The organism is Stenotrophomonas sp. 10L48, assembly GCF_056395105.1.
In genome coordinates, this window is the sequence record NZ_JBFTIX010000001.1 from 161,620 (window position 1) to 615,731 (window position 454,112).

419 protein-coding genes, 11 tRNA genes and 2 pseudogenes (2 of these 432 only partly in view) are annotated in these 454,112 nt (G+C 66.3%); 183 read left to right on the plus strand and 249 right to left on the minus strand.

The genetic code is table 11. The features are described 5' to 3' along the window. From AC1DCU_RS00855 to AC1DCU_RS00945, 19 genes are all read right to left on the minus strand, one after another. Positions 1-52, minus strand: the 5' portion of a protein-coding gene (locus AC1DCU_RS00855; protein ID WP_442251154.1) for a hypothetical protein. It extends 329 nt beyond the left edge of the window; only the first 52 of its 381 coding nucleotides appear in the window; its start codon is at positions 50-52; the stop codon falls past the left edge of the window. Between the two features lie 164 nt (positions 53-216). Beyond that, complete coding sequence (locus tag AC1DCU_RS00860) at positions 217-543, minus strand: HNH endonuclease signature motif containing protein (RefSeq protein WP_442251153.1); 327 nt, start codon at positions 541-543, stop codon at positions 217-219. Then, the gene (locus AC1DCU_RS00865; RefSeq protein ID WP_442251152.1) at positions 543-803 is read right to left on the minus strand and encodes a hypothetical protein; all 261 of its coding nucleotides are present in this window, start codon (positions 801-803) and stop codon (positions 543-545) included. Before AC1DCU_RS00865 ends, AC1DCU_RS00860 begins: the two co-directional genes overlap by 1 nt. A gap of 155 nt (positions 804-958) precedes the next feature. Then, positions 959-1,162 (minus strand): hypothetical protein, encoded by a 204-nt coding sequence (locus AC1DCU_RS00870; RefSeq protein WP_442251151.1) that lies wholly within the window; start codon positions 1,160-1,162, stop codon positions 959-961. Next, positions 1,162-1,494: a DUF1064 domain-containing protein gene (locus tag AC1DCU_RS00875; RefSeq protein WP_442251150.1), complete on the minus strand. Its 333-nt coding sequence runs from the start codon at positions 1,492-1,494 to the stop codon at positions 1,162-1,164. Before AC1DCU_RS00875 ends, AC1DCU_RS00870 begins: the two co-directional genes overlap by 1 nt. A gap of 8 nt (positions 1,495-1,502) precedes the next feature. Then, positions 1,503-1,979 (minus strand): lysis system i-spanin subunit Rz, encoded by a 477-nt coding sequence (locus AC1DCU_RS00880; protein ID WP_442251149.1) that lies wholly within the window; start codon positions 1,977-1,979, stop codon positions 1,503-1,505. Further along, positions 1,976-2,290: a hypothetical protein gene (locus AC1DCU_RS00885; RefSeq protein ID WP_442251148.1), complete on the minus strand. Its 315-nt coding sequence runs from the start codon at positions 2,288-2,290 to the stop codon at positions 1,976-1,978. Before AC1DCU_RS00885 ends, AC1DCU_RS00880 begins: the two co-directional genes overlap by 4 nt. Beyond that, entirely contained in the window at positions 2,287-2,775 is a 489-nt protein-coding gene (locus AC1DCU_RS00890) for a glycoside hydrolase family 24 protein (RefSeq protein WP_442251147.1), read from the minus strand. The genes AC1DCU_RS00885 and AC1DCU_RS00890 overlap by 4 nt, the downstream gene beginning before the upstream one ends. Before the next feature lie 64 nt (positions 2,776-2,839). After that, on the minus strand, positions 2,840-3,127 hold the full coding sequence (locus AC1DCU_RS00895) for a hypothetical protein (RefSeq protein ID WP_442251146.1): 288 nt from the start codon (positions 3,125-3,127) through the stop codon (positions 2,840-2,842). Positions 3,128-3,307: 180 nt separating this feature from the next. Then, positions 3,308-3,736 (minus strand): hypothetical protein, encoded by a 429-nt coding sequence (locus tag AC1DCU_RS00900; RefSeq protein ID WP_442251145.1) that lies wholly within the window; start codon positions 3,734-3,736, stop codon positions 3,308-3,310. After that, entirely contained in the window at positions 3,736-4,062 is a 327-nt protein-coding gene (locus AC1DCU_RS00905; protein WP_442251144.1) for a hypothetical protein, read from the minus strand. Before AC1DCU_RS00905 ends, AC1DCU_RS00900 begins: the two co-directional genes overlap by 1 nt. Further along, the gene (locus AC1DCU_RS00910; protein ID WP_442251143.1) at positions 4,059-4,184 is read right to left on the minus strand and encodes a hypothetical protein; all 126 of its coding nucleotides are present in this window, start codon (positions 4,182-4,184) and stop codon (positions 4,059-4,061) included. Before AC1DCU_RS00910 ends, AC1DCU_RS00905 begins: the two co-directional genes overlap by 4 nt. A gap of 74 nt (positions 4,185-4,258) precedes the next feature. Beyond that, entirely contained in the window at positions 4,259-4,624 is a 366-nt protein-coding gene (locus AC1DCU_RS00915; protein WP_442251142.1) for a Ref family recombination enhancement nuclease, read from the minus strand. Then, the gene (locus tag AC1DCU_RS00920) at positions 4,624-4,818 is read right to left on the minus strand and encodes a hypothetical protein (RefSeq protein ID WP_442251141.1); all 195 of its coding nucleotides are present in this window, start codon (positions 4,816-4,818) and stop codon (positions 4,624-4,626) included. Before AC1DCU_RS00920 ends, AC1DCU_RS00915 begins: the two co-directional genes overlap by 1 nt. Continuing rightward, complete coding sequence (locus AC1DCU_RS00925; RefSeq protein WP_442251140.1) at positions 4,815-5,486, minus strand: hypothetical protein; 672 nt, start codon at positions 5,484-5,486, stop codon at positions 4,815-4,817. Before AC1DCU_RS00925 ends, AC1DCU_RS00920 begins: the two co-directional genes overlap by 4 nt. Then, entirely contained in the window at positions 5,476-6,372 is an 897-nt protein-coding gene (locus tag AC1DCU_RS00930) for a helix-turn-helix domain-containing protein (protein ID WP_442251139.1), read from the minus strand. The genes AC1DCU_RS00925 and AC1DCU_RS00930 overlap by 11 nt, the downstream gene beginning before the upstream one ends. 1 nt (position 6,373) lies before the next feature. Continuing rightward, positions 6,374-6,685, minus strand: coding sequence for a winged helix-turn-helix domain-containing protein (locus AC1DCU_RS00935; RefSeq protein ID WP_442251138.1), 312 nt, complete (start codon positions 6,683-6,685; stop codon positions 6,374-6,376). Next, complete coding sequence (locus AC1DCU_RS00940; RefSeq protein WP_442251137.1) at positions 6,682-7,212, minus strand: phage regulatory CII family protein; 531 nt, start codon at positions 7,210-7,212, stop codon at positions 6,682-6,684. The genes AC1DCU_RS00935 and AC1DCU_RS00940 overlap by 4 nt, the downstream gene beginning before the upstream one ends. Positions 7,213-7,322: 110 nt before the next feature. After that, positions 7,323-7,727 (minus strand): hypothetical protein, encoded by a 405-nt coding sequence (locus tag AC1DCU_RS00945; protein WP_442251136.1) that lies wholly within the window; start codon positions 7,725-7,727, stop codon positions 7,323-7,325. A gap of 121 nt (positions 7,728-7,848) precedes the next feature. Between AC1DCU_RS00945 and AC1DCU_RS00950 the strand changes: the two genes are divergently transcribed. The 6 genes from AC1DCU_RS00950 to AC1DCU_RS00975 all read left to right on the plus strand — a co-directional run bounded on the left by AC1DCU_RS00950 (position 7,849) and on the right by AC1DCU_RS00975 (position 10,032). Beyond that, a complete protein-coding gene (locus AC1DCU_RS00950; RefSeq protein WP_442251135.1) occupies positions 7,849-8,523 on the plus strand; it encodes an XRE family transcriptional regulator in 675 nt (224 codons plus the stop codon). Between the two features lie 211 nt (positions 8,524-8,734). Next, positions 8,735-8,935, plus strand: a complete 201-nt coding sequence (locus AC1DCU_RS00955) for a hypothetical protein (RefSeq protein WP_442251134.1) — start codon at positions 8,735-8,737, stop codon at positions 8,933-8,935. Then, the gene (locus tag AC1DCU_RS00960) at positions 8,932-9,147 is read left to right on the plus strand and encodes a hypothetical protein (protein WP_442251133.1); all 216 of its coding nucleotides are present in this window, start codon (positions 8,932-8,934) and stop codon (positions 9,145-9,147) included. The genes AC1DCU_RS00955 and AC1DCU_RS00960 overlap by 4 nt, the downstream gene beginning before the upstream one ends. Beyond that, positions 9,147-9,389, plus strand: a complete 243-nt coding sequence (locus AC1DCU_RS00965) for a hypothetical protein (protein WP_442251132.1) — start codon at positions 9,147-9,149, stop codon at positions 9,387-9,389. The genes AC1DCU_RS00960 and AC1DCU_RS00965 overlap by 1 nt, the downstream gene beginning before the upstream one ends. An 86-nt stretch (positions 9,390-9,475) precedes the next feature. Then, a complete protein-coding gene (locus tag AC1DCU_RS00970) occupies positions 9,476-9,688 on the plus strand; it encodes a hypothetical protein (protein WP_442251131.1) in 213 nt (70 codons plus the stop codon). Beyond that, the gene (locus AC1DCU_RS00975) at positions 9,685-10,032 is read left to right on the plus strand and encodes a hypothetical protein (RefSeq protein WP_442251130.1); all 348 of its coding nucleotides are present in this window, start codon (positions 9,685-9,687) and stop codon (positions 10,030-10,032) included. The genes AC1DCU_RS00970 and AC1DCU_RS00975 overlap by 4 nt, the downstream gene beginning before the upstream one ends. 6 nt (positions 10,033-10,038) lie before the next feature. Here the strand turns inward: AC1DCU_RS00975 and AC1DCU_RS00980 are convergent, their stop codons facing one another. Beyond that, positions 10,039-10,269 (minus strand): hypothetical protein, encoded by a 231-nt coding sequence (locus AC1DCU_RS00980; protein ID WP_442251129.1) that lies wholly within the window; start codon positions 10,267-10,269, stop codon positions 10,039-10,041. Positions 10,270-10,431: 162 nt separating this feature from the next. Between AC1DCU_RS00980 and AC1DCU_RS00985 the strand changes: the two genes are divergently transcribed. From AC1DCU_RS00985 to AC1DCU_RS01000, 4 genes are read left to right on the plus strand one after another with little or no spacing between them, the layout of a single operon-like run. Continuing rightward, entirely contained in the window at positions 10,432-11,160 is a 729-nt protein-coding gene (locus AC1DCU_RS00985) for a hypothetical protein (RefSeq protein WP_442251128.1), read from the plus strand. Then, positions 11,157-11,747, plus strand: a complete 591-nt coding sequence (locus AC1DCU_RS00990) for a hypothetical protein (protein WP_442251127.1) — start codon at positions 11,157-11,159, stop codon at positions 11,745-11,747. The genes AC1DCU_RS00985 and AC1DCU_RS00990 overlap by 4 nt, the downstream gene beginning before the upstream one ends. Continuing rightward, complete coding sequence (locus AC1DCU_RS00995) at positions 11,744-12,055, plus strand: hypothetical protein (RefSeq protein ID WP_442251126.1); 312 nt, start codon at positions 11,744-11,746, stop codon at positions 12,053-12,055. Before AC1DCU_RS00990 ends, AC1DCU_RS00995 begins: the two co-directional genes overlap by 4 nt. Beyond that, the gene (locus AC1DCU_RS01000) at positions 12,042-12,245 is read left to right on the plus strand and encodes a helix-turn-helix transcriptional regulator (RefSeq protein WP_442251125.1); all 204 of its coding nucleotides are present in this window, start codon (positions 12,042-12,044) and stop codon (positions 12,243-12,245) included. Before AC1DCU_RS00995 ends, AC1DCU_RS01000 begins: the two co-directional genes overlap by 14 nt. A gap of 77 nt (positions 12,246-12,322) precedes the next feature. Here AC1DCU_RS01000 and AC1DCU_RS01005 read toward each other — a convergent pair. Beyond that, positions 12,323-12,412 (minus strand) — tRNA-Ser (locus tag AC1DCU_RS01005). An 85-nt stretch (positions 12,413-12,497) separates the two neighbouring features. Next, entirely contained in the window at positions 12,498-13,490 is a 993-nt protein-coding gene (locus AC1DCU_RS01010; RefSeq protein ID WP_025878750.1) for a LysR family transcriptional regulator, read from the minus strand. Between the two features lie 122 nt (positions 13,491-13,612). Between AC1DCU_RS01010 and AC1DCU_RS01015 the strand changes: the two genes are divergently transcribed. Both AC1DCU_RS01015 and AC1DCU_RS01020 read left to right on the plus strand, forming a co-directional pair. Further along, positions 13,613-14,200, plus strand: coding sequence for an FMN-dependent NADH-azoreductase (locus AC1DCU_RS01015; RefSeq protein ID WP_032976247.1), 588 nt, complete (start codon positions 13,613-13,615; stop codon positions 14,198-14,200). A 130-nt stretch (positions 14,201-14,330) separates the two neighbouring features. Beyond that, positions 14,331-14,681, plus strand: a complete 351-nt coding sequence (locus AC1DCU_RS01020; protein ID WP_442251124.1) for an SH3 domain-containing protein — start codon at positions 14,331-14,333, stop codon at positions 14,679-14,681. A 131-nt stretch (positions 14,682-14,812) separates the two neighbouring features. Here the strand turns inward: AC1DCU_RS01020 and serS are convergent, their stop codons facing one another. Next, positions 14,813-16,093, minus strand: a complete 1,281-nt coding sequence (gene serS, locus AC1DCU_RS01025; protein ID WP_025878753.1) for a serine--tRNA ligase — start codon at positions 16,091-16,093, stop codon at positions 14,813-14,815. 113 nt (positions 16,094-16,206) lie between these two features. Here serS and AC1DCU_RS01030 point away from each other — a divergent pair, with 113 nt between their 5' ends. Together AC1DCU_RS01030 and AC1DCU_RS01035 are read left to right on the plus strand one after the other, a co-directional pair. Continuing rightward, entirely contained in the window at positions 16,207-16,851 is a 645-nt protein-coding gene (locus AC1DCU_RS01030) for an energy transducer TonB (protein ID WP_025878754.1), read from the plus strand. Positions 16,852-16,969: 118 nt separating this feature from the next. Then, complete coding sequence (locus tag AC1DCU_RS01035; RefSeq protein ID WP_442251123.1) at positions 16,970-17,539, plus strand: energy transducer TonB; 570 nt, start codon at positions 16,970-16,972, stop codon at positions 17,537-17,539. 156 nt (positions 17,540-17,695) lie between these two features. Here the strand turns inward: AC1DCU_RS01035 and aroA are convergent, their stop codons facing one another. The 4 genes from aroA to AC1DCU_RS01055 all read right to left on the minus strand — a co-directional run bounded on the left by aroA (position 17,696) and on the right by AC1DCU_RS01055 (position 22,378). Next, positions 17,696-19,003 carry a 3-phosphoshikimate 1-carboxyvinyltransferase gene (gene aroA / locus AC1DCU_RS01040; protein ID WP_442252145.1) on the minus strand — a complete coding sequence of 436 codons (1,308 nt, stop codon included), beginning with the start codon at positions 19,001-19,003 and terminating at the stop codon, positions 17,696-17,698. Positions 19,004-19,077: 74 nt separating this feature from the next. Further along, positions 19,078-20,268: a prephenate dehydratase gene (gene pheA / locus AC1DCU_RS01045; protein WP_025878757.1), complete on the minus strand. Its 1,191-nt coding sequence runs from the start codon at positions 20,266-20,268 to the stop codon at positions 19,078-19,080. A 51-nt stretch (positions 20,269-20,319) separates the two neighbouring features. After that, positions 20,320-21,405 carry a 3-phosphoserine/phosphohydroxythreonine transaminase gene (gene serC, locus AC1DCU_RS01050; RefSeq protein ID WP_442252144.1) on the minus strand — a complete coding sequence of 362 codons (1,086 nt, stop codon included), beginning with the start codon at positions 21,403-21,405 and terminating at the stop codon, positions 20,320-20,322. 163 nt (positions 21,406-21,568) lie between these two features. Beyond that, positions 21,569-22,378 (minus strand): FHA domain-containing protein, encoded by an 810-nt coding sequence (locus tag AC1DCU_RS01055; RefSeq protein ID WP_478014091.1) that lies wholly within the window; start codon positions 22,376-22,378, stop codon positions 21,569-21,571. A gap of 125 nt (positions 22,379-22,503) precedes the next feature. Here AC1DCU_RS01055 and AC1DCU_RS01060 point away from each other — a divergent pair, with 125 nt between their 5' ends. The 3 genes from AC1DCU_RS01060 (at position 22,504) to AC1DCU_RS01070 (ending at position 24,607) form a co-directional block, all read left to right on the plus strand. After that, entirely contained in the window at positions 22,504-22,779 is a 276-nt protein-coding gene (locus tag AC1DCU_RS01060; RefSeq protein ID WP_025876985.1) for a polyhydroxyalkanoic acid system family protein, read from the plus strand. 81 nt (positions 22,780-22,860) lie between these two features. Beyond that, the gene (locus AC1DCU_RS01065; protein WP_025876984.1) at positions 22,861-23,352 is read left to right on the plus strand and encodes a phasin family protein; all 492 of its coding nucleotides are present in this window, start codon (positions 22,861-22,863) and stop codon (positions 23,350-23,352) included. 238 nt (positions 23,353-23,590) lie between these two features. Next, on the plus strand, positions 23,591-24,607 hold the full coding sequence (locus AC1DCU_RS01070; protein WP_313116569.1) for a restriction endonuclease: 1,017 nt from the start codon (positions 23,591-23,593) through the stop codon (positions 24,605-24,607). A 131-nt stretch (positions 24,608-24,738) separates the two neighbouring features. Here the strand turns inward: AC1DCU_RS01070 and hutC are convergent, their stop codons facing one another. After that, positions 24,739-25,467 (minus strand): histidine utilization repressor, encoded by a 729-nt coding sequence (gene hutC, locus AC1DCU_RS01075; RefSeq protein ID WP_093819095.1) that lies wholly within the window; start codon positions 25,465-25,467, stop codon positions 24,739-24,741. A 28-nt stretch (positions 25,468-25,495) separates the two neighbouring features. Next, positions 25,496-26,866, minus strand: a complete 1,371-nt coding sequence (locus AC1DCU_RS01080; RefSeq protein WP_442252142.1) for a formimidoylglutamate deiminase — start codon at positions 26,864-26,866, stop codon at positions 25,496-25,498. Positions 26,867-26,933: 67 nt separating this feature from the next. On the opposite strand from AC1DCU_RS01080, the gene hutI reads away from it, so the two are divergent. From hutI to AC1DCU_RS01115, 7 genes are all read left to right on the plus strand, one after another. Continuing rightward, on the plus strand, positions 26,934-28,157 hold the full coding sequence (gene hutI / locus AC1DCU_RS01085) for an imidazolonepropionase (protein ID WP_025876976.1): 1,224 nt from the start codon (positions 26,934-26,936) through the stop codon (positions 28,155-28,157). Further along, entirely contained in the window at positions 28,154-29,695 is a 1,542-nt protein-coding gene (gene hutH, locus AC1DCU_RS01090; RefSeq protein WP_442252140.1) for a histidine ammonia-lyase, read from the plus strand. The genes hutI and hutH overlap by 4 nt, the downstream gene beginning before the upstream one ends. Beyond that, positions 29,692-30,546, plus strand: coding sequence for an N-formylglutamate deformylase (gene hutG / locus AC1DCU_RS01095; protein WP_032976262.1), 855 nt, complete (start codon positions 29,692-29,694; stop codon positions 30,544-30,546). Before hutH ends, hutG begins: the two co-directional genes overlap by 4 nt. Continuing rightward, a complete protein-coding gene (hutU, locus tag AC1DCU_RS01100; protein WP_442252139.1) occupies positions 30,543-32,210 on the plus strand; it encodes a urocanate hydratase in 1,668 nt (555 codons plus the stop codon). The genes hutG and hutU overlap by 4 nt, the downstream gene beginning before the upstream one ends. A 150-nt stretch (positions 32,211-32,360) precedes the next feature. Beyond that, entirely contained in the window at positions 32,361-33,797 is a 1,437-nt protein-coding gene (locus AC1DCU_RS01105) for a serine hydrolase domain-containing protein (RefSeq protein ID WP_442252138.1), read from the plus strand. A gap of 96 nt (positions 33,798-33,893) precedes the next feature. After that, positions 33,894-34,694, plus strand: a complete 801-nt coding sequence (locus tag AC1DCU_RS01110; protein WP_032976265.1) for a restriction endonuclease — start codon at positions 33,894-33,896, stop codon at positions 34,692-34,694. A 58-nt stretch (positions 34,695-34,752) separates the two neighbouring features. Next, on the plus strand, positions 34,753-36,861 hold the full coding sequence (locus AC1DCU_RS01115) for a TonB-dependent receptor family protein (RefSeq protein WP_442252137.1): 2,109 nt from the start codon (positions 34,753-34,755) through the stop codon (positions 36,859-36,861). Between the two features lie 41 nt (positions 36,862-36,902). Here the strand turns inward: AC1DCU_RS01115 and AC1DCU_RS01120 are convergent, their stop codons facing one another. The 4 genes from AC1DCU_RS01120 to AC1DCU_RS01135 form a co-directional block, all read right to left on the minus strand. Further along, the gene (locus tag AC1DCU_RS01120; RefSeq protein ID WP_315828859.1) at positions 36,903-37,418 is read right to left on the minus strand and encodes a hypothetical protein; all 516 of its coding nucleotides are present in this window, start codon (positions 37,416-37,418) and stop codon (positions 36,903-36,905) included. 48 nt (positions 37,419-37,466) lie between these two features. Beyond that, a complete protein-coding gene (locus AC1DCU_RS01125) occupies positions 37,467-38,216 on the minus strand; it encodes a hypothetical protein (RefSeq protein WP_478013518.1) in 750 nt (249 codons plus the stop codon). Further along, positions 38,213-38,590 carry a VOC family protein gene (locus tag AC1DCU_RS01130; protein WP_032976270.1) on the minus strand — a complete coding sequence of 126 codons (378 nt, stop codon included), beginning with the start codon at positions 38,588-38,590 and terminating at the stop codon, positions 38,213-38,215. Before AC1DCU_RS01130 ends, AC1DCU_RS01125 begins: the two co-directional genes overlap by 4 nt. 487 nt (positions 38,591-39,077) lie before the next feature. Continuing rightward, positions 39,078-39,656: a TetR/AcrR family transcriptional regulator gene (locus AC1DCU_RS01135; RefSeq protein WP_099842976.1), complete on the minus strand. Its 579-nt coding sequence runs from the start codon at positions 39,654-39,656 to the stop codon at positions 39,078-39,080. 69 nt (positions 39,657-39,725) lie between these two features. Between AC1DCU_RS01135 and AC1DCU_RS01140 the strand changes: the two genes are divergently transcribed. Beyond that, complete coding sequence (locus tag AC1DCU_RS01140; protein WP_080148474.1) at positions 39,726-40,271, plus strand: thioesterase family protein; 546 nt, start codon at positions 39,726-39,728, stop codon at positions 40,269-40,271. A gap of 15 nt (positions 40,272-40,286) precedes the next feature. On the opposite strand, the gene AC1DCU_RS01145 is transcribed toward AC1DCU_RS01140, so the two are convergent. The 3 genes from AC1DCU_RS01145 to AC1DCU_RS01155 are packed head-to-tail and all read right to left on the minus strand — an operon-like array spanning position 40,287 to position 42,870. Continuing rightward, positions 40,287-41,006: a hypothetical protein gene (locus tag AC1DCU_RS01145; RefSeq protein WP_051584998.1), complete on the minus strand. Its 720-nt coding sequence runs from the start codon at positions 41,004-41,006 to the stop codon at positions 40,287-40,289. 54 nt (positions 41,007-41,060) lie between these two features. After that, positions 41,061-41,852: an SGNH/GDSL hydrolase family protein gene (locus tag AC1DCU_RS01150; protein ID WP_442252039.1), complete on the minus strand. Its 792-nt coding sequence runs from the start codon at positions 41,850-41,852 to the stop codon at positions 41,061-41,063. A gap of 49 nt (positions 41,853-41,901) precedes the next feature. Continuing rightward, positions 41,902-42,870, minus strand: a complete 969-nt coding sequence (locus tag AC1DCU_RS01155; protein WP_442252040.1) for a DUF2268 domain-containing putative Zn-dependent protease — start codon at positions 42,868-42,870, stop codon at positions 41,902-41,904. Positions 42,871-43,010: 140 nt separating this feature from the next. Here AC1DCU_RS01155 and AC1DCU_RS01160 point away from each other — a divergent pair, with 140 nt between their 5' ends. After that, positions 43,011-43,994, plus strand: a complete 984-nt coding sequence (locus tag AC1DCU_RS01160; RefSeq protein WP_282280533.1) for a hypothetical protein — start codon at positions 43,011-43,013, stop codon at positions 43,992-43,994. Between the two features lie 13 nt (positions 43,995-44,007). On the opposite strand, the gene AC1DCU_RS01165 is transcribed toward AC1DCU_RS01160, so the two are convergent. The 4 genes from AC1DCU_RS01165 to AC1DCU_RS01180 form a co-directional block, all read right to left on the minus strand. Next, on the minus strand, positions 44,008-44,331 hold the full coding sequence (locus AC1DCU_RS01165; RefSeq protein WP_032976281.1) for a hypothetical protein: 324 nt from the start codon (positions 44,329-44,331) through the stop codon (positions 44,008-44,010). Between the two features lie 141 nt (positions 44,332-44,472). Next, positions 44,473-45,243 carry a hypothetical protein gene (locus AC1DCU_RS01170; RefSeq protein WP_442252041.1) on the minus strand — a complete coding sequence of 257 codons (771 nt, stop codon included), beginning with the start codon at positions 45,241-45,243 and terminating at the stop codon, positions 44,473-44,475. A 121-nt stretch (positions 45,244-45,364) separates the two neighbouring features. Beyond that, on the minus strand, positions 45,365-47,827 hold the full coding sequence (locus AC1DCU_RS01175) for a S9 family peptidase (protein ID WP_442252042.1): 2,463 nt from the start codon (positions 47,825-47,827) through the stop codon (positions 45,365-45,367). Positions 47,828-47,980: 153 nt separating this feature from the next. Next, on the minus strand, positions 47,981-48,316 hold the full coding sequence (locus AC1DCU_RS01180) for a hypothetical protein (RefSeq protein WP_025876944.1): 336 nt from the start codon (positions 48,314-48,316) through the stop codon (positions 47,981-47,983). Between the two features lie 760 nt (positions 48,317-49,076). Here AC1DCU_RS01180 and AC1DCU_RS01185 point away from each other — a divergent pair. From AC1DCU_RS01185 to AC1DCU_RS01200, 4 genes are all read left to right on the plus strand, one after another. Then, positions 49,077-49,583, plus strand: coding sequence for a hypothetical protein (locus AC1DCU_RS01185; protein WP_223482888.1), 507 nt, complete (start codon positions 49,077-49,079; stop codon positions 49,581-49,583). A gap of 13 nt (positions 49,584-49,596) precedes the next feature. Then, a complete protein-coding gene (locus AC1DCU_RS01190; protein ID WP_313445672.1) occupies positions 49,597-51,027 on the plus strand; it encodes an XVIPCD domain-containing protein in 1,431 nt (476 codons plus the stop codon). Between the two features lie 64 nt (positions 51,028-51,091). Then, a complete protein-coding gene (locus AC1DCU_RS01195; RefSeq protein WP_032976287.1) occupies positions 51,092-51,868 on the plus strand; it encodes a HipA family kinase in 777 nt (258 codons plus the stop codon). Further along, on the plus strand, positions 51,846-52,238 hold the full coding sequence (locus tag AC1DCU_RS01200; RefSeq protein ID WP_025876936.1) for a DUF3037 domain-containing protein: 393 nt from the start codon (positions 51,846-51,848) through the stop codon (positions 52,236-52,238). The genes AC1DCU_RS01195 and AC1DCU_RS01200 overlap by 23 nt, the downstream gene beginning before the upstream one ends. 4 nt (positions 52,239-52,242) lie before the next feature. Here the strand turns inward: AC1DCU_RS01200 and AC1DCU_RS01205 are convergent, their stop codons facing one another. From AC1DCU_RS01205 to ligA, 11 genes are all read right to left on the minus strand, one after another. Beyond that, positions 52,243-52,626 carry an energy transducer TonB gene (locus AC1DCU_RS01205; RefSeq protein ID WP_032976288.1) on the minus strand — a complete coding sequence of 128 codons (384 nt, stop codon included), beginning with the start codon at positions 52,624-52,626 and terminating at the stop codon, positions 52,243-52,245. Between the two features lie 46 nt (positions 52,627-52,672). Next, positions 52,673-53,296 (minus strand): DUF4952 domain-containing protein, encoded by a 624-nt coding sequence (locus tag AC1DCU_RS01210; RefSeq protein ID WP_442252044.1) that lies wholly within the window; start codon positions 53,294-53,296, stop codon positions 52,673-52,675. A 24-nt stretch (positions 53,297-53,320) separates the two neighbouring features. Further along, the gene (locus tag AC1DCU_RS01215; protein WP_442252045.1) at positions 53,321-54,952 is read right to left on the minus strand and encodes a peptidoglycan-binding protein; all 1,632 of its coding nucleotides are present in this window, start codon (positions 54,950-54,952) and stop codon (positions 53,321-53,323) included. 47 nt (positions 54,953-54,999) lie between these two features. Beyond that, positions 55,000-56,088, minus strand: coding sequence for a lysozyme inhibitor LprI family protein (locus AC1DCU_RS01220; RefSeq protein WP_442252046.1), 1,089 nt, complete (start codon positions 56,086-56,088; stop codon positions 55,000-55,002). A 120-nt stretch (positions 56,089-56,208) separates the two neighbouring features. After that, positions 56,209-58,734 (minus strand): membrane-bound PQQ-dependent dehydrogenase, glucose/quinate/shikimate family, encoded by a 2,526-nt coding sequence (locus AC1DCU_RS01225; protein ID WP_478013517.1) that lies wholly within the window; start codon positions 58,732-58,734, stop codon positions 56,209-56,211. 130 nt (positions 58,735-58,864) lie between these two features. After that, positions 58,865-61,579, minus strand: a complete 2,715-nt coding sequence (gene gyrA, locus AC1DCU_RS01230; protein ID WP_223495620.1) for a DNA gyrase subunit A — start codon at positions 61,577-61,579, stop codon at positions 58,865-58,867. 234 nt (positions 61,580-61,813) lie between these two features. After that, positions 61,814-62,878 (minus strand): S-methyl-5-thioribose-1-phosphate isomerase, encoded by a 1,065-nt coding sequence (gene mtnA / locus AC1DCU_RS01235; protein WP_032976294.1) that lies wholly within the window; start codon positions 62,876-62,878, stop codon positions 61,814-61,816. A gap of 47 nt (positions 62,879-62,925) precedes the next feature. After that, positions 62,926-63,657 carry a DUF3011 domain-containing protein gene (locus AC1DCU_RS01240; protein ID WP_313445699.1) on the minus strand — a complete coding sequence of 244 codons (732 nt, stop codon included), beginning with the start codon at positions 63,655-63,657 and terminating at the stop codon, positions 62,926-62,928. A gap of 134 nt (positions 63,658-63,791) precedes the next feature. Next, the gene (epmA, locus tag AC1DCU_RS01245; RefSeq protein ID WP_313445662.1) at positions 63,792-64,748 is read right to left on the minus strand and encodes an EF-P lysine aminoacylase EpmA; all 957 of its coding nucleotides are present in this window, start codon (positions 64,746-64,748) and stop codon (positions 63,792-63,794) included. Beyond that, entirely contained in the window at positions 64,745-65,230 is a 486-nt protein-coding gene (locus AC1DCU_RS01250) for a GNAT family N-acetyltransferase (RefSeq protein ID WP_025876917.1), read from the minus strand. Before AC1DCU_RS01250 ends, epmA begins: the two co-directional genes overlap by 4 nt. Positions 65,231-65,281: 51 nt before the next feature. Further along, entirely contained in the window at positions 65,282-67,747 is a 2,466-nt protein-coding gene (gene ligA, locus AC1DCU_RS01255; RefSeq protein ID WP_442252048.1) for an NAD-dependent DNA ligase LigA, read from the minus strand. A 186-nt stretch (positions 67,748-67,933) separates the two neighbouring features. Between ligA and AC1DCU_RS01260 the strand changes: the two genes are divergently transcribed. After that, positions 67,934-69,058 (plus strand): pyridoxal phosphate-dependent aminotransferase, encoded by a 1,125-nt coding sequence (locus AC1DCU_RS01260; RefSeq protein ID WP_442252049.1) that lies wholly within the window; start codon positions 67,934-67,936, stop codon positions 69,056-69,058. Positions 69,059-69,131: 73 nt separating this feature from the next. Here the strand turns inward: AC1DCU_RS01260 and zipA are convergent, their stop codons facing one another. From zipA to AC1DCU_RS01295, 7 genes are all read right to left on the minus strand, one after another. Beyond that, positions 69,132-69,869: a cell division protein ZipA gene (zipA, locus tag AC1DCU_RS01265; protein ID WP_025876911.1), complete on the minus strand. Its 738-nt coding sequence runs from the start codon at positions 69,867-69,869 to the stop codon at positions 69,132-69,134. A 46-nt stretch (positions 69,870-69,915) separates the two neighbouring features. Next, positions 69,916-73,419 carry a chromosome segregation protein SMC gene (gene smc, locus AC1DCU_RS01270; protein WP_025876909.1) on the minus strand — a complete coding sequence of 1,168 codons (3,504 nt, stop codon included), beginning with the start codon at positions 73,417-73,419 and terminating at the stop codon, positions 69,916-69,918. Positions 73,420-73,819: 400 nt separating this feature from the next. Then, complete coding sequence (gene rplI, locus AC1DCU_RS01275; protein WP_025876905.1) at positions 73,820-74,272, minus strand: 50S ribosomal protein L9; 453 nt, start codon at positions 74,270-74,272, stop codon at positions 73,820-73,822. 105 nt (positions 74,273-74,377) lie between these two features. Then, the gene (gene rpsR / locus AC1DCU_RS01280; RefSeq protein ID WP_002804494.1) at positions 74,378-74,608 is read right to left on the minus strand and encodes a 30S ribosomal protein S18; all 231 of its coding nucleotides are present in this window, start codon (positions 74,606-74,608) and stop codon (positions 74,378-74,380) included. 11 nt (positions 74,609-74,619) lie between these two features. Beyond that, complete coding sequence (gene rpsF, locus AC1DCU_RS01285) at positions 74,620-75,057, minus strand: 30S ribosomal protein S6 (RefSeq protein WP_025876882.1); 438 nt, start codon at positions 75,055-75,057, stop codon at positions 74,620-74,622. Between the two features lie 201 nt (positions 75,058-75,258). Continuing rightward, positions 75,259-75,801 (minus strand): CbrC family protein, encoded by a 543-nt coding sequence (locus tag AC1DCU_RS01290; protein WP_478014093.1) that lies wholly within the window; start codon positions 75,799-75,801, stop codon positions 75,259-75,261. Between the two features lie 93 nt (positions 75,802-75,894). Next, positions 75,895-76,233 carry a HesB/IscA family protein gene (locus tag AC1DCU_RS01295; RefSeq protein WP_025876879.1) on the minus strand — a complete coding sequence of 113 codons (339 nt, stop codon included), beginning with the start codon at positions 76,231-76,233 and terminating at the stop codon, positions 75,895-75,897. A 130-nt stretch (positions 76,234-76,363) separates the two neighbouring features. Here AC1DCU_RS01295 and asnS point away from each other — a divergent pair, with 130 nt between their 5' ends. The 11 genes from asnS (at position 76,364) to AC1DCU_RS01350 (ending at position 85,926) form a co-directional block, all read left to right on the plus strand. Next, positions 76,364-77,758 (plus strand): asparagine--tRNA ligase, encoded by a 1,395-nt coding sequence (gene asnS, locus AC1DCU_RS01300; protein ID WP_442251937.1) that lies wholly within the window; start codon positions 76,364-76,366, stop codon positions 77,756-77,758. A 33-nt stretch (positions 77,759-77,791) separates the two neighbouring features. Beyond that, positions 77,792-78,091, plus strand: coding sequence for a hypothetical protein (locus AC1DCU_RS01305; RefSeq protein WP_006376524.1), 300 nt, complete (start codon positions 77,792-77,794; stop codon positions 78,089-78,091). A 7-nt stretch (positions 78,092-78,098) separates the two neighbouring features. Beyond that, positions 78,099-78,413, plus strand: a complete 315-nt coding sequence (locus AC1DCU_RS01310) for a hypothetical protein (protein WP_025876872.1) — start codon at positions 78,099-78,101, stop codon at positions 78,411-78,413. 9 nt (positions 78,414-78,422) lie between these two features. Then, positions 78,423-79,061, plus strand: coding sequence for an FMN-binding negative transcriptional regulator (locus AC1DCU_RS01315; protein WP_032976302.1), 639 nt, complete (start codon positions 78,423-78,425; stop codon positions 79,059-79,061). Between the two features lie 73 nt (positions 79,062-79,134). Further along, on the plus strand, positions 79,135-79,797 hold the full coding sequence (gene can, locus AC1DCU_RS01320; protein WP_006376530.1) for a carbonate dehydratase: 663 nt from the start codon (positions 79,135-79,137) through the stop codon (positions 79,795-79,797). A 21-nt stretch (positions 79,798-79,818) separates the two neighbouring features. Then, complete coding sequence (locus AC1DCU_RS01325; RefSeq protein ID WP_032976303.1) at positions 79,819-80,340, plus strand: 3-hydroxyanthranilate 3,4-dioxygenase; 522 nt, start codon at positions 79,819-79,821, stop codon at positions 80,338-80,340. Positions 80,341-80,507: 167 nt separating this feature from the next. After that, positions 80,508-81,782 carry a kynureninase gene (gene kynU, locus AC1DCU_RS01330; protein ID WP_059064610.1) on the plus strand — a complete coding sequence of 425 codons (1,275 nt, stop codon included), beginning with the start codon at positions 80,508-80,510 and terminating at the stop codon, positions 81,780-81,782. 29 nt (positions 81,783-81,811) lie between these two features. Then, entirely contained in the window at positions 81,812-83,179 is a 1,368-nt protein-coding gene (locus AC1DCU_RS01335) for an FAD-dependent oxidoreductase (protein ID WP_442251935.1), read from the plus strand. Beyond that, positions 83,179-84,618, plus strand: a complete 1,440-nt coding sequence (gene sbcB / locus AC1DCU_RS01340; protein WP_033831506.1) for an exodeoxyribonuclease I — start codon at positions 83,179-83,181, stop codon at positions 84,616-84,618. The genes AC1DCU_RS01335 and sbcB overlap by 1 nt, the downstream gene beginning before the upstream one ends. Further along, positions 84,615-85,301: a DUF2461 domain-containing protein gene (locus AC1DCU_RS01345; protein ID WP_025876858.1), complete on the plus strand. Its 687-nt coding sequence runs from the start codon at positions 84,615-84,617 to the stop codon at positions 85,299-85,301. Before sbcB ends, AC1DCU_RS01345 begins: the two co-directional genes overlap by 4 nt. Positions 85,302-85,374: 73 nt before the next feature. Next, complete coding sequence (locus tag AC1DCU_RS01350) at positions 85,375-85,926, plus strand: DUF2939 domain-containing protein (RefSeq protein ID WP_282280546.1); 552 nt, start codon at positions 85,375-85,377, stop codon at positions 85,924-85,926. Between the two features lie 273 nt (positions 85,927-86,199). On the opposite strand, the gene AC1DCU_RS01355 is transcribed toward AC1DCU_RS01350, so the two are convergent. From AC1DCU_RS01355 to AC1DCU_RS01365, 3 genes are all read right to left on the minus strand, one after another. Next, positions 86,200-87,144: a 5'-nucleotidase gene (locus tag AC1DCU_RS01355; protein WP_033831508.1), complete on the minus strand. Its 945-nt coding sequence runs from the start codon at positions 87,142-87,144 to the stop codon at positions 86,200-86,202. A gap of 46 nt (positions 87,145-87,190) precedes the next feature. Continuing rightward, positions 87,191-87,964, minus strand: coding sequence for an NAD kinase (locus AC1DCU_RS01360; protein WP_025876850.1), 774 nt, complete (start codon positions 87,962-87,964; stop codon positions 87,191-87,193). Between the two features lie 199 nt (positions 87,965-88,163). Further along, a complete protein-coding gene (locus AC1DCU_RS01365) occupies positions 88,164-93,140 on the minus strand; it encodes an NAD-glutamate dehydrogenase (protein ID WP_080148452.1) in 4,977 nt (1,658 codons plus the stop codon). Positions 93,141-93,390: 250 nt separating this feature from the next. Here AC1DCU_RS01365 and AC1DCU_RS01370 point away from each other — a divergent pair, with 250 nt between their 5' ends. From AC1DCU_RS01370 to AC1DCU_RS01380, 3 genes are read left to right on the plus strand one after another with little or no spacing between them, the layout of a single operon-like run. Further along, positions 93,391-94,047: a TetR/AcrR family transcriptional regulator gene (locus AC1DCU_RS01370; RefSeq protein ID WP_099784744.1), complete on the plus strand. Its 657-nt coding sequence runs from the start codon at positions 93,391-93,393 to the stop codon at positions 94,045-94,047. Continuing rightward, positions 94,047-95,312, plus strand: coding sequence for an efflux RND transporter periplasmic adaptor subunit (locus tag AC1DCU_RS01375; RefSeq protein ID WP_025876844.1), 1,266 nt, complete (start codon positions 94,047-94,049; stop codon positions 95,310-95,312). Before AC1DCU_RS01370 ends, AC1DCU_RS01375 begins: the two co-directional genes overlap by 1 nt. 14 nt (positions 95,313-95,326) lie before the next feature. After that, positions 95,327-98,500: a multidrug efflux RND transporter permease subunit gene (locus AC1DCU_RS01380; RefSeq protein WP_025876842.1), complete on the plus strand. Its 3,174-nt coding sequence runs from the start codon at positions 95,327-95,329 to the stop codon at positions 98,498-98,500. Between the two features lie 155 nt (positions 98,501-98,655). Here the strand turns inward: AC1DCU_RS01380 and AC1DCU_RS01385 are convergent, their stop codons facing one another. After that, positions 98,656-98,943, minus strand: a complete 288-nt coding sequence (locus AC1DCU_RS01385; protein WP_033831511.1) for a hypothetical protein — start codon at positions 98,941-98,943, stop codon at positions 98,656-98,658. A 144-nt stretch (positions 98,944-99,087) separates the two neighbouring features. Beyond that, positions 99,088-100,236, minus strand: coding sequence for an acyl-CoA dehydrogenase family protein (locus tag AC1DCU_RS01390; RefSeq protein ID WP_032976311.1), 1,149 nt, complete (start codon positions 100,234-100,236; stop codon positions 99,088-99,090). Between the two features lie 135 nt (positions 100,237-100,371). Here AC1DCU_RS01390 and AC1DCU_RS01395 point away from each other — a divergent pair, with 135 nt between their 5' ends. Genes AC1DCU_RS01395 through metH form a run of 3 tightly spaced genes read left to right on the plus strand, consistent with a single transcriptional unit; the run spans position 100,372 to position 105,142 of the window. After that, positions 100,372-101,301 carry an ArsR/SmtB family transcription factor gene (locus AC1DCU_RS01395; RefSeq protein WP_032976312.1) on the plus strand — a complete coding sequence of 310 codons (930 nt, stop codon included), beginning with the start codon at positions 100,372-100,374 and terminating at the stop codon, positions 101,299-101,301. 7 nt (positions 101,302-101,308) lie between these two features. Continuing rightward, positions 101,309-102,403: a homocysteine S-methyltransferase family protein gene (locus AC1DCU_RS01400; protein WP_032976314.1), complete on the plus strand. Its 1,095-nt coding sequence runs from the start codon at positions 101,309-101,311 to the stop codon at positions 102,401-102,403. 54 nt (positions 102,404-102,457) lie between these two features. Beyond that, complete coding sequence (gene metH, locus AC1DCU_RS01405) at positions 102,458-105,142, plus strand: methionine synthase (protein WP_025876832.1); 2,685 nt, start codon at positions 102,458-102,460, stop codon at positions 105,140-105,142. A 75-nt stretch (positions 105,143-105,217) separates the two neighbouring features. On the opposite strand, the gene AC1DCU_RS01410 is transcribed toward metH, so the two are convergent. The 5 genes from AC1DCU_RS01410 to AC1DCU_RS01430 all read right to left on the minus strand — a co-directional run bounded on the left by AC1DCU_RS01410 (position 105,218) and on the right by AC1DCU_RS01430 (position 109,178). Then, positions 105,218-105,901: a DUF2058 domain-containing protein gene (locus tag AC1DCU_RS01410; RefSeq protein ID WP_032976315.1), complete on the minus strand. Its 684-nt coding sequence runs from the start codon at positions 105,899-105,901 to the stop codon at positions 105,218-105,220. 10 nt (positions 105,902-105,911) lie between these two features. Beyond that, positions 105,912-106,151: a SlyX family protein gene (locus AC1DCU_RS01415; protein ID WP_025876828.1), complete on the minus strand. Its 240-nt coding sequence runs from the start codon at positions 106,149-106,151 to the stop codon at positions 105,912-105,914. Then, entirely contained in the window at positions 106,144-107,493 is a 1,350-nt protein-coding gene (locus tag AC1DCU_RS01420; protein WP_478013515.1) for a UDP-glucose dehydrogenase family protein, read from the minus strand. Before AC1DCU_RS01420 ends, AC1DCU_RS01415 begins: the two co-directional genes overlap by 8 nt. Before the next feature lie 23 nt (positions 107,494-107,516). Next, positions 107,517-108,494, minus strand: coding sequence for an FKBP-type peptidyl-prolyl cis-trans isomerase N-terminal domain-containing protein (locus AC1DCU_RS01425; RefSeq protein WP_025876825.1), 978 nt, complete (start codon positions 108,492-108,494; stop codon positions 107,517-107,519). 96 nt (positions 108,495-108,590) lie between these two features. Beyond that, entirely contained in the window at positions 108,591-109,178 is a 588-nt protein-coding gene (locus AC1DCU_RS01430) for a glutathione peroxidase (RefSeq protein ID WP_025876823.1), read from the minus strand. A 623-nt stretch (positions 109,179-109,801) separates the two neighbouring features. Between AC1DCU_RS01430 and AC1DCU_RS01435 the strand changes: the two genes are divergently transcribed. From AC1DCU_RS01435 to AC1DCU_RS01460, 6 genes are all read left to right on the plus strand, one after another. Then, positions 109,802-110,161, plus strand: a complete 360-nt coding sequence (locus tag AC1DCU_RS01435; RefSeq protein ID WP_012511573.1) for a GntR family transcriptional regulator — start codon at positions 109,802-109,804, stop codon at positions 110,159-110,161. Then, positions 110,161-111,051 carry an ABC transporter ATP-binding protein gene (locus tag AC1DCU_RS01440; protein ID WP_032976317.1) on the plus strand — a complete coding sequence of 297 codons (891 nt, stop codon included), beginning with the start codon at positions 110,161-110,163 and terminating at the stop codon, positions 111,049-111,051. Before AC1DCU_RS01435 ends, AC1DCU_RS01440 begins: the two co-directional genes overlap by 1 nt. Then, positions 111,048-112,073 (plus strand): hypothetical protein, encoded by a 1,026-nt coding sequence (locus AC1DCU_RS01445; protein ID WP_025876815.1) that lies wholly within the window; start codon positions 111,048-111,050, stop codon positions 112,071-112,073. The genes AC1DCU_RS01440 and AC1DCU_RS01445 overlap by 4 nt, the downstream gene beginning before the upstream one ends. A 23-nt stretch (positions 112,074-112,096) precedes the next feature. Next, positions 112,097-112,981, plus strand: a complete 885-nt coding sequence (locus AC1DCU_RS01450) for a GIN domain-containing protein (RefSeq protein ID WP_025876813.1) — start codon at positions 112,097-112,099, stop codon at positions 112,979-112,981. A 30-nt stretch (positions 112,982-113,011) separates the two neighbouring features. Then, positions 113,012-113,614 carry a DUF2884 family protein gene (locus tag AC1DCU_RS01455; protein ID WP_032976318.1) on the plus strand — a complete coding sequence of 201 codons (603 nt, stop codon included), beginning with the start codon at positions 113,012-113,014 and terminating at the stop codon, positions 113,612-113,614. A gap of 107 nt (positions 113,615-113,721) precedes the next feature. Next, entirely contained in the window at positions 113,722-114,147 is a 426-nt protein-coding gene (locus AC1DCU_RS01460) for a hypothetical protein (protein ID WP_032951937.1), read from the plus strand. 81 nt (positions 114,148-114,228) lie between these two features. Here AC1DCU_RS01460 and AC1DCU_RS01465 read toward each other — a convergent pair whose 3' ends face one another. Continuing rightward, complete coding sequence (locus AC1DCU_RS01465) at positions 114,229-115,668, minus strand: class II fumarate hydratase (RefSeq protein ID WP_032976319.1); 1,440 nt, start codon at positions 115,666-115,668, stop codon at positions 114,229-114,231. Positions 115,669-115,957: 289 nt separating this feature from the next. Between AC1DCU_RS01465 and purB the strand changes: the two genes are divergently transcribed. The 7 genes from purB (at position 115,958) to AC1DCU_RS01500 (ending at position 126,700) form a co-directional block, all read left to right on the plus strand. Beyond that, on the plus strand, positions 115,958-117,325 hold the full coding sequence (purB, locus tag AC1DCU_RS01470) for an adenylosuccinate lyase (protein WP_032976320.1): 1,368 nt from the start codon (positions 115,958-115,960) through the stop codon (positions 117,323-117,325). A 740-nt stretch (positions 117,326-118,065) separates the two neighbouring features. Beyond that, positions 118,066-119,463 carry a ribosomal protein uL16 3-hydroxylase gene (locus AC1DCU_RS01475; RefSeq protein ID WP_442251769.1) on the plus strand — a complete coding sequence of 466 codons (1,398 nt, stop codon included), beginning with the start codon at positions 118,066-118,068 and terminating at the stop codon, positions 119,461-119,463. Between the two features lie 3 nt (positions 119,464-119,466). Continuing rightward, positions 119,467-120,369 carry a GNAT family N-acetyltransferase gene (locus AC1DCU_RS01480; protein ID WP_032978874.1) on the plus strand — a complete coding sequence of 301 codons (903 nt, stop codon included), beginning with the start codon at positions 119,467-119,469 and terminating at the stop codon, positions 120,367-120,369. 186 nt (positions 120,370-120,555) lie between these two features. After that, positions 120,556-123,387, plus strand: a complete 2,832-nt coding sequence (locus tag AC1DCU_RS01485) for a 2-oxoglutarate dehydrogenase E1 component (protein WP_478013514.1) — start codon at positions 120,556-120,558, stop codon at positions 123,385-123,387. A 39-nt stretch (positions 123,388-123,426) separates the two neighbouring features. Continuing rightward, positions 123,427-124,626 carry a dihydrolipoyllysine-residue succinyltransferase gene (sucB, locus tag AC1DCU_RS01490; protein ID WP_025876796.1) on the plus strand — a complete coding sequence of 400 codons (1,200 nt, stop codon included), beginning with the start codon at positions 123,427-123,429 and terminating at the stop codon, positions 124,624-124,626. Between the two features lie 63 nt (positions 124,627-124,689). Beyond that, complete coding sequence (gene lpdA, locus AC1DCU_RS01495; protein ID WP_032951934.1) at positions 124,690-126,126, plus strand: dihydrolipoyl dehydrogenase; 1,437 nt, start codon at positions 124,690-124,692, stop codon at positions 126,124-126,126. A 163-nt stretch (positions 126,127-126,289) separates the two neighbouring features. Continuing rightward, on the plus strand, positions 126,290-126,700 hold the full coding sequence (locus tag AC1DCU_RS01500) for a hypothetical protein (RefSeq protein WP_051585183.1): 411 nt from the start codon (positions 126,290-126,292) through the stop codon (positions 126,698-126,700). A 28-nt stretch (positions 126,701-126,728) separates the two neighbouring features. Here the strand turns inward: AC1DCU_RS01500 and AC1DCU_RS01505 are convergent, their stop codons facing one another. The 9 genes from AC1DCU_RS01505 to AC1DCU_RS01545 form a co-directional block, all read right to left on the minus strand. Beyond that, complete coding sequence (locus tag AC1DCU_RS01505; protein WP_442251772.1) at positions 126,729-126,989, minus strand: hypothetical protein; 261 nt, start codon at positions 126,987-126,989, stop codon at positions 126,729-126,731. After that, entirely contained in the window at positions 126,986-127,198 is a 213-nt protein-coding gene (locus AC1DCU_RS01510; protein WP_025876788.1) for a hypothetical protein, read from the minus strand. Before AC1DCU_RS01510 ends, AC1DCU_RS01505 begins: the two co-directional genes overlap by 4 nt. Positions 127,199-127,361: 163 nt before the next feature. Then, entirely contained in the window at positions 127,362-128,792 is a 1,431-nt protein-coding gene (locus tag AC1DCU_RS01515) for a replicative DNA helicase (RefSeq protein WP_025876786.1), read from the minus strand. Positions 128,793-129,005: 213 nt separating this feature from the next. Continuing rightward, positions 129,006-129,566 (minus strand): NADPH-dependent FMN reductase, encoded by a 561-nt coding sequence (locus AC1DCU_RS01520; RefSeq protein WP_033831525.1) that lies wholly within the window; start codon positions 129,564-129,566, stop codon positions 129,006-129,008. Between the two features lie 66 nt (positions 129,567-129,632). Next, entirely contained in the window at positions 129,633-131,576 is a 1,944-nt protein-coding gene (asnB, locus tag AC1DCU_RS01525) for an asparagine synthase (glutamine-hydrolyzing) (RefSeq protein WP_105164358.1), read from the minus strand. Between the two features lie 3 nt (positions 131,577-131,579). Continuing rightward, the gene (locus AC1DCU_RS01530; protein WP_478013643.1) at positions 131,580-133,859 is read right to left on the minus strand and encodes a thiamine pyrophosphate-dependent enzyme; all 2,280 of its coding nucleotides are present in this window, start codon (positions 133,857-133,859) and stop codon (positions 131,580-131,582) included. A gap of 89 nt (positions 133,860-133,948) precedes the next feature. Beyond that, positions 133,949-134,608 (minus strand): glutathione S-transferase family protein, encoded by a 660-nt coding sequence (locus tag AC1DCU_RS01535; RefSeq protein ID WP_032978854.1) that lies wholly within the window; start codon positions 134,606-134,608, stop codon positions 133,949-133,951. Positions 134,609-134,772: 164 nt separating this feature from the next. Beyond that, positions 134,773-135,330: a GNAT family N-acetyltransferase gene (locus AC1DCU_RS01540; protein ID WP_442251774.1), complete on the minus strand. Its 558-nt coding sequence runs from the start codon at positions 135,328-135,330 to the stop codon at positions 134,773-134,775. A gap of 98 nt (positions 135,331-135,428) precedes the next feature. Then, the gene (locus AC1DCU_RS01545) at positions 135,429-136,268 is read right to left on the minus strand and encodes a glycine zipper 2TM domain-containing protein (protein WP_025876774.1); all 840 of its coding nucleotides are present in this window, start codon (positions 136,266-136,268) and stop codon (positions 135,429-135,431) included. Positions 136,269-136,431: 163 nt separating this feature from the next. Here AC1DCU_RS01545 and AC1DCU_RS01550 point away from each other — a divergent pair, with 163 nt between their 5' ends. Both AC1DCU_RS01550 and AC1DCU_RS01555 read left to right on the plus strand, forming a co-directional pair. Then, complete coding sequence (locus tag AC1DCU_RS01550) at positions 136,432-136,647, plus strand: DUF6116 family protein (protein ID WP_442251775.1); 216 nt, start codon at positions 136,432-136,434, stop codon at positions 136,645-136,647. Next, complete coding sequence (locus tag AC1DCU_RS01555; protein ID WP_442251776.1) at positions 136,644-137,414, plus strand: TatD family hydrolase; 771 nt, start codon at positions 136,644-136,646, stop codon at positions 137,412-137,414. Before AC1DCU_RS01550 ends, AC1DCU_RS01555 begins: the two co-directional genes overlap by 4 nt. Before the next feature lie 78 nt (positions 137,415-137,492). On the opposite strand, the gene AC1DCU_RS01560 is transcribed toward AC1DCU_RS01555, so the two are convergent. Beyond that, positions 137,493-138,320, minus strand: a complete 828-nt coding sequence (locus AC1DCU_RS01560; protein ID WP_032978845.1) for a tRNA threonylcarbamoyladenosine dehydratase — start codon at positions 138,318-138,320, stop codon at positions 137,493-137,495. Positions 138,321-138,399: 79 nt separating this feature from the next. Between AC1DCU_RS01560 and AC1DCU_RS01565 the strand changes: the two genes are divergently transcribed. Together AC1DCU_RS01565 and AC1DCU_RS01570 are read left to right on the plus strand one after the other, a co-directional pair. Further along, complete coding sequence (locus AC1DCU_RS01565) at positions 138,400-138,834, plus strand: cytochrome c (RefSeq protein WP_025876769.1); 435 nt, start codon at positions 138,400-138,402, stop codon at positions 138,832-138,834. Positions 138,835-138,964: 130 nt separating this feature from the next. Further along, on the plus strand, positions 138,965-139,459 hold the full coding sequence (locus AC1DCU_RS01570) for a glycine zipper 2TM domain-containing protein (protein ID WP_032978839.1): 495 nt from the start codon (positions 138,965-138,967) through the stop codon (positions 139,457-139,459). An 88-nt stretch (positions 139,460-139,547) separates the two neighbouring features. On the opposite strand, the gene AC1DCU_RS01575 is transcribed toward AC1DCU_RS01570, so the two are convergent. After that, positions 139,548-139,757, minus strand: a complete 210-nt coding sequence (locus AC1DCU_RS01575) for a cold-shock protein (RefSeq protein ID WP_025876765.1) — start codon at positions 139,755-139,757, stop codon at positions 139,548-139,550. A 237-nt stretch (positions 139,758-139,994) separates the two neighbouring features. Here AC1DCU_RS01575 and AC1DCU_RS01580 point away from each other — a divergent pair, with 237 nt between their 5' ends. From AC1DCU_RS01580 to arsC, 3 genes are all read left to right on the plus strand, one after another. Then, the gene (locus tag AC1DCU_RS01580) at positions 139,995-140,480 is read left to right on the plus strand and encodes a DUF456 domain-containing protein (RefSeq protein ID WP_032978837.1); all 486 of its coding nucleotides are present in this window, start codon (positions 139,995-139,997) and stop codon (positions 140,478-140,480) included. A gap of 122 nt (positions 140,481-140,602) precedes the next feature. Then, positions 140,603-141,757: a phospholipase A gene (locus AC1DCU_RS01585; RefSeq protein WP_032978835.1), complete on the plus strand. Its 1,155-nt coding sequence runs from the start codon at positions 140,603-140,605 to the stop codon at positions 141,755-141,757. After that, the gene (gene arsC, locus AC1DCU_RS01590) at positions 141,757-142,098 is read left to right on the plus strand and encodes an arsenate reductase (glutaredoxin) (RefSeq protein ID WP_032978833.1); all 342 of its coding nucleotides are present in this window, start codon (positions 141,757-141,759) and stop codon (positions 142,096-142,098) included. Before AC1DCU_RS01585 ends, arsC begins: the two co-directional genes overlap by 1 nt. Positions 142,099-142,147: 49 nt before the next feature. On the opposite strand, the gene AC1DCU_RS01595 is transcribed toward arsC, so the two are convergent. The 4 genes from AC1DCU_RS01595 to AC1DCU_RS01610 form a co-directional block, all read right to left on the minus strand. After that, positions 142,148-142,783, minus strand: coding sequence for a glutathione S-transferase family protein (locus AC1DCU_RS01595; protein WP_032978831.1), 636 nt, complete (start codon positions 142,781-142,783; stop codon positions 142,148-142,150). Positions 142,784-142,836: 53 nt separating this feature from the next. Then, positions 142,837-143,139 (minus strand): hypothetical protein, encoded by a 303-nt coding sequence (locus tag AC1DCU_RS01600; RefSeq protein ID WP_080148872.1) that lies wholly within the window; start codon positions 143,137-143,139, stop codon positions 142,837-142,839. Between the two features lie 56 nt (positions 143,140-143,195). Beyond that, on the minus strand, positions 143,196-143,432 hold the full coding sequence (locus AC1DCU_RS01605; RefSeq protein WP_227417103.1) for a hypothetical protein: 237 nt from the start codon (positions 143,430-143,432) through the stop codon (positions 143,196-143,198). 289 nt (positions 143,433-143,721) lie between these two features. Next, on the minus strand, positions 143,722-145,239 hold the full coding sequence (locus tag AC1DCU_RS01610; RefSeq protein WP_025876754.1) for a fumarate hydratase: 1,518 nt from the start codon (positions 145,237-145,239) through the stop codon (positions 143,722-143,724). A 147-nt stretch (positions 145,240-145,386) separates the two neighbouring features. Here AC1DCU_RS01610 and AC1DCU_RS01615 point away from each other — a divergent pair, with 147 nt between their 5' ends. Next, complete coding sequence (locus AC1DCU_RS01615) at positions 145,387-146,283, plus strand: RNA polymerase sigma-70 factor (RefSeq protein ID WP_478014096.1); 897 nt, start codon at positions 145,387-145,389, stop codon at positions 146,281-146,283. A gap of 36 nt (positions 146,284-146,319) precedes the next feature. Continuing rightward, on the plus strand, positions 146,320-146,769 hold the full coding sequence (locus AC1DCU_RS01620; protein WP_032978827.1) for a carboxymuconolactone decarboxylase family protein: 450 nt from the start codon (positions 146,320-146,322) through the stop codon (positions 146,767-146,769). 58 nt (positions 146,770-146,827) lie between these two features. Here AC1DCU_RS01620 and AC1DCU_RS01625 read toward each other — a convergent pair whose 3' ends face one another. Next, a complete protein-coding gene (locus tag AC1DCU_RS01625) occupies positions 146,828-148,669 on the minus strand; it encodes a sulfatase-like hydrolase/transferase (protein ID WP_313113956.1) in 1,842 nt (613 codons plus the stop codon). Between the two features lie 174 nt (positions 148,670-148,843). On the opposite strand from AC1DCU_RS01625, the gene AC1DCU_RS01630 reads away from it, so the two are divergent. Further along, positions 148,844-150,697, plus strand: a complete 1,854-nt coding sequence (locus AC1DCU_RS01630) for an ABC transporter ATP-binding protein (protein ID WP_315828815.1) — start codon at positions 148,844-148,846, stop codon at positions 150,695-150,697. A gap of 79 nt (positions 150,698-150,776) precedes the next feature. After that, the gene (locus AC1DCU_RS01635) at positions 150,777-151,556 is read left to right on the plus strand and encodes a ferredoxin--NADP reductase (protein WP_313113952.1); all 780 of its coding nucleotides are present in this window, start codon (positions 150,777-150,779) and stop codon (positions 151,554-151,556) included. Positions 151,557-151,623: 67 nt separating this feature from the next. Here the strand turns inward: AC1DCU_RS01635 and AC1DCU_RS01640 are convergent, their stop codons facing one another. After that, complete coding sequence (locus AC1DCU_RS01640) at positions 151,624-152,103, minus strand: glutathione peroxidase (protein ID WP_313113949.1); 480 nt, start codon at positions 152,101-152,103, stop codon at positions 151,624-151,626. A 159-nt stretch (positions 152,104-152,262) separates the two neighbouring features. Here AC1DCU_RS01640 and AC1DCU_RS01645 point away from each other — a divergent pair, with 159 nt between their 5' ends. Then, positions 152,263-154,431: a M3 family metallopeptidase gene (locus AC1DCU_RS01645; RefSeq protein WP_032978818.1), complete on the plus strand. Its 2,169-nt coding sequence runs from the start codon at positions 152,263-152,265 to the stop codon at positions 154,429-154,431. Positions 154,432-154,572: 141 nt separating this feature from the next. Here AC1DCU_RS01645 and cfa read toward each other — a convergent pair whose 3' ends face one another. Genes cfa through AC1DCU_RS01660 form a run of 3 tightly spaced genes read right to left on the minus strand, consistent with a single transcriptional unit; the run spans position 154,573 to position 156,928 of the window. Continuing rightward, positions 154,573-155,688 (minus strand): cyclopropane fatty acyl phospholipid synthase, encoded by a 1,116-nt coding sequence (cfa, locus tag AC1DCU_RS01650; protein ID WP_032978815.1) that lies wholly within the window; start codon positions 155,686-155,688, stop codon positions 154,573-154,575. Positions 155,689-155,707: 19 nt separating this feature from the next. Continuing rightward, complete coding sequence (locus tag AC1DCU_RS01655) at positions 155,708-156,589, minus strand: DUF3298 and DUF4163 domain-containing protein (RefSeq protein WP_025876745.1); 882 nt, start codon at positions 156,587-156,589, stop codon at positions 155,708-155,710. Positions 156,590-156,625: 36 nt separating this feature from the next. Continuing rightward, positions 156,626-156,928, minus strand: coding sequence for a GNAT family N-acetyltransferase (locus AC1DCU_RS01660; RefSeq protein WP_025876743.1), 303 nt, complete (start codon positions 156,926-156,928; stop codon positions 156,626-156,628). A 208-nt stretch (positions 156,929-157,136) separates the two neighbouring features. On the opposite strand from AC1DCU_RS01660, the gene AC1DCU_RS01665 reads away from it, so the two are divergent. After that, positions 157,137-157,298 (plus strand): hypothetical protein, encoded by a 162-nt coding sequence (locus AC1DCU_RS01665; RefSeq protein WP_162887673.1) that lies wholly within the window; start codon positions 157,137-157,139, stop codon positions 157,296-157,298. 58 nt (positions 157,299-157,356) lie between these two features. On the opposite strand, the gene AC1DCU_RS01670 is transcribed toward AC1DCU_RS01665, so the two are convergent. Then, positions 157,357-157,983: a rhomboid family intramembrane serine protease gene (locus tag AC1DCU_RS01670; RefSeq protein WP_025876742.1), complete on the minus strand. Its 627-nt coding sequence runs from the start codon at positions 157,981-157,983 to the stop codon at positions 157,357-157,359. A gap of 7 nt (positions 157,984-157,990) precedes the next feature. After that, complete coding sequence (locus AC1DCU_RS01675) at positions 157,991-159,556, minus strand: POT-type proton-dependent oligopeptide transporter (protein WP_478013644.1); 1,566 nt, start codon at positions 159,554-159,556, stop codon at positions 157,991-157,993. Between the two features lie 162 nt (positions 159,557-159,718). Here AC1DCU_RS01675 and AC1DCU_RS01680 point away from each other — a divergent pair, with 162 nt between their 5' ends. After that, positions 159,719-160,555 (plus strand): endonuclease/exonuclease/phosphatase family protein, encoded by an 837-nt coding sequence (locus AC1DCU_RS01680; RefSeq protein WP_025876740.1) that lies wholly within the window; start codon positions 159,719-159,721, stop codon positions 160,553-160,555. A 113-nt stretch (positions 160,556-160,668) separates the two neighbouring features. Here the strand turns inward: AC1DCU_RS01680 and AC1DCU_RS01685 are convergent, their stop codons facing one another. Further along, entirely contained in the window at positions 160,669-161,280 is a 612-nt protein-coding gene (locus AC1DCU_RS01685; RefSeq protein ID WP_005410310.1) for a superoxide dismutase, read from the minus strand. Positions 161,281-161,500: 220 nt separating this feature from the next. On the opposite strand from AC1DCU_RS01685, the gene AC1DCU_RS01690 reads away from it, so the two are divergent. Together AC1DCU_RS01690 and AC1DCU_RS01695 are read left to right on the plus strand one after the other, a co-directional pair. Continuing rightward, positions 161,501-161,959: a guanyl-specific ribonuclease gene (locus AC1DCU_RS01690; RefSeq protein ID WP_442252337.1), complete on the plus strand. Its 459-nt coding sequence runs from the start codon at positions 161,501-161,503 to the stop codon at positions 161,957-161,959. Next, on the plus strand, positions 161,956-162,369 hold the full coding sequence (locus AC1DCU_RS01695) for a barstar family protein (protein ID WP_442252336.1): 414 nt from the start codon (positions 161,956-161,958) through the stop codon (positions 162,367-162,369). Before AC1DCU_RS01690 ends, AC1DCU_RS01695 begins: the two co-directional genes overlap by 4 nt. Positions 162,370-162,491: 122 nt before the next feature. Here the strand turns inward: AC1DCU_RS01695 and AC1DCU_RS01700 are convergent, their stop codons facing one another. Both AC1DCU_RS01700 and AC1DCU_RS01705 read right to left on the minus strand, forming a co-directional pair. Beyond that, entirely contained in the window at positions 162,492-164,246 is a 1,755-nt protein-coding gene (locus AC1DCU_RS01700; protein ID WP_478013645.1) for a hypothetical protein, read from the minus strand. Positions 164,247-164,256: 10 nt separating this feature from the next. Then, complete coding sequence (locus tag AC1DCU_RS01705; RefSeq protein ID WP_025876727.1) at positions 164,257-164,856, minus strand: NfuA family Fe-S biogenesis protein; 600 nt, start codon at positions 164,854-164,856, stop codon at positions 164,257-164,259. Between the two features lie 90 nt (positions 164,857-164,946). Here AC1DCU_RS01705 and AC1DCU_RS01710 point away from each other — a divergent pair, with 90 nt between their 5' ends. The 3 genes from AC1DCU_RS01710 to zupT all read left to right on the plus strand — a co-directional run bounded on the left by AC1DCU_RS01710 (position 164,947) and on the right by zupT (position 166,617). Then, a complete protein-coding gene (locus tag AC1DCU_RS01710) occupies positions 164,947-165,297 on the plus strand; it encodes a 4a-hydroxytetrahydrobiopterin dehydratase (protein WP_025876725.1) in 351 nt (116 codons plus the stop codon). Next, the gene (locus tag AC1DCU_RS01715) at positions 165,294-165,710 is read left to right on the plus strand and encodes an energy transducer TonB (protein ID WP_025876723.1); all 417 of its coding nucleotides are present in this window, start codon (positions 165,294-165,296) and stop codon (positions 165,708-165,710) included. The genes AC1DCU_RS01710 and AC1DCU_RS01715 overlap by 4 nt, the downstream gene beginning before the upstream one ends. A 97-nt stretch (positions 165,711-165,807) precedes the next feature. Continuing rightward, a complete protein-coding gene (gene zupT, locus AC1DCU_RS01720) occupies positions 165,808-166,617 on the plus strand; it encodes a zinc transporter ZupT (RefSeq protein WP_025876721.1) in 810 nt (269 codons plus the stop codon). Positions 166,618-167,164: 547 nt separating this feature from the next. Here zupT and AC1DCU_RS01725 read toward each other — a convergent pair. Next, positions 167,165-168,139: an RluA family pseudouridine synthase gene (locus AC1DCU_RS01725; RefSeq protein ID WP_025876523.1), complete on the minus strand. Its 975-nt coding sequence runs from the start codon at positions 168,137-168,139 to the stop codon at positions 167,165-167,167. A 406-nt stretch (positions 168,140-168,545) separates the two neighbouring features. On the opposite strand from AC1DCU_RS01725, the gene AC1DCU_RS01730 reads away from it, so the two are divergent. Further along, positions 168,546-171,803, plus strand: coding sequence for an Rne/Rng family ribonuclease (locus AC1DCU_RS01730; protein ID WP_442251543.1), 3,258 nt, complete (start codon positions 168,546-168,548; stop codon positions 171,801-171,803). Positions 171,804-171,918: 115 nt separating this feature from the next. Here the strand turns inward: AC1DCU_RS01730 and AC1DCU_RS01735 are convergent, their stop codons facing one another. The 10 genes from AC1DCU_RS01735 to AC1DCU_RS01780 form a co-directional block, all read right to left on the minus strand. Then, positions 171,919-172,803: an endonuclease/exonuclease/phosphatase family protein gene (locus tag AC1DCU_RS01735; protein ID WP_312964026.1), complete on the minus strand. Its 885-nt coding sequence runs from the start codon at positions 172,801-172,803 to the stop codon at positions 171,919-171,921. 2 nt (positions 172,804-172,805) lie between these two features. Then, complete coding sequence (locus tag AC1DCU_RS01740) at positions 172,806-175,973, minus strand: discoidin domain-containing protein (RefSeq protein ID WP_032978794.1); 3,168 nt, start codon at positions 175,971-175,973, stop codon at positions 172,806-172,808. Beyond that, entirely contained in the window at positions 175,970-176,806 is an 837-nt protein-coding gene (locus AC1DCU_RS01745) for a carbohydrate ABC transporter permease (RefSeq protein WP_025876515.1), read from the minus strand. The genes AC1DCU_RS01740 and AC1DCU_RS01745 overlap by 4 nt, the downstream gene beginning before the upstream one ends. Continuing rightward, the gene (locus AC1DCU_RS01750; RefSeq protein ID WP_025876513.1) at positions 176,803-177,684 is read right to left on the minus strand and encodes a carbohydrate ABC transporter permease; all 882 of its coding nucleotides are present in this window, start codon (positions 177,682-177,684) and stop codon (positions 176,803-176,805) included. Before AC1DCU_RS01750 ends, AC1DCU_RS01745 begins: the two co-directional genes overlap by 4 nt. Next, positions 177,681-178,961, minus strand: a complete 1,281-nt coding sequence (locus tag AC1DCU_RS01755) for a sugar ABC transporter substrate-binding protein (RefSeq protein ID WP_282440417.1) — start codon at positions 178,959-178,961, stop codon at positions 177,681-177,683. The genes AC1DCU_RS01750 and AC1DCU_RS01755 overlap by 4 nt, the downstream gene beginning before the upstream one ends. 64 nt (positions 178,962-179,025) lie before the next feature. Next, positions 179,026-180,630 (minus strand): glucoamylase family protein, encoded by a 1,605-nt coding sequence (locus AC1DCU_RS01760; RefSeq protein ID WP_025876509.1) that lies wholly within the window; start codon positions 180,628-180,630, stop codon positions 179,026-179,028. A 245-nt stretch (positions 180,631-180,875) separates the two neighbouring features. Then, positions 180,876-183,962 carry a TonB-dependent receptor gene (locus tag AC1DCU_RS01765; RefSeq protein ID WP_478014098.1) on the minus strand — a complete coding sequence of 1,029 codons (3,087 nt, stop codon included), beginning with the start codon at positions 183,960-183,962 and terminating at the stop codon, positions 180,876-180,878. 76 nt (positions 183,963-184,038) lie between these two features. After that, on the minus strand, positions 184,039-185,076 hold the full coding sequence (locus tag AC1DCU_RS01770) for a LacI family DNA-binding transcriptional regulator (RefSeq protein WP_033831551.1): 1,038 nt from the start codon (positions 185,074-185,076) through the stop codon (positions 184,039-184,041). A gap of 149 nt (positions 185,077-185,225) precedes the next feature. After that, positions 185,226-185,501 (minus strand): BolA family protein, encoded by a 276-nt coding sequence (locus AC1DCU_RS01775; RefSeq protein ID WP_032978785.1) that lies wholly within the window; start codon positions 185,499-185,501, stop codon positions 185,226-185,228. Then, the gene (locus AC1DCU_RS01780) at positions 185,498-185,797 is read right to left on the minus strand and encodes a YciI family protein (protein ID WP_025876500.1); all 300 of its coding nucleotides are present in this window, start codon (positions 185,795-185,797) and stop codon (positions 185,498-185,500) included. Before AC1DCU_RS01780 ends, AC1DCU_RS01775 begins: the two co-directional genes overlap by 4 nt. A gap of 373 nt (positions 185,798-186,170) precedes the next feature. Here AC1DCU_RS01780 and AC1DCU_RS01785 point away from each other — a divergent pair, with 373 nt between their 5' ends. From AC1DCU_RS01785 to AC1DCU_RS01800, 4 genes are read left to right on the plus strand one after another with little or no spacing between them, the layout of a single operon-like run. Continuing rightward, positions 186,171-187,076 (plus strand): segregation and condensation protein A, encoded by a 906-nt coding sequence (locus AC1DCU_RS01785; protein ID WP_025876498.1) that lies wholly within the window; start codon positions 186,171-186,173, stop codon positions 187,074-187,076. A 13-nt stretch (positions 187,077-187,089) separates the two neighbouring features. Continuing rightward, positions 187,090-187,962 carry an SMC-Scp complex subunit ScpB gene (gene scpB / locus AC1DCU_RS01790; protein ID WP_032978782.1) on the plus strand — a complete coding sequence of 291 codons (873 nt, stop codon included), beginning with the start codon at positions 187,090-187,092 and terminating at the stop codon, positions 187,960-187,962. After that, on the plus strand, positions 187,955-189,685 hold the full coding sequence (locus AC1DCU_RS01795; protein WP_032978780.1) for a pseudouridine synthase: 1,731 nt from the start codon (positions 187,955-187,957) through the stop codon (positions 189,683-189,685). The genes scpB and AC1DCU_RS01795 overlap by 8 nt, the downstream gene beginning before the upstream one ends. 27 nt (positions 189,686-189,712) lie before the next feature. Next, positions 189,713-190,438, plus strand: coding sequence for a hypothetical protein (locus AC1DCU_RS01800; RefSeq protein ID WP_133119351.1), 726 nt, complete (start codon positions 189,713-189,715; stop codon positions 190,436-190,438). Positions 190,439-190,502: 64 nt separating this feature from the next. Here the strand turns inward: AC1DCU_RS01800 and AC1DCU_RS01805 are convergent, their stop codons facing one another. After that, positions 190,503-191,291: an AraC family transcriptional regulator gene (locus AC1DCU_RS01805; RefSeq protein WP_025876489.1), complete on the minus strand. Its 789-nt coding sequence runs from the start codon at positions 191,289-191,291 to the stop codon at positions 190,503-190,505. 90 nt (positions 191,292-191,381) lie between these two features. Between AC1DCU_RS01805 and AC1DCU_RS01810 the strand changes: the two genes are divergently transcribed. Continuing rightward, positions 191,382-192,509 carry an MFS transporter gene (locus AC1DCU_RS01810; protein ID WP_282280565.1) on the plus strand — a complete coding sequence of 376 codons (1,128 nt, stop codon included), beginning with the start codon at positions 191,382-191,384 and terminating at the stop codon, positions 192,507-192,509. Between the two features lie 95 nt (positions 192,510-192,604). Further along, a complete protein-coding gene (locus AC1DCU_RS01815) occupies positions 192,605-192,898 on the plus strand; it encodes a hypothetical protein (protein WP_088101761.1) in 294 nt (97 codons plus the stop codon). Here AC1DCU_RS01815 and AC1DCU_RS01820 read toward each other — a convergent pair. From AC1DCU_RS01820 to AC1DCU_RS01830, 3 genes are all read right to left on the minus strand, one after another. Continuing rightward, positions 192,885-193,322, minus strand: coding sequence for a hypothetical protein (locus AC1DCU_RS01820; RefSeq protein WP_025876484.1), 438 nt, complete (start codon positions 193,320-193,322; stop codon positions 192,885-192,887). The genes AC1DCU_RS01815 and AC1DCU_RS01820 overlap by 14 nt on opposite strands. 105 nt (positions 193,323-193,427) lie before the next feature. Further along, on the minus strand, positions 193,428-194,234 hold the full coding sequence (locus tag AC1DCU_RS01825) for an amidohydrolase (protein WP_032978771.1): 807 nt from the start codon (positions 194,232-194,234) through the stop codon (positions 193,428-193,430). Positions 194,235-194,248: 14 nt separating this feature from the next. Beyond that, a complete protein-coding gene (locus tag AC1DCU_RS01830) occupies positions 194,249-195,397 on the minus strand; it encodes a pyridoxal phosphate-dependent aminotransferase (RefSeq protein ID WP_032978768.1) in 1,149 nt (382 codons plus the stop codon). 113 nt (positions 195,398-195,510) lie between these two features. Here AC1DCU_RS01830 and ccmA point away from each other — a divergent pair, with 113 nt between their 5' ends. The 11 genes from ccmA to AC1DCU_RS01885 all read left to right on the plus strand — a co-directional run bounded on the left by ccmA (position 195,511) and on the right by AC1DCU_RS01885 (position 203,943). Beyond that, positions 195,511-196,242 (plus strand): heme ABC exporter ATP-binding protein CcmA, encoded by a 732-nt coding sequence (ccmA, locus tag AC1DCU_RS01835; protein WP_442251540.1) that lies wholly within the window; start codon positions 195,511-195,513, stop codon positions 196,240-196,242. Next, positions 196,239-196,934: a heme exporter protein CcmB gene (ccmB, locus tag AC1DCU_RS01840; protein ID WP_025876478.1), complete on the plus strand. Its 696-nt coding sequence runs from the start codon at positions 196,239-196,241 to the stop codon at positions 196,932-196,934. Before ccmA ends, ccmB begins: the two co-directional genes overlap by 4 nt. Positions 196,935-196,977: 43 nt before the next feature. Next, a complete protein-coding gene (ccmC, locus tag AC1DCU_RS01845) occupies positions 196,978-197,742 on the plus strand; it encodes a heme ABC transporter permease CcmC (RefSeq protein WP_025876477.1) in 765 nt (254 codons plus the stop codon). After that, positions 197,739-197,924, plus strand: a complete 186-nt coding sequence (gene ccmD, locus AC1DCU_RS01850; protein ID WP_025876476.1) for a heme exporter protein CcmD — start codon at positions 197,739-197,741, stop codon at positions 197,922-197,924. The genes ccmC and ccmD overlap by 4 nt, the downstream gene beginning before the upstream one ends. Continuing rightward, positions 197,921-198,382, plus strand: coding sequence for a cytochrome c maturation protein CcmE (gene ccmE, locus AC1DCU_RS01855; RefSeq protein ID WP_025876474.1), 462 nt, complete (start codon positions 197,921-197,923; stop codon positions 198,380-198,382). Before ccmD ends, ccmE begins: the two co-directional genes overlap by 4 nt. After that, positions 198,383-200,302, plus strand: a complete 1,920-nt coding sequence (locus AC1DCU_RS01860) for a heme lyase CcmF/NrfE family subunit (RefSeq protein ID WP_282280567.1) — start codon at positions 198,383-198,385, stop codon at positions 200,300-200,302. A gap of 9 nt (positions 200,303-200,311) precedes the next feature. Then, positions 200,312-200,929 (plus strand): DsbE family thiol:disulfide interchange protein, encoded by a 618-nt coding sequence (locus AC1DCU_RS01865; protein WP_025876469.1) that lies wholly within the window; start codon positions 200,312-200,314, stop codon positions 200,927-200,929. Positions 200,930-200,933: 4 nt separating this feature from the next. Then, the gene (locus AC1DCU_RS01870; RefSeq protein WP_442251539.1) at positions 200,934-201,392 is read left to right on the plus strand and encodes a cytochrome c-type biogenesis protein; all 459 of its coding nucleotides are present in this window, start codon (positions 200,934-200,936) and stop codon (positions 201,390-201,392) included. Next, positions 201,386-202,375, plus strand: a complete 990-nt coding sequence (locus AC1DCU_RS01875) for a tetratricopeptide repeat protein (RefSeq protein ID WP_312963818.1) — start codon at positions 201,386-201,388, stop codon at positions 202,373-202,375. Before AC1DCU_RS01870 ends, AC1DCU_RS01875 begins: the two co-directional genes overlap by 7 nt. 111 nt (positions 202,376-202,486) lie before the next feature. Then, positions 202,487-203,599 carry a homoserine O-acetyltransferase MetX gene (metX, locus tag AC1DCU_RS01880; RefSeq protein ID WP_099784813.1) on the plus strand — a complete coding sequence of 371 codons (1,113 nt, stop codon included), beginning with the start codon at positions 202,487-202,489 and terminating at the stop codon, positions 203,597-203,599. After that, the gene (locus AC1DCU_RS01885; RefSeq protein WP_025876461.1) at positions 203,599-203,943 is read left to right on the plus strand and encodes a DUF1294 domain-containing protein; all 345 of its coding nucleotides are present in this window, start codon (positions 203,599-203,601) and stop codon (positions 203,941-203,943) included. Before metX ends, AC1DCU_RS01885 begins: the two co-directional genes overlap by 1 nt. Before the next feature lie 50 nt (positions 203,944-203,993). Here AC1DCU_RS01885 and cydC read toward each other — a convergent pair whose 3' ends face one another. Together cydC and cydD are read right to left on the minus strand one after the other, a co-directional pair. Further along, positions 203,994-205,673: a thiol reductant ABC exporter subunit CydC gene (cydC, locus tag AC1DCU_RS01890; protein WP_442251538.1), complete on the minus strand. Its 1,680-nt coding sequence runs from the start codon at positions 205,671-205,673 to the stop codon at positions 203,994-203,996. Beyond that, positions 205,670-207,415: a thiol reductant ABC exporter subunit CydD gene (gene cydD / locus AC1DCU_RS01895; protein ID WP_025876457.1), complete on the minus strand. Its 1,746-nt coding sequence runs from the start codon at positions 207,413-207,415 to the stop codon at positions 205,670-205,672. Before cydD ends, cydC begins: the two co-directional genes overlap by 4 nt. Before the next feature lie 228 nt (positions 207,416-207,643). On the opposite strand from cydD, the gene AC1DCU_RS01900 reads away from it, so the two are divergent. The 10 genes from AC1DCU_RS01900 to pgaD all read left to right on the plus strand — a co-directional run bounded on the left by AC1DCU_RS01900 (position 207,644) and on the right by pgaD (position 218,410). Further along, a complete protein-coding gene (locus AC1DCU_RS01900) occupies positions 207,644-209,227 on the plus strand; it encodes a cytochrome ubiquinol oxidase subunit I (protein ID WP_478014100.1) in 1,584 nt (527 codons plus the stop codon). 15 nt (positions 209,228-209,242) lie between these two features. After that, positions 209,243-210,397 (plus strand): cytochrome d ubiquinol oxidase subunit II, encoded by a 1,155-nt coding sequence (gene cydB, locus AC1DCU_RS01905; RefSeq protein WP_025876453.1) that lies wholly within the window; start codon positions 209,243-209,245, stop codon positions 210,395-210,397. 54 nt (positions 210,398-210,451) lie between these two features. After that, positions 210,452-210,565: a cytochrome bd-I oxidase subunit CydX gene (gene cydX, locus AC1DCU_RS01910; RefSeq protein WP_025876452.1), complete on the plus strand. Its 114-nt coding sequence runs from the start codon at positions 210,452-210,454 to the stop codon at positions 210,563-210,565. A 56-nt stretch (positions 210,566-210,621) separates the two neighbouring features. Then, positions 210,622-210,698, plus strand: a tRNA-Pro gene (locus AC1DCU_RS01915). Positions 210,699-210,836: 138 nt separating this feature from the next. Continuing rightward, positions 210,837-210,913: transfer RNA gene (locus AC1DCU_RS01920), tRNA-Pro, on the plus strand. 227 nt (positions 210,914-211,140) lie between these two features. Then, the gene (locus AC1DCU_RS01925) at positions 211,141-212,346 is read left to right on the plus strand and encodes a CynX/NimT family MFS transporter (protein ID WP_442251537.1); all 1,206 of its coding nucleotides are present in this window, start codon (positions 211,141-211,143) and stop codon (positions 212,344-212,346) included. Between the two features lie 372 nt (positions 212,347-212,718). Then, positions 212,719-214,758 carry a poly-beta-1,6 N-acetyl-D-glucosamine export porin PgaA gene (gene pgaA / locus AC1DCU_RS01930; protein ID WP_442251536.1) on the plus strand — a complete coding sequence of 680 codons (2,040 nt, stop codon included), beginning with the start codon at positions 212,719-212,721 and terminating at the stop codon, positions 214,756-214,758. Between the two features lies 1 nt (position 214,759). Continuing rightward, on the plus strand, positions 214,760-216,667 hold the full coding sequence (pgaB, locus tag AC1DCU_RS01935) for a poly-beta-1,6-N-acetyl-D-glucosamine N-deacetylase PgaB (RefSeq protein WP_025876446.1): 1,908 nt from the start codon (positions 214,760-214,762) through the stop codon (positions 216,665-216,667). 7 nt (positions 216,668-216,674) lie between these two features. Then, positions 216,675-217,922, plus strand: coding sequence for a poly-beta-1,6-N-acetyl-D-glucosamine synthase (pgaC, locus tag AC1DCU_RS01940; protein WP_425602691.1), 1,248 nt, complete (start codon positions 216,675-216,677; stop codon positions 217,920-217,922). Beyond that, the gene (gene pgaD / locus AC1DCU_RS01945) at positions 217,919-218,410 is read left to right on the plus strand and encodes a poly-beta-1,6-N-acetyl-D-glucosamine biosynthesis protein PgaD (RefSeq protein WP_032978740.1); all 492 of its coding nucleotides are present in this window, start codon (positions 217,919-217,921) and stop codon (positions 218,408-218,410) included. Before pgaC ends, pgaD begins: the two co-directional genes overlap by 4 nt. 404 nt (positions 218,411-218,814) lie before the next feature. Here the strand turns inward: pgaD and AC1DCU_RS01950 are convergent, their stop codons facing one another. The 11 genes from AC1DCU_RS01950 to AC1DCU_RS02000 form a co-directional block, all read right to left on the minus strand. Then, a complete protein-coding gene (locus AC1DCU_RS01950; RefSeq protein WP_032978737.1) occupies positions 218,815-220,086 on the minus strand; it encodes a glutamate-5-semialdehyde dehydrogenase in 1,272 nt (423 codons plus the stop codon). Beyond that, entirely contained in the window at positions 220,083-221,240 is a 1,158-nt protein-coding gene (proB, locus tag AC1DCU_RS01955) for a glutamate 5-kinase (RefSeq protein ID WP_032978734.1), read from the minus strand. Before proB ends, AC1DCU_RS01950 begins: the two co-directional genes overlap by 4 nt. Positions 221,241-221,250: 10 nt before the next feature. Continuing rightward, positions 221,251-221,514, minus strand: coding sequence for a YciI family protein (locus AC1DCU_RS01960; RefSeq protein WP_025876435.1), 264 nt, complete (start codon positions 221,512-221,514; stop codon positions 221,251-221,253). Then, the gene (gene argH, locus AC1DCU_RS01965; protein WP_032978731.1) at positions 221,514-222,809 is read right to left on the minus strand and encodes an argininosuccinate lyase; all 1,296 of its coding nucleotides are present in this window, start codon (positions 222,807-222,809) and stop codon (positions 221,514-221,516) included. Before argH ends, AC1DCU_RS01960 begins: the two co-directional genes overlap by 1 nt. 19 nt (positions 222,810-222,828) lie before the next feature. After that, on the minus strand, positions 222,829-223,785 hold the full coding sequence (gene argC, locus AC1DCU_RS01970; RefSeq protein WP_032978728.1) for an N-acetyl-gamma-glutamyl-phosphate reductase: 957 nt from the start codon (positions 223,783-223,785) through the stop codon (positions 222,829-222,831). Positions 223,786-223,795: 10 nt separating this feature from the next. Beyond that, a complete protein-coding gene (locus tag AC1DCU_RS01975) occupies positions 223,796-224,395 on the minus strand; it encodes a GNAT family N-acetyltransferase (RefSeq protein WP_025876429.1) in 600 nt (199 codons plus the stop codon). A gap of 5 nt (positions 224,396-224,400) precedes the next feature. Then, positions 224,401-225,729, minus strand: coding sequence for an acetylglutamate kinase (locus tag AC1DCU_RS01980; RefSeq protein WP_025876427.1), 1,329 nt, complete (start codon positions 225,727-225,729; stop codon positions 224,401-224,403). A gap of 74 nt (positions 225,730-225,803) precedes the next feature. Further along, a complete protein-coding gene (locus tag AC1DCU_RS01985; RefSeq protein WP_032978726.1) occupies positions 225,804-226,892 on the minus strand; it encodes an acetylornithine deacetylase in 1,089 nt (362 codons plus the stop codon). A gap of 133 nt (positions 226,893-227,025) precedes the next feature. Next, a complete protein-coding gene (locus AC1DCU_RS01990; protein WP_025876423.1) occupies positions 227,026-228,219 on the minus strand; it encodes an argininosuccinate synthase in 1,194 nt (397 codons plus the stop codon). A 71-nt stretch (positions 228,220-228,290) separates the two neighbouring features. Continuing rightward, entirely contained in the window at positions 228,291-229,301 is a 1,011-nt protein-coding gene (locus tag AC1DCU_RS01995; protein WP_442251604.1) for an N-acetylornithine carbamoyltransferase, read from the minus strand. Between the two features lie 329 nt (positions 229,302-229,630). Continuing rightward, entirely contained in the window at positions 229,631-230,194 is a 564-nt protein-coding gene (locus AC1DCU_RS02000; protein WP_442251610.1) for a hypothetical protein, read from the minus strand. Positions 230,195-230,381: 187 nt separating this feature from the next. On the opposite strand from AC1DCU_RS02000, the gene cysS reads away from it, so the two are divergent. Genes cysS through AC1DCU_RS02015 form a run of 3 tightly spaced genes read left to right on the plus strand, consistent with a single transcriptional unit; the run spans position 230,382 to position 233,510 of the window. Then, the gene (cysS, locus tag AC1DCU_RS02005; protein ID WP_025876418.1) at positions 230,382-231,758 is read left to right on the plus strand and encodes a cysteine--tRNA ligase; all 1,377 of its coding nucleotides are present in this window, start codon (positions 230,382-230,384) and stop codon (positions 231,756-231,758) included. A 55-nt stretch (positions 231,759-231,813) separates the two neighbouring features. Then, entirely contained in the window at positions 231,814-232,266 is a 453-nt protein-coding gene (locus tag AC1DCU_RS02010; protein ID WP_025876416.1) for a SufE family protein, read from the plus strand. Further along, entirely contained in the window at positions 232,263-233,510 is a 1,248-nt protein-coding gene (locus AC1DCU_RS02015; RefSeq protein ID WP_032978720.1) for an MFS transporter, read from the plus strand. Before AC1DCU_RS02010 ends, AC1DCU_RS02015 begins: the two co-directional genes overlap by 4 nt. Before the next feature lie 504 nt (positions 233,511-234,014). Here the strand turns inward: AC1DCU_RS02015 and dksA are convergent. Continuing rightward, positions 234,015-235,235, minus strand: coding sequence for an RNA polymerase-binding protein DksA (gene dksA / locus AC1DCU_RS02020; RefSeq protein ID WP_059064669.1), 1,221 nt, complete (start codon positions 235,233-235,235; stop codon positions 234,015-234,017). 273 nt (positions 235,236-235,508) lie between these two features. Between dksA and yidD the strand changes: the two genes are divergently transcribed. Genes yidD through AC1DCU_RS02035 form a run of 3 tightly spaced genes read left to right on the plus strand, consistent with a single transcriptional unit; the run spans position 235,509 to position 237,953 of the window. Continuing rightward, positions 235,509-235,763, plus strand: a complete 255-nt coding sequence (gene yidD / locus AC1DCU_RS02025) for a membrane protein insertion efficiency factor YidD (RefSeq protein WP_014037867.1) — start codon at positions 235,509-235,511, stop codon at positions 235,761-235,763. Between the two features lies 1 nt (position 235,764). After that, positions 235,765-237,111: a dihydroorotase gene (locus tag AC1DCU_RS02030; RefSeq protein ID WP_033831575.1), complete on the plus strand. Its 1,347-nt coding sequence runs from the start codon at positions 235,765-235,767 to the stop codon at positions 237,109-237,111. Beyond that, on the plus strand, positions 237,111-237,953 hold the full coding sequence (locus AC1DCU_RS02035) for a M23 family metallopeptidase (protein WP_478013589.1): 843 nt from the start codon (positions 237,111-237,113) through the stop codon (positions 237,951-237,953). Before AC1DCU_RS02030 ends, AC1DCU_RS02035 begins: the two co-directional genes overlap by 1 nt. Positions 237,954-238,007: 54 nt before the next feature. Here AC1DCU_RS02035 and AC1DCU_RS02040 read toward each other — a convergent pair. From AC1DCU_RS02040 to efp, 5 genes and pseudogenes are all read right to left on the minus strand, one after another. Further along, positions 238,008-238,652 (minus strand): annotated as a pseudogene (locus tag AC1DCU_RS02040) (squalene/phytoene synthase family protein); the annotation flags it as partial. A gap of 11 nt (positions 238,653-238,663) precedes the next feature. Continuing rightward, positions 238,664-239,359: a phosphoglycolate phosphatase gene (locus AC1DCU_RS02045; RefSeq protein ID WP_025876402.1), complete on the minus strand. Its 696-nt coding sequence runs from the start codon at positions 239,357-239,359 to the stop codon at positions 238,664-238,666. Then, positions 239,356-240,072, minus strand: a complete 717-nt coding sequence (gene ubiG / locus AC1DCU_RS02050) for a bifunctional 2-polyprenyl-6-hydroxyphenol methylase/3-demethylubiquinol 3-O-methyltransferase UbiG (RefSeq protein ID WP_025876400.1) — start codon at positions 240,070-240,072, stop codon at positions 239,356-239,358. Before ubiG ends, AC1DCU_RS02045 begins: the two co-directional genes overlap by 4 nt. Before the next feature lie 26 nt (positions 240,073-240,098). Continuing rightward, the gene (locus tag AC1DCU_RS02055; RefSeq protein ID WP_025876398.1) at positions 240,099-241,442 is read right to left on the minus strand and encodes a TRZ/ATZ family hydrolase; all 1,344 of its coding nucleotides are present in this window, start codon (positions 241,440-241,442) and stop codon (positions 240,099-240,101) included. Between the two features lie 254 nt (positions 241,443-241,696). Then, positions 241,697-242,263: an elongation factor P gene (efp, locus tag AC1DCU_RS02060; RefSeq protein WP_006379771.1), complete on the minus strand. Its 567-nt coding sequence runs from the start codon at positions 242,261-242,263 to the stop codon at positions 241,697-241,699. 97 nt (positions 242,264-242,360) lie between these two features. Here efp and epmB point away from each other — a divergent pair, with 97 nt between their 5' ends. After that, the gene (epmB, locus tag AC1DCU_RS02065; protein WP_442252113.1) at positions 242,361-243,401 is read left to right on the plus strand and encodes an EF-P beta-lysylation protein EpmB; all 1,041 of its coding nucleotides are present in this window, start codon (positions 242,361-242,363) and stop codon (positions 243,399-243,401) included. Positions 243,402-243,405: 4 nt separating this feature from the next. Here the strand turns inward: epmB and AC1DCU_RS02070 are convergent, their stop codons facing one another. The 3 genes from AC1DCU_RS02070 to AC1DCU_RS02080 all read right to left on the minus strand — a co-directional run bounded on the left by AC1DCU_RS02070 (position 243,406) and on the right by AC1DCU_RS02080 (position 246,716). Then, the gene (locus tag AC1DCU_RS02070) at positions 243,406-245,532 is read right to left on the minus strand and encodes a putative bifunctional diguanylate cyclase/phosphodiesterase (RefSeq protein WP_088101734.1); all 2,127 of its coding nucleotides are present in this window, start codon (positions 245,530-245,532) and stop codon (positions 243,406-243,408) included. Beyond that, entirely contained in the window at positions 245,529-245,789 is a 261-nt protein-coding gene (locus tag AC1DCU_RS02075) for a hypothetical protein (protein WP_442252115.1), read from the minus strand. The genes AC1DCU_RS02070 and AC1DCU_RS02075 overlap by 4 nt, the downstream gene beginning before the upstream one ends. A 156-nt stretch (positions 245,790-245,945) precedes the next feature. Further along, on the minus strand, positions 245,946-246,716 hold the full coding sequence (locus AC1DCU_RS02080; RefSeq protein ID WP_442252116.1) for an RNA methyltransferase: 771 nt from the start codon (positions 246,714-246,716) through the stop codon (positions 245,946-245,948). A 120-nt stretch (positions 246,717-246,836) separates the two neighbouring features. On the opposite strand from AC1DCU_RS02080, the gene AC1DCU_RS02085 reads away from it, so the two are divergent. Continuing rightward, a complete protein-coding gene (locus AC1DCU_RS02085) occupies positions 246,837-247,664 on the plus strand; it encodes an inositol monophosphatase family protein (protein ID WP_025876387.1) in 828 nt (275 codons plus the stop codon). A gap of 769 nt (positions 247,665-248,433) precedes the next feature. Here the strand turns inward: AC1DCU_RS02085 and htpX are convergent. After that, positions 248,434-249,300 (minus strand): protease HtpX, encoded by an 867-nt coding sequence (gene htpX / locus AC1DCU_RS02090; RefSeq protein ID WP_154880863.1) that lies wholly within the window; start codon positions 249,298-249,300, stop codon positions 248,434-248,436. Positions 249,301-249,392: 92 nt separating this feature from the next. Between htpX and gluQRS the strand changes: the two genes are divergently transcribed. The 3 genes from gluQRS to phaR all read left to right on the plus strand — a co-directional run bounded on the left by gluQRS (position 249,393) and on the right by phaR (position 251,795). Continuing rightward, positions 249,393-250,313 carry a tRNA glutamyl-Q(34) synthetase GluQRS gene (gluQRS, locus tag AC1DCU_RS02095; protein WP_442252118.1) on the plus strand — a complete coding sequence of 307 codons (921 nt, stop codon included), beginning with the start codon at positions 249,393-249,395 and terminating at the stop codon, positions 250,311-250,313. A 17-nt stretch (positions 250,314-250,330) separates the two neighbouring features. Next, positions 250,331-251,071, plus strand: coding sequence for an acetoacetyl-CoA reductase (gene phbB, locus AC1DCU_RS02100; protein ID WP_025876381.1), 741 nt, complete (start codon positions 250,331-250,333; stop codon positions 251,069-251,071). 178 nt (positions 251,072-251,249) lie between these two features. Beyond that, entirely contained in the window at positions 251,250-251,795 is a 546-nt protein-coding gene (gene phaR / locus AC1DCU_RS02105; protein ID WP_025876379.1) for a polyhydroxyalkanoate synthesis repressor PhaR, read from the plus strand. 80 nt (positions 251,796-251,875) lie between these two features. Here phaR and AC1DCU_RS02110 read toward each other — a convergent pair whose 3' ends face one another. From AC1DCU_RS02110 to AC1DCU_RS02135, 6 genes are all read right to left on the minus strand, one after another. Continuing rightward, positions 251,876-252,814 (minus strand): TraB/GumN family protein, encoded by a 939-nt coding sequence (locus AC1DCU_RS02110; protein ID WP_032978689.1) that lies wholly within the window; start codon positions 252,812-252,814, stop codon positions 251,876-251,878. Between the two features lie 2 nt (positions 252,815-252,816). Next, complete coding sequence (locus tag AC1DCU_RS02115; protein ID WP_032978687.1) at positions 252,817-253,746, minus strand: DUF1684 domain-containing protein; 930 nt, start codon at positions 253,744-253,746, stop codon at positions 252,817-252,819. Between the two features lie 11 nt (positions 253,747-253,757). Then, entirely contained in the window at positions 253,758-255,665 is a 1,908-nt protein-coding gene (mutL, locus tag AC1DCU_RS02120; RefSeq protein ID WP_032978685.1) for a DNA mismatch repair endonuclease MutL, read from the minus strand. A 132-nt stretch (positions 255,666-255,797) separates the two neighbouring features. Then, positions 255,798-257,369: an N-acetylmuramoyl-L-alanine amidase gene (locus AC1DCU_RS02125; RefSeq protein WP_478013591.1), complete on the minus strand. Its 1,572-nt coding sequence runs from the start codon at positions 257,367-257,369 to the stop codon at positions 255,798-255,800. Between the two features lie 82 nt (positions 257,370-257,451). Continuing rightward, positions 257,452-257,934 (minus strand): tRNA (adenosine(37)-N6)-threonylcarbamoyltransferase complex ATPase subunit type 1 TsaE, encoded by a 483-nt coding sequence (tsaE, locus tag AC1DCU_RS02130; RefSeq protein ID WP_333623444.1) that lies wholly within the window; start codon positions 257,932-257,934, stop codon positions 257,452-257,454. Continuing rightward, entirely contained in the window at positions 257,931-259,415 is a 1,485-nt protein-coding gene (locus AC1DCU_RS02135) for an NAD(P)H-hydrate dehydratase (RefSeq protein WP_442252120.1), read from the minus strand. The genes tsaE and AC1DCU_RS02135 overlap by 4 nt, the downstream gene beginning before the upstream one ends. 23 nt (positions 259,416-259,438) lie before the next feature. Between AC1DCU_RS02135 and queG the strand changes: the two genes are divergently transcribed. Together queG and xseA are read left to right on the plus strand one after the other, a co-directional pair. After that, positions 259,439-260,509: a tRNA epoxyqueuosine(34) reductase QueG gene (queG, locus tag AC1DCU_RS02140; protein ID WP_313446468.1), complete on the plus strand. Its 1,071-nt coding sequence runs from the start codon at positions 259,439-259,441 to the stop codon at positions 260,507-260,509. Between the two features lie 45 nt (positions 260,510-260,554). After that, positions 260,555-261,895 (plus strand): exodeoxyribonuclease VII large subunit, encoded by a 1,341-nt coding sequence (gene xseA, locus AC1DCU_RS02145; protein ID WP_442252121.1) that lies wholly within the window; start codon positions 260,555-260,557, stop codon positions 261,893-261,895. A gap of 571 nt (positions 261,896-262,466) precedes the next feature. Here xseA and AC1DCU_RS02150 read toward each other — a convergent pair. Both AC1DCU_RS02150 and AC1DCU_RS02155 read right to left on the minus strand, forming a co-directional pair. After that, positions 262,467-263,357 (minus strand): M48 family metallopeptidase, encoded by an 891-nt coding sequence (locus tag AC1DCU_RS02150; protein WP_025876363.1) that lies wholly within the window; start codon positions 263,355-263,357, stop codon positions 262,467-262,469. A gap of 102 nt (positions 263,358-263,459) precedes the next feature. Next, complete coding sequence (locus AC1DCU_RS02155; RefSeq protein WP_218787762.1) at positions 263,460-265,343, minus strand: formylglycine-generating enzyme family protein; 1,884 nt, start codon at positions 265,341-265,343, stop codon at positions 263,460-263,462. An 84-nt stretch (positions 265,344-265,427) separates the two neighbouring features. Here AC1DCU_RS02155 and rnd point away from each other — a divergent pair, with 84 nt between their 5' ends. Next, the gene (rnd, locus tag AC1DCU_RS02160) at positions 265,428-266,507 is read left to right on the plus strand and encodes a ribonuclease D (protein WP_442251524.1); all 1,080 of its coding nucleotides are present in this window, start codon (positions 265,428-265,430) and stop codon (positions 266,505-266,507) included. A 67-nt stretch (positions 266,508-266,574) separates the two neighbouring features. Here the strand turns inward: rnd and AC1DCU_RS02165 are convergent, their stop codons facing one another. Then, positions 266,575-268,905 (minus strand): TonB-dependent receptor, encoded by a 2,331-nt coding sequence (locus tag AC1DCU_RS02165; RefSeq protein WP_025876358.1) that lies wholly within the window; start codon positions 268,903-268,905, stop codon positions 266,575-266,577. Positions 268,906-269,058: 153 nt separating this feature from the next. Continuing rightward, positions 269,059-269,649, minus strand: a complete 591-nt coding sequence (locus AC1DCU_RS02170; RefSeq protein WP_442251525.1) for a TetR/AcrR family transcriptional regulator — start codon at positions 269,647-269,649, stop codon at positions 269,059-269,061. A 101-nt stretch (positions 269,650-269,750) separates the two neighbouring features. Between AC1DCU_RS02170 and AC1DCU_RS02175 the strand changes: the two genes are divergently transcribed. The 4 genes from AC1DCU_RS02175 (at position 269,751) to AC1DCU_RS02190 (ending at position 272,834) form a co-directional block, all read left to right on the plus strand. Beyond that, the gene (locus AC1DCU_RS02175) at positions 269,751-270,806 is read left to right on the plus strand and encodes a sugar phosphate isomerase/epimerase family protein (protein ID WP_134832855.1); all 1,056 of its coding nucleotides are present in this window, start codon (positions 269,751-269,753) and stop codon (positions 270,804-270,806) included. 20 nt (positions 270,807-270,826) lie between these two features. Beyond that, positions 270,827-271,720, plus strand: coding sequence for an alpha/beta fold hydrolase (locus tag AC1DCU_RS02180; protein WP_442251526.1), 894 nt, complete (start codon positions 270,827-270,829; stop codon positions 271,718-271,720). Continuing rightward, positions 271,710-272,624 (plus strand): alpha/beta hydrolase, encoded by a 915-nt coding sequence (locus AC1DCU_RS02185; RefSeq protein WP_032978657.1) that lies wholly within the window; start codon positions 271,710-271,712, stop codon positions 272,622-272,624. Before AC1DCU_RS02180 ends, AC1DCU_RS02185 begins: the two co-directional genes overlap by 11 nt. A gap of 134 nt (positions 272,625-272,758) precedes the next feature. Further along, a tRNA-Ala gene (locus AC1DCU_RS02190) sits at positions 272,759-272,834 on the plus strand. 54 nt (positions 272,835-272,888) lie between these two features. On the opposite strand, the gene AC1DCU_RS02195 is transcribed toward AC1DCU_RS02190, so the two are convergent. Continuing rightward, positions 272,889-273,062 (minus strand): hypothetical protein, encoded by a 174-nt coding sequence (locus tag AC1DCU_RS02195; protein WP_442251527.1) that lies wholly within the window; start codon positions 273,060-273,062, stop codon positions 272,889-272,891. A gap of 164 nt (positions 273,063-273,226) precedes the next feature. On the opposite strand from AC1DCU_RS02195, the gene AC1DCU_RS02200 reads away from it, so the two are divergent. Further along, a complete protein-coding gene (locus AC1DCU_RS02200; protein ID WP_442251528.1) occupies positions 273,227-273,712 on the plus strand; it encodes a hypothetical protein in 486 nt (161 codons plus the stop codon). A gap of 6 nt (positions 273,713-273,718) precedes the next feature. On the opposite strand, the gene AC1DCU_RS02205 is transcribed toward AC1DCU_RS02200, so the two are convergent. Then, entirely contained in the window at positions 273,719-274,480 is a 762-nt protein-coding gene (locus AC1DCU_RS02205; protein ID WP_333623041.1) for an SDR family oxidoreductase, read from the minus strand. A 132-nt stretch (positions 274,481-274,612) separates the two neighbouring features. Here AC1DCU_RS02205 and AC1DCU_RS02210 point away from each other — a divergent pair, with 132 nt between their 5' ends. Next, the gene (locus AC1DCU_RS02210) at positions 274,613-275,455 is read left to right on the plus strand and encodes a bifunctional transcriptional activator/DNA repair enzyme AdaA (RefSeq protein WP_140227441.1); all 843 of its coding nucleotides are present in this window, start codon (positions 274,613-274,615) and stop codon (positions 275,453-275,455) included. Between the two features lie 9 nt (positions 275,456-275,464). Here the strand turns inward: AC1DCU_RS02210 and AC1DCU_RS02215 are convergent, their stop codons facing one another. Continuing rightward, positions 275,465-276,484 carry an NADP-dependent oxidoreductase gene (locus tag AC1DCU_RS02215; protein WP_033831605.1) on the minus strand — a complete coding sequence of 340 codons (1,020 nt, stop codon included), beginning with the start codon at positions 276,482-276,484 and terminating at the stop codon, positions 275,465-275,467. Between the two features lie 337 nt (positions 276,485-276,821). On the opposite strand from AC1DCU_RS02215, the gene AC1DCU_RS02220 reads away from it, so the two are divergent. The 7 genes from AC1DCU_RS02220 (at position 276,822) to dxs (ending at position 283,335) form a co-directional block, all read left to right on the plus strand. Then, a tRNA-Phe gene (locus AC1DCU_RS02220) sits at positions 276,822-276,897 on the plus strand. A gap of 42 nt (positions 276,898-276,939) precedes the next feature. Next, positions 276,940-277,015: transfer RNA gene (locus AC1DCU_RS02225), tRNA-Phe, on the plus strand. A gap of 174 nt (positions 277,016-277,189) precedes the next feature. After that, complete coding sequence (locus AC1DCU_RS02230) at positions 277,190-277,756, plus strand: lipocalin family protein (RefSeq protein WP_025876343.1); 567 nt, start codon at positions 277,190-277,192, stop codon at positions 277,754-277,756. 163 nt (positions 277,757-277,919) lie between these two features. After that, positions 277,920-278,396 carry an LEA/WHy family protein gene (locus tag AC1DCU_RS02235; RefSeq protein ID WP_025876342.1) on the plus strand — a complete coding sequence of 159 codons (477 nt, stop codon included), beginning with the start codon at positions 277,920-277,922 and terminating at the stop codon, positions 278,394-278,396. Between the two features lie 65 nt (positions 278,397-278,461). Further along, positions 278,462-280,252, plus strand: a complete 1,791-nt coding sequence (locus tag AC1DCU_RS02240; RefSeq protein WP_025876341.1) for an acyl-CoA dehydrogenase C-terminal domain-containing protein — start codon at positions 278,462-278,464, stop codon at positions 280,250-280,252. A gap of 404 nt (positions 280,253-280,656) precedes the next feature. Further along, positions 280,657-281,322, plus strand: coding sequence for an HNH endonuclease (locus AC1DCU_RS02245; RefSeq protein ID WP_025876340.1), 666 nt, complete (start codon positions 280,657-280,659; stop codon positions 281,320-281,322). A gap of 105 nt (positions 281,323-281,427) precedes the next feature. Continuing rightward, complete coding sequence (gene dxs / locus AC1DCU_RS02250; protein ID WP_032951912.1) at positions 281,428-283,335, plus strand: 1-deoxy-D-xylulose-5-phosphate synthase; 1,908 nt, start codon at positions 281,428-281,430, stop codon at positions 283,333-283,335. A gap of 150 nt (positions 283,336-283,485) precedes the next feature. Here dxs and AC1DCU_RS02255 read toward each other — a convergent pair whose 3' ends face one another. The 3 genes from AC1DCU_RS02255 to AC1DCU_RS02265 form a co-directional block, all read right to left on the minus strand. Then, positions 283,486-283,689 (minus strand): hypothetical protein, encoded by a 204-nt coding sequence (locus AC1DCU_RS02255; RefSeq protein WP_032978640.1) that lies wholly within the window; start codon positions 283,687-283,689, stop codon positions 283,486-283,488. A 174-nt stretch (positions 283,690-283,863) separates the two neighbouring features. Continuing rightward, positions 283,864-284,427, minus strand: coding sequence for a DUF3011 domain-containing protein (locus AC1DCU_RS02260; protein WP_032978638.1), 564 nt, complete (start codon positions 284,425-284,427; stop codon positions 283,864-283,866). A 130-nt stretch (positions 284,428-284,557) separates the two neighbouring features. Then, positions 284,558-284,764: a hypothetical protein gene (locus tag AC1DCU_RS02265; RefSeq protein ID WP_025876332.1), complete on the minus strand. Its 207-nt coding sequence runs from the start codon at positions 284,762-284,764 to the stop codon at positions 284,558-284,560. A gap of 416 nt (positions 284,765-285,180) precedes the next feature. On the opposite strand from AC1DCU_RS02265, the gene AC1DCU_RS02270 reads away from it, so the two are divergent. The 5 genes from AC1DCU_RS02270 to AC1DCU_RS02290 all read left to right on the plus strand — a co-directional run bounded on the left by AC1DCU_RS02270 (position 285,181) and on the right by AC1DCU_RS02290 (position 287,512). Next, positions 285,181-285,444: a hypothetical protein gene (locus tag AC1DCU_RS02270; RefSeq protein WP_033831612.1), complete on the plus strand. Its 264-nt coding sequence runs from the start codon at positions 285,181-285,183 to the stop codon at positions 285,442-285,444. An 11-nt stretch (positions 285,445-285,455) separates the two neighbouring features. Next, the gene (locus tag AC1DCU_RS02275; RefSeq protein WP_442251529.1) at positions 285,456-285,689 is read left to right on the plus strand and encodes a DUF1653 domain-containing protein; all 234 of its coding nucleotides are present in this window, start codon (positions 285,456-285,458) and stop codon (positions 285,687-285,689) included. 70 nt (positions 285,690-285,759) lie between these two features. After that, positions 285,760-286,515: a transporter gene (locus AC1DCU_RS02280; RefSeq protein WP_282280001.1), complete on the plus strand. Its 756-nt coding sequence runs from the start codon at positions 285,760-285,762 to the stop codon at positions 286,513-286,515. Between the two features lie 78 nt (positions 286,516-286,593). Next, entirely contained in the window at positions 286,594-287,166 is a 573-nt protein-coding gene (locus AC1DCU_RS02285; RefSeq protein WP_134832865.1) for a TetR/AcrR family transcriptional regulator, read from the plus strand. A 13-nt stretch (positions 287,167-287,179) separates the two neighbouring features. Further along, positions 287,180-287,512: an SMR family transporter gene (locus AC1DCU_RS02290; RefSeq protein WP_032978627.1), complete on the plus strand. Its 333-nt coding sequence runs from the start codon at positions 287,180-287,182 to the stop codon at positions 287,510-287,512. 25 nt (positions 287,513-287,537) lie between these two features. Here the strand turns inward: AC1DCU_RS02290 and AC1DCU_RS02295 are convergent, their stop codons facing one another. From AC1DCU_RS02295 to AC1DCU_RS02305, 3 genes are all read right to left on the minus strand, one after another. Then, on the minus strand, positions 287,538-287,711 hold the full coding sequence (locus tag AC1DCU_RS02295; RefSeq protein ID WP_025876319.1) for a DUF1328 domain-containing protein: 174 nt from the start codon (positions 287,709-287,711) through the stop codon (positions 287,538-287,540). A gap of 104 nt (positions 287,712-287,815) precedes the next feature. Further along, positions 287,816-288,457 carry a LysE family translocator gene (locus tag AC1DCU_RS02300; protein WP_032978625.1) on the minus strand — a complete coding sequence of 214 codons (642 nt, stop codon included), beginning with the start codon at positions 288,455-288,457 and terminating at the stop codon, positions 287,816-287,818. A 99-nt stretch (positions 288,458-288,556) separates the two neighbouring features. Then, entirely contained in the window at positions 288,557-289,189 is a 633-nt protein-coding gene (locus AC1DCU_RS02305; protein WP_025876315.1) for a cation efflux transmembrane domain-containing protein, read from the minus strand. A 137-nt stretch (positions 289,190-289,326) separates the two neighbouring features. On the opposite strand from AC1DCU_RS02305, the gene AC1DCU_RS02310 reads away from it, so the two are divergent. Then, on the plus strand, positions 289,327-290,019 hold the full coding sequence (locus AC1DCU_RS02310) for an aspartate/glutamate racemase family protein (protein ID WP_099784890.1): 693 nt from the start codon (positions 289,327-289,329) through the stop codon (positions 290,017-290,019). Positions 290,020-290,070: 51 nt separating this feature from the next. Here the strand turns inward: AC1DCU_RS02310 and AC1DCU_RS02315 are convergent, their stop codons facing one another. After that, on the minus strand, positions 290,071-290,472 hold the full coding sequence (locus AC1DCU_RS02315) for a hypothetical protein (RefSeq protein ID WP_105164414.1): 402 nt from the start codon (positions 290,470-290,472) through the stop codon (positions 290,071-290,073). 240 nt (positions 290,473-290,712) lie between these two features. On the opposite strand from AC1DCU_RS02315, the gene AC1DCU_RS02320 reads away from it, so the two are divergent. From AC1DCU_RS02320 to AC1DCU_RS02330, 3 genes are all read left to right on the plus strand, one after another. Next, positions 290,713-291,222, plus strand: coding sequence for a DUF3011 domain-containing protein (locus tag AC1DCU_RS02320; protein ID WP_088101307.1), 510 nt, complete (start codon positions 290,713-290,715; stop codon positions 291,220-291,222). 59 nt (positions 291,223-291,281) lie between these two features. Next, positions 291,282-291,635 carry a DUF6713 family protein gene (locus AC1DCU_RS02325; protein ID WP_282280005.1) on the plus strand — a complete coding sequence of 118 codons (354 nt, stop codon included), beginning with the start codon at positions 291,282-291,284 and terminating at the stop codon, positions 291,633-291,635. Between the two features lie 101 nt (positions 291,636-291,736). Next, the gene (locus AC1DCU_RS02330) at positions 291,737-292,081 is read left to right on the plus strand and encodes a GNAT family N-acetyltransferase (protein WP_306415591.1); all 345 of its coding nucleotides are present in this window, start codon (positions 291,737-291,739) and stop codon (positions 292,079-292,081) included. Here the strand turns inward: AC1DCU_RS02330 and AC1DCU_RS02335 are convergent. The 11 genes from AC1DCU_RS02335 to thrS all read right to left on the minus strand — a co-directional run bounded on the left by AC1DCU_RS02335 (position 292,051) and on the right by thrS (position 300,505). Then, the gene (locus AC1DCU_RS02335) at positions 292,051-292,392 is read right to left on the minus strand and encodes a low molecular weight protein tyrosine phosphatase family protein (RefSeq protein ID WP_025876304.1); all 342 of its coding nucleotides are present in this window, start codon (positions 292,390-292,392) and stop codon (positions 292,051-292,053) included. The genes AC1DCU_RS02330 and AC1DCU_RS02335 overlap by 31 nt on opposite strands. After that, a complete protein-coding gene (locus AC1DCU_RS02340) occupies positions 292,386-292,589 on the minus strand; it encodes a hypothetical protein (RefSeq protein WP_025876303.1) in 204 nt (67 codons plus the stop codon). Before AC1DCU_RS02340 ends, AC1DCU_RS02335 begins: the two co-directional genes overlap by 7 nt. A gap of 118 nt (positions 292,590-292,707) precedes the next feature. Beyond that, positions 292,708-292,784 (minus strand) — tRNA-Pro (locus AC1DCU_RS02345). A gap of 67 nt (positions 292,785-292,851) precedes the next feature. Beyond that, a complete protein-coding gene (locus AC1DCU_RS02350; RefSeq protein ID WP_005410431.1) occupies positions 292,852-293,208 on the minus strand; it encodes a MerR family transcriptional regulator in 357 nt (118 codons plus the stop codon). Then, the gene (locus AC1DCU_RS02355) at positions 293,189-293,488 is read right to left on the minus strand and encodes an integration host factor subunit alpha (RefSeq protein WP_005410432.1); all 300 of its coding nucleotides are present in this window, start codon (positions 293,486-293,488) and stop codon (positions 293,189-293,191) included. Before AC1DCU_RS02355 ends, AC1DCU_RS02350 begins: the two co-directional genes overlap by 20 nt. A gap of 27 nt (positions 293,489-293,515) precedes the next feature. Beyond that, positions 293,516-295,897 (minus strand): phenylalanine--tRNA ligase subunit beta, encoded by a 2,382-nt coding sequence (gene pheT, locus AC1DCU_RS02360; protein ID WP_032978612.1) that lies wholly within the window; start codon positions 295,895-295,897, stop codon positions 293,516-293,518. Between the two features lie 83 nt (positions 295,898-295,980). Then, on the minus strand, positions 295,981-296,976 hold the full coding sequence (gene pheS, locus AC1DCU_RS02365; RefSeq protein WP_032978609.1) for a phenylalanine--tRNA ligase subunit alpha: 996 nt from the start codon (positions 296,974-296,976) through the stop codon (positions 295,981-295,983). 194 nt (positions 296,977-297,170) lie between these two features. Beyond that, complete coding sequence (rplT, locus tag AC1DCU_RS02370) at positions 297,171-297,530, minus strand: 50S ribosomal protein L20 (RefSeq protein ID WP_005410435.1); 360 nt, start codon at positions 297,528-297,530, stop codon at positions 297,171-297,173. 10 nt (positions 297,531-297,540) lie between these two features. After that, the gene (rpmI, locus tag AC1DCU_RS02375) at positions 297,541-297,738 is read right to left on the minus strand and encodes a 50S ribosomal protein L35 (protein ID WP_002811096.1); all 198 of its coding nucleotides are present in this window, start codon (positions 297,736-297,738) and stop codon (positions 297,541-297,543) included. Positions 297,739-298,011: 273 nt separating this feature from the next. Beyond that, positions 298,012-298,554, minus strand: a complete 543-nt coding sequence (gene infC, locus AC1DCU_RS02380; protein WP_025876259.1) for a translation initiation factor IF-3 — start codon at positions 298,552-298,554, stop codon at positions 298,012-298,014. A gap of 49 nt (positions 298,555-298,603) precedes the next feature. Beyond that, positions 298,604-300,505, minus strand: a complete 1,902-nt coding sequence (gene thrS, locus AC1DCU_RS02385) for a threonine--tRNA ligase (RefSeq protein WP_025876257.1) — start codon at positions 300,503-300,505, stop codon at positions 298,604-298,606. Between the two features lie 419 nt (positions 300,506-300,924). Here thrS and AC1DCU_RS02390 point away from each other — a divergent pair, with 419 nt between their 5' ends. The 3 genes from AC1DCU_RS02390 to AC1DCU_RS02400 are packed head-to-tail and all read left to right on the plus strand — an operon-like array spanning position 300,925 to position 303,054. Then, complete coding sequence (locus AC1DCU_RS02390) at positions 300,925-301,221, plus strand: hypothetical protein (RefSeq protein WP_025876254.1); 297 nt, start codon at positions 300,925-300,927, stop codon at positions 301,219-301,221. Then, entirely contained in the window at positions 301,221-301,484 is a 264-nt protein-coding gene (locus tag AC1DCU_RS02395) for a hypothetical protein (protein WP_442251530.1), read from the plus strand. Before AC1DCU_RS02390 ends, AC1DCU_RS02395 begins: the two co-directional genes overlap by 1 nt. A 10-nt stretch (positions 301,485-301,494) precedes the next feature. Continuing rightward, positions 301,495-303,054 carry a PepSY-associated TM helix domain-containing protein gene (locus AC1DCU_RS02400; RefSeq protein WP_059064702.1) on the plus strand — a complete coding sequence of 520 codons (1,560 nt, stop codon included), beginning with the start codon at positions 301,495-301,497 and terminating at the stop codon, positions 303,052-303,054. Positions 303,055-303,079: 25 nt separating this feature from the next. Here the strand turns inward: AC1DCU_RS02400 and AC1DCU_RS02405 are convergent, their stop codons facing one another. After that, entirely contained in the window at positions 303,080-303,472 is a 393-nt protein-coding gene (locus AC1DCU_RS02405; protein ID WP_032974993.1) for a VOC family protein, read from the minus strand. A gap of 103 nt (positions 303,473-303,575) precedes the next feature. Next, positions 303,576-304,766, minus strand: a complete 1,191-nt coding sequence (locus tag AC1DCU_RS02410) for a glycoside hydrolase family 18 protein (RefSeq protein WP_032974994.1) — start codon at positions 304,764-304,766, stop codon at positions 303,576-303,578. 205 nt (positions 304,767-304,971) lie between these two features. Here AC1DCU_RS02410 and AC1DCU_RS02415 point away from each other — a divergent pair, with 205 nt between their 5' ends. Continuing rightward, positions 304,972-305,955, plus strand: a complete 984-nt coding sequence (locus AC1DCU_RS02415) for a tetratricopeptide repeat protein (protein WP_442251531.1) — start codon at positions 304,972-304,974, stop codon at positions 305,953-305,955. A gap of 114 nt (positions 305,956-306,069) precedes the next feature. Further along, positions 306,070-307,134 carry a serine hydrolase domain-containing protein gene (locus AC1DCU_RS02420; RefSeq protein WP_025876243.1) on the plus strand — a complete coding sequence of 355 codons (1,065 nt, stop codon included), beginning with the start codon at positions 306,070-306,072 and terminating at the stop codon, positions 307,132-307,134. Here AC1DCU_RS02420 and AC1DCU_RS02425 read toward each other — a convergent pair. From AC1DCU_RS02425 to AC1DCU_RS02560, 28 genes are all read right to left on the minus strand, one after another. Beyond that, a complete protein-coding gene (locus AC1DCU_RS02425; protein ID WP_442251533.1) occupies positions 307,103-308,668 on the minus strand; it encodes a tetratricopeptide repeat protein in 1,566 nt (521 codons plus the stop codon). The genes AC1DCU_RS02420 and AC1DCU_RS02425 overlap by 32 nt on opposite strands. A gap of 133 nt (positions 308,669-308,801) precedes the next feature. After that, the gene (gene pnp / locus AC1DCU_RS02430) at positions 308,802-310,910 is read right to left on the minus strand and encodes a polyribonucleotide nucleotidyltransferase (RefSeq protein ID WP_025876239.1); all 2,109 of its coding nucleotides are present in this window, start codon (positions 310,908-310,910) and stop codon (positions 308,802-308,804) included. Between the two features lie 148 nt (positions 310,911-311,058). Then, positions 311,059-311,319: a 30S ribosomal protein S15 gene (gene rpsO / locus AC1DCU_RS02435; RefSeq protein WP_005410445.1), complete on the minus strand. Its 261-nt coding sequence runs from the start codon at positions 311,317-311,319 to the stop codon at positions 311,059-311,061. A gap of 177 nt (positions 311,320-311,496) precedes the next feature. Then, the gene (truB, locus tag AC1DCU_RS02440) at positions 311,497-312,405 is read right to left on the minus strand and encodes a tRNA pseudouridine(55) synthase TruB (protein ID WP_032974996.1); all 909 of its coding nucleotides are present in this window, start codon (positions 312,403-312,405) and stop codon (positions 311,497-311,499) included. Positions 312,406-312,514: 109 nt separating this feature from the next. Further along, entirely contained in the window at positions 312,515-312,898 is a 384-nt protein-coding gene (gene rbfA / locus AC1DCU_RS02445; RefSeq protein ID WP_025876229.1) for a 30S ribosome-binding factor RbfA, read from the minus strand. Between the two features lie 99 nt (positions 312,899-312,997). After that, positions 312,998-315,640 (minus strand): translation initiation factor IF-2, encoded by a 2,643-nt coding sequence (infB, locus tag AC1DCU_RS02450; RefSeq protein WP_478014104.1) that lies wholly within the window; start codon positions 315,638-315,640, stop codon positions 312,998-313,000. Positions 315,641-315,732: 92 nt separating this feature from the next. Further along, complete coding sequence (gene nusA / locus AC1DCU_RS02455; RefSeq protein ID WP_025876225.1) at positions 315,733-317,244, minus strand: transcription termination factor NusA; 1,512 nt, start codon at positions 317,242-317,244, stop codon at positions 315,733-315,735. 4 nt (positions 317,245-317,248) lie between these two features. Continuing rightward, a complete protein-coding gene (gene rimP, locus AC1DCU_RS02460; RefSeq protein ID WP_025876223.1) occupies positions 317,249-317,839 on the minus strand; it encodes a ribosome maturation factor RimP in 591 nt (196 codons plus the stop codon). 400 nt (positions 317,840-318,239) lie between these two features. Continuing rightward, positions 318,240-318,316: transfer RNA gene (locus AC1DCU_RS02465), tRNA-Met, on the minus strand. Between the two features lie 84 nt (positions 318,317-318,400). After that, positions 318,401-318,477 (minus strand) — tRNA-Met (locus AC1DCU_RS02470). 128 nt (positions 318,478-318,605) lie between these two features. Beyond that, entirely contained in the window at positions 318,606-320,066 is a 1,461-nt protein-coding gene (gene nuoN, locus AC1DCU_RS02475) for an NADH-quinone oxidoreductase subunit NuoN (protein WP_025876222.1), read from the minus strand. 15 nt (positions 320,067-320,081) lie between these two features. After that, entirely contained in the window at positions 320,082-321,590 is a 1,509-nt protein-coding gene (locus AC1DCU_RS02480) for an NADH-quinone oxidoreductase subunit M (protein ID WP_025876221.1), read from the minus strand. Between the two features lie 23 nt (positions 321,591-321,613). Then, positions 321,614-323,773 (minus strand): NADH-quinone oxidoreductase subunit L, encoded by a 2,160-nt coding sequence (gene nuoL / locus AC1DCU_RS02485; RefSeq protein WP_032974998.1) that lies wholly within the window; start codon positions 323,771-323,773, stop codon positions 321,614-321,616. Positions 323,774-323,780: 7 nt separating this feature from the next. After that, on the minus strand, positions 323,781-324,092 hold the full coding sequence (gene nuoK, locus AC1DCU_RS02490) for an NADH-quinone oxidoreductase subunit NuoK (RefSeq protein WP_032951897.1): 312 nt from the start codon (positions 324,090-324,092) through the stop codon (positions 323,781-323,783). Continuing rightward, complete coding sequence (locus AC1DCU_RS02495; RefSeq protein WP_025876216.1) at positions 324,089-324,748, minus strand: NADH-quinone oxidoreductase subunit J; 660 nt, start codon at positions 324,746-324,748, stop codon at positions 324,089-324,091. Before AC1DCU_RS02495 ends, nuoK begins: the two co-directional genes overlap by 4 nt. Positions 324,749-324,757: 9 nt before the next feature. Next, positions 324,758-325,246: an NADH-quinone oxidoreductase subunit NuoI gene (nuoI, locus tag AC1DCU_RS02500; RefSeq protein WP_005417924.1), complete on the minus strand. Its 489-nt coding sequence runs from the start codon at positions 325,244-325,246 to the stop codon at positions 324,758-324,760. A gap of 3 nt (positions 325,247-325,249) precedes the next feature. Further along, positions 325,250-326,344 carry an NADH-quinone oxidoreductase subunit NuoH gene (gene nuoH, locus AC1DCU_RS02505; protein ID WP_025876209.1) on the minus strand — a complete coding sequence of 365 codons (1,095 nt, stop codon included), beginning with the start codon at positions 326,342-326,344 and terminating at the stop codon, positions 325,250-325,252. Next, positions 326,341-328,575, minus strand: coding sequence for an NADH-quinone oxidoreductase subunit NuoG (gene nuoG, locus AC1DCU_RS02510; protein ID WP_025876207.1), 2,235 nt, complete (start codon positions 328,573-328,575; stop codon positions 326,341-326,343). The genes nuoH and nuoG overlap by 4 nt, the downstream gene beginning before the upstream one ends. Further along, complete coding sequence (nuoF, locus tag AC1DCU_RS02515) at positions 328,572-329,912, minus strand: NADH-quinone oxidoreductase subunit NuoF (protein WP_025876206.1); 1,341 nt, start codon at positions 329,910-329,912, stop codon at positions 328,572-328,574. Before nuoF ends, nuoG begins: the two co-directional genes overlap by 4 nt. A 4-nt stretch (positions 329,913-329,916) precedes the next feature. Then, positions 329,917-330,444 carry an NADH-quinone oxidoreductase subunit NuoE gene (gene nuoE, locus AC1DCU_RS02520; RefSeq protein ID WP_025876204.1) on the minus strand — a complete coding sequence of 176 codons (528 nt, stop codon included), beginning with the start codon at positions 330,442-330,444 and terminating at the stop codon, positions 329,917-329,919. Positions 330,445-330,541: 97 nt separating this feature from the next. After that, positions 330,542-331,849 carry an NADH-quinone oxidoreductase subunit D gene (locus tag AC1DCU_RS02525; protein ID WP_025876202.1) on the minus strand — a complete coding sequence of 436 codons (1,308 nt, stop codon included), beginning with the start codon at positions 331,847-331,849 and terminating at the stop codon, positions 330,542-330,544. Beyond that, positions 331,846-332,592, minus strand: a complete 747-nt coding sequence (locus tag AC1DCU_RS02530; RefSeq protein ID WP_025876200.1) for an NADH-quinone oxidoreductase subunit C — start codon at positions 332,590-332,592, stop codon at positions 331,846-331,848. Before AC1DCU_RS02530 ends, AC1DCU_RS02525 begins: the two co-directional genes overlap by 4 nt. Positions 332,593-332,625: 33 nt before the next feature. Then, positions 332,626-333,180, minus strand: a complete 555-nt coding sequence (locus tag AC1DCU_RS02535) for a NuoB/complex I 20 kDa subunit family protein (protein WP_025876198.1) — start codon at positions 333,178-333,180, stop codon at positions 332,626-332,628. After that, complete coding sequence (locus tag AC1DCU_RS02540) at positions 333,171-333,527, minus strand: NADH-quinone oxidoreductase subunit A (RefSeq protein WP_005414075.1); 357 nt, start codon at positions 333,525-333,527, stop codon at positions 333,171-333,173. The genes AC1DCU_RS02535 and AC1DCU_RS02540 overlap by 10 nt, the downstream gene beginning before the upstream one ends. A 112-nt stretch (positions 333,528-333,639) precedes the next feature. Further along, positions 333,640-333,724 (minus strand) — tRNA-Leu (locus AC1DCU_RS02545). Between the two features lie 51 nt (positions 333,725-333,775). Beyond that, positions 333,776-334,213, minus strand: a complete 438-nt coding sequence (secG, locus tag AC1DCU_RS02550; protein ID WP_025876192.1) for a preprotein translocase subunit SecG — start codon at positions 334,211-334,213, stop codon at positions 333,776-333,778. Positions 334,214-334,263: 50 nt separating this feature from the next. Continuing rightward, positions 334,264-335,019 (minus strand): triose-phosphate isomerase, encoded by a 756-nt coding sequence (tpiA, locus tag AC1DCU_RS02555; protein WP_025876190.1) that lies wholly within the window; start codon positions 335,017-335,019, stop codon positions 334,264-334,266. 863 nt (positions 335,020-335,882) lie between these two features. Continuing rightward, on the minus strand, positions 335,883-336,860 hold the full coding sequence (locus AC1DCU_RS02560) for an isopenicillin N synthase family dioxygenase (RefSeq protein ID WP_049469229.1): 978 nt from the start codon (positions 336,858-336,860) through the stop codon (positions 335,883-335,885). A 151-nt stretch (positions 336,861-337,011) separates the two neighbouring features. Between AC1DCU_RS02560 and AC1DCU_RS02565 the strand changes: the two genes are divergently transcribed. From AC1DCU_RS02565 to galE, 4 genes are all read left to right on the plus strand, one after another. Then, entirely contained in the window at positions 337,012-338,895 is a 1,884-nt protein-coding gene (locus AC1DCU_RS02565) for a DUF3413 domain-containing protein (RefSeq protein WP_442251653.1), read from the plus strand. A gap of 19 nt (positions 338,896-338,914) precedes the next feature. Continuing rightward, positions 338,915-340,054 carry a glycosyltransferase family 4 protein gene (locus AC1DCU_RS02570; protein WP_032974999.1) on the plus strand — a complete coding sequence of 380 codons (1,140 nt, stop codon included), beginning with the start codon at positions 338,915-338,917 and terminating at the stop codon, positions 340,052-340,054. After that, entirely contained in the window at positions 340,047-340,904 is an 858-nt protein-coding gene (locus AC1DCU_RS02575) for a polysaccharide deacetylase family protein (RefSeq protein WP_025876181.1), read from the plus strand. Before AC1DCU_RS02570 ends, AC1DCU_RS02575 begins: the two co-directional genes overlap by 8 nt. A 70-nt stretch (positions 340,905-340,974) precedes the next feature. Further along, the gene (gene galE, locus AC1DCU_RS02580; protein ID WP_032975000.1) at positions 340,975-341,982 is read left to right on the plus strand and encodes a UDP-glucose 4-epimerase GalE; all 1,008 of its coding nucleotides are present in this window, start codon (positions 340,975-340,977) and stop codon (positions 341,980-341,982) included. A gap of 72 nt (positions 341,983-342,054) precedes the next feature. On the opposite strand, the gene glmM is transcribed toward galE, so the two are convergent. The 5 genes from glmM to trpB form a co-directional block, all read right to left on the minus strand. Next, positions 342,055-343,419 carry a phosphoglucosamine mutase gene (gene glmM, locus AC1DCU_RS02585; protein WP_032975001.1) on the minus strand — a complete coding sequence of 455 codons (1,365 nt, stop codon included), beginning with the start codon at positions 343,417-343,419 and terminating at the stop codon, positions 342,055-342,057. Continuing rightward, positions 343,419-344,294 (minus strand): acetyl-CoA carboxylase, carboxyltransferase subunit beta, encoded by an 876-nt coding sequence (accD, locus tag AC1DCU_RS02590; protein ID WP_032975002.1) that lies wholly within the window; start codon positions 344,292-344,294, stop codon positions 343,419-343,421. Before accD ends, glmM begins: the two co-directional genes overlap by 1 nt. A 195-nt stretch (positions 344,295-344,489) precedes the next feature. Then, positions 344,490-345,299, minus strand: a complete 810-nt coding sequence (gene trpA / locus AC1DCU_RS02595) for a tryptophan synthase subunit alpha (protein ID WP_032975003.1) — start codon at positions 345,297-345,299, stop codon at positions 344,490-344,492. A 1-nt stretch (position 345,300) separates the two neighbouring features. Further along, complete coding sequence (locus tag AC1DCU_RS02600) at positions 345,301-345,978, minus strand: hypothetical protein (RefSeq protein WP_032975004.1); 678 nt, start codon at positions 345,976-345,978, stop codon at positions 345,301-345,303. Further along, positions 345,975-347,192 carry a tryptophan synthase subunit beta gene (gene trpB / locus AC1DCU_RS02605; protein WP_032975005.1) on the minus strand — a complete coding sequence of 406 codons (1,218 nt, stop codon included), beginning with the start codon at positions 347,190-347,192 and terminating at the stop codon, positions 345,975-345,977. The genes AC1DCU_RS02600 and trpB overlap by 4 nt, the downstream gene beginning before the upstream one ends. Before the next feature lie 96 nt (positions 347,193-347,288). On the opposite strand from trpB, the gene AC1DCU_RS02610 reads away from it, so the two are divergent. Further along, positions 347,289-348,176 carry a LysR family transcriptional regulator gene (locus AC1DCU_RS02610; protein WP_032975006.1) on the plus strand — a complete coding sequence of 296 codons (888 nt, stop codon included), beginning with the start codon at positions 347,289-347,291 and terminating at the stop codon, positions 348,174-348,176. Between the two features lie 185 nt (positions 348,177-348,361). Here AC1DCU_RS02610 and AC1DCU_RS02615 read toward each other — a convergent pair whose 3' ends face one another. From AC1DCU_RS02615 to prmB, 13 genes are all read right to left on the minus strand, one after another. Continuing rightward, positions 348,362-349,471 carry a toxic anion resistance protein gene (locus AC1DCU_RS02615; RefSeq protein ID WP_032975007.1) on the minus strand — a complete coding sequence of 370 codons (1,110 nt, stop codon included), beginning with the start codon at positions 349,469-349,471 and terminating at the stop codon, positions 348,362-348,364. Positions 349,472-349,514: 43 nt separating this feature from the next. Beyond that, complete coding sequence (locus AC1DCU_RS02620; protein WP_282279973.1) at positions 349,515-350,213, minus strand: hypothetical protein; 699 nt, start codon at positions 350,211-350,213, stop codon at positions 349,515-349,517. Positions 350,214-350,218: 5 nt separating this feature from the next. After that, positions 350,219-355,597, minus strand: a complete 5,379-nt coding sequence (locus tag AC1DCU_RS02625; RefSeq protein ID WP_282279974.1) for a DNA repair ATPase — start codon at positions 355,595-355,597, stop codon at positions 350,219-350,221. 82 nt (positions 355,598-355,679) lie between these two features. Continuing rightward, complete coding sequence (locus tag AC1DCU_RS02630) at positions 355,680-357,698, minus strand: flotillin family protein (protein WP_025876158.1); 2,019 nt, start codon at positions 357,696-357,698, stop codon at positions 355,680-355,682. After that, a complete protein-coding gene (locus AC1DCU_RS02635; RefSeq protein ID WP_032975011.1) occupies positions 357,695-358,369 on the minus strand; it encodes a DUF1449 family protein in 675 nt (224 codons plus the stop codon). Before AC1DCU_RS02635 ends, AC1DCU_RS02630 begins: the two co-directional genes overlap by 4 nt. 169 nt (positions 358,370-358,538) lie before the next feature. Next, positions 358,539-359,195: a phosphoribosylanthranilate isomerase gene (locus AC1DCU_RS02640; protein ID WP_025876155.1), complete on the minus strand. Its 657-nt coding sequence runs from the start codon at positions 359,193-359,195 to the stop codon at positions 358,539-358,541. Further along, positions 359,192-359,962 (minus strand): tRNA pseudouridine(38-40) synthase TruA, encoded by a 771-nt coding sequence (gene truA, locus AC1DCU_RS02645; protein WP_025876154.1) that lies wholly within the window; start codon positions 359,960-359,962, stop codon positions 359,192-359,194. Before truA ends, AC1DCU_RS02640 begins: the two co-directional genes overlap by 4 nt. Before the next feature lie 32 nt (positions 359,963-359,994). Continuing rightward, a complete protein-coding gene (locus tag AC1DCU_RS02650; protein ID WP_025876153.1) occupies positions 359,995-360,354 on the minus strand; it encodes a VOC family protein in 360 nt (119 codons plus the stop codon). A 23-nt stretch (positions 360,355-360,377) separates the two neighbouring features. After that, a complete protein-coding gene (locus AC1DCU_RS02655) occupies positions 360,378-362,363 on the minus strand; it encodes a FimV/HubP family polar landmark protein (protein WP_442251656.1) in 1,986 nt (661 codons plus the stop codon). A 105-nt stretch (positions 362,364-362,468) separates the two neighbouring features. Continuing rightward, complete coding sequence (locus tag AC1DCU_RS02660; RefSeq protein ID WP_032975013.1) at positions 362,469-363,497, minus strand: aspartate-semialdehyde dehydrogenase; 1,029 nt, start codon at positions 363,495-363,497, stop codon at positions 362,469-362,471. Positions 363,498-363,587: 90 nt separating this feature from the next. After that, complete coding sequence (locus AC1DCU_RS02665; protein ID WP_032975014.1) at positions 363,588-364,625, minus strand: 2-hydroxyacid dehydrogenase; 1,038 nt, start codon at positions 364,623-364,625, stop codon at positions 363,588-363,590. After that, entirely contained in the window at positions 364,618-365,721 is a 1,104-nt protein-coding gene (aroC, locus tag AC1DCU_RS02670) for a chorismate synthase (RefSeq protein WP_032975015.1), read from the minus strand. Before aroC ends, AC1DCU_RS02665 begins: the two co-directional genes overlap by 8 nt. Next, positions 365,718-366,647, minus strand: a complete 930-nt coding sequence (gene prmB / locus AC1DCU_RS02675) for a 50S ribosomal protein L3 N(5)-glutamine methyltransferase (RefSeq protein ID WP_442251657.1) — start codon at positions 366,645-366,647, stop codon at positions 365,718-365,720. Before prmB ends, aroC begins: the two co-directional genes overlap by 4 nt. 123 nt (positions 366,648-366,770) lie before the next feature. On the opposite strand from prmB, the gene AC1DCU_RS02680 reads away from it, so the two are divergent. Then, the gene (locus AC1DCU_RS02680) at positions 366,771-367,421 is read left to right on the plus strand and encodes an SCO family protein (protein ID WP_032975016.1); all 651 of its coding nucleotides are present in this window, start codon (positions 366,771-366,773) and stop codon (positions 367,419-367,421) included. Beyond that, positions 367,418-368,260 (plus strand): archaetidylserine decarboxylase, encoded by an 843-nt coding sequence (gene asd, locus AC1DCU_RS02685; RefSeq protein WP_025876139.1) that lies wholly within the window; start codon positions 367,418-367,420, stop codon positions 368,258-368,260. The genes AC1DCU_RS02680 and asd overlap by 4 nt, the downstream gene beginning before the upstream one ends. Positions 368,261-368,332: 72 nt before the next feature. On the opposite strand, the pseudogene AC1DCU_RS02690 reads toward asd, so the two are convergent. Both AC1DCU_RS02690 and AC1DCU_RS02695 read right to left on the minus strand, forming a co-directional pair. Then, a pseudogene (locus AC1DCU_RS02690) lies at positions 368,333-368,611 on the minus strand (ribonuclease E inhibitor RraB); the annotation flags it as partial. Positions 368,612-368,634: 23 nt separating this feature from the next. Continuing rightward, positions 368,635-370,245: a transglycosylase SLT domain-containing protein gene (locus tag AC1DCU_RS02695; protein ID WP_032975017.1), complete on the minus strand. Its 1,611-nt coding sequence runs from the start codon at positions 370,243-370,245 to the stop codon at positions 368,635-368,637. Positions 370,246-370,367: 122 nt separating this feature from the next. Here AC1DCU_RS02695 and AC1DCU_RS02700 point away from each other — a divergent pair, with 122 nt between their 5' ends. Further along, the gene (locus AC1DCU_RS02700) at positions 370,368-371,873 is read left to right on the plus strand and encodes a helicase HerA-like domain-containing protein (protein WP_025876133.1); all 1,506 of its coding nucleotides are present in this window, start codon (positions 370,368-370,370) and stop codon (positions 371,871-371,873) included. Positions 371,874-371,952: 79 nt separating this feature from the next. Next, positions 371,953-372,468 carry a transcription elongation factor GreB gene (gene greB, locus AC1DCU_RS02705; protein ID WP_032975018.1) on the plus strand — a complete coding sequence of 172 codons (516 nt, stop codon included), beginning with the start codon at positions 371,953-371,955 and terminating at the stop codon, positions 372,466-372,468. A gap of 43 nt (positions 372,469-372,511) precedes the next feature. Here the strand turns inward: greB and AC1DCU_RS02710 are convergent, their stop codons facing one another. The 11 genes from AC1DCU_RS02710 to AC1DCU_RS02760 all read right to left on the minus strand — a co-directional run bounded on the left by AC1DCU_RS02710 (position 372,512) and on the right by AC1DCU_RS02760 (position 388,139). Then, positions 372,512-373,330, minus strand: a complete 819-nt coding sequence (locus tag AC1DCU_RS02710) for a DUF3025 domain-containing protein (RefSeq protein WP_032975019.1) — start codon at positions 373,328-373,330, stop codon at positions 372,512-372,514. Beyond that, on the minus strand, positions 373,327-374,688 hold the full coding sequence (gene rimO, locus AC1DCU_RS02715) for a 30S ribosomal protein S12 methylthiotransferase RimO (RefSeq protein WP_442252203.1): 1,362 nt from the start codon (positions 374,686-374,688) through the stop codon (positions 373,327-373,329). The genes AC1DCU_RS02710 and rimO overlap by 4 nt, the downstream gene beginning before the upstream one ends. Positions 374,689-374,835: 147 nt before the next feature. Further along, complete coding sequence (locus AC1DCU_RS02720) at positions 374,836-375,042, minus strand: hypothetical protein (protein WP_032975021.1); 207 nt, start codon at positions 375,040-375,042, stop codon at positions 374,836-374,838. 88 nt (positions 375,043-375,130) lie between these two features. After that, entirely contained in the window at positions 375,131-383,416 is an 8,286-nt protein-coding gene (locus AC1DCU_RS02725; RefSeq protein ID WP_478013593.1) for a host specificity factor TipJ family phage tail protein, read from the minus strand. Further along, complete coding sequence (locus AC1DCU_RS02730; RefSeq protein WP_032975023.1) at positions 383,407-383,802, minus strand: hypothetical protein; 396 nt, start codon at positions 383,800-383,802, stop codon at positions 383,407-383,409. The genes AC1DCU_RS02725 and AC1DCU_RS02730 overlap by 10 nt, the downstream gene beginning before the upstream one ends. Further along, a complete protein-coding gene (locus AC1DCU_RS02735) occupies positions 383,802-384,263 on the minus strand; it encodes a DUF1833 family protein (RefSeq protein WP_032975025.1) in 462 nt (153 codons plus the stop codon). The genes AC1DCU_RS02730 and AC1DCU_RS02735 overlap by 1 nt, the downstream gene beginning before the upstream one ends. Beyond that, positions 384,260-384,613 (minus strand): hypothetical protein, encoded by a 354-nt coding sequence (locus tag AC1DCU_RS02740; protein WP_032975026.1) that lies wholly within the window; start codon positions 384,611-384,613, stop codon positions 384,260-384,262. Before AC1DCU_RS02740 ends, AC1DCU_RS02735 begins: the two co-directional genes overlap by 4 nt. After that, positions 384,610-386,919 carry a phage tail tape measure protein gene (locus AC1DCU_RS02745; RefSeq protein WP_032975027.1) on the minus strand — a complete coding sequence of 770 codons (2,310 nt, stop codon included), beginning with the start codon at positions 386,917-386,919 and terminating at the stop codon, positions 384,610-384,612. Before AC1DCU_RS02745 ends, AC1DCU_RS02740 begins: the two co-directional genes overlap by 4 nt. Before the next feature lie 94 nt (positions 386,920-387,013). Next, the gene (locus AC1DCU_RS02750; protein WP_235189890.1) at positions 387,014-387,256 is read right to left on the minus strand and encodes a phage tail assembly protein T; all 243 of its coding nucleotides are present in this window, start codon (positions 387,254-387,256) and stop codon (positions 387,014-387,016) included. Between the two features lie 80 nt (positions 387,257-387,336). Continuing rightward, positions 387,337-387,681, minus strand: coding sequence for a hypothetical protein (locus tag AC1DCU_RS02755; RefSeq protein ID WP_032975029.1), 345 nt, complete (start codon positions 387,679-387,681; stop codon positions 387,337-387,339). Continuing rightward, positions 387,681-388,139, minus strand: a complete 459-nt coding sequence (locus AC1DCU_RS02760; RefSeq protein WP_032975030.1) for a hypothetical protein — start codon at positions 388,137-388,139, stop codon at positions 387,681-387,683. Before AC1DCU_RS02760 ends, AC1DCU_RS02755 begins: the two co-directional genes overlap by 1 nt. A 368-nt stretch (positions 388,140-388,507) precedes the next feature. Here AC1DCU_RS02760 and AC1DCU_RS02765 point away from each other — a divergent pair, with 368 nt between their 5' ends. From AC1DCU_RS02765 to AC1DCU_RS02775, 3 genes are read left to right on the plus strand one after another with little or no spacing between them, the layout of a single operon-like run. Beyond that, a complete protein-coding gene (locus AC1DCU_RS02765) occupies positions 388,508-389,179 on the plus strand; it encodes a dienelactone hydrolase family protein (RefSeq protein ID WP_313115113.1) in 672 nt (223 codons plus the stop codon). After that, positions 389,176-389,598 (plus strand): HIT domain-containing protein, encoded by a 423-nt coding sequence (locus AC1DCU_RS02770; RefSeq protein ID WP_442252205.1) that lies wholly within the window; start codon positions 389,176-389,178, stop codon positions 389,596-389,598. The genes AC1DCU_RS02765 and AC1DCU_RS02770 overlap by 4 nt, the downstream gene beginning before the upstream one ends. A gap of 15 nt (positions 389,599-389,613) precedes the next feature. Beyond that, positions 389,614-389,781 carry a LiaI-LiaF-like domain-containing protein gene (locus AC1DCU_RS02775; RefSeq protein ID WP_025876120.1) on the plus strand — a complete coding sequence of 56 codons (168 nt, stop codon included), beginning with the start codon at positions 389,614-389,616 and terminating at the stop codon, positions 389,779-389,781. Between the two features lie 98 nt (positions 389,782-389,879). On the opposite strand, the gene dcd is transcribed toward AC1DCU_RS02775, so the two are convergent. Then, on the minus strand, positions 389,880-390,446 hold the full coding sequence (dcd, locus tag AC1DCU_RS02780; RefSeq protein WP_025876117.1) for a dCTP deaminase: 567 nt from the start codon (positions 390,444-390,446) through the stop codon (positions 389,880-389,882). Positions 390,447-390,523: 77 nt separating this feature from the next. After that, positions 390,524-391,378, minus strand: coding sequence for an iron-sulfur cluster carrier protein ApbC (gene apbC / locus AC1DCU_RS02785; protein ID WP_025876115.1), 855 nt, complete (start codon positions 391,376-391,378; stop codon positions 390,524-390,526). A gap of 215 nt (positions 391,379-391,593) precedes the next feature. Between apbC and AC1DCU_RS02790 the strand changes: the two genes are divergently transcribed. The 7 genes from AC1DCU_RS02790 (at position 391,594) to AC1DCU_RS02820 (ending at position 410,607) form a co-directional block, all read left to right on the plus strand. Then, on the plus strand, positions 391,594-394,389 hold the full coding sequence (locus tag AC1DCU_RS02790; protein WP_025876113.1) for a TonB-dependent receptor plug domain-containing protein: 2,796 nt from the start codon (positions 391,594-391,596) through the stop codon (positions 394,387-394,389). Positions 394,390-394,749: 360 nt separating this feature from the next. Then, on the plus strand, positions 394,750-397,557 hold the full coding sequence (locus tag AC1DCU_RS02795; RefSeq protein ID WP_442251800.1) for a TonB-dependent receptor domain-containing protein: 2,808 nt from the start codon (positions 394,750-394,752) through the stop codon (positions 397,555-397,557). Positions 397,558-397,946: 389 nt separating this feature from the next. Next, positions 397,947-400,751: a TonB-dependent receptor domain-containing protein gene (locus AC1DCU_RS02800; protein ID WP_282279979.1), complete on the plus strand. Its 2,805-nt coding sequence runs from the start codon at positions 397,947-397,949 to the stop codon at positions 400,749-400,751. Between the two features lie 160 nt (positions 400,752-400,911). Then, positions 400,912-402,945, plus strand: coding sequence for an alpha/beta hydrolase family protein (locus tag AC1DCU_RS02805; RefSeq protein ID WP_032975071.1), 2,034 nt, complete (start codon positions 400,912-400,914; stop codon positions 402,943-402,945). A 181-nt stretch (positions 402,946-403,126) separates the two neighbouring features. Beyond that, positions 403,127-405,994, plus strand: coding sequence for a TonB-dependent receptor domain-containing protein (locus tag AC1DCU_RS02810; RefSeq protein ID WP_032975037.1), 2,868 nt, complete (start codon positions 403,127-403,129; stop codon positions 405,992-405,994). A gap of 189 nt (positions 405,995-406,183) precedes the next feature. Next, positions 406,184-408,289, plus strand: a complete 2,106-nt coding sequence (locus AC1DCU_RS02815) for a M13 family metallopeptidase (RefSeq protein ID WP_025876101.1) — start codon at positions 406,184-406,186, stop codon at positions 408,287-408,289. 311 nt (positions 408,290-408,600) lie between these two features. After that, complete coding sequence (locus tag AC1DCU_RS02820) at positions 408,601-410,607, plus strand: M13 family metallopeptidase (protein WP_025876099.1); 2,007 nt, start codon at positions 408,601-408,603, stop codon at positions 410,605-410,607. Between the two features lie 62 nt (positions 410,608-410,669). Here the strand turns inward: AC1DCU_RS02820 and AC1DCU_RS02825 are convergent, their stop codons facing one another. Further along, positions 410,670-412,325 carry a saccharopine dehydrogenase family protein gene (locus tag AC1DCU_RS02825; RefSeq protein WP_032975038.1) on the minus strand — a complete coding sequence of 552 codons (1,656 nt, stop codon included), beginning with the start codon at positions 412,323-412,325 and terminating at the stop codon, positions 410,670-410,672. A gap of 125 nt (positions 412,326-412,450) precedes the next feature. Between AC1DCU_RS02825 and AC1DCU_RS02830 the strand changes: the two genes are divergently transcribed. Both AC1DCU_RS02830 and AC1DCU_RS02835 read left to right on the plus strand, forming a co-directional pair. After that, positions 412,451-412,933 carry a VOC family protein gene (locus AC1DCU_RS02830; protein WP_032975039.1) on the plus strand — a complete coding sequence of 161 codons (483 nt, stop codon included), beginning with the start codon at positions 412,451-412,453 and terminating at the stop codon, positions 412,931-412,933. Then, complete coding sequence (locus AC1DCU_RS02835; RefSeq protein ID WP_032975040.1) at positions 412,930-414,516, plus strand: phytoene desaturase family protein; 1,587 nt, start codon at positions 412,930-412,932, stop codon at positions 414,514-414,516. The genes AC1DCU_RS02830 and AC1DCU_RS02835 overlap by 4 nt, the downstream gene beginning before the upstream one ends. Positions 414,517-414,624: 108 nt before the next feature. Here the strand turns inward: AC1DCU_RS02835 and AC1DCU_RS02840 are convergent, their stop codons facing one another. From AC1DCU_RS02840 to AC1DCU_RS02865, 6 genes are all read right to left on the minus strand, one after another. After that, positions 414,625-415,299 (minus strand): rhomboid family intramembrane serine protease, encoded by a 675-nt coding sequence (locus tag AC1DCU_RS02840; protein ID WP_025876091.1) that lies wholly within the window; start codon positions 415,297-415,299, stop codon positions 414,625-414,627. A 93-nt stretch (positions 415,300-415,392) separates the two neighbouring features. Then, complete coding sequence (locus AC1DCU_RS02845) at positions 415,393-415,821, minus strand: MGMT family protein (RefSeq protein ID WP_394122484.1); 429 nt, start codon at positions 415,819-415,821, stop codon at positions 415,393-415,395. After that, a complete protein-coding gene (locus AC1DCU_RS02850) occupies positions 415,728-416,648 on the minus strand; it encodes a DMT family transporter (protein WP_032975073.1) in 921 nt (306 codons plus the stop codon). Before AC1DCU_RS02850 ends, AC1DCU_RS02845 begins: the two co-directional genes overlap by 94 nt. 255 nt (positions 416,649-416,903) lie before the next feature. Continuing rightward, positions 416,904-418,262 carry a glutathione-disulfide reductase gene (gorA, locus tag AC1DCU_RS02855; RefSeq protein WP_032975041.1) on the minus strand — a complete coding sequence of 453 codons (1,359 nt, stop codon included), beginning with the start codon at positions 418,260-418,262 and terminating at the stop codon, positions 416,904-416,906. A gap of 171 nt (positions 418,263-418,433) precedes the next feature. Next, positions 418,434-419,678 carry a DUF418 domain-containing protein gene (locus AC1DCU_RS02860; protein WP_478014108.1) on the minus strand — a complete coding sequence of 415 codons (1,245 nt, stop codon included), beginning with the start codon at positions 419,676-419,678 and terminating at the stop codon, positions 418,434-418,436. 99 nt (positions 419,679-419,777) lie between these two features. Further along, positions 419,778-420,260 (minus strand): FKBP-type peptidyl-prolyl cis-trans isomerase, encoded by a 483-nt coding sequence (locus tag AC1DCU_RS02865; protein WP_478014111.1) that lies wholly within the window; start codon positions 420,258-420,260, stop codon positions 419,778-419,780. Between the two features lie 111 nt (positions 420,261-420,371). Here AC1DCU_RS02865 and AC1DCU_RS02870 point away from each other — a divergent pair, with 111 nt between their 5' ends. The 3 genes from AC1DCU_RS02870 to AC1DCU_RS02880 all read left to right on the plus strand — a co-directional run bounded on the left by AC1DCU_RS02870 (position 420,372) and on the right by AC1DCU_RS02880 (position 423,404). Next, on the plus strand, positions 420,372-420,911 hold the full coding sequence (locus tag AC1DCU_RS02870; protein ID WP_032975043.1) for a C40 family peptidase: 540 nt from the start codon (positions 420,372-420,374) through the stop codon (positions 420,909-420,911). Between the two features lie 132 nt (positions 420,912-421,043). Beyond that, the gene (locus AC1DCU_RS02875; protein WP_032975044.1) at positions 421,044-421,820 is read left to right on the plus strand and encodes a C40 family peptidase; all 777 of its coding nucleotides are present in this window, start codon (positions 421,044-421,046) and stop codon (positions 421,818-421,820) included. A 231-nt stretch (positions 421,821-422,051) separates the two neighbouring features. After that, the gene (locus AC1DCU_RS02880; protein ID WP_025876078.1) at positions 422,052-423,404 is read left to right on the plus strand and encodes a sigma-54 interaction domain-containing protein; all 1,353 of its coding nucleotides are present in this window, start codon (positions 422,052-422,054) and stop codon (positions 423,402-423,404) included. Positions 423,405-423,489: 85 nt separating this feature from the next. Here AC1DCU_RS02880 and AC1DCU_RS02885 read toward each other — a convergent pair whose 3' ends face one another. The 7 genes from AC1DCU_RS02885 to AC1DCU_RS02915 all read right to left on the minus strand — a co-directional run bounded on the left by AC1DCU_RS02885 (position 423,490) and on the right by AC1DCU_RS02915 (position 430,578). Further along, the gene (locus tag AC1DCU_RS02885; protein ID WP_032975045.1) at positions 423,490-424,779 is read right to left on the minus strand and encodes a transporter; all 1,290 of its coding nucleotides are present in this window, start codon (positions 424,777-424,779) and stop codon (positions 423,490-423,492) included. 45 nt (positions 424,780-424,824) lie between these two features. Then, complete coding sequence (locus tag AC1DCU_RS02890; protein ID WP_032975046.1) at positions 424,825-425,577, minus strand: hypothetical protein; 753 nt, start codon at positions 425,575-425,577, stop codon at positions 424,825-424,827. 13 nt (positions 425,578-425,590) lie between these two features. Further along, positions 425,591-426,295: a C39 family peptidase gene (locus AC1DCU_RS02895; RefSeq protein ID WP_025876073.1), complete on the minus strand. Its 705-nt coding sequence runs from the start codon at positions 426,293-426,295 to the stop codon at positions 425,591-425,593. 140 nt (positions 426,296-426,435) lie between these two features. Next, positions 426,436-427,818, minus strand: a complete 1,383-nt coding sequence (locus AC1DCU_RS02900) for a hypothetical protein (protein WP_025876071.1) — start codon at positions 427,816-427,818, stop codon at positions 426,436-426,438. Between the two features lie 44 nt (positions 427,819-427,862). Beyond that, on the minus strand, positions 427,863-428,465 hold the full coding sequence (locus AC1DCU_RS02905) for a hypothetical protein (RefSeq protein WP_051501624.1): 603 nt from the start codon (positions 428,463-428,465) through the stop codon (positions 427,863-427,865). A gap of 8 nt (positions 428,466-428,473) precedes the next feature. Continuing rightward, positions 428,474-429,013 carry a hypothetical protein gene (locus AC1DCU_RS02910; RefSeq protein WP_032975047.1) on the minus strand — a complete coding sequence of 180 codons (540 nt, stop codon included), beginning with the start codon at positions 429,011-429,013 and terminating at the stop codon, positions 428,474-428,476. 230 nt (positions 429,014-429,243) lie between these two features. Then, complete coding sequence (locus AC1DCU_RS02915) at positions 429,244-430,578, minus strand: dicarboxylate/amino acid:cation symporter (RefSeq protein WP_025876066.1); 1,335 nt, start codon at positions 430,576-430,578, stop codon at positions 429,244-429,246. A gap of 154 nt (positions 430,579-430,732) precedes the next feature. Here AC1DCU_RS02915 and AC1DCU_RS02920 point away from each other — a divergent pair, with 154 nt between their 5' ends. The 5 genes from AC1DCU_RS02920 (at position 430,733) to AC1DCU_RS02940 (ending at position 436,005) form a co-directional block, all read left to right on the plus strand. Then, a complete protein-coding gene (locus AC1DCU_RS02920) occupies positions 430,733-432,439 on the plus strand; it encodes an alkaline phosphatase (RefSeq protein ID WP_032975048.1) in 1,707 nt (568 codons plus the stop codon). Next, the gene (locus AC1DCU_RS02925) at positions 432,436-432,981 is read left to right on the plus strand and encodes a WG repeat-containing protein (RefSeq protein ID WP_282279982.1); all 546 of its coding nucleotides are present in this window, start codon (positions 432,436-432,438) and stop codon (positions 432,979-432,981) included. The genes AC1DCU_RS02920 and AC1DCU_RS02925 overlap by 4 nt, the downstream gene beginning before the upstream one ends. 572 nt (positions 432,982-433,553) lie before the next feature. Beyond that, positions 433,554-434,840 carry a tRNA lysidine(34) synthetase TilS gene (gene tilS, locus AC1DCU_RS02930; protein ID WP_051584880.1) on the plus strand — a complete coding sequence of 429 codons (1,287 nt, stop codon included), beginning with the start codon at positions 433,554-433,556 and terminating at the stop codon, positions 434,838-434,840. 36 nt (positions 434,841-434,876) lie between these two features. Continuing rightward, positions 434,877-435,137, plus strand: coding sequence for an exodeoxyribonuclease VII small subunit (locus tag AC1DCU_RS02935; RefSeq protein WP_006381978.1), 261 nt, complete (start codon positions 434,877-434,879; stop codon positions 435,135-435,137). Beyond that, positions 435,127-436,005 (plus strand): polyprenyl synthetase family protein, encoded by an 879-nt coding sequence (locus tag AC1DCU_RS02940; RefSeq protein WP_032975050.1) that lies wholly within the window; start codon positions 435,127-435,129, stop codon positions 436,003-436,005. The genes AC1DCU_RS02935 and AC1DCU_RS02940 overlap by 11 nt, the downstream gene beginning before the upstream one ends. A gap of 123 nt (positions 436,006-436,128) precedes the next feature. Here the strand turns inward: AC1DCU_RS02940 and AC1DCU_RS02945 are convergent, their stop codons facing one another. Together AC1DCU_RS02945 and pmbA are read right to left on the minus strand one after the other, a co-directional pair. Continuing rightward, a complete protein-coding gene (locus tag AC1DCU_RS02945; protein WP_025879282.1) occupies positions 436,129-436,491 on the minus strand; it encodes a DUF4870 domain-containing protein in 363 nt (120 codons plus the stop codon). 88 nt (positions 436,492-436,579) lie between these two features. Next, entirely contained in the window at positions 436,580-437,947 is a 1,368-nt protein-coding gene (gene pmbA / locus AC1DCU_RS02950; RefSeq protein ID WP_032975051.1) for a metalloprotease PmbA, read from the minus strand. Positions 437,948-438,015: 68 nt separating this feature from the next. Between pmbA and yjgA the strand changes: the two genes are divergently transcribed. Next, positions 438,016-438,606, plus strand: coding sequence for a ribosome biogenesis factor YjgA (yjgA, locus tag AC1DCU_RS02955; RefSeq protein ID WP_032975052.1), 591 nt, complete (start codon positions 438,016-438,018; stop codon positions 438,604-438,606). A gap of 41 nt (positions 438,607-438,647) precedes the next feature. On the opposite strand, the gene tldD is transcribed toward yjgA, so the two are convergent. The 4 genes from tldD to AC1DCU_RS02975 form a co-directional block, all read right to left on the minus strand. Continuing rightward, entirely contained in the window at positions 438,648-440,093 is a 1,446-nt protein-coding gene (tldD, locus tag AC1DCU_RS02960) for a metalloprotease TldD (protein WP_025879285.1), read from the minus strand. Between the two features lie 63 nt (positions 440,094-440,156). After that, positions 440,157-444,026 carry a YhdP family protein gene (locus AC1DCU_RS02965; RefSeq protein WP_032975053.1) on the minus strand — a complete coding sequence of 1,290 codons (3,870 nt, stop codon included), beginning with the start codon at positions 444,024-444,026 and terminating at the stop codon, positions 440,157-440,159. A gap of 30 nt (positions 444,027-444,056) precedes the next feature. Beyond that, the gene (gene rng, locus AC1DCU_RS02970; protein ID WP_025879287.1) at positions 444,057-445,544 is read right to left on the minus strand and encodes a ribonuclease G; all 1,488 of its coding nucleotides are present in this window, start codon (positions 445,542-445,544) and stop codon (positions 444,057-444,059) included. After that, positions 445,537-446,145 carry a Maf family nucleotide pyrophosphatase gene (locus tag AC1DCU_RS02975; protein WP_442251869.1) on the minus strand — a complete coding sequence of 203 codons (609 nt, stop codon included), beginning with the start codon at positions 446,143-446,145 and terminating at the stop codon, positions 445,537-445,539. Before AC1DCU_RS02975 ends, rng begins: the two co-directional genes overlap by 8 nt. A 130-nt stretch (positions 446,146-446,275) precedes the next feature. Here AC1DCU_RS02975 and AC1DCU_RS02980 point away from each other — a divergent pair, with 130 nt between their 5' ends. The 4 genes from AC1DCU_RS02980 (at position 446,276) to arcD (ending at position 452,461) form a co-directional block, all read left to right on the plus strand. Further along, the gene (locus AC1DCU_RS02980) at positions 446,276-447,013 is read left to right on the plus strand and encodes an SIMPL domain-containing protein (protein WP_025879289.1); all 738 of its coding nucleotides are present in this window, start codon (positions 446,276-446,278) and stop codon (positions 447,011-447,013) included. Between the two features lie 219 nt (positions 447,014-447,232). Further along, positions 447,233-447,889 carry an energy transducer TonB gene (locus AC1DCU_RS02985; RefSeq protein WP_025879290.1) on the plus strand — a complete coding sequence of 219 codons (657 nt, stop codon included), beginning with the start codon at positions 447,233-447,235 and terminating at the stop codon, positions 447,887-447,889. Positions 447,890-448,105: 216 nt separating this feature from the next. Beyond that, entirely contained in the window at positions 448,106-450,931 is a 2,826-nt protein-coding gene (locus AC1DCU_RS02990; RefSeq protein WP_025879291.1) for a TonB-dependent receptor, read from the plus strand. Between the two features lie 108 nt (positions 450,932-451,039). Further along, positions 451,040-452,461 carry an arginine-ornithine antiporter gene (gene arcD, locus AC1DCU_RS02995; RefSeq protein ID WP_032975055.1) on the plus strand — a complete coding sequence of 474 codons (1,422 nt, stop codon included), beginning with the start codon at positions 451,040-451,042 and terminating at the stop codon, positions 452,459-452,461. A gap of 19 nt (positions 452,462-452,480) precedes the next feature. Here arcD and AC1DCU_RS03000 read toward each other — a convergent pair whose 3' ends face one another. The 3 genes from AC1DCU_RS03000 to rlmH form a co-directional block, all read right to left on the minus strand. Further along, positions 452,481-453,440, minus strand: coding sequence for an alpha/beta hydrolase (locus AC1DCU_RS03000; RefSeq protein WP_425602684.1), 960 nt, complete (start codon positions 453,438-453,440; stop codon positions 452,481-452,483). Positions 453,441-453,590: 150 nt separating this feature from the next. Further along, positions 453,591-453,667, minus strand: a tRNA-Asn gene (locus AC1DCU_RS03005). Positions 453,668-453,689: 22 nt separating this feature from the next. Next, a protein-coding gene (gene rlmH / locus AC1DCU_RS03010; RefSeq protein ID WP_025879294.1) for a 23S rRNA (pseudouridine(1915)-N(3))-methyltransferase RlmH crosses the window boundary here: on the minus strand, positions 453,690-454,112 show its 3' portion. It continues 48 nt past the right edge of the window; only the last 423 of its 471 coding nucleotides appear in the window; its start codon lies beyond the right edge, outside the window — the gene reads right to left on this strand; the stop codon is at positions 453,690-453,692.

The window sequence follows — 454,112 nt, forward strand, 5'->3', positions numbered from 1 at the left end:
TATCCGCCCCCTTGAGCTTGGCCAGCTCGGCGGGCTGCTTGTGCCTGGCCATCGCCGGTCAGCTCCAAATCTGAAATTCAAATTCTGTGGACGCGCGAAGAAAGGGGGGCGCGCGTATCGTCGCGAGAGGGCGCCAAACTTTGACCCTCCCCCCCGTTCAAATGTTAATATTTCGTTAATTGCGATGATGATGCGTGTTCCACGCTCGTGGAACCATCAGTCCCGCATTCCTCGGCCGAATCCGCCGTTCTCCAGCACTGTTTTCGTGCTGTGACACGGCCGGCACAGGGGCTGCAGGTTGCTGTCAGCGTTGTTGGCATCGTCCCCGTCGATGTGGTCGACCTCGGTGGCTGCCCGCACCCTTCCCTGCTCCGCACAGCACCTGCACAGCGGCTCACGGGCCAGCACCACCGCTCGGATCCGCCTCCAGAGCGCTGAGTTCGTGGCCAGCGCACGGCGGGCCTGCCTCTTGCGCACCTGGGCGCTGGTTTCTTTGTAGGGACGCCAACCTGCCGCTCGGTGCTGCGGTGGCCTGACAGGCATCAGTACGAGTTCCCATCCAAGTCCACGCGCGGAGACTCGACACCTTCGTCCGAGACCGGTGTGCCCGCCTCCTCCCCCAGCAGCTGTGCAACAGCTTGGACCAGCATGCCGACATGCACCCCCAGTTCCGCGATCTGCTCGCCCTGCTGCTCGATCACCCCGACCAGACGGTCAATACGAGCGTCGGCGCCGCCGGCAATGCGCGCGGCCTTCTCTGCGGCCAGCTCAGCCGCCAGCGCTTCAATCCGTGCAACGTCCATCAGTAGCCCTCGTTGTTCGCAGTACCAAGCCTCGGCGTATCCAGCCCTCGACCCGATCCCAGTCCGGTTCCATGCCCGTAGCCTTGGCGAACCACATCACTGCAGCCAGGTAGCACCGCAGCCACCAACGCATGCGCACCGCTACCATCGCGGCCTCAGCCATTGAGGAGCTCCACTTCGACGTGACCGTGCACGCTATGGGTCACAGGCTCATCGCCGTCCATGCGGATGGGATCCTCGTAATGCCGCACTTCACCGGTGACTGTGTTGGCGTAAACAGCCCGCTTCACCTCCCGCCCGTCCACCAGCACCCTGCGGCGCCCTCGGCCGTCTCCAGGGGTATGAATATGTCCGCTCATCAGAACTCCTCCACTGCCCAGCCGCCGCCGTCGCGCTTGAGCTTGACCTTCACCGCAATGAAGCGGAACGGGTACATGGCGGCGGCAATCTTGATCTTGGCCCTTGCATCGTCCTGCCAATGGCCCTTCACCTCGTGGCACTCCATGACGCCATCGGCTGCCAGGACGGCGAAGTCCGGCGTGAAGAACGTGTTGTCCGCCAGCCGCAGCTTCAGACCCTCGAACCGGTGCCACTGGATCTCGCCGACAGCCTGCTGCGCGCGCAGCCGTTCCGCATAGGCGGTCTCGGTCTTGTTCATGTCGCCGCCCTTCAGCCGGCCCAGGGCCAGCATCCGGCGGTTCATTGCGTCACCGGCTGCCGGTCGGCAGCGATCACCGCTTGGCAGGCCCGGATGTGGTCTTCGGCGTCGGTGACGATTCGAACAGCAGCTCCGACAACCTCTGGACGTAGTTCGGCGCGCGCATCACGTTCGACGGCGCCGGCGGCAGCTTCGGACAGGCGAGCGGTATGGCAGGTGGCGAGGTCGTCGCGCAGGCGGAGATTGCCGCTGCGCAGGCCAGCCACAACAGCAGCAGGGACGGCCTCAGCCGCGGTCCGGTCTTCTTCATGCTTGGCTCCAATGTCAGCCAGCTGCAGCGCCTTGCTCTGCTCGGTGGCGCGGGTTTGATTCACCTGGTCGGCGAATGCCTCAGCGCCGGCGGCGCGTTGATTGGCGGCTACACCTTCAGATCGGTCGCCGCGCCAAGCCCAGCCAGCACCGAACATGGCACCGGACCAAAGCGCGAAGGCGGCGACCGCGATGGCGATCCTGCTCACTCGGAACCTCCTACCCTGATCGTGTCGCTGTCCGGGTCAAATGGCGGCGGCTCCAAGCCGGCTGCGCGCATCAATCCTTCAAGCCGGTAGATATGGCGGATCAAGCGCAGCTCCCTGGCTTCCATCCGCCCAACCCGTTCGCCCAGCCGGGTCACTTCCTCGCGCATCAGCTGGATCACGTTGACCTCGGCCCCTTCCCTGGCGGTCTCTACGAACTGCTTGCGCCACCACAGTGCAACACCACCAGCGCCGACCATCAGACCGCCAACGGCCGTACCGATGGCTTGCCAGTCCACATCGACCCCGGTCACGGAGCCACCGTCCCGCCAGCCTTCCGGTAAGCAGCCAGCAGGTCAGCCAGCCTGTGCTCGTTCTGGCCATAGCCAGCACCAGGCAGGCTTGCCCATATGTTGCTGACTTGCTTGATGGCCTCCGCGATCCTTCCCGCCCGGATCAGCGGCAGAGCGCGGCGCTCGCGGATCTGCTGGAGTGCGATCAGGTCCTGGCTTAGTGGCGAGAAGTCTTTCAGGCCCAGCGTTTTTCGGTAGGCATCGTAGTAGCGGCGCAGCAGCTGGTATCGGCCGGCGGCGGTGGACTGGATACCCAGCTTGGGCAGAGCCACCAAGACTCGGGGGTGATCCGCATAGCCATTGAACAGCTGACCACCGACGATCACGTCGTAGCCACGATCTTTCGTCGGCTGCTTGCCGTTGTCGGTCCCTTCGGACCACGCCAGCATGTCGAGGAAGGCCACGACGTTCACGCCGCCAGCCTGTTGGGGAGTGAGTCGTGCCATGAAATTTCCTAAAAAAAGACCCCGGATAGCCGGGGTCAGAGTGATCTCGCATTTGAGGGCAGCGTTACTCCGCCAACTCCGACAGGAGCTTCATCTTGTTGCCTGCCCGGGTCTGCTCAACTACCAAGTGATAGCCACCGCGTCCTTCGATAATTTGCACCTCGGGCGCGTCGTCGCCCGCAACCTCTTCGAAAGCCTCTTCAATGCCGCGGTAAGGCGTCTTGGCGATCTTCTCGACGTCAAACCAGAGGTACAACTCAGCAAAAGTCACATGGCTTACGCCGTGCAGCCACGCTTTCTCAACTCGACTCAGCAGAGCAGAACGGTGTCTCTTCTCTTTCGGCAATGACATCTGGTGCGCCCTCTAAAATTGAGAACACAGATTAAATTAGAACTTTAGATTAAACAAGATTTTTATTTAGAACCATTGGTCCAATAAAAAAGCCCTCAGCTTGCGCTGAAGGCTTCTATGTCAATGTGCCCGCATTTAACCCCTTGCAGGTGGCACCTGTCAAGAGGTATCGCGCGCGCGTTAGGCAGCGATTTGCAGCCCGACCAGCATCCCGTGCAGACGGTCCTCGCCCCGCCGAACAAGGTCCAGATACGCCTTGACGTGCAGCGCGCGCTCGCCGGCCCTCTCCAGCAGTTGCAGCGCCACTTCAAAGCGCTCCACCTTCTTGCGGCCTCGCCCGCAGTAGTACGCGCGGAGTGTGCAGGCCATCGCCATGTTGTCCTTGGCGATCACGCTCACCAGGTCCTCGATGCGCTGTGCGCGGGTGTCCGTTTCCATCGGCTTGAACCCCTGCGCGCGGCCGGGCATGTCCCCTTGGTAGTCGATCAACACCGCCAGCATGCTCTGCGCATTGCTACCGGGGTGGCCACTGTCACGATGCAGTGCGCATTCGCGTCCCCAATGCTCAAGCTCGCCCCGGACGTATGCGCCGAAGGTGTCGATCTGCATCACGCCACCTCCGGGCCGGCCGGCTCGGTCGCATAGTGCGTGATAGGGCCGTGGTCCTGGGCGCTGTCCGGCCGCCAGCTGCCGAACAGCGGCCGTTGGCTCACCGAATCCCACAGCATCAACCGCGTGCCGTCCTGCGGCGCGTCTCCGATGGGCTTCCAGTCGTGGGCCAATGCCATGCGAATCGCTCGAATCGCGGCGGCCGTCGGAACAATGCCCAGCTGCGGAATCGAAAGATCCATCATCAACTCGGCCGTGACCCCGTCCGGCGCCAGTTCCATGGCCTCGCACAGCAGGCTTCGCGCAGTCCTTTCGAGTTCGCTCATGCCGCCTGCTCCCAGCTGGTAGGAAGGCGCTGCACCTGGCCGCCACGGGCCTCGAACTGCTCCACCGTCTCGGTCTGACCGGCGGCGAACGTGCCCGGCTTCCTGCGCTTGGGTCGGGACACCGTGTTGTGGTCCATCCGCCGTTCCCGGGGCGCGACTTGAGGGTTCAGCCTCGGCGCCAATTTCTTCGTTGTCTTCATGCTGCCGCCCTCAGTTCGTTGATGTAGGTCTGCTGCGCGATCAGCTCGTCGTCCGATCCGAACGCCTTGTGGAATCTCTTGGACCAGTGCAGGGGTGGGCCCCAGCGGGCCACCATTTGCTTCTGGGTCATGTGTTCACTGCGGTAGCGCTGGTGATGCCACTGGCACAGCGCATAGCCGAAGAAATGGCCGCGCCGGATGTTCCCCGACTTGGCGTGGTTGTACTCGCAGCCGTAGACCACGTGCTTCTTCGCCATCAGGCCTTGCGCGTAGCGAACGAGGCACGCCATGCACGGTCCCGTCTTCGCCAGTTCGATGCGCGCTGCCTCTGCCATCGTCGGCGGCGGTGCGTTCGACCACATCAGCGCAGCTCCGGAATCGGGCCGGCATAGCGGGTAATCGGGATCTGCCTGCAGCCGTCGCGCCAGACCGTTGAGCCTCGCGTTGCGTACAGCACCAGCGGCTTGACCCCATAGCCATAGGCCAGATACCAGCCGGCCACCGCCACCGGCTCGGACACAGGGCGCACCTCCAGTTCGACGTGGTCCTGCCTCATGCCGCTGCGTCCTGAGCGGGACCGAACAGCTCGGCGATTTCTGCCAGGCGCTGCTTGGTGCGCTCGTTCGCTTCCGGGCTCGCCTCCACTCGGCCGGCGAGCAGGGCCAGCGGATTGAACGCGGGCGTGGCCGGCGGCAGCGCCAGGTGATCGGCTACCTGCTCGTGCGCCAAGCGGCCAGCGTCCACCGCCAGCTGCAGCGCTGCGGCGCGGGCACTCGCGTCATGGCCCAGCGACGGCTGATAGACGGCGCAGCCACCCACAGCGCGCGCACTCTTCACCAACCGGGCGTACACCTCCAGAAACGCCTGCCGGGCTGCGATCTTGTCGCCCTCCTCGACCAGAGGCAGCGCCGCCGTCCATGCGTCCCTGGTTTGCTCGGTCCATACCACGGTCACCGCCTCGTCAGCGGCCCGGATCGCCACAGCCCACGCTTCGTTCGGTGCCGGGTGCCCGTCGTCAATGCGCTCCATGATCGCGGCCAGGCTCAGCCGGCCCTTTACCTCGCGGCGGCAGGCGGTCAGCGCCTCGGCCAGCACGCGCAGCGGGTAGGAGGCCAGGTCGGTGACCATGTACGCCGCAGCGGTCGGCCGAATCTGCTCGCCCATCACCTCGGCCGTGGCCACCAGCATTTCGACCAGCGTGTCCTGTTCGGCATCACTGAGCATCGGCGTTCCCCTTCAGGCGGCGCAGCAGCGCCTTGGCGTCGTCGGCCGCGTTGGCATTGGCCTGCGTCTGGTCCTGCTGCCGGGCGCTGGTGTCGGTCACCTGCCGCCCGGTCGCCCACTGCGTGCGGTACGCCTCGGCCCCGGCCAGCAACACGCCCAGGTCGTGCATCCGCTTCACGGCATAGTTCTCGTTGACGCTCAGGAACCAGCCGGCCACCAGCGGCGCCTCTTCACGACCCAGGCGTTTCACCAGATCCCGAACGTTGGTGTTGACCTTGGCGTTGCGGACGGGGTCCACACCGTGGCGGATGCGGTAGGCCGCCCGGTAGACAGCCCACGTCGCCTTGCAGGCCAGCTGCATCTGCTCTTCCTGCTCCGCCTTCGTCAGCGGCGCGGCCGACAGGCCCGCCGGAGATGACGGTTCTTCTGACGGTTCATTGGTGGTTATATGACGGTTAGGCGGCACGGGGCGCACCTCCAGACCTGCGCCCGCTGCATCCCCTCCTGCACGGGGCGCATCCCCACCTGCATCGGGCGCACCCCCTGCACGGGGCGCAGCACCTGCGCCCGATGCAGTACCGGTTTTTCCGGTCTTGCGAGTGCCCTTCGATGGCGCTGCGGCCTTGTCGAACTTGGCCGGGGTGACGTTGTAGACAGTGCTGCTGTTGAACCTGCGGTCGCGGGTCAGTAGGCCCACGACTTCCAGATGATCCATGGCGGTGCGGACAGCGCGCGGCGACATGCAGCAGCGCGCGGCGATGGTGCCCACCGCCGGCCAGCACACGCCGTCGTCGTTGGCTTGGTCAGCCAGCGAGATCAACACAGCCTTCTGCGTGACGCTCAGGCCCTGCAGCGGCCAGCACTGCGACATGATGATGGTCGACATGTCAGAGTCCCAGCGTCATGTTCTGGCCCCGGGCCACCGGCCACCAGGTACAGGCACTGCGGCCAGACACTGGGCAAGGCTTCTTCGGGCCCCGCCACACGCGGCCGGTTTCGGCCAGTTCGGGAAGGCGTCGAGCGAGCACGTATCGGCAGATGCCCGTCTCGTTCGCCAGTTCGAGGCTTGTCAGGCCCGGGAAGCGACGCACGGCGGAAGCTGCTGCGGCTTGCTGGTCGCCTTGGATGCCAGTAGCAGCGATGTAGTTGGCTGCCTCGTGGCTGGTGCTGGGATCGGTGGAGCGAGCGGGATGGTTCATAGCACCGCCCTCCCCTTCGCCGCAGCGCGCGCAATGTTGCGCTCCAGACGGTGCGCCATCGTGCGCAGCGAGCGGACCTCGGCCAGCATCAGTCGCGCTTCGTCACTGTCGATCTGTTGATCTGCGATGGCGTCCAACGCGGTGCCCGACAGGGCGCCCATGCTGCGCTGGATCTCCAGCAGCTTGGTCTGCAACGCGGCGATCTCGTCCGACCACCCCCCCTCCGGTGCCGGCGGCACCACATCCACGGCCATGCCGAACTGCCCGGCCAGCGCCTGCATCCAACCCAGCGCGCGGTCTGCACCGCCCACCTGTTCCTGCATCCACTCGGTCAGCAGTTCGGCGATTTCGATGGTTACCGATTCGCCCTCAAGGCCGCGCAGCTTCGCGCGCAGCGTCTCCGGGTGCATCGACTTGCCCCGGCGCTGTGCCAGGTACGCGGCTGCAGCCTGCACACCGCCCGGCGTCTCGCGCACAGCGTTGTAGAGGGTGTCGAGCCAGCTAAGGGGTGAGGTGCGGCAGGTCATGGGGTCACCTTGGGAGGGACGGTTTTTCAAGGTTTCGGGCTGTGCTCGGGTGGCGCAGGATTGGCGCCATGGAGATCAACAACTCAGGGAAGACGGCCAGGGATGGCCTTTCAGGCGGTGTCGACCGGGCCTATGCGGTTCGCGTCGGGGTCATGGATCACGGGCGCCATGGACGGCGGCGGCTCTTCGATGCCGAGCAAGCGAAGTACCTGCGGAATGCTTGGCACCTGATCCTCTTCCGCCCACGTTTCGACCAGCTCTGTGGGCAACTTCAGAACCTTGGCCAACTGCATGTCGGTGCTCAGGCCAAGCTTCTCGCGCAGCGCGCGCTTACTGATTCGGCCGACGACCGGCCTCGTGACTGCCGCCGAGCATTCCGGCGCGGCTCGTTTTGCGTACAGCTTCAACAACGCCAGAGCTGCGGCCGCTCGAGGCGACTGTGAGCGCCCAGACGCGAGATCGCCGACCGTCGATCCGGCTGAGCCAATCGCCTCGCCGATCTGGGCATACGTCATGCCCCCCGACTGAAGCTCCCCGATGATGCACGCCCATGATTTGTCCATACCGCCCACACTACGGTATTCCGTAGGTTGCAGTCAACGGCATTCCGTTACGGCATTCCGTTCCAATACCAAAATGGAAACCATTGGCAGCAGAATCCGCGCCGAGCGCGAGGCCCAGGGGATTAGCCGTGCCGAACTGGCGAAGTTCGCCGGCATTGCCTCGACAACCCTTTCCAACCTTGAACTCGGCTTGTCGAAGTCCAGCACGGCCCTGCACAAGATCGCCTCCCGCCTAGGCGTCCACGCGGACTGGCTGGAAAGCGGCAAAGGTCCGAAGACCACAGAAGATCGTCCCGTCGCACCGTTCTCGGAGACTGAGACGCCTCCCGGCTATGTTCGCTTCGACTTGTTTGAAGGGAGTGCGGGGATGGGAGCAGGGATGGTCAACCAAGACTACCCGGAGGTAGTGAAGACCATCGAGGTCGCCGAATGGGAGGTGCGCAGGAAGCTCGGCTACCTGCCCCAGCCTGGCCGCATCCAGCTCATCACTGGCCGGGGGCCCTCGATGCGGCCGAAGCTGGAAGACGGCGACATTGTGTGGATCGACACCAGCTGCGACTACTTCGACGGCGACGACTACTACCTCATCAACATAGGTGGCGAGACGCAGATCAAGATGCTGCAGAAGCGCGGCGATGGGCTCTATGTGGTCAGCGTCAACACGGACTTCCCCGCCTATCGGCCAGATCCCGGTGACGTGAGCATTCTCGGCAAGGCCCTGATCCACGCAGGCCTGCGAAAGTTCTAAGTGGCGTCCCAAATTGGGACAAAGAGGGAGCCCCGCCTAGCGGGGGTTTTTTCGTTCCAATGGTCACGCTCCATTCGGTCAAAGATGAACCGAATTCCGTATATTCAGAATCTAGTACGGAATTCCGTTTGACACCTCAATACGGAATTCCGTAGTCTTTCTCCGTCGCCCAACACCACCCCATCCCGGGGCCGGGCGCAGGAGATCACACATGGCCAGCCTGTCCCTCGGCGCCTTCAAGCAACTGCAGCCCACCGCCGCGCCGATGCCAGACGTGGGCGCCGGCATCGTCGCCCTCAGCGTTGGTTGCGTAAGCATCCACCTCGGCCCGGAAGAGGCCGACCAGCTGGCAGTAGAGCTGCAGCGCGCGGTCCTGCAGCTGCGCGGCGAAAGCCAGGACGCCGCCGCATGAGCGCCGTCATCGCCAACCACTCCCCCATACAGCGCGCGGCAGCCGCCGCCGGCATCGTGCGCCGCGCCGCTGGCCGCTGGGGCGTGCGCCCCGAGCTTGTGCGCTACGTGGCCGGTCACGCAGCCGCCGGCGTCCTCCTGCACGGCCAGAGCGTCGCGGGTGCTGTCGCAGAGGCGCGCAGCACAGCGCGCGCCAAAGCGGGAGCCTCCTGATGCGCCACCTGGCCCTGCCCTTCTACTGCGCCGTCATCGTCGGACTGCTGCTGGCGCTGCTCGCGCGCGCCATCTACACCGGAGCCGCGTCGTTCCTCCTGCCCTGCGGCGCCGGTATCGCCTACTTCGCCTGGTGCGGCGTGCGCGACCTCCTGCGCAACTGGCCCGCCTTTCGCAAGGAAATGCGACAGCGCGCGGCGGAACGACAGCGCGCGCCGATGCAGGCCGACGACACCCACTGATCCCCTGCCCTGCGCTCTTCCCTGTAGCTCAGGGAACCCGCGCCGGCCGGGTTCCACCAGCCGGCAATCCATACCAGGAGTCCAGCGTGCGTAACCAGCTCGACATCTTCGACCACGACCCAGCCCGCATGGTCGCCGCCAACCGCGCGGCCGCAGACCACGCGCTGCACGACGTGCAGTTCACCGAAGCCGAGCGGCAAAGCCGCGCTGCCCACTACCTCGGCGAAGCCGAACGCTGGGAAAGCCTGGCCGCGCACAGCACGCGTGCCACCACCGCACGCAAGGAGCAAAACGCATGACTACCGAGATGACCCCCGCCCCCTTGGCGATCGTAAAGCCCGGAGGTTGCATACATTTCGCAACCGTTCCGTATGATCGCGCGCGTGACCTCATCGGCGATGCGTACTGCACCGGCACGCGCGGCATTGGCTACAGCCAGCAAATCATGGAGCCGCAGGACGCAATCCTCTCCATCCCGCCCTCCCCGGCGGATCAGGGGGATGCGATCACTGCGCCCATGATGGAAGCCGCTGCCAATGCGCTCGCCAGGTGGGCGGGGCAAGCGGATGGTAGCAGGTGCATCCATGAGACGCGCTCAGCGCTGGAAGTCGCCATTTTTACCGGCCAGGCGGTGGGCAAATGAGCCGCTCTATTCCAGCGCGCACAGCGCAGCGGCAGCGTCCTGCGCCTGCTGCTTCGCAAGCGTCAGCGCTTCACAAAAGCTGTGCTTCGCATCCGTGGTTCCCTCGGCTACGGGCTTGGTGCAATCGCGCGATCCGATCAGGTGCACTCGCCAACTGCCTTTCCAGTGGCCCGCTGCCGCGCACTGCTCCCCGACCACACTCCATTCAATCAAATACGGACCTACAACCTCGTACATGGCGCACCCCCTCCCTGAGTGACGTTGGCATCCAGGACGGTGAGCACACGTTCCACGGATCGCTATTGTCGGATAAACGCAGGAATGGCGTGAAGCCCTTGTCAGCACCCGTGAACTCGTGCTGCGCCTCACAGTTTGCAGGGCAGCGTCAGGGAGTGGCCGATGGCTGACCAGCTGCTCACCGCTGCCCCAGTCGACCACGGCAGCATCGACGTAGACCTGGCGCACGAGATTGCCGCGTCGATGATCGCCCGACGCGTTGCCCGCGGCTGGTCGAGGCAGACGATCCTCTCCAGCATCGAGTTCGGTCGCACACCATGCCGGCGCGGCTTCTACATGATGAAGGCTGGTGGGATCGCAATCGGGCCGTTTGCGTTCACGTGCTTCAGCGAAATTTCGGGCCGAGGTGGCCTCTTCTCGATTCGCGATCTGCTGCCTCCGCTTTCTGATCGAACGCATGCAGGTGTCGAAGAGCTGCAGCCGTTCCGGGTCGGCGACAAGGTGTGGTCCTGGTACAAGGACGAGCCAAACGCCAACTACGGCCTGCCAGACCTTCCTGGCGACGCGAGCAACTGGCGCCGTAGGCCGCGGCTGTTCACCGTTCGCGGTGTGAGCGGGCCGTTCACCGAACGAGGGTTCTGCGCCGGTCGGCCCCACTACCTCCTGAAGCTGCGCTATCAGGAAGGCCCCTCCGCAGACCACTACAACGCCGGCAATCACGACGTATGCCCGATCAAAGGACGGCCGTGGCAGATGCGCGCCGACGGCGAATACCTGGAGCTGGTGCAGCGTGCAGTGCGTGCAGCAAAGCCGCGCCGGGCTGCATCAGCGCCGGCACCTGTCCCGCCCTTTCCACCACCCCTGCCGGCCCAACTGGACCTGTTCGCATGACCGCCACATCGTTCCCAAGCAGCCCGGCCGCCGTGATTGATGCCACCAAGGCATCGTCGCGGACTGCAGCCATTGTCTCCGAGCTGTGCCATATCGATCCGGCCGGCCCACCGGTGCCCGCCGAGCGCGCCCACGCACTTGGGCATGCACTGAAGGACGAGCTCTACTCGTCCCATGTGGTTCGCTGGGAATACCGCCACAAGGACGACGTTGGCCCCGGTTGTTGGATGCAAGCCGATGCCGCGCAGGTCTGCTACGCAGATACGCGCGGCTTGGTCATCCGCGCCCTGTTCGACAAACCACGCGTGCCGCAGCCGGAGAAGGAACACGTGTTCAAGAACCGCACCTGCACTAGGTGCGGCGACCCCGAAGACTGGGCAGGCCCGGACTGCATGCCATCGGCGCAGCCGGTGGATCCGCGCAGCCGGCTTCCGTTCGATCCGCGCTGGCTGTTACAGCCGCTGCAGTGGCTGATCGACGCCGGACCTATCCCCATCAACAGTTTTGACAGGCGTTTTAGGTCCAAGGAAGCGGCGTTCCTCCGGGACCAACTGAATGCCTACATCGAGGAGTGCGAGAAGCCATGACACAGCGACAGATCAGCCATCCCGAAGGGCTGCCGGCCTGCGCCGCCGGCCACCGCGCGCGCCACATCCACGACATGCGCTGCACCAGCGCCGGCGGTGGCCACCTGGTCGAATGCTGCTGCAGATCGACCGGCAAGAAGCCGGACCCCGATGCAGCGCTGGCCGAGTGGCGGCGGATCAACCGACCAGCGCGGAGCCCGCGCGCCGTGCCGACCGCTCCCGGCAACATCGTGCAGTTCAAGCTCGGTCTGGCCGAGCAGCCACCAAAGCTGCAGCGCGCGGCAGGAGGCAATCATGGCCGCGGCTGAGAAGTTGGAAGAGCTGTTGTCATTGGAACGGGTGCGGCAGGTGACCGGCATGGGCACCACCTTCATATACGGCGAGATCAAGGCCGGCCGCTTCCCGCGCTCAATCCGCATTGGCCGGCGCGCACTGTGGATACAATCCGAGGTGCAGGGCTGGGTTCGGCAGCAAATCGCGCTGAATCGGTCGCTGTAGGTGGATGGGTAAGCGGGCGGGTAGCAATAGCTGAGACAAAGAAAAAGCCCATATTTCTAGGGGCTTTTCGAAAATTCTGGCGGAGAGAGTGGGATTCGAACCCACGGAAGGTTTAACCCTTCGCCGGTTTTCAAGACCGGTGCCTTAAACCGCTCGGCCATCTCTCCGTATCGGCCCAGCCTGCTGGCCGGGCACGCATTCTCGCACGGCCAGGCGATTTGCCCAAGACCGTTGTTCCATCGGAGGCTGGCCTCAGCCCGCGTCCACCGCCAACGCACCCAGCGCACTGGCCTTGATACGCTCCTTGGCCTTCTCGCAGGCGCCACCGCAATCCAGGCGCGAGGCCTCCAGCTGCGGCGGCAGGTGTTCGGCCAGGAAGTCGATGAATACCCGCACCGCCGGCAGCAGGCCGCGACGCGAGGCGAACACGGCATGGCACACGCCCTGGGGCAGCGACCAGTCCGGCAGCACCACTTCCAGCTCGCCGTTGCGCACGGCATCGGCGCAGACGGTTTCCGGCAGCATGGTGATGCCGAAGCCGTCCTTCACCATGCTCTGCAGCAGCGGGAAGTCGAAACCGGCCACGCGCGGCTGCAGGTCCACCCGGCGCACCGCGCCTTCCGGTCCGTGCAGTTCCCAGCGCTGGCGCGCCTCGTCTTCGCTGATGCTGAGGGTTACGTGGTTGGCCAGCTCTTCCGGGTCCTTCGGGCGACCGGCGCGGTCCAAGTACTTCGGGCTGGCCACCAGCAGTTCCTGCACCTGGCCGAAGCTGCGCATCACCAGGCTGCCGTCGTCATCCAGCCGCGAACGCACGCGCAGGGCGACGTCGTAGCCCTCGTTGATGATGTCGACACGGCGGTTGCTGATGTTCAGCTGCAGCCGCACCTTCGGGTACTGCTCGAGGAACTTGGGCAGCAGCTTGGGCAGCTGCATCTGCGCCAGCGACACCGGCACGCTGGCGCGCACCAGGCCGCGCGGCTCGGCGCTGAGGCGGTCCACCACCTCGCGCGCGGCCTGCGCCTCAGCCAGCATGGTCTGGGCGTGGCGGTGCACGCTGGTACCGACGTCGGTGACGGCGAAGCGGCGCGTGGAGCGCTGCAGCAGGCGCACGCCCAGGTCCGTTTCCAGCTGGCTGATACGGCGGCTCAGGCGCGACTTGGGGATGCCCAGTGCGCGCTCGGCGGCGGCGAAACCGCCGTGGTCGACCACCATCGCGAAGTAGTACAGATCATTCAGGTCATGCATACCCGAGTTCCATTGATAGAACAATACGTGGCATTCAACCACCTTTATCCCGTCGATGCAACAACCTATCGTTCTCTCCGTCGGCGGCAAGCCCGCCACCTCTCCCGAACATAGGTACTGCCATGAAGCTTCTGCACATCGACGCCAGCGTGCTTGGCGACAACTCCGTCTCCCGCCACCTGACCGCCGCCGTGGTGGCCCAGTTCAAGCAGCAGATCGACGGCCTGCAGGTTGATTATCGCGATCTTGACGCCAATCCGGTACCGCATCTGCGCAGCGGGTCGCTGGCCAAGACCGACCCGGCCGAGGCCGCTGATGCTGAACAGGTGCTCGAGCAGTTCCTGGCCGCAGACATCGTGGTGATCGGTGCGCCGATGTACAACTTCAGCGTGCCCTCCACCCTGAAGGCCTGGATCGACCGCGTGGCGGTGGCCGGGCGCACCTTCAAGTACACCGAGAACGGCCCGGTGGGCCTGGCCGGTGGCAAGCGGGTGATCGTGGTCAGCAGCCGTGGCGGCATCTACACCGATTCGCCGGCGGATTTCCAGGAGCCCTTCCTGCGCCAGACGTTTGCCTTCTGGGGCATCAACGAAATCGAGTTCGTGCGTGCCGAGGGCATCGCCTATTCGCCGCAGCATCGCGAAGACGCCATTGCCGGTGCACTGGCAGCGCTGCCGTCGCATGAGGCGGCGGAAGTGGCAGCGGCGTAACGCGTTCCAGCGTTCGGCGCCTCTCTCCCTCGTCTGGGCGCTGAACGCGGGCCGGGATTCCCTCCCCCATCCCGGCCCACCCTGGCGGCCCTGCTTTTGCGGGGCCGCTTTTTTTTGCCACCATGAGGCGATGAACTACATCGTGATGGCTGCGCACCGCAGCGAATTTCCGCACCCGATCACCCTGCACCGTGGCCAGGCACTGGTGGTGGGCGATCGTTATGAGGGGCCCGAGGGTTGGGAGGACTGGTTTCTGTGCGAGGCCGAGGGACAGCAGCCGGGGTTCGTGCCGGCGCCGGTGATCGGTCGCGATTCGCAGGGTGGCGCGTTTGCCACGGAGGATTACTGCGCGCGGGAGCTTGATGTGGACCCGGGGCAGCACCTGCGCGGCGTGCGCACGCTCAATGGGTGGGCGTGGTGTGTGCCGGCGGCTGGCGAGGCCGGTTGGGTACCGCTGGAGAAGTTGCGCGTAGCAGGTTGATGGATTGCGTCATCCACGCATGGCGTGGATGCCGCACCGCCTCAGTAGATCCACGCCATGCGTGGATGCGGTGCCGACATGGCCGGCACCCATCAGAAGGCCGCCGGGCATGGCCCGGCGCTACCGGCTGATCAGCCGATGGTTTCGATGCCGCCCATGTACGGGCGCAGGGCTTCAGGCACGGTGATGCTGCCGTCGGCGTTCTGGTAGTTCTCCATCACCGCGATCATTGCGCGGCCGACGGCCACGCCCGAGCCGTTCAGGGTGTGCGCCAGCTCCGGCTTGCCGGTGGCCGGGTTGCGCCAGCGGGCCTGCATGCGGCGGGCCTGGAAGTCACCACAGTTCGAGCACGAAGAAATCTCGCGGTAGGTCTCCTGCGACGGCAGCCAGACTTCCAGGTCGTAGGTCTTGATGGCCGAGAAGCCCATGTCGCCGGTGCACAGCAGCACCTTGCGGTACGGCAGGCCGAGCTTCTCCAGCACCACTTCGGCGCAGCGGGTCATGCGCTGGTGTTCGGCGTCGCTGTCTTCCGGGCGGCAGATCGAAACCAGCTCGACCTTCTCGAACTGATGCTGGCGGATCATGCCGCGCACGTCGCGGCCACCGCTGCCGGCTTCGGAACGGAAGCACAGCGAATGGGCGGTCATGCGCAGCGGCAGGCGCTCGGCGTCGAGGATCTCGTCGCGGGCGATGTTGGTCAGCGAGATTTCCGAGGTCGAGATGAGGTAACGCTTCTGCTCACCCAGCTGGGTGATGAACATGTCCTCTTCGAACTTGGGCAGCTGGCCGGTGCCGTACAGGCTGTCGGCGTTGACGATCACCGGCACGTTGGTTTCCTGATACTCATGCTCGCCGCTGTGCAGGTCGAGCATGAACTGGGCCAGGGCGCGATGCAGGCGGGCGATCGGGCCACGCAGCACGGTGAAGCGCGAACCGGACAGCTTGGCGGCGGTCTCGCCGTCCAGCCACTTGTTGCGGGCGCCCAGTTCGACGTGGTCGAGCACCTTGAAATCGAACTGGCGCGGGGTACCCCAGCGCGACTGCTCGACGTTCTCGCTCTCGTCGGCGCCAGCCGGCACGTCATCGGCGGGAATGTTCGGGATGCCCATGGAGATCGTGTCGATCTTCTCGCGCAGCTCGTCCAGGGCCACTTCCGAGGCCTTCAGCTCATCGGCGAACGCGGCAACCTCGGCCATGATGGCCGAAACGTCTTCGCCCTTGGCCTTGGCCTGGCCGATAGCCTTGGAACGGCTGTTGCGCAGGCTCTGCAGCTCCTGGGTACGCACCTGGATGCGCTTGCGATCGGCCTCCAGTGACTCCAGGGCAGACACGTCGAGCTCGAAGCCGCGGCTGGTGCGCAGGCGTTCGGCGAGGTCGGCGGGCTGGTGGCGGAGCAGGGCTGGATCAAGCATGGCAGGCGTCGTGGTGGGTAACAGGAACGGGATTATCGCCTGTTATACGGAATTCTGCCGCCCGGTTCATTCCGGCCGTGGCAGAATCGAGGCATTCCGTACTGGTCTGGTCCATGTCTGCTCCCCGTCCGTCGCCTGCCAAGTCGTTCACCGTGCATATCCCGCGCAACGCCCTGAAGATCGCCGGCATCGCCTTCGGCGTGGGCATCCTGCTGTTCGTGCTGGTCTGGCTGACCGGACGCGACAAGGAATTCTTCCGTGCCGACCCGGCCGCGCAGACGCCGCAGGAAACCGCCCAGGTGGAACCGCTGCCCGAACCACTGGCCGCGGCGGCCGGTTCCAGCGACATGCCAGACGCCAAGCCGGCCCCGGTGCCGGACGAGGAAGATGCGCCGAAGCTGGTGGAAACCGCCCCGCCCCCGCCACCGGCCACGGTTGAACCCGCTCCGGCCGCGCCGGGTACTGCGGCACCGGCAACCGCCAATGCGCAGCCGATGCCGATTGCCGGCCAGTCGCCGCCGCCGGCCTACCCGGCCGCCGCCCTGCGACGCGGTGAAGCGGGCAGCGTGGTGGTGCGGGTGGAGGTGGACGCCACCGGCTACCCGAACAACGTGACTGTGATCCAGCGCAGCGGTTCGCGCGAGCTGGACCGTGCAGCAACGGACGCGGTGCGTCGCTGGCGCTTCAGCCCGGCAGTCAGCAATGGCCAGCCGGTACCCGGCAGCATTGAAGTGCCGTTCGACTTCAAGCCGCAGTAACTGAACGCTTCCCCGCAGAAAAGCTGAACCTTGCAGGTTGCGTTGACGCAATGCTGACACGCTTCGACGCCGCCTCGGGCAACACTCTGGGCGTCGTTACTGACGTGAGGAGTTTGCGATGACTGCCACCACCCACGAGAACCTTCATTCGCCGCAACTGCAGCAGGACCGCGAGCTCGAGCCGCGCTCGACCTCCCCTTGGCTGTGGCTGGCCCTGATCGTGGCGATGTTCGCTGCGGCACTGGTCTGGCTGCGATTCTCCAGCCATGACGATGTTGCGCCTGCGCCGGTAAGCGAGCGCATGCTGCCGGCCACGGAAACGCCGGTCGCCACCACGCCCACCCCGGCTGCGCGACAGGCCGTGCCCGCGCAGAGCGAGCGCAAGGCAGCCCCCGCCGTACGCAACCGTGAGGCGCGTCCGCTGGCGAGCAACAGCAAGCCCAGCTATCCGGCCGCCGCGCTGCGCAGTGGCGTGCAGGGCAGCGTGGTTGCCAGCTTGAACGTGGATACGCGTGGCAACGTGACCGACGCTGCGATCGTGTCGCGCAGTGGTGAGCGCAGCCGCGACCTGGACCGTGCCGTGCTGAACACCGTGCAGGGCTGGAAGTTCGAGCCGGCCATGCACCAGGGCCGTGCGGTGGCCAGCGTGGTACGCGTGCCGGTGGATTTCCGTACCGAACAGCGTTGATCGCCGGCTGACGCCTGAAATGAAAACGGAGGCCTCGGCCTCCGTTTTTTTGCGCGCGCGTTGGGATTCCGCCGGGCATGGCCCGGCGCTACCGGAACAGGCGCCGAAGGGTAGCGCCGGGCCATGCCCGGCGAGCGCAGCGGCGCCGGGACTACCTCAGGCCAGGTTGAAGCCGGCGCTGCGTGCGAGTCCGTCGAAATCCGGGAAGGACGTTGCAACGTTGGCGATGTCGTTGATGCGCACTTCACCATGGCTGATCTGGCCGGCAATGGCGAAGGCCATTGCGATGCGATGATCACCGTGGCTTTGAATGGTGCCACTGCCCAGCGATACGCCGCCGTGCAGGGTGGCGCCATCTTCGGTTTCGTCCACCTGCATGCCCAGCGCGCGCAGGCCGGTCGCCATCGCGGCCAGGCGATCGGATTCCTTCACCCGCAGTTCGGCGGCGCCGGTCACCACGGTCTGGCCTTCGGCGGCAGCAGCGGCCACGAACAATGCCGGGAACTCGTCGATCATGTCCGGCACCAGCTCCTCGGGAATGCGCGCACCCTTCAGCGGCGCGTAGCGCACCAGCAGATCGGCCACCGCTTCGCCGCCCTGCTCTGCCGGGTTCTGTTCGGTGATGTCCGCGCCCATCAGGCGCAGCGCGTGCAGCAGGCCGGTACGGCGCGGATTGAGGCCGACCTGCTTCAGGCGCAGTTCGGAGCCGGGAATGATGCTGGCCGCGACCAGGAAAAACGCGGCCGAGGAGAAGTCGGCCGGCACCACGATATCGGTCGCGCGCAGGCGCTGGCCACCACGCAGGCGGGCCTTGCCCGGCGAGAACGCGATGTCCACGCCGAACGCGGACAGCATGCGCTCGGTGTAGTCGCGGGTCGGGTGCGGCTCAGTGACGCTGGTTTCGCCGTGCGCGTACAGGCCGGCCAGCAGCACGGCGGACTTGATCTGCGCACTGGCCACCGGCGAGGCAAAGTCGATGCCGTGCAGCGTCTGCCCGCCATGCACGTGCAGCGGCGGCGTGCCGTCTTCCTCGGTGTCGATCTTCGCGCCCATCTGCGACAGCGGACCGGTGACGCGGCGCATCGGACGGCCGGACAACGATTCGTCGCCGACCAGCGTGCAGTCGAAGGCCTGACCGGCCAGCAGGCCGGCCAGCAGGCGCATGCCGGTGCCGGCATTGCCACAGTCGAGCGGTGCGCTGGGTGCCTGCAGGCCATCGATGCCGACGCCGTGCACGACGCGCTGCGACGCACTGGGGGTTTCGATGCGCACGCCCAGCTGGCTGAAGATGCGCGCGGTGGCGCGGGTGTCTTCGCCTTCCAGGAAGCCTTCGATATGCGAGGTGCCATCGGCCAGCGCGGCGAACATCACCGAGCGGTGCGAGACCGACTTGTCGCCGGGAATGGTCAGGCTGCCCTGCAGGGGCTGGCCCTTGCGGGCGATCCAGTGCTGCGCGTTGCTCATCGTTGAATGGTTCCGTAAACGCCGGCTCGCCGGCGGTGCATCAGGGGCGGCGGCCGCAGCCGCCGCAGCAGGGATCAGGGCACGGCTACCGGATAGGAGCCAAGCACCTTGATCTGCGCCGAGTGCGCTTCCAGTTCGGCCAGTGCGGCCTGCATCGGCGCATCGTCGATGTGACCGGCCAGGTCGATGAAGAAGCCGTATTCCCACTTGCCGTGGTGCGAGGGGCGCGACTCGATACGGTTCATGCTGATGCCATGGCGCGCGAACGGGCTGAGCACATCGAACAGCGCGCCGGGCTTGTCATGGATGAACACCAGCACCGAGGTGCGGTCATGGCCGGAGGTCGGGAAGATGTTGCGCCCCACCACCAGGAAACGGGTGGTGTTGTCGGCATCGTTCTGGATCGGCTTGGTGACGACCTTCTTCAGGCCGTACACATGGCCGGCGCTCTCGCCGCCAATGGCCGCGGCATCGTCGGCGTTGCGCGCACGGCGCGCACCTTCGGCGTTGCTGGCCACCGGGATCTTCTCGGCCTTGGGCAGGTTGGCGCGCATCCATGCCGAGGTCTGCATGAACGACTGCGGATGGCCGTAGACGCGCTCGATGTCCTCGATGCGGCCACTGCGCGACATCAGGTACTGCTGCACGCGTAGTTCCACTTCGCCGCAGATCTTCAGGTTGGAAGTGAGGAACATGTCCAGGGTGATCTGGATGGTGCCCTGCCCCGAGTTTTCCACCGGCACCACGCCGAAATCGGCGTTGCCCGCTTCCACTTCCTGGAACACTTCTTCGATGCTGGCCATCGGCAGGCCCAGCGCCGAGCGGCCGAAATGCTTGAGCACGGCCTGCTGGCTGAAGGTACCTTCCGGACCGAGGTAGCCGATCTTCAACGGCTCCTGCTGGGCCAGGCAGGCCGACATGATTTCGCGGTAGACGTGCACCAGCAGCTCATCGCTGAGCGGGCCTTCGTTTCGATCCACCACCATGCGCAGCACCTGCGCCTCGCGCTCGGGGCGGTAGTAGTCGACGGCGGCGGCGAGCTTGCCCTTGGCCTTGCCGACCTGGTGGGCGAACTGTGCGCGTTCGGCGATCAGGCTCTGGATGTCACGGTCGATCTGGTCGATCTTCGAACGCACATCGGCCAGTGCCAGTGGCGCCAGGGTCGGCACCGCGGTTGCCTTCGACTTGCCCTTGGGCTTGGAAGTGGCGCTGTCCTTGGCCGGCTCGGCCTTCTTCGACGCCTTCTTGCTGGGTTTGCTTGCCATCGGAATTCCTTGTTGCGGGGCGCGCACCCGACGATGCGCGCCGTTCATTGCTCAGCCGTGACGCTGCTGGAAATCGGCCATGAAGGCGACCAGCGCCTCGGCCCCGGCCAGCGGCATGGCGTTGTAGAGCGAGGCGCGGATGCCACCGACCACCTTGTGACCCTTCAGCGCCAGCAGGCCGGCGGCCTTGGCATCGGCGACGAAACGGGCATCGAGGTCGGTGTTGGGCAGGAAGAACGGGATGTTCATCCGCGAGCGCGCCGAATGGGCGACCTCGTTGCGATAGAAGCCGCCGGAAGCATCGATGGCGCCGTACACCAGCGCGGCCTTGGCGGCGTTGCGCTTGGCGAACTCGACCACGCCACCTTCGGCCAGCATCCACTTGAACACCAGACCGGCCAGGTACCAGTTCCAGGTGGGCGGGGTGTTGAGCATGGAATCGCGGGCGACGTGCGAGCGGTAATCGAAGATGTCCGCGCGTGGCTGGCCACTACGCTCCAGCAGGTCGCGACGGATGATCATCACCGCGATGCCGACCGGGCCCAGGTTCTTCTGCGCACCGGCATAGATGACACCGTAGCGGCGCACGTCCAGCGGCTCGCTGGCGATGGACGAACTGAAGTCTGCCACCAGCGGCACGTTGCCGGTCTCGGGCACATCACGGAACTCGACGCCGTGGATGGTCTCGTTGGCAGTGATGTGCACGTACGCGGCGTCGGGAGAGAGCTGCCAACCGGCGCGCTCGGGCAGCTGGCGATACCCTTCGGCCTCGCTGCTGGCGGCGATGTTGACGTCCACGTAGGGGCTGGCCTGCTTGACTGCGGTCTTGCCCCAGTGGCCGGTGACCACGTAGTCGGCACGCTGGCCGGGGCTGGCGAAGTTGAGCGGGATCAACGCCTGCTGGGTGGTGGCACCACCGGGCAGGAACAGCACCGCATAGTCCTCGGGAACATCGAGCAGGCGACGCAGGTCRGCCTCGGCCTCGGCGGCCACGGACATGAACTCCGGACCGCGATGGCTCATTTCCACGATGGAGGCACCGCTACCGTGCCAGTCCAGCATTTCCGCCTGCGCCTGGCGCAGGACCGATTCCGGCAACGTTGCAGGGCCGGCACTGAAGTTGAACGCGCGCGTCATGGCACACCTGTGGGGCAAGACCCCTAGTATGCCGCACTGCACCAGCCTTGCGGCCTTGTGGCGCAAGGGAAATTTGGTTGCATCCGTATCCATTGCCGCGGCGGCACTACCCAAAGCGGGTTGGTCCGGGTGGTAGCGCCGGGCCATGCCCGGCGGAACGAATTCAGCGCGCGCCGAACCAGAGCAGCAGGCTGAGCACGGCTGCCAGCAGCAACGCACTGCCCAGCAGCCACGGCCAGCGCCGCACCCGACGCGGAGCGACCGGTACCACCGGTGCCTGTTCGGCTTCGTCGCTGCCTTCGTCATCGGCCAGTGGCGGCCGCCGGCGCGGGTCATGCGGCACTTCCAGCACGAACCGGTGCTGGCCGTCGAACACGACCTGGTCGCCGGCCTGCAGCCAGCAGTGGCGTACGGCAACGCCGTTGACCCGGGTGCCATCGGCACTGCCCAGGTCGCGCAGCAGTACCCGCTCGCCATGGACTTCCACCCGCGCGTGCTGTTCGGCGAAGGCGGGTTCATCGATCTCGATGTCGACATCGCTGCCACGGCCGATCACCCGCGCGCGCGCCAGGGGGTAGCTGCGGCCGTGGTGCAGGCCGCCCACACCGCGCAGCAGGCGCTGCTCGTCACCGCTGCCTTCGACGCTGGCTGCCGGCGCCGGTGYCTGCAGCAGGGTGTCGACCTCGCCCTGCAGGACCATTTCCACGCCATCGACGTAGACCGCGTCGCCCGCCCTCAGCAGGGCCATGCGCCGCACCGGGCGACCATTCACATGGATGCCACGGATACCGTTGCCGACCTGCAGCCAGAGGCCGCGGTCGTCCATGCAGAACTGCGCAAGCAGCAGCGCGCCGTTGCCGGCATCACCGAGGCGCACGCTGCCGTTTGCCTGGCGCACGATGCGCTGTACCCCGGGCCGCAGCGGCTGGTCGGGCTGTTGTTGTTGACTGAAGTGAACTAGCAGGTTCTGCACGCGGCGCAGACTAGCAGGTTGGCCGCCCACGAAGAAGAACCTGCGATGAGCGCTTGGCGTGGGCGCCGTCGATGCGCACAATGCTCGCCCTCTCAATTGATCCCCGCCCTGCGCCAGGAGCCTGCATGTCCACCATCGATGTCCGCCACGCCCACACCCTGCCCGACACCCAGGCACGTGAAGCGATCGAGCAGGTTGCCGCCAAGCTGGGCGAACGCTTCGGCCTGAAGTCGTCGTGGGCCGCCGACGTGCTGAATTTCTCCGGCAGTGGCGTGGACGGTGCGATCGAACTGCAGCCGGGCGCGGTGCGGGTCACGGCCAAGCTGGGCTTCCTGCTGTCGGCAATGAAGGGCATGGTGGAAAGCGAGATCCAGCGCGTGTTGAAGGAAAAGCTGGGCTGAACCTGCGCTGCAGCCATCACGGCCCAGCAACGGCGCGCCGCGCTACTCTCGGGGATAGGCCCAACTCCCACGGGGAATGCAATGAACCGTTACGAGAATGACGATCGCCGCGACGACGATGCCGGCTTCGGCGACCAGGCAGAGCGCTTTTCGCGCAAGCTGAGCGATTCGGCACAGCAGGTCTGGCTGGCCGGTCTGGGCGCCCTGGGGCGCGCGCAGGCAGAGGGAGGCCGTTTCTTCGATGGCCTGGTGAAGGAAGGCGAAGCCTGGGAAGCCCGCCGCCGTGAACGCAGCGGCGAGCAGGAACCGGGCTGGCGCGACAACGTCGAGCACTCGCTGGACGAAGCCCGCGAGAAGGCGTCCGGAACCTGGGACAAGGTCAACAAGGCCTTCGATGACCAGGTGCAGGGCGTACTCAAGCGACTGCACGTGCCGACCGCCGATCAGGTGACCGCGCTGGAAGCCCGCATCGATGCCCTGACCGCGCGCCTGGCCAAGCTCGAACACCGTGCCTCCACCGACGTGGATGCTCCCTCGCCGGGCAGCCACCAGTCGCCGGGAAGCACGCCCTGAACCGCCTTTGTTGCAACGCAATAAATTTTCGTTGACAATCGCGTAGAACCCGCCAATCGCTTCGGCTGCCGTTTGTTCCCTCCCCTCACGGCTTCAGGATTGGCGGGTTTTTTCGTGTCTGGCGCGTGCGGATCTGCGGGCTGCATCACGGTTGTTGTCGGGAACACCCTGACGCAATCAACCGGTCGGCCCTTTACACTGTGGGCTTCCGTTTTCGCCCCTTCCGTCGTCGCCCTGCATGCTTCCCTGGATTCTGGCCCTGCTGTCGGCCCTGCTTACCTGCACCCTGGCCACCGTGTACCTGTGGTGGTTCAAGCGTCGACGTACCGAAATGCAACTGGGCCTGCAGGCCTTGGCGGGCATGCACTGGCGTGAGTTTTCCACGCTGATCAAGCGCATGCTGCGCGAGCAGCGCGGCCTGCGTGAACTGCAGGATCCGAGCGAGGAAAGCCGCGAGCCGAGCAGCGATTTCCTGCTCAGCGATGGACCGAACACCTGGCGGGTGTCGTGCAAGCACGGCCTGGCCTATCGCATCGGCACCGCTGCGGTGAACGAACTGGGTGCTGCCGCGCGACTGGCAGGCGCCAAGGGCGGCATGCTGATCACCGAAGGCCGGGTTGAACGCGATGGCATGGGCGCGGCGGAAAAGCAGGCAGTGGAAGTAATCGATGGTCCGCGCCTGTGGCCACTGCTGCAGCCCTACCTGCCGGCCGATGTTGAGACCCGCGTGCGCGCGATCGCCCGCCATGAGGCGCTGCGCCGCATCGCCATTGCCGCACTGGCCTCAGTGACGCTGGGCCTGCTGGTCGGGCTTGGCCTGCAGGGCCTGCGCCCGGAACAGGCGGACCCGATCCCGGCACCGGCCGTTGCACCTGTCGCACCGCCGGCTGCACGTCCTGTGCCGACGCCCGCCGCGCCGGACAGCGCCGCGAATGCGCCCGCTCCCATGGTCGCCGCAGCCGCGCCGCAGAATGGCGACGACACGCGCAGCAATCCCAACCCGGACGCTGCCACGCTGGACCGCTACCAGGCCGAACTGGCCCGCGCGCTGGCGGGTCAATCCGGCATCGCCAGCGGCGTCTGGCTGACCCGGCAGACGCTGGCCATCAACCGCACCGGTGAACTGGAAACGGTGTGGCCACGCGTGTGCCAGGAAGTGCTGCGCTACCCCGCCCTGCGCAACGTGCGCGTGCAGCTCAACGCCCGCCCCGGTGTGGATGAGCCGGTGCGCTGGCGGCAGTGCGCGACGTATTGATAGGCTGAGGCGTGATGGTGCCGAGCTCGGCTGCTCGGCACCACATCCACGCATGGCGTGGATCTACTCACGGCGATTCATTCCCGCTTGGCTGAAAGCGCTCAGGGAAGAAGCCGAGCGTGGGTTCGCCCCTATCGCGCCCCGGGTGCGAAACGGGCGACCAGGTCCCAGGCATCGCCCAGGAACATCTGGCGCACGCGGGTGATCGGCTGTTCGCCGCGCCAGGTCAGGCGCTCGATCACCAGGCAGGCGGTACCGGGCTTCACGTCCAGCAGCCTGGCGGTGGGCGCATCGGCGCCCCAGGCGCTGATGCGGTGCTGGGCGCGCGTCCACGACACGTTCTGCAGCAGCCAGCTGCCCGGCGCGGTGGTGCTGAAATCCACCTCCAGCACCTCGGGCACGCCGACCGGGCTGATCAGGCGATGCTCCAGCGCCAGCGGCCGGCCATCGGCCAGATGCAGGCAGCGCATCGCCAGCAACTGCTCACTGCCGGCCAACTCCACTTCGCCGGCATTGGCTGCCTCGGCCAAGCGCAGTTCACGCTGCAGCAGCCGGTAGCCGTACTGATGTCCGCGCGATCCGACCTCCATTGCGATGTCCGGGATCTCCAGCGCCACCTGCTCCAGGTGCGGTGGCTGTCGAGCCACGAAGGAGCCCGCTCGGCGGCGGCGCTCGATCATGCCGCTCTCGGCCAGCGCCGTCAGCACCTTGTTCACCGTCATCCGCGAGCACCCGTACTGCTCCATCAGTTCGTGCTCGTACGGGATACGGAAGCCCGGCGCCCACTCTCCGCTGAGGATGCGGCTTTCCAGATCGCTGCGGATGCGCTGGTTGAGCGTGGCGGACTTGCTGGCCTTCACGTAGTGGAGTCTCGATGGTGGGAGGCGATCAGCCCAGCACGCCACGCAGGGCAGCGGCGAAGGCGCTGGTGATGGCCTCGCGCTGCAGGTGGCGGCCGTCGGCCACGCACTGGCGGCCATGGCGCCAGACCGATCGCAGCCCGCCATTACGTGCGGCGAACACCCAGCTGTCAAGCCATGCGTCACCGTGTCGCGCCTGCAACGCGGGGTGCGCGGCGTCCAGTTCAACCATGTCTGCGCTGGCACCGACCTGCAGGCCGGCGGCCACACCCAGCGCCTGGGCACCGCCCTGCAGCGCACCCTCGAATAGGAAGCGCCCGGTGCTGCGGCCGGCATCCGGGGCCAACACGTTGCGACCCCGCAGGGTCAGCCGCTGGCCGTATTCCAGCAGGCGCAACTCTTCTGCGGCATCGATCAGCACGTTGGAATCGGAGCCCACGCCGAAGCGCCCGCCCTCGCGCGCGAAGGCCTGCATCGGGAACAGGCCGTCGCCCAGGTTGGCCTCGGTGATCGGGCACAGCCCGGCCACGGCGTTGCTGGCGACCATCTGCGCGCGCTCGTCGTCGGTGATGTGGGTGGCGTGCACCAGGCACCAGCGCGCATCGACCGGGGCATGCTCGTACAGCCACTGCACCGGTCGCCGGCCACTCCACGCCAGGCAGGCCTCGACCTCGCGCACCTGCTCGGCGATATGGATGTGTATCGGGCCATCGGTCAGCGGCAGCAGTGCGCTCAGCTCCTCGCCCGTCACCGCGCGCAGGCTGTGCGGGGCGATGCCGAGCACCGCATCGGGCAGCGTGGCCAGCGCGGTGCGGGCACCATCAAGCAGCTGCGCGAACCCGTCTACGTCATGGATGAGGCGGCGCTGTGCCGGGTTCGGCGGCGCCCCACCGAAATCGGCGTGGGCGTAGAACACCGGCAGCAGGGTCAGGCCGATGCCGGTCTGCGCGGCCGCAGCAGCGATCTGCACACTCATCTCGGCGCGATTGGCGTAGGGGCGGCCATCGGCATCGTGGTGCAGGTAGTGGAATTCGCCGACACGGGTGAAGCCGCTTTCCAGCATCTCCATGTAGGCCTGGGCGGCGATGGCCTGCACTGCATCCGGGCGCAGATGGGCCAGGAAGCGGTACATCAGTTCACGCCAGCTCCAGAAACTGTCGCCGTCGCCGCCACCGATCTCGGTCAGGCCGGCCATGCCGCGCTGGAAGGCGTGGCTGTGCAGGTTCGGCAGGCCCGGCACCAGGACGCCCACGCGAGTATCGCCTTGCTGCGCAGCCTGCCCACGCGTGACCGCGGCGATGCGCCCGTCCTGCACCTGCAGGCGGACGTCGGCGGCCCAGCCGTCGGCCAGCAGGGCGTGGGCGGCATGGAAGGAGTGCGCGGAACGCGAATCGGACATGGCTGGACAACCCGAATTGGACGCCTATATTGTATAGACATATAAGCACAGCTGCGTTGTGGATGCCATGCACGTCGATACCCTCTGGTCCAACGTCCACCTGATGACCCTTGATGGCGAGGGCCTGGGTGTCCTGCGCGATGCAGTACTGGCCGCCACCGATGGCCGCATCGTGCATGTCGGCCCCGCCGGCAGCGATGCCCATCTGCAGCCGACCACCCGCATCGACGGCGAAGGCCGATGGATCTCGCCCGGTCTGATCGACTGCCACACCCACCTGGTCTACGCCGGCAACCGCGCCAACGAATTCGAGCAGCGCCTGCAGGGCGTGAGCTATGCAGAGATCGCCCGTGCCGGTGGCGGTATCGTCTCTACGGTGCGCGCCACCCGTGCTGCCTCGCCAGAGCAGTTGGCACGCGAGAGCCGCCCGCGCCTGCTGGCGATGCGCGCCGAAGGCGTAACCACCATTGAGATCAAGTCCGGCTACGGCCTGACCCTGCAGGACGAGCGCAAGCAGTTGCAGGTGGCCCGCGCGCTGGGCGAGGAATGCCGGGTGAACGTGGTGCCGACCTTCCTCGGTGCGCACGCGGTGCCGCCCGGTCGCGAGGCGCAGGAATACACCGATGAGGTGTGCGAGGTGATGATTCCGGCCATCGCTGCAGAAGGCCTGGCCGAGGCCGTGGACATCTTCTGCGAGAACATCGCGTTCTCGCCGGCGCAGGCCCGCCAGGTATTCGACGCTGCGCGTGCGCATGGGCTGGCGATCAAGATCCACGCCGAACAACTGAGCAACCAGCATGGCGCCGAACTGGCGGCCGGTTTCGGTGCACTGTCGGCCGACCATATCGAACACCTGGACGACGCCGGCATCGCCGCGATGGCCGCCGCCGGTACCGTCGCCGTGCTGCTGCCGGGCGCGTTCTACTTCACCCGCGATACCACCCTGCCGCCGATCGCCGCGCTGCGTGCGGCCGGCGTGCCGCTGGCACTGGCCACCGACAGCAACCCCGGCACCTCGCCGCTGACCAGCCCGCTGCTGGCAATGAACATGGGCGCCACCCTGTTCCGCCTGACCGTGGACGAGTGCATCGCCGGCTTCACCCGTGAAGCGGCGCGTGCGCTGGGCCATGGCGAGCGCATCGGCCGCCTGGCCGTCGGCATGGACTGCGACCTGGCGATCTGGGACATCGACGCCCCCGCCGACCTGGTCTATCGCATTGGATTCAACCCGCTGCACGCGCGCGTGGTGCGCGGACAGCCCGACCTGCCTGCCTCCTGGAGCAACACATGAGCAACACCCTGGTTCTTCGCCCCGGCCATGTCACCCTCGCCCAGTGGCGGCAGGGGTATCGCGGTGCGCCGCTGTCGCTTGACCCGGCCGCGTTGCCGGCGGTGCGCGCCAGTGCCGCAACGGTGGCTGCCATCGTCGCCAAGGGCGCACCGGTGTATGGCATCAACACCGGTTTCGGCAAGCTGGCCAGCGTGCGCATCGAGCGCGAGGACCTGGCCACCCTGCAGCGGAACATCGTGCTCTCGCATGCCGCGGGCGTGGGCGAGCCGATGCCGGCCAATGTGGTGCGGCTGATGATGGCGTTGAAGCTGGTCAGCCTGGCCCAGGGTGCTTCCGGCGTGCGCGAGGAAACGCTGCTGCTGCTGGAAGCAATGCTGGTGAAGGGCGTGCTGCCGGTGGTGCCGGCGCAGGGCTCGGTCGGTGCCTCGGGCGACCTGGCACCGCTCTCGCATCTGGCCAGCGTGATGATCGGCGTCGGCGAGGCCTTCGTCGGCGAAGAACGCCTGCCCGCCGTGGACGCACTGGCACGCGCCGGCCTGCAGCCGGTGGAACTGGGCGCGAAGGAAGGCCTGGCCCTGCTCAACGGCACCCAGTTCTCCACCGCGTACGCACTGGCCGGCCTGTTTGAGATCGAAACCGTGTTCCAGGCCGCACTGGTCACCGGCGCGCTGTCGGTGGAAGCGGCCAAGGGCTCGGATACGCCGTTCGATCCGCGCATCCACGCGCTGCGTGGCCAGCGTGGGCAGATCGCCACCGCCGCCACCCTGCGCACGCTGATGCAGGATTCGGGCATCCGTGAATCGCACCGCGACAACGACGTGCGGGTGCAGGACCCGTACTGCCTGCGCTGCCAGCCGCAGGTGATGGGCGCGGCGCTGGACATCCTGCGCCAGGCTGCGACCACGCTGGAAATCGAAGCCAACGGCGTGTCCGACAACCCGCTGGTGTTCACCGACACCGGTGAGGCGCTGTCCGGCGGCAACTTCCACGCCGAGCCGGTGGCCTTCGCCGCCGACATGCTGGCGATGGCTGTGTGCGAAATCGGTTCGATCAGCGAGCGCCGCCTGGCGATGCTGGTCGACCCTGCGCTGTCCGGCCTGCCAGCCTTCCTGACCCCGCGCCCGGGCTTGAACTCCGGCTTCATGATTCCGCAGGTGACCGCCGCTGCGCTGGTCTCGGAAAACAAGCAGCGCGCCTACCCCGCCAGCGTCGATTCGATTCCCACCTCGGCCAACCAGGAAGACCACGTGTCGATGGCCGCGCACGGTGCGCGCCGCCTGATGCAGATGGCCGAGAACGCAGCCAACGTAATCGGTATCGAGCTGCTGGCCGCTGCGCAGGGCTGCGACTTCCATGCGCCGCTGCGCTCCAGCAAGGCGCTGGAAAACGTGCGCGCCACGCTGCGTGCACAGGTGCCGATGTTGCAGGACGACCGCTATTTCCACCCGGACATGGTGATCGCAACCGATCTGGTCCGCAGCGGCGCATTGGCCAAGGGTCTGGCCGAGCTGTTGCCCACGGTCGAACCGCAGGCATGAACGGCCATCCCGAATGGCTGACCGTGCACGAAGGCGACGCGCCGCTGATCGTCAGCTTCCCGCACACCGGCAGCGAGCTGCCGCATGACCTGATCGGCGATTTCCACTCGCCGTGGCTGGCGCGCCGCGATGCCGACTGGTGGGTGCATGAGCTGTACGACTTCGCACGCGGCATGGGCGCGACCACCGTGCGCTCGGCAATCTCGCGTTCGGTGATCGACCTCAACCGCGACCCCAGCGGCGTGTCGCTGTACCCGGGGCAAAACACCACCGGCCTGTGCCCGCTGACCACCTTCGACAACCAGCCGCTGTACCACGCCGGTCGCGAGCCGGACGACGCCGAGATTGCCCGGCGCCGCGACACGTATTTCGCGCCGTACCACAACGCACTGGCCACGCAGATCGCACGCCTGCGTGCACGCCACGGCACCGTGGTGGTGTACGACGCGCATTCGATCCGTTCGCACATCCCGCACCTGTTCGAGGGCGAGTTGCCGCAGTTCAATCTCGGCACCGCCGGGCCGTCCGGTGCACCGGACACCTCCTGCGACAACGCACTGAGCGATGTGGTGGAGAACCTGCTGGCGCTCAGCGGCATGAGCCAGGTGCGCAACGGCCGCTTCAAGGGCGGCTGGATCACCCGCCACTACAGCAGCATTGCCGGTGGTGTGCACAGCCTGCAGATGGAACTGGCCTGCCGCGGCTACATGCACGAACCACTACCCGACCAGGTGGACGAGCACAGCTGGCCCACCCCGCTCGACCCCGAACACGCCGCACCGCTGCGCCACACCCTGGCGCAGGTGCTCAATGCCTGCCTTGAATTCGCTACGAACCGGAGCGCCGCATGACCCGCAACGACCCGTCCCGCACCATTGCCGCACCGACCGGCACCACGCTCACCGCCAAGAGCTGGCTCACCGAAGCGCCGCTGCGCATGCTGATGAACAACCTGCACCCGGACGTGGCCGAGCGGCCGCAGGAGCTGGTGGTGTACGGCGGCATCGGCCGTGCCGCACGCGATTGGGAGAGCTTCGACGCCATCGTCGAAACCCTCAAGCGCCTGGACGACGACCAGACCCTGCTGGTGCAGTCGGGCAAGCCGGTGGGCGTGTTCCGCACCCATGCCGATGCACCGCGCGTGCTGATCGCCAACTCCAACCTGGTGCCGCGTTGGGCCAACTGGGATCACTTCAACGAGCTGGATAAGAAAGGCCTGGCGATGTATGGCCAGATGACCGCCGGCAGCTGGATCTACATCGGCGCACAGGGCATCGTCCAGGGCACCTACGAAACCTTCGTGGAAATGGGCCGCCAGCATTACAACGGCAGCCTGGCCGGCAAGTGGCTGTTCACCGGCGGGCTGGGCGGCATGGGTGGCGCGCAGCCGCTGGCCGCGGTGATGGCCGGCGCCTCGTGCCTGGCGGTGGAATGCCGCAAGAGCAGCATCGAGATGCGCCTGCGCACCGGCTACCTGGATACCTGGACCGATGATCTGGACGAGGCCCTGCGCCTGATCGAAGAATCGTGCACCGCCAAAAAGCCGCTGTCGGTGGGCCTGCTCGGTAACGTTGCCGACGTGCTGGACGAACTGCTGATCCGCGGCGTGAAGCCGGACCTGCTGACCGACCAGACCTCCGCCCACGACCCGGTGAACGGCTACCTGCCGCAGGGCTGGACGGTGGAAGAATGGGATGCCAAGCGCGTGACCGCCCCGAAGGAAGTGGAAAAGGCCGCGCGTGCGTCGATGGCCAACCACATCCGCGCCATGCTCGGTTTCCACTCGCTGGGCGTGCCTACCGTGGATTACGGCAACAACCTGCGGCAGATGGCGCTGGAAGAAGGTGTCGAGGATGCGTTCGATTTCCCGGGGTTCGTGCCGGCCTACATCCGGCCGCTGTTCTGCCGTGGCATCGGCCCGTTCCGTTGGGCGGCGCTGAGCGGCGACCCGGAAGACATCGCCAAGACCGATGCCAAGGTGAAGGAGCTGATTCCGGACAACCCGCACCTGCACCGCTGGCTGGACATGGCCGCCGAGAAGATCAAGTTCCAGGGCCTGCCGGCGCGCATCTGCTGGGTCGGTCTGGGCGATCGTGATCGACTGGGCCTGGCCTTCAACGAGATGGTGGCCAACGGTGAACTGAAGGCGCCGGTGGTGATCGGCCGCGACCATCTGGACAGCGGCAGCGTGGCCTCGCCGAACCGCGAAACCGAAGCGATGTCCGACGGCTCCGATGCTGTGTCCGACTGGCCGCTGCTGAATGCCCTGCTCAACACCGCCAGTGGCGCGACGTGGGTGTCACTGCACCATGGCGGCGGCGTGGGTATGGGCTTCTCGCAGCACGCCGGCATGGTGATCGTCTGCGATGGCACTGAAGCGGCGGCCAAGCGCATTGCACGCGTGCTGTGGAACGACCCGGCTACCGGCGTGATGCGCCATGCCGATGCGGGGTATGAAATCGCGATTGAGTGCGCGAAGGAGAAGGGTCTGGATCTGCCGGGAATCCTCGGCTGACCCAGCACCCGGGTAGTGCCGGCCGCTGGCCGGCTCTTCCTGATGGCCATCGCTCTGGTGGATGCCGACCTTGGTCGGCACAACCCTCCTGGCTTGACCCTATCCCCCGCCGTGACCAAGATGCGCCATCGCCGCTGACGGATCACCGCGATGTACCGCACGCTCGCTGCTGCATTGCTCTGCGCCCTGTTTGCCACCCCGTTCGCTTCGGCGCGGGATGTTCCGCCAGATCTTGCTTCCCAGCTCAACAGCCAGCTCCAGGCCAATCGCGAACGCTACGGCATCGCCGGCCAGGCGGTACTGGTCGCACACGACGGCAACGTGCTTTACGAGGACGCCAGTGGTGAGCGCGATCCCGCCACCCACGCGCCCGCCACCGTCGACTCCATCTTCGCCGCGCAGTCGATGGCCAAGCTGCTGACCAGCACGCTGGTGATGCAGCTGGTGGACCAGGGCAAGGTGGATCTGGATGCCCCCGTCAGTCGTTATGTGCCGGACCTGCCGACCGCGTGGCAGGCCATCCACGTGCGTGACTTCCTCAACCACAGCTCTGGCATCGGCGAATACTACGACCGCGTGGACAACCGCTGGGTGAGCAAAGGCTACCCGGGCGTGGCACCCGATCTTGCTGCTGCGTTGAAGGTGGCCGGTTCGGCGCCGCTGCAGTTCAGAACCGGCAGCCGCGTGCAGTACACGCAGGCCAACTACCTGGTGCTGACTGCGTTGCTGGAGGCGCAGTACCGCCAGCCCTATCCGGTCATTGCACGCGAACGCATCCTGCAGCCGCTGAAAATGACCAGCACCTCGTGGGGAGCAGCCAGCGTGCCGGCGCAGCGCGCGGCAATGCCGTACATCGGCAAGGACGGCCAGCTGCAGCCGGCCAATGAAGATCCATGGCCGAACTACGGTTGGGGCCACGCCGATCTGCAGACCACCGTGGGCGACATGAACCGTTTCCTGCAGGCACTGGCGACCGGCAAGCTGGTGCGCACTGCCACGCTGGAAGCGCTGTGGCAGCCACAGACACTGACCGGCGGTGGCAGCAACTTCTTCTCCACCGGCTGGGATACGACCCGCAGCGATGGCTACACACAGGTCGGCCACGATGGTGGCACCCGCGTGCGCGCGCGGCTGGCCTACAAGGGCACGCTGGCCAGCGGCTACTGGGTGTTCGTGTACCTGACCAATGGCAGCGCCCGCAGTGCCTGGTCGAGCACGCTGGTGGAAAGCACGATGGCAGTGGCTGCGCCAGGCGAGTTTCCGCATGCAGCACTGTCCGAACGTTTGGTCGGCTATGCCTTGACCGGCGACAGCAGCAGTGAAAGTGATCTGCGTGCGTGGCTGAGCGAAAGCAGTGGCATTGCATCCGACGAACTGGAGCGGGCCATCAATGCAACCGGCTACGCGATCCGCAACAATCTGGGCAACCGGCCCGCGCTGAAGGTCTTCGCCCTCAACGCGGCCCTGTATCCCACCTCGGCCAACGCCTGGGACAGCCTTGCCGAATGCCATGCTGCGCTCGGTAACGCTGAGATGGCCAAAACGCTATACGCCAAATCAAAAGCACTGGTGAAATCCGCTTTGTAGAGTCGAGCCTCTTCTACTGGAATTTGCTGTGGGGCACACCGGAAAACCAATCGGAAGGCTCGACTGAACAATGGCGAGCACGTCGGAGAAAAATGCATGGGACGCAGGCGCAACAGTCTTCTGGATGTCATGGCCACATGGCCGTGGTACATCAACGCAGCGGTGGGCGGGCTCGGCTTCGCCACTCTGCGCTGGTTGTTACCGGCTTGGCGCCAACCTGTCACTGCCCCCACTGGCGACATCCTCCTTCAGGTTCTTGCCCAACCGGTATTTGCCTGGGCCTGGTTGGCGATCTGCATGCTTGCCACCTTGTTTTCCTTGGCTGGCGCCTATAAGCGACGCCAGCTGCTGGATACCCGAACCGGGTTGGAAAGCCTGGCCACGACGGGCTGGCGAAACTTCGAGCTTCTTGTCGGCGAAGCCTTCCGGCGCCAAGGCTATGCAGTCGAAGAAACCGGACTGGGCGGCGCGGACGGTGGCATCGACCTGATCCTGCGACGCAACGGCAAGCGCACGCTGGTGCAATGCAAGCAATGGCGACGGCAGCAGGTAGGCGTGGCGGTCGTGCGCGAGATGTACGGGCTGCTCGCGCACCACAAGGCGGACGCGGCAATGGTTGTCAGCTCGGGCAAGTTCAGCCGTGATGCCCAAGCCTTCGTGGCGGGCAAACCCGTCGCATTGGTGCCCGGCGCCGAGCTACTGCGGATGATCCGCGAAGTGCAGACTCGGCCGATCACCGAACCGTTGGAACGGCTGGAGCCAACCCTGGCAACGCCCACGCAAGCCGCAACTGCCGCGACCTGCCGGAAGTGCGCTGCGCCGCTGGTTGAGCGCAAGAACCGGACTACTGGCGAGTTGTTCCTGGGATGTAGCCGATTCCCGGCCTGCCGGGGGTGACGTACCGCACTCGATCTGTTAACTTTCGCGCCTGTTTTTTGGTTTACAGACTGTCCGCATGCCCTTCCTGCCGCATCGCCCCGCCCCCTCCCTGCTGTCGCTGGCCATCCTGCTTGGCCTGTCCGCCACCGCCCACGCCGCCCCACAGGCCACCACCCTGGACGCGGTGCAGGTCACTGCCGCCGATGCCAGCGCGCAGGCGCGCGAGGCGCTGAAGCGCGTGCCGGGCGCCAGCAACGTGATCGACGTGGCCAAGGCGGACAGCCGCCTGTCCAGCAGCGCCGACGTGTTGGCCTACCAGCCCGGCATCAGCACGCAGTCGCCGGGCAATGAAGGCACCAAGGTGTCGATCCGCGGCTCGGGCATCAACCGCGGCCCAGGTGCACATGCTTCCGGCATTGCGGTGTCGATCGACGGCCTTCCACTGACCGGCCCGGGCGGCACACCTTACGAGCTGCTGGAACCGTTGTGGCTGTCGCGCGTGGAAGTGCTGCGCGGTGCCAACGGCTTCGAACGCGGCGCGCTGGCACTGGGCGGAGCCATCGACTACATCAGCCGCAGCGGTCGCGACTCGGCTGGCGTGCAGCTGCACTACGAAGCCGGCAGCCGCGGCTACCAGAAGCGCGGGATCAGCTGGGGCGGCGCCAGTGGTGACGTCGACTACTTCCTGGCCTATACAGATACCGAATTCGATGGCTACCAGCGCCATGCGGCCGGCGATGGCAAGGGCGCGATGGCCAACATCGGCTGGCAGATCACCCCCGATCTGCAGACCCGCTTCTTCGTGCGCTACCGCGAAACCAACCACGAGACACCCGGGCGCCTGACCCGCGAGCAGATCCGCAATGATCCGCGCGCGGCGAACGCGGCCAACCTGGCCATCGATGCGCGCCGTCCGCAGCCGGGCAGCACCTGGGTGGGCAATCTCACCACCCTGCAGATCGACGAGGATTCCTCGCTGCAGGCCGGGCTGGTCTATCACAAATACCCGATGGACTTGAACGAGAGCCTGTACCGCCAGCAGCTGGACTACGCCAACCTCAATGCCACGCTGGACTACCGTCGCCGGCACACGCTGTTCGGTTTGGACAGCGAGACCACCATCGGGCTGCGCATTACCCACGACCTGGATGCCGATGTGCGCGAGTCGCTGCGCTTTGCCAACAACGGTTATGCCGCCGGCACCCGCACGCGCGACTTCCGCCACCACGGCACCGACAGCACGCTGCACATCGGCAACAACCTGGCCGTGAATGATCGCCTGCGCGTACAGACCGGTTTTGCGCTGATCAACACCCGCCGCGATGTGCAGGTCACGTGGCCGAGCAGCGGCGGCCGCCTGCGCGACCACGACTGGGACTACGCGCCGCGGCTGGGCTTCACTTGGCAGCAGACGCCGCAGACGCAGTGGTTCGGCAACCTCAGCCGCTCAGTGGAAGCGCCGCACCCGTGGTCGATGATCTGGGGCTCGAACCAGTACTTCGGCGCGGGCAATGGCCCTTCCACCGGCCGCCAGCGTGCGCCGGTGCCGATGCAGAACCAGACCGCCACCACGCTGGAACTGGGCGCACGCGGTGAAGCGGCGCTGGGTCGTTGGGAACTGACCGGCTACTACGCGCACGTGAACCACGAGCTGCTGAGCGTGGAACTGCAGCCGGTGCCGAACCTGTTCATCGCTGAGAACAACGCCAGCCCCACCGTGCACCGTGGCATCGAGGCCGGGTTGGACAGCACCTTGTGGCAGGCTGCACCGGGCCGTCTGTCGTTGCGCCAGGTGTACACCTTCAGCGATTTCCGCTATCGCCACGATGCACGTTTTGGCAGCAACCGCCTGCCCGGCCTGCCGCGCCACGCTTACCAGGCCGAACTGCGCTTCGACCATGCCTCGGGCCTGTATGCCGCACTGAACACCGAGTACGCCTCACGCATCGCGGTGGACTACGCCAACAGCTATTGGGCGGACAGCCACGTCATCTTCGGTAGTCGCATTGGTTACGACGCACCGGGCGGCCGCTGGCAGCTGTGGGCGGAGATGCGCAACATCGCTGACCGCCATTACGCCGCCACCGTCACCCCCGGTTACAACGATGCCGGCAAGGACGTGGCGCGCTCGACGCCCGGCGAAGGCCGCGGCGTGTATGCAGGCGTGCGCTGGCGCTTCGACTGATTCACAAGGGGAGCGCCGGGCATCGCCCGGCGCCCCATGGATCATGCAATGCGCCAGGACGGCAGGCGCTCGCTGCGCCGCCACACGGTTGGCGCGAAACCCATCATCAACAGCCCTGCCAGCCACTTCGGCGACGTGCTGAGCAGTGTAGAGGCCAACGCGGCATCCAGCGGAGCGGCGTCCTCCTGCCACGGGTTATAGCCTAGGTAGATGATGCTGCCCGCCCACCACAGCAGGGCCAGCCCGATGCCCACCAGCAGCAGGGCCATCGTGCGGCAGGTCCAGCGCTGCGAGGTCGTCCCCCATTCGCGGGAAATGGCCACCAGCAGGCCGACCACCAGCAGCGACACCAAGGCCACCAGGCCGATGTCTACCTTGTGCCCGATGCGTTCATAGGTGCAGGCGCGGCACTGCGCCTCTTCGGCGGCCGCATCTGTTGTGGGCGGGGTGGCCGCAGGCCCGGACTGGGCCAGCACCGCGAAGGGCATCAACAGGGCGAACATCGCCACCATCAGCCAACGAACGAACTTCCTGTTCCTGCGTGCAGCGACATCCATGCGCTTCTCCTTGCGTGTGATTGATATTAAACGTCGTGGCAGATCCTGTTACAACGCCTTGAATACCTGCATCAGGCTGACCGCATCCGGCGCCAACTGCTGCGCAAGCCAGCCCAGCCCGGCGAAAAACACCAGCAGGCTCAGCAGCGGCCAGATCGTATGGGACAGGCACAGCCGCCACCACCCCTGTGCCTGCATGCCCTGCATCCGCTTGTACAGACCCCCGGCGATGGCCGCATCCACCAGCAGCTCGGCCATCAGCACCGGCGCAGACCAGACCACCCAGGCACTGGCCACGAGCACTGTAGCCACCAGCGCCATGATGCCGAGAATGGCCAGCAACGGCAGGCCTGCCTCGCCGTCGGCCACGTCCAGCAACGATGCGCTGTCGGCGCTCGCGCTGGAGGACGCTGCGGCTTCGCCCCAGGAGGCGGACGCGCCACCACCGCCGGAATGCCCGCCGCTGCCGGTCCACGGCGATGCCTGGCTGTCACCGCCGCCGGGCGCGGAGCCCAACCCATCGGCCACTGCATCCCAGCGCCACCGGATCCAGACCCACATCAGCAGCAGGAACACGCCATAGGCGATCAGCACGGCCAGCGGATAGCGCAGCAGCATCGCGTCCATGCCTGCCAGGCGCAGCACGTGCGAGGCGAGGAACCCGGCGGCACCGGTCAGCACGACAATCACGGCCATCTGCAGCCGCGGCCAGCCACGATGCTGCAGCTGCCGACGTGCACGCATCGCTTCGCCGCTGCGGCTGCCCGGCATTGAAACGGGCTGGCGTGCGTGTTTCATGCCGCCGCCTTGGTCACCGCCTCGATGCGATGGCCATCTGGATCGATCACGAACGCAGCGTAGTAGCGCTCGCCATAGTCCGGGCGCAGACCGGCAGGTCCGTTGTCCTGGCCTCCGGTGGCCAAGGCCGCATGATGGAACCGATCAACGGCGTCGCGCGAGGTTGCCGTCAACGCCAGATGGAAGCCAGGTCCCGGCGCAACCGCATCGTCGCGCAGCTTCAGGCACAACAGGTCTTCATCCTCGACCAGGCCATAGCCGATCGCAGTGTCGTCTTCGAAAACGCGGCGGTAACCGAGTGCTGCAAGAACGGCATCGTAAAAGCGACCTGCACGCTCGAGATCGCGGACACCCAACGAGAGGTGGTGCAGCATGCAGACATCCTTGCCAGGCACGCGCGGGCTGCGCTGGCCGGATTCTACCCTGCCGTGGCGCCGCGTCTACAGGTCACGTCCCGTCCAGTTTCCGCCGGATCCACGGCAACCGCAGTCCGGTGTGGATCCTATATTCTGGGCAGCCACGGAACGGATCGGCTCCTGCATGCAAGCGTCCCAGTTCACCCGTCCTGTTGCCATCGTCATGTTCCTGCCGATGATCGGCCTGGCAGGCTGGGGGTCGTGGTTCGCGACCTATTGCATGAGTGACGGCTGCCTGGGCGTGTTTGCACTTTGGCTTGGCGCAATGGCGGCCTTGTTCCTGCAGGCCCTGCTGGTCTTGCCTCTGCATGCCTGGGCACTGAAAAGGCAAGGGGCCGATGCGGCCAGCCGCTATGTACGCTGGCTGGTGGCATCCAGTATCGCTGTGATGGTGCCCATGTTTGCCGGGTGGGTCTACATGTTCTTCAAGTGGTCCGCGCGCCGCTCAAGCAGGCGGTGCGGCTGCCTTCAACAACTGCGCAGCCACCTGGTCGAACGGGGCGATGTCCTGCAGTGCGCGGCTCATCGCCACTGCGCCTTCCACACTGGCAATCACCAGGCTGGCCAGGCCGGTCGCCTGGGCAGGCGCGTGCCCATCGGCGACGAACGCCTCAGCCAGGTGCCCCTGCCAGCGGGCAAACACCTCGGCGGCCGCCGCGCGTGGCTGGCTCGGCGTGGCCTCCACCGGCTCCTCGACGGCTGCCGCCAGCACCGGGCAGCCGGCACGAAAACCGGTGCGCAGCAGGCGCTCGCGCCACAGCGCCAGGAACTGCTGCAACCCCTGCACCGCGCCGCCCTTCAGCAGTTCGATCAGCAGCGCCTCCACCTTGTCGCCGGCCATCGTGGTGGCCCGTGCCAACAATTCCTGCTTGCCGCCCGGGAAGTGGTGATACGTGGACCCGAGCGGCGCATCAGCCAGTTTGGTCACTTCGCGGATGCTGGTCGCGTTGAGGCCCACACGCGCGAGCATCTGCGCTGCGGCATCGATCACACGCTGGGGGGCATCGGACGATCGCGGGCTCACGGCCGGCTCCTTGCTAAGACAGTCGTCATAGACTAGCGTATCGACCGCTCTATAACAGTCGTCATAATCATGAATCTCTGGTTCCGCCTGCTCCACCTGCTGCTGTGCAGCCTGTTCCGGCCGAAGCTGGAGGCCCCGTTCGGCGTCTCCCGCCTGCAGTTCCGGGTGCTGCCCAACGACCTGGACAGCAACCTGCACATGACCAACGGCCGCTACTGGAACATCTTCGACCTGGGCCGGCTGGACCTGATCCTGCGCATGGGCCTGGGCAAGGTGGCGCTGCGTGAGAAGTGGGCGCCGATTGTTGGCGCCGGCACCATCCAGTTCCGGCGCGAGCTGAAGCCGTTCCAGCGCTTCACCCTGGAAACGCGACTGGTCGGCTGGGTCGGCACACGCGGCATCATGGAGCAGCGCGTACTGATCGGCCCGGAGCAGAAAACCGCCACGCGTGCACTGCTGATCACCGGCATCTACGACCGCCGCGCACGTCAGTTCGTCGGCATGCCACAGATGATGGAATCGATCGGCGTGGTTGCTCCGCCCTCGCCGGCCCTGAGTGCGGCAGCGGAGGCGCTGCTGGCTGCCGATCTGGCGTTGAAGCAGGACCATGATTGACCCCTGCCACGCGGATCAGGGGGCAGACGCCTCCACCATCATGGGGGTCACGAAGGTGATCTGCGTGCGGCCACCCACATGCAGCACATACTCGAAGGTCTGCCGCATCTGGCTGTACGCGCCACCTTCGGGCGCACCATAGTTGGCGCCGACGCTCACGGTGTGCCGACCGGGCGTCAGTGGCTTGAGCATCAGCCAGTAGCCGTCGGCCGCAGCCAATCTCGAGTCGTCGTCATCCGGATCCATGCGGAAGCAACCTTCGCTCTTCACCCGGTGCAGGCGCACGTCACCCAACGGCTGCCCGTCCAGCAGCACCACAGCGCTGACAAGATGGTCGTTGTTGATCGCCGCGCCGGCCTGCAGCTCCTCGCAGGAGACGTCTTCCCCGGTCTGGTAGCTGGCCATGTTGATGATGGGCAGCAACAGGTGCCTGCCTTCGGGCACCACGCACTGCCTGCGTGGCTGGAAGCGGCCATTGGTTCCTGCCAGGTTCCAGACCGGCCCCTCCTGGCCCAGTTCGCACAGGCGACCATCGGGATCCAGGTAAGGCGCAACCCTCTGCTCGTCAGCCCAGCGCCACCAACGCGCTGTCCATTCGCTCAGGGAAATGCCGGCCACCGCCTCACGTGTGACCGGTGACGCTGCAGGCGCGGCAAGGGCGCTCGCCTGACCTGCAAACATCAGTACCGTGGCCACGCCGGCCAAGCGCAGCCTGCTGCCGATTCCGTTCTGCATTCCCTGCCTCGTCGTCCCTGGCGGCCACCGTGCGCGGCCGGCACTACCCCAATCTCAGCGCTTGGGCGCGTTCGCCTGCGCGCGCTTGATCGCCGCCTCGGCCAGCGGTGCCATCAGCGCATAACCCTTCGCCGTCGGATGCACGCCATCGGTTGCCAACTGCGCATCCAGTCCGCCGGCACGGTTGGCCATCGGCGTGTGGTAGTCCAGATAGACCAGCCCGCGCGCATCGGCCTGCCGCTTCAACGCAGCATTCAATGCACGCACCTTGGGCGCAGGTGCTATGCCCGGCATCCACGGGTACTCGCTGACCGGCAACACCGACGCCAGCACCACCGCAATGCCATGCGCTTTGGCCAGATCCAGCATGGCCTGCAGGTTGTCCTCGATCATCGCCTGCGTGGACGGGCCGGTGTTCCCGGCGATGTCATTGGTGCCGGCCAGGATCACCACCACATTCGGGCGCAGCGCCAGCACATCCTGCGAAAAGCGCACCAGCATCTGTGCGGTGGTCTGCCCGCTGATGCCGCGATTGAGGTAACCCTTGCCGGGGAAGAACCTGCTGCTGCCTTCCTTGCCCCAGCCTTCGGTGATCGAATCGCCGAAGAACACCACGCGTGACTGGCCGTCCCGTGGCGCGGGCAATGCAGCATTGGCTGCGCGGTACTTCTGCAGCTGCGGCCAATCGGACAGACGCTGCTGCATGAAGCGCACTTCATCTGGCTGCACCTGCTCCACTGGCTTGGTCAGCAATGGATTGCTGGCCGCCTGCACCAACGCTGGCGTGGCCAGCCCCGCCATGAGCGATCCGGCCAGCAGCCAGGCCAGTGAAGTCCTCCTGCGCATGAGCATCCTCCGTTGTCGACCTGGGCAGTCTAGCGCGGCCTGCCAATGGTCACTTGGCCGATGCAGCCGCCCTTGCCGCCACACCCGTCACCTTCGCCGGCATCCACATGCCCGGCGTCCAGCCACTGGCCTGCAGGATCGCTTTGGCGTCCTTCTGCTGGATCAGCGCGCGCACGGCATCGCGCTTGTTGCCGGCCTGCAGGTAATACGCCTTGGCGATGCGGTAGCCCACCCAGTAACCCAGATCATAGGGCTCCTGCGAACCCGGCGTGTAGTTGTACAGCCAGGGCGTCAGATCGGTGCTGTCCACGTCCAGCGCGAAGGCACTTTCGATATGCACTTCCCTGCCCCGCGTCCAGCCGGCATGCCGGCCATTGCCAACGTTGCCGGAAATCAGCTCGGCGATGAACTCGGCGATCCCCTCGCCCAGCGACTCGCGCAGCACCGTCGCCTGCGGGTCGCCTGCTTCGTACTCGCTCACGCCGGTCTGCTGGATATGCACGTACTCATGCGCGATCACGTGCACGAAGCGGTCCTGCGCGTTGGCGTTCATGAAATCGGCCGCGCACAGTGCTTCCAGGCCGATCACCACGCCATCGGGGTACGTCATGCCCACCGGCTTGCCGCGCCCCACCACGATCGCCACCGGCGGAAACTTCGCCTGCGGATAGATCGCCTGCAGATTGGCGAACACCTGCACCAGTCGCTGCCGCACCGCCGGCAACTCCGCCAGGCAGGCCCGTCCATTGGCGTACAGCGCAGGGTCGCGCGCCATCGCTTCGGCCATGCGCTGGGCGGTCACCCGGCGCAGCTTGGCGAACTGGGCCAGGCTCGGCGTGCCCTGTGCCAGGTACTGCTCAAGCTGGGCCACGCTGGGCTTGCCGCCAGCGGCCTCGTACAGCGCGTAGAAACGGGTGGCATCGGCGGTCAGGATTTCCGGTCCCGGCGCGGCCGCCTGGGCAGTGCCGATCACCCCGCCGAGGGCCAGGGCAAGCAGGCAACGCAATGACACGAACATGGCTCCGTCCTTGGTGGAGTGCACGCGAAGCGCGCAATCTACCACCGCGTCATCGCATGCGCTGCCGTATCGTGCAACGCCCTCCCCTGCTATGCCAGACTCGCGGCGAGCGGCTGCCATGGAAGCAAGGGGAAGACAGGATGATGATCGTTCCAGCCTACTGGGCCGAAGCCCGTCTGCAGGACAGGTACAGGGGCCGCCCGCTGGTGGTACGCCGGTTCGGCTGGTCCGACGACGACCAGGATGCCGCGCAGGCCCATGCCGATGCACGTGCGCGCGAAGCGCTCGATGCCATCCTCAGCGGCCAGGCCGTGCCGCGTCGCGAGCGACGAACCAACTACGGTGTGGAAGGCATCCCGATCCGCGAGCAGATCGTGCAGCGCAGCGATGACGTCATCGTTACCCGCAACAGCTACGGCGCGCTGTGCCTGAACACCCCGGACGTACTGTTTGCGGATATCGACCACGTGTCCACTCCGTCAGGCTGCGCATTGCCGCTGCTCGGTGCGCTGGGGCTTCTGGCGGCCGGTGCGCTGATCGGCGGTGCGCTGGGCAACTTCAACATCGGCCTGGCGGCCGGCGGCATCGCGATGGTGGTGGTCAACCAGATCCTGTCGGGGCGGCGCAATCGACGGCTGGCCCGGTCCGGCGGCGTCGAGGGCATCGCACTGCAGCGCGTGCAGGCATTCGTCGAGCACCACCCCGACTGGCACCTGCGCGCTTACCGCACCCCGGCCGGGCTGCGCATACTGGCGATGCATGCCACGTTCGAACCACAGGATGCGCAGGTGCATGCCTTCTTCAAGGCATTGGGCACCGACACGTTGTATGCACGCATGTGCACGCTGCAGCATTGCTTCCGTGCGCGGCTGACACCCAAACCGTGGCGGCTTGGCATCATCGCGCACATCCGTCCGCCGGTGGCGGCCTGGTCGGCCGAGCAGGCCAGCAACCCCGACCGCCTGGCGTGGATCGCCGAGTACGAAAGAGAAAGCGCCGGCTTCGCCGCATGCGCCTATGTCCGCAGCTTCGGCGATGAGCGCCGCGTGGATGCCAAGGCCGAACGCGTGCGCGACCTGCATGACCGGATGTCGCGTGCGCTGGAGAACCTGCCGCTGGGCTGAGTGCCCGTCGTGCTCAGCGGCCGCCCTGCACGAAGGGTTGGCCCGCCAGCGTGGTTCCCACCTGCAGAGCGACCTGCTGCCCATCCTTGGCGAAGGTGCTACGGCAATTGTTGCCGCCCTTCTGGCAACCCACTTCCGGGAAACCGTCCAACACTTCGGGCGCATCGCGTGGCGGGCTGGCCTGCCATCCTGCGGCATCAAGAAGGCGCTTGGCCTTGCTGTAGGGCATGCCGGCAGTGATGCCCAACGCTGCCAGCTCAGCCGGCAACGGCTGGGCGAATGCAATGCCCGGGACAACGGAAATCGACAGCGATACGGCGAGGATGAAGGCCTTCATGGAGCGAACCCGTAGCGGACATCAGATGCGCAGCGTACCGCAGCTTTGTGGCCGATCCATGCCTGCATCACAGATGGTTACGCAACACCCACAGGGGGATACCTGGCCCGGCTGTGCCCTCGCAGCCCCCCCCCCCCCTGTTCATGGCCCGGTCGTGCACTTCAATGCCTCCAGCTCAAGCTCCTGTTTCAAGCGATGCTGCAGCCAGGTGCTTTTGAAGCGGGCACGTGTTGCCTCCCCCTCTGGCAGCAACCGGGTCAACGCGTCACTCAGCGCGGGGCGCCACTGATCCGGCGCGAGCGACAGTGATCGCTGATTCACCTGCCCACTAGACAGCTGCTTCCATGGCAACATCAAGGCCTTCTGCGATCTCGACAGAAACACCACGTCAGGCTTGCCCTGGCGCTTCACCGTGACCGACATCACCGGATAATCGTCAGTCCACGCCACCGCGTCCCCCCTGAAGTGCTGCTGCACCCGCTGGTGCAGCCCCTTGACAGTCAACGTCCGACGGGCCCACGCCTGCTGATCGGCGAATGTGCACGATGCCGGCGGCATTGACCGCAGTTTCGGATCCAACTCCAGCATCTCAGCGCGATCAAGGCGGCCCGCAATCAGACTGATCGTGGCCTCCTTGGACAGCGGGGCAGCATCAATAGCCGCTTCGAACGCTTCGAACGCTTCGACCGCAGCAGCCGGCAATATCTGCTTGGGCAATTCCTGGCTTCCCGCCGAATCTGTGACACGAACACGCGTGGTGATTCCACGTACATCGCGCTCGATAAGCCAGTGCTCTGAAACACCTCCCCAACCGGACCAATCGTAGGCCACGTCGATGCGCATGGGCCCATCGGCTGCAGCAGCCATAGCGGCCGGACACAGGGCTACGACGACGAGAAACCAGGCCTTCATGACGCTCCTTGGAAAGCGGATTCTGTGGCACATGCAGCCTTCGTGCATCACAACCGGGCATGGCTCGGTGCTACTGGACGCCTGAACCAGAAAGGCCGCCCCGGAGGGCGGCCTTGCCGGATTACTTCGCGTTCTTCACGTAGGTGTCGAACCAGTTGAGCATTTCCGACACCAGCTGCTCGTTCGATTCCAGCGCGGTGTACCAGTGCGGCTCGTTGGGCAGCATCACCAGGCGGGTGGTACCACCATTGCCGCGGATCGCCTGGTACAGCTTGCGCGACTGGAACGGCTCGGTGCCCGGGTTGGCGTCGTCCTCGCCGTGGACCAGCAGCAGCGGCAGCTTGATCTTGTCGGCGTAGAAGAACGGCGAGGCCTTCAGGTACACATCCTGCGCCTGCCATACCGAGCGACGCTCGTTCTGGAAGCCGAACGGGGTGAAGGTCTTGTTGTACGAGCCACTGGTCGCCACGCCGGCCTTGAACAGGTTGGTGTGGGCGATCAGGTTGGCGGTCATCAGGCCACCATGGCTGTGGCCGGTCACGCCGATACGGTTGCGGTCGACCACGCCCAGCTCCACGGCCTTGTCCACCGCCGCCTTGGCGTCGGCTTCCAGCTGTTCCAGATAGGTGTCGTAGGCGTTCTTCGGGTCACCCACGATCGGGAACGAGGCGTTGTCGATGATCGCGTAGCCGGCCAGCAGCATCAGGCGGTACGGCTGCAGACGGGTGAACGTCTGCTGCGAACCGGAGACCTGCCCGGCCTGTGCGGCATTGGCGAAGTCGGCCGGGTAGGCATACAGGATCGCCGGCACGCGCTGGCCTTCCTTGTAGCCCGGCGGCGTGTACAGGGTGAACGACAGGTCCACGCCATCGGCGCGCTTGTAGGTCACCAGGCGCTTCTGTATCTGCCGCACTTCCGGGCTCGGGTCGACCAGCTTGGTCAACGCAGCAGGCTTGGACTGGAACTGTGCCTCGCCGGCCTTGGCATCGTTGATGCGCTCACCGAGCAGACGCACGAATGCGTTCGGCGGGTCCATCACCGACTGGTGCCAGGTCAGGAAGCGACCCGGCGTGTTGCTGAACCCCAGGAACTGCTCGTACGCATCGGCATCACTGCGGAACAGGCGTTCGGTTTTCAACGTAGCCAGATCGAGCGCATCCAGGAACGGACGGTCGCCCTGCGGCGACGCCCCCTGCCCGCGCAGGAACACGGTGTTGCCCTCCTGGCGCACCACCGGCGCACCGCTGGGCAGGCGCTTGAACACCAGGTTGCCCGGGTTGCCGTACAGCTCATCGCTGGACATGTCCCACAGCAGGCGACCTTCCTTCTTCGGCTGGTCCACATCCACGATGCGGGCCTGCATCCAGTGACGGTTCTCGTCGTTCTCGAACTGGAACGACACGGCCGGGTCGGCCGACCACGCAAATCCCTCGAAGCGCTGTGCAGTGCGGGCGATTTCCACCGGCTTGCCGGTGAACGGGGCCTTCAGCATCAGCACGCGATCGCGATGCGGCACGCTCACCTTCCAGTCGCCCTTGTCCAGCGCTTCGGCATAGACCAGGGTGGCCGGATCGGTGGAGCGCCAGTCGTAACCCCGCGGGCCTTCCGGCACACCGTGTACCGGCACGCGATCGGCCAGCGGCAGGCTGGCCAGAACCGTATTGCGGCCATTGGCCAGGTCCAGCACCGCCACATCATTGGCGAAGCGCTGGTAGGTCACCGCATGCGAGAACGGCGCCTTCAGGGTCTCGGTCAGCACATGCACGCCATCGGGTGCGGCGTTGACGTCGTTGTACAGCGCCGGCTGGCCAACCGGGCGCACGCTGCCGGCAGCGGCATCGACCACCGCCAGCTGCGAGGCACCGTAATAGGCGAACAGCTTTTCGTCGTGCACGCTGGTCAGCGTGTCGCGCGCTTCATAGGTGCTGCTCTCGCCACTGCTGCCCAGCGACTCCTGCGCGTCCGGACCGGTGGGCGTACCGCCGTTGGACGGCGCCGGCCCCTGGTTGGCCGGCACCAGCTTCACCAGCAGGTTCTGGCTGCCGCCCAGCCACTGCACCGTGCTGCCGAAGATGGGGTTCAACTGCACGTTCGGCACCTGCTTCACCTGGCCGGTGGCGGCGTCGCCCACCCACAGCTGCACGCTGGTATCGACGGCATTCTGGAAGGCGAAACGGCTGCCATCGGCCGACCACTGTGCGCCACCTGCGCACCCCTGCGGCAGGTTCACCTTGGTGCTCTTGCCGCTGACGATCTCGACCAGGGTGAAGTCGGCCACACAGGCCGGAATGCCATAGCCGCCGGGCGTGTCGTGGCGGCTGCGGTTCTTCGGTTCCAGGCGCACGCCAGCCAGCTTCAGGTACGGCTGGGCGACGCGGGTGATGGACGGATAGGTCTGTGCGGTGGTCAGCAGCAGGCGCTGGCCGCTGGGGTCGATGTTCGGTGCCGGCGGCGGCGGCGCCTTGAGCACCTTGAGCAGGCGTTCCGGCGGCTTGGCGTAGTCGGCGAAGGCCGGGCCGGCGGCCAGCAGGCCGAGCGTGGCAACGGCAACGGCCGCCGCCAGAGAGGTACGACGGATGAGCATCCTTTTCCCCTGGGGTGTGAGTTGGGTACCCGCACGGCGGGCATGGGCCGAATCTAACACCCCCTGCCCACCGGGAAATGGGCCGGAAGGGCTAGTCGCCCCATCCTGCAAAGCGTGGCCCTGCCTGGCCCGGCCCCTCTGGATGCCCTTCGCCTACTGCCGCGCGTGCAACTCCCAGGTGGACAGATAATCAGGATCGATCACCGTCACCCCGCTGGACCGCAACTGGTACTCGCCTGGCGCGGCCGGCAGGTACTGGTCCAGCATGGGCGGCAGGTAGCGCTCATGGCCGTCATCGCCATCGGCCAGCACCAGCCCTTCTTCGGCACTGACCCTCAGCACGGTGCCGGCAAACTGCTCCAGCCCCTGCACCTGGCCATCGCCGCCAAAACGGGTAACGCCCACCAGCACCAGCTTGCCAATCATCTGCGCGGCCTTGGCATCATCCAGATCCAGGGGCGGCAGGGCTCCTCTCGATTCGTTGCTCATCGTGCACCTCGGAAGCCTGCGTGGACATCGTGGACGAGATGCGCGCCCAGTGCTGCGAACGAAGCAGCGCCATGGGGCGACTCGCATGCATGTAGTGGCTCTGCGCATTGCGGGATGCAGAGCCAACCATCGGTGCTCAACTCACGGAAGAATTCTGTCTGAGGCTGCATGAACCGCAGCAACGTCTTCAGCATGTCTGCCAACACCAGCGCACGCTGCCTGCGCGATAGGCTGGTTGCTGATGCGGTAGGTATACGCGTGAACAGGACTGTGCATCGCGGGCCTCCTTGCCGAGGGGAGTGGCCTCGCAGGACCACGTTCAACGCTGCGCAAATGTGCCGGAAACAAGCTGGCGGGTGTCGGTCGCGGGAAAACGGCAGGGAGGCCTGCAATTCAAGGCCACGCCAGTGCTTGATCGACTCACGGCTGGATGCTGCCACCTCTCAAGGAATGAGGAAGTGAAGAAAATTCCATGGCATCCAGAGCCGACTGCGCGCCGCCAGGGAGAGCCCGGCGCTGGCAACTCCGCTTGCAGCAAACACCTGAGGTCCGAAGCGCCCGACCCCGGTGCCAGCAATCGTCAATTGCATTTAACCTGTGATTCACCTGGGCCACTTTAGGGTCAGCGCTCAACATGCAGGGAACGCTTATGCTTGGGTACGCATTCACACGGCCGTGGACGATCGTCCTAAGTGCGGCCTCGCTCTGCGCCTGCGCACACGCGACTGACCATTCGTCGACTTCTCAAGGACCCGCTCCCATGGCATCGACTGCCTCCGACGCCGCAACGCCGTCTGCGCTCACCGCAGATCAACTTCTGTTGCGCCTGCTGGATCTGATCAAGGACACCACCTCCACCCGTGAACTGACCCTTGAACGGGTATCGCAGGCCATGCAGGCGCCCGCGCAGAGTTTCGGCCCGGGTCATTTCGGCTACGGCGGCACGCTGACGCCGGAATGGAGCTACGGCCTGGAAATCAAGACGGCTGGCGCCGCCGATACGCGTCTCGATCTCAATTTCATCGACACCACTGCCGAGCGCAAAGCCAACGCATCGGCGATCTGCCAGGTCGACTTCGATCAGTTCGCCTCGGGTCTGCAGGCCGCGGGCTTCAAGCGTGAAACCATCCGCGGCGAGCACGGCCGCGTCATCCATGACCGTTTCGATCGCCCGAACCTGAGCATCAAGGTCGACACGATGGCTGAGAATCCGACCCCGTCTGGCGAGCCGGCGCATGCCTGCGTCCGCCTTGTCACCGTGCAGTAAGGAGCAGCGCACCATGCCTACGCTTTCAGCGGATACGGAACGCCTGCTGACCGAATTTGCAGGAAAACCCGATGTAACGACCGATCAGGTCGACAACCTTCGCAAGGCCATTGCCAATTCTCCGGCGCTGGCAACCCAGGTCGACTTGGCCATCACCGCCGGTCATCTGCAGCGCTTTGAGCTGCTGCCTGCCGACAGCAGTGTGGGCGGCGAGTACGACGGCGGCGCAAAGACGATCAGCCTGCCGGCATCCAGTCTGTCCACACCAGCGGGGGACAGGCACGACGCGGCAGAGCTGACCTTCGTACTGGGCCATGAGCTGCAGCATGGGTTCAATGATGCAGCGACCGAACGGGCCTATAAGCAGTTTGATTCCGATATTGCAGACATTGCCGCACGCGATTCGACCCACGACTACACCCAGGCCATCGGCACCCTGCTCGCAGCCAACCGGCGCGACGAGGCATCGGCGAACATCGAGGGCTGGAATGCGCTGGTCGGCATGGTCAAGACCGCCAAACCGGACGCCACGCTGGAAGATCTCTACAAAGCAAGTACCCGTGCAGAGGAGTTCGTGCGCGTGCAGCCCGGCCCGCCGATGACCTATGCCGCGCATCCGGACCTGACGCTCAATGCAGACCTGAGCATGACCGCCACTGCCGCCAACATCGAGGGCATGGGCAAGCACTACTACGACGAAGGTGTGTCGTCGCGGCTGGGTCCCAACGGCAATTCGGATTACCAGAACTACTACGCCACCGATGCCATCGGCCGCGCCTGCAAGGAAGAGGCCAAGAACCCCGCACCCGATGGCATCAGCCGGATGTCGGTGAACATGGCACAGCTCGGCCTGCAGGAAAGCCTGCTGGAACAGAACGGTCTCTCTCTGGGTAAAGGCACTCCACCACGGCAGCCCTACTTCGATACCAGCACCTCGCCGTCCACGCTGCACTATTTCGACCACACCGAGGGCACCTACGCCCACGTGCCCATCACTGCACAGGCAACCACACCCGTGCCGACCGAAGCGCAGGCTGCGCCGTTGGCGGGTGGCAACGACCGTGCCCTGCACGATCAGATCCGCGGCAAGGTGGCAGAGCTGGATGCCGCCAACGGCCGCAGCTTCGACGCCTCCAGTGAACGACTGAGCGCAAGCCTGCTGGTACTGGCCCGCGAGAACGGCCTGGACCGCGTGGATCATGTGGTGCTCAGCCGGCAGGCAGGCGATGTCGCTGCGGCGCAGAACGTGTTCGTGGTGAAGGGCGCGCTGGATGATCCTGCGTCGCTGCGTGCATCGGCAGCCACGGCCGAAGCCGCGCAGCGGCCGGTGCAGGAAAGCCTGGACAGCCTCGCCCTCGTCAACCAGCGCCAGGCCGACCACGCCTCGCAGGAACAGACGCGCCAGCAGGTGCAGGAACAGCAGCGCAGCGCGTTGTCGCACTGACGTCAGGGACAGCGCCGGGCACCACCCGGCGCAACCCAAGCATGGGCCACGCTAGAATGCACCCATGCGTACCGTCCATGCCCTCCGCTATATAACCCCCTTGCGGGAAGGTGGCTCGCTGCCTGCCGTGGTCGAGACCGACGACGACGGTATGGCGGTGCTCAAGTTCCGTGGCGCTGGCCAGGGGCCCAAGGCGCTGATCGCCGAGCTGATCGCAGGCGAGATGGCACGCGCGGTGGGCCTGCCGATTCCGGAGATCCTGTTCGTCGAGCTGGACAGCGAATTCGCCCGCACCGAGCCCGACCCGGAGATCCAGGACCTGATCCGCGCCAGCGAGGGCCTGAACCTGGGTCTGGATTACCTGCCCGGCGCGATCAACTACGACCCGGCGGCGATGCCGGTGGACGCCGACCTGGCCTCGCGCATCGTCTGGTTTGATGCATTCACCAGCAACGTCGATCGCACCACGCGCAATCCGAACCTGATGGTCTGGCACCGCAAGCTGTACCTGATCGACCACGGTGCGGCGATGTACTTCCATCACGACTGGGCCAACGCCGGCGATGCCTGCGAGAAGCCCTTCGTGCTGATCCGCGACCACGTGCTGCTGTCGTTCGCCAGCCGCATCGCCGAGGTGGATGCCGAACTGGCCGCGCGCCTGCCGGATGCGGAAATCGAGCGCATCGTCGGCCTGGTGCCGGACAGCTGGCTGGTTGATGAGCCGGCCTTCGACAGCCCGCAGGCTTACCGGCAGGGCTACATCAACTACCTGAAGCATCGCCTGAAGGTGCGTGCGGTGTTCGTGCAGGAGGCCATCCGTGCCCACGCTGCACACGTATGACTATGCCGTCATCCGCGTGGTACCGCGGGTGGAACGCGAGGAGTTCATCAACGTCGGCGTGATCGTGTCCTGCCCGGGCGCACGGCACCTGGAAGCGGCAATCGAGATCGATGCCGCGCGCCTGCACGCCTTCGCGCCGGCGCTGGATATTGAAGCGCTGCAGCCGTGGCTGGATGCCATCGTGGCGATCTGCCGGGGCGATGCCGGCGCCGGCCCTATCGCGCAGCTGCCTGCGCGCGCGCGCTTCCATTTCCTGACCGCCAAGCGCAGCTCGGTGGTGCAGATGTCCAGCACACACGTAGGCCGCACGGCGGACCCGGCGGGCGTGGTCGAACACCTGATGGCAAAGATGGTTCGGGTACCTGCCTAGCGCACTACTTGCCACCGCCCCAGCGTGCAGTCATTTCGCTGCGGATCGGCGTGCGCTCGGTGTTGCTGTCCGTCGCCGTGAAGCGCATCGCCTTGACCGCATTCAACGCCCAGCCACTGAAGGCCGTCGACGGCTTGGCCTCCACCACCTTTACGTCATACGTCCGGCCGCGCTTGTTGACCGAATAGGCCACGGTCACCTCCTCCGCGAACGGCACACGGCCGGGGTCGACATTGAGTTGTGGGCGGAAGGTGCCCTCCACCGGCTTCCAGTACGTCAACGCTTCGGCCTGCGGCAGCTGCAGCGGCTCGGGAGATGCGGCGGTGGCGACCTGGCTCAGTGCCAGGGCAAGCGTGATGGCAGCAACACGGAGCAGCATCGGGGGCATGGTTGTCATTCCTTGTACGCCAGTGGTTGGTTTCAAGCGTACGCCATCAGGGGCCTTTGCGGTTCACCGCAACGGTTACCGTGAAGTAGGGAATCGCGCTCCACTGCGTGCGCGGATGGTGCAGCGATTCCACGCCCATGCCGATCTGGTACTTCACGCTGCCCGGCTGCTCATGCCAGAAATAAGGCGCGCCGCTGCTCCAGCCACAACATACATATGTCAATGACGGCATGCCAAAGGTCTGCTGCAGATAGGCTTCGATCTTCGCCGCCGAGGCACCGCTGACGCGATACCGCGCTTCCATCGGCTGGATGTAGGAATCGTCGTCCTGCGTGCAGCCTAGGTATTCCAGCTCGGCTGGTTTGCGTCCCATCGCCTGCAGGAAATCCTGGCAGACGGTGTCGGGGCGGGCCAGGCCTTCGGAGCGGCCGTGCAGTTCCCACTCTGCGATCGCACTGGTAGGCGCCTGCGCGCTGGCAGTGACGGCGCTGCCGATCAGAAGCAGCAGCCCAGCACTGCTTCCGAGGCGGACGAAACAGGAGGCAGACAGACGCAACAGGGTGATGGCAGATCCTCCGTGGGCGTGACGACATGCCATCGTAATCGACTGGCGCAGCCACCCGGTGCGAACGCTTCGATCAACGCTCCCCCGCAGCAGCGACGGACCCACAACGGGCACGTCGCTGTTGTCGGCTCAGGCCAATGAAGGCCCGCGGTTCTCGTGCTGGCGGCTGTCGAGGGCGAGTTGCTGCTCACGCTGCCGATGGTCACCGGCCAGATCGCGCACCATGTCGTCCATCGAGCGCGCGGGCTGCGCCGTATCCACACTGGCGCGCTCACCGGGAATCAAGCCGGCGACCCACAGGCGATCTCCGGCCATCATGACCCGGTCGACGCGCCCGGCATCGTCGATACCGTTGCGCTTGGACTCCAGCACGGCCTGCATGACGTGCTCATCGCCAATGGTTCCGGGTACTCCCTGGCGGATGCGCTCGAACAACGCTGCATCCCTGGGCGACAGCGAATCCACGCCACTGCGCTGTGGCAGCGGTTCCTGCGTGGCCGGGCCAGCGACCGGTGGATTCGCCGCAGCCTGCTGCCGCGCCTGTACCTGCTCCGGCTGGAACTCCGCCCGCGTATAGGGCGGACGCTGTGGCGGCCAGTTCTCTGCTCGGTCGAATTCGGTGGTGGGGGCAAACTCGCGCGCCACCGCTGCATCGTTCAACTGCCGGCGCGCATCTTCATCGATGGTGTTGCCCGGGCGCAGGGGCAGGCCGTAGTCCTGCTGGAAATTGCGCATGGCCGCCTGCATGCCGGCATCAAACGTGCGCGCCTCGCGCTCGGCACGTGGGTTCGGTTCGGCAAGGTACCCCAGCTCCTCCAGCTGGCGGCGCATCTCGAACACCGGCTCGCCCTTCTCACCTGGGCGCAGGTTACCGTCGGCCAGCGGCCCGGTCAGATCGGTCACCGTCCGGCGCTTGAAGTCCGGATCGACCGCCAGCGTGTCGGTGCGCATGCGCTCCAGCAATGCATCGTCGATGCGACCATTGGCCGGACTGATGCCCCGCTCGGTCTGGAAGCGGCGCACGGCCTGCTCGGTGGAAGAACCGAAGTCCCCATCGGGCTTGATCGCGGCATTGGCGTTGTTGCGGATGTCCAGCCGCTGCAGGTACTGCTGTGCTTCCAGCACCTTCTGGTTGGCATCACCACGGTGCAGGTCCATCGTCCCAGCGGGCCCCTGCTGGATCGGCACCGGCATCTGGAAGCCCGGCTGCTGAACGCGCTGGACCAGGCCGGCGACCTGCGATTCCCATCCGGTGGCCAACGTGGCGATGGCGTCCGGATAGGGACTGTCGTTGTTCAACTCACCGCCATTGACCGAGGCTCTCGCCTGTCGGTAGTCGACATGGCTGGCGTTGACGTTGTCGGACAGCCGCGCGCCGAACATGCCATCGCGCATCCCCACCACCAGCACCTTGGTGGCGATTTCCGCTTCGGCCGCCCGCTCCGGGTGCTCGACCAGCTCGCGGCCCATTCCCAGCGCCTCGCCCAGCCGCTCGTAGTTGTTGACGTGGGTAAGGTGGGCAAAACCCCGGCCGAAATACTCTTCACCGCCGAAGTAGCGCAGATCCACTGCCTGCTTCCTGCCCCAGTCTTCCTCTGGCGCGGCGAAATTGCGCGATTCGTGCTGCGCCGTGGCCAGCACGTAAGCAATCTGCCGGTGATCGGTAACGCCATTGTCGATACAGGTGCGGACGATCATCTCGACCGACTGGTCCCGGGTCAGGCCGAAGCCTGACCCACCCTTTCCATAGCCTTCGCTCATCCTTCAGCTCTCCAGTTCCGGAACGCATCCATTCGTCAGGGAAGGACCTACTTCAGCAGGTCCGATTCAGTAGGGACCTGGCCCCTGCAGGTGTCATAGCGGCGCATCAGCAGCGTGCGTGGTTCGGTTCCGCGCAGTTGGATGACCTTGTCTTCCCGCTCGCACGGGCTTGCCTTGCCGCGCAGTACGAACCGGCCGTTGTCGATATGGTCGATGTCACGTCCACCGATGGCCGCTTCCAGTGCCTTGGCACGCACATAGCGATGGCCCTTGGCATCAAACAGGTAGAACGCGTGGACGGGAACGTTGTAGACACCGTTGTTGTCCTGCCATACCTGCAGGTCTGGCAAGCCATCGCCGTTGAAGTCAGAAGCGGTCAGCAGCATGGCGGCCGCAGCATGGGCATTGGCACCGGCGCGGGTCAGGCGTGGCTGCATGTCCGTGACGGCCACCTTGCGGCCGCCACGGGTCACGCCCATGCTCCGCACCTGACAGGTCATCACGTTATCGGTGCCGCTGCAGTCGGCCACCTGGAAGACCACCTGCAGCGCAGGCGTGATACTGCCCTCGCCGGGCTGCAGGACGATCCTGCCCTGCCTATCGGGTTCGCCATCTGCGGTATGAGCGGCGACCTGCGTGGGTGCCGGGGCCGCCTTGGCTTCAGCAACCAGGGCCGCCGCACCACCGCCCTGCAGCTGGCGGGCACGCAGCAGAGTCATGTGTATACGGCACTGCTGCGAATCCAGTTGGGCAGCGGCATTGCCACCTTCCGGGCAACGACGGTCACGCTGGCGCAGCCATTGCCGCTGCAGATCGCGCAGTACCTGCTGATCATTGGCCGTCATCGTGGAGCGCGCCGCGCTGTAGGCGGCGTTGAGCGCATCGTCGTGAGCCTTGAATTCAGCGTCGACACAGCGACGACGAGCGTCCAGCGCCGTGCCCGCATTGGCCATGCACGGCGCATAGGCGGGGCTCAGGTAGCGCACATCGCCGGCGATCAGTTCGGCACCGCTGGGCAGCTTGCGTACGGTGGGCGGGAGCGAGGCCTGTGCCGATGCCCACAGGCAAGGGCCAAGCAGAAGCAGCCCAGCCAGCAACCGGGTGGCACGCCCCGGCAGGCGTTCTGAGTTCAGCATGCGATTCCTTCCGTGGGGCTTGGCCAGCCCCGTCCTGTTCCGATGATGGATCCTGCACGCTCACCCACGCAACTTCAGCGACAGCGGTCACATCACGCATGCCGGCCTCGGAGCCGGACGCTATTCCGGCAACGCATACGCCATCACGTAATCCCCGGCCGGCGTCTCCATGAAATGGTGCCCGCCAGCCATGATGACCACGTATTGCCGCCCGCCCTGCTCGTACACCATCGGGTTGGCCTGGCCACCGGCTGGCAGTTTGGTGTGCCACAGCTCCTTGCCGGTCTTCAGGTCGATGGCACGCAGCAGGTCATCGGTCGCTGCGGCGATGAAGATCAGGCCGCTGGCGGTCACCACCGAACCGCCATTGTTCGGCGTGCCGATTTCAATGGGCAGGCCGGAGCGGATGCCGAAGGGGCCGTTGCCACGCGCGCTGCCGAACGGCCGGTCCCACAGCAGCTTGCCGCTGCGCAGGTCGATCGCACGGATACCGCCATAGGGCGGCTGCTTGCACAGCAAGCCAGTGAACGGCAGCCGCCAACCGGCGTTGACGTCGATGCCATAGGGCGTGCCGACCTGCGGATCCCCTGCGCCTTCGGCACCGCCCTTGTCGGCGCGCATCTGCTCGCGCGGCAGCCAGCCCTTGCGGTCGGCTTCGGCGCGCGGCACCAGCCGGTTGTAGTTGGGCATGTCGTTGTAGTTGGCCACGATCACGCCACGCCGCGTATCGATGGCCACGCTGCCCCAGTCCGAGCCACCGTTGTAGCCGGGGTATTCGATGGAGTGGTGATCGCTGCTGGGCGGTGTGTAGAACCCTTCGTAATGTGCCTTGCGGAACTGGATTCGGCAGACCAGCTGGTCGATGGGGGTGATGCCCCACATGTCGCGCTCGGTCAGCGCGTCGTCGCGCCGCAGTGTGTGGTACAGCGAGAACAGCTGGGTGGCGGCGCGCTGCTCGGGCTCCACGCCGCCCTGTGGCACCTTGCGCTCCTCGGCCGGGGTCAGCAGCTGGCCGTTGCGACGGTCGAGGATGTACATGTCGCCCTGCTTGGTGGGCAGCAGGATCGCCGGCACCTTTCCCGATGCCGTCGGGTAGTCGATCAGGCTGGCCTGCGAACCCAGGTCGTAGTCCCAGACGTCCTTGCGCACGGCCTGGAAGTGCCAGACCGGCTTGCCGGTAGCCACATCGATGGCGACCAGCGAGGTCGCGTACCTGTTCTGGTTTTCGGTGCGCGAGCCACTCCAGTAGTCGCCTGCGGAATTGCCCATCGGCAGGTACACCAGGCCCAGTGCTTCATCGCCGGTAGCGGTGGTCCACATGTTCGGTGTGCCACGTGTGTAGGTCTGCTCGCGCGGTGGCAGGCCGCTGCGCTCGGGCTGGTCCATGTCCCACGCCCAGCGCAGCTTGCCGCTGATCGCGTCGTAGGCCTGGATGACGCCGGAGGGCGCGTCGCGGCGCTGGCCGTCCAGTACCTGGTGGCCGGTGACGACGACACCGCGGACGATCGCCGGCGGCGAGGTGATCGATACGTAACCCGGCGGCACCTCGCCCATGCCCAGGGTGATGTCGACCTGGCCGTTGTTGCCGAAATTCGCGCAGGGGCGACCGCTGTCGGCGTCCACCGCGATCAGGCGACCGTCCAGCGTGCCTTCGATGATGCGTGCGCTGCAGGCTGAGCGGCTCCCTGGCGCCGCGCTCCGGTGGGTGCGGGTCGGCGGCGGTGCGGGCAGCGCGAGATCGGCAGCCACGTCAGCGAGTGCGGCATCGGCGAGGGTCGGCGCGCTGGGCAGCTCGTAATAGGACACGCCACGGCAGGCGGCCGTGTACGGGATCGACGCATCCTTCACCTTCGGATCGAAACGCCATAGCTCCTTGCCGCTGCCGGCATCGAGGGCGATCAACTGATTGCGTGCGGTGCACAGGTACAACCGATCACCGATCTTCAGTGGCGTGGTTTCCGCACCCCAGCGCTTCTTCGGCAGGTCGCCGGTGCGGAACTGCCACGCCAGTTGCAGGGTTCCCACGTTTTCCGGGGTGACCTGCTGCAGCGGCGAATAGCGGGTGGCCGCATTGCTGCGCCCCCATGCCGGCCAGTCGCCCTCGGCCGGTTGGTCGGCAGGCTGCAGGCCGGTGGTGTCACGGGTGGGATCAAGCCCGGCGCTGACCGCCGGCTCGGGGAACGGCTGATGCCCGTCGACCACGCCATGCGGGGTGAACGCGAGGCCGAAGGCGGCCACGAAGACCAGCATCAGTACAGCGGCCACGCTGCGCGACAGCCGCCTGGGCACCGGCGCCTGCAGGGTCGGCGCCAGCAATGCCAGGACGATGCCGAGGGCGGTCACCAGGCCCAGCCGCGGTACCCAGCGCCAGTAATCGCTGCCCGACTCCCACCAGGTCCACAGCAGGCTGCCGATGAACACCAGTGCGTACAGCAGTGCACCGCTACGCCGATTGCCCCACAACAGGATGCCGCAGACCAGCAGGCCCAAGCCGGCGATGGCGTAGTACCAGGAGCCACCGAGGCTGAGCAGCCACGCACCAAGGCCGCCGATGACCAGGCCGAGCACGATCAGCAACAGGGCCAGCACGGTAACCAGAGGATGGCGGGGCGGAGGCGCGGAAGCAGACTGCGGCGTGGCGGACATCGTCGATCTCCGGGGGCAGCATGCGCCCTTATGCCACCGTCACCGTGAAGTGCGTGCGTATTTTCGACTGCAGACACGACGACGCCGGCACAAGGCCGGCGTCGTCGGGTACCTCAGCATCGCGGCAGGATCACTCCTGCGCGGCGTCCTCGCTGCTGGCAGCAGCCGGTGCGCCGTCGGTCGTGGCCGGGGCGGCGGCGGCCACCTCGTCCTCGTCCTCGTCGATCGAGGCATCCATGCGCTCCACCGCCTGCAGCTTCTCGTCCTTGGACAGGCGGATCAGGGTCACGCCCTGGGTGTTGCGGCCGACGCGGCTGATTTCCGAGCCACGGGTACGCACCAGGGTGCCGCCGTCGGAGATCAGCAGGACTTCATCGTCGGTACCCATCAGCACCGCGGCAACCAGCTTGCCATTGCGCTCGGTGGTCTGGATGCCGATGACGCCCTGCGTGCCACGACCCTTGCGCGGGTAGTCCGGCAGCGGGGTGCGCTTGCCGTAGCCGTTTTCGGTGGCGGTGAGGATGTAACGCAGGTTCGCGTCGTCGGCACCTTCGATCAGCGCATCGCCCGTGGCGATGGCCTCCTCGACACCGTTGTCGTCCTCGTTCTCGTCCTCGATGCCGCCAGCACTCTCGGCCACGATCAGGCTGACCACTTCCTCGCCGGCCGGCATCCTGATGCCGCGCACGCCGGTAGCGGTACGACCCATCGAGCGGACCTTGTCTTCACCGAAGCGCACGGTCTTGCCGTTGGAGGCGAACAGCAGGATGTCACGCTCGCCATCGGTCAGGCCGACGCCGACCAGCGCATCGCCCTCGTCGAGGTTGATCGCGATCTTGCCGCGGGCCAGACGGAAGGCGAACTCGCCCAGCGGGGTCTTCTTGACCGTACCGTTCTTGGTGGCGAAGAACACGAACTGGCCATCGGCGTACTCGCGCACCGGCAGCACGGCCTGAACGCGTTCGCCCGGCTCCAGCGGGATCCAGTTGATGATCGGGCGACCGCGGGCATTGGAACCGGCTTCAGGCAGCTGGTACACCGGCAGCCAGAACACCTTGCCCGAACTGGTGAAGGTCAGCAGCGTGTCGTGCGTGTTGACCAGCCACAGCTGCTCGATGAAATCCTCTTCCTTGGTCGACGCCGCGCTGCGGCCACGGCCGCCTCGACGCTGGGCGCGATAGGCGCTGACCGGCTGGCGCTTCACGTAACCGGCATGCGACAGGGTGACCACCACGTCTTCCGGGGCGATCAGATCAAGGATGTCCAGGTCTTCTTCGCTGTGGCGGATCTCGGTACGGCGCTCGTCACCGAACTCGGCCCGCACGTTGATCAGCTCTTCGCGGATCACCTGCAGCAGGCGATCGGGATCTTCCAGGATATGGATGAGCCCGGCGATCACTTCCAGCAGCTGCTTGTATTCCTCGGTCAGGCGGTCCTGCTCCAGCCCGGTCAGGCGGTGCAGGCGCATTTCCAGGATCTGGGTCGCCTGGATCTCGGTCAGCTGGTAGCCGCCTTCGATCAGGCCCACGCCCTTGGGCAGGTCATCGGGACGCGAGGCTTCGGCACCGGCGGCGCCGAGCATCGAACCGACCAGGCCCGGTTCCCACAGGCGCGCAAGCATGCGCTCGCGTGCCTCGGTGGGGTTCGGCGAGGTCTTGATCAGTTCGATCATCTCGTCGATGTTGGCCAGCGCAACGGTCAGGCCTTCCAGCACGTGGGCACGGGCGCGCGCCTTGCGCAGCTCGAACACGGTGCGGCGGGTAACCACTTCGCGACGGTGGCGGACGAAGGCCTCCAGCATCTGCTTGAGGTTCATCAACTGCGGGCGGCCGTCGACCAGCGCCACCATGTTGATGCCGAACACCGACTCCATCTGGGTCTGCTGGTAGAGGTTGTTGAGCACAACCTCGGCCGACTCGCCGCGCTTGATTTCGATGTAGATGCGCATGCCGTCCTTGTCGGACTCATCGCGCAGCTCGCTGATGCCTTCGATCTTCTTTTCCTTGACCAGCTCGGCGATCTTCTCGATCAGACGCGCCTTGTTCACCTGGTAAGGAATTTCAGTGACGATGATCGATTCGCGGCCGTTGTCGGCCACTTCGACATCCGCCTTGGCACGAATGCGCACGCGGCCACGGCCGGTGCGGTAACCGGCGATGATGCCGGCGGTGCCGTTGATGATGCCCGCAGTCGGGAAATCCGGGCCCGGGATGAACTCCATCAGGCCGTCGATATCGATTTCCGGATTGTCGATCAGCGCGATGCAGGCATTGATCGATTCGGTGAGGTTGTGCGGCGGAATGTTGGTCGCCATGCCCACCGCAATACCGGCCGAACCATTGACCAGCAGGTTCGGGAACCGGGTCGGCATGACCGTCGGCTCCAGTTCCTTTTCGTCGTAGTTGGGCTGGAAATCGACGGTTTCCTTGTCGATGTCCGCCATCAGCTCATGCGCGAGCCGCGACATGCGCGCCTCGGTGTATCGCATCGCCGCGGCGGAGTCGCCGTCGACCGAACCGAAGTTACCCTGGCCATCGACCAGCATGTAGCGCAGCGAGAACGGCTGTGCCAATCGCACCAGCGTGTCGTACACCGACTGGTCGCCATGCGGGTGGTACTTACCGATGACGTCACCGACGATACGTGCCGACTTGAAGTAGGGCTTGTTGCTGTGCGCGTTGAGTTCATTCATCGCAAACAGCACACGACGATGCACCGGCTTGAGGCCATCGCGCGCATCTGGCAGCGCGCGCCCCACGATCACGCTCATGGCGTAATCGAGGTAGCTCTTGCGCATCTCGTCTTCCAGGTTGACCTGGATGATTTCCTTGGCGGTTTCTGCCATTCGGGTTCCGTTGTCTGGTAGCGGTCCAGTCCGGCGCATCCACCCGGGGGTGGTCGTGCCGGAACCTCGATTCAACCGCTGGATTCTACCACACGGGGCCGTTTTCCGCCTGCCTTTACGGTGATTTTACCGGCACAAATCAGGAACTTAGGGGGTTGCCGGCCAGCGGCCGGCACTACCGGACGCCGGGGTCGGAGCCCTTTCCAGCGGAAAGGCACCCGCCCCCTGCCCGCGTCAGCCGCCGAAGGCAGCGCGCATGTTCTCCGCGGTCGGGTTCAGGATCACCCCCCGCTCGGTCACGATGGCATCGATCAGCTCGCCCGGGGTGACATCGAACACCGGGTTCCAGGCGGCGATGCCCTCGGCCACGGTGCGGGTGCCGCCCACGCCGTACAGTTCGCCCGGATCGCGCTGCTCGATCTCGATCTGGCTGCCGTCCACGGTATCCATGTCCACCGTCGAGGACGGCGCCACGACCATGAACTTCACCCCGTGGTGGCGGGCCGCGATGGCCAGCTGGTAGGTGCCGATCTTGTTGGCCGTATCGCCATTGGCGCAGATGCGGTCAGCGCCCACGATCACCCACTGCACCGCACCGGTCTTCATCAGGTGCGAGGCGGCCGAGTCGGCGATCAGCGTCGCGTCGATGCCGTCCTGCTGCAGCTCCCACACGGTCAGGCGCGCACCCTGCAACCACGGCCGGGTCTCACCTGCGAACACACGGGCGATGCGGTCCTGGGCCATGCCGGCGCGGATCACGCCCAGCGCCGTACCGAAGCCGGCGGTGGCCAGCGAGCCGGTATTGCAATGGGTCAACACGCCGCTGCCGGCCTCGATCAGGCCGGCACCGAGTGCGCCCATGTGGCGGTTCGCGGCCAGGTCTTCTTCGGCGATCGCTTGCGCTTCAGCCTCCAGCAGCGCCTTCCAGTCGGCACCGGCAGCGCTAAGGCAACGTCGCATGCGTGCCAGCGCCCAGGCCAGGTTCACCGCGGTCGGGCGAGAGGCATTCAGCCGCTGCAGCGCCGGTTCCAGCTGCTGCAGGGCATGCGCGCCATCGGCCGCCTGCACATCACGTGCGGCCAGCACCACACCCCAGGCGGCGGCGATGCCGATGGCCGGCGCACCGCGCACGGTCAGGGCGTGGATGGCGGCAGCCACCTCATCGCTGTCATGGCAGGCCACATGCTCGACCACGAACGGCAGCTTGCGCTGGTCGAGCAGTTGCAGGGCATCGCCGGTCCACAGGATCGGGCGGATGTGGTCGTAGCGGGCGTAGTCGAGGTCGGTGGCGGTATTCATGGCCCTATTGTAGGGCCACGCCACGCACGGATGGCCCCTGTCCGGGGTCAGTTCACCGAGAATTCGGCGCGGCAGCCGCCATCGACCCAGATGCCGTTGCGGTTCCAGCCCCAGGTGCTGCCTTCCTCGCACGGGGTGCTGGAAAGCTGGTTGGAGAGGGTGGCGCTGGTGGAGATGCTGGCGCCACAGAAGCGGCGCTTCTTGGACTTGGATTCGCAGGTCAGCCGGCGCGGCATGTCGACGAAACGGCCCTGCTCGTCGGCCACCTCGAAATCACCCTGGCAACCGCGGGTGGTCCACACCTCATTGCGCTTGTAGCCCCAGCCCTGCCCTTCCCGGCACGGAAGCACCGACAGCTGCCGCAGCAACCGTACCGGCGCACCGTCCAGGCGTACCGGGCAGCTCTGCGGGCGACCATTGGACTCACAACGCACTACCCGCCGCACCAGGCGCTTGCGCCCCTCGGTCGGCGGCGCTGCAGCATTCTCTGCCGGGCGCGCACGAAATTCCGCGCGGCAGCCCAGGGTCACCCACACGCCACTGCGGTCGGTGCCCCACTCGCTGCCACGGATGCAGCTGTTGCTGGACAACTGGCGGATCAGGTCGACGCCGTTGCTGACATCGATGTCGCAATGCACCCAACCCATGTCGCGGGATTCGCAGGTCACCACTTCGCTGTCATAGCCAAGCGACTGCGCCGATGCGGTCGACGGAAGCAGGCCACCCCATATCGCCACGGAGTACATCGGTGCCGCTACGACCGCAAACCACTTGACCAAAGCCTTCCCCATGAATGGATGAACCACGACGCAAGTGTGCGGTATCGGCTGTGATAAGAGCATCATCGTGCTTGCTGAATCAAGCGCGCAGACGCGTGTTTTCGTTCAGCCTGCCAGGTGCAGGGGAGATCGGCTCATGCGTGCGCGAAATCGAATGCAAGCACGTCGGCGATGCGCGGTGTGCGGTGCATCGCCATCAGCAGGCGATCAATGCCAACGGCAACACCGGCACAGGCGGGCATTGCAGGCAGTGCATGCAACAACGCTTCATCCAGCGCGGGCTGTACCTGCCCCCGTGCATGGCGACGCTGCAGGTCATGCTGGAAACGCGCGCGCTGTTCAGCCGCATCGTTCAGTTCGTTATAGCCATTGGCCAGTTCCACCGCGCCCAGGTACAGCTCGAAACGCTCGGCCAGCGGCGGTGTGCCGGGGCGGATGCGCGCCAGTGCCGCCTGGCTGGCGGGCCAGTCGTGGACCACGGTCATGACCGTGTCATCGAAGTGCGGTTGGATACGGTGGGTCATCAACAGATCCAGCCAATCATCGCGGGTCAGGCCTACCGGATCGATGTGCACCTCGCCCAGCGCGGCGCGCAGTTGGCCCTCATCGGCATCGAACGGGTCCACGCCGGCCTGTTGCTGGAACAGTTCGCGATAGCTCAGCACGCGCAGCGTCGCGCTGCGGCCAACCAGCGCCAACGCCTGCCCCACCAGTTCCGCGGTTTCCTGCAGCAACCGATGGTGGTCCCAGCCAACCCGATACCACTCCAGCATGGTGAACTCGGGATTGTGGCGGCCACCGGCTTCGCCATTGCGGAACACCCGGCCCAGCTCATAGCAGTCGCCCACGCCGGCAGCGAGCAGGCGCTTGAGCGGGAACTCCGGCGACGTGCGCAGCCAGCGGCGGCGTCCGCCCGCATCGACGTGGCCGCTGAAATCGGTGTGGAAGCTGTCGATGTTCGGCTCGGTGTTGCCGGCCACGGAAAGGATCGGCGTTTCCACTTCCAGCACGCCACGCTCGGCAAAGAAGCGTCGCACCAGCGCATTGAGGCCGGCACGCTGTTGCAGGCTGCGCAGCAGTGCCTCGCTCACAGGATGCCCTCCGGGCGCGGATGGTCCAGCGGCAGGGTCAGAAGATCGCGCGTGTCATCGATGTAGCCACTGGCCAGGTACAGGCGGCGCGCCAGCTCGTTGTGATGGTTCACCTCCAGCCGCAGCCGGCTGACCCCGCGCCCGCGCGCGCGTTGTTCGCAGATGGCCAGTGCCCGCTTGCCACGGCCACGGCCACGTGCCCGATGGCTGAGGTAGAGCTCGTCGAGCAGCATGAAATGGCCGCCCTGCTCCAGGCTGAAGCCCATCGCGATGACCGCATAGCCAACGACGGCCGCGGCCTCGTCCAGCCACAGCAGCACTTCCCCGTTGCGCGGATCGGCCAGCAGCGCATCGACACCACGGCGCACGCGCGCATCGTCGAATTCGATCTTGTCTTCGGCGTAGAAATCGCGCATCAGCGCGATCAGCAGTTCCTCGTCGGCACGGGTGGCCAGGCGGAAATCCAGCGGAGCGGTCTGCATCAGTGTTCCTTTGCGGTTGCGTACCGGGTGCCTGCGCACCCGACCGGTTCATCACTCGTGTTCGGCCAGGTAGGCCAGCAGGCGCTCTTCGTCCCACACCGGAACGCCCAGCGATTGCGCCTTGTCCAGCTTTGAACCTGCCTCGGTGCCTGCCACCACGAAACTGGTCTTCTTCGACACGCTGCCCGACACCTTTGCGCCCAGCGCCTCCAGGCGCTCCTTGGCGGTATCGCGATTGAGCTGGGCCAGCGTGCCGGTAAGCACCACCGTCTGCCCGTCCAGCGGACCGGCAACCACTTCGGCCAGGGCCGGCGCACTGGCCAGGATGTGCTTCATCTCCACTTCGGCGGCCAGCAACATCGCGCCATGGCCCTCGCTGTCCAGCCAGTCAGCGACGCCGCGCGCGGTGTCATCGGGCAGACCGGCGTTGACGAACTGGCCGTGCTCGGCGTCCAGCACCGCCTGCGCGCTGGGCAGTGCGGCCACCAGCTTCTCCGCGCGCAGGCGGGTAATGCCGGGAATCTCCGCTTCGACCAGCAGCTGGGCAAGGTCCAGCCCCTCGCGCAGCTTTGCACTTGGCGGGTGCACGTCGCTGATGCGCACCTGCCCCACCTGCAGCAGCGCGTCGATGGCCTGCTGGTTGCCTTCCTGTTCGAAGAAGTGGCCCAGCGAGCGCGCCACTTCGCCACCGATATCCGGCACGCGCTTGAACAACGGCCACGGCAGACGGCGGATCAACGCCAGATCGCCAAACCACTGTGCCAGTGCCTTGGCGGTGCTCTCGCCGACGTGCTCGATGCCCAGTGCGAACAGCAGTCGCTCCAGCGTCGCATCACGGCTGGCATCGATCGCAGCGATCAGGTTGTCAGCCCATTTGGTCGCGATCTTCTTCGTGTTCCATTCGAAGGCTGCCGGCTGCGCCAATGCCTGCGCGCGCCACCCCGCATCGTTGCCATCCAGTTTCAACACAGCGTTGAGCACCGCGCCACTGCCTTCTGCCGGCAGGTGCAGTTTCAGGCCGGCCGCGAGCGCGGAAGGATCTTCAGCATCCAGCACCAGCTTCAGGTGCAGCAGCTGGTCGCGGGTGAGGCGGTACAGATCAGCCACGCTCCTGACGATGCCGGCGTCCACCAGGGTTTCGATGTACTTGTCGCCAAGACCGTCGATATCCATCGCCCGTCGCGAGGCGAAGTGGGCGATGGCCTCCTTGCGCTGCGCCGGGCAGGACAGCTCGCCCGAACAACGCCAGGCAGCAGCCCCTTCCTCGCGCACGATCTCCGAGCCGCACACCGGGCAGCTGGTCGGCATCTGCCAGGGCGTGGTGCCGGCGGGACGGCGGTCGAGAATGACGCTGACCACTTCCGGAATCACATCGCCGGCACGGCGCACGATCACGCTGTCGCCCACGCGCACATCCAGGCGCGCGATCTGGTCGGCGTTGTGCAGGGTGGCATTGGAGACGATCACACCGGCCACCGCGACCGGCGCAAGGCGCGCCACCGGGGTGGCAGCACCGGTGCGGCCGATCTGGATTTCGATGGCCTCCAGCGTAGTGCTCTGTTCCTGCGCCGGGAACTTGTGCGCGATGGCCCAGCGTGGTGCGCGCGACACGAAGCCCATGGCCTGCTGGCCGGCGCGGTCATCGAGCTTGTAGACCACGCCATCAATGTCGAATGCCAGGCCGTCGCGACGCTCGCCGATGTCACGGTAGTACGCCAGCAGACCGTCCCTGCCTTCCACCACCTTGCACAGGTCGCTGACCGGGAAACCCCAGTCGCGAAGCTGCGCCAGCGTGCCCGAGTGCGTATCGGGCAACTCACCGCCCTGCACTTCACCGGTACCGTAGGTGAAGAAACTGAGCCTGCGCTGCGCGCTGATCTTCGGGTCAAGCTGGCGCAGCGAACCGGCCGCGGCATTGCGCGGATTGGCCAGCATCTTGCCACCGTGCAGGCGCGCGCGCTCGTTGTAGGCCTCGAAGTCGGCGCGGGCCATGTAGACCTCACCGCGCACTTCCAGTACATCCGGCCAGTCCCTGCCTTTCAGGCGCTTGGGAATGTCGCCGATCTCGCGCAGGTTGGCAGTCACGTCCTCACCGGTGCTGCCATCGCCCCGGGTGGCGCCCAGCACGAAATGACCGTCCTCGTAACGCAGGCTGATCGCCAGGCCGTCCATCTTCGGTTCGGCGGAAAAACGCAGGGTGCCGCGGCGCAGGCGCTCATCGATGCGGCGAACGAAGTCGGCCACTTCCTCATCGCTGAAGGCGTTAGACAGCGACAGCATCGGTACCGCATGGGTGACTTCGGCGAAGCGGCCGGACGGGCGTGCCCCGACCTGCTGGGTCGGGCTGTCGGCACGGGCGAGATCGGGATGCTCGCGCTCCAGCGCCTCCAGCTCGCGCACCAGGCGGTCGTAGTCGACGTCGGGGATCTCCGGCGCATCCAGCTCGTGATAGGCGCGATTGGCCTGGGCGATCTGCCGGCGCAGGTCTTCGGCACGTTCGGCGGGGCTGGGGCTCATCGGAGTCCGCGGGTTCTGGGATGGCCGTGAATTCTACCGCGCCTGCGCGCAGCACCTTGTAGAGCCGGGCCATGCGGGACTGGCGGCGAGCAACGGTCGCGCATGATTGGAGACGCTGCATACCCCCTTGCCCGCACTGACCACCAGCGCTAGCGTGCGTCGGTCGCCCTTCCGGAACCGCCCCCTGTGACCTTGCCTGCCTCCCGTCGCCACTTCCTGCAGCTGGCCGGTGCCGGTCTCGCCCTCGCCAGCAGCGGCCTGCCCCGGTCGGCCCAGGCACAGCCGGCGACCGTTGCGCCGCCACCCGCCGATGCGGGCGCGGTGCTGCTGAACTTCAACGAATGCCCCTATGGCCCCTCGCCGGCCGCCCAGCAGGCGGCGCTCGACAGCATCGCCAGCTGCGGCCGTTACCGCTTCGCCCTGGCCGGTGAGGTGCGCGACGCATTCATCGCCCAGGCGGGCATTCCCGCCAACCACGTGCGCCTGTATCCGGGCTCCAGCGAACCGCTGAACCGTGCGGCGACACTGTGGACCGGCCCGCAGGCGGGCCTGGTGGTGGCCGACCCGACCTTCGAGACGCTGGGCGAGATGGCTGCCTCGCGTGGTGCCCACGTGCAGAAGGTACCGCTGCGCGGCGATGGCGCGCACGACCTGCGCGCGATGGCGGCCGCCGCGCACGCGCGACCGACCGGCCTGCTGTACGTGTGCAATCCCAACAACCCCACCGGCTCGATCAGTCCGGCCAACGAGCTGGCCTGGCTGCTGGCCAACAAGCCCGCAGGTACCCGGGTGCTGCTGGACGAGGCCTATCTGCAGTACAGCGAACAGCCCAGCCTGATTGCACAGGTGGCCCAGCGCGATGACCTGATCGTGCTGCGCACCTTCTCCAAGCTGTACGGCATGGCCGGCCTGCGTCTTGGCGTGGCTGCAGCGCATCCGGAGCGCCTGCGCGAGCTGGCGAGCCTGGGCGAGAACCCGCTGCCGGTGCCCGCCCTTGCAGCGGCACTGGCCAGCCTGCGCGACCCGCAGTTGATCCCGCAGCGACGTCTGCAGAACGCCAAGGTCCGGCAGGCCACCATCGCCTGGCTGGGCAAGCGTGGCTTTGACTGCCTGCCGACCGAAGCGAACTGCTTCGTGGTGGATGTGCAGCGCGACGGCGCGGCCTTTGCCAAGGCGATGGCGGACAACGGCGTGGTGATCGGCCGCAACTGGCCGATCTGGCCGCAGCGCGTGCGCGTGACCGTGGGCACCGAGGAAGAGATGGCGCGCTTCCGCAGCGCGTTCGCGAAGGTAGCCGGCGTACCGGCCTGACCCTATCCACGCATGGCGTGGATCTACTGTTGTGGGTGCCGACCGTTGGTCGGCACGCCAGGACCTGCCGCGCTTACCAGCGCGGGGTCTTGGTCAGCGGCGGCGCCTGGTGCTGGCGGTCATAGGCGCGCAGCTCATCACGGATGTGGGCGATGCGCTGGCGGCCGAGCGCGTTGCGGCTGTCATCCAGCACCACACCATCGAGCAGTTCAGCCATGCGCTGCACGGTCGGCAGCATCTTCTCCCAGGCGTCCAGCGCGGTCAGCGGTGCCGGCAGGGTCAGGAAGAAGGCGATGGCCGGGGTTTCCATGGCGCGGATGTTGCCCATGTCGAAGCTGCCCGGCTTCATGATGCTGGCCATCGAGAAAATCGGGCCTCGCTCGGGATGCCCCTCCACCAGCCGGTGGAAGACATTCATGTGGCCAAACACCAGGCCGGTCTTCTCCGCTGCCACGACGATGTCTTCGCCGCGCAGCTGCTCACCGGCGCGGGCGGCCACGAACAGCGAAACGATCTTGTCGAAATCCTGCGTCGCGCGCTTGCCCAGGTCGCTGGCCGCGCCATCGACATCGGGCAACCCCAGTTCGGCCTGCTCGACCGTCTCGCCCATGCCAGGCTCGACGCGGTCGCCGGCCACAGGCACGCCATCCTCGCCCAGCACCGGCTCGCGACGCTCGCCGCTGGTCGGTTCGGCGCTATCGAGGCGACGGCCCTGGGGCTTCTTTTTCGGGCGGCCAAACAGGAAGATCGCAGCGACCAACAGCAGGCCGGCGGCCAGGATGCCGATGCGCAACAGTGCCGTGTCGGACATTCGTTAGGTTCTCCGGCTAGTTCATTCAGGTAACTAGGATGGCACGTCAGGCCGCGCCCGCCAATCGCGCGGCTTCTTCCAGGTCCACGCTGACCAGCCGGCTGACACCCGGCTCGCGCATCGTCACGCCCGACAACTGGTGCGCCGCTTCCATCGTGGCCTTGTTGTGGCTGACGAACAGGAACTGCACCTTCTCGCTCATTTCCTTGACCATGTTGGCCAGGCGGCCGACGTTGGCTTCATCCAGCGGCGCGTCCACCTCGTCCAGCAGGCAGAACGGTGCCGGGTTGAGCTGGAAGATCGCAAACACCAGCGCCACGGCGGTCATCGCCTTTTCGCCGCCGGACAGCAGCGAGATGCTCGACACGCGCTTGCCCGGGGGACGCGCCATGATGGTCACGCCGGTATCGAGAAGGTCTTCGCCGGTCAGCTCCAGGTAGGCGTGGCCGCCACCGAACAGGCGCGGATACAGCGCCTGCACACCGGCGTTGACACGGTCGAAGGTGTCCTTGAAGCGGCCCCGGGTTTCGCGGTCGATCTTGCGGATCGCATCTTCCAGGGTCTCCAGCGCGGTGGTCAGGTCCACGTGCTGCGCATCCAGATACTCCGAGCGCTGCGAGGCTTCGCCATACTCGTGGATCGCGGCCAGGTTGACCGGCTCCAGCCGGCGCATGCGACCGTCGATCTGGTGCACCGCCTGCTCCCAGTCGCCCAGGCGGGCCTCTTCGGGCAGCGCGTTGATCACATCCTGCAGCACGAAACCGGCCTTCTCCACTGCGCCCTGCAGGGTTTCAGCACTGAGTACCAGCGCCTGCTGGTCCAGCTTGCGCTGCGAGATGCGCTCGCGCTGGGACAGCGCCTGCTCGTCGCGTTGGTGGCGGGTCTGCTCGTAGTTGCGCAGTTCGGCATCAATGCCATCCAGCAACGTGCGCGCTTCGGTCAGCACGCGATCGGCACGGACACGCTCTTCCAGCGCGTTCTGGTGCTCGGCCTGCAGCGATTCGACCGGGGTATCGCCTTCGTCCAGCTGCGAATGCAGTTCGCCCAGGCGTGCATCAAGCTGGCCACGCTGCGTACTCATGCGTTCCAGCGCCTGGCTCAACGACGCCACCTGGGCGCGCTGTGATTCCAGGGTCAGGGCCAACGCGTGCGAACGCTCGCGCACCGCACGAGCGGCGTCGCGGGCCAGATCACGCGCCTCGGTCAACTGACGGCGTTCGCCCTCCAGGCCCTGCCGGTTCGACTCCAGGTCACCCATGCTGTTGACCGCATTCTCCAACCGCGCACGCGCTTCACGCGCCTGCTCGCGATTGATGTCCAGGGTCTCCAGCAACTGGCTGAGCTCGCCTTCGATACGGTCGATGCGCGTACGTGCCGCCTCCACCTTGCCCTGCTGGCCCTGCAGCTGGCCGGCCAGTTCGGACACCGCGCGGTGCGCCAGGTACAGCGCACGCTGCGCATCCTCGCGCTGCTGTTCGGCGGCCAACAGGTGCTCGCGGAAACCGGCCAGCTGTTCTTCCAGTTCGGCTTCGCGCGATTGCAGCTGCTCGATCTGCTCGCGCAGTTCGTTGATTTCGCGTTCGCGCAGCAGCGCGCCCTGCTTGGCGGCGCCGGAGCGCGACACGCGCACCCAGCCTTCGCCCAAGCGTTCACCGCCCTGGGTGATGATGGAATCGCCCTCGGGCAGGCTGGCCTGCAGTGCATTGGCTTCGGCAAGGTCACGCGCGCCGTGCAGGCGTGCAAGCAGGCGCCGGATCGGCGCTGGTCCACGCACACGTGCAGCCAGCGAGGTCGGCGCGACCTTCAGGTCCGCACCGTCATTGGCAACCAGCGCGATGCGGCCTTCGCCCAGCTCACCCAACGCATCGACCAGGCTGGCCGGGTCGTCGACCAGCACGCCTTCGATCAATTGACCGAGCGCGCTTTCCACTGCGTTTTCCCAACCCGCATCAACATCCAGGCGCTCACCCACGCGCGCGGCCGAATCCAGCCCACGCGACTTCAGCCACGCCACCGCCGCGCCCTGCTCCTGGCCGAGTGCAGCCTGCTGCAGGGTTTCCAGCGAAGACAGGCGCCCGCGCAGGCCATTGACCTGCTTGCGCAGCTCGGCCAGCTCGTTCTGCCCGTTGCGCTGCTGCTCCTGCACGGCGGCGACACCGTGCTTGCGCTCCTCGACCTGCTCGGTCAGCTCATCCAGCGCGGTCTTCTGCGTATCGTGCTGCAGGTGCAGCTGCTCGAAGACTTCATCCAGTGCATCCACGTCCAGCCCGGCACGTTCGGCCGCCAGCGCTTCGCGGCGACGATCGGCATCAAGGATCTGCTTGTCCAGGTAGTCCACGCGGGTGCGCTCGACCTCGCCGGCGCGCGAGGCTTCCGAGCTCTGCGAGGTGTGCTGCTCCCAACGCTGCTGCCAATCGGACAACCGCGCTTCGGCCTCACGCAGGCCTTCCTGCTTGATCTCGTTTTCTTCCTGCAGCGCTTCCAGCTGCGGGGTAGCCGCATCGACCGCTTCGCGCAGCACCATCAGCTTGGCCTCGTCGCCGCTGATGTGCTGGCCCAGTTCGGCCAATGCCTGGCGGGTTTCATCGCGCGCCTTGTGCAGGCGCTGCGACAGTTCGCGCTGGTGCTGGATCTGCTGTTCGAGGCGGGCCAGCGTGCTGCCCACCTGGTAGACCTCGGCCTGCGCGGCATTGAGCGCGTCGGCAGCCTCCTCGCGGCGCACGCGGGAAGTCTCGATCCGCGCCTCAGCGTCGCGCTGGTCGGCAATCAGCTGCTGCAGCTTGGTTTCTTCCTGCGACAGCCCTTCGCGCAGCTTGGACAGGCGACCATCCAGGCCACGGTATTCCAGCGCCTTCCACTCCGCATCCTTGACCCGGCGCTCTTCCTGCAACGCCTGGTACTGCTCGGCCTGCTTGGCCTGCCGCTTGAGGTGCTCGAGCTGCTTGGTGATTTCCTCGCGCAGGTCGCCAAGGCGATCCAGGTTCTCGCGGGTGTGGCGGATGCGGGTCTCGGTTTCCTTGCGGCGCTCCTTGTACTTGGAGATGCCGGCGGCCTCTTCCAGATACACGCGCAGGTCTTCCGGGCGCGCCTCGATGATCTGGCTGATCATGCCCTGCTCGATGATCGAGTAGCTGCGCGGGCCCAGGCCAGTGCCGAGGAACAGGTCGGTGATGTCGCGACGACGGCACTTGGTGCCGTTGAGGTAATAGTTGCTGCTGCCGTCGCGGCTGACGGTACGCTTGACCGAGATCTCGTTGAACGAGGCGTACTCGCCGGAGATCGTGTGGTCGGAGTTGTCGAAGATCAGCTCGACGGTGGCCTGCGAGACCGGCTTGCGGGCATTGGAACCGGAGAAGATCACGTCGGTGAGCGAGTCACCACGCAGGCGGCTGGCCGAACTTTCGCCCATGACCCAACGCACCGCGTCGATGATGTTCGACTTGCCGCAGCCATTGGGTCCCACCACGCCGGTCATGTTGGTCGGCAGGTGCAGGGTGGTCGGATCGACGAAGGACTTGAAGCCGGACAGCTTGATCGTGGAAAGACGCATGGCGTGATTGGGTTCCGGGCAAGGGCCTTACGGCCGCCACCATAGTGGATGTCAGGTCAGCCAGCACCTCAAGCCCTTGATTTCAAAAGAATTCAACAAGGCCAAGGGTGACGCAATGGAATGAGTATAGCGGGGCCAATGTTCCACGGGCGGGATGACCGTGGGAGGAGGCTCAGCGCTCACGCCCGCTCGTGCTTCCAGGCTCTGCCGGAGGCCGCCCCGTAAACCGACCCGGGTCCGGAAAATGAGGCCAACGCATTGATCTTCATGGATTCATCCAGGATCTATCGGCACAGGCGCGGCAGGCCAAGCACCGACCCGGCCGGACGGGCCGCCCCAAAACAAAACGGGCACCCTTGCGGGCGCCCGTTCTGGTGATACCAGGCCTTGCGGCGTGGGATCAGGCCTTTTCGGCTTCAACCACGACCTTGACGGTGGTCTCGACGTCCGCGTGCAGGTGCACCAGGACTTCGTACTCGCCAATGTTGCGGAAGGCGCCTTCGCCCAGGATGACTTCGCTCTTGCTCAGCGCCAGGCCGGCAGCGGTGAAGGCATCGGCGATTTCGCGCGCGCCGACCGAGCCGTACAGCTTGCCTTCGGTCGAAGCGTTGGCGGCGACGGTCACGCTCGCGCCTTCCAGCTTGGCCTTGCGGGCTTCGGCTTCAGCGTGGATGGACTGGGCCTTGGCTTCGTAATCAGCGCGCTTGGCTTCGAACTCGGCCTTGTTGCTCTCGGTGGCCGGAACGGCCTTGCCCTGCGGCACGAGGAAGTTACGGCCGTAGCCCGGCTTCACGTCGACCAGGTCGCCCAGGTTGCCGAGGTTGGTGACTTTCTGCAGGAGGATCAGCTGCATGGTATTGCTCCAGATAAGTTATTCGTTAGCGAGGCGCGGGCCCCGCAACAAAGGCTGTCCGAATAGCTGGCACAGCGGGGGCAGCGCGAAGCTGCCCCGCCGGCATCAGACGTCGTGGTTGTCGGTGTACGGAATCAGGGCCAGGAAGCGAGCGCGCTTGACGGCGGTCGCCAGCTGACGCTGGTACTTCGACTTGGTACCGGTGACGCGGCTCGGCACGATCTTGCCGTTCTCGGTCAGGTACTGGCGCAGGGTGTTGAGATCCTTGTAGTCGATCTCCTTGACACCTTCGGCCGTGAACTTGCAGAACTTGCGGCGACGGAAGAACTTGGACATGTCAGTGCTCCTTAGGCGGCCGAAGCGGCGTCGTCGCCGGCATCGTTGTCAGCGGCGGGGGTGGTTTCGCCTTCTTCGTCATCACGACGACGACGCTCACCACGCTCGGGCTTGTCGCCCTTCTCGTCCTTGCTCTTCATGATCAGCGACTGCTCGGTGTCAGCCTCGTCACGCTTGATGACCAGGTTGCGCAGGACGGCGTCGTTGAAGCGGAAGCTTTCGGTCAGCTCGGTCAGCACGGCCTGGTCGACTTCGATGTTCAGCAGCACGTAGTGCGCCTTCACCAGGTTCTGGATCGGGTACGCCAGCTGGCGGCGGCCCCAGTCTTCCAGACGGTGGATGGTGCCGTTGCCGTTCTCGACCAGCGACTTGTAGCGCTCGATCATGGCCGGGACCTGCTCGCTCTGGTCCGGGTGGACCATGAACACGATTTCGTAATGACGACTCATGTTTTTCTACCTTTCGGATGTGGCCTTGCGGCCGGACAGCCCCCCGCCGTTGATACCGCGGTGGGGCAAGGGATCCTGCCAAGGAGGCAGGAAGCCGCGCATTATGGCGCAGATGGGGCTGCCGGGCAACCGGCGAGCCGCAGACCGACCTGAACATGGTAGCGCCGGGCCATGGCCGGCGAACGCGGAAACCGCCCCGGGCTACCCCAGGTCCACATGCAGGCGGTGCTGGCCGCATTGCAGGCACTGGAACAGGCAGCCAACCATCTCCCCGTCCCGGCTCAGGTGTTCCAGCAACCAGTCGGCGTCGCGCGGGTTGACCTCGGCCACGTCCGGCCGGACCTGGTCGAGGATGGGCAGGAGGTCCTCGCTGCCGGCAAAGCCGAGGAAGGCGCAGGGCCRTTCACAATGGCTCAGCCAGACCGATTGCTGCCAGGACGAGTAGCCCGGGGTGCGCTCGCAGATCTCCAGCAACTGCCCGCGGGGAATGGTCGGTGGCGGATCGGCCGGGTCCGGCGACACCCCCTCGATATCGCTCCAGCCGGTGAATTCACCCTCGTAACTGGCCGCTGCCCTGCCATCGGCGATACACCAGGGGCACAGGTAATCGGGACGCAGAGGTGTGTAGAACGGCCCCCGGTAACGAAGCGTCCGCGACTGACCGCAGCAGTCACAGATCCCGTCGACCTCTTCGAAGGAGAGGGCGTAGGCGTTGGGGTGATAAATGAAAAGCGGTCGTTCCATCCGTGGATCCCTTCCCTGCCGACCAAGGTCGGCATCTACCAGAGCAGGTTCCGATAGCGCCGGACCACGTCCGGCGGACGCCAGAACCGGCCGTCAGGCCTTGTCGGCGTCGGTGGTGAAGCTCTCGCCGCAGCCGCACTCGGCGGTGGCATTCGGGTTGCTGAACGTGAAGGTCTCGCTCAGGCCGTGCTTGCCGAAGTCGATCACGGTGCCGTCCACCAGGGCCAGGCTCTTGGCATCGACATAGATCTTTACCCCGTCCTGGTCGAACACGGTGTCGTCCGCGCGCTCCTCGCGGGCCAGGTCGGTGATGTGGCCCCAGCCCGAGCAGCCGGTCTTGGTCACGCCAAAACGCAGGCCCAGCGCGCCGGGGGTCTGGGCGACAAAGCGCTGCACGCGCTCAAAGGCAATAGGGGTCAGGCTGACAGCCATGGTGGATCACTCCAGAGGTACCGGGACATTATAGGGAGCCGATGACCGCAGAAATGCCTCGCAAGCAGAACGCTGCAACCGGTAAACTCCCGTGTTCATAGATCGAGTCGATCAGCAGAGGATTCAAGTCATGACGGTGGTCAGCGTTGAACATGCGCTTGCCGGGAAGATCCCGGAAGGTGGCGAAGTCACGGTACGCGGTTGGGTGCGCACGGTGCGCGGTTCAGCAAATCTGGCTTTCGTGAATGTGACCGACGGCTCCTGCTTCGCCCCGATCCAGGTCGTGGCCGGCGACGGGCTGGCCAACTTCGACGAGATCAAGCGCCTGACCACCGGCTGCTCGCTGGTGGCCACCGGCACACTGGTGAAGTCGCAGGGCAAGGGCCAGTCGTTCGAGATCCAGGCCAGCGCGGTCGAGGTGGTCGGCTGGGTCGAAGACCCGCTCACCTACCCGATCCAGCCCAAGCCGATGACGCCGGAGTTCCTGCGTGAAGTGGCGCACCTGCGCCCGCGCACCAACCTGTTCGGCGCGGTCACCCGCATCCGCAACTGCCTGGCCCAGGCCGTGCACCGCTTCTTCCACGAGAACGGCTTCAACTGGATCAGCACCCCGATCATCACCACCTCCGACGCCGAAGGCGCCGGCCAGATGTTCCGCGTGTCCACCCTGGACATGGTGAACCTGCCGCGTGACGCCCAGGGCGGGATCGACTTCAGCCGCGACTTCTTCGGCAAGGAAACCTTCCTGACCGTGTCCGGCCAGCTGAACGTCGAGGCCTACTGCCTGGCGCTGAGCAAGGTGTACACCTTCGGCCCGACCTTCCGCGCCGAGAACAGCCACACCACCCGCCACCTGGCGGAGTTCTGGATGATCGAGCCGGAAATCGCCTTCGCCGACCTGGCCGAAGACGCACGCCTGGCCGAGGAATTCCTGAAGTACCTGTTCCGCGCGGTGCTCAACGAGCGCGGCGACGACCTGGCCTTCATCGCCGAGCGCGTGGACAAGAACGCGATCACCAAGCTGGAAGACTTCATCAACGCGCCGTTCGAACGCATCGATTACACCGATGCGGTCAGCCTGCTGCAGAAGTCCGGAAAGAAGTTCGACTTCCCGGTCGAATGGGGCCTGGACCTGCAGACCGAGCACGAGCGCTGGCTGACCGAGGAACACGTCGGTCGCCCGGTGGTGGTGACCAACTACCCCGAGCACATCAAGGCCTTCTACATGCGCCTGAACGATGACGGCAAGACCGTCGCGGCGATGGACGTGCTGGCCCCGGGCATCGGCGAGATCATCGGTGGCAGCCAGCGCGAAGAGCGCCTGGACGTGCTGGATGCACGCATGGCGCAGTTCGGCCTGGATCGCGAGCACTACAGCTGGTACCGCGATTTCCGCCGCTACGGCTCGGTACCGCACGCCGGCTTCGGCCTGGGCTTCGAGCGCCTGGTGGTGTACGTCTGCGGTCTGTCCAACATCCGCGATGCGATCCCCTACCCGCGCGCCCCGGGCAGCGCGGACTTCTAAGCCCACACGCACGACCACGGAGGTACTGCCCCCATGACCCTGTTCTTCGCCCTGTGTTTCGTCGGCGTTGCAGTGGCCGGGTTCAGTGCCTTCGTGATTTTCTGGCCGCTGACCCTGGTGCATGTGCGCGATCGCCATCCGGCGCTGGCGCAGCGCTTCGGCAGTGGCGCCTTCCTCAAGCCCGATGCGCTGGGCTGGCTGCTGCGGCGCGAATACCGCACCCAGCCGGACCGCTCGCTGTCCGGGCTGGCGACGCCCGCCTGGGTATCGCTGCTGACCCTGCTGGCCGGACTGGGCATGGCTGCCCTGCTCTGGCTGGCCTCGCTCTGGTAAGACACACATGAACGACCTTTCCCACGTCCGCGACAGCTGGTGGCTGGCCAGCCTCGGCAACACCCTGATCTGGGCACGCCTGCGCATCCGCGAGGCCGGCACTGCCGAAGTGCTGGACAGCGATGGCAATACGCTGAGCTACGACAGCGAAGACACTGCACGCTCGCAGCTGTTCGATGCCGAGTTCGTCGAGTACGACGGCCTGGATGAAGAAGATGCGCTGGTGCGCGGCTTCTCGCTGCATGAAGTGCAGCCACCGCAGGCAGGCAGCGACGAAGGCCTGCGCGGGCGCATGGTGCAGTCGCTTGGCAGCCGCGCCTGAGGCCAACCGATGTTCACCCCGCGCGCTTTCGCCGAGACCGACCTGCTGTGGCTGGATCGCCTGCTGGCGCGTGATCCGTTCGTCACCGTGCTTACCGCCGGTGGCGATGGCCTGCCGGAACTGACCCGGCTGCCGGTGCTGTACCAGCGCGACGGCGACCACATCGAGCTGCGCGGCCACTGGGCCCGTGCCAACCCGCAGGCACGCCACAGCGGTGCGGCCAAGGTGCTGGTGGAGGGGCCGCATGGCTATGTATCGGCCAGCTGGTATCCGGACAAGGAACCGATGGCACGGGTGCCCACCTGGAACTACGCCGCCGCCGAGTTGCGCGGCCAGTTGCAGCCCTTCGACGATACCGATGCCCTGGCCCAGCTGGTCAGCGATACCGGCGACCACTTCGAAGCCAGCGTCGGCCAGGACTGGCGGTTCGAACCCGAGCGTGACGACCACCGCCGCCAGCTGCGCGGCATCGTCGGCTTCCGTTTTACCGTCGAACAGGTGCAGCTGACGCTGAAGCTGAGCCAGAACCACCCCGAGGCCAACCAGCAAGCGGTGATGGCCGAACTGGAACGCCTGGACAATCCCCATTCCACCGAACTGGCGCAGTGGATGCGCCGGTATCGCGACGAAGCCGCCGCAGGCAGCTGAGCGCTCTGTTTCCCGCGACGACGCGGCCAGAACGGCCGCGCCTTGCCCCCACCCGACGTCAGGGACCCCGAACATGAAAGACATCCACAAGCTGCTGCAGAACAACCGCGAATGGGCTGACCGGATCGAGAAGGAAGATCCTGACTTCTTCCATCAGCTGGCCAAGCAGCAGCATCCGGAATACCTGTGGATCGGCTGTTCCGATTCGCGCGTGCCGGCCAACCAGATCATCGGCATGGCCCCGGGTGAGGTGTTCGTGCATCGCAACGTGGCCAACGTGGTGGTGCATACCGACCTGAACTGCCTCAGCGTGATCCAGTACGCCGTGGACCAGCTGAAGGTGAAGCACATCCTGATCGTTGGCCATTACGGCTGCGGCGGCGTGCACGCCAGCCTGAACAACACGCGGGTGGGCCTGGCCGACAACTGGCTGCGCCATGTCGGTGACGTGGCACAGAAGCACGCCGCGATCATGGATGCGATCGAGGAGCCGGAGCTGAAGCATGCCCGCCTGTGCGAACTGAACGTGATCGAGCAGGTGGTCAACGCCTGCCGCTCGACGATCGTGCAGGACGCCTGGGCCCGCGGCCAGAAGCTGATGGTGCACGGCTGGGTGTACAGCCTGAAGGACGGCCGCGTGCGCGAAATGGGCATCGACGTGGGCGCACCTGAAGAACTGCAGCCGGCCTACGAGAAGGCCCTGTCCTACGTTCCGCGCCGCGGCCGGCGCGACTGACCCTCCCTTACGGACACCCCCATGCTTGCCTCCCCCATCAACCTGCTGGGCTGGATCGAGGAAAACCGGCATCTGTTGAAGCCGCCGGTCGGCAACAAGATGATCGACAACGGCGATTTCATCGTGATGGTGGTCGGCGGGCCGAACAGCCGCACCGATTTCCACTATGACGAAGGCCCGGAGTGGTTCTACCAGCTGGAAGGCGAGATGGTGCTGAAGGTGCAGGAGGATGGCGCGGTGCGCGATATCCCGATCCGTGCCGGCGAAATCTTCCTGCTGCCGGGCAAGGTGCCGCACTCACCGCGGCGCCCGCCCGGTGGCATCGGCCTGGTGGTCGAGCGCAAGCGCTTGCCGCATGAACGCGATGGCGTGATCTGGCATTGCGAGCGCTGCAACCACAAGCTGTACGAAGAGTACTTCACGCTGCAGAACATCGAGACCGACCTGCCGAAGGTGTTCGCGCACTACCAGGCCAGCCTGGAACTGCGCACCTGCAGCGCGTGCGGCCACGTGGATCCGTTGCCGGCGCCAGTGGCGGCCTGACGGCGCTCCGCCCCCGGTAGATGCCCACCTTGGTGGGCGCTTGTTCGCACGTGCGCCAACCAAGGTTGGCCACTACCGGATCAAGCGGCGCTGGCGCTGGGTGCGCAGCTACCGGGTGATGCCCCAGGCGCTACACTGGCAACCCCGTTGCAGCCTGTTGCCCGACCATGTCCGACCTGCTCAGCCGCACCCACGCCATTGCCCTTGATGCCGCCGATCCGCTGCGGCCGTTGCGGCAGGAATTCCTGATTCCGCGCCACGGTGGCGGTGAGCAGACCTACTTCGTCGGCAACTCGTTGGGCCTGCAGCCGCGCGGCGCACAGGCTGCAGTGCAGGAAGTGATGAAGCAGTGGGGCGAACTGGCGGTGGAAGGCCACTTCACCGGGCCGACCCAATGGCTGTCATACCACCGCCTGGTCAGCGCACAGCTGGCCCGCGTGGTCGGCGCGCTGCCCAGCGAAGTGGTGGCAATGAACACGCTGAGCGTGAACCTGCACCTGATGATGGTCAGCTTCTACCGGCCAACGGCCGAACGCCCGGTGATCCTGATGGAAGCCGGTGCGTTCCCGACCGACCGCCATGCAGTGGAGGCACAGATCCGTTTCCATGGCTTCGACCCGGCCGACTGCCTGGTGGAAGTGCAGCCGGATGAAGCCAACGGCACGATCTCGATGGCCGCCATCGAACGCGCGATCGCCGCGCACGGTCCGCGCCTGGCGCTGGTGCTGTGGCCCGGCGTGCAATACCGCAGCGGCCAGGCCTTCGACCTCGATGCGATCACCCGCGCCGCACGCCTGCAGGGCGCACGCATCGGCTTCGACCTGGCGCACTCGGTCGGCAACCTGCCGCTGCGCCTGCATGACATCGCGCCGGATTTTGCCGTGTGGTGCCACTACAAGTACCTCAACAGCGGCCCCGGCGCAGTGGCCGGTGCCTTCGTGCACGAGCGCCATCATCGCGACACCACGCTGCCGCGCTTTGCCGGCTGGTGGGGCCACGACGAAGCCACCCGCTTCCAGATGGCACCGCAGTTCACGCCGGCGGTCGGTGCCGAGGGCTGGCAGCTGAGCAACCCGCCGATCCTCGGCCTGGCACCGCTGCGGGCATCGCTGGACCTGTTCGAACGCGCTGGCATGGAATCGCTGCGCAGCAAGTCGCTGGCACTGACCGGCATGCTCGACGCACTTGTACGCGCGCGCCTGCCGCAGGTGCTGGAAATCGTCACCCCGGCCGAGCCGGAGCGCCGCGGCTGCCAGCTGTCGCTGCGGGTGATCGGCGGCCGCGAGCGCGGACGCGCCCTGTTCGAACACCTGCGCGCCATCGGCGTGCTGGGTGACTGGCGCGAACCGGACGTCATCCGCATCTCGCCCACCCCGCTCTACAACCGCTATCTCGACGTGCACCACTTCGTCGAGGAAGTGGAAGCCTGGGCTGGCCTGTAAGCCGCCCTCCCCTACTGCTGGACAGTTCGTTGATCGCACATGCATCCCGCTCGCTGAGCATTGCCGGCGCCGGCCTGGCCGGATCCCTGCTGGCCATCCTGCTGTCACGGCAGGGATGGCGCATCACCCTGTACGAACGCCGTGGCGATCCGCGCATCGCCGATTACGAAAGCGGCCGTTCGATCAACCTGGCCCTGGCCGAGCGCGGGCGCAACGCGTTGCGCCAGGCCGGCGTGGAAGACGAAGTGATGGCGCGTGCGGTGATGATGCGCGGGCGCATGGTGCATCCGCGCGAGGGCGAGCCGCAGCTGCAGCGTTATGGTCGCGACGACAGCGAAGTGATCTGGTCGATCCATCGCAGCGACCTGAATACCACGCTGCTGGAACTGGCCGAGCAGGCCGGCGCCACCGTGCATTTCCACCGCCGCCTGCACACCGTCGATTTCGATGCCGGCTACGCACGCTTCATCGATGATCGTGACGACAGCCCGCACGATATCCGCTTCGATACGCTGGTAGGTGCCGATGGCGCCGGCTCGGCGCTGCGTGCGGCGATGAACCGGCGCGAACCGCTGGGCGAGGACATTGCCTTCCTCGACCATTCCTACAAGGAACTGGAGATTCCGCCGAGCGACGATGGCGGCTTCCGCATCGAGCGCAATGCCCTGCATATCTGGCCGCGTGGCCACTACATGTGCATCGCCCTGCCCAACCACGAGGGCACCTTCACCGTCACCCTGTTCCTGCCCAACGATGGCGATCCTAGCTTCGCCACGGTCACCACCGGCGCCCAGGCCGAAGCGCTGTTCGCGCGCGAGTTCGCCGATACCCTGCCGCTGATTCCCAACCTGCGTGCAGACTGGGAGCAGCATCCGCCCGGCCTGCTCGGCACCCTCACCCTGCAACGCTGGCACCAGCAGGCACGTGCCGTGCTGATCGGTGACGCCGCGCATGCGATGGTGCCGTTCCACGGCCAGGGCATGAACTGCGCGTTCGAGGACTGCGTGGCGCTGGCCCGCCATCTGATGGAGGCGGACGACCTGCAGAGTGCGTTCGCCGCATTCGAGGCCGAGCGCAAGCCGAACGCGCGTGCGATCCAGCAAATGGCGCTGGAAAACTATCTGGAGATGCGTGACAGGGTGGCCGATCCGGCCTTCCTGCTGCAGCGTGAGCTGGAACAGGAACTGCAGCGGCGCTGGCCCACGCGTTTCGTCCCGCACTACACGATGGTGACGTTCCTGCACACGCCCTATGCCGAGGCACTGCGCCGCACCGACCTCCAGCGCGCGATGCTGATCGCCGCCACCGCAGGCCACGACACCCTGGACAACATCGACTGGAACGCACTGGAAGCGCAGATCCATGCGCAGCTGCCGGTGCTGGAGGGTGCGCACTGATGGCCGACAGCTTCCTGTTCTACGACCTGGAAACCTTCGGCCAGGATCCACGTCGTACCCGTATCTCCCAGTACGCGGCAATCCGTACCGACAGCGACCTCAATGAGATCGACACGCCGGTCAGCTTCTTCGTTCGCCCGGCCGATGATCTGCTGCCCTCGCCGATGGCGACGATGGTCACCGGCATCACTCCGCAGCAGGCGCTGGCTGAAGGCATCAGCGAAGCCGAGGCGTTCGATCGGATCAACGAGCAGCTCTCGCGTCCCGGTACCTGCGCACTGGGCTACAACACCCTGCGCTTCGACGACGAGTTCATCCGCTACGGCCTGTTCCGCAACTTCCACGACCCGTACGAACGCGAGTGGCGCAACGGCAACTCGCGCTGGGACCTGCTGGACATGCTGCGTCTGATGCACGCCATCCGCCCGGACGGCATCCACTGGCCCAAGCGCGAGGACGGCGCCACCTCGTTCAAGCTGGAGCATCTGGCCGAGGCCAACGGCGTGCGCGAGGGCGATGCCCACGAAGCGCTGTCGGACGTGCGCGCGACGATCGGCATGGCGCGCCTGTTCAAGCAGTCGCAGCCGCGCCTGTGGGACTACGCGCTGAAGCTGCGCGACAAGCGTTTCGTCGGCAGCCTGCTCGACATCACTGCATTGAAGCCGGTGCTGCATATCTCGATGCGCTACCCGGCCAGCCGCCTGTGCGCGGCACCGGTGTTGCCGCTGGCGGTACATCCGACCATCAACAACCGGGTGATCGTGTTCGATCTCGACGGCGACATCGATGACCTGCTGGAACTGCCCGCCGAAGTGATCGCCCAGCGCCTGTACCTGCGCGCCAGCGAACTGCCCGAAGGCGTGGCCCGGGTGCCGTTGAAGGAAGTGCACCTGAACAAGGTGCCGGCGCTGGTGGCCTGGAACCACCTGCGCGCTGATGACCACGCACGACTCGGGCTGGACGTGGCGGCGATCGAAGCCAAGGCCGAACGCCTGCGCGCGTTCGCGCCGCAGTTGGCCGAGAAGGCGCGCCAGGTCTACAACCAGCCGCGCGCGGCGAGCGTTTCCGATGTGGATGCATCGCTGTACGACGGCTTCCTCGGCGCCGGCGACAAGCCGCTGCTGGCACTGGCACGGACCACGCCCGCCGAGCAGCTGGCCGCACTGGAAGGCCGCTTCCGCGATCCGCGCCTGCCGGAACTGCTGTTCCGCTATCGCGCCCGCAATCATCCCGACAGCCTCGCGCCGGAAGAACGCGAGCGCTGGAAAGCCTATCGCCGCCAGCGCCTTTTCGGCGAGGAAGGCATGGGCGAACTCAACCTGGCCCAGTTCCAGCAGCAGCTCGACGCGCTGGCAGCCGAGGCGCCCGACGATGCCCGGCGCGCCGCGCTGCTGCAATCGCTGCGTGACTGGGGCCAGCACCTGCAGGAGGACCTGTGAGCACCTATTTCTCCGATGCCAGTTTCAAGTTCCTGCGCAGCCTGGCGCTGCACAACGACAAGACCTGGTTCAACGACCATCGCCAGCAGTACGAAGACCACGTGCGGCAGCCGTTCCTGCGCCTGCTGGGCGACCTGCAGCCGGCCCTGGCCGAGGTCAGCGGACACTTCCGCGCAGACACGCGTGGTGTGGGCGGCTCGTTGTTCCGCATCCACCGCGACGCGCGGTTCTCCAACGATAAATCGCCGTACAAGACCTGGCAGGGTGCGCGCCTGTTCCATGAGCGCCGCCGTGAAGTGGCCGCACCCTCGTTCTACGTGCACCTGCAGCCGGGCGAGAGCTTCGTCGGTGCCGGGCTGTGGCATCCCGAACCGGAAACCCAGCGCCGCGTCCGCCACTTCATCCTCGACAACCCGGGCAGCTGGAAGGCGGCTGCGCACGCACCGGCGCTGCGCAGGCGTTTCGACTTCGAGGAAACCGAGAAGCTGGTGCGCCCACCGCGCGGCTTCCCGGCCGACTTCGAGTTCATCGATGACCTCAAGCACCGCAACTGGGTGATGTGGCGTTCGCTGGACGATGCCACGATGACCGGCCCGCGCCTGCTGTCCACGCTCGGCAAGGATCTGGCGGCGCTCGGCCCGTTCGTGGACTACCTGTGCGCTGCACTGGATCTGGAGTTCTGACCGGCGCCGGTGGCATCGCTGGGATCACCCGCCGTTCACCACCGGCAACCGTACTTGCGGCAGGCTGTGCACCATGAAGAAGCTCATTGGCATCCTCGTTCTGCTGATCGCTGTGGTGGCCGCCTGGTGGTTCGGCGGCCCCTACCTGACCGTGCATGGCCTGTCCAAGGCCATCGAACAACGGGACACCGCCCGTCTGGAGCGCTACGTGGATTTCCCACGCGTGCGTACCAGCCTGCGCGCCCAGCTCAATGACTACCTGGTGCGCCAGGCCGGCCCCGAGGTGGCTGCCAGTCCCTTCGGTGCCCTGCTGTACGGGCTGGGTGATCAGTTGGGTGGCGCCGCGGTGGACACGATGGTCACGCCCACCGGCATCGGCGCGATGTTGCAGGGCCACGTCCTGTGGAAGCGCGGCCGCAACGAACTGCAGGGCGGCGAGGCTTTGGGTGCAACCGAGCCGGCGCGACCGCTGAAGAACGCCGAACACCACTTCGAAGCCCTGGACCGCTTCGTGGTCGACGTCGATCGCGGCCCCGGCCAGCCACCGTTGAAGGTAGTGCTGGAACCGCAGGGCCTGCGCTGGAAGGTGGTGGACCTGCAGCTGGGGATGTCAGGCACTCCGTAAGCGGTATGCCCACCTTTGAGGACACTGATACAAACGACTGCCAACCTAGGTTGGCAACTACCGAGACATGGCGCTCTGGTAGATGCCCACCTTGGTGGGCGCTGCTCTGGTAGATGCCCACCTTGGTGGGCGCTGCTCTGGTAGATGCCCACCTTGGTGGGCGCTGCTCTGGTAGATGCCCACCTTGGTGGGCGCTGCTCTGGTAGATGCCCACCTTGGTGGGCGCCGATACAAAGAAGTGCCAACCAAGGTTGGCAACTACCGGGGCAAGCATCACCCTTCGTTGGCGACACCATGCGGCACGTGGCCGGCGGCTACGTGTTCACGCGCACTGTCGATGTTGTGCTGCGAATCGTCAAAGAAGATATCGGCACCGAACGCCTGCAGGAACGGGCCCTTGTGCCGCCCCCCTAGGAACAGCGCCTCGTCCAGGCGCACGCCCCATTCGCGCAGGGTGCGGATCACCCGCTCATGCGCCGGTGCAGAACGTGCGGTCACCAGCGCCGTGCGGATGGGCGCGCTGTCGCCGGCCGGGAACACTTCCTGCAGCGTGTGCAGCGCAGAGAGGAAACCGCGGAATGGACCGCCACTGAGTGGCTCGCGTGCACGCTCGCGTTCGTGCCGGCCAAAGGCTTCCACGCCCTGCTCGCGCGAAATGCGCTCGCTCTCGTCCCCGAAGATCACCGCATCACCATCGAAGGCGATGCGCAGCTGCCCGGCCGGGCGGGTGATGTCGATCTGGTCGGCGGCAGCGGCAGCGGTCTCACCCGGCGGCTTGGGCAGGATGGTCGCCGCGGCGATGCCATGGCGAAGCGCGCTGCGCACCGATTCCGGATTGGCCGACAGGAACAGGTCGGTGCCGAACGGCTTCACGTACGGCCAGGTCGGCTCACCGGCGGTGAAGGTCGCGCGGATGATGCCCAGCCCGTAGTGCTGGATGGAATTGAAGATGCGCAGGCCGGTATCGGCCGAGTTGCGTGACAGCAGGATCACTTCCACGCGCGGGTTCTCGGGACTGGCGCCCTGGTTCAGCGCCAGCAGCTTGCGCACCACCGGGAAGGCCACGCCCGGACCGAGGATGTCGTCCTCGTGCTGGCGCTGGTACTCGGCATAGGCGGCCACGCCATCGCTTTCGAACAGCGCATGGCTTTCTTCCAGGTCGAACAGCGCACGCGAGGTCACCGCGACGGTCAGCAAACGGGGGGAGTTGTCGCCCATCGGTGGGGTCCTTCAAGCGGTCGGCAGTGCCGGCCGCCTATTGTCGTCAAAAAACGAACTGTTCGCTCAGGATCCGGTCTTCGAGGTTGTGCTCCGGGTCGAACAGCAGGGTCACCCGGTGCTCGCGCGACTCACGGATCGTCACTTCGACCACATCGCGGGTCTCGTGCGAATCGGCAGTGACGCTGACCGGACGCTTGTAGGGATCGAGCACGCGGAAGCGCACTTCGGTGTCGGCCTTGAGGATGGCGCCGCGCCAGCGCCGCGGGCGATACGGGGCCAGCGGCGTCAGGGCGATGGTGTGCGAGCCCAACGGCAGTACCGGCCCATGTGCGGAATAGTTGTAGGCGGTGCTTCCGGCCGGGGTGGCGACCAGCACGCCATCGCCGATCAGTTCACCCACCCGCTCCTGGCCATTGAGGTCGATGCCGATATGCGCCGCCTGCCGGGTCTGGCGCAGCAGCGAGACGTCGTTGTAGGCCAGCGACCCGGTGGTGGTACCCGATTCGGTCAGCGCCATCATTTCCAGCGGGCGCAGGTGGGCCGGCTCGGCACGGGCGATACGCGCATGCACGTCGTCGTCGCCGCGGTACTGGTTCATCAGGAAACCCACCGTGCCCAGCTTCATCCCGAATACCGGCCTGCCCAGGTGTCCGTGACGATGCAGGGTCTGCAGCATGAAGCCATCGCCGCCGAGCGGGCACAGCACGTCGGCCTGGTCCGGGGCGTGGTCGCCATAGCGCGAGACCATCGCCGCACGGGCCATCTGTGCAGGTTCGGTGGTACTGGCCAGGAAAGCGATGCGGGGGGTGTCGCTCATCGGTGGATCCGGGGGAAGGCTCGGTGGAGAGCATAACCGAGCGCCGCTGCGCTCGCCGGGCATGTCCTGGCGCTACCTGCTCCGCCGTACATCGGTAGCGCCGGGCCATGCCCAGCGGTCGTCCGCAAGAAAAAACGGCCCCGCTTTCGCGGGGCCGTTCCGGTTCACGCATGCCAGGCGTGGCCTGGCACTACATCACTTACGCGCCGTGGGCAGCAAGCTGACCCAGGCGCTGCACCGCGACCGAAACGGTCGGGTAGTCCAGGGTCTTCTGCTCGGCCAGTTCGGCCAGCATCGCCAAGGTGAAGCGCAGGCTGCTGTCGTCACGACCGATCCACGCGGCCACCTTGGCTTCAGCGGTGCTGCCCTTGGTGGCCAGCACCTGGCCGGCCAGGCTGCGGTGGTGTGCGGCCAGTTCGTCGCGCAGCACGCCACGTGCCACCGCGTGCCAGCGGCCGTTGACCTCCAGCGCGTCGATCTGCTCGAACAGCCACGGCAGCTGCAGGGCGTCGCCCAGGCGGAAGTGGATCTTGGAGACATCCACCGGCTTCAGCTTGCGGGTACGGGCCAGTTCGATGATGTCGAACGCCGGTTCCAGGAAGTGCAGTTCGGCCAGCTGCTGTGCCAGCGCCGACGGCAGGCCCTTTTCCTTCCACTCGGCCACCAGGGCTTCGTAGGTCGGACGCTGCGAATCCGGCAGCACACCCGAAGCAACACGGATGTCGTTGAACGGACCCTGGTAGCGGTTGACCGCCTCGGTGATGCCCGGCATCGGGCCCGGGCGCGACAGCAGCCAGCGTACGAACGAACGCTGCAGCTTCCAGATCACTTCCAGCGCGTCGATCTGCACCGACTCCGGCAGCGTGCCGTCGAGGGCATCGATCTGCGCCCACAGCGCGCGTGCGTCCAGCGTTTCGCGGCTGATGGTGTAGGCCTTGGCGACCTCGGCAATGGAGCGGCCGGTGTCTTCCTGCATGCGCATCAGGAAGGTGGCGCCCATGCGGTTGATGGTCTGGTTGGTCACGGCCGTGGCGATGATTTCGCGCTTCAGGCGGTGACGCTCCATCGCGTCGGCGTACTTCTTCTGCAGCGGGGTCGGGAAGTAGCGCTGCAGTTCCTTGGACAGGTACGGATCTTCCGGGATGTCCGAATCCAGCAGCTGCGCGAACGCCACCAGCTTGGAGTAGGACAGCAGCACCGACAGTTCCGGACGGGTCAGGCCCTGGCCGCGTGCCTTGCGCTGGGACAGCTCGGCATCGGACGGCAGGAACTCGATCTGGCGATCCAGCAGGCCCTGCTGTTCCAGGGTACGGATGAAGTGCTGCTTGGAACCCAGGCGCTTGACCGCCATCCGCTCCATCAGGCTCAGCGCCTGGTTCTGGCGGTAGTTGTCGTTGAGCACCAGCGCGGCGACTTCGTCGGTCATCGACGCCAGCAGCTTGTTGCGCTGCTCGACGGTCAGCTTCTTGGCCCGCACCACATCGTTGAGCAGGATCTTGATGTTGACTTCGTGGTCGGAGGTATCCACACCGGCCGAGTTGTCGATGAAGTCGGTGTTGAGCAGCACGCCGGCCTGGGCAGCTTCGATGCGGCCCAGCTGGGTCATGCCCAGGTTGCCGCCCTCGCCCACCACCTTGCAGCGCAGCTCGCCACCATTCACGCGCAGGGCGTTGTTGGCGCGGTCGCCGACATCGCTGTGCTGCTCGCTGGCGGCCTTGACGTAGGTACCGATGCCGCCGTTCCACAGCAGGTCGACCGGTGCCTTCAGGATCGCGCTCATCAGATCGTTCGGCGACAGCGCCTTGACGTTCTCGTCCAGGCCCAGCGCTTCACGCACCTGCGGGGTGATCTCGATCGACTTCAGGCTGCGCGGATACACGCCGCCGCCCTTGCTGATCAGCTTGGCATCGTAGTCCGCCCAGCTCGAACGCGGCACGGTGAACAGACGCTCACGTTCGACGAACGTGGTCGCTGCATCCGGGTTCGGGTCCAGGAAGATGTGGCGGTGGTCGAACGCAGCGACCAGGCGGATGTGGCGCGACAGCAGCATGCCGTTGCCGAACACGTCGCCGGACATGTCGCCGACGCCAACCGCGGTGAAGTCCTGGGTCTGGCTGTCACGGCCCAGTGCACGGAAGTGGCGCTTGACCGACTCCCATGCGCCGCGCGCGGTGATGCCCATGCCCTTGTGGTCGTAACCGACCGAACCGCCGGAGGCGAACGCATCGCCCATCCAGAAGCCGTGCGCGATGGCCAGGCCGTTGGCGATGTCGGAGAAGGTCGCGGTGCCCTTGTCGGCGGCCACCACCAGGTACGGATCGTCCATGTCATGGCGCACGACATCCACCGGCGGCACGATCTTGTTGTTGACGATGTTGTCGGTGATGTCCAGCAGGCCCTGGATGAACAGCTTGTAGCACGCCACGCCGTTGGCGAAGATCGCATCGCGATCGCCGTTCACCGGCGGCATCTTGGCGAAGAAGCCGCCCTTCGCGCCGACCGGCACGATGACGGTGTTCTTGACCATCTGCGCCTTGACCAGGCCCAGCACTTCGGTACGGAAGTCTTCGCGGCGATCCGACCAGCGCAGGCCGCCACGGGCGACGGCACCGAAGCGCAGGTGGGTACCTTCCACGCGCGGGCCATACACGAAGATTTCGCGGTACGGGCGCGGCTTGGGCAGGTCCGGCACCAAGGCCGAATCGAACTTGAAGCTGATGACATGGCCGTGCTGGCCATTGGCATCGGTCTGGTAGTAGCTGGTGCGCAGGGTCGCATCGATCACGCCCATGAAGGAACGCAGGATGCGGTCCTCGTCCAGGCTCGACACGCGGTCCATCAGCTTCAGCAGCGCTTCGCGCGCGGCCTGCATCTGCGCATCGCGGTCACCCTTGCGGGCGTCGACCACGGTCTTGAGCACTTTCAGGGTGGCCTCGTCGCCGGCAGCCAGCACCTCGAGGTGGGCTTTCAGCTGCGCCTGGCCGGCGGCGATGTCTTCCTTGCTTTCATGGCCGGTGGCCGGATCGAAGCGGGCTTCGAACAGTTCCACCAGCAGGCGTGCCAGCAACGGGTAGCGGGTGAAGGTGCCTTCGACGTAAGCCTGCGAGAACGGCACGCCGGTCTGCAGCAGGTACTTGCAGTAGCCACGCAGCATGGCGACCTGGCGCCAGTGCAGGCCGGCAGCCAGCACCAGGCGGTTGAAGCCATCGTTCTCGGCATCGCCGTGCCAGACGCGGGCAAAGGTCTCACCGAAGGCTTCATCGACGCTGGCCGCATCGATCGCACCAGCGGTCGACTCTACCTCGAAGTCCTGCACGTACACCGGCGCGTTGTCCACCGACAGGCGGTACGGACGCTCGGCGATCACCCGCAGGCCCATGTTTTCCATCATCGGCAGCGCGTCCGACAGCGGGATGTCATCCAGCTGGCGATACAGCTTCAGGCGCAGGCCATCGCCGGATTCGCGCGGCACGGCCTGCAGGCTCAGGCGCAGGTCGTCCGGACCGGTCAGCGCGTCGAGCTGGCTGACATCGTTGGCGGCAACGGCGGTGCTGTTGTCTTCGATGTAACCCGCCGGCAGCGCCTTGCCGATACGCGCAGCAATGCGCAGGCCTTCGGCTTCGCCATGGCGGGTGACCAGCGCTTCGCGCAGGTCGTCCTGCCAGTTGCGCAGCACCTGGGCCAGCTTCTGTTCCAGTTCGGCGGTGTCGACATCGAGCATTTCGCCCGGCTTCGGACGCACGATCAGGTGCACCTGGGCCAGCGGCGATTCACCCAGCACCACCGAGCTGTCCACGTACTCCCCGTGCAGCGCTTCCTTGAGCATCGCTTCGATGCGCAGGCGCACGTCGGTGTTGAAACGCTCGCGCGGCAGGTAGACCAGCGCGGAAATGAAACGGCTGTACTTGTCGCGACGCAGGAACAGGCGGCTGCGCACGCGCTCCTGCAGGCCCAGCACGCCCATCGCGGTGCGGAACAGTTCGTCCTCGCTGGACTGGAACAGTTCTTCGCGCGGCAGGGTTTCCAGGATGTGGCGCAGGGCCTTGCCGCTATGGCTGGAGCCGGCCAGGCCGGACTGCTTCATCACGTGTTCGTAGCGCTGGCGCACCAGCGGGATTTCCCACGGGCGGCGGTTGTAGGCGCTGGAGGTGAACAGGCCGAGGAAGCGCTGTTCGCCGATGATCCTGCCCTTGGCGTCGAATTCCAGCACGCCGATGTAATCCATGTAACCGGCACGATGCACGCGCGAACGGGCATTGGTCTTGGTCAGGATCAGCGCGTCCTTCAGCCCGGACGTGGTGTTCAGGCCCTGCGCGGCCAGGGTCTTGACCGGACGTGCAGCGGACTTGTCCTTGCCGCGCATCAGGCCCAGGCCGGTGTCGTTCAGCGGCGCCAGCACGTCTTCCTTGCCCTGCTTCTCGACGCGGTACTCGCGGTAGCCGAAGAAGGTGAAGTGGTTGTCGGCGGCCCAGCGCAGGAATTCCTGTGCTTCCTTGCGCGAGGCAGCGTCGACCGGCAGCTGGCGGCTGCCAAGGTCGTCGGCCAGCGCCAGCGCCTTGTCCTGCATCGGCTGCCAGTCGCGCACGATGGCGCGCACTTCATCCAGTGCCTTGTTGATGGCCTGCTCGATGTCTGCCATGGCTTCGGCCGGCTGGCGGTCGATCTCCAGCAGCATCACCGATTCCAGCTGGCCCTCGCCGACCTTGGTCAGCTTGCCGGCCTTGTCACGGGTGAAATGCAGCACCGGGTGGCCCAGCACATGCACGCCCACGCCATGCTCGGCCAGCGACATGGTCACGGTGTCGACCAGGAACGGCATGTCGTCGTTGATGATCTGCAGCACGGTGTGCGGCGATTCCCAACCGTTGGCCTTCGCCGTCGGATTGAACACGCGGACATTGGCCTTGCCGGCCTTGCGGGCACGGGCGAATTCCAGCGTTTCGGCTGCGAGCGCGGCCCACTCCTCAGCGCTGTGATGGGGGAACTCGTCGGCCTCCATGCGCTTGTAGAAATCGGCTGCGAATGCCACTGCCTCGGCCTGGGCGGCCGCGGGGTAACGCTTGCGCAAGGCCGTGTACACCGGCTCCAGGGAGAAACCAGCGGTCACTGCGACCTCCGACTCAACTGGTTTGCTTTTGTTTTTCACGGTCTTGGCTGCGGTTTTTTGCGGTTTCATGGCAGAGCGGCGCGCTTGCTCAGTTGGGAAAATGAAATTGTAGCCCTACCGCACGAAAAGGCCTTGCTGCAGGACGGAATAACCAGATTCGGGTTTGCTGCGGTTTAGACGCCCTATTCAGTTCGCACCGGTATGGGCGTCGCGGTCGCACAGCGTTGCCGACAGGATCGGCAAAACGTGTTACCGGAAGACACATGCGGCAACATCGGCGCGATTCCACAATCCTGAACTGGACGGTATAGTCCACCGCGTGAATCCGGCCTACCTTCCTGTCGCCCTCGACGCGCGTGATGAGCGCGTGTTCGACGCCGTGCGCGAACTGCTTGCCCGACAGGGCATGCAGATGAGCATGGACGCGGTCGCCCAGCATGCAGGCTGCTCGAAGCAGACCCTGTACTCGCGCTACGGCAACAAGCAGGCCCTGCTGCGGCGGGTCATGCAGCGCCACGTCGGCCACGCCACCGGGGCCATGCTGCGTGCACTCCGCGGTGACGACCTGCGTGGCAGCCTGCTGCAGTTCGCCACCGACTTCCTGGAGCACTTCAACCAGCCCCACGTCGGCCAGGCCTGCCGCCTGATCGCCGCCGATGCAGCACAGTTTCCCGAAGAGGCGCGTACGCTGTACCGGCATGGCGCCGGCGCGTTGACACTTCATCTTGCTGAATGGATTGAAACCGTTTGCAGTCGCGGGCTGCTGCGGCATGACGACCCGCACTTCATGGCCGAACTGCTGCTGAGCATGATTGCCGGTCAGGATTTCGACAAACAGCGCTTCCATACCCCCCATCGTGATGACGCTGCATTGCGTCGGCGCTGGGCAGAGTTCTCCGTCGATGGCTTCCTGCGCGCGTTCGCGCCGCAGCCCTCGCCGGCCCCGTCTTCAAACCAACCCCGGAGTTCCTCCTGATGACCGCCCCACTCCGCACCCTTGCCTTGACGTGCGCCGTTGCTGTCGCCGTAGCTGCCTGCAAGAAGCCGGAACAGCCGACGCCCCCACCGCCGGAGGTGGGCGTGATCGACGCCAAGCCGCAGACCCTGCCGCTGCAGCGCGAGCTGGTCGGTCGCCTGTCGCCGTTCCGCAGCGCCGATGTGCGCGCCCGCGTGCCCGGCGTGCTGCTCAAGCGCGTCTATCAGGAAGGCAGCGAGGTCAAGCAGGGCCAGACCCTGTTCCTGATCGACCCGGCGCCCCTGCGCGCCTCGCTCAACGCCTCCGAGGCCCAGCTGGCTTCGGCCCGCGCGACCTACGCCAACGCCAAGGTCGCCGCTGACCGCGCCCGTTCGCTGGCGCCGCAGAAGTTCGTGTCCAAGGCCGACCTGGACAATGCCGAGTCGGCCGAGCGCACCGCGCTGGCCGCGGTCAAGCAGGCCGAAGCCACCGTCACGTCCTCGCGCATCAGCCTGGGCTACACCGAAGTCACCGCCCCGATCAGTGGCGTGGCCAACAAGCAGCAGGTCACCGAAGGCGCGCTGGTGGGCCAGGGCGATGTGACCCTGCTGACCACCGTGGACCAGCTCGACCCGCTGTACGTGAACTTCTCGCTGAGCGTGGATGAACTGACCCAGCTGCGTGCGCAGCAGGCCAAGGGCACCCTGGCCCTGTCCGGCGACGGCAAGGCCACGGTCAACGTCAAGCTGGCCGACGGCAGCACCTACAGCGAGCCGGGCACGCTGGACTTCTCCTCGACCACGGTCGATCCGGCCACCGGCGCGGTGTCGCTGCGCGCGGTGCTGCCAAACCCGCAGAAGATCCTGCTGCCGGGCGCCTTCGTCAGCTTCCAGGCCAACCTGGGCGAGCGCAACAATGCCTACCTGGTGCCGCAGCAGGCCCTGCTGCGTGACACCAACGGCGGCTATGTGATGGTGGTGGGTGCCGACGGCAAGGTCGTCCGCAAGAACGTCAAGACCGACGGCGCGCAGAACGGCAACTGGCTGGTCAGCGAGGGCCTGGCCGCGGGTGACAAGGTGGTCGTCGCCGGCGTGCAGAAGGTCAAGGAAGGCACGCCGGCCACGGCCAAGCCGTGGACCCCGGGCCAGGACGCCAACGGCAAGCCTGCCGCCGGCGGTGCTGCTCCGGGCGCGCCTGCCGCAGCTCCGGCCGACGCCAAGGCACCGGCCAAGGCTGACCAGGCCGACAAGGCCGAGCCGGCCGCCACCGAATCGAACAAGCAGTAACGGGACCTTCCGTCATGCCTAAATTTTTCATCGAACATCCAGTCTTCGCCTGGGTGGTGGCGATCCTGATCTCGCTCAGCGGCGTGATCGCGATCCTCAACCTCGGCGTGGAGTCCTACCCCAACATCGCCCCGCCGCAGGTGACCGTCTCGGCCACCTACCCGGGTGCAAGTGCGGATACCACGGAGAAATCGGTCACCCAGGTGATCGAGCAGCAGCTGACCGGCATCGATCACCTGCTGTACTTCAGCTCCTCATCGGCCTCCAACGGCCGCGCGTCGATCACCCTGACCTTCGAGACCGGTACCGATCCGGACATCGCCCAGGTGCAGGTGCAGAACAAGGTCTCGCTGGCCACGCCGCGACTGCCTTCGGAAGTCACCCAGCAGGGTGTGGTGGTGGCCAAGGCCAACGCCGGCTTCCTGATGGTGGTGGCGCTGCAGTCCGATACGCCGACGATCAACCGTGACGCACTGAACGACATCGTCGGTTCGCGCGTGCTCGACCAGGTCTCGCGCATCCCCGGCGTCGGCAGCACCCAGCAGTTCGGTTCCGAGTACGCCATGAACATCTGGCTCAACCCGGAAAAGATGCAGGGCTATGGCCTGTCGGCCAGCCAGGTGCTGGCGGCGGTACGCGCGCAGAACGTGCAGTTCGCCGCCGGCGCGCTGGGCTCCGACCCGTCGCCGGAAGGCCAGCACTTCACCGCCACGGTGTCGGCCGAAGGCCGCTTCAGCTCGCCGCAGGAGTTCGAGAACATCATCCTGCGCGCCAATGCCGATGGCTCGCGCGTGCTGCTGAAGGACATCGCCCGCGTCGCCTTCGGTGCCAACAACTACGGCTTTGATACCCAGTACAACGGCAAGCCCACCGGTGCCTTCGCCATCCAGCTGCTGCCGGGCGCCAACGCCCTGAACGTGGCCGAGGCGGTGCGCGGCAAGATGGACGAGCTGCAGCCCAGCTTCCCGGCCGGCGTCACCTGGTTCTCGCCGTACGACAGCACCACCTTCGTCAAGATCTCGATCCAGGAAGTGGTCAAGACCCTGTTCGAAGCGGTGTTGCTGGTGTTCCTGGTGATGCTGATCTTCCTGCAGAACTTCCGCGCCACCCTGATCCCGACCCTGGTCATCCCGGTGGCCCTGCTGGGTACGTTCCTGGGCATGTGGATGATCGGCTTCACGATCAACCAGCTGACCCTGTTTGCGATGGTGCTGGCGATCGGCATCGTGGTCGATGACGCGATCGTGGTGATCGAGAACGTCGAACGCATCATGACCGAGGAAGGCCTGGCGCCGAAGCCGGCCACGCAGAAGGCGATGACCCAGATCACCGGCGCGGTGGTGGCCATCACCGTCGTGCTGGCGGCGGTGTTCATCCCCTCCGCCCTGCAGGGCGGTGCGGCCGGTGAGATCTACAAGCAGTTCGCCCTGACCATCGCCATCTCGATGGCGTTCTCGGCGTTCCTGGCGCTGGGTTTCACCCCGGCGCTGTGCGCGACGTTCCTCAAGCCGACGCACAACGACAACCCGAACATCGTCTACCGCACCTTCAACAAGTACTACGACAAGATCAGCCACACCTATGTGGGCCACATCACCTCCGCGGTGCGCCATGCACCACGCTGGATGATCCTGTTCGTGGTGCTGACCGCGCTGTGCGGTTTCCTGTTCACCCGCATGCCGGGCAGCTTCCTGCCTGAGGAAGACCAGGGCTATGCACTGGCGATCGTGCAGTTGCCGCCGGGCTCGACCAAGAGCCAGACCAACGAAGCGTTCGCACAGATGCGCGGCATCCTGGAAAAGCAGGATGGCTATGAAGGCATGCTGCAGGTGGCCGGCTTCAGCTTCGTCGGTTCCGGCGAGAACGTGGGCATGGGCTTCATCCGCCTGAAGCCGTGGGAAGAGCGCAAGTTCACTGCTCCGGAATTCATCCAGAACATGAACGGCGCGTTCTACGGCATCAAGGAAGCGCAGATCTTCGTGGTCAACCTGCCCACCGTGCAGGGCCTTGGCCAGTTCGGCGGCTTCGACATGTGGCTGCAGGACCGCAGCGGCGCCGGTTACGAGCAGCTGACCCAGGCCCGCAACATCCTGCTCGGCCAGGCCGCGCAGAAGCCGGACCACCTGGTGGGCGTGCGCCCGAACGGCCTGGAAAACGCCCCGCAGCTGCAGCTGCACGTGGACCGCGTGCAGGCGCAGTCGATGGGCATGTCGGTGTCGGACGTGTACAGCACCATCCAGCTGATGCTGGCCCCGGTGTACGTCAACGACTTCTTCTACGAAGGCCGCATCAAGCGCGTGACCATGCAGGCTGATGGTCCATACCGCACTGGCCAGGAGTCGCTGAAGAGCTTCTACAGCCCGTCCAGCCTGACCACCAATGCCGATGGCACCAACGCGATGATTCCGTTGAGCACGGTGGTCAAGTCCGAATGGGTCTCGGCACCGCCGTCGCTGAGCCGCTACAACGGCTACTCGGCGATCAACATCGTCGGCTCGCAGGCACCGGGCACCAGCTCGGGTGAAGCGATGCAGACCATGGAAGGCATCGTCAACGACGACCTGCCGGCGGGCTTCGGCTACGACTGGTCCGGCCTGTCCTACCAGGAAATCCTGGCAGGCAACGCCGCGACGCTGCTGCTGGTGCTGTCCATCGTGGTGGTGTTCCTGTGCCTGGCTGCGCTGTATGAAAGCTGGTCGATCCCGGTGGCGGTGCTGCTGGTGGTACCGCTTGGCGTTCTGGGCGCACTCGCCCTGTCGATGATGCGTGGCCTGCCGAACGATCTGTTCTTCAAGATCGGCCTGATCACGGTGATCGGCCTGGCCGCGAAGAACGCGATCCTGATCGTGGAGTTCGCGGTGGAGCAGCGTGCGGCGGGCAAGACCCTGCGCGATGCCACCATCGAAGCGGCGCGCTTGCGATTCCGCCCGATCCTGATGACGTCCTTCGCGTTCATCATGGGCGTCATCCCGATGGCGATCTCCACCGGTGCCGGCGCCAACTCGCGTCACGCCATCGGTACCGGCGTGATCGGCGGCATGCTGTTCGCCACCCTGCTCGGCCTGCTGATGATCCCGGTGTTCTTCGTGGTGGTGCGCCGCATGCTGGGCGACAAGCTGGATGAACCGTCGAAGGAATTCCTCGGCCGCCAGCGTGATGCGGAAAGCGCCCACCGCCCGGATCGTTGATCCGACGGTGAGTTGCTGAAATGAAAAGCCCCGGAGCGATCCGGGGCTTTTTTCTTTGCTGCTTTTGAATCCATGCCAACCAAGGTTGGCATCTACCAAAGCAGCGGCATGCCCGGTAGCCGCCAACCTTGGTTGGCGCTCTCCAAGGCGACGTGTCAGCGCAGCAGCGAGATCATCACGCACACTGCAACGATCACCAATGCGACCCACTGCATCGGCACGAAGAAGAAATGATGGGGTGCGGCCTCACCCTTCGGCCGCGGCGCACGGTTGAGCCACAGGCCCAGCAGCACGTTCACTGCCGCACCGATGCCACCACCCAGCAGCACCTGCTGCAGCGGGATGTTGCCCTTGGCGCCGTCGTGCGGGAAGAAGTACGCCAGCAACAGGATGCCTGCGATCGGCGTCACCAGCGTCATGAAGCCCCAGCCGCGGTAGATCATGCGGTATCTCCAGAAAAAACGATCCGCATTGCAGCAGCATGCATCCTGGAAAGCCAGAGGGGCATGCCATCTGGGCACAACGCCATCCACGCATGGCGTGGATCTACTGCCGCGCCGCCATTGCAGCGGCGCGGCACGGGAAAATCAACGCAGACCGGTCTCGTTGCGGGCGATCACCAGGCGCTGGATCTCCGAGGTGCCTTCGTAGATCTCGGTGATCTTGGCATCACGGAAGTAGCGCTCCAGCGGCATTTCCTTGGAATAGCCCATGCCGCCATGGATCTGTACGGCCTGGTGGGTGATCCACATTGCCGCTTCCGAAGCGGTCAGCTTGGCGATGGCGGCCTCGTTGCTGAAGCGCTTGCCCTCGCCCTTCACCCATGCCGCACGCAGGGTCAGCAGCAGTGCCGCATCCAGCTTGCACTTCATGTCGGCAATCTTCGCCTGGGTCATCTGGAACGTACCGATGGCCGCACCGAAGGCCTTGCGGTCCTTCACATACTCCAGGGTCGCTTCATAGGCGGCACGGGCAATACCGATCGCCTGCGAGGCAATGCCGATGCGGCCGGCGTCGAGTACGCCCATGGCGATCTTGAAGCCCTCGCCTTCCTGCCCCAGCACGTCTTCGGGCTGCGCCACGTAATCGTTGAACTCGATCTCGCAGGTGGCCGAGGCACGGATGCCCAGCTTCGGTTCGGTCTTGCCGCGGCCGAAACCGGCCTTGTCGGTGTCGATCATGAACGCGGTGATGCCACGCGCGCCCTTGTCCGGCTCGCTCATCGCGAACAGCACGATGTACTTGGCCACCGGGCCGGAAGTGATCCAGCTCTTCTTGCCATTGATGACATAGCTGCCGTCGGCCTGCTTGACCGCGCGGCAACGCATGGCAGTGGCGTCCGAGCCCGACTGCGGCTCGGTCAGCGCGAATGCACCGATGGCCTCGCCTTCGGCGATGGCGCGCACGTACTTCTGCTTCTGCGCTTCGCTGCCATGGGTCAGGATGCCGTTGCAGAACAGCGAATTGTTGACCGACATGATGGTCGAATGCGCAGCATCACCGGCGGCGACCTCCACCATCGCCAGCACGTACGCGATCGGGTCCATGCCCGCGCCACCGTATTCGGTCGGCACTTCGATGCCCATCAGGCCGTTCTCGCCCAGCAGGCGGATGTTGTCCAGCGGGAACTCACCGGTACGGTCATGGTGCTCCGCGCTCGGGGCGATCTTTTCCTGCGCGATCCGGCGCGCAACGTCCTGCAGCATCAACTGCTCTTCGGTAAAGCTGAAATCCACAACACCCTCCCGGGAAAATGGTTCGCCGATTGTACCGGGGGCCGGCCATCGGCGGCTGACTCGTGGGGAGCTGCGACTTGACCGGAAGGGGTGTCGTCGGCGAATATATCTCTATATCGCGATAGGTGGATACTTATGGATCTGGAGGACTGGTCGACCCGCCTGAAGGTGTTCGCCGATGCTACCCGCGTGCGCCTGCTGGCGCTGCTGGAGCAGGAAGAGCTGACCGTGGCCGAGCTTTCGGCCATCACCCGGTTGGCGCAGCCGCGGGTATCGACTCATCTGGCGCGCCTGAAGGAAGCCGGCCTTGTGCGCGACCGCCGTGCGGGCGTGTCGGCCTACTACCGCTTCGACGAAGCCCAGCTGGACCCGGCGCAGCGTGCATTGTGGCATGCCCTGAGCAACGGAAGCGACGACCCGTTGCTGCGCCAGGATGCTGAACGGGTAGCGGCGGTGCTCGCCCACCGCGCTGCCGACCAGAACTGGGCCGACAGCGTGGCCGGCGACATGGAGCGCCACTACTCCCCGGGCCGCACCTGGGAAGCGCTGGCGCGCACCGCGCTGCCATTGCTGGAAACCGGCGACGTGCTGGATATCGCCTCCGGCGACGGTGTGCTGGCCGAACTGGTCGCCCCGCACGCCAGGCGCTACATCTGCATCGATACCAGTGCGCGCGTGGTGGCCGCCGCCAGCGAACGCCTGCGCCGCCTGCCGAACGTGGAAGTCCGCGAGGGCGACATGCATGCCCTGCCCTTCAAGGACCGCAGCTTCGACCTTGTGGTGCTGATGCACGCCCTGACCTACGCCAGCAAGCCGGCGCAGGCGGTCACCGAAGCCGCGCGCGTACTGCGCCCGGGCGGTCGCCTGCTGCTGTGCAGCCTGGCCCGCCACGAGCACAAGGCCGCGGTCGATGCTTATGGCCATGTCAACCTCGGCTTCAGCGACAAGGAGCTGAAGAAGTTCGTCGACAAGGCCGGCCTGCAGGTCTCCAACCTGGAAACGGTCACCCGCGAAAAGCGCCCGCCGCATTTCGAAGTGATCTCGCTGATCGCCAACAAACCCTGAGGTCGACATGCCCGCATTGCCCTGGCTGCACCCGGAACGCGTGGAATCGCTGCTCGCTGCCCTGCGTGATCGGATCCTGATCATCGACGGCGCGATGGGCACGATGATCCAGCGCCACGGCCTGCAGGAAGAGGATTACCGGGGCGAGCGCTTCGCCGGCGGTTACGACCACGCCCATGGGCCCGGCTGCGACCACGGCAGCACACCCGAAGGCCACGACCTGAAGGGCAACAACGACCTGTTGCTGCTGACCCGGCCGGAGGTCATCGCCGGCATCCACACCGCCTACCTGGAAGCGGGCGCGGACCTGGTGGAAACCAACACCTTCAACGCCACCTCGGTCAGCCAGGCCGACTACCACCTCGAACACCTGGTGTACGAGCTGAACAAGGCGGGTGCGGCCGTCGCACGTGCCTGCTGCGATGCGGTGGCGGCCACCACACCGGACAAGCCGCGCTTCGTCATCGGCGTGCTCGGCCCGACCAGCCGCACCGCTTCGATCAGTCCGGACGTCAATGATCCCGGCTTCCGCAACACCAGTTTCGATGAGCTGCGCGGCACCTACCGCGAAGCCATCGATGGCCTGATCGATGGTGGCGCCGACACGATCATGGTCGAGACCATCTTCGATACGCTCAACGCCAAGGCTGCGCTGTACGCCATCGAGGAGGCCTTCGATGCACGTGGCGCGCGGCTGCCGATCATGATTTCCGGCACCATCACCGATGCTTCCGGGCGCACCCTGTCCGGACAGACCGCCGAGGCGTTCCAGGCGTCACTCGCGCATGCACGGCCGTTGTCGATCGGCCTGAACTGCGCACTCGGCGCCGATGCCATGCGTCCGCACGTGGAAACCCTGTCGCAGGTGTCGGACTGCTACGTCAGTGCCCATCCCAACGCCGGCCTGCCCAATGCATTCGGTGAGTACGACGAAACACCCGAGGAAATGGCCGCCACCCTGCGTGGCTTTGCCGAAGATGGCCTGCTCAATCTGGTCGGCGGCTGCTGTGGCTCCACCCCGGACCACATCCGCGCGATCGCGCTGGCGGTGGCCGGGCTGCCGCCCCGCGCCCTGCCTGCCGCCCAGGTGCAGGCGGCATGAACACCTCCACCCCCTCCCGCACGTCCCCCTGTTGCCGCTGAGTTGCCGCCGATCATGACGCCTGTCCGCCCTACCCGCCTGTCCGGCCTGGAACCGCTGGTCATCACCCCGGATCTGCTGTTCGTCAATGTCGGCGAACGCACCAACGTCACCGGCAGCGCGCAGTTCCGCAAACTGATCAAGGAAGGCCGTTACGAAGAAGCGGTGGACGTGGCCCGGCAGCAGGTGGCCAGCGGCGCACAGATCCTCGACGTCAACATGGACGAGGGCCTGATCGATTCGGAAGCGGCGATGACCCGCTACCTCAACCTGATCATGTCCGAGCCGGACATCGCCCGCATCCCGGTAATGGTCGATTCCTCCAAGTGGAGCGTGATCGAGGCTGGCCTGAAGTGCCTGCAGGGCAAGAGCGTGGTCAATTCGATCTCGCTGAAGGAAGGCGAGGACCTGTTCCGCGAGCACGCGCGCAAAGTGCTGCGCTACGGTGCGGCGGCGGTGGTGATGGCCTTCGATGAGAGCGGGCAGGCCGATACCTGCGCGCGAAAGGTTGAAATCTGCACCCGCGCCTATCGCCTGCTGGTCGATGAAATCGGCTTCCCGCCACAGGACATCATCTTCGACCCGAACATCTTCGCCGTCGCCACCGGCATTGAAGAGCATGACAACTATGCGGTCGACTTCATCGAAGCCACCCGCATCATCAAGCAGACGCTGCCGCACTGCCATGTGTCCGGCGGCGTGTCCAACGTTTCGTTCTCGTTCCGCGGCAACGAAACCGTGCGCCAGGCGATCCACTCGGTGTTCCTGTACCACGCGATCGCCGCGGGCATGGACATGGGCATCGTCAACGCCGGCGCCATGCCGATCTACGACGAGCTGGAGCCGGAACTGCGCGAGCGCGTGGAGGACGTGATCCTCAACCGCCGCTCTGATGCCACCGAGCGCCTGCTTGAAATCGCCGAGCGCTACAAGGGCAGCAAGGGCGCGGCGAAGACCGAAGACCTGGCCTGGCGCGAGAAGCCGGTGGACGCACGGTTGGCGCATGCGCTGGTGCATGGCCTGGATGCCTGGGTCGACGCCGATACCGAAGAAGCCCGGCAACGTTCCAGCCGCCCGCTGGACGTCATTGAAGGCCCGCTGATGGCCGGCATGAACGTGGTCGGCGACCTGTTCGGTGCCGGCAAGATGTTCCTGCCGCAGGTGGTGAAATCGGCACGTGTGATGAAGAAGGCAGTGGCCTACCTGCTGCCCTACATCGAAGCCGAAAAGGCCCGCAGCGGCGACACCGCCAAGAGCAACGGCAAGATCATCATGGCCACGGTGAAGGGCGATGTGCACGACATCGGCAAGAACATCGTCGGCGTGGTCCTGGCCTGCAACAACTTCGAGGTGATCGATCTGGGCGTGATGGTGCCGGCGCAGAAGATCCTCGATGCCGCCCGCGAGCACCAGGCCGACATCATCGGCCTGTCCGGCCTGATCACGCCGTCACTGGAAGAAATGAGCCATGTCGCCCGTGAAATGCAGCGGCAGGGCTTTGACCTGCCACTGATGATCGGCGGCGCGACCACCTCACGTGCGCACACCGCGCTGAAGATCGACCCGCACTACAAAGCCCCGACGGTCTGGGTGAAGGACGCCTCGCGCGCCGTGGGCGTGGCGCAGTCGCTGATCTCGCGCGAGCTGCGGGATGCGTTCGTCGCCGCCAACGAGGCGGACTACGCCGAGATCCGCACCCGCCACCGCAACCGCGGTGACGCCAAGCGCCTGGTCTCGCTGGAACATGCACGTGGCCAGAAGTTCCAGTGCGACTGGCAGGCGTACACGCCACCCGCACCGAAGCAGCCGGGCCTGCATGTATTCGATGACTACCCACTGGCCGAGCTGGTGCCCTACATCGACTGGACGCCGTTCTTCCAGGCGTGGGAGCTGGCCGGCAAGTACCCGGCCATCCTCACCGATGAAATCGTCGGCACCCAGGCCAGCGAGCTGTACCAGGACGCGCGCGCGATGCTCGACCGCATCGTCAACGAGAAGTGGCTGCGGGCCAAGGCCGTGTTCGGGCTGTGGCCTGCCAACAGCATCGGCGACGACGTACGTGTGCAGCATCCCGATGGCGAAGCCACCCTGCACTTCCTGCGGCAACAGGTGGACAAGCCCGCCGAACGCCCGGATTTCTGCCTGGCCGATTTCATCGCTCCGGCCGACAGCGGCAAGCAGGACTGGATCGGCGCCTTCGCAGTGACCGCCGGGATCGGCATCGACGCGCACGTGGCCCGTTTCGAGGCCGACCACGACGACTACAACGCAATCCTGCTGAAGGCGCTCGCCGACCGCTTTGCCGAAGCCCTGGCCGAACGCCTGCACCAGCGCGTACGCACCGGGTTCTGGGGTTACGACCACGCCGAAACGCTCGACAACGAAGCGCTGATCGACGAAAAGTACCGCGGCATCCGCCCCGCGCCCGGTTACCCCGCCTGCCCCGAGCACAGCGAAAAACGCCGGTTGTTCGACCTGCTGGGGGCGGAAACCAACGCCGGCATGCAACTGACCGAGAGCTTCGCGATGCTGCCGACCGCAGCGGTGTCGGGCTACTACTTCAGCCACCCGCAGAGCCAGTATTTCGTGGTCGGCCGCCTCGGTCGCGAGCAGGTCACCGACTACGCACGCCGCAAGGGCGTGGACCGTGCCCAGGCCGAACGCTGGCTGGCGTCCAACCTCGACTACGATCCGGAATGAAAAAAGGGGACGGAGGGGATTAAGTCGTTCTTGGCACAAACGACTTAATCCCCTCCGTCCCCTTTTTGTCGGTGCTTACCAGACCAGGTCGTCGGGCACCTGGTACTGCGGGTCGGCGTAGGGATCGTCCTCGGCCGGTGCATTCGGGTCGACCTTCAACGCCACCGAAGCGGCGAACACCGCCTCAGACTGGGCCAGGACTTCAGCCGTCACCAGCAGGTAGCGACCATTGAGCTGGACCACGCCCAGTTCACCGGCATTGAGTGCCTTGAGCTGCTCGGCGGTGACGTAGATGCGCTTGATCTTGCCGCCGTACGGGAAGTGGCGCGCGATATCGGCCGCTTCGGCATTCAGGCTCTTGTCCTTCAGCAGTTCTTCCAGCTTCACCTTGGCCTCGCGGCGCTGGCGGGCTTCTTCCTGCTTCAGGCGCTCGGTCTCGATGCGCTCTTCCTTTTCGCGCTGGGCACGGATCGCGTAGGCCTTGGCCAGATCCATTTCCTCGGCGGTACGCGGCTTGCGCGGCCCCTGCCCGTGGCCCTGGCCACGCTGCTGGCCAGGCTTGCCCGGGCCGCCATTGCCATGCGCCCGCCGCTCGCCGGGTTTGTGTTCGCCCTTGCCAGCGTGCTGCGGCTTTCCATTGCCAGCGCCACCCTTGCCCTGCGGGCGGCCATCACGGCGGGGGGCATCATTCTTGCGCTCGGGCTTGGGCGCGGGCTTGAAGCCCAGGCCCATCAGCTGGTCGCGGAGGGTATCGCTCATAGGATATGGATCAGTAGTGCGGCGGCGGCGGTTCGCTCGCCGGATCAGAAGAATTCAATGCATTGCGGACCTTGCCCAGGTCTTCCAGCAGCACGCGCAGGATGCCGGCATTGCGGCTGCCTTCCATGCGCGCGTCTGCAAGTGCATCGCTCAGTTCGGCCAGCGCGTGTTCCTGGAAGGACACGCGCATCTCCAGCTCGACCAGGCGCGCTTCCAGCGCCTGCTCGCGTTCGGTCGGTACTTCAGACATGCAGCGAACGCCCCCGGCCAATGCCGTAATACGCGAGGCCGGCAGCCTCGACTTCAGCCGGCTCGTACAGATTCCGGCCGTCGAACACCACCGCATCCTTCAGCCGCTCGCGCAGCATCTGGAAATCAGGGCTGCGGAACTGCTTCCACTCGGTCACAACGACCAGTGCATCGGCGCCCTGCAGCGCATCGTCGGCACTGTCACAGAACACCAGATCGTCGCGCTCGCCGAAGATCCGCTGCGATTCATGCATCGCCTCCGGATCGTAGGCGCGCACTGTCGCACCGCCTTCCCACAACTGGGCCAGCAGGCGGCGGCTGGAGGCCTCGCGCATGTCATCGGTGTTCGGCTTGAACGCCAGGCCCCACACGGCGAACGTCCTGCCGCGCACGCCTTCGCCTTCGCCCTTGTCGTAGTGGCGCTGGATCAGGGCAAACAGGTGCCCCTTCTGCGATTCATTGACCGCCTCCACCGCGTTCAGCAGTTTCGGCTCCAGGCCGGCCTGCTGCGCGGTGCGCGCCAGTGCCTGCACGTCCTTGGGAAAACACGAACCGCCGTAACCGGCACCCGGATAGATGAAGTGCCAGCCAATACGCGGATCCGAACCGATGCCCTGGCGGACCTGCTCGACGTCGGCGCCCACGCGCTCGGCGATGTTGGCGATTTCATTCATGAACGAAATCTTGGTTGCCAGCATTGCATTGGCGGCGTACTTGGTCAGCTCGGCCGAACGCACGTCCATCTCCACCACGCGATCGTGGTTGCGATTGAACGGTGCGTACAGGCGACGCATCACTGCGACCGACTCGGCGCTGGTCGCACCGATGATGATGCGGTCAGGCCGCATGCAGTCGGCAACGGCGTCGCCTTCCTTCAGGAATTCGGGGTTGGACACCACGTCGAAGGCGATATCCGCCCCACGCGCCGCCAGCTCCTCGGCAATGGCCGCACGCACTTTGTCGGCGGTGCCTACCGGCACCGTCGACTTGTTGACCACCACGGTCGGCACCGAAATGTACCGACCGATGGTGCGGGCCACGGCCAGCACGTACTGCAGATCGGCGCTGCCATCCTCGTCCGGCGGCGTGCCCACGGCGATGAACACCACCTGGCCGTGGCCGATGGCGGTCGCCGCGTCGGTGGTGAACACCAACCGCGACGCGGCGTGGTTGGCCTTCACCATCGGCTCCAGGCCGGGCTCGTAGATCGGGATGATGCCCCGGTTGAGGCCATCCACCTTGGCCTGGTCGATATCGACACAGACCACCTGGTGGCCAACGTCGGCCAGGCAGGTGCCGGTCACCAGACCTACGTAGCCGGTACCAAAAATCGCAACGCGCATATCCGTGCTGACTCCGTGTTGGCTTACGGCAGAACGCCCAGCAGCTCGACGTCGAAGGTCAGGGTGGAGTTCGGACCGATCGGACCACCCGGGGTGCCGTTCTCGCCGTATGCCAGTTCACCCGGGATCCAGAAGCGGTACTTCGAGCCGACCGGCATCAGGGCCACGCCCTCGGTCCAGCCCTTGATGACCTGGTCCAGACCGAATTCGGCCGGGCCACGGCCCGCGGAACTGTCGAACACCGTGCCGTTGAGCAGCTTGCCTTCGTAGTTCACGCGCACCTTGCTGGAGGGCAACGGACGCTCGCCACTGCCCGGACGGATCACCTGGTACTGCAGGCCCGACGGGGTGGTCACCACGCCCGGCTGGGTCTTGTTCTTGGCCAGGAACGCGTTGCCTTCCTGACGGTTGGTCTGCGCTGCCTGTGCGGCCTTGGCCTGCATCTCGGCCTGCTTGGCACCCATGAACGACTGGATGGTGGCAGTGGCATCGGCTTCGCTCATCTTCGGCTGGCCCTTGCTCAGGCCAGTGTTGATCGCGTCAAACAGCGAAGCGGTATCGATATCGTCCTTCAGCTGTGCCAGCGACGGACCCACCGAATAAGCACCGATCATCTGCGCGACCTTGACCCGATCGACCTTCGCCGGCTGCGAGCCCGGCGCGACGCCCGGCACCTGCTGGCCGCTGCGGGCCATCACCACCTGGCGCAGGGCGGCATCGGTCGCCTTGGCCTGTTCCTGGGTGATCTGCGGCTGCAGGCCTTCGAAGGAACGCTCCACGGCAGTGCGCAGCGCGGCTGCATCGATTTCATCGGCGATCGGCGCGAACGACTTGGCCACATCCAGACCAATGGCGTAGCCGAGCTTCTGCTTGGGGGAATTCAAGGGTGCGGTCTCCTTGGCGGCCGAAGGAGCGGCCGGTTGTTGCGACAGGGCGACACCGGAGGTGCCCATCGCCAGAATCAGAACCGACGCCGCGGCGCCGCGCATTCCCATTTTCATTCGCTGCATTCCTGGAAGTGACTGGACGCCGACGTCGGCGCGAAAACACGTATTGTCGCACGCATGCCGTCGATGTCGAGGCATCCGTGCCGGCATTCAATGTGCGGCCGGTGCCGCCAGCGCCTTGTCGATGGCCGCTTTCAGCTGCGGATCATCCGGGGTGACCTTGCTGGCGAACTGGGCAATGACCGTGCCATCGCGTCCGACCAGATACTTGTGGAAATTCCACGCCGGCGCCACGCCGGTGGCGGCGGTCAAGCGCTGATACAGCGGCGTGGCCTGCGCGCCGGTCACGTGCACCTTTTCGAACATCGGGAATTTCACACCATAGGTAAGCGTGCAGAAATCCTGGATCTGCTTTTCATCACCCGGCTCCTGCCCCTTGAAATCGTTGGACGGGAAGCCGAGCACGGCAAATCCCTTGCCGGCGTACTGCTTCTGCAGCGCTTCCAGACCCTCGTACTGCGGGGTATAGCCGCACTTGCTTGCCGTATTGACCACCAGCAGCACCTGCCCGTGGTAACGCTGCTGCAGGTTGACCTGCTGCTTGCCCGCCAGCGGCCGGTACGACAGATCCAGCAGATCGGCGGCCGAAGCGGCGGCCGACGTGGCCAGGCCTGCGGCCAGCAGGGTCAACAGGGACAGGCCGCGAAGGCGGCGCGAGGAGGCAGTCGACAAAGGCATGGGAGACGGTCCGCGGTAGCCATTCCAGGGGTCCGGCCGTGACGGGCCGGGAATCGGCCGAACTATAGCACCGGGGTCTGCACGTCTCTGGAGCGCATGCGTTGTCGCGCTTTGCACGGCGTGGCGGAAGCAGTCTGCCGCGCGTCCCAGCCCGCTGCTGATGACATAGCATGGACATGGCTGAATGGGAGGCCGACTGAAAACGCGCCTCCGCAGTTTCTCTTTTTCGATGCATATCAAGCGGTTGAACGAATATTGCGGTGCCGTGACCACCCCTGCCATCAGTTGGGTGGGGACAGGACTTGCACACAGGCGTGCCGGTGTTATAGTTGCATACAACACCAGTCACCTGAGACAGGGGGAACCATGAACAGCCGGATGCGTCGCAGCCTTGCCGCCCCCGCGGTCACCGCGGTATCAACCCTGTTCGTACTGGTCTGGCTGGCCATGCCGGCACCGCCGGCCGCGTCCTCCCCCACCCTCTCCGAAGACAGTACGCAGGACGCAGCAGCACCCACGGCAGGGAATGCCGCTCCCTCCCCCTCCCCCCCGCGTCGGCTGCACAGCTCCCTGTCCATGCCGTATTTCTCGTTCGCACAGCCGCTGACCCCACGGAGCTGAATATGAGCGACATCCAGTGGAGCGACGGCGCTCCCATCTACCGCCAGCTGAAGGAACGCGTGATCGCCATGATGCTTGACGGAATCCTCAAGCCGGGCGATGCCCTTCCTTCGGTGCGCCAGGTGGCCGCCGATTACCAGCTCAACCCCATCACCGTTTCGCGCGCCTACCAGGAGCTGGCCGATGAAGGCCTGGTCGAGAAGCGCCGCGGGCTGGGCATGTTCATGACCGAACAGGCGGCCACGCAGCTGCGCAGCAGCGAGCGCGAACGCTTCCTCAATGAAGAATGGCCGGCCGTACTGGAACGCATCCAGCGACTGGGCCTGAGTCTCGACGAATTGTTGCCCCAGGGGAAATTCTGATGAATGCCAGTCCCACTACCGCTGTGCCAAGCGACGCTGTCATTACCGCCCGTGGCCTTCGCAAGGCTTACAAGAACACGCTCGCGCTCGACAACGCCAGCTTCTCCATTCCGGCAGGCCGCATCATCGGCCTGATCGGCCCCAATGGTGCCGGCAAGACCACCGCGCTGAAGGCGGTGCTCGGCCTGACCTCGGTGGAAGGCGAGCTGAGCGTGCTCGGCCGTGACCCGCGCGTGCACCGCGACGATCTGATGAACGACATCTGCTTCATCGCCGATGTCGCCGTGCTGCCGCGCTGGCTGAAGGTGCGTGAGGCGATCGACTTCGTCGCCGGCGTGCACCCCCGCTTTGATCGCGCCCGTTGCGAACGCTTCCTGGCCAACACCAAGCTGCAGCCGAAGCAGCGCGTGCGCGAACTGTCCAAGGGCATGATCGTGCAGCTGCACCTGGCCCTGGTGATGGCCATCGACGCCAAGGTGCTGGTGCTGGACGAACCCACGCTCGGCCTGGACATCCTGTACCGCAAGGAGTTCTACCAGCGCCTGCTGGAAGACTACTTCGACGAGCAGAAGACGATCATCGTCACCACCCACCAGGTGGAAGAGATCGAGCACATCCTCACCGACGTGATGTTCATCCGCGATGGTCGCATCGTCCTCAATGCGGAAATGGACGAAGTCGGCGACCGCTATACCGAACTGCTGGTCGGTGCCGACCAGCTTGAAACCGCCCGCGCACTGAAGCCCATCGACGAGCGCAGCCAGGCCTTCGGCAAGACCGTCCTGCTGTTCGACGGGGTGCCACGCAGCCAGCTGGCCAGCCTGGGTGAAACCCGCAACGCCGGCCTTGCCGATCTGTTCGTCGCTGTCATGAAGGGGACCTACGCATGAATGCCGTCAACCATCCTGTCAGTCCCGCAGGCACCCTGCGCTGGCTGCTCAAGCGCGAATACTGGGAAAACCGCGGTGGTTTCCTGTACGCCCCGGTGATCGCCGGCATCGTCTCGCTGCTGATGAGCGGCATCGGCATCGGCCTGGGCCTGTTCGCCCTGCATCGTGCCGCCCGCGACGGCGGCCTGCACATCGACGGCGAGAGCGTGAACATCAACGGCCTGGATCTGGCCGTGCTGACCCGCGACATCAGCGCCAAGGACATGGCCGACCTGGGCAACGGCCTGGACCTGGCGATGGTATTGACCTCGTCCTGGCCACTGATCGTGCTTGCCTTTGTGGTGTTCTTCTATTGCCTGGGCGCCCTGTATGACGATCGCCGCGACCGCAGCATCCTGTTCTGGAAGTCGCTGCCGCTGTCGGACACCCAGACCGTACTGTCCAAGGTGCTCAGTGCACTGATCGTCGCACCGCTCATCGCCATCATCGCTTCCAGCCTGACCCTGCTCGTTTTCATGCTGATACTGTGCCTGGTGGTGGTCTCCCACGGCGGCGATGCGATGCAGTTGATCGTGGGACCTGCCAATCCGATGAGCCTGGTCATGGGCATGTTCGTGTCCATCCCGGTGTACGCCCTGTGGGCGCTGCCCACTGCGGGCTGGCTGCTGCTGTGCTCGGCCTGGGCACGGAGCAAGCCGTTCCTTTGGGCAGTGATGCTGCCGCTGTTCGCCGGCATCATCGTCAGCACCACCAAGCTGATGCACCTGTTCGACCTGACCACCGGCTGGTTCTGGCAACACATCGTCGGCCGTCTGCTGCTGGGTGCGATGCCGGGAATGGATCTGCTGTACCGCGCCGGTGGCGGTGAATCCAGGCAGGATCTGGACTCGATCGTGGCGCTGATGGCGCCCTCTGCCCAGCTCAAGTCGCTGGCGATGCCCGACCTGTGGATCGGCGCGGCCTTCGGCGTGGCCTTCATCTTCATCGCCATCCGCCTGCGCAAGCGCGCTGGCGAAATCTGATCGTCAACCTGGAGGCACCACCCATGCGTTCCTTGATTGCCTGTACTGCACTGTTGCTGTTGCCGCTGTCGGCGCTGGCCGCCGATGCACCGAACTGCAAGTTCTCCGCGCCGCGCGCGTTGAAGATCGACGCGGCCGGTGCCAAAGCGGTGGTGTTCGAGATCAACCAGCATGACCTGAAGGTGGTGGCCAGCACCGGTGGCGGCCAGCTCGAAGGCCGCGCGTGCGCGTCCAACAAGGACTGGCTGGACCAGCTGGTGCTGGACCAGCGCCGCGTGGGCGACAAGCTGGTGGTGAGCCTGCGCCGCGACAGCCGCGACGCGCTGTCGATGGGTAACAGCTACGCCTGGCTGGACATCCGTGGCAGCGTGCCGGACAACCTGCCGCTGCAGTTCAAGATCGGCTCGGGCGATGGCAGCATCGAGAACGCGCAGTCGCTGAGCATGGACGTGGGCTCCGGTGATGGCATCGCCCGCGGCACCCGTGGCAGCGTGCATGCCGCCGTGGGTTCGGGCGACCTGGACGTCGATGGCGCCGCATCGTTCAACCTGCTCTCGCTGGGTTCGGGCGACGTCAACGCCCGCAACATCGGCGGTGATGCCAGCGTCGGCACGGTCGGTTCCGGTGACCTGAAGGTGACCGACGTGCGTGGCAACGCGCGGCTGGATACCGTCGGTTCGGGCGACATCGGCTTCAAGCAGGTGCAGGGGAACGTCGAGGTCGGCGTGGTCGGCTCCGGCAACGTCGATATCGAGCAGGTCGGCGGCAATGTCCGCGTGCGCAGCCACGGCTCGGGCGACATCGATGTCGACGGCGTGCGCGGCAACCTCACCGTCGAGCACAGCGGCAGCGGCGATGTCCAGCATCGCAACGTGTCCGGCACCATCACCCTGCCGCGCGGCAAGTAACGTCCAACCATCCGATCCGAGGGGAATGCCATGAGTCTGCTGCGCCTGCTGCCTGCTGCCCTGCTGTGCCTGCCGCTGATCGCCTGTGGCGACACGTCCAGCCCCGACAAGACCGCCGGCAAGGCGGTGGCCGAGACCGCGGGCGGCGTCGGCCAGACCGTCAAGGAGGCGATGGATGACGCCCGCAGGGAAATCGCCGAAGGCAACATCAAGATCTCGGCCGACAACCAGCCACGCGCGGAGATCACCCCGCAGGGACAGCTGCTGATCGGTGGCAAGCCGGTGGCGCTGGACGATGGCCAGCGTCGCCAGCTGCTTGATTACCGTGGCAACGTGGTGGCGGTGGCGATGGACGGCATGGACGTCGGCCTGGCAGGTGCCAAGCTCGGCGCCAACGCTGCCGGTGAAGCACTGAAGGGCATCTTCAGCGGTGACAGCGAAGGCATCGAGAAACGGATCAACGCCGAGGCCGCCAGGATCGAAGCGCAGGCCAAGCGCATCTGCGACCGCATGCCGGCCATGCTGGCCAGCCAGCAGGCCCTGGCTGCCTCGCTGCCGGCGTTCAAGCCCTACGCCACGATGGACCAGAGCGATGTGGACGACTGCGGCAAGGACACGGTCGTCAACCGCTGACCCCTGTGACAGATCAGCGCACCCGGCCGGCCGCGCACCTGCGTTGCCGGCCGCTGCGCCCCGGCGGGCTTACAATGGCAGCCCCGGATGCACTTCATCGAACCGCCATGAAAAAGCTGTTTCTGCTGCTGGCCGCCCTGCTCTGCCTGGGCCTGGTCGGCTGTGACCAGGACTACCGCAACCACCGCGCCGAGCGTGGCAAACCCAAGATCTCGGTCAGCGAGAGCATCGTGACCGTTCGCCGCCAGCCGGCACCGAACATCATCATCCTGCCCGACGGGCAGATGAAGATCGACGAGATCCTGATCCCGCTCAACGCCGAACAGAAGCAGATGCTGCAGACGATGTTCGGCAAGCTGCAGGTGCTGCGCCAGAACACGCTGGTGGCCGCACCGGCCGACCCCAACATGCAGCCGGTCAAGATCGTGCCGCCGGAGGGCATGCAGGTGATTCCGCCGGACCTGGTGCAGACCATTCCCGAGTTCAAGGATTACACCGAGACCTTCGGCAACATCGTCGCCGACCGTCGCTGAAACGAACAACGCCGCCCTCCCGGGCGGCGTTCTTCTTTCTCGCCTGTAGTGGGTGCGGACCTCGGCCCGCACACCGCTCGATCAGCCGCCGGCACCACCGCCACCGGCCTGGATGCCACCGGCCGTCAACGCGGCCGGATCCAGCAGGCGGCGCAGCTCGGCTTCGGCCAGGCCACTGTCTTCCAGCGCCACGTCCAGCACCGGGCGCTGCTCCTTGTAGGCGCGCTTGGCAATCGCTGCGGCCTTCTCATAACCGATGATCGGGTTCAGCGCGGTCACCAGGATCGGATTGCGCGCCAGCGCCTCGGCCACACGGTCCTCGCGCACCTTCAGGCCGGCAATGGCGCTGTCGGCCAGCAGGGTCGACACATTGGCCAGCAGGCCGATGCCATCGAGCAGGTTCACCGCGATCAGCGGCAGCGTCACGTTGAGCTGGAAGTTGCCGGTCTGGCCCGCCACGGTGATCGCCGTGTGGTGGCCGATCACCTGCGCGCAGGCCATCACCGTCGCCTCCGGGATCACCGGATTGACCTTGCCCGGCATGATCGAGGAGCCCGGCTGCAGTGCCGGCAGTTCGATCTCGCCCAGGCCCGCCAGCGGGCCGGCGTTCATCCAGCGCAGGTCGTTGGCGATCTTGATCAGGGCTACCGCCAGCGCATTGAGCTGGCCCGACAGTTCCACCGCATCGTCCTGCGCGGCCAGGCCTTCGAACTTGTTCTCGGCGCTGTCGAACTTGAAGCCGGTCTGCTGCTTCAGCGCCTTGGCAACCTGCGCACCAAAGCGCGGGTCGGCATTGATGCCGGTGCCGATGGCGGTACCGCCCAGCGGCAGGCGGCGCACGCGCTTGAGGCTGTCCTCGATGCGCTCCTGGGCCGAGGCCAGCTGCGCCGACCATGCACCGAATTCCTGTTCGAAGGTCAGCGGCATCGCATCCATCAGATGGGTGCGGCCGGTCTTGACCACCTTGCGCAGGCTGCGGCCCTTCTTGTCCAGCGTCCGGCGCAGGTGCACCAGCGCCGGCAGCAGCTGCTCATGGGTGGCCAGCACGGCCGACACGCGCAGCGCCGTTGGAATCACGTCGTTGGAGCTCTGCCCCTGGTTGACGTGATCGTTCGGGTGCACCGTGGTCTTGCCGGCCTTGCCGGCGCGATTGGCCAGGGTGGCGATGACCTCGTTGGCATTCATGTTCGAGGACGTACCCGAGCCGGTCTGGTAAACGTCGATCGGGAACTGCGCGTCCCACGTGCCGTCCGCCACTTCAGCCGCGGCAGACTGGATGGCCTTGGCCACGGTCTTCGGCAGATGGCCCAGCTCGGCATTGACGCCGGCGGCAGCGGCCTTGACCAGGCCCAGCGCACGGATGAAACCGCGCGGCATGCGCTGGCCCGACACCGGGAAATTCTGTACAGCGCGCTGGGTCTGCGCGCCCCACAGGGCGTCGGCAGGCACCTGCAGCTCGCCCATGCTGTCGTGCTCGATCCGGAATCCCTTGGGGGCACGCTTGCTTGCAGCTTTGCTCATTGCATCAACTCCGCACTACTTCAGTTGGGGAAAGGAAAGCGGCGGCTGGCAGGGTGTCGCTTCCCGGGCTGGCGGCTGCAACAACGATACTCCCTTGTCCGCAGCGTGGGATGGCGAGGACGGGCCAGATCGTTTCATCCGCAGGGCCGATTGAACGGGTAGCGCCGGGCCGCGCCCGGCGAGCGCGCAGCGCGGCCACCATCCGCCGGGCATGGCCCGGCGCTACCGAGCATGCGAAGGCCACGCGTCGTAGAATATCGGCCCCGCCGCTCGTCCCAGCCCTGCCGACATGTCCGAATCCGCCCTGCTCGCCCTGTCCCCGCTCGATGGCCGCTATGCCGGCAAGGTCGACGCCCTGCGCCCGATCTTCTCCGAGTACGGCCTGATCAAGGCCCGTGTCACGGTCGAAGTGGAGTGGCTGCTGGCCCTGGCCGCCGAGCCGGGCATCGTCGAGCTGGCCGCGTTCTCCGACGCTGCCATTGTCCGCCTGCGTGCACTGGCCAGCGGCTTCAGCCCGGCCCAGGCCGCGCGCGTGAAGGAGATCGAGCGCACCACCAACCATGACGTCAAGGCGGTGGAGTACTTCATCAAGGAACAGCTGAAGGACGATGCCGAGCTGGCGCCGGCGCTGGAGTTCGTGCATTTCGCCTGCACCAGCGAAGACATCAACAACCTCAGCTACGGCCTGATGCTGGAACAGGCCCGTCGCGAGGTGCTGCTGCCGACCCTGGACGGCATCGCCACTGCACTGCGCACGCTGGCCCATACCCAGGCCAGCCAGCCGATGCTGTCGCGCACCCACGGCCAGACCGCCTCGCCGACTACGCTGGGCAAGGAGCTGGCCAACGTGGTCGCCCGCCTGGAACGCCAGCGCCGGCAGATCGCCGCGGTTGAACTGACCGGCAAGATCAACGGCGCCGTCGGCAACTACAACGCGCACATCGCCAGCTACCCGGATGTGGACTGGCCGGCCTTCGCCGAGCGCTTCGTGACCGGGCTGGGGCTGGTGTTCAACCCGTACACCACCCAGATCGAGCCGCACGACAACATCGCCGAGATCGGTGATGCCGCCCGCCGCGCCAACATCATCCTGATCGACCTGGCCCGCGACATCTGGGGCTACGTCTCGCTGGGCTATTTCAAGCAGCGCCTGAAGGAAGGCGAAGTCGGTTCGTCGACGATGCCGCACAAGGTCAACCCGATCGATTTCGAGAACGCCGAAGGCAACTTCGGCATCGCCAACGCGCTGTTCGAGCATTTCAGCGCGAAGCTGCCGATCAGCCGCTGGCAGCGTGACCTGACCGATTCCACCGTGCTGCGCGCGCTGGGCACCGCGTTCGGTCACAGCCAGGTGGCGCTGGATTCGCTGGCCAAGGGCCTGGGCAAGCTGGAAGTGAACCCGCAGCGCCTGGACGCCGATCTGGATGCGGCGTGGGAAGTGCTGGCCGAGGCCGTGCAGACGGTGATGCGCCGCCATGGGCTGCCGAACCCGTACGAGCAGCTGAAGGCGCTCACCCGTGGCCAGGGCATCACGGCCGAGTCGATGCGCACCTTCGTGCAGGGGCTGGAGCTGCCGGCCGATGCCAAGCAGCGCCTGCTGGAGATGACCCCGGGCAGCTACACCGGCCTGGCCGAGTCGCTGGCGAAGAAGATTTAAGGGTTTTCCTTGCGGCGGCGGCCGCGGGCGCTGCCTGCGGCAGGCAGCAGCAACGGCAGCAGCAACGTCAAAAGCGGCTCTGGATTACTGCTAGCTGGGCGGGTCGGGATGGGCCAGCGGGACACGCCGTGAACCCATCCATGGGGGCTCGATGGCGCCATCCATGGCGCCAACGGTCCCGCTGGCCCATCCCGCCCCACCTCTGACAGTTGTCCGGTGACGGTTCGAAGAGCATTGGGTTGTCGGACGGAATTTGAGAGAGGGACGCGGCTTCGCCGCGTCCCTCTTTTTATGGCGAAGGCAGTTGGAGCAAGCGCAGCGCGCGACCCGCTGTTGCCTTTGATTTTCTTCTTCCATTCCGTGGCGGACCCCGCAGGAAACTGTCAGGGGCCGGGCGGGTGGGCCATGCAGGGGCGTTGGCGCCATGGATGGCGCCATCGAGCTTACAGGGGTGAGGGCGCTTTGCTTGCGAAGCAATGCTTCGCGAGCGACCGAACGCCCAGCCGCCAGCGGCTGGGCCGGGCCCCGGAGGGGGACTTGCAGCGTCCCCTGCATGGCCCACCCGCCCGGCCAAGCGCGGCTTTTGCTTGTGAGCCTGACCGCCACGAGGGGCTCCGCCGTTGGCCGGACACCCCGCGACAAACCAGCACACGTGCGCAATCCCATCGAACGTCGGACAATGGAGTCCTTGGCGGCCCGCCACGCCGCCCCTCCCGCTTTCCGCTGCAAGGAACTCCCCCATGGCCGCCCGCAAGTCCTCCTCCCCCCTGATCGAAGTCACCGCCCGCCGCGGCCAGCCGCTGGGCATGGCACCGGCCACCTTCCTGCGTGACTTCTGGCAGAAACGCCCGCTGCTGATCCGCAATGCCTTCCCGGATTTCCAGACCCCGGTACAGCCGGAAGACCTGGCCGGCCTGGCCTGCGAAGAGGGCGTGCTGGCCCGCCTGATCGAGCACGACAAGGCCCAGGACGGCTGGCGCGTGCGCAGCGGCCCGTTCCAGGAAGACATCTTCCCCGCCCTGCCCGACCACGACTGGACCCTGCTGGTGCAGGACGTGGACAAATGGGACAAGGACGTGCGCGCCCTGATCGAACACTTCAGCTTCCTGCCGCGCTGGCGCATGGACGATGTGATGATCAGCTTCGCCGCTACCGGTGGCTCGGTCGGTGCCCATGTCGACCAGTACGACGTGTTCCTGCTGCAGGCCCACGGCCACCGCCGCTGGCAGATCGATGCCAGTGAATCGATCAAGGGCAAGCGCCCGCCGCTGGGCTTCCGCCCCGACGTGGAACTGAAGCTGCTGGAAGTGTTCAAGCCGACCCACGACTGGGTGCTGGCGCCGGGCGACATGCTGTACCTGCCGCCGAACGTGCCGCATCACGGCGTTGCCGAAGACCCGTGCCTGACGTTCTCGTTCGGCATGCGCGCACCGTCTTCGGCCGAGCTGATCAGTGACTACCTGGACACGTTGATCGCCGACGCCGACGAGAACATCCGCTACCAGGACGCCGACCTGAAGGCACCGGCCGACCCGAACGAGATCGACACCGTGGCGATGGCGCGGGTGATCACCGCGCTCAACGCCATCCGCATGAACGATCCGGACAAGCTGGGTGACTGGTTCGGCCGCTTCATCACCACCTACCGCGCCGCCGGCGAGGTGATGGCCCACCAGGCCGCGCCGCCACAGGAAGAAGTGCTCGAGGCCCTGCAGTCGGGCCTGCTGCTGCAGCGCCACCCGTGGGCGCGCCTGGCCTGGCGCCGGGCCAAGCGCGGTGCCAGCCTGTATGTCAGTGGCCAGGACTTCGCCCTGCCGGTCAAGGACGCGCAGCGCCTGGCAGGTGCCGAGCAGCTCGACGCCGCCGCCTACCGCGGTCTGTCCGACAAGGGCCGTGCGGTGGTCCAGCAGTTGCTGGTCGGCGGCGTGTTCCAGCTGATCGATCCGAACGAGGTGTACGCCGACGAGGAGGAAGCGGTGCTGGGTGAAGTGATCGAGGGCCACGAGCAGGTCGAGGTGATCGAGGCTGACTCGATGTCCGATGACGTCCATCTGGTGACCGTGCACGACGACGGTATTGAAGTGATCGTCAACTTCGATGACCACGACGAAGACGACAGCGACGCCGGCCGCGGCTGAGCCATGAGCCCGCTGCGGGTCCAGCAGGTCAGTCACGCCGAGGCCCACGTCGCCATCCACGACGTGCGCCAGCGGGTGTTCGTGCAGGAACAGGGCATCGACGCCGCCCTGGAGCGCGATGCCCTGGATCCGGTCTGTGCCCACGTGCTGGCGCTGGATGCCGACGGGCATCCGGTCGGCACCGGGCGGCTGGCGCCCGATGGCCGCATCGGCCGCATGGCGGTGCTGGCGGCGTATCGCGGCCACGGCATTGGCGAGGCCCTGCTTGAGGCACTGGTGCAGGCCGGGCGCCAGCTCGGCCTGGCCGAGCTGCACCTGCATGCGCAGCTGCCGGCACGCGACTTCTACGCCCGCCAGGGCTTCCTTCCGGAAGGCCCCGAATTCGAAGAAGCTGGCATTGGCCACCAGCAGATGCGGCGCCGCCTGCAGGCCGTTTCCGCCATCGACAGCCGCGCTGAAGCGGTGGCGATCACCACGGCGATCATCCACCGCGCCCGCCGTCGATTGTGGCTGCACAGCCGGCAGCTGGACCCCGGCCTGCTGGATGCGCCACCGGTACAGGCGGCCCTGCGCCGCTTCGTCACCGCCCGCCACGACAAGCAGCTGCGGGTGATCGTGCATGACGCCGCAGCCATCGCCAGTGCCGGTGCGCCGCTGCTGGCGCTGTTCCAGCGCCTTCCCAGTGTGATCCAGTTCCGCGAGGTCGCCGATCCGATCGATCGCGCCCTGGCCTCGGCCTGCCTGCTCAACGATGCAGGCGACTTCTACTTTCGTCTCATCGGCCATCGCCTCGACGGCGAATCGGCAATCGCGCTGCCGGCACGTTCGCAGCCGTTCGAGCAGCAATTGCAGCGTGTCTGGGACCGTTCGCGCGAATGCAGCGAATTGCGCGCACTCGGCATCTGACCGCGACCGGTGCGCTCAACCTGTCTGGGACCGACACCGGGGGACGCCCGATGCCCTCGTCGCTGCCCCTTCGTGTCCGGATGGGGGTACAATTTGGCCGTTTGAACGCGCCCGTGCATGGCTATTCATCTTCGTGCCGGGTCCTTCTGAAGCCATACCCCACAAAGCGAATCAGCACCCTCCATCGTGGACAATCAACTGAAGCAGTTTGCGCAATCTTCGCAACTCGCCGGCGGCAACGCCTCCTATGTCGAGGACCTGTACGAGCAGTACCTGGTCTCCCCGGATAGTGTCGATCCCAAATGGAAAACCTACTTCGACGGCTTCAAGGGCCGCGAAGCGGGCGACATTCCGCACTCGGCCGTCATTTCCCACATCGCGGACGCGGCCAAGGATGCGCTGAAAGCAGGCACCGGCACCGGTGCAGGCGATGAGCGCGAGCGCAATGTCGGTCGTCTGATCACCGCCTACCGTTCGCGTGGTCATCTGGACGCCCGCCTGGACCCGCTGGGCCTGGCCTCTCCGGTCAACACCCCGGACCTCGGCCTGCCCTTCCACAACCTGTCCGATGCTGACCTCAACAGCGAGTTCAGCACCGGCGGCGTGGGTGGCCAGCCGCGCATGAAGCTGCGTGACCTGCTGGCGCGCCTGAAGGCGACCTACACCGGTTCGATCGGTGCGGAGTTCATGCACATCTCCGAGGTCGAGCAGCGCCAGTGGATCTACAAGAAGCTGGAACTGGCAGGTGGCAACTACCAGCTGGACGCTGACACCCAGCGCCGCACGCTGGAGCGCCTGACCGCCGCCGAAGGCCTCGAGCGCTACCTGCACACCAAGTACGTCGGCCAGAAGCGCTTCTCGCTGGAAGGCGGCGACTCGCTGATCCCGATGATGGACACCATCATCCGCAGCGCCGGCAAGGATGGCGTCAAGGACGTGGTGATCGGCATGGCCCACCGCGGCCGACTGAACGTGCTGGTCAACACCCTCGGCAAGAACCCGCGCAAGCTGTTCGACGAATTCGAAGGCAAGTTCGAGCACGACGAGCACGCTTCGGCCGGCGATGTGAAGTACCACATGGGCTTCTCCGCCGACGTGGCCACCGAGGGTGGCCCGGTGCATCTGGCCCTGGCGTTCAACCCGTCGCACCTGGAAATCGCCGACCCGGTGGTTGCCGGCTCGGTGCGTTCGCGCCAGGAACGCCGCAAGGACACCGCACGCAAGCAGGTGATGCCGATCCTGATCCACGGCGACGCGGCCTTCTCCGGCCAGGGCGTGGTCATGGAGCTGTTCCAGATGTCGCAGGCCCGCGGCTTCGCCGTTGGCGGCACCGTGCACATCGTGGTCAACAACCAGGTCGGCTTCACCACCTCCAATCCGCAGGACACGCGCTCCACGCGCTATGCCACCGACGTGGCGAAGATGATTGCCGCCCCGGTGCTGCACGTGAACGGCGATGATCCGGAAGCGGTGGTGTTCGCCGCGCAGCTGGCGTTCGAGTTCCGCCAGAAGTTCGCCAAGGACGTGGTCATCGACCTGATGTGCTACCGCCGTTGGGGCCACAACGAGGCCGACGAGCCGGCGATCACCCAGCCGCTGATGTACCAGGTGATCCGCAAGCACGCCACCACCCGCGAGATGTACGCCGAGCAGCTGGAAAAGGCAGGCGTGATCGCCGCCGGCGCCGGCAAGGCGATGGTCGATGCGTACCGCGAGAAGCTCGATGCCGGTGAAGTGACCACCGAGCTGGCCAAGGTCGAAAAGACCCCGCCGACCAGCCCGCTGTTCGTTGATTGGCCGAAGCTGCTGGAAGGCAAGCTGTCCGATCCGGTGTCGACGAAGGTCGACAAGGACAAGCTGGTCGCGCTGGCCAAGCTGATCAACACCGTGCCCGAAGAAGTGCAGCTGCACTCGCGCGTGTCCAAGGTGTACGACGACCGCCGCAAGATGGCTGCCGGCGAGATCCCGGGCGACTGGGGCTTTGCCGAGAACCTGGCCTACGCCACCCTGCTGGATGAAGGCAGTGCGCTGCGCCTGGTCGGCCAGGACGTCGGCCGCGGCACGTTCACTCACCGCCACGCGATCCTGCACGACCAGAAGACCGACAACTGCTACCTGCCGCTGCGGCAGCTGGTGGATTCGCCGGAGAAGGCCACCGTCATCGATTCGCTGCTCAGCGAAGAAGCAGTGATGGCCTACGAGTACGGTTTCTCGACCACCGATCCGAACACCCTGTGCATCTGGGAAGGCCAGTTCGGCGACTTCGCCAACGGCGCCCAGGTGGTGATCGATCAGTTCATCGCCGCCGGCGAAGCAAAGTGGGGCCGCATCTCCGGCCTGACCCTGCTGCTGCCGCATGGCTATGAAGGTCAGGGCCCGGAACACAGCTCGGCGCGCCTGGAGCGCTTCCTGCAGCTGTGCGCGCTGGAGAACATGCTGGTGGTGGTGCCGTCGACCCCGGCGCAGGCCTTCCACATGCTGCGTCGCCAGCAGCACCTGACCACCCGCAAGCCGCTGGTGGTGATGTCGCCCAAGTCGCTGCTGCGCCACAAGCTGGCCGTGTCGACCCTGGACGAGCTGGCCAATGGCGAGTTCCAGCACCTGATCGGCGATGCCAATGCAGATGCCAAGAAGGTCAAGCGCGTGGTGCTGTGCTCGGGCAAGGTCTACTACGACCTGCTGGAAGACCAGACCAAGCGTGGCCAGGACGACGTGGCGATCATCCGCGTGGAGCAGCTGTACCCGTTCCCGCGTGCGCTGCTGGCTGCCGAACTGAAGAAGTACGGCAAGGCCACCGACGTGGTGTGGACGCAGGAAGAACCGCAGAACCAGGGCGCGTGGTACCAGATCCGCCACCACCTGCAGTTCTGCCTGGCCGATGGCCAGAGCCTGCACTACGCCGGTCGCGCACGTTCGGCTTCGCCGGCTGCCGGTCACATGGCTGACCACGTCCGCGAACAGCAGCAGCTGGTCGCCGATGCACTGGTCAACCCGTTCAACGACTCGTTCGCTGAATAACTCTCCCCCTATTTAGAAGACAAACCAGGAAGCTCCCGCATGGCCACCGAAGTCAAAGCCCCGGTACTGCCCGAATCCGTCGCCGACGGCACCATCGCCACCTGGCACAAGAAGGTGGGCGACGCCGTCAAGCGCGACGAAAACCTGCTTGACCTGGAAACCGACAAGGTCGTCCTGGAAGTGCCGTCGCCGGTCGATGGCGTGATCAAGGAAATCAAGTTCAAGGAAGGCGACACCGTCACTTCCAGCCAGGTCGTGGCGATCATCGAAGAAGGCGCCGTGGCTGCTGCACCGGCCCCGGCTGCCGAAGAGAAGAAGGCTGAGGCCGCTCCGGCCGCTGCTGCTCCGGCCGCCGCCGCTGCCCCGGCCCCGGCTGCCAAGTCGGCTGCCGACGCGCTGCCGCCGGGCGCCCGCTTCACCGCCATCACCGAAGGCGTGAACCCGGCCGACGTCGACGGCACCGGCCGTCGTGGCGCCGTCACCAAGGAAGACATCGTCAACTTCGCCCGCAACGGCGGCGCCGGCAAGGCCGGTGGCGCACGTCCGGAAGAACGCGTGCCGATGACCCGCATCCGCAAGCGCATCGCCGAGCGCCTGATGGAGTCGAAGAACTCCACCGCCATGCTGACCACCTTCAACGAAGTCGACCTGTCCAAGGTGTCGGCGGCGCGCAAGGAACTGCAGGACGAGTTCGTCAAGGCCCACGGCATCAAGCTCGGCTTCATGAGCTTCTTCGTGAAGGCCGCTGCCAACGCGCTGCAGCGCTTCCCGCTGGTCAATGCCTCCATCGACGGCGACGACATCATCTACCACGGCTACTCGGACATCTCGATCGCCGTGTCGACCGAGAAGGGCCTGGTCACGCCGGTGCTGCGCAACGTCGAGCGCATGTCGTTCGCCGACATCGAAAAGACCATCGCCGACTACGCCAAGAAGGCCCGTGACGGCAAGCTGAGCCTGGAAGAACTGCAGGGCGGCACCTTCACCGTGACCAACGGCGGCACCTTCGGTTCGCTGCTGTCGACCCCGATCATCAACCCGCCGCAGAGCGCCATCCTCGGCATGCACGCCATCAAGGAGCGCCCGATCGCCCAGAACGGCCAGGTCGTGATCGCGCCGATGATGTACCTGGCGCTGTCCTACGATCACCGCATCATCGACGGCAAGGACTCGGTGCAGTTCCTGGTGGACATCAAGAACCAGCTGGAAAACCCGGGCCGCATGCTGTTCGGCCTGTAAGAGACCTCCCGCCCCTCCGCGCCTGCGCGGAGGGGTTCTGGTAATGCAACAAGGACTATTTCAATGGCTGAACAATTCGACGTCGTCGTCATCGGTGCCGGCCCGGCCGGTTACCACGCTGCCATCCGCGCGGCCCAGCTTGGCCTGAAGACCGCCTGCATCGACGCAGCGCTGGGCAAGGACGGCAAGCCGGCCCTGGGTGGCACCTGCCTGCGCGTGGGCTGCATCCCGTCCAAGGCGCTGCTGGATTCCTCGCGCCAGTTCTGGAACATGGGCCACATCTTTGGCGACCACGGCATCAGCTTCAAGGATGCCAAGATGGACGTCGAAGCGATGGTTGGCCGCAAGGACAAGATCGTCAAGCAGTTCACCGGCGGCATCGCCATGCTGTTCAAGGCCAACAAGGTCGCCGCCTATTACGGCTTCGGCGAACTGCAGCCGGGCAACGTGGTCAAGGTCACCCAGCATGACGGCTCGGTCGTCGAGCTGAAGGGCACCAACGTCATCATCGCCGCTGGCTCGGATTCGATCGAACTGCCGTTCGCCAAGTTCGACGGCGAAACCATCGTCGACAACGTCGGCGGCCTGGACTTCACCGAAGTGCCGGCGCGCCTGGCCGTGATCGGCGCCGGTGTGATCGGCCTGGAACTGGGCAGCGTGTGGAAGCGCCTGGGTTCGGAAGTGACCATCCTGGAAGCGCTGCCGGACTTCCTGGCCGCGGCCGATACCGAAGTGGCCAAGACCGCCGCCAAGGAATTCAAGAAGCAGGGCCTGGACATCCGCCTGGGTGCCAAGGTCTCCAAGGCCGAAGTGACCGGCAAGGGCAAGAAGAAGGAAGTCGCCCTGACCTACACCGACGCCGAAGGCGAGAAGTCGCTGGTGGTGGACAAGCTGCTGGTGGCCGTCGGCCGTCGCGCCGCCACCAAGGGCCTGCTGGCCGAAGGTACCGGCGTCAAGATCAACGAGCGTGGCCAGATCGAAGTCGACGCGCACTGCCACACCGGCGTCAATGGCGTCTGGGCGGTCGGTGACTGCGTGCGCGGCCCGATGCTGGCGCACAAGGGCTTCGAGGAAGGCATCGCGGTTGCCGAACTGATCGCCGGCCTGCCGGGCCACGTCAACTTCGACACCATTCCGTGGGTCATCTACACCGAGCCGGAGCTGGCCTGGGTCGGCAAGACCGAGCAGCAGCTGAAGGCCGAGGGCATCCCGTACAAGGCCGGCAGCTTCCCGTTCGCCGCCAACGGCCGTGCCGTGGCGATGATCGAGCCGGCAGGCTTCGTGAAGGTTCTGGCCCACGCCGAAACCGATCGCATCCTGGGCATGCACCTGGTCGGCGCCAACGTGTCCGAGCTGGTGCACGAAGGCGTGCTGACCATGGAGTTCAGCGGTTCGGCCGACGACCTGGCGCGGATCTGCCACGCTCACCCGTCGCTGTCGGAAGTGGTGCACGACGCGGCGATGGCCGTGAGCAAGCGCGCGATCCACAAGGCGAACTGAGCCATCGGGTAGTGCCGGCCACTGGCCAGCGTTGCTGGATACGAAAAACCCCGCCTCGGCGGGGTTTTTTGTTGGCCGCTTGACCGCCCGCCTGCAACCCGGCCCAATGCAACCGGCCAGGACATGCTGTGGCCGCCGCCGATTTCCATGGAGCCGTACGATCATGCACCTGTCCCGCTTCTGCCGCCTGCCATTGCTGCTCGGCTTCGCCTTGGCCGGGTGCACTGCCACCCCAGCCAGAACCGACTACCGCGCAGCCGAGGTGCAGCCGGTCGAAGTGATGCCGCAACGCGATGGCGACGTGCTGATCCGCTACCACGTGCCTGCCGAGACGCTCTTCCACTCACCCGGCGCGGATGTGCGCACGGCCAGCGATGGCAGCCTGGAAGTATCCCTGCGGCGCTGTGGGATCAAGCAGCCCTGCACGGTGACCCATCCGGCGGCAGCCACCGCTGGGGCGCCGCTGCAGGTTGAATTCGTAGTGCGCCCGCGTGGCCGCATCATCATGGTCTACCGCGATCTGCGCGAACAGGTGTTCCCGGCACCGCCGGCCGCCGCGGCACCCTCATCCTGAAACCACCGCCGTACCGGCAGATGGCGGATCAACGCTGCATCGGCCGCGGCGCCGGCTTGGCGGCAGCCCTCTTCGGCGGATCGTCACAGATGCGGTGCTGGACGACCGTTTCCCCTGCCTTCCACTCCTTCGCCACCCGGCAGGATTCCTTGGGCGCATCCTCTGCAGTCGCGGCGGTGGCGGCCAAAGCAGGATCATGCCCGCGCTCCAGGTAGGCCGACGGCGGCTCCTTGGCGGACGCGGGCGCCGCCACCAGCAGCGCCACCATCGCAATGACGCGCGACCTCATGCGGTCACCGGGCCGCCGCCCAGCAGGCGTGCCGGCAGCATGAACAGCGCGCGCAGGAAGGCGAACAGTGCCGAGAAGGTGATGCCGAGCAGGCGGAACGGCAGGCTCAGCAGCCACACGAACGGCCAGGCGACCAGCGCCAGGATCGCCAACGGCCAGCACAGCACGAACAGCAGGCACCAGACACCAAGCGCAAACAAGGTCTTCATCAGAGGCTCCCTCGGCGGCACCCCGCCGCCTGCAACCACGTTGCTGCCCCGCCCTGTCGCCCGCAAACGGTTTGCGACGAAACCCGGTTGGGGGGCGATGAAACCTGCCGCTGGGGAGCAGATCCGCCGGGCATGGCCCGGCGCTACCGTAACGCCGTCGGCGCTATTCGAACGAACCGACCGAGTCGTGGGCCAGGTTGTCGAAACGGGTGTATTCGCCGAAGAACTTCAGCTTGCACGAGCCGGTGGGGCCACCGCGGTGCTTGCCGATGATGATCTCGGCCAGGCCCTTGTCCGGCGAATTTTCCTTGTTGTAGTAATCGTCGCGGTAGATGAAGACGATCATGTCCGCATCCTGCTCGATTGCGCCCGATTCGCGAAGGTCGGCCATCACCGGGCGCTTGTCGGTACGTGTTTCCAGCGAGCGGTTGAGCTGGGACAGTGCAATGACCGGCACGTGCAGTTCCTTGGCCAGGCCCTTCAGCGAACGCGAGATCTCGGAAATTTCGGTCGCGCGGTTCTCGCTGTTGCCCGGCACGCTCATCAGCTGCAGGTAGTCGATCACGATCAGGCCCAGGTCGTGCTCGCGCTTGAGGCGGCGGCACTTGGAACGCAGGATCTCCGGCGACACGCCCGGCGTATCGTCGATGAAGATCTTGGTTTCCTTCAACATCTTGATCGCACCGGTTACCCGGCTCCAGTCCTCGTCCTCCAGCTGGCCGGTACGCAGGCGCTGCGCGTTGATGCGGCCATTGGACGAGATCAGGCGCATCGCCAGCTGCGATGCGGACATTTCCATCGAGAACACTGCCACGCCCTTCTTCGACTTGATCGCCGCGTACTCGGCGATGTTCAGGGCGAAGGTGGTCTTACCCATCGCAGGACGCGCGGCAAGGATGATCAGGTCGGTCGGCTGCAGGCCGGCGGTCATCGCATCGAAATCGGTATAGCCGGTCGGCAGGCCGGTGATGTTGCCGCCATTCTCGAAGCGGTTGCGCAGCTCTTCGAATGCGTCCTTCAACGCACCGGGCATGGCCACGAAGTCGGTACGGCCGCGCGCGCCCTGCTCGGCGATGGCAAATACGCTCTTTTCCGCGGCGGACAGCAGCTCGCTGCTGTCGCGCCCCTCGGGCTGGAAACCATCGTTGACGATGTCGGTGCCGACCTGGATCAGCTGCCGCAGCACCGCCTTGTCGCGCACGATCTCGGCATAGGCCACGATATTGGCCGCCGACGGCGTGGTGCTGGCCAGTTCGATCAGATAGGCGCCATCGCCCACCAGCTCCATCTTGCCCTGCGATTCGAACCACTCGCCCAGGGTCACCGCATCGAAGGGGCGCTCGCGCTCGGACAACTCGCGGATCGCCCGGTAGATCATCTGGTGGTCGCGGCGGTAGAAGTCACCCTCGGTCAGCTGGTCGTTGACCCGGTCGTAGGCCTCCGGTGCCAGCATCAGGCCACCCAGCACCGCCTGTTCGGCCTCCACCGAGTGCGGCGGCACGCGCAACTGGTCGATACGCGATTCATCGCGATCGCGATCGAAGCCATCGCCGCGCTCTCTGCGGTTGGAACGGAAGCCGGAACGGGCGGACATGCTGCGGTGTTTCCTGCAAAAGGGGCCAGACGAGTGTAGGCATGCGCCGAGCCCGGCGGCCATGGACAAACCTGTGGATAAGCCGTGGAAGAACGGGGGATATCCGCCTGAGCCTGTCCAGACTGGCGCGAGGGCGTCGCATTGCCTGCTACGGGCGTCGTTGCGACGCCCGAAGCGGACCATTATCGCAGATGGGAACCGCCGCTGCTGGCGTCAATCGCCCTTGGCATGTACCGCGATCAGGGCCAGGAACCGGTCCACATAGCCCTGCAGGAACGTCTGCGTGCCCTCGTTGTGGATCGTGCCGTCGGCATCGATCAGGCCATCCTTGAAGTGGATGAACGCCTCGGGCTGGCCAAGCACGTGCATGTCCAGGAAGGCCAGGCTGTTGCGCAGGTGCTGCTGGGCCACCGCCGTGCCGATCTGGCCGATGGAAGCACCGATCACCGCCGCTGGCTTGCCCGCAAAAGCGCTGTCGCCGTAGGGGCGCGAGCCGATGTCGATGGCATTCTTCAACACGCCCGGCACGGAACGGTTGTACTCGGGGGTCACGAACAGCACGGCGTCGGCGGCACGTACCTGGTCCTTCAGGCGCGTGCCCTGCGCGGGGTAGCTGGCGTCGAAATCCTGGTCGTACAGCGGCAGGTCGCCGATCTGCACGTACTGGAAGCGCGCCTTGTCACCCGCAAGTTTCTCCAGCGCGCGGGCCAGCTTGCGGTTGCATGAGTCCTTGCGCAGGCTGCCGACGAATACGGCAATGGTGGGGACGGACATCAGGACATACTCCTCACGGTGCGGGAGGGCCAGCCTAGCCGCCGCGCCCTTCCCCGCCGGTGAAGATCAAGCGCGCTTCACGCCTGCACGCACCTGCCGCCAGTGGTCCTGCCAGGCCTGGAACATCAGCACGTTCCACAGGTGCGTGTGCCACTTGCGCTGGCCGCCCAGGAACTGCTGCCACAGTGGCTGCACGGCGGCGGCCGACAGCACGCCTTCGCGTTCCAGTCGCGCCGGCTGCAACAGTTCGTCCGCCCAGGGCTTCAGATCGCCCTTCAGCCAATCACTGACCGGTGCACCGAATCCACGCTTGGGCCGGTGCACCATCGACTGCGGCACGTACCGCCCCAGCACGCGCTTGAGCAGCACCTTGCTGGTCGACTCACTGCGCTTGAAGCCCAGCGGCAGCGACCAGGCGAACTCGGCCACGCGCCAGTCCAGCAAGGGCGCACGTGCCTCCAGGCTGACCGCCATCGAGGTGCGGTCGACCTTGCACAGCAGATCGTCGGGCAGATAGCTGACGAAGTCGGCCAGCATCATCGCGTCGGCCGGCGTACCGGCACCATGCAGCGGATCGGCCAGATCGTAGAAGCTGCCCGCCTCGCGTGCACCGATCACCGCCGCCGCCGGATCGCGCCAGCGCGAGATGCGGTTGCGATACACATCGCCGATGCCACGTGCGCCGGTTTCGGCCAGCAACGCGGCCAGCCCGCCGGTGCGCGACGCCTCGCCCTGCTGGTGCGCACGCGCGCCCATCCAGCGCCGCAGCGGCGCGGGCACCCGTCCCAGCATCTGCCAGTTGCGCAGCGCGCGTACATAGCGGGTATAGCCGAAGAACAGCTCATCGCCGCCATCGCCGGACAGTGCGACGGTCACGCCCTGGCGGGCGAGGCGGGCGACCAGCGCGGTCGGCACCTGCGAGGCATCGGCAAAGGGTTCGTCGAACATTGCCGGCAGCTGCGGCACCACCGCCAGCGCATCGGCGCCACTGACATACAGCTCGGTGTGATCACAGCCAAGGTGGGTAGCCAGTTCCCTGGCCAACGGTGCCTCATCGTGGTGCGAGCCGCTGAAGCCGATGCTGAAGCTGTGCACCGGCTGCCCGCTCTGCGCCTGCATCAGCGCCGCCACCAGCGACGAATCGGTGCCGCCGGACAGGAACACGCCCACCGGCACATCGGCAACCATGCGCAGCGCCACGGCATCGCGCAGCAGGCCATCCAGCTGCTCCTCGGCCTCCTCGATGCGGCCCTGGAACGGTGCGGCCAGTGCCGCCTGCATGCGCGCGCGCGCGTCCCAGTACGGACGCTGCGCCTGCTCAGGGCGATGTGCGCTGGCCCCGGCCGCCACCGCCGCCGCATCCAGCCGCAGCACGCGCCCGGGCATCAGCTTGTAGCAGCGCTGGTGGATGCTGTGCGGTGCCGGGATGTAATCCAGCCGCAGCAGCAGCGTCAGCGCATCGCGGTCGATATCGTTGTCGAAATCCGGGTGCTGCCACAGCGCCTTCAGCTCCGAGCCGAACACCAGGGCATCACCGGCCCAGCCGTAGTACAGCGGCTTCTTGCCGACCCGGTCGCGGGCCAGCCACAGGCACTGTTCCTGGCGGTCCCACAGGGCGATGGCGAACATGCCGTTGGCGCGCTGCAGGGTGTCCTCGACGCCCCACTGCAGGATCGCGGCCAACAGCACCTCGGTATCGGAATGGCCACGGAACGCATGCCCCAGCGGCTCCAGTTCGGCGCGCAGCGTGGCGAAGTTGTAGACCTCGCCGTTGTAGGCCATCACATAGCGGCCGTCGGCCGAGGCCATCGGCTGGTGGCCCAGCGGTGAAAGATCGAGGATGCTCAGGCGCCGGTGGGCCAGGGCAATGCCAGCGGCGGCATCGACCCAGGTACCGCCGTCATCCGGCCCGCGATGGTGCAGCGCCTGGCCCATGGCCAGCGCCTGCGCCTGCAGGACCTCGGCCGGCGTCTGTGCCGCCGGCAACAACATACCTGCCAATCCACACATGCATCAGGGTTCCTGCGCCAGGTCGAGGGCGGCGCCAATCACCGCATTGTCGCTTGGAAGCCCGAACATTGCTGCCCCCGCCAGCGGCGTATAGGTATCGGCACCGCAGACCCGGCGCACGGGCAGGTGGCCATGGCCGGCCTCGACCAGCGCGGTGATCACGCCCTCGCCGACGCCCCCGCTCTGGCGCCCTTCATCCAGCACCAGCACCCGTTGCGCGGTGGCGGCCTGGGCGCCGATGAAGGCCGCATTCAACGGCACCAGCCAGCGCAGGTCGACCACACGCACCTGCCAGCCCAGCTGCTGCTCGATGGCGACCGCTGCGCGCAGCGCCATCGGCACACCGTTGCCATAGGTGAAGATCACCAGATCGCTGGCATCCGGCGCATACACCCTGCCCTCGCCCAGCACCAGCGCCTGCCCGGGTGCGGGGTAGTCGAACAACCACTGGCCGTCGCCGGCCGCGTGCAGATCCTTGGTCATGTACAGGGCGATCGGTTCAAGGAACACCGCTACCCGACCATCCACGCGGGCCAATGCCGCCAATGCGCGCAGCATCATCACCGCATCATCGCCACGCGACGGACAGCCCACCACCAGCCCCGGGATGTCACGCAGCGCCGTGATCGAATTGTCGTTGTGGAAATGGCCGCCGAACCCCTTCTGGTAGCCCAGCCCGGCCACCCGTACCAGCATCGGGTTGCGGAACTGGTCGTTGGAGAAGAACTGCAGCGAGCAGGCCTCGCCACGTACCTGGTCGATGGCGTTGTGCAGGTAGGCCAGGTACTGGATTTCCGGAATCGGCAGCATGCCCATGTTGGCCAGCCCCTGGGCCATGCCCAGGATCATGGTTTCGTCCAGCAGCGTGTTGAACACCCGGCGCGGGCCGAAACGGCGCAGCAGGTCGCGCGTCACCGTGTAGACGCCGCCTTTCTGCGCCACGTCCTCGCCAAACAACAGCGCCTGCGGGTACTTGCCCAGCAGCTCCTGCAGCGCATGGTTGATCTGTATCGCCAGATGCCGCGGCGGTTGCCGTTCGGGCAGCGCATCGGCGCCGCCGTACAGTGCCTGCCGGGCCTCGATGGGCGCCACGCGCTCGGCCTCGGCCTGCACCGCTGCGGGCGTATAGGGTGCCAACGGCGTGATCACTTCCTGCAATGTCTGCAGCTTCGGCCGCGAATCGGCATCGATGGCGGCGGCCATGCAGCGCGCGCGCAGGGTTTCATAGGCGGCCTCGACGCCCGCCGCATCCATCCAGCCCGATTCCAGCGCGATCTGCGCCGAGCGCAGCAGCGGGTCCTGCGCCTCGGCCGCGCACAGCTCGGCCAATGCGCGCCATTCCACTTCGAAGTCGGTACCGGCGTGGCCCATCAACCGCGTGGTGCGCAGGTGCAGGAAGGTGGGCCGACGCATGCGCCGGCAATGCTCGACCGCCGCCTGCACCTGCGCGTGTCCGGCCGCCAGGTCCAGGCCATCGGCAAAGAAATAGTCCAGGCCCGGTTGCCGGCTGAAGCGCTCTGCGATCCATCCTTCAGGGGTCTTCACCGAAATACCCAGGCCGTTGTCCTCGCAGACGAACAGGATCGGCACCGGCAGTTTCTGGTAGGCCGACCACATCGCGGTATTGAACGCGGTCTGCGCGGTGGCATGGTTGGCCGAAGCATCGCCGAAGGAGCACATCACGATGCTGTCGGCGGGAATCGGCAGCGGCTGGCTCAGGCGCCTGCCACTCTCGATCGCCAGCGCGGTACCCACCGCCTTGGGCAGGTGCGAGGCGATGGTCGAGGTCTGCGGCAGCACCCACAGCGGCTTGCTGCCCCACACTTTGTGACGGCCGCCGCTGGCCGGATCATCGGCACTGGCGGCGAAGGACAGCGCGGCGTCGCGCACCGGATCCATGCCGGGCACCAGCCGCGCACGCTCGGCCATGAAGGCGCCGGAACGGTAGTGCAGGAAGGCGGGGTCGGTGTGGCGGCAGGCGCGCGCAAGCAGCGCGTTGCCTTCATGACCGGACGAGCCGATGGTGTAGAAGACCTTGTTCTGCACGCGCAGCACGCGCGCCATCAGGTCGAGCTGGCGACTGAGCAGCTGCGATTCGAACAGTTCGCCGAAGGCGGCGGCGGTGAGGGTGCTGCCCGGCAGGATCGGCGCATCCGGCGCCGGGCGCGGACGCGGGATGCCGCGCCAGGCGCGTACGGCCTCGAGGAAATTGACGTCACAGACCTCGGCGCGATTGAGACCGCGCATGCGCGCGGGAATGGGATCAGGAACCACAGCGAACATCGAACACCCTCCGTGTCGTTGTTGCAGACCGTAACGCCAAGGCTGCCCGACCCTTCCGCTGGTCGAGCACGCCCGACGCTGCAGGGGAATCAATCCGGTGCGTTGAACCGCGCGCGCACCTCGGCGGTCACCGCAGGCATGGGCACGAAGCGAGGCTGCGCTCGCACCCGCTGCAACCAGGCCCCCACCTGCGGGAATGGATCCAGTGCGATGCCACCGTCGGCGGCGACATCGGAATAGGCAAACAAGGCGATATCGGCGATACCGTAGTCATCGCCGGTGAACCACTGCGCCTGGCTCAGATGCTGCTCCATCACCGCCAGCGCGCTGGCAGCGCGCTCATGCAGGCGCGGCAGTTCAGCACGGCGTGGCGAGTCGGCCGGTGTCCAGCCGCGGATGAAGCGTGCCACCGCCACGCAGGGTTCATGCGTGTACTGCTCGAAGAACATCCAGCTCAATGCCTGCGCACGCTGCCAACCGTCGGCGGGAAGATACGGCGTCCCCTCGGCCAGCCAGAACAGGATCGCATTGGACTCGGTCAGCACGCGGCCGTCGTCGCGCACGATCAACGGCACCTTGGCATTGGGGTTGAGGGCAAGAAATTCCGCTGTATGGGTCTGGCCGTGGGCGCTGTCCACCTCCACCCAGCGGTAGCGGCTGCCGAGCTGTTCCAGCAGCAGGCGCACCTTGTGGCAATTGCCCGAGACCGACATGCCATGCACCGTCAACGCAATGCGTTCTTCCACCATTGCCTGCTCCAGGGAGATCCCGGCCTGCAGCCGGCTGTCCGCAGTCTGGCAAGCAGCTTGGCGATTGCCAAGCGCGGGTGCAGCATGGCGATTCGGTTGTGCCGGCCGCTGGCCGGCAACCTCGATGCAGCTGGATTCGTGCGAATGCCGGCCAGCGGCCGACACTACCGGACAGCGCTCAGCTGTGCGCGCTGTTGCCACTGCCCGCGCGATTGCCCCCAGATTTCAAGCGGCTTGCCTTCATAGGGCGGTGGCAACTGCCCCATGCGCAGCAGCGTACTGCCGAGCTTGCGTGCAACCACCTTCGAATTTTCGTTGTCTTCGGCGATGGTGTGGATCACCTCATCCCAGTCCAACGTATCGAACGCCCAGTCGATGGCTGCGATCGCCGCCTCCGGTGCGTAGCCCTTGCCCCAGCTGGCCCGTCGGATGCTCCAGCCGACCTCGGTGCCGGGCCAGTCCTGCGGCTGCCACGGCCCCATGCGACCGATCCATTCACCGCTGGATTTCTCGATCACGCTGAACATCGAGAAGCCGAACAGCTGCCATGCGCCGGCCAGGCTGCAGAAGCTGCGCCATGCCACCGAGGGCGCCTGCACACCGCCCAGCGTGCGCATCACCTCCTCATCGGCGCAGAACGCCAGATAGGGGGCGTAGTCCTGCCGCTGCGGCGGACGCAGGATCAGGCGTTCGGTTTCGATGCGCAGGTCAAAGATGCTCATGGCGTCATGGTAGAGCCACACCACGCGTGGATGAACCCCACCCATAAAAAAACAGGCCAGCAGAGGCTGGCCTGTTCGTTACCGATGTTGCCGGAGAATTACTGACGGTTCGCGGTCGCGTCGCCGGCTGCAGCCGTCTGGGTGACCAGCTGCCCATCCACTACCGGCAGGCGATCGCTGGCCGGCTTGTTGTCCATACGCACGGTCTTCTCTGCGCCGTCGTAGCGGTAGGTCACGTTGTAGCCCTTGACCACGTCACTGGTGCCCATGGCAATGCGGTTGCCCGGCTTGCTGCCCATGCGCATGGTGCCGGTGGTGCCGTCTTCATTGCGGTAGGTCACGTTGTAGCCGGTGACACGGCTCGACTCGGAGGTCGCCGTTTCGGTGTGGCACTGGCGCTCGGTGCGGTTGACCACGCGGCCACCCACATGGCGCTTGTCGACCTGGTTGCCGATGAAGCCACCGGCCACGGCACCGGCAGCGGTCGCGGCCTTCTTGCCATTGCCGCCACCCACCTGGTTGCCCAGCAGGCCACCGACCACGGCACCGACCACGGTGCCACCGACGTTGCCATCACGCTCGGGCAGGCGTTCCTGCACCACCACGTCCTGGCAGACCTCATGCGGGGTCTGGGTGGTGGACGTCTCGCGTACCGGATCGGTGCCGATCACGGTGGCATAGGCCTTCTGCTTCTCGGTGATCGGATCGACCTTCAGCACATCGGCGTATTCCAGGCCACGCGGCGCACTGGCGTCCACTGCGTCGCCACGTGCGCCATCGTCGGTGGCATTGCCATCGACAAGCCGCGATTCACTCGGGTTTCCGGCGCTCAGCTGCTCCGGCGACTTGTCGCCGCTCTTCATGAAGGCGGCGGTGGCGATACCACCGACCAGCAGCGCGCCCGCTGCGACCAGGACAGTTGTAGTTGTGCTTTTCATGACCTGCTCCTTGCGGACCGTCCGCAACGTTCTCAGGCCAGATTGCAGCATGCGGTGCCTGAACGGAATCTCCACATTTCCTGCTCACCGCCGTAACCCATTCAGCATCTGGAAATGCTGGGCCCGTGGTAGCGTTTGCACATTCCCCAGGAGGACCTCCGCCATGGCCAACCCGATGCTGCTGCCGGTCCTGCAATGGGCACGCCAGCTGCGCTACCCCACCCTGTTCAAGCTGACCGCGGGCCTGTTCGCGCTGACCCTGTTCATCCCCGACCCGATTCCGTTCGTCGACGAACTGATGCTGGGCTTTGGCACCCTGCTGCTGGCCAACTGGAAGAGCCGCAGCGCGACCACGCCACCGCCCCTGGAGCAGCGTTGAACCTGCTGGTCGACAGCCACTGCCACCTGGATGCCAGCGAATTCGACGTTGACCGCGAGGCGGTCATCGAGCGCGCACGCGCTGCCGGCGTGCAGTGGCAGGTGGTTCCGGCGGTCACTGCGGCCAGCTGGCCAAAGCTGCGCGAGGTCTGCCAGCAGGCGATGGGGCTCTACCCCGCCTATGGCCTGCACCCGATGTTCCTGGACCAGCACCGGCCAGAACACCTGCCGCAGCTGCGTGAATGGATCGAACAGGAGCAGCCCTGCGCGATCGGCGAATGCGGGCTGGATTTCTTCGTCGAGGGCCTGGATGCCGAGGTCCAGCAGGACTATTTCCTCGGCCAGCTGACGCTGGCGCGCGAGTTTGACCTGCCGGTGATCGTGCATGCCCGCCGTGCAGTGGATGCGGTGATCACCGCGATCCGCCGCATCGGTGGCCTGCGCGGGGTGGTGCACAGTTTTTCCGGCAGCCCGGAACAGGCCGCACAATTGCACAAGCTGGGATTCCTGCTTGGCCTGGGCGGACCGTTGACCTACGAGCGAGCGCAGCGCTTGCAGCGGCTTGTCCGCACGATGCCACTGGAGCAGTTGCTGCTGGAGACCGATGCGCCGGACCAGCCCGACGCGGGTATCCGTGGCCAGCGCAATGAGCCGGCGCGGCTGGCGGTCATCGCCCGCCACATCGCCGCACTGCGCGGGATGGAACTGGATGCAGTGGCGCAGGCCACCACGGACAACGCACGGCGGCTGTTCAACCTGCCCACCTGACCGGTAGCGCCGGGCCATGCCCGGCGGCATTGTGCTGGTCGCGCTGTGCGCTCGCCTGGCCTGGCCCGGCGCTACCGATCACGCGTCGGCGTGATCCTCGGGCACTTCGGCCTTCACCTTCTTCGGCTCCAGCAGCATCTCCAGCGCCTTGCCCACGGCCGCGAACGCAAACGCGCCGGTGATGTGGGTGGCCGCGCCCAGGCCGGCGCCGCAATCGAGCTTCAGGGCCGCATCCGCGCCCAGGTTCGGCCGCAGGCCACAGACGCTGCCGTCGGCCTGCGGATATTTCACGTTTTCCAGCGAATACACCGCCGGCACGCCGAAATAGCGCTTGGCATTCTTCGGGAAGTTGAATTCGCTGCGCAGCTTCTTGCGGATCAGCGCCAGCATCGCGTCATGCTCGGTGCGCGAGACATCGCGGATGCGAACCAGGGTGGGATCGGTACGGCCGCCAGCCGCGCCGACGGTCAGCAACGGCAGCTTGCGGCGGCGGCACCAGGCGATGGTTTCCACCTTCACCCGGAAGCTGTCGCAGGCATCGATCACCAGGTCGAAACCGCGGTCCAGCAGTTCGGCCATGTTGGCCGGGGTCAGGAACGCCTGCACGGCGTCGACCTCGATCTGCGGATTGATCGCCCGGCAGCGCTCGGCCATGGCCTCGGCCTTGTTGCGGCCGTAGTTGCCTTCCAGCGCCGGCAGCTGGCGGTTGGTATTGGATACGCAGATGTCATCGGCATCGATCAGGGCCAGATGGCCCACCGCCGAGCGCGCCAGCGCCTCCACCACCCACGAGCCGACGCCGCCCATGCCGACCACGGCAACACGGCTGCCCTGCAGGCGCTCGAGCGCGCCGACGCCATACAGCCGTTCAATACCGGCGAAGCGTTGTTTGACCTGTTCGTTCATCCAGCTATTTTAACGTGCAGGTCCCCTGACTACAGCACGACGACGCCGAACCCACCGTTGCACGCCCGGAGCGCCCGCCATGAGTGCCAGCCCACCCCGCCGCCCGTCCACCGCCTACCGCTATCTGTTCGTGCTCGGCCTGGGCCTGCTGATCGGCCTGATTGCCACGGTGATGGTCGGCCGCGCACTGCAGGCACGCCGCGATCCGTTCCCGGACAGCCTGATGCAGGTAATGCAGCGGCAGGCGGATCTGCTGCAGCAGGCTCAGCAGCAGAACCGCTGCAGCCTGGCCGACAGCGTCCCGCGCTTGCAGGTGCTGCGCCTGCTGTCCAACGATCTGGACCAGGCCTTCCCCGGATTGAAGGACAGCCGGCAGTTCCAGCAGCACGCCAGCCAGTACCGGGCCGATCTCAATGCGGCATTGGCCAGCCCGCCCATCGACTGCAACGCGTTGGCGCAGCAGGTCCAGGCACTGCAGGACGATTGCCGGGCCTGTCATCAGGACTTCCGCTGATTCATCTTCGAGTGGGCGAAGGCCGAGGTGGTTGGCGCCTTGTTCACGTTGGAAAGAGGAGGATTCGCTCACCCTGCTGCATGACGCAGTACCACCCAACGCACCCGCCTTCACGGCCAGGAGATGCCCCATGAAGATCCAGCTCATCGCCGCCAGTGTCATCGCAACCGTCGGCCTGGCCGGCTGTGCCACCTCGCCGGGCTACGGCGGTGGTGGTTACAACAACGGCTACAACAACGGCGGCTACGGCAACAACTCCGGTTACAACCAGGGCCGTTGCGCCGACTGCGGCATCGTCACCCGCATCAATGCCGTGCAGTCCGGCCGTACCGCGCCTTCCGCCACCGGCGCGATCCTCGGCGGCATCGTCGGCGCGGTTGCCGGCCATGAGATCTCCGACCACACCGGCGGCAGCCGCGGCAACAAGAACATCGCCGCCGCCGCTGGCGCCGTGGGTGGCGCATTGGCGGGCAACCAGATCCAGAAGAACGTCACCAGCGATACGTATGACATCAGCGTGCGCATGGATGACGGCCGCACCATCGTGGTCAACCAGCGCGACCTCGGCGGCATCCGCGAAAACACCTATGTCCGCGTGGTCAACGGCAAGGTCATCCTGCGCTGAACCGCAGCGGGCCCCGGCCGATCAGAACCGGAGCAACAAAAAAAGGCCCGCTTGCGCGGGCCTTTTTCATGCCGGCAAGCGGCAGGTATTACGCCGGCTGGACCTTGTCGGCCTGCAGGCCCTTCTGGCCCTGCACCACTTCAAAGCTCACAGCCTGGCCTTCCTTGAGGCTCTTGAAGCCCTGGGTCTCGATGGCACGGAAGTGCACGAACACATCCTCGCCATTCTGCCGGCTGATGAAGCCGAAGCCCTTGGCATCATTGAACCACTTCACGGTACCGTTCTCGCGATCAGCCATCTCACTAACTCCCTTTGACTCTCTACTTGTTGTTGGATACGCCTGTTGGGCGGCTGACAAGCAAGGGGGAAGCGAGGTGCATCGATGCAGCGGATCGGAACGATCTTGCTTCATCAGGCCACGATCCACGGTGACCTTGCCAAGCTCAGCGACTGCAACTTAACCCGACCAAAACGAAAAAGCAACTGGCAAAAACCTTTCACTGTCAACCCCAAAAAGACAACCATACTGGACAGCATGGACCTCTCATTCATCTTGTATCTGCTAGCGGTCATTTTTGTCCTCATCGGCATCGCCGGTATCGTCCTGCCGGCCCTGCCGGGCATCCCGCTGGTCTTCATCGGGCTGGTGCTGGGGGCCTGGGCAGACGGCTTCGTCCACGTCGGCTGGCCCACCCTGCTGATCCTCGGCGTGCTGACCGCGCTGTCGCTGCTGGTCGACGTGCTGGCGACCGTGGTTGGCGCCAAGCGCGTGGGCGCCAGCCGCAAAGCGCTCTGGGGCACCTTCATCGGCAGCATCGTCGGCCTGTTCTTCATGCCGATCGGATTGTTCGCCGGGCCGTTGCTGGGCGCGCTGCTGGGCGAGTACTGGCATACCCGCGAGCTCGGCCGCTCGACCAAGGTCGGGCTGGCCACGTGGCTGGGCATCCTGCTGGGCCTGGCGCTGAAGCTGGCGCTGGTGATCGCGATGCTGGGCCTGTTCGCCTTCGCCTGGTTCCTGTGAGGCATGCTTCCTTCACGCAGCGCGCACGCACACGCCGGGCATAAACCCGTGGGGCTGGCCGTTACCGGATGCAGCCGCCACACTGTCCCTCTTTCCGCATTCATTCCGAAGGGCCTGCTGCAATGACCCTCTCTCCGTTGTTTCCCCGTCTTGCACCGCTGGCGTTGGCCCTGGCCAGCGCGCCACTGGCAGCGCAGGAATTCGCGCCCAGCGCCGAGGCCTCGCCGGCCGCCTGCGCAGCCATCACGACCGATGCTGCCCGTCTGGCCTGCTACGACCGCCAGTTCGGGCGCACGCCTCAGGCCACCGCCGAAGCTGATGCGGCCGCCGAAGCCGCCGCACAGGCACGTCGCGAGCAGCGCGACACCACGCGGGTGAGCCAGGGCGAGGAGAAGCTGCGCGAGCGTGTCAGCGATCTGTTCCGGTCCGAAGCGCCGGACAGCGCACTTGCCAATGCCGGCCGCGGTTCGCTGCTGGACAGCCGCTGGGAACTGGCCGAGGACTCCAAGCTGGGCCCGTTCCAGCTGCGCGCGTACAAGCCTGTCTACCTGCTGCCGGCATTCTGGACCAGCGACCGCAACACCATGCCGCACTCGCCGAACCCGGCCAACAGCGTGACCACCCCGCAGGTGCTGGACAGCGCTGAGCTGAAGTTCCAGATCAGCTTCAAGACCAAGATCGCCGAGAACCTGTTCGGCGACAACGGCGATATCTGGGCGGGCTATACCCAGAGTTCGCGCTGGCAGGCCTACAACGGCGAGGACTCGCGCCCGTTCCGCGAGACCAACTACGAGCCGGAAGTGATGATGGTGTTCCGCAACGGCTACTCGATCGGTGGCTGGCGTGGGCGGATGACCGGCATCAGCCTCAACCACCAGTCCAACGGCCGTGCCGATCCGCTGTCGCGCAGCTGGAACCGGGTGATCCTCAACGTCGGCCTCGACCGCGAGAACTGGGCACTGGTGCTGCGCCCCTGGTACCGCATTCCCGAGACCCGCAGCGACGACAACAACCCGGACATCGAGGACTACATGGGCCGCGGCGACGCGACCCTGACCTGGAACCACAAGGGTCACGAGGTCTCGTTGATGGCACGTCATTCGCTGCGCACCGGTGACCGCTCGCACGGCGCGCTGCAGCTGGACTACGGCTTCCCGATCAGCAACCTGCTGCGTGGCCATGTGCAGATCTTCGACGGCTATGGCGAGAGCCTGATCGATTACAACCACAAGGCGACCTACGTCGGCGTGGGCGTGTCCCTGCTGGAGTGGTTCTGATGGATGTGACGATCTGGCACAACCCCGCGTGCAGCAACTCGCGCGGGGCGCTCCAGCTGATCCGCGACGCCGGTTTCGAGCCGGTGGTGATCGACTATCTCGGCAGCCCGCCCGACGTGGCCACGCTGCGCCAGGTACTGGCCGAATCCGGCCTGGCCGCGACCGGGCTGGTGCGCAGCAAGGAACCCGAGTTTGCCGCACTGGGTCTGCAGGGAAGCGATGACGACGCCCTGCTGGCCGCGATGGCCACCCACCCACGGCTGATCAACCGCCCGGTGGTACGCACCGCGAAGGGTACCCGCCTGTGCCGCCCCCCGGAAACGGTGCTGGAGATCCTGTAACCCGCCCCGCTTTGGTAGAGCCGAGCCATGCTCGGCTCTACAGAACGGGTTACCGCCAGTCGGTGATGCCTTCGCGGCGATAGACCTCGGCGAACGCCGGGCGCGCCTTCAGGCGATCCGCATACGCCTTCAATACCGGCCAGTGGTCGCTGGGGGTGGGCATGTTGCGTGACCAGCGCATCAACATCACCAGCATGAAATCGACCACGCCCGGCGCATCGCCGAGCAGGTAGGGACCGCCGTCCTGCAGGTGTGCGGCAACGTGCTGCCACGCTGCCTCCAGCTGCTGCCGTGCCATCGTACGCACGGCCTCGATGCACTCGCCACCCGCTGCTTCATGCGGATAGAACCAGGCGCGGTAGGCCGGCTGCACGGTGTTGGCGCACCAGAACATCCAGCGATAGGCCTCGCCGCGTGCCGGCGTGCCGACGACAGGCAACAACCCTGCCTGCGGATGACGGTCTGCCAGATACAGCGCGATCGCGGCCGCCTCGGTCAGTACATGGCCGTCGATCAACAGGGTCGGCACCCTGCCCGCCGGATTGAGCGCCAGGTAGCCAGCTGATTTGTGCTCGCGCGTTTCGAAATCGAGCAGCACCAGTTCGTGCTCGATGCCGAGCTCGATCAGCAGCCAATGCACCACCAGCGAGGCGGTGCTGGTGGAACCATACAAGGTGGTGCGCATAGGACCTGTCCTGGGCGGGGAACGGCTGATTATGCGCGCTGTCCCCGGCGTGGTCAGCCGCAGGTGCTCATGCAGGTATCACGACGCTCGCCGCAGCCCATCATCGGTGCGCGCAGCGTGCAGTCGTGCGCCTTCAACTCGCAGGAACGGCGCAGTTCCGGATGCTCGATGTCCTTGCAGCGCTGGTCCGGCGTCGGTGCCACCTGCTGCTCGCAGCTGGACTGGCGGCTGCCGATCCCCTGGCCTTCGGCCATGCAGCTGCGATAGCTGGCCTGGCACTGCATCTGGCACTGGGCACCGGCGCTGAAGCCGCCCCCACCGCCATACGACGAAGATGACGTACTGCAGCCGGCCATGACCAGCAGGGTGACAAGGGAAAGGCTACGCAACAGGTTCACAGGACGCTCCTTGTTCAATAGACCGGAAGACTGCCAGAAGAACGGGTTTCGCTCACCGATCCGCCGCAGTCGAGTACACACTGCGCCCGGGTCGCATCACAGGCGCGCGTGTTGGCTGCGGTGGCGCAGTATGCGCCGGCGCCACGTGCGCCCTCGCAACGATGCCGCATCTTCTCGTCAGCGATGTCACTGCATCTGTCGATGACGCGCTCCTTGTCCGACTGACAGCTCTGCTGCGCCATCTCGGCCATCGAACGTGCCTGATCCGCGCACTGCATGTGCCGCTGCGTACACCCCGCTGCACACACGCGGCCGGCCTCGCTGGTGGGTTGCTTGACGTAATACTGCGGCGCGCAGCCCACCATCAAGGCAAGGGCGGCTGCGGCGAAAACATTGCGTATTCCTTGACGCACAAACAGCTTCCCTTGCCTGGCAACGCGCACACCCTAGCAAAGCCGCACGGTTGCAGTCGTTAAACGGAGAACGGCGCCACCCGGGCGCCGTTCTGCAATCGGACGGGCGTGGTCGACGCCGCGCCGATCACTCCACCACGACAGGAATCTTGCCGATGCGGGCCTGCCACTCGCGCGGGCCGGTCTTGTGCACCGACTCGCCGGTGGAATCGACGGCCACGGTCACCGGCATGTCTTCCACGGTGAACTCGTAGATCGCTTCCATGCCCAGGTCCGCAAAGCCGACGACCTTGGCCGCCTTGATCGCCTTGGACACCAGATAGGCCGAACCACCGACGGCCATCAGGTAGGCCGACTTGTGCTTCTTGATGGCCTCGATCGCGGCCGGACCGCGCTCGGCCTTGCCGACCATGCCCAGCAGGCCGGTCTGTGCCAGCACCTGCTCGGTGAACTTGTCCATGCGGGTGGCGGTGGTCGGACCGGCCGGGCCTACCACTTCGTCGCGCACCGGATCGACCGGGCCGACGTAGTAGATGAAGCGCCCCTTCAGATCGACCGGCAGTTCCTCGCCCTTGTTGAGCATGTCGACCATGCGCTTGTGCGCGGCGTCACGGCCGGTCAGCAGCTTGCCGTTGAGCAGCAGGGTCTGGCCCGGCTTCCAGCTGGCCACGTCTTCCGGGGTGATCGTGTCCAGGTCCACGCGGGTGCCCTTGGACGCGTCGTAGGTCAGCTTCGGCCAGTCTTCCAGCGACGGCGGGTCCAGCATCACCGGGCCGCTGCCATCCAGGGTGAAGTGCGCATGGCGGGTGGCGGCGCAGTTCGGGATCATCGCCACCGGCAGGTTGGCCGCGTGGGTCGGGTAGTCGTTGATCTTGATGTCGAGCACGGTGGTCAGGCCACCCAGGCCCTGCGCACCGATACCCAGTGCGTTGACCTTCTCGTACAGCTCCAGACGCAGTTCCTCGATGCGGTTGGACGCACCACGGGCCTGCAGCTCGGTGATGTCGATCGGCTCCATCAGCGCTTCCTTGGCCAGCAGCATCGCCTTCTCGGCAGTGCCGCCGATGCCGATGCCGAGCATGCCCGGCGGGCACCAGCCCGCGCCCATGGTCGGCACGGTCTTCAGCACCCAGTCGACGATCGAGTCGGACGGGTTGAGCATGGCGAACTTGGTCTTGGCTTCCGAGCCACCGCCCTTGGCGGCAACGATCACCTCCACGGTGTTGCCCGGCACCACCTTGACGTTGACCACGCCCGGGGTGTTGTCCTTGGTATTGATGCGCTTGCCGGCCGGATCGGCCAGCACCGAAGCGCGCAGCTTGTTGTCCGGGTACAGGTAGGCGCGGCGGATGCCTTCGTTGGCCATGTCCTCCACGCCCATGGTGGCGTCATCCCAGCGCACGTCCATGCCGATTTCCAGGAACACGGTGACGATGCCGGTGTCCTGGCAGATCGGCCGATGGCCTTCGGCGCACATCCGCGAGTTGATCAGGATCTGCGCGATCGCCTCCTTCGCTGCCGGCGACTCCTCGCGCTCATAGGCGGCGGCAAGGTTCTTGATGTAGTCGACCGGGTGGTAGTACGAGATGTACTGCAGCGCGTCGGCGACGGACTGGATGAGGTCTTCCTGCTTGATCGATGTCACGGATTGCTCGCTTGCTGAAGGCTGGCGGGGGTAATCCGCCCATTTTACCCCCTCCCTCGACCGTGGGGTGGTGGTGCCGGCCGCTGGCCGGCAAGATCCGACCCTGCCCTCTGTCACGCTGCGCCCCGCTGGCGCGTCCTTGCCCACATGAACGCCGAAACCGCCTTCCAGACCCACCGCCCACGCCTGATGGCGCTGGCCTACCGCCTTCTTGGCAGCCGCRGCGACGCCGAGGACGTGGTCCAGGACGCCTGGCTGCGCTGGGCCGGCAGCGATTCGGCCGCCATCGTCGACCCCGAGGCCTGGCTGGTGACCACCACCACCCGGCTGGGGCTGGACCGGCTGCGGGCAGCCAAGCGTGAACGCACCCACTATGTCGGGCCGTGGCTGGCCGAACCGCTGGCGATCACCCTCGAACCCGACCCGGCGCCCGGCCCCGCGCAGCTGCACGCGCTGGCCGACGACGTCTCCGTGGCCTTCCTGACCCTGCTCGAACAGCTCGGACCGGAGGAGCGCGCCGCCTTCCTGCTGAAGGAAGCCTTCGACCACGACTACCGCGAGATTGCCGAGCTGATCGGCCACAGCGAGGCCAATTGCCGCCAGCTGGTGCACCGGGCGCGGCAGCGCCTGCAGTCTGGGCGGCCGCGCTTCAATGCCGATGCCAGCCAGCACCGGCAGCTGCTGGCGCGTTTCATGGACGCTTCCCAGCGTGGCGACAGCGAGGCCATCCAGGCGCTGCTGCATGCCAACGCACTGCTGGTTTCCGATGGCGGTGGCGTGGTCACCGCAGCGGTGCGACCACTGCGGGGTGCCGAGCGTATCGGCCGCCTGTACTGGGCCATCGCCCGTCGCGGCGCGGCGCATCCGGCACAGCTCGGCTACGTCAATGGCGAACCGGCGATCCTGCGTTTCGAAGGCGACCACCTGCACTCGATCACCACCATCGAGGTGGTCGATGGCCGCATCGCCAATCTCTACAGCGTGCTCAATCCAGAAAAACTGCCTGCGGTTGTCACGCGCCGCGATACCCCGGCGTCCTTGTAGTGAAAGGCGGCCACCGTGGCCGCCGTGGAGCCGAAAATGTCCGACCACGCCTCTCCCCGCGTTCCCTACACCCGCCTGGCCGCCGAGGCCTTCAAGGGCCTGCTGGCCACCAGCAAGGCAGTGCATGACAGTTCGATCGATCCGACGTTGATGGAACTGGTATTCCTGCGCGTTTCGCAGCTCAATGGCTGCGGCTACTGCATGGACATGCACGGCACCGCGCTGCGCAAGGGCGGCATCGAACCGCGCAAGCTGGATACGCTGCCCGCCTGGCACGAAAGCCGCTTCTTCGACGACCGCGAGCGCGCGGCGCTGGGCTGGGCCGAGGCGCTGACCCGGTTGACTGATGGCGCACCGTCGCAGGCGGCGTTCGATGCGCTGGCACCGCACTTTGATGAGAAAGGCATCAGTGACCTGAGCATGGGCATTGCAGTGATCAATGCCTGGAACCGGCTGGGGGCCGGGCTGTTGCCGCCGCTGCCCTGATTTCCCGCCCAAACGGGCCCTTCCGCTGCGAAGGGCCTTGATCCGGCCGCGCTGGCCTCTACTGCAGCAACTGCATCTGGCCGATGATCGCGGCATTCACCTCGCCGCGCAGGGGGGAAGCGTCGTGCACAGGTCGATACTGGCCATCACGCACTTCGATGCCATAAGGGCGCAGCAGTATCGCCATCGATCCAAGCCGTACGCTGCGCGACGTCCATGATTCCACCAGCAACGGCCGCTGCGCGGGCAGCGGCCCGAAAAGATCCAGGCCGGCCGAATAGTCGCTGAAGGGCGCCGGGCAACCCAGCAGATGCCGCATCAGCGTGGGCGCCAGATCCATGTGACTGGTCACAGCAGGTTCGACCATCGGCGCCCGGCCGGGCCAGCGGATCAGTAGCGGAACCCGAGTCTGGTAATCACTGAAATTGCTGTTGTGCCCCCAGTCGTTCTGGCCGAGATCGTGGAACGATTCACCATGGTCGCTGGTGATGATGACGACCGTGTTGTCCGCCAGACCGGTGTGTTCCAGTGTCAGCAGTACATCGCCCAGCAAAGCGTCGGCTTTCAGCACGGCATTGCGGTAACGGTTGAACAGAGGGCCGGGGGCGGTGCGCCGCCCGACCCTGAGATGGTCGCCTGATCGCGCTTGCGGCAGGAATCGCCGTTCAGCGGCATCCGGCACGGCATAAGGCGTGTGAGCACTGTCCAGCAGCGCAAAGGCAAAGAAGGGGCGGGATGGATCGTGCGCCCGCAGGTCATCGCGCAGCTGTTCGATGACGTGTCGATCACGGCGGTCCTGCGGGGCATTGTCCGGAGCCGTGCGCAGCGGCGCATCCGTCTGCACGAACACCGCACGATCCAGCCGCGCGCCCTGCAGCGACGCACCGCCATACAGATGGAACTGGTAGTTGGCGCGGGCAAGCTGCTCCAGCAGCACGGGCCCGCGACGATGGTGAATCATCGTATCGGTGTGAAGCGCTGGCAGGCCGTAGAACAGACCGAACATGCCATGCATGGTGTTGTTTCCGGTGCTGTAGTGCCGGTCGGCACGCCAGGCCTGCTCGGCAAACCTCGACAGGTGGGGCATCTGTTGCGGCGAAAGCATGTCAAAGCGTAGCGAGTCGACCACCAGCAGCATTACATTCGGCGCTGACGGCGCCTGGCAGTGCAACGTTTTGCGCGGGTAGTTCAGCGCCGAGGCGGTTGCGGCACCTGCCTGCAGGCGGTCGTCGGCCGAAGCCGGGCCGGCCAGCCCCCATTGCGTCATCGTCCGGCGCGCGGTGGCGGTTTGCACCCATGGCACCCCCTGCACCGCAGCCAGCACAGCCCCCCCCTGGTTGGCGTCGTACCAGATCGCCATGCCCTGACTGACAATGAGCATGGGCAAGATTCCCAGCAACCAGCGTGGGCGTAACGCCCAGCGCCGGACCCATGATGATTGCAGCAGGCGCACCGCTCCCCACTGGGACACCACGATGGCCGTCACGGCCACTGCCATGGCAAGCCAGGCAGACACCGGCAGACCGAGCTGTTGCAACAATCCACCCTGCACCAGCAGCACCAGCACCAACCCGTTCAAGTGGAACCCGAACAGCTGGTACACACGCGAATCAACCAATACCAGCAACAACCAAGCGCTGGACAACGCCATCGTGAGTGGCACCGCCACTGGGCGCAGGGTGCGCCGCTGCAGGCATGCCCAGCCCGGAAGACAGCACATCAGCGCCGCCAGCCCAAGGTGCGAGATCGCCATAAGTGACACGAAAACGCGGCCATCCCACGTTGCCGGCCACTGCAGACTGCACAGCGTGGGCAGCAACGTGGCCACGGTAAGCACTACGACGTACAACGGCACCCATCCACGGGCGGACGGGGGCGCAAACACGGTACGGTTCTGCATGGTGTGAGGATCGAAGAACAAGCTCTCGACCCTAGAAGCCACGCTTCACGCGATTAATAGGAAAACTTGCAAATTCACGCGGTACCCCCAGCGTCCGCATCCCTGTTGCGCTTGCATTCAGCGCTGCATGCCCTGCATCGCGACGTTCACGCCCCCACAGCGCACAATGGTGCCATGCCTGCCGCTGCCGCCAAGAAACCCAGCCTGCGCCAACGCTTCAAGGCGATGCGCAACCTGCCGCCGTTCCTGCGCCAGGTGTGGCAGACCAGCCGCGCACTGACCCTGGCCAGCCTCGGCCTGCGCCTGATCCGTGCGCTGCTGCCGGTGGCGATGTTGTACGTCGGCAAGCTGATCATCGATACCGCCCTGCACCTGAGCCAGCACGGAGCCGGTTTTCCGCCGATGGGCGAGGCACTGTCCAGCGGCCTGCTCAATCCACTGCTCGGCCTGCTGGCACTGGAATTCGGCCTGGCGATCGCCTCGGACCTGCTCGGTCGGCTGGTCAGCTACGCCGATGCGCTGTTGTCGGAGCTGTTCGCCAACGCCACCAGCGTGCGCCTGATGGAACATGCGGCGACCCTGGACCTGGAGGATTTCGAGGACCCGGACCTGCAGGACAAGCTGGACCGCGCACGGCGCCAGACCATGGGCCGGATGAACCTGATGAGCCAGCTGTTCGGCCAGGTGCAGGATGCGATCACCGTTGCCAGCCTGGCCGTCGGCCTGCTGGTCTACGCACCGTGGCTGATCCTGCTGCTGGCGCTGGCGCTGGTGCCGGCCTTCATCGGCGAGTCGCACTTCAATGCGGCCGGCTACAGCCTCAACTTCCTGTGGACGCCGGAGCGCCGCCAGCTGGACTACCTGCGCCAGCTCGGTGCCAGCGTGGAGACGGCCAAGGAAGTAAAGATCTTCAACCTGCACCGGTTCCTGGTCGACCGCTACCGCAGCCTGTCGGCGGCACTGTTCCTGGCCAACCGCGCGCTTGCCCGGCGGCGGGCGTTCTGGGGCACGCTACTGGCCGCGCTGGGCACGCTGGGCTACTACACCGCGTATGCGTATATCGCCTGGCGCACGGTGCGTGGCGATTTCTCGATCGGTGACCTGACCTTTCTCGCCGGCAGCTTCCTGCGCCTGCGCCAGTTGCTGGAAGGCCTGCTGATCGGGTTCTCGCAGGTGGCCAGCCAGGCGCTGTACCTGGACGACCTGTATTCGTTCTTCCAGATTGAACCGGAAATCCACTCGCGCCAGGACGCGGTGCGCGTGCCGCAGCCGATCCGCGAGGGCTTCGTGTTCGAGGACGTGGGCTTCCGCTACCCCGATGCCGAGCAATGGGCCGTGCGCCACCTGGATTTCCACCTGCACGCGGGCGAAGTACTGGCGCTGGTCGGCGAGAACGGCGCGGGCAAGACCACCCTGGTCAAGCTGCTGGCACGCCTGTACGAACCGGACGAAGGCCGCATCCTGCTGGATGGGCGCGACCTGCGCGACTACGACCTGGACGACCTGCGCGCCAATCTGGGCGTGATCTTCCAGGATTTCGTGCGCTACAACCTCAGTGCCGGCGAGAACATCGGTGTCGGCCAGGTCGAAGCGATGGACGACCGCGCGCGGATCTCCGATGCCGCCCGCCGCGGCATGGCCGAGGAAGTGATCGCTGCCCTGCCCGGCGGCTATGACCAGCAGATCGGCCGCCGCTTCCAGCAGGGCGTGGACCTGTCTGGTGGGCAGTGGCAGAAGATCGCCATTGCCCGTGCGTGGATGCGCGATGCACAGGTGATGATCCTGGACGAGCCCACCGCGGCACTGGACGCCCGCGCCGAGTTCGAGGTGTTCCAGCGGTTCAGGGAATTGGCGGATAATCGTACGGCAGTGCTGATTTCCCACCGCTTCTCTTCAGTACGCATGGCCGACCGCATCCTGGTGCTGGCCGATGGCCGGATCGAAGCCAGCGGCACGCACGAGCAGCTGATGGCACAGGGCGGCCGCTATGCCGAACTGTTCGAACTGCAGGCGGCCGGTTATCGCTGAGAACGCCTCTCGTTCCGCCTAATGAGAACCTGTCTCATTTGAGATAGAATTGTCCCGACGACTTCCGATAGATACGCCCATGTCCTCCGCTTTCGGCGCCGAAACGGTGCTTGAGGTCCGCCACTGGACCGACGCCTACTTCAGCTTCACCCTCACCCGTGACAGCGGTTTCCGCTTCGAGAACGGCCAGTTCGTGATGATCGGCCTGGAGACCGATGCGCGGCCGCTGCTGCGCGCGTACTCCATCGCCAGCGCCAACTGGGAAGAACAGCTGGAATTTTTCAGCATCAAGGTGCAGGACGGTCCGTTGACCTCGCGCCTGCAGCACATCAAGCCAGGCGACAAGGTACTGGTCGGCAGGAAGCCCACCGGCACCCTGCTGATCAGCGACCTGCACCCGGGCAAGCACCTGTACCTGCTGGGCACCGGCACCGGCCTGGCACCGTGGCTGTCGGTGATCAAGGACCCGGAGACCTACGAGCGCTTCGACAAGGTGATCCTGTGCCACGGTGTGCGCTACGAGAAGGACCTGGCCTATCGCGATTATTTCGAGAAGGAACTGCGCGAGCATGAGTTCCTGGGCGAAATGGTCGGCGACAAGCTGCTGTACTACCCGGCGGTGACCCGCGAGCCGTTCCCGAACCAGGGCCGCCTGACCTCGCTGATGGAAAGCGGCGAGATGCAGCGCACGCTCGGCCTGCCCGAGCTGAACCCGGAAAACGACCGCGCGATGATCTGCGGCAGCCCGCAGATGCTGGCCGACCTGCGCACCGTGCTGGACAGCCGTGGCTTCCAGACTTCGCCGCGCATCGGTACGCCCGGGCACTACGTGTTCGAGCGCGCGTTCGTCGAGAAATAAGCCGCCTCGGTAGCGCCGGGCCATGCCCGGCGGATATCGGTTGCCGGGCATGGCCCGGCGCTACCGGTCACAACATCGCCTCGATGCCGCCGCGCAGCTGCTCCGGCTTGGTGGTCGGAGCATAGCGATCCACCACCTGGCCTTGGCGATCGACCAGGAACTTGCTGAAGTTCCACTTGATGCGGGCGATACCCAGCAGCCCGCGCTTCTGCTGCGACAGCCATGCCCACAGCGGGTCGGCACCCTCGCCATTGACCTCGATCTTCTGCGACAGCGGGAAGCTGACCGGGTAATCGATCGAACAGAACTGGCGGATCTGCGCGGCATCGCCCGGCTCCTGCGCGCCGAACTGGTTGCAGGGAAATCCGATCACCACCAGGCCGCGATCACGATAGTCCTGCCACAGCTGTTCCAACCCGGTGTACTGCGGGGTAAAGCCACAGCGGCTGGCCACGTTGACCAGCAGCAGCGGACGGCCCTGGTACTGCGCCAACGCCTGCGGCTGGCCTTCAAGGTCGCGGAAGCTGAAATCGTAGGCAGTGGTCATGGCGGATGGCCGTGGGCGGTGATTGCATGGTACCCGGGCAGCCGCCCAGGGGGTGGCCCTGCTGCGGAGCGGCTTTGCCAACATGCCTTTTGACACAAGTGCGGGCGCGCCGGGCCGGGTTACCCTCGGGCCCTTGTTTGCCTTACCGGAGTATCGACCTTGACCACCCGCCTTGCCCTTGCCGTGGCCATGACCCTCGGCCTTGCCCTGCCCGCCTATTCGGCCAGCGCCGCCGCCCCGGCCGCCGCTGCCAATGCCCAGCAGGCCAATCCGTTCTTCGCCGACAGCCCGCTGCCGCTGCATTTCCCGCAGTTCGACAAGATCAAGGACAGCGACTTCGCCCCGGCCTTCGACGCCGGCATGGCGCAGCAGCTGAAGGAAGTGGAGGCGATCGCCAACACCAAGGCCAAGCCGACCTTCGACAACACCATCATCGCCCTGGAAAAGAGCGGTGACACCCTGGACCGCGCGACCACCGTGTTCTTCAGCCTGGTCGGCGCCGACACCAACGACACCCGCAAGAAGCTGCAGGCCGACTATTCGGCGAAGTTCGCCGCGCACAGCGATGCGATCGCGCTGAACGGCAAGCTGTTCGCACGCATCCAGGCGCTGTATGACAGCCGCACCACCCTGGGCCTGGACGCTGAAGGCGTGCGCCTGGTCGAGAAGTACTACGACAACTACGTGCGCGCCGGCGCCAAGCTGTCCGAGGCCGACAAGACCAAGCTGAAGGAAATGAACGCCGAGCTGGCCAACCTCGGCACCAAGTTCAGCCAGAACGTGCAGTCGGAAGTGAACGCTTCGGCGATCACCGTCAACGACGTCAAGGAACTGGACGGCCTGTCCAAGGAGCAGATCGCCGCTGCCGCCGAAGCCGCCAAGGCCCGTGGCCTGGACGGCAAGTACGTGATCACCCTGCTCAACACCACCGGCCAGCCGCCGCTGACCAACCTGGCCAACCGTGCCCTGCGCCAGAAGATCTACGAAGCGTCCACCACCCGCGGCAGCCGCGGCGGTGAGTTCGACAACACCGCGCTGGTCGCGCGCATCATGCAGCTGCGCGCCGACAAGGCCAAGCTGATGGGCTTTGCCAACTTCGCCGCCTACAACCTGACCAACCAGACCGCCAAGACCCCTGAAGCGGTCAATGCGATGCTCGGCAAGCTGGCCCCGGCAGCGGTGGCCAACGCCAAGCGCGAAGCCGCCGACCTGCAGGCAATGATCGACCAGGAACAGAAGGCCGCCGGCAAGCCGACCTTCAAGCTGGAGCCGTGGGACTGGGCCTTCTACAGCGAGAAGGTGCGCCAGGCCAAGTACAACTTCGACGAATCGCAGCTGAAGCCGTACTTCGAGATGAAGAACGTGCTGGAGAACGGCGTGTTCTTCGCCGCCAACCAGGAATTCGGCCTGACCTTCAAGCAGCGCACCGACCTGCCGGTCTACCACGATGACGTCACCGTCTATGACGTGTTCGATGCCGACGGCAGCCAGCTGGCGATCTTCATCTTCGACCCGTACGCACGCGCCTCCAAGCGCGGCGGTGCGTGGATGAACTCGTACGTCTCGCAGTCCAAGCTGACCGGTTTCAAGCCGGTGGTGGCCAATCACCTGAACATTCCCAAGCCGCCGGCCGGCCAGCCGACCCTGCTGACCTGGGATGAAGTGAGCACCACCTTCCACGAGTTCGGCCATGCCCTGCACGGCATGTTCTCGAACGTGAAGTATCCGTACTTCTCGGGCACCGCGGTGCCGCGCGACTTCGTCGAGTTCCCCTCGCAGGTCAACGAGATGTGGGCCGACAATCCGGCCATCCTGAAGAACTACGCCAAGCACTACCAGAACGGCTCGGCAATGCCGCAGGCACTGCTGGACAAGGTGCTGGCCGCGGCCAAGTTCAACCAGGGCTTTGCCACCACCGAGTACCTGGGCGCCGCCATGCTCGACCAGCGCTGGCACCAGATCGGCCCGGACCAGGTCCCGGCCGCCAAGGACGTGATGGCCTTCGAGCGCGCCGCGCTGGAGAAGGACGGCATCTACTATGCGCCGGTTCCGCCGCGCTACAGGACCCCGTATTTCAGCCACATCATGGGCGGCTACTCGGCCGGCTACTACGCCTACATCTGGTCGGAAGTGCTCGACGCCAACACCCAGAAGTGGTTCCGCGACAACGGCGGCCTGAGCCGCAAGAACGGCGACCACTTCCGCGCCACCCTGCTGTCCAAGGGTGGCAGCGTGGATGCGATGCAGCTGTTCCGCGATTTCGCCGGGCACGAGCCGCAGATCGAACCGCTGCTGGAAAAGCGTGGCCTGACCGGCACCGGCAACTGATCGCCGGCACCGCATAGCGTGAAACGAAAACCGCCCGGGAGACCGGGCGGTTTTTTTGTACGCCATCCACGCATTGCGTGGATCTACCGCAGGGTTGCGTGATCCCAGTAGATCCACGCCATGCGTGGATGCTCTTCCAGATCATCGCGGCGCCACGTATCCCCCGGGCACGCCCTCCGGCGACAGCACCAGCTGCCACAGCTGCGCATGCCGGCAGCGGAAGCTGGCCATCGATCCGGCCAGATAGAAGCGCCACATGCGCCGGAAATGCTCGTCATAACGTGCGTCCAGCCGTGGCCACGCCGCTTCCACGTTGCGCCGCCAAGCCTGCAGCGTCAGGTCGTAGTCGGTACCGAAGTTGTGCCAGTCCTCCAGCACGAAGCGCCCTTCGAACGCCCGGCTGATCTGCACCGCCGACGGCAGCATCGAATTGGGAAAGATGTAGCGGGCGATCCACGGATCGGTGCGGTGACGCGAAATGTTGCTGCCGATGGTATGCAACAGCAGCAGTCCCCGCGGCGAAAGACAGCGCCGGGCCACGTCGAAAAAGCTGTGGTAGTTCTTGTCGCCCACGTGTTCGAACATGCCGATCGAGAAGATCGCATCGAAAGGTTCATCAAGTTCGCGATAGTCCTGCAACCGGATCTCGATCGGCAGGCCAGCGCACAGCGTGCGGGCGAAGTCGGCCTGCTCCTGCGAGATGGTGATGCCCACGCCACTGACACCGTATCGTTCGGCGGCGAACTTCAGCGCCTCGCCCCAACCGCAGCCGATGTCCAGCACGCGTTGCCCGGGACGCAGCCCCAGCTTGCGGCACACCAGGTCCAGCTTGGCTTCCTGCGCGCCATCCAGATCGTCGGCATTGCGCCAGTAACCACAGCTGTAGACCAGGCGCTGGCCGAGCATCGCCTGGTACAGGTCATTGCCAAGGTCATAGTGGCGGCGGCCGACTTCATAGCTGCCCGCCCCGGACTGCAGGTTGAACAGGCGCGCCTTCAAGGCGTCGGCCACCTCGCGCCAGCCGTGCACCCGTTCGTCCAGGTGCGCCTGCATCAGGTGGTACAGGAACTCGTCGAGGACGTTGGCATCCCACCAGCCGTCCATGTAGCTCTCGCCCAGGCCGAGTGAGCCGTGCGCGATGACCCGCGCGAAGAAGCGCGGGTCATGCACCTGGATATCCTGCGGCCGGGTTCCATCGATCTGGACCCCGGCCTCGTGGAGCAGGCCGGTGACCCGCTCCTGCAACCCTGTATCCACGTCACCTCCTCGTCTACGGTTACCCGCGTGCGAACAGCTCCACGTAGTCCTTGGCCACGTGTGGCAACAACACCGAAGCCGGCACATCGGCGGTCTGGGTGCCGTCCGAGTATGGACCCACCTGGTAGGGCGGGAACACGAAGCGCAGCGCGGTGATCTGTCCCTTGTCGTCGGTCAGCGGCTGGAACTGGCTGAAGTTGTCGGCCTGCGGACCGGTGCCGTCGGCGATCATCCGCGAGGCGTTGCGCAGCGATTCCTGCAGCTGCGACGGGTCCATGTCCTCGCCGCTGAGGCGGGTGGCCACACGCTCGCGCAGCTGGTCGGCGACGAAATCGCTGATCGCTTTCCAGCCCTTGGCATCGGCCACCAGCTTGTCGGCGCTCAGCATCTGCTGCTGCGCCGGCAGCCACACGAAACGAGCCACCAGCGGTTCGCCATGGGCGCCGCCGGTGTAGCGGCTGCCGTCGGCACTGACCACCACCAGCTGCGGCGTCTCCAGCAGCTTCTCGAAGCTCAGCGACAGCTCATAGGGCATGGTCGGCTTGTCGTTGCCCAGCCCGTCCAGCGCCTGCTGCAGATCGCTGCGGGCGGAGGTGGCATAGGCCTGCAGCGCGCGTGCCAGGCCCGGATAACGATCGATGCCCGCCGGGTAGCTGATGCCAACCACTTCACGTTCGTTGTTCTCGATCACATCGCGCAGATCCAACGGCGCTTCCGCCGCGGGTGCCTCGGCGGTGCCGGTGGTTTCGGCCGCAGGTGCGGCATCGGTGGCCGGAGCCGCCTCGTTCTCGCGCTGGCAACCGGCCAGCAACAGCACGCCCATAGCGCCGGCCAGCACGCTGGCGTGCAGTGGCCGGTTGTTTCCAATCTTCATCGGGATCCCCTGTTCATGTTCATGCATCATCGCCTGCCTTGGCTGAAGGGTGGCCCGCTGGATTCAGCCCACAAGCAGATCGTGGTACTCCTCGTGCCGCTGCAGGAAGGCCTCGGCATAGGCACATGCCGGCACCACCTTGTACTTCTGCTCACGGGCGAAACGCAGTGCGACCCGGGTCAGCTCACCGGCAATGCCGCGGCCGGCGATCGGCTCGGGCACTTCGGTATGGGTGATGACCATCCGCCTGCGCTTGATCTGGTACTCCAACAGTGCCACCTGCCCACGCACACGGGCGGTGAAACGGTGATTGACCTGATCGTGTTCGACCTCGTAAGCCAGACCGGGGGGCGTGACCGAAGCCATGGGACTGTCTCCTGCGGCGACTGCGTGGATGGTGCGCACGCGGGCGCCATGATCGCGTGAAGCCTGAACAGGGACAAGTCTGCGCCCGTTGCGTCAGTTGTTGCCCTCAAGCTTCAGGCCAACCGGCCGCTAACCCCTCTGCAGGGGTGCGCCAGCCTGGCATGCCCCTTGCGACAGTTGACCAAGCGATCTGCCGTGGAGGCCCGTGATGCACCCCAGCGATTCCCAATCCGATACCGATCACGCCCTGCTGGAGGGCCTGCTGCAACTGGCCGTGGAGGGACAGACCGAAGACCAGGCGTTCCAGAGCATCGGCGAGGAAGTGTTCTCCCGCCTGCTCGATACCTACGGTCAGCAGACCCGGGCCTGACCCGGAGCGGGGCCGCGGCCCCGGGGGTCGGATCCAGTGGATCCGACCCCGGCCACCCTCAGCCGCCGCCGAGGCGGAAGGTCGGGTTGGACAGTTCGCGCAGGAAGTGACTGAAGATGCTCGGCTGCATGGCCAGCATGAAGATCACGCCGAACGCCGCACCGGCCAGGTGCGCGCTGTGGTTGATGCGATCGCCACCGCGCTTGTCCATCCAGATGCTGTAGCCGACGTAGAACGCGGCATAGACGATCGCCGGCGCCGGGATGAAGAACACCAGGATGATCGACCACGGCTTGATCAGGATGAAGGCGAACAGCACCGCCGACACCGCCCCGGACGCACCGAGGCTGAGGTAGTTCGGGTTCTTCTGGTTCTTCAGGTAGCTGGGCAGGATCGAGACCAGCAACGCACCGACGTAGAACGCCGGATAGACCAGATAGCTGCCGGTCAGCTGCACCATCACGCTCTCGATGAACCCCCCGAAGAAGAACAGGGTGATCATGTTGAAGATCAGGTGCGACCAGTCGGCATGGATGAAGCCGTAGGTGATCAGGCGGTCGTACTGGCGGTGGCGATCCACCGCCGGCGGCCACAGGATCAGGCGGTCGGCCAGCTTGCGGTTGTTGAACGCCATCCACGACAGGATGGCGGTGATGGCGATCAACAGCAGATTGACGGGGGTCATGTCAGGCTCAGGCGGTGCGGTAGTTGTCGACCATACGATAGCGTCGTGCATACCAACCAAAGGCCAACGCCGCGATGAAGGCGAAGCCGGCGAAGAAGAACATCAGGAATGCCGCCTCGCTCAACCCGGTCCCCGCGATCTGGTGGGTCACCGTCTCGTTGCGTACGGCCGCATTGGACAGCAGCACCCACAGGTTGCCGATGGTGGTGGTCAGGTTCCAGAAGCTCATCACCACGCCCTTCATCGCCTGCGGGGCCTGGCTGTAGGCGAACTCCAGGCCGGTGGCCGAGACCAGCACCTCACCGAAGGTCAGCAGCGCGTACGGCAGCATCTGCCAGAAGATCGACATCGCATTGCCGCCATCCATCACCACCTGGATGCCACCCACCACGATCCAGGCCAGGCCGCTGAAAGCGATGCCGGCGGTCATCCGGCGCAGCGCGGTGGGCTCGAAACCGAAGCGGCGCAGGGCTGGGTACAGCACCAGGTTGTTGAACGGAATCAGGATCATCACCAGCAGCGGGTTCAGCGCCTGCATCTGCGAGGCGGTAAACCAGCTCGGCATCTGCATCTGCTGGCCCTGCAGCACCCAGGTCGAAGCTTTCTGGTCGAACAGCGAGAAGAACGGCGTGGTCAGGGCGAAGATCACCAGCACGCGCAGCACCGAGCGCACGCCTTCCACGGCTTCGGCCGGATGCTGGCCGCGCGCGCGGTCCAGCTGCAGCCAGGTGCCACCACCGATGCCCGCGAGGATCGAGACCAGCGCCAGGCACAGGCAGATCACGATGCCGAGCGAGCCGATCAGGCCGAACGAGGCCACCGCCAGCACCAGGCCGAGCACGGCGATCACAAGGCCCGGACGGCCCTGGCCGGCCACCCGCGTGGTCAGCGCGGTGCGCACCACATTGGCGAACGAATGCGGGTCCTTCGGCGGCAACGGCACCAGCACGTAGCGCTTGCGGCCCAGCCAGAACACGAAGGTGGCGATGAACATCAGGATGCCCGGAATACCAAACGCCCACTGCGGGCCCCAGTTCTTCAGCACCAGCGGGATCAGCAGCGAGGCGAACAACGAACCGAAATTGATGATCCAGTAGAAGGCGTCGAAGACGATTTTGGCCAGGTGCTTGTTGCTCTGGTCGAACTGGTCGCCCATGAACGAGGCCACCAGCGGCTTGATGCCACCGGCACCCAGCGCGATCAGGCCCAGGCCGAGGAAGAAGCCGCCACGGCTGCCCTCGAACAGCGCAAGGCACAGATGGCCCATGCAGTAGACCAGGCTGAACCACAGGATGGTGTGGTACTTGCCGAAGAACTTGTCGGCCAGCCAGCCACCGAGCAGCGGGAAGAAATACACGCCGATCATGAAGCTGTGCATGATGTCCTTGGCTTCACCGGCACGGCCTTCGGCCGTGATTTCCTGCAGCAGCAGGGAGGTGATCAGGAACTGCACCAGGATGTTGCGCATCCCGTAGAAACTGAACCGCTCGCAGGCCTCATTGCCGATGATGTACGGGATCTGGCGCGGCATCTTTCCCTGGCCGGCGATGGGGGCGACTGCGTCGTGGCTCATCCTGTAAGGCATTCCTGCAAAACGAAAGGCGCAAGAGTACCGGAACCTGTGCGTGCGAAGCACGCTGCAGGGCTGCATGACAGGCGCGCCAAAGCATGGCAGGCATGTGCGGCCCTGCCGGAAGTCACGGAACCTGCACGGCAAAAGCGTAAACTTATCGTTATGCGCCCCCTCCCCTTTGCCCGCATTCTGTCCAGCTGCCTTGCCCTCATGCTGGCCGTGCCTGCATTGGCACGACCGCAGGCGCCGCCGGCCGCCGGCCTTGCCACGGAGGTGCGGCAATTGACCGTCGCCGCGCTGGAACTGCCCAGCCGTGATGAAGGGCAATGGAAGCAGCGCCGCGAACAGGTGCTGCAGCTGCTGACCGATCTGCAGCCGGATGTGATCTCGGTGCAGCAGGTCCTGCAGCAGCAAGGGCGCAACCCGGCCTGCTGGTTGGCCAGCCGGCTGCGCTACAGCTGCGATTTCGTCACCGCAGACCCGCCGAGCCAGCCGGTCCGGCATGGCAACGCGATGCTCAGCCGGCTGCCGGTCAGCGAGGACGGCGTCACCCTGCTGCATCCGCCGGGCACCTTCAGTGCCGCCGGCATGATGCGCCTGCGGCTGGGCGACAACGACGTCAACGTCTACGTCGCGCGCCTGCGGCCGGAGCCGGATGAGGCCACGGCCCGGCAGCATCAGACCAGCGACCTGATGACATGGATCGGCGCCACGGCCGAGGGCATGCCGAGCCTGATCGCCGGGGATTTTTCCGCAAGCACCGTCGAGCTGGTGCGCAGCACGCCCGGCTTCCAGCCGGCCCGGCGCAATCCCGGCGCACCGGCGGCCAGCGGCGGTGGCGCCAGTGGCCATGGGCTGGACGTGCTGTTCCAGGTCAAGCATTTCGGCGGCATCCGCCAGCAGGCGATCATGCTGCCCGCCGATGGCGACCTGCCCGGCCTGCGCCTGGGCGTGATGGCGACGCTGCGGCTGCAGGACGTGGCTGCCACCACCGAATGAGAACCATGAGGTTGCCGGCCAGCGGCCGGCACTACTGATGCGCAAACAAAAAAGGCCGGGGTCTCCCCCGGCCTTCTGTTGAAGCCGCCGGGCATGGCCCGGCGCTACCGTTCTCAGGCGATCGCTTCCTGGTAACGACGCTCGACTTCGTTCCAGTCGATGACGTTGAAGAACGCGCCGATGTATTCCGGACGACGGTTCTGGTACTTCAGGTAGTACGCGTGTTCCCACACGTCCAGGCCGAGGATGGGGGTGTTGCCTTCCATCAGCGGGCTGTCCTGGTTGCCGGTGCTCTCGACCACGACCTTCTTGTCCGGGGTCACGCTCAGCCATGCCCAGCCGCTGCCGAAACGGGTCAGCGCAGCCTTGGTGAAGGCGTCCTTGAACTTGTCGAAGCCGCCCAGGTCCTTGTCGATGGCCTTGGCCACGTCGCCCACCGGGTTGCCGCCAGCATTCGGAGCCATCACGGTCCAGAACAGCGAGTGGTTGGCATGGCCGCCACCGTTGTTGCGCACCGGACCCTGCAGGTTCTCGGGCAGCGACTTCAGCTTCTTCACCAGTTCTTCGACCGGCAGGTCAGCGTACTCGGTGCCTTCCAGCGCCGCGTTGACGTTGTTGATGTAGGTCTGGTGATGCTTGGTGTGATGGATTTCCATCGTCGCCGCATCGATATGCGGTTCCAGCGCGTCGTAGGCGTAGGACAGCTTGGGCAGGGTGTAGGCCATGATGCATCTCCTGATTGCGAGGGCACCCGACGGTGTCGGGCGTTGCGCGGTGAATGATGGGGACAGGCCGCCAGATTACCAAGGGGGATGTAAAGGAAATTGCGTCCTGCAGGTGAGCATGCCGGCAATTGTTACGCAGCGGTGACGCGGCGCGCGCCCTCATGCAGGGTGCAGCGCGCAGGCGCTACAGTGGGCGCACCACCCTCGCCTGCTCCTGCCCATGCGCAACCCCCGGCTGTTGATCACTGCCATCGTCCTGCTGCTGCTCGGCCTGGTCGTCAATCATTTCCTGCAGCGGCCGCCGCTGCCGCAGTTCGCGCCCGACCTGCAGGGCACTCCGGCGGCCAACGCACCGGCGCTGCGCAGCAACAGCGACAGCGACAGCGGCCTGCCCGGCTTCCTTCCGGCCGAGGCCCGCCAGACCATCGCGCTGATCCAGCGCGGCGGCCCGTTCCCGCATCGGCAGGACGGCAGCACCTTCGGCAACCGCGAACAACAGCTGCCACAGCGCCCGCGTGGCTACTACCGCGAGTACACCGTCGACACGCCCGGTGCAGGCAACCGCGGCGCGCGGCGCATCGTCACCGGTGGCAACCCGCCCGATGCCTGGTACTACACCGATGATCACTACGAATCGTTCCGCAGCTTCACCGTACCGCCCTCCGGAGAACGCCCATGAGCCACGATGATTTCGGCCTCGGCCTGCATGACATCAACAATGCCGGCGTCTACGCGATCGACAGCTCCGATATCAGCGCGCTGTCGGCAGCGATGCGCGATGCCGACCTGAAGGTGATCCGGATCGACCTGGAGGGCGTGGGCGACAAGCGCACCCTGCTGGCGCGGCTGGCCGCCCAGCTTGATTTCCCTGCCGGCTTCGGCGGCAACTGGGATGCACTGGCCGACAACCTGCGCGACCTGCAGTGGTTGCCTGCCCATGGCTATGCGCTGTTCCTGGCCGACGTCGATGCCCTGCGCGCCGGTGCAGGCAAGGAGTTCGACACGCTGCTGGACATCCTGGATGAAGCCAGCCGTGACTGGGTAGGTCGCGACGTCCCTTTCTGGGTGTTCCTGTCGCAGAGCGAATGACCTGGTAGAGGCCGACCTTGGTCGGCATGCACGTGAAGCGCATGGATCATCCACGCATGGCGTGGATCTACCCGGCGCAGCTGGATGCACAGTAGATCCACGCCATGCGTGGATGCGGCACCCTACCGGCTGCCGTTATCTTCCTGCAGCTCTTTCTTGAACGGGATATCCGGCGGCGGACGCGCCACTGCCGGCTGGTCCTGCATGTTCGGATCGGTGAGGCCACAGCCGCCACCGGCCTGCAGGATCGAGATCACGCAGGAAATCTTCGTGCTGGTACCCGGCAACGGAATCTCCATTGCCTTGACGCCCTTGCGCACCCACTCGGCGAGCAGCGATTCCTGCGGCACCCAATACTTGTCGAACGAGGTAGGCGTGTAGTCGTACGGCGGCCGCTTCAGCCATTTGCCGGACTCGGCGATGCGCTCCTTGCTCCACCCGTCGTTGGCCCCACCGGGTGCGCCACGCTCGGCCTTGCCGGCCCCGCCCTGGCCGGCCACGCGTACGCTGCCGTCAGCGTTGAACAGACCATCGCCCTTGCCCGCACTGGTTTGCGCGGCGCCCTGGTTGGCACCGTCGCGATTGCGGCTGGAGGCGCCCCAGTCGTCACCGCGGGCGGGCGTTGCCCAGTTGCCCGGGGCCGGTGCCGGACGGGCGCCCGCCTGTGCGGCGGCGGTACTGGTCGTCGCAGGGCGCGCCACGCTGGCGCTGTTCTGGGCCGAACTGCCGGCGGGTGCCGGCGTCGGCGTGGTCGCACTGCCTGCCGCAGTCGACGCGGCAGGTTGCGGAGCGGCAGCAACCTCCCGTTCGCGCACCTGCACCTCGCGCCCGGCAGGCGCACGCACCGTGGGCTCGCGCCCTGCGACGGTGGCCATGCGCACCTGCGGATCGGTCATCGCCTGCACTTCGCGCTCGCGCACCTGCACGTCGCGCTGCGGCACGCGTACCTGGATGTCGGTGGTGCGCATCGGCTGCGGCGCCACCGGCGCTTCGACCGTGCTGATTTCGCGCTCCTGCACCTGTACATCGCGCACGCGGGGAGCCTGCACTGCCACCTCGGGCGTGCGTACCGGCGTTGCTATCGGCGCAGCCTGTACCGGCTGCACGCTGCGCTCGCGCACCGTCGGAATGGTGTCGCGAGGCACGATGCTGACCTCGGTGCGCGGCAGTGCGACCGGCGGCACCACGAATTCGGCGGTCGCCTCTGCAACTTCGGTGGCCTGTACCGGCGAGGGCGGCGGTGCGGCCACCGGCGCCGGCTCCACCTCGGGCGGCGGCGGCACGCTTGCGGTCGGTGCCGTGGCAGCGGCAGTAGAAGACGGCGCAGGTGCAGACGGTTGCGGCCGGGGCGCTGTCGCCGCTCCGGCATCCTGGCCTGCGGCCATAGCACCGGCCTCCGCGGCGGCAGCCGCCTCGGCACCGGGCTGGTCGCCGCCGCCTTCCTGTGCAGCACGGCCGACGAATTCAATCTGCACGCGCTCACCCTCGCTGCCCTGCTCGTCCGGCGAAGACGTGCGGATCACCGCCACCCACAGCAGCAGCAGGAAGAACAACAGATGCAGCAACGCGCTGAGCAATGCCGAGGTCCAGCGCATCCAGCGCTGGTCACGCGGCGCCGGATCCCAGTCCTGCCAGAACAGGCGGCGCAGGGACGCCCATGGCCCCAGCGCCGGCAAGCGCCCCGGAGGCCCGGGCAGCGGCCGCGGCAGCAGCACTGCGATCACCTCGCGCGCGTGGAACGGACGCGGCAGCGGCGTCAGCGTCCGCAGCCAGATCGCCCAGCCGTACGGCAGGCCAGTGCTCTTCTCGAGGATGGGCGGTCGCTGCTGGCGCGCCAGCAGCAGGTCGATGAGTTGCTCGGCTCTGGGCAGAGGCACGCGTTGGCGATCAGGCGGCGTTGCCGCGCGGAATATACGGAGCGTGGCCGCTGTCGTGATCGGTAGCGTCACGCACCGCAGTCACCCCCGGCACACGGCCCATCAAGGTCTTCTCGATGCCCTGCTTGAGGGTGACGTCGGCCATGCCGCAGCCCTGGCAGCCACCGCCGAAGCGCAGCAGCACCACGCCGTCGGCCGAGACTTCCTGCACGGCGACCTTGCCACCGTGCGACGCGAGCTGCGGATTGACTTCGTTTTCCACCACCCAATGCACGCGCTCGACCAGCGAGGCGGCATCGCCGGGCGCTTCGCCCTTGATCCGCGGCGCCTTGATCGTCAGCTGCTGGGTACCAGCGGTACCGGGCACGATGTCGATCTCCGCGCCATCGAGCCAGCCAACGCTGCTTGCGTCGACATAGAGGGTGAAGCCATCACAGTCCACCGCCCACTCGTCGCCGAGCAGGTCGGTCGGCTCGGCGAACTCAAGCCGGGCATCGGCACGCGGGGTGCCAGGATCGACCGCACTCAAGCGCACGCCCATGCCGGGCACGCCCTCGCGTTCGATCAGCTTGCGGAAATGGGTCTGGGCAGTGTCGGAGATCTGGATCATCAGGCTATTCTAGCCAAGTAAGCGTCAGCCGCTCATTCGATTTATACACCGGCCGGCGCATTGTTCAGTCAACACGAGGTGGAGGAACCCATGGCCGACCTGATTCCGCTGGCACAGGCCCGTTGCGTGCCGCGCAAGGGCAGCGACCACAAGCTGGGCGAGGCCCGCCTGGCCGAACTGCTGCCGCAGGTTCCCGGCTGGGAGCTGGCCGAGGCCGGCCAGGCGCTGGTGCGCACGTTCCGCTTCAAGGATTACTACGCCACCATGGCCTTCGTGAACGCGCTGGCCTGGATCGCCCACGGCGAGGACCATCACCCGGACCTCGGCGTCCACTACGACCGTGCCGTCGTCCGCTACTCCACCCACGACGTGGGCGGCCTGAGCGAGAACGACTTCATCTGCGCAGCGAAGACTTCGGCCCTGACGGAGCAACTGAAATGAACGTGCGATTGCTGAGCCTGTCCCTGCTTGCCGTGACCGGCCTGGCCGGCTGCGGCACCTCCGAACCGCCGGCAGCACCGGCTGCCGCACCCACCGAAGTGGCTGCGGTGAAAACCCCGCCGCCGCAATACCCGCTGGAACTGGCCTGCACCGGCGTGGGCGGCACCAGCACCTTCAAGGTGGTGATCGGCACCGACGGCAAACCCAGCGAGGTCACCCTGCTGACCGGCGCGGGCAACCCGCAGCTGGACGATCTGGCAAAGACCGCCGTGCAGGGCTGGCAGTTCAAGGCAGCCACCCGCAATGGCGAGGCCGTACCGGCTACGATCCAGGTGCCGGTCAGCTTCAACCCGCCGCAACCCAAGCCGGACCAGTGCTTCGCCATCGAAGAAAGCCTGCGCCGCGGCGGCTGATCGCCTGCCGGTGACGAGGCCAGCCGACGCCCGCCTCGCCTTTGCCGCCCCGGCCCGTGCCGGGGCGATTGCTTGATGACAAGGAACGCGTCGGTACATGCTGCAGATTCCCCCCGAAAACATCTGGATCGCCCTGGCGGTCACCCTCGCTGCGGGCCTTGCCACCGCCATCGGCAGCCTGCTGGTGCTGTTCTCGCGTCGCCCCAATCCGCGCCTGCTGGCCTTCGGCCTGGCCTTTGCCGGCGGCGCGATGGTGTACGTCTCGCTGTCGGAGATCCTCAACAAATCCATCGCCTCGTTCGCGCTGGCCTATGGTGAACGCACCGGCTTCACCTACGGCACCCTCGCCTTCCTGCTGGGCGTGGTGGTGATCGTGCTGATCGACCACTTCATTCCCAACCCGCATGACAGCCTGGACAAGCAGGACCCGGCCTTCCGCGAGAACAGCCGCGAATACCTGAAGCGGGTCGCCCTGCTGACGTCGGTGGCGATCACCGCGCACAACTTCCCGGAGGGGCTGGCGACGTTCTTCGCGACGCTGGAGAGCCCGTCGGTGGGCATGCCGCTGGCCTTCGCCATCGCCATCCACAACATTCCCGAGGGCATCGCCATTGCGGTGCCGGTGTACTTCGCCACGCAGAACAAGTTCTACGCGTTCGCCGCCAGCCTGCTGTCAGGCCTGGCCGAGCCTGTGGGCGCGGCGATCGGCTATGTACTGCTTTCCGGCTCGCTGTCCCACGCCACGTTCGGCTGGGTGTTCGGCCTGATTGCCGGTGTGATGGTGTTCCTGGCGCTGGACGAGCTGCTGCCGGCGGCCAAGCGCTACGCCAAGGGCCACGAAACCGTGTATGGCCTGGTGGCCGGCATGGGTACGCTGGCGATCAGCCTGGTGCTGTTCAAGTGGTGAGGGATTTCCGGCCAACGGGCTGAGCCCCCCTCGCGGCTGGCGGAGCGAGATGCTGCGGTTGGGCCGGGCGAGGTGGGTATGCGGGGGACGCCGTAAACCCATCCATGGGGGCTTGGGCGCGCCATCCATGGCGCTTACACCCCCGCAAACCCACCTCGCCCGGCCCCTGACAGGCTACGTGCGTGCCAGCCGCGCGATGAAAGGATTAAAAACGAAGCCCGCGCTGCGCGCGTGAGTCGAGCGTGGCTCGACTCTGCAAAGGCTGCGTGCAGCCTGGGGTCTACGCTGCGGCTGTCGGGTCCGCCTTGTAGCGAGCCGAGCACCGCAGGTCCGGCGAGGGCGAAGAGGCGCGGGTGTTTGAGCGCAGCGAGTTCCGCGCCGCCCCTCGGCGGACCGAGGAGCACAGGGCACCGGCGCGCAGCGCTGGCTCGCGGATGGCGGCGTGTTTCTTTGGTTACTTTCTTTGCACGAGCAAAGAAAGTGACAAGCCCACTTATCGCAGGGAAACGACGGCTCCAGCCAAACGCCCGGCGCCGCCGAACCGCCCTTAGCGAAGTCGATCCAGCGCCTCGACCAGCTCATCGGCCAGCGGCGCGTTCAGCACATACGGGCTCTTGCCGTCGTCCAGCGCGAACTCCAGCGACGCGGCATGCAGGAACAGGCGCTTCAGCCCGATCTGCTCACGAAGCCGCTTGTTGACCGCAGGATCGCCGTATTTGTCGTCACCGGCTACCGGATGCCCCAGATGCTGGGCGTGCACGCGGATCTGGTGGGTGCGGCCGGTTTCGATGCGCACCTCGCAATAGGAATGGCCGCCCTTGCGCTCCAGCACCCGGAAATGGCTGATGGATTCCTTGCCGATCGCGTTGACCTGCACATGACGCTCGCCGCCCTGGCGCAGGCCCACGTGCAACGGCGCGTCGACCGTCATCACCCCGTCCGGCATGCGCCCGGCCAACAGGGTCAGGTAGCGCTTGCGGATACCGGCGCCGTGGTCTTCACGCAGCAGTGCCTGCAGCTCGCTCAGTGCCGAACGCTTCTTGGCCACGATCAACAGGCCCGACGTGTCACGGTCCAGCCGGTGGACCAGTTCGAGGGTCTGCCCGGGGCGCAGAGCGCGCAGGGTCTCAATGGCGCCGAAGCTGATGCCGCTGCCACCATGGCTGGCGACGCCCGTCGGCTTGTTCAGCGCCAGCAGCCGGGCATCTTCGAAGACGATGGCCTGCTCCAGCCGACGCATGAACGCCTCGGGCGGACCCGCCTTGTCTCCCTCTTCGCTGAGACGAACCGGCGGTATCCGCACTTCGTCGCCGGCCTCCAGCTTGCGCTCGGCCTTGGCGCGGCCGCCATTGACGCGCACCTGGCCGCTGCGGACCAGCTTGTAGACCAGGCTGCGCGGGGCACCCTTGAGCTGGCCGAGCAGGAAATTGTCCAGGCGCTGGCCGGCGCGGTCGGCCGGAACGGTGATCATGCGCACGGAAGGCTTGTCGCCGGCCGGCTTGGTGGGGTCTTGTGCAGTCATCAGCCTGTTTATTCTGTTACACTCGGGGGGCGAGATAAGGGATTGATTTCGTTGGAAGTTACTCAGGGCCAGAAGCCCCGCTTCCGACGAATCCGGCACAGTGCGCGACCACCGCCCGCGGGGCGGCCATGTTAGCGGCTCACCGGCGTTCCCGGCCATCGCCGATTGCCTGACACGCAGTCGCGCTGAACATGTCCCGTGCGGCGCTCCAGCCTGGCTGACAGCTGCCTCCGGCCCTGCAACACCCAAAACCAGAAAATTGAAGCGCTCCCGCGGCCTGCCGTGGTGTCGTAGCGCTGGAAACCCAAGCCGCCCTCCCCGCGCTTGCGCGAATGGGCGGCGAGCCGTGTCCAGAGGCGAAACTCCATGGCGTTCCGCGCGGTAGCCGCTTGCGAGGAACGCAACAATGAAGCGAATGCTGATCAACGCCACGCAGGCTGAAGAGCTGCGTGTTGCCATCGTGGATGGCCAGTCGTTGTATGACATCGACATCGAGCAGCCGTCCAAGGAACAGAAGAAGTCCAACATCTACAAGGGCCGGATCTTCCGCATCGAGCCCTCGCTGGAAGCGGCCTTCGTTGAATACGGTGGTGGCCGCCATGGCTTCCTGCCGCTGAAGGAAATTTCCCGCGATTACTTCCAGGCCGGTGTCGACCACAACAAGGCCGGCATCCGCGAGCTGCTGAGGGAAGGCCAGGAAATCGTCGTCCAGGTGGACAAGGAAGAACGTGGCAACAAGGGCGCCGCCCTGACCACGTTCATCTCCCTGGCCGGCCGTTACATGGTGCTGATGCCCAACTCCCCCAGTGCCGGCGGTGTTTCCCGTCGCATCGAGGGTGAAGACCGGGCGGCCCTGAAGGACGCTCTGGACAAGCTGAACATCCCCGACGAAATGGGCGTCATCATCCGTACCGCCGGCGTTGGCCGCGATGCGGAAGAGCTGCAGTGGGATCTGGATTACCTGCTGAACGTCTGGCGCGCCATCGCCGAAGCAGCCCTGAGCAAGCCGGCCCCGTTCCTGATCTACCAGGAATCGCGCCTGATCGTGCGCGCCCTGCGTGACTACCTGCGCGCCGACATCGGCGAGATCCTGGTGGACACCGAGGAAATGTACGAGCACGCCAAGGAGTTCATGCAGCAGGTGATGCCGCAGACCCTGCGCAAGCTCAAGCATTACAAGGACGACATCCCGCTGTTCAACCGCTTCCAGATCGAATCGCAGATCGAAGGCGCCTACGAGCGCAACGTGCGCCTGCCGTCGGGTGGCTCGATCGTGGTCGACCAGACCGAGGCGCTGACTGCCGTCGACGTCAACTCCTCGCGCGCCACCAAGGGCAGCGACATCGAGGACACCGCGTTCCAGACCAACCTGGAAGCAGCCGAGGAAGTGGCCCGCCAGCTGCGCCTGCGTGACCTCGGTGGCCTGGTGGTGATCGACTTCATCGACATGGCCTCCAACAAGCACCAGCGCGAGGTCGAGAACCGCCTGGCCAACGCGCTGAAATACGACCGTGCACGCGTGCAGGTCGGCCGCATCTCGCGCTTCGGCCTGCTGGAAATGAGCCGCCAGCGCCTGCGCCCGAGCCTGGGCGAATCCAGCCAGATCGTCTGCCCGCGTTGCGACGGCCATGGCCGCATGCGCAGCGTCGAGTCGCTGTCGCTGTCGATCATCCGCGTCGCCGAAGAGCATGCGATGAAGGAGAACACCGGGCAGGTGCTGGTACAGGCCCCGGTGGAGATCGCCAACTACCTGCTGAATGAAAAGCGCGGCGCGCTGGGCGAAATCGAGAAGCGCCACGAGGCGCCGATCGTGATCGTTGCCGACGAACAGCTGCACACCCCGCATTACACCGTCACCCGCCTGCGCGACAACGAGCTGGGCGAGGAAAGCGGCAAGCCGAGCTACCAGCGTGGTACCCCGCGCAAGCTCCCGGTGCACGCGCTGACCAAGGGCCAGCTGAACATCCCGCCGCCGATGGTGACCCAGGTCAAGCACAACTCGCCCGCCCCGGTGCGCGAGGAAGTGGAACCGGTCGCCGCCCCGGCACCGGCACCGGTGGCCGCAGCGGCCCCGGCAGCCGCCGCCAGTGGCGGCGTCGTCGGCTGGCTCAAGCGCATCTTTGGCGGCGAGCCCGCTCCCGCTCCTGCGCCGGCACCGGCCGCACGCCAGCCGCAGCAGGATGGCGGTCGCCGTGACCGCAACAAGGATCGCAACAAGGACCGCAAGGACCGTCGCGAGGACAGCCGTGGCAACGGCGGCAATGGCAATGCGCAGCAGCAGAAGGACGGCGGCAACCGCAAGGACCGTGGTGAGCAGCGCAAGGATGGCCGCAACGGCGGCAACGGCGGCAACGGCAGCAGCCAGGCCAATGGCAATGGCAATGGCCAGCAGCAGCCGCAGCAGCAGGGCAAGCCGAAGGATGCCCAGCAGCCGCAGCAGCAGAACAAGCCGCGCAACGAACAGGGCCAGGGGCAGCAGCAGCCGAAGCTGAAGCAGCCGAGGCAGCCGCGCCCGCAGGACGGTGACAAGCCGGCCGAGAAGCCGCAGCGTGCCGCTGCCGAAGCCCCGACCGATGTCGTGACCGCTGCTGCTGCCGTGGCTACCACGACTGCGGTTGCGGCCACGGTTGCGGTGCAGGAAGAAAAGGCACTGGCACCGGCCGTCGCCACTGAAAACGTGGTCGACACCGTCGCGGCCGTGGACACCGCCGCAACGACCGATGCCGAGGTCGTGGTTGCGACCGGGGCTGCCGAGGATGCTGCGGCCGATGCCGCAGGCGATCAGACCGGCGAAGGCGCAACCCGCCGCCGCCGTGGCCGTCGCGGTGGTCGTCGTCGTCGTCGTGGTGGCGCCGAGAACGCTGCAGGTAGTGACGTACTGGGTGATGACCTGGACGACGGCGATGATGCCGAAGGCGAGGACAACGACGGCGATTCGGTCGAGCAGACCGCCCCGGCTTCGGTCGGCGCACCGGCAGCCGCCGTGCAGCCGTCGCGTTCGCAGCCGGAATTCGATTTCGATGACGAAGTCGAGCCGGCCGCCGCTGATGCCAGCAAGCCGGCACGTGCGCCGGTTGCAGTGGCTGCCGCGGTTGCCCCGGTTGCTGCCGTAAGCAGTGCCGTGGTCGAGGCAGCCGCTCCAGTGGCCGCCGCAGTGCAGACTCCGGCTCCGGTGGAAGCAGTCGCCAAGGTCGAACCGGCCCCGTCGCCGGTGCAGACCAGCATGCTGGATGCCATCGATGCAGCGACGCCGGTGCAGCCGGCGCCTGAAGCGGCTCCGGTGATCGAGGCGAAGCCGCCGGTGGTCGAGACCGCTGCTGCGATCGAAGCCGCTCCGGTCGCTGAACCTACCGCGGTGGTCGAAGCTGCACCGGTGGCCGAGCCGAAGCCGGTGGTGGCCGATGTTGCGCCGGTGGTTGAAGCTGCTCCGGCAGTCGAACCGAAGGCCGAGGTTGAAGTCGCCCCGGTCGCCGAGCAGCCGGCAGCCCCAGTGGCTGTCGAAGCCGCACCGGTGGACGCCGCTGCGCCGGTCGCCGATGCGGTCGTGCCGGCGCAGGTCGACCCGATCGCCGATGGCCATGCCGACGCTGCCGCACAGGCCGCTGACGCGCAGGCGTCGGAAGAAGACGAAGACGCCGGCAAGCGCACGCCACCGGTCGCCTGATCGATCCTTGATCGGCAACAACGAAACGGCGGGGATCGATGATCCCCGCCGTTTCTGTTTGTGACGTATCAGATGCCGTAGCGAACGCCTGCCGCGTCGCCACGCGAGGCCGCTATCAGGGCTTCGGCGCGAACTGCAGCCGGGTCCACACCCCGTAGTGATCGGAGGCCCAGCGGCCGCCGTCATCAGGCTGGTCGAACAGGATCTTCGCTTCGCGCGCGACCATCTCGTCCTGCTGGAAGAAGATGTGGTCGATCCGCGACGGCGCCTGGTAGTAATGGCGGTTGAGCGTGCTCACACCCGCCAGGTCGGTGTTGACGTGCACGCTGCCGTAGCTGTCGCCGTAGTGGCTGCGCAGTTCGCTCAGATCGCCGGCATCGACCAGGGCGTTGAAGTCGCCGGCAATCACCACCGGTGCCCCCGCAGAACTGCCGGCGATGAAACGCAGCAGATCCTCGACTTGGCTGCGGCGGATGCGCTGGCCGGCGTCGTCACTGCGCTCGTTGAGATGGGTGGCATAGACATTGACCGGCCTGCCCTCCACGTCGATGCGCAGGTGGGCCACGGTGCGGTAGTCATCCAGCGGCAGCAGCAGGTGCTCGCCATGCGCCAGGATCGGGCGCCGGGTCAGCAGCGCATTGCCATAACGCTTGGGTGCACCCACCGGATCGGTGGACACGAATACGTACCGGTAGCCGAGCTGGCTGGCCAGCCACTGCGCCTGGTTGCGGACGTTGCGCTTCTGGATCACCTCCTGCAGCGCGACGGCATCGGGCTGCAGGCGCTTGAGCTCGGCCACGATCGTGCGACGACGGCTGGGCCAGTCCTCGCGGTCGTGGTGCAGGTTGAATGTGACCATGCTCATGCCGGGTTCGCCGACCGCTGTGGCCGCGCCAGCCGCGCTGGCCGGCTCAGCGGCTGGCGCCAGCCCGGGCAGGGCCAGCGCGATCGCCAGCCCCAGCGCGCAGAAACCGCGACCGATTCCGAGCGGACCTCGCATGCTTACTTTTCCTTGCGTTCGGCGCGGCGCACCGCGCTGGGCACATCGATCTCGACGCGTGCCGGCAACTGGTGCACATGCAGCTCGTTGTTGACCCATTCCGCCGCCTCGCCGTTGACCGTCGCCTGGCCCGGCTCGCCTGCATACGGCCATGGCAGCACCACGCCACCGGCCGGCGACACCAACCCGGGCTGCACTTCCAGCACCAGCTGCTTGTCGCTGCGCTGCAGGCGATAGTTGAGCTGCCCCTGCGGCGTGCGCAGGCCCTGCACGGCAATGCCCTCGCCCTGCAGCCACGCCACCGGGATACCGGCGGCCAGCACCAGCGCCTCATCCGCATCGCGGTTGTAGCCGAACATGTCCAGCGCCGAACGGACGAAGTCCGAGGCCACCCAGGCATGCGGCAGGTCACCCACGAAGAACGGCTTGCGCGGCGTGCGCGAGACGACCTCGGCCCACTGGTTCCAGGCCTGCGGCGCACGATCCTTGAAGAAGAACTCGGTGGCCTGCCAGGCACGATCACGCCATCCCAGGCGCACGAACGCGGCGACGTTGCGCCATTCGTACGGCGTGTAGTCCTTCCATTCGCGCTTGCCATCGCGGCGCGCGACGAATTCGTTCCAGTAACGCTGGAAGGTCGCGTCCAGCGCCTCCTGCGGCAACCGCCCCTGCTCGCCGCCCGGCGCCAACGCGATCGTGGTGGAGGTGGCGTCGAAGTCACCCAGCTCGGCCGAGCCCGGCAGGTAATCAATGCGGTGCTGCTGCATGGCCGCCAGCAGCGAGGCCTGCAGGTCATCACGGAACTGATCGCGCGACTCGCTGATCTGCATCGCCTCGACCTTGCCCAGCTGCGCCGCCAGTTGCGCGGCGTCCTTGTAACCACGCAGCGCCCAGAAGTTGTCCCAGTACGAATGCATCGGCTTGGCCGAATAGCCCTCGTGGCTGATCGAGGCCGGCATCATCCCGTAGAAGGCAGGATTGCGCGCGCGGTTCTCCTCGGTGCGCTCGCTGCCGCGCAGTTGCTCCATGTAGCTGTAGGCGCCCAGCACATGCGGCCACATCTGCTCGAGGAAGGCCGTGTCGCCGGTATAGCGGCCGTACTCGGCGATGTTGTAGATCAGTTCGCCGTGGCTGTCGTTCTCCGGCACCGGGTCGCTGCCACGCGCATCGACGCAGCACGGCACCTTGCCGTTTTCAAACTGATAGGGCGCATACCAGGTCACGTAGTCACGCACGGCATCGCTGCGCCCCATCCGCAGCAGGCCTTCGGAGATCATCGCGCCATCGCGGATCCAGCTGCGTGCATAGGAGCGCGTACCGGGCTGCAGGCGCGGGCCGACCCGCGAGATCAGCATGTGCGCCACCGCGGTGCGCAGGGTTTCCACCAGCGGTTGGCCGGCGGCGGGCACCTGCAGGGTCACCACGCCCAGCTTGTCGCGCCACATCGTCGCCACCTGCTGCTGTGCCTTGGCCACGTCCAGCGCCTGCGGCGCCCAGCTGCCGGTCTGCGGCAGCACGATCGCCACCTCGCGGCTCTGCCCGGGTTCGAGCTTGATCGTGTACAACAGTGCGCCGGACGCCATGCCGGTCGGGTCCTTCACCGCAGTAGTGCCGGGCAGCTTGCCGCTGGCCAGGTGCATCGCATCCAGTTTGCCGTCGAAGCTGCTGGCAAAGCGCGCATCCGGTACCTGCAGGGGATACAGCCGCGGTTCGCCATTGATGCGCACCAGCTGCTCGCCCACGTCCAGGCTGTCGATGCGGCTGAAGCCGCCCACGGTGTTGAGGAACTGGGTGGGTGGATTGACCTGCCACGGGCGGATCGCCAGGGCCAGGGTGTATTCGTGCGCGACCTTGTCCGGATTGCTCAAGCGGTAGCGCCCGATCAGCTGGGCGCGTTCGGGCGTGCCCTGCACGAAGCTGGTCACCGACAGGCCGGCCTTCTCGTGCACCCAGTCGACCGTGGCGATCGGCAGGTAACGATCCTGCAGCGACTGGCTGATGGCAACGTTCGACCAGTCAAGCAGCTTGCCGTCGAGGCGGATGAACGGCTCGATGCTGAAGCTGCCCTTGGCCGGCTCCAGCGCACCGTCCTCGCTGATCAACGCCTGTTCCTGGCCACCGTCCAGGCCAAGCAGCGTCCAGTACGGTTGCTCGCCAACGTAAGCGCGCGGCAATGCGCCACGCGGCAGGTCGGCCGCCACCGAGGACAGGAAGGCATTGGGAGTCGCGGCGAACGCCAGCGGCTTCAGGGTGATGTCACGGATGCCGTAGCGCCAGTTCGGCCCGCCCTGCAGGTCGAAACGCACGTAGCGCGCATCGGTGTCGGGCAGTGCCAGCCAGTCCCGGCCTCCGGCACCTGCGGTCACTTCGCGCACGGTACGCCAGTCACGGCCATCCTCGGAGATACGCACGGTGTAGCGGTTCGCTTCCAGGCTGGGCAGCCAGTCGATCACCGCACCGCCGATCTCGCGGCTCTTGTGCAGGTCCAGGCTGATGGTCTGCTGCTTGACCCCACCGCTGATCCAGAAGGTATCGGACTTGCCGTCGATCATCCGGTCCTGCAGCGCGGTTGCGGTATCGGCGATCACCGAGGGCCGCAGCGCCGAATCATCCTGCGCGGGCAGCCCCTGCAGGGTCAGCTTGTCGAAGCACACGGTACCGCGACCGCCGACCTTGCTGTAGACCGTGAATTCCATCGACGCGCTGCGCGCCATGTCCTTCTCTGGCGATGGCCCCCAGGCCTTGTCGATCTGCCGGCGGCGGTACTCCACCGGCGTCCACGCCTTGGGGAAGGCATAACCGGGGCGGTTGACCCACCACACGTTGTCGCCGCTGGCGTCGATCAACTTGAACTGCAGGTCATTGGACGGCGAATCACCGCGCAGCTGGAAGCCGAAACGATAGTTGGCCGGGTACTCGATGTTCAGTGGACGACGGATGCCGACGTAACCGGAGACCTCATGGAAGTCGTAATCCAGGCACAGCGCGCGGCCACCGCCAGCGCCACTGACCGGCCGCAGCGAGCCGCTGACCTGGTCGGACAACACCAGCTTCCAGGCGCTGATGTCGTCGAAATCATCCAGCACCTTCGGCGCGGGCAGCGCCGGTGGTGCGGCGATCGCCAGGGAAGACCACAACAGGCCCAGTCCAACGGCGATCGCACGCATCATCCCTTCACACTCCCCAGCAACAATCCTTGGATGTAGTACCGCTGCAGCACCAGGAACAGCGCCAGCACCGGAACCACGGTGACCACTGCGCCGGCCATCATCATTTCCACGTCCATGATGTGTTCGCGCGAGAGGGTGGCCAGGGCCACCGGCAAAGTGTAGTGCTCCTGGTCGGTCAACACGATCAAGGGCCACATGAAATCGTTCCAGGCGCCCATGAAGGTGAAGATCGCCAGCGTCACCAGCACCGGCTTCAGCATCGGCAGCACGATCTGGAAGAAGATCCGCAGCTCCCCTGCCCCGTCGATGCGTGCCGCTTCCAGCAGCTCATCGGGAATGGAGCGGGCGTACTGGCGCACCAGGAAGATGCCGAACACGCTGGCCAGCGCCGGCACGATCACGCCGCCGAAACTGTTGACCAGGCCCAGCTGCTTCATCAACAGGAACAGCGGCAGCATCGCCACCTGTGCCGGGATCACCAACGCCGCCATCAGTACCTGGAACAGCCGCTCACGGCCGGCGAACTGCAGCTTGGCGAAAGCGTAGCCGGCCATCGTGTTGAGCAGCAGCGAACCGAGGGTGATCGCCAGCGACACCAGCAGGCTGTTGGCGAAGTTGCCGCCCATGCCGGTGCGCGCGAACAGCTCGGTGTAATTGTGCGTGGTGATGCTGGACGGCAGCAGCGGCGGTGGGAAATGGGTGGCCTCGCCCTGCGGCATGAACGACACCGACAGCATCCACAGCAACGGTGCCAGGCTGACCAGGGCCAGCACCAGCAGCGCGCCATTGATCATCCACGGGTGCCAGCGTGACTGGCCGATTTCACGACTCATACCAACTGCCTCTTGCGGCCAAAGCGCAGCATCACGGTGGTCACCGCCAGGATGATCAGGAACAGCAGGAACGCCACAGCCGAGGCGCGTCCCAGGTTCCACCACTTGAAGCCTTCCTCGAACATGAAATACAGCACGCTGACGGTGCTCTGCAGTGGGTCGCCGCGGGTCATCACATAGGGTTCGGCGAACAGCTGGAAGTAACCGGATACGGTGATCACCCCGACCACCAGCAGCACCGGGCCGAGCATCGGCAGGGTGATGTGCAGGAACTGCTTCCAGCGCGAGGCGCCGTCGATGCGCGCGGCCTCGTACAGGTCATGCGGGATCGCCTGCAGGCCGGCCAGGAAGATCACCATGTTGTAGCCGAAGTTCTTCCACACCGCGAACAGCATGATGGTCGGCATCGCCCAGTTGGGATCGCCCAGCCAGTCGATCGGGCTGATGCCAAGATGGCCCAGACCGTAGTTCACCAGGCCATAGCTGGTGTGGAACAGGTAGCGCCAGATCACCGCCACCGCCACCAGCGTGGTTACCACCGGGGCGAACAGCGCGGTGCGGAACAGCGCCTTGAAGCGCGCGGCCGGGGCATTGAGCAGCATCGCCGCGCCCAGCGATACGCCGATCGACAACGGCACGCCGATCACCACGAAATAGGTGGTGTTCCACAGCGACTTCCAGAACATCGGGGTCTGCAGCAGGTCGATGTAGTTGCCAAGACCCACGAAGCGCAGGTTGCTGCTGTCGGCCAGCGCATACAGGTCGAAGTCGGTCACGCTCAGCGCCAGCGCCGAAGCCACCGGCAGGCCGAAGAACACACCAAGCACGATCAGCGAGGGGCCGGCGAAGATCCAGCCGGCAAGCGAAGTACGTTTCATTGCGGGCTCCCGGCCGCGACTGCACTGGTCGAACCCGAGGGGGGTGCGCTGCGCTGCAGGCGTTGTTGTTCATGCATCCAGCGACGCTTGGCCAGCACCTTGTCCACGCGCTGGTCCAGTTCGGCCACGGCCTTGTCCTGCGGCAGGCCGCCACGCACCACCTGTTCGGTGACGATGCGCATTTCCTGCACGATGCGCTCCCATTCGAGCACCTTCGGGGTCGGCTTGACCCGCTCCAGCTGGTCTCGGAAGGCGGCGGCAAGTGGATCGTTGGCCAGCGAAGGCGCATTCCAGGTGCTTCGACGCGGCGGCAGGTCGCCGATGATCGCGTGGAAGCGCGCCTGGATTGCCGGCCGCGACAGGAATTCGATCAGCTTCCAGGACGCTTCCTTCTGCTGCGACTTGCGGAAGATCACCAGGCTGGTTCCACCGGCGATGCCCGCGCCCGGACCGTCCGGACCCGGCAGCGCGGCCGTGCCCCACTGCCCTTCCAGTTCCTTCGGCTGCAGCTTCTTGAACTCGCGGATGTTCCAGGGGCCGGAAATGTAGAACACGTTGAAGCCGCGGAAGAATTCATCCCAGACGTTGGAGATCTGCGTCTCGGACATCTTCGGCGCCCAGCCCTGCTCGAACATGTTGGCGTAGAACCCCAGCGTGCGGCGGAAGCCGGGGCTGGAGAAATTGCCACGGGTGTCGTCGTCGCGCAGCAGCGGATCGGGCTGCTGCAGGGCCAGCGACAGCTGCTGCTCGAACTCGTTGATCGGCATCAGCACCGCATAGCGGTTCGGGCCCTGCATGCGCTTGATCGCGGCCATCTGCTCGTCCCATTCGGCCCAGGTGCGCGGCGGATGGTCGAAGCCGGCCTTGGCCAGCAGGTCCTTGCGGTAATAGATCAGGCGGGTATCGACGTACCACGGCACCCCGACCAGCTCGTTGTGGATCACGTTGGTATCCCAGATGCCCTGGAAGTAGTCCTTCGGATCGACAACGGTGGAATGCTGCACGAACGGCTGCAGCGGCGTGAGCGCGTTGAGTTCGGCGAACTCGGGTACCCAGGTGTTGCCCAGCTGGCACACATCGGGCAGGCCGTCGGCGGCAAATGCGGTCAGCAGCTTTTCGTGCGCGGCCGTCCACGGGATGTTCTGCACATCGACCTTGATGCCGGGGTTCTCCGCTTCGAATTCGTGGATCAGCTCGCTGACCACTTCAGCCTCGCGCCCCATCGCCCAGAAGCGCACGGTGGTGGTGCCCTGCTCCTGGCGGGCACAGCCGGCCATGAACAGCGCGGCCAGTGCAGGCAATGCCCAGCGTCGCAGGCGGTGTTTCCAGTCGTGCACCTTGTTACTTCCCCTGGCCGGTGTTGCGGTTGGCATTGTTTTTCTGTTCCTGCGCGGCGGCCGCACGTGATTCGGCGATACCGACCGCACGCGCTGCGGCGGCCTTCTCATCCTTCTGCAGCTCCAGCGGCTGGAAGGAGCCTTCCGGCGCCAGCCAGCCTCCACTGAAGCCCGCCCGTTCCAGGCCCTTGCGGATGTACGGGTTCTTCTTCATCACGTCCCAGACGAAGTCGTTGCGGTAGTTGGCGATCATGGTCAGGATCGGGCCTTGGTCGATGGCGATGTAGTCGCTGGCGACCCAGCCACGATCGGGTACCACCCGCCCGGTCTTGATCGGGATGTCGTAGCTGAAGCTGGGATTGAACGAATCCAGGAAGCCATAGCTGGAGTAGATGTAGTCGCCGTAGCGCTTGTGCATCTCCAGCGTGGCCGGAATCACTTCCTCGGGCGCGAACACGACCGACGAGATCGCGGCGGTCGGCGCGATCGTACCGTCATCGAAATTCTCGCGCAGGCCTGCGCCGCGCGATGAGTAATGGCGGAACTGGCGCTGCTCGCCCCGGTATTCCTGGGTGGTGTTCTGCGGACCATCGCTGGCGGTCAGGCCCCAGACGTTCTCGCCATATTCCTTCCAGTTCATCGGATTGGCGATGGCGTACTCGCGCTGGGCCAGCGCCGCCGAACGGCTGTTGAGGAAGTAGGTGCTGCCACGCTCGCGCATGTACGCATCCTGGATATCGCGGAAGTCGATCCAGACGTGGCTGTACTGGTGGCCGAACAGCGGACCGAAGGACAGGTATTCCTGGCCCTGGTAGACGCCCCAGTCGTTGTCGTAAGTGCGCGTCCACACCGTCCACGCATCCGGGCTGACCGGGTGGCTGGGCGAGCCCAGGGCGAGGATGTAGACCATCATCGCCTCGTTGTAGCCCATCCAGTCATGGTCGATGAAGCCGTTCTCGGGGAACCAGCCCATCGAGATCAGCGGCGCACGCTGCTGCAGCCACGGCCAGTCGACCTGCTTGTACAGGGTGTCGGCGATCTGCCGGATTTCCTTCTCGCGCGGATCGTCGCCGTCGTAGTACGACTGGGCGAACAGCACGCCCATCATCAACAGCGCGGTATCCACCGAGGACAGTTCCACCCAGCTGTCGTAGCGGCGCCCTTCCTGCATGTCCAGGAAGTGGTAATAGAAGCCCTTGTAGCCGGCCTTGCCGGTGCGCTGCGGGCCCATCGGCACGTCGCGGAAGAACTTCAGGGTGGTCAGGGTGCGGTCGATCGCCTGGTTGCGGCTGACCCAGCCGTTCTCGATGCCGATCGGATAAGCGGTCAGGGCGAAGCCGACCGAGGCGATGCTGGCGAACGGCCGCGACGGATAGCGGTCCGGGGTCAGGCCGTTGATCTCGTTGGTGGTATCCCAGAAGAACTGGAAGGTGCGGCGCTCGATGTCATCGAAAAGCGGCGGCAGCTCCGGCTTCATCGGCCGCGGCGGTGCGTCGGCCTCGATCAGGATCACCGGCGGGCGCGGCTTGGCAGGCTCCTGCTGGGCCGGTTTGCAGGCGGCGATGGCCAGGGTCATCGCAGCGGCGGTCATCAGGTGGCGTGCCTGCATGGCGCGGTTCCTCCGGTGGGCTGATCGATGAAAGAGCATAACGTCCAATGACCTGAAATCGTTTACAAAGTGCGGTCTTAAAAAACCACGGAAACGTGGTTGATGACACCGCGGTCATTGCCCACGCCATTGCCCCCTGCCCGGCAATGGCGTGGGCAATGGACCGGCCCGGAGGCCGGCCATTGCCGTTGAAACCGGAGCCATCGGCGAACCGATGGCTCCGTGATGCTGCATCAGCGCTCCGCTTAGAAGCGGAAGCCCACTTCCGCCTTGACCTGGCGCGGGGTACCGATGACGTCACCGGTCTCGTTGTAGCTCACCAGCAGCGTGCCGTCCTGCTTCACGTAGTTCAGGTTCGAGAAGTTGTCGAAGTTGAGCACGTTGATGATGTCGATACGGGCATACAGCTCGGTATCGCCGGCCAGCTTGAAGGTCTTGGTCGCCTGCAGATCCAGCGAGCGGTAGCCGAAGATCTTGCCGCCGAGCAGGAAGTGACCATTGCCCGACGGGGTGCCGGCAGCCGGGGTCGGYATGCAGTTCGAATTGCCGGCCTGGGCGATGCAGGACCAATCGTTGCCCGGGGTCGGCGTAGCCAGGGTCAGCTTGCCGCCAAAGGTGATGCCCCAGAAACCGTCATACGAACCGGTGACCACCAGGCGATGACGCGGCGCGCCATTGGACTTGATGGTCGGGTACTCGCCGATGGTGCCGCGATCGAACGAGTAGTGCTCGTTGATGTTGCGGTTGTGGCGCGCATTGGTCCAGGTGTAGGCGATCGAGGTGCCCCAACCGCTTTCCTTGCTGTACGGCTTCTGCGCCGACAACAGAAGCTGGGTGGAGCGGGTCTTGATGCCCTGCTGGCCGATGATCAGGCTGCCGAAGCCCGGGATGTTGCAGTTCCACGGCTGGCCGTAGGTCGGCTCCTTGGCACCACACAGCATCTGGTTGTCAAAGAAATTGCCGTTGTTGAAGCGGTTGCCCAGGGTGAAGGCGAAGCCGTCATAGGTCAGCGTGCGCGAGATCGTGGCATCGGTCAGCCACTCGCCGAACTGGTTGCTCATGCCCAGGCTGAACTGGTCAGCGTAGGGCACCTTCATGTTGTTGTTCAGCAGATCGACTTCCATGCCTTCGTTGCTGGTGGAACCCAGCAGCGCCTGCACGTTCTCAATGCCGTTCAGCAGGTTCGGATTCCAGTCGAAGCAAGGGGTCTGGCCATACATGCAGTTGCCGGTGGCCGGGTTACGGAAATACACGGTCGGCTGCGGCAGCGCCAGCTTTGTGGTTTCCAGTGCCAGGTTGTCGAACAGATCGCGATCATAGGAACGGCCGGCGCCACCGTGGAACACGTGCTGCTCGTCGGCGTTGACGTCATACGAGAAGCCCAGGCGCGGCTGCCAGGCATTCTTGAAGTTCTTGCGGTTGCGGCCGGTGCTGATGTAGTCGTTGACGTCCAGACCGCTGCGCGCGAGGGTTTCGGCGTAGGTCTGGGAGACGCCTGCCGGCGCGTTCGGATCCTGCGAGAACAGTGCTTTCACAACCTCCGGCGGGGTCACGAAATCGGTATAGATCGGATTCTTCTCGTAATCCCAGCGCAGGCCGATGTTCAGCTGCAGGTGGTCGTTGACCTGCCAGTCATCCTGGATGAACAGACCGATCTGCTTGACCTTGGCGCGCACTTCAGACTGCACGCCGGTGACACCGGTGCTGGCCTTGGTGAACTGCGCCTTGTACGGGGTGCTGGACGGGAAGGCGGGGTTGTCGATGGTGTAGGAGAACTGCGGATTGATCTGCGCCGCGTCGGAGGCGTACAGATCGATCTGCTTGTACTTGGCACCCATCTTGATGGTGTGGTCACCGGCCCACTGCAGACCATCGAGGGTCAGGTTGTCCTCGATCGCCCAGCCCTTCTGGCCCTTCACCTGCGAGGCGAAGGCATCGGCCGCGCCGACCTGGACGAGGGTCTTCTCCTGCGGACGGTTGGCGTCGGAGTCACCGAAATCCGGCGCGGTGTAGATGATGCCGTTGCCGTAGTTCAACGGCAGCGGGTTGTTGAAGGCTTCCTCGTGGGTCACCATCAACTCGTTGTAGAAGCGCTCACCGCTGTGGTTCCAGCGCAGGGCGTAACGGCGGTCGGTGTTGTCCACGACCTTGCCGTGCACCTTGGCGGTCTGGCCACTGAACTGCTGCTGGGTTTCGTCGCGGTCCTGGAAGGTCAGTTCGATGCGATCGTTGTCGGTCGGCTCGAAGTCGATCTTGGCGAAGATCAGGTCCTGCTGGAACGGCTGGCTGGCCGGGCCGAGGCCGGCGGCGCCGTCAGCCGGCAGGTTGGCGGCCGAGGGGGTCACTGCGCCGTCCGGGGCGATGGTCACCGGCAGGTCGAAGCGCTTGGCTTCATAGGTCACGAAGAAGTGGGCCTTGTCCTGGATGATCGGGCCGCCCAGGGCGAAACCGTATTCCTTCTCTGCCGACTCTTCCTTGCTCTTGCCCGGCTGGCGCTCGGCCGGGGTCATCGCACGCATGCTGTCGTTGGTGTAACGGTAGAAGGTTTCACCCTTGAACTCGTTGGTACCGGACTTGGTCGCTGCAGTGATCGCGGCACTGGAAACCTGGCCGTACTCGGCCTTGTAGTTGCCGGTGATGACTTTGTACTCGCCGATGGCCAGCTGCGGGAACGGATTGCCGGCGCTGCCGGACTGGCCGGAGATACCACCGCCCTTGACGTAGCTCTTCTGGCCCACGCCGTCGATGTAGACGTTGGTGCCGTCGGAGTTGGTGGCACCGCCGCGCAGCGAGGTGTTGCCCTTGGCATCGCGGGTGAAGATCATGCCCGGCACGGCGTCGGCGAACTCCAGGAAGTTGCGCGACACCTGCGGGGTGGTCTGGATCTGCTGCAGGCTGACAGTCTTGCCGACTTCGGAGGTGCGCACTTCCTGCAGCAGGGTCGGCGCGACGACGTTGACGGTGTCCAGGTTGGTGGCGGCGGTCGTGCCGGTGCCACCAGCAGCCGCCTCGCTGAAGTTCAGCGTCGCGGTCGAAGCGACGGTAACGGTGATCTTCTGGGTCTGGCCGTTGGCAACGACATTGTAGGTGCCCGGGTCCAGGCCCATCAGCGAATAGCTGCCGTCGGCGCGCACGGTGCCGCGACGCACGGTACCGGTGGCGACGTTGGTGGCGGTGACTTCGGCACCGGCCTGCGCGCCGGAGACCTGGCCTCGCAGGCTGGCGTTGGCCGACTGCGCCATGACGTTCGGGGCGGCGGCCAGCATCAGGCAGCTGACCAGTGCGGTGCTCAGCAGCCGGCGCGCCGGCGTGCGGATAGTGGAATGCATCATCAACTCAATCTCCGGGTGGCGGTGACCGCTTGCGCGGCACCTGCGATCAATCAAAAAAGAAGGAACGCCTCTGGCTTCAATGGCCGGATGGCGGAGTGGTGGAATCGCGAACAATCAGGCGCGGGACCAGGGTCTGCTTGTCCCCTGTCCCATCCGTGGAGGTGCCGTCCATCAACTGCAACAAGCGCGACATCGCCCGATCGCCCAGTTCAGCGATGCTGACCTGCATGGTGGTCAGCGACGGGTGGACGAAACGCGCAAGCGGAATGTCATCGAAACCGGCCAGGGCGACGTCGGATGGCACATGGACACCTGCCTGCGCGAAGGCATACAGGCAACCCAGGGCCATCATGTCGTTGGCGGCGAATACGGCATCGGGCAGCGTGCCGGCTGCCAGCAACTCCTGACCGGCGCGATGGCCGGAAGCTTCGTCGAAATCACCGGGCAACTCGATGCCTTCGGCGCCACTGCCAAACGCCGCCAGCGCGTCACGGAAGCCGCGCAGGCGCTCGCGCGCGTCGAAGTTGAGGTCCGGGCCAGAAATGAATGCAATGCGCCGATGGCCGGCATCGAGCAGGTGGCGGGTCATCGCCATCGCCCCTGCATGGTCATCGATGCTCAACACCGGATGGTCCTGCCCAGGCAGGTAGGTGTTGATGAGTACCGTCGGCAATGCCTGCGGCAGGTTGTCGGTCAGGAACCCGGGGCTCTCGGCATAGGGCGAGAGCACCAGCAGACCGTCGACCCGGCCGCGCATGGCACGCAGGGCTGCGCCTTGCTGCTCCTGGTCGCCGTGATAGCTCGACACCAGCAGGTGCTGGCGCCGGCTGCGGGCGACGTTGTCGATGCCACGCATCAGTTCGGAGAAGAATTCGCCGTACAGGTCCGGAAGCACCACGCCCACCGTATTGGTGCGGCGGCTGCTCAGGCTGCGAGCGGCGGCATGCGGGGTGTAACGCAGCCGTGCGGCCACCTCCAGCACAAGCTGGCGGACCGGTTCGGCGACATTTTCATGCCCGTTGAGCGCGCGCGAAACGGTGGCCACAGAGACCTTGGCTTCACGGGCGACGTCTTTGATTGTTATGGCTGCCTTGTTCACGAAGCCGCCCTCCACGGCTTGGACCTACCAGCATTGGCGCGGAATGTAAGCGTTTCCATCTGCGCTTGTAAACAGTCCGTTAGGCGAATGTCCCTAAACGGACACAGAAATCTGTCCGTGGCAGGCCCCTCGACGGACCTGCCAGGACAGCCCGGGACAGGGTTTCAGCCCTGCTCTGACGGGGTGTGTGCGCGGATGGACAACGCGTGGATGTCGGTTTCCATCAACGTGCCCAAGGCGGCGTAGACTGCGCGATGGCGCGCCAGCGGGGCCATTCCCGCGAAGCGCTCGCTGACCACGTGCACGTTGAAATGGCCGCGACCATCGCGCGCTCCGGCATGGCCTGCATGGCGATGGCTGTCGTCTTCGATCTCAAGCACGCTGGGGGCCAGCGCGTGCTGCAGCGCGTCACGAATCTGCTCGATCCGTTTCGCGTTCACGGCAGCACCTTGCGGAACGGACGCACCTGCACCCGCACATAGACGCCCGCCGCGACGTACGGGTCGGCATCGGCCCAGGCCTGGGCCTGCTGCAACGAGTCGAAGCCGGCAATCACCACCGAGCCACTGAACCCTGCCGGGCCCGGGTCTTCGCTGTCGATCGCCGGACACGGCCCGGCCAGAAGCAGGCGGCCTTCATCGCGCAACGCGGTCAGCCGCGCCAGGTGCTCGGGCCGCGCCTGCAGCCGCTGGGCCAGCACATCCTGGCCGTCATATCCTTCAATCACATACCACACCGGCATTTCCTCGCTTGCGTTGCTGGTGAAGCAATTCTAGCCAATCCCGCCGCCTGCCCGGCCTCGGCTGGACACTGGCGCGGCAAAGGCTTACCCTAGGGACCATTGCACGTGGCTGGATGCAGCAGCCCGTCGGTTTTTGCGGCCAACGCAGCCCCCGACGACCGACCCGCTGCTTCGAACCGGTCCACCCGACCGGGCCACGTAGACGACCTCCCCGTAGTCCTGTCGCTGCCGTGTCCTGCGGAGCGCCCTGTTGTTTGATGTGTGGAACCGCGCCGAGACAGGCGCGCCTGGTGTCCTGGCGGTCCGTGGCAGTTGCCCGGTGTGTCAGCTACCGCGACTGGTCCGTTGCAATCCTGATCTCCATTAGATGACTTCCGAACTCGCGCTCGACGCGAACACGCCAACCCGGCCGCCCGCCCCCCAGCAGCAGGAAATGCCGCTGGCCGTGGTGCATGGGCAACCGGTCCTGCAGATTCCGCAGGACCTGTACATCCCGCCGGATGCGCTGGAAGTCATCCTGGATGCCTTTGAAGGACCGCTGGACCTGCTGCTGTACCTGATCCGCCGGCAGAACCTGGACGTACTGGACATTCCCGTGGCCGAGATCACCCGGCAGTACGTGGAATACATCACCGTGATGCGCGAGCTGCGCTTCGAGCTTGCCGCCGAGTACCTGGTGATGGCGGCGATCCTGGCGGAAGTGAAGTCGCGCATGCTGCTGCCCCGCCCCCCCAGCGTGGAGGGCGAGGAAGCCGATCCGCGTGCGGAGCTGGTGCGACGGCTGCAGGAGTACGAACGCTTCAAGCAGGCCGCCGAGGATATCGACGCCCTGCCCCGGCAGGACCGTGACACCACCGTGGCACATGCCTTCATGCCCGAGCGCGCCGCAGTGAAGCTGCCGCCGCCGGTAGACCTGAAGGAAATGCTGATGGCGCTGCACGACGTACTCAAGCGCGCCGAGCTGTTCACCGGCCACGCCATCAAGCGCGAGGCGCTGAGTGTCCGGCAGCGCATGGGTGAAGTGCTGGGGCGGCTTGAAGACGGCAGGTTCTATCGTTTTGAAAACCTGTTCACCGCCGAAGAAGGCAAGCTGGGCGTGCTGGTCACGTTCCTGGCAGTGCTGGAACTGGCCAAGGAGCAGCTGCTGGACCTCGTGCAGGAAGAACCGCTGGCGCCGATCTACGTGAAGTCCCTGGCCGCCGGCAATACCAATGCCCCGCTGCAGTTCAGCAGCGAGTTCGACGACAACGACGCCGCCAATGAAAACGAGTGAGCGCTGACTGCCGATGGATCAAACGCTGATCAACCGCATTGTCGAAGGTGCGCTGCTGGCCTCCAGCCAGCCGCTCACCCTGGCCCAGCTGAAGGACCTGTTCCCGGAAGATGAGCCGGCACCACCGGGCAGCATCGAACGTGCGCTGGAACGGCTGCGCGAGGGCTGCCAGGACCGTGGCGTGGAACTGGTGGAGGTGGCTTCGGGCTTCCGCTACCAGGTGACCGCCGAAGTACATGGCTGGATCAGCCGGCTGTGGACCGAACGCAAGACCCGCTATACCCGCGCCACCCTGGAAACACTGGCCCTGATCGCCTACCGGCAGCCGATCACCCGTGGCGAGATCGAGCAGGTGCGCGGCGTGGCGGTCAGCAGTAACATCATCCAGGCCCTGGAGGAGCGCGAGTGGATCCGCGTGGTCGGCCACCGCGACGTGCCTGGCAAGCCTGCCCTGTTCGGCACCACCAAGGGCTTCTTGGACTACTTCGGGCTGAAACGCCTGGACGAACTGCCGCCCCTTTCCGAACTGAAGGACCTGGGCGACCTGGAACCGCAGCTGGCGCTGGATCGCGACGCACCCCTCGCCGCCAGTGCCAACGGCCCGGACGTGAGCGCCGACCCGGACGCCGCTGCAAATGACGACCCTGGCACGACCGCCGGCGACACCCCCGATTCTGCCGACGCACTTCCTGCGGCGGCCGACGATGAGCAAGCACCTTCGCCCTCCGATGATGGGCACCCCGATTCCGCGCCGGGCGAGCGCGCGGTGACAGTGAACGAACGCGAAGACAACGCCGTCGCGAAGACGACCGTGGCTGTTGACCAAGCCGATTCCGAACCAGAGGCCGACCTCGAAACCGTCGGCCGGAGCAAAACTGATGAGTGACACCCCCCGCAAGCCCTCGTTGAACAAGCTTTCGCTCAAGCGCGAAGCCACGTCCGAACAGTTCAAGCTGGAAGAACGCCTGCACAAGGTCCTGGCCCAGGCCGGCCTCGGCTCGCGTCGTGCGCTGGAACAGCGCATTGCCGAAGGCCTGGTCAAGGTCAACGGTGAAGTCGCCCAGACCGGCATGTCGGTCAAGAGCGGCGACAGGATCGAACTCGACGGCCGCGGCTTCGTCGCCACTGCGCTGGCCGAGCCGTCGCGCGTGCTGGTCTACAACAAGCCGGAAGGCGAAGTGACCACGCGTGAAGACCCTGAAGGTCGCCCGACCGTGTTCGAATCCCTGCCGGCGCTGAAGGGTGCCCGCTGGATCGCCGTCGGCCGCCTGGACATCAACACCACCGGCCTGCTGCTGGCCACCACCGACGGTGAGCTGGCCAACGCCATGATGCACCCCTCCTTCGAGGTCGAGCGCGAGTACGTGGTGCGCGTGCGTGCCCCGGAAGGCGAGGACAAGGTGCCCGATGCCGTCGTCGACCGCCTCACCCGTGGTGTCGCACTGGAAGATGGCCCGGCCAAGTTCGATGAGATCGAACGTATCGGCGGCACCGATTCGCACGACTGGTTCCGCGTCGTGGTGAAGGAAGGCCGCAACCGCGAAGTGCGCCGCCTGTGGGAATCGCAGGGCTGCCAGGTCAGCCGCCTCAAGCGCACCCGCTACGGCAAGGTCAGCCTGCCGCGCGAACTGGCCCGCGGCCAGTCCGTCGAACTGCCGGGCAGCCAGGTCGAAGCGCTGCGCGCCGAACTGAAGCTGGAAGAAGGCGCGCCGTCGGCCCTGACCCTGCAGCCGGTGATCGGCCAGCGTCGTGCTGCCAAGACCACCGTGCGCGTACGCGAAGGTGGCCGCGGCAACGCTTACGTCAATGGTCACAACACCGCCGATGAAGGTCGCGAACTGCGTCGCTTCGACAACGTGCGCGAAGACCGCGGCCGCGGTCGCGGCGGCAAGGGTGGTGGTGGTTTCAAGGGCGGCCTGACCGTCAGCGGTGAAGCTGCTGCCAAGCAGTCGCAGCGCCCGTTCAAGCAGCGCGCGCCGAAGAACGACCGCTCGCTGCCGGAAGGCAACCCGGCCGCATTCCGTACCTGGTACGTGCCGGATGGCGTGAGCACCGGCCCGAGCGGCCACCGCAATGCCGGTCCGGGCGCTCGTGGCCCGGGTGCCCGTGGTCCGGGCGCAGGTGCAGGCGGCCAGGGCCGTCCGTACGGCAAGCCGAAGGGTCCGGGCGCAGGCGCCGGTGGCAGCCAGGGTCGTGGCGGCTACGGCGGTGAAGGTCGTGGTGGCTACGGTGGTGAAGGTCGCGGTGGCGCCGGTGGCGCAGGCGGCCAGGGTCGTCCGGCCGGTGCGGGCAACCGCTCGCAGGGCCAGGGCAACAAGCACCCGTACGGCCATCCGGGCAATGCCCCCAGCTTCCCGTCCGACCACGCCAATCCGGGCTTCAGCCCGTACGGCAGCTCGCGTCCGGCCGGCAACGGTCGTCCGGGCGGCAATGCGAATGCACGTCCGGGCGGCAACCGTGGTCCGGGTGGTCCGGGCGGCAATCGCGGCCCGGGTGGCCCCGGCGGCAACCGTGGTCCCGGCGGTCCGGGTGGCAACCGCGGCCCGGGTGGCCCCGGCGGCAACCGTGGCCCGGGTGGCCCGCGTCGCAGCGGCCCGCGCGGCGGCTGATCTCCACCTTCAATGAAGGACACAGCGATGACACGGATGTTGTCCCTCGGCGCCCGCATCGGCGCCGTGCTGGTGGCTCTGTTGCTGGTCGGCGGCTGCGAACGCGCTGCCGACCGGCTCAAGCAGGAAATCGCCGCCACGCAGAATCCCTGGCCGAAATCTTCGGCCCTGCACGATCCGGCCGACCGCATGCTGCGTCGGCTGATTGTCGATGAGCGCTATCTCACCCGCATCAAGCAGGCCGGCAGCAAGGACAAGGCTGCTGTCGCCGGTGCACAGCTTGCACTGGATGGCATCGGCCGCCTGCCCCGCCCCATGCTGGAGCGGCGTGCGCAGCTGCTGGCCGCAATGCTGCGCGGAATGCCGGTAGAGAAATGCGCACTGATCGCCCGCGCCACTACGGCGTCGGACATTGCGCAGGTAGGCAGGACCTTGTTCAACGAACTGGAGAAGCGTCCGTCGCAGGACATCGATTTCTGGTTCGAGATGAGCTACCAGGCCAGCCTCGCCGAGCTCGAACAGCGACCCGCAACCCCTGCCACTGAACAGCAGATTGCCGAGGCGACCGAGGCCCTGCTCGCCTCGATGGCTGACGAAAGCACGCGCGCGCGGGCCATGGCGGTACTGCCGCGGATGGACACCGCACCGGCTGCCGACGTCTGCTGGGCATCGCTGATGCTGCTCGATGCCGCGTCCAGCACCGTGCCCGAACCACATCGCGGCACATTGGCCTGGCTGATGGCCCAGCAGTAGACACGGCGACGGAAGCCGGGCCCGTGCGCCCGCTTCCCCGCGTTCGGCCGCGACCACTCCACTCTCACCCTGCCGCTCGAGCGCTTTCGGCGCGCTGGAACGCCGCAGGCGTGGTCGCGACCATGCTGCGGAAGAAGGCGATGAACGGACTCTCTGCCGAGAATCCAAGTTCCAGCGCCACGTGCGCGACACGATGGCCGAGCAGCAGCAGTTCCATGGCCCGCATCAACCGCCATTGCTGACGCCACGCCTGGTAGCCCATGCCGGTATCGCGTTGCATCAGGCGCCCGATCGTACGCACGCTCAGTCCGCTGCGCTGGGCCAGCTCGCCCAGTTCGGGCGGCAGCTGCTCGGCCACCGGCAGGCAGCGGGCGATGCGCGGGTCGCGCGGTAATGGCAGCTCCATCGGCTCCACCGGCGCAGCGGCAATCTCAAGCACGCACAGCGCCAGTTGATGCCCCGCTCGCGGCGCTTGCCAGTCATGTGCGAACGGCGCCTGCGCGATCGGCTCCAGCAGCGCCTGCAGCAGGGGACCGACACCAATGATTGCTGGCTGCTGCGGCAACTGCGCCGACAGCGTGGCATCGAAGTACAGCGACCGATAGTCCACCGCCTGTCGCATCTGCGCGCGGTGCAGCAGACCACCCGGAATCCACGCCGCGCGCGATGGCGGCAACAGGCTGATGCGATCGCCGAACGTCAGCCGCGTGCAACCGGCGCGCGTGTACAGCAGTTGCGAACGTGCGTGCTGGTGCCAACCGGAGTCATGCTCGGCCAGCGTGGCAGCGATACCGATCACCGGGGCGCTCCAGGCATCGGCATCGAAGCGAGCGTCGGGCTGCAGCCATGCCATGTCCGATTTCATCCATCTACTGTCGCAATCACTAGAGTGCGCCATCAGCACGGCCACGACAATGCGCGCCCCTGTTTCCGGAGCGCGCCGATGTCACCTCGCCTGCTGTCCCTCACCATTGCGCTGCTGATGTTTCCGCAGCTGGCGCAGACCCTGTACAGCCCGGCGCTGGCCGATCTGGCGCACCGCTTCACCCTGCCGGCCAGCGCTGCCAGCCAGGCGATGAGCCTGTACCTGCTGGGGTTCGCGCTGGGCGTCCTGCTGTGGGGAAGGCTGGCCGACCGCGTTGGCCGTCGCCCCGCCCTGCTGGGTGGCCTGTCCGTTTTCGTGCTGGCGGCACTGGGCGGATTGGCGGCCGGCACGTTCGGCCAGGTGCTGGCTGCGCAGATGCTGGCCGCCCTGGGCGCCGCCGCCGCCTCGGTGGTGACCCAGACCGTGCTGCGCGACCACCTTGAAGGGCCCGCGCTGGCGCAGGCGTTCTCCTGGATTGGCATGGCGCTGGCGCTGAGCCCGGCGATCGGGCTGGCACTGGGCTCGCTGCTGGTCGCTGCCGATGGCTATGCCGGCGTACAGGCCGGCCTGCTGCTGATCGCTGCATTGCTGATGCTGGGCTGCGTAACCGGGCTGCGTGAAAGCCGGCCCGCGCAGATCGCGCCCGTACCGCTGCGGCCCCTGCTGCGGCAACTGCTGGGCGACCGTTGGATCTGGTCGCACGCGCTGCTGGTCATGGCCTTCAACGTGGCCATGTACAGCTGGTACGCGCTGGGGCCGTTCGTGTTCGCACGCCTGCACTGGCCGGCCAGCTGGTTCGGCGCCAGCGGTGCGGTGCTGGCGCTGGGTTCGGCGTTGGGCGCGTGGGCCAATGGCCGCCTGTTGCGTGTCGGCGTCCCTGCGTTGACGCGCGTCCGCATTGCGGCATCGCTGGTACTGGCTGGTGGTGTCCTGGCCGCGCTGCTGCGCGGGCAACCGGTCATCGTGATGGCGATGCTGCCAGTCGTGGCGGGATTCGGCCTGGCCATCCCCAATGTGCTCGGGCAGGCACTACGCGGCTATGCACACTGCCTGGGCAGTGCCGGCGCCCTGTTCGGCCTGCTCTACTACCTGCTGATCGGCGCGGCGATGGCCGTTGTCGGCGCACTGCAGATGCTGGCGCCATCCATCATCGCCTGTGCACTGTTGGCGCTGTGGTTGCTGCGTCCGCGGAGCGCGCTGGCCTAGGAATTGCTGCAAACGCTCTGCACTGTGCGCCACTGCCGGAAACCGCGCGGCAGCGCTGGCTATGGTGCGTGTTCTCCGCAACCACGCAGATGTCGATGATCACCATCACCGCAGAACAGGCCCGCGCAAACGCTGACGCCGCCATTCGACCGATCGAGCAGTACTACAGGGATCTGGACAAATCGATCCAGGTCGGCTCGGAAAACGGCCGCCGTTACATCGTGTTCGGCTTCAACAAGGCGCTGGCCAGCGAGCGCCTCGTCGACGGCGTCGTCGAGCAACTGCTGCAGAACCGCTTCAGTGTCGAACGGCTGCCCAGCGACGCCGAGCAGCACTACATCCGCATCAGCTGGGAAGCCGGGGAGCCCTCCCGCCTCAACGCCGGCTGATGGTGAACGCCGCGCCGTCCACACCCAGGTCCCAGCCCTTGCCGGTACCGGACAGGGCCAGCGAGATATCGCCCTTGGTCATCACCTGCGCGTTGCTGGACTTCACCGCACCGGCATGCGCGCCGACCGAGGCGTAGGTGCCCAACAGCTCGCCGACGCTGCTGGCGCCGGTGAAGCTGCCACGGCCATCGGTGATCTTCGACTTGCCAACGGTCAGGCCGCCGCCCTTCAGCTGGATCCGCACCGGCATGCTGGAACCGTTGGTGCAGTGGATGGTGCCGTTGCCCGAGGCGGTCTTGTAGATCAGTGACCAGCCGGACAGGTTGTAGCGCAGCTGGCAGTCAAGGTTGCCACCGGCCTGCGCGGTCGGGGCCAGGGACGCTGCGGCCAGCGCCAGCAGCAGGGCAAACGGCTTGGTATTCATCGGCAGAACATCCACATCGGTCGGAATGTGGGCGAATCTAGCAGCGCGCGCGTGCACGTTGGATGCAGGCGCGCGCGGTGGGGCGGGAAGCGTTCAGCCGCCGTATCAGGCCTGCACATCCAGATGGAAGGCATCGGCATCGAGCATGGCCGGGAAGCGTGCACGATGCGAGGCCAGTGCTTCGGCGGAGATGGTGGTGGTCACCACCTGCTCGCGCTCGCGGATCTCCACCTGCGGCTGGCCGAGGAAGTCGATGACCGCGCTGTCGCCAGCGTAATGCAGCTGGTTGCCGTCCACGCCCACGCGGTTGACTGCGGCGACGAAACACAGGTTCTCGATCGCCCGCGCGCGCAGCAGGGTCTTCCACGCGTAGGCGCGCGCGGAAGGCCAGTTGGCGACRAAGATCTGCAGGTCGAAGTCCAGCTGTTCGGCTCGCTCGACGTTGTAGCGGTTGCGGCAGAACACCGGGAAACGCAGGTCGTAGCAGACCTGCGGATTGATCCGCCAGCCCTTCCATTCCACGCACAACCGGTCGCGGCCGGCGGCGTAGCGCTCGTGCTCGCCGCCGTAACGGAACAGGTGACGCTTGTCGTAGTACTGCAGGCCACCATCGGGGGTGGCGAACAGCAGGCGGTTGTAGACGCCCTCACCATCGCGCAGCTGCACGCTGCCGATCACTGCCGCATTCAAGGCTTTGGCCTGCGCGCGCACCCACGCCACGGTCGGGCCGTCCATGCCTTCGGCCTGGGCGATGGCTTCGTTTGAAAAGCCACTGGTGAAGGTTTCCGGCAGGATCACCAGATCGGTGGTGCCGGCCAGCGGCGCCAGCAGCGCGCCGTAGTATTCGCGGTTGCCGGCCGGGTCGTGCCAGCGGGTGTCGCCCTGGACGAGGGAAATGCGCAGGTCCTGCATGCTGTCTCCTCCGCTCACAGCAGGCGCAGGCGTTCGATCGCCGCGTCCAGGGTGGCCTCGTTCTTGGCGAAGCACAGGCGCACCAGGCGCTGGCCGACCGGCGCGGTTTCGTAGAACGGCGACAGCGGAATGGCGGTGACGCCCTTCTCGATGGTCAGCCACTTCACGAACTCATGGTCCGGCAGGTCACTGATGGCCGAATAGTCGACCAGCTGGAAGTAGCCGCCCGGCACCGGCAGCGCCTTCAGGCGGGTACCGGCCAGCTGCTCGCGGAAGCGGTCGCGCTTGGCTTCATAGAACGCGCCCAGTTGCAGATGATGCTGCGGCTCGTCGCGGATCATCGCAGCGAAACCGTACTGCGCCGGGCCGAAGCTGGTGAAGGTGTTGTACTGGTGCACCTTGCGGAACTCGGCGGTCATCGCCGCCGGCGCCACCGCATAACCGATCTTCCAGCCAGTGCAGTGATAGGTCTTGCCGAAGCTGGAGATGACGAAGGTGCGCTCGCGCAGTTCCGGGTAGCGCAGCGCCGATTCGTGGCGACGGCCGTCGTAGATGATGTGCTCGTACACTTCATCGGATATCAGGTAGATCTGCGTGCCGCGCAGTACATCGGCCAGCGCCTGCATGTCGGCCTCGTCCAGCATCGCGCCGGACGGGTTGTGCGGGGTGTTGACCATCAGCAGGCGGGTGCGCGGGGTGATCGCCGCGCGCACGCGGTCCCAGTCCACCGCGAAGGTCTGCGGGTCCAGCGGCACGTGCACGGCGGTGGCGCCGGCCAGTTCGATCGCCGGTTCATAGCAGTCGTAGGCCGGGTCGAGCACGATCACTTCCTCGCCGGCACGCACCACGGCGTGGATGGCGTTGAAGATCGCCTCGGTGGCGCCGCTGGTGACGGTGATCTCGGTGTCCGGATCGATCGTCGCGCCGTACAGGTCCAGCGACTTCTGCGCGATGGCCTGGCGCAGCGGTGCCACGCCGGTCATCGGCGGGTACTGGTTCAGGCCGGCGGCCATCGCCTTGCTGGTCTCGTCGATCAGGCGCTGCGGCGCGGAGAAATCCGGGAACCCCTGGCCGAGGTTGACCGCGCCGTGTTCGGCGGCGAGCTGGGACATCACGGTGAAGATCGTGGTACCGACCTTGGGCAGCTTGGTGTTCGGTTGCATCGGCCTGGGCTGTGGGGAAACAAGGGCTGGAAGTGTACGAAATCCCGACCCGGCCTGCGGCGCCGACGGTAGCGCCGGGTCATACCCGGCGGCTCTTTGCACATGCCGCACCGATGGCAAGCCGCGCTGCGTGCTCGCCGGGCACGGCCCGGCGCTACCGGGTCACATTCACCGCTACAATTGCTGCCGCACTCCCGCATGAAGACCCCTGCGCCTTGAACACCCCTGCATTGCTGGCCGCCAGCGGCCTGAGCTTCTCCCGCAATGACGAGCCGGTGTTCGGCCCGCTGGACTTCCACGTGGATGCCGGCGAGGCGCTGCTGGTGCAGGGCGGCAACGGTGCCGGCAAGACCACCCTGCTGCGCGTGCTGTCAGGCCTGGCGCGCCCGGGCGCGGGCCAGGTGCTGATCGACGGCAGGCCGGCCAGCAACGCCGAGCGTGCGCGCTATGTCGCCTACCTCAGCCACCTGCCGGCGCTGAAGCCGGACCTGGACACGCTGGAGAACCTGCATTTCCTCTGCGGCCTGCACGGCCGCCGCGCACGGCAGATGCCGGGCAATGCGCTGGCCATCGTCGGCCTGGCCGGCTACGAGGACACCCTTGTGCGGCACCTGTCGGCCGGACAGAAGCGGCGGCTTGCGCTGGCCCGCATCTGGCTGTCGCCGGCACCGCTGTGGCTGCTCGACGAACCCTATGCCAACCTCGACCTGGAAGGCATCAACCTGGTCAATCGGATGATTTCCGCACACCTGCGCAGTGGCGGCGCCGCCCTGGTCACCACGCATGGCGCCTATGCCGCCCCGCCGGTACGCACCCGCCAGCTCGATCTGGGGGGTGAAGCATGATCGCGCCAGGCACCGAACCAGGCCTGTGGCAGACCGCCCGCGCGCTGATTGCGCGCGACCTGCGCCTGCTCTGGCGGCGTCGCGGCGATGCCCTGCAGCCGGTGCTGTTCGCCCTGCTGGTGGTGGTGCTGTTCGCCCTGGCCCAGGGCCGGGACCCGCAGCCGCTGGCCGCCACCGCCGGTGCGGTGCTGTGGTTGGCGGTACTGCTGGCCGGGCAGCTGGCGCTGGATTCGCTGTTCCGCTCCGACGCCGAAGACGGTTCGCTCGAACAATGGCTGCTGGCGCCGGTGCCACTGGCGTGGCTGGTGCTGGTGCGGGTGCTGCTGCATTGGGCGACCACCGCCCTGCCACTGATCCTGCTGAGCCCGTTGCTGGCGGAAATGCTGCATCTGCCGCATGACCAGCTGCCGATGTTGCTGGCATCGTTGCTGCTGGGAACACCGTTGTTGAGCCTGATCGGTGGCGTGGTCGCTGCACTGACCGTCGGCATCCGGCGCTCTGGTATTCTCGTGGCGTTGCTGTCGTTGCCGTTGTACGTACCGGTGCTTGTCTTCGGTGCCGGCAGCCTGGCGGCAGCCAGCCGCGGGCAGGACCCGGTCGGTGCGCTGCTGATGCTGGGCGCTGGACTGGTGATCGCCCTGGTGCTGGCACCGCTGGCCACCGCTGCTGCGATCCGTATTTCTCTGAGTTGACCGAGCTGAGAGCCAATCCACCCCTGCTGGATAGCCGCCACGCATGAATCCGATCGTCCGCTGGTTCCATCAACTCGGTTCGCCCCCGACCTTCGATCGTTTCGCCGCACGCTGGTCCCGCGTGTTCTACGCTGCGGCGGTTCCGGTGCTGCTGATCGGCCTGTGGCAGGGCCTGTTCGTGGCACCGCCGGAACAGAACCAGCACGACGCCTTCCGCATCATCTACATCCATGTACCCAGCGCCTGGATGAGCCTGTTCGTGTTCGCGCTGATGGCCGCCTACGCCGCCATCGCGCTGATCTGGCGCATCAAGATCTGCGAGATCCTGGCGATGGCCTGTGCGCCGATGGGCGCCGGCTTCACCCTGATCACCCTGCTGACCGGCAGCATCTGGGGCAAGGGCACCTGGGGCACCTGGTGGGACTGGGACCCGCGCATGACCAGCGAGCTGATCCTGCTGTTCCTGTACCTGGGCGTGATCGGCCTGTACCACGCCATCGAAGACCGCCGCAGTGCCGCACGCGCGGCCGGCCTGCTGGCCATCGTCGGCGTGGGCCTGCTGCCGATCATCCGCTATTCGGTGGACTGGTGGGGCGCGCTGCACCAGCGCCAGTCGATCAACGTGTTCGGCGAGAACGCCGTGCGGCCGGAACTGATCGCCCCGCTGTGGTGGATGGTGGTGGCCACCAAACTGTGGTTCGTCGGCTCGCTGCTGGCCAAGGCGCGCGCCGACAACATCGCGCGCGAGGCCGGCAAGGCCTGGATCGGCGAGCGCTTCGGCACCGCGGATGGGGAGGCACGGCGATGACCCACCTGCCCTACCTCATCGCCGCCTTCGCGGTGTTCCTGCTGGTGCTGGCCTGCGATGCGCTGGGCTCGTGGCTGCGCCTGCGCAGCGCCCGACAGCTGGCGCAACGCCGCCAGCAGCGGCTGCAGGCGCGTGGCAACGCGTCGGCACCGGCGCCGCTTGCCACCGAGCTCAGCCGATGACGCCGGTACAGCGACGCCGCATGATCTGGGTGCTCCTGCTGTTGCTGGCCTCCGGGCTGGCCACCACGCTGGTGGCCTTCGCCCTGCAGCGCAACATCGCCTACCTGTACACGCCTTCGGAAGTGCTGCGCGGCGACGTGGATGCGCAGTCCCGCTTCCGCCTGGGTGGCATGGTGGTGAAGGGGTCCTTCGATCGACCCAGCGGCTCGCTGCAGGCCCACTTCGTGGTCACCGACGGCGATGCAACGCTCCCGGTCAGTACCGACCGCATCCTGCCGGACATGTTCCGCGAGGGGACCGCCGTGGTCGCCAGCGGTCGCCTGCAGGACGGTACCTTCGTCGCCGACGAGGTGCTGGCCAAGCACGATGAGAACTACGTGCCCAAGGAAGTGGCCGACAAGATGGGCGATGCGCATCGCAAGCACGATGTGCCGGTCACGGCGCCCGAGGCGCGCTGAGTGCTTCCCGAATTCGGTCAGATCCTCCTGCTGTGCGCGCTGCTGGCCTCGCTGCTGCAGGGGGTGCTGCCGCTGGTGGGCGCGCAGCGTGGCAATGACGCATGGATGGCCGTTGCCCGCCCGGCGGCCTTTGCCCAGCTGGTGCTGCTGGCCGGCGCCTTCGCCGTACTGACGGCGGCTTTCGTGCAACAGGATTTCTCGGTGCGCTACGTCGCCGAGAACTCCAATTCGCTGCTGCCGTTGATCTACCGCTATTCGGCGGTGTGGGGGGCGCACGAAGGCTCGCTGCTGATGTGGGCGCTGGTGCTGGCGCTGTGGACCGGTGCAGTGGCGCTGTTTTCGCGCCACCTGCCGGCACCGGTACAGGCGCGCGTGCTGGCGGTGATGGGCGTGGTCAGCGTCGGCTTCCTCGCCTTCCTGATCTTCACCTCCAATCCGTTCCTGCGCTTGAACCCGGTGCCACTGGAAGGCCGTGACCTCAACCCGTTGCTGCAGGATCCGGGGCTGATCATCCATCCGCCGATGCTGTACCTGGGCTACGTCGGCTTTGCGGTGCCGTTCGCCTTCGCCGTGGCGGCACTGCTGGAAGGCCGTGTCGATGCACGCTGGCAACGCTGGACCCGGCCCTGGACCAATGTCGCCTGGGGCTTCCTCACGCTGGGCATCGCACTGGGCAGCTGGTGGGCGTATTACGAGCTGGGCTGGGGCGGCTGGTGGTTCTGGGACCCGGTCGAGAACGCCAGCTTCATGCCCTGGCTGGTCGGCGCGGCGCTGATCCATTCGCAGGCGGTCACCGAAAAGCGTGGCACCTTCGGCAGCTGGACGCTGCTGCTGGCCATCGCGGCGTTCGCGCTGTCGCTGCTGGGCACCTTCCTGGTCCGCTCCGGCGTGCTGACCAGCGTGCATTCGTTCGCGGCCGATCCCTCGCGTGGGCTGTTCATCCTGATCTTCCTGTCGGTGCTGGTGGGGGGCAGCCTGCTGCTGTATGCGCTGCGTGCGCCGCGGCTGGCCGTGGATGCCGGTGATCCGCGCCGTGGCTTCACCGCGACCTCGCGGGAAACCCTGCTGCTTGCCAACAACCTGCTGCTGGCCAGCGCCTGCGCGATGGTCCTGCTGGGCACCCTCTACCCACTGCTGGCCGATGCGCTGTCGCTGGGCAAGATCTCGGTGGGCCCACCGTACTTCGGCAGCCTGTTCCTGCTGCTGATGGCACCGATGGTGATGCTGCTGCCGTTCGGTCCGCTGGTGAAGTGGCAGCGCGACCAACCCTCGCGCGCACTGGCATTGCTGTTGCCATGGGCGGGGCTGGCTGTACTGCTTGGCGCCTGGGCCTGGTGGCAGGCGCCGCAGAATGGCTGGAAGGCCGGCATCGGCGTTGCGGCTGCGGCCTGGGTTGGGCTGGGCACCGCCCGGTTCGTCTGGCAGCGCCTGCGTGGCAATGGCCGCTTCACTGCCGAAATGCTTGGCATGATCGTCGCCCATGCCGGTGTCGCGGTGTTCCTGGCCGGCGCGCTGCTGGTGGAAGCATTGAACGTGCAGCGCGAAGTGGCGCTGTCGCCGGGCCAGCAGGTAGTGGTCGCCGGCCACGAAGTGCGCTTCGAGGGCGTGGACCACCGCGAAGGCCCCAATTTCATCGCTGATCGCGGCCATCTGCGGGTGCTGCGCGACGGTCGCGAGCTGGCCCTGCTGCATCCAGAGAAGCGCCAGTACGCCAGCGGCGGCCAGGTGATGACCGAAGCAGGCATCGATGCACGACTCAGCGGTGATGTCTACGTGGCATTGGGCGAGCCGCTGGGCAACAATGCATGGGCGGTACGGGTGCACATCAAGCCCTTCGTGCGCTGGATCTGGCTGGGCGCGCTGTTGATGGCCCTGGGCGGATTCATCACCGCTGCCGATCGCCGCTTTCGTCGTCCGTAGGAGTCCCCCATGTCCGAGTCACCCGCCCCACGCCCTTCCCGCCCGCTGCCGCCGGTAGCCATCGTGATCGGCGTCCTGTTCTTCTTCGGCCTGCTTGGCCTGATGATCTACGGGGTGATGAAATCGGGCGATCCGCAGCGCGACGTGCTGCCTTCGGCACTGATCGACAAGCCGGCGCCGGCGTTCGCGCTGCCGGTGCTGCATGACCCGCAGATGATCGTGCGCAGCGAGGAGCTGCGTGGCGCGCCGTACCTGCTCAACGTCTGGGGCAGCTGGTGCGCGGCCTGCCGTGAAGAACATCCGGTACTGACCCGCTTCGCCGAGAGCAAGCGCGTACGCGTGATCGGCTACAACTGGAAGGATGAACCGACCGACGCGCTGCACTGGCTGGAACAGCTGGGCAACCCGTTCATGGTCGTGTTGAGCGACATCGAAGGCCGCACCGCCATCGACTGGGGTGTGACGGCAGCACCGGAGACCTTCCTGGTCGATGGCAGTGGCATCGTGCGCTGGAAGTACAGCGGCGCGATGACCCAGCAGGTGGTCGATGAGAAGTTGATTCCGGCGCTGGAAAAGCTTGAAAAGGCCCAGGGCGATGCTGGCAATACCCTGCACGCCTCGCCGTAAGCGCATGCGCTGGCTGCTGCCGCTGCTGCTGGCGATGACCCTGGCGCTGCCAGACTCCGGCCTCGCCCAACAACCGGTGCATGATGCGCGGCCGCTGATGTTCCGCGATGCAGCCGAGGAGACGCGCTTCCACGACCTGGCTGCGCAGTTGCGCTGCGTGCAGTGCCAGAACCAGTCACTGGCCGATTCCAACGCGCAGATCGCGCAGGACCTGCGCCGCGAAGTGCTGCAGTTGATGCAGCAGGGCCTCGACGATGCGGCCATCAAGCAGTTCCTGGTCGCCCGCTATGGCGAGTTCGTGCTCTATCAACCGCCACTGCAACCGGGCACCTGGCTGCTGTGGGGCGGCCCGCTGCTGGTACTGGGTGGCGGCGCGCTGGTGGTGATGGGCATCGTCCGTCGCCGTAGTCGGCAGATGGATGCATCCGCTGCAGCGGACCCAACCGAGGGAGAGGACTGGTGACGCACTGGTTGCCGATGGTCGCCGCAGTGGCCGCTGCGCTGTTGGCGGCCGTGGTGCTGTGGCCGCTGCGCCAGCATGGCCGTCGCAGCTTCGTGCTGGGGGTGGTGGCACTGGGCGTGGCCGGTGCCTGCCTGTATCTGCTGGTCGGCAATCCCCGCGCCGCACAGGTGCAGCCTGCGCCTTCGGTCGCCACGTTGCGTGACGGTGTAGAGGCGCTGCAGCAGGCGCTGCAGCGTGACCCGCAACGCGCCGATGGCTGGGCGCTGCTGGGTCGTTCGCAGGCCGAGCTTGGCAATGCCGCCGCCGCGGCCGACGCCTTCAACCGCGCCGCAGCACTGGCACCGGACGAACCGGGCGTGCTGGTCGAGGCCGCGCAGGCACGCGCCCAGGCCGATCCTGGCAAGCAGTTCGATGACACCGCGCTGGCATGGCTGCAGCGCGCACGTACCTTGTCGCCCGACGCCGAACGCGCAAGCTGGCTGCTTGGCATTGCCCTGCGCCAGCGGGGCCGCAATGCCGAGGCCGCCGAACTCTGGAGCACGCTGCTGCCACGCCTGGAGCCGGGTGCCGCGCAGGCGCTGCAGGCACAGATCGCCATCGCCCGCGAGGCGGCCGGCCAGCCGTCGCACGCACCGGCCGCCGCCCCCGCGCTGCTGCAGGTACGGGTGCAGCTGCCCGCATCGTTGAAGGCGGGTAACTGGCCGGCCAGCACCCAGGTCTTCGTGCTGGCGCGCGCTGTGGGCGGCCCGCCGATGCCGGTGGCTGCACGCAAGCTGCCCCTGGCCGGCTTCCCTGCAACGGTCGGCCTCGGCGACGGCGACAGCCCGATGCCTACCGCACCGTTGTCGGCACATCGCGAAGTGGAAGTACTGGCGCGCATTTCGCGCAGCGGCAGCGCCAACCGCAGCGAAGACGACCTGCAGACCGCCCCGGTCAAGGTCAGCCTGCCGCATGACGGTGTGGTTGAGCTGCAGTTCCCGTAACGTACACGCGCCGCTGCGCTCGCCGGGCCATGCCCGGCGGATTCACGCTCAGCCCGTTGATGGAAACCAGCGTGTCGCCAGCTGTACACGCCGCCCCGCTAGAATGGCCGCATGACCGAATTCATTCCTCCGGGCACCCGCTTCCATGCCCTGCCCTCGCCCTTTCCGTGCAAACGCGGCGGTGTCCTGCACGGCGCGCACGTGGCCTACGAGACCTGGGGCGCGCTGGACGAAGAGGCCAGCAACGCGATCCTGATCGTCACCGGCCTGTCGCCGGATGCGCATGCCGCGGCCAACGAAGCCAACCCTGCGCCAGGCTGGTGGGAGGCCATGCTCGGCCCCGGCAAACCGATCGATACCGACCGCTGGTTCGTGGTGTGCGTCAACTCGCTGGGCAGCTGCAAGGGCTCCACCGGCCCTGCCTCGATCAATCCGGCCAACGGCGAGCTGTATCGCCTGGATTTCCCGGAACTGTCCATCGAAGACGGCGCACGCGCGGCGATCGACGTGGTGCGCGCACTGGGCATCGGACAACTCGCCTGCGTGATCGGCAATTCGATGGGCGGGATGACGGCGCTGGCGGTGTTGCTGCTGCACCCGGGCATCGCCCGCAGCCATATCAACATTTCCGGCAGCGCGCAGGCCCTGCCGTTCTCGATCGCCATCCGTTCGCTGCAGCGCGAAGCGATCCGCCTGGACCCGCGCTGGAACGGTGGCCACTACGACAATGAGGCATACCCGGAATCGGGCATGCGCATGGCACGCAAGCTGGGCGTGATCACCTACCGCTCGGCGCTGGAATGGGATGGCCGCTTCGGTCGCGTGCGGCTGGATTCAGACCAGACCGACGATGATCCATTCGGCCTGGAATTCCAGGTCGAGAGCTATCTGGAAGGCCATGCGCGCCGGTTCGTGCGTTTCTTCGACCCCAACTGCTATCTGTACCTGAGCCGCTCGATGGACTGGTTCGATCTGGCCGAGTATGGCGATGGCGATGTGCTGGCCGGACTGGCCAGCATCCGCGTCGGCAAGGCACTGGCGATCGGCGCCAACACCGACATCCTGTTCCCTGTACAGCAGCAGCAACAGGTCGCCGATGGCCTGCGCGCTGGTGGCGCGGACGCGCGTTTCATCGGCCTGGAATCGCCCCAGGGTCATGACGCGTTCCTGGTCGACTTCGAACGTTTCGGCCCGGCCGTGCGCGGCTTCCTCGACGAACTGTAGTGGCGTGGCGGCGCAATCTCGCACTGGCCGCGTTCGGTGCGTTGATCGGCTTGACCGCAACCGGCGTGTTTCCGCTCTGGCTGGGCGCATGGTGCGTGCTGGCCAGTGCGGTGTCGTTCGGCCTGTATGGGCACGACAAGCGCGCAGCGCAGCGAAAACAGCAGAGGACGCCCGAACGCACGCTGCAGCTGCTGGCCTTTGCCGGCGGCTGGCCCGGCGCGCTGCTCGGCCAGGCGCTGTTCCGCCATAAACATCGCAAGGCGCCGTTCCAGTGGGTGTTCTGGTTATGCGTGCTGGCCAACGTGGCCTCGATCGCGGTGATGCTGCGCGCGTTTTCGCGGTAGCTGCCCTGTAGATCCACGCCACGCGTGGATATGCCGACCAAGGTCGGCATCTACCGAAGCGGTTCGCGGACCAGCACCCCGTCCACCAACCGGTACTGCACATCCACCACACCCGCGGGCAGGTCATCGTGGGTGATCATCAGCAGGCTGCGCCCTTCCAGCAGTGCTGGCAGGTCCTGCAGCAGCGCGCGCGCGGTATCCACGTCCAGGCCTTCGGTGGGCTCATCCACCAGCAGGATCGGCGCATTGCGCAGCAGCGCGCGGGCCAGCGCCAGGCGACGCGCCTGGCCGGCCGACATCGTTGCGCCGTTCTCGCCCACCCACGCCTGCAGGCCGCCGTTGCGCTCGGCCCATTCACCCAGCCGTACCCGTTGCAGCACCGCCCACAACGCTTCGTCGCTGGCCTCGGGATCGCCCAGCCGCAGGTTCGCGGCCACGCTGCCGGCAAACACCGGCGCGTTCTGCGGCAGCCACGCCAGGTGCCGGTGCCAGTCGGCCTGGGCGACATCGCGCAGGTCCTGGCCACCGTAGGTCAGCCGCCCCTGCTGCGGATCCCACAGCCGCAGCAGCAGGCTCGACAAGGTGGTCTTGCCGCTGCCGCTGTCGCCACGGATGGCGATGCGCTCGCCCGGTGCCAGCGTCAGCTGCAGGCCACGCAGCACCGGCCGTGCGGCGCCCGGCCACTGGAAGTGCACATCGTCCCAATGCACGGTCGCCGCCGGCGCCAGCGGCTGCGACGACACCGGCTCCTGCACCGAAGGTGCCTGCTCGACGATGCCCTGCAGGCGCGCGGCCGCAATGCGGCCCGATTGCAGCGACTGCCAGGCCAGGCCCATGCCCGCCCACAGTTCGATCATCGCCACGGTCAGGAACACCAGCCCGGCGGCCATTTCCGGCGCGATGCGCTGTTGTTCGGCCGCATGCAGCGCCAGTGCCAGCATCGCTACCAGGCCGAGCCCGGCCAGCACACCATGCAGCGTTGATGCAGCGATCAGCCGCAGGCGTCGACGACGATCGCGCGAGGCCACCTGCTTGGCCGCCACCCGCACCTTCAACTGCCAGGCATTGCCAGCGTTGAGCGCGGCCAGATCAGCCGCCCCTTCCAGCCCCTCGAATGCCGCCGTGCGCAACGCTGCGCGATGTGCGGCGCGGTCGGCCTCTTCGCTGTCATGGCCCCTCACGCCCAGCCACGGCACGCCAATGCCGATCAGCAACGCCAGTACCGCCAGCAGCACCGCTGCCGATGGCAGGATCAACGCTGCCGAGCCCACGCCCACCAACGTCAACGCGCCCAGCGCCAGCAACGGGCCGATGGCACGCACCAGCAGGCCATCGATTTCGCCGATGTCACCCAGCAGCCGCGCCAGCAGATCGCCGGTGCGGGTTGCGCCCAACCGTGCCGGAGCCAGTGGCAGCGCGCGGCGGAAGAACCATACGCGCAGGTCGCGGGCGATGCGCAGGGTGGCGTCATGCCCCACCAGCTTTTCGAAGTAGCGCGATGCGATGCGCGCCATGGTCAGGCCGCGGATGCCGGCCGACGGAGTGAAGAAATTGAAGCCCTGGCCAAGGCCCGCTGCACCGGCCAGCGCTGCAGCAGTGAGGAAGCCACCAGACAGGCCCAGCAGGGCGGTGCCGGCCAGCATCGTGGTCCACAGCAGCAGCACTGCCAGCAGCAGGCGCGGGCGATGACGCAGGAATACCGTGCGCAGCGAATCGGCAGAGCGGCTCATGCGCGTACCGCCTGCGCCGGCTCAACCAGGCGTCCTTCGGGCAACAGCAGGCAGCGGTCGGCCCAGGCGATCACCGCCGGGCTGTGGGTGGCCACCACCACGCTGCGTCCGCGCGCATAGGCGGCCAGGCTGCGCAGCAGCGCTGCTTCGGTTTCGGCATCGAGAAACGCGGTCGGCTCGTCCAGCAGCAGCACCTGCGGATCGCGCAGCAGCAGGCGCGCCAGGCCGATGCGACGTGCTTCGCCACCGGACAGGCCAAAGCCGCGCTCGCCGATCAGCGTATCCAGCCCCTGCGGCAGGCGCTGTGCGAACTGCAGCACCTGGGCGGCTTCGGCAACGGCGCGCAGGCGCGCGTCGCTGGCACCGGGATCGGCCAGGCGCAGGTTCTCGGCGATGGTGCCGTGGAACAGATAGGGGCGCTGGCTGGCATAGGCCACCTGCAGCCCCGGCCGCAACTGCACCCGGCCAGCACGCGGCGGCAGCCAACCGGCCAGCGCTTCCAGCAACGTGCTCTTGCCGCTGCCACTGGGGCCGACCAGGGCCAGACGCTGGCCCGGTTCCAGCTGCAGGTCCAGGTTCTGCAGCACATCGTGCGCAGCGCCCAACGGACGCAATACCAGACCGTGCGCCTGCAGTGGCGGCAACGCGGCCTCGGCAGGCTCCGGCGTCAGCGGCACAGTGCCGTCGATTGTGCTGGCCTCCTCTTCCGGCAGCGCCTGCAGCAGGCGCTCCACCTCGGCGGCGGCGGCCAGTGCATTGGCGCGGTCGTGATAGTGCGCGGCCAGGCGCCGCAACGGTGCGTAGAACTCCGGTGCCAGCAGCAGGCAGAACAGGCCCGCCCCCAGCGTCGGCACGGTCGCATGCAGCGACATCAGGCCCAGATAGCTCAGGCCCAGATACAACGCGACCATCGCCACGCTGACCGAGGCAAAGAATTCCAGCACGGTGGACGACAGGAAGGCGATGCGCAGCACCTTCATCGTGCGCACGCGCACACCTTCTGCCGCGGCCTCGATGCCGGCCAGTTCGGCTTCCCCACGGCCATACAGGCGCAGCAGGCCCAGGCCCTTGATGCGATCGGCGAAGTGCCCGCTCATCCGCGCCAGCTCGCCCAGCTGCGCGCGCCCGGCGGCTTCGGCGCCCCAGCCCACCAGCATCATGAAAAACGGCACCAGCGGTGCAGTGAACAGCAGGATCAGTGCAACCACCCAATCGACCCAGGCCACAGCAGCCAGGATCAACAACGGCACCACCACCACTTCGGTACGCACCGGCAGGAAACCACTGTAGTAGTTCTCGATCGCATCGCCGTGATGCAGCATCAACTCGCCCAGTTCACCGGTACGGCGCTGCCGAAGCCACAATGGGCCGTGCCCGAGCAGACGCGCGAAGACACGCTCGCGCAGGGACAGGCGTGCGGCATCGGCAACGTCACCGGCCGCAGCCTGGGTGGCACTGCCCAGCAGGGTGCGCACGACAAGGATCACCGCCAACGCGGCCAGCACCGGCAGGCCCTGGGCCAGCGGCACGCGCTCGACCAGCACCTGCTGCACCAGCCAGGCGATGGCGGCAGCTTGAGCGATCAACAGCGCACCGGACACGCTGATGCACAGCGACGCCAGCCGCTGCCGCCCCTTCGCGGCACGGGCCAGATCGGCCAGCCAGGCGGTACGCACACGCCGCAGGCGGGTCGATTCTTCATCCCGATCAGGGGCGTCAGCGGTCGGTTCGGCAGCGCTCAAGGCTCTTCACAGGCAGCAGGGGGATGGACGGCATTGTAGGCGCAGGCAACAGCCTTCCCCTGCGGCCGGCGGTCGCAGTCTTCATCGGGTTGGCATACGATCCTCCTGAATACCTGTTCATACATTGATCTGGATCAAGGCTGTTTGAAGTAGTCGGTCACATCATTCACCCCGTAGACCACCCTTCCCGCCACCTGCAACGGCACTATCCAACGAGGTAGCCAGGCCATGATTGATCAGACAGTCGTAGAACTGTCGCGGCTGCAATTCGCTCTGACCGCGATGTACCACTTCCTATTCGTACCGCTCACGCTTGGCCTGTCCTTCATGGTGGCCATCATGGAAAGCGTGTACGTCATGACCCGCAAGCAGGTCTGGCGGCAGATGACCCTGTTCTGGGGCACCCTGTTCGGCATCAACTTCGCCATCGGCGTGGCCACCGGCCTGGTGATGGAGTTCCAGTTCGGCATGAACTGGTCGTACTACAGCCATTACGTGGGTGACATCTTCGGTGCGCCGCTGGCCATCGAAGGCCTGATGGCGTTCTTCCTGGAAGCGACCTTCATCGGCCTGTTCTTCTTCGGCTGGAAGCGCCTGAGCCCGGTCAAGCACCTCACCGTAACCTGGCTGATGGCGCTGGGCACCAACCTGTCGGCGGTGTGGATCCTGATCGCCAACGGCTGGATGCAGAACCCGACCGGTGCGGTGTTCAACCCGGAAACCATGCGCATGGAAGTGGTCGACTTCGCCGCGGTGCTGCTGAACCCGGTGGCGCAGGCCAAGTTCGTGCACACCGTCAGTGCCGGTTACGTGACCGGTGCGATCTTCGTGATGTCCATCAGCGCCCTGTACCTGCTGCGCAACAAGCACAGGGACATGGCCCGCCGTTCGTTCGCGGTCGCCGCGGCCTTCGGCCTGCTGTCCTCGCTGTCGGTGGTGGTGCTGGGTGACGAGAGCGGCTATGCCGCCAGCGAGCACCAGAAGATGAAGCTGGCGGCGATCGAAGCGATGTGGGAGACCGAGCGTGCGCCGGCCGACTTCACCGCCTTCGGCATTCCCAACCAGGACACCCACACCAACGACTACGCGATCAAGATCCCATACCTGATGGGCCTGATCGCCACCCGTTCGCTGGACCAGCCGATTCCGGGCATCCTGGAGCTGGTGGAGCGTGCGGAGCACCGCATCCGCGGTGGCCAGATCGCCTATGGCGCACTGGAACGGGTGAAGAAGGACAAGACCGATCTTGCAGCGCGTGAAATGTTCGATCGCCATTGGCAGGACCTCGGCCATGGCCTGCTGCTGAAGCGTTACCGCGAGGACATCCTCAACGCGACGCCGGAGGAAATCTCCAAGGCCGCGATGGATACCGTACCGCGCGTGGCGCCGCTGTTCTGGACCYTCCGCATCATGGCCGGGTTGGGCTTCTACCTGATCGCCTTCTTCGCGCTGGCCTTCTACTTCTCGTGCCGCAACAACTTCCAGGACAAGCGCTGGTTCCTGAAGCTGGCCGTGTGGAGCCTGCCGGCGCCGTGGATCGCGATCGAATGCGGTTGGTTCGTGGCCGAGTACGGCCGCCAGCCGTGGGCGGTGGATGGCGTGCTGCCCACGTTCTACGCGGCATCGGGCCTGGCACTGCATGAAATCCTGACCACGCTGGCGGTGTTCACCAGCCTGTACACGGTGCTGCTGATCATCGAAATCAAGCTGATGCTGAAGGCGGTCCGCAAGGGCCCGGACGACATCCTGCCGACGCTGCAGGCCGACATCCGCCCTGTTTCCCCCAATGCCGTTGCCCCCGGCCAGGCCTGAGGCAGGAGAATCCAGATGGAATTCATTGCACTTGATTACACCACGCTCCGCGTGATCTGGTGGCTGCTGCTCGGCATCCTGCTGGTCGGCTGGGCCGTCATGGATGGTTTCGACCTCGGCGTCGGCACGCTGCTGCCGTTCGTGGCAAAGACCGATGAAGAACGCCGGCTGGTGATCAACACCGTCGGCCCGGTCTGGGAAGGCAACCAGGTCTGGTTGGTGCTGGGTGGCGGCGCGATCTTCGCCGCATGGCCGCCGCTGTACGCGGTCAGCTTCTCCGGCTTCTACCTGGCGGTGTTTGCGATGCTGTTCGGGTTGATCCTGCGCCCGGTCGGCTTCAAGTACCGCAGCAAGCTGCCGTCCAAGCGCTGGCGCGACAACTGGGACCGCGTGCTGTTCGTCGGTGGCCTGCTGCCGGGCCTGATTGCCGGCGTCGCGGTGGGCAACGTACTGCTGGGTGTGCCGTTCCACTTCGATGACACCCTGCGCGTGACCTACACCGGTTCGTTCTTCGGCCTGCTCACACCGTTCGCGCTCATCGCCGGCCTGATCAGCGTGGCCATGCTGGTGTCGCACGGTGCGGCCATGCTGGTGCTGAAGACCGACGGCCCGGTGGCCGAACGTGCAGCGCGCTATGGCAGCATCGCCGCCATCATCAGCTTCGTGCTGTTCGCCGCTGCCGGCGCCTGGGTGGCCTTCGGCCTGCCGGGCTACCAGATCACTTCGCAGGTGGTGACCGACGGGCCGACCAATCCGCTGCTGAAGACCGCCGAACTGGGGTCCGCCGCAGGTGGCTGGCTGCGCAACTACAGCAGCATGCCGGCAACGCTGGTGTTCCCGGTGCTGGGCCTGCTGGGTGCGCTTGCCAGCGCGGTGCTGCTGCGCGCGCGTCGTGGCGGCCTGGCCTTCATCGCCTCGGGCGCGTCCATTGCCGGCATCATCCTCACCGTCGGCTTTGCGATCTTCCCGTTCCTGCTGCCGTCCTCCAGCCAGCCCACCTCCAGCCTGACCGTCTGGGACAGTTCGTCCAGCCACCTCACGCTGTGGGTCATGCTGCTGGCCACGGCCATCTTCCTGCCGATCATCCTCGCCTACACCACCTGGGTGTACCGCGTGCTGAAGGGCAAGACGACGGTCGAGGACATGGACGACAACCCCAACGCGTACTGATTGCCCGTGTGCCGGCCCAGGGTCGGCACACCCCTCGCACACAGGAGATTGACCATGTGGTATTTCGCTTGGATTCTCGGCGCCGGCCTGGCTTCGGTCGTGGCCATCCTCAACGGGATGTGGTTCGAAGCGCGCGAAAGCGCCCGCGCCGACAAGGAAGTGCGTTGAAACTGTAAAAAAGGGTTGCCGATACGGCCTTCACACCGTATTCTTGGCGGCTCCTTCGGGGTGTAGCTCAGTCTGGTAGAGCGCTACGTTCGGGACGTAGAGGTCGCAGGTTCGAATCCTGTCTCCCCGACCACTTCGGTGGTCGCATTGAAGCCTGGTGAAGTCTTCCAGGCTTTTTTGTTCCCGCAGGAGTCGCTGCCACGGCAGCGAAGCAGAACGGTCTTCCCCCTTGCCGCCATCGGGGGAAATGGCTAGAATAGGCGGCTCCCTTCGGGGTGTAGCTCAGTCTGGTAGAGCGCTACGTTCGGGACGTAGAGGTCGCAGGTTCGAATCCTGTCTCCCCGACCACTCCGGTGGTCACCAAGAAGCCTGGAAGACATCAGTGTCCTCCGGGTTTTTTTGTACCTGGAATCCGGGACACCCGGCTACGCCGCCATCAGCACATGCCGCCGGGGACCCGACCCGGCCCGGCCACGTACAATGGCCGCCACTCCCCCACCTGCCACACCGGCCGCGCCCGGTGCGGGCGCTGCACGCCATTCTGCATGGCGTGCGCCACCTGCAAGGAACACCGCATGACCTCGCCCACCTCCCCTTCGCCATCACTGCTGCACGGGCGCGTGCTGGCGTTCGTCGCGATCCTGCTGGCGGCGGTCAACCTGCGTACCGCCGTCACCTCCATCACCCCGTTGCTGGACGTGCTGGGCCAGCAGTTCGGCTTCGGCACCACCATGACCGGCGTACTGGGCATGCTGCCGACCGCGTCGTTCGCTCTGTTCGGCGTCGCCACCCCGGCGCTGGCACGACGCCTGGGCCTTGAGCGCACCACCCTGCTGGCGATGCTGATGGCTGCCGCCGGCCTGCTGCTGCGCTCCAGCGCCGGCAATGTCGGCACCCTGCTGCTGGGCTCGGTGATCGCACTGGCGGGCATGGGCATCGGCAACGTGGTGGTGCCGCCGTTGGTGAAGCGCTACTTCGCCAACAAGGTCGGCACCATGAGCACGCTGTACATCAGCGTGCTGCAGCTGGGCACGATGATGCCGGCGCTGTTGGCGGTGCCGGTGGCCAACGCCGCAGGCTGGCGGGTGTCGCTGGGCATGTGGGCGCTGCTGGCGCTGGCTGCGACCCTGCCATGGATGCTGCTGGCACGCAGTGCGCCCAGGCCGGTGCTGGACAGCAGCGATCCCACCGCGCAGCCGCACGGCAAGGTCTGGCGTACCTCGTTGGGCTGGAGCATGACGCTGATGTTCGGCATGACCTCGCTGATGACCTATTCGATGTTCACCTGGCTGCCGCGCATCGTGGTCGAAGCCGGCGCCACGCCCGCCTTCGGCGGGGTGATGGTCGCGGTGTTTTCGGCACTGGGCCTGCTGCCATCGCTGGTGATCCCATCGCTGGCGGTGCGCCTGCAGAATCCCTTCCCGCTGGTGCTGATCGGCTTCTCCGCCTTCGTCATCGCCTTCGCCGGCCTGCTGTTCGCCCCGATGAAGGCGCCGTTGCTGTGGGCCTGCCTGCTGGGCGTCGGGCCGTCCACGTTCCCGCTGGCGCTGACCCTGATCAATCTGCGCACGCGCACCCCCACCGGTTCGGCGGCCCTGTCCGGCTTCATGCAGGGCGTGGGCTACAGCTTCAGCTGCCTGGGCCCGTTCCTGGTCGGCTGGCTGCATACCGTCAGCGAGGGCTGGACCCTGCCCTTCGCCTTCCTGTTCGGCTGCGCACTGCTGATGCTGTGCGCCTCGTGGGTGGCCTGCAAGCCGCGCAAGCTGGAAGACCTGTGGTGACCGGACCGGCGGGCTGACGCCCGCCGCCGTGAAGCTGGACCCACACACCCCACTACCGCGATCTACACACCGCCGCCGCAGCAGGTGACGTAGCGTGTCCGAAGCTGACCCGTTATGCGTCCAGAACTGGCCTTGCCAGCAGGATCGCCCCACAGGGCGGCCCCTGGCTGTCCCGTGCCGTTCCAGTGGACGGCAGAAAAGTGTATGCGCGACAACGCGTTGCGACAGGGCTGGCCGGTCATCCAAGGACTCTCCGTCAACAAGGTACGGATAGGAAGTAGGCGCTTTGGCAGAGCGTCAGCTATAGTTGGCATGTGATGTGCGTCACACTTTTGAGCACATCGTTCAGCAATGGATGCTTAGGGGGGTCTCATGGTTGTTCATCGTCCGCTGGCGCTGTGCGTCGGCCTGGCCTGCGCCACTTTGGCGTGCTGGGCCCACGCGGCCTCGCCGCCCACCGTCATCACGCGCGCCGACCGGCTCGCCGAGATCGGGCACTACCGTGACCAGGCACGCTGGGTCGATGCACTGGCAGCGATCGAGCGGGCGCAGCTGCGCGAGCCCAACGACGACCTGCTGTACAAGCTGCAGGTCCTGACCCTGGGCGACATCGGCAACGCCCATCGCGCCTGGCGGCTTTACCAGGCCCGGCCCAACCTGTTCGACCAGGACCAGAAAGCGCGGCTGGAGGCCAACTACGTGGCCAAGCTGGTCAACTGGAGCCTGGCCTACGGGGAAAGCGAAGACACCCGGCTGGACGAGGCCGAGGCTTCGCTGGCGGAAATGGAGCAGTACGTCGAGCGCGATGGCACAACGCAGGCGCAGGCGCCGCTGCGTATCCGCATGGACCGGCTGATCCTGCTCAACCGCCTGGCCCGTCACGCGCAGGTGCGCGACGAGGCGCGGGCGCTGCAGCGCGAAGGCCATGCCCTGCCCGATTACGTGCTGCCAGCCGTAGGCGACTCGCTGATGGCCACCCAGAACCCGGAGGAGGCCATTCCCTTGCTGGAGGCCGCCGCAAAGAACGATCCCTCACGCTTCGAGACACGCTCGGAGCTGGCCTATGCCTATCTGGAAACAGAGCAGGCGGAGAAGGCGGTGGGCTACCTGCAGGCCTGGCAGAAGGACGAACCGGCCTGGCGCTGGGGCGGCGGCAAGACCCCCTTCCAGAACTGGGCGCGTTACGAGGCCGACCTGAACCTGGGGATGGTGCGGGCCTACAGCGGCGACCTGCCCACGGCCCAGCGCGAACTGGAAGCCCTGGTCGAGGTCGGCCCGGGCAATGGCAGCCTGCAGACTTCACTGGGCAGCGTCTACCAGATGCGCGGCTGGCCACGGCGGGCACTTGAGCGCCACCAGATGGCCTATACGCTGGACCCGCGTGACATCGCGCCGCGCCTGGGCATGTACGAATCCTACGTGCAGCTGCAACGCGACGACCTGGCGCGGCCGCTGCATGACGACCTGCTGGCACGCTATCCAAGCCAGCCGGCGGTGCAACGCATGGACCGTGACTGGCGCGCCCATCGCGGCTGGCAGCTGCTGGCCAAGGTCGAGGGTGGCCGCAGTTCCGGCGGTGGCGGCACCTCACCGCTGGGCAACGACGACCTGCACTACGGCGTGGAAGTGGCCTCGCCGGTTCTCAACGACCGCTGGCGCCTGTTTGCCTTCGCCGACCGCCGTTCGGTCAGCTTCCAGGACCAGGACATCGACCCGCTGTGGATCGGTGCCGGCGTGCGCTACCGGTTCGACCGCCTTGATGCCGAGGCAGCGGTGATGCGCCCCAACGACAGCATCGGCGACACCGGCCTGCGCGGCGGCTTCGGCTGGCAGTTCAATGATCGCTGGCACGCCGGCGTGACCGCTGCCCGCAATGATCCGGAAGCCTCGATGCAGGCACGCGTGGCCGGCATCACCGCTGACAGCGTTGCGGTTGCAGTGGACTACACGCGCAACGAGCGCACCCACTGGAGCTTCGGTGGCAGCCAGTTCCGTTACGACGATGGCAACCGCCGCGATACGCTGAACAGTGCGATCGAACAACGGCTGTTGACCCGCCCGCGCCTGTTGATCGATGGCGTGGGCAGCGTCTACACCAGCCGTGGCAGCCGCGACGATGCACCCTACTTCAACCCCTCGCGGGATCGCTCGGTGGAAGTGGGCCTGCGCATCGATCAACAGCTGTGGCGCCATTACGAGCGCCACTTCCGCCATCGCCTGACGGTCTCGGTGGGCAACTACTGGCAGGAAGGTTTTGGCAGTTCAATCATTCCGACCGTGGCCTATCGCCACGAATGGCAGTTCGATCAAGGGCGGATCCTCGAGTACGGCGTGAGTTGGTCGCGGCCGGTCTACGACGGCCAACGTGAACGACATATCGGCTTCGATGCCGCGCTGCGCTGGGGAGAATGAGATGGAACGGATGCTTCGCAACCTGACGACCGTACTGCTGCTGGCGCTGCTGGCCCTCGCCCTGCCTGCCGCAGCCCAGCGCGCCAGCTCGGCCGCGGAACTGGACGCGGCCGACAACGGCCTGCTGGTCCTCAGCTACCACGACGTGCGCGATGATGTGCTGGAAAAATCCGACGGCGACGCCTACGCGGTCAGCACGCAGAACTTCGCCGCACACCTGGACTGGCTGTCCGCGCATGGCTATCACCCGGTCTCGCTGTCACAGCTGATCAAGGCCTCGCGCGGCGAAGCAACGCTGCCGCCGCGACCGGTGCTGCTGACCTTCGACGACGGCCTGCGCAGCGTGTACAGCCGCGTCTATCCGCTGCTGCGCGCGTACAACTATCCGGCGCTGGTGGCGGTGATCACCGACTACGTGGACATGGCACCGGGCCGCACCATCGACTACGGCTACCGTCCCTTCGGCCATGACGACTTCCTGACCTGGGACCAGCTGCGCGAGATGCAGGCCAGCGGCCTGATCGAACTGGCCAGCCATACCGACAACCTGCACCACGGCGTGCAGTCCAACCCGCAGGGCAACCAGACCCCGGCGGTGATCACCCGCATCTACGACCCCAAGGCGCAGCGCTATGAAAGCGCGCAGGAGTACGAGAAGCGCCTGCGCGACGATCTCGGCCGCAGCGTACAGCGCATCGAGAAGGAGCTGGGTGTACGCCCGAAAGCGATCGTCTGGCCGTATGCCGCCTACAACCAGTTGAGCAACGACATCGCCGAGCAGCTGGGCATGCCGGTGTCCTTCGACCTGGAAGGTCGCAGCACGCCGGTGACGGCCGACCTGCATGGCCTGGCACGCCTGCTGGTGACCAGCAATCCGAACATCACCTCGCTGGCCTTCGAGCTGCGCCGCAACGTCAATCTGGACGGCACCCGTGCACTGCAGATCGATATGGACTCGGTCTACGACAGCGACCCTGCACAGCAGGCGCGCAACCTGGATGCGCTGATCGAGCGGGTGAAGCGGATCGGCCCGACCCATGTCTACCTGCAGGCCTTCGCCGATCCGGACGGCAACAACACCGCCGATGCCCTGTACTTCCCGAACCGCCACCTGCCGATGCGCGCGGACCTGTTCAACCGCGTCGCCTGGCAGCTGAAAACCCGTGCCGGGGTGAAGGTGTATGCGTGGTTGCCGGTGCTGGGCTATGAACTGCCCGACGCTGCGCAGCGTGCGGCGCTGGGCATCCAGAGCCCGGAACGCGATGGCATGTACCGCCTGGATTTCACCAAGCCGCAGGCACGACAGATCATCAAGGACATCTACGAAGACCTGGCGATCAATTCGTATTTCGAAGGCCTGCTGTTCCACGATGACGGCTACGTGCGCGATACCGAACTTGCCCAGCTGCCGCAGGAAGGCAGCGACGGCGGCCGCACCCAGGCGCTGATTGATTTCACCCTGGAACTGCGTGACAGCGCACAACGCTGGCGCCCCAAGCTGGGCACCGTGCGCAACCTGTACGCGCAGCCGGTGCTGGAGCCGCAGAGCGCGGCGTGGTTCGCCCAGCGCCTGGACCTGTTTAACAAGGCTTACGACCGTACCGCGCTGATGGCGATGCCGTGGATGGAAGGCAGCCGCCGCCCGCAGCGTTGGCTGGACAAGCTGGTGGTGGCCGTGCGTGCGCACGACCCCGAGCTGAAGCACACGATGTTCGAGCTGCAGACCGTGGACTGGCGCACGCAGCGGCCGATCAGCGGCGAACAGCTGCGCGCGCAGATCCGCCGCCTGCAGGCACAGGGCGTGCGCCATTTCGCGTGGTACCCGGACGATTTCATCGCCGACAAGCCGTCGACCCAGGATGCACGCGCGGCGATGTCCGCGCGCAACTTCCCGTATCCGGAGAAGTGACGTGGACATGAATCCGTGGCTCAACGCCATGTTCCAGTTCGCCTTCTTCTACCCCATGGTGATGGCGTTCTTCTGGATGTCCGGGGGCCTGTACTACTTCTTCCGCCGTGAGCGGAAGTCGCGGCCGCGCAACGATCCACCACCGATGGCGGAGTATCCGTTCGCCAGCCTGCTGATCCCGTGCCACAACGAATCGGCGAACCTGGACGACACCCTCGGCGCGGCATTGGCCCAGCGCTATCCGGACTTTGAGGTGATCGCCATCAACGATGGCAGCACCGACGACACCGGCACCCGCCTGGACGCGCTTGCAGAGCTTCATCCGCGCCTGCGCGTGGTCCACCTGGACCGCAACCTGGGCAAGGCCAACGCGTTGCGCATGGGCGCGCTGGCCGCGAGATCGGAGTACCTGGTGTGCATCGATGGTGATGCCATGCTGGAAGAGTTCGCCATGCACTGGATGGTCTGGCACCTGACCAGCGGCCCACGCGTGGGTGCGGTGACCGGCAACCCGCGCATCCGCAACCGCTCCACCCTGCTCGGCCGCCTGCAGGTGGCGGAGTTCTCCTCGATCATCGGCATGATCAAGCGCGCCCAACGCGTGTACGGCCGCATCTTCACCGTGTCCGGCGTCATTGCCGCGTTCCGTCGCACCGCCCTGCATCGCATCGGCTACTGGGCCGATGACATGGTCACCGAGGACATCGACATCAGCTGGCGGCTGCAGCTGGATCATTGGGACATCCGTTACGAGCCCAATGCGCTGTGCTTCATCCTGATGCCGGAAACGCTGAAGGGCCTGTGGCGGCAGCGACTGCGCTGGGCACAGGGCGGCGTGGAAGTCCTGTTGCGCCACGGCTCCTCGTTGTTCAGCTGGCGCAAGCGGCGGATGTGGGGCGTGCTGCTGGAATACATCCTCAGCGTGCTGTGGGCCTACACCATGCTGGTGATCATCCTGCTGTGGGCAGTGGGCAAGTTCATCCCGATGCCGCCGTCGCTGTACATCGACACGTTGCTGCCGCAATGGCATGGCGTGATCCTGGCCCTGGTCTGCCTGCTGCAGTTCGCCAGCAGCCTGATCATCGACAGGCGTTACGAAACGCATATCGGCCGCAACTATTTCTGGGTCATCTGGTACCCGATGGCGTACTGGTTGATCAGCCTGTTCACCACGCTGGTGGCGCTGCCGAAGACCCTTCTCCGGCGGCGTGGCAAGCGAGCCACCTGGGTCAGCCCAGACAGAGGTATCCGATGAACGCACATCGCCAGAGGACTGCCAGGACGCCGTCCAACCGCTTCGACTCGCGCCTGATCCAGAAGCCGCTCAAGCAGCCCCGCCTGCAGCGCACCGCCTGGGGCTTTGTGACCCTGGCATTCTGGGGGTTCTACTTCTACCTGTGGGCACCGCTGGTCACGCTGGTGTCCTGGTTGCTCGGTGGGCAGCTGGCGTGGCTGCAGCTGTACGAGCGCAAGCAGCATCTGGACCCGTTCGTGATCATCGCCCTGCCGGTGATCCTGGCGTGCTGTGCGCTGCTGCTGATCGCCTGGGCCGAGTACAACCGCTACCGCTTCTCCGGCAAGGAACGGCGCGGCCCGCACGAGGACGCAAGTCGTGCGGAGATCGCCCATTCGCTGGGTGCCAGCGATCAGCTTGCCGAACAGATGTTCGGTGCCAAGGCCATCACCCTGCACATGGATGAGCATGCACGGCCGCTGGGCATGACCGCGCAGCTGTTGAGGTAACGGGGGTTCGGCCGGGCGGCGCCCGGCACCCGCAGAGGCAGCGGCCAAGGCAACAGCAACAGCTGGCATTCCGTGGGAGGCGGGGCGGTGTCGGATTGCGGGGACGCCGCAAGTACGTCCTTGTAGGCTTGGCAGCCGCATCCATGCGGCTGACACCCCGCAATCCGACACCCATCCCGACAGATTGCGGAGATCTGTCGAAGGCGGGGTGGGTCCGGTTGCGGGGGCGTGAGCGCCATGGATGGCGCGACCGAGCTTACAGGGACGTACTTGCAGCGTCCCCCGCAACCGGACCCACCCCGCCTTCCCGCAGGAACCCCGCTGTTGCCGTTGCCGTTGCATTTGCGGTTGCTTCGGCTGTTGCCGCGGCCTCTGCGGGTGCCGGGCGCAGCCCGGCTGTGACCCTACCTTCGGACCTGGCCTTCGCCGCGCACCACGAACCGTTCGACTGTCAGCGCTTCCAGCCCCATCGGGCCATAGGCGTGCAGGCGCGTGGTGGAGATGCCGATCTCGCTGCCGAGGCCAAGCTGGCCACCATCGGAAAAACGCGAAGACGCGTTGACCATCACCACCGCCGAGCGCAATGCGCTGACGAAACGCTCGGCACTGGCTACGTCTTCAGTGGCGATCACTTCGGTGTGGTCGGAGGTATAGGTACGGATGTGCGCGATCGCTGCATCAAGATCGTCGACCACGCGGACCGCCAGTACCAGATCAAGGAATTCGGCGGCATAGTCGTCTTCGCTGGCCGCGGTGCTCCCCGGCAGCAATGGCTGCGCGCGCTCGTCTGCGCGCAGCTGCACGCCACGTTCGGCCAGCGCCTGTGCAGCACGCGGCAGGAACGCTGCGGCAATGCCCCGGTGCACCAGCAGGGTTTCCAGTGAATTGCACGCGGACGGGCGACTGCACTTGCCGTCCACCAGCAGATCGACTGACTTGTCGAGATCGGCACTGGCATCGACGAACAGGTGGCAGACGCCCTTGTAGTGCTTGATCACCGGCACCCGTGCGTGCTCGGCGACGAAGCGGATCAGGCCTTCGCCACCGCGCGGGATGGCCAGGTCGATCAGTTCGTGCAGCTGCAGCAGTTCCAGCATTGCTTCGCGACGCAGGTCGGTCAGCACCGTCACAGCGGCAGGGGGCACGCCGTTGGCCTTCAATGCCCCCGCCAACGCCTGGGCGATGGCGGTATTGGAATGGATCGCCTCCGAGCCGCCACGCAGGATCACGCCGTTGCCCGCCTTCAGGCACAGCGCGGCGGCTTCGGCGGTCACGTTCGGGCGAGCTTCGTAGATCATCGCGATCACTCCCAGCGGCACGCGCACCTTCTGTACGCGGATGCCGTTCGGACGCACGTCGTCGCGGGTCACCTGCCCGACCGGGTCCGGCAGGCCGGCCACCTCGCGCACGGCGTCGGCCATCGCCAGCAGGCGCGCCGGGTCAAGTGCCAGGCGGTCGAGCATCGCGCTGCCCACACCTTTTTCGCGGGCGGCGGCCAGGTCGCGTGCATTGCCTGCAAGAATCTGTCCGGCATTGACCTCCAGCGCCTGCGCCATCGCCTGCAGCAGTGCCCTGCGCGCATCGCTGTCCAGGCCGGCAACCACCTGGGCCGCGTCGCGGCAGGCACGGGCCTGCGATTCGATCTCACTCATCGGCATATCCTGCAGTAGGTTCATGGCAGCACCAGATCGTCGCGATGGACGACGGTACCGCCGTAGTTGTAGCCGAGCACGGTCTGGATGTCGCGGGTGTGGCGGCCGGCAATGCGGCGCACGTCATCGGCGGCGTACTGGCTCACTCCACGGGCCACGCACACCCGGCCGGCGTCGGTGTTCCAGCATACCTGCACCATGTCACCGCGCCGGAACGCGCCGTCGGCACCGGTGATGCCACCGGGCAACAGCGATGCCCCCTTCTCGCGCATCGCCTGGGCGGCGCCGGCATCGACCAGGATCGCGCCTTCGGCGAGCGGAGCGTGGCGCAGCCAGTGCTTGCGGGCCGCCTCACGGCTGCGTGCTGCATGGATACGGGTGCCGAACAGGCGATCCTGCGCCAGCGCGCGCACCACCTCGCCGCTGCGGCCATTGAACAGATAGGTTTCAATGCCGACACGGCCGGCCTTGGCTGCGGCCTCCAGCTTGGTGCGCATGCCGCCGGTACCGGCGACCGAACCGGCGCCGCCAGCCATCGCCAGCACGGCATCGTTCAACTCGGCCACTTCATGCAGTGGCCGGGCATCGGCATGCGTGCGCGGATCTGCACTGTAGAGACCGTCGATGTCGGTGGCGATGAACAGTGCATCAGCATCGACCAGCGCTGCCACCGTCGCGGCCAGGTTGTCGTTGTCACCGAGCTTGAGCTCATCCACCGAAACGGTGTCGTTCTCGTTGACCACCGGCAGCGCGCCCAGCCGCAGCAGCTCGTTGAGGGTTGCCCGCGCATTGAGATAGCGGCGGCGGTTGCGCAGATCGTCATGGGTCAGCAGCACCTGCGCCACCGGGCGCTCGAAGAAGCGCTGCCACAGACCGATCAGCTGCGCCTGGCCCAGTGCCGCCAACGCCTGCCGCGCCGCCATCGCCGCACCGGGTTCATCGGCCCGGGGCAGGATCGCGCGGCCGGCAGCGACCGCGCCGGAGGAGACGATGACGACCTCGCGCCCGGCCAGCACGTTGGCCGAAACGAACTGGGCCAGGCCCAGCGCGTGGCGCGGCGACAGGCCACCACCGTCGGCGGCCAGCAGGCTGCTGCCGACCTTGAGCACGGCGCGCCGCCACGACGGCAGCGCTTGTTCGGGGAACGGCGATGCAACGTGGGCGGCGTGGACAGTCATCAGGGGCGCCTCAGCGGGTATTCCATTCATGGACGCTCAGCGCCGATGCCTGCATCGTCACCAGCGGATCGGTGGCGACGATGGCCTGCGCCTGCGCGAGGCTGTCGAGGTTGCACAGCACATAGGCGCCACCACTGCCGTCGGCAAAGCCGCCGGTCAGCTGCAGCCGGCCCTCGGCCTGCAACGCATCGAGGAAGTCGCGGTGCGGCTGCACCACGGCGTCGGTGAAGCCCGGCAGGCGCATCGCCAGCACCAGGTAGACGGTGCCGGCCATCAGGACAGCGCCTGCCAGCGCGCGCGCAGTTCATCCAGGCGCAGGTCCGACGCCGAACCCGGTGATACGCGCGCCGCCAGGCTGCCTTCCGGCGTGCGCCCCTGCCCTGCACTGTCGGCACCGGCAGCAGCAGCCTTGTAGGCCTCGCGGAACGGTACGCCCGCTACCGCAGCTTCCACCGCGACATCGGTGGCATACATGCCCGAATCGATCGCTGCACGCAGCTTGTCATCGCGCCATTCCAGGTTGGCCAGCAGCGCCGGCAGCAGTTCAAGCGCGGCCAGGCCGCGCCCGAAGCCGTGGAAGATGGCGCCCTTGGACGACTGCAGGTCGCGGTGGTAGCCCGACGGCAGCGACAGCAGCTGCTCGATTTCGGTGCGTGCAGCGGCGACGCTGGCATGGGTCGCGCGCATCAGCTCGATCACGTCCGGATTGCGCTTGTTGGGCATGATCGAACTGCCGGTGGTGTACTGCGCCGGCAACGCGACGAAACCGAATTCGGCGCTGGTGAACAGCGACAGGTCCCAGGCAATGCGGCGCAGGTCCAGGGTGGCACCGCCCAGCGCTTCCAGCGCGGCCAGTTCGAACTTTCCACGCGACAGCTGCGCGTAGATCGGCGAAATCTGCATGCGCGCAAAGCCGAGCGCGGCGGTGGTGTGCTCGCGATCCAGCGGCAGGTTCACGCCGTAACCGGCGGCGGTGCCAAGCGGATTGGCATCGACCAGTGCATTGGTATCGCGGGCACGCACGGCGTTGTCGATGAAGGCTTCGGCCCAACCGGCCCACCACATGCCGGCCGAGGACACCACGGCACGCTGGATGTGGGTGTAACCGGGAATCGGCAGATGCTGCTCGGCCTGCGCACGGTCAAGTGCCACCTTTGCCACTTCGGCGCTGACCTGCGCCACGCGCTGCAGCTTTTCCTTCAACCACAACCGGGTGGCGACCAGGATCTGGTCGTTGCGGCTGCGGCCGGTGTGGATCTTGCGGCCGGCATCACCCAGGCGTTCGGTCAACCGTGCCTCGATCGCCGAATGGCCATCCTCATACTGCGTATCCAGCACGAAGCGGCCTTCGCGGAAGTCCTGCGCCAGCACCTCAAGTTCACGCAGCAACCCGGCCAGTTCGTCGGCGCTGAGGATGCCGATGTGCTGCAGGCCCTGCGCATGCGCGGCGCTGGCAGCAATGTCATGCAGGAAGAACTCGCGATCGAGGATCACGTCGTCGCCGGCGAGGAAGGTCTGGATCTGGGCATCGACAGCGACGCCTGGCTTCTGCCAAAGAAGGTCTGCCATGGGGAGCTCCTGTACGGTTTCAGTGCGGGATCGACGTCAGTTCGTCGATGCCCAGCGCAAGATTGAGGTTCTGCATGGCCTGGGTGGCCGCGCCCTTGAGCAGGTTGTCCAGGGTCGCCACCACCACCACCCGCTTGCCGCCCGGGGCGAGCGTGAAGCCGCCGACCTGGGCACCGTGGCGGCCAGCGATGCGGCTCACCCACGGCGCCTCGTCCACGACCTCGATGAGTGCTTCACCGGCGTAGGCCTGCTGGAAGCGCTCGACGATCTGCTCGCGGGTCTGCACGCGGTTCAACCACAGGTTGGCGGTGAGGGTGATGCCACGGAAATGCGGCGCGACGTGCGGCATGAATTCGACCGCCACGCCCAGCTGCACGGAAACCTCGCGCTCATGCACGTGGTTGGTCAGCGCGTACGGCATCAGGTTGTCGGCCAGCAGTTCAACGTTGTTCTTGTCCGACGGCGAGGTGCCCGCACCCGAGTAGCCGGACACGCCGAAGCACTGCGGCGGGCCAGCCAGCAGATCCAGCAGCGGATGGATCGCCAGCTGCATCGCGGTGGCATAGCAGCCGGGATTGCTGATGTGCTTCTGTCCGCGGTAACGGCTGCGGGTAAGCTCTGGCAGGCCGTAGTACCAGGTGTTGTCGAAACGGTAGTCGGCCGACAGGTCGACGATCACCGTGTCCGGCTTCGCCGTTTCCAGCGCCGCCACGAACGGCGCGGCCAGGCCGTTGGGCAGGGCCAGGACCACCGCGTCCACGCCCTTGGCGGCAACGGCGTCGGCGTCGAGATTCTCGAACTGCAGTTCGCCCTGCCATTGCGGGTAGTGGTCGGACACGCGCTGCCCGGCCAGTTCGCGCGAGGACACGAAGCCCAGCTGCAGGTTCGGATGCGCTGCCACCAGGCGGATCAGCTCGGCGCCGGTATGGCCGCGGGCGCCGACGATGCCGACGGTGAACGAGGAGGAAGTGCTCATGCGTGCGTGCTCATGCGTGCGAATCGAGGCGGTGCTGCAGGTGGCGTTTCACGCCCTGCCATTCCGCATCGATGATGGAGAAGATGACGGTGTCGCGCGGCGTGCCGTCGGGATGCCGGCGGTGATTGCGCAGCACGCCATCCTGCTTGGCGCCCAGGCGTGCGATCGCGGTGCGCGAGGTGAAGTTGAACCAGCTGGTTTCAAACACCACGCTCAGGCATTCCAGCCGCTCGAAGGCATGGCTGAGCAGCATCAGCTTGGTTTCGGAGTTGACCCCGGTGCGCTGCACCGATTCGCCATACCAGGTGTAGCCGATGCTCAGCCGCGGTACGTCCGGCTGCAGATCGTAGTAACGGGTGGTGCCGACGATCTGGTCGTTGGCATCGAACACCACGAACGGCAGCACCTTGCCTTCGGCCTGTGCCTGCAGCGCCGCCTGCACATAGCCGGTCATGGCCTTCGCATCGGGCACCTGGGTGTACCAGAGCCTGGACAGCGCGCCTTCGCCCAACGCGCCGCGCAGGCCGTCGATGTGGCTCATCTGCAGCGGTTCCAGCCGCGCATGCGTGCCGGTCAACGTGGGTACCCGGGTCCAGTCTGCATGGTTCATCGCGCTCAGCCCTCCAGGCTCGGCGCACGCACCGCGCAGTGGTCGACATAGGTCCTGATCCGGTCGATGCCATCGGCACCGTACCAGAACACCTTCCAATGACCCTGCTTGTAGCAGCCATCGGACTCGGCGTAGTAGAAGTGGTTGATCGGGTTGCCGTTGCGCGAGCGCCAGAACAGCTGCGGGGTTTCCTCGCGCATCACGTTCCAGACCGCGCGGCCAAGGCCTTCGCCCTGGGCATCATCGAGCACGGCGAACTTGTCCAGGTACACGCCCTCGGCCTCATCGGTGAGGATCACCGCCGTGCGGTAGTTCTCGCTGACATACGCGCGCAGCAGCGTGGTCCTCTCGAAATAGTCCGGCACCAGGGTGCGGCCGAAACTGGATTCGATCAGGCCCTTCAGGCGCGGCAGGTCCAGCTCGCTCCAGGCGGTTGCACGCAGCACCTTCTCGCCCTTGCGCACCAGCGTTCCCGAGCCCTTGTGGGTGAACAGTTCCTTGGCCAGGTCGGCCGGCCGGGTGATCGACACCGACGATTCCAGCGGCAACCGGTCCAGCAGGGACTTGATCTGTTCGATCTTCACCTTCATGCCACCGTGGATCCACGGTTGTGCGATCAGGTGGTCGTACTCGGTGGACAGGTTGATCGAATCAATCACGCTGCCCTGCTCGTCCAGCAGGCCGCCGGTACCGGTCAGGAAGATGATCTTGTACGGCTGCAGCTCCTGCACCAGTTCGTTGGCGGCGAAGTCGGCATTGACGTTGAGGATCTGCCCACCGGCGGTCTCGCCCAGGCTGGTGATGACCGGGATCGAGCCGGCACGCAGGCTGGCCTCGATCGGCGCCAGGTTGACCTTCTTCACCTCGCCGACCAGGCCGTAGGTGTCCAGGCCCAGGTACTCCGCCTCGAACACGCCGCCGGTGATGGAGGTGGCGCGCGCGCCATTCTGCTGCAGCGCTTCGACCAGGCGCAGGTTGGATTGCTGGAACACCCGGCGCACGATCGCCAGCGCTTCCGGCGAGGTCACCCGCAGGCCGTTGACCGTCTGCTTTTCAATGCCGGCGGCCGACAGTTCCGCATCCAGCTGCGGGCCGGCGCCGTGCAGCACGATCGGGGTCAGGCCGACTTCCTGCAGGAACGACAGCGAGGAGGTCAGCGCGTCGAGATCGTCGCGCAGCACCGCGCCGCCGACCTTGACCACGGCGAAGCGCTTGGCGTCCAGCTGCGAAAAGCGCTTGAGGTACTGGCTGATCTCCTTCGCGCTGGCCATGCTCGAAAGCAGGCGCACGATGGTCTGGCGGGTCTGGCGGTGGGGCTGGAGGGCAGGAGACATTTCGGTTTCGTCACAGGCGGCGGTCGCCGCGTTGCAGTTCCGCCGCGCAGAAGCGCAGCGGCGTTGTGGGTCGATCAGGCGCCGGCGGCGATGATCAGGTGTACGGCATCGGTGTAGCGCTGCAGCTGCTCCAGCGTCACGAACTCATCGGCGGTGTGGGCCTGGGCGATGTCGCCCGGACCGAACACCATCGTGGTGTAGCCACCGGCCGAGAACAGCGACGCCTCGGTCCAGAAGTCCACCGCGTTGCCGATCGGCAGGTCCAGCGCGTCGGCCACGTCGCGCGCCAGCAGGCGGCGGTGCTCGGCTTCGGCGATATCTCCTGCCGGCAGGCTGGGGCCACGGAAGGTTTCGGTGAACAGCGCCGCTTCCGGTTCGGCGAAGCCGGCGAAGGTCGCCAGCAGCGCATCGATATCCATCGACGGCAGCGGCCGGAAACCAAAACGCACTTCCGCCGCCGGTGCGATCATGTTGGCCTTGATGCCACCTTCCACGCGCCCGATGTTGAAGCGCAGGCCGGTCAATCCACCGAAGCGTGCCGAGGCCAGCGATTGGACATGGTCCAGCGCGCGGTTGCCCCAGCGCATCGCCTGGTGCAGCGCACTGGCGGCTGCATCCTGCTTGCCCGACGCATGGCCGGCACGGCCGGCGAACTGCATCAGTACCGAGCTGATGCCACGATGCGCGAGCACCGCCTCGCTCATGGTCGGTTCGGCCACCAGCACCGCTTCGTACGCAATGCCCCGGGCCAGGAACGCCGCGATGCAGCGCGGATCGTTGGCTTCTTCATCGCTGGAGAACAGGAAGGCCGCGTCGCCATCACTGGCATTGGCGGCCGCCACCAGCGCCGCAGCCGCGCCCTTGATGTCACACACGCCAAGGCCGACCACGCGGTCGTCCAGGCGGCGCATCACGTGCGGGTCGGCACTCCAGTGCGGCGAGTCTGGCACGGTGTCCAGATGCACGTTGAACAGGTACTTCGGCGTGCCGCGCACGGCATACAGGCTGACCGCGCCGGCGCCATGGTCGATCACCTCCACATTGAACCCGGGCAGGTTGTCGCGCAGGTAATCGAAGATGCCACCGGTGGTGATCGCACGCGGCGGGTTGCGGGTGTCGAAGGACACCAGTGCCTGCAGGTGATCGAGCGTCTGTTCAAGCATGAATCAACAGTTCCTGTGGAATTCCGCCGGGCATGGCCCGGCGCTACCGGAACGCGTCTGGTGGAGAGCCCCCTTCTTGTTGAAGGGGGCGCGCCAACGGCGCGGGGTTGAGGTGGAAAGCGTGGTCAACCGCTCAGCGGTTGACCTGCGCGTAGAGGGTGGAGCTCATGCCGAACAGCTTGATGAAGCCCTCGGCTTCTTCCACGCCCCAGTCGGCCGACTGCGCATAGGTGGCGCCCTTGGTGTTGAGCAGGTGCGGCGACTTCACCGCAACGGCGTCGACGCGGCCGCCACGGGTTTCCAGCACCACTTCGCCGTTGACCTTGGCCTGCGAAGACTTCAGGAAGGCTTCGATGTCGGTCTTCAGCGGGTCGTGGTAGAAGCCTTCGTACACCAGCTCCACCCACTTGCGCGCCACGTCCGGCTTGAAGCGGTTCTGCTGCTTGGTCAGCACCGCATCTTCCAGCGCGCGGTGCGCGGCCAGCAGCGAGACCAGGCCCGGTGCCTCGAACACGATGCGGCCCTTCAGGCCGATCACGGTGTCGCCGGTGTACACGCCACGGCCGACGCCGTAGGGGGCAAACAGCTTGTTGAGCTGGGCCAGGATCTGCTCGCCCGGCAGTGCCTTGCCGTCGAGCTCGACAGCTTCGCCTTCGACGAACTTCAGGGTGACGGTCAGCGCCTGTTCCGGCCACTCGGCGCGCGGTGCGCACCAGCCACGGGCGCCCTCGCCCGGTGCTTCCCAACGATCGATCTCGCCGCCGGACATGGTCAGGCCCAGCAGGTTCTCGTTGATGGTGTAGGCCTGCTGCTTGGCGCGCACGCCGAAGCCACGCTCTTCCAGGTACTTCTGCTCGTAGGCGCGGGTCTGGGTGTGTTCCTTCTGGATCTCGCGGATCGGCGCGATGATCTGGTAGTCACCCAGGGCCTTCACTGCCAGGTCGAAGCGCACCTGGTCGTTGCCCATGCCGGTGCAGCCGTGGGCGATGATGTTGGTGCCCAGTTCGGCAGCGCGCTTGAGCGCGGCATCGACGATCAGGTAACGGTCCGACACCAGCAGCGGGTACTGGCCCTGATAGCCCTCGCCGGCCCACACGAACGGCTTGACGAAGCCGGACCAGATGGCCGGACCGCCATCGACGGTCTGGTGGCTGGTGACACCCAGCTCGGCGGCACGCTTCTCGATGAAATCGCGCTCTTCGTCATCCACGCCGCCGGTATCGGCGAACACGGTATGCACGTTGTAGCCGCGCTCCTGCAGGTACGGCACGCAGAAGCTGGTATCAAGGCCGCCGGAGAAGGCGAGAACGACGTCTTTGTTGCTCATGGGGGGTATGTCCTGGTAGCGCCGGGCCATGCCCGGCGGATTGTCTGGAGTGCTTGAACGACGTACGAAAATCAGCGGCCGGCAACAGCAGCCATGATCGCCTTCTGCACATGCAGGCGATTCTCGGCTTCGTTGATGGCGATGCACTGCGGCGAATCCATCACGCCGTCGGTCGCCTTGACGTTGCGGCGCAGCGGCAGGCAGTGGCTGAACACACCGTTGTTGGTCAGGGCCATCTTCCGCTCGTCGACGATGAAGTGCTTGAACTGGTCGCGGATCGGCTTCTCCGGCTCCCAGTTGCCGAAGAACGGCAGCGCGCCCCAGCTCTTGGCGTAGACCACGTCGGCACCGGCATAGGCACTGTCGATGTCATGGCTGATCTTCAGCGAACCGCCGCTCTCGGCCACGTTCTGCTCGGCCCAGCCCATGTAGCGCTCGTCGAGGATGTAGTCGGCGGTCGGGCACAGCAGCGTCACGTTCATGCCCATGCGGGTGGCGATGGTCAGCGCCGAGTTGGCCACTGCGGTGTTCAGCGGCTTGGGGTGGTAGGTCCAGGTCAGCACGTACTTCTTGCCGCGCAGGTCCTGGGTACCGAAATGCTCCTGCAGGGCCATCACGTGCGCCAGTTCCTGGCACGGATGGGTGATGGTCTCCATGTTGATCACCGGCACCGGCGAGTATCTGGCGAAACTCTCGAGCACGACGTCCTGGCGGTCGTAGGCCCAGTCGACGAACTTCGGGAACGCGCGCACGGCAATGATGTCGCAGTAGCGGCCGAGCACCTTGGCTACTTCAGCGATGTGCTCTTCGGTATCGCCGTCCATCACCGTGCCGAGGTTGAACTCGATCGGCCATGCATCCTTGCCCGGCTGCAGCACCACTGCGTGGGCACCGAGCTGGAACGCACCCAGCTCGAAACTGGTGCGGGTGCGCATGGACGGATTGAAGAACACCAGCGCGATCGACTTGCCCTTGAGCTGGTCGCCGAGCTTGTTGCGCTTGAACAGCGCAGCCTGGGTCAGCAGCGCGTCAAGTTCGCTGCGGCTCCAGTCCTGGGTGTTCAGGAAGTGCTTGGGGGACATCATCATTCCTTGCATGAGCGGCGCCGAGGGTCGACGCGGTGGAAGGTGGAAGGGAAAACCGGAAACCAGGGTGGTGCGAAAAGGTTGCAGATGAAGCTTTCAGAACGCGGAAACGAAAAAACCCAGCCGGCGGGCTGGGTTTTTTTCGGACGAACAGCAGAAAGCTCCGGATTACCCAGCGAGAATGTGGGGTTCCGGTCGACGGGCACGCGACGTCATGCCAGTGGCCTGGCGGGCGGCGCTGCTGTCGTGCTGGAAGTCGGTGAGCTTCATTGGTCGGCAATCTTTACATGCGGCCGGGGCCGGCGCAAGAGGCCGGCGTCGCAGAATCAGGGGGTGCCGGCGGCAGCCTGCTCCGGGCCCACCCAGGGGGTGATCGAAACCCGGATCTTCAGCCGGTTGCCCGGGTCTTCGGGCAGCCGTGAACGGTACTTGGTGCCCTTGTAGACATAGTCCACGTCATAGGCGATGGGGCGGCGGAACTCGCGTCCGACGGGCACGATACGACAGTCCCGCGTCAGCATCGGGCCCGTGTTGGCCGGCGCCGGGGCGGGGGCTTCGGCCGGCAGTTCCTCCAGCACTTCCTCGTCGCTGCGCTTGAACATCGAGCGAACCGAATCCCAGAGGCGGCCGATGCGGCCCTTGTCCTCAACCGGCTCCTCGCCAGTGACGTTGACCGGGGCCAGGGTACGGGTCGAGACCGGCTCGCAGTGCTCCTCGGTGCGGGTGGCACGCAGGGTCTGGAACACCGGCTCCACGTTGAGCACCTGGGCGTAGTCGAACTTCACGTTCTCCACGATCACCACCCGGTTGCGGGGCTCGGCCTCCTGGGCCCGGACCACGGCGGGCAGCGCCGACAGGCAGGCCAGGGTCAGCAACGCGGTGGTTTTCATTGGCGAAGGGAGCAGGGACACGGCAATAGTGTAGGCAGTGGTGACCGCAAGGGGCTGAACATTACCCGTCCGCGCCGTTCCTGCCCACCCCACCCCGGCCGCCGGTGACGTCCACCGGTGGCAACGGTCCCCCCAAAGGGCCCCGACACGTTCTAAAATCACAGGCTTGTCCCCCAGTCACAGACCCATGACCCTGCGCCTGCACAACAACCTGACTCGCCAGCTCGAACCGTTCACTCCGCTCGATCCGGCCTGTCCGACCCTGTATGTGTGCGGCCCGACGGTCTACAACTACGTGCACATCGGCAACGCCCGTGGGCCGGTGGTGTTCGGGGTGCTGGCCGACCTGCTGCGGCGGCGCTTCGGTGCCCTGCGCTACGCCCGCAACATCACCGACGTGGACGACAAGATCAACACCGCCGCGCGCGAGCAGGGCGTGCCGATCAGCACCATCACCGACCGTTTCGCTGCTGCCTACCGTGAAGACATGGCCGCGCTGGGCGTGGTGCCGCCGGACATCGAGCCGGAAGTGACCGCGCACATGGCGCAGATCATCACCATGATCGAGCAGCTGGTCAGCAGCGGGCATGCCTACGCCGCCGAGGGCCACGTGCTGTTCGCCGTCGGCAGTTTCGAGGGCTACGGCAAGCTGTCGCGCCGCGATCCGGACGAGATGCTGGCCGGCGCCCGGGTCGAGGTCGCTCCCTACAAGCGCGCCCCCGGCGACTTCGTGCTGTGGAAGCCGTCCAGCGACGACCTGCCGGGCTGGGAATCGCCCTGGGGCCGCGGCCGTCCGGGCTGGCACATCGAATGCTCGGCGATGGCCGCCGCGCACCTGGGCGAGACCATCGACATCCATGCCGGCGGCGTCGACCTGCAGTTCCCGCACCACGAAAACGAGATCGCACAGAGCGAGTGCGCGCACGGCGGCAAGGTGTTCGCGCGCTTCTGGCTGCACAACGGCATGCTCAACTTCGGCGGCGCCAAGATGAGCAAGTCGATCGGCAACATCGAGCGCGTCCACGACCTGGTCCGCAGGCATGCCCCCGAGGCGCTGCGCCTGGCGTTGCTGTCGGCCCACTACCGGCAGCCGCTGGACTGGTCCGATGCGCTGATCGAACAGTCCGGCCGCACCCTCGACCGCCTGTACGGCACCCTGCGCGAGCTGGCCGACGTTGCCGCCACCGCGGTGATCCCGGCAGAGATCGAAGCGGCATTGGATGACGATCTCAATACGCCGCAGGCGCTGGCCGAAGTGGCCCGTATCGCCGGTGAAGCGCGCCGCGCCACCGATCCTGGCGAACGCGCACGGTTGAAGAGTGAACTGCTTGGCGCCGGCCTCGCCCTGGGCCTGCTGCAGGCCGATCCGGCGCAATGGTTCGGCAACGCCGCCGGCGACAGCGACGACGATGCGCGTATCCAGGGCCTGATCGACGAACGCGCGGCAGCCAAGCAGGCACGTGACTTCGCTCGTTCCGACGCCATCCGCGACCAGCTGGCCGCCGAAGGCATCGTGCTGGAAGACACCCCGCAGGGCGTGCGCTGGTCGCGCAAGCGCGGCTGACCTGCCCTGCCCCGTGGCCGGTCAGCCGGCCACGCTCCCTACTGTAGAGACTGTTGTGATCGACTCCCCGTTCCCGCTTGAACCCACCGCCGCCGAGGCACAGACGGCCATCGCCGAGGAATTCGGTTTCTTCGGCGACTGGTCCGAGCGCTACCAGTACCTGATCGACCTCGGCCGCAAGCTGCCCGCCTTCCCGGACGCGTGGAAGACCGAAGAGCACCGCCTGCTCGGTTGCCAGTCGATGGTCTGGATCGTGCCGGAAGGCAACGCGCAGTCGCTGCGCTTCCACGCCATCAGCGATTCGGCCATCGTCTCCGGCCTGATCTTCCTGGCGCTGCGCGTGTACTCCGGGCGCACCGCGCAGGAGATCCTGGCCACCGAACCCAGCTATATCCAGGACATCGGTCTGGCCCGCCACCTGTCGCCGACCCGCAGCAACGGCGTGGCGGCGATGCTGGCGTTCATCCGCGAGACCGCGCAGGCCCAGCTGCAGCGCGATCCGTCGTGAGCGAGCCCGCCACGGCCGAAGACACCGCGCTGGGCCTGCTGTCCCGGCCCGGTTTCGCCAGGCTGCTGGCGTATCGCATCTTCGCGATGCTGTCCTACCAGGTGGTCGCGGTCACCGTCGGTTGGCACATCTACGAAGTCACCCGCAATCCGTTCTCGCTGGGCCTGATCGGCCTGGCCGAGGTGCTGCCGTTCTTCTGCGTGGCCCCGTTCGCCGGTTATCTGGTGGATCATCTGCCGCGCCGCAAGCTGGGCATGGTCGCCTGTTCCGGCCTGGTCGCCACCGCGCTGGTGCTGACCAGCGTGGCCAAGGGCTGGCTGCCGGTTGAGGGCGTGTGGCCGATCTATGCGGCGATCGCACTGACCGGCATGGTCCGCGCCTTCCTGTCGCCGATCTACAACGCACTGTTCGCCCGGGTGTTGGCACGCGAGCACTTCGCCCGTGGCGCCGGCCTTGGCGCCGTGGTGTTCCAGGCTGGCATGATCGCCGGCCCGGCACTGGGTGGCGTACTGGTCGGCTTCGGTGGCAAGGGCCTGTCCTATGCGGTGGCCACGGCCTTCGCGCTGGTGGCGATGGGCTGCCTGGCCACGCTGAAGGTGGAAGAGCCGGTGCATGCCGGCCCAGCCGCCCCGATCTTCAAGAGCATTGCCGAAGGCGCGCGCTTCGTGGTCGGCAACCGGATCATGGTCGGCGCCATGGCGCTGGACATGTTCTCGGTACTGCTGGGCGGTGTGGTGGCGATGCTGCCGGCGTTCCTGCACGAGATCCTGCATCACGGCCCGGAGGGCCTGGGCATCCTGCGCGCGGCGCCGGCACTGGGCTCGGTGTGCGTTGGCCTGTGGCTGGCGCGCCACCCCCTGCACCGTAATGCCGGTCGGGTGCTGCTGTTCGCGGTCGCCGGCTTCGGCCTGTGCGTGATCGGCTTCGGCCTGTCCCAGCACTTCTGGCTGTCGGCGTTGATCCTGCTGTTCTACGGCGCCTTCGACGGCGTGTCGGTGGTGATCCGCTCCACCATCCTGCAGCTGGCCACGCCGGAAGAGATGCGCGGCCGGGTATCGTCTATCAACGGCATCTTCATCAGTTCGTCCAACGAACTGGGCGCGTTCTATGCCGGCACCATGGCCAAAGTGCTGGGGCTGGTACCGGCGGTGGTACTGGGCGGATTCGCGGTGCTGAGCGTGGCCGGGGTCACTGCATGGAAGAACCCGACGCTGCGGAAATTGAATCTGCGCGATCTGCAGTAGAGCGGATTTCCGTGCGCACACGCGCCGGTAGCGGCGGGCTCTTTCCGCGACCGCGGCGGAAACGCGCCGCCATCCGCGAGCCGGTGCTACGCACCGGTGCCCTGCGCTCCTCGGTGAATCAAGGGACGGCGCGGAAAGCCAGCCGACCAACAGTCGGCTCTACAGAACAGCGGCGCCTCTTCGCCGCTGGTAGAGCCAAGCCATGCTTGGCTGCTCTTGCCCTTCCATCCAATCTCCGGCTCCGGCCTGAGCCGAGCGTGGTTCGGCTCTCCAGCGACCGCGCGCAGGGAGGCGTCGAGAGCCTGCGGGTGGGCCGGGCAGGACCGTCCGCGGCATGGATGCCGCGGCCGAGCGTACAGGGATGTACTTGCAGCGTGTCCTGCCTGGCCCCACCCGCAGGCTCACCCCGATACCCGCAAGGCGCCGCTCTACGCAGCCAACTCGAACCCAACAAAAAACCCGGCCGAAGCCGGGCTTTCTGCATGACATCACAACGAACCGGAATCAGTCGCCCTGCTGCTTCTGCAGGTGCTCCCAACGCTCCTGGGCGTCGATGGTGCGCTCGGCGGTCAAGCGCGCTTCAAGGCGCTCCAGGCCGATCTCTTCACCGGTGTCCACGCAGTACCCGTAATCACCTGCTTCCAGGCGCTTGAGGGTGCTGTCGATCTTGCCGATCAGCTTGCGGTAACGGTCACGGGTGCGCAGCTCCAGCGAGTTCTCGGTTTCGCGGGTCGCGCGCTCGGCTTCATCGCCGATGTCACGCACTTCCTCACGCAGGTTCTCGATGGTCTGCTTGGACTCTTCCACCAGGTCGGCGCGCCAGTTCTGCAGGCGCTGACGGAAGTACTCCTGCTGCAGCGGGCTCATGTACTCCTCGTCCGAGGCCGGCTTGTAGCCTGCCGGCAGGATCGGGCGGCCAGTGGCCTCGTCGGTCTTGTATTCGACGACCTTGTACTTGCTGCGCGGCGCAGGTGCCGTCGAACGGGCGGCAACGGCCACGGCGACCTTGCCCACGGGGCGGGTCACGGTCTTCGGAGCGGAATCGGATTTCACGGCGGTTTTGGCAGGCGATTTCGAAACGGGCACGGGATTCTTGGATTGCGGGGCGGTCGATGCTGCAGAAGCGGCGGCCGGGGCCGGCTTGGGGGCCGGTTTGGCTGCCGCCACTGCCGCGGTCTTGGCCGGGACAGACTTGGCCGGGGCCGGCTTCGCAGCTGGCTTCGGTGCGGACTTCACTACAGGGGCCGGCGTCGGCTTGGCGGCCGGCGGGGCGACATTCTTGGCAACCTTCTTGGCCGGTGCCGGCTTGGCAGGCGCCACCTTCTTTGCTGCCGGTTTGGCAGCAGGCGCGGCGGCAACCTTCTTCACCACCGCCTTCGGCGTTGGCTTGGCTGCTGCCTTCTTCGGTGCCGGCTTGGCAGCGGCCTTCTTCACCGGCGCAGCCTTGCTGGCAACCTTCTTCACCACCGGCGCCTTCTTGCTGGCAGCGGCAGGTTTGGCCTTGACCGGCGCAGCGGGCTTCTTCGCCACTGCCGGCTTGCCGGATTTCACCGGCGCTTTCTTTGCGGTGGCCTTCCTGGCCGCCGGCTGTGAGGATGCCGCCTTGGTCGCCGGCTTGCTGGCCGGCTTCTTGGCAACGGGCTTGGCCGCCAACTTCTTCACAACAGGCTTGGCGGTTTTCTTGGCGGCCTTGACGGCCTTCTTTGCAGTTTTTTTAGCAGCCACGAAACGCTCTTCCTTGGATTCCCCGGGGCCCGGGAAAGCGGGCCTTTATAGCCTACCCGACCCGCAGCAGCAACCTTGGGGGCCCGCTCCATTCAGTCCAGGAGTCAACGGGTCCAAGGTGCGGTCCGACGAACACGGACCGCCTTGCGCGGTACGGAACCTGTCCGGCACCTGGAGGGGTGCCGCTAGCGGTCGCAGGCCATCTACGACATGCGACCAACGGCCCATCCTGCACAAATGCGGCCTTCATGCCAACTGGCTTAAGATGACTGCGTGATCTCGCGCCTGCTCATCGCCCTGCTGCGCTTCTACAAGCGCTTCATCAGCCCGCTGCTGGGGCCTCGCTGCCGTTTCGTGCCGAGCTGCTCTGAATACGCCATGGATGCCATCTCCCGGCACGGCCCGCTGCGCGGCAGCTGGCTGGCGGCGCGACGGCTGGGCCGCTGCCATCCGTTCCATCCCGGCGGCTTCGATCCAGTGCCCGAATCTCCCAACGCCCCCTCTTGCCGTTGCACAGGAAAACACTGACATGTCCTCCACGCTCATCACCAATGCCCGCCTGGTCAACGAAGGCCGCACCTTCGAAGGCGACCTGCGTATCGAGAACGACCGCATCGCGCAGATCGGCAAGGGTTTGACTCCGCGTGATGGCGAACAGGTGGTGGATGCGGCCGGGCGCTGGCTGCTGCCCGGGATGATCGACGACCAGGTGCATTTCCGCGAACCCGGCCTGACCCACAAGGGTGACATCGCCAGCGAATCGGCCGCGGCCGTGGCCGGTGGCCTGACCAGCTTCATGGACATGCCCAACACCAACCCGCCGACCCTGGATTCGACCATCCTGGAAGCCAAGTACGAGCTGGCGCGCGGCCGTGCCTGGGCCAACTACGGTTTCTACCACGGTGCCAGCAACGACAACCTCGACGCCATCCGTGCGCTCGATCCGAAGAAGGCGCCGGGCGTGAAGGTGTTCATGGGCGCGTCCACCGGCAACATGCTGGTCGACAACCCCGAAACCCTGGACGCGATCTTCCGCGAGTGCCCCACCCCGATCATCACGCACTGCGAAGACACGCCGATGATCGATGCCAACCTGAAAGCGTTCCAGGAGAAGTACGGCGACGCACTGACCCCGGAGATGCACCCGGACATCCGTTCGCGTGAGGCCTGCATCAAGTCGACGCGGCTGGCCATGTCGCTGGCGCGCAAGCATGGCACCCGCCTGCACGTGCTGCACATCTCCACCGCCGACGAACTGGCGCTGTTCGAGAAGGGCCCGCTGATCCGCGCCGACGGCAGCCGCAAGCAGATCACCGCCGAGACCTGCGTGCACTTCCTGCACTTCGCCCGCCCGGATTACGCGACCAAGGGCAACCTGATCAAGTGCAATCCGGCGATCAAGGACGTGGCCGATCGCGAGGCGATCACCGCCGCGTTGGCTGACGACGTGCTGGACGTGCTGGCCACCGACCACGCCCCGCATACCTGGGAAGAGAAGCAGAAGCCCTATGCGCAGGCGCCGTCGGGCCTGCCGCTGGTGCAGTACGCGCTGGTTGCCGCACTGGAACGCGTGCACGAAGGCAAGCTGACCCGCGAGCAGGTCGTGCAAAAATTCGCCCATGCCCCGGCCCAGTTGTTCGATGTGGAAGAGCGTGGCTTCCTGCGCGAAGGCTACTTCGCCGACCTGGTGCTGGTGGAAGATGTGCCGTTCACGGTCAAGCGCGAGGACGTGCTGTCCAAGTGCGGCTGGTCGCCGTTCGAGGGCACCACGTTCCGTTCGCGCGTGGCCTCCACCTGGGTCAACGGCCAGCTGGTGTGGGACGGCAGCACGCTGGTGGGCAAGCCCGCCGGCCAGCGCATGACCTACGACCGCTGATGCGTCCGGCACTCATGTTCGCGGCGCTGCTGCTGGCAGCGCCCCTGCTCTCCGCAGCCCAGGCACAGGACGGCATCGGCGACCTGATCGACAGCCGCGTGGTGTTCCCGGCCAGCGCGTCGCAGGGCGCGCTGGTGATCGGCAAGGTTCCCGCCGGCAGCAGCGTGCGCTATGCAGGCCGCGACCTGCGCGTGAGCAGCTACGGCAGCGTGGTGTTCGGCATCGGTCGCGATGAGAAGGGCCCGCTGCAGGTGCAGATCCGCCGACCGGATGGCAGCGGCGAGACGGCCGCCATCGCCGTGACCCCACGCGACTGGCCGACCGAGCGGGTGAACGGCGTACCGCCGAAGACGGTCAATCCGCCGCCGGCCATCGCCGAGCGGATCAAGCGCGAACAGGCGCAGGTCACCGCTGCCCGTGCGCGCGACGACAACCGCACCGATTTCACCCAGACCTTCATCTGGCCGGTGCAGGGCCGCATCAGCGGCCGCTTCGGCAACGCCCGCGTGTACAACGGCCAGCCCGGTGCCGGCCACTCCGGCATGGACATCGCAGTGCCGACCGGCACCCCGGTGAAGGCACCGGCGGCCGGTGTGGTGACGTTCGCTGGTCCGGACCTGTACCTGACCGGTGGCACCCTGCTGCTCGACCACGGCTTCGGTGTCAGTTCGAACTTCCTGCACCTGTCGCGCATCGACGTGAAGGTCGGTGATCGCGTCGAACAGGGCCAGGTGATCGCCGCCGTCGGCGCCACCGGCCGTGCCACCGGGCCGCACCTGCACTGGGGCATGAACTGGTTCGACACCCGCATCGATCCGCTGCTGGTGCTGGAGCGCAAGTAACGGTAGTGCCGGCCGCTGGCCGGCAACCTCATGGTGTTCAGCGACCTCAATCGGTTTGCCGGCGGCCTGCGCCGCCAGACGTGCACGCGCCAGGCTCGACCACACCCGGCGTGCACGTGGACCGGGCACGCGGGTGCCCCACCCTTTCAGCAACTGCTGCGCCCAACGCTGTGCAGCGTTGCCGGCATCTTCGTCCAGCAGGCTGCGCGGAACCCCGGCCACGCCAGCGTCCTGCAGGCGCTGGGCCAGGGTCTGCAGCAGCACGGCATGGCCAGCACCCTTGCGCGGCTTGTCGGCAAACACCACGGCCTCGACCGCAGCCACCGCGTCGGCATAGTTGCCCAGTGCACGTTCGGCGCCGGCAGCGTCCAGCGCTACGGTGCGCGCCTCGACCAGATCCGGCAGCGCCTCGGCCAGCTGCACCCACGGTGCCCGCACCGGCTCCAGCACGCGGCCCAGCGGATGCCGCGAACGCTGCGCGGCCCAGCTCCGCAGTTCCTCGCCCCACCACGCCAGCTTGGCGTCCGCCGGCAGCGGGTCGCCAGCGGTGTTGAGCATGTCGTCGAATTCCTGCAGCAGCGCGAACCACGCCAGCGCCACATGGCGCTGCGGTTCGGCCACGAACGGCTCGGCCACCGACCATTCCGGCCAGCGGCTGCGCCACTTGTCGAGGAAACTATCCAGCGCGGTACTGCTCACTACGTTGTTCCTTACGGCTGGGCCGGGGTCGCCGGCCGGTTCGGCCAGAGACTGGCCAGTTGCAGAAGTCCGGCGTTCTCGACCAGCACATCGGCCTGCCAGGCCAACGGGTCATCGCTGTGCAGGCGGTAGCCCCACAGCGCCGCCACCGACGGCATGCCGGCAGCACGCGCGGCGATGATGTCGCGCTCATCGTCGCCGACGTACACGCAGTCTTCCGCTGCGATGCCGATCAGCTGCGCGGCGTGCAGCAGCGGCAACGGATGCGGCTTGCGCTCGGCCAGGGTGTCCCCCCCGACAAGCACGGCGCAGCGCTGCTGCCAGCCGTACTGCGGCACGATCAGCCGCGCCAGGTATTCGGGCTTGTTGGTGACGATGCCCCACACGGTGCCGGCTTCGTCCAGCGCACCGAGCATGCCGGCCACGCCGTCGAACAGCACGGCGTGCTGGCCGATCGAGGCTTCGTAGCGCTGCAGGAACTCGGGAATCAGTGCATCGCGCTCGGCCGCTTCCAGCTCTGGAAACGCGGCCGACACCATCGCCCGTGAACCCTTGGACACCACTGGCCGCAACTGCGCCGGATCGATCGGTGCGCGGCCGCGCTCGGCCAGCATCGCATCAAGGGTGGCGACGAAATCCGGGGCGCTGTCCAGCAACGTACCGTCCAGGTCGAACAGCACCGCACGCGGGAACACGGCGGCGGTCACGGCGCTTTGACCGCGTGGGCCAGGTAGTTGATGTCGGTGCGGCTGCTCAGGCGGGCGCGGTTGCGCCACGGCTCATAGGCCATGCCGCTGACATCGGCCAGCTGCAGGTCGGCCTCGCGCAGCCAACGCGCCAGCTCGGCCGGCTTGATGAATTCCTGGTAGTGGTGGGTGCCCTTGGGCAGCAGCCGTGCCACGTACTCGGCACCGACGATGGCCACGGCGAATGCGGCGGCAGTGCGGTTGATGGTGGACAGGAACAGATGGCCACCCGGCTTCAGCAGGCGCTTGCAGGCCTCGATGATCGCGCCCGGATCGGGCACGTGCTCGAGCATTTCCATGCAGGTCACCACATCGAAGCTGCCCGGTTGTTCGGCGGCCAGGTCCTCGGCGGCCTGCACGCGGTAGTCGACGCTGACGCCACTTTCCAGGGCATGCAGGCGCGCAACCTTGACCAGCTCCGGCGCCAGGTCGATGGCGGTCACTTCGGCACCGGCCTGGGCCAGCGCTTCACTCAGCAGCCCGCCACCGCAGCCGATGTCGAGCACGCGTGCGCCACGCAGCGACGCGCGGTCGGCAACGTACTGCAGGCGCACCGGATTCAGTGCGTGCAGCGGCTTCTGCGGGCCGTCGGCGTCCCACCAGCGGTTGGCCAGCGCGGCGAACTTGTCCAGCTCGGCCTGATCGAAATTGGAAGAAGCGTGGGGGGCAGTCATGACGGTTGTCCTTGCGGCGCCTGCACTCAGGCGCGGATATGACGGATGCGCTCGCGCCACTGGCGCGCGTTGGCGATGATGCCCGGCAGGTCCATGCCGACCAGCTCGCGCTGCACCAGCTTGGGCTTGCCGGCGATCCAGACGTCGCTGACCTGCTGGCGGCCGGTGGCGTACACCAGCTGCGACAGCACGTTGTGCAGCGGCTGGGTCTCCAGCGCGGACAGATCAACGCAGACCAGGTCGGCCTGCTTGCCGACCTCGATCGAACCGATGCGCTCGCCGAAGCCCAGGGCGCGGGCGCCGCCGAGGGTGGAGGCGCGCAACGTGGTCGCCGCATCCAGCGCGGTGGCATCGTCGGCCACGGCCTTGGCCAGGATCGCCGCCGTGCGGTTCTCGCTGAACATGTCCAGGTCGTTGTTGCTGGCGCAGCCGTCGGTGCCGATGGCCAGGTTCACGCCGGCGCGCTGCAGGGCGCAGGCCGGGCAGAAACCAGAAGCCAGCTTCAGGTTCGATTCCGGGCAATGCACCACGCTGACGCCGCGCTCGGCGCACAGGTGGATCTCGGCCTCGGTCAGCTGGGTCATGTGCACCGCGATCAGGCGGTCGTTGACCAGACCGAGGCGATCCAGCCGCGCCAGCGGACGCTGGCCGTGCAGCTTGATCGAATCGGTGATTTCCTGCGCGGTTTCATGGGTATGCAGATGCACCTGCATGTCCAGCTGGTCGGACAGCATCCGCACCCGCTCGAAATTGGCATCGTTGACCGTGTACGGCGCATGCGGCGCGAATGCGGTGCCGATCAGCGGGTCGGTGCGCCACTGGTCATGCAGTTCACCGGCCTTGGCGAAATACTCGTCGTCGGTCTTGGCCCAGGCGGTGGGGAAATCGATGATGACCGCGCCGACCAGCGCGCGGAAACCATGCTTCTTGTAGACGGCGGCCTGCACGTCACCGAAGAAATAGTTCTCGTTGGCGCAGGTGGTGCCGCCACGCAGCATCTCGGCGATGGCAAGGGTGGTGCCGTCGGCCACGAATTCGGGACCGATCACCGCCGCTTCCACCGGCCAGATGTGCTGCTGCAGCCAGGTCATCAGCGGCAGGTCGTCGGCGACGCCGCGCAGCAGGGTCATCGGGTTGTGCGTATGTGCGTTGACCAGGCCCGGCATCAGCGCCGCCTCTGGGCGGCTGACAACCTGGGTGGCGCGGAACCGCGCACGCGCTTCGGCGCGCGGCAGGATGGCCACGATCTCGCTGCCACGGATGGCCACGGCATGATCTTCCAGCACCACCGCATGCGGCTCGATCGGAACGACATAACCGGCTTCGATGAGCAGGTCGCAGGCTTCGGGGAGGTGCGGGCTATCGCTCATGCGGGCTCACTGGCTGGGGGAAGGACCATACGTAGCCTTGGCTCCGACCTGGCGACTGATCACCGGTCAAACGGCTACCGCTGGGCTTCTGGAAGGCAAGCCCCTGAGTCAGGGGCGGCCGCGAAGCGGCGGGGTGTGGATGCTGGTGAGTGGGGGCCCACGATCCGCCATGGCGGATCGTGGGAGCGCCAGCGCGAATGCGATGGCGCGTACCCGGCCAGCGGCCGGCACTACCGTAATCCGGCTGCGCCGGATTACTTGACGCGCGAGGAGTACTCGCCCGAACGGGTGTCGACCTTGATGATTTCATCCTGGTTGACGAACAGCGGAACGCGCACCACGGCGCCGGTTTCCAGGGTGGCCGGCTTGCCGCCGCCGCCCGAGGTGTCACCGCGGACGCCCGGATCGGTCTCGGTGATCTTCAGTTCAACGAAATTCGGCGGCTGCACGAAGATCGGCGAACCGTTGAACAGGGTCACGATGCAGGACTCCTCGCCCTTCAGCCACTTCTCGGCGCCGCCCATGCCGGCCTTGTCGGCCTGCACCTGCTCGAAGGTCTCCGGGTCCATGAAATGCCAGTACTCGCCGTCGCTGTACATGTAGTCCATGTTGGTATCGACCACATCGGCCACTTCCACGTCGTCGGTCGCCTTCATGGTCATTTCGACCGTGCGGCCCGACTTGATGAAGCGATAGCGCACGCGGGTGAAGGCCTGGCCCTTGCCCGGCTTGATGAACTCGGTCTCGGAGATGACGGCCGGTTCATTGTTGACCAGGATCTTCATCCCGTTCTTGACATCGTTCATGCCCGCAGTGGCCATGCTCAAGCTCCTCAAATGGCGAAACCGCCGCGCGTGCGGCGAGCCGGATAGAATGGAAAGCCCACCGGAACCCCGGCGGGCAACTGTTTATGTGTCCATGATAACCGCAGGCCCCCTCTCCATGCAGCTTTCCGCCTTCCCCCGGACCCAGTCGCCAAGCGCGCCCGCGCGCTGGCAGCAGCTGTGGCGGCAGGCCCTGCGCGACCCGCAGACGCTGCTGGCCCGCCTGGATCTGGATGCCGCGGCGCTGGGCGTATCGGAGGCGGCCATCGCCCAGTTCGCGCTGCGCGTGCCGGAGGGTTTCGTCGCCCGCATGCGCCGTGGCGACGCCCACGATCCGCTGCTGCGGCAGGTACTGCCGATCGACGCGGAGATGCGCCCGGCGCCCGGGTTCAGCTTTGACGCGGTGGGCGACGGCGCGGCCAAAAAGGCCACCGGGGTCATCCAGAAATACCGTGGCCGGGCCCTGCTGGTGGCCACCGGCAGCTGTGCCATCAACTGCCGCTACTGCTTCCGCCGGCATTTCGACTATGGCGCCGAGAACGCCGCCAAGGGGGGCTGGCAGGAGGCCGTGGAGGCCATCGCCGCAGACCCGGACATCGATGAGGTGATCCTGTCCGGCGGCGACCCGCTGTCGCTGGCCACGCACAAGCTGGCCGAGCTGACCGATGCGCTGCGCCAGATCCCGCACATCCGCCGGTTGCGCATCCACACGCGCCTGCCGATCGTGCTGCCCGAGCGCGTGGACGAGGAACTGCTGGCCTGGCTGGGCAGCCTGTCGTGGCCATTGGCGATCGTGGTCCATGCCAACCACGCCAATGAATTCGACGCCAGCGTCGATACCGCGATGGCCCGTCTGCGTGGCATCGGCGCCCAGCTGCTGAACCAGGCGGTGCTGCTGCGCGGGGTCAACGACAGCGTGCAGGCGCTGCAGGACCTGAGCGAACGCAGCTTCGCCGCCGGCGTGCTGCCGTATTACCTGCACCAGTTGGATCGCGTCGAGGGCGTGGCCCACTTCGAAGTGGACGACATCCAGGCCAAGGCCCTGATTGCCGGCCTCACTGCCCGGCTGTCCGGCTACCTGGTCCCCAAGCTGGTCCGCGAACTGCCCGGCGACCCGAGCAAGCGCCCGCTGTAGCGCCTCACGCGCCCGATTCGATCATCCGCACCACTTCGGTGGCGGTGACCGGGTGGCTCAGCCGGTAGCCTTGACCCAGGTCGCAGCCACGCTGGGCCAGCAGCTCGAACTGGGCCTCCTGTTCGATACCCTCGGCCACCACCGTGATGCCCAGTGCGTGAGCCATGGCGATGATCGCCGTGGTCAGGGCCAGGTCGTCCGGGTCGCGCTGCATGTCGGCGACGAAGCTTTTGTCGATCTTGACGCCGTCCACCGGCACCTGCCGCAGGTGGCTGAGACCGGAGAAACCGGTACCGAAGTCGTCCAGCCACACCTTCACCCCGGCCCGGTGCAGGCGGTCCAACAGCTGCGCGGCCAGCATCTCATCGCCGATCACCGCCGTCTCGGTCAGCTCCAGGTGCAGGCGCGAGGCCGGCAGGCCCGACTCCTGCAGGCACTGTGCAACCAACGCCGGCAGCTCCCCGCCGCGCAACTGCCGTGGCGACACATTGACCGAGACGAACAACTCGTCACCGGCCACGCCCCGCGGCCACTGCACCGCTTCCATGCAGGCGGCACGCAGCACCTTCGGACCGATGATCTCAATCAGGCCACTCTGCTCGGCCACCTCGATGAACACCGATGGCGGAATCGTGCCCAGCGTCGGGTGCTGCCAGCGCAGCAGCACTTCGACACCGACCATGCGGCGGTCACGCATGCGGTAGATCGGCTGATAGGCCAGCCGCAGCTCGCCGCGCTCCCAGGCCCCGCGCAGTTCCTGTTCCATGTGCACGCGCCGCTCGACCGCGTGATCCATGGCCCGGCTGTAATAGCGATAGCAGTTCTTGCCGGCCATCTTTGCCTGGTACATCGCGATGTCGCCGTTCTTCAGCAGCGTCGTCGCATCTGCGGCATCGTCGGGGAACAGGGTCACGCCGATCGAGGTGCCCAGGAACAGTTCCCTGCCCTGCACCACCAGCGGCTTGCCCAGCTCGCGCACCAGCACTTCGGCCAGCAACCGCGCATTGGCCGCAACATCGCCATCACCAACGAGGATCACGAATTCGTCGCCGCCGAACCGCGCCAGCACGGCATCGTCGCCGCCGGCCTCGGTCACTGCGCGGCCGATGCGCTGGGCGAACTGCAGCAACGCCTCGTCGCCGGCCTCATGGCCCAGCGTGTCATTGACCCGCTTGAAATCATCGATATCGGCAAACAGCAGACCCAACCGGTGATTGGACGCACGTGCGGCCATCAATCGATGGTCCAGCGCCTCGCGGAACGCCAGGCGGTTGGTGAGCCCGGTCAAGGCGTCGGTGTAGGCCATGCGCCGCACTTCGCGGTCGTGGCGGGCGATCGCATCACGCATGCGGGCAAAACCACGCACCAGTTCCCCGACCTCGTCGTCGCGGGTGTTTTCGCGCAGCGGCGCCTGGTAGTCGCCCGCTTCGATGCGCCGGGCGGCCGCGGCCAGCTCGCGGATCGGCGCCACCAGCGTGCGCTGTACGTACAGGATCACCACCACGCCGATCACCACCAGCAGGCCAAGCATCAGCAGCAGCCAGCCCAGATGCCGGCTTCCCATCTGCTGCAGCCTCTCACCGAGGGTCGCGTTGGCCGCCTGCTCACGCTGCAGCACTTCATCCAGCGCCATGCCGACGCGGACACCACCGATGCGTTGTTTGCCCACCCTGATCGGCATCGCGTTGTCGAGCACCGTGGGCGACTGCTGCACCACCAGCGACTGCGCGGCAACCGCCCCGGCCGCCAACGGATCGGTCATCGGCCGCCCGGATCCGGGCACTCCGGCCGAGCCGTCGTGGACCAGCCGCCCGCGGTCGTCGAACACCAGTACGTAGCGCACCACCGGCTGCCGCGAAATGCTGCGCACAAGCGCCCCGACCTGGTCCAGGTCGTTGTTGTGGAGCGGACCGGCAAGCGCATCGGACAGCTCGCGCACCATGGCCTCGCCACGGCTGCGCACGCTGCGGTCGAACAGTTCGTGGATGACGCCGTTGCTGAGCGACCTCACCTCGCCCTGCATCGCAGCCTGCCGCCCCAGCAGCACGGCCAGGATCGCCACCACCACCAGCATCGCCCCGCCCATCGCAAGCAGGAACCGGGCCTGCATCCCCGAGCCGAGCAACTTCATTCCACTTCCATCCGCACGCGCGTCGACCCTTGTTTCAAATCATCCCGCCACGGCTGCGCATGCGCATCGACGCGGCGGAAACCGGAAGCCCCCAACACCTTCTGCAACGCACGCTGCACCCGCCGAAGACAGACGACACGCGGCAGCGCGCCGGACGCGCGGCCGGGCACCGTCGGCGCCGGTCCGGCACCCTCCCGGTCCACACTGCCAAGCGCATGATCCTGCGTCATCGCGAGTTGCCCCTCATCGCTGCCCAACGCCCCTTCTGTGAACCGGGCGCAGCATGCGCCGTCCCGGCCAGCAGGGCCAAGGCCAGGCGCAGCAGTTCCCCCTGCATTGCCCTACGCAGACCCGACACAAGCATCATCCCCCCGGGGTATCCGGACAGACTACCCGAAAAAGTGAGACCGTCGTCAGCTGTCCTTGCCGTTCTTCTGCGCCAGCCGCGCCATGCGCTGGGTATCGGCCAGGATGCCGCGCAGCAGGCGCACTTCCTGCTCGCTGGGCTCGCTGCGCAGGAACAGGCGGCGCAGCTTGCGCATCGCCGACTCGGGCGCGCGTCCCTTGTGGAAATCGATCTCGTCCAGAGTCTCGCCAAGTTGGGCGAAGAAGCTCTCCATCTGATCGTGGCTGGCAGCCTGCTCGCGGTTGTCCGGCTCGGTCGGGGCCACCGGCTGTGCGCCCAGCAACTGCATGCGCACTTCATAGGCAAGCACCTGCACTGCGGCGGCCAGGTTGAGCGAGCTGAACTCCGGGTCGGACGGAATGTGCACGGCGGCATGGCACAGCTGCAGCTCCTCGTTGGTCAGGCCGGTACGCTCGCGACCGAACACCAGCGCCACCTCGGCACCCTCGCTGGCCTTGGCCACTGCGCGGGCGGCGGCATCTGCCGGCAGGAACTCCTCCAGCTGGACCCGGCGCGCACGTGCGGTGCACCCCAGCACGAAGCGGCAGTCGGCCACGGCCTCGGCCAGCGTGGCCACCACCGGTGCGTCGCCGAGCACGTCCTCGGCACCGGCCGAGCGCCGGAAGGCCTCTTCATCAAGCGGCTTCTCCGGCGCCACCAGGACCAGGCGGGCCAGGCCCATGGTCTTCAGGGCACGGGCGGCGGCCCCCATGTTGCCGGGGTGTTGGGTGCCGACAAGGACGAATCGGAGACGGGTGGCGACAGGAAACTGGGACATGAACAGGGAAAATGTCGAGCTGGACGAAGACCAATGGTAAACTGTGCGGCCGGCCACTGCGCCGGACCCGCTCTTTTCCCCCGCCAGCCCTTCTCTTCTGCCCTTCCGGGAGCCCATGCCATGCAGAAACCCGCCGTCACCGTCATGGTCAAGGCCGCCCGCCTCGCCGGCAACGTCCTCTTGCGCAACATCAACAAGCTCGAGGCACTGAATGTAGTCCAGAAGGGCCGCATGGACTACGCCAGCGAAGTCGATGCGGACGCGGAAAAGGTGATCGTCAAGGAACTCAAGCGCGCTTACCCCGAGTACGGCATCTTCGGTGAAGAAGGTGGCGTGCAGAGCGAGCGTCGCCACATGTGGGTCATCGACCCGCTGGACGGCACCAGCAACTACCTGCGCGGCGTGCCGCACTACTGCGTGTCGATCGCTCTGGTCGAGAACGGCGAGCCGACCGACGCGGTGATCTTCGACCCGCTGCGCAATGAACTGTTCACTGCCAGCCGTGGTGCCGGCGCCGTGCTCAACGACCGCCGCATCCGCGTGGCCGACCGCAAGGATCTGGAAGGCACCATGATCCACACCGGTTTTGCCCCGCGCGAGCGTGCCCGCGCCAGTGCGCAGCTGAAGTCGCTGGACGCCCTGCTGGTGCACGCCGAGGACATCCGCCGCTCGGGTTCGGCCGCGCTGGACCTGGCCTACGTGGCCTGTGGCCGCGCCGACGCCTACTTCGAGGCCGGCGTGAAGGCCTGGGACATCGCTGCCGGCGTGCTGCTGGTGCGCGAAGCCGGTGGCAAAGTCTGCGACTTCAAGGGCGCGACCCCGGCCCGCATGGACAACCGCGGCCCGGACACCCAGCAGATCGTGGCCGGCAACCTGAAGGTGGCCGAGTCGCTGCAGAAGGTACTGGTCAACACGGGTTACGCTGCCGAGTTCGACGCGAAGTTCTGATTTCGCGCGTAAAGCGGTTCATGGAGACGGCACCTGCGAAGGTGCCGTTTTCGTTTGTGCGCCCACGCGTCGATAGCGCCGGGCCATGCCCGGCGGATCATTTCCGCGACCGCGGAGGGGTGTTACTTTCTTTGCTCGTGCACCGTGCTGCAGGAGCAGCGCGGAACGGCGGAGCCGGCCCGTAGGGTGGCGCACAGGGATGTGCGCCATAAAGAAAGTAACCAAAGAAACACGCCGCCAGTACGCAAGCCGGTGCTACGCACCGGTCCCCTGCGCTTCTCGGCGAACCAGGGAACGGCGCCGAACTCGCTGCGCTCAGGCATCGGCGCCTCTGCGCCCCTGATTCCCCTGCGATGCTCGGCTCGCTGCAAGGCGGACCCAAGATCAAACGCCACAGCTGCACCCAGTAGATCCACGCCATGCGTGGATGCTCTTGCCGTTGATCTTGATCTTCCGGCCCGCCTTACAGCGAGCCGAGCACCGCAGGTCCGGCGAGGGCGAAGAGGTGCGGGTGTCTGAGCGCAGCGAGTTCCCGCACCGTCCCTCGGCGGACCGAGAAGCGCAGGGTACCGGCGCGTAGCGACGGCTCGCGGCCGGCGGCGCGTTTCTTTTGGTTACTTTTCTTTTCGCGCGAAAAGAAAAGTGACGCCCCTCCGCGGTCGCGGAAACGATCCGCCGGGCATGGCCCGGCGCTACCGACGCGTGGGCGCGCAAACAAAAACGCCCGGCGCGAGGCCAGGCGTTCCTGCACTGCTCTACAAGCGGAGGCTTATGCCATGGTCGACGCCCGCAGCGCGGCGATGCGCTCTTCCAGCGGCGGATGGCTCATGAACAGCTTCTTCGCCGTCGACCCGGCAATACCGAACGCGGCGATCTGCGTCGGCAGGGTGCTCTGGCCGTGGTTGAGCTGCAGCCGCTCCAGCGCCGAGATCATCTTCTGACGGCCGGCCAGCGATGCACCGCCGGCATCGGCACGGAATTCGCGGTGGCGCGAGAACCACATCGAGATCATCGTGGCGAACAGGCCGAACACCATCTCCAGCACGAACACGATGATGTAATACGCAAAGCCACGGCCACCACCTTCGCGGTTGCCCGACAGCGCGCTGTCGATCACCCCGCCGACTACGCGGGCCAGCACGATCACGAAGGTGTTCAGCACACCCTGCAGCAGCGCCATGGTGATCATGTCTCCGTTGGCGACGTGGGCGATCTCGTGGCCGAGCACGGCTTCGGCTTCATCCTCGCTCATGTTGTGCAGCAGGCCGGTGGACACCGCCACCAGCGCATTGTTGCGGTTGGCACCGGTGGCGAACGCGTTGATCTCCGGGCCGTCATACACCGCCACTTCCGGCATGCCGATACCGGCGGCCTTGGCCTGGCGCTCGACGGTGGCCAGCAGCCAGCGCTCGGTCTGGTTGCGCGGCTCGGTGATCACCACCGCACCGGTGGAGCGCTTGGCCATCCACTTGGACAGCAGCAGCGAGATGAGCGAACCACCAAAACCGAAGATGGCAGCCATGACCAGCAGGCCGCTCATCGAACGGGAGTCCACGCCCAGGATTGACATCACGATGCTCGCGAGGATCAGCACCGCGAGGTTGGTCGCTAGAAAGAGGGCAATACGGGTGAACATGGGAAATTCCGGCTCGGAAGGGGTCGATATCCGTCAATCTGCGGTGCAGTCAGCTTGAATTCAAGCGCCAACCTGACCGACGATTCAGCTGCATGACCTCCTCCCTCTCCTGCGGCCGCTTCGCGCCCTCGCCCACCGGCCTGCTGCATCCCGGCTCGCTGCTTGCCGCCTTCGGCAGCTGGCTGCTTGCGCGCCACCATGGCGGCCTGTGGCGGTTGCGCATCGAAGACGTCGATCCACCCCGCACGGTGGCCGGCGCCGCACAGGCGCAACTGCAGGCGCTGGCCGCCTTCGGCCTGCTTCATGACGGGCCGGTGATCTGGCAGAGCGCGCGTGGCGACGCCTACCAGACGGCGCTGGACCGCCTGCTGGCCGATGGCGACGCATTTGTCTGCCACTGCAGTCGGAGCGATCTGGCCGCCAATGGCGGCATCCACCATCGCTGCGTCGCGCGGCAGGCAAGACCGGACCCAGCCGTCCGCTTCCGCGTGCCGCCCGGCAGCATCGTGCGGTTCGAGGATGGCCTGCGCGGCCCGCAGCAACAGGATGTCCATGCCGAGGTCGGTGATTTCGTACTGCGCCGCGCCGACGGCTGCTGGGCCTACCAGTTGGCGGTGGTCGTCGACGATGCCGCGCAGGGCGTGAACGAAGTCGTGCGCGGCGCCGACCTGCTCGATTCCACCGCCAGGCAGATCCTGCTGCAGCAGGCGCTGGACCTGCCGACGCCGCGCTACTGGCACCTGCCGCTGCTGCTGGATGCACCGGGCCACAAACTGTCCAAGTCACTGGCCGCGCTGCCGGTGGATGCCGGCGCGCCGGTACCGGTGCTGCGCCGGTTGTGGGAACTGCTGGGCCAGCCGGGCACCGCACTGGACGGCATCGACGACCGCGACGCGCTGTTGGCCGCCGCGCAGCGCAGCTTCAACCCCCGCCTGCTGCCGCGCGCGGACATTCTGCTGCCGGCCGGCGCACTTTCCGCGCCGATGTTGCAGAATCCCCCTTCCCCCACCTGACATCCGGACAGCTTTCCATGACATCTCGCGTCGCACTGGTCACCGGCGGAACCGGCGGCATCGGTACCGCCATCTGCCAACGCCTGGCCGACCAGGGCCACCGGGTCGCCACCAACTACCGCGATGAGACCAAGGCCCGCGCCTGGCAGCAGGCGATGACCGAACGCGGCTACCACGTGGCGATCTTCCCGGGCGATGTCTCCGACTCTGCCAGCGCCGAAGGCCTGATCCGCGCGGTCGAGGCCGAACTGGGCCCGGTCGAGATCCTGGTCAACAACGCCGGCATCACCCGCGACACCACCTTCCACCGCATGCGCGCGGAGCAGTGGCACGATGTGATCAACACCAACCTCAACTCGGTGTTCAACGTCACCCGTCCGGTCATCGAGGGCATGCGTCGACGCGGCTGGGGCCGGGTCATCCAGATCAGCTCGATCAACGGCCTGAAGGGCCAGTACGGGCAGGCCAACTACGCCGCCGCCAAGGCCGGCATGCATGGCTTCACCATCTCGCTGGCGCGCGAGAACGCAGGCTTCGGCATCACCGTGAACACGATCTCGCCCGGTTACGTGGCCACCGACATGGTGATGGCGGTGCCCGAGGAAGTGCGCGCCAAGATCATTGCCGACATCCCGACCGGGCGTCTGGGCAAGCCGGAAGAAATCGCCTACGGCGTGTCCTTCCTGGTGGCCGAAGAGGCCTCGTGGATCACCGGCAGCAACCTGGACATCAACGGCGGCCATCACATGGGCTGGTAAACGGCGCCAGGGCCTGAAAGCCCGTGCTGCACCCTGCCGTTGGTCATGCTGCGCAGCACGCAAAGCCTTGCTGCGCAACATTCCGGCGACGGAAAGCCAAGCCTGGCGGGGGCTGGGGCGGTTGCAACCGCTGCTGCACTGCGCCATGCTGCGCGTCTACTGTGACGAGTACCGCTTCATGGCTGCGACCCGCATCATCAAGAAGTATCCGAACCGCCGTCTGTACGACACCGAGATCTCCAGCTACATCACCATCGAGGACGTGCGCCAGCTGATCCTCGACGGCGAAGACTTCGAAGTCCGCGACGCCAAGAGCGGCGACGACCTGACCCGATCGGTCCTGCTGCAGATCATCGCCGACCAGGAGCAGGACGGTGAACCGATGCTCTCCACCCAGCTGCTGAGCCAGCTGATCCGCTTCTACGGCGATTCCCTGCAGGGCTTCATGGGCAACTACCTGGAGCGCAGCATGCAGGTCTTCCTCGACCAGCAGCAGCAGTTCCGCCAGCAGATGGGCAACCTGCTGGGGCAGACGCCGTGGGCGATGATGAACCAGCTGACCGAGCGCAACCTGGAGTTGTGGCAGGAATTCCAGCGCAACATGGGCAGCGGTTTCGGTGGCCCGCGTCCGGGTGGCACCGGAACGGGCACCGGCGCCGGTACGGCCGGCAAGCCGAACGATCCGACCGGCGGCACCGGCACCGGCGGCAAGACCCGCCGCTGAGCCCCCGCCCCGGCGGATACGAAAACGGCGCGCCATGAGCGCGCCGTTCTGTTTTGAACGCCTCTACGCGGGGCGTGGTTCTACTTCCTGCAGCCCTTGCAGACCCGCTCGACCTTGTACCCCTTCGCCCGCAGCTTCTCGACAACGCCGTCGTTGCCCAGCAGGTGCAGGCCGCCCACCACCACCAGCGTGCCGCCCTGCCCGGCCTGCAGGTACGGCAGCAGCTTGGGCACCCATGCATCGTTGCGGTCGGTATTGATGCGCTGGTACAGCTGCGGATACTTCTGGCGCATCTCCACGCCCATCCGGCTCCACAGCAGGCGATCGTCGCCGCGGCGCCAGGCCTCATGCAGCATCTGCGCCTGGGCGTCCCCCTTGCCCGCTTCGTCCAGCGCCTCGGACAGCATCTGCCGCTGCTCCTGCACGCTCATGCCATCAAGCAGGTTGATCTGGCTGGACATGTCTTCCAGGCCTGCGGTCTTCTTGCCGGCCTTCTGCGCCCGCTGCATGAAGTGCCGGTCCAGCCCCAGTTCGGGGTCCAGGCCCAGTTTCTGCATCTGCCCGACGGTGATGGTCAGGCCGACGAACCACGCTTTCATGCCCTGCAACTGCGCCAATGGCAATTGGTTCTGCGTCGCATAGGCCTGCAGCTTCTGCCAGGTCGGCGCATCCAGGTCACGCTTGAGTTCACTGCCGTCCTTGCGGGTAGCCACCTGCACCATCTGGCTGGCCATCTGTGGCGACTGCAGTTCCTCAGGGGTCACTTCGAACAGCACACGCTGCGAGGCTTCGAATGCCTGCTCGACCTCGGTCGACAGTGGATAGTCCTGCGGCTTCAACAGATGGAAGGAACCCAGCAGGTACAGGCGTGCGTCTCCCTGCCCGGTGACCTTCCACAGCAGCGGCACCGGCGGCTTGCCGGCCGTGGCTTCGGCCGGCGCATCGCGCGCGACGGCCAACGGACCGACGGCGCAGGCAGCGAGAAAAACGGCACTGCGCAGCAACAGTTTCATCAACATGTTCAACCCTCTCCTTCAGGCAGGTGATACGTTTTCTCACCCGCTTCCACGCGCAGGTCCAGGCGGTTTTCCGGCGGCGCCAACGGACAGGTCGCATAGGCGGTGAACGCGCACGGTGGGTTGTGGGCGTGGTTGAAGTCGATCGTCACGTGGCCGTCGGCCGTGGGCGCATCGGTATCCAGATAGCGGCCGGCAGGGTAGCTGCCGTGGCCACTGGTACGGTCGGCAAAGATCAGGAACAGCGGCTGCCCGGGTTCGCCGATCGCTTCCAGCCGCCAGCTGCGGCCGTCGCGATCGAATTCCACGGCACCGGCGTTGGGCATCTCGGTGGTCAGGCCGGTGATGTCCACGATCGGCAGGGTCTTGCCTGGCGGATGCGCGATGAAGCGCGCCTGCACCTGCCATTGCGGGCCACCGGGCCAGTACTGCAGGCCGGCGAAATCGCGGCGCGCCGGTGCATCGGCATGCTTGACCCGCAGTGCGTCACGCGGGCCGCGACGGATCAGGCTGAGCTGGCCCTTGCCACCATCGAAGGCCAGCAGGGTCGGCTGCGGATCCTTGTCGGTATCCATGCGCACACGCCCGCGCACGGGCTGTCCATCAAGGGTGACATCCGTGCCGGACTCCGGCGTGAACCACCACTGGTCGCCTTCACGGCGCAGCAGGCCCAGCTTGGCCGGCCCCACCGCCAGGCGGATGCCGCTGGTGTCGCCGCTGCCGACGAAGTGCGATCGGTTCTGCAACCAGTGCAGGCCGACCAGCGCGGTCCAGCCATCGGGCCGGGTCAGGTCCTGGTAGCGCAGCACCCGCCATTGCTGTTGCTGTGCGGCGAAGGCCGGATCCTCAACGGCGGCCGGTGCCGGCGTGGGTGCCGGGCTGCAGGCCACCAACAACAGGGCCGCCAGCAGGCTGCCCATTCGGCAAAATCGCATCGGTGCTCCCCTCAACGTCCGCGCAGGAACCAGCGGTCGATCTCCGCCAGCGAAAAACGGGCCCAGGTCGGTCGGCCGTGGTTGCACTGTCCGGACCGCTCGGTGATTTCCATGTCGCGCAGCAGCGCGTTCATTTCCGGCACGGTCAGGCGCCGGTTCGCACGCACCGCGCCATGGCAGGCCATGGTCGACAGCAGCTCATCGCGCGCAGTGGCGATGCGACGGCTCTGGCCGTGCTCGCGCAGGTCGGTCAGCACATCGCGCAGCAGGCCTTCGGGCTCGGCATGGGCCAGCAGCGCCGGGATGCTGCGCACGTGCAGTGCGCCCGGTCCCGCGCGGGTGATCTCGAATCCGAGCGCAGCCAGCGTATCGGCCTCCGCCTCGGCGGTATCGGCCTCGCGCTCGCCCACCGCCAGGGTGATCGGCACCAGCAACGGCTGCGACTGCAGGCCGATGCCATCGTGCGCATTCTTCAACCGCTCGTAGCCGATGCGTTCGTGCGCCGCATGCATGTCGACCACGATCAGGCCTTCGGCGTTCTCGGCCAGGATGTAGATGCCATGCAGCTGGGCAACGGCGTAACCCAGCGGAGGTACGCCGGCGTCGGCACTGGTGACCGGCAATCCGTTCTCCATCGGCATCGGCGGCAGTGCCGCACCGCGCTCGGCACCCGCTGGCGACGCATACAACGCAGCATAGGCGGCGGGTGCGTCGGCCACCTGCAGGCCCAGCGGCTGCTGCGGGCGCCAGCCAGAGAAGCCGCCACCACCACCGCCGCCCTGCCCGGCACCGGGCGCCGGGCCGCGTACGTAGCCGAAGCTGGACGCCGTCGCGCCCGGCATCGCCGCCGCAGGGTCGCCTTCGGCCGGATGCGCCGCGCCGGCACCGATCTCCTGCGCGGTCATGCCGGCACGGGTGTCGGCCAGTGCATCCTTCAGGGTGCGGTAGACGAAGTCATGCACCAGCCGCGAATCGCGGAAGCGCACCTCATGCTTGGCCGGATGCACGTTCACATCAACGCGCGTCGGGTCCAGCTCCAGGAACAGCACATACGCTGGCTGGCGGCCGTGGTACAGCACGTCGCCGTAGGCCATCTTCACTGCATGGGCGACACTGCGGTCACGTACCGAACGTCCGTTGACGTACAGGTACTGCTGGTCGGTGCTGGCGCGCGAATAATGCGGCTGCGCGATCCAGCCATGCAGGCGCAGGCCGGCACTGCTGTGGTCCACGCGCACAGCCTGGTTGGCGAAGTCCTCGCCCAGGGTCTCGGCCAGGCGCACGTCCGAATACAGGTCGCCTGGCTTGTAGCGACGCGAGGCCTTGCCGTTGTGCGAGACGCGCAGCTCGACATCGGGACGGGCCAGCGCCAACGAACGCAGCCACTCTTCGATATGCCCCAGTTCGGTGCGCTCGGCGCGCAGGAACTTGCGCCGCGCCGGCACGTTGTAGAACAGCTCGCGCACTTCCACCGTGGTGCCGGGCGCATGCGCGCGCGGGGTCACCTCGCCGATCTTGCCGCCTTCGATCTGCAGTGCCGAACCGTGCTCATCATGGGCACGGCGCGAGGCCAGGGTGAAACGACTGACCGAGGCGATCGACGGCAGCGCTTCGCCACGGAAACCCAGCGTGGCCACTGCTTCCAGCTCATCCAGGTTGGCGATCTTGCTGGTGGCGTGCCGCGAAACCGCCAGCGGCAACTGTTCTGCGGCAATGCCGCTGCCGTTGTCGCGGATGCGGATCAGGCGCACACCGCCTTCTTCCAACTCGATATCGACGCGGCTGGCGCCGGCATCGATCGCGTTCTCAACCAGTTCCTTGACCACCGATGCGGGTCGTTCGACCACTTCACCGGCGGCAATCTGGTTGATCAGGATTTCCGGCAGCGGCCGGATCGGACGCGGATCGGGCGCGTTCATGGGCAGGCAAGGCAGGCAGACGTCATGCCACGATGATAGCGGAGCGGCGCCAAGGAGAGTCGAGATCCACCGTACGCGGCGCCAGCCAGCCAAGCGTGGCCTGGCTCCAGCGGACGCGAGCGATCCAGCGGGTTACTTGCTGCCGCCCGCCACGGTGCTTGCAGCGTCGATCTCGGCCTGCGCGCGCGCGGCGTACAACGTGCCCGGCGGCGGTTGGCGACTGAAGAAGGTGTGCACGCCATCCAGCACCGCACCGGCGACCTTGCGCTGGTAGGCCGGGTCGATCAGGCGGCGCTCTTCATCCGGGTTGGAGATGAACGCGGTTTCCACCAGCATCGCAGGCATGTCCGAAGTGCGCAGCACGGCGAAGTTGGCGCGCTCGATGTTCGGCTTGTGGTTGTTGCCGATACGCTTCAGGCCGCCCAGCACGTGCCCGGCTGCGTCTTCGGAGGATTTCATGTAACCGCTCTGGGCCAGGTCCAGCAGGACGTTGGCCAGCGTGCCTTCGGTCTGCTGCAGGCGCACGCCACCGACCAGATCGGCGGCGTTTTCCTTGTCCGCCAGCCAGCGTGCACGCTGCGAAGACGCGCCCTTGGTCGACAGCACATACACCGACGAACCGGTGGCCGAGCGGTTTTCGGCGGCGTCGGCATGGATCGAAATGAAGATGTCGGCCTTGTTCGCACGCGCCTTCTGCGCACGCATCGGCAGCGGGATGAACACATCGCTGTCGCGGGTGAGGAAGGCTTTCAGGCCAGGCGTGGCGTTGACCTGGCGGGCCAGTTCACGCGCCACCGCCAGGGTTACATCCTTCTCGCGCTTGCCGGTCGGGCCGATGGCGCCCGGATCCTGGCCGCCATGGCCCGGATCGATCGCCACCACCAGGTGACGCATGCCAGGCTGCATGCGTATGCGCGAGGCATCGCTGGGCATGGTCGGACGCGGCGACTCGGTCGGCGCAACAGGTGTCGGCACCGGCTTCGGCTGGGTGGCCACAACCGCAGTGGTGGCCTGTCCAGCCAGGATGGCTGCCGGCGACGACGTCGGGGTGCTGCTGGCGGTGGTGCCTGCTGCCGCCATCTGCACCGGGGTGGTGCTGGGTGCCGGCGTCGGCGCGGCGGGTGCCGCAGCGCTGGCACTGGCCTGCTGCTGGACCTGCGCGGTCAACAGCGCAGTGGCTCGCGCGGCATCACCACGGGACTGTGCGGTTTGTGCCGGGGTCGGGCCCGGGACCGGAGCCGGACTAACCGAAGATGCCGCTGGCGGCTGCGCAGGCGTCGGCGCGGGGCGACTGGCGGCCACGGCCGGGCCATCGCCGGGCCACTCGATCACCAGCTTGGATTCATTGCCTTCGCGCTGCATCTGCGGGCGGAAGGGGGCGACCGTCTCGGCCAGGTCGAATACGACACGGAAAGTGCCCGGCACCGGCTGCCCGGTGCGCACCGCAGTCACCACGCCCTGCGGCGACGGCATCTTCAGGTTGCGCACCGCGCTGGAATCAGGGAAATCGACCACCAGCCGGTTCGGACCGGCCAGCGACAGGGTCTTGTAGCCACCACTGCCGACCAGCGCGATTTCCGCGCGGGTTCCGGTCGCACCGGTATTGAGCAGCACCTGGCGGACCTCACCGGCCCACGCACTGACGCTCGCCAGACCAAGTCCGACGGCGGCACAGATGGCAATGAGTCGATTCCCCGGGCGCATGACTCAGGATTCAATCACCGCACTGAACGGAATGCAACACCTTTTTCCTTAATAATCCGTAACCTGCCGGCGTTTGTTCTCGTCAGCCGACAGAAAGGGCCTGCAAGTCGCCACCTTCGGGAAGCCGCTGCAGCCATTCACGTCCCGTGTCGCTGATGCCAGTGAGACGCACGCGACGCCCCTGACCTTCAATCTGCAGTGCGACCACCAGATCGGTTGGCGGCAGCGCACCGGCACCGCGCTCTGGCCATTCGACCAGCCACAGCACGGCACTGCCCTCGTCCAGCCCGAGGAAATCCAGCTCGCCGGCCTGGCCGATGCGATACAGGTCCATGTGCCAGGCCTCGCCGCCACTGGACAACGGATAGCGCTCGACCAGGGTATAGGTGGGGCTGCGGATCGCCCCCTGCACGCCCAGCGCCCGCAACAGCGCGCGCGCCGTGGTCGATTTGCCGGCGCCAAGATCACCGCGCAGCTCGACCAGCGCCTGCGGCGGACGGGTGGCTGCCAGCCATTGCCCCAGCAGTTCGGTGGCGTTGCTGTCAGCAAGGAAGAATTCGGTCATCGGGAACGTTCCGGGTTGGCCAGCCGCCGCAGGGGCGCCAGCAGATCAGTGGGAAGCAGGCCGCGGGCACCGTCGGCGGCGGCGACATCGCCGGCCAGGGCATGCAGCAGCGCACCGCCTGCCGCCGCATCGAACGCAGGCAGGCCCTGCGCGCGCAGGCTGGCGATGATGCCGGTCAACAGGTCGCCCATGCCACCCACCGCCATTCCCGGGTTGCCGGCCGCAATCAGTCGCGGTGTGTGGCCGGGCGCGGCGACGATGCTGCCCGCCCCCTTCAGCACCACCGCTGCGTGATAGCGCTCGGCCAGCGCCTGCGCGCTGGCATAGCGATCGGCCTGGACTGCCGCCGTGGTGGTTTCCAGCAGGCGCGCGGCTTCCCCGGGGTGCGGGGTCAGGATCGCATCGGGCAGCGCATGTGCATCCTGCGCCAGCAGGTTCAACGCATCGGCGTCGATCACCAGCGGCAGGCCTGACTGCAGCACACGCGCATACAGCGCGCGCGCCCATTCGTCCTGGCCCAGGCCCGGGCCGATCGCCACCACCCTGGCTTTTGCCAGCAACGCCGGCAGCGCTGAGCCATTTTCCAGCGCGTGCGTCATCGCTTCAGGCAACCTCGCCAGCAGCGGGCCGACATGGTCGCGGCGGGTGCCGATGCTCAGCAGGCCCGCGCCAGCGCGCAGCGCAGCTTCGGCGGCCATCGCGATGGCACCGCCGCTGCCATGGTTGCCGCCCACGCACAGCACATGGCCGGATTCGCCCTTGTGGCTGTTGGCACGGCGCGGCGGCAGCAGATCCGGCAGGCGCGACTGCGTCCAGCACTCTGCAGCAGCGACGACACCCTGCCAGGCCGCATCGGCCAGCGTCAGTGGTGCCAGGTGCCTGCGCCCGGTGTATTCCAGTGCGTCGCCGGTGTACAGGCCGCGGTGGGCGACGATGAACTGCACTGTCAGGGCCGCGCGTACGGCTGCGCCCGGCACGCAGCCATGGTCGGCGTCGACACCGCTGGGTACGTCCAACGCCAACACCGGCGCCTGCTGCGCGTTCAGCGCCTCGATCAAGGCCAGTGCCGCGCCCTCTGGTGCCCGGGAGAAGCCAAGGCCGAACAGGGCATCGACCCATAGATCGGCCTGGGCCAGTTCGCCGTTGAAATCAGTGACGGTGCCGCCGGCGGACCTGAAATCCGCTGCGGCGCGCTGCGCCAACGCCGTGGAAGGTGGGCTGCCCGGCAGCGCGATCAGCTGCACCTGCCGCCCGGCCTCCAGCGCATGACAGGCCAGCACATAGCCATCGCCGCCATTGTTGCCGCTGCCAACCACCACGCCGATCCGCCGCGCCTGCGGCCAGTGCTGCAGCAGGCTCTGCCAAGCCACCTGGCCCGCCTGGGCCATCAGGCCCCAGCCACCATCGCCCGCCAGCGCGGAGGCCTGGGCATCGAGTGTGCGTGCGGCACGGGAATCGAACAGATCGGCGAGGTTGGCCATGCGGGGATTTTATACTGGTGCACATGTCCCCCGTCCCTGCCCCCCTCGATCCGGCCCTGGCCGTACAGCGCATCCGCGATCTGGCGCGCGCGCATGGCTTCCAGCGCTGCGGTATCGCCGGCATCGAACTGGGCGAGGACGAGGCGCACCTGGCCGACTGGCTGGGCCAGGGCCTGTACGGCACGATGGACTGGATGGCACGCCACGGCACCCTGCGCGCGCGCCCGGCAGAGCTGCTTCCCGGCACCGTGCGGGTGATCTCGGTGGGCATGGACTACAGCCACAGGGACGACACCGAAGCGTGGGCGACCCTGGCCGATCCGGGGCGCGCCTACGTCGCCCGCTACGCGCTCGGCCGCGATTACCACAAGCTGATGCGCAACCGCCTGCAGAAGCTGGCCACGCAGATCAACGATGAAGTGGCGCCGCTGGGCTACCGCGTCTTCGTCGATTCGGCGCCAGTGCTGGAACGCGCGCTGGCACGCAACGCGGGGCTGGGCTGGATCGGCAAGCACACCTGCCTGATCGACCGCCACGGCGGCTCGTGGTTCTTCATCGGCGAGATCTACATCGACCTGCCGCTGCCGATCGACACGCCGGCCAGCGCGCACTGCGGCACCTGTACGCGCTGCATCGACGTCTGCCCGACCCAGGCCATCACCGCCCCGCAGCGGCTGGATGCGCGCCGCTGCATCTCCTACCTGACCATCGAGCATGACGGTGCGATTCCAGTGGAGATGCGACCGCTGATCGGCAACCGCATCTATGGCTGCGACGACTGCCAGCTGGTCTGCCCCTGGAACAAGTTCGCCAAGCGCACCGACGAAGCTGACTTCCGCGCCCGCAACAACCTGGACACCGCACGCTTGGACCAGTTGTTCGGCTGGGACGAAGCTGAATTCCTGCGCCGTACCGAAGGCAGCCCGATCCGCCGCAGTGGTCACGAGCGCTGGCTGCGCAACATCGCCGTGGCGCTGGGCAATGCGCCAACCACGGCAGAGACGCTGTCGGCGCTGCAGACGCGCGCCGAGGCTGCTTCGCCCGTAGTCCGCGAACACGTGCAATGGGCACTGGCCCAGCACGGCCAGCGCTGACGTGCGATCCTGAGCCCCCTGCTCCATCTGCCCCACGCCGTCACCATGCAGCCACGCAACAACGACGTCTTCACCCCCAGCCAGCTCAACACCCTGGCGCGCGACCTGCTGGAAGGCAGCTTCCCGGCGATCTGGGTGGAAGCCGAACTGGGCAGCGTGGCGCGGCCGGCGTCCGGCCATCTGTATTTCACTCTGAAGGACGCGCGTGCACAGTTGCGCGCTGCGATGTTCAGAATGAAGGCGCAGTACCTGAAGTTCGTTCCGCGCGAGGGCATGCGCGTGCTGGTGCGCGGCAAGGTGACCCTGTACGACGCCCGTGGCGAGTACCAGATGGTGCTGGACCACATGGAGGAAGCCGGCGAAGGCGCACTGCGTCGCGCGTTCGAGGAACTGAAGGCGCGGCTGGAAGCCGAGGGACTGTTCGACCCGGCCCGCAAGCGGCAGATGCCGGCCCACGTGCAGCGCCTGGCGGTGATCACCTCGCCCACCGGTGCCGCCGTGCGCGATGTGCTGAGCGTGCTCGGCCGCCGCTTCCCGTTGCTGGAAGTGGATCTGCTGCCGACCCTGGTGCAGGGCGCAACCGCTGCCGCGCAGATCACCCGCCTGGTGCAGGCCGCCGATGCCAGCGGTCGCTACGACGTGATCCTGCTGACCCGTGGTGGTGGCTCGCTGGAAGACCTGTGGGCCTTCAACGATGAAGCGCTGGCCCGCGCAATCGCCGCCAGCGGCACGCCGGTGGTCTCGGCGGTGGGTCACGAAACCGACTTCAGTCTCAGCGATTTCGCTGCTGACCTGCGCGCGCCTACGCCATCGGTGGCCGCGGAACTGCTGGTACCCGATCAGCGCGATCTGGCCCTGCGCCTGCGCCGCAACGCGGCTCGCATGGTGCAGCTGCAACGCCACGCCATGCAGCAGGCCATGCAGCGCGCTGATCGCGCCCTGCTGCGCTTGAACGCACAGAGTCCGCAGGCACGACTGGATCTGCTGCGCCGTCGTCAGCTGGACCTCGGACGTCGCTTGCATGCGGCGCACAACCAGCAGCAGGAGCGTCGCGCAGCCCGTTTGCGCCACGCTGCTGCAGTGTTAAGGGGCCATCATCCGCAGCGGCAGATGGAGGCGCTGCGACGTCGCCTTGCCGCGTTGGGCGGTCGCCCGCAGGCCGCGCTGCAGCGCCTGCTGCAGCGTGATGCGCTGCGCCTGCGTGGCCTTGCACGTTCGCTGGAAGCGGTCAGTCCGCTGGCGACCGTCGCGCGTGGCTACAGCATCGTGACCCGTGCAGAGGATGGCGCGTTGGTGCGCCGGATCGAGCAGGTGCAACCGGGTGACGCACTGCAGGCCCGGGTCGGCGACGGCGTGATCGACGTACAGGTGACTGCGGTCAAGTAAGGGGTGTTCGGCAGGGCTGCGCCCTGCACCCGCAGAAGCAACGGCAACAGCCGAAGCAACGGCAGAAGCGGGTTTCCTGAGGGATGGCGGGGCGGGCCCGGTTGCGGGGGACGCTGCAAGTACGTCCATGTAAGCTCGGTCGCGCCATCCATGACGCTCACGCCCCCGCAACCGGACCCACCCCGCCTTCGAGAGTTTCCCGGTGGCGGTTGGTACATCCATTCCATGCGTGAATGAATCTCCATCGAGATCGAATATTTCGACAATTGATCGAAATGCATCCACGCATGGCGTGGATCTACCGTGTCGACCAAGGTCGACACCCACCAAGGGCAGGCCATGCCGTTCCGACAGATCGCGAAATCTGTCGAAGGCGGGGTGGGYCCGGTTGCGGGGGTGTCAGCCGCATGGATGCGGCTGCCAAGCCCCCATGGACGGGTTCACGGCGTCCCCCGCAACCGGACCCACCCCGCCATCCCACAGGAAGCCAGCTTTTGCTGTTGAGGTTGCCGACCAGCGGCCGGCACTACCGCTTCGGCAGGTGCAGGGCGCAGCCCTGCCGAACCACCCTTTACCTGGCCTGCTCGCAGAACTTCTGCCGATACTCCAGTGCCTTCGGCATCAACGCCTGCAGGTTCTGGATACGGGTACCCGGATTGGGGTGGGTCGAGGCGAACTCCGGCGGCGACTGGCCACCACCGGCCTGGCCCATGCGCTGCCACAGCGGCACCGCCTCGCGCGGGTCGAAGCACGCTGCGGCCGCCAGCATCAGGCCCACTTCATCGGCCTGCGTCTCGTGGCTGCGTGCATACGGCAACAGATACCCATAGCCCATCGCCGACATCATCATCTGCTGCTGCTGCGCATCCATGCCACTGGCGGCGCCGGCTACCTGGCCGATCTGGGTCAGCTTCTGCTGGGCCATGCGCTGTGCACCATGGCGCAGCAATGCGTGGGCGATCTCATGGCCCATCACCACCGCCATCGCATCACGGGTACGCGCCACCGGGATCAGCCCCGTGTAGACCGCCATCTTGCCACCGGGCAGGCAGAAGGCATTGGCCTGCTCGGACGGAATCACGTTCACTTCCCACTCGAAGTCGCGTGCGAAGTGTGCCGGCTGCAGCCCGTGTTCCTGCGCCAGCGCGGTTTCGACCACGTCCACCTTGGCGATCAGTCGCTCGGCAATCGCCCGGACATCCCGCGAGACCTGTTCATTCGGGCCCAAAGGGCGCTCCTGCGACAGGATCTGCTGGTAGGCCTGCAGGCCCAGCGCCTTCTCCTGGCTGGCGTCCAGGCTGCTGTCGATCAGCACCTTCTCGCCGGTATAGGGGTCGACCGCACGGTTGGAGAACCAGTAGAACGCCGCGTAGCCGGCGGCCAGCAGCAGCACCCACCAGCGGATGTTGCCGAACAGGCCACGCCGCTGCTGCGGCGAGCGGGAAAAAGGATCGTTGCGCATCGGCTGGTCTTCCGGCTGACCCCGCCGGCCGGCGGGTACGGCGCAATCTTAGTGCGGCGCTGCCTGCGGCGGGTGAAACCGGCGCCGATCCAGTCGTGCCCGTCAGATCCCTCGCACCAGCCGGAAGCCGATGCGCGCGTTGGTGGTATCCGAATCCTGCGATTGCCGCCACGCCGCCCGGGTCTGCTCCGGCGCGTTGGCCCAGTTGCCACCCCGGATCACCCGTGAACGGCAGCCCGGGTTGAACCACGCCACACCATCAGCCGGCGCGCGCCGATAGCTGGCATGCCAGCAATCGGCCACCCACTCGCTCAGATTGCCGCCCATGTCATGCAGCCCGAAGGCGTTGGCCTGGAAACTGGCGACCGGGGCCGGTCCCCACCAACCATCGCCATAGCCGACGAAGGCGTTGTGCCAATGCCTGCCCGAAGGCGAAACATCCTTGCTGCCGGTGTAATTGCCACTGCCTTCCGGTGGCAGACCGGCATCGCCCCACGGGTAGCGGCCACTGCTGCCGGCACGCATCGCGTACTCGAACTCGGCCTCGCTGGGCAGGCGGTAGCTGCGGCCGGTCTGTTCGGACAGCCAGTTCGCGTAGTTCTCGGCATCACGAACGCTCACGTGCATCACCGGCGAATTGCCCAGTGCCCGCCCGCCGTCATAGTCGGACCGCCAGTCCACGCCGCTGCGACGGATGAAATTGCCGCTGCGCTCGTCATAGACCACCGAATGTCCACGCCGGGTCGCACGTGGGCGGGCATTGGTCGCCTTCACATAGCGCTCGAAGTCACCCACGGTGATCTCGGTGATCGCCATCGCGTACCCACGCTCGAAACGCACATAGTGCGATGGCCGCTCTGCGTCGGTTGCGCCCGGTTCGGTATCACTGGCGCCCATCTGGAATCCGCCATGCGGCACCACGATCATCTGCGGTCCACGGCCGCCATCACGCAGCGCATCGCTGAACACCTGCCCCGGCCGGAAGCTGCCGTAATGGGTGGCCAGTTCGATGCGTTCGCGCAGCTGCGCCACCACCGCGTCCCCCGGCAAGGCAATGCGCAGCGCTTCGGCCAGCTTCTCGCGCGCGGGCTTCAGCCCCTGCGGGGTAGTCAGATCATGCAGGCCGCCATCGCGCAGCTGGACCAGTGCCGCTGCACGGATCTGCTCGATGCGCTCGAACGCATCGGCGATGGTCGGTGACGAGTCCCGCACCTTGCTGGCTTCTGCCAACCACGCGCCGGCACTGGCGAAATCGCGGATACGCGCGGCATCCTCGGCACGCCGGATCAGCCCACTTTCAGCAGCTGCCAGGCCCTGCCGCGCGCGACGATTCGCCGGGTCCAGCGCAAGTGCCTCACGGAAGTTGCCAATCGCACCATCCCCCGCTTCGCCGATACGGTCGGCACGCAGATCGTCTTCGCCCGCGCGGTTGTAGGCGACCACACGCTGCGCGGTCTCGACCCGCCCCTGCAGCGCGCGCACCTTCTCGTCCTTCGGCGCCAGGGTCAGCAGCACCAGCGCCTGGCGCCCGGCTTCGGCCAGCGCCTCACGCTGCTGCAATGGCCGCTGCAGCAACGCATCGGCCTGCTGCTGCAGCTTCTGTTTCGCGCGTTGCAGGCCCAGGCGCGCCTGCCGATCGTCGGGTTCCTCCTCCTGCACTGCCAGCCACAGGGGCACGGCCGCATCGCCATCTTCATACAGATGCCCCCGCGCGAATGCCTGGTCGGCAGCCCGGCGCAGCTGTGCCAGCGTACGTCCCTGGCGATCGACCCGCGGCGGCGTCCACTGCTGGATGTCCTCGGCCGCGTCGTCACCGGCAATGGTCACCGTGCCCCGCCCGGTACCACGCGCCGGACCGGCCTCTGGTGCGGGATCGGCCGGCTGGGCTGCGGTGGCACCGGCGGTCTGCGCAGGGGGCGACGGCGTGCAACCGGCCAGGCTCACGGCCAAGGCGGTAAACAGCGCGGGCGACAGCAGAAAACGCAAGCAGGGCCTCCTTCGGCACGGATGCGGACCGACGTTAGGCTATTCTCCCCTGCCTGAGCAAACCCGAGTAGTAGGCCCTGACACGTGGCAACCTGGATCACCACCCCCGCCGAGCTGGACACATACCGCCAGCAGCGGCCGACCCGCATCGGCCTGGATACCGAATTCATCCGTGAACGCACCTTCTGGCCACAGCTGGCGCTGGTGCAGATGGCCGTCGGCGAGGACATCCTGCTGATCGACCCGTTGATTCCCGGCATGCCCGAGGCCTTGGCGCCGTGGCTGGCCGATGAATCCATCACCAAGGTCATGCACAGTGCCAGCGAAGACCTGGTGGCGTTCAAGTGGACCTGTGGCGTGCTGCCGCGTCCGTTGTTCGACACCCAGATCGGCGCCGCGCTGGCTGGCATCGGTGCTGGCATGGGCTACCAGAAGCTGGTGCAGGAGATCACCGGCGTGGCACTGGAAAAGGGCGAAACCCGCTCTGACTGGATGCGCAGGCCGTTGTCGGACTCCCAGCTGAGTTACGCCGCCGACGACGTCGAGCATCTGTTCGCGATGCACGACGCCATCTCCGCCAAGCTGGAAACGCTGGGGCGCCAGCAGTGGCTGCACGACGATGGCGAGCGCCTGCTGGCCAGCGTGGCAAATGACGAAGACCGCTGGCCCCACCTGGGCATGCGCTCGGCGCAGTTCCTGGACGCGCCCGCGCAGCGCCGCCTGCTGCGCCTGCTGCGTTGGCGCGACGTGCAGGCGCGCGCCAGCGACCGCCCGCGCAGCTGGATCCTGGACAACGAACTGGCCGCCACCCTGGCACGCACCCCGCCAGCCGATGCTGCTGCAGTGAGCAAGCTGTTCGAACAGTTCCCGAAGGCGCCGCGCAAGCTGGCCGCTGCGGTATGGCAGGCGCTGGACACGCCGCTGGCCGACGAAGCCGATGCGCCGTTGGCGATGCAGGCCAGCGATGCCAGCAAGCAGCTGCTGAAGAAGCTGCAGGATGCGGTGGCCGAACGCAGCCGCGAGCTCGGCCTGGCCGACGGCGTGCTGGCCTCACGCAAGCATCTGGAAAGCTATCTGGAGCATCAGCAGTGGCCGGCTGCACTGGCTGGCTGGCGCCAGCAGGAACTGGAGCCGCGGTTGCAGGCGTTGTTGCCCGCAGTCTGAGGAACCGGGCGGACAACGAAAAACGGCGCTCGATGAGCGCCGTTTTCGATACTCCAACCGGTAGTGCTTACCAGTTCATGTTCAGCGAAACACCCACGGTGCGCGGTTCGTTGTAGACCGCGGCCATGTAGTTCTCGATCACACCCTTGAGGTTCTTCTCGTTGGTGATGTTGCGCGCGAACAGCGCCACTTCGTAGGCACCGTAGTTGCCCGAATAGCCGATCTTCAGGCCACCCTCGAAATCACCCTTGGAGTTGAACTCCTTGCTGTCGTACAGCACGAAGCTGGTGTAGCCCTGCTTGTTCCAGTCGGTGGACACGAACATCGTGGCCGCGTCGCTGACCGGGAAGTCGTAGCGCGCTGCCAGGTTGATGTTGTACTTCGGTGCGTTCGGCAGCGGGTTGCCATCGATCTGCGCGAAGGTGTTGGCACCGACCTTGATGGTCGGATCGTTCACCGTGCACACCACCTGGCCGTTCAGGCCGCAGACCTGCGCGTAGACGCGCTTGTCCTTGATCTCGCTGTGCAGCAGGCTCAGGCCGGCGCTCAGGGTAAGGTTCTGGATCGGGCGCAGCTCCATGTCCGCTTCGAAGCCGTAGGCCTTGGCCTTGTCTGCGTTGAACAGCACGCCGTTGCCGTCCGAATCGTTGCCGTTGAGCTGGATGTCGTTGACGGTGTAGGTGAACGCGGTGGCGTTCAGGCGCAGGCGGTTGTCCCACAGGCTGCTCTTCACGCCCGCTTCCCACGACAGGATCGTTTCCGAATCGGCGGTGGTGAAGTCGGCATTGAACACCGCCGAACGGCCCTGGATGGTCGGGCCACGGAAGCCGCGGGCGACCTTCGCATAGACGCTCACGTCCGGGGTGATCTGATACATCGCGCTCAGATCCCAGCTCGGGGTGGTGTCGGTCATCTTGACGTCGGTGCGGCCCTTGTAGGTGACCAGGCCGGCAGCGGTATCGGCCGTCTTCAGCAGGCGGGTGTGCTTCTCATCGCGGGTCTGGCGCAGGCCGGCGGTGACGGTGAACTTGTCGGTGAAGGCGTAGCTCAGCTGGCCGAAGCCGGCCCAGGAGGTGTTCTTGTTGCGCAGGCGCACCCAGTTGTTCGGGTTGCGCGCAGCGCCCTTCAGGAACCAGGCGCGCTGGTAGAAGTCGGTGGTGTCGCTGCCGTTGAAGTAGAACGCACCGGCCTGCCACTGCAGGGCGCTGTCGTCATGGCTGGCCAGGCGGAACTCCTGGGTCCACTGGTCCAGGTCACGGATCTGGCCCATCGACTGGCCGTAGCCGTTCGGCACGCCATTGACCGGGAAGTTGACCGCAGCGCCGCCGTCGGTGTCACCGCGGCTGTAGCCGGAAGTGGTCTCGTAAGCGGTGATCGAGGTGAAGTCGATCGCGCCGAAGTCATAGCGCGCCTTCACCGAACCGCCGTAGGTCTTGTACGCCTGCGGGTTGTTGTCGGCCTCGTCGTAGGCGACCTGGTCACGCGGCACGTCGGTCTTGTTCGAGCCCTTGGTCAGTGCGTTGCGCAGGAACAGGGTCGAGGTGCCTTCGTAGTCGCGGGCGTGGGCCGAAGCAAGGATCGAGAACTGGTCGCTCGGGGTCAGCAGCAGCTGCGCGCGCACGTTGCGGTCGTCGAAGCCGCCCATGGCGTTCTTCTTCGGGCTGACCGTGCCATCGGCGCTGGGGCCGGTGTAGGTGTTGTCGACGTAGTCGTCGCGGTGCTGGTACAGCGCCGACACGCGGAACGATGCGATGTCGTTGATCGGGCCGCCGAAGCCACCGTCGATCGACACGCTGTTGTAGGAGGCATAGCTGGCGCTGACGCGACCGCTGTAGTCCTGGGTCGGCTTGAGGGTGTCGAACTTGACGATGCCGGCGGTGGTGTTGCGACCGAACAGCGAGCCCTGCGGACCGCGCAGCACTTCCACCTGGTCCACGTCATAGACCGGGTTGGACTTCAGCACCACGTGCTCCAGCACGACGTCGTCCTGGATGATCGACACCGGCTGCGAGGCACCGAGGTAGAAATCGATGTTGCCCAGGCCGCGGATGTAGAAGCGCGGGAAGATGCGGCCGGTGGTGGTTTCCGCATACAGGCTCGGCACGCGGCCGGACAGCGCCAGCAGGGTGTCGTCGCCGCCGGCGGTGAAGTCGCGCATGCGCTCGCCCTGCACCACGCCTACCGACACCGGCACTTCCTGCAGGTTCTGCTCGCGGTGCTCGGCGGTCACGGTGATGGTGTCCAGCCCGGTCGGGGTCGGTGCACTGTCCTGCGCGGCAGCACCGAAGCTGGCAGCCAGCGCCAGGCCTGCACAGGCCAGGGCCAGCGGATGGCGACGGAAGGAAACGAAGGAGGACGACATGCCCGACGAACGGCGGGAATCGGAATGGGAAGGCATCGAAAGCTCTGAGGAGGCGTCCGTGCGGCCTGCGCTGGCCGGGCGGCAAATAGGAGGAAAACTGCGCAAGCCGCCATTATCCTCCAAATTGTTACAATTTCGTTGCGTCGTCAGGCAGCAGGGGTATCAGGCCGTTTTCGGCACAGTCCCGCCTCAGCCGTGCTGCGGTAACGGCGCCAGCGCGACCTCGACCATCGCCAGCAGGCGTTCGCGGCTGATGCCGTCTCGCGCCTGCACCGAGATGCCATGCAGCACCGTGGCGAAATGATCGCCCAGCGCCTGCACGGATAGATCGGCCGCCAGCTCGCCAGCCGCCTGCGCCTGCTGCAGCCGCGCGATGATCGCTGCCGTGCGCTGGCGGCGGTGGCCGGCCAGCCAGTCGCGCACGCCCTCGCCATCCGGTGACACGCTGCTGGCCGAGGACACCACCAGGCAGCCATGCGGACGACCGCGACGGGTGTAGGTCAACACGGCATCCCGCAGCATGCTGCCGATCGCATCACGCAGTGACGCCTGCTCCAGCGCGCGCGGCGCGAAGCCGCCCTCGCCTTCCTCGTACAGCGCCACTGCTTCGCGGAACAACTGCTCCTTGCTCCCGAACGCGGCGTAGATGCGCGCCGAGGCAATGCCAAGCGCTTCGACCAGGGCCGACATCGAGGTGCCCTCATAGCCGTGCTGCCAGAACAGCAGCATCGCCTTGCGCAATGCCTGTTCCCTGTCGAATTCGCGCGGTCGCCCTGCCATCTGCCTGCCTGCCGTTCTGAGGCGCGCAGTGTAACGCGGGTGTTGACCATCCCGATGCACGCGCCTATTCTTTGTCGACCGACAAACAATTGGAGCAACACATGCAAACCCTCAAAGGCCCCAGCCTGCATCTGGCGCAGTTCGCTGGCGACCAGGCGCCGTTCGACAGCCTGTCCGGCATCGCCGCCTGGGCGGCCGGTCATGGTTTCAAGGCCCTGCAGATTCCGGCATGGGACGCGCGCCTGTTCGACCTGGCCACCGCCGCCGACAGCCAGGACTACTGCGATGACCTGCGTGGCACCCTGGCCGAGCACGGCCTGCAGGTCAGCGAGCTGACCACCCACATCCTGGGCCAGCTGGTGGCGGTGCATCCGGCCTACGATGAGCTGTGCGATGGTTTCGCACCGGAAGCACTGCGCGGCAATCCGCAGGCACGCAGCGAATGGGCACAGCAGCAGCTGCATCTGGCCGCCCGCGCCTCGCGCCGGCTCGGGCTGCAGGACATGGGCACCTTCTCCGGCTCGTTCGCCTGGCCCTATCTGTTCCCCTTCCCGCAGCGTCCGCCGGGCCTGATCGATGCCGCATTCGATGAGCTGGCACGCCGCTGGCGGCCGATCCTCGATACCTGCGAGGACAACGGCATCAACCTCTGCTACGAAATCCATCCCAGCGAAGACCTGCACGATGGCACCAGCTTCGAACGCTTCTTCGAGCGTGTGGGCCAGCACGAGCGCTGCCGCATCCTGTTCGATCCCAGCCACTTCGTGCTGCAGCAGCTGGATTACCTGCAGTTCCTGGACATCTACCATCCGCTGATCCGCATGTTCCACGTCAAGGATGCGGAGTTCCGTCCCAACGGCCGCCAGGGCATCTACGGTGGCTACGCCGACTGGACCGAACGCGCGGGCCGCTTCCGCTCGCTGGGCGATGGCCAGGTCGATTTCAAGTCGATCTTCTCCAAGTTGGCGCAGTACGACTACGCCGGCTGGGCAACGCTGGAATGGGAGTGCTGCCTGAAGGACCAGGAAGCCGGTGCGCGCGAAGGTGCCGCCTTCATCCGCGACCACATCATCCCGGTCACCGACAAGATCTTCGACGACTTCGCCGGCGCGCCGATCAGCGCCGCCCAGATGCAGCACATGCTCGGCATCGCCTGAGCCCCCACAGGAACATCCCCATGACCAATTTCCCCACCGCTGGTGCCCCCGGCGACGACACCCTGCGCCACCACTACCTGCGTATCGACGGCCAGCGCGTGCATTGCGTCTCCGCCGGCAGCGGTCAACCGGTGCTGTTGATTCCTGGCTGGCCGCAGACCTGGTACGCCTGGCGCCACGTGCTGCATGCCCTGGCCGAGGCCGGCTTCGAAGCGATCGCGGTCGACCCGCCCGGCATCGGCGAATCCGATCGTCCCGCGCACGGCTACGACACCGGCAGCGCCGCCGCAGTACTGCACCAGACCATGCAGGCGCTGGGCCACGAGCGCTATCAGGTGGTCGGCCATGACATCGGCATGTGGATCGCCTATGCATTGGCCAGCGACCAGCCGCAGGCGGTGCAGCGCCTGGCCGTGACCGAAGCGGTGATTCCCGGGTTGGCGCCTGAGCCGGGCATCTTCGCCGCGCCGGCCGACAACATCTTCCTGTGGCACTTCATGTTCAACCAGGTGGCCGATCTTCCCGAGGCCCTCATCACCGGTCGCGAACGTGCCTACCTGGACTTCATGTTCGACCGCTGGTCGTACCGGCGCGATGCGGTGGCCAGCGAAACCTACATCGCCGCCTACAGCCGCCCCGGCGCGTTGCGTGCAGGGTTTGCCTGGTACCGAGCGATTCCGGAAACCATCCGCCAGAACCAGCTCCGCGCACAACGCCGGTTGACGATGCCGGTGCTGGCCATCGGCGCCGAGCACGCCACCGGCAATGCCCCGATGCTGACCCTGCAGCCGCACGCCGATGACCTGCGCGGCAGCGTCGTGCCGGGCTGTGGCCACTTCATCATGGAAGAAGCACCGGACGCCTTCCTCGCCCAGCTGCTGCCGTTCCTGCAGGAGGCTGAGCATGCCGCTTGAACCTGCGTTGCAATCGTTCGTGGATGCGGTGGCGGCGCAACCACTGCCAGACGATCTGCTGGAACTGCGCGCACTGAGCGAGCAGGCGCTGCCCACGCTGCAGGGTGCCACCGAGGCGGTATCGCATGTCGTGGAGCACGTCATCAGCGCGCGCGACGGCCATGCGCTCGTCGTGCGCCTGTATACGCCCGCAGCCAACGGCACCGAGCTGCGCCCTGCCCTGTTGTTCGCCCACGGCGGTGGTTGGTTCCAGTGCTCGCTGGCGGTCTATGACGGCCCCTGCCGGGCCCTGGCCAATGCCAGCGGCCATGTCGTCGCTGCCGTCGGCTATCGCCTGGCGCCGGAGCATCCGTTCCCGACGCCGCTGCACGACGTCGCCGATGCCTGGCTGTGGCTGCAGGCCCATGCCACCGCGCTGGGTCTTGATCCGGCACGGTTGGTCATCGGCGGCGACAGCGCCGGCGGCAATCTCGCCGCCGCGTGCTGCCTGCTGCTGCGCGATCAGGGACTGCCGTTGCCATCGCATCAACTGCTGCTGTACCCGGCACTGGATGCCACCATGGCCAGCGACACCTACCGCGAGTTCGCCGACGGCTACTACCTCAGCGCCGGCCTGATGCAGCGCTGCTGGCAGGCCTACCTCGGCGACGGTGACCGCCGACAGGCGCTGGCTTCGCCCCTCCTCGCCCGCGATCTGCGTGGCCTGCCGGCGGCCACGGTGCTGAGCTGTGAGTTCGATCCGCTGCGCGACGAAGCTGAACAATACGCCGCAAGCCTGCGGGAAGCGGGTGTGGACTGCACGCTGGAGCGCCTGCCGGGGATGATCCACGCCTGCATCCACTTGCGTGGTGTGTCGGCGGCGACCGACATCGCGATCCAGCGCGCGGCGGCCCTGCTGCCCTGAGCCAGGCCTGCAGCGGCGCAGAGCACCTGCGCCGCTGTGTCCGGCCCGCCCCTTTGCAGCCGGCACCGGCCAGCGCTATGCTAGGGCCGTCACGTGGCGCCAGCTCCGCTGCCCACGGGATGCAACACCCCCATGGGGCCATAGCTCAGCTGGGAGAGCGCGTCGTTCGCAATGACGAGGTCAGGAGTTCGATCCTCCTTGGCTCCACCATATGAAAAACAGAAAGCCCCGGCACTGCCGGGGCTTTCTGTTCTGGCCAGCCGCTCAGGCCGGCTCCTGCCCGCCGTCCTTGCGCGCGGGTGCACGCGAATGTGCATCGCGCACCTTCTGGTCCTGCTGGCCGGGACGCTGCTTGGCCACTTCATCCTGCTGCTTGTCCTGCCGGCTTTCCTGCACGCCCTGCTTGGCGTCAGCCTGGTCCTTGTCGCGCTCGCTCATCGAAAGCTCCGTCATCGGCGGGGGACCGATGCTCCCGGCTACGCTAGAGCGTGGGGCGTGAGCCGCAGGTCAGTCCGGCGCCAACACCGTGTGCAGCCTCGGCCTTGCGACCGCACTCGGCTCACCCCCAGAATCAGAAAGCATCATGTTTATCGGAATATGCCATGCCCTCTCGTGCGCAGTCCGCTTCGCCAGCAGCGCCAATGACCATCGACGCCGCCGATGGACGCATCCAGATCGGCAATCTGCCGACCCGGATCGGCCCCGCGCTGTCACTGGACCGGGCGCGCATCGCGTTTGCCGCGTGGATCCAAGGCGAACGCAACGTCGGCACAGGCTATCTGTGGCTGAGCCTGCAGGGGCTGAGCCTGGGCGGCGCCCGCGCAGGCATCAGCCTGTGCTTCCGCGGCCAGCAACTGGACATGGTGACGATGGGCGTCGAACTGCCTGGTGCAGAGCTGCAGGAGGGCTGGCCGACCCAGGCGACCATCGACGCCGAGGTCGCCTTCATGAAGCGCACGCTCGGCGCGGCACTGGGGCGGACGCTGGCAGGTGGGCACGCCCGCTTCGACTGGGGCGAGGCCTGGGCCGGTTTCGATCCGAAGGGGTTCATGGCCAGCAGCGGCATCCGCTACCGGCCACGCCGGTGAGCATGCTCAGGTGCGGGTAATCGACACTCCTCCCTCGACACGCATCGCGCTGCCAGTGACGAAACTGCTTTCATCGCTGGCCAGGAACAACGCCGCGTTGGCGATCTCTTCCGGCTCAGCCATGCGCTTGAGGGCGTGCAGCGAGCGCACGAAATCACGCGCATCGCCCGTGGGCGCGGCCTGCCGGCCCATTTCGGTGTCGGTGCCACCGGGCAGCAGCACGTTGCTGCGTACGCCGCGCGCACCGTACTCGGCGGCGATCACCTGACTCAGGCCGATCAGCCCGGCCTTGCTCGCTGCATAGGCCGCCATGCCCGGGAATCCCAAGGTGTGGCCGACGAACGTGCCGACGAACACCAGCGAGCCACCGCCGCGTGCCAGCAATGCCGGCAACTGCGCGCGCGCCGCATGGAAAGCGGCATCCAGGTTGGTGGCCACCACCTCGCGCCAAGCATCGGCAGGGAGCTCTGCGGTGGGCAGGCTGGGGCCGAGCATGCCGGCGTTGTTGATGGCGGCATCCAATCCGCCAAATGACTGTTGGGCCAGATCGACCAGCACCTGCGCGGTGGCAGCATCGGCCACGTCACCCGCATGCACGGCCACTTCGCCGCCGCTTGCGCGGATCTGCGCAGCCAGTTCATGAAGCGGCTGTGGGCGCCGCGCATTGAGGACCAGTCGCGCGCCCTCAGCAGCGAAACGCAGCGCGCTGGCGCGGCCAATGCCGGCGCTGGCGCCGGTGATGAGGATGATCTTGTCGTGCAGCCGCATGGATGTGCTCCGGGTTGGGATATGCCTGCAACCATGCGCCTGCACGGCCACGCGGACACTCCGTTTCCAGACCCGGCCGGCGGGTGCAGGAAACGGAGTTTCCACTGCCCTGGTGCATGCCAGAATCACGACATGGACAGCACCGCCGATATCGATCTGGATGCCCGTATTGAACGGGTCTGCCGTCATCTGCAGACCAGCGTTGACGAACCGTCGCTGCAGGAACTGGCCGACATCGCCGGCTGCAGCCCGTCCCGCCTGCATCGCCTGTTCAAGCAAGCCACCGGCGTGACCCCGAAGCAGTACGCCACTGCCCTGCGCGCCGACCGCCTGCGCGAAGGGCTGCAACGCCAGGACCGGATCACCGATGCCTTCCACGAGGCGGGATTCGGTTCCAGCGGACGCTTCTACGAAAATGCCCCCCGCCTGTTGGGGATGACACCCAAGCGCTGGCGCGCGGGTGGCGGCGGCGAGGTCATCCGATTCGCGATTGCACAGAGCACGCTGGGCAGCGTACTGGTGGCAAGCAGCAGCACCGGCGTGGTCGCGATCCTGCTGGGCGATGATCCAGAAGCGTTGCTGCACTCCCTGCAGCAGCGCTTTCGGCAAGCTGAACTGGTGGGTGCTGACCGGGGTTACGAACATCTCATCGCCCAGGTCATCGGCCTGGTCGAAGAGCCCGCACGCGGCACCGCGCTGCCGCTGGATATCCGTGGCACCGCCTTCCAGCAGCGGGTATGGCAGGCACTGCAGCGCATTCCGCACGGGCAGACCGCGTCCTACGCCGACATCGCAGCGCGCATCGGCGCGCCGCGTGCCAGTCGCGCGGTAGCCCGCGCCTGTGCCAGCAATCCTCTCGCAGTGGCGGTGCCCTGCCACCGCGTGGTGCGGCGCGACGGAGATCTGTCCGGCTATGCCTGGGGCGTGGAACGCAAGCGCGAACTGCTGCGGCGGGAAAAGATGACCCGTCGCTGACGCGGTCGCTCAATCCAGCTTCACCACCAGCTTGCCGAAGTTGCGCCCCTGCAGCAGGCCGAAGAAGGCTTCGGGTGCATTTTCCAGGCCCTGCACGACGTCTTCGCGGTACTTGATGCGCCCATCGCGCAGCCACTGCGGCATGTCGCGCTCGAATTCCGGCCACAGATGCTTGAAGTCATGCACGATGAAGCCACGCACGGTCAGGCGCTGGCGCAGGATCTGGCTGAACAGCGCTGGCAGCCGATCCGGTCCGGGCTGCGCGACGCCGCGGGCGTTGTAGGTGGCGATGGTGCCGCACACCGGAATGCGCGCGAAATCATTGAGCAGCGGCAGCACGGCATCGAGCACATGGCCACCCACGTTCTCGAAGTACACGTCGATGCCATCCGGCACGGCAGCGCGCAGCTGTTCGGCAAAACCAGAGGCGCGATGGTCCAGCGCCACGTCCACGCCCAGTGTTTCCAGATACGCACGCTTGGCCTCACCGCCGGCGATGGCAACTACGCGCGCGCCCTGCAGCTTTGCCAACTGGGCCACGGTGGCGCCGACCGGTCCACTGGCAGCGGCCACCACCAGGGTCTCGCCGGGTTGCAGCTTGCCGATTTCGATCAGGCTGGAGTACGCGGTGAACCCCGGCATGCCGTACACGCCCAACGCTGTGCTCAGCGGCAGCCCGGCCGGATCCAGGTGCCGGCTGATCGCATCACCCGCCACCACGGCATGCGTCTGCCAGCCACCGGGGGCCAGCACCAGCTCGCCCACCGCCAGGCCAGGCGCCTGCGACTGCAGCACCTCGGCCACGGTCTGGCCCTCCATCACCGCATCCACTGCCACCGGCGGTGCGTACGACGGGCCATCGTCCATGCGTCCGCGCATGTACGGGTCCAGCGACAGGTAGCGGTTGCGCAGCAGCACCTGGCCCGGGGCCAATGCCGGCAGCGGCACCTGTTCGAGGCGGAAATTGGCGGCGACCGGCGCACCTTGCGGGCGCGAGGCAAGCACAATGCGGGTAGTTGAATCGGACATGTCCAATGGCTCTGCTGCGGGCAGCGTCGGGAGAGGAACCGCGACAGTACGCCGCGCCCTGCCCTCGTGGGTGCCATGAAAACAGCGTTCCATCGGTGCCTTCCCCGCTCCGCCGCTGCATCGCTTGCACCGTCACCTTTGGCGCCAGCGACGGGCCGCTGTTTTCCGCGTCCGGCATTCCCGGTCAGGCCGGCTCTACGCAGGATCAACCACTTGCAGGTACTTCCGCTGGCCGCAGACACCAATGTGAAGGTTTTTTTCCAAAACGCTTGCCGAACCTGTCCTACGTCCGTAATATGCGCGTCCTCGGCAGCGACATCGCTGCAACGAAACAAGTGGCCGAGTAGCTCAGTTGGTAGAGCAGGGGATTGAAAATCCCCGTGTCGGCGGTTCGATTCCGTCCTCGGCCACCACTTTCGAAGACCTGCAGAAATGCGGGTCTTTTTTTTCTACATGGCCGAGTAGCTCAGTTGGTAGAGCAGGGGATTGAAAATCCCCGTGTCGGCGGTTCGATTCCGTCCTCGGCCACCATGTTCAAAGACCTGCAGAAATGCAGGTCTTTTTTTTGTCCGTGACGTTCCGTCCACGCACGACATGGATCGCGCCGCATCGATCCTGCGCGGATGCGGCACGTGGGTTGACGAAACATTCACACCTCCGCGTGCTGTGCAACCTACGCTCCAGACTCCTGCCCGGAGCCGACCAATGCGCTTGCACCCTGCCCTGCTCGCCTGCCTGCTGCTTTTCGCCGCACCGGCACTCGCTGCCGAGCCCGTGCGCGCGGTCAGCGAACTGGACATCGATCGCTATGCCGGCCAGTGGCACGAGATCGCACATCTGCCGGTGTCGTTCCAGAAGCAGTGCGTGGGCGAGATCACTGCCAACTACGGGCTGCGCCGCGATGGCCGGATCAGCGTCACCAACGCCTGCCGCAAGGCCGATGGCGAGCGGATTGTCGCCGAGGGTGTGGCGCGGCCCGTTGCGGGGCAGCCCGGCCAGCTGCAGGTACGCTTCGTTCCCGACTGGCTGAGCTGGGTGCCTCTGGTCTGGGCCGACTACTGGGTGATCGCGCTGGACCCGGACTACCAGTGGGCAATGGTCGGTGAGCCCGGCCGCAGGTATCTGTGGATCCTCGCGCGCCTGCCGGAGATGGACCGCGCCCTGTTCGACCAGCTCAAGGCGAAGGCGCAAGCGATGGGCTACGACCTGGCGCCGCTGCGTCTGATGGCGCCCGTGCACGACGCGCCCGTGCGCGACGCGCCCGCCGACTGAGGCGCCGCCCGACCGGCGCACGCAACGTCCGCAATCCAGCATCGCGCACGCCTCGCGTGCATCTTCACGCGCTACCCTCTGTGGCCGGTCGCCACGGGCGACCCTTTCCACCATACGCCGTAGTATGCTTATCCCACGCACCGCCTTCAGAGGACCTGCGCCCATGTTCCACCGCTTCCGTACCGTCTTGATCGTCCTGTGCACCCTGGCCCTGGTCGCTTGCGGCGATGGCATCGTCAAGCGCGTTTCGGAACCGGCCGCGAGCCTGCAGCAGCTGACCGTGCAGGCCAATGGCGACTGGACTGTCGCTCTGCGCCTGCAGAACTACAGTTCGATGCCGATGAGTTTCGACGACGTCGCACTGGCCCTGACCATCGGCGACACCGAGGCCGGCCCGCTGTCGGCCAAGCCGGGCATCTCCATCGGCGGCGTCTCCGCCGATGTCATCAACGTGAACTTCAAGCCCAGCCCGGCCGCACGCCTGGTGATCGCCGACGCACTGGCCAGCAACCGCACCCTCGCCTACAGCCTGAAGGGCACGGTGTCGGCCACGCCGCAGGAAAAGAAGCAGCGCACCTTCGATATCAACAGCCGCAGCACGCTCAACCAGGCCCCGGGCCTGCCCGGCGTGCTGCGCTGATCTCCGCTTTCCGCCGCGACGCATCGCGCCGCTCCTCCTGTTACTGATCAAATCGAGACGCACCGATGAGCAGCTACACCGCCCCGCTTTCCGACCTTCGTTTCGGCCTGCACGATGTGCTGAAGGTCGAGCCGCTGTTCGCCCGTCTTGGCTTCACCGACGCCACCGCCGATGTCGTCGATGCCGTGCTGGAAGAAGCCGGCCGCTTCAGCGCCAGCGTGCTGGCCCCGCTCAACAGCGTGGGCGACGAGATCGGCTGCGTGCTCGACCAGGCCAGCGGCGAAGTGACCACCCCACCCGGCTTCAAGCAGGCCTACGACCAGTTCGTCGACGGCGGCTGGACCGGCCTGACTGCGGCGCCGGAACTGGGCGGCCAGGGCCTGCCGCACACGCTGGGCGTGCCGCTCAATGAAATGATCAACGCCGCCAACCTGGCCTGGGGCAACTTCCCGCTGCTGTCGCACGGCGCCATCGAAGCGCTGAAGCAGCACGGCGAAGCCTGGCAGCACGAGGCCTTCCTGAAGCCGCTGATCGAAGGCCGCTGGACCGGCACCATGTGCCTGACCGAGCCGCATTGCGGCACCGACCTGGGCCTGCTCAAGACCAAGGCCGAGCCGAACGCCGATGGCAGCTATTCGATCACCGGCACCAAGATCTTCATCACCGCCGGCGAGCACGACCTGACCGGCAACATCGTGCACCTGGTGCTGGCCAAGCTGCCCGATGCTCCCCCGGGCGCCAAGGGCATCTCGCTGTTCGTCACCCCGAAGTTCAAGGTCGACCGCGACGGCAACGTCGGTGAGCGCAACGCGCTGCGCTGTGGCTCGATCGAGCACAAGATGGGCATCAAGGGCTCGGTCACCTGCGTGATGAATTTCGATGGCGCCCAGGGCTACCTGGTCGGCCAGCCGCACAAGGGCCTGCAGGCGATGTTCACCATGATGAACACTGCTCGCCTGGGTGTCGGCCTGCAGGGCATCGGCCTGTCCGAGCGCGCCTACCAGAACGCGCTGAAGTACAGCCGCGAGCGCCTGCAGTCGCGTTCGCTCAGCGGCGCCAAGTTCCCGGACAAGCCGGCCGACCCGATCCTGGTGCATCCGGACGTGCGCCGCATGCTGCTGACCATCAAGTCGCTGGTGGAAGGCAGCCGCCTGCTGGCCCTGCATGCGGCCACCCTGATCGACGTCGCCCACCATGCAGACGATGCCGGTGAGCGCGAGCGCGCTGACACCCTGGTGAGCTTCCTGACCCCGATCTCGAAGGCCTGCCAGACCGAATGGGGCATCGAGAACACCTACAACGCCCTGCAGTGCTTCGGCGGCCACGGCTACATCCGCGAGCACGGCATGGAACAGCTGGCCCGCGATGCCCGCATCACCACGCTGTATGAAGGCACCACCGGCATCCAGGCGCTGGACCTGATCGGCCGCAAGACCGCGTCCAGCCAGGGCGCTGGCCTGAAACTGATGCTGGCCGAGATCGAAGCGTTCGCCAAGGCGAATGAAGGCAACGAGAGCCTGGCCGAGTTCATCGGCCCGCTGCGCGCCAAGGCCGCCGAATGGGGCAAGCTGACGATGGACGTGCTGCAGCGTTCGGCCGCCAATCCGGACGAACTGGGCGCAGCGAGCTACGACTACCTGTTCTATTCGGGTTATGTGGTGCTGGCCTACTGGTGGGCCCGCAGCGTTGCCGCCGCCGATGCCAGCGCACACGGTGCGGCGTTTGCCCAAGGCAAGCGCGAGACCGCGCGCTTCTACTTCGCCCGCGTGCTGCCGCGCACCCTCAGCCACGCCGCCGCCATCCAGGCGGGCGCCGCACCGCTGATGGCAATGGACGACGAACGCTTCGGCGCCTGAGCCGGGCCGCACCCGGCACCCGGCACCCACGGTAGTGCCGGCCGCTGGCCGGCAACCGCAACAGCTGGAGCAACAGCAACAGCTGGTTTCCTGCGGGATGGCGGGGTGGGTCCAATTGCGGGGGACGGCGCAAGTACGTCCCTGTAGCCTCGATCGCGCCATCCATGGCGCTCACGCCCCCGCAACCGGCCCCACCCCGCCTTCGACAATTTCCCGGTAGATCCACGCCAAGCGTGGATGGAAACCATCCGTAATGCCTCTGGAGAAAAGCCCCCTTTTGTTAAAGGGGGCGCGCCGACGGCGCGGGGGATAGGAAGAATGCGCGGACCTGAATCTTGCGATTTKGGTTTCGCCCTCCGGGCGATACCCAAATCGCAATGATTCAGGTATAAGCTGTTTTCCCGATGGAGACAGACACTACACGCTTGGGTCTGATCGAAGCCGGAGCTCCGTTTTCTGCTCCGGGCGCCGAAGCATCGCCCAACGCCACGACGCTGCATCGCCCCGGCACGGTCCGGTTGCTCTCACTGGATGGTCATGGYCGGGTCCTGGACTGGATCACCTGGCAGGACGCCGCCTGCCTCTACGCCCGCGATGCCGTCGCCTGGACCCTCGGCGATCCCTGCCTGCACATCCACGGTGGGACCAATCGTCGCAGTGGCATGCAGAGCGGAATGGACCTGCACCCGATCATCGCCGCGCGCGGCCATGCCCGCTCGCGTGCACTGGACCCGACACCGAACCTGACCAACCCGGCCCTGTTCGCCCGCGATGCCCATCTCTGTCTTTACTGTGGACAGCAGTTCGGACGCCCGACCCTGACCCGCGACCACGTCATGCCCTTGTCCAAAGGCGGCCTGGATACCTGGGAAAACGTAGTCACCGCCTGCTTCCACTGCAATTCGCGCAAGAGCGACCGCACCCCGCAACAGGCCGGCATGCCGCTGCTGGCGGTGCCGTACCGGCCGAGCTGGATCGAGCACCTGATCCTGTCCAACCGCAACATCCTGGCCGACCAGATGGCGTTCCTGAGGGCCCAGCTGCCCAAGCGTTCCAAGCTCTGCACCTGAACATCCGGGAATGCAACCCTCACCGTCCTGTCACGGGCGGCGGCGTTTGCTTGCCCCACCCCCGTTTGAGGGCGAAAATGGGCGTTCAGAACAAGTGCGAACATGATGATCGACTCTGCCCGCTATCCCCGCCTCGCGCGCATCCAGACACCGGATGACCTGCGCACGTTCGACGAATCCGAACTGACGGCGGTCGCCGATGAACTGCGTGCCTACCTGATCGAATCGGTCGGCAAAAGCGGTGGCCATTTCGCCGCCGGCCTGGGCGTGATCGAGCTCACCGTGGCCCTGCACTACCTGTACCAGACCCCGGTCGACCAGCTGGTCTGGGACGTCGGCCACCAGACCTATCCGCACAAGATCCTCACCGGTCGCCGCGACGAGATCCATACCGTCAAGCAGAAGGATGGCGTCGCGCCGTTCCCCAAGCGCGAGGAAAGCGAGTACGACACCTTCGGTGTCGGCCACTCCTCGACCTCGATCTCCGCAGCGCTGGGCATGGCCATCGCGCGCCAGACCGAAGGTGATGATCGCAAGGTCGTGGCCGTGATCGGCGACGGTGCAATGACCGCCGGCATGGCCTTCGAAGCGCTGATGCACGCCGGCGGCATGGAACCGGAACCGAACCTGCTGGTGATCCTCAACGACAACAACATGTCGATTTCCGAGGCAGTGGGCGGGCTGACCAAGATGCTCGGCCGCGCCACCGGCAGCCGCACGCTCAATGCGCTGCGCGAAGGCGGCAAGAAGATCCTCGGCGACAAGAAGAACAATCCCGCACGTTTCGTGAAGCGCTGGGAAGAACACTGGAAGGGCATGTTCGTGCCGTCCACGATGTTCGAGGAAATGGGCTTCCATTACACCGGCCCGATCGATGGCCATGACCTGCCGGCGCTGCTGTCCGCGCTGAAGACGCTGCGTGCCTCCAAGGGCCCGAAGCTGCTGCATGTGATGACCACCAAGGGCAAGGGTTACGAGCCGGCCGAAGGCGACCAGATCGGTTACCACGCGGTGGGCCCGTTCGATCCGGACAAGGGCCTGGTGGCCAAGACCGGCGCGAAGAAGCCCACCTATACCGATGTGTTTGGCGACTGGTTGTGTGACGCCGCCGCAGCCGAGCCGCGTCTGTATGGCATCACTCCGGCAATGCGCGAAGGCTCGGGCCTGGTGCGCTTCAGCAGGGAATATCCGCAGCGCTACTTCGATGTGGCCATCGCAGAGCAGCACGCGGTGACCCTGGCCGCAGGCATGGCCACCCAGGGCGGCAAGCCGGTAGTGGCGATCTATTCCACCTTCCTGCAGCGCGCGTACGACCAGTTGGTGCATGACGTGGCCATCCAGGACCTGGATGTGCTGTTCGCGATCGATCGCGCCGGCGTCGTCGGCCCGGATGGTGCAACCCACGCAGGCAACCTCGACCTCAGCTTCCTGCGCTGCGTGCCGAACATGGTGGTGATGGCACCCTCCAACGAAGCCGAGTGCCGGCAGATGCTCAGCACCGGCCTGCAGCACCCCGGCCCGGCTGCGGTGCGCTACCCGCGCGGCAGCGGTACCGGCGTGGATGCCGGCAGCGATCTGTCGACCCTGCCGATCGGCAAGGGCGAGCTGCGCCTGCAAGGCAACCGCGTCGCCCTGCTCGCGTTCGGCAGCACCGTCGCCGCCGCCGAACAGGTGGGTCGCGAACTGGGTTTGAGCGTGGTCAACATGCGTTTCATCAAGCCACTCGATCGCGAACTGGTACTTGCCATGGCCAACCAGCACGACGCCCTGGTGACGATCGAAGACAACGTGGTGGCGGGCGGCGCAGGTTCGGCCGTGGCCGAACTGCTCAATGCCGAGGATGTGCTGCGTCCGATCCTGCACCTGGGCCTGCCCGATGCCTTCCAGCATCACGCCAGCCGCGAGGACCTGCTGGCCGAGGCCGGCATCGATGCGGCCGGCATCCGTGCGGCGCTGCTCAAGCGCTGGCCGCAGCTGGCCGCCGGCAACCCGCCGTTGAGCGCGGCGGGCTGAGAGCGTTGCAGGGGTCTGGTGGGGCCAAGCCATGCGTGGCTCCCCAGGTTCCTCATCCACGCCTGGCGTGGATCTACCAGATTGCTGGTGGCGCAAAAGCAGATCCACGCCAAGCGTGGATGGCGCGGACCGTGCCGACAAGCGGCGTGCTCAGCCGTAGCTGATCGCCTCGACAAACGCACCGCTGGACTCCACCCGCACCGAGGCGCGCTGGCCGGTATCGGTGAAATGCAGGCGGGCCAGGGTTTCGGCGAAATCGAAGGCACGGACGCCATCGCGGAACTCAATCGGCTCCGGCTTGTCCGGGTGCAGCACGCGCCATTGGCGCTGCTCACATTGCAGTCGGATCAACATGCGTTGCTCACTCCTTGAACAGCGTATCGACGACGAGAGAATGACCGCACCAGGCGCGACAGGAATGGCCAGTGCGAACCGGGACGCGCAAGGCGTCCCGGGAGTCGACAATACGAGGAAAGAAGTGTGATCGCTATCAGATTTTTCTGATCTTGAGCCGATTGCGACAACCGCTCAATTCACCTGGAACTGGGCCCTGCAGCCATTGCTGACCCAGATGCCACGGCGGTCCCAGCCCCAGGTCTGGCCTTCGATGCAGGCACTGCGCGATTCCTGTCGTACCAGACGCACGCCGCGACGAACCTGCGCATCGCAGTACTGCTGGCGCCGGTCATTGGAATGGCAGGCAATCACCTGGCCACCACCACCCCACTGGCTTCCGCCCCAGCCGTTGCCACCACCGCCACCCCAACCACCGCCGCCACCGCCCGGCCGCCGGTATTCACCGACGAATTCGGCACGGCAGCCCTGGGTAACCCAGACACCGTAACGGGATTGGCCCCAGGTCTCACCTTCCACACAGGGGGAGCCGGACAACTGGCGGATCATGCGCGCACGCCCTTCCAGCCGGCACTCGTTGCTGCGGTTCTTGATCGATTCGCAGCGCACGATGCCATTGCCACCACGATCATCGTAGCGATCGTCGTAGCCATAGTTCTGCGCCTGCACGCCGCCAGCGGCAGCCATCATCGGCAACACGGTGCACGCCACGGTGCGCCAAGTGAGTCCCTTGCCCATCCCTTGTCTCCAGGTGAATACGGTGGAGGCAAGCATCAGGGATTCCCGGCGTGGCGCACAGAGGGAGCCGCGACGGCGGTTTTTCCCCCATTCAACCAACCCAACCGCAACTGACTGCGGCTGCGGTGGCTCAGCGGCCGAAGTGCAGCGCGTCGACCGCTGTGCCCAGCGCTTCCACGCGCACGGTGCTGTGCTGGCCGGTACGGCAGTGATGCTCGCTGGCCCGCGAGGCAGCGGCATCGAAGGCGGCCGCACCGGTGCTGAACACTTCGGTCGCGCGTGTCTGCGGATCCAGGACGGACCAGCGCTGGGCGGTGCATTGGACAGTGATGACCATGGTGGGCTCCTGCGGTTCTGGGAAATCGGGGACCGGCGCAAGGCCGATCTCCGATGCCCGACCAGCCTAGCCAGCGCCCCGGAGAAGACCTATCGGATTTATCCGAAAACTCCCCACCATCGCCTCAGAAAGCGCCCCCCATCACATCCCTGAGGCCATTTAGGAAACCCGTTCCGTGACCCTTGTCACGAAGTCAGCCGCGCTTCACACTATCGTCATCAACAGGGGCCCCTTCCACATGCGCACCTCGCTTCCACTGCAGCGTTCGACGCTGCTGAAGTTCTATTTCGCCGCCAGCTACGTGGTATTGATCGAGGAACTGGTCCGCGCATCGCTGAGTTGAGGATCGGCCAGCGATGCTTGCCGCTGCTGCCGGGACCGAACAGACTGTCGGTTTACGGCACGGAGCCGCGCCCATGAAAGTCCTGATGCTGATCCCGCTGCTGGCTCTGGCCGCGTGTGCCAGCCCGGAAAAACCAGTCACCCATGACGCCGCCACACCCGTGGTCGGTGGCGATCGCGATGCGCACGGTTGCATCGGTTCGGCCGGCTATCAGTGGTGCGAACGCAGCCAGCGCTGCGAGCGCCCGTGGGAACTGGCACAGGCGCAGGGCCTGGCCAACACCGCCGAAGCCATCGATGCCTACTGCGCCACCCCGGCGTCGCCGGCACGCAGGTAACGGGCCCACCAATGACCGACCTGACCCCGCTGCCCGCGCTGGCACCTGGCCGCTACCGCCACTTCAAGGGTGGCGAGTACGAAGTGATCGACATCGTCCGCAGCAGTGAGACGCTGCAGCCGATGGTTCTCTACCGCACTCTGTATGGCGAGGGCGGCCTGTGGGTGCGGCCCTATGCGATGTTCATTGAGCAGGTGCCCGGCGAGCACGGCCCGCAGGCGCGTTTCGCCCGCATCAGCGACTGAGCGGTGCGGCTCACGCCGCGCGCACGGTATCGCCGGGCATGCTGAAGATCCCCTGCGAGACGGAACCCGCATGCGCCACACCCTGTTGATCGCCCTGTCGCTGGCCAGCACCCCGGTGCTGGGCGCGGAACCTCCCAGCTTCGATCGTCCCGGCATCGGCTTCGGCACCGACACGGTGCCGCGTGGCGGCCTTGCCGTCGAACTGGGCCTGCCCAGCTATCAACGTGAGCGTGATCGCGACGGCCTGCGCACGACGACGCTGTCCAGCGACCTGCTGCTGCGCACCGGGCTGGCTCCGGGCTGGGAACTGCAGTTGGCGTCCACGCCATGGCAGCGTCAGCGAGAACGTGGCCCCGACCTGCCGCGCACGCAGCAGCGCGGCGCCGGCGACAGCACCGTCGGAGTGAAATGGGCAGGTCCCGGCAGTACCGAACGCACGGCGTGGGCGCTGCTGGCCAGCGGGGTGATCGCGCGTGGCGATGCAGCCTTCAGCGACGGCCGCCAGTACGCGCTGGCCGCCAGCGTCGAGCACAGCTTCAACGACCGCTGGAGCGGCGCGCTGTATGGCAGTCATCAGCGTGGCGCCGGCCAGCGCAGCACCACCTGGTCGCCCAGCCTCTCGTTGAGCGTGACCGAGCGGCTTGGCACCTATCTCGAAGCCGGTTTCACCCACGCCAACCAGCAACCCGACGAGGCCATCGCCGGCGCAGGGCTGACCTGGATGCTGCGGCCGAACGTGCAGCTGGACGCCTCGTTCGACCTGGGCCTCAATCGCAACAGCCCCGACCTGCAGCTCGGCACCGGCATCGCGTTCTATATGCAGTGAGCTCAAGACCTGATCGTGCGCGCCGGGCGCATCGCCCCCGCGCTACAATCATACCGTCCAGTCGGTTTCGTTCCCCCCATGACAGAATCCCCTCCCCGCTCCCGCCGCAAGGCGCCCGACAGCGTGCGCCAGGCACTGCTGCACGCGACCGCCCATACCCTCGGCCAGAATGGGCTGGCGGCCCTCACCGTGCAGGACGTCGCCGACGCCGCCGGTGTCAGCAAGGGCGCGCTGTTCCATCACTTCAGCAGCAAGCAGGACCTGATCGAGGCGACGCTGACCTCGCTCATCGCCGACTTCGAGGACAGAGTGCGTGCGGTGCTGCGACAGTCCCCGCGCCGCCATGGCGGCTTCAGCCGTGCCTATGTGCAGGTGAATTTCGAGCATCTGCTGCAGCAGGAGCAGATCAACGACATCGGGCTCACCATGGGCAACATGCTGGAGCCGGCGCTTCTGGTCTACTGGCGCACGTGGCTGCGCGGCATGCTCGCCGAGTTCCCGGATGAAGCCAGCGATCCGCGCCTGTACGCCGCGCGTTGCGTTGCCGATGGTTACTGGGCCACCGCCTATGGGCGGCCGCTGGACGAAAACGAGCGCCAGAATGCCCAGGCCATGGCCCTGGAGGCACTGAAGCTGTGCGAACCGGCATGAGCAGGAGGATTCGATGAACCCATATCTCTACCTGGCCGGTGCGATCGTGCTGGAGGTGATCGCCACGTCCCTGCTCAAGGCATCCGAAGGCATGACCCGGCTCGGTCCCACGCTGGGCGCGCTTGCCGGTTACGGCGTGTGCTTCTACCTGCTGTCGCTGACGATGAAGTCGATCCCCACCGGCATCGCCTATGCGATCTGGTCCGGCGTCGGCATCGTGCTGATTTCGCTGATCGGACTGCTGGTGTTCAAGCAGCGCCTGGACGCTCCGGCGCTGATCGGTATCGGCCTGATCTGTGCCGGCGTGCTGGTCATCAACCTGTTCTCGCACAGCAGCGCGCATTGAACGCGCTGCTGCACGAACACCCGGGCTAGGCGACCTTCTTGGCGACGGTCATGCCAAGCACGAACAGCACAACGGCAATGATGATGCCGGCCCAGAACAGGAACTTCGCGATGCCCACGGCAGCGCCGGCGATGCCGCCGAAACCCAGCGCACCGGCGATCAGGCCGATGATGGCGAAAATGATGGCCCACTTGATCATGTCGATCCTCTCCCTGGCGGGAATACTGAAGGTGGGATCAGGTTAGGTACGCCGCGATGCCACACGCGTGAACAGGTCGCAGGCGCGGCGTGAAACGAACCCGCTCAGCGCGGCCGGAAGCGCAGCAGCGCCACTGCGAAAGCGAGGAACACGCTGCCGACCAGGCGTTCGAACCAGCGTTGCGCAAATGGCTTTGCCAGCCAACGGCGCAGCCCATGCCCGCCTGCGGCATACATCACGTACCAGAACAGTTCGCAGGTGGCGAAGGTCGCCACCAGCACCGTGTACTGCACGGCCTGGCCACGCGCGGGGTCGACGAACTGCGGCAGGAACGCGGCGGCGAACAGCAGCAGCTTGGGATTGCTCAACCCCACCAGCAGGCCACCACGGAACACTGCCCAGGCACCGTGCACCGGCGCCAGCGCTGCTGCATCGACGTCTGTCGCCACCGGCGCCTGCCGGTAGCTGTCCCGCCACGCCTTGATGCCCAGCCAGGCCAGGTAGGCCACACCCAGGTAGCGCAGCACATCGAACAGCATCGGCGATGATCGCAGCACCGCGCTCAGGCCGGCCGCGGACGCCGCAAGCACCAGCAGCATCGCCAGCAGGCAACCGGCCATGGCCGGCACGCTGCGACGGAAGCCCAGGCCGACGCTGCGCCCCAGGATGTGCAGCATGTTCGGGCCCGGCGTGCCACACAGCACGAAGACTGTCGCCAGGAACCACCACCAGGTATGCAGGGCCATCACTTCATCCACCGTAATAATCCCTGCAAGGATAGTGCGCAGCGGCTGTCACCACCATGTACAGTCCGGGGTCGATTCGACGGTTACAGCCGGTGCGGCTCAGCCGGTGGCAATGCGCGATGCGCGCAGCTCGGTCATCGCGATGCGCAGCACCCGAAGCGCCGAGCGCAGGAACACGACCAGCAGCGCGATGGCGACCAGCAGGTCCGGCCAACCGGCACCGAACAGCGCCACCAGCCCCGCCGCCAGCACCACCGAAACGCCCTCGAAGATATCGTTGCGTGCGCATTCCCAGGCCGATGCCAGGTTCACGTCATCATTGCGATACGGCGTCAGCAGCCACAGGCAGAAACCGTTGGCAGCCAGGTTCAACAGCGCGGCCAGGCCCATGCTTTCGAACAGGGGAACCTGCGGATGCGCCAGCCGCCATCCGATCTGTGCCGCCACTGCCACGGCCGCAGCCAGGATCAGCACGCCCTTGAACAACGCAACCCGCGCCTTGGCCGCCACGCCGGCCCCCACCACCAGCAGGCTCAGCAGATAGGTCGCCGCATCGCCCAGGTTGTCCAGCGCACCGGAGAGCAACGAGGAGGAATGGCTGTACCAGGACGCGCCGACCATCATCAGGAAGGTCGCCAGGTTGATCAGCAGGACGATCCACAGCACGCGCCGGTGGCGCGCCTGCATGGCTGCCACATCCAGCGTCTTGCCGCAGCCACAGCATTCGCCCATCGCCCTGCCCTCTGCCTGTCGTACCCCATTATCACGCCAATCAGGCCCGTCGGCAGCTGCTGCGGCGGGTCCACCCACAATTGCACGTCCTGGCCCCTGTTGTGCTGCAATGGCGCTTCCCCGGCACGGAGACACGCATGAAGACGCTTGGCCTGATCGGTGGCATGAGTTGGGAGAGTTCGGCGCAGTACTACCGCCTCATCAACGAAGAGGTACGCGCGCGGCTGGGCGGCGCGCATTCTGCGCAGCTGCTGATGTGGTCGCTGGATTTCGCCCGCATCAAGCAGCTGCAGCACGACGGCGACTGGAATGCCCTGGGCAACGAGATGGTCGATGCCGCACAGCGGCTGCAGGCCGGTGGCGCCGACCTGCTGCTGATCTGCACCAACACCATGCACAAGCTCGTTGCTGAGATCGAGGCGGCCTGCCCGCTGCCCTTGCTGCATATCGCCGACCCGACTGCCACGGCGATCGTGCAGGCCGGTCTGCAGCGTGTCGGCCTGCTCGGCACCGCCTTCACCATGGAGGAAGACTTCTACCGTGGCCGCCTGAGCGAGCGCTTCGGCCTGGACGTACTGGTTCCGGAGGCCGATGACCGCCGCGAGGTGCACGCGATCATCTACGAGGAGTTGATCGCCGGGGTGGTCAACGAGCGATCACGGCAGGTGTACGTCGAAGTGATTGAACGCCTCGTTGCCCGCGGTGCCCAGGCGATCATCCTCGGCTGTACCGAGATCATGCTGCTGGTACGCGCCGAAGACAGCCCGGTGCCGCTGTTCGACACCACGACCCTGCATGCACGCGCGGCAGTGGACGCAGCGTTGGCGTAACCCACGGCGGGGTGCAGTCGAGCAGGCTCGACTGCACGGTCAGGCGTCCGGTCACGCAGGCAATTCGGGTTGCACTTCCAGCGAAGTAACCAGCCATTCCACCACCGGTGGCGAATCGCACAGGAAGAACACGGCGTCGCCGCTGCGGGCTTCGGTCAGCATCCGGTAGACACTGATGGCCACGCCCGATTGGCTGGCAATGAAAATCTCGCTGCTGCGCGGCCCGTCGGCCTGGCGGGAAACCCGCCGCAAGGCATCGCGGGCCGCAACCGTATCTTCCGGCTCGGCTTCGCGGGTCAGTTCCAGGCCACGCAGGCCCCACGCAACAAAAACACGCTTGCCCTTGAACGTCGTGTCCAGGACCTGCACGTCGGCCGCGCCTGCGCCGGCCGACCGATGAATGACGATACTGCTGATCAACGCAACCCCCTGTGGTCGTCGTGGTCCGCACATCCTTGTCCGCACCCGCGCCAGCGGCCACGGGCGATGCCCGAAGGCCGCGTCCGAAAGCGCTGGAACGTGTAAAAAACTGTAAACCGATGCAATCGGATGTGCCCGGGATGATACGGGATGTAACGCCCTGCATGCGCCGTCGCACACTTATAAATCCGTCCTGAGCCAGCGCAACCCGCAGTCGTCGCAGAGCGCCATACGTGCGCCATTCTTGCGTCCCATCCCCAAACCGAGGTTTCAATGAGCCTTCGCCTGCTACTGCCCTTGGGCGGCTCTGCACTTGCCCTGCTGCTGGCCGCAACGACTGTCTCGGCCCAGGATTACGACAGCGAATCGTCGCCGCGCACGACCTGCGAATCGCACTTCAACAAGACCCAGCAGTGCCCGTTCGAAGGACGCGCGCGACTGGCGCGGCAGCTGTCGGTGACGCGATGCGTTGAAGATGACAACTGGGGACAGCGCCGCGGCATGCTGTGGGTTACCGACGGCTGCCGCGCCGAATTCGTCGCCGAAGAGCGCGGGCGTGGCCGCTGGCCCGGGCGTGGGCGTGACCGTGATCGCGATGGCGAGCGCCTGGTCTGCGAATCCTACGAAAACAAGGAGAAACAGTGCCGCATCCGCGTCCGTCATGACGTGCGGCTGGTCAAGCAGAAATCGGTCACCCCCTGCACCGAGGACCGCAACTGGGGCTGGGACCGACGCGGTGTATGGGTCAGCGACGGCTGCCGCGCCGAATTCCGCGTCTACTGAGTGCGATGGCTGCGGGCCCATCATCGCTAGAATGAAGCTCCCGCAGCAGGAAACACCGCATGGAACGCTGGTACCTGGCAACGATGATGTCCTTGCTGCTGCATCAGATCGATGCCGCGTTCTGGCAGGAGTGGCGGATGTTCCAGGTGCCCGGCGGCATCCAGGGATTCCTGCTTTTCAATCTGCTTGCCATCGGCGTACTGCTGCACGGTTACCGTCAGGTCGTGCTCGGCCTGGGCTCTGCGCGCCGCTACGCACTGCTGTGCGGCGCGCTGGCTATCGGCACAGCCCTCATCCATGCAGGCTTCGCTGCGGCCGGTCGCGATGAATTCCACCTGCCCCTGTCGCTGCTCACGCTTCTGGCCTGCCTGGTCAGCGGCAGCGGTTTGCTGCTGCGCATCCGTCGGCGATGAACGTGCGGGCTCCAGCAGTTCGGATACGCGCGGCCGTGTGCACGGATCTTCCGGCACTGATCGCCCTGGACAGCGTTGCGGCCGATGACCCACGGCGTGCCGTGCAGATCGGCCAATGGCTGGCGGACGGCCACATGCACGTCGCCGAACTCGACGACACGCTGGCCGGCTACCGGGTCCAGCACCGGCACTTCTTCGGTGAAGCCTTCATCGAGATGCTGATGGTCGCCGCGCCACTGCGCGGACACGGCGTCGGCAGCGCGCTGCTTCTGCATGCCACGTCGTGCAGCGCAGGTGCCAGGCTTTTCACCTCCACCAACCAATCCAACGCCAACATGCAGCGGCTGCTGGCAGCCGCTGGTTTCCAGCAGTGCGGCATCGTGCACGGCCTCGACGAAGGCGATCCGGAGTTGATCTACCGCTTCGCTACTGACGATGTGAGGTAGGGCGCGACCTTCGCTTCCAGCAGCGCCATCAGCGCCGGATCCATGCAGCGATAGTCGTCGGGGATATCCAGGCAGTGCAGCGGCGTGTGTTCAAGCAGGCGGGCAAAATTCGCCTGCAGCCGATGCTGGTGCTTGGGCTCCATCACGAAGATGACATCAGCCCAGCGGATGTCCGCTGGGCTGATGGGCCGGCGCGCATGCGGGCTGGTGCCTGCCGAGCGCGCACTGATACCTGGCCGGCGCTGCCACATCGCTTCAGCGGTGGGGCTGCGCAGCTGGTTGCGACTGCAGACAAACAACAGGTTCAACATTCCTGGTCCAGCAGTTGCCGCGGGCTGAGGACTGGATAGGTGAAACCCAGCTGGCGCGCCCGCAGCAGCTTGTCGCCGCGCGTATACATCAGCTTCCAGTTCTTTTCCGGCTTGAAGATCGACGGTGCTGCCGTGTGGTCGCCAGCGTGGTGGCGCGACTGCGAGCGCCTCCAGGCGCGGTTCCTTTGCGTTTCCATGATCGTGTTCTCGTGAGTACCGGGTTCAGCAGCCGCGGTAGTACGAGTGCGCGCAGGATACAACGCCGCAACAAAAAAGCCCACGCATCGCTGCGCAGGCTTGTCTGTTACATCACAGTGGTCGGGACGGCCGGATTCGAACCGACGACCCTCTGCCCCCCAGGCAGATGCGCTACCAGGCTGCGCTACGCCCCGACTGATGCTGCGATGTGCCCGCCAGTGCGGCGGGCCGTGAAGTATAGCGGATTACGGCGGAAATGGGTCAGCGACGCAGCAGTTGCAGCACTTCTTCCAGTTCCATCCGCACCTGCTTGATGATCTGGTTGCTCAAGGCCGATTCCTCGCGCGCATCCGGACCATCCAGGCGCAGGCGCGCGCCACCGATGGTGTAGCCCTGTTCGTACAGCAGGCTGCGGATCTGCCGCACCATCAGCACGTCGTGGCGCTGGTAGTAACGACGGTTGCCACGGCGCTTGGCCGGCTCGAGACTGGGAAACTCGGTTTCCCAGTAGCGCAGCACGTGCGGCTTGACGTCGCACAGTTCGCTGACTTCACCAATGGTGAAGTAGCGCTTGGCCGGAATCGGCGGAAGTTCGCGGTTACTGCCCGGATCCAGCATAAGCTTCCACCCTCTCCTTGAGCTTCTGGCCCGGACGGAAGGTAACCACCGTACGGGCGGAAATCGGAATTTCCTCGCCGGTCTTGGGGTTGCGACCTGGGCGCTGGTTCTTGCGCCGCAGGTCGAAATTGCCAAAGCCCGACAGCTTCACCTGACGTCCCTGTTCCAATGCTTCACGCAGCACATCGAAGAACGCGTCGACGAATTCCTTGGCTTCCCGCTTGTTCAGACCGACTTCGTCGAACAGCTTTTCCGCCATCTCCGCCTTGGTCAATGCCATTGCCTGCTACCCCCGAGTGCTGCCCGCTCAGCCGCGGATCCGGGCGTGGTGTTCACGCTCGATGGCAGTGACCGCCTCGGCCACTACCGCTTCCACGTCGCGGTCCGTCAGAGTGCGCGACTTGTCCTGCAAAATCAAGCCCATAGCGAGACTCTTGAATCCCGGCTCGACGCCCTGGCCGACATAGCGATCGAACAGGTTCAGCTCGCGCAGCAGCGGACCGGCAGCCTGGCGGATGGTCGCGGCCAGGTCACTCCAGGCCACCTGTTCAGGCACCAGGAAGGCCAGGTCGCGGCGCACTGCCGGGTAGCGCGACAGTTCACCGGCGCGCGGCAGCGCACGGGCCGACAGCGCTTCCAGATCCAGCTCGAAGGCGTACACGTCCACGTCGATGTCCATCGCCTTGGCCAGGCGCGGATGGATCTGGCCGATCCAGCCGATGGCCAGGCCGTCGCGGAACACCTCGGCCGAACGCACCGGATGGCCGTAGGCACGCGAGGATGGGCGGAACTCCAGGACCGCGCCACTGGCCGCGGCCAGCGATTCCAGGTCGCCCTTCAGGTCATGGAAATCGATCTTGCGGGTCGGCAGGCCCCACTGCACCGCCTGCGCTTCACCGCAGACCGCAGCGGCCACGCGCGGGGTTTCCAGCGGCGCCGGCTGGCCATCTCCGGCCTGCTGCGCGAACACCCGGCCAAGCTCGAACAGGCGCACCCGGCCGAGCTGGCGGGCGGCGTTGCGGCCCAGCGTGGCGACCAGGCCCGGCAGCAGCGACGGGCGCATCACCGCCAGCTCGGCCGACAGCGGGTTGGCCAGCGGCACCAGATCCTCGCGCAGCTGCCACTGGCCCAGCAGGCCATCGTCGACGAAGGCGAAATTGACGGTTTCCTGCAGATCGCGTGCGATCAGCTGGCGGCGCACGCTCAGCGCGTCCAGCTGGGTCTCGGACGGCATCGCGACACGCGATGCGCCACCCGGCAGCGTGGTCGGGATCTGCTCATAACCGTGGATCCGGGCCAGCTCCTCGATCAGGTCTTCTTCGATGGCGATGTCGAAGCGGCGGCTCGGCGCGGTGACCTGCCAGCCTTCGCCAGCGGCGACCACGTCCATGCCCAGCGCGCGCAGGATGCGCTCGACTTCGGCGTCTTCGATGGTGATGCCCAGCACGCGGGTGATGCGCGCGCGGCGCAGCAGGATCGTCGCCGGCTGCGGCAGGTCGGCCTCTCGTACCGCTTCGGTAACCGGTGCGGGGGTACCGCCGGCCAGGTCCAGCACCAGGCGGGTGGCGTATTCGATGGCAGTACGCGGCAGCGCCGGGTCGACGCCACGCTCGAAGCGGTGGCCGGCATCGGTGTGCAGGCCCAGCTTGCGGCCGCGGCCCATGATCGCGGCCGGCGCGAAGTGCGCCGCTTCCAGGAACACGGCGGTGGTGGCATCGGTAACACGCGTGTCGAAGCCGCCCATCAGGCCGGCCAGGCCGACCGCGCGATCAGCGTCGGTGACCACCAGGAAGCTGTCGTCCAGCGCAGCATCACGGCCATCCAGCAGCTTCAGGCTTTCGCCTGCGCGCGAACGACGCACACTGATCGTGCCCTGCAGGGTACCGAGATCGTAGGCGTGCATCGGCTGGCCCAGCTCAAGCATCACGTACTGGGTGATGTCGACCAGCAGCGATACCGGGCGCACGCCGCTGCGGCGCAGGCGCTCGGCCATCCACAACGGGGTCTTCGCCGCGGCGTTGACTCCTTCGATGACACGACCCAGATACCGCGGCGCTTCGGCACCGGCATCGAGCTGGATTGCCAGCTCGCGGCTGCTCTGGGCAGCGATCGGTGCTGCGATGAAATCCAGTACTTCGCTGCGCGTCGCTGCGGCGACGTCATAGGCGATGCCGCGGATGCTGAAGCAGTCGGCGCGGTTGGGGGTCAGCTTGATCTCGATGCTGGCATCCGGCAGGCCGAGGTACTCCACCAGGGACTGGCCGACCGGCGCGTCGTCCGGCAGTTCCAGCAAACCAGAGGCATCGTTGTCCAGGCCCAGCTCCTTGGCCGAGCACAGCATGCCGTTGGATTCGACGCCGCGCAGCTTGGCCGGCTTGATCTTCAACTCACCGATCTGCGCACCGACCATCGCCAGCGGCGCGACCAGGCCCGGTCGTGCATTCGGCGCACCACAGACGATCTGCAGCAGCTCAGCCTGCCCCGCATCAACCTTGCACACCTGCAGGCGGTCGGCTTCGGGATGGCGCTCGGCTTCGACGATACGCGCGACGACCACGTGCTGCAGGCCATCGCCAAGCGCGGTCACGTCTTCCACTTCCAGGCCGATGGCGGTCAGCACCGCGCTGAGCTCATCGCGCGAGGCAGTGGTCGGGACGTGGCTGCGCAGCCAGTTTTCGGAGAATTTCATGGGTTCACCCTGGTGGGCCCGGCGCATGCGCCTGGGCCTGCGTTGTTGAGTCCGCCGGGCATGGCCCGGCGCTACCTTATGCGTTACGCGAACTGCTTGAGGAAGCGCACGTCATTTTCGAAGAACGCGCGCAGGTCGTTGACGCCGTAGCGCAGCATCGCGAAACGCTCCACGCCCATGCCGAAGGCAAAGCCGGTGTAGCGTTCCGGATCGATGCCGACGTTGCGCAGCACGTTCGGGTGCACCATGCCGCAGCCGAGCACTTCCAGCCAGCGGGTGCTGCCATCGGGCTGCTGCCAGGCGATGTCCACTTCCGCGCCGGGTTCAACGAACGGGAAGTAGCTGGGGCGGAAGCGCATCTCGAAATCGCGCTCGAAGAACGCACGCACGAACTCGGACAGCGTGCCCTTCAGGTCGGCGAAGGTCGAATGCTCGTCAACCAGCAGGCCTTCGACCTGGTGGAACATCGGCGAATGGGTCTGGTCGCTGTCGCTGCGGTAGACCTTGCCGGCGGCGATCATGCGCAGCGGCGGCTGGTGTTCGCCCATGTAGCGCACCTGCACACCGGAGGTATGCGTGCGCAGCAGTCGGCCGTCACCGAAGTAGAAGGTGTCATGCATGGCGCGCGCCGGATGGTGCGGCGGGAAGTTCAGCGCCTCGAAGTTGTGCCAGTCGTCCTCGATCTCCGGCCCTTCGGACAACTCGTAGCCCAGCCGGCCGAAGATGCCGGTGATGCGCTCGAGGGTGCGGGTGATCGGGTGCAGGCCGGCGCGTTCGCCACTGCGGCCCGGCAGCGTGATGTCGATCGCCTCGGCAGCCAGCCGCGCATCGAGCGCAGCATCTTCCAGCACCGCCTTGCGCTCGCCCAGCGCGCTGCTCAGCGCGTCGCGGGCCTGGTTGATGGCCTCACCGGCCGCCTTGCGCTCGTCGGCCGGCAGCGCACCGAGCTGCTTGAGCTGCGAGGTGATGCTGCCGCTCTTGCCAAGCAGGGCCACGCGCAGCTGCTCCAGCGCGTCCGGGCTCTGCGCGGCGGCCACATCGGCCAGCGCCTGGGAAGTGAGGGATTGGATGTCGCTCATGGGTAGCCGGAACTCCAGTCGGTCTGCCATCGCGATGCGCGAAGGGCCGCGCCGTCGCAACCGCTTGCCGGTCGCCCGCCATCTGCACGGCTGCGCCCGGCACAAAAAAGAATGGGGAAGGACTTGCGCCCTTCCCCATGCATTGCCTCTACCTGACACCGTTCTCCGTGAACGGCAACGGCATCGGGAAGGACTTATGCCGCCAGTGCGCCCTTGGCCTTTTCGGCCAGTGCAGCAAAGCCAGCTGCGTCGTGCACGGCGATGTCAGCCAGAACCTTGCGGTCCAGGGTGATGCCAGCCTTCAGCAGGCCGTTCATGAAACGGCTGTAGCTCAGGCCGTTGATGCGGGCAGCCGCGTTGATGCGGGTGATCCACAGCGAACGGAAGTTGCGCTTCTTCTGCTTACGGCCGATGTAGGCGTACTGCTGTGCCTTGATGACCGCCTGCTTGGCGACGCGGAAGACCTTGCGACGGGCATTGTAGTAGCCCTTCGCCAGATCAAGGATTTTCTTGTGGCGGCGACGCGCCTGTACGCCACGCTTTACTCGTGCCATGTATCAGTCCTCAGAGGTAGGGAAGCATGCGGTCCAGACGGCCTGCGTCTTCTGCGCGGACGTGATTCGTCTGACGCAGGTTACGCTTACGCTTGGTCGCTTTCTTCGTGAGGATGTGGCTACGGTTGGCGTGGCCGCACTTGTACTTGCCCGAGGCGGTCTTGCGGAAACGCTTGGCCGCTGCCCGGTTGGTCTTGATCTTGGGCATTGCAATGTCCTTGATGGGATATGACCCTGGTTTCTGACTGATCTGGCGGCGGCCTGGGCCGCTCTTTCCGTCCTGCCATGATCGGCGTACGACCCGTCCTGGGTGGGTCGAGCCGGGCATGATACAGGCAAATCCGCCCTGTAACCAGCCCCCACACCGTTTTCACACCGAGACCGGCCCTGCCCGCCCCGGAAAAGCAAAAGGACGCCAGCGGCGTCCCTTCACCTTCATCCATTCAGCCGCCAGGCGCCCCGCGAGGCAGCCCGTCAGGCGTCAGGTCTTCTTCTTCGGCGCGATCATCATCACCATCTGACGCCCTTCCAGGCGCGGACGGGATTCGATGACGATGTCTTCGCCCAGATCGGCTTCGATCCGGCCAGCCATCTCGCGGCCCAGTTCCTGATGGCTCATTTCACGGCCACGGAAACGGATGTTGACCTTGATCTTGTCGCCTTCTTCAAGGAAACCGCGCATCTTGCGCAGCTTGATCTGGTAGTCGCCCTCGTCCGTGACCGGACGGAACTTCACTTCCTTGATCTCGACCTGCTTGGTCTTCTTCTTGGCCTCGCTGGCCTTCTTCTGGGCTTCGAACTTGAACTTGCCGAAGTCCATGATCTTGCACACCGGCGGGTCGGCCTGCGGCTGGATCTCGACCAGGTCCAGGCCTTCATCTTCGGCCATGGACAACGCTTCGTCTCGCGTCAACACGCCGATCATTTCTCCGTCACTGCCGATCACGCGGACGCGCGGCACACGGATTTCCTGATTCTTGCGGTTCTGTTTGTTGTCAGGGGTACTGATATTGCGATCTCCCAAGGGTGTCGAACCCGGCCCGGGCGCCAATGCGCACGGGCCGGACCTTTGTTTACGCGCCCTCGGCCTGGAGCCGCTCGGTGAAAGCCTGGAGGCTCATGCTGCCGAGATCTTCGCCAGAACGCGTACGCACCGCCACAGCGCCGTTTTCCTTCTCGCGGTCACCAATGACCAGCAGGTACGGCACGCGCTGCAGCGTGTGCTCGCGAATCTTATAGCCGATCTTCTCGTTACGCAAATCGGCGCTGACGCGGAAGCCTTGATCCGCAAGGCTTTTGGTCACCGCAGAGACGTATTCAGCCTGCGCATCGGTGATATTGGCCACCACCACCTGGGTCGGCGCCAGCCAGGCCGGGAACTGGCCGGCGTGGTGCTCGATCAGGATGCCCAGGAAACGCTCCATCGAACCGACGATGGCCCGGTGCAGCATCACCGGATGCTTCTTCTGGCTGTTTTCGTCCACGTATTCAGCGCCCAGACGGCCAGGCATCATGAAATCGACCTGCATGGTGCCCAGCTGCCAGGTGCGGCCGATGGCGTCCTTCAGGTGGTACTCGATCTTCGGGCCGTAGAAGGCGCCCTCGCCCGGCAGCTCCTGCCATTCCACCCCGCAGCTGGACAGCGCCGAGCGCAGCGCGCCCTCTGCCTTGTCCCAGGTGGCGTCATCGCCCAGGCGCGATTCGGGGCGCAGCGCGATCTTGACCTGGATCTCCTCGAAGCCGAAATGCTGGTACACCGCCAGCGCCTGCTGGTGGAACGCGGTCACTTCCGCCTCGACCTGGTCTTCGGTGCAGAACACGTGACCGTCGTCCTGGGTGAAGCCACGCACGCGCAGGATGCCGTGCAGCGCACCGGAGGGCTCGTTGCGGTGGCAGGCGCCAAACTCACCGTAGCGGATCGGCAGATCGCGGTAGCTGTGCAGCCCCTGGTTGAACACCTGCACGTGACCCGGGCAGTTCATCGGCTTGAGCGCGTAGGTACGCTTCTCCGACTCGGTGAAGAACATCGCGTCCTGGTAGTTGTCCCAGTGGCCCGATTTCTGCCACAGCGACACGTCCAGAATCTGCGGGCAGCGCACTTCGCCGTAGCCGGTGCTGCGGTACACCTTGCGCATGTACTGCTCGACCACCTGCCACAGCGCCCAGCCCTTCGGGTGCCAGAACACCAGGCCCGGGGCCTCTTCCTGCAGGTGGAACAGGTCCTGCTGCTTGCCGATGCGACGGTGGTCGCGCATCTCCGCTTCTTCGATGCGCTTGATGTACGCATCGAGCTGCTTCTTGTCGGCCCAGGCGGTGCCGTAGACGCGCTGCAGCTGCTCGTTCTGCGCGTCGCCGCGCCAATAGGCGCCGGAAATGCGGGTCAGCTTGAAGGCCTTCAGGAAGCGCGTGTTCGGCACGTGCGGGCCGCGGCACATGTCCACGTATTCCTGGTGGTAGTACATGCCCATCGCCTGGATGTCAGGCGACATGTCCTCGATCAGGCGCAGCTTGTAGTCCTCGCCACGGGCCTTGAAGATCTCGATGACTTCCGCGCGCGGCGTCACTTTCTTGATGACGTCGTAGTCCTGCGCGATCAGCTCGCCCATGCGCTTTTCGATCGCCGCCATGTCTTCGGGGGTGAACGGGCGCTCGGAGTAGATGTCGTAGTAGAAGCCCTCGGCGATCACCGGGCCGATCACCATCTTCACGTCCGGATAGAGCTGCTTGACCGCGTGGCCGACCAGGTGGGCGCTGGAGTGGCGGATGATTTCCACGCCCTCCTCGTCCTTGGCGGTGATGATGCGCAGGGACGCATCGTGGTCGATGACGTCACTGGCATCGACCAGCACGCCATCCACCGAACCGGCGATGGTGGCCTTGGCCAGGCCGGCGCCGATCGACTGGGCGACGTCCATGACGCTGACGGGGTTTTCGAATTCGCGGCGGCTGCCGTCGGGAAGGGTAATCGTGATCATTGCAATGGCTTCATGCGGGGCCCGCCGTGGCGGGCTGGAAAGCGCTCCCGGGCTGTCGTCCGGGCAATAAAAAAGCGCCGCGAGGGCGCCTGGAATGCAGGGCCTTCGGGGCAGGTCAACAGTGGGCGGTGGTAGTGCTCATGTCGCACGCTCGGCCGGCGCAGTGCGCGGGCCACCTTGGTTCCAGGATGTGGTTGCCCGTGATCTTAAACCAGCGGCGGACAAAGCCCAAGCGGTGCCTGAATGGCGCTGGCTGGCGGCGTGAAAACGCAATGATTACCATGTCCGCGCAGCCCGCCCCGTGCCGGCCTGCCCGCTTCCCCCCAGGATCCTGCAATGCGCCACCCGCCCCGACCGGCGCCTGCCGGTCCCGCCCGTGCCCCGCGTTCACCGGCCGTATGCCGGGCCCGGAGCCCCCGATGATCACCGTTGGCCTGTCGACCCTGGGCTTCTGCAGCCTCGGCATGCTGTCGGCGATGTTCTCCGCGCTGGCCTTCTATGCCGCCTCCCCGCACTGCCGCTGGCCACGCCTGCGCCGTGCCGGGCGCCTGGGCCGGCAGATCGGCCTGGTCGCTGCAGTCGCTGCGCTGTGGCTGTGGATGGCCGAACTGGGCTTTGCCGCCGGCCTGGTGGCCATGCTGTGCACCTGGATGCTGGCCGCCATGCTGCTGCCGGCACTGGCCGCGTGGCACCGCCCCGATGTGGAGCCGCGCTGATGTGGTCGCGCGCACTGGCCGGCATCTTCGCCGGCTTCTTCCTTGCCGCTGCGGCGACCGGCCTGGTCGCATGGCTGCCGCCGGGGCCCTGGCAGAAAGCCCTGGTGCCGAGCCTGATCGCGTTCGTCCCGTTGTGGATGCTGGCCGCGCTGTGGGCCTTCAGTTTCCGCAGCCCGTTGCGCGCCTGGCTGACCCTGGCAGGTGGCGCGGCCCTGGGCTTTGCCGTACTCGGCCTGCTGCGCCTGGCCGGCGCAGTGCAATGAGATCGACCGCATGAAATTCAGTTCACAGACCCTGCGCACGTTCACCACCCTGCACACCTGGGTCGGCCTGGTTGCCGGCTTCGGGCTGTTCGTGGCGTTCTATGCCGGCGCACTGACCCTGTTCCACCACGACCTGCCGCTGTGGCAGACGCCTGGCGCGGCAACCGCATTGCCGGCCGGCCTGGATGACGCCCAGTACCTGCTCGACGACGTGCTGGCCACGCATGCGGAAGCGCGTCGCCACGTCGGCATGACCTTCCCGGGCGCCGATCATCCGCAGCCGCTGGCCTACTGGCAGGCCGAAGACGGCAGCTGGCGCTATGCATGGCCGGGACAGACCGGCGGCAGCCCGACGCCACCGCAGACCGGGCTGGCCGAACTGGTCAACGAACTGCATTACAGTTTGGGCCTGCCGGTGGCCGGGATCTACGTGATGGGCATCGTCAGCCTGCTGTACGGCATGGCCCTGCTCAGCGGGCTGGTGATCCACCTGCCCAAGCTGCTGGGCGATCTGTTCGCGCTGCGCCCGGGCCGCAATCTAAAGCAGCAGTGGCAGGACGCGCACAACGTGATCGGCGTGCTCAGCCTGCCGTTCCACCTGATGTTCGCGGTGACCGGCGCCCTGCTCTGCCTGGTGTTCATGCAGATGGCGGTACTCGATCCCCTGATCTACGACGGCAAGGCGCTGCAGGCGGTACCGACGGCAATGGATACCGCGCCGCTGCGCGAAGCCAGTGGCATCCCTGCCGCACCGGGCAGCCTGCGCGAACTGCACGCGCGGGCGCTGGAAGTGGCCCGCGCGCAGGGCGTGGCCAACTTCGAACCGGCCTACCTGAAACTGGCCAATGGCGGTGATGCCAACGCGACCATCGAAATCACCGGCGAGGCCAGCGGTACGCTTGGCCCGCTCGGCGCTGTCGCGCTGGATGTCGAAAGCGGCCGCGTGCTGGCCAGCCAGCTGCCCGGCCAGCGCGATGCCAATCACGCCACGCTCAGTGCCGCCTACGCCCTGCATTTCGGCGAGTTCGGCAACGGCGTGGTGGTCTGGCTGTACTTCCTGCTGGGCCTCGGCGGCGCCTTCCTGTTCTATTCGGGCAACCTGCTGTGGATCGAGTCGCGTCGCAAGCGCCGTCAGCCGCAGCAGTCGCGCGCGGCCGTCAACATGGCGCGGGCCACGGTGGGCGTCTGCATCGGCCTGTGTGTGGCGATCTCGGTGGCCTTCGTGGCCGCGCTGGTGCTGGAGCGGGTAGCGCCTGCCCAGGTCGACCACGGCATCCGCTGGGCCTGCTTCGTGACCTGGGCGGCGTGTGCGCTGTGGGCAGCCCTGCGCCGCCCGGCACAGGCGGCGCGCGAACTGCTGTGGGCTGCGGCGATCAGCACCGCGCTGGTGCCGCTGGCGCACGGCGCCCTCAACGGTGACTGGCTGTGGCTGGCCGCCGCACGCGGCCACTGGCCGTTGTTCTGGATCGATGCGATGGCACTGGCGATGGCGTTTGGCTTTGCCCGCTTGGCGTATGCGAGCCAGCGGCGCGCCCGCAACGGTGACCCCAACAGCGTGTGGGCGAACTGACCAAGCCCGCTCGCAGCACGCGGGTTTACATGGCTTCCACGTAGCGGGCCACTTCGATCAGGTTCCCATCCGGATCACGGAAGTACACCGACTCGATCGGCCCAAGTGCTCCGGTACGCGGCACCGGTCCTTCTTCAATCGTCACCTGCTGGGCCTGCAGGTGGGCCAGCACCGCCTGTACGCCCAGCGGGGTGATCAGGCACAGATCGGCGCTGCCACGGGTCGGCAGCAGCGCGTGGGGCTGCAGCGGCGCGCTGGCCGGGTGCAGGTTGATCTTCTGCTGGCCGAACTGCAGGGCGACGCGGCCGGCCCCGAAGCGCACGACGTCCATGCCCAGCACGCGCTGGTAGAAGTCGCAGCTGCGCTCGATGTCGGCAACGGTAAGCACCAGATGGTCCAGGCGGTCGATGATGATCATGCACGCAGCTTAGCGCTGCGTGCATGGCGCCGATGTGCGGTTTCAGGCCACAGCGTTTGCCCATCACCGCCGTACCAGCCCCGGTCCGGAGATGTCGAACCGGTCAGTCGCCGACGCGGGCCTTCTGCCACGGAGCAAGCATGGCGTTGAGCAGGCTGGCCTGCTCATCGTCACCGGTCAGTTCCCACATGAAGACACCGGCCAGGCCCTGCTCGCGCGCGAACTGCGCACGCAGGCCGATGGAGCGCGGATCCTCGTAGCTGATGAAGATCTTCTGCGCCGGGTTGTACAGCCACGGGCTCTGCGCCTGCGGCTGCCAATGCTTCGTCCAACCCGGCTGGTCGAGATAGCGCGCCTTGATCACCCGCCAGTCACCGGCGTCGGCCGGCGCGCTGTAGGCCTGGTACAGGCCGTCCGCCGACTCGCCGGTGACCTTGAAGCCGCGCCCGTAGAACGGCACGCCCAGCACCAGCTTGGCCGCCGGCACGCCATGCTCGCGGTAGTACTGCACGGCACCGGCCACGTTGTTCCAGCGCCGCAGCTCCGGCGCCAGCGGGTCGGCTGGCACTTCATGCAGGGGGGCATTGAAGGTCGATACCGATGAGAAGCCGGTGCCCATGTCGTAGCTCATCAGGTTGATGAAATCGAACACCTTGGCCAACGCGGGCAGATCGTAGCTGGCGGCAGGGTCGTATGGTCCATCGGTCTGCAGTCGGCCAGCGGCCAGCGCGGCGGTCAGCAGCATCGGCTGCCCCGCCTTTCTGCCGCGGGCATCCAGCGCCAGCCGGAAGGCCTGCGCAAGCTTGGTCAGGTTGGCACGGTCCTGCGGGCGGTGCGCCAGTTCCTTCGGGCCACCGCTGACGGGGAACTCCCAGTCGATGTCCACGCCATCGAAACTGCCGGCATGGCGCTCGAAGAACAACGCCATGCACGAATCGACCAGGCGCCTGCGGCTGGTCTCGGTCAGCGCCGCATCGGAGAATCCGCCCGCGCCCCAGCCTCCGATCGAAATCAACGTGCGCAGATGCGGATGCCTGCGCTTGAGCTCGGCCAATGCGGCGAAGTTGGCTGGTGCCTCGGCACCGATCGCACAACGTCCGTCCTCGATGGTGGAAAACGCATAGAACAGATGGGTGAGTCGTTCGGCCGGGATGCTCGATACCGGATAGCGCTCGGCGGAACCGCCGGGATAGTACGCACCGAAGATCGGCGGTTGCGCCGGTTGCGCCTGCGCGGCAATGGGCAGGGTGCCGGCGATCAGCACTGCAAGTACGGCCAAGGTCTGGCGGAACATGGAAACTCCCGGGTCGAAGGCGCCGCCACGTTAGCAAACAGATCGGCCCGTGGTGCGGATGTCCGTGCATGTCGTCCGCTGGACAGTGGCGTGCCGCTGGAATCTGACACGGTCGTGGCTGCACAACGTCGAAAGCACTTCGCTGCAGGACAACACACGACCTGCCTGAGCTAAGGTGGCGCTGGATCTTCACTGGCACACGGACATGACCGCAGACCACGACGCAGACGGCGAGCTGCTGGACGACGAAACCCTCGAAAAGCTGCAGGCGCTGGAGGCCCGCGCCTATGCAGCCTTTGATGCGGGCGACCTGGCTGACGCAGCAATCCTGTTCGGCCAGCTCGTCGAATGGACACCCGACATCCCCCACCTGCACTACATGCGCGGGCTGGCACACAAGTACCTGCGCGAGTGGGCGTTGTCGCTGCAGGACAATCTCCGCTCCGAGCAGCTGCGCGATGAAGTCGATGAGGCGACCGCGTGGAATGCGGGAATTGCCGCCACCGGCGCCGGCGACTGGGCCGAGGCGCGCCGGCAATGGACCCGCTGCGGCATCACCCTCCCCGAGGGCGAAGGCCCGATCAACGGCAATTTCGGTGTTGCCTGTGTTCGCCTGAATCCGTGGTCCAGCGGCGAGACCGTGTACATGCGCCGGCTCGATCCGGTACGCGCGCGGCTGGAAAACGTGCCGCTTGCGGAGAGCGGGTTCCGCTTCGGCGACATCGTGCTGCACGACGGCGCCTCCACCGGGCGCCGGACCTACGGCGATCGCGAAGTACCGGTGTTCAATGCCATGCAGCGCCTGCAGCAGTCGGACATGGCGACCTACGCCGTGTTCGTGCAATGCGGTTCGCCGGACGACATCGCCGCGCTGCGCGCAATGACGTTGCCCGGCATCAGCCTGGTTGAAGACTGGACCCATTCGGTACGTCACCTGTGCCTGCGCTGCAGCTATGGGACACCGCACCAGCACGATGACGACAGCCACGAGGATGACAGCGGCTGGGTGCGCGAGCGCAATCTAGGTATTGCCGCACAGGGCCGCGCTGCGGTCGAAAAACTGATGTCGGCCTGGGCCGCGGCAGGCACCGGGCGCACGCTCGATGCGATCGAACACCGTGAGCACCCGCAGCAGGGTCCGCAGCCGGGCCAGGTGTGGTGGCTGGGTCACGAACAAGCGGACGCATGACGGCAGGGCGCTGCAGCCCTTACGGTACAAGGCTTTCAGAATTCTTCAGGCGTCCTTCCAGCACTTCAGCCAGCCCTCTGGCCGAATCGACACTCCTTTCGATGGAGTCCGATCATGCGTTCGCCGCTGCCTGTGTCCACCCTGCTGCTGTGCCTGTACGCCCTCCCCTGCATCGCAGGCCCTGCCCACCCAGATCCCGGCCGCATGCGCGCGCTGGAGCAGGCCATTGCCAGCGATGAGCTGAAACAGATCCGCAGCGTGCTGCTGCAGGTTGATGGACAGGTCGTGTACGAGGGCTATTTCAACGGTGCCGATGCGCAGACCCTGCACGACGTGCGCTCGGCCAGCAAAAGCGTGACCGCCCTGCTGGTCGGCGCAGCGATCGGCGACGGCCGGCTGCCGGGCGTTCGCGCGAAGGTGTACGACTACTTCCCGGCCTTCGTCGCCCACCACGACGTGGACCCCCGCCTGCGTGGCACGACGGTGGAGGACCTGTTGGCGATGAGCACGCTGTGGGAGTGCGACGACGAGAACCCGTTCTCGGCCGGCCACGAGGAGCGCATGTACGTCGGCGAGCGCTGGCTCGATTTTGCCCTGGCGCTGCCGGTGAAGGGCTTCGCGCCCTGGATGGCGCGCCCGGAGGACAGTCCTCACGGTCGCGCGTTTGCCTACTGCACCGCCAACTCCTTCGTGCTCGGCGCGGTACTGGAACGTGCGACCGGACAACCGCTGGCCGATTACGCAGCCCATGCACTGGAACGACCACTGGGCATCACCCACAGCCAGTGGAACCGTTCCCCCGAGGGCATCGGCATGGGCGGAGGCGGCACACGCTACCGCAGCCGGGACCTGGCCCGCCTCGGCCAGCTCGTGCTTGATGGCGGTCGTTGGCAGGGGCGCCAGCTGGTTCCACGCGACTACGTCGCCGCGATGCTGTCACCGCAGGCAACGGCCGGCGACGGCAGCGATTACGGCTATCAATGGTGGGGCCTGAAACTGACTGTCGGTGGCCAGCCACAGACCGTATGGGCGATGTCCGGCAACGGCGGCAACTACGTGTTCCTGCTGCCGCAACAGCGCGCCGTCGCGGTGGTGACCAGCCAGGCCTACAACCGCAGCATCGCTCACCCGCAGTCGCGCCGCATTCTCACCGAATTCCTGCTGCCGGCGCTGCGCTGAGGTCGGCCAGCCCGGCGGGACGCCAGTCGGCCGCCAGCACCTGCGCACGCTGGCGGCCGATATCGGCATCGATGCGCGCCAGCAGCGGCGCCCAGCCGGGCGCTTCGTGCAGGGACGCAAACAGCGGCGTGGAGCGCAACCACGCCGCATCGCGGAAGCCATCATCGACCGCCTGTTGCAGCGCGGTGACGGCAGCCTCCGGGTCGCCTTGCGCCTGCAGCAGCAGGGCCCGCTCAAGCGCGGCATCGGACCACCCGTCGCCGCGCTGCGCCTGCAACATTGCAAGACGCGACGCCACCCACTCCGGCGATGCCGCGGGCTGCGCGTACAAGGCCGCCAGCGATTGACCGAGCGATTGCTGTGGACGCAGCTGCCGCCCGCGCTCGAAGGCATCGGCAGCACCGGCGTGATCGCCCGCCAGCAGCGCCAGTTCGCCCTGCAGCCGCAGCAACTGCGGATGTGGCGTGCCGCGTGCCAGCGCCTCGGTCAACGCCTGCCTCGCCCGGCCCGGGTCACCTGCCGCGAACAGACTGCGCGGCCAGGCGATGTTGGCGAAGACGTTGTCCGGATACAGCTGGAAATTACGCGCGTGGCGCTGCGCGGCCGCGTGAGTGAAACCGAGCAGCTCCAGTTCGCGCGCCACCTGCACATCACGGAAGCGCAGGCGCTCGGGCGCCGTCAATGCAAGATTGGCACGCAGGGCCAGGGCAAGGTGGCCGCGCTCCTGGTGCAGGTAGGCGAGCGAGGCACGGGTGCGCTCGTCGCCCGGATCCAGCGCGATCGCCCGCTCGTATTCGGAAATGGCCTGCGGCATCTGCCCGAGGCAGTCGTAGGCATAACCTCGAAGCGCGTACACAGCACCCTCCTGCGGCGCGAGATCACGTTCGATGTTGGCCAGCGCCAGCCCTTCCCGGACCTGCTCGGGCGATCCATTGAACAGACAGCCCTGTGCGGACAACGCTCGTGACAGGCCGCGCCGCGCCGGACTGGAATCAGGGTCCACCTGCAATGCCTGCCGGTACAGGGCGATGGCGCGCTCGTTGTTGCTGGCCTGGCCGATGCTGGCGTAATAGTCGGCGCGCTGCAGCAACGGCAGCGGGCCACCGGCCGCCGGCGCGCGCGGCCAGAACGAGGCGGCAGCGGCGAGAACGACGACACCGGCACCTGCAAGCCATGGCCATTTCTTCCGGTGCGCGGTAATGGGCACCGCCGCTGCCGGCGGTGCGATGGTCGGCACTGCACACAACTGATAGCCGCGCCCGCGTACCGAACGGATGTAGCGCGGGCGTCGGCTGTCATCACCCAGCGCCTGCCGCAACAGCTTGACCCGCTGGCTGATCGCATCCTCCCCAACCACTGCAGGTGCCCACACCTGTGCAGCCAGCGTGTCGAAGTCGACAACGTCGTTGCCGTGTGCCAGCAGCACGTCGAACAGGCGCCAGCTCAGCCCCTGGATCGGCAGCACGTCGCCGGCGCGGCTGACCCGCTGCGCGGGGCGGTCGATCTGCAGGTCAAGCAGGCGCAGGGTGTCCATGGGTGAAGCATAGCGCCGCGGTACGACGCCGGCAGCGCCGGACGACAGGCAAAGAAAAAGCGGGCCGAAGCCCGCTTTTTCATTCTGGCGTGTCAACCAAGATTGACACCTACCGTCATCGACCTGCGGTCGATTACTCGGCGGTGGCGCCTTCGCCTTCCTCGACGGCCTTCATCGACAGGCGGATACGGCCCTGCTTGTCGACTTCCAGCACCTTGACCTTGACCACATCGCCTTCCTTCAGCACGTCGCCGACCTTCTCGACGCGGTCGCTGGAGATCTGCGACACGTGGACCAGGCCGTCCTTGCCCGGCAGGATGGTGACGAACGCACCGAAGTCCATGATCTTGGCGACCTTGCCTTCGTAGATGCGGCCCGGCTCGACGTCCGAGGTGATCTGCTCGATGCGGGCCTTGGCGGCCTGGGCAGCGATGGCATTGACCGAAGCGATGACGATGGTGCCGTCATCCTGGATGTCGATCTGGGTGCCGGTTTCCTTGGTGATGGCCTGGATGGTCGAACCACCCTTGCCGATCACTTCGCGGATCTTGTCCGGGTGGATCTTGATGGTCAGCAGGCGCGGCGCGTAGTCCGACAGCTCCTCACGCGGGGCGGTCAGGCCGTGGGCCATTTCGCCCAGGATGTGCAGACGGCCAGCCTTGGCCTGCTGCAGAGCCTGCTTCATGATCTCTTCGGTGATGCCTTCGATCTTGATGTCCATCTGCAGGGCGGAGATGCCCTCAGCGGTACCGGCAACCTTGAAGTCCATGTCGCCCAGGTGATCTTCGTCACCCAGGATGTCGGACAGGACGACGAAGCGATCGCCTTCCTTGACCAGGCCCATGGCAATACCCGCCACCGGAGCCTTCACCGGCACGCCGGCGTCCATCAGGGCCAGCGACGAGCCGCAGACCGACGCCATCGACGAGGAACCGTTCGACTCGGTGATTTCCGAGACAACGCGGATGGTGTACGGGAAGGATTCCAGCGACGGCATCACTGCCAGCACGCCGCGCTTGGCCAGACGGCCGTGGCCGATCTCGCGACGCTTCGGGCCCATCATGCGGCCGGTTTCACCCACCGAGTAGGGGGGGAAGTTGTAATGGAACAGGAAGTTCTCTTTGTACTCACCGGAGACGGCATCGATGACCTGGCCATCACGGGCGGTGCCCAGGGTGATGGTCACGATGGCCTGCGTTTCACCGCGGGTGAACAGCGAGGAACCGTGGGTACGCGGCAGGATGCCGGTCTTCACTGCGATCGGGCGGACGGTGTCCAGCGCACGGCCGTCAATGCGGACCTTGGTGTCCAGCACCGAGTTGCGCATGGTGCTGTATTCCAGCTCGCCGAATTCCTTCGACAGCTCGGCCGGGTTCCAGCCTTCAGCGGCAACGCGGCCGGCCAGCGACTCGACCACGTCCTTCTTGATCGCCGAGATGGCGTCGCGGCGCTGCAGCTTGTCGCGCACCTGGAAGGCCTCGCCCAGACGCGGGCCGATGGCTTCCTGCAGGGCGCTGATCAGCACGTCGTTCTTGGCCGGGGCCACCCAGGTCGACGGCTTGGTGCCGGCTTCCACGGTCAGTTCGTTGATCGCGTTGATGACCTTCTGCATTTCGCGGTGACCGAAGGTCACGGCGCCCAGCATCACGTCTTCGGACAGCAGCGCGGCTTCGGATTCCACCATCAGCACGGCGTTGGCGGTACCGGCAACGACCAGCTCCAGCTCCGAATCCTTCAGTTCGGTCACGGTCGGGTTGAGGATGTACTCACCGTTCTTGTAACCCACCTTGGCGGCGGCGATCGGACCCTTGAACGGGGTGCCGGCCAGCGACAGCGCAGCCGAGGCACCGATCAGGGCCGGGATGTCACCGTCGATGTCCGGGTTCAGCGACATCACGGTGGCGATGATCTGGACTTCGTTCTTGTAGTCTTCCGGGAACAGCGGACGGATCGGACGATCGATCAGACGCGAGATCAGGGTTTCCTTCTCGGTCGCGCGGCCTTCGCGCTTGAAGAAGCCACCCGGGATACGGCCACCGGCGTAGAACTTCTCCTGGTAGTCACAGGTCAGGGGGAAGAAGTCCTGGCCCTCACGCGCGCTCTTGGCGGCAACGGCGGAGACCAGCAGCACGGTGTCGTCGAACTTGACGATGACGGCGCCACCGGCCTGGCGGGCGATTTCGCCGGTCTCAAGCGTGACGGTGTGCTTGCCGTACTGGAAGGTTTTGGTGATTTTTGCCACGGAGGGTGTCCTTGGGGATGCTGTCTGCGAATGGACCGTGGGCGACCCTTGCCGCCAACGGATGACCGGTCGTTCCGATCTGAAAAAGGTATTGCGATGCTACAAAACAAAACCGCGGCGCATCGCTGCGCCGCGGGGGATTCGTTGCTTAGCGACGCAGGCCAAGCTTCTCGATCAGGGCCTTGTAACGCTCGACGTCCTTCTTCTTCAGGTAGTCGAGCAGGCTGCGGCGGCGGTTGACCATCTGCAGCAGACCACGGCGGCTGTGGTGATCCTTCTTGTGGGTCTTGAAGTGGCCGGTCAGCAGTTCGATGCGGGCGGTCAGCAGTGCAACCTGGACTTCCGGGGAGCCGGTATCAGCCGAGCTGCGCTTGTTGTCTTCAATGACCTTCTGGGTGTCGATCGACATGTCTTTTTTTCTCTGTGATGCGTGGCCGGCAGGAACGCGCTTTCGCGCACCGCCTGGCTCGCCGTGAACCAACAATGGATGAAACCCGCCTTCGGCAGGCTGCCGTAAAACGGCCGCGGAATTGTAACGGCCAGGGGGCTTTGGAACAAGGTCCGGGGCTGAACCGGGCCTCCTCGTTCAGAGGTTGAAGCGGCGCTGCGGGGCCAGCAGACCGCTGTCGTCGACCTGGCCCAGGCCCTGCGCCACCGATCCAGGGCCAAACACCGCCACCAGGCCGCGCGGCCAGGAGAGGTCGCGCTGGCGCTGGCCCACGCAGAAGCGCTGGGTCTGCTCGGCGTCCAGGTCAACCCGGGGGTATTCGGACAGGCCCGCCGCCAGCGGCAGCAGCAGCGCGTCCATGGCGGCCTCATCCTGCGCTTCCACCAGAGCCCTCAGCTGCTCCAGGGTGACCATCGCCGGTTCGTGGAACGGTTCCACCCACAGGCGCCGCAGGGCGCTGATGTGCGCGCCACAGCCCAGCGTTTCACCCAGGTCACGGGCCAGACTGCGGATATAGGTGCCCGAGCCGCAGGTGACCCGCAGCCGCAGCCGCTCGGGGTGCTGCTCCAGAATCTCGATGGCGTGGACCTTGACCTGGCGCTCGGGCGCCTCGATGGCGTCGCCACGGCGGGCCTTCACATACAGCGGCTCCCCGCCCTGCTTGAGCGCGGAATAGATCGGCGCACGCTGCAGGATGTCGCCCAGCAGCGGCGCGATCGCCGCCTGCAGGGCCTCGGCGCTGATCACGGGCACCGGCCGCTCGAGCAGCACCTGGCCCTCGGCGTCGTCGGTATCGGTGGTCTGGCCCAGCACGATCTCGGCGTCGTAGGCCTTGGCCGAGCCCAGCAGCAGGCCAGCGATCTTGGTGGCCTCGCCGAAGCACAGCGGCAACAGGCCGGTGGCCAACGGGTCAAGGCTGCCGGTGTGGCCACCCTTCTCCGCACGGAACAGGCGACGGGCGACCTGCAGCGCGGCGTTGGAGCTCATGCCGGTCGGCTTGTCGAGCAGCAGGATGCCATCCAGGCGACGGAACTGAATTCGGGTCATGACAGGTACGGGTAGCGCCGGGCCATGCCCAGCGAGCGCGCAGCGCGGTCTGCATCAGACATCGCGCAGCCGGAATGCAACAACGCCGGGCATGCCCGGCGTCGCGCGGTTATTCTTCGTCGCCTTCGCGACGCTTTTCGGCGGCCACGGTATCGGGCAGGTCGCGCAACAGGTTGTCGATGCGCTCGCCACGATCGACCGAGTCGTCGTAGTGGAAATGCAGCTCCGGCACATGCCGCAGCTTCATCGCGCGCGCCAGTTCCATGCGCAGGCCCCAGGCCAGTTCCTTCAGGCCCTTCACGGCTTCAACCGAACGTTCCGGCATCAGCGCGGTGACGAACACCTTGGCGTGGGCCATGTCGCGGGTGATTTCCACGTCGGACACGCTCACCGAGGGCAACCCGTGCTCACGCACGGCGTTGTGCACCAGGGTGCCGAGTTCACGGCGCAGCTGGGCGGAGACACGGTCGGTTCGATGGAAAGTCTTGGGCACGCGGCAGGCTCTTGATTCGATTGTGGCCCGACCAAGGTCAGGCCCTACAGTTTACGGGATGAAACGAGACCGGCCCGTGAGGGCCGGTCCGTTGCAGCATTACAGGGTGCGCGGCACTTCGATACGCTCGAAGCACTCGATCTGGTCACCCGGCTTGACGTCGTTGTAGGCCTTCACCGCGATACCGCATTCGGTACCGTTGCGGACTTCCTCGACGTTTTCCTTGAAGCGGCGCAGCGATTCCAGCTCGCCTTCGAAGATCACCACGCTGTCGCGCAGGACGCGGATCGGCTTGTTGCGCTTGACCACGCCCTCGATGACCATGCTGCCGGCGACGGCACCCAGCTTGGAGCTGCGGAAGACGTCGCGGACCTCGGCGATACCGATGATCTCTTCGCGGATCTCCACGCCCAGCAGACCGGAGGCCACCTGCTTCACCTGATCGATCACGTCATAGATGATCGAGAAGTAACGCAGGTCCACGCCGTTGGATTCGATGATGCGACGGGCCGAAGCATCCGCACGCACGTTGAAGCCGATGACGGTGGCCTTCGAAGCGGCGGCCGAATTGGCATCCGACTCGGTGAWGCCGCCCACGCCGGAGTGGATCACGTTGATGCGGATGTCGTCGTTGGACAGCGCCACCAGGGCCTGGCTCAACGCCTGCACCGAACCCTGCACGTCGGCCTTGATGACCAGGTTGAGGACCTGCTGGCCCTCGCCCTTGCCCAGGGTCGCCATGATGTCTTCCATGCGGCTGCCCGCAGTGGCGACCAGGCGCGATTCGCGGCGCTTGGTCTCACGCTGCTGGGCAACGTCCTTGGCCAGACGCTCGTCGTCGACGACGACGAAGTCATCACCGGCTTCCGGCACGCCGGACAGGCCCAGGACCTGCACCGGGATGGACGGACCAGCGAACTCCGGCTGCTTGCCGGTTTCGTCGAACAGCGCACGCACGCGGCCGTACTGGATGCCGCACACCAGGTAATCGCCCTTCTTCAGGCGGCCCTGCTGCACCAGCACCGTCGCGATCGGGCCACGGCCCTTGTCCAGCGACGATTCGATGACCACGCCGTTGGCACGACCGTCGTCGACCGCCTTCAGTTCCAGCAGTTCAGCCTGGACCGAAACAGCTTCCAGCAGATCGTCGATGCCCAGGCCGGTCTTGGCCGAGATCTCCACCATCTGGGTGTCGCCACCGAAGTCTTCGGCCACGACCTGCTCGGAGAGCAGTTCGTTCTTGACCCGCATCGGGTCGGCACCGGACTTGTCGATCTTGTTGATCGCCACGATCAGCGGCACGCCCGCCGAACGGGCGTGCTGGATCGCTTCCTTGGTCTGCGGCATGACGCCGTCATCGGCAGCCACGACCAGCACCACGATATCGGTCAGCTTGGCACCGCGGGCACGCATCGAGGTGAACGCGGCGTGGCCCGGGGTATCCAGGAAGCTGATGACGCCCTTCGGCGTTTCAACGTGGTACGCACCGATGTGCTGGGTGATGCCGCCGGCTTCGCCGGTGGCGACCTTGGTGCGACGGATGTAATCCAGCAGCGAGGTCTTGCCGTGATCGACGTGGCCCATGATGGTGACCACCGGCGGACGCTGCACGGCCTCGCCCTGGTTCTCGCCAGCCGATGCCAACAGCGCGTCTTCAGCGTCGTTGTCGCTGGCGCGGATCGCCTTGTGACCCAGCTCTTCGGTGACCAGTGCCGCAGTGTCGTGGTCGATGGACTGGGTGATGGTGGCCATCACGCCCATCTTGAACAGCGCCTTCACCACCTCGCCGCCCTTCAGCGCGAGCTTCTGCGCCAGGTCGGCCACGGTGATGGTGTCGCCGATCGCCACTTCACGCACGACCGGTGCGGTCGGACGTTCGAAGGCGTGCGGGCCGGAGTTGCCACCGCCGCGCGACATGTCGCGACGGCCGGACGTCGGACGGCTGCCCGGGCGACCACGGTTGTTGCTGTTGTTGCTGTTGCCACGGCGCGCACGATCGGCGGCTGACAAGTGCATCTGACCGGCAAAGCGATCACCCGGGCCACGCTCGTTGCGCGGCGCGTTGCGATTGTTGCGGTCGTCGCTGCGCGGCGGCGCACTACGCGGAGCAGCCGGGGCTGCAGCCGGAGCACGCGGCGGGCGCGGCGCGGTTTCGTCGATCGGCGCGCGCACCTTGGGCTGGCTGGCAGCCAGGGCTTCGGCAGCCTTGGCGGCGACCGCAGCTTCCTCGGCCGCCTTCTTCTCGGCCTCGGCACGCTCCTTGGCAGCGACCTCTTCCTCGCGCTTGCGGACGATTTCCTCGTCACGCAGGCGGTCCTTCTCGGCCAGTGCCTGCTGCTCGGCGAGGTTGCGTGCGCGCGACTCTTCCAGCTTGCGCAGGATGTCGGCACGCTCTTCGTCCGGGGTCATCGCGCGACCACCATCGGCCTTGACGTAGGTGCGCTTCTGGCGCACTTCCACGTTCACGGTTGTCTTGCTGCGACCGGAATTGACCGTCACTTCCTGCTGCTTGCGACGGTTGAGGGTGATCTTCTTGGCAGACTGATCAGTCTCTTCCGGGGCCTGCTCGGGCTTGCCATGCGAGCGACGAAGGAAGCCCAGGAGCTTCACTTTCTCGGAGCTGGTCACGACCTGGTCGGGACCGCTGAACTTCATGCCGGCACCAGCCAGCTGTTCCAGCAGTTTTTCGACCGGTGTATTGACCAGTTCAGCAAGCTTGCGGATGGTGGTTTGCTGCGACATTCGGATCCTATGATCTTGTGGGCGCCCCCCCGCATCTGGAGGTGGCGCGGATTCTACGCCCTGATCGGCTCAGGGCCCTGTTCATTGCCGGCTCATTCGCCGCGTTCCAGTCGGGCGATTTCCTCGGCACGCGCGGCCAGGATCAGCGCCGCGGCGCGCTCCTGGTCCAGCCCTTCGATGCCGAAGTCCATGACCTCGTCGGCGGCCAGGTCGGACAAGTCCTCGCTGGTACGCACGCCGTGGCCGGCCAACGCATATGCGGTGGCTTCGTCCATGCCCTTCAGGGACAGCAGGTCCTGCGCCGGCTGGCCGTCCTCCAGGCCTTCCTCGACTGCCAGGGCCTCATTGAGCAGCGCATCGCGGGCACGTGCGCGCAGCTCTTCGACGATGTCTTCGTCGAAACCTTCCACGGCCAGCAGTTCGCCGACCGGTACATATGCGATTTCCTCGACCGTGCCGAAGCCTTCGCTGACCAGGATGCCAGCGATTTCCTCGTCCACTTCCAGCTTGTCCATGAACAGCTGGCGAGCCGAAGCCTGCTCGGCTTCCGACTTGGCGGTCACCTGGTCCTGGGTCATCACGTTCAGCTGCCAACCGGTCAGGCGGCTGGCCAGGCGCACGTTCTGGCCGCCCTTGCCGATCGCCTGGGCCAGGCGGTCTTCAGCAACGGCCAGGTCCATCGAATGCTTGTCTTCATCGACGATGATCGACTGCACTTCGGCCGGCGCCATCGCGTTGATGACGAAGTTGGCCGGGTTCTCGTTCCACAGGACGATGTCCACGCGCTCGCCATTGAGCTCGTTGGACACGGCCTGCACGCGCGAACCACGCATGCCGATGCAGGCGCCGATCGGATCGGTGCGGGCATCGTGGGCGAGCACGGCGATCTTGGCGCGGTCGCCCGGATCGCGGGCGCACGCCTTGATTTCCACCAGGCCCTGGCCGACTTCCGGTACTTCCAGCTTGAACAGCTCGATCATGAATTCCGGCGCTGCGCGGCTGATGAACAGCTGCGGGCCACGCGGCTCCGAACGCACTTCGGCCAGGTAGCCGCGGACGCGGTCGCCGGCACGCAGGACATCACGCGGAATGCCCTTGTCCTTCGGAATGAAGCCTTCGGCGTTGCCCCCCAGGTCGACATAGATGTTGCCGCGCTCGGCGCGCTTGACCACACCGGTGATCAGCTCACCGACGCGATCGGCCCAGGCATCGACCACCTGCTGGCGCTCGGCTTCGCGCACACGCTGCACGATCACCTGCTTGGCGGCCTGGGCGGCGATGCGACCGAAGTCGGGGTTCTCGATCTGCTCTTCGATGTAATCGCCGACATCCACGCCTTCGGCTTCGTCGATGGCGTCCATCAGGCGGATCTGGCGATCCGGCGATTCCATCACTACGTCGTCGGCCACCACTTCCCAGCGGCGGAAGGTTTCGTAGTTGCCATCCTTGTGGTCGATGACCACGCGGGTCAGCACTTCCTCGTCGGGATAGCGCTTCTTCGCTGCCGAGGCCAGGGCGGCCTCGATGGCATCGAAGATCACTTCACGCGGCACGCCCTTCTCGTTGGCGACCGCGTCCACTACCAGCAACAGTTCCTTGCTCATTGGCTCACTCCGCGCGCGGCTTCTTTGCCGCCGGCTCGTTGGAAGAAGAATTCTTGTTCGGCTTCGGACGCTTCGGTGCCGGACCGGTCGGCTTGCTCGGGGCCAGCCCCAGCGCCACCCAGTCAGGCATGATCCGCGCCTTGTCGATGTTGTCGGCCGACACCACCAGTGCGGCGTTGTCGACGATGAAGGTGATGCTGCCCTGCGCCTCATCGATCGCTTCGATGCGACCCTGCAGGCGACGACGGTTTTCCTGCGGCAGCTTCAGGGTGACCTTGGCCGATTCGCCGAGGTGACGACCGAACTGCTCCAGGTTGAACAGCGGGCGATCCACGCCCGGCGAAGACACTTCCAGCGTGTAATTGCCGCTGATCGGGTCTTCGACGTCCATCTGTGCGGACACTTCGCGGCTTACCCGCTCACAGTCGTCCACATTGATGATGCGCTCCGGCTGTTCCGCCAGCGGCACGTCGATGTAAAGGCGAAGGGTCGCACCGCCGGGGGCCGGCAGATACTCAACGCCCAGCAGCTCCAGGCCCAGCGACACAACGGTCGGGGCGAGCAGATTCGCGATGTCGGTTGCCTTGTCGCTCACAGCCTGCCTTGATCTCTTGGTTGGGTGCCGGCCTTGGCCAGCATGGAAACATGACGCCCCGAAAACGACGAAGGGCCCGCTGGGCCCCTTTTCCGGAAAGACTCCGGTGACTGGATTCCGGTTGCAACGCGCTGAACAAGCGTGCTGCGGCCCTCCTTCCGGGTGGATCTCCGATGGGGAGCGCCGCCGTCAGGGGTACTTCTAGGCCGCTGATGATAGCCCCTGCACCGCTCTGGTGCAAGGCTGCGGCCGTCCTGAAACCCTCCGCTGCACTCGCCGGGCATGGCCCGGCGCTAGCGGGTGACCGCGCGATGGTAGCGCCGGGCCATGCCCGGCGGATCGGCGGAAGCCGCAAAGAAAAACGCCCTCGAAGCAAAGCTTCGAAGGCGCATTCTTTACTTGGTAGCGGGGGCAGGATTTGAACCTGCGACCTTCGGGTTATGAGCCCGACGAGCTGCCAGACTGCTCCACCCCGCATCAGAAGCGGAATTATGAGGGATAACTTCAAAACCTGCAAGCTTTTCCTCATTCATCGAATTGGTTGGCGCCGATTCGATGTGTTGGTAGCGGGGGCAGGATTTGAACCTGCGACCTTCGGGTTATGAGCCCGACGAGCTGCCAGACTGCTCCACCCCGCACCGGAAGTGTTTGAACCGCTGCCTCACTCTGGCGAGGGAGGCGCTCCGCAACGATGTTCTGGCTGAACCGCTGCAGTGACAACTCAAGCTGCGTATATTACACGAATCGCGCAGCTTTGTGTCAACTTTTATGCAAGATGCGCAAATGCCTGCTGGCACCAGACCATGATCGGGTTCCAGGCCAGGCCGAGCGCCAGCAATGCCAGTGCGTTCACGCCCAGCACGACACCCAGCACGCGATCCTTGCTGCGCGGCATGGCCTCGCCCACCGGCTCATCGAAGTACATGACCTTGATGACACGCAGGTAGTAGAAGCAGCCGACCACGGCACACAGCACGCCCAGGATCGCCAGCCACAGCAGGCCGCCATTGATGGCAGCGCCGAGCACGGCCAGCTTGGTCCAGAAACCGAGGAACGGCGGAATGCCCGCCAGCGACGCCATGATGCACAGCACCAGGCCGGCCATCCACGGGTTGCGGGCGTTCAGGCCCTTGAAGTCCTCGATGTTCTCGGCCTCGAAGCCGGCGCGCGACAGCGCGATGATCGCGCCGAAAGCAGCAGTCGACATGATCGCGTAGGCCAGGGCGTAGAACAGCGCGGCCGCATAGCCCTGCGAACCGCCGCCGGCGATGCCCATCAGCAGGAAGCCGATATGCGAGACCGTGGAGAACGCCAGCATGCGCTTGAGATTGCTCTGCGCAATGGCCATCAGGTTGCCGATCACCAGCGAGACCGCGGCCAGGCCAGCGATCAGCAGCTGCAGTTCGGTGGACAGCGGGCCCACGCCCATTTCCAGCAGGCGGTAGGCCATGCCGAAAGCGGCCAGCTTCGGCGCCGAGCTGATGAACAGCGCGACCGGCGCCGGGGCACCCTGGTACACGTCGGGCAGCCACATGTGGAACGGTGCGGCACCCAGCTTGAAGGCAACGCCGGCAATCATGAACACCGCGCCGGTGACAAGCAGCACGCGCTCTTCCGAGTGCGGGATGGCGGCCTGGATGGCGTCCAGGTGCAGGCTGCCGGTGGCGCCGTAGATCAGCGACATGCCGTACAGCAGCAGGCCCGAGGCCAGCGAACCAAGCACGATGTACTTCATCGCCGCTTCCGAGGCCAGGCCGTTGTCACGGTTGCTGGCAACCAGTGCGTAGGAGCACAGGGCCAGCAGTTCCAGACCCAGGTACACCATCAGCAGGCTGCCGGCGGACACCAGGATCATCATGCCGGCGGTGCCGAACAGGATCAGCACCGGAATCTCGCCCTGGAACAGCTTGCGCTCGCGCAGGTAGCCCCAGCCGTAGATCAGGGTCAGGCCGCTGAGCAGCACGATCCCGGTCTTCATCACGTCCGCGGCGGTATCGCGCACGAACATGCCATGGAAGACCTCCCCCTGCCCGCCCACGCCGGTGGCCAGCATGAACAGCACCACGGCCAGTGCGGCGACCGAGAACAGGTGGGTGACGATCTTGTTCCGTTCGCTGACGAACAGGTCGAGGATCATCAGGGCGAAGGCACTGCCGATCAGCACCAGCTCGGGAGCGAGCGGTGGCAGGTCAGCAGCGGTCAGTGGCAGCAGCGGCGAGGTGGTCATCATCAAATCCTGGAATTACAGCAACTTGCTGGATGCGATCTGCATCGCCAGCTTTGCGATCGAGGGCTCCATCAGGTCGGTCAGCGGCTTGGGGTAGATGCCCAGGGCCAGTACGCCAATGGCGAACACGCCCAGCACCAGCCATTCGCGGCCGTTGATGTCCTTCAGTTCGGCGACGTGGCTGTTGGCCACCTCACCGAAGAAGATGCGCTTGTACAGCCACAGGGTGTAGGCCGCACCGATGATCAGGGTGGTGGCTGCGCCCAGGGCGATCCACGGGTTCCGCTGGAACGCCGACAGGATGACCATGAATTCACCGACGAAACCGCTGGTGCCCGGCAGGCCGGCGTTGGCCATGAAGAACAGCATGGCGAACGTGGCGAACCACGGCATCACGTTGACCACGCCGCCGTAATCGGCGATGCGGCGGCTGTGCATGCGGTCGTACAGCACGCCGACGCAGGAGAACATCGCGCCGGACACGAAGCCGTGCGAGATCATCTGCACCATGGCGCCCTGCAGGCCCAGGCGGGCCGCATCGACGTTGCCGGCTTCACGCACCAGCCACAGGGCGATGAAGGTACCCAGGGTGACAAAGCCCATGTGCGCGATCGACGAATAGGCGATCAGCTTCTTCATGTCGTCCTGCACCAGGGCGACCAGGCCGACGTAGATCACTGCGATCAGCGACAGCGCGATGACCAGCCATGCCCATTCCTGCGAGGCATCGGGAACGATCGGCAGGTTGAAGCGCAGGAAGCCGTAGCCACCGATCTTCAGCGCGATGGCGGCCAGGATCACCGAACCGGCGGTCGGCGCTTCCACGTGCGCGTCCGGCAGCCAGGTATGCACCGGGAACATCGGCACCTTGACCGCGAACGCGATCAGGAAGGCGAAGAAGATCCAGGTCTGTTCCTTGCCCGACAGCTGCAGTGCGTAGAGGTCGGCCAGCTGGAAGCTGCCGCCCTTCATGTACAGGTAGATCAGCGCCACCAGCATCAGCACCGAGCCGAGGAAGGTGTAGAGGAAGAACTTCAGTGCGGCGTAGATGCGACGCGGGCCACCCCAGACACCGATGATCAGGAACATCGGGATCAGCATCGCCTCGAAGAACACGTAGAACAGCATCGCGTCCGTGGCGGCGAAGATGCCGACGGTGACACCTTCCAGGATCAGGAAAGCGGCCACGTACTGGTTCACGCGCTTGTCGATCGCGCTCCAGGCGCCGATCAGGGCGAGCACGCTGACCAGCGTGGTGAGCAGGATCAGCGCTACGGCGATGCCGTCCACGCCCAGGTTGTAGCCGATGTTGTAGGTCGGGATCCAGGCGTGGGTCTCGACGAACTGCAGCGCGTCGATGCCCGGGTTGTAGCCGCCCAGCAGCGACAGACTCGCCACGAAGGTCAGCACCGCGACGCCCAGCGACGCCCAGCGGGCGGTCTGCGCATCACGGATCGCAAGGATCAGGGCACCGCCGAGGATCGGCAGCCAGATGAGGACACTGAGTAGAGGCCAGTTCGACACGTCTTCTTATTCCGTACAGGTCATCAACGCAGGTAATGCATCAGCACGCCCAGGAGGGCAATCAGGCCGATGATCATCGCGAAGGCGTAGTGATAGAGGAAACCGGATTGGGTACGGCGCAGCACGCTGGCTGCGACGTCCACAACACGTGCCGAGAGATTGACCACACCGTCGACGATGTTGCTGTCGATCCAGCGCGAGACCTTGCCCAGCTTGACGCTGCCACCGGCAAAGCCATCGATCCACAGCTTGTCGAAGCCGTACTTGTTTTCCAGCACGGACACCACCGGGGCGAAGGTCTTGCGTGCCTTGCCCGACAGGTCCGGCTTCCACAGGTAGAACAACGCAGCCAGCAGGAAGCCTGCCAGGGTCAGCCAGAACGGCGGCAGCATCATGCCGTGCAGCGCGAAGGCCACCGGACCATGGAACTCCTCGCCCAGGAAGGCCACGGTGTTCTTGGCCGGATCGTAGAAATCGACGATGCCGGTGAAGAACGTGTTGACCTGGCCCTTGATCGCCACATGGGCGTGGTGACCGGCCCAGTCGGTGCCGTGCAGCATCGGACCGATGCTGAAGAAACCGATGGCGATCGACGGGATGGCCAGCAGGATCAGTGGCAGCGTCACCACCCACGGGGTTTCATGCGGCTCATGCGGACCGTGGCCATGGCCGTGGTCGTCATGCGCGTCGGCATGATGTGCATCGGCAGCATGGTGGTCGTCATGACCATGGCCATGATCGTCGTGCGCATCGCGGAAGCGTTCCTTGCCGTGGAAGGTCAGGAACAGCAGGCGGAAGCTGTAGAAGCTGGTCACCAGCACGCCACCCAGCACCGCCCAGTAGCCATAGGTGGCCACCCAGCTGTTCTGCATGTGGGCGTGGATCTCGGCGGCCTCGATGATGGTGTCCTTCGAGTAGAAGCCGGAGAAGAACGGCGTACCGACCAGGGCCAGGGTACCGATCCACATGGTGATGAAGGTGATCGGCATGTACTTGCGCAGGCCGCCCATCTTGCGCATGTCCTGCTCGTGGTGCATCGCGATGATGACCGAGCCGGCACCCAGGAACAGCAGCGCCTTGAAGAAGGCGTGGGTCATCAGGTGGAACACGGCAGCGGAGTACGCCGACACGCCCAGCGCCACGGTCATGTAACCCAGCTGGGACAGCGTGGAGTACGCGACGACGCGCTTGATGTCGTTCTGCACGATGCCGATCAGGCCGGTGAAGAACGCGGTGGTGGCACCGATGAACAGGATGAAGTTCAACGCGGTCTGCGACAGCTCGAACAGCGGCGACATGCGGGTGACCATGAAGATACCGGCGGTCACCATCGTCGCGGCGTGGATCAGTGCCGAGATCGGGGTCGGGCCTTCCATCGAATCAGGCAGCCAGACGTGCAGCGGAACCTGGGCCGACTTGCCCATGGCACCGATGAACAGGCCGATGCAGATGACGGTGGCGATCGACCAGATCACCGGCTCGTTCAGCAGCTGCATGCCGAACATGGTGCCGTCCCAGATCTGCAGCTGGGCGCGCGGGTCGGCGAGCATGCCGGCCTGCGAGAACACCTGCGAGTAGTCCAGGGTACCGAACACCCACAACACGCCGGCGATGCCCAGCAGGAAGCCGAAGTCACCGACGCGGTTGACCAGGAACGCCTTCATGTTGGCGAAGATCGCGGTCGGGCGCTTGAACCAGAAACCGATCAGCAGGTACGACACCAGGCCCACTGCTTCCCAGCCGAAGAACAGCTGCAGGAAGTTGTTGCTCATCACCAGGGTGAGCATCGAGAAGGTGAACAGCGAGATGTAGCTGAAGAACCGCTGGTAACCCGGATCATCCTGCATGTAGCCGATCGTGTAGATGTGGACCAGCAGCGACACGAAGGTCACCACCACCATCATCATCGCGGTCAGCTTGTCGACCATGAAGCCGACATGGGCCGAGTACTGGCCGACTTCGAAGAACGTATACAGGTTCTGGTTGAACGGCTGCGCCCCGCCCCACAGCAGCTGGTAGAGCGTGTGCATCGACAGGCCGCAGGCAACCGCGACACCGAGGATCGTGATGGTCTGCGCGCCGAAGCGCTTGACCTGGCGACCGAACAGGCCGGCGATGATGCTGCCGAACAGCGGTGCAAGCACCACTGCGATCAACAGACTCTTGGAGAGAGTGATTTCCATCTGTGGATCAGCCCTTCAACGAATCGACTTCGCCGACATTGATCGTGCGGCGTGTACGGAACAGGGTCACCAGGATCGCCAGGCCGATGGCGGCCTCGGCAGCAGCCACGGTCAGGATGAAGAACACGAACAGCTGGCCGGCCGTGTCCCCCAGTTCCCGGGAGAACCCGACGAAATTGATGTTGACCGACAGCAGCATCAACTCGATGGACATCAGCAGGACGATGATGTTCTTTCGGTTGAGGAAGATGCCGGCGAGGCTGATGCAGAACAGCACCGCGCCCAGCGCCAGGATGTGGCCCAGAGTGATCGAGATCATGCCTTGGTCTCCTCGTCGCCCGCGGCCGGCGTGCTGTTGCTGTGGATCTGCGGCTGTTCGGCGTCCATCTTGACCATGCGCAGGCGGTCGTGTGCCTTGACCATGGTCTGCTGCGACGGGTTCTGCGTCTTCAGGCCTTCACGACGGCGCAGGGTCAGCATCACCGCGGCGACCACGGCCACGGTCAGGATGACGGCGGCGAACTCGAACGGCAGCAGGTACTCGGTGAACAGGCTGCGTGCCAGCCAGGTGACGTTGGAACTGTCGGCGGCGAGCGCGGCGGCGTTGTCGGCCGGGAACGGGTTGACCGTCCTGCCCTTCACGCCGATCAGGATCAGCATCTGCACCAGCATCGCCACGGCCACGATCAGGCCGACCGGCAGGTAGCGCACCCAGCCTTCACGCAGCTTGTCCGGATCGATGTCGAGCATCATCACCACGAACAGGAACAACACCATCACCGCACCAACGTAGACCAGCACCAGTGCCACGCCGAGGAACTCGGCGCCGACCAGCAGCCACACGCAGGCGATGGAGAAGAAGGTCAGCACCAGGCACAGGACAGCGTGCACGGGGTTGCGCACGCTGATCACCGCACCGGCCGAAACCGTTGCCGCGATGGCGAAGACCCAGAAAGCGATATTTACCCAATCCATCTCTCGACCTCAGCGGTAAGCGGCATCGGCGGCACGACGCTCGGCGATCTCGGATTCGAGACGGTCGCCCAGGGCCAGCAGCTGCGGCTTGGTAACGATGTTTTCGCCACGATTCTCGAAGTGGTACTCGAGGATGTGGGTCTCGACGATCGAGTCCACCGGGCAGCTTTCCTCACAGAAGCCGCAGAAGATGCACTTGAACAGATCGATGTCGTAGCGCGTGGTACGGCGGGTGCCGTCCTCGCGCTTGGCCGAATCGATGGTGATGGCCAATGCCGGGCACACCGCTTCGCACAGCTTGCAGGCGATGCAGCGCTCTTCACCGTTGGGATAACGGCGCAGGGCATGCAGGCCACGGAAGCGCGGCGACTGCGGGAACTTCTCCATCGGGTACATCATCGTGTACTTCGGCTTGAAGCTGTACTTCAGCGTCAGCCAGAGACCGGCCAGCAGTTCGAGCAGCAGCAGGCTCTTGAAGTAATGGGTAATCCTGTTCATCACTTAGACGCCCTTTTGAATCACGCCGAAGAACACCATGACGGCGGTAACCGCGATCCAGAAAATGGTCAGCGGGATGAAGACCTTCCAGCCCAGGCGCATGATCTGGTCATAGCGGAAGCGCGGGAAGCTTGCTCGGAACCAGATGTAGGCACTGGCGAAGAAGAAGACCTTGACGAACAGCCACGGCCAGCCGCCCTTCCAGATCCAGTCGATGAACGGCGAGATCTCGCCCGGGTTGACCCAGCCCTGGATCGGGCTCAGCCAGCCACCGAGGAAGAAGATCGAGATCAGGAAGCTGATCAGGATCATGTTCGCGTATTCGGCCAGGAAGAACAGGGCGAACGCACCGCCGGAGTACTCGACCATGTGGCCGGCGACGATTTCCGACTCGCCTTCCACCACGTCGAACGGCGCGCGGTTGGTTTCGGCGACGCCGGACACCCAGTACACGACGAACAGCGGGAACAGCGGGATCAGGAACCAGTCGAAGAAGCCGGAGCTGCCGGCCTGGGCCATCACGATGTTGCTGAGATTGAGGCTGCCCGAAGCGATCATCACGCCGACCAGGGCGAAGCCCATCGCGATTTCGTAGCTGATCATCTGCGCCGAGGCGCGCATGGCACCCAGGAACGCGTACTTCGAGTTGGAGGCCCAACCGGCAAGGATGATGCCGTAGATGCCCAGCGAGGTCATCGCCAGCAGGTACAGCAGGCCGGCATTGGCGTTGGACAGCACCAGCTGATGGTCGAACGGCACCACCGACCACGCGGCGAAGGCTGGGGCCAGGGTGATCAGCGGCGCCAGCAGGAAGATCGCCTTGTTGGCGCTGCTGGGCTGCAGGACTTCCTTGAACAGCAGCTTGAAGACGTCGGCGAAGGCCTGGAAGATGCCCATGCCCACGTACATCGGGCCGTGGCGGACGTGCATCCAGCCGATCAGCTTGCGTTCCCAGACCACGTAGAAGGCCACCGAGACGATCACCGGAACGGTGATCACCAGGATCTTCAGGATGATCCAGATCAGCGCGCCGATGTCACCCAGGCCAAGCAGCCACTGGTGCAGCGGATCGACCGCGTTAATCAGCAATTCGTTCATGCAGCCACCACCGAAACACGAGCGGCACCCAGCGGCGCGGTTGCGCCGTGGCCCGATTCAATCCAGACCGAACCCGCAGCGACGCGGGCGTCGACCACCACCGGCAGGGTGGCCTTGCCGGCATCGGTGCCGACCTTGGCCATCTGCCCTTCCTGCAGCTGCAGGCGGGCGGCATCGTCAGCGTTGAGCACGATGCGCGGGGCGTTGTTGAGCGGATGCGACTGCAGCGCCGGGGCGCGACGGACCACCGCATCGGTGCGGTAGATCGCAGCGGTCGAGGCCACTTCCATGCCCTCGCCCGCCAGCACCGGCTGTGCCGAAGCGGACACCTGCACGTTCACCGGTGCCAGGCTGGCGCGCAGGCCGGCCAGGTCGATGAACTCGAAACCGGCCACGGCCAGCTCACCGCCGAGTGCACGCAGCACGCGCCAGCCCTCGCGGGCCTCGCCCGGCAGCTTGCCGCCGGCACGCGCCGACTGCTCGCGACCATCGAGGTTGGTCAGGGTGGCATCGATTTCCGGCAGCGCACCGATCGGCAGGATCACGTCGGCAACGTCGCGGGTCGAGGCGCAGGCGAACTGGCTGAAGGCCACCACCTGTGCGCCGACCAGCGCCTTGCGCGCGGCCGGAGCATCGGCGAAGTCCAGGCCCGGTTCCAGGCCGTAGACCACGTAGGCCTTGCGCGGATCGGCCAGCATCGCAGCGACGTCCTTGCCGGCCGGCAGTACGCCGGCGCGGGTCAGGCCGATCGCATTGGCGCCCTGCGGGATGCGGCACAGCTTGGCACCGGTGGCGGCGGCGAAATCACGCGCAGCGGCGCGGATCGCAGCAGCCTGCGGATGGTTCTCGGCGATGCCACCGACGATCAGCACCGTATTGGTACCGCCCTGCACCGCCGAACGCAGCTCGGCGTTGGCCAGCGCATCGGCGAACTTCGACGGAGCCACGATCTGCTTGCCGGCAACGCTGAACGCGAAGTCGAAGTCGACCGGGTTGACCACGTGGATCTTCGCGCCGTTCTGGGTCTGCGCCTTGCGCAGGCGGGCGTGCAGCAACGGCAGCTCGTGGCGGATGTTGCTGCCGAGCACGACGATGCGGTCCGCGCCTTCGATCTCGGCCAGCGGCAGGCCGAACACTTCGGCAGTGGCGGCGTCGGAGAAGTCGCGGTTGTTGATGCGGTGGTCGATGTTGGCCGAACCCAGGCCGGTGGCCAGGCGGGCCAGCAGTGCGCCCTCTTCGTTCGACGTCGACGGGTGCACCAGCACGCCCAGGTTGTCGCCCTGGTTGGCCTTGAGGATCTCGGCGGCCGCGGCCAGGCCTTCAGCCCAGCTCACTTCCTTCCACTCGCCGTTGACCTTGCGCAGCGGCTTGACCGCACGGTCTTCGCTGTACAGGCCCTGGTGCGAATAACGGTCACGATCGGACAGCCAGCACTCGTTGACCGCCTCGTTGTCGCGCGGCACGGTACGCAGCACTTCGCCGCGACGCACGTGCAGGAACAGGTTCGAGCCCATCGCGTCGTGGTAGCCCAGCGATTCGCGCGCGGTCAGTTCCCACGGACGGGCGCGGAACTGGAACACCTTGTTGGTCAGCGCGCCGACCGGGCACACGTCGACGACGTTGCCCGAAAGCTCGGTGGTCAGCGGCTTGCCGTCGTAGGTGCCGATCTGCAGGTTTTCACCGCGGTACATGCCACCCAGTTCATAGGTACCGGCAACGTCGGCGGTGAAGCGGACGCAGCGGGTGCACTGGATGCAGCGGGTCATCTCGGTGGCGACCAGCGGGCCCATGTCCTCGTCGGCCACCACGCGCTTGCGCTCGTTGAAGCGGCTGACCGAACGGCCGTAGCCCAGCGACACGTCCTGCAGCTCGCACTCGCCGCCCTGATCGCAGATCGGGCAATCCAGCGGGTGGTTGATCAGCAGGAACTCCATCACCGAGCGCTGGAACTTCAGCGCCTTTTCACTGCGGGTGGCGACCTTCATGCCTTCCATCACCGGCGTGGCGCAGGCCGGTGCCGGCTTCGGCGACTTTTCCACATCCACCAGGCACATGCGGCAGTTGGCAGCGATCGGCAGCTTCTCGTGGTAGCAGAAGCGCGGAATCGAAATGCCCGCCTTGTCGGCGGCCTGGATGATCATCGAACCCTTGGGCACGACCAGCGACTTGCCATCGATCTCGATGGTGACGTGGTCCGGTGGCACGCTGGGATTTATGGGTTGCGCGCTCATGCAGCGGCTGCCTCCACCTTCTTGCCGTCAACCATCGAATGACCGTTGACGATGTAGTACTCGAATTCGTCCCAGAACTGGCGCAGGAAACCCTGGATGGGCCATGCCGCCGCTTCGCCGAACGCACAGATGGTATGGCCTTCGATCTGGCCGGCCACGGTCTTCAACTGGTGCAGGTCTTCCATCGTGGCCTTGCCGGCGACGATGCGCTCCAGCACGCGGTGCATCCAGCCGGTACCTTCGCGGCACGGGGTGCACTGGCCACAGGATTCCTTGTGGAAGAACTGGCTGATGCGGCAGGCGAACTTGACGCAGCAGACGCTGTCATCCAGCACCACGACCGCACCGGAGCCCAGGCCGGAGCCCAGCGCACGGATGGTGTCGTAGTCCATCGGCAGGCCCTTCAGCTCGGCCGCGGTCAGCACCGGCATGGACACGCCGCCCGGGATCGCGCCCTTGAGCTTGCGACCCGGCTTGAGGCCGCCGGCCATTTCCAGCAGGTCGTCGAAGGTGGTGCCCAGCGGCACTTCGAAATTGCCGCCCTTCTGCACGCAGCCGGACACCGAGAAGCACTTCGGGCCGCCATTGGCGGTCAGGCTCAGGCCCTTGAACCACTCCGGACCATTGCGGATGATCGCCGGCACCGAACCGTAGGTTTCGGTGTTGTTGATCGTCGACGGCTTGCCATACAGGCCGAAATTGGCCGGGAACGGCGGCTTGTAGCGCGGCTGGCCCTTCTTGCCTTCCAGCGATTCCATCAGCGCGGTTTCTTCGCCGCAGATGTAGGCGCCGGCACCCAGGGCGCCGTAGATGTCGATATCCACGCCCGAGCCCAGCACGTTCTTGCCCAGCCAGCCGTTTGCATAGGCATCGGCCAGGGCCTGCTCGAAGTGCTCGAACGGCTCGTGGTGGAATTCACCGCGCAGGTAGTTGTAGCCCACGGTCGAACCGGTGGCGTAGCAGGCAATCGCCATGCCTTCGACCACCGAATGCGGGTTGTAGCGCAGGATGTCGCGATCCTTGCAGGTGCCCGGCTCGGATTCATCCGAGTTGCAGAGGATGTACTTCTGCACGTTGCCCTTGGGCATGAAGGACCACTTCAGGCCGGTCGGGAAACCGGCGCCGCCGCGGCCGCGCAGGCCCGAGGCCTTGACCATCTCGATGACCTGCTCCGGCGGGATCTTCTCTTCGAGGATCTTGCGCAGGGCAGCGTAGCCACCGGTCTTCAGATAGCTTTCGTACGACCACGGGGTGTCGTAATGCAGGGTGGTGTAGACCACCTGGTGCGGCAGCGGCGCGGGGCCGACCGGACCCTTGGATTCGTGGTGATGTGCCATGCCCTTACTCCAGCCCGTCCAGAAGCTCGTCGACCTTTTCCAGGGTCAGACGCTCATGGTAGTGACCATTGATGACCATCATCGGTGCACCCGCGCAGCCGGCCAGGCACTCTTCCTCGCGCTTGAGGTAGACGCGGCCGTCAGCGGTCGACTGACCGTTCTTGATGCCCAGCTTCTTCTCGCAATGGCGCACGATGTCTTCGGCGCCATTGAGCCAGCAGCTGATGTTCGTGCAGATGGCCACGTTGTTGCGGCCCACCTTCTCGGTCTCGAACATCGAGTAGAAGCTGGCAACCTCGTAGGCCCACACCGGCGGCAGGTCCAGGTACTTGGCCACGCCGGCGATCAGCTCGTCGGTCAGCCAGCCCTGGTTCTGCTCCTGGGCAGCATGCAGACCCTGCAGCACGGCAGAGCGCTTGCGGTCCGGCGGGAACTTGGACAGCCAGTGATCGATGTGAGCGCGGGTTTTGTCGCTCAACACCACCATCGGGTCGACGTCGCGCGCCGCCTCGAAATTACCTGTCGCCTTCATCGGCCGACCTCAGCGAAATGCATAACGTGAAATTGCAGAAACTGCGGCGCCGGCTTGCGCCGGCTGCCTGCAGCGGGCGTTGGCGTGGCGGACGGCATTACCGGTCAACCTCGCCGAACACCAGATCGTAGGTACCGATCATCGCCACCACGTCGGCCAGCATGTGGCCGCGCACGATCGAATCGATCGAGGACAGGTGGGCAAAGCCCGGCGCACGAAGGTGTACGCGGAACGGCTTGTTGGCGCCGTCGGAAACCAGGTAGCAGCCGAATTCGCCCTTGGGCGCTTCAACCGCGGCGTAGGTCTCGCCGGCCGGCACGCAATAGCCTTCACTGAACAGCTTGAAGTGATGGATCAGCGCTTCCATGTCGTCCTTCATGTCCTCGCGCTTGGGCGGAGCGACCTTGAAGTTCTTGACCATGACCGGGCCGGGGTTGGCCTTCAGCCATGCCACGCACTGCTTGATGATGCGGTTGGACTCGCGCATTTCGGCAACGCGGCACAGGTAGCGATCGTAGCAATCGCCTTCCTTGCCCAGCGGGATGTCGAAATCGACGGCATCGTACTTCGCATAAGGGCGCTTCTTGCGCAGATCCCAGGCGACGCCCGAGCCACGCAGCATCACGCCGGTCATGCCCCACTGGTGGGCCAGCTCCGGGGTGACCACGCCGATGCCGACGGTACGCTGCTTCCAGATACGGTTGTCGGTCAGCAGGGTCTCGTATTCGTCGACACGACCCGGGAACTCATTGGTGAAGTTCTCCAGGAAGTCCAGCAGCGAACCTTCGCGCGAGGCATTGAGGTTCTTCAGGGCCTTGCCCTTGTGCCAGCGCGATTCCTTGTACTTCGGCATGTGGTCCGGCAGGTCGCGGTAGACACCGCCCGGACGGTAGTACGCCGCGTGCATGCGCGCGCCGGAGACCGCTTCGTAGCAGTCCATCAGCTCTTCGCGCTCGCGGAAGGCGTACAGCATCACCGCCATCGCACCCAGGTCGAGCGCGTTGGAACCCAGCCACATCAAGTGGTTCAGGATGCGGGTGATCTCGTCGAACATCGTGCGGATGTACTGCGCGCGCTCCGGCGCCTCGATGCCCATCAGGGTCTCGATCGAGCGCACGTAGGCGTGCTCGTTGCACATCATCGACACGTAATCCAGGCGATCCATGTAGCCGATCGACTGGTTGAAGGGCTTGGATTCGGCCAGCTTCTCCGTGCCCCGGTGCAGCAGACCCACGTGCGGGTCGGCACGCATGATGGTCTCGCCGTCCATCTCCAGGATCAGGCGCAGCACACCGTGCGCGGCCGGATGCTGCGGGCCGAAGTTCATGGTGTAGTTGCGGATTTCCTGCCGGCTTTCGGCAGCGTTGCTGGCGAATGCTTCGCCGGCCTGGTGTACGTGACTCACTTCACTGCCTCCTGCGAGCGCTCGCCGGCAGCGGTCTGCAGGCGGGCGTCGTCGCGGATCACGCGCGGCACGCCGACGCGCGGCTCCACCGAGGTGACCGGTTCGTAGATGACACGCTTCTTTTCTTCGTCGTAGCGGACTTCGACGTTGCCGATCAGCGGGAAGTCCTTGCGGAACGGATGGCCGACGAAACCGTAGTCGGTCAGGATCCGGCGCAGGTCCGGGTGACCTTCGAAGATCACGCCATACAGATCGAACGCTTCGCGCTCGAACCAGTTCAGGCCCGGCCAGATGCTGGTCAGCGAGGACACCACCGGCAGCGCTTCGTCAGGCGCGAAGCAGCGCAGGTGCATCATCAGGTTGTGCTGGTACGAACGCAGCTGTGCGACCACGGCGAAGCGCTGGGTCGGCATGTGCTGCGGACGGGCACCGTCGGCGCTCTCTTCGCTGGGGAATTCGCCCCAGGCGAAGCGGCCCTGGGCCTTGCCCTCGACACCGCGGCTGAAGCCCTGCGAGGACACGTCGGCGGTGTCCCACTCGTCGGAGCCATAACCGAGGTAATCGACGCCGCAGAGGTCCACGGCCTGCTCGAAACCAAACTCGTCACGCAGCGCGAGGGCGGTGGCGTGCCACTCAGCGGCAGGCACTTCCAGCGTCACTTCGCCGCGGGGTTCGACCACGATGACCTTCGCACCAGCGAAACGTGCGGAGAGTCGGTCGATGAAGGATGCTTGCTCTGCCATGGGGGCTTGGCGCGCTCTTGTCAGGTGAAGGGGTCAGCGGGCGATGGTCTGTGTACGCCAGATCTTCTTCTGCAGCTGCAGGATCCCGTACACCAGCGCCTCGGCGGTCGGCGGGCAGCCCGGGACGTAGACGTCCACCGGCACCACGCGATCACAGCCGCGCACCACAGAATAGGAATAGTGGTAGTAACCACCGCCATTGGCGCAGCTGCCCATGGAGATCACCCACTTGGGGTCGGGCATCTGGTCATAGACCTTGCGCAGCGCCGGGGCCATCTTGTTGACCAGGGTGCCGGCGACGATCATCACGTCGGACTGGCGCGGCGACGGGCGGAACACCACACCGTAGCGGTCAAGGTCCAGGCGCGCTGCACCTGCGTGCATCATTTCGACCGCACAGCAGGCCAGACCGAAGGTCATGGGCCACATCGAGCCGGTGCGTGCCCAGTTCAGCAGCGCATCGACGCTGGTGGTGACAAAGCCCTTTTCCAGCAGCGGGTTGTCGCCTTCCGGCCGCAGGATGTCGTCAACCCGCCCTTCCGGGACAGGATTGGTCATCAGGCCATCGAGAGTCTGAATCACTCCCATTCCAGCGCTCCCTTCTTCCAGACATAGATGAAACCGAGGAACAGCATGCCGACGAACAGACCCATGGTGACGAGCGAACGCGCGCCAAGCTCCATGAAGACCTGCGTCCACGGCACGATGAAGATGATTTCCAGGTCGAAGACGATGAACTGGATCGCGATCAGGTAGTAGCGCACGTCGAACTTCATACGCGCGTCTTCGAAGGCTTCGAAGCCGCACTCGTACGGCGACAGCTTTTCCAGATCGGGGCGGCGGGGACCGAGGAATCGACCAACCAGCATCAGCGTAATGCCGATACCGGTGGCAACGATCAGAAACAGCAGAGACGGCAAATATTCGGCCAGCACAGCGATTCTCTCTTGCCTCTGCCGCTGCGCCTGCAGGCGCTTTGGCATGGGGGAGTGGACGGGAAGCTGCCTGGCGCCTTGCGCGCCAGACCAACCCGCTTTACTTACTAAATGGTGCCCAAGAGGGGACTCGAACCCCTACGACCTAAGTCGCTACCACCTCAAGGTAGTGCGTCTACCAATTCCGCCACCTGGGCAAACGATCACATCAGACTATCTTCCCGATGCGCCGCGTATTGTAACCGGCTTCAGTCTTTCTGGGAGCCTTCCGAAGGCTTTTCTTCACCAGAAACCGAAGATTCCGCCTGAGCCGGCACAGTTGCGGCCGGAACCGGGGCGGCCGGGACCGCATCGGCCTTCGGAACGGCCGGCAATTCGCCCGCCGGAGCGGCCGGAGCGCTGGCCGCCGGGGCGGACATCAGACCCAGATCCTGATCGGCGGCCGGGCGGTTGCCATGGCCGGCGTACCAGGCCATGAAGAGGCTGATGCCGAAGAACACCACGGCCAGCCACTTGGTCGACTTGGACAGGAAGTTGGACGCGCCACGCGCACCGAACACGGTCCCCGAGGCGCCAGCGCCAAAGCCCGAACCTGCCGCCGCACCCGAGCCACGCTGCATCAGGATCAGCGCGACCATGGCTACGGCAACCAGCACGTAGACGACATTGAGGATCAACATCAGCATTGGAAATCCGCCCTCGGACTAGAGTGCCGGCGGCTAGCCGGCAACCGTAACTAATTGTTTGCCGCCGCCTCTGCGATGGCCAGGAAGTCGGCGGCCACCAGGGAGGCACCACCAACCAGCCCACCATCGACATCCGGCTGCGCGAACAGTTCCCCGGCATTGTCGGGCTTCACGCTACCGCCGTAAACAATGGGCAGTGAATCAGCAATTCTAGCATCGATGCGCGCGACTTCGCCACGAATGAACGCGTGCACCTGCTGCGCCTGCTCCTTGGTTGCGGTGCGGCCGGTTCCGATCGCCCAGACCGGCTCGTAGGCGACCACGGCATTGGCGAAGCCTGCGGCCCCGACAAGCTCGAGCACCGGGGCCAGCTGGCTGGCGATGACCGCCTCGGTCTGCCCGGCCTCGCGCTGCTCAAGGGTTTCACCGACGCAGAGTACCGGCACCAAGCCGGCATGCAGGGCGGCGGCGAACTTGCGCGCTACCAGTTCGCTGCTCTCGTTGTGGTACTGGCGGCGCTCGGAGTGGCCGACCAGACCATAGCGGGCACCCACCTCGTGCAGCATGGCCGCACAGACCTCACCGGTGTAGGCGCCCTTCTCATTGCTGCTGACGTCCTGTGCACCAAAGGCCAGGCCGGTCTCGCCGAAGTCTTCGACCAGCTCACCCAGATAGGGCATCGGCGGCAGGATGACCACCTCCACCCCGCTCTTTGGCAGCCCGGCAGCGACCTGCCCCAGCAGTTCGGTGGCGAATTGACGGCTGCCGTGCAGCTTCCAGTTTCCAGCGACGATCTTGCGGCGCATGAGCGGGTGGCTCCTGTGTGAACTCAGCCGCCCATGATACCTGCTGCGGCAAAAAACCGTTTCCGTGTAAGCGGTTACATGGATTTTCAGCCAACGGCGCAGCCCCTCGTGGCGGGGGTTGGGGCTGGTTGGTCGCGGAGAGCCCGGTGGGGATATGGAGGCTGGCCGGTCGGGTGGGTTGCGCAGGGGACGCTGCAAGTACGTCCTTGTAAGCTCGTAGGCGCCATCCATGGCGCCTGCGCCCCTGCGCAGCCCACCCGGCCGGCCCCTGACACATTCCGGCGGTTCCCGCCCGCCACGGAAAGAAAAAAGAAGAGCAAAGGCAAAGGCAGCATCCCGGGCGGCCGCCGGGATCTGACCCCCAAAAGCGAAAGCAGAGCTTCAACTCCTTCCTGCCTCGAGACCTGACAGATCTCATCCACGCATGGCGTGGATAAATAGATAGATCGTGTCGACCAAGGTCGACACCTACCAACAGCCGCGGGAAATTGTCGGGGGTGGGGCGGTGTGGGTTGGCAGGACCGTTGGCGCCATGGGCCCGAGGCATGCCTCGGGCAGGTTGGGCAGGACGCCCAACCCCGGTCTTGCCGTGTGCGCAGGACAGCGCACACGAGCAAGGCGCCATCGAGCCCCCATGGACGGGTTTACGGCGTGTCCTGCCAGCCCACACCGCCCCGCCCAACCCACAGAAACCCAGAGCCGCTTTGGCTTTGGCTTTGGCCTTGGCCTTGGCCTTGGCCTTGGCTTTGGCTCTGGCCTCTGCGGGTGCAGGGTGCAACCCTGCCGAATACCCTCCGCTGCGCTCGCCGGGCATGGCCCGGCGCTAGCCGTAACAAGAAGGCCGCCTTTCGGCGGCCTTCTTGTTACTTCAGCTTGATCTCGCGCAGGCGCTCTTCGAGGAAGCCGTGCGCGGTGATCGGTTCCGGGTACCGGCTCGGGTTCTCCTCGGTGATGCACGAGGGCAGCACGTCGATCAGGAAATCCGGGTTCGGGTGCAGGAAGAACGGCACCGAATAGCGCGGCTGGCGGGCCAGCTCACCCGGGGGATTGACCACCCGGTGGATGGTCGACGGATACACGTGGTTGGTCAGGCGCTGCAGCATGTCGCCGATGTTGACCACGATGGTGTCCGCGTCCGAGGTGAACGGCACCCAGTCCCCGTCATGCGACTGCACTTCCAGGCCTGCCGCGCTGGCACCGACCAGCAGCGTGATGAAGTTGATGTCGCCATGCGCACCAGCGCGCACGTTGGGAATGTCGTCGGTGGTGATCGGCGGGTAATGGATCGGGCGCAGGATCGAATTGCCGAAATTGGTCTTGTCGGCGAAGAAGTGCTCCGGCAGGCCGATGTGCAGGGCCAGGGCCGAAAGCACGCGCGAACCCAGGTTGTCCAACGCCTGGTACAGGCCGTAACCACGCTCACGGAAGCCCTCGACCTCGGACGGCCACAGGTTCGGCGCCATCACGTCCCGGTACTTGGAGTCGTCGGCGATCTCGCGACCGATGTGCCAGAACTCCTTCAGGTCGAAGTGCTTGGAGCCCTTGGCGGTCTCCACACCGAACGGGGTATAGCCACGGGCGCCGCCGCTGCCAGCCACGTGGTACTTCCGCTTCGTCTCATCCGGCAGTGCGAAGAAGGCCTTGAAGACGTCGTAGGCCGCATCGATGTCGGCCTGCGGGATGCCGTGGTTGCGGATGCCGGCAAACCCCCATTGGCGATATGCCGCCCCCAGCTCGGCCACGAAGGCGTCGCGGTCACTGTCGAAACGGGTGATGTCGAGGGTGGGGATCTGGCTCACAGCGGTTCCTGGCTTGTCGTTGAGTCGGTACGGGCCCGCCATGCAATGGCGACCGATCTGAACATTGTGACAGATAGATCGGAACACGCCACCGACACACTGAAACAAACCGATACAATGCGCCACCCGCGCGCGGTTTAACGACTTCGTCACGCCGGAAATCGCCCCGTTGCCCACCTGAACCCGCCCCGCCATGGATGCCGCCCTGCCCGACGCCACTGCCGCTGTTATTTCCGGCCCTGCCCGACGCTGGCGCCGGCTGGCCTGGTGGTCCATGTTCGTGGCCGCCAACGCCGTGCTGGCCGCGCTCATCGCACTGGGCAACGTGCCGCTACGCGACAACCCCGGCGGCACGCTCGGCCTGGCTTATCTGGCGTTCGCCCTGCCCGGCCACCTGCTCGCGTTCGGTGCCCTGGCTGGCCTGCTGCCGCTGGCCATCGGCCTGTGGCCGCGCAGCGCGCGCGCATTGAGCGTCTCGGCGGTGATCTGCCAGGGCCTGTGGCTGTGCCTGCTGCTGGTGGATGCCAAGGTCTTCGCGCTGTATCGCTTCCACCTCAACGCGATGGTTGCCAACATGGTGTTCGGCGGCGCCCTGCAGGATCAGGTCAGCCTGTCCTGGAAGACCTGGCTGCAGGCGGCGGCTCTGGTATCGGCGATTTTCGCCGCGCAGGGCCTGCTGGCCTGGGCGTGCTGGAAGCTGCTGCCCGCAGCGCCACGGCGGCGGCGGGTACTGCAGGCCTGGGCGGTGGTTGCCCTGCTGATGGGCGGCGGCCAGGTCGCCACTGCCTACTACGACGCGCTCGGCGAACGCGCAGTGATCAGCCAATGGAACTACCTGCCATTGGCGCAGCCGATCACCGCCAAGAGCGCGATGCGCCGCTTCGGCGTGGTCAGCCAGCACCAGGTCGGCCTGCCCGATCCGCGCCATGCCCAGCTCAACTATCCGTTGCAGCCCCTTCGCTGCCAGAGCCACCAGCGGCCGAACGTGCTGATGGTGGTACTGGAGTCGTTGCGCCATGACGTGCTCACCCCGCAGTTCATGCCCAACGCCTCGGCGCTGGCCCGGTCCTCGCGGGTGTACGAACATCATTTCAGCACCGGCAACGCCACCCGCTATGGTCTGTTCGGGCTGCTGTACGGCCTGCCGGGTGGCTACTGGCCCAGCATGCTCGACGAGCAGCGCGGCTCGCAGTTGTTCAAGGTGCTGGGACAGCAGGGCTATGACCTGCATCTGTATGGCAGCGCGCCGCTGTACAGCCCGGAGTTCGATCGCACAGCGTTCGCCGATGTCCGCGACCAGTTGCACCAGGGGCCGTCCGAACTGACCTCCGACGGCCGTGATGCCGCCATCGTCGCTGGACTGCAGAAGGACATCCGCGCCAGCCAGGCTGCGCAGCGCCCGTGGTTTGGTTTCGTGTTCCTCGATTCCACCCACGCGCCCTACCACATGCCGGCCGGCTATCCGCCGCTCGCTACGCCGATGGCCGATGCCATCGATTTTCTCAAGTTCGGCCCCGAGCACGATCCAACGCCGGAATTGAACCGTTATCACACCGCGGTGCATTACGCCGACAGCCTGATTGGATCGCTGCTGGATGACCTGCGTGCGCAGGGACTGGACCAGGACACGATCGTGCTGGTGACCGGTGACCACGCCGAGGAATTCAACGACCTCAAACTCAACTACTGGGGCCACAACGGCAACTTCTCCAACCACCAGCTGCAGGTGCCCTTCGTGCTGCATTGGCCCGGCCAGGGTGGCGGCCGCGACGCGCGGGTCAGTTCGCATGAAGACTGGGTGCCGACGCTGATGCGCCACGGCCTGGGCTGCGAGAACGCATTGACCGACTACAGCACCGGCCACGACCTGCTGGCTGCACCGACCGGCAAGCGTGCGCTGGTGGTGGAAAGCTGGTCGCAGCGTGCGGTGCGCAATGGCGAGGCGATCTACGTGTTCGACAAATTCGGCAACGCCACCGCGCTCGATGCGCGCTACCGCCCCCTGCCGCAACAGACCCCCGACGCCGCCAGCATCCGCGCGGCATGGGAAGCGCTGACGCGCTTCCGCAACCGCTGAATCCAAGGACCGATCCACCATGAACCGTCCGCTGCGCATCCTGCATACCGAAGCCGCCAAAGGCATGGGCGGGCAGGAGATCTACATTTTCCGCCACATGCAGGTGATGCGCGCGCGCGGCCATGACGTCGCCCTGCTGTGCCAGCCGGACGCGCGCCTGGCAAAGCGCGCGCGCGATGATGGCTTCACCGTGCATACGCTGCGCATGGGCGGCCTGGCCCGGCTGCTGCGCGGCATCTGGTCGGTGTCACGGCTGGTCCGCCGCGAGCGCTACGACGTGGTCAACACCACCAGCCGTCGCGATGCATTGATTGCCGCCGCGGGCGCACGCCTGGGCGGCACACCGCTGGTAGTGCGCTCGCGCCACCTGATGAGCCCGGTGAATTCGCTGCTGACCTACACCGGCCTGCCGCACCGGGTCATCACGGTGAGCAATTTCGTCAAGCAACTGCTGGCCGACCGGGGAATTCCCGCCGATCACATCGGCATCGTGCCGCCGATGGCGGTTGCGCCAACCGACGCCACGCATGAGCCCTCCTGGCAGGCGTTGCAGGAGGCGCGCGCACGCGTGCGCGCCGAGCTCGGATTCGACGAACAGGACATCGTAGTGGGCTGCGTGGCCGTGCTGCGCGAACCCAAGGGCCACGCCGAACTGCTGCAGGCCATGGTGCCGCTGTGCAAGGCCAATCCCCGCCTGCATCTGGTGGTGGTCGGCGATGGCCAGGCAGTGATGCAGCGCCTGCAGGCCACGTGCGCCGAGCACGACCTGCAGCACCAGGTCCATCTGCTGGGCTTCCGCAGTGATGCCAGCCAGCTGATGCCCGGCTTTGACATCTTCGCCCTGGCCACACACAAGGAAGCATCGGGCACGGTGTTCCTGGAAGCGGCCCAGGCCGGCCTGCCGATCGTGTCGCATCGGGTCGGCGGCGTGCCTGAAATGCTGGTGGAAGGCAGCAATGCCATCCTCACTCGACTGGGTGACGGCGGCGCCCTCACCGGGGCGTTGCGGCTGCTGGTGGACGATCCCGAGCGTCGCCGGCAGATGGGACGTTCCGGCTGGGACTGGATCCGCAGCGCCAAGCGTTTCAGCCCCGAAGGCCACGCTGAAGCCACCGAACACTATTACCACCAATGGATGAAGGAGCTGGGTCATGGCTAATGCCAGAACCGTACCGGTGCTGATGCATCACCACGTCAGCAACTCGCCCGGCATGATCACGGTGTCGCCGGAGAATTTCGAAAGCCAGATCGCCTGGCTGGCGCGCACCGGCTGGACCTCGTTGACGCTGGACCAGTACGCCGGCTTCCTGGCCGGCAAGCCGGTGCCGCGCAAATCGATCGTGATCACCTTCGATGATGGCTACCTGGACAACTGGGTCTACGCCCATCCGATCCTGCAGAAGTACGGCATGCACGCGGTGGTGTTCGTGGTGACCGGCTGGATGCACGAGGGGCCGATGCGCCCGCATGCCGGCATCGCCGGCGCCACGCTGCCGGAAACGCCCGAACATCGCGCCTGCGAAGACCTGATCTACAAACAGGGCCGCAGTGACGAGGTGATGATGCGCTGGAGCGAAGCACGTGCGGCCATCGAGGCGGGCACCTTCGAGATCCATTGCCACACCCACACCCATACGCGCTGGCTGCGCCGCCAGGACCTGGATCGCGCCCAGCGCCGCGCCGGCATCAGTGGAGACCTCTCGATGGCCAAGGAAGTGCTGCTGGAGAAACTGGGCGAAGTGTCGGACACCCTGTGCTGGCCTTACGGCGATTTTGACCAGGACTATATCGAAGTGGCGCGTGAGCAGGGTTTCCGCTACCTGCATACCACCCATCCGTTCGGCCGCAACGTGGTCGGCGGCGATCCCGAGCGCATCTACCGCTTCGCCATCCGCAACCGGCCGGCAAGCTGGCTGCGCAAGCGCATCGCGTGGAGCTACAACCCGCTGATCGCCCCCCTGTTCAACGGCTTCAAGGCGCGGCAGAAGAAGATGGTGCCGGGGCCGTGATGGCGCTGCCAGCACTGGGCTGGCACAGCTTCGGCAAGGAAGCTCCAACAGAGTGGAAGGATTACAGGAAATGAACGTTCTGGTTACCGGCGGCGCTGGATTCATCGGCTCCCACACGTGCGTGGAACTGCAGCAGCAGGGCCATGCGGTGGTCGTCGTCGATTCACTGTGCAACAGCGACGCCGGGGTGATCGGCCGGATCGGCGACATCACCGGCATCGCGCCGCTGTTCGTACAGGCCGACGTGCGTGACCGTGCGCGGATCACCGCGGTGCTGCGCGAGCATTCGATCGATGCGGTACTGCATTTTGCCGCGCTGAAATCGGTTGGCGAATCGCGGCAGATGCCGTTGGACTACTTCGACAACAACATCAGCGGCACCCTCGCCCTGCTCGGCGCCATGCGCGATGCCGGCGTGGGCACGTTCGTGTTCAGCTCGTCGGCAACCGTGTACGGCGACCAGGACCATTGCCCGGTGGCCGAAACGGCCTCGACCTGCGCGATGACGCCCTATGGCCGTTCGAAGCTGGTGGTGGAGCAGCTGCTGTCCGACCTGGTCGGCGCCGATATGGCGCTGCATGTGGCAACGCTGCGCTACTTCAACCCGGTGGGGGCGCATTCAAGCGCGCTGATCGGCGAGCTGCCGCACGGAACGCCCAGCAACCTGATGCCCTACATCGCCCAGGTGGCCGCCGGCCTGCTGCCCGAAGTGCAGGTATTCGGCGATGACTATCCGACCTGTGACGGCACCGGCGTACGCGACTACATCCATGTGCAGGACGTGGCGCGGGCCCATGTGCTGGCGCTGCAGTACCTGCGCGACAAGCGCCGCAGCATCACCCTGAACCTGGGCACCGGCCAGGGCCACAGCGTGCTGGAACTGATCAAGGCCTTCGAGCAGACCGTCGGCCGGCCGATTCCGTTCCGGATCACCGGTCGTCGTAGCGGCGACATCGCGGTGAGTTTTGCCGACCCGTCCCTGGCCCTGCGCGAGCTGGGCTGGACCGCGCGCCATGGCCTGGCGGACATGTGCCGCGACACCTGGAGATGGCAGACGGAGATGCCGCGCAGCGCCTGATGCCTTGCTTGCGGCAGACAGCAACATGGCCGCACAAGCGGCCATGTTGTCGGTTCGATCCAGCGACAGGGTTCAGGCCGCGGCCGCTGTCCTGACCGCCGCCGAAAGCCGGTCCAGGGTGTCCTGCATCAGCGTCGCGTCATCGGCCTCGACCGTGACCCGCACCACCGGTTCGGTGCCGGAAGGACGCAGGAAGGCACGCCCGCGACCGGATACCGCCTGCTGCGCTTCGAGCAGCGCAGCCTGCACGCTCTCGGCCTGCACGGTGGCCTTGGCCGAGACATCGCCAAGGCGCACGTTGACCGTCTTCTGCGGCACCTTGGACAACGGCTGCAACGCTTCGCGCAGGTTCTTTCCCTGCTGCTTCAGCGCCACCAGTACCTGCAGGGCACTGACGATGCCGTCGCCGGTGGTGGCCCGGTCCAGGCACAGCAGATGGCCGGACGCTTCGCCACCGAGCACGCCGCCTCCCTCCACCAGTGCCTGATGCACGTAGCGGTCGCCGACGTTGCTGCGCTGGAACGGAATCTGCAGTTCGGCAAGGGCCTTTTCCAGACCGAAGTTGCTCATCAGGGTGCCGACCACCGGGCCGCGCAGGCGCCCTTCGGCCTGCCATGCGCGCGCCAGGATGTACACCAGGTCATCGCCATCGACCGGGTTGCCGCGGTCATCGGCCATCAACACCCGGTCACCATCGCCGTCGAAGGCGATGCCCAGGTCGGCGCGGGTCTCACGCACCTTGGCAGCGAGGTTGTCGATGTGGGTCGACCCGACGCCGTCGTTGATGTTGACGCCATTGGGTTCGGCACCGATGCCGATGACCTCCGCGCCCAGTTCGCGGAACAGCAGCGGCGCGATCTGGTAGGTGGCGCCATGCGCGCAGTCGAGCACCAGGCGCACACCGCGCAGATCGAACGCGCGCGGCACGCTGGACTTGCAGAACTCGATGTAACGGCCGACGGCCTCGCGTGCACGCGAGGCCTTGCCGAGCTTTTCCGAAACGGCCGTGGTGAACGGCACGTCCAATGCGGCTTCCAGCGCCAGCTCGGTGGCATCGTCGAGCTTCTCGCCCTGGGCGGAGAAGAACTTGATGCCGTTGTCGTAGTGCGGGTTGTGCGACGCACTGATGACGATGCCCGCGTCCACGCCCAGGGTACGGGTCAGGAAGGCAACGGCCGGGGTCGGCATCGGGCCGAGCAGCTGCACGTCAGCGCCCGCAGCGACCAGCCCGGCTTCCAGCGCGGCTTCGAACATGTAGCCGGAGATCCGCGTGTCCTTGCCGATCACTACGATCGGACGGCGCCCCTCCTGGCCGCGCTGGGCGACCAGCACGCGGCCAAGGGCGTTGCCCAGGCGCAGCACGAAATCAGCCGAGATCGCCCCTTGGCCGACTCGACCGCGGATGCCGTCGGTACCGAAGTACTTGCGGCTCCCCATCAAGCTTCCTCCGGTGCCGGCTCGCGCCGCAGCATCGCCAGCAGGTCGGCCAGGCGGTCGCGCAGTTCACGACGGTCACAGATCTGGTCGATGGCGCCGTGCTCGAGCAGGAACTCCGAACGCTGGAACCCTTCCGGCAGCTTCTCGCGCACGGTCTGCTCGATCACGCGCGGGCCGGCGAAGCCGATCAGTGCACGCGGTTCGGCGATGTTGATGTCGCCCAGCATCGCGAACGATGCCGACACACCGCCGGTGGTCGGGTGGGTCAGCACCGAAATGTACGGCTGTCCGGCTTCACGCAGTTTGCCCAGCGCGGCCGAGGTCTTGGCCATCTGCATCAGCGAGAACAGGCCCTCCTGCATGCGCGCGCCGCCACTGGCGGAGAAGCACACGTAGGGTGCGCCGATCTCGGCGGCGGTTTCGGCGGCAAGGGCGAAGCGCTCGCCGACCACCGAGCCCATCGAGCCCCCCATGAAGGCGAAATCGAAGGACGAGGCCACCAGGGGACGGCCCTTGAGCAGGCCGCGCATGGCGATCAGCGCGTCGTACTCACCGGTGTTCTTCTGCGCGATCTTGATGCGCTCGCTGTACTTCTTCTGGTCCTTGAACTTCAGCAGGTCGGTCGGCCCCAGGCGGGCAGCGATCTCGGTGGTGCTGTCGGCGTCGAACAGCGCAGCCAGACGGGCGCGCGCGCGGATGGCCATATGGTGGCCGCACTTCGGGCAGACCTCCAGATTCTCTTCCAGCTCCGGACGGTACAACGCACTGCCGCAGTTGCTGCACTTTTCCCACAGGCCCTCGGGGACGCTGCGCTTCTTGCTGGGGGTGTTGTCGGTGCGGATGCCAGACGGCATCAACTTGCTGAGCCAACTCATGCGGGAGGACACTTCCGTTCAGGGCGGCCCGGGGGCCGCAAAGGCGGACAGTCTAGCTCCGCTTTCCCTGCCCGTGCACCCCCTGCCCGGCCTTGGGCCCGCTGGAAAAAACCATGCTGGGACGTACGTTTAGGTGCTGGGTAGCGCCGGGCCATGCCCGCGCGCCCCACCGCCGGGCWTGGCCCGGCGCTACCATTACTGATCCAATGCCTGCCGCAGCGGAGCCAGGAACGCTGCGGCGCGCTGCGCCGCATCCTCGGTGGAGGTCGCTTCGGCCAGCACCGCCACCAGTGCGCTGCCGACCACCACGCCGTCGGCCTGGCGCGCCATGGCCGCCGCACTGGCTGCGTCCTTGATGCCGAAGCCGGCCACCACCGGCACGCTGGCCCTGGCCCGCAGCGCCTGCAGGCGTGCGCTGGCCGCGTCGCTGTCCAGTCGTTCCGAGGCGCCGGTGACCCCGGCAAAGCTGACGTAGTACAGATAGCCACGGGCCAGCGCCAGCAGCTTGTCAGCGCGTGCCTCGCTGGTGGTCGGCGATGCCAGCAGAACCAGCGCAAGGCCTGCAGCGTCGAAGGCCTGCTGGGCTTCGCTGGCCTCTTCCGGCGGCAGGTCGACCAGCAGCACGCCGTCCACGCCAGCCGCCACCGCCGCTTCGGCGAACGCCACGTAACCGTGGATCTCCACCGGGTTGAGATAGCCCATCAGCACCACCGGCGTCTGCGTGTCCTGTTGCCGGAACTGCGCCACCGCCTGCAGCACGTAACGGTTGCCGGCACCGCGGGCCAGCGCGCGCTCGGAACTGCGCTGGATGGTCGGGCCGTCGGCCATCGGATCGGAGAACGGCACGCCCAGTTCGATCACATCGGCACCGGCCTGGACCAGCGCGTGCATGACCGGCACCGTGGCTTCCAGCGAGGGATCACCGGCGGTGATGAAGGGGATCAGGGCCTTGCGCTGCTGCTGGCGCAGGCGCTGGAAACAGTCATCGAGTCGGGAAACAGGCATCTCAGGCACATCCTTCAATCAGTTCAATCGCTTCGCTGGTCCCCCAGTACATCAGGATGACCTTCCCTTCAAACACTTCCAGGCGGATGCCCAGGTCGGAACCCGGATCCTGCCAGGTCAGGTACTCGCCCTGATCGCCGTCGTAGGCATGCGGGCTGGCGACCGGCGCGCCGGGGAACTGCGCCACCGCCTGCGCCCGCGTCATGCCGATGCGCAGTCCGAACGGACCCGGCTGGTCGACCGGCGCCTTGGCGTCCTCGCCCGGACCAAGATCGAAACGGACCACGCGGTCTTCGTCGGTCATCATCGACACGCCGGGCGGCAGCCCCTTGCCGTCGTAGTACTCGCAGCTGCCGCCGATGGCTTCGACCGCGCCCATTGCCTTCCACGGCCCGAAGGCCTTCAGGTCGCTCATGTGCTGGCCGATCAGCACCTCGCCGGCATGATCCAGCGCCACCGACGCCACGGCGGGCGCGTCATCGCTGGAGACTGCGGCCGAGGCCGGTGGATCATCGATGGGCGTGCTCGCTATCGGGTCGACGTCATCGTTGGCCGCCATCGGCTGCGCCGGTTGCGCAGCGGCCTTGGCCGCCGGCGCCAGCACCGGCGGTTCCGGCGGTTGGCACGCGGCCAGGCCCAGCACCAGCAGCACGCCCGTACTGCGCATCAGTGCGCTCACAGCACCAGCCCTTCGCGCGCCGCGATGGTATGCACGTCCTTGTCGCCACGTCCTGACAGGTTGCACAGCACGATCTGGTCGCGCGGACGCCCGCGCGCGAGCTTCATCGCCTGCGCAAGCGCGTGGCTGGACTCCAGCGCCGGCAGGATGCCTTCGGTGTGGGCCAGCAGATGGAAGGCCTGCAGCGCCTCTTCGTCGGTGATGCCGACGTAGCGCGCACGGCCGCTGTCGGCCAGGAACGCATGCTCGGGGCCTACACCCGGGTAATCCAGGCCGGCCGACACCGAATGGGTCTCGATGATCTGGCCATCGTCGTCGCACAGCACATAGGTGCGGTTGCCGTGCAGCACGCCCGGGCGGCCGGCGGCGATGGAAGCTGCGTGGCGGCCGGTGTGGATGCCATCACCGGCCGCTTCAGCGCCGACGATCTCGACCTGGCGGTCGTTGAGGAAGGCATGGAACAGGCCGATCGCATTGCTGCCGCCGCCGACGCAGGCGGTGATCGCATCAGGCAGGCGACCGTACTCGGCCAGCATCTGCTCGCGTGCCTCGCGGCCGACGATGGCGTTGAAGTCGCGCACCATGCGCGGGTACGGGTCTGGACCCGCTACCGTGCCGATGATGTAGAAGGTGTCCTGCACGTTGGTGACCCAGTCGCGCATCGCTTCGTTGAGGGCGTCCTTCAGGGTGGCCGAGCCGGAGGTCACCGGCACCACCGTCGCCCCGAGCAGTTTCATGCGGTAGACGTTGATCTTCTGCCGCTCGATGTCGGTGGCGCCCATGTACACCACGCACTCCAGGCCCAGCCGCGCCGCGACGGTGGCACTGGCCACGCCATGCTGGCCGGCGCCGGTCTCGGCGATGATGCGCTTCTTGCCCATCCGCGCCGCCAGCAGCGCCTGGCCGATGGTGTTGTTGATCTTGTGCGCGCCGGTGTGGTTCAGGTCCTCGCGCTTGAGCAGGATCTGCGCGCCACCGACGTGGTCACTCAATCGTTCAGCATGGTAGATCGGGCTCGGCCGGCCCACGTAATGGGCCAGGTCGCGGTCATAGGCCAGCTGGAACGCCGGATCCTGGCGGGCCTGGTCATAGGCCTGGGCCAGTTCCTGCAGCGGGCCGACCAGGGTTTCGGCGACGAAGCTGCCACCGTAACGGCCGAAGTGGCCCTGGGCGTCAGGGAAGGCATGGAAATCGGCGATGGGAGAGTCAGGCATGGAGACGACCGGTCGTTCAGACAGGTGGATACTCTAGCGCACGGATTGTGTCCGGAAAATGGATATTATCTGGCCTATCCCGTCAGGAAATCTCACATGAGTACGTCACTGCTGCCGCCCTTGAATGCCCTGCGGGCGTTCGAGGCCACCGCGCGTCTGGGCGGCGTTGGCCGCGCGGCCCAGGCGCTGCATGTGACCCATGGCGCGATCAGCCGGCAACTGAAGCTGCTGGAAGACCATCTGGGCCTGGCCCTGTTCCAGCGCGCCGGCCGCGGACTGCGCCTGACCGCCGCTGGCACCCGCCTTCAACAGGCCTGCAGCGAGGCGTTCGGCGGCATTGAAGACTGCGTGCGCGAACTGCGGCGGCCAAGCGCGGAGCCGGCCCTGGTGCTGGGCTGCAGCGGCAGCGTGCTGGCGCGCTGGATGATTCCGCGGCTGCCGGCACTGCAGGCTGCCCTGCCCGGCGTGCGCCTGCAGTGGTCGGCCCTGGATGGCAGTTTCACCGAGGCGCAGGCCACGCTGGATGCGGTGCTGCTGCTGGCACAGGGACCATGGCCGCGCGGCTGGCAGGTGCGCGAGCTGGCACCGGAACGGGTGGGTGTGGTGGTGGCGCCCTCGCACCCGGCGGCGCAGCGGTTGCGCCATGTCCCCCCGTCGGCCTTGCTGCGGGAAACGCTGCTGCACACCAGTTCGCGCCCGCAGGCGTGGCCTGCATGGGCGCAGTCGCACGGGCTGGACACGGCCCAGCTGCAGCTCGGCACCGGCTTCGAACACCTGTACTACCTGCTGGAAGCAGCGGTAGCGGGGCTGGGCCCGGCGATCGCGCCGGAGCCACTGGTGGCCGAGGATCTGGCAGCCGGGCGGCTGGTGGCACCGTGGGGATTTGCCGCGACCGGCGGGTTCTGGGTGCTGGCGCGGCCGGACGGCCCTGTCGATGCGCGCGTGGACGCGTTGGCCGATTGGGCGGTAGGGCAGTTGCGTTGAACCGGGTTCTGCCGGCCTGCCGCTGCGGGGAATGGCCGCAGATGTGGCTCCTGTAGATCCGGACCCGTGCCCGGCTGCGTTGAGCTGCAGAACACGCCTTGCTTCGCCCGGAAGCCGAGCGTGGGCTCGGCTCTACACAAGGCCAACCGGCAGCGATCGAGCAAGCTCGACGCTGCGAAGCATGATTACGACGCCGTCGGCGCCGCCAGGCGCTGCTGCAGGTCCTCGCGCAGGCGCGACAGCTCGACTTCGGCCTGCTGCCGCTGCTGCATGCCCTCGCGATGGATGCTGCGCACTTCCTCGACGGTAGCGATCAGCTGATCGTGAACGTGGCGCAGCGTGGCCACGTCGATCACGCCGCGCTGGTTGCTGCGTGCGGTGTCCACCGACGCCTGGCGCATCAGGTCGGCATTGCGTCGCATCAACTCATTGGTCGCATCGTCGATGGCATTGGCTAGTTCGGCGGCGTTCTTCTGTTCGCCCAGCGACAACTGGATCGCGAACTGACGCTTCCACGAGGGGATGGTGATGTCGCGGACGGTGTTGAACTTCTCGATCAGCTGCAGCGCATTGGCCTGGATCAGGCGGATCATCGGCAGCGACTGGTCAGCCGCGTGCTGCATCAGCTGCAGGTCGGAGACGCGCTTCTCGATCAGGCGGATCGCATTGTCGATCTCGCTCTGGCGGATGCGTTGCTGCGGGTCATCGCTGCCCTGCCCCAGCAACTGCTCGGACTGCAGCTGGGCCAGGCGCTGCTTGCCGGCGGCGGCATACAGGCCCAGCGCATGACGCTCCTCGCGGACGATGTCATGCATGCGGTCGAAATCGCTTACCCGCTTGCCCATCAGCGCCTGTTGCGCACCCACGTCGCCGAGCAGCTGTTCGATCTGCGAATTGGTATCGCTGAACTTCTGCACCAGCTCGCCCTTGGAAGAACGCAGGCGATCGATGAGGCCACCGATCAACGGCACCTTCGAGCGCTGGGAAAAACCATCCAGCTTGAGCTCGCGCGCGATGCGCACCACTTCGCCGAGCTTCTCGCCATTAGCGTCGAGGTCACGGTTGCGCACCTGGTCCAGTAGCTGGCTGGAGAAGGCCGTTGTGCGTGCGGCGGCTTCGCGGCCGAACACCTGCAGGTTGCCCGGACGCAGGTCTTCCAGCTCGCGGCCGATTTCGGCGATGCGCGGCAGGTCGTCGCGGACCAGGCCGAGGGCCTTCAACGTGCTGTCATCAAGTTCAGGGGCGGGCGTGGTGGCGGGCACGAGCGTGCCGGAGTTCTGGCTGTCCTGGGTCATCGGGCAGTGTCCTTGCGGTGGATAAGCGGCAGCGGCGGCCGGCTCAGGGCAGTCTAGCCTGAGCAGCGGCTACTTCGTCGTCGATCTGGGCCTGCAGCGTGGCTGCCTGCTCGGCCCGTGCAGCCTGCGCCAGTGCCTGGCGCGCCAATGCGGCCTGGCGCCAGGCCGGCAGCAGGACATCGTGGATGCGGACGAAGCGCTGCAGCAGGGCTTCGTCCTGCTCCTGCAGCAGCCGCCACTGCCCGCTTTCGATGCGTCGCAGCGTGGCAAGTCGCTGCAGATGGTCCACGCGTGGGGCCAGCGCGACCTGCGCAGCTCCCTGCAGTGTCGCCAGCTGCGCGGCGCCGAACGTGGCCCAGGCCTCCAACGCGGCGGCAGCCGCATCGTTGTCGATGATGGCCAGGGCGCGCTGCTGCACACGCTGCGCGAGACCCTGCGCCTGCTCGCGCGCCTGCAGCGCCAGCACGCCCAGCTGCGCCTGCAGCCCCTGCGCCTGTGCCTGGCGTTCAACGTCACGGCCGAGCAGGCGCCCCCACCAGCTCTCCTGCCGGCGCAGGCGCGCCGGATCGCTGGCCTGCAACGCCAATGCGATCCGCGCCAGCGCAGCCACCAGTCCCTCGCCTTCCGCGCCGGCCTGCAACGGTGCAGGCTCGGCCAATACCTGCAGCAAGTGGCTGCCGTACGCTGCCAGCGTGGCCACATCGGCACGCGCCGGAAGCGTGGGTTCGGGCAGGGAGCGCACGCAGGTCACGGCAGTGGCGGCGGCCGTGGGCCGTCATCAGCCACCGTTTCCGGCGGCAATGATTCACCGTAGAAGTGGCGCATCAGCGCTTCGTCCAGCGCACGTTCTTCCGGAGTCGCTGCACGACGCACCCGCGGGCGGCGACGCGTGTCGGTCGTGGCCACATCGGCAGTTACCTGCTGCCGGGCCCACCCGGCAAACGCCGCCAACGTCTGCGACAACTGCACCTGCTGTTCCTGCGAGGCGACCAGCAGCTGCAGCAGCGGTGCCAGACCAGCCTGCAGGTCTTCGGCCAATGGCGTGGCTGCGGCCTGCGGTACGGCGGCAGCCGGCGCGCTGGCCGGACGTGCATCGGCCAGGCGCTGCAGCGCTGCCAGCAGGGCCGGCCATGGCGCAGGCTCCGGTACGACGGCCACCTCTGCCGGCGGCGGCGGCGGTGGCAGCTGCAACGCACTGGCGATGTCGGCCAGCTGCGCGACCACGCGGCCACCGACATCACTGTCGCCGGCGCCCATTGCCTTGTTGCGCAGGAAATCACGCTTGATCTGCGCCCAGCGTTGCGCGCGTTCCTCATCGAGCACGCCACGCAGCTCGGCCAGCTTCAGCAGATTCTCTTCGGCACCGGTGGTCAGCAGCTGCGCTTCGCCCAGGTAGTGGTCGGAGATCAGCTGCTGCAGCTCGTCGTCATTCATCACCGGCGAAATCTTCTCCGCCAGCTTGTTCATGTTGCGGTAGCTGCCCTGCAGGCGGAAGGGCGGCTCGGTGCGATAGCGGTCATCCTGGGCAGCGCTGGCGATGTACTGCTGGTTGACCTTGTAGACCACATCGCGGACCTGCAGCATGCGCTGCAGGGTGGCGGTGATCTCGTTGATCTCGGCGCCGCTGTAGGCGTGGCTCAGGCCGTTGGTGGACACATCCTTGCCCATCGCGCGGTCGACCAGCAGGTACAGGTCGGCCATCTCGCGCGTGGCCAGCGGCGCCAATACCGGGTTGGAAGTCAGGCTGTTCTCGATGTAGCTGAGCGTGAAGGCTGCTTCCATGCCACCGAGCACATCGCCCAGGTTGTAGATGTCGGCACGGTTGGCCAGCATGTCCGGAATCTTGAACACTTCGCCGGATTCGGTGTACGGATTGCCGGCCATGACCACGCAGAACTTCTTGCCACGCATGTCGTAGGTGCGCGTACGGCCGCGCCATACGCCCTCGATGCGGCGCGTGCCATCGCACAGCGAGATGAACTTCTGCAGGAACTCGGGGTGCGTGTGCTGGATGTCATCGACATACAGCATGGTGTTGTTGCCCATCTCCAGCGCCAGGTTGAGCTTTTCCAGCTCCTGCCGCGAGGTGGCGTCCGGTGCCTGCTGCGGATCCAGCGACCGCACTTCGTGGCCCAGCGCCGGGCCGTTGATCTTCATGAAGACCAGGCCGAGGCGATGCGCCACGTACTCCATCAACGTGGTTTTGCCGTAGCCGGGCGGCGAGATCATCATCAGCAGGCCCATCAGGTCGCTGCGCTTGTTCTCGCCAACGGTACCCATCTGCTTGGCCAGGTTGTCACCGATCACGCCGAGATATACGTCGTTGATCAGCTTGTTGCGCACGAAGGACGACAACGGCCGGGCCTTGAACTCCGACAGCCGCAGGGTTTCGCGTTCGCGACCGATGATGCCCTGGCGCACCGCCTGATAGGCATGGAAGGCCGGTACGAACGCCTGCAGGTGATGCTGCAGGCGTGCCAGGAAATCGTCCAGCGACACGGTCAGGCTGCCGTTGTGGATGCGGGCGTGTTCACCCAGCAGGCCGCTGACCTCCGCCTGCAGCGGTGCATCGCTGGCACGGGTGCGCAGCTGTCGCTGCACCAGCAGCAATGCCGCCGCTTCTTCGACATAGCCGGCATGCGCCGACTGTGCCGGCAGCCCGGCGAGCGCCCGCAGCCATTGTCCGGCCAATGCCCAACGCATGGCCAGCGGATCCTGCGAGCGCTGCAGCGCACGTTCAAGCGCATCACGCTGGCCCGCCTGCTCCAGTTGCTGCGACAGCGCGTCAAGCAATGCCTGCGCGTGCCGGCTGGTGCTGAACACCGGCTCGCCGGCCACCAGTTCTTCGCCCAGGTATGCCGCTGCTGCATCGGCGGCGGCGGCGTCAAACGGCAGTGCATGCGCGAGTGCATGGTCATGCAGCGCCTTGGCCATTTCCGCACGCAGGGCCTGGCGCCCCTCATCGGAACCGAACAGGCGCGCGATGGCCTCGGCACCAGCCTGCCGGCCGGGCCACTGCGCCACGGCTTCATCGCGTTGGCGCGCGGCCCAGAACAGCAGTGCCAACGCACGCACATGGGGCGAATGCCGCAGCGGTCCGGCGGCCTGCTGCAGCGGCAACAGCGCGCGCAGGATCAGGGCGGCGTCATGGTCATGGATACCGCGCTCGTAGCCCTCGCGGTAACGGGGCGCGGCAAAGGCGCGGACCCGCTGGCCCAGCGCTTCCGGTTCGGCTGCATCGTGCTGCAGCTGGCCCAGGTCCAGGCCATCACGGCCCTCCTCCGCAGCCAGCAACAGGCACCCGGCCAGGTATTCGCCACGGTAGATCGCTGCCGATTCCGAATCCAGGGTCACCGGCCAGAACGGCTTGAGCGCATCAAGCTCGGGATCGTGCAGGGTCTCCAGGAAATCGGTGCCGGTGAGGTGGATGGCAAGGGTTTCACCCCGTGGCAGCAGGGTCAGGTCCAGCGCCTGGGTGTTCACGCTGAATCGATGGCGCGGGCCAAGGCGGACCACGTTGCCGCCGGCCTCGTACAGGTCGCTGCGGTCGCGCAGCTGGCGCACGGCCTGGTCGCGCACGCCCTTCAGGCGCGCCTCGACATCGTCTGCCTTGACGTTGTCGCGCAGCGCACGCAGGCGCTCGGCCAGTTCACGCAGCTTGAGGATCAGCGGATCGCCGGCGAAGAAAGCGTTGAGCTCGTCGGCCGTGCCGAACCGCTCGGTACGCTTTCCGAGGCCATCAAGGATGCGGTTGGCGGCATCGAGCACCGAGCGCGCCTTGCGCTGGCGATCATCCAGCAGGGCCTGCTTGTGCGTATCGAAGGCTTCGACCAGCTCTTCGCGCTTGCTCAGGATGTCGCCGAGGAACTGCTCGTGCTCGCCGAACTGGCTTTCCAGTTCTTCCAGCTGCACCAGCAGGCGCGACAACTGTTCGTCGGCCCGCTCAGGGTCGCTGGCCATCGCCAGCGCGCTGGTGATCGACTGCGAGAACAGGGCGAACTGGGCGGCGAACTGGGCCACGGCTTCGGCCGAACCCAGCGACTTGCGGCGCTGTTCGGCGCGTGCGCGTGCCTGGTTCAGGCGCCCGTACAGCAGCGAGATGGATTCGACCACGCGGGTGCGCGCGGTCGCATCGTCGACCTTCAGCCCGGCCATCAGCTCGGACAGCATGTCCAGATCGCCGGCCATGCCGCGCAGGCCGTCCAGCTGCTCATCCAGCTGGCGTGCACTGGCGGCCTGCTGTGCGGCTTCGTCCAGCGCCTGCATGCGGGCGGTCAAGGGGGCCAGTGCTGCATCGCCGGCAAGGAAGGTACCGGTGGCGGCGCCGACACGGTCGTGCGCCTGCACAAGTTCGGCGGCCATCGCCTCGATGCGCGCGGTATCGATGTAGCGCAGTTCGCGGATGGTCAGCAGTCGACCGCGCAGTGCGGTGATCGCGCTGAGCGCTTCGACGAAGGCCTGCACCTCGTTCCAGTTTTCCGGCTGAAGCCGGCCCAGCAGCGCCTTGTGCGTGGCCTCGGCCTCGGCCATTGCCTGGGCCGACTGCTGGCGGATCGACTGCACCTTTTCGTATTCGTCCAGCACCGATTCGCCGGTGGCGCTGATCTGCCGCAGCAGGGCTTCGGCGCCATCGCAGGCCTCGTCACCCAGCCAATGATGCGCATCGAAAAGCCGCCGGGTGTCGGCTACCAGGCGCTGGTAGCGCTGCACCGATACATCCTGGCCGTCGATCTCGCGCGCCAGGTTGAACAGGTTGGAGATGCCGCGAACCAGCTCGGCGTTGCCGATGCGCCCCATGAAGGTATTGCCCGGCGGACGGCTGGCGGCGAACTCATCGCTGCTGAAGGGCGTCTGCCAGACCTGCATCGGATGGATGCGGGTCGGCTCGGTGCCTTCGGCATGGAACAGCACCATGCGCCCGTCCTGCATGAAGGCATAGCCGTGGCCGAACACGGGGTTCTGCAGCACGCGCTGGATGGTGTTGTAGACGAACAGCGCCGAACGCCCGCCTTCGCGCTCGTAGAAGATGTACAGCACGTCCTCGCCGTTGGGCGAACGGATGCTGCGCTTGAACTGCATGCCATCCATCGAGGCGTCGAACGCCTTGTGCTCGCCACCCTGCAGGTAATAGCCGCCGGGGAAGATGATGCCGTGGTCTTCGGGCAGCTGCACGCAGGCCTGGACGATGGCATCGTTGCGCACGATGTCGCCGGTAAGCGTGTTGTAGATCAGTCCGCGCCATTCGGTTTCGCGGTAGGGCAGCACTTTCAGCAGCACCAGCGAGCCGACCCGGGCGAACTCGAACTGGGCATCGTCCAGCGACTGCGTGCTGTCCTCCACCGGTTCGCTGTAGATGCCCTGCCCGGTTTCGGTGTTGTTTTCCACCTTGATGGTGAGATCGCCACCGGTGGTTTCCACGAACAGGGTATCGAGGATGTTCAGATGCGAATGGCGGCCGTTGACGGCAAGGTCGCGCGTGGCGCGGGTCCATTCGAAATCGAAGGGTGGCGGCAAGGCGATGTCACGCTCGCCGCGCGCATCGAGATAGGTCAGTTCACCTTCGCGTGACAACGCCCAGCGGAACACGCGCACGTCGCTGCTGCGCTCGCCGATCTGGAACGAGGCAAGCAGCTTGTCGCCCACCACGATCAGCTGCAGCAGGCGCGCATGCTTGTAGTAGGCGTACAGCTCGTTGAAGTCATGCACGAAGCCGGGCTGGTCGAGGAAACTGCCCTTCAGTTCAAGGGCAGCAACGTCGTAGCCATCGGCGCCCTGTACCAGCCGGTACAGACCGAACACATCTTCGATGCGGGTCTGGGTCTTGAGCCCGATGAACACGTTGTAGCCGAACAGCAGGCGATCCGGGCCGACCTGGACGATGTCGCGGCCGACACAGTTGTTCTCGCTGCGGATACGGAAACGGCCGACCACCTCCAGGCGGCTGTCGCCGAACTCGGCCAGGCGCTGGCGGTTCAGCTGCTCGGCAACGGCCTGCAGGCGCTGGCCCTGTTCGCCGAGACGGCGCCGCAGGACTTCATAGGCGCCGCCCTGGGCTACGGCCTGGTCGACGGTATCGCCGGCAGCCTCTGGTGCGACGGACTCGGTGGACGGTTTGGTTTCGGACATCAGCAGGTTTCCGGCTCACGGACGGCCGGCCGTCGATGCGGCCGGCACGGGTGGGCGATGGCGATGGCCATCGCCGGGTGGATCAGCGCGCGCTGTCGACCACGACGGTCGCCGCGACGGGCACGGTCTCTGCGTCCTCGGCGATCTGCCGCGGTGCATTGTCGGCCACGTTGACGCCCAGGTAGCGCTGCATCAGGTCCTGCACGATCGGACTCTTGCCGGCGAAGCCCTCGATCGACTTGCCCAGCGAAACCGCCTTGATCAGGTTCTCGAACATGCCGCCGTCGCCGCCAACCAGGTCGATGTCGGCGTTGCGCAGCGCGCTGGCGATGACGCCGGCGTTCTCGCGCGAGACTTCCTTGCCGGCTTCGATCGAGGCCAGCGCCTGCTTCAGGCTGTTGTCCAGCATCATGCGGAATTCTTCATGGCCGCGCGCCTGGTCGCTCAGCGAGGCGATGGCCTCGAACTTGCGGACCAGGCCCTCGGCCTCGGCCAACAGCTTCTTCTGCACCACGCCGGCTTCGGCGTTGCCCAGCGATTCGGTGGCGGTGGCGCGGGCCAGGCCCATCTTCTCCTCGCCCTGTGCCTGGGCCTGCAGCGTCTCGGCCAGCACGCGCGCCTCGTTGCTGCCCTGCTTCAGGTTCGCTTCGGCCTTGGCTTCGATCACGCGCGCCTCGGCGATGCCAACCTTCTCGATGGCCAGCGCCGACGCTTCGCGTACCTGCGCTTCGGCCAGGCCGGGTGCGGCCTGCTCGGCGCGGAAGGCATCGGCCAGCAGGCGCTTGGCCTCGGCCTGCTTGCCGGCGGCTTCGTGCTCGGCCTGCGCCAGCGTGGTCAGCTCCACCGCGCGATGCTTGGAGGCGGTCTCGCGGGCCTGGGCTTCCTTCACTTCGCGCACCAGCGATTCCTGCGCCTTCGCCTCGGCTTCCAGGATCAACACCTGCTTCTGGCGGTCGGCCTCGGAGACTTCGCGCACTTCCTTGATGCGCTCTTCTTCCTGCGCCACGGTCTTGTCGATGGAGATGCGTTCGCGGGTGATGTTGGCCACGTCCATCTTGCCCTGCTCGACCACCTTGTCGCGCTCCACGCCCTGCAGCTGCACTTCGCGGTCGGTGGTGACCTGCTCCAGCTGGCGTGCGCGCTCGACGCGCTCGGCTTCGATGGCCACGGCGCGCTGGCGGTTCTGCTCGGCCACTTCAACTTCGCGCATGCGGTTCTGCTCGCGGATGTCGATCACCTGCTGCGCTTCGATGCGGGCGTTCTCGGACAGCTGGCGCTGCTCTTCCTGCACCTTGGCGGTCTCGGCTTCCTCGCGCGCACGGATGGTCTCGATCTCGCGCTTCTGCCGTGCCTCGGCTTCGGCCTGCTGCCGTTCAAGGGCCAGCAGTGCTTCGCGGGCTTCGACGTTCTTCTTGGTGATGGCCAGCTTCTCGTTCTGCTCCAGCTCGTTGGTCACCACGTTCTGCGCAGCGGTCAGCTCGGTGATCTTGCGGATGCCCTGCGCATCGAGGATGTTGAACTGGTCCAGCAGCGACTTCGGAGTCTGCTCCAGGTAGTCGATGGCCACGTCTTCCAGCACATACCCATTGAGGTCGTTGCCGATCACCGCGATGATCTCGTCGCGGAATTCCTGGCGCTTCTCGAACAGCTCGGTGAAATCGAACTTCTTGCCGACCGTCTTCAGTGCTTCGGAGAACTTGGCGTTGAACAGCTCATCGACGGCATGCTTGTCCGACGCGCGGTCGGCGCCGATCGCCTTGGCCACGCGCAGTACGTCGGCCTGGGTCTCGTTGACGCGCAGGTAGAACGCCACGGCGATGTCGGCGCGCATGTTGTCGCGGCAGATCAGGCCTTCCTTGCCGCGGCGGTCGATCTGCAGGGTGATCAGGCTGATCCGCATCAGCTCGGCGCGGTACAGCACGGGAATGATCAGCGCACCGGTGAAATGCACTTTCGGGGTGGAACTCATGTCGTTGACGATCAGGGCCACGCCCTGGTCGACCTTGCGGTAGAACGCCTTGAACAGGCCCGCCACGCCGAGCAGGAGGGCGAGGACGCCGCCCACGATGATCAGGAAGGGGAGCACGGATGCCAACGTCATTGATGTTTCTCCTTGTTGCCCGGAAGCAGGTTGTCCTGGAAGTCGAGGGCGACCGCGTCGGCGCGGACCACCCGGTAATGGTGTTGTGCAGCCACGTGCTCGACCAGCACGATGCGCTCGCCGCGCTGCAGTTCGATGTCGCTGCGGATCTGCAGGACCAGGCCGGCACCGCCGTCATCGACGGTGGCATGGCCACTGCGTGCGTCGACCTTCGGCGAAGCGACCACGCCGACCCGGCCCAGCAGCGAGGCCTGCGGCACCGGGCGCAGGCGCAGCAGGAAGCGGCGGATGGGACGCAGCAGCAGCGCGGTGACCGGCACCGCCGGCAGGGGTGCGAGCACCGCCACGACGGTGCCCAATGACCAGCGCAGCAGGTCGGGCAACGGCAGCAGCAGGTACAGATGGATGAAGTAGGTGAGGGTCCAGGCGAACAGGCTCAGCAGCGTCACCACCACCATGAGCGGCACGCCGCCCAGGCCCCAGCGCGCCAGCAGCGCTGACAGGCCACTGAGATGGGCATCGCCTTCAAGGGCGCCATCGGCACCGGCCTCGCCGAAACCGTCATCGACCAGGCCAAAGGCGGCAATCCCCCAATACAGAACCGCCACCGCCAGCGCGACGCTGTACGGGAGGGTCGGATAACCGAGTACGACGGTTAGGAATTCCTGCATCGCTTGCCTTCCTGGGCGGGGGCGCCAGGCGCCCGTTCGGAGCACGCCACCAGCGGCTCCGTCGATCCTCGTGCCGGCCCTCATGGCCAGCACGCTTGGGGATCATCCTATGTGAAGAGGGTGTGCAGGCTCAAATGTGAAGACCGGACACCTCGGAAGTGACCGTGTCTCAATCCAGCACGGCGCAATCGGAGCGCCGGACTTCTTCCACGAACGTGCGCATCTTGTAGCCGTCCTTGATGCCCGGCTCCAGTTCGATGCCACTGGAGACATCCACGCCCCACGGCAGGGTCGCCAGCACGGCGTCATGCACGTTCTCCGGCGTCAGGCCTCCGGCCAGCAGGAACGGCCGGTGCAGGCCGGTGGGGATACGCGACCAGTCGAAGGCCACGCCGGTACCGCCGCCGCCGCCCGGCGCATGGCTGTCGAACAGGAAGCCGGCGGCGCTGGGGTAGCGCAGCTGCAGGGTGCGCGCATTGATCTCCTCGCGCCCGCCCATGGCGATCGCCTTCAGGTAAGGCATGTTGAAGCTGCGGCAGAAGCTCTCGTCTTCCTCGCCATGGAACTGCAGCAGGGTCGGCCGCACGGTACGCAGCACCTCGCGCACTTCTTCCCTGCTGTTGTTGCGGAACAACGCCACCACGTCGACCATCGGTGCGATGGCCTGGCGCATCGCGCGCGCTTCGGCCGGCGCGACCCGGCGGCTGCTCTCGCGGGCGAAGATGAAGCCCACCGCATCCACGCCCAGCTCGCCGGCCAGGCGCACGTCGCCGGCACGGGTCATGCCACAGAACTTGATGCGGGTACGGTAGTAGGAGCGGCTCATAGCGTTACCTCGGCGGGCAGATGCCAGTTGTCGGGGTACAGCGGCCCCAGGAACACCAGTCCCTGCGGAGGAGCGGTGGGACCGGCCACGGTGCGGTCGCGCCCGGCCAGCAGTTCGGCGATCCACTCCACCGGCTGCTCGCCACTGCCGACCAGTATCAACGAACCGACGATATTGCGGACCATGTGATGAAGGAATGCATTGCCGCGCACCGCCACCTCGATGACGTCGTCGTGGCGGCTGACCTGCAGCGACTGCAGCTCTCGCCGGGCATGCAGGGCCTGGCACTGGACCGAGCGGAAGGCGCTGAAATCGTTCTCGCCCAGCAGGGCCTGTCCGGCCAGGTGCATGCGCTCGGCATCGAGCGGGCGCCGCTCCCAGCTCAGGGTCTGCCGGCCCAGCGCCGGGCGCACTTCGCGATTGAGCAGGCGGTAGCGATAACGTCGTGCGCGGGCGGAGAAACGGGCATGGAAATCGTCGGCCACCGGCACGCACCAGCGCACGGCGATCGAACGCGGCAGGCGGGTGGTGGTGCCGAGCATCCACGCGCGCGGATCACGTACTACGTCGGTGTCGAAGTGCACGACCTGGCACTGGCCGTGCACGCCGGCATCGGTGCGGCCGGCGCAGACCACCTGCAGCGGGGTATCGGCCACCGATGACAGGGCCTGTTCCAGGCTGGCCTGGACGCTGGGTCCGCCCTCGCCCAGGTTCTGCCAGCCCCTGAAATCGCTGCCGTCGTACTCGACGCCGAGCGCGTAACGCATGTGCTACCTCGATATTGCGGGTGGGGCGGCGCTCAGGCCGGGTCGCGCTCGGACCAGACCGCCAGTTCGTTGCCACCGGGCTCGACGAACTGGAAACGGCTGCCGCCAGGGAAAGAGAACACGGTCCGCACGATCTGACCACCGGCCGCACGCACCGCCGCTTCCATCGGCGCCAGCTGGTCGGCATACAGCACCAGCAGTGGCGCGCCTTCGCTGGCACGTTGTGGTTGGCCACGGAAGAAGCCTCCCTGCAGGCGGCCATCATCGAAAGCGGTGTAGTCGCTGCCGTAATCGACAAACGACCAGCCGAACACGACCTCGAAGAACGCGCGGCTCGCAGCCGGGTCGCTCGAGGCGAATTCAACATAGTCGAGACGGCGTTCGCGGGTCATCGCAGGTCCTTGTCGAAAGGGTGTCAGGGCAGACGCGCCAGCAGTTCGCGGGCCTGCGCCTGGCAATGCAGGTCACCCCCTTCGGCAACCTCCTGCAGCAGGGTGCGCGCGGTCTGCGCGTCGCCCAGGTCCAGATAGGCGATGGCCAGTTCCAGCCGCTCCTGGCCGATACGCGGTGCCCAGTCATGGCCATTGTCTGCAGCAGACCCGACGGCGTCCTCGGCGGCAGCACGGTCGTCGTGCAGGTCGACCGGTGCAGCCGTCTCATGCTCATGCGGTTCGGCCGGCAGATCGAACACACCGCGGAACTGCGGCTCCTGTTCGGCCTGCAGCGCGTATTCGGGCACGGCCACCTCGGCTGGCTCGATGGGCGCCACCGCAGCCGCGCCGGCAGGATCGTCCCAACGCGGCAGATCGTTCACCGCAGCAGGCAGTTCAACCCGTTCGTCTTCATCAAGCTCACCCGCCCGCCACTCGGCCGGCGAGGCATCCTCATGGATGTCCGCAGCCGGCACGTCATGGTCGGCAGTGGCAGCCCAGGCCGGCATCGCCGGTTCCTGGCGACCGCCATCGGCAGCGAAGTTCACCCCGGCGTCCTGTTCGGTCAGGGTATCCAGCGCGGCACCTGCCGGCAGCGCTGCTGCCAGGCCGGCGGCATCGTGTTCATCGCGCAGCGGCGGCAGCGGCGAGGGCTTGCGACGACGCAGCAGCCAGGCGCCCAGGGCAGCCAGCACGAGCAGCGGCAGGCCCAGCCAGTACCAGGGCGTGCCAGCGCCGGGCGCACCGGGCGCCTGGGCCAAACGCTGCTGCGCGGCGGCCAGGTCGTTGTCCTTCATCGCGATCAGGGACTGCTGCTGCTCCTTGAGCTTCTCCAGCTCCGCCACGCGCTGCTTCAGATCGCCGATTTCGGCATCGCGGGTGGCGATGTCCTCCTTGGCCTGGCGCAGTTGTTCGTTGCCCAGCATGTCACCCTCGCTGCCGGCACTGGTGCCGGTGGTTGTGCCCGCGTGCGCGGCGTCGGATGCCAGCGCCGGAGCGATTTCAAGTCGTGCCCCGGTGGCCGCAGCCGGGGAAGAAGCAGCGCCATCGGCCTTGGCCACCGGCATCGCGGCGCCAGCCGGCTGTGGCACGGTGCGTGCCTGCCGCCACTGCGCGGCATGTTCGCGGACCAGCGCGGTGGCCTCGGCCGCATCCACCGCGGCCAGTGCGGTATCGCCCGGCATGCGCAGCACCGCGCCCTGCTTGAGCAGGTTGACGTTGCCACGGATGAAGGCTTCGGGGTTGGCACGCAACAGCGCGATCATCGCCCGGTCGCGACTGATCTGATTGCCACGGGCCAGCGAGCCGGCGATCTGCGAAAGCGTCTGTCCGCGCTGCACGGTCACACTGCCGTCTGCAGCGAGCGCTGGTGCAGGTGCAGGTGCAGGTGCAGGTGACGCAGCCCGTGGACGCGGTGCAGCAGGTGCGGCAGCCGGCGTGACCGGTGCCGGCTCGGGTGCGGTTGCAGCGGCGGCAGGCGCATCACGGACGATGGTGTCCGACAGCACGCCGGCCGGCGCGACGATTTCCGGTTCGGCCACGGCCAGTGCACTGGCCGGTGCATCGACCAGCGCCGAGTACTCACGCACCAGCCGGCCCTGGCCCCAGTCGGCCTCGACCAGGAAGCTCAACGAGGGTGTTTCCACTGGCGTCTGCGAGGTCACCCGCACCACCGCCCTGCCCTGCGCATTGCGGGTCAGCTCGAACTGCAGTTCGCTGACCAGACCCGCCGGGCGCTGCAGGCCAACGCGCTCGAAGGTGACCGGCGAAGCGAGCGCGACGCGCAGGTTCTCAAGTTCGGACGGATCGGCCGAGATCACCGGGATCTCGGCCAGCAACGGCTGTCCCGGCTTGGACAGGACCCGGATGTCGCCCAGGCCCAGGGCCATGGCCGAACTGCTGACCAGGGCCAGCAGCGCGGCGGAAAGACAGGTGAGCGGACGCCGTGCGCCCTTGGCTCGTTTATTCATGGGCGACACTATAAAGCGTGCGGACCACGGTCCGCACCCACCGGGGAGGCGGACTGCGCTAGTGCCGGCCAGCGGCCGGCACTACCGGTCAGGCAACAGCGGGGATCAGCGCTTCTCGGCGGCGACCAGCTCGGCCAGCTGCACCGCGTTGAGGGCTGCGCCCTTGCGCACGTTGTCCGACACGATCCACAGGTTCAGGCCGCGCGGATGCGACAGGTCCTCGCGGATGCGGCCGACGTACACCGCGTCGGTGCCCGAGGCATGGGTGACCGGCGTCGGGTAGCCACCGGCCTCGTGACGATCCACCACCTCGATGCCCGGCGACTGTTCCAGCAGCGCGCGCGCTTCGGCGACGGTCACCTTGTCACGGGTTTCGATCGCCACCGATTCGGAGTGGCCGTAGAACACCGGCACGCGCACCGCGGTCGGGTTCACGAGGATGCTGTCGTCGCCCAGGATCTTGCGCGTCTCCCAGACCAGCTTCATCTCTTCCTTGGTGAAGCCGTTGTCCAGGAAGTCGTCGATGTGCGGGATCAGGTTGAAGGCGATCTGCACCGGGAAACGCTGCGGATCGATTTCCTGGAAGCTCAGCAGCTGGCCGGTCTGCTTGCCCAGTTCTTCCAGTGCCGAACGGCCACCACCGGATACCGACTGGTAGGTGGACACGTTGATGCGCTCGATGCCGTACTTGCGGTGCAGCGGTGCCAGCGCGACCAGCATCTGCATGGTCGAGCAGTTCGGGTTGGCGATGATGCCGCGCGGACGGTTGGCGACCTGGTCCGGATTGACCTCCGACACCACCAGCGGCACGTCATCGTCGTAACGGAAGGCCGAGGAGTTGTCGATCACCACCGCGCCAGCGGCAGCGAACTTCGGGGCGTATTCCTTGGACACGCTGCCACCGGCCGAGAACAGGGCGATTTCCACGCCACTCGGGTCGAAAGTGGCCAGGTCCTGGATCCTGACCTTGTTGCCGTTGTATTCGACTTCGCCGCCGGCCGAGCGCTCGGAAGCGAGCAGGCTCAGGGTGCCGACCGGGAAATCGCGCTCGGCCAGGATGGCCAGCATGGTCTCGCCGACCGCGCCGGTGGCGCCGACGATGGCGACGTGGAAGCTGCGTTGTGCATTGCTCATGGGGGAACTCTCACGAAAACGGGAAGGGGGAAAACTCACGCACGACAGCTGGGTTCGGGGAGCCTCCTCGGATGGATGCGCGGAGGTTCCCTATCGTTTCCCGCTTTTTTTGTCCGAGGTCGCGCGCGCGGCAAGGGCCGCGTCGGCGTTGATCGCGCTCGGCATGCGCGACGGGCTGCCATCCAGGCCAAGCCCGGCCAGCAGATTGTCCACGGCCATCTGCACCATGGCCGTACGCGTGGCCAGCGATGCGCTGCCGATATGCGGGGTCAGCACGATGTTGCGCAGGGCCAGCAGTTCCGGCCGCACGTTCGGTTCGCCTTCGTAGACATCCAGGCCGGCCGCCGCCAGGCGACCGTTGGCCAGTGCATCGGCCAACGCCAGTTCGTCGACGATGCCGCCGCGGGCGATGTTCACCAGGGTGGCAGACGGCTTCATCCTGGCCAGCGCGGCGGCGTCGATGATGTGGTGCGAGGCGGCGGTGTATGGCAACACGGTCAACAGATGGTCGGACTGCGCCAGCAGCGTGTCCAGATCCACGTAGGTCGCTCCGAGCGCGGCTTCGGTATCGGCCGGCAGCCGCGAACGGTTGTGGTAGAGCACCTTCATGCCGAAGCCGTGCGCGCCGCGACGGGCGATGCCCTGGCCGATGCGGCCCATGCCGAGGATGCCCAGCGTGCTGCCATGGATGTCGGCCCCCAGCATGGTCTGGAACGACCACTGCCCCCACTGGCCCTCGCGCAGCCAGCGCTCGGATTCGGTGATCCGGCGCGCGGTGGCCATCAACAGCGCAAAGCCGAGATCGGCGGTGGTCTCGGTGAGAACGTCCGGGGTGTTGCTGGCGAGAATGCCGGCGGCGCTGAGCGCGTCGACATCCAGATTGTTGTAGCCGACGCCGACATTGGCGATCAACTTCAACTGCGCGGCATCGGCGACCTGGGTCGCACCGATGCGTTCGTTGAGGGTGATGATCGCCCCGTCAACGTCCGCCAGCTGCGCGGCGATCTGCTGTGGCGACCAGGCGGTGACGGTATCGGTGGTGCGCAGCTGCACGCGATCGCGCAACGGCGCGATGGCCGCGTCGATCAGCGGCTGGCTCACCCATACCGTCGGCCGCGTATCAGCCATCAAGCTGGCCGGGAATGCGCGGAGTGATGGTGCCGACATCGCCGCACTGCGCGCGGTGGCGCAGCGCCTGGTCCATCAGCACCAGGGCCATCATCGCCTCGGCGATGGGCGTGGCGCGGATGCCGACGCAGGGATCATGGCGGCCGGTGGTGACCACCTCCACCACATTGCCGGCCGTATCCAGCGATTCACCGGGCAGGCGCAGGCTGGAAGTCGGCTTGAGCACCATCGAGGCGACCACCGGCTGGCCGGTGGAAATGCCACCGAGAATGCCGCCGGCATGATTGCTGGCAAAACCCTGCGGAGTCAGCAGGTCACGGTGTTCGGTGCCCTTCTGCATGGCGCTGGCGAAACCGTCGCCGATCTCCACGCCCTTCACCGCGTTGATGCTCATCAGTGCGGCCGCGAGCTCGCCATCAAGCTTGCCGTAGATCGGCTCGCCCCAGCCCGGCGGTACATTGTCGGCGATCACGTCCACGCAGGCACCGACCGAATCGCCGGACTTGCGCAGCGCATCCATGTACGCCTCCAGCTCGGGCACCTGTGCGGCGTGCGGCCAGAAGAACGGATTCTCCTCGACTACCGACCAGTCGAAACCGGCCGGAGTGATCCCGCCCAGCTGCGACAGGTAGCCGCGCACGGTGATGCCGAAACGCTCGGCCAGCCATTTCTTGGCGACCACGCCAGCAGCCACGCGCATGGTGGTCTCGCGCGCCGAGGAGCGGCCACCGCCGCGCGGGTCGCGGATGCCGTACTTGTGCCAGTAGCTGTAGTCGGCATGCCCCGGACGGAACTGCTGGCCGATGTTGCTGTAGTCCTTGCTGCGCTGGTCGGTGTTGCGGATCAGCAGCGCGATCGGAGTGCCGGTGGTCAGGCCCTCGTACACCCCGGACAGGATCTCGACCTCGTCGGTCTCGCGCCGCGCCGACGTATGCCGGCTCTTGCCGGTGGCGCGACGCTGCAGGTCATGGTTGAATTCGGCCGCGTCCAGCGCCAGCCCCGGCGGGCAGCCATCGATCACGCAGCCGATGGCCGGCCCGTGCGATTCGCCGAACGTGGTGACGGTGAACAGCTTGCCGAACGAATTGGAGCTCACGGGCGCTGCGCCGCCAGTTCGGTGATGCGCGCGCTGTGGGCGATCAGCTCGCGGCACTCGACCGCGAAGATGCCCATCTGGCCGACCTTGAATTCGACCCAGGCGAAATCCACTTCCGGCAGCAGCTTGATCAGGTGCTGTTCGGATTCGCCCACTTCACAGATCAGCAGGCCGTCCTCGCTCAGGTGCAGCGGCGCGTCGCGCAGGATCTTCAGCACCAGGTCCAGGCCGTCGTCGCCGGCACGCAGGCCCATCTCCGGCTCGCAGGAGTATTCCTGCGGCAGGGCGTCGGTCTCGTCGTTGGTGACGTACGGCGGGTTGGTGACGATCAGGTCGTAGTGGCGACCGGTCAGGCCGTTGAACAGGTCCGACTTCAGCAGGGTCACGTTGTGCGCCTGCAGGCGTTCCTTGTTCTCTTCGGCCAGTGACAGCGCCTCATCGCTGAGGTCCACGCCGTCCACTTCCCAGTTCGGGTAGTAGTGGCCCATGGCGATGGCGATGCAGCCCGAACCGGTGCACAGGTCCAGCGCGCGGTTGACATCGCGGCCGGCCAGCCACGGCTCGAAGCCGCACTCGATCAGTTCGGCGATCGGCGAACGCGGCACCAGGGCGCGCGTGTCGCTCTTGAAGCTGAGGCCGGCGAACCAGGCTTCACCGGTCAGGTAGGCAGCCGGGATGCGCTCGTCGATGCGGCGCTGGAACAGCTCCAGCACCGCCAGCTTCTCTTCGCGCAGCAGGCGCGCCTGGCCGTAGGCCGGGCCGAGGTCGTGCGGCAGGTGCAGGCCGTGCAGCACCAGCTGGGTGGCCTCGTCCAGGGCATTGTCGTAGCTGTGCCCGAAGGTCAGGCCCGCAGCATTGAAACGGCTGGTGCCGTAGCGGATCAGATCGATGATCGTATGGAGTTCGGCGGCCGTTTCAGCGGTCATGGCGGTACTGCGGGCAAAGTGGCCCCCGATTATAGGGGTTGCCGCCTGCGCCGGCATCCGTTGCGGCAGAAACGATCCAGCCGCAGCCGGTATGATGGTGGCCACTTCCTGCGGCGGAATCCCATGTTCAATCGCAACGTCGGCATCATCCTGCTGATCGCCCTGGCGGCGGGCCTTGGCCTGCTCGCCGCCCAGCAGGTGTTCGCGCCGAAGCCGCCGGCCGGGCAGCCGGCCACCGAAGCGATCACCCTGTACCCGCAGCCGCGCACCCTGCCCGACTACAACCTGGCCCAGTCCGACGGCACGCGCCTGATTCCCGGCGAACTGAAGGGCCACTGGACCCTGGTGTTCCTCGGCTTCACGTTCTGTCCAGACGTCTGCCCGACCACCCTGGCCGAGCTGGCCGGGGCGCAGAACCAGTGGGAAGCCCTGCCCGACGGCCTGCGCCCGCGCGTGCTGTTCGTCTCGGTCGACCCGGAGCGCGACACCGCCACGCGCCTGGGCGAGTACGCCCATGGCTTCCACAAGGACACCCTGGCAGCGACCGCCGACATTCCCTCGCTGGAGCGCTTTGCCACCTCGCTGGGCTTCGTGTTCCAGAAGGTGCCGGGCAAGCACTTCGACGAGAATCCCGAGGATTACACCCTCGAGCACTCCGCCAGCCTGGCCGTGCTCGATCCGCAGGGCCGGCTCGCCGGCCTGGTGCGGCCCCCGTTCAATGCGCCGGCGATCGCCCGCGACCTGCAGAAGCTGACCGAGAAATCCGCCCCATGAGTCTGACCACCGCCCTGACGTACGTCCTGCCCCACCGCCTGCTGTCCTCGATGGCGCGTTCGCTGGCGTACTCGGACAACCCGCGCGTATCGCGCTGGCTGATCGACACGGTCACCCGCAAGTTCAACGTCAACCTGGATGAAGCGGCCAATCCGGACCCGCGCAGCTACCCGACCTTCAACCAGTTCTTCACCCGCGCGCTGAAACCCGGCGCGCGCGTGGCCGATGCCGATCCGCGCAGCCTGGTGATGCCGGCGGACGGCCGCATCAGCCAGCTCGGAAAGATCGACGCCGGGCGCATCTTCCAGGCCAAGGGGCAGTCGTTCACCGCCGCCGAGCTGTTGGGCAGCGCCGAGGACGCCAAGCCGTTCAACGAGGGCCTGTATGCCACGGTGTACCTGTCGCCGCGCGACTACCACCGCGTGCACATGCCGTGGACCGGAACCCTGCGCGAAACCGTGCACGTGCCCGGTCGCCTGTTTAGCGTCGGCCCGGCCGCGGTGAACAACGTGCCTGGCCTGTTCGCACGCAACGAACGCCTGGTCTGCCATTTCGATACCAGCTTCGGCCCGATGGTCAGCGTGATGGTCGGTGCGCTGCTGGTGTCGGGCGTGGAAACGGTGTGGAGCGGCGAAGAGATTCCGCACTACGGCGACCGCATCACCCGCAAGGATTACCGGGGCCGCGGCATCACGCTGCAGCGCTTCGAAGAGATGGCGCGCTTCAATTACGGCTCGACCGTGATCGTGCTGCTGCCGCCGGGCGTGGCCGAATTCGCCCCGCATCTGGATGCCGAGCATCCGGTACAGCTGGGCCAGGCACTGGCCAAGCTGCGCTGATCCTGCGGTAGTGCCGGCCGCTGGCCGGCATCTCCGTTGATCCAACGCATCGAGCGTTGCCGGCCAGCGGCCGGCGCTCAGTTCCTGGTTTCGCTTGTCCAGCGAGGTTTCGTCGTGCACTTCCACGCGCTCCACATGCAGCACGTGGAATGCAGCCTCACCGTCTTCCGGCTCCTGCTCGAACACTTCCACCAGCACATAACCCTGTGCCTGCAGGTGGGTGGCCAGTGCGTGCAGCGGCTCGGCGGTGGAGTGCACGAAGAAGTACCCCCACAGCAGCGGGGCGTCCAGGTCCCAGTCGGTGTTCTCGCGAAGGTTGGTGAACAGGTTGCGGGTGTCTTCGAGGTCCATGCGATATCCAGATTGCGGAAAGATTATTTGTCGCAGCCCTGCAGCTTCAGCACCTGGCCGTGGCGCAGGCTGTAGCCGGGGGCCTTGAGGCCATTGGCGCGGGCCAGCACCGGCACATCGCACTGGAACTTCGCGGCGATCCGGCCCAAGGTCTCACCCTTGCCGACCTTGTAGCTGCGGGCCGGCTTGGCGCGCGGGGCCGGCGCCGGGCGCGGCGCAGCCACCGGCGCGGCGGGCGTGGTCGGCACGCTGCTGGCGGCATTGGGATCGACCACCGGCACAACCCCGCCCACGGCCACGCTGCCGGTGTAGCTGGCAGCACTCGGGCGCACGATCGCGGCATTGAGGTCGGCGGTGATCAGGGTGCGGGCCAGATCGGCACGCGGGCCGCTGACGCAGTTGCGCGCGTACAGGCCAGCAATGCGGTTGGTGGCGTTGATGAGGGTTCCTGCCGGAATCCAGCCATCGGCCTCATAGCGCGGGTTGAGGTTGCGCAATGCGCGCATGTAGCCATCGCGGGTGCCATGGCTGCCCAGGCAGATGGTCAGTTCGTAGATCGTGGTCGAGCGGGCCAGGCGGATGGTGGCCGGCTGCGCGTTGATCTTCGGGAACTCCACGCCGTACTGCTGGGGGTGCAGGAAGATCCAGGACGCGGCGATCACCATCGGCACGTAGTCCTTGGTTTCGCCCGGGAACTGGTTGTAGACGCTGTCCACCCAGAAGCTCTGGCCCGGGTACTGCTTGTAGACGCGCGCTGCGCGGCCCTCACCGCCGTTGTAGCCGGCCAGCGACAGTTCGACGTTGTTGTTGAGCTCACGCATCCGCTCGTTGAGGTACGTCGCGCTGGCTTCAGCGGCGCTGCGCGCATCGAAGCGGGTATCGAAACCGGTATCGTCCGGGCCGAGGCCGAAGCGGCGGCCGGTAGCCGGCATGAACTGCATCAGGCCCGCGGCGCCCGCACGCGAGGACGCATGTACACGGCCGTTGGATTCCTTGGCCATGATGCCGAACAGCAGCGCCTCGGGCAGGCCGCGCTTCTCCCATTCCGGCCACATCACCGCACGCAGGTTCTGGTAGTTCTCGTAAGTGGTCATCAGCGCCGGGCGCATGTCGGTCAGCCAGCGGCGGATGCCGGCCTGCACGGCGGGGTTGTACTCGACCATGTTGTCGAAGGCATGGCGCTTGTCGTTCAGCAGCGCCGCTGCGCGGGCCGCCTCGGGCACGTCGGCAGCCAGCGGGCCGACATGGTCCGGGTCGGCTTCCAGGCGGTCGCCGGCTTCATCGGCCACGTCATCATCGGCGGCGGCATCGGCATCGTGCTTGAGCAGGCGCTTGTAGGTCGACAGCATGTTGCTCATCTGGCAGCCCTTCTGCTTCACGCATTCGCTGATGACATCTTCCATGTCCTCCAGCGCGGCATCGGCCTCGTTGCGCCCCTTCGGATCGGCGTTGGCCACCAGCAGAACGGCATCGCTGTAGCGCTTCTCGGCTGCGGTCATGCGCTGCTGCAGGGCATCCACCTTCACCTTGTCCCGGGCCGAAACCCGCTGTGCGTGGGCCTCCGGTGCCAGGGAAACCAGGCCAGCCAGGGCCAGCAGCGGCCAGGTGCGGGAAATCAGGACAGGAACGGGCATTGGTGGCACTGTGTATGAAACAGGCAGGCAGAGTAGCGGCGCTGCCAAGGTCGGGGCAAGCCGACCTTCGGCCCGTCACCGTCGGCGGTTAACATTGGCACATTCATCACAAGGGCTGGACCATGGATCCGATTCTGCTCGGCAAAGGCATCACCGACGATGTGGCTGTCACCCTGCTGCCGAAACTCGGCAACCGCCATGGGCTGGTCGCCGGCGCCACCGGCACCGGCAAGACCGTGACCCTGATGACCCTGGCCGAGGGCTTCTCGCGGATCGGGGTACCGGTGTTCCTGGCCGATGTGAAGGGCGATGTCTCCGGCCTGGCCGTGCCGGGCACCGGCGCCGAGAACCTGCTCAAGCGCGCGGCCGAGATCGGCGTGAGCGACTATGCCCCGGCCGCCAGCCCCACCGTGTTCTGGGACCTGTACGGCAAGCTCGGCCACCCGGTTCGCACCACCGTGAGCGAGATGGGCCCGACCCTGCTGGCCCGCATCCTGGAATTGAACGACACCCAGGCCGGCGTGCTCGACATCGTGTTCAAGCTGGCCGACGACCGCGGCCTGCTGCTGCTGGACATGGACGACCTGCGCGCCCTGCTCGGCCTGGTGGCCGAGGAGCGCAAGGACATCTCCACCGAGTACGGCCTGGTCAGTGCGCAGTCGGTGGCCGCCATCCAGCGCGCCCTGCTGCGGCTGGCGCAGGACGGCGGCGAGCATTTCTTCGGCGAACCGGCGCTGGAACTGGCCGACATCATGCGGGTCAACCATGACGGCCGCGGTGTCATCGGCATCCTTGCCGCCGACCAGCTGGTGCTCAAGCCCAAGCTGTACTCCACGTTCCTGCTGTGGCTGTTGTCGGAGCTGTTCGAGCAGCTGCCCGAAGTGGGCGACCTCGACAAGCCGAAGCTGGTCTTCATTTTCGACGAAGCGCACCTGCTGTTCGACGATGCACCGCCCGCTCTGGTACAGCGCATCGAACAGGTGGTGCGGCTGATCCGTTCCAAGGGCGTGGGCGTGTACTTCTGCTCGCAGTTCCCGGACGACGTGCCGGCCAACATCCTTGGCCAGCTCGGCAACCGGGTACAGCACGCGCTGCGCGCATTCACCCCGCGCGACCAGAAGGCGGTGAAGACCGCCGCCGAGACCTTCGTGCCGAACCCGAAGCTGGATGTGGTGAAGGTGCTCAGCCAGCTCGGTACCGGCGAAGCGCTGGTCTCCACGCTGCAGGACAAGGGCGTGCCGATGCCGGTGCAGCAGACGATGATCGCGCCACCCCGCTGCCGCATGGGACCGGTCACCGACACCGAACGTACGCAGGTGCGTGCCGGCAGCCCGGTCGGCACGCGCTACGACACTGCCGTCAACCGCGAATCGGCAGCCGAACTGCTGGCGCAGCGCGCGCAGAAGGCCGTCGAGAAAACCGATGCGCCGGCCGCACGCAGCCGTGAGCAGGACGAGGCGCAGGAAGGCGGTTTCGGGCAGTCGATCAAGGACGCCATTTTCGGTACCAAGCGCCGCCAGGGCATGATCGAGACGATGGCCAAGCAGACCACGCGTACGGTCGGCACCAAGCTGGGCAACCAGATCGTGCGCGGCATCCTCGGTGGCATCTTCGGCGGCAAGCGCTGAGAGCCCCCGGCAGTTCCTTTGCGGCGCGCCGGCGACGGCGCGCCGTAGTTGTTTCATTCCGCACGAGAATCCGCATTACATGTCGCGTTGGCGTCCCCCCGCAGAAAAGAGCACCGCGCTGATCACCGCCGCCGGCCATGCACGCCTGAAAACCGAGCTGGATGAGTTGTGGCGGGTGCGTCGACCCGAGGTGGTCAAGGCACTGGCGGCGGCCGCGGCCGAAGGCGATCGCTCGGAGAATGCCGAATACACCTACCGCAAGAAGCAGCTGGGCGAGATCGATCGTCGCGTGCGCTACCTGACCAAGCGCCTGGAATCGCTGCGCGTGGTCGACACCACGCCGACTGATCCGCAAGCCGTGTTCTTCGGTGCGTGGGTTGAGCTGGAGAACGTGGACAGCGGGCAGACCAGCCGCTACCGCATCGTCGGGCCGGATGAGACCGATGCGGGGCTGGGCTGGATCAGCATCGATTCGCCCTTGGCGCGGGCCTTGTTGAAGAAGCGCCTGGATGATGAGTTTTCAGTGGAACTACCCAGTGGCAACCACACCTTTGCGGTGATCGGTGTGGAGTACGAGACCGCGGCCAACGGCTGAGCCTGTGGCGGGCAGCGGCGCTCAGCCGGGCATGGGCCCGGTTCTACAGAAGCGGCGGCGGATAGCGGCGCCCTTCGCGCAGCGGACGGAAGTAATCGTCGTTCGCGTAAAAGGCTGGCGCCTGGTCGGTGTGCCAGCCGGGAATACCCGCCAATGGCAGCGGACGCAGTTCCAAGGGATCGAGCAGCACCCTGCCCTCCTCGATGGCGCGCGCGACCGTGTCGATGCAGCCCGCATCGTCATCGCCCTGCAGCACCACGCATTTGCCGACCAGCAGCCGGCCCGGCAGCAGCGCCTGTTCCATCAAGGCATGACCGAATACCGCGGCGATGGCGATCCGTCCTGACTGCCAATGGATCGGCTGGAACAGCACGCGCCACTGGTGAGCATCCCAGGCTGCAAGCAATGCCGGGTCGCGCACGCGTACCACCACGCCGGTTTCATCGAACTGGGTCAGCGCGGCCTGCGCGCGGTTGCGCTGTCCTGCGGCCATGCCCTCGATGTGCCGGCATTGCTGCGCGTTGAGTGCGCACTTGATCGGCAGGTAGCGTGCCCAGACCAGGGCGTTGAACAGGTCGTGCCAGTTGCCCGCGCGGGTTGCGATGCGCCCTTCGGCAATGCGCGTTTCGTAGTGCAGGCCGTCGGCCAGCAACGCCGCATCCTGTTCAACAACGCGCTTGCCCGGCAGCGCCAGGCGCGCGTCCAGATCGACCACGCGTGGCCAGTCCGCTGCCGTCAGCAGATCACCGAACCCGGCGATACCGGCAAACAGCGGATGATCGAAGGCAGCCCTGTCCACCGCCGCACGCAGCGGCGGCACGAAGCGGCGGGGGCCGCCATCAGCAGCCTCCGCCCCGGTCACAGCACCTTGAGGTCGAATGCCGGGCGCGTGGTCGGCGGCAGTGCGTCGCCGTAGAGATCGTGCTCGTCGCTCTCGGTGATTTCCACGTCGACGAACTCACCCACGCGCAACGCCACCTGGTCTGCGTTCTGGATATGCACCAGGCCGTCGATCTCCGGCGCATCGGCCTTGGAACGGGCCACCGCGATATCGCCTTCGATGGCATCGACCAGGCATTGCTGCACCGTGCCGATCTTGGCTTCCAGACGCGAAGCCGAAATCTGCGCCTGGTTCTCCATGAAGCGCGCCAGTCGTTCCTGCTTCACTTCTTCCGGCACCGGGTCCGGCAGGTTGTTGGCCGTAGCGCCCTCCACCGGTGAGTAGGCGAACGCACCGACGCGGTCCAGCTGCGCTTCGTCCAGGAAGGACAGCAGCTCTTCGAACTCGGCCTCGGTCTCGCCCGGGAAACCGACGATGAAGGTCGAACGCACGGTGATGTCCGGTGCGATGCGGCGCCAGTTCTGCACCCGCTCCAGGGTCTTCTCGACCGCGCCGGGGCGCTTCATCAGGCGCAGGATGCGCGGGCTGGCGTGCTGGAACGGGATGTCCAGATACGGCAGGATCCGGTTCTCGGCCATCAGCGGCACCACGTCATCGACGTGCGGATACGGATAGACGTAGTGCATGCGCACCCACGCATCCAGTTCGGACAGGCCTTCGCACAGCGCCTTCAGGCGGGTCTGGTAGGCCTTGTCGCGCCACATCTTCTCGGCGTACTTCACATCCACGCCGTAGGCAGAGGTGTCCTGCGAAACCACCAGCAGTTCGCGCACACCGCCGCGCACCAGGCGCTCGGCTTCGCGCAGCACCTCGTCCACGGGACGCGAGACCAGCTTGCCGCGCATCGACGGAATGATGCAGAAGCTGCAGTGGTGGTTGCAGCCTTCGGAAATCTTCAGGTATGCGTAGTGGCGCGGGGTCAGCTTGATGCCGTAGTCCGGCACCAGATCCACGAACGGGTCGTGCTTGGGCGGCAGCGCCGCATGCACTGCTTCCATCACGCTCTGGTAATCCTGCGGCCCGGACACCGCCAGCACGTTCGGGTACGCCTCGCGGATCTGCTCCGGGCGCTTGCCCAGACAGCCGGTGACGATGACCTTGCCGTTCTGGTTCATCGCCTCGCCGATGGCATCCAGCGATTCGGTCACCGCCGAATCGATGAAGCCACAGGTGTTGACCACCACCACGTCGGCCGAATCATAGGACGGGACGATGTCGTAGCCTTCCGAGCGCAGCTGGGTGAGGATGCGCTCGGAATCGACGAGGGCCTTCGGGCAGCCAAGGCTGACGAAGCCGACTTTGGGGTTCAGCTGGGACATGGAATCGCGGGACTCTGGGGGCCTGGGCCCCTGCCGGCATGGCAGGGGGACCTGGGGGCCGGGGCCTGAAAGGGCGCCAGTATACCGGGGTTGGGCCACGGTCCCTGAACTGCCGCGACAGTCCCTTCTCCGCCCCAGGCCGAGCTTTCAGGGCAAGGCGACGGGCAATTCGTCCACTTCCACCGGCTCGAACCGGTATAGAGCGCCGAACTTCAGGGCATAGGCATCGGCCGGCGCTACCGGAATCACCATCTGCGGCAGAACCGCCTCCCCCTCCGCACGGAAGTGCAGGTTGACCACGCCGGGCTGCTCCACGGCGCGGGTAAGCAGGACAAGTCGGGCATTGAATTTCATGAGAACTCCAGGAAAAAAAGCGGCCGCTTTCACCGGCGGCCGATACGGTTGAAACCCGCGGCACCTGCCGGGGACGGCAGGCACCGTGTCACCACACACCCATACGCACGCGCAGGCGTCCGGCCTCGTCGAAGACACGCCAGTTGCCGTCGCTGTACTCGGTACGCCGGCCGCCGCCCGGTGCGCTGACGCTGAACGCATCGGCCACCACGTCGAAGCGCGAGACCTGTCCATTGGAGGCCAGCTGCACGCCCCCCACCCTGCCGTCGGCGCGGACATTGACCGACCACTGCGCGGATGACTCGGTGCCACCGGCCGACCAGGTCGGCGGCGTGGTTGCTGCCGCATCCACCTGGCTGAGCATCGGGCGGAACATCCAGAAATAAGGCGTGTCCTCACCGGTACCGATCACGATGACGCGGAAGCGCGCGGATGCCGTATTAGCGGGCGCCTGCGTTATCAGGAATGGCCGCGACACCCTGTCCAGCGTGATTGGGATTCCCGTGTTGTTGCGGACGCCCGGACTGTGTACAAGCCCAAGGTGGTTACCGGACGCATCGAAGAACGTCAGCTCCAGCTTGACCTCCACTCGATGGGCATTGATCCATGCAGAGGCGCAGTACGTCTTGCCACCCTCGATGGCGATGTCGTACTCGGTACCCCACCAAGCCATCGCACCAGCGGCCAGAACACCACCCGTGACAGATCCGAGCCCGAATATGCCCTTCGGATGCCAATTGTCATCACCGGTGGGATTGCCCAGCTCGGACCAGCGTGCGCCGGGATTGCTTCCCCAGCCCCAACCCGAGCGCTGCCAGAACGGGAAGGTGGTGTTCATCAGCAGGTTGCCGCCCGATCCGAGGTTCTTGACCTGCGCCTGCATGCTGGTAACCACCGCCGCATCCGCCTTGCCGCCCAACGATGCCTGCACGCCATCCACGCGCCCGGACAGCGCCGTCATCTGCGTTCCCTGCTGGCTCACTTGGCTTTTCAGCTGCGAGAAGCCGCTGGCCGATACATCCCCCACCTGGGTCTTGAGCTGGGTCAGGTCACGTGCGGTGGTGTCCAGCTTGCTGCCCTGCTGCGCAACGGACGTGCTGAGCCCGCTGATCGCCGAGGCATTGGCATCATTGGCCAACTGATCGGTGATGTCGTACACCTGCACGCTGTCCACGCGTACCTGGCCGTTGTCCGGATAGGCGTACACATTCAGCCGCCACGCATCGATGCCGCTGTTGAACGCATCGAAATCAAACGTGCGGGTCTCGAATGCCTCCACAGCGAACACGGCACGCAGGTCCTGGTTGGACTGCTGCCCGGCGACGCTCCTGCGATACATCCGCACCATCAGGTTGTTCGCCCCACCTGCGCCACAGGCACGTACGACCACGCGCAATCGACGTGCACCATTGATTGGCACCCACTTGCCGCCATTGGGCTGCAGTGTTGGATTCACACTGGTATATCGATTGAGCAGCACGCCCGGACGGCCGTCGCCATTGACCGTGCTCCACACTGCACCGTTGGCGGCTGCCGATGCGGTCCAGCCTCCCAGGCCCTCTGCGAAATCGGGATTGGGCAGCAGACCGCTGCCGGTGTTGAGTACGCCCTTCAGCCCGCTGGACAGGTCGGTGAGCTGCTGTGCCTGCGCATCGACCTTCGCCCCCTGCTGATCCACCTTCGTGGTCAGCGCAGTCACCGCCGTTGCGTTGGCAGCGGCGCTCTGCTGGGCAGCGTAGGCATCGGTGACATCGATCATGCGGATGTCATCAACCTGGACGCGCACCCCCACTTCCCGTGTGCCGTTTCCACCCGGGATGCTGACGAGCATCCGCCACTTCGCGGCAGAGACCGCCGTATTCATGTAGCCGCTGACCTTGGTCCACCCATCCTTGCGCAGGGAGGCAAGGGCGTAGGCCTGCAATGGCCACGAGCTTTCCGCGTTGGCTTCGTTCGTGGTCTGCCAGCCCACCCTGATGGAGCCTCCGGTCGGCTGGATGCTGTCCGGATGCAGGCGCGCGTAGTACTCCACGTAGATGCGACGATTGCCGGTGATTGGGGTCCACTGGCCAACGTACATGTCCGCATTCGTGTTCGGGCTGGTGTTGGCTGCGACATTCACATCCAGGCCACGCTCACCGGTCCGGCGCGCATCGGTGCGGGCGGTGTAGATCGTGCCCGCCGCACTACCCAGCAGTTGGCCGTCCTGGAAGGTTTCGAACGCCCCCAGCGGGAACAGGCTGTCGCTTCCGTTGAGAACCGACTGCACATCCGACTGCAGCTTGACCACATTGGCCGCACTGCTGGTGATGCGGTCGCCAAGCTGCACCACGTCGGTGCGCAGGTTGGAGATCGCCGTGGCATTACCTGCGATGTCCTGTGCATCGGTGATGTCATAGAGCTCGACGCGGTCGAACAACACCTTGCCATTCGCATTGGTCAGGTGCACCTGCGGCATCACTTCATTGCGATCCAGCCCAGCCGACCACTCCGCTGTGTAGGTTCTCCAGGCACCGTCGGTCAGGTTCAGTGTCACGTCCGCATGGCTTTCGCCAACACCCGTGGTGCGCACCCTCAGGCGGCATACCAGCGTCGCCGTTGCGCCATCAAAGGCGCGGGCGATCATCACCATCCGGTACCGGCGTGACTTGCCGGCAGCCACCGGCAGCCACCGGGAGTCATTGGCTGTGATTACCGGGTTCTGGCCGGCCTGCGGGCCGTGCGTCATCAACAACGCATCGCCGCCTTGGCCAGAGGCCTTAACCCATTCCACGGTGTTTGCCGGCAGCGTGCGGGTCAACGTCCACCACGCGGCACTGCCGGCGAAGGTGCTGTTGCGCAGCAGGTTGTCATTGCTCACCACGGAGGTATCGATCCGTGCACCCAGGCTGGTGATGCTGTCTGCCGCAGATGCCAGGTCGGTACCGAGCTTGCCCACGTCGGTGCGCAGCCCGGTCAGCGCTTCGGCATTGGCCCGCGACGCACGATCCAGCGCCGACGAGTCCTGCGATCCGGTCGGTACACCATTGAGCAGGGTGATGGTCATTTCCACCCATAGGCCAACGCGGCTGGCATCCAGCGGGGGCGGAGACAGGATCTGCCTGCCGCCACCGGCGCCACTCTTCCTGCGCCCGACCATCACCAGCATCCGTCCGCCGGAAAGCGCCGCAAGGTTCTCCTGCGAAAGACCGGCATCAAGCAGGCGGGTGCGCAGGCCGATGGTGTCGGCGTTGGTGCCGCTGCTGATCGCCCCCACCGCGTCCGACGTATAGGCGATGAAGTACTGGTTGTCCTTCAGGGTTTCGTCGTACCAGGAGTTGAAACGGGCCGATTCAGCTTGCAGATTGCCGTACGTGTCGAATACGGCGGTACTGCTGATGCTGTTGTCCGCATTGATCACCCCTACCCGCAGGCCGCGGTTGGCGCCCATGCCGGCCACGATGCTGCCGTTGGCGCGATACACACCCGATGCCCGCGGACCGCCGGTGGGCCAGGCGTTGATGTGCGCATTGGCAATGATGTTGTAAGCCACCATGTTGCCGATACCGGACGCCAGGCGTGTCACATCCTCGGCAGCGGTCGTCAGCCTGCCATCGATCTGCTCCACCTTGGTCGACAGACCCGTGATCGCCGAGGCATTCGCATCGGCGTCAGTCACTTCCTCCACCCACAGGTCATCCAGCCACAGCGTGCCGGCCGTGCCGTTGCGATTGATCGTGACCTTGATGCCCTGCACCGTGCCGGAGGACGGCAGGTTCACGAAGGTCTCGGTCTTCACCCAATCCACGGACCTGGGGAACGACGCTGTCGCAGCCGCCATCAGGTTGCCGTTCTGGTCGCCAATACGCAGCTTGGTATTGTCGGCCGTGCCGTCGAAGTCCTCGCTGGTCCGCGTCCAGCAGGAAACGCGATAGCGGCGGCCAGCGGTCAGAGCGATGACACGCCCTTCGTTGACCGCCGCGCTGACCACCGCGTTGCTGCCCCCTGCATAGGGCGCGGCTTTCCAGCACAGGGTGTTGCCACGCCCCTCGCGCACCACCGACGCAGCCGTCGTATTGAAGAATGTCCAACCTTCGGAGGCCAGGTTGAAGTCACCATTGAGCGCCAGGTTGCTGCCTGCGCCCATCACCGCCTCCATGCGGCTCTTCAGCTGGACCAGGTCCTGGCTGCTGGTGGTGACCTTGCCATCGAGTTGCCCCACTTCCGTCTTCAGCGCATTGAAGGCACTGGAGCCAACCTTGTCGCCCATCGTAGCGTCCAGGCTGTCCACACGCCTCCCCAGCGCGGTATCGGCGGTGACCATTGCCTGCTGCAGGCTGCTGACGCTGGCATTGGTCGCCAGCGCGCCGGTACCTGCTGGCATGCGTGCCTGCAGTGCCTGGATCGATTGTGCGTTGACCTGGTCGCCGCTGAGCCGCGCGGACTTCTCCGCCGCGATCAGGCCCTGGCTGACGCCCGCCAGATCGCTTCCTTCGTAACTGCCTCGCAGTTGCACGCCGAGCGTCTCTCGACGGCTGGCCTCGCTGGAATCGGCCGCGATGCGTGCACTGGCTTCGTCCTGCAGCATGGCCACCGACGCGCCCGGTGTCGGTCGGCCGATCGCCACCCAGTCCAGCAGGAAGTAGTGGGCATCGGTCTGCGCCTTGGACAGATCCAGGCGGATCTGGTCGACCACGGTACCGTTCCACGGAATGTTGTCCACATCCAGCGTCGCGATGCCATTGCTGTCATAGCCCGGCTCTGCGAACTGCACCATGCGAGCGTTGTCCCACGACTGGCCGGGGCCGTTCCACAGCAGCCGGCCGTCCCAGGCAGGACTACCCACTTTGCGGATACGCAGCTTGACGAAGCGGTGCGCCGCGCCCTGGACGTCCTGGCCGCGCGGGCTGGCCACGAAGGCATCGCTGGCATGGTTGGCCGGACGCAACCAGCCATCCACCAACGTTGGACTGCCGCCGTTCGCGCCCCAACCTTCCACGCTGTTGTCGAAGTACCAGATGCGCTTGCTGTCGAACTGCACACCACTGCCTGCCGACAGCTGGCTCACCATCCGCGTGAGATTCTCGACATCCGACCGGCGCTCGCTGGTTTCGCGGGTCACCGCCGTGGTCAGCTCGGTGCGGGTATTCAGATCACCTGCAGCGCGGTCCAGCACTTCGCGCGCCAGGCCATCGGTGCCTGCCTTGATCGCCAGCGCCTGCTGGTCGAGCCTTTCGGCCTGCCCGGCAAGCCGTTCGGCCCCGGCCGTGATCTGTTCCTGCAGGCGCAGCGATTCGCTGCGCAGTGCTTCGGCCGCCTGGGTGGCATTGGCCAGGTCGTTGTCGATGCGGGCAGTGATTTCCTTGCCCAGATCCTGCTTGACCGACTCCACCACGCCACCGATCCCCTCCAGCGTCTGCCCGACGTTGCGGCCGAGCGAACGTCGCAGGTAGCGGGCGGCCGTCGAGAGTACACCCGAGGTGTTGCGACTGCGGCAGGCAAAGGTCCAACTGCCCGACGCCGGCAGCACCGCTTCGATCGCAGCAGTGAAGAAGCCACCTGCATCGCCGAGCGGGGTCATCTGCTCCCAAAGCGGGTTGTCGATGCTGCCCGCGGTGTAGCGGATCTCCACACCAGCGAAGTCGGCCGACTGCACCGTATCGCTGAAGAAGCCCCATACGTAGCGACGCACGCCGCCACTGAGCTCCTCGATGTCGAACAGGTCGACCAGGACAGGCGGCGCGTCAGCGCCCAACGTCGTGTATTGGGCAGACACCGCCACGCCGGCGCGTCCCTCCGGACTGTACGGACGCACGACGATGGGATAGGTACCCGCGCCGGGGATCGACCAGCTTGCCGAGCGCGTCGTGGTACGTGCGACTTCCTCCAAAGCGGCATTGCCGTCTGGATCGGACAACACCAGCGTGTCACCCACCGGCCCGCTGATGTCGAAGCTGGCCTGCAGTTCGGTATGGACGCTGCCGCCCTGACTGACCTGCCGTTCGATCACTTTCAGGTTGCTGGCGATGGGGCGGGTCTGCAGCGACGATTCGTTCGACGGCGGTACGTACTGGCCGGTGCGCACGTAGTGCCAGAACGCAGGCCCTTCCTGCACCACGTCCACTGACGCACCCTTGAGGTCGCCCTCCGGACGGATGCCGGTCACGCGCACGCGTGTACCCGGCGTCTGTTTGAAATCATAGATCCAGATGGTGTCGTGCGCAGGATTGGTCTCGCTGCTGCCAGGCAGCGACGCGTCGGCCGGCCACGGGTCCGCCAACACCAGGGTGTCGCTCGGCTCGCTGCCAGGTACCACGCGCAGTACGCGGTAGACGCGCTCGCCCGGGACGCGCAGGCCAATGAACGCACTGCCCACCGCGGGCGGCGGCACCGGCTCGTCCAACTGCAGCGTGGTCACACCTTCGGCATCGACCGTGGCGCCGATCAGGCGGCCACCGAAGCCCCACTGGGTCAGGTCGTGCTGCAACGCCAGCACGGACAACCGCGAGTAGGCCAGGTGCTCGATGTCGGTGCTGTAGCTGATCGACTTGTACTGGTAGACGCTCTGCGCCAGATGCCAACGCGCCAGCATCGCGGCGTGGGCTTCGGTGCTGACGCCCTCGCCGGTGATCTTGGCCGGGTTGAGCATCACTTCCACACCCGGTGCCGGCACGCGTAGCGTCGCCGCCTTCCAGGTGCGGCGGTCCAGATAGCTGTACTCGATGCCGTCGGCGGCATTGGCCAGGGTGTAGTCGACCTGGAACTGGCCCTTCTTGATCGTCGCCATGTTGACGACGCCGGAGAGCGGCTGCTCGTCGGCGGCCCATGCCACGCCCAGGCGGCCCTTTGCCCATGTCACCTGGCCGAAGCCGGCCAGGGCGATGGCATCCAGCACCGCCTGGTGGCTGCGTACTTCTGTCAGCCAGTAGTCATAGCCAAGCGCATTGTCTGCGCAATGCAACATGAAGGCCTTCAGGCTTTCAATGTCGATGCGTCGATCCGCCATGCCCAGGCCTGCGATGCGCTTGCCATTTTCGTCGTTGATGCCACGCACGTAGGCCAGAATCTGCGCGCCCGGGTTGCTGGTCTCCTCGGTCACCCAGCCAACCGCATCGCCCTTCCACACCGGGATCGGCCGCGAATGGGCCACGCAGCGGATTTCATCCGGGGTGCCGTTGAGCTGGCCGGAGGCCTTCATCTGCAGGCCGATCGCGGGAATGCCGGCATGGCTGGCATCGTCACGCTGAACGCTGACCAGCGTGGTCCAGGTGAAGTTCGCCTGCGCACCGCTGCCATCGGTGTTCTGTCCAGCCACGCGCACACGCACGTCGTACTGGCCAAGCTCCACATCGCGACCGTAGCTCACCCGACGGGCTTTCTGCGTGCGCCCCACAAGGTTGTAGTTGCCGAACAACTGCCAGTTGGTGGTGCCTACCGGGCGGTACTGGATCTGGAGCTGCTCGCGGTTGTCCTTGTCCTTGCCCTTGGAGGTCGTGTCCCACAGACGGAATTCCACGTTCACCTGCAGGCGCAGCGTCTCGGCCGAACTGGTGCGCTCCACCCACGGGCTGGCCACATGCTTGGCGTCGCTGCCGGTATCCAGCAACAGAGCGCCTTCGATCACATCCGCGTTGCTGTAGAGCGGAATCGCTTCGTCCGGCATCTGCGGGAAGCCTCGGAACCAGGTGCGCACCCCCTCATAGCTGGACAGCGGTGACTCACCGTTCTGCAGGGCCTCGACACGGCCGACATTGATGCCTGGGCTCAGGGTCATGCCGACGAACTGTTCGTCGTCCTCGAACCACGTATAGGGACGGCTGATCAGATCGGGCGCCACGCGCGTGGAGCCGAACAGCAGGCCCAGCGGCTCATAGGCGCGCACGCGGTTGCGAGGCGCAGCCAGCGAATAGGCGGTATCGGCAACGCCACCACCACCGGGCCGGGGAGGCTTCGGGCCCAACACCTTGTTGATCAGCACGCTGCCGGCCACGTACACCGCTGACGCCAGAGCAGTGCCGTAGGTGGCGCTGAGCCCCGCTACCGCGCCCGCACCCCAGGCCGAGCCTGCCACCAGCGTGCCGATGCCGAAGGTGAAGTAGGTCAGCGCGATCATCGCCACCAACGGGATCACCGCTTTGCCGACCACGCTGCGGACTTCGATCAGCTGCCCATGCCGCGGCCGCACCTGCATCCACTGCTCACGCGGGACATCGATACCATCCACGCAGACCTGCCAGGCCTGCCCATCGAGGCCATCGATATGGCGCATGAGGAAGGCGTACAGGCTTTCGCCCGGGCGCAGGTCGACCGGCACGTTGCGCTGGCCATCCAGCAGCACCGGATGCGGGGTGATGATGAGGCGACCGTCGGTCGCCGGTTGTGGGGTCAGTTCCATGCGTAGTATCCCTCGATCCTCAGCCCATATCCGGGCAGGTCACGAACGCGGTGCAGCACGCTGCAGCCGTTCGTTTCATTGCTGTGCAGAACCCAGCCCTCGTGGGCCAGGAAAAAGAAAACCCCGGCATGGCCGGGGTTGTGTTGTCCGCGTTCGATCATCAGTACCAGGTCGCCGTCCTGCGGTGGGCCCTCGCGGGCTACCGCCTGCGCGCGCGACAGCGCGCCCAGTTCGGCCGAGCCGCGCCGCCCGCGCGGGCGCCGTCCGGGCAGCGCCACTTCACGGGCGAACAGCGCCCGCTGCACCTGCACCACCAGGTCGGCGCAGTCGCACGCGGCTTCGTCATAGGGAATGCCCACCCATCGCTCGACGTCGACCAGGCGCATCAGAAGATCCCCGGCAACGTGAACGGATTGGCGTGCAGCAGCACGGCCTGCTGGCGCATCAGGAAATCGACGCCGCACTGGGCGCTGACCGTGCGCGTGTTGACCGATACCTGGGTCATCGGCAGGTCGTACTCGGCCTCGATGGCATCCGGGTTGGCACGGTCGGTCAGCATCAACCGGGCGGTCACCATCTCGCCCGGGGCCAGTGCTTCCAGGTCTTCGGTGAGTGCGCGGCCGATATTGTCGATCACCAGCTGCGCACGCGGAGCCTGCCCGCTGACGTCGTCGGGAAGCTGAAAGCCGAATGGCGCGGCGATGAACTCGCTGCCATTGCTGGTCCAGTTCACGTTGTCGTTGACGATCCGCAGCACTTCCGGCATCGATGGCGCCGACACTTCCAGCAGCATCAGCGGCCCCTGGGTATCAGCCAGGCGCTGGCGACGTTCATGGAACGAGCTCATCGCATGTACTCCAGCACCAGATCACGCTTGGAGAAACGGAACTGGGTGTTGAGCGGCACCAGGCGACCGATCCCCTGCGGAAAGCGGGCGCTGATCGGCTGCCCGGTCCGTGGGTGCTCCATCGTGAACCAGCCGACACGACCGACATCGCGCAGGTACCACTCCTCGAACGCCTCGGCGTCGGCCGCACTGCGGAACTGCACCGAGGCGTACACATTCTTCATCACCCGGCTGTTGAGCGCGCGCATCTTGCTCGGCCCGCGCTCCATGTCGGTCCGCTCTTCGGACGCGACGATCTCCTCGCCATAGTCGGCGAAACGAATCTCTGCATACTCTGGCCAACTGCTCATCCCACTGCCTCCGTCCATCCATATCGGGCCCGTCCAATGGCGCCCAGCTCGCCACCGTTGAGGCTGTCGCCCACGATGTCGATCACCAGTCGCCTCACTTCGCTGCCATCCGGCATGCGCTGGCGTTCTTCCCGGGTGTTGACCCGGCCTTCGCCGTAGTTGTTGATTTCCACGTTCATCCCACCCTCGCCGGCACGGGCGATCGGCACCTGCGCATAGCCTCCGCTTTCGCCGCCGCCCAGGCCGTTGCCGGTTCGCAGCGACGTGCGCAGAGCAAAGAATGCCGATGGGCCGCCGAGTGCCGCCATGTCCTCCTGGCTGAGTACACCTTCACCCTTGTGGACGATGCCGGCCGGTTCGTACTTGCCGCCAGGGCCGGTGTAACCGCCGATGGAAAAGCCGGTGATCTTCGGCCCGAACAACTGCCCGACCGACCTGATCAGTCCACTGACCATCTGTTTGGCTGCCAAGCGCGCCAGATCGGCGATGATCGAGTCGGCCAGGTCGGAGAAGGACAGCTTGCCGGTCTGGGCAAACTTGACCAGGCTTTCTTCCAGCCCCCCCAGGGCATTGCTGAACACGCCGTGGCTCAGCTCGGCAGCGTTGGCGGCAGCGTCGGCGTAGTCCTCGAAGGCCCGCATCGCGCCGTTCTTCCAATCGGACTGGTATGCCTTCTTGCTCTCCTGGAACGCGGCCTCGCGTTGCAGGGACTGCTCATGGAACGCATCGAGCTCGGCCAGCAGGGTCCTGTAGCGCTCCGATTCGATGACCTTGCCGTCTTCACTGCGCGACTCGTCGTCCAACGCACGCTTTCGGTTGTCGCGGTCCTCATCCAGCGCGGAACGGCGTTGCATGCGATCCACGCTCGCTGCGCCATGGCCGATGCCGAACAGTTCCTGGTCGTTGCCGCGCTGCTGTGCCTGCGCCGCCTGCTGGAGCTCCCGCTGCAGCTTCAGCAGGTCCTGCTGGGCCTTCTTCGACGCTTCAGCAGCTGCCGCCTCCTTGGCCAGGGCCACCGCTGCAACCAGCGAGGCCTTCACCCGCAGTTGCTTCTGCTCGCCGAGTTTCTTCTCGGCATGCTCCATCTCGTCAAGGAGGGTGACTTGCAGCTTTTCCGTCTCTGTCATCCCCTCTTTCAGCTTCTGGCGCACTCGGTCCTGGGCCATCTGCTTCTCGATGCGATCCATCAGTGCTGCGTACGCATCGGCCTGTTCATTCACGCCTCTGACCGACTGCTGGGCTGCCTGCTGCTGTTCGCGGAACTGGGCCTTGCGTTCGATGTCGGCCTTCTTGCGTGCGGCGTCCCTGTTGAACTCGGCGCGCTGGGCCGGGTCCATCTTGTCCGGCCCGCCGTTGGCATTTATTTCCGCACCGCGTTCAGCCAACCATGCCGCGTACTCGCCACGGGTTAGACGGATCCACTCGACCTCGTCTCGCCACGCTTCTCCGCGCATGCCACCGAGCATGCCCGAGATCGCCGAACCGGCCTGCAGTGCCTCCCAGCGCGTCAAGCCTACCTCTGCCTTGAGCTGGACCAACGTCTGGATGTCGAGATTGTTGATGGCGTCCTGGACCCTCTTGAACAGCTCTGGATCCATTGAGCCACGGATCTGTTCCTGCAGCTCCTGGAACTGGCGCCGCACCGGATCGGTCTTGCCTTCAAACTCCTTCAAGGCGTCCTGCGCGGCCTTCAGCCCTGCGTAGTCGGCCCCCGCGCTCATGCCGGCGCCCTCCCGCCCCGACTGCTGGCCATAGGCCACGCGCCCTTCCCAATGGGTGACGGCCCCCTCCAGCGCGCGCTTGCGCGCTTCGAGCTCGCGCATGGCCTTTGCCTGCTCATGCAGCGAAGCGACGGCGACATCCATCGGCATGCTGCGATCCCGCAGACCCTTGCCGACTTCATCCATTGTGAACGACATCAGCTTCAGCGATTGCATCTGTTCATTGAACTCGGCACGGGCACGTTCGGATGCCTTGACCATGTCCATGTACGCTTCGCCGAGCTTCTGCACCGACGCGATGGCGATGCCCCATGGGCCGCCTGCAGCAGTCAGCAGGCCGTTGCCAAGCTCCTTCACGCCGCTGCGGAGTACATCTTCCCCGCCTTTTGCGCTTGCCCCTGCCTTTGCCGCCGCGCCTTCAGGTGCGGCATGCACGCGCGCCAGCGCGGCTGCCGTCCGCTCGGCCTCCGCCCGCATTGTCTTGAGATTCTGCGTTGCCAGGCGGCTGGCCTCCGCCATTGCGTTACGGAAGCCCGTCGTATTGACCCGCAGTACTACGTCTAGATTCTGGTTAGTGGACGCCATATGCGTTCCTCCAAGAATGATGAGGGGCCCCGCAGGGCCCCAGGTTCGATTGCATGCCACACCTCGGAGAAGCCATGCCCTGCCCCGCCTGGGATCACGGCGCAGCGTTGCGGCGCGATGCGCTGCCGAACATCTCCAGCAGCTGCTGCGAGCGTTCCTTGGCAGCCTTCTCCGGCGAGGCGCGCGGCCGCACCAGCAGGAAGTCCTCGGCCGTGGTCGCGTTGCCATGCACCTGGGCCAGCACACTGGTCAGCTGCGCAAGCATCCCCTGCAGTGGCTGATCCATCGGTTCCAGCCGTGCGAACGCGTACATCTCCGAGAGCTGGCGGGACGTCACTCCCGCCAACAGGTGGTCCGGATGCGGGAGGCCCAGCCGCCACGCGATCCGGAACTGAAGCCGGCGCTCAGGCCGGCGGATCAGTTTTTTTCCAGCTCTCCCACGGCCGCATCGCCGAGCGCATTGAGCGTCTGCGCGACACGGAACACGCGATCCAGCGCCGCCGCCGATTTCGCGCCCAGCTGGGCCACCTCATGGTCGGAGAACAGGCGCGCCCCCATTTCATCGACCAGGCACAGGCCGACGAAGCGCGCACGGAAGTCATCCACCTTGGGCGTATCACCGCCATAGGTCTCCTGCTCCCAGCGGTCACGGTCGCTGGCCGACATCATCGCCACACGCACATTGCCGCCCCATTCGGGCACGGCGATGTCTTCGTGGCGGCGATCCTGTGCGTCCAGGATCTGCTGCTTGCCCAGCAGCATCACGGGGTGCCGCCGGCAGCAGCGGTGACGATGGCGAAATCACGCGGCAACAGATCGGCGGTGAAGGTCAGCACCTGGTTGGTACCTGGGGCGACGTTGAAGGCTGCGACCTTGGCCACGAAGGTGGCGGCATCGCCGGTGGGCAGCACCATCAGGAAGTGCAGGTCGGCATCCGGATCGGCGTCACGCAGGATTTCCTGGCCCGCCGAGCTGCCCACCGGCCAGCGATGGCCGGACACCTGTACGGCCTGGCCGCCGGACAGACCCGCGATGTTCTCCATCTGCTTCGAACGCAGGTTGGTGGCGTCGAGAGTGTTGGCTTGGCCGCGGCCAAACGGGAAGGCGGTCAGGCCGTCGATTTCGGTATAGCCTGCCGGATTGTTCGGCGCGGTCGGGGCGGTGCCGGCCTTCACGTACAGCGCGGAGTCCTGGGCGGAAATGGCTTGATTGATGGACATGGTGTTGAATCTCCTGGAAATGAAAAAGCCGCCTTGCGGCGGCTGGGTTTCGGGGTTGTCAGGCTCGGGTCGGCCTGGATGTCTTCGTCGCGGTTGGCCCGGCACAGCCGCCTGTTTCCACGTCGCCCTCGGGCAACGCGCAGACAACAAAAAAGCCCCCGGCTCGCGCCGGAGGCTTGTATGTCATCGTGGCTGAAAGCTTAGGCTTCGGGTGTGCACCGGTCAATACGGAAACCGGTACCTGCACCGCCTTGGGAAACCACAGCCAGCCCCACCATAGCCGCCCGATGCGGCACAGCCGCTGACATCGCGCTAACCCTCACAACGTCGACAATACCGTTCTGTTCCCTGCAACGAGGTACACCCCGATGTCCGAATGGATCATCCTGGATACGCATTACGGCCCGGTCCGCGCCTGGCAGGCACTGCCCGAGGGCAAACCCCGCGGCGCGCTGGTGGTGGTGCAGGAGATCTTCGGCGCCAACCCGCATATCCGCGGCGTCGCCGAACGCTTCGCCGCCCAGGGCTACGCCGTGTTGGCCCCCTCGTTCTTCGACCTGGTCGACGGCCCCGAGGCCGACCCCGATGCCCTGCCCTACACCCCCGAGGGCGTGAAGGATGGGCTGGAACGGGTTACCGCGCTGGGCATGGAAAAGGCACTGGAAGTGGTCCGCGCCGCGGCAACCCGGCTGGCCCCGCACGGCAAGGTCGGCACGGTTGGGTACTGCTGGGGTGGCAGCGTCGCCCTGCTGTCCGCGCTGCGCCTGGGCCTGCCCTCGGTGAGCTACTACGGCGCGCGCAACGTGCAGTTCCTGGACGAGACGCCGAAGGCCCCCGTTATGTTCCACTTCGGCGCGCAGGACAAGAGCATCCCGCCGGAGGCGATCCAGGCACACCGTGAGAAGCTGCCGCAGATGGCGACCTACGTCTATCCGGCCGACCATGCCTTCAACCGCGAGGTCGGACATGCGTATGATCCAGACAGCGCCGCCCTGGCGCTGCAACGCACCCTGGACTTCTTCTCGGAGCATCTTGGATGAGCGATTTCGAACTCGATTCACGCCTGGCCACCGATAGCGTACTGGTGGCCGAAGGCCCGTTGTCGCAAGTGCGACTGATGAACGACGAACGATTCCCCTGGCTGGTCCTGGTGCCGCGTCTGGCCGGGGTGACCGAGTGGATCGAGCTGGACGGCGAGCAGCAGGACAAGCTGCGCACCGAGCTCAACCGCGCCTGCAAGGCCCTGCACGGTTCGGACGGGGTGGAGAAGATCAACATCGGCGCGCTGGGCAACATCGTGCGCCAGCTGCATTTCCACGTGATCGGCCGCCACGACGGCGATCCGGCGTGGCCGGGACCGGTCTGGGGCAGTGGCCCGGCGCACCGCTATGAGCCGGCCACGCTGGACCAGCATGTCGCCTACTGGAAGGAACGGCTAGGATATCCAGCCCATTCCTGAGCCAGTGCCGACCCGATGCGATTCAATATCGTCGCCGCCATCCTGCTGATCCTGATCGGCCTGTTCATGCTGGCCAGCAACCTGGGCTGGACCAACCTGAACCTGTCGCGCCTGCTGTTGACCTGGTGGCCGCTCGGCTTGGTGGCCGTAGGCATCGCGATCCTGTTCGGTCGCGGCAAATAAGGTAGCGCCGGGCCATGCCCGGCGAACGCAGCGCGCGGACCCACAAACGGAAACGCCGGGCATGGCCCGGCGCTACCGATACGCGCTGACGCAAGCTGTCAGGTGCGCGGCAGGGTCACGCCGGTCTGGCCCTGGTACTTGCCGCCGCGGTCCTTGTACGAGGTCTCGCACACTTCATCGGACTGGAAGAACAGCATCTGCGCCACGCCTTCGTTGGCGTAGATGCGCGCCGGCAGCGGCGTGGTGTTGCTGAATTCCAGGGTCACGTGGCCTTCCCACTCCGGCTCCAGCGGGGTCACGTTGACGATGATGCCGCAGCGCGCATAGGTGCTCTTGCCCAGGCACACCACCAGGGTGTCGCGCGGAATGCGGAAATACTCGACCGTGCGTGCCAGCGCGAAGCTGTTCGGCGGAATGATGCACTCGTCACCGACGATATCGACGAAGCTGCCCGGATCGAAATGCTTGGGGTCCACGATCGTCGAGTTGATGTTGGTGAACACCTTGAACTCGCGCGAGCAGCGCACGTCGTAGCCGTAGCTGGAAGTGCCGTAGCTGACGATGCGCTCGCCGTTGGCCTGCTTGACCTGCCCGGCCTCATACGGCTCGATCATGCCGTGCTGTTCGGACATCCGGCGGATCCAACGGTCACTCTTGATGCTCATGCTCTGTCCTGGGTGCGAGGGGGCGCGAGGATTCTAGCAGGGGGCCGGGCGTCGCCGCCGCAGCCCCCAGCGGGCCCTTACAGCAGCGAGGACAGGATCGGGATCGAAGCGCGCGGGCGCTTGCCCACTTCCTCGACCAGACGCTGGGCGGCACGGTGGTAGGCCTGGGCCGCCGCCGATTCCGGCTGCGCGGCGGTGATCGGGGTACCGGCATCGCCCTGCTCGCGGATGCCGATCTGCAGCGGCAGCGACCCCAGCAGCGGCACGCCGTACTGCGCCGCCATGCGCTCGCCACCACCTTCGCCGAACAGGTGCTCCACATGCCCGCAGTTGCTGCAGGTATGCACGGCCATGTTTTCGACCACGCCCAGCACCGGCACCTCGACCTTCTCGAACATCTTCAGCGCCTTCTTCGCATCCAGCGTAGCGATGTCCTGCGGCGTGGTGACGATCACCGCGCCGGCCAGCGGGATCTTCTGCACCAGGGTCAGCTGGATGTCGCCGGTGCCCGGCGGCAGATCGATCAGCAGATAGTCCAGGTCGTCCCACAGCGTGTCTTCGAACAGCTGGGTCAACGCCGCCGTCGCGCGCGGTGCGCGCATGATCAGCGGCGTTTCGTCCTCGACCAGATAACCGATCGACATGGTGTCCACGCCGAAGGCCCGCATCGGCTCGATGCTCTTGTTGTCCGGGCTTTCCGGGCGACCGGACAGGCCGAGCATCGCCGGCACGCTGGGGCCGTAGATATCGGCATCAAGCACGCCTACGCGCGCCCCCAGCTGCTGCAGTGCGACGGCCAGGTTGACCGCCGTGGTCGACTTGCCCACGCCACCCTTTCCCGAGCCCACCGCGATCACGTTGCGGATGCGCGCATGCGGCGCCAGTCCCTTCTGCACCTGGCTGGCATGCGGACGACGGGAAGAACTGTTCACTGCGGGCTCCGGGTGAATCGACAAGAAGAACCCAACATCATACTAGCTGGACGTACGCTGACTGAAATTCAGGATTGCTACAGATTCGTGCACAGATTGTTAAGTTCATGTTACGTTCGCTAAGCACTGGTTTTGGGCTGCGTTGCTGGATCTACGGCACGCACGATGGCGCATGCGCAGTGCCGTACTCGTATTTGCTCTCTGAACGGAACTACATGAAAGACCTTCGCAATTCTGCACGTCGCAACACCCTCGCTGTCGCCTTGATCTCCGCCCTGGTTGCCGCCTCGCCGGCAATGGCCCAGGACAAGGCCACCAATCTGGACAAGATCACCGTCACCGGCTCGCTGATCCCGCAGACCCAGGTCGAGACCCAGACCCCGGTCATGACCATCAGCGCTGAAGCCATCCAGTCGCGCGGCTTCAACAGCGTCGCCGAGGTGCTGCAGCAGTCCTCGCTGACCACCGGCGGCATCCAGGGTGGCCAGACCTCCGCTTCGTTCACCCAGGGCGCTGAAGCCGCTGGCATGTTCGGCCTGAATCCGGGTTACACCAAGTACCTGATCAACGGCCGCCCGATGATGTCCTACCCGGCGCTGTACAACGGCGGCGACGCGTTCAACAACATCAGCGGCATTCCGATCGACATCGTCGAGCGCATCGAAGTCCTGCCGGGTGGCCAGTCCTCCCTGTACGGTTCGGATGCGATCGCCGGCGTGGTCAACATCATCCTGAAGGACCACATGGAAGGCGGCAGCCTGTCCGTGCGTGGCGGCACTTCCACTGAAGGCGGTGGCAGCAGCTTCCGCGTCAGCGGTGCACACGGCTTCTCGGCACTGGACGACCGCTTCAATGCACTGGTCAACGTGCAGATCGAAAGCAGCAACCCGATCTGGGGCTACCAGCGTGACCTGACCAAGCAGAACAACGCGAACGGCTACACCGCGCAGCTGCCGTCGAACGACTTCGCCGTCATCGACGCCAAGACCAATGCGCTGTACATGATGGACCCGAGCAACTGCGCCAACGTTGCCGGCCAATTCGACGGCACCACCGTGCTGGCGAACCGCCCGACGGGCCAGTCCTGCGGCTCGGTCTTCGGCGCCGGCTACAAGACCTTGAAGAACGGCAAGGACAGCGGCCAGTTCTACTCGTCGATGACCTTCGACGTGAACGACAACTTCCAGCTGTTCGCCGACGTGCTGTACAGCAAGGAAAAGACCGAATACACCTCGGGCTCGAACTACCTCTGGTGGGGCACCAAGAGCACCATGGGTGGCTTCTATGACCAGGCCTCCGGCAAGCTGGTCAACCTGCAGCGCGCGTTCGCTCCGGAAGACATCGGCGGCGAAGGCTACAAGGGCATCCTGAACAACGACAAGAGCCGTGCCTACCAGGTCACCCTGGGCGGCAAGGGTGCGGTCGGCAACTGGGACTACAGCCTGAGCTTCACCCGTGGCGAATACCGCCTGGATGAGAGCAAGTTCCAGCGCTTCGGCAATGCCATCAACAGCTACTTCGCCGACAAGGTGCTGGGCCCGCAGCTGGGCACCCAGGATGGCTTCGGCATCTACAACACCAACTGGGGCGCGTTCTACTCGCCGATCTCGCCGGAAGATTTCGCTGGCTTCACCGGTTACACCACCAACCACAGCCGCACCTGGCAGAACCTGGCACGCGCGCAGGTCACCAACGGCTCGCTGTTCTCGCTGCCGGGCGGTGATGCCGGCCTGGCCGTGGTCGTCGAAGGCGGCAGCGAAGGTTGGGACTACAGCCCCGACCAGCGCCTGCTGGACGGCGACGTGTGGGGCTCGTCGGCTGTTGCCGGCAACGGCCATCGCAGCAACTACGCGGTGACCAGCGAGCTGCGCATGCCGCTGCTGGAGTCGCTGACGGTGACCGCTTCCGGTCGCTATGACGCCTTCAAGATCGCCGACAACACCGTCGACAAGGCCACCTACAGCGTGGGTGTCGAGTTCCGTCCGATCGAAAGCCTGCTGTTCCGCGGCAAGTACGGCACCGCCTTCCGCGCGCCGACCCTGCCCGACGCATTCCAGGGCCGCAGCGGCTATTACGCTGCCAACTCCACCGACTACTACCGTTGCGGTGAGCTGGGCTACGTGCCGGGCAACACCGACGCCTGCCGCTACGCAGACAGCGTCTCGGTGTACTCCGAGCGTGCCGGCAACCCGGACCTGGAGCCGATCACCGCCGACGTCTGGAACGCGGGCATCGTCTGGGCGCCGATGGCGAACCTGTCGATCTCGGCCGACTACTACAACTGGAAGATCGAGAACGAAGTCGATACGGCCAGCACCGACCAGCTTCTGCTGGCCGAGTACTACTGCCGCAACGGCCTGCCGAACGGCTCCTCGGCCACCTGCCAGAACGTGGCTGACTGGGTCGTGCGCGATTCGGCCGGCAACCTGAGCTCGCTGTACACCCCGAAGATGAACGTGGCCCGCCAGAACCTGCAGGCCGTGACCGTCGGCTTCAAGTACCTGCAGGACATCGGCCGCTTCGGTTCGCTGCAGTTCTCGGGCAACTACACCAACATGCTGAAGCGTGAAGTGCAGGCGCAGCCGGGCGAGGACTTCCAGGACCTGCTGGGCAACCCGAAGTCGATGTGGAACTACGACAGCTACGCCAAGGTCCGTTCCGACGCGTCGGTGGCCTGGTCGCTGGACAAGTGGACCACCACGCTGTACGCGAACTACATCGGCCACACCCCGAACTACCTGGCGGGCCTGAACGGCTACGAGTACACCCATGGTGCGTCGGGTTACAAGGCAGGCAAGTGGGCTTCGTACACCACTTACAACCTGAGCGTGAACTACCGCGTGCAGGATGACCTGACCCTGTCGCTGATGGTCAACAACGTGTTCAACAAGATGCCCGAGCAGCAGGCTCACAGCTACCAGGGCACCTCCGGCACGCCGTTCAACAACTACCTGTACAACGTCTACGGCCGCACCGTGTACGTGCAGGCCAAGTACGACTTCGGCAAGTAATCCCGTCGATTTCCGGGTTTGATTCCGGACCAGGCCCCGCTTCGGCGGGGCCTTTTTTTTGGCGAGGCACGTGCGGCGATCGCTGCGGGAACATCTCGATTGTTAAATATCCGAAAATTTACTGGGTGTTCATTAAGCCAAACTCGGCAAATTCGTACCAATATTGCAATCAATTGTTTTTAAAGAAATTTTTATTAACTCCCAACGGGCCATTGCGAGAGCGCGACAAGCCCGCGAAAAACAAGTTAAGCGTGTGTTACGTTCGAAAAACGCCGCCTTTCTGCGTCCACCGGCTGCTGAACCATCCATGAGTTCCCAGGAAAGGGAAAACGCGTTTCTCACGACCACACGGAGTACCGCATGTCTCGCAATGGCTTCCCGCGTCACCCGCTCACCCGCGCCGTCCTCAGCGGCCTGATCCTGGCCAGCAGCAGCGCGATCGCGCTCGCCCAGGACAACACTCCCACCGATCTTGGACGCGTGACCGTCACCGGCTCACTGATCCCGCAGACGCAGATCGAGAACCACACGCCGGTCCTGACCGTCACCGCCGAGGACATCCAGACCCGTGGCTTCACCAGCGTTGCCGAGGTGCTGCAGCAGAACTCGTTGACCACCGGCGGCCTGCAGGGCGGCCAGACCTCCGCGTCGTTCACCCAGGGCGCCGAAGCCTCGGGCATGTTCGGCCTCAGCCCGAGCTACACCAAGTACCTGATCAACGGACGGCCGATGCTGTCCTACCCTGCCCTCTACAACGGCAGCGATACCTTCAACAACCTCAGCGGCATCCCGATCGACATCGTCGAGCGCATCGAGATCCTGCCCGGCGGCCAGTCATCGCTGTACGGCTCGGACGCGATCGCCGGCGTGGTCAACATCATCCTCAAAGACCGCATGGACGGCGGCGTGCTGAACGTACGCGGCGGCGCCTATACCGAGGGTGGCGGCAACGATTTCCGCGTCAGCGGCGCGCATGGCTTCAACGCTTTTGATGACCGCTTCCACGCACTGGTCAACGTGCAGTACGAGAAGAGCAGCCCGATCTGGGGTTACCAGCGCGACCTGACCAAGCAGAACAACACCCGGGGCTATACGCCGCAGGTTCCGACCAACGACTTCCTGGTCTACCTGCCGGACCAGCAGAACGCCTACGTGATGATGGACCCGAGCCGCTGCGCCAACGTGGCCGGCCAGTTCGGCGGCACCACCGTGCTGGGCACCCGTGCCACTGGCGAATCCTGCGGTTCACCCTTCAGTGCCGGCTACAAGACGCTGAAGAACGGCAAGGAAAGCAGCCAGATCTATTCGTCGATGTCCTTTGACGTCAACGACAACTTCCAGCTGTTCGCAGACGCGCTCTACAGCCTGGAAGAAGTGCAGTACAACTCGGGTTCGGGCTACGCCTTCTGGGGCAGCGATGTCGGCTTCGGTGCGTTCGTCGACCAGGCCAGTGGCGAATACATGAACCTGCAGCGCGCGTTCGCGCCGGAGGACATCAGCCCGGCCGGCTACCGCGACACCATGAGCACCGATCGCAACAAGGCCTACCAGATCACGCTGGGCGGGCGCGGCAACGTCGGCAACTGGGATTACAGCGCCAGCTTCAGCCGTGGCGAGTACAAGCTGACCGAGCGCAGCTTCGCGCGCTGGGCCAATGAGATCGACAGCTACTTCGAAGACCGCGTGCTGGGTCCGGTGCTGGGCGTCACCGACGACGGCTACAACATCTACAACCCGAACTGGGGCGCGTTCTATTCGCCGCTGCCGGCCGGCGATTTCCAGACCTTCACCGGCTTCACCTACAACAAGAGCCGCACCTGGCAGAACCTGGGCCGCGCGCAGATCACCAATGGTTCGCTGTTCAAGCTGCCCGGTGGCGATGCGGGCCTGGCAGTGGTGGCCGAAGCGGGCAGCGAAGGCTGGTCCTATACACCCGACCAGCGCCTGCTTGATGGCAGCGTCTGGGGCACCACCTCGGTGGCCGGCGCCGGCCATCGCAGCAACTACGCGCTGACCAGCGAACTGCGCATGCCGCTGCTGGAGTCGTTGACCGTGACCGCCTCGGGCCGCTACGACGCGTTCAAGATCGCCGACAAGACCGTCGACAAGTCGACCTACAGCATCGGCGTGGAATTCCGTCCCATTGAAAGCCTGCTGTTCCGCGGCAAGTACGGCACCGCCTTCCGCGCCCCCAGCCTGTCCGATGCCTTCCAGGGCCGCAGCGGGTACTACGCCAACGGCTCGGTTGACTACTACCGCTGTGGCCAGCTCGGCTTCAACCCGAGCGACACGGTTGGCTGCCCGTATGCCAACGAATCAGTGTTCGGTGAGCAGTCCGGCAACCCCGAGCTGGAAGCGATCACCGCCGACGTCTGGAACGCCGGCATCGTGTGGGCGCCCATCAACAACCTCTCGCTGTCGGTGGACTACTACAACTGGAAGATCAAGAACGAGGTCAACACCCTCAGCTCCGACCAGTTGCTGCTGGCCGAGTACTACTGCCGCAACGGCCAGACCAACAACACCTCGGCCAGCTGCCAGAACGTCAGCGACTGGATCACCCGTGATGGCGCCGGCAAGCTTGACCAGATCTACACGCCGAAGATGAACATCGCCAGCCAGAACCTGCAGGCGGTCACGGCCAGCTTCAAGTACGTACAGGACATCGGCCGCTTCGGTGCGCTGCAGTTCTCCAGCAACTACACCAACATGATCAAGCGCGAACTGCAGCCGCAGCCGGGCGACGAGTACCTGGACCTGCTGCGCGACCCGTACGCGATGTGGAACTACGACCAGTACGCCAAGGTGCGTGCCGACGGTGCGGTGGGCTGGGCGAAGGACAAGTGGACCACCACCGTGTACTTCAACTACATCGGCAAGACGCCCAACCGCATGGCATACCTGGGCAAGGGCTACGACTACGTGCATCCGTCCGGCTACGAGGCCGGCAAGTGGGGCTCGTACACCACCTACAACCTGAGCGTGAATTACCAGGCGATGGACAACCTGACGCTGTCGATGATGGTCAACAACGTGTTCAACAAGATGCCCGACGGCCAGGCCCACAGCTACGCCGGCAACATCGGCGCACCGTACAACAGCAGCATCTACAACCCCTACGGCCGTGCGGTCTACGTGCAGGCCAAGTACGAGTTCGGCGGGAAGTAAGCGCCGGGCCGGAACTGCACAAAAGGCCCCGCTTCGGCGGGGCCTTTTTCATGCCCGTCAATTGAGACGGAACATCGAAACCAGTCTCATAAATTAATTAATCAGAAAAGTCTCCGCGAAGCCAGCAAGCCATTGATCTACATACTACAAATCGTCTTCGATCAATTCTGTTCTGCAACGCAACATTTTGAAACATTCCTAGACAATCGCGTTTACGCACTGATTTCAAAGGACTTTTCTTCCGATAAGCAGCACATCCGTGTGACGGGTCCGTTTTGACAACGTGAACGTCGTGTTACGGTCCGGCTGAATGGATTGCAACTGAACACATCATGAAGATGTCAGGGAGGACATCAGCCAGACGACATCGCTCATTACGGGGATCCATCATGTCTCGCCATCGCTCCACGCCTTCGCGTCACCCCCTGACCCTTGCCCTGATCGGCACCCTGATCGCCTCCGGCGCAGCCCACGCGCAGGACACCGGCCCGACACAGCTTGACCGCGTCACCGTCACCGGCTCACTGATCCCGCAGACGCAGATCGAGAACCACACGCCGGTCCTGACCGTCACCGCCGAGGACATCCAGACCCGCGGTTTCACCAGCGTCGCCGACGTCCTGCAGCAGTCCTCGCTGTCGACCGGCGGCCTGCAGGGCGGGCAGACCTCCGCTTCGTTCACCCAGGGTGCCGAGGCCGCCGGCATGTTCGGGCTCAGCCCCGGCTACACCAAGTACCTGATCAACGGCCGCCCGATGCTCTCGTATCCGGCGCTGTACAACGGCAGCGACAGTTTCAACAACATCAGCGGCATTCCGATCGACATCGTCGAGCGCATCGAGATCCTGCCCGGCGGCCAGTCGTCGCTGTACGGTTCGGATGCGATCGCCGGCGTGGTCAACATCATCCTCAAGGAGCGCATGGATGGCGGTGTGCTCAACGTCCGTGGCGGTGCCTACTCCGAAGGCGGCGGCAACAGCGTACGCGTCAGTGCGGCGCGCGGCTTCAACGGTGTCGACGATCGATTCCATGCGCTGGTCAACGTGCAGTACGAAAAAACCAGCCCGATCTGGGGCTACCAGCGTGACCTGACCAAGGTCAACAATCCCGACGGCTACAGCCCCCAGTACGTCTCCAACGACTTCCTGGTACTGCTGCCGGCCAACAGCAACCGCTACGCGATGATGGACCCGAACCTGTGCGCCAACGTGGCGGGCCAGTTCGACGGCACCACCGTGCTCGGCACCCGGCCAACCGGCCAGGCCTGCGGTTCGGTCTATGGCACCGGCTACAAGACCATCAAGAACGGCAAGGAAAGCGGGCAGATCTACAGCTCGATGACCTTCGATGTGAACGACAACTTCCAGTTGTTCGGCGACGCGCTCTACAGCCTGGAAGAAGTGAAGTACGCCACAGGCTCGAACTACACCTGGTGGGGCACCTCCTCCGGATGGGGCCGCTTCTACGATCAGGACAGCGGCCAGTACATGAACCTGCAGCGCGTGTTCGCGCCGGAGGACATCGGCGCCGGCGGCTATCGCGACATCATGAACACCGATCGCAACAAGGCTTACCAGGTCACGCTCGGCGGCCGCGGCACGGCAGGCAGCTGGGATTACAGTGCCAGCTTCACCCGCGGCGAATACAAGTTGACCGAGCGCAACTTCGTGCGCTGGAACGATCCGATCAACGACTACTTCGAGCAGCGTGTGCTGGGGCCGGTGCTGGGCACCACCAGCACCGGGTACAACATCTACAGCCCGGACTGGGAAGCGTTCTACTCGCCACTGCCGAGCGGTGATTTCCAGAGCTTCACCGGCTACACCTACAGCCAGAGCCGCACCTGGCAGAACCTGCTGCGTGCGCAGGTCACCAATGGTGCGCTGTTCAAGCTGCCCGGCGGCGACGCCGGCTTCGCAGTGGTGGTTGAAGGCGGCAGCGAAGGCTGGGATTACACGCCCGATACCCGCCTGGTGGATGGCAGCGTGTGGGGCACCACCGCGGTTTCCGGCGCCGGCCATCGCAGCAGCTACGCGGTGACCAGCGAACTGCGCATGCCGTTGCTGGAATCACTGACGGTGACCGGCTCCGGCCGCTACGACGCCTTCAAGATCGGTGGCAACACCATCGACAAGGCGACCTACAGCGTCGGCCTGGAATTCCGGCCGATCGACAGCCTGCTGTTCCGTGGCAAGTACGGCACCGCGTTCCGCGCGCCCACCCTGTCCGATGCCTTCCAGGGTGTCAGCGGCTACTACGCCAACGGCTCCACCGACTACTACCGTTGCGGCCAGCTGGGCTACGACCCGGCCAACACCACCGGCTGCCCGTATGACAGCGTGTCGGTGTTCGGCACCCAATCCGGCAACCCGGACCTTGAGCCGATCACCGCCGATGTCTGGAACGCCGGCATCGTGTGGGCGCCCATCAACAACCTGTCGGTGTCGGTGGACTACTACAACTGGAAGATCAAGAACGAGGTCAACACCCTCAGTTCCGACCAGTTGCTGCTGGCCGAGTATTACTGCCGCAACGGCCAGACCAACAACACCTCGGCCAGCTGCCAGAACGTCAGCGACTGGATCACCCGCGACGCCTCCGGCGTACTCGATGAGATCTATACGCCGAAGATGAACGTGGCCAGCCAGAACCTGCAGGCGCTGACGGCCAGCTTCAAGTACGTACAGGACATCGGCCGCTTCGGTTCGCTGCAGTTCTCCGGCAACTACACCGACATGCTCAAGCGCGAACTGCAACCGCAGCCGGGCGATGAGTACCTGGACCTGCTGCGCGACCCGTATGCGATGTGGGTGTACGACTCGTACGCCAAGGTGCGCGCCGACGGTTCGATCGGCTGGGCCAAGGACAAGTGGACCACCACCCTGTATGCCAACTACATCGGCAAGACGCCGAACTACATGGCCTACCTGGGCAATGGCTACGATTACGTCCACAGCTCCGGCTACAAGGCCGGCAAGTGGGGTTCGTACACCACCTACAACCTGAGCGTGAACTATCGGGCGATGGACAACCTGAGCCTGTCGCTGATGGTCAACAACGTGTTCAACAAGATGCCTGACAACCAGCGGTACAGCTTCGCCGGCACCAGCGGCCAGCCGTACAACAACTACCTGTACAACGCTTATGGCCGTGCCATCTACGTGCAGGCCAAGTACGAGTTCGGCAACAACTGATCCGTCGACGTCGTTTCCTGCAGCAAAAGACCCCGCTCCGGCGGGGTCTCTTCCATCAATGGTGCGCATGCGGATGGGCTTCACGCGGAGTTGACGAGAACCCAGGCTTCGTTCATCTTCCGGTCATGTTGCCGTGCCCCGCCACAAGGAACCGCTGATGATGCAACTCCGATATACGCCTGCCCGCCTGGGTGCCGCCGTTTCAATGCTGCTGGGCCTGTGCGTCGGCCAAGCCGCCGCCGCGCCTCTGCCCGCAGAGGATTTCGCCAAGATTCCCGCGTTGCAGTCGGTCACGATGAGTGCCGACGGCAAGCAGCTGGTCGCCATCATTGCCGCCCCCGGCAGCAACAACGCCGACACTGCGCTGGCCAACTGGAACCTGGACAACCTTACCGCCGGGCCGGTGGCCATCACCCCGTCCGGCGATCGGATGAAATTCATCGCCGCCAGCGCGCTCAAGGCCGGGCGCAACCTGGTCATCAGCCGCCAGGAGTGGACCGGCAAGCTGGGCGGCTGCGGTGAAGGCAACAGTACCGGTGCCACCAAGACCTTCCTGACCAAGGCCTACCTGACCGACGCCAGCCAGGCGAAGTTCGACGAGGCCTTTGCCAGCAACACGCGAACGCTGGGCGTCAGTGCCGATACGCTGCGCTGCCTGGAGCTGGCCGGCACCGCTTCGCTGGTGCACCTGCTGCCGCTGGACCCGGACCGGGTCATCATCAACCAGCTCAATGAAGCCACCCTGCAGGCCAACTACTACCGCTTCAACCTGCGCACCGGGCAGACCGAACTGCTGTTCAAGGGCAGCTCGCGCACGACCCCGGGCCTGTTCCACCCACGCACCGGCGAGGTGGTGACCCAGACGCAGATCGAATCCAGCGGGGCCGAGGATTTCGAACAGCGTGTGCTGATCAAGAACAGCGCCGGCCAGTTCGAGGTGCATGCGCCGCTGACCACCAAGCTGAGCGAACGCTTCACGGTGGACGTGGTCGGCATCGACGATGACAGCGGCAAGCTGTACGTGCTGACCGACCAGTTCTCCGATCTGGTACAGGCGCGACTGTATGACCCGGTCAAGAAGGAATTCGACAAGGAGCCTCTGGCGGCCCACCCGACCTTCTCCATCAGCTCGCTGATCCTGGGCACACGCAAGAGCAACTTCAACCAGGTGCTCGGCTTCTACATCGATGGACCGCAGCGCCAGGCGATCTATGTCGACCCGCAGATGAAAGGCCTGCAGGAGGGCCTGCAGAAAGCCTATCCGGGCCTGACCGTCTACATCACCGGCTACAACGACGATCTCTCGCGCGTACTGTTCACTACGGAAAGCAACCGCAACCCGAAGAGCTACTACATCCTGGCCGACCGTAAGGACGTGGTGCCGCTGGGCAGCGAACGTCCCTGGGTGGACAGCAAGCAGATCGGCGAACAGCGCTGGGTGACCTACACCGCCCGTGATGGCCAGCAGATCCCGGCGATCCTCGACCTGCCGGCAGGCTGGAAGCAGGGCGACGGCCCACTGCCGACCCTGGTGCATCCGCATGGCGGACCGTGGGCGCGTGACTACACGGGCTGGGACGTGTCCGGCTGGGTGCCCTTCTTCACCTCGCGCGGCTATGCCGTGCTGCGCCCCCAGTACCGTGGCAGCTCCGGCCTGGGCCGCAAGCTGTGGCTGGCCGGCGATGGTCAGTGGGGCCAGAAGATGCAGGATGACAAGGACGACGGTGCCGCCTGGCTGGTGTCGCAGGGCATCGCGGCGAAGGATCGCATCGCGATCTTCGGCTACTCCTATGGCGGCTTCGCGGCAGCAGCGGCCACCGTACGCAGCCCATCGCCGTACCAGTGCGCCATTGCTGGTGCACCCGTCACCGACCTGGGCCGGCTGGGCACGTCCTGGAGCCAGAACCGCCTTCAACGCATCCTGCAGGGCCGCACCGTCAAGGGCATGGACCCGATGCAGAACACCGCCAAGGCCACCATTCCGCTGCTGACCTTCGTCGGCGACCGCGACGTACGCACGCCGGCGTTCCATGCCCGCAACTTCTATTCCGCCGTGCAGGGCAAGGTTCCGGCCCGGTTCGAGCTGATTCCCGACATGCCGCACAGCATGCCGTGGTACCCGCGCCACTTCCAGACGACCCTCACCCTGATGGCCGACTACCTGGCCAAGGACTGCGGGCCGGGCGGCCTGTAACCCCAGCAGAGGGGCCGATCAACAACCCCGCCGGCTTAACCGGCGGGGTTTTTTAATGCCCGAATTCCTGAATTTCCCCTTAGCAACAATAAGTTACGCAAAGAGTCCATTCATGTTGCATTTACTTTACGCCACACATACACTCCATTAACCGAAGCATAACAAACGGGGATCCCAAGAAATGCGCAACGCCAACCGCCACATCAAGCCAAGCCGCGTCCCGCTGACTCTCGCAGTACTGGCCTGCCTGCAGGTCGCACCGGCACTGGCCCAGGAGACCACCCAGCAGGAAGCAAAGGCGTCAAGCGCTTCCACCTCCAACCAGCGTGCGACCGACCTTGACAAGATCACCGTCACCGGCTCGCTGATCCGCCGCGCGGACTACGAGACCACCTCGCCGGTGTTCACCATCAACGCCGAGACCAACGCCAAGCAGGGTCAGGTCAACGTCGCCGAGTTCCTGCAGAAGTCGGCCATTGGTTCGGCTGAAACGCAGATCACCCACCAGTTCGGCGGCTTCGTCGTCGACGGCGGCACCGGCGTGCAGACCGTGTCGCTGCGCGGCCTGGGCGCCAACCGCACCCTGGTGCTGCTGGATGGGCAGCGTCCGGGCCCGGCCGGTACCCGCGGCGCCGTCGGCGCCTTCGACCTGAACGTCATTCCCACCGCCATCCTGCAGCGCGCCGAGATCGTGAAGGACGGTTCGTCCTCCATCTACGGCTCCGATGCGGTGGCCGGCGTGGTCAACCTGATCACCAAGAAGAACATCGAGCGTCCGGAGCTGACCGTCACCGGCCGCGTGCCGACCGAGGGCGGTGGCGAGGTATTTGCTGCATCTCTGGCCAACGGCTGGAACTTCGACAACGGCAGCATCGTGGCCGCCGCCGAGTGGTATCGCCACAATGCGCTGACCCGCAATGACCGCGACTACCTGAACTGCAGCAACGACCTCATCAAGGATGCCGACGGCAACCGCATCGACCGCCAGGATCGTTCGATCACTGCCGGCACCGATCTGGCGAACTGCAACAACCTGCTGCACAACGTCGTCGACGTCGGTGCCGTCCGTTATGTTCCTTCGCCGGAAGGCAATACCATCGGCCCACTGCCCGGCTATCGGCCGCGTACCACCCGCACCTATGCCGGCGGCCGCGATGCGATCTACGATGAACCGCTGAACTTCGCGCGCTTCGGCGAAGAGCAGATCATCAACCAGCAGGAACGCAAGAGCGTTTACGTTGCCACTGACTTCGCGTTCGACTCGATCAACTGGAAGACCCAGTTCCTGTTCAATCGTCGTGAAACCGAGACGTTCCGCTGGCGTCAGTTCTTCCCGCGCATCCAGGCACCGGCAGGTTCCGGCTTCACCGGCGTCATCCGCCCGATCATGCCGTTCAAGTCACAGCAGGACGTGACCGTTGACTACTTCTACGGCGCCACCAAGCTGGACGGCCTGTTCAAGGGCACCGACACCTGGGCGTGGGAAGTCAATGCGAACTTCAGCCACTCCAAGGGCAAGTACGGCAACCTGGGCATCCAGGCCTCCAAGACCGGCGACGTTGACTACACCGACGACGCGCCGACGCTGAACTACCTCGACCCGGGCTACCTGAGCGGCGCGAAGGTCGACGAACTGACCAACCTCCTCGGCGTGTGGGACTGGGGCAAGACCATCTACAAGCAGGCCACGATCAATGCGATCGTCAGCGGCGATCTGTTCGAGCTGCCGGCCGGTGCCGTCGGCGTGGCCGCTGGCCTGGAATACCGCTACTACTCGATCAACGATCAGCCGGGTGAATTGTCTAAGGCACAGGACCTGTGGGGTTCAAGCTCGGCAAACGTCACCAAGGGCGATGACCGCGTGAAGGAAGCGTTCGTCGAGTTCGACGTGCCGCTGCTGAAGGGCCTGCCGGCGATCGAATCGCTCAGCCTGAATGCTTCGGGCCGTGCGTTCCAGTATGACTCGGTGGATGGCACCGACGAGGTCTGGAAGGTGGGTCTGAACTGGCAGGTCATCCCGTCGCTGCGCCTGCGCGGTTCGATCGGCACCTCCTACCGCGCTCCGGGCCTGTACGAGCTGTACCTGGGCAACCAGACCGGCTTCCTCGGCCAGACCGGCATCGACCCATGCATCCGCTGGGGTGAAAGCTCCAACACCAACTACCAGACCAACTGCGCCGCCGCTGGCATTCCGGCCGACTACGCCGGCAACGGCAGCAGCGCTACCGTCTACTCTGGTGGCGGCGCTGGCCAGCTGATTCCGGAAACCTCGCGTGCCAAGACCGCCGGTATCGTGTTCACCCCGACCTTCGCCAACCTGAGCGTGGCAATCGATTACTTCGATTACCAGGTGAAGAACGAAATCGGCCAGATCACCACCGCCGACATCGTCAAGGGCTGCTACGGCGCTGCCGTGTTCCCGAACGCATTCTGCGGCCTGCTGGTGCGCAACCCGGGTACCGGTGACGAGGCATGGAACATCACCGACGTCTTCAACCAGTACGTCAACATCAACAAGCAGCGTACACGTGGCTACGATCTGACCGCCAACTTCGACCATGACTTCTCGTTCGGCAAGTTCTCGGCCGAAACGCAGGTCACCTACACCATCGAAGATACGCAGCAGGTCTTCTCCAGCGCAGAGGAAAGCGGCCTGTCCTCGAACGAACTGCTGGGTGACATCGGCCGTCCGAAGGTCGTGGGTAACCTGGCACTGAGCCTGACCCGTGGTGATTGGACCTTCAACTGGCTGACCACCTACATCCACAAGACCAAGGACATCGATCTGGATCCGGTGTTCATCTACCAGGGCCGTCCGAACTCCTACCGTGACATCACGGTTGATTCGCGGACCTACCACACCGCTTCGGTCAGCTACTCGCAGGCTGATTGGGAAATCCTGGTGGGCGTCAGCAACATCTTCGACAAGACCCCGCCGCTGATCTCCACCGGTGTGAGCGATGCGCGCTACGGCAACATCGCAGCTTTTGCCACCCAGTACGATCTGTACGGCCGCACCCCGTTCGTGCGTCTGAAGTACAAGTTCTGATCCAGCAAAACAGGCAGTACCCCGACAGACCCGGCTTTTGCCGGGTCTGTCTTTTCCGGTGCCGGCAAGGCCCCCTTGCGCCTGGCCATGACCTTCGACACCCTTGCAGTGTGGGCCGGCGGCGTATCGTTCGGCCCACGGCCGTTCCCCCGGCCCTTCCCTGACTCACTCGGCCTGGAGGCCATTCAAGTGACCCGTACTCCCAAGATCGTGCTGCTGACCCTGGCCGTTTCGGCCGCGCTGGTCGGCTGCGGCAAGAACGAAACCCCGGCAAAGGATGCCACCGCCTCCACGCCGGCCGCGGCCGACGCCGCCACCACCTACAAGCTCGACGAGAGCAAGCTGCCGGCCTACAACGCCTTCCAGGCCAGCGATCTGGACAGCAACCTTGACGCCTGCACCGCCTTCGGCGACTACGTCAACGGCAAGTGGCTGGCCGCCAACGAGATTCCGGGCGACCGCACCAGCTGGGGCGCCTTCACCATCCTCGACGAGCGTTCGGTGGCCGTGCAGCACCAGTTGGCCGAGCAGGTCGCGCAGGTCAAGAACCCGGCCGGCATCGAGAAGATCGTCGGCGACCTGTGGGCCACCGGCATGGACGAAGCCAAGGTCAACGCCCAGGGCATCGAGCCGCTGAAGGCCGACCTGGCCGCGATCGACGGCCTGCAGGACAAGGCCGCCATCGCCAACTACCTGCGCACCAGCGCTGCCAAGGGCGAGAACGTGCTGTTCGGCTTCGGCGCCGAAGCCGACTTCAAGAACTCGGCCGTGAACATGGCCTACGCCAGCCAGGGCGGCCTGGGCCTGCCGGACAAGACCTTCTATACCGATGCGTCCAAGGCCGACAAACTGAAGGCTTACCAGGCCCACGTGGCCAAGGTGCTGGAGCTGTCCGGCGTGGCCGCTGCCGATGCCGCAAAGCAGGCTGAAGAAGTCGTCAAGTTCGAGACCCGCCTGGCCAAGGCGTCCAAGTCCAGCGTCGAGCTGTCGCGCGATGTCTCGCTGTACTACCACCCGGTCAGCCTGGCCGAGGCCGATGCGCTGACCCCGAACTTCAGCTGGACCGAGTTCTTCAAGTCGCAGAACGTGGCCGCGCCGGAGAAGTTCTCGCTGGCCATCCCGGCCTTCCACCAGGAAGTGAGCAAGGCGCTGGGCGATACCGATCCGTCGGTGTGGCGTGCCTACCTGCGCTTCCACACCGTGGACGGCGCCTCGCCGTACCTGGCCGATGCGTTCGTGCAGGAAAACTACGAGTTCTACGGCAAGACCCTCAATGGCCAGAAGGAACAGAAGCCGCGCTGGAAGCGTGTGCTGGGCACCATCGAGAGCGATGCCGGCGAAGCCTTCGGCCAGCTGTACGTGAAGGTCGCCTTCTCGCCGGAAGCCAAGGCGAAGATGGAAGAGCTGGTGAAGAACCTGGCCGCTTCGCTGAAGGAACGCATCCAGGGCCTGTCCTGGATGAGCGAAGAGACCAAGGCCAAGGCCATCGCCAAGTGGGAAACCTTCACTCCGAAGATCGGTTACCCGGACAAGTGGCGTGACTGGTCGGGCCTGCAGACCAACCGTGACAGCTACCTGGGCAACGTGCGCGCGGCCACCGCGTTCAACTACCAGTACAACCTGGCCAAGATCGGCAAGCCGGTGGACAAGACCGAGTGGGGCATGACCCCGCAGACGGTCAACGCCTACTACAACCCGCTGCAGAACGAGATCGTGTTCCCGGCCGCCATCCTGCAGCCGCCGTTCTTCGATGCCAAGGCGGACGACGCGCTGAACTACGGCGGTATCGGTGCGGTCATCGGCCACGAAATGACCCACGGTTACGACGACCAGGGCAGCCGCTTCGGGCCGACCGGCAACTTCGAGAACTGGTGGACCGAAGCCGACTCGAAGAATTTCGCTGGCCTGACCGGCAAGCTGGTCAAGCAGTTCGACCAGTACAAGGTCGACGGCCAGGCCGTGAACGGCCATCTGACCCTGGGCGAAAACATCGCCGACCTGGGTGGCCTGGCCACCGCCTACGACGCATTGCAGAAGGCATCGGCCGGCAAGGAAGACGCGAAGATCGATGGCTTCACCCGCGATCAGCGCTTCTTCTTCAACTGGGCCACCGTGTGGCGCACCAAGTACACCCCGGAGAACGCCAAGGTCCGCCTGGCAACCGACCCGCACGCGCCGGCGCAGTTCCGCGCCGTCGGTGCGCCGTCGAACCTGCCGACCTTCACCGCGGCCTTCCAGTGCAAGCCGGGCACGCCGATGTCGCGCACCGGCGACTCGCAGGTGGTGATCTGGTAAGCCACGGCTGAGGCCACGGCTTGCCTGCAGAGGCCCGGGATTTCCCGGGCCTTTGTTTTTCCGCGCGGTGGCCGCAGCCACGCATGGCGTGGCTCTACTGGCGCCGGCGCTTGCCCAAGCCGCTGGTAGAGGCCGACCTTGCTCGGCGCATGGCACAAAGGAGCCACCATGAGGTGTGCATCCCCTGCCCATGCCACCCCCCCGGTAGCGCCGGGCCATGCCCGGCGGAACCACCGTGATGCGTGCATCCCGTGCCCATGCGCAGCTTGCTATAGTTCGCCCGCCCTCAATCCATCACGGATTCGTTCTACATGCCCAACTTCCGTCCGCTTGCCATCGCCCTGGGCATCAGCCTGGCGACCCTGGTTCCGACCCACGATGCGTTCGCCGCCAAGAAGAAGGCCGCACGCGCCCCGGCCGTCAGTGCGCAGTGCAGCGATTTCTACGACGCCACCAACGCAGGCTGGCTGAAGGCCAACCCGGTGCCGCAGACCGGCGCCGCCACCGCACTGGGCCAGCTGGTCGACCGCAGCCGGCAGCAACAGCGTGAACTGCTGGACGCCTCGATGAAGGCGCCGCAGGGCAACGTGCAGAAGCTGCTGGGCGACTTCTGGGCCAGCGGCCTGGACGAAGCGGCCGTGGAAGCCGACGGCTCCAACCCGATCGCACCGCTGCTGACCCGCATCAACGCGATCAAGAAGGCCAAGGATGTCCCGGCCTCGATCGCCGCGCTGCACCAGGTCGGCATCCCGGTGGCCTTCAACTTCGGTCCGGACGTGGACCTGAAGGCGCTGGACCGCCACATCGGTTACTTCATGCAGGGCGGCATGGGCCTGCCTGATCCGGCCTTCTATACCCGCACCGACGCCGACACCGTCGCGTTGATGGGCCGCTATCGCAACTACGTCAAGCAGATCCTCGCACTGACCGGCACCCCGGCCGCCAAGCTGGACGCCGAGTCGCAGGCGGTGATCGCGCTGGAAACCGAACTGGCCCGCAATGCGCAGTCGCTGGCGGGCATCAACAACCCGTTCAACAACTACGCGCCGATCTCCACCAAGGACCTCAACAGCCGCTACCGCAACCTGCAGCTGGATGCGTTCCTGAAGGCGCAGGGCGTCAACGATGACCTGGTGTCGCTGGCCGATCCGGCGCTGTTCAAGCAGCTCGACGGCATGGTCACCAAGCTCAAGCCGGACCAGTGGAAGGCCTACCTGCGCTGGCGCGTGGGCGACTCGATGGCGCCGTACCTGTCCAAGGCCTACCGCGATGCGGAGTTCGAATTCCGTGGCCGCGTGCTGCGTGGTGAAACCCTGCCGCCGCAGCGCTGGGAAAGCGTGCTGGACGCGATCAACGTGGCCGCTGGCCCGATGGTCGGCCGCGAATACGCAGCCCGTTACCTGTCCGCCGAAGACCGCCGCCAGGCGGCCTGGATCGTCGACAAGGTACGTGAAGTGCAGATCGAAGCGGTCAAGAACAACAGCTGGATGAGCGCCGAGGCCAAGACCGAAGCACAGGCCAAGCTGGCCGCGCTGAAGATCGAGATCGGCACCCCGCTGCGTGACCTGGACTACAGCGTGCAGCCGATGGGCCGTGGTTCGTTCGGCGGCAACATGCTGATCGCGTCCACCTGGCGCCACCGCGAGGAAATGAAGCGCATCGGCAAGGGCAACGCCGACCGCCGCTGGGACGTGCTGCCGCAGCAGCCGTCGCTGGCCTATGACCTGGCGCAGAACCGGCTGATCGTCACTGCGGCGATCCTGCAGGGCCCGGTGTTCAACGCCAAGGCCGATGCCGCCGACAAGTTCGGCAGCTTCGGCGGCCTGGTCGGCCACGAGCTGACCCGTGCGATCGATGCCAAGGGTGCGCTGGTCGATGCCAAGGGCGAACTGCGCAGCTGGTGGACCCCGGCCGACAAGACCGCCTGGACCCTGCTCGGCACCCGTGTCGCCAGCCAGTACGGCGCCTACGAGTTCCCCGGCGTGAAGGGGGCCAAGGTCAACGGCACGCTGACCCAGGAAGAGAACCTGGCCGACATCGCCGGTCTGGAGCTGGCCTGGGCCGCGTACACCGCGCAGGAGCCGAAGGCCAAGCCGGCACAGCAGCAGGGCTTCTTCCGCGCCTGGGCTGCGCTGTGGCCGCAGCAGCTGTCGCCGAACGAGGCCGCACGCCGCCTGACCGCCGACATCCGTGCACCGGGCCGCTGGCGCACCAACGGCCCGCTGTCGAACCTGCCGGCGTTCGGCGCCAGCTTCAGCTGCAAGCCGGGCCAGCCGATGCAGCGCACCGACGGCGAGCAGATCAAGGTCTGGCGCTGAGGTTCATGCAACAGCAATAACGGAAAGGGCGCCTTCATGGCGCCCTTTTTCGTCGGTGGACATCACGCGGGCTTCAACGTTCCCCGGTAATGCACGATCCGCCCCACCACCGGCGCGCCGATCTCCACGTCGAAGACGAAGCGCCCATCCTCATCACCCTCGAAACTGTTCTCCCCGGGCAACAGCCACTGCGGCAACGGCAGGCCCAGGATCGACCAGCGTCGCGGCACCAGTTGCAGCCGCCCGTTGTCGACCAGAAGTGCCAACGCTACCGATACCGCACCGAAGCGTTCGACCAGCAGCGCTTCGTTGCGCCCCTGCCCCTGCGTCTGCAACGAAGAGAAACGACGGCCGGCAAAGGTCCGCGTCCAGCGCTCACCACCCGCCTCTGCGGTGAACTCCACGCTGACCGGCACTGCCTCGCCCGCTGCCGGAAAACCGAACACTTTCCCCAGCAACCGCGACAACAACCCACCACCGCGTTCGACCGATGCCGTCCCGCTCCAGCGCTTGGCGGCAGACGGTGCATGCAACGCCTGCACGCTGGCCGGCAGCTGCGCGTACGCGCTGCCCAGCAGGCGCTGGTACAGGCTGGCACCGGGCATGTCGCGGCGGAAACCGGTATGGATCGTGCGTCCGTCGAACAGCCGGTCGTAGTCGGACAGTTCCAGCGCATGCGTGGCCGGGCGTGCACCCGGTGACGGCCGATCACCGGCCAGCTGCTTGCGGATCACCGCTTCGATCGCCATCGACGGAATGTACGGGCCGTCATCGGCCTCGGCCAGCAGGTGCCAGCTCTGTTCCACACGCGCACCATCGCGGGTGCCCACGGCGCGCACGATCATGCCGCCGCGATGCTCGCCGAACTTCATCAGGTTCAACACGGTATAGAACAACCGCGAGCATGGCTCCAGCGATGGCAGTTTCAGGCGCAGGCGCGCCTTGGCCAGCAGATTGAGCACGCGATGCAGGATCTCCGGCACCGGGCCAGCCCCCATCCAGATGTCGGTCATCGTCGGATGTTCGGGTGGCAACACCTGCAGATCCGGCACATCCACCAGCGAGAAATGCAGGTTGCGCAGCGGCAGCCGCCCCGGCACCGCGACGGTGAAGCGGCGACTCTCGGCCAGGCCGATGCCGTGCCCATCGCGACCGTTGCGGCGCAGCTTCACCGGCGCACCGGCATAGCCGACCACCGCACGCATCACGTTCAGGCCGATGCCGGCATAGGGCGATGGCGCGATGCCGCCTTCCACGCTGACGATGTCCATGTGCGTGGCCATCTCGCGCAGCACTGCCGCGGTCAATACCGGGAAACTGCTGACGCCTGACAGTGCGTAGATGCCAGCCGCCCTGGCCTGCGCGTCGTACTGCGAAACCCCGAATACGAAGTCTGCCGCGTCGGCGAAGTCCAGATAATCAATGCCGGCGGCGATGCAGGCTTCGATCGCGCCATAGCGGTGTTCGCCATAGTCCTGGAAAGGACCGGAGGCATCCACCACCAGGTCCGGTCGCTCGGCCTGCAGGGCCGTGGCCAGCCGTTGCCGGTCGACCTGCAGTGGACGCAGCGTCGATTGCCCCACATAGCTTGCGCAGAAGGCCTGTGCCGCCGCCAGGTTGCGGCCACCAATCAGCAGTTCCAGCATCGGCAGGTCGGCCAGCAAGCGGACCAGACGCCCCCCGAACACCCCATATCCACCCAGAATCAGGATCTTCACGCATCATCCCTGTCGTGTCGTCCGGCCATGGTAGCGCGGCGCCGACAGCTCCCGCAGTGCAGCACGATCCGGCATTAACACCGCCCATGCTATCGCTGCGCCTTCGTCCACTGCGGAGCCCCGCCATGGCTCACAAGAACACGATCTGCGTCTGGTATGACAACGGCGCGCTCGAGGCCGCCACGTTCTATGCGAAGACCTTTCCCGACAGCGAAGTAACCGCTGTGCATCACGCGCCCGGCGACTTCCCCGACGGCAAGCAGGGGGACGTGCTCACCGTCGAATTCACGGTCTGCGGCATTCCCTGCGTCGGCCTCAATGGTGGCCCGACCTTCAAGCACAGCGAAGCGTTCTCGTTCCAGATTTCCACCGAGGACCAGGCCGAGACCGATCGCCTGTGGAATGCCATCGTCGGCAACGGTGGCCAGGAAAGCCAATGCGGCTGGTGCAAGGACCGATGGGGCGTGTCCTGGCAGATCAGCCCGCGCATGCTGATCGACGCGGTGACCAGCAAGGACAAGGCCCTGGCCAAGCGCGCCTTCAACGCGATGATGCCGATGAAGAAGATCGACATCGCCACCATCGAAGCGGCGATCCGCAACGCATGACGACGTTGGACACGATCATCGTTGGTGGCGGCCACAACGGGCTGGTGTGTGCGGCGTATCTGGCGCGCGCGGGGCAACGGGTGCTGGTGCTGGAGCGTCGCGGCATCCTTGGCGGTGCGGCTGTCACCGAGGAGTTCCACCCGGGCTTCCGCAACTCGGTGGCCTCGTACACGGTGTCGCTGCTGCAGCCGAAGGTGATCGAGGAGCTGCAGCTGCATGCGCACGGGCTGCGCATCGTCGCGCGGCCGGCCAACAACTTCCTGCCATTGCCTGATGGCCGCTACCTGCTGTCCGCACCTGGCCGCACCCAGGCCGAGGTGGCGAAGTTCTCCGAACGCGATGCGCAGGCGCTGCCCGCCTATGAAGCGCGCCTGGAGGTATTTGCCGATGTGCTGCGCGACTGGGCGCTGCGTCCGCCGCCCGACCTCGGGGTGATGGCTGGCTGGCGTGCGTTGCCGGCGTTGTGGCAGATGGGCCGGTTGGGACGGGAGCTGGCCGCACTCGACCCTGCACTGCGCCAGGAACTGCTGGATCTGTTCACGCTGTCGGCCGCCGAGTACCTGGATCGCTGGTTCGAAAGCGAGCCGATCAAAGCCCTGTTTGGTTTCGATGGCATTGTTGGCAACTACGCCAGCCCGTACACGCCAGGCAGCGCCTACGTACTGCTGCATCACGTGTTCGGCCAGTGCAACGGGGTAAAGGGCGCGTGGGGCCACGCCATCGGTGGCATGGGCGCGATCAGCCAGGCCATCGCCGCGTCCGCGCGTGCGGCCGGCGCCGAGCTGCGCGTCGATGCCGGCGTGCAGCGCCTGCTGGTTGAGGACGGGCGCGTGGTTGGCGTCGCGCTGTCCGGCGGCGAGAGCCTGCGCGCACGTGCCGTGGTGGCCAACGTCAACCCGAAGCTGCTGTACGAACAACTGCTGCAGCCCGCCCAGGTTCCCGCCACCACCCGTGAACGCATGGCGAACTGGCGCTGCGGCTCGGGCACGTTCCGGATGAACGTGGCGCTGTCGCGGCTGCCGGATTTCCGTGCCCTGCCCGGCCCCGGTGATCACCTCAGTGCCGGCATCATCATGGCGCCCAGCCTGGATTACATGGACCGTGCCTGGCTGGATGCACGTCGCGAGGGCTGGTCGCGCGAGCCGATCGTGGAGATGCTGATTCCGAGCACGCTGGATGATTCGCTGGCGCCACCCGGGCAGCATGTGGCCAGCCTGTTCTGCCAGCACGTGGCGCCGGAATTGCCCGATGGCCGACACTGGGATGATCACCGCGACACCGTCGCCGACCTGATGATCGCCACCGTCGATCACTACGCCCCCGGCTTCGCCGACAGCGTGCTTGGTCGACAGGCACTGTCACCCTTGGATCTGGAACGGACATTCGGGCTGATCGGTGGCGACATCTTCCACGGTGCGCTCAGCGCCAACCAGCTGTTCTCGGCGCGGCCGATGGTCGGCCAGGCCGGCTATCGCGGCGCCCTGCCCGGCCTGTACCTGTGCGGTGCGGGTACGCATCCGGGCGGCGGGGTCACCGGCGCGCCCGGGCACAACGCGGCGCAGGTCGTGCTGGCCGATGCATGAAATGCGTGCCAACCAAGGTTGGCATCTACCGGCGTCAAAGCGTGCCAACCAAGGTTGGCACCTACCGGCGTCAAGGCGTGTCAACCAAGGTTGGCACCCACCTGTGCCTCACTTCACGCTGCGCAGGTGGTTCGGGCGCTTCGGCGGGCCCGGGGGACGACGCTTGTTGAACGGCGGTTGGCCACGCCAGTAGCGGATCAGCAGCCAGCCGAACAGCATGCCGCCCAGGTGCGCGAAATGGGCCACGCCCGGCTGCCAGCCGGTCATGCCCAGCACCAGCTCGCCCACGCCGAACAGGATCACGAACGTACGCGCCTTCATCGGAATCGGCGGGAACAGCAGCATCACCCGCTGGTTGGGGAACAGCATGCCGTAAGCCAGCAGCAGGCCGAACACACCACCGGACGCGCCCAGCACCGTGGCCGGATTGTCGAGCATCGTGCCGACCAGCAACTGGCACAGGCCGGCGCCGACCACGCACACCAGGTAGTAGGTCAGGAAGCGCTTCTCACCCCAGGTCTGTTCCAGCGGCGCGCCGAACATGAAGACGGCCAGCATGTTGAAGAACAGATGGAAGAAACTGCCATGCAGGAAGCCGTAGGTCAGCAGCTGCCAGGGCTGGAAATTGCCGCCCGGCGAGAACGCATCGAAGCCCTGCTGCAGCGGCTGCAGCATGAACGGCTCGAAGGTCTGCATGCCGAGCAGGAACGGCTGCTGCAGCAGGAACAGGATCGCGTTGGCGATCAACAGGGCCTTGGTGACGGTTGGCAGTCGCGGGAACATGGGGACACCGGCATGGAACGGCCTCCATCATAGCCGCAGCACCGGCCCTTTTTGACCAGCGCGGACGGCCGCCCGTTCAGTCGCAGGCAGCGATCAGCCCGGCCCCCATACGGCCGCATCCAGCGCCGCCGCCGGGTCGGTCGCGGGCATCCGCACCCGGCCGTTTTCGACGATGACACCCTCGGCGCGCAGCCGCTGCGATTGTTCGCGCCAGCCGGCCGAACCTTCAGCCATGGCGATGCGCCCATCCGAGCGCAGCACCCGGTGCCAGGGCAGCGAGGGATCGTCATTCTGGCCGAGGATGCGTGCAGTCAGCCGGGCGCGTCCGGGCAGGCCGGCGCGCATCGCGACCTGCCCGTAGCCCATCACCTGCCCTGGCGGGATCGCATGGATCACCGCCAGGATGCGGGCACGCGCCTGCTCCGGCGTCAGCGGCGCAGCCGCGTCACCAGCAGCACGCCGATCAGGACCAGCACGGTGCCGGCGATCTGCGCCGGCCCCATCGGTTCGTCGAGCAGCCATAGGCTCATCACGATGGTGGAAACCGGGCCCAGCATACCCACCTGCGCAGCCAGCGACGAGCCGACGCGCTGCACCGCCAGCATGATCGCCAGCACCGGCAGCACGGTGCAGACCGTCGCGTTGATCAGCGACAGCCACTGCACGGCAGCGGGGGCCTGCCACAGCAACGGCAGCGGATGGGTAATGGTGAAATGCAGCAGCACCAGTACGCTGGCCACGCAGCTGGCGTAGGCGGTCAGACGCACCGCGCCGATACGGGCGACCACCTGGCCGCTGCCGAACAGATACAGCGCATAGCTGAGCGCACTGCCCAGCACCAGCAGGCTGCCGAGGATGATCTGCCCACCCTCCCGCTGCAGGTCATGGCCGAACGCGATCAGCACGCCGAGATAGCTGAGCACCAGCGCGCCGACCTGCCACCGACCCGGCTGCTGCCGCGCCAGCAGCACGTTGATCAGCAGCACCAGGGTCGGGTTCAAGTACAGGATCAACCGTTCCAGGGTCACGCTGATGTACTGCAGGCCCTGGAAATCCAGCAGGCTGGACAGGTAGTAACCGGTGAAGCCAAGCCACAGCACGCGCGCGCGGTCGGCCCAGGACAGTCGCTCGGCACGGCGCGAGGCCCACACCGCCATCAACGCGAACAGCGGCAGCGCCATCAGCATGCGCAGCGCCAGCAGCGTGGTCGCGTCCACGCCATGGCGCAGCCCCAGCTTGACGATGATCGCCTTGCCCGAGGCGGCAATGGCGCCGATCGCAGCCAGGCCGATGCCGCCCAGAGCGATGCGCGGGGACGTGGTGGCGATACGGGGGGAAGAAGTGGACATCAGGAAGAAAACGGGCCGCATGGGGCGGCTGGAAGCAGCTGGATTGCTTCCAATTGTCTCATGGCAGTTCCGGGCGAACGATCCGATGTCCGTTCATGCTCACTGCAACTCCTGATCCACGCATGGCGTGGATCTACATGTCGACCAAGGTCGACACCCACCCCGCCATCCCACAAGAACCCAGCTTTTTGCTGTTGCCGTTGCCGTTGCTGTCGAGGTTGCCGGCCAGCGGCCGGCACTACCGTGAGTGTCGGCTCAGCGCATCAACACCACTTCTTCAGCAGACGTCGGGTGAATCGCCACCGTGTCGTCGAACTGGGCCTTGGTCGCCCCCATCTTCACCGCCACCGCGAAACCCTGCAGGATCTCGTCGGCCGCTTCACCGAGCAGATGCACACCCACCACGCGCTCCTCTGGGCCGGCGCAGACCATCTTGAACAGGCTGCGCTGGGTGCCGTTGGCCAGCGCCTGCAGCATCGGCCGGAACCGGCTGTGGTACACGGTCACCTGCTCGAAGCGCGCACGTGCATCTTCCTCGCTCATGCCTACCGCGCCCAGCGGCGGGTGCGAGAACACCACGCTGGCCACGTTGTCGTAATCCATCTTCGCATCCGGGCGACCACCAAACAGACGATCCATCAGGCGTCGCGCTGCAGCCACGGCGACCGGCGTCAGGCCGACCTTGCCTGCGATGTCACCGACCGCATGCACGCTTGGCACCGCCGTGGTCTGCCACTCGTCCACCTCCACCTGCTGGTGTTCGCCGATGCCGATGCCCAGTGCTTCCAGGCCGAGATCCTTGCTGTTGCCGCGCCGGCCGGTAGCGAAGAACACGGCGTCGAACACGCTGTCGATCGGGCCGTCATGGCCGAACGCGCGCACGCGTTCGCCGTCGCGCTTCAACTCACGCAGACGGTAATCGAAGTGGATGCGCACGCCCTGCTGGCGCAGGTTCTCGGCCAGCTGCGCGGTCAGCTCGTAGTCGAAGCGCTCCAGCAAGCGGCTGCCACGTACCAGCAGGCTCACCTTGCTGCCCAGCGCCTGCAACAGCCCGGCAAGTTCCACCGCGATGTAGCCGCCGCCGATGATGGCGACCTCGGCCGGTGCCGCACGCAGGTCGAAGAAATCGTCGGATACCAGGCCCAGTTCGGCGCCGGGAATGTCCGGCCGCTGCGGATGGGCGCCGGTGGCGATGAGGATCTGCGCAGCGCTGTAACGCACGCCATCACTGCACGCCACCGTGTGCGCGTCCAGCAGATGGCCGCGGGCAGGGATGCGCACCACGCCGGTTTCATCCAGGCGCTTGTGATAGCTGGTGTGGATGTTGCTGATGTAGGCCTGACGATGGATCACCAGTTCCTTCCACGACAGCGCCGGACGCGGCGCCACGTCGAAGCCCATCGCGCTGGCGAGGCCGATGCGCTCGGCCAGATCGGCGGCCAGCCACATCGCCTTCTTCGGCACGCACCCGACATTCACGCAGGTGCCCCCCAGTTCACCCGGCTCCAGCAGGGCAACCCGCTTGCCATGCTGCGCAGCGCGGATGGCACCGGCTAGGCCAGCGGAACCGCCGCCAAGGACGATCAGATCGTAATCATAAGAGGGAGTATTCATCGCAATCGCTCGAGTCGACAGGGAAGATGGCGGGCGAGCGCCCGCAACGAAGATCGGCAGGCAGCGGGTTGGCGCCGTCACCCATGCTGCTGCGAGCATGCCATGGCCCGCTGCAGGCCAGACGTGAGGGCATGCAGCCACGCAGTTCGAAACGCGCGCGGCCGGCATCGATCACGCCTGCCCGGCCCCACGGCGCAGTGCTGGCCACTGCCGGTACGTCATCGCACGCCACAGCCATTCCATCGGACCAAAGCGGAAACGGCGCAGCCACAGGTGGCTGAAGATCACCTGCGCTGCAAACAGCAGCAGTRCCAACAGCAGCTGCCAGGCACGCGGCAGCACGTCGAACCATCCCAGCCCGTAGTGATAGAACAGCAGCGTGCAGACCACCGATTGGACAAGGTAGTGGGTCAACGCCATCCGACCGACCGGCGCCAGCCAGCCCATGCGCGCGCGCCAGTGCACGATCCAGGCCAGGTAGCCCAGGCACATCGGCACACCGCCCACGGCCACCAGTGCCATTGCCGCAGTGGTCGGCAGGTCATAGACACCCGGCGCCAGATACGGCTTCCACAACACACCTGCCAGGGTGGCCAGCAGGCCCAGCGGCAATGCGATCCAGCGCAGGCCGGCATACAACCGCGGGAAACGCTCCGGCGCGGTCAATGCGCCGCTGCCGGCGAACCAGGCACCCAGCAGGAACATGCCCAGCACTTCGGGCCCGGAAATGAACATGCCACCCAGCGACGCGCCGAACTCATGCAGGCGCTGCACGTTGGCCTGCATCCAGTCACCCTGGCCGTACACCAGGCGTTGCTGGTCGATGCCCTGCTGCGCGTCGACCAGCATCTTCTGCAGGTCCTGCGGGGTGGCCATCGACACCATCGCGCCGACCAGCAGCATCAGCGCAACACCCAGCGCATACACCAGCAACCCCATCCAGGGCAGCCAGCTGCGCGGTGCCTCACGGCAGGCCAGCAATGGCAGCGAGGCCAGCGCATACAGCACCAGGATGTCGCCCGACCAGACCAGCAGTGCATGGCACAGGCCGATCAGCAGCAGCCCGGCGCTGCGGCGCAGGTAGAACGGAGTGAACTGGCGACCCGCCGCCTCGGCGCGCTGGGCCATCACCGCAAAGCCCGCCCCGAACAGCAGCGAGAACAGGGTGAAGAATTTTCCCTGCACGAACACATAGACGAAGGCATCGGCCCAGTAGTCGATGCCCTGCCAATGCGCGTCGATGCCCGTAAAGGCCAGGTCCAGCGGCCCGCTGAGGGCCTCGATGTTCATCAGCAGGATGCCCAGCAGGGCGAAGCCACGCAGTATGTCCAGCACGGCGATGCGTTCGCCGGAAGCCACCGGTTGCAGGGAAGGGGAAGCGGTGTTCACGGGGCATCCGGCGTGCAGGTCCGTCATTATGCCGCCGGCCTGCGGGCCATGGATGGCCCCGCCCTGTTCCAGATACGCAACGGCCCGCCGAAGCGGGCCGTTGCTGCCATCACGATCGCGGTGCGATCAGTGCTGGTGACCACCGTCACCGTGGACGTGGCCGTGTTCGAGCTCTTCCTTGCCGGCTTCGCGCACGTCGACGATCTCGACGTCGAAATGCAGGTCCTTGCCGGCCATCGGATGGTTCAGGTCGACGTCGACCACGCTCATGCCGACCTTCTGCACGGTCACGGCACGCGGGCCGAAGTTGGTCTGCAGCACGACCTGCTGGCCCGGGACCAGCTTGGCGGTACCGAAGTGCTTCTTCGGCACGCGCTGGGACAGGCCATCACGGCGCTCGCCGTAGGCATCGGCCGCCTTGACGTCGACGTCGAAGGTCGCGCCGGCTTCCTTGTCCATCATGGCGTTTTCCAGGCCCGGGATGATGTTGCCGTGGCCGATCAGGATCGCCAGCGGCTCGCCGCRGTCCTTGGACGATTCGATCGGCTCCTGGCCGGCCTCGGAGACGGTGTAGTGGAAGCGGACAACGCGGTCTTTTTCGATCTTCATGCGCAACTCTGTCTGGATCTGCCGGAGGCAGGCGGGTTGGGGCGGGTTGTCGCCCGGCGGGGACGCCGCCATCATGACGGCCAATCCAAGGTCGCGCATTATCCGGAGAACATGCACATCACGCCAGTTTCGTCCGGCACGCGCCGGCTCCTCGCGCCCGCCCTGCTGCTGGCCCTGCCCCTGCTGCTGACCGCCTGCGGCGGCGGCAAGGCCGTCCGTTCCGCACCGCCGCCGCCTGCGGCCAGCTGGCCCAGCACCACGCCGGACAACCCCGAGGCCGCCAATTCAGTGCTGATGCGCGCCATCAGCCTGGTCGGCACGCCCTATCGCTACGGCGGCAACACGCCCGAATCCGGCTTCGACTGCAGCGGCCTGGTCGCTTACGTCTACCGTGAAATGCTGGACCTGAAGCTGCCGCGGACCTCACGCGACCTGGCGGCGGTACAGGGGCCGAAGATCGATCCGAAGCGCCTGGCAACCGGCGACCTGGTCTTTTTTGGCAGTCGCGGCAGTGTCAGCCACGTCGGCATCTACGTGGGCGAAGGTCGATTCGTGCACGCCCCGAGCACCGGCGGAACGGTCCGCCTGGATTCGCTCAGTGGCACCTATTGGAAGGACCACTACACAGGGGCGAAACGCGTCCTTCGCTAAAATGAACAGGCGATATGTTCAAAACTGTGACAAACATCACGGCGTGACTAACGATTTATTAACGGAATTTTTAACTTATTACTGCTTTTACAGGGCATGATGCCCCATCGTTTTTTTCCTTGTGACCGACGCGTGACGACAAACGACCCGACGTGCCAAGGCCAGACCGCCGCTTCTTCGCGTAGTGTCCGCCCGCTTCTGCTGGGCCTGGCATTGTGTCTGACCAGCCTTCCGGCCTGGTCGCAGTCCGCTCCCACCCGTACCGATGCGCCCCCGGCTGCCACCGCCGAGGCCGCCCCCCGCGCAGCCGCCAAGGCCGACGCCACCGCTCCGCAGCGCAGCCGCGCCGATGCCGCCGCCAGCGCCACCCTGGCCGCCCTGCTGCCGCACCTGGCCGCCAATGACACCATTCCCCTGATGGACCGCTCGGCCATGGTGGCCGGTGACCTCAGCCGCCTCCTCGCCAATTACGACACCAGCAGCGCCGCCAATGGCAGCGTCGTGGTCGGCAACGCTGCCGACAACGGCAAGGTACAGTCGTTGCTGCGCCGGGCCATGACCCTGCTCGGCACCCCGTACCGTTGGGGCGGCAGCAATCCGGACAGCGGCTTCGACTGCAGTGGCCTGGTCGGTTACGTGTTCCGCTCGGCCCTGGGCATCGAGCTGCCGCGCGTCTCGCGCGAAATGGCGCATGACGCCAATGCCGAACTGATCAACGACCGCGCCGCCCTGGCTGCAGGCGATCTGGTGTTCTTCGGCCGCAAGGGCCGGGTCGACCACGTCGGCATCTATGTGGGCGATGGCCGCTTCCTGCACGCTCCGAGCACCGGCAAGGACGTCCGCGTCGACACCCTGCTCACCGGCTACTGGGGCAACAAGTTCATGCAGGCCCGCCGGGTCGACCTCTGATCCGGGGTCATCTGCGCATTGCCTGAAAAGCCGCTGCCCTGCAGCGGCTTTTTCATTGGGCGGCTGGCCGTAACCGGGGCCGCTGGCCGCTGGCCGCCGCTTGCTGCGTTGGTCCTTGATGTCAAGGTTGCAGTGACCGCGACAGGCCGACCGTGTTCGGCCACAGCATCCCGGCGCGGGGCGGCGCGCCGGGTGCCCGGCTGGGCCGCCCGTGTTGCCTGGGGGAAAGGAATGGCGGCAAGCCTGGAGATTCCATCGCGTTGCGCAATCTGGTTCGGCCAACCGCAGGCAGCCGAGCGGGGTGCGCTGGCGGCGGCCGGTTGGCAACTGCGCTGCATCAGCCCTGCCCCTGCCATGGCCATCGGCCTGCGCAGCCGCGACCACCTGGTGGCCATCGTCGATCTGCGTCACCTTGATGCCGACGCCGTGCAGCTGCTGCTGCCGTGGATCGAGCGGCATCACCACCTGCCCTGGCTCGCCGTGCTGCCCCCTGGACTGGGCAGCGCTCCGCCCGCGTGGGGGCCGCTGCTGCGCGCGTGCCGCGACCAGTTCGCGCTGCCACTGGAACTGCACGATCTGCTGTCGGCAATGCAGCGGCAATCCGAGGGCGACGACGCGTTGCCGCACATGGTCCGCGAGTCCGGCAACCTGCCGGCGCTGATCGGCGACAGCACCGCCCTGCTGTCGGTGCGCGCCTCCCTGCATAAATTCGCTCCGGTCGACCTGCCGGTGCTGGTCACCGGCGAGACCGGCACCGGCAAGGAACTTGCCGCGCAAGCGCTGCATGCCTTGTCCGGCCGTGCCGGCAAACCGTTCCTGGCGATCAACTGCGGCGCGATCCCTGCCAATCTGGTGCAGTCCGAACTGTTCGGCCACGAGCGTGGGGCCTTCACCGGTGCCGCCCAACGCCGCATCGGTCTGTTTGAAAGTGCCCACGGCGGCACCGTGTTCCTCGATGAAGTCGGCGACCTGCCCGCCGACGCACAGACCAGCCTGCTGCGGGTGCTGCAGGAGGGGACGCTGGAACGGGTCGGCAGCAACCAGCCGCTGCGTGTGGACGTGCGCGTACTGGCAGCCACCCACGTCGAACTGGAACAGGCGGTGGCCCAGGGCCACTTCCGTCGGGACCTTTACTACCGCCTCAATGTCCTGCGCTTGCCGATGCCCGCGCTACGCGAACGCGGCAGCGATGTCCTGCTGTTGGCCGAGCACTTCCTGCGCGGCTTCCGCCAACGCCACCCCGGCCGCGCACGCGGGTTTGATCCCGGCGCACGCCAGGCCATGCGCGGGTTCGACTGGCCCGGCAACGTACGTGAGTTGTTGAACCGCGTGCAGCGGGCAGCGATCGTGGCCGAAGGCGAGCTGATCAACGCCGCTGACCTCGACCTGGCAGAGCCGGACGCCCCTGCGCGGCGCGCGCTGCTGCAGGATGCGCGTGGCCAGGTGGAGCGCGATGTACTGCTGCAGGCCCTGCGCCAGCATGGCTACAACGTGTCGGCGTGTGCGCGGCACATGCAGATCTCGCGGGTCACGATATACCGGTTGTGCCGCAAGCATCATCTGGAGCTGCCGGCGCAGCGCTGACAACGCAGGCCCCTGCGCGGCCGGGCATGCACCGACACCGGCAAAGCGCGGCCATGCAGCGCCGCGCCATGCCGGGCTGCCGCGCTTACAACATGTACGGCACCTTGAATGCCAGCGTGAAGTCCGGCGCATCCGGGGTCAGGCCGATGCCCAGCAGCGTCACCAGCGTGGTGTGCTGGTTCAACGCGTAGGTCACGCCGAGATTGAGCGAGGCCGCATTGGCATCGCTGCCGATCACCTTCACCCATTCACCGCCCTTGAACCGGGTCGAGGCGCGCGTGCTGATCTTGTCGCTGAAGGAAATGCTCAGGCTGGTGCGCTCGTTGAACGCGAATGCCACGCCGGCACCGAAGTACACCGAACCGCCCAGTTTCACATCGCCGGGGTTGACCGTATCCGGGTTGCTGTCGATATCGCTGAAACCGCGCGGGAACGAATGGATGTAGCCGGCGTTGGCGAACAGGATCGCCGGATCGGCGGTCTTCACCATCGATACGCCCAGGTTGGCCTGCCACACGCCGTTGCCGGTCGGCTGTTCCTGCGGCACTGCGAAGCGGATGTAGTCATCGTCATCGCGCTCGATTACTTTCCAGTCCAGCCCATAGGGTGCGCGGCCCGTTGGTGCGGTAACGCCACCGGTCAGCACCGTCTCCGGGCGCCAGCCGCGTTCGGAGAACAGCCGGTAATTGGCACTCAGGCTGACATCGCCGATGCCGCTGCCGTTGGTTTCTTCCTGCGCGATCGCCGCCGCAGCACCGCCGGCACCGCCTTTCTGGTAGACCGTGCGCCGTGCCAGGTACGGCACGTCCATGTTCAAGGTGAGGTTGGGGCTGACGCCCCAGCGCGCAGCCAGGTTGTAGGTCAACGAATCGGATTCGACGTTCTCGATCGCGATGTTGCCAAGGAAGATCGCATCGAGGGCGAGGAACCCGTTGAGCGTGAGCTGCTTGCGGTCGTAGCGCGCATAGGTGAGGCCGTTTTCGATGGTGAACCGGCGCGAGAACAATGCCGCCTGCTGCTGCTTGACGTCATCCACGCTGCGCCGGGCCTCCTGCTTGGCCTGCTGTGCCTCGGCCGCGCTGCTGGCATAGCCTTCGCTGCTGGGCGGTACCGCGGATGCCGCAGCCGGCGCCAACGGCGCAGCGGGCGTCGCACCGGGGCCTGCGCGACCACTCAGCCGCGCCTGCATCGCCTGCACCTGCATGTCCAGTTCGCGCAGGCGTCGTACCTCCTGTGCGTAATTGACCTTGAGCTGTTCCAGTTGCGCGATCAATGCCTGCATGTCGGCGCCATCACTGGGCGCAGGCTGCTGGGCGAAGGCAGTGGCCGCCAGCGCCGCCAGCGCCAGCGGAGTAAGCCGGTAGAGAGTGTGCATGTCGGTGACCTGCGTTGTGCGTCGGTTCCCCCCGACCAGGCCGTGTTACTGGCCTGGGCCCATGCCGCGGTTCATCCCGATCGCCTGGGCCACGTTCTGGCTCAAGGGCAGGTTGTTGGCCGCGGTATTGCGTACCAGCTCCAGCTGCAGCCGGTTGCTGGCGGTCTGTCCATCGCCGGCCAGGGCAATGCCCTGCCCCACGCTGCCATTGCGGATCCACTGCTGTACCAGGCTCTGCCCATCAACCTGCAGCAGCAGGCGCGCCTGGTTACCATCGAGCATGGCGGTGGCAGTAGCCCCGCCCTGCTGTGCCTGTGCCATGCGGCTGCCGTCATCGCCCAGTGCGGTCGGCACCGCGCCGTCACGCACGGTCAGGGTGGTCACGTTGCGTGCGGTGTTGCCATCGCCGGCCACCTGCACGCTCTGCACCAGTCCGCTGGCATTGGCCAGGCCGGTACTGTCGATGCTGCGCCCTGCCGTTGCCGGCAACGGTGCGTCAGCGGCGGTAACCTGCACGCTTGGCTGGAAGCTCAGCTTGGGTGTGCCGCCATTGCGGAAATCCATGCCCAGGGTCAGCGCGCCCTGCACCACTGCACCGTTGGGGCCCTGCCACTGCGAAATCATCGTCACCCCGAACCAGGCCACGTTGTTGCCGCCAACGGTGTAGCGGCCGCGCATCAGGTTCAGTTCGGGATCGGGTATTTCCTTCAGGCCTCGCCCCGGTGCACCGTCTGCCGCCATCAACGGCGACACCGGCAACATCAGCAGCAGAGCGAGTACTACACGTTGGCATTGCATGATCGTGCCTCCTTCAGAACAGGTCGGCGTGGCTGAAGCCGAAGTCGACCAGTTCGGCGTCGGTGATCGGTCCCTGCCGCGCATACAACGCGCGGGCACTGGGCCGTTCGCTGGGTTGCAGCAGCACCGTATTGCGATCGAAGTCGCTGCCGATCACGACGAAAACGGCGCGTGACGGCCAGGCGGCACTGAACTCGGCCAGTGACAGGCTGCGGTTGCCCAGGATCGGATCGGCCACTTCCACCACCCCGTCGCGCACCTGCTTTAGCACGACGAAATGCCGGAAGCCGCGTACATCCATCAGCACCAGTCCAGGAACCCGCAACGTGCGCAGGCGCGATTCATCGATGCGATAACCGCGTCCACGCATGCCCAGCGATTCGACATAGCGTTTGATGTCCAGCAGTGAAAAACCGCGTTCCTTGACCAGCTGTGGATCCGATACCCCCATCATTCCCTCGATCACCGTCGCCTCGGTGGTGTCCAGGTGGTAGGCATAACGCAGGATGGTGGCCAGAGCGGCCGCCCCGCAGCTGTAGTCGGTGTGCTGCCGCACCAGGTTGCGATAACGCCGCTCCTGCATGCTTTCCACCTTCTGCTGCAGCAGCGCGCCATTGGGCAGCACCCCGCTGAACACCACCTCGCCTGCCCAGCCACATGCGCTGGTCAGCAGCAGCAGGCAGGGCAGCAGACGCAACCACCAGCGATGACCGGCCATGCCGTTCTCCACGAGAAGGAAGGAGCCCCTGCCCCAAGGGGGAGGAGGGACAGGGGCCCCCGGGGGAACCCGGCCATTGGCGGATGGCCGGGCTTGTTGCGCTCAACGCAGGTTCGCTGCGAAAGCGGTCACACCGTGGATCACTCGCCGCCGCCGGTCCCACCGCCGGTGCTCGGCTGCGCCACGGCCAATGCCAGGCTGTTGGCCTGCAGGTTGCCGGTACCCGATGCCACGTTCACGCCGATGTTGCCGGACGCGCCGGAGAACGCGCTGCCGGACAGTGCCGAGGTGTTGGTCGCATTGACGTTCACCCAGCGGGTGGTGCTGACCGTGCCACTGAGGCTGGCATACAGGTCGGCCACGCCCAGCTCGACGAACTGGCTGGTGCCGCTTTCACGCGTATCGAAGCCCAGGCCACCCACTCCCGGCCGGTTCGGGTTCATCGTTGCATTCTGGATCTCGTTGTCCAGATCGATGTGCCCGGTCGCATTGCCACCCGGATGCGGCAGATCACCACTCCACGAATCGAGGTAGTAGTTGGCCATCTGGTAGGCATTGCCGGTGCCGCGATAGGTACCGGCACCCACGGCCAGGGTACCGCCTGCGACGCGACCGCTCAGGCCGACCTGCACCGTATCGGTGTAGGACTGCACGAAGCCGGCGTTGGACACGGTGTTGCCGGTGGACACCTGGTTGGAGCTGATGCTCGACTGTGCCATCGCACTGGTTGCCACCGAGGCTGCGAGCGCGTTCTTCTGCTCGTTGTTGTTGCCCGAGGCGATGTTCACGCCGATGTTGCCCGAGGCACCGCCGAAGGCATTGCCACCGAGGCCGGCGGCGTTGGTGACGCCGGAGTTCATGGTGGTGTTGCCGAAGCCGGCCTGGTTGACGAACACCTCGGCGTCGGCCATGCCGAAGCTGAAGGAAGCATCCGCAGCGGACAGCGACGCAGCATTGTCCTGCGCGTTGTTGTCGCCGGCCACCACGTTGAAGCCGAGGTTGCCGGAGGCACCCGCACCGACATCATCAGCGATCGATGCACTGTTGGTGACCAGGCTGTTGCCGGTGAGGTTGTTGCTGATCGACTGGCGGTTGTCGATCACGGCGATGGCTGCCGAATCCAGGTCGATGTCACCGGTGATGGTCGGATCGCCGGAGAAGTTGATGTCCGAGCTCAGCCGCAGATCCTTCTCCAGGTTCACGTCGACGCCGTGGTTGTTCTTTTCCTTGCGCTCGTCGGCCTGGATGTTGCTGTTCTTCTGCACCTGCTCGTTGACGTTCACCGTGCGGGTACGGCTCACGTTCGAGGTGTCGGTGTTGTTGCGTACCGTGGTGTTGGTGCGGGTCCAGTTGCGGACTTCGTTGTCGGTATGGTTGTGCGTGTCGTTGCGGGTTTCGGTCACGACATGGTTGTGGTTGATGTTCGCATTGGCATTCTGGTTGTCCCAGCCATTGGCCGCAGCAGCGGTCGAGGCAGTGGCAATTGCCATGGCGAGTACGGTCTTTTTGACAGTCGCTTTCATGGTGCCCTCTCTCTCATCAGGTGATTGGTTCGGGTGGGTGGTACTCACGGGTTGCCCTGCACGACCAGGCCCAGAACATTGGCCGTATCGTTTCGCGCTCCCGCGATCTGATTGAGTTGCAGGACACCGTCGAAGCCCCGCAGTGCCGTCGACGAAACGCCGACACTGCGGATACCCGCCGCAACACCGTCACCGGTATCGCCCTGCCCCCCTGCTGACGCGATGTCCGAGGCGGCCAACGCCGTGTCATCGGACTCGCGTATTCCTTGCCGGGCCAGCGTCGCGCTGACGACGTTGAGCGTCGTGTTGGCGATGCCGCTGGCCTGGTTGATCGATGCAATGCCGCTGGCGCCTGCCAATGCCTGTCCGGCGATGTGCGCGCTGGCTTCCAGTGGTGCCGAAAGCACGACGTCGTTGCTGTGCTGCTGGCGCGCAGCGATGGCCACGTCGGCGCGGTCGCCGCTGGCCATGCCATGCAGATTGGCCTGGATGTTGAGATCGCCCGCCGCCTGGTTGATGGCGATGGCACCACTGGCACCGGCCAGCGCGCGACCGTCGATGCGGGTCACGTCGAGGTAGGCCAGCATCCCGCTGTAGTCGTCGGCCAGCGCTGTGGCGGGCAATGCCAGCCAGGCCGCCAGCAGCATTGCGCGCTTCACTTGCCACCCGCCTGCGCCGGAGCGCCCAACGGGAACTGCGACAGTGCGCCACGCACGGTATCGCCGATGCCGCGCGTGGTATTGCCGACCGCCCCCAGCGGGCCGCTCATCGCACCGCTGAGGCTGCTGCCGCTCATCATCCCCTCGCCCGAGCGTCCAAGGGTTCCGCCCAGGGCCTGCTGCGTCACCCGCTCGACAGTGGTGACGCCGTGCGCGCGCACGCTGCCGGTCTGGCCAGCGCCGAGGCCGGCGTAGTCGTCATCGCTGAGTTCATCCATGCCGCTGGCAGCGCCGCTGCTGCCGAGTGCGGCGGCGATCTCATGCTGCGGTTTCGGATCGGCGATCAACGCCACGCCGGGCGGCGCCATGCGGTAGGCCGGGCGCGTAGACACGTCGCGCAGCAGGACGATCTCACCCGGCTGCGCCTTCACCCCTTGACGGGCACCCGAGGCCGCAGCCGCCAGCGGAACGGCCAGCATCAGCAGCAGCGCAAGCCGCCGGCCAGAAACAGTGAAAAGGGTGGTGCTGCCGTCCATGCCGCTCTCCCGTTGCATATGCGCAGGGAGAGAGCAGCTTTCGTGCCAACACCGGAAGTCCGTCGCAGCGGGGGTTTGACGGGTAACACCGCGGCGGCGTGACGCCACAGTGTTACAACTTCGTTCGGATTCCGTTCGCCTTAACGCGCAGGAAACACCACTGCGCAAGGCGCCATCGGGGCTGTATCAGTAGTGTTACAGGTACTGATACAGCGCGTTGCAGTGCCGCTTCAGGCGCGCGGCGGACTCGGGTCGGGATCATCGATGCCGACGTTGGTGGACGGGTTGTCGTACACCGTCTGGTCGAGCAGGCCGGTTTCCTTGGCCACCAGCACCGGCACCAGCATCTGTCCGGTCACGTTGGTCATCGTGCGCATCATGTCCAGGATGCGGTCGATCGCATACAGGTAACCGATGGTTTCCAGCGGCAGGTTGGCCGCACTCAGCACCACCGTTGCCATGATCACCGCCGTACCCGGCACGCCGGCGGTACCGAAGCTGCCCAGCACCGAAGCGATCAGCACCACCACGTATTGCTCCGGCGTCAGCGGCACACCGCTGTACTGGGCGATGAACACCGCGCACAGCGCCGGATAGATCGCACCGCAGCCGTCCATCTTGATGCTCGCGCCCAGCGGCACCGCGAACGAACCGTAGTCCTTGTTCACGCCCAGGTTATGGGTGATCGAGCGCAGCGCGACCGGCATCGCCGCGAAGCTGGAGGAACTGACGAAGGCCACCTGCATGCCCGGCGCCGCGCCACGGAAGAACTTCAGCGGGTTCAGGCCATGCGCCAGCAGCAGCGCGCTGTACACCACCACGATGTGCAGCGCGCAGGCCACGTACAGGGCCAGCACGAAGTGGCCCAGCGGCAGCAGCTTCTCGAAGCCGTAGCTGCCGACCAGGCCGGCAATCAGGCCGAAGGTGCCGATCGGGGTGACTTCCAGCACGAAGCGGGTCACCTGGATCATGATGTCGCTCATCTGCCCGACCAGCTTGCGCGCCTCGGTCACCTTCTCGCCAAGCTTGACGATGGCAAAGCCGACCAGGCCAGCGAAGAAGATCACCGGCAGGATCGAACCACGGCCCGCGGCCAGCACGGTCTCGCCGGCGGCGTTGACCTTGGTGCCGATACCGGACAGCGCGTAGAACACGTTGGATGGCACCACATCCAGCAGCACCTGCACCACGCTGGGCACTTCGCGCGGCACATAGTTGCTGGCCATCGACAGCTGCAGTCCACCGGCGCCGGGCTGCAGCACGGTACCCACGCCCAGGCCCACGCATACCGCCAGCGCGGCAGTGATCACGAACCACAGGAACGTGCGCCCGCTGAGCGCGGCGACCGATTTCTGGCCGTGCAGTGAAGAGATCGCGTTGATGACCGCGAAGAACACCAGCGGCACCGCGATCATCTTGATCAGCGTGACGTACAGCTCGCCGAGCGGGCCGAACCAAGTTTCAGCAGCCGGGCCAAGCGCCCAGCCGGCCAGCGCACCGAGCACGAAGCCACCGACCACGCGCTGCCAGAATGGAATCCGCAGCCAGGCAGAGACCAGCTTCATAGGCAATCCAAGGGGGTAGGAAGGGATGCTGGCACGATAGCCCAAGGCGGCCCGCAGAACGACCGCCCGCATGGCAAATCAGTGTGTCATCGGCGTGCCTTGCGAGGCCGGGCATAATGAACGTCCCGTTACACTTTGTGAGATCCCAGCGTCCATGCGCCGTTCCGTCTCCCTGTTGGCCGCCTGCGCCACGACCCTGCTGCTCGGCGCCTGCGCCAGCACCGCTCCAGCGTCCGCCCCGACCGGCCTGAAGGTCACCGTTGCCCCCGTCGCCCACCCGGCCGGTGAAACCCCGCAGTGGTGGTACCGCAGCGGCGCTGCGCAGGCAGCGGCGAACGGCGCGATGGCTGGCAAGGCCAAAAACGTCATCCTGTTCCTCGGTGACGGCATGAGCCTGACCACCGTCGCCGCCTCGCGCATCTACGAAGGCCAGCAGAAGGGCGGCTCGGGCGAAGAGAACCTGCTGTCGTGGGAACGCTTCCCCGCCACCGCGTTCAGCAAGACCTACAACACCGATTCGCAGACCCCGGATTCGGCCGGCACCATGACCGCCATCACCACCGGCGTGAAGACCCACATGGGTGCGATCGGCGTCAGTGCCGGCAGCCGCACCGACTGCGCCGACAGCCTGTCCAAGGGCCTGCTGACCTGGCTGCAGCTGGCCGACAGCGCCGGCCTGGCCACTGGCGTGGTCTCCACTGCGCGCCTGACCCACGCCACGCCGGCCGCGACCTATGCGCACTCGCCTGAGCGCAACTGGGAAAACGACACCGACCTGACCGAGGCGGCCAAGGCCGCCGGTTGCAAGGACATCGCGCAGCAGTTGCTGTCGACCTCGCGTTACGGCCGCGGCCCGCTGGTCGCCCTGGGCGGTGGTCGCGGTGAGTTCACCACCGTGGAAGAGCGCGACCCCGAGTACGACGACAAGGTCGGCCAGCGCCTGGACGGCCGCAGCCTGGTGCAGGAATGGCAGCAGGCGCACCCGCAGGGCGCCTACGTCTGGAACAGCAAGCAGCTGCAGGCCGCCGCCAACGCTCCGGCGATCCTCGGCCTGTTCGAGCCCGACCACATGCGCTACGAATACGAACGCCCGCAGGACCCGGCCGGTGAGCCGAGCCTGGCCGAGCTGACCGCTGCGGCGATCAAGAACCTGTCGCGCCATCAGGAAGGCTACGTGCTGATGATCGAAGGCGCGCGCATCGACCACGCCAACCACAGCGGCAATGCCTACCGTGCGCTGACCGAAACCGTGGCCCTGTCCGATGCCGTGCGCGTGGCCAACGAGCTGACCTCGGCCGATGACACCCTGATCATCGTCACTGCCGATCATTCGCACACCCTGAACTTCGTCGGCTACCCGGCCCGAGGCAATCCGATCCTGGGCAAGGTGAAGGACAAGGGTGGCGAAGATGGTGCCGGCAAGCTCGACTACGCGCTGGATGGCAACGGCCAGCCGTACACCACCCTGAGCTACGCCAACGGCCCCGGCCATACCGGCACCAGCAACCAGCAACCGGCCGGTCCGAAGCGTTACCCGCACAACCCCAGCAGCTTCGAGCCGGCCAACGGCCGCCCGAACCTGCACGACGTCGATACCGAGCATCCCGACTACATGCAGGAAGCGCTGGTACCGATGAAGTCCGAATCGCATGGTGGCGAGGACGTCGGCATCTGGGCACGCGGCCCGGGCAGCAAGGCGATCCGCGGCACCCTGGAGCAGAACGCGATCTACCACATGATCGTGCAGGCCACCCCGGCCCTGCGCGATCGCCTGTGCCAGGCCGGCACCTGCGACGACAAGGGCGTACCGGTGGAACTGCCGGCACCGGCGACCTTCGAACGCAAGGCCGAGGCCAAGTGATGGCGCGGCCGGCACGCTCTGCTCTGGGCAGCCTTCGCCGTGCGCGCTGGCTGGCCCTGCTGGGCGTGCTGGCCAGCCCCTGGGCGCCGGCGCAGGGCCCGGCCTGCAAGGTCATGACCGAAGAGCACGGGTTGTGGATGCTGCCCGGCTGCGAGGTCGTCGATGACAAGCCGCAGATCAGCGCGGAGACCCTGCAGGATCTTCCCTACGACGGCGATGGCCTGGCGCTGGTACAGACCGCCGATGGCTTCCACTACGTCGACCGTCGCGGCCGCAGCCAGGCGGTGATCGCCTGGGACAACGGCGCCGACTCCCTGCAGGAAGGCCTGTTCCGCGGCCGCGTCGGCGATCGCGTGGGTTATTTCAACGCTGCCTTCGAGCAGGTGATTGCGGCCACGTTCGATTTTGCCTGGCCGTTCCAGGATGGCGTGGCCGAGGTCTGCAACGGCTGCCGCCGCGGCACGCCCGATGGCGACGGGCATACGCTGATGGAAGGCGGCGAGTGGTTCCGCATCGATCGTTCCGGTCGCCGGCTGAAGTAAGGGGTTTATCGGCAGGGCGGCGCCCTGCACCTGCCGAACAACGGCAACGGCCGAAGCAACAGCCAAAGTGGCATTCCGTGGGATGGCCGGGCGGTGTCGGATTGCGGGGACGCCGCAAGTACGTCCTTGTAGGCTTGGCAGCCGCATCCATGCGGCTGACACCCCGCAATCCGACACCCGTTTTCCTAAGGAAAACGGATCTGACCCCAAGAGCCATTCCAACAGATCGCGGAGATCTGTCGAAGGCGGGGTGGGTCCGGTTGCGGGGGCGTAAGCGCCATGGGCCCGAGGCATGCCTCGGGCGGGTTGGGCAGGACGCCCAACCCCGGACTTGCCGTGTGCGCAGGACTGCGCACTCGAGCAAGGCGCGACCGAGCTTACATGGACGTACTTGCAGCGTCCCCCGCAACCGGACCCACCCCGCCATCCCACGGAATGCCGGCTTTTGCTTCGGCTGTTGCTGTTGCTGTTGCTGTTGCTGCTCAGGTTGCCGGCCAGCGGCCGGCACTACCGCTTCGGCGGGTGCAGGGCGCAGCCCTGCCGACTCACCCACCCACCCTATACTTGCCGCCGTGACTGCCTTCCCCGCCCTCGTTCCGCTTGATGCACCGCTGCTGGTCGGCTACAGCGGCGGCCTGGATTCCACCGTGCTGCTGCACTGGCTGTGGCGATCGGCACAGGCCGCCGGCACGCCGCTGCGTGCGACGCACGTACACCATGGCCTGCAACCGGCGGCCGATGACTGGGTGCAGCACTGCCAGCAGCAATGCGCGGTGCTGGGCATCGAACTGGCCGTGCACCACGTGCAGGTCAGCCGTGATGACGGCCATGGCATCGAAGGGGCCGCCCGGCTGGCACGTCGCGCTGCATTCAGCGCCGAGCTGCAGGCCGGGGAAACCCTGGCGCTGGCCCAGCACCAGGACGACCAGGCCGAGACCTTCCTGCTGCGTGCGTTGCGCGGTTCGGGCATCGATGGGCTGGCGGCGATGACCGCTGACAGCCGCCTCGATGGCCATCGGCTGTGGCGGCCACTGCTCGATGTGCCGCGCAGCGCGCTGCAGGCTTACGCGACGACACACGGCCTGCAGTGGATCGAAGATCCCAGCAATGGCGAAGACCACGCCGACCGCAATTTCCTGCGCCTGCGGGTACTGCCACTGCTGCGCCAGCGCTGGCCGCATGCCACTGCCGCATTGGCCGGCAGCGCCGCGCATTGCGCGCAGACCCGTGCATTGCTCGATGAAGAAGACGCCGAACTGCTCGCTCACCTGGAAGTGGCACCCCGGGTGCTGTCGCTGGAGCTGCTGCGCCAGGTTGCACCGGAGCGTGCTGCGCGCGTGCTGCGTGCGTGGGTGCGCCGCCATGGCGCAGCCCCGTTGCCGGCGCATGTGCTGCGGCAAGTACAGAACGAATTGATGGCCGCAGGCGCCGATCGGCAGTCGCAGGTGCGTTGGCAGCAGCACGCCATCCGCCAGTGGCGCCAGCACGCCTACCTGCTGCCGGCAGCGCTGCCGGTCCTGCCGAAGGACTGGCACGCGGCATGGGACGGCCGCGCGCCGCTGCAGCTGCCCGACGGCGGCCAGCTGCGCCTGCTCGGCACGGACCGCTTCGAACAACCGCTGGACCTGCGTGCCCGCCAGGGCGGCGAGCGCATCGTGCTGGCCGGCCGTACGCATTCATCCGCGTTGAAGGATTGCCTGCAGCGCGAGCACCTGGCGCCCTGGCGACGCGCACAGCTGCCCCTGCTGTTCGACCAGGGGCAGCTGCTGGCGGCCGCCGATGTAGTCATTGCCGCACCGCTGCAGGCCTGGCTGCAGGCACGCAATGCGCAGTTGCAGTGGCATCCGGGCGGCTGGTGAATTGACCCTTGCGCGCGCGCCGTCCACACTTGTCGCATGGCCAAGAAGTCCCCCGAAAACGCCTCCCCGGTCGCCCAGTTCGAGCAGTCGCTTGAATCGCTGGAACAGCTGGTGGAGCAGATGGAAACCGGCGAGCTGAGCCTGGAAGCCTCGCTCAGTGCTTACGAACGTGGTGTTGGTCTGTACCGCCAGTGCCAGCAGGCGCTGGAGCAGGCCGAACTGCGCGTGCGCCTGCTCAGCGATCCGGCCCAGCCCGAAACCGCCGAACCCTTCGATCCGCCCAGCCATGACGGCTGAGGCGTTGTTCGCGCGCTGGCGCGACCGTATCGAAAGCCAGCTCGACGCCGCTCTGCCCTCACCGGCCGAAGCCCCGCAACGCCTGCACCAGGCGATGCGCCATTCCGTGCTCGGTGGCGGCAAGCGCATGCGCCCCTTGCTGGTCTATGCCGCCGGCCAGGTGTTCGGCGCGCCCCTGGACAGGCTTGATGCCGCGGCGATGGCGGTGGAACTGATCCACGCCTACTCGCTGGTGCACGACGACCTGCCGGCGATGGACGACGATGCCCTGCGCCGTGGCAAGCCCACCACCCACATCGCCTTCGACGAAGCCACCGCGATCCTCGCCGGCGACGCCCTGCAGACCCGTGCGTTCGGCCTGCTGGCCGATGCACCGCTGCCGGCGGCATTGCGCGTGGCGTGCCTGCAGACCTTGGCCCATGCCTCCGGCGCGGCCGGCATGTGCGGCGGCCAGGCGCTGGACATCGATGCCACCGGCCAGCAGCAGTCGCTGGCAGCCCTCACCCGCATGCATGCGCTGAAGACCGGTGCGCTGATCCGTGCTGCGGTGCGCATGGGCGCGTTGTGCGGTGATGCACCCGAACCCGTGCTGGCCCAGCTCGACGGTTTCGCCGATGCGCTCGGCCTGGCCTTCCAGGTCCGCGATGACATCCTCGATGTCGAAGCCAGCTCCGAACAGCTGGGCAAGACCGCCGGCAAGGACCAGGCCCAGGACAAGAGCACCTTCCCTGCCCTGCTGGGCATGGACGGTGCCAAGGCGCAGCTGCGCGAACTTTCCGCGCGCATGCGGCAGGCACTGGCGGGCTATCACGAAGAAGCCGATGCGCTGCGCGCGCTGGCCACGCTGGCCGTGGAACGCGATCACTGACTGCAGGCATGGATCTGCCGCGCTGCGCGTTCGCCGGGCATGGCCCGGCGCTACCCTACGCGCCATACACGGAAACGCCCGGCATTGCCGGGCGTTTCTTTTTGCGTCGTTGATCGTTGCCGCTTACTTGATCAGGCGCAGTGCGAACGGGTAACGGTAGGCTTCACCATTGTTCGCCTTCACCGCAGCGATGATGCTGAAGACCAGGCTGAGCAGGCCGACGATCGGCGCCAGGAACACACCGATGACCACGAAGGTCAGGATGATGCAGACGAACATCGCGATGGCGACGGTGATCTGGAAGTTCAGCGCTTCCTTGGCCTGGTCGGTGACGAAGGCCTTGCTGGCGTCATCCTTGTTGATCAGCCAGATGACCAGGGCACCAATGAAACCGGTGAAGATGCCCAGCAGGTGCGCCACCAGGGCCATGGTGCGCTGGTCAGCGGGTACGCTGCTCGCCGCCGGGACGTTCTCGAATTCGCTCACGACAAAACTCCTTTTTTATTGGGTGGTCTTGACCGACCGGCGGCAAGCCGGTCGCGTCAGGCGGGCCTAGCTTACGCCATCAATGGCATCAATCATTGCCGGCGATCGTCATCCGTCCCACCAGGATCGAGCCGGTGCGGATATGCGAGCGCGGATCGACATCGCTGCCGACCGCCTCGATGGCCATGAACATGTCCCGCAGGTTGCCGGCGATGGTGATGCCATCCACCGGATACTGGATCTGGCCGTTCTCCACGCGGAAGCCGCCGGCGCCGCGCGAGTAGTCGCCGGTCACCCCGTTCACCCCCTGCCCCATCAGCTCGGTCACCAGCAGGCCGTTGCCCATCTGCGCGGCGATGTCCTGCAGCGAACCGGCATTGGCCGCCAGCTGCAGGTTGTGCACGCCGCCGGCATTGGCGGTGGTCTGCAGGCCCAGCTTGCGCGCCGAATAGCTGCCCAGCACGTAACGCTGCAGCACGCCGTCACGCACCAGGGCCGAGGCACGGGTGGCCACGCCGTCGCCGTCGAAGGCGGCCGAGCGCAAGCCACGGCGCAGGTGCGGCAGCTCCTCGATCTGCATCCAGTCGGGGAACAGCTGCTGGTCGACGCTGTCCAGCAGGAAGCTCGCCTGGCGGTACAGCGCGCCGCCGGAGACTGCCGACAGCAGGTGACCCACCAGGCTGCGCGCCACTTCCGGCGCGTACAGCACCGGCATGCTGCCGGTCGGCAGCGAACGCGGCTGCAGGCGGGCGATCGTGCGCTCTGCGGCGCGGCGACCGACGCTGGCCGGATCTTCCAGATCCTCGCGGGCCAGTGCGCCGGTGTACCAGCCGTCGCGCTGCATGCCATCGCCGGTGCCGGCGATCAGCGCACAGCCGATCGAATGATGGGTTCCGCGCTCGCGGCCGATGAACCCATGCGAATTGGCGTAGACCGACACGCTCTGCATGCTCGATACCGAGGCGCCATCGGAATTGCGGATCTGCGCATCGGCTTGGCGGCCCGCCGCCTCGCAGGCCAGCGCCAGGTCCACCGCCTCGTCGGCCTGCAGCTCCCAGGGGTGCCAGCCATCCAGTTCGGGGAAGTCGCGGGCCATCAGCTCGGCCTCCGCCAGGCCGGCGGCCGGATCGTCCTCGGTATGGCGGGCGATCGCGCAGGCCTGCTCGACGGTGGCCAGCAGGCTGGCCTCATGCAGGTCGGCGGTGCTGGCACTGCCCTTGCGCTGGCCGAAGTAGACGGTCACGGCAATGCCGCGGTCACGGGTGGACTGCACGGTCTCGACCTCGCCGAGACGGACATTGACCTCCAACCCACGGTCTTCGCTGCAGCTGACCTCGGCCTGGCTGGCACCCAGCGCGCGGGCACGCTGCAGCAGCTGCTGGGAGATGTCGGCCAGCCGTTCCAGCCGGGCCGGGCTGTCGTCGCCGACGGCGACTTCAGGGGCGATCACGTTCAATGCTTTATCCTGTGCGGGTTGGGCCCGGCATCACGCCGGGCGACTTTTTTTGAAATCAGGTATGGACGATGCGCGGACGCGACGAAGAAACCGGTGAATTCCACGACAAGAGCCGCAGCCAGAACCGGCGCGATGCGCTCGACGTCCTGGCCCTGGGCGAGAAGCTGGTGTCGCTGACCCCGGCCCAGCTGGCGCGCCTGCCGATCCCGGAGGACCTGCTGCCACACATTGCCGAGTGCAAGCGCATCACCGCCCATATCGCGCACAAGCGGCAGCTGGCGTTCCTGGCCAAGCACATGCGCCGCGAGGACGATGCCGCGCTGGACGCGATCCGCGATGCGCTGGATGCCAACAGCGAAACCGGGCGCCGCGAAGTGGCGATGATGCACCGTGTCGAAGACTGGCGCGAACGCCTCATGAATGAAGGCGACAAGGCGCTGGCCGCGCTGCTGGATGACCATCCGCAGGCCGACCGCCAGCAGCTGCGCACGCTGGTGCGCAACGCCCAGGCCGAAAAGGCCAAGAACAAGCCGCCGCGCGCCTACCGCGAGATCTTCCAGGTGCTGCGCGCGCTGATGCTGCCGGCCGCGCTCGGCCTGAAGGCGTCCGGTGAGGACGTCGAGGCAGACGAACCGGTCGACGACGCCGACGAGGACTGAGTCCCCGTCGGGCATGGCGGTGGCTGTGGCCATCGCCGTGCTCAGGCCTGGGTACCGCCGACGGTGATGCCCTCGATCAGCAGCGACGGCTGGCCGACACCGACCGGCACACTCTGCCCGTCCTTGCCACAGATGCCCACGCCCTCATCCAGGGCCAGGTCGTTGCCGACCATGCGCACCTTCTGCATGGTTTCCGGGCCATTGCCGATCAGGGTCGCGCCCTTCACTGGCGCGGTGATCCGGCCGTCCTCGATCAGGTAGGCCTCGGTGGCCGAGAACACGTACTTGCCGCTGGTGATGTCGACCTGGCCGCCGCCGAAATTGACCGCGTACAGGCCCTTCTTCACCGAACGGATCATTTCCTGCGGGTCATGCTGGCCGGCGCGCATGTAGGTGTTGGTCATGCGCGGCATGGTCATGTGCGCGAACGATTCGCGACGGCCGTTGCCGGTCGGCGCCACGCCCATCAGCCGCGCGTTGAGGCTGTCCTGCATGTAGCCGACCAGGATGCCGTCCTCGATCAGCGTGGTGCACTGGGTCGGGTGGCCTTCGTCGTCGATGTTGAGTGAACCACGGCGTCCGTCCAGGGTGCCGTCGTCGACGATGGTCACGCCCGGGGCAGCCACGCGCTCGCCGATCCTGCCGGCGTAGACACTGGTGCCCTTGCGGTTGAAGTCACCTTCCAGGCCATGGCCGACCGCCTCGTGCAGCAGTACGCCCGGCCAGCCCGGGCCCAGCACCACCGGCATCACCCCGGCCGGCGCCGGCACCGCTTCCAGGTTCACCAGGGCCTGCCGCAGCGCCTCGCGCGCAAAGGCTTCCGGGCGGCCATCGGCAAACAGCGCTTCATAGCCATAGCGACCGCCGCCGCCGGCATAACCCGACTCACGGCGGCCGTTCTGCTCGACGATCACCTGCACGTTCAACCGCACCAGCGGGCGCACGTCGGCGCCCAGCACACCATCGGTGCGGGCAACCAGCACGGTATCGACGCCACCGGACAGGCTGACCATCACCTGCTTCACGCGCGGGTCGGCCGCGCGCAGGTAGCCGTCCAGGCGCTTGAGCACCTCGACCTTGGCTTCGTTGCCGATGCCGTCGATCGGGTCCAGCGCCGGATACAGCACGCGCGCATCGCCGCGCAGCAGCGAGCGTCCGGTCTGTGCGCCGCCTTCGCGCGAGATCGCACGTGCCGACTGCGCTGCGGTCAGCAATGCACCGGCATGGATGTCATCGGAATAGGCAAAGCCGGTCTTCTCGCCGGCAATCGCGCGCACGCCCACGCCCTGCTCGATGGAATGGGCGCCGTCCTTGACGATGCCATCTTCCACGCTCCAGCTTTCGCGCCGGGCATGCTGGAAGTACAGGTCGCCGAAGTCGACACCGGGGCCGAGCAGTTGGCCGAAGGTGCGCTCCAGGCCAGCGGTATCCAGGCCACCGGGGCGCAACAGGCGATCTTGGGCAAGCGTCAGGGCGTTGTCAGTCATGGTCTCGATCTGGGGGTGTGAAGGCGGTCAGGCAAGGCCGCCCTGGGGAAACGGGGGCCGCGCTCAGCGCGGTGGCGGTGGTTCGGTGACGGTCGGCGGCACGGCCGGCAACGGCGGCAGGCGCGGCGGCGGTGCGGGTACTGGCGCACGTTCGCGGCTGCGCTCGATCACCTCCACCTTGGGCTCCTTCCAGGGGCCGGTCACCTTGTAGGTGCGGGCACCGATCTCGCCCAATGGCTTGGACAATACCGCATTGGTGGCTGCTCCCAGCGCTGCGCCCACCGGGCCGCCGGCCACCGCGCCGACCACGGTCAGCAGGTTGCCGGCGCGCGGGTTGACGTCGATGGTCTGGTCGAACTGCTGTTTCCGCAGGTCGGCCTGGCCACGGATGGTGATGTTCGCTGCCGGCCCTTCGATCAACACCTTGTCGGTACGGGCCATGCCCTCGCCGAACTGCACGCTGCCCTCGACCTGGTTGAACGCAAAGCCCTTGGAGAAGAAGTCGCGGAAGTCGAACATCAGCCGCCGCGGCAGCTGGGCGACGCTGAGCAGGCCCAGCACGCGGCCGGCACCCGGCTCCAGCTCCAGCAGCTGGCCATTGCGGGCATTCACATCGAGCTGGCCCTGCAGGTTGCCAAGCTGGAAGTCCGACGGACCGCCGGGCCATGAGGCCTGCAGCTGGGCGTGGCCGGAGCCGCCGCGCAGCTGGCCGCCGTAGTCGAGGTTCTGCAGCAACCCGCCCAGGTCTTCACTGCGCACCTGCGCATCAAGCGCGGTTCGCGAACCGCCACCCTTGCCAAGCCAACGGCCACGGATGTCGATCTCCTGGCTGGGGGCGCGGAACTGCAGTTGTTCCACGCTCAGGCCATTGGCGATCGGCCGCGTACGCAGCACGGCCTGGCCCAGCACGACCTTGCCGAACTTCAGGTCGGCGATGTCCAATGCGAACGGCGGCAGCTTGGCCGGGTCCATGTCGTCGGCACCGGCCTGCACCCGCGCCGGTGCCGCCGTGGCTCCGGGAAGGGTCGGCAGCGATTGCCAGTACACGCGCTCGAGCTGGCCGCTGATGGTGCCGCCATCGGCGTTGGGCACATTCAACTTGCCGGCCAGCGAGGGGCCATCAAGGCGCACGTCCAGCGCCTGCGGGCCAGGATGCAGCTGCAGGCGGGTCTGCTCGAACACGCCGCCGATCAGCATCAGCTGGCCGACCTGCACGTCCACGGCGCGCAGCGGCATCGGGTCGCCATCGCCACCGGCGCCACGGGCCAGGCCGATCCATTCCAGCGCATCCAGGGTCGGGCTGCGGCCATTGATGGTCAGCCCGCTGGGCGGTGGTTCGCGGTCAACGTGGTCGCTGCCCAGGGTGACCTGAACGCCGGTCTGGTTGTTGTGGCTGCGCGCGGCCAGCGCCAGACGCTGGCCGAACGCCACGTCGATGCGGCCGGCGCCCATCGGCAGCTGTGCGGCCACGGTGGTCGGCAGCGATTCGTTGGCCGGCTTCTGCAGCGGTGCCGGCAGATCCAGGCGGGTGCCCAGCAGATCCGAGCGCAGGCGCAGCTCGCTGGGCGGCGCTGGTGCACCCGGCGCGACCTTCGGCAGGTTCACCGCGATGGTCCACGGCGAGGTACCGTTGATGTAGGGCTTCAGCCAGGCCATTTCCGGTGCGCGGTCGATCAGCACGCCCGCATCGAGCGTGGCGGCCAGTTCCGATTCGAAGGCCAGCTTGGGGTCACGCACGAATCCACCGGCGCGCAGGCTCAGCCGGCCGTCCTGGCCTAGGTGGCGCACGGCCAGTTCCTCGGCGGCGAAGCCGGCGTTGCTGTAGCGGGCCTGCCCGCGCATGTTGTCGAATTCCAGCTGGAAGCGCTTGTCGACCAGCTTCAGCCCGGCCAGGTCCACCGTGCCCTGCAGGTGGCCGCCGCCCTGGTCATGATGCAGGGGCTGCAACAGGTCGAAATGCACGTTGGCCGGCCCGCTTGCCGCGAGGTTGTCCAGGGTGTCGCCGTATTCCTTGTGCAGCGGGCTCTGCCGCAGCATCGCCAGCAACTTGCCGGCGTCGCCCTGGCTGTCGGCGCGCACGTACAGTGGCTGCTGGCCGAAATCCTGGATGCCGGCTTCGAATGTCTGTACTGCCACGCCGGCCAGATCGCCGCTCCCCTGCATGTGGAAGCCAGGGCCGATGAAGGCGACATCGGCATCGACCTGGCCCATCAACGGCCAATCGTGCTGGAAGCGGATGTCACCGTTGCTGATGTGGCCGGTGGCCTCGAAGCGGCCATCGTTGTTGTCGAAAGGCCAGTCGTCCAGGTCACCACTGACCAGGCCGATGCCGTTGCGCACCTGGCCGCCGGCCAAAGCCATGTCCAGCCAGTCGGTGGCGCCCTTGCTCATTCTGGAATGGATCCAGAAACGCTTGGCCGCGGTCATCGGTACGTCGTCCAGCTTGGCCGCCAGCTGCATCCACGGCCGGGTGCCATCGCCCTGGAACCAGAGACCACCGCGCACGTCGGCAGCGTAGTCGGTGCCTTCCACACGCATCGCCGGGGTGCCGATGCGCCAGCCACCGGCCTCGTCGCGCCAACCGACGATCTGCCCGGCCAGGTGCAGGTCGTGACGCACGCCGAAACCGGTTGGCCAATCGAACTGCAGCTGGCGCTGGGGCTGCAGCTGCAGGCTGAAGCCGTTGGCATCGCCCTCGAAGCGGCCGCCCAGGCCGCGCAGGCCCGGCGAGTTGCCAACACTGGCAAAGCCCAGCGACTGCAGTTCGCCCTGCACCCACAACGGGCCATCCTGCTGGCCGCGCAACTGCAGCTGCGCCACGTCCAGCTGCGGCTTGGCCAGGTACAGCCAATGCCGCAGGCCCGCGTCCAGGCGGTCGCTGAGCGCCAGCGCGCGCAACGCGGTACCCGCCTGCGCTGCTGCGGCCTGCACCTGCATCTGCTTGCCCACCCGCAGTTGCAGCCCGTCCAGCTGCTGCTGGCTGCCATCGGCCTGCAGGCGGAGGCGCGGCACCTGCAGCGCCCAGCCTTCTGCCGTCCGCTGCCAACGCAGGCGCGCCTGCAGCCGTTGCAATTGAATCTCCGGGCGCGCCACGCCAGGCATCGGCGCGCCTTCGACACGCAGATCACGCAGGTCCGAATCGGTGGTCAGCGCCACCGGGGCGAAATCACGCAGGGTCAGCCACAGGTTGAGCTCGCCCTTGCCCTCGCGCAGGCGCATGCCGCCGGCCGCCAGCAACGGCGCCCAGGAACGGAAATCGATCGGATCGGCGCCTACCCAGGCCTCGCCGTTGCCGCGCTGGCGATCCAGGTCCAGCACCGCCGTCAGCGGCAAGGCGTCGGTCTGTGCCCAGGCACGCACGCCCACCCGCAGGCGGTCGCCATCCACGCGGAGGCGCAGGTCGATACGTGGCAGGGTGGCGTCGACACCCAGTGCTGGCGCATGCACGCCGAGGCGGCCACCAATCACCTGCAGTTCGCCCAGCCGGCGCAACGCATCCAGCGGATCGCCGCCAGCGCGGGACTGCGGCAGGCCGCGCACCGACCAGCGGCCATCGGCCGCCTGCTGCAGGTCCAGCGCCAGGCCGCGCAGGCGCAGTTCGGTCAGCGAGCGGCCCGGCAACAGGCCGCTGTACATCGACACCAGCACCTCGGCATCGCCGATGGCCAGGCCCTGGCCCGCGCCGATGCGCAGGCCCTTCAACTGCAGCAGTGGACCACGTCGGGTCCAGGCGGTGTCCAGGCGTTCGAAGCGCACCGGTTGCCCGGCGCGCGTGCTCAGCCAGGCCGCGATCCGGTCCGGATGGCGCTCAGCCAGCGGCAACAGCTGGCTGAGGGTGCCGACCAGCAGGGCAAGCCCGACCAGGCCAACCGCGCATGCGGCGATGAAATGACGGCGGATCCTTCGCAGTCGCAGGCGCGGCGGCGCGCTCATCGGCCACCGAAGGCAGACAGTCGGCCTGGATCAGAGCAGAACAACATCGAACTGCTCCTGCAGGTACTGCTCGTCCGCCTGGAAGCGGATGCTCTTGCCGAGGAACTCTTCCAGCTCGGCCACGGCCGTGGATTCCTCATCGGTGATCCGCGCCACCACCTTGCTGGACGCGATCACCAGCAGGCGCGCGGCATCGAACTGGCGCACCGCGCGGGTGATCTCGCGGAAGATCTCGTAGGTCACCGTTTCGGTGGTCTTGATGGTGCCGCGGCCACTGCACTGCGGGCAGGTTTCCGACAGCTGGCGCTCCAGGCTTTCCACCGTGCGCTTGCGTGTCATCTCCACCAGGCCCAGCGGCGAGAAGTCGTACACCGTGGTCTTGGCATGGTCACGGGCCAGCGCCTTTTCCAGCGTGCGCAGCACCTGGCGGCGATGCTCGGCGTCATCCATGTCGATGAAGTCGATGATGATGATGCCGCCCAGGTTGCGCAGGCGCAGCTGCCTGGCCACCGCCTGCGCGGCCTCCAGGTTGGTGCGGAACACCGTCTCTTCCAGGTTGCGCTGGCCGAGGAACGAGCCGGTGTTGACGTCGATGGTGGTCATCGCCTCGGTCTGGTCGATCACCAGGTAGCCACCGGATTTCAGCGGCACCTGCTTGTCCAGCGCACGGCCGATCTCGTCCTCGACCCCGAACATGTCGAAGATCGGACGATCACCGCTGTACAGCTCGATCTTCTCCGCCAGCACCGGCATGTACTTGGCCACGAACGCCTGCAGCTGGGCGAAGGTCTCCTTCGAGTCCACCTTCACCTTGTCCACGTCCTTGCGGATCAGGTCGCGCACCGAACGCAGCGGCAGGCTCAGGTCTTCATAGATGTTGCTGCACGACGCCGCCTCGCGGCCGCGGCGCTCGACCACGTTCCATACCCGTGACAGGTAGGCGATGTCTTCGGCGATGGCCTCGGCCGGCTGGCCTTCGGCATTGGTGCGCACGATGTAGCCGTAGCCGCCGTGCTGGGCCGACAGTTCGGTCACCAGCGCTTTCAGCCGCGCGCGCTCGCCTTCGTCCTCGATGCGCGCCGACACGCCCACCACCTTCGACTGCGGCAGCAGCACCATGTAGCGCGAGGGAATGCTGATCTGGGTGGTCAGGCGTGCGCCCTTGGTCCCGATCGGATCCTTCACCACCTGCACAACGATGTCCTGGCCGTCGCGCAGCAGCTCCACGATCGGCACGCTGGACGGCGGCGGCAGGGTCGTGTTCTCGGTATCGGCGCTGGCCACCGGCGCCGGCCGCACCACGTCGTTGGCGTGCAGGAACGCGGCACGCTCCAGCCCCACTTCGACGAACGCCGCCTGCATGCCCGGCATGACCCGCTGCACCTTGCCCTTGTAGATGTTGCCGACCACACCCCGGCGCCAACCGCGCTCGATGTGCAGTTCCTGCAGCATGCCGTTCTCGATCACCGCGACCCGAGTTTCGCGCGGGGTCACATTGACCAGGATTTCCTCAGACATCGGCAGCCTCCCTGGCGGCATCAGCAGTTGGGGCCAGCACGCCGCAGCGGGCCAGCAGACGATCGGTATGCAGCAACGGCAGCCCCATGACACCGGAGTAGCTGCCGGAAAGGTGTTCGATCCAGCGCTCGGCACCGCCCTGGATGGCATAGGCACCCGCCTTGTCCAGCGGCTCGCCGGTGGCGACGTAGGCAGCGATGTCGGCGGACTCGATGGCGGCGAAGGTGACCTCGGAAACAACCAGTTCGCTGTCCAGCCCGCGCGCGTCCACCACCACCACGGCGGTCATCACCTGATGGGTGCGCCCGGCCAGCCGTGCCAGCATCGCCCGCGCGTCGGCCGCGTTGGCCGGCTTGCCGAATACTTCGCCATCGAGCACCACTTCGGTATCCGAGCCCAGCACCCGCGCCTGCGGGTCATCGGCCAGCACCCGTGCCAGGCCGGCGCGCGCCTTGTCGGCGGCGACCCGGCAGACATAGTCCTGGGCACTTTCAGCGGCCGCGCGCTGCTCGACAACCTCCAGGTCCAACGCCTGGAAAGGGTGTCCGAGTCGGGCCAGCAGCTGGTTGCGTCGGGGGGAGCGGGAAGCAAGATAGAGCATCGACACAGCATAACCTGACGCCGGTACCTGAATCGTCGGACAATCCTTCCCCGGCGCCTGCAACCCCGAACGGACTCACAACGCGTTCATCGCTACGACACCACCCTCACCGCCACAACAAGGAGATCCCATGCGTCGCACCGCCACCCCGCTGCTGCTTGCCCTGTCCCTCGCTCTTGGAGCTTCGATGACCGCCCATGCCGACCCGTCGTCGCCGTCGATCGCCGCCGCGGCCGAAGGCACCCTGCTGAACATCTCGGCCAACGCCGAAGCCACCCGCGTGCCGGACGTGGCCACGCTGTCGGCCGGCGTGGTCACCCAGGCCGCCGACGGCAACAGCGCCATGCGCCAGAACGCCCAGCAGATGGACAAGGTCCTGGCTGCGATCAAGGCCGCCGGCATCGCCGAGCGCGACGTGCAGACCAGCGGCGTCAGCCTCAACCCGCAGTACCGCTATGCCGACAACGAAGCCCCGAAGATCACCGGCTACCAGGCCAGCAACACCGTCAGCCTGAAGGTCCGCGACATCGCCAAGCTGGGCAAGGTGCTGGACGCGCTGGCCGCGCAGGGCGCCAACCAGATCAACGGCCCGCAGTTCGAGATCGACCAGCCCGAGCCGGTCTATGACGAAGCGCGCCTGGCGGCACTGAAGAAGGCCCAGGCCCGTGCCCAGACCTATGCCAAGTCGCTTGGCCTGCAGGTGCGCCGCATTGTCAGCATCTCCGAGAACGCCGGTGGCGGTTTCCGCCCGATGCCGATGATGCGTGCGCAGGCTGCCGGCATGGCAATGGACAAGGCCACCCCGGTCGCCCCGGGTGAATCGACCGTCTCGGTGAACCTGGACGTGGTGTTCGAACTGGGCCGCTGAGGCTCCTTCCGTTCAACCGACGGCGCCCTGCGGGGCGCCGTTTTCGTTTCCACCGCCGCCGTGCCGGCAGCGTTACATGAAGGCCAGCTCAACGCTGCCGCCCCTGCCTCTAGGCAGTGGTGGAGGCGGCGCGCTAATGATTGACTGCCAGCCGCGTGCGGCAACCCCGATGGCGGCCCTGGTGCGTTGAGGACTTCGACACTGGCATGGAGGTGGACCATGGTTCGTACGTATCCCGTAGTACCCCTGCACTTCGATCCCGCCCGCGTTGCCGCCTGGAGTGCGGCCATCGCCCTGCATCTGCTCGCGTTCCTGTTGTTGCTGATCCCGGCGACCTACCAGGCCATTACCGCGCTGCCGCGCGATCAGACCACGGTACGGTTCATTCCCAGGGAAGAGCCCAAGCCGATCGAGCCGCTGCCGGTGCCGACCGAGCCTGAAAAGGTGGAGGTGGTGCACAAGCGGCAGGCCACGCCGGTGCCCGCACCGCTGCCGACGCCCACCGCGACCGTCGAGGAGGCCCAGGGCATCATCCTGCCGGCGGCCGAGCCGACCGCGGTGCAGGCTGCGCCGACCATTGCCCCGTCCACGCCGCTGGCCGGCGCCCAGCTGCAGTACCGTAGCAACCCGCCGCCCAGCTACCCGATCCAGGCCCTGCGCAATCACGAACAGGGCACGGTGCTGCTGCGGGTGGAAGTGGACCCCAGTGGCCAGCCGGTGAACGTCAGCATCGAACGCAGCAGCGGCTCGCGCAGCCTGGACCAGGCCGCCCGCCAGCAGGTGCTGCGCCACTGGCGTTTCGTGCCGGCCGAGCGTGATGGCATGGCCGTTCCCGCCATCGGCATGGTGCCCGTGCAGTTCTCCCTGCCCGACTGAGCCACGGACCGGCCCGGCCGCACGCCGGGCCGGTCACAACGGTGAATGGGCCGGAACAGGGCCAATCTGCCCGGTTATTTGAACTTCGTTGGAAAACCGTTACGAATTTAGTAAAACTTCACACCTCCGTCACCTGCCGGAAACCTAGATTGACGCGTCCCGGGACACACCGGAGACAGCCCTCAATGCTCGAGTTTTCCAGTCAGGAGAGAAGCTGTGAAACACCCGATCCAACGGCCCGCCAGCCGCCGCCGCAACCACCTGGCAACGTCCATCACCCATATCCTCACCGGCGGCGCCCTGCTGCTCGCCGGGGCCGTGGCTTCCTCTTCTGCATTCGCGCAGGAACAGGCCACCAACCTTGACCGGATCACCGTCACCGGTTCGAACATCCCGCGCACCAACACCGAAACACCGTCGCCGGTGCAGGTGGTGACCCGCCAGGAAATCGATCGCACCGGCAAGACCACGGTGGCCGAGTACCTGCAGACCCTGACCGCTGACGGTTCCGGTTCGATCCCGAAGACCTTCGGCAACGGCTTCGCCGGTGGTGGCGCAGGCATTTCGCTGCGCGGCCTCGGTGCCGGCTCCACGCTGGTGCTGTTGAACGGCCGCCGCATGGCGACCTATGGCCTGGCCGATGACGGCCAGAAGGTATTCACCGACCTCAGCACCATTCCCCTCGACGCCGTCGAGCGCGTGGAAGTGCTGAAGGATGGCGCCTCGGCGATCTACGGTTCCGACGCCATCGCCGGCGTAGTCAACATCATCCTGCGCAGCGACTTCCAGGGCGGCATCCTGCGTGCCTCCTACGGCACCTCCGGTGATGGCGACGGCAATGCCAAAAAGGCCACCCTGACCGCCGGTACCGGCGATCTGGCCACCGATGGCTGGAATGCGTTCTTCAGCCTGGATGTCGGCAAGACCGACGCGATCAAGATCAGCGACCGCAAGAACCGCAAGTGGATCGGCACCGGCGACATCCGTCCGTGGGGCTATGGCAACAATGCCCAGTTCCTGGGTGGCGCCTACCTCAATAACCGCACCAGCGGCGGCGTCGGTCCGAACGGCTCTGTGTTCGACGACCGCGTTCCGCCGGGCACCTCCGCGCAGCTGGTTCCGCTGCCGGGTTGCCAGGGCCTGACCACCATCGGTGGCCAGACCGACGCTTCAGTGGCTGCCCAGGGCTGCCTGTGGGATCCGAACCAGCAGTACCGCGACCTCACCCCTGAAGAGAAGTACGTCAACGTGTTCGGCCGTGCCAGTTTCGCCTTCGGCGAAGGCGGCGAGGTCTACACCGAGATCGGCTACTCGAAGAAGGAAACCACCTTCAGCAACACCCCGTCCGGCGTGTCCGGCAGCTGGGGCTACCCGGAAGGTCCGCGCAATGCCAGCAGCGGTCCGGGTGCTGTGGTGCTGTCGCCGACCCACCCGGACAACCCGATCCAGGGCCAGGCCTCGCGCCTGCGCTATTCGGCATGGGATGTCGGTCCGCGCGTGACCAACAACACCAACGAGTTCAACCGCTTGCTGGTGGGCGTGAAGGGCAACTGGGGTGACTGGAGCTACGACACCGCCTACCTGCACTCGGGCACCGACCTGACCAACAAGCGCACCGGCTTCCTGCGTTACAGCGCTGTGCAGTGTGCGTTGGGCAACCCGAACTGCGCCGGCGGCGTGTGGCGCATCGGCGACAACGCCAACCTCAACTCTCAGGCGCTGTACGACTACATCTCGCCGCAGATCAGCGCACGCGCCAAGTCCAGCCTGGACATGTTCGACTTCACCATCTCGCGCAGCCTGATGGACCTGAAGGGCGGCCCGCTGGGCCTGGCCTTCGGTACCGAGTGGCGCAAGACCAGCAACAGCCTGACCCCGCAGACCTACACCGACCAGGGTGACATCATCGGCCTGGGCTATTCGGCCTATGACGGCACCCAGAACGTGTATGCCGGCTACGTCGAGCTGTCCGCGCCAGTGCTGGAGCAGTTGGAACTGTCGGCCGCCATGCGCTACGACAAGTACGAAAGCGGTGAAGGCAAGGCCACGCCGAAGCTGGGCGTGAAGTGGACCCCGGCAGACTGGATCGCCCTGCGCGCCAGCTACGCCGAAGGCTTCCGCGCGCCGAACCCGGCCGAGAACGGTGACGGTGGCCTGGCTGCCTTCTCCAACGCCCGTGATCCGGTGCGTTGCGCCGCCAGCCCGGCCGCCGATGTCGGCACCAACTGCAGCTCGCGGCCGGTGGCGATCATCACCCGTCCGAACAAGGACCTGAAGCCGGAAGAGTCCAAGAGCTACTCGGTCGGCATCGTGCTGCAGCCGACCTCCAGCACCTCGCTGACCGTCGATGCGTGGCAGATCAAGCGCACCAACGAAATCGCCCAGGGCGCCACCGCTGATGCCATCGCCGCCGGCAACGTGCTGCGTGACATCGACCTGATCAACGGCATTGCTGGCACCGGCAGCATCCTGGCGGTCAACACCGCGTACATCAACGCGGCCTCCACCCGCGTGCGCGGTATCGACACTGATATCCGCCAGACCTTCGACATCGGTCCGGGCCAGCTGGAGATGGACCTGCAGTGGAGCCACGTGCTCAAGTTCGAGCGCACCGACGCTGACGTCACCGTCGACTACGCCGGTACCCACGGCAACTGCGACGTGACCAACTGCATCGGCACGCCGAAGGACCGCATCAACTTCGGCACCACCTGGAAGCAGGGCAACTGGAGCGTCAGCGGCGTTGCCAACTACATCTCGAAGATGGACAACAAGGACTTCCGTGGTCCGGACGGCTCGTACCAGTTCTCCTATGCCGACGGTACCGACGTCACCAAGATCTCCTCGTTCACCACCTTCGACCTGTCCGGCCGCTGGAACATCACCGAAGCCTTCGAGCTGAACGCCTCGGTGGCCAACGTGTTTGATCGCATCGCTCCGCTCGATCCGACCACCTACGGTGGCGTGAACTACAACCCGCTGCACTTCAGCGGTGCCATTGGTCGCTACTTCACCGTCGGCGCCAAGTACACCTTCAAGTAATCCTGCTGCAGCGTCACCCGCAAAGGCCCGGGCTCACGCCCGGGCCTTTGCTTTTCTACACACGCGTCAGCGTCCATCATGGGGGCACCTTCTCCTGCGACAGGCGCGATGCCCTCCTCCACTCAACGCCTTGGCCTGGCCGCACTGACCGCACTGGTGGTCGGCTCAATGGTGGGCGCCGGCATCTTCTCGCTGCCGCAGAACGTGGCGCGCAGCGCCGGCCCGGCCGCCGCGCTGATCGGCTGGGCGGTGAGCGGTGCCGGCATGCTGATGCTTGCCTTCGTGTTCCAGGCCCTGGCCAATCGTCGCCCCGACCTGGACACCGGCATCTATGCGTATGCGCGCGAAGGCTTCGGCAACTACATCGGTTTCTCCGCCGCGTGGGGCTACTGGGTCGCTTCGGTACTCGGCAACGCCAGCTTCTTCGTACTGATCTTCAGCGGTCTCGGCCACTTCGCACCGGTGTTCGGCGAAGGCAATACACCGGCCGCCATCGCCGCATCGTCGCTGCTGCTGTGGACCGTGCACCTGCTGGTACTGCGCGGCCTGCGCACTGCGGCGATCATCAATGGCCTGGTCACCGTGGCCAAGCTGGTGCCGATCGCGCTGTTCCTGATTCTGGCAGCCGGCGCATTCCGCATGGACGTGTTCCGCGCCGACTTCTTCGGCGCTCCCGCGCTGGGCGACATGGGCCAGCAGCTGCGCGGGATGATGCTGGTCACCGTGTGGGTGTTCATCGGTATCGAAGGTGCCAGCATCTATTCGCGGCGCGCGGCACGGCGCGCCGATGTCGGCCGCGCCACCGTGATCGGCTTCATCGGCGTGTGGCTGCTGCTGGTGCTGGTCAGCCTGCTGTCGATGGGTGTGCTGTCGCAGGCCGAACTGGCCGGCCTGCCCAATCCCTCGATGGCCTATGTGCTGCGCGCGATCGTTGGCGAATGGGGAGCGACGGTGATCATCATCGGCTCGATCATCTCGGTACTGGGCGCGCTGCTGGCGTGGGTGCTGCTGTGCGCCGAAGTGCTGTTTGCCGCCGCTGGCGATGGCACGATGCCGGCCTTTCTCGGCCGCGAGAACGCGCGCGGCGTGCCCGCCAATGCGCTGTGGTTGAGTAATGGCCTGATCCAGTTGTTCCTGCTGCTGGTGCTGTTCAATTCGGGCAGCTACACCAGCCTGGTGCTGCTGGCGGCGTCGATGAGCCTGGTGCCGTACTTCCTGTCCAGCGCATTCGGCGTGAAGCTGGCCTGGCAGGGCGAGGCATACGCCAGCGCGGCCGGCGCCCGCTGGCGCGACTTCATCGTCGCGCTGCTGGCCAGCGCCTATGCGTTGTGGCTGGTATATGCCGGTGGCCTGGACAACCTGCTGCTGTCGGTACTGCTGTATGTGCCGGGCGTAGTGCTGTACGCGTTGACCCGACGCCAGCGCGGCGAGCGGGTGTTCACGCGCTGGGAATGGGTGCTGTTCGGCGCGATCCTGGTGGTGGCGATCGCTACGCTGGTGGCATTCGCCCGTGGCGCGCTGACCTTGTAAGGCCGAGCCACACCCGACGCTAGTGCTTCGTCAGCATGCCGATGTCATGCATCCAGCGTTCTGCCAGGCTGGGCCATGCCGACACCGGCGCATCTTTCAGGCGCAGGCCGAACGCGTGGCCGCCGTGCGCGAACAAATGCATTTCAACCGGCACGCCGGCCTCGATCAGTGCACGGTGATAGACCAATGCATGACGGACATCGTCCGTCGGGTCATCGGCGGCCTGCACGATGAACGTCGGCGGCGCCTTTGCATCGACCACGATGTCTTTTTCCAGCGAATCATCCTTGCGTACCCAGAGATGCCCTGGATACAGCAGCATCGCGAAATCCGGCCGGCTGGACTGCACATCGGCCGCATCCAACGGTGCATAGCTGCGCTGCGCATGCGTGCTCAACCCGGCCACCACATGGCCGCCGGCCGAGAAGCCGATCACGCCCAACCGTTGTGGATCGATCTTCCAGCGCGCGGACTGCGCACGCAGCAGGCCCATTGCCCGCTGCGCATCCTGCAAGGCCATCGGCACGGCCGGAATGTCGCGGCAGTTGCATTCGCGGTCCCAGTTCGGTCCCGAGGCCGGTACGCGATACTTCAGCAGTGCGCAGGTGACGCCCTGCGCGGTCAGCCAATCGCAGATCTCGCTGCCTTCCAGGTCGATCGCCAGCACGTTGTAGCCACCACCCGGTATCACCATCACTGCCGTGCCGTTGGGCGAGCCTTTCGCCGGGAACACGGTGAGCGTGGGCACGGCCACGTTCTGCAGCATCATCCAGCGCTCGCCACTGGCCTTGGACACGGTTTCGCTGACCTGCTCGCGGCCTTTCAGCTTCGGCGGTGCCATCACCTGCCCATCCGGCCACAGAGGGAGTTCGGTGGTACCGGCTGGCGGGTGCCAGGTGGCAGGCGCGGCGGCCGATGCGGTAAATGGCAGCAGGACCATCAGCAGGCGAAATGCAAAGCGAGCGCGCATCGTCAACATCCACGTGATGGACCTGCAGTGTAGAGTCGAGTCCGCTCGAAAGATCGCGCGCGATGCATCCACGCATGGGGTGGATCCACCGCCGCACGCGACTGCACGGCGCGACACAACAAAAAAGGCCTGCATCTTGCGATGCAGGCCTCTTGAATGTGGCGCCCGAAGTTGGACTCGAACCAACGACCCCCTGATTAACAGTCAAGTGCTCTAACCGGCTGAGCTATTCGGGCAGACCGCCAGTATAACGACTCTTCACGCCCGATGGTAGGGGTGATTGGCCAACATCGCAGCAGCGCGATACAACTGCTCGGCCACCACCAGCCGCACCAGCATGTGCGGCAGCGTCAGCGGGCCGATCGACCACTTTTCATCGGCCAGCGCAGACACTTCCGGCGAATGCCCTTCCGGGCCACCGATCAGGAACGCCAGGTCCCTGCCCTGTCCACGCCAGTGCTCCAGGCGCTGCGCCAGCTGTTCGGAACTGAGCTGGCGGCCCGGTACGTCCAGTGCAACGACATAGGCATTCTTCGGCAACGCAGCGATCACCCGCTTGCCCTCGTCCTCGGTGGCGCGACGTGCGTCGCGCCCTTTGCCACGCAGGCCGGGCTCGATCTCCACCAGCTCGAACGGCAGCCAGTGCGAGAGCCGCTTCTGGTACTCGGCAAACCCTTGCGC

Excerpts from the sequence above, each read along its gene's own strand:
- AC1DCU_RS00860 (WP_442251153.1), bottom strand. The coding sequence starts at position 543 with ATGCCTGTCAGGCCACCGCAGCACCGAGCGGCAGGTTGGCGTCCCTAC.
- AC1DCU_RS00865 (WP_442251152.1), bottom strand. The coding sequence starts at position 803 with ATGGACGTTGCACGGATTGAAGCGCTGGCGGCTGAGCTGGCCGCAGAG.
- AC1DCU_RS00870 (WP_442251151.1), bottom strand. The coding sequence starts at position 1,162 with ATGAGCGGACATATTCATACCCCTGGAGACGGCCGAGGGCGCCGCAGG.
- AC1DCU_RS00875 (WP_442251150.1), bottom strand. The coding sequence starts at position 1,494 with ATGCTGGCCCTGGGCCGGCTGAAGGGCGGCGACATGAACAAGACCGAG.
- AC1DCU_RS00890 (WP_442251147.1), bottom strand. The coding sequence starts at position 2,775 with ATGGCACGACTCACTCCCCAACAGGCTGGCGGCGTGAACGTCGTGGCC.
- AC1DCU_RS00895 (WP_442251146.1), bottom strand. The coding sequence starts at position 3,127 with ATGTCATTGCCGAAAGAGAAGAGACACCGTTCTGCTCTGCTGAGTCGA.
- AC1DCU_RS00900 (WP_442251145.1), bottom strand. The coding sequence starts at position 3,736 with ATGCAGATCGACACCTTCGGCGCATACGTCCGGGGCGAGCTTGAGCAT.
- AC1DCU_RS00905 (WP_442251144.1), bottom strand. The coding sequence starts at position 4,062 with ATGAGCGAACTCGAAAGGACTGCGCGAAGCCTGCTGTGCGAGGCCATG.
- AC1DCU_RS00915 (WP_442251142.1), bottom strand. The coding sequence starts at position 4,624 with ATGTGGTCGAACGCACCGCCGCCGACGATGGCAGAGGCAGCGCGCATC.
- AC1DCU_RS00920 (WP_442251141.1), bottom strand. The coding sequence starts at position 4,818 with ATGAGGCAGGACCACGTCGAACTGGAGGTGCGCCCTGTGTCCGAGCCG.
- AC1DCU_RS00925 (WP_442251140.1), bottom strand. The coding sequence starts at position 5,486 with ATGCTCAGTGATGCCGAACAGGACACGCTGGTCGAAATGCTGGTGGCC.
- AC1DCU_RS00930 (WP_442251139.1), bottom strand. The coding sequence starts at position 6,372 with ATGTCGACCATCATCATGTCGCAGTGCTGGCCGCTGCAGGGCCTGAGC.
- AC1DCU_RS00935 (WP_442251138.1), bottom strand. The coding sequence starts at position 6,685 with ATGAACCATCCCGCTCGCTCCACCGATCCCAGCACCAGCCACGAGGCA.
- AC1DCU_RS00940 (WP_442251137.1), bottom strand. The coding sequence starts at position 7,212 with ATGACCTGCCGCACCTCACCCCTTAGCTGGCTCGACACCCTCTACAAC.
- AC1DCU_RS00945 (WP_442251136.1), bottom strand. The coding sequence starts at position 7,727 with ATGACGTATGCCCAGATCGGCGAGGCGATTGGCTCAGCCGGATCGACG.
- AC1DCU_RS00950 (WP_442251135.1), top strand. The coding sequence starts at position 7,849 with ATGGAAACCATTGGCAGCAGAATCCGCGCCGAGCGCGAGGCCCAGGGG.
- AC1DCU_RS00955 (WP_442251134.1), top strand. The coding sequence starts at position 8,735 with ATGGCCAGCCTGTCCCTCGGCGCCTTCAAGCAACTGCAGCCCACCGCC.
- AC1DCU_RS00960 (WP_442251133.1), top strand. The coding sequence starts at position 8,932 with ATGAGCGCCGTCATCGCCAACCACTCCCCCATACAGCGCGCGGCAGCC.
- AC1DCU_RS00965 (WP_442251132.1), top strand. The coding sequence starts at position 9,147 with ATGCGCCACCTGGCCCTGCCCTTCTACTGCGCCGTCATCGTCGGACTG.
- AC1DCU_RS00975 (WP_442251130.1), top strand. The coding sequence starts at position 9,685 with ATGACTACCGAGATGACCCCCGCCCCCTTGGCGATCGTAAAGCCCGGA.
- AC1DCU_RS00980 (WP_442251129.1), bottom strand. The coding sequence starts at position 10,269 with ATGTACGAGGTTGTAGGTCCGTATTTGATTGAATGGAGTGTGGTCGGG.
- AC1DCU_RS00985 (WP_442251128.1), top strand. The coding sequence starts at position 10,432 with ATGGCTGACCAGCTGCTCACCGCTGCCCCAGTCGACCACGGCAGCATC.
- AC1DCU_RS00990 (WP_442251127.1), top strand. The coding sequence starts at position 11,157 with ATGACCGCCACATCGTTCCCAAGCAGCCCGGCCGCCGTGATTGATGCC.
- AC1DCU_RS00995 (WP_442251126.1), top strand. The coding sequence starts at position 11,744 with ATGACACAGCGACAGATCAGCCATCCCGAAGGGCTGCCGGCCTGCGCC.
- AC1DCU_RS01000 (WP_442251125.1), top strand. The coding sequence starts at position 12,042 with ATGGCCGCGGCTGAGAAGTTGGAAGAGCTGTTGTCATTGGAACGGGTG.
- AC1DCU_RS01010 (WP_025878750.1), bottom strand. The coding sequence starts at position 13,490 with ATGCATGACCTGAATGATCTGTACTACTTCGCGATGGTGGTCGACCAC.
- AC1DCU_RS01015 (WP_032976247.1), top strand. The coding sequence starts at position 13,613 with ATGAAGCTTCTGCACATCGACGCCAGCGTGCTTGGCGACAACTCCGTC.
- AC1DCU_RS01020 (WP_442251124.1), top strand. The coding sequence starts at position 14,331 with ATGAACTACATCGTGATGGCTGCGCACCGCAGCGAATTTCCGCACCCG.
- serS (WP_025878753.1), bottom strand. The coding sequence starts at position 16,093 with ATGCTTGATCCAGCCCTGCTCCGCCACCAGCCCGCCGACCTCGCCGAA.
- AC1DCU_RS01030 (WP_025878754.1), top strand. The coding sequence starts at position 16,207 with ATGTCTGCTCCCCGTCCGTCGCCTGCCAAGTCGTTCACCGTGCATATC.
- AC1DCU_RS01035 (WP_442251123.1), top strand. The coding sequence starts at position 16,970 with ATGACTGCCACCACCCACGAGAACCTTCATTCGCCGCAACTGCAGCAG.
- aroA (WP_442252145.1), bottom strand. The coding sequence starts at position 19,003 with ATGAGCAACGCGCAGCACTGGATCGCCCGCAAGGGCCAGCCCCTGCAG.
- pheA (WP_025878757.1), bottom strand. The coding sequence starts at position 20,268 with ATGGCAAGCAAACCCAGCAAGAAGGCGTCGAAGAAGGCCGAGCCGGCC.
- AC1DCU_RS01060 (WP_025876985.1), top strand. The coding sequence starts at position 22,504 with ATGTCCACCATCGATGTCCGCCACGCCCACACCCTGCCCGACACCCAG.
- AC1DCU_RS01065 (WP_025876984.1), top strand. The coding sequence starts at position 22,861 with ATGAACCGTTACGAGAATGACGATCGCCGCGACGACGATGCCGGCTTC.
- AC1DCU_RS01070 (WP_313116569.1), top strand. The coding sequence starts at position 23,591 with ATGCTTCCCTGGATTCTGGCCCTGCTGTCGGCCCTGCTTACCTGCACC.
- AC1DCU_RS01080 (WP_442252142.1), bottom strand. The coding sequence starts at position 26,866 with ATGTCCGATTCGCGTTCCGCGCACTCCTTCCATGCCGCCCACGCCCTG.
- hutI (WP_025876976.1), top strand. The coding sequence starts at position 26,934 with ATGCACGTCGATACCCTCTGGTCCAACGTCCACCTGATGACCCTTGAT.
- hutH (WP_442252140.1), top strand. The coding sequence starts at position 28,154 with ATGAGCAACACCCTGGTTCTTCGCCCCGGCCATGTCACCCTCGCCCAG.
- hutG (WP_032976262.1), top strand. The coding sequence starts at position 29,692 with ATGAACGGCCATCCCGAATGGCTGACCGTGCACGAAGGCGACGCGCCG.
- hutU (WP_442252139.1), top strand. The coding sequence starts at position 30,543 with ATGACCCGCAACGACCCGTCCCGCACCATTGCCGCACCGACCGGCACC.
- AC1DCU_RS01105 (WP_442252138.1), top strand. The coding sequence starts at position 32,361 with ATGTACCGCACGCTCGCTGCTGCATTGCTCTGCGCCCTGTTTGCCACC.
- AC1DCU_RS01110 (WP_032976265.1), top strand. The coding sequence starts at position 33,894 with ATGGGACGCAGGCGCAACAGTCTTCTGGATGTCATGGCCACATGGCCG.
- AC1DCU_RS01115 (WP_442252137.1), top strand. The coding sequence starts at position 34,753 with ATGCCCTTCCTGCCGCATCGCCCCGCCCCCTCCCTGCTGTCGCTGGCC.
- AC1DCU_RS01120 (WP_315828859.1), bottom strand. The coding sequence starts at position 37,418 with ATGGATGTCGCTGCACGCAGGAACAGGAAGTTCGTTCGTTGGCTGATG.
- AC1DCU_RS01125 (WP_478013518.1), bottom strand. The coding sequence starts at position 38,216 with ATGAAACACGCACGCCAGCCCGTTTCAATGCCGGGCAGCCGCAGCGGC.
- AC1DCU_RS01130 (WP_032976270.1), bottom strand. The coding sequence starts at position 38,590 with ATGCTGCACCACCTCTCGTTGGGTGTCCGCGATCTCGAGCGTGCAGGT.
- AC1DCU_RS01140 (WP_080148474.1), top strand. The coding sequence starts at position 39,726 with ATGAATCTCTGGTTCCGCCTGCTCCACCTGCTGCTGTGCAGCCTGTTC.
- AC1DCU_RS01145 (WP_051584998.1), bottom strand. The coding sequence starts at position 41,006 with ATGCAGAACGGAATCGGCAGCAGGCTGCGCTTGGCCGGCGTGGCCACG.
- AC1DCU_RS01150 (WP_442252039.1), bottom strand. The coding sequence starts at position 41,852 with ATGCGCAGGAGGACTTCACTGGCCTGGCTGCTGGCCGGATCGCTCATG.
- AC1DCU_RS01155 (WP_442252040.1), bottom strand. The coding sequence starts at position 42,870 with ATGTTCGTGTCATTGCGTTGCCTGCTTGCCCTGGCCCTCGGCGGGGTG.
- AC1DCU_RS01160 (WP_282280533.1), top strand. The coding sequence starts at position 43,011 with ATGATGATCGTTCCAGCCTACTGGGCCGAAGCCCGTCTGCAGGACAGG.
- AC1DCU_RS01165 (WP_032976281.1), bottom strand. The coding sequence starts at position 44,331 with ATGAAGGCCTTCATCCTCGCCGTATCGCTGTCGATTTCCGTTGTCCCG.
- AC1DCU_RS01170 (WP_442252041.1), bottom strand. The coding sequence starts at position 45,243 with ATGAAGGCCTGGTTTCTCGTCGTCGTAGCCCTGTGTCCGGCCGCTATG.
- AC1DCU_RS01175 (WP_442252042.1), bottom strand. The coding sequence starts at position 47,827 with ATGCTCATCCGTCGTACCTCTCTGGCGGCGGCCGTTGCCGTTGCCACG.
- AC1DCU_RS01180 (WP_025876944.1), bottom strand. The coding sequence starts at position 48,316 with ATGAGCAACGAATCGAGAGGAGCCCTGCCGCCCCTGGATCTGGATGAT.
- AC1DCU_RS01185 (WP_223482888.1), top strand. The coding sequence starts at position 49,077 with ATGGCATCGACTGCCTCCGACGCCGCAACGCCGTCTGCGCTCACCGCA.
- AC1DCU_RS01190 (WP_313445672.1), top strand. The coding sequence starts at position 49,597 with ATGCCTACGCTTTCAGCGGATACGGAACGCCTGCTGACCGAATTTGCA.
- AC1DCU_RS01195 (WP_032976287.1), top strand. The coding sequence starts at position 51,092 with ATGCGTACCGTCCATGCCCTCCGCTATATAACCCCCTTGCGGGAAGGT.
- AC1DCU_RS01205 (WP_032976288.1), bottom strand. The coding sequence starts at position 52,626 with ATGCCCCCGATGCTGCTCCGTGTTGCTGCCATCACGCTTGCCCTGGCA.
- AC1DCU_RS01215 (WP_442252045.1), bottom strand. The coding sequence starts at position 54,952 with ATGAGCGAAGGCTATGGAAAGGGTGGGTCAGGCTTCGGCCTGACCCGG.
- AC1DCU_RS01220 (WP_442252046.1), bottom strand. The coding sequence starts at position 56,088 with ATGCTGAACTCAGAACGCCTGCCGGGGCGTGCCACCCGGTTGCTGGCT.
- AC1DCU_RS01225 (WP_478013517.1), bottom strand. The coding sequence starts at position 58,734 with ATGTCCGCCACGCCGCAGTCTGCTTCCGCGCCTCCGCCCCGCCATCCT.
- gyrA (WP_223495620.1), bottom strand. The coding sequence starts at position 61,579 with ATGGCAGAAACCGCCAAGGAAATCATCCAGGTCAACCTGGAAGACGAG.
- mtnA (WP_032976294.1), bottom strand. The coding sequence starts at position 62,878 with ATGAATACCGCCACCGACCTCGACTACGCCCGCTACGACCACATCCGC.
- AC1DCU_RS01250 (WP_025876917.1), bottom strand. The coding sequence starts at position 65,230 with ATGCAGACCGCTCCGCTGGATTTCCGCCTGGCCACCCGTGCCGACGAG.
- ligA (WP_442252048.1), bottom strand. The coding sequence starts at position 67,747 with ATGAGCCCCAGCCCCGCCGAACGTGCCGAAGACCTGCGCCGGCAGATC.
- zipA (WP_025876911.1), bottom strand. The coding sequence starts at position 69,869 with ATGTCCGACACGGCACTGTTGCGCATCGGCATCCTGGCCGCCGGCCTG.
- smc (WP_025876909.1), bottom strand. The coding sequence starts at position 73,419 with ATGCGTCTTTCCACGATCAAGCTGTCCGGCTTCAAGTCCTTCGTCGAT.
- rplI (WP_025876905.1), bottom strand. The coding sequence starts at position 74,272 with ATGCAGCTGATCCTCCTGCAGAAAGTCACCAACCTCGGCAACCTGGGC.
- rpsR (WP_002804494.1), bottom strand. The coding sequence starts at position 74,608 with ATGTCCAAGTTCTTCCGTCGCCGCAAGTTCTGCAAGTTCACGGCCGAA.
- rpsF (WP_025876882.1), bottom strand. The coding sequence starts at position 75,057 with ATGAGTCGTCATTACGAAATCGTGTTCATGGTCCACCCGGACCAGAGC.
- AC1DCU_RS01295 (WP_025876879.1), bottom strand. The coding sequence starts at position 76,233 with ATGGCTGTCAGCCTGACCCCTATTGCCTTTGAGCGCGTGCAGCGCTTT.
- asnS (WP_442251937.1), top strand. The coding sequence starts at position 76,364 with ATGACGGTGGTCAGCGTTGAACATGCGCTTGCCGGGAAGATCCCGGAA.
- AC1DCU_RS01305 (WP_006376524.1), top strand. The coding sequence starts at position 77,792 with ATGACCCTGTTCTTCGCCCTGTGTTTCGTCGGCGTTGCAGTGGCCGGG.
- AC1DCU_RS01310 (WP_025876872.1), top strand. The coding sequence starts at position 78,099 with ATGAACGACCTTTCCCACGTCCGCGACAGCTGGTGGCTGGCCAGCCTC.
- AC1DCU_RS01315 (WP_032976302.1), top strand. The coding sequence starts at position 78,423 with ATGTTCACCCCGCGCGCTTTCGCCGAGACCGACCTGCTGTGGCTGGAT.
- can (WP_006376530.1), top strand. The coding sequence starts at position 79,135 with ATGAAAGACATCCACAAGCTGCTGCAGAACAACCGCGAATGGGCTGAC.
- AC1DCU_RS01325 (WP_032976303.1), top strand. The coding sequence starts at position 79,819 with ATGCTTGCCTCCCCCATCAACCTGCTGGGCTGGATCGAGGAAAACCGG.
- kynU (WP_059064610.1), top strand. The coding sequence starts at position 80,508 with ATGTCCGACCTGCTCAGCCGCACCCACGCCATTGCCCTTGATGCCGCC.
- sbcB (WP_033831506.1), top strand. The coding sequence starts at position 83,179 with ATGGCCGACAGCTTCCTGTTCTACGACCTGGAAACCTTCGGCCAGGAT.
- AC1DCU_RS01350 (WP_282280546.1), top strand. The coding sequence starts at position 85,375 with ATGAAGAAGCTCATTGGCATCCTCGTTCTGCTGATCGCTGTGGTGGCC.
- AC1DCU_RS01355 (WP_033831508.1), bottom strand. The coding sequence starts at position 87,144 with ATGGGCGACAACTCCCCCCGTTTGCTGACCGTCGCGGTGACCTCGCGT.
- AC1DCU_RS01360 (WP_025876850.1), bottom strand. The coding sequence starts at position 87,964 with ATGAGCGACACCCCCCGCATCGCTTTCCTGGCCAGTACCACCGAACCT.
- AC1DCU_RS01365 (WP_080148452.1), bottom strand. The coding sequence starts at position 93,140 with ATGAAACCGCAAAAAACCGCAGCCAAGACCGTGAAAAACAAAAGCAAA.
- AC1DCU_RS01375 (WP_025876844.1), top strand. The coding sequence starts at position 94,047 with ATGACCGCCCCACTCCGCACCCTTGCCTTGACGTGCGCCGTTGCTGTC.
- AC1DCU_RS01380 (WP_025876842.1), top strand. The coding sequence starts at position 95,327 with ATGCCTAAATTTTTCATCGAACATCCAGTCTTCGCCTGGGTGGTGGCG.
- AC1DCU_RS01385 (WP_033831511.1), bottom strand. The coding sequence starts at position 98,943 with ATGATCTACCGCGGCTGGGGCTTCATGACGCTGGTGACGCCGATCGCA.
- AC1DCU_RS01395 (WP_032976312.1), top strand. The coding sequence starts at position 100,372 with ATGGATCTGGAGGACTGGTCGACCCGCCTGAAGGTGTTCGCCGATGCT.
- AC1DCU_RS01400 (WP_032976314.1), top strand. The coding sequence starts at position 101,309 with ATGCCCGCATTGCCCTGGCTGCACCCGGAACGCGTGGAATCGCTGCTC.
- metH (WP_025876832.1), top strand. The coding sequence starts at position 102,458 with ATGACGCCTGTCCGCCCTACCCGCCTGTCCGGCCTGGAACCGCTGGTC.
- AC1DCU_RS01410 (WP_032976315.1), bottom strand. The coding sequence starts at position 105,901 with ATGAGCGATACCCTCCGCGACCAGCTGATGGGCCTGGGCTTCAAGCCC.
- AC1DCU_RS01415 (WP_025876828.1), bottom strand. The coding sequence starts at position 106,151 with ATGTCTGAAGTACCGACCGAACGCGAGCAGGCGCTGGAAGCGCGCCTG.
- AC1DCU_RS01420 (WP_478013515.1), bottom strand. The coding sequence starts at position 107,493 with ATGCGCGTTGCGATTTTTGGTACCGGCTACGTAGGTCTGGTGACCGGC.
- AC1DCU_RS01425 (WP_025876825.1), bottom strand. The coding sequence starts at position 108,494 with ATGAAAATGGGAATGCGCGGCGCCGCGGCGTCGGTTCTGATTCTGGCG.
- AC1DCU_RS01430 (WP_025876823.1), bottom strand. The coding sequence starts at position 109,178 with ATGCCTTTGTCGACTGCCTCCTCGCGCCGCCTTCGCGGCCTGTCCCTG.
- AC1DCU_RS01435 (WP_012511573.1), top strand. The coding sequence starts at position 109,802 with ATGAGCGACATCCAGTGGAGCGACGGCGCTCCCATCTACCGCCAGCTG.
- AC1DCU_RS01440 (WP_032976317.1), top strand. The coding sequence starts at position 110,161 with ATGAATGCCAGTCCCACTACCGCTGTGCCAAGCGACGCTGTCATTACC.
- AC1DCU_RS01445 (WP_025876815.1), top strand. The coding sequence starts at position 111,048 with ATGAATGCCGTCAACCATCCTGTCAGTCCCGCAGGCACCCTGCGCTGG.
- AC1DCU_RS01450 (WP_025876813.1), top strand. The coding sequence starts at position 112,097 with ATGCGTTCCTTGATTGCCTGTACTGCACTGTTGCTGTTGCCGCTGTCG.
- AC1DCU_RS01455 (WP_032976318.1), top strand. The coding sequence starts at position 113,012 with ATGAGTCTGCTGCGCCTGCTGCCTGCTGCCCTGCTGTGCCTGCCGCTG.
- AC1DCU_RS01460 (WP_032951937.1), top strand. The coding sequence starts at position 113,722 with ATGAAAAAGCTGTTTCTGCTGCTGGCCGCCCTGCTCTGCCTGGGCCTG.
- AC1DCU_RS01465 (WP_032976319.1), bottom strand. The coding sequence starts at position 115,668 with ATGAGCAAAGCTGCAAGCAAGCGTGCCCCCAAGGGATTCCGGATCGAG.
- purB (WP_032976320.1), top strand. The coding sequence starts at position 115,958 with ATGTCCGAATCCGCCCTGCTCGCCCTGTCCCCGCTCGATGGCCGCTAT.
- AC1DCU_RS01475 (WP_442251769.1), top strand. The coding sequence starts at position 118,066 with ATGGCCGCCCGCAAGTCCTCCTCCCCCCTGATCGAAGTCACCGCCCGC.
- AC1DCU_RS01480 (WP_032978874.1), top strand. The coding sequence starts at position 119,467 with ATGAGCCCGCTGCGGGTCCAGCAGGTCAGTCACGCCGAGGCCCACGTC.
- sucB (WP_025876796.1), top strand. The coding sequence starts at position 123,427 with ATGGCCACCGAAGTCAAAGCCCCGGTACTGCCCGAATCCGTCGCCGAC.
- lpdA (WP_032951934.1), top strand. The coding sequence starts at position 124,690 with ATGGCTGAACAATTCGACGTCGTCGTCATCGGTGCCGGCCCGGCCGGT.
- AC1DCU_RS01500 (WP_051585183.1), top strand. The coding sequence starts at position 126,290 with ATGCACCTGTCCCGCTTCTGCCGCCTGCCATTGCTGCTCGGCTTCGCC.
- AC1DCU_RS01505 (WP_442251772.1), bottom strand. The coding sequence starts at position 126,989 with ATGAGGTCGCGCGTCATTGCGATGGTGGCGCTGCTGGTGGCGGCGCCC.
- AC1DCU_RS01510 (WP_025876788.1), bottom strand. The coding sequence starts at position 127,198 with ATGAAGACCTTGTTTGCGCTTGGTGTCTGGTGCCTGCTGTTCGTGCTG.
- AC1DCU_RS01515 (WP_025876786.1), bottom strand. The coding sequence starts at position 128,792 with ATGTCCGCCCGTTCCGGCTTCCGTTCCAACCGCAGAGAGCGCGGCGAT.
- AC1DCU_RS01520 (WP_033831525.1), bottom strand. The coding sequence starts at position 129,566 with ATGTCCGTCCCCACCATTGCCGTATTCGTCGGCAGCCTGCGCAAGGAC.
- asnB (WP_105164358.1), bottom strand. The coding sequence starts at position 131,576 with ATGTGTGGATTGGCAGGTATGTTGTTGCCGGCGGCACAGACGCCGGCC.
- AC1DCU_RS01530 (WP_478013643.1), bottom strand. The coding sequence starts at position 133,859 with ATGTTCGCTGTGGTTCCTGATCCCATTCCCGCGCGCATGCGCGGTCTC.
- AC1DCU_RS01535 (WP_032978854.1), bottom strand. The coding sequence starts at position 134,608 with ATGGTGGAAGAACGCATTGCGTTGACGGTGCATGGCATGTCGGTCTCG.
- AC1DCU_RS01540 (WP_442251774.1), bottom strand. The coding sequence starts at position 135,330 with ATGAGCATCTTTGACCTGCGCATCGAAACCGAACGCCTGATCCTGCGT.
- AC1DCU_RS01545 (WP_025876774.1), bottom strand. The coding sequence starts at position 136,268 with ATGAAAAGCACAACTACAACTGTCCTGGTCGCAGCGGGCGCGCTGCTG.
- AC1DCU_RS01550 (WP_442251775.1), top strand. The coding sequence starts at position 136,432 with ATGGCCAACCCGATGCTGCTGCCGGTCCTGCAATGGGCACGCCAGCTG.
- AC1DCU_RS01560 (WP_032978845.1), bottom strand. The coding sequence starts at position 138,320 with ATGAACGAACAGGTCAAACAACGCTTCGCCGGTATTGAACGGCTGTAT.
- AC1DCU_RS01565 (WP_025876769.1), top strand. The coding sequence starts at position 138,400 with ATGAGTGCCAGCCCACCCCGCCGCCCGTCCACCGCCTACCGCTATCTG.
- AC1DCU_RS01570 (WP_032978839.1), top strand. The coding sequence starts at position 138,965 with ATGAAGATCCAGCTCATCGCCGCCAGTGTCATCGCAACCGTCGGCCTG.
- AC1DCU_RS01575 (WP_025876765.1), bottom strand. The coding sequence starts at position 139,757 with ATGGCTGATCGCGAGAACGGTACCGTGAAGTGGTTCAATGATGCCAAG.
- AC1DCU_RS01580 (WP_032978837.1), top strand. The coding sequence starts at position 139,995 with ATGGACCTCTCATTCATCTTGTATCTGCTAGCGGTCATTTTTGTCCTC.
- AC1DCU_RS01585 (WP_032978835.1), top strand. The coding sequence starts at position 140,603 with ATGACCCTCTCTCCGTTGTTTCCCCGTCTTGCACCGCTGGCGTTGGCC.
- arsC (WP_032978833.1), top strand. The coding sequence starts at position 141,757 with ATGGATGTGACGATCTGGCACAACCCCGCGTGCAGCAACTCGCGCGGG.
- AC1DCU_RS01595 (WP_032978831.1), bottom strand. The coding sequence starts at position 142,783 with ATGCGCACCACCTTGTATGGTTCCACCAGCACCGCCTCGCTGGTGGTG.
- AC1DCU_RS01600 (WP_080148872.1), bottom strand. The coding sequence starts at position 143,139 with ATGGCCGGCTGCAGTACGTCATCTTCGTCGTATGGCGGTGGGGGCGGC.
- AC1DCU_RS01605 (WP_227417103.1), bottom strand. The coding sequence starts at position 143,432 with ATGGCCGAGATGGCGCAGCAGAGCTGTCAGTCGGACAAGGAGCGCGTC.
- AC1DCU_RS01620 (WP_032978827.1), top strand. The coding sequence starts at position 146,320 with ATGTCCGACCACGCCTCTCCCCGCGTTCCCTACACCCGCCTGGCCGCC.
- AC1DCU_RS01625 (WP_313113956.1), bottom strand. The coding sequence starts at position 148,669 with ATGCAGAACCGTACCGTGTTTGCGCCCCCGTCCGCCCGTGGATGGGTG.
- AC1DCU_RS01630 (WP_315828815.1), top strand. The coding sequence starts at position 148,844 with ATGCCTGCCGCTGCCGCCAAGAAACCCAGCCTGCGCCAACGCTTCAAG.
- AC1DCU_RS01635 (WP_313113952.1), top strand. The coding sequence starts at position 150,777 with ATGTCCTCCGCTTTCGGCGCCGAAACGGTGCTTGAGGTCCGCCACTGG.
- AC1DCU_RS01640 (WP_313113949.1), bottom strand. The coding sequence starts at position 152,103 with ATGACCACTGCCTACGATTTCAGCTTCCGCGACCTTGAAGGCCAGCCG.
- AC1DCU_RS01655 (WP_025876745.1), bottom strand. The coding sequence starts at position 156,589 with ATGCATGAACATGAACAGGGGATCCCGATGAAGATTGGAAACAACCGG.
- AC1DCU_RS01660 (WP_025876743.1), bottom strand. The coding sequence starts at position 156,928 with ATGGCTTCGGTCACGCCCCCCGGTCTGGCTTACGAGGTCGAACACGAT.
- AC1DCU_RS01665 (WP_162887673.1), top strand. The coding sequence starts at position 157,137 with ATGCACCCCAGCGATTCCCAATCCGATACCGATCACGCCCTGCTGGAG.
- AC1DCU_RS01670 (WP_025876742.1), bottom strand. The coding sequence starts at position 157,983 with ATGACCCCCGTCAATCTGCTGTTGATCGCCATCACCGCCATCCTGTCG.
- AC1DCU_RS01675 (WP_478013644.1), bottom strand. The coding sequence starts at position 159,556 with ATGAGCCACGACGCAGTCGCCCCCATCGCCGGCCAGGGAAAGATGCCG.
- AC1DCU_RS01680 (WP_025876740.1), top strand. The coding sequence starts at position 159,719 with ATGCGCCCCCTCCCCTTTGCCCGCATTCTGTCCAGCTGCCTTGCCCTC.
- AC1DCU_RS01685 (WP_005410310.1), bottom strand. The coding sequence starts at position 161,280 with ATGGCCTACACCCTGCCCAAGCTGTCCTACGCCTACGACGCGCTGGAA.
- AC1DCU_RS01690 (WP_442252337.1), top strand. The coding sequence starts at position 161,501 with ATGCGCAACCCCCGGCTGTTGATCACTGCCATCGTCCTGCTGCTGCTC.
- AC1DCU_RS01695 (WP_442252336.1), top strand. The coding sequence starts at position 161,956 with ATGAGCCACGATGATTTCGGCCTCGGCCTGCATGACATCAACAATGCC.
- AC1DCU_RS01705 (WP_025876727.1), bottom strand. The coding sequence starts at position 164,856 with ATGATCCAGATCTCCGACACTGCCCAGACCCATTTCCGCAAGCTGATC.
- AC1DCU_RS01710 (WP_025876725.1), top strand. The coding sequence starts at position 164,947 with ATGGCCGACCTGATTCCGCTGGCACAGGCCCGTTGCGTGCCGCGCAAG.
- AC1DCU_RS01715 (WP_025876723.1), top strand. The coding sequence starts at position 165,294 with ATGAACGTGCGATTGCTGAGCCTGTCCCTGCTTGCCGTGACCGGCCTG.
- zupT (WP_025876721.1), top strand. The coding sequence starts at position 165,808 with ATGCTGCAGATTCCCCCCGAAAACATCTGGATCGCCCTGGCGGTCACC.
- AC1DCU_RS01725 (WP_025876523.1), bottom strand. The coding sequence starts at position 168,139 with ATGACTGCACAAGACCCCACCAAGCCGGCCGGCGACAAGCCTTCCGTG.
- AC1DCU_RS01730 (WP_442251543.1), top strand. The coding sequence starts at position 168,546 with ATGAAGCGAATGCTGATCAACGCCACGCAGGCTGAAGAGCTGCGTGTT.
- AC1DCU_RS01735 (WP_312964026.1), bottom strand. The coding sequence starts at position 172,803 with ATGCGAGGTCCGCTCGGAATCGGTCGCGGTTTCTGCGCGCTGGGGCTG.
- AC1DCU_RS01740 (WP_032978794.1), bottom strand. The coding sequence starts at position 175,973 with ATGATGCGTGCGATCGCCGTTGGACTGGGCCTGTTGTGGTCTTCCCTG.
- AC1DCU_RS01745 (WP_025876515.1), bottom strand. The coding sequence starts at position 176,806 with ATGAGTCGTGAAATCGGCCAGTCACGCTGGCACCCGTGGATGATCAAT.
- AC1DCU_RS01750 (WP_025876513.1), bottom strand. The coding sequence starts at position 177,684 with ATGAAACGTACTTCGCTTGCCGGCTGGATCTTCGCCGGCCCCTCGCTG.
- AC1DCU_RS01755 (WP_282440417.1), bottom strand. The coding sequence starts at position 178,961 with ATGGCCGGCTGTGCCCGCCAGGAGCAGGGCACCACCACCGTGCGCTTC.
- AC1DCU_RS01760 (WP_025876509.1), bottom strand. The coding sequence starts at position 180,630 with ATGCAGGCACGCCACCTGATGACCGCCGCTGCGATGACCCTGGCCATC.
- AC1DCU_RS01785 (WP_025876498.1), top strand. The coding sequence starts at position 186,171 with ATGACTTCCGAACTCGCGCTCGACGCGAACACGCCAACCCGGCCGCCC.
- scpB (WP_032978782.1), top strand. The coding sequence starts at position 187,090 with ATGGATCAAACGCTGATCAACCGCATTGTCGAAGGTGCGCTGCTGGCC.
- AC1DCU_RS01795 (WP_032978780.1), top strand. The coding sequence starts at position 187,955 with ATGAGTGACACCCCCCGCAAGCCCTCGTTGAACAAGCTTTCGCTCAAG.
- AC1DCU_RS01800 (WP_133119351.1), top strand. The coding sequence starts at position 189,713 with ATGACACGGATGTTGTCCCTCGGCGCCCGCATCGGCGCCGTGCTGGTG.
- AC1DCU_RS01805 (WP_025876489.1), bottom strand. The coding sequence starts at position 191,291 with ATGGCATGGCTGCAGCCCGACGCTCGCTTCGATGCCGATGCCTGGAGC.
- AC1DCU_RS01810 (WP_282280565.1), top strand. The coding sequence starts at position 191,382 with ATGTCACCTCGCCTGCTGTCCCTCACCATTGCGCTGCTGATGTTTCCG.
- AC1DCU_RS01815 (WP_088101761.1), top strand. The coding sequence starts at position 192,605 with ATGATCACCATCACCGCAGAACAGGCCCGCGCAAACGCTGACGCCGCC.
- AC1DCU_RS01820 (WP_025876484.1), bottom strand. The coding sequence starts at position 193,322 with ATGAATACCAAGCCGTTTGCCCTGCTGCTGGCGCTGGCCGCAGCGTCC.
- AC1DCU_RS01830 (WP_032978768.1), bottom strand. The coding sequence starts at position 195,397 with ATGCAACCGAACACCAAGCTGCCCAAGGTCGGTACCACGATCTTCACC.
- ccmA (WP_442251540.1), top strand. The coding sequence starts at position 195,511 with ATGGCAAGCCGCGCTGCGTGCTCGCCGGGCACGGCCCGGCGCTACCGG.
- ccmB (WP_025876478.1), top strand. The coding sequence starts at position 196,239 with ATGATCGCGCCAGGCACCGAACCAGGCCTGTGGCAGACCGCCCGCGCG.
- ccmC (WP_025876477.1), top strand. The coding sequence starts at position 196,978 with ATGAATCCGATCGTCCGCTGGTTCCATCAACTCGGTTCGCCCCCGACC.
- ccmD (WP_025876476.1), top strand. The coding sequence starts at position 197,739 with ATGACCCACCTGCCCTACCTCATCGCCGCCTTCGCGGTGTTCCTGCTG.
- ccmE (WP_025876474.1), top strand. The coding sequence starts at position 197,921 with ATGACGCCGGTACAGCGACGCCGCATGATCTGGGTGCTCCTGCTGTTG.
- AC1DCU_RS01865 (WP_025876469.1), top strand. The coding sequence starts at position 200,312 with ATGTCCGAGTCACCCGCCCCACGCCCTTCCCGCCCGCTGCCGCCGGTA.
- AC1DCU_RS01870 (WP_442251539.1), top strand. The coding sequence starts at position 200,934 with ATGCGCTGGCTGCTGCCGCTGCTGCTGGCGATGACCCTGGCGCTGCCA.
- metX (WP_099784813.1), top strand. The coding sequence starts at position 202,487 with ATGACCGAATTCATTCCTCCGGGCACCCGCTTCCATGCCCTGCCCTCG.
- cydC (WP_442251538.1), bottom strand. The coding sequence starts at position 205,673 with ATGAGCCGCTCTGCCGATTCGCTGCGCACGGTATTCCTGCGTCATCGC.
- cydB (WP_025876453.1), top strand. The coding sequence starts at position 209,243 with ATGGAATTCATTGCACTTGATTACACCACGCTCCGCGTGATCTGGTGG.
- cydX (WP_025876452.1), top strand. The coding sequence starts at position 210,452 with ATGTGGTATTTCGCTTGGATTCTCGGCGCCGGCCTGGCTTCGGTCGTG.
- AC1DCU_RS01925 (WP_442251537.1), top strand. The coding sequence starts at position 211,141 with ATGACCTCGCCCACCTCCCCTTCGCCATCACTGCTGCACGGGCGCGTG.
- pgaA (WP_442251536.1), top strand. The coding sequence starts at position 212,719 with ATGGTTGTTCATCGTCCGCTGGCGCTGTGCGTCGGCCTGGCCTGCGCC.
- pgaB (WP_025876446.1), top strand. The coding sequence starts at position 214,760 with ATGGAACGGATGCTTCGCAACCTGACGACCGTACTGCTGCTGGCGCTG.
- pgaC (WP_425602691.1), top strand. The coding sequence starts at position 216,675 with ATGAATCCGTGGCTCAACGCCATGTTCCAGTTCGCCTTCTTCTACCCC.
- pgaD (WP_032978740.1), top strand. The coding sequence starts at position 217,919 with ATGAACGCACATCGCCAGAGGACTGCCAGGACGCCGTCCAACCGCTTC.
- AC1DCU_RS01950 (WP_032978737.1), bottom strand. The coding sequence starts at position 220,086 with ATGAACCTACTGCAGGATATGCCGATGAGTGAGATCGAATCGCAGGCC.
- proB (WP_032978734.1), bottom strand. The coding sequence starts at position 221,240 with ATGACTGTCCACGCCGCCCACGTTGCATCGCCGTTCCCCGAACAAGCG.
- AC1DCU_RS01960 (WP_025876435.1), bottom strand. The coding sequence starts at position 221,514 with ATGGCCGGCACCGTCTACCTGGTGCTGGCGATGCGCCTGCCGGGCTTC.
- argH (WP_032978731.1), bottom strand. The coding sequence starts at position 222,809 with ATGGCAGACCTTCTTTGGCAGAAGCCAGGCGTCGCTGTCGATGCCCAG.
- argC (WP_032978728.1), bottom strand. The coding sequence starts at position 223,785 with ATGAGCACTTCCTCCTCGTTCACCGTCGGCATCGTCGGCGCCCGCGGC.
- AC1DCU_RS01975 (WP_025876429.1), bottom strand. The coding sequence starts at position 224,395 with ATGAACCATGCAGACTGGACCCGGGTACCCACGTTGACCGGCACGCAT.
- AC1DCU_RS01980 (WP_025876427.1), bottom strand. The coding sequence starts at position 225,729 with ATGTCTCCTGCCCTCCAGCCCCACCGCCAGACCCGCCAGACCATCGTG.
- AC1DCU_RS01985 (WP_032978726.1), bottom strand. The coding sequence starts at position 226,892 with ATGCTTGAACAGACGCTCGATCACCTGCAGGCACTGGTGTCCTTCGAC.
- AC1DCU_RS01990 (WP_025876423.1), bottom strand. The coding sequence starts at position 228,219 with ATGAGCAACAAAGACGTCGTTCTCGCCTTCTCCGGCGGCCTTGATACC.
- AC1DCU_RS01995 (WP_442251604.1), bottom strand. The coding sequence starts at position 229,301 with ATGTCCCCCAAGCACTTCCTGAACACCCAGGACTGGAGCCGCAGCGAA.
- AC1DCU_RS02000 (WP_442251610.1), bottom strand. The coding sequence starts at position 230,194 with ATGAAAACCACCGCGTTGCTGACCCTGGCCTGCCTGTCGGCGCTGCCC.
- cysS (WP_025876418.1), top strand. The coding sequence starts at position 230,382 with ATGACCCTGCGCCTGCACAACAACCTGACTCGCCAGCTCGAACCGTTC.
- AC1DCU_RS02030 (WP_033831575.1), top strand. The coding sequence starts at position 235,765 with ATGTCCTCCACGCTCATCACCAATGCCCGCCTGGTCAACGAAGGCCGC.
- AC1DCU_RS02035 (WP_478013589.1), top strand. The coding sequence starts at position 237,111 with ATGCGTCCGGCACTCATGTTCGCGGCGCTGCTGCTGGCAGCGCCCCTG.
- ubiG (WP_025876400.1), bottom strand. The coding sequence starts at position 240,072 with ATGACTGCCCCCCACGCTTCTTCCAATTTCGATCAGGCCGAGCTGGAC.
- AC1DCU_RS02055 (WP_025876398.1), bottom strand. The coding sequence starts at position 241,442 with ATGAGCGATAGCCCGCACCTCCCCGAAGCCTGCGACCTGCTCATCGAA.
- efp (WP_006379771.1), bottom strand. The coding sequence starts at position 242,263 with ATGGCCACTGCGGGCATGAACGATGTCAAGAACGGGATGAAGATCCTG.
- epmB (WP_442252113.1), top strand. The coding sequence starts at position 242,361 with ATGATAACCGCAGGCCCCCTCTCCATGCAGCTTTCCGCCTTCCCCCGG.
- AC1DCU_RS02070 (WP_088101734.1), bottom strand. The coding sequence starts at position 245,532 with ATGAAGTTGCTCGGCTCGGGGATGCAGGCCCGGTTCCTGCTTGCGATG.
- AC1DCU_RS02080 (WP_442252116.1), bottom strand. The coding sequence starts at position 246,716 with ATGTCCCAGTTTCCTGTCGCCACCCGTCTCCGATTCGTCCTTGTCGGC.
- AC1DCU_RS02085 (WP_025876387.1), top strand. The coding sequence starts at position 246,837 with ATGCAGAAACCCGCCGTCACCGTCATGGTCAAGGCCGCCCGCCTCGCC.
- htpX (WP_154880863.1), bottom strand. The coding sequence starts at position 249,300 with ATGTTCACCCGTATTGCCCTCTTTCTAGCGACCAACCTCGCGGTGCTG.
- gluQRS (WP_442252118.1), top strand. The coding sequence starts at position 249,393 with ATGACCTCCTCCCTCTCCTGCGGCCGCTTCGCGCCCTCGCCCACCGGC.
- phbB (WP_025876381.1), top strand. The coding sequence starts at position 250,331 with ATGACATCTCGCGTCGCACTGGTCACCGGCGGAACCGGCGGCATCGGT.
- phaR (WP_025876379.1), top strand. The coding sequence starts at position 251,250 with ATGGCTGCGACCCGCATCATCAAGAAGTATCCGAACCGCCGTCTGTAC.
- AC1DCU_RS02110 (WP_032978689.1), bottom strand. The coding sequence starts at position 252,814 with ATGTTGATGAAACTGTTGCTGCGCAGTGCCGTTTTTCTCGCTGCCTGC.
- AC1DCU_RS02115 (WP_032978687.1), bottom strand. The coding sequence starts at position 253,746 with ATGCGATTTTGCCGAATGGGCAGCCTGCTGGCGGCCCTGTTGTTGGTG.
- mutL (WP_032978685.1), bottom strand. The coding sequence starts at position 255,665 with ATGAACGCGCCCGATCCGCGTCCGATCCGGCCGCTGCCGGAAATCCTG.
- AC1DCU_RS02125 (WP_478013591.1), bottom strand. The coding sequence starts at position 257,369 with ATGCGCCCGGGGAATCGACTCATTGCCATCTGTGCCGCCGTCGGACTT.
- tsaE (WP_333623444.1), bottom strand. The coding sequence starts at position 257,934 with ATGACCGAATTCTTCCTTGCTGACAGCAACGCCACCGAACTGCTGGGG.
- AC1DCU_RS02135 (WP_442252120.1), bottom strand. The coding sequence starts at position 259,415 with ATGGCCAACCTCGCCGATCTGTTCGATTCCCGTGCCGCACGCACACTC.
- queG (WP_313446468.1), top strand. The coding sequence starts at position 259,439 with ATGTCCCCCGTCCCTGCCCCCCTCGATCCGGCCCTGGCCGTACAGCGC.
- xseA (WP_442252121.1), top strand. The coding sequence starts at position 260,555 with ATGCAGCCACGCAACAACGACGTCTTCACCCCCAGCCAGCTCAACACC.
- AC1DCU_RS02150 (WP_025876363.1), bottom strand. The coding sequence starts at position 263,357 with ATGCGCAACGATCCTTTTTCCCGCTCGCCGCAGCAGCGGCGTGGCCTG.
- AC1DCU_RS02165 (WP_025876358.1), bottom strand. The coding sequence starts at position 268,905 with ATGCCTTCCCATTCCGATTCCCGCCGTTCGTCGGGCATGTCGTCCTCC.
- AC1DCU_RS02170 (WP_442251525.1), bottom strand. The coding sequence starts at position 269,649 with ATGGCAGGGCGACCGCGCGAATTCGACAGGGAACAGGCATTGCGCAAG.
- AC1DCU_RS02175 (WP_134832855.1), top strand. The coding sequence starts at position 269,751 with ATGCAAACCCTCAAAGGCCCCAGCCTGCATCTGGCGCAGTTCGCTGGC.
- AC1DCU_RS02180 (WP_442251526.1), top strand. The coding sequence starts at position 270,827 with ATGACCAATTTCCCCACCGCTGGTGCCCCCGGCGACGACACCCTGCGC.
- AC1DCU_RS02185 (WP_032978657.1), top strand. The coding sequence starts at position 271,710 with ATGCCGCTTGAACCTGCGTTGCAATCGTTCGTGGATGCGGTGGCGGCG.
- AC1DCU_RS02195 (WP_442251527.1), bottom strand. The coding sequence starts at position 273,062 with ATGAGCGAGCGCGACAAGGACCAGGCTGACGCCAAGCAGGGCGTGCAG.
- AC1DCU_RS02200 (WP_442251528.1), top strand. The coding sequence starts at position 273,227 with ATGCCCTCTCGTGCGCAGTCCGCTTCGCCAGCAGCGCCAATGACCATC.
- AC1DCU_RS02205 (WP_333623041.1), bottom strand. The coding sequence starts at position 274,480 with ATGCGGCTGCACGACAAGATCATCCTCATCACCGGCGCCAGCGCCGGC.
- AC1DCU_RS02210 (WP_140227441.1), top strand. The coding sequence starts at position 274,613 with ATGGACAGCACCGCCGATATCGATCTGGATGCCCGTATTGAACGGGTC.
- AC1DCU_RS02215 (WP_033831605.1), bottom strand. The coding sequence starts at position 276,484 with ATGTCCGATTCAACTACCCGCATTGTGCTTGCCTCGCGCCCGCAAGGT.
- AC1DCU_RS02230 (WP_025876343.1), top strand. The coding sequence starts at position 277,190 with ATGCGCTTGCACCCTGCCCTGCTCGCCTGCCTGCTGCTTTTCGCCGCA.
- AC1DCU_RS02235 (WP_025876342.1), top strand. The coding sequence starts at position 277,920 with ATGTTCCACCGCTTCCGTACCGTCTTGATCGTCCTGTGCACCCTGGCC.
- AC1DCU_RS02240 (WP_025876341.1), top strand. The coding sequence starts at position 278,462 with ATGAGCAGCTACACCGCCCCGCTTTCCGACCTTCGTTTCGGCCTGCAC.
- dxs (WP_032951912.1), top strand. The coding sequence starts at position 281,428 with ATGATCGACTCTGCCCGCTATCCCCGCCTCGCGCGCATCCAGACACCG.
- AC1DCU_RS02255 (WP_032978640.1), bottom strand. The coding sequence starts at position 283,689 with ATGTTGATCCGACTGCAATGTGAGCAGCGCCAATGGCGCGTGCTGCAC.
- AC1DCU_RS02260 (WP_032978638.1), bottom strand. The coding sequence starts at position 284,427 with ATGGGCAAGGGACTCACTTGGCGCACCGTGGCGTGCACCGTGTTGCCG.
- AC1DCU_RS02265 (WP_025876332.1), bottom strand. The coding sequence starts at position 284,764 with ATGGTCATCACTGTCCAATGCACCGCCCAGCGCTGGTCCGTCCTGGAT.
- AC1DCU_RS02270 (WP_033831612.1), top strand. The coding sequence starts at position 285,181 with ATGAAAGTCCTGATGCTGATCCCGCTGCTGGCTCTGGCCGCGTGTGCC.
- AC1DCU_RS02275 (WP_442251529.1), top strand. The coding sequence starts at position 285,456 with ATGACCGACCTGACCCCGCTGCCCGCGCTGGCACCTGGCCGCTACCGC.
- AC1DCU_RS02280 (WP_282280001.1), top strand. The coding sequence starts at position 285,760 with ATGCGCCACACCCTGTTGATCGCCCTGTCGCTGGCCAGCACCCCGGTG.
- AC1DCU_RS02285 (WP_134832865.1), top strand. The coding sequence starts at position 286,594 with ATGACAGAATCCCCTCCCCGCTCCCGCCGCAAGGCGCCCGACAGCGTG.
- AC1DCU_RS02290 (WP_032978627.1), top strand. The coding sequence starts at position 287,180 with ATGAACCCATATCTCTACCTGGCCGGTGCGATCGTGCTGGAGGTGATC.
- AC1DCU_RS02295 (WP_025876319.1), bottom strand. The coding sequence starts at position 287,711 with ATGATCAAGTGGGCCATCATTTTCGCCATCATCGGCCTGATCGCCGGT.
- AC1DCU_RS02300 (WP_032978625.1), bottom strand. The coding sequence starts at position 288,457 with ATGGCCCTGCATACCTGGTGGTGGTTCCTGGCGACAGTCTTCGTGCTG.
- AC1DCU_RS02305 (WP_025876315.1), bottom strand. The coding sequence starts at position 289,189 with ATGGGCGAATGCTGTGGCTGCGGCAAGACGCTGGATGTGGCAGCCATG.
- AC1DCU_RS02310 (WP_099784890.1), top strand. The coding sequence starts at position 289,327 with ATGAAGACGCTTGGCCTGATCGGTGGCATGAGTTGGGAGAGTTCGGCG.
- AC1DCU_RS02315 (WP_105164414.1), bottom strand. The coding sequence starts at position 290,472 with ATGTGCGGACCACGACGACCACAGGGGGTTGCGTTGATCAGCAGTATC.
- AC1DCU_RS02320 (WP_088101307.1), top strand. The coding sequence starts at position 290,713 with ATGAGCCTTCGCCTGCTACTGCCCTTGGGCGGCTCTGCACTTGCCCTG.
- AC1DCU_RS02325 (WP_282280005.1), top strand. The coding sequence starts at position 291,282 with ATGGAACGCTGGTACCTGGCAACGATGATGTCCTTGCTGCTGCATCAG.
- AC1DCU_RS02335 (WP_025876304.1), bottom strand. The coding sequence starts at position 292,392 with ATGTTGAACCTGTTGTTTGTCTGCAGTCGCAACCAGCTGCGCAGCCCC.
- AC1DCU_RS02340 (WP_025876303.1), bottom strand. The coding sequence starts at position 292,589 with ATGGAAACGCAAAGGAACCGCGCCTGGAGGCGCTCGCAGTCGCGCCAC.
- AC1DCU_RS02350 (WP_005410431.1), bottom strand. The coding sequence starts at position 293,208 with ATGCTGGATCCGGGCAGTAACCGCGAACTTCCGCCGATTCCGGCCAAG.
- AC1DCU_RS02355 (WP_005410432.1), bottom strand. The coding sequence starts at position 293,488 with ATGGCATTGACCAAGGCGGAGATGGCGGAAAAGCTGTTCGACGAAGTC.
- pheT (WP_032978612.1), bottom strand. The coding sequence starts at position 295,897 with ATGAAATTCTCCGAAAACTGGCTGCGCAGCCACGTCCCGACCACTGCC.
- pheS (WP_032978609.1), bottom strand. The coding sequence starts at position 296,976 with ATGAGCGACATCCAATCCCTCACTTCCCAGGCGCTGGCCGATGTGGCC.
- rplT (WP_005410435.1), bottom strand. The coding sequence starts at position 297,530 with ATGGCACGAGTAAAGCGTGGCGTACAGGCGCGTCGCCGCCACAAGAAA.
- rpmI (WP_002811096.1), bottom strand. The coding sequence starts at position 297,738 with ATGCCCAAGATCAAGACCAACCGGGCAGCGGCCAAGCGTTTCCGCAAG.
- thrS (WP_025876257.1), bottom strand. The coding sequence starts at position 300,505 with ATGATCACGATTACCCTTCCCGACGGCAGCCGCCGCGAATTCGAAAAC.
- AC1DCU_RS02390 (WP_025876254.1), top strand. The coding sequence starts at position 300,925 with ATGATCACCGTTGGCCTGTCGACCCTGGGCTTCTGCAGCCTCGGCATG.
- AC1DCU_RS02395 (WP_442251530.1), top strand. The coding sequence starts at position 301,221 with ATGTGGTCGCGCGCACTGGCCGGCATCTTCGCCGGCTTCTTCCTTGCC.
- AC1DCU_RS02400 (WP_059064702.1), top strand. The coding sequence starts at position 301,495 with ATGAAATTCAGTTCACAGACCCTGCGCACGTTCACCACCCTGCACACC.
- AC1DCU_RS02405 (WP_032974993.1), bottom strand. The coding sequence starts at position 303,472 with ATGATCATCATCGACCGCCTGGACCATCTGGTGCTTACCGTTGCCGAC.
- AC1DCU_RS02410 (WP_032974994.1), bottom strand. The coding sequence starts at position 304,766 with ATGTTCCGCCAGACCTTGGCCGTACTTGCAGTGCTGATCGCCGGCACC.
- AC1DCU_RS02415 (WP_442251531.1), top strand. The coding sequence starts at position 304,972 with ATGACCGCAGACCACGACGCAGACGGCGAGCTGCTGGACGACGAAACC.
- AC1DCU_RS02420 (WP_025876243.1), top strand. The coding sequence starts at position 306,070 with ATGCGTTCGCCGCTGCCTGTGTCCACCCTGCTGCTGTGCCTGTACGCC.
- AC1DCU_RS02425 (WP_442251533.1), bottom strand. The coding sequence starts at position 308,668 with ATGGACACCCTGCGCCTGCTTGACCTGCAGATCGACCGCCCCGCGCAG.
- rpsO (WP_005410445.1), bottom strand. The coding sequence starts at position 311,319 with ATGTCGATCGACACCCAGAAGGTCATTGAAGACAACAAGCGCAGCTCG.
- truB (WP_032974996.1), bottom strand. The coding sequence starts at position 312,405 with ATGACCCGAATTCAGTTCCGTCGCCTGGATGGCATCCTGCTGCTCGAC.
- nusA (WP_025876225.1), bottom strand. The coding sequence starts at position 317,244 with ATGAGCAAGGAACTGTTGCTGGTAGTGGACGCGGTCGCCAACGAGAAG.
- nuoN (WP_025876222.1), bottom strand. The coding sequence starts at position 320,066 with ATGACCACCTCGCCGCTGCTGCCACTGACCGCTGCTGACCTGCCACCG.
- nuoL (WP_032974998.1), bottom strand. The coding sequence starts at position 323,773 with ATGGAAATCACTCTCTCCAAGAGTCTGTTGATCGCAGTGGTGCTTGCA.
- nuoK (WP_032951897.1), bottom strand. The coding sequence starts at position 324,092 with ATGATCTCGATCACTCTGGGCCACATCCTGGCGCTGGGCGCGGTGCTG.
- AC1DCU_RS02495 (WP_025876216.1), bottom strand. The coding sequence starts at position 324,748 with ATGGATTGGGTAAATATCGCTTTCTGGGTCTTCGCCATCGCGGCAACG.
- nuoI (WP_005417924.1), bottom strand. The coding sequence starts at position 325,246 with ATGAACAGGATTACCCATTACTTCAAGAGCCTGCTGCTGCTCGAACTG.
- nuoH (WP_025876209.1), bottom strand. The coding sequence starts at position 326,344 with ATGAACGAATTGCTGATTAACGCGGTCGATCCGCTGCACCAGTGGCTG.
- nuoG (WP_025876207.1), bottom strand. The coding sequence starts at position 328,575 with ATGAGCGCGCAACCCATAAATCCCAGCGTGCCACCGGACCACGTCACC.
- nuoF (WP_025876206.1), bottom strand. The coding sequence starts at position 329,912 with ATGGCACATCACCACGAATCCAAGGGTCCGGTCGGCCCCGCGCCGCTG.
- nuoE (WP_025876204.1), bottom strand. The coding sequence starts at position 330,444 with ATGAAGGCGACAGGTAATTTCGAGGCGGCGCGCGACGTCGACCCGATG.
- AC1DCU_RS02530 (WP_025876200.1), bottom strand. The coding sequence starts at position 332,592 with ATGGCAGAGCAAGCATCCTTCATCGACCGACTCTCCGCACGTTTCGCT.
- AC1DCU_RS02535 (WP_025876198.1), bottom strand. The coding sequence starts at position 333,180 with ATGGGAGTGATTCAGACTCTCGATGGCCTGATGACCAATCCTGTCCCG.
- secG (WP_025876192.1), bottom strand. The coding sequence starts at position 334,213 with ATGCTGATGTTGATCCTCAATGTCGTCTACGTGCTGGTTGCCGTAGCC.
- tpiA (WP_025876190.1), bottom strand. The coding sequence starts at position 335,019 with ATGCGCCGCAAGATCGTCGCTGGAAACTGGAAGCTGCACGGCAGCCGT.
- AC1DCU_RS02560 (WP_049469229.1), bottom strand. The coding sequence starts at position 336,860 with ATGGCGGGCCCGTACCGACTCAACGACAAGCCAGGAACCGCTGTGAGC.
- AC1DCU_RS02565 (WP_442251653.1), top strand. The coding sequence starts at position 337,012 with ATGGATGCCGCCCTGCCCGACGCCACTGCCGCTGTTATTTCCGGCCCT.
- AC1DCU_RS02570 (WP_032974999.1), top strand. The coding sequence starts at position 338,915 with ATGAACCGTCCGCTGCGCATCCTGCATACCGAAGCCGCCAAAGGCATG.
- AC1DCU_RS02575 (WP_025876181.1), top strand. The coding sequence starts at position 340,047 with ATGGCTAATGCCAGAACCGTACCGGTGCTGATGCATCACCACGTCAGC.
- galE (WP_032975000.1), top strand. The coding sequence starts at position 340,975 with ATGAACGTTCTGGTTACCGGCGGCGCTGGATTCATCGGCTCCCACACG.
- glmM (WP_032975001.1), bottom strand. The coding sequence starts at position 343,419 with ATGGGGAGCCGCAAGTACTTCGGTACCGACGGCATCCGCGGTCGAGTC.
- accD (WP_032975002.1), bottom strand. The coding sequence starts at position 344,294 with ATGAGTTGGCTCAGCAAGTTGATGCCGTCTGGCATCCGCACCGACAAC.
- trpA (WP_032975003.1), bottom strand. The coding sequence starts at position 345,299 with ATGCCTGTTTCCCGACTCGATGACTGTTTCCAGCGCCTGCGCCAGCAG.
- trpB (WP_032975005.1), bottom strand. The coding sequence starts at position 347,192 with ATGCCTGACTCTCCCATCGCCGATTTCCATGCCTTCCCTGACGCCCAG.
- AC1DCU_RS02610 (WP_032975006.1), top strand. The coding sequence starts at position 347,289 with ATGAGTACGTCACTGCTGCCGCCCTTGAATGCCCTGCGGGCGTTCGAG.
- AC1DCU_RS02615 (WP_032975007.1), bottom strand. The coding sequence starts at position 349,471 with ATGACCCAGGACAGCCAGAACTCCGGCACGCTCGTGCCCGCCACCACG.
- AC1DCU_RS02625 (WP_282279974.1), bottom strand. The coding sequence starts at position 355,597 with ATGTCCGAAACCAAACCGTCCACCGAGTCCGTCGCACCAGAGGCTGCC.
- AC1DCU_RS02630 (WP_025876158.1), bottom strand. The coding sequence starts at position 357,698 with ATGACGTTGGCATCCGTGCTCCCCTTCCTGATCATCGTGGGCGGCGTC.
- AC1DCU_RS02635 (WP_032975011.1), bottom strand. The coding sequence starts at position 358,369 with ATGCAGGAATTCCTAACCGTCGTACTCGGTTATCCGACCCTCCCGTAC.
- AC1DCU_RS02640 (WP_025876155.1), bottom strand. The coding sequence starts at position 359,195 with ATGAGCCGCTCCTACTACCGTACCCGCATCAAGTTCTGTGGCATGACC.
- truA (WP_025876154.1), bottom strand. The coding sequence starts at position 359,962 with ATGCGTTACGCGCTCGGCGTCGAGTACGACGGCAGCGATTTCAGGGGC.
- AC1DCU_RS02650 (WP_025876153.1), bottom strand. The coding sequence starts at position 360,354 with ATGACCCGCGAACGCCGTCTCGACTATGTTGAATTCGCCTCGAGCGAC.
- AC1DCU_RS02655 (WP_442251656.1), bottom strand. The coding sequence starts at position 362,363 with ATGAATAAACGAGCCAAGGGCGCACGGCGTCCGCTCACCTGTCTTTCC.
- AC1DCU_RS02660 (WP_032975013.1), bottom strand. The coding sequence starts at position 363,497 with ATGAGCAATGCACAACGCAGCTTCCACGTCGCCATCGTCGGCGCCACC.
- AC1DCU_RS02665 (WP_032975014.1), bottom strand. The coding sequence starts at position 364,625 with ATGGCTGATACGCGGCCGACGGTATGGGTGAGCCAGCCGCTGATCGAC.
- prmB (WP_442251657.1), bottom strand. The coding sequence starts at position 366,647 with ATGACCGCTGAAACGGCCGCCGAACTCCATACGATCATCGATCTGATC.
- AC1DCU_RS02680 (WP_032975016.1), top strand. The coding sequence starts at position 366,771 with ATGTTCAATCGCAACGTCGGCATCATCCTGCTGATCGCCCTGGCGGCG.
- asd (WP_025876139.1), top strand. The coding sequence starts at position 367,418 with ATGAGTCTGACCACCGCCCTGACGTACGTCCTGCCCCACCGCCTGCTG.
- AC1DCU_RS02695 (WP_032975017.1), bottom strand. The coding sequence starts at position 370,245 with ATGCCCGTTCCTGTCCTGATTTCCCGCACCTGGCCGCTGCTGGCCCTG.
- AC1DCU_RS02700 (WP_025876133.1), top strand. The coding sequence starts at position 370,368 with ATGGATCCGATTCTGCTCGGCAAAGGCATCACCGACGATGTGGCTGTC.
- greB (WP_032975018.1), top strand. The coding sequence starts at position 371,953 with ATGTCGCGTTGGCGTCCCCCCGCAGAAAAGAGCACCGCGCTGATCACC.
- rimO (WP_442252203.1), bottom strand. The coding sequence starts at position 374,688 with ATGTCCCAGCTGAACCCCAAAGTCGGCTTCGTCAGCCTTGGCTGCCCG.
- AC1DCU_RS02720 (WP_032975021.1), bottom strand. The coding sequence starts at position 375,042 with ATGAAATTCAATGCCCGACTTGTCCTGCTTACCCGCGCCGTGGAGCAG.
- AC1DCU_RS02725 (WP_478013593.1), bottom strand. The coding sequence starts at position 383,416 with ATGGAACTGACCCCACAACCGGCGACCGACGGTCGCCTCATCATCACC.
- AC1DCU_RS02730 (WP_032975023.1), bottom strand. The coding sequence starts at position 383,802 with ATGCGCCTGGTCGACGTCGAGCGATGGGTGGGCATTCCCTATGACGAA.
- AC1DCU_RS02735 (WP_032975025.1), bottom strand. The coding sequence starts at position 384,263 with ATGAGCTCGTTCCATGAACGTCGCCAGCGCCTGGCTGATACCCAGGGG.
- AC1DCU_RS02740 (WP_032975026.1), bottom strand. The coding sequence starts at position 384,613 with ATGAGCAGTTGGCCAGAGTATGCAGAGATTCGTTTCGCCGACTATGGC.
- AC1DCU_RS02745 (WP_032975027.1), bottom strand. The coding sequence starts at position 386,919 with ATGGCGTCCACTAACCAGAATCTAGACGTAGTACTGCGGGTCAATACG.
- AC1DCU_RS02755 (WP_032975029.1), bottom strand. The coding sequence starts at position 387,681 with ATGCTGCTGGGCAAGCAGCAGATCCTGGACGCACAGGATCGCCGCCAC.
- AC1DCU_RS02760 (WP_032975030.1), bottom strand. The coding sequence starts at position 388,139 with ATGTCCATCAATCAAGCCATTTCCGCCCAGGACTCCGCGCTGTACGTG.
- AC1DCU_RS02765 (WP_313115113.1), top strand. The coding sequence starts at position 388,508 with ATGTCCGAATGGATCATCCTGGATACGCATTACGGCCCGGTCCGCGCC.
- AC1DCU_RS02770 (WP_442252205.1), top strand. The coding sequence starts at position 389,176 with ATGAGCGATTTCGAACTCGATTCACGCCTGGCCACCGATAGCGTACTG.
- AC1DCU_RS02775 (WP_025876120.1), top strand. The coding sequence starts at position 389,614 with ATGCGATTCAATATCGTCGCCGCCATCCTGCTGATCCTGATCGGCCTG.
- dcd (WP_025876117.1), bottom strand. The coding sequence starts at position 390,446 with ATGAGCATCAAGAGTGACCGTTGGATCCGCCGGATGTCCGAACAGCAC.
- AC1DCU_RS02790 (WP_025876113.1), top strand. The coding sequence starts at position 391,594 with ATGAAAGACCTTCGCAATTCTGCACGTCGCAACACCCTCGCTGTCGCC.
- AC1DCU_RS02795 (WP_442251800.1), top strand. The coding sequence starts at position 394,750 with ATGTCTCGCAATGGCTTCCCGCGTCACCCGCTCACCCGCGCCGTCCTC.
- AC1DCU_RS02800 (WP_282279979.1), top strand. The coding sequence starts at position 397,947 with ATGTCTCGCCATCGCTCCACGCCTTCGCGTCACCCCCTGACCCTTGCC.
- AC1DCU_RS02805 (WP_032975071.1), top strand. The coding sequence starts at position 400,912 with ATGCAACTCCGATATACGCCTGCCCGCCTGGGTGCCGCCGTTTCAATG.
- AC1DCU_RS02810 (WP_032975037.1), top strand. The coding sequence starts at position 403,127 with ATGCGCAACGCCAACCGCCACATCAAGCCAAGCCGCGTCCCGCTGACT.
- AC1DCU_RS02820 (WP_025876099.1), top strand. The coding sequence starts at position 408,601 with ATGCCCAACTTCCGTCCGCTTGCCATCGCCCTGGGCATCAGCCTGGCG.
- AC1DCU_RS02830 (WP_032975039.1), top strand. The coding sequence starts at position 412,451 with ATGGCTCACAAGAACACGATCTGCGTCTGGTATGACAACGGCGCGCTC.
- AC1DCU_RS02835 (WP_032975040.1), top strand. The coding sequence starts at position 412,930 with ATGACGACGTTGGACACGATCATCGTTGGTGGCGGCCACAACGGGCTG.
- AC1DCU_RS02840 (WP_025876091.1), bottom strand. The coding sequence starts at position 415,299 with ATGTTCCCGCGACTGCCAACCGTCACCAAGGCCCTGTTGATCGCCAAC.
- AC1DCU_RS02845 (WP_394122484.1), bottom strand. The coding sequence starts at position 415,821 with ATGGCTGCTCGACGAACCGATGGGGCCGGCGCAGATCGCCGGCACCGT.
- AC1DCU_RS02850 (WP_032975073.1), bottom strand. The coding sequence starts at position 416,648 with ATGTCCACTTCTTCCCCCCGTATCGCCACCACGTCCCCGCGCATCGCT.
- gorA (WP_032975041.1), bottom strand. The coding sequence starts at position 418,262 with ATGAATACTCCCTCTTATGATTACGATCTGATCGTCCTTGGCGGCGGT.
- AC1DCU_RS02870 (WP_032975043.1), top strand. The coding sequence starts at position 420,372 with ATGCACATCACGCCAGTTTCGTCCGGCACGCGCCGGCTCCTCGCGCCC.
- AC1DCU_RS02880 (WP_025876078.1), top strand. The coding sequence starts at position 422,052 with ATGGCGGCAAGCCTGGAGATTCCATCGCGTTGCGCAATCTGGTTCGGC.
- AC1DCU_RS02885 (WP_032975045.1), bottom strand. The coding sequence starts at position 424,779 with ATGCACACTCTCTACCGGCTTACTCCGCTGGCGCTGGCGGCGCTGGCG.
- AC1DCU_RS02890 (WP_032975046.1), bottom strand. The coding sequence starts at position 425,577 with ATGCAATGCCAACGTGTAGTACTCGCTCTGCTGCTGATGTTGCCGGTG.
- AC1DCU_RS02895 (WP_025876073.1), bottom strand. The coding sequence starts at position 426,295 with ATGGCCGGTCATCGCTGGTGGTTGCGTCTGCTGCCCTGCCTGCTGCTG.
- AC1DCU_RS02900 (WP_025876071.1), bottom strand. The coding sequence starts at position 427,818 with ATGAAAGCGACTGTCAAAAAGACCGTACTCGCCATGGCAATTGCCACT.
- AC1DCU_RS02905 (WP_051501624.1), bottom strand. The coding sequence starts at position 428,465 with ATGCTGCTGGCGGCCTGGCTGGCATTGCCCGCCACAGCGCTGGCCGAC.
- AC1DCU_RS02910 (WP_032975047.1), bottom strand. The coding sequence starts at position 429,013 with ATGGACGGCAGCACCACCCTTTTCACTGTTTCTGGCCGGCGGCTTGCG.
- AC1DCU_RS02915 (WP_025876066.1), bottom strand. The coding sequence starts at position 430,578 with ATGAAGCTGGTCTCTGCCTGGCTGCGGATTCCATTCTGGCAGCGCGTG.
- AC1DCU_RS02920 (WP_032975048.1), top strand. The coding sequence starts at position 430,733 with ATGCGCCGTTCCGTCTCCCTGTTGGCCGCCTGCGCCACGACCCTGCTG.
- AC1DCU_RS02935 (WP_006381978.1), top strand. The coding sequence starts at position 434,877 with ATGGCCAAGAAGTCCCCCGAAAACGCCTCCCCGGTCGCCCAGTTCGAG.
- AC1DCU_RS02940 (WP_032975050.1), top strand. The coding sequence starts at position 435,127 with ATGACGGCTGAGGCGTTGTTCGCGCGCTGGCGCGACCGTATCGAAAGC.
- yjgA (WP_032975052.1), top strand. The coding sequence starts at position 438,016 with ATGCGCGGACGCGACGAAGAAACCGGTGAATTCCACGACAAGAGCCGC.
- tldD (WP_025879285.1), bottom strand. The coding sequence starts at position 440,093 with ATGACTGACAACGCCCTGACGCTTGCCCAAGATCGCCTGTTGCGCCCC.
- AC1DCU_RS02965 (WP_032975053.1), bottom strand. The coding sequence starts at position 444,026 with ATGAGCGCGCCGCCGCGCCTGCGACTGCGAAGGATCCGCCGTCATTTC.
- rng (WP_025879287.1), bottom strand. The coding sequence starts at position 445,544 with ATGTCTGAGGAAATCCTGGTCAATGTGACCCCGCGCGAAACTCGGGTC.
- AC1DCU_RS02975 (WP_442251869.1), bottom strand. The coding sequence starts at position 446,145 with ATGCTCTATCTTGCTTCCCGCTCCCCCCGACGCAACCAGCTGCTGGCC.
- AC1DCU_RS02980 (WP_025879289.1), top strand. The coding sequence starts at position 446,276 with ATGCGTCGCACCGCCACCCCGCTGCTGCTTGCCCTGTCCCTCGCTCTT.
- AC1DCU_RS02985 (WP_025879290.1), top strand. The coding sequence starts at position 447,233 with ATGGTTCGTACGTATCCCGTAGTACCCCTGCACTTCGATCCCGCCCGC.
- arcD (WP_032975055.1), top strand. The coding sequence starts at position 451,040 with ATGCCCTCCTCCACTCAACGCCTTGGCCTGGCCGCACTGACCGCACTG.
- AC1DCU_RS03000 (WP_425602684.1), bottom strand. The coding sequence starts at position 453,440 with ATGTTGACGATGCGCGCTCGCTTTGCATTTCGCCTGCTGATGGTCCTG.